At 50.7% G+C, this 461,373-nt stretch carries 407 protein-coding genes, 5 tRNA genes, 8 pseudogenes, 2 riboswitches and 1 other annotated feature (2 of these 423 cut by a window edge); of the genes and pseudogenes, 142 read left to right on the top strand and 278 right to left on the bottom strand.

What is annotated here, in order from left to right:
- Window positions 1-456, top strand: the 3' portion of a protein-coding gene (locus tag NST99_RS06365) for a DUF2621 domain-containing protein (RefSeq protein WP_341097578.1). 9 nt of this gene lie to the left of the window's left edge; only the last 456 of its 465 coding nucleotides appear in the window; its start codon lies off the left edge, out of view; the stop codon is at window positions 454-456.
- Between the two features lie 72 nt (window positions 457-528).
- A complete protein-coding gene (locus tag NST99_RS06360) occupies window positions 529-1,431 on the top strand; it encodes a TIGR01777 family oxidoreductase (RefSeq protein ID WP_341090444.1) in 903 nt (300 codons plus the stop codon).
- A gap of 35 nt (window positions 1,432-1,466) precedes the next feature.
- Here NST99_RS06360 and NST99_RS06355 read toward each other — a convergent pair whose 3' ends face one another.
- The 10 genes from NST99_RS06355 to NST99_RS06310 all read right to left on the bottom strand — a co-directional run bounded on the left by NST99_RS06355 (window position 1,467) and on the right by NST99_RS06310 (window position 12,104).
- Window positions 1,467-3,122 (bottom strand): DUF6382 domain-containing protein, encoded by a 1,656-nt coding sequence (locus NST99_RS06355; RefSeq protein ID WP_341090441.1) that lies wholly within the window; start codon window positions 3,120-3,122, stop codon window positions 1,467-1,469.
- Window positions 3,123-3,139: 17 nt separating this feature from the next.
- Window positions 3,140-3,652 carry an A24 family peptidase gene (locus tag NST99_RS06350; protein ID WP_341090439.1) on the bottom strand — a complete coding sequence of 171 codons (513 nt, stop codon included), beginning with the start codon at window positions 3,650-3,652 and terminating at the stop codon, window positions 3,140-3,142.
- Window positions 3,653-3,677: 25 nt separating this feature from the next.
- Window positions 3,678-4,736, bottom strand: a complete 1,059-nt coding sequence (locus NST99_RS06345) for a TadE/TadG family type IV pilus assembly protein (protein ID WP_341090438.1) — start codon at window positions 4,734-4,736, stop codon at window positions 3,678-3,680.
- A 14-nt stretch (window positions 4,737-4,750) separates the two neighbouring features.
- A complete protein-coding gene (locus NST99_RS06340) occupies window positions 4,751-7,006 on the bottom strand; it encodes a hypothetical protein (protein ID WP_341090436.1) in 2,256 nt (751 codons plus the stop codon).
- A gap of 72 nt (window positions 7,007-7,078) precedes the next feature.
- Window positions 7,079-7,741: a TadE/TadG family type IV pilus assembly protein gene (locus NST99_RS06335; protein ID WP_341090435.1), complete on the bottom strand. Its 663-nt coding sequence runs from the start codon at window positions 7,739-7,741 to the stop codon at window positions 7,079-7,081.
- Complete coding sequence (locus NST99_RS06330; RefSeq protein ID WP_038587051.1) at window positions 7,738-7,929, bottom strand: Flp1 family type IVb pilin; 192 nt, start codon at window positions 7,927-7,929, stop codon at window positions 7,738-7,740. Before NST99_RS06330 ends, NST99_RS06335 begins: the two co-directional genes overlap by 4 nt.
- Before the next feature lie 13 nt (window positions 7,930-7,942).
- Complete coding sequence (locus NST99_RS06325; RefSeq protein WP_341090433.1) at window positions 7,943-8,815, bottom strand: type II secretion system F family protein; 873 nt, start codon at window positions 8,813-8,815, stop codon at window positions 7,943-7,945.
- 13 nt (window positions 8,816-8,828) lie between these two features.
- The gene (locus NST99_RS06320) at window positions 8,829-9,569 is read right to left on the bottom strand and encodes a type II secretion system F family protein (RefSeq protein WP_341097577.1); all 741 of its coding nucleotides are present in this window, start codon (window positions 9,567-9,569) and stop codon (window positions 8,829-8,831) included.
- A gap of 104 nt (window positions 9,570-9,673) precedes the next feature.
- A complete protein-coding gene (locus NST99_RS06315) occupies window positions 9,674-10,939 on the bottom strand; it encodes a CpaF family protein (protein ID WP_341090430.1) in 1,266 nt (421 codons plus the stop codon).
- Window positions 10,932-12,104, bottom strand: coding sequence for a hypothetical protein (locus NST99_RS06310; protein ID WP_341090428.1), 1,173 nt, complete (start codon window positions 12,102-12,104; stop codon window positions 10,932-10,934). The genes NST99_RS06315 and NST99_RS06310 overlap by 8 nt, the downstream gene beginning before the upstream one ends.
- A 314-nt stretch (window positions 12,105-12,418) precedes the next feature.
- Here NST99_RS06310 and NST99_RS06305 point away from each other — a divergent pair, with 314 nt between their 5' ends.
- Entirely contained in the window at window positions 12,419-13,606 is a 1,188-nt protein-coding gene (locus NST99_RS06305; protein ID WP_341090427.1) for a copper amine oxidase N-terminal domain-containing protein, read from the top strand.
- Between the two features lie 108 nt (window positions 13,607-13,714).
- On the opposite strand, the gene NST99_RS06300 is transcribed toward NST99_RS06305, so the two are convergent.
- The 3 genes and pseudogenes from NST99_RS06300 to NST99_RS06290 form a co-directional block, all read right to left on the bottom strand.
- Window positions 13,715-14,134, bottom strand: coding sequence for a thiol-disulfide oxidoreductase DCC family protein (locus tag NST99_RS06300; RefSeq protein WP_341090424.1), 420 nt, complete (start codon window positions 14,132-14,134; stop codon window positions 13,715-13,717).
- Between the two features lie 86 nt (window positions 14,135-14,220).
- Complete coding sequence (locus NST99_RS06295) at window positions 14,221-14,499, bottom strand: hypothetical protein (protein ID WP_341090421.1); 279 nt, start codon at window positions 14,497-14,499, stop codon at window positions 14,221-14,223.
- Between the two features lie 192 nt (window positions 14,500-14,691).
- Window positions 14,692-14,844: pseudogene (locus tag NST99_RS06290) on the bottom strand (Ohr subfamily peroxiredoxin); the annotation flags it as partial.
- 134 nt (window positions 14,845-14,978) lie between these two features.
- On the opposite strand from NST99_RS06290, the gene NST99_RS06285 reads away from it, so the two are divergent.
- The 3 genes from NST99_RS06285 (at window position 14,979) to NST99_RS06275 (ending at window position 17,645) form a co-directional block, all read left to right on the top strand.
- Complete coding sequence (locus NST99_RS06285) at window positions 14,979-15,458, top strand: glutathione peroxidase (protein WP_038587026.1); 480 nt, start codon at window positions 14,979-14,981, stop codon at window positions 15,456-15,458.
- A gap of 190 nt (window positions 15,459-15,648) precedes the next feature.
- Entirely contained in the window at window positions 15,649-16,926 is a 1,278-nt protein-coding gene (locus tag NST99_RS06280) for a helix-turn-helix domain-containing protein (protein WP_341090420.1), read from the top strand.
- 71 nt (window positions 16,927-16,997) lie between these two features.
- The gene (locus NST99_RS06275) at window positions 16,998-17,645 is read left to right on the top strand and encodes a GyrI-like domain-containing protein (RefSeq protein ID WP_341090419.1); all 648 of its coding nucleotides are present in this window, start codon (window positions 16,998-17,000) and stop codon (window positions 17,643-17,645) included.
- Window positions 17,646-17,665: 20 nt separating this feature from the next.
- Here the strand turns inward: NST99_RS06275 and NST99_RS06270 are convergent.
- From NST99_RS06270 to NST99_RS06260, 3 genes and pseudogenes are all read right to left on the bottom strand, one after another.
- A pseudogene (locus NST99_RS06270) lies at window positions 17,666-18,498 on the bottom strand (polysaccharide deacetylase family protein).
- A gap of 181 nt (window positions 18,499-18,679) precedes the next feature.
- A tRNA-Leu gene (locus NST99_RS06265) sits at window positions 18,680-18,762 on the bottom strand.
- Between the two features lie 83 nt (window positions 18,763-18,845).
- Complete coding sequence (locus NST99_RS06260) at window positions 18,846-19,211, bottom strand: helix-turn-helix domain-containing protein (protein WP_341090417.1); 366 nt, start codon at window positions 19,209-19,211, stop codon at window positions 18,846-18,848.
- 143 nt (window positions 19,212-19,354) lie between these two features.
- Here NST99_RS06260 and NST99_RS06255 point away from each other — a divergent pair, with 143 nt between their 5' ends.
- Together NST99_RS06255 and NST99_RS06250 are read left to right on the top strand one after the other, a co-directional pair.
- Window positions 19,355-19,552 carry a transcriptional regulator gene (locus tag NST99_RS06255; RefSeq protein ID WP_038587016.1) on the top strand — a complete coding sequence of 66 codons (198 nt, stop codon included), beginning with the start codon at window positions 19,355-19,357 and terminating at the stop codon, window positions 19,550-19,552.
- Window positions 19,553-19,588: 36 nt separating this feature from the next.
- Window positions 19,589-20,224, top strand: coding sequence for a PAS domain-containing protein (locus tag NST99_RS06250; RefSeq protein ID WP_341090416.1), 636 nt, complete (start codon window positions 19,589-19,591; stop codon window positions 20,222-20,224).
- A gap of 65 nt (window positions 20,225-20,289) precedes the next feature.
- Here NST99_RS06250 and NST99_RS06245 read toward each other — a convergent pair.
- The 10 genes from NST99_RS06245 to NST99_RS06200 form a co-directional block, all read right to left on the bottom strand.
- Window positions 20,290-20,372, bottom strand: a tRNA-Leu gene (locus tag NST99_RS06245).
- Between the two features lie 5 nt (window positions 20,373-20,377).
- A tRNA-Glu gene (locus tag NST99_RS06240) sits at window positions 20,378-20,449 on the bottom strand.
- Between the two features lie 209 nt (window positions 20,450-20,658).
- Window positions 20,659-21,858 (bottom strand): ABC transporter substrate-binding protein, encoded by a 1,200-nt coding sequence (locus tag NST99_RS06235; RefSeq protein WP_341090414.1) that lies wholly within the window; start codon window positions 21,856-21,858, stop codon window positions 20,659-20,661.
- Window positions 21,859-21,932: 74 nt separating this feature from the next.
- Window positions 21,933-22,634 carry an ABC transporter ATP-binding protein gene (locus tag NST99_RS06230; RefSeq protein ID WP_341090411.1) on the bottom strand — a complete coding sequence of 234 codons (702 nt, stop codon included), beginning with the start codon at window positions 22,632-22,634 and terminating at the stop codon, window positions 21,933-21,935.
- A gap of 5 nt (window positions 22,635-22,639) precedes the next feature.
- Window positions 22,640-23,422, bottom strand: a complete 783-nt coding sequence (locus NST99_RS06225) for an ABC transporter ATP-binding protein (RefSeq protein WP_341090409.1) — start codon at window positions 23,420-23,422, stop codon at window positions 22,640-22,642.
- Window positions 23,391-24,353: a branched-chain amino acid ABC transporter permease gene (locus tag NST99_RS06220; RefSeq protein ID WP_341090406.1), complete on the bottom strand. Its 963-nt coding sequence runs from the start codon at window positions 24,351-24,353 to the stop codon at window positions 23,391-23,393. Before NST99_RS06220 ends, NST99_RS06225 begins: the two co-directional genes overlap by 32 nt.
- A gap of 18 nt (window positions 24,354-24,371) precedes the next feature.
- On the bottom strand, window positions 24,372-25,277 hold the full coding sequence (locus NST99_RS06215; RefSeq protein ID WP_341097576.1) for a branched-chain amino acid ABC transporter permease: 906 nt from the start codon (window positions 25,275-25,277) through the stop codon (window positions 24,372-24,374).
- Window positions 25,278-25,729: 452 nt separating this feature from the next.
- Window positions 25,730-25,818, bottom strand: a tRNA-Ser gene (locus NST99_RS06210).
- Window positions 25,819-25,825: 7 nt separating this feature from the next.
- Window positions 25,826-25,901: transfer RNA gene (locus tag NST99_RS06205), tRNA-Asn, on the bottom strand.
- Window positions 25,902-26,029: 128 nt separating this feature from the next.
- Window positions 26,030-26,794, bottom strand: a complete 765-nt coding sequence (locus NST99_RS06200) for an MBL fold metallo-hydrolase (protein WP_341090403.1) — start codon at window positions 26,792-26,794, stop codon at window positions 26,030-26,032.
- A gap of 126 nt (window positions 26,795-26,920) precedes the next feature.
- Between NST99_RS06200 and NST99_RS06195 the strand changes: the two genes are divergently transcribed.
- Window positions 26,921-27,349 (top strand): Lrp/AsnC family transcriptional regulator, encoded by a 429-nt coding sequence (locus NST99_RS06195; RefSeq protein ID WP_341090402.1) that lies wholly within the window; start codon window positions 26,921-26,923, stop codon window positions 27,347-27,349.
- Window positions 27,350-27,778: 429 nt separating this feature from the next.
- Window positions 27,779-28,417 carry a pentapeptide repeat-containing protein gene (locus NST99_RS06190; protein WP_341090400.1) on the top strand — a complete coding sequence of 213 codons (639 nt, stop codon included), beginning with the start codon at window positions 27,779-27,781 and terminating at the stop codon, window positions 28,415-28,417.
- Here NST99_RS06190 and NST99_RS06185 read toward each other — a convergent pair.
- A complete protein-coding gene (locus tag NST99_RS06185; RefSeq protein ID WP_341097575.1) occupies window positions 28,410-28,895 on the bottom strand; it encodes a SprT family protein in 486 nt (161 codons plus the stop codon). The two genes, NST99_RS06190 and NST99_RS06185, sit on opposite strands and share 8 nt — an antisense overlap.
- Before the next feature lie 119 nt (window positions 28,896-29,014).
- Between NST99_RS06185 and NST99_RS06180 the strand changes: the two genes are divergently transcribed.
- A complete protein-coding gene (locus NST99_RS06180; RefSeq protein WP_038586996.1) occupies window positions 29,015-29,374 on the top strand; it encodes a hypothetical protein in 360 nt (119 codons plus the stop codon).
- A gap of 77 nt (window positions 29,375-29,451) precedes the next feature.
- The gene (gene cmpA / locus NST99_RS06175) at window positions 29,452-29,589 is read left to right on the top strand and encodes a cortex morphogenetic protein CmpA (protein WP_144024341.1); all 138 of its coding nucleotides are present in this window, start codon (window positions 29,452-29,454) and stop codon (window positions 29,587-29,589) included.
- A gap of 206 nt (window positions 29,590-29,795) precedes the next feature.
- Here the strand turns inward: cmpA and NST99_RS06170 are convergent, their stop codons facing one another.
- Entirely contained in the window at window positions 29,796-29,945 is a 150-nt protein-coding gene (locus NST99_RS06170) for a hypothetical protein (protein ID WP_341097833.1), read from the bottom strand.
- Window positions 29,946-29,952: 7 nt separating this feature from the next.
- Complete coding sequence (locus NST99_RS06165; protein WP_341090397.1) at window positions 29,953-30,444, bottom strand: DinB family protein; 492 nt, start codon at window positions 30,442-30,444, stop codon at window positions 29,953-29,955.
- Window positions 30,445-30,610: 166 nt separating this feature from the next.
- Between NST99_RS06165 and NST99_RS06160 the strand changes: the two genes are divergently transcribed.
- Window positions 30,611-31,192 carry a CGNR zinc finger domain-containing protein gene (locus NST99_RS06160; protein WP_341090396.1) on the top strand — a complete coding sequence of 194 codons (582 nt, stop codon included), beginning with the start codon at window positions 30,611-30,613 and terminating at the stop codon, window positions 31,190-31,192.
- Window positions 31,193-31,866: 674 nt separating this feature from the next.
- On the opposite strand, the gene NST99_RS06155 is transcribed toward NST99_RS06160, so the two are convergent.
- Entirely contained in the window at window positions 31,867-32,040 is a 174-nt protein-coding gene (locus NST99_RS06155; RefSeq protein WP_038598778.1) for a hypothetical protein, read from the bottom strand.
- Window positions 32,041-32,181: 141 nt separating this feature from the next.
- Here NST99_RS06155 and NST99_RS06150 point away from each other — a divergent pair, with 141 nt between their 5' ends.
- Window positions 32,182-32,460: a hypothetical protein gene (locus tag NST99_RS06150; protein WP_341090394.1), complete on the top strand. Its 279-nt coding sequence runs from the start codon at window positions 32,182-32,184 to the stop codon at window positions 32,458-32,460.
- A gap of 178 nt (window positions 32,461-32,638) precedes the next feature.
- On the opposite strand, the gene NST99_RS06145 is transcribed toward NST99_RS06150, so the two are convergent.
- The 3 genes from NST99_RS06145 to NST99_RS06135 form a co-directional block, all read right to left on the bottom strand.
- Window positions 32,639-32,893: a hypothetical protein gene (locus NST99_RS06145; protein WP_341090392.1), complete on the bottom strand. Its 255-nt coding sequence runs from the start codon at window positions 32,891-32,893 to the stop codon at window positions 32,639-32,641.
- A 226-nt stretch (window positions 32,894-33,119) separates the two neighbouring features.
- Window positions 33,120-35,225, bottom strand: a complete 2,106-nt coding sequence (locus NST99_RS06140; protein ID WP_341090390.1) for a molybdopterin-containing oxidoreductase family protein — start codon at window positions 35,223-35,225, stop codon at window positions 33,120-33,122.
- 120 nt (window positions 35,226-35,345) lie between these two features.
- Window positions 35,346-37,244, bottom strand: a complete 1,899-nt coding sequence (locus tag NST99_RS06135) for a serine hydrolase (protein WP_341090388.1) — start codon at window positions 37,242-37,244, stop codon at window positions 35,346-35,348.
- 165 nt (window positions 37,245-37,409) lie between these two features.
- Here NST99_RS06135 and NST99_RS06130 point away from each other — a divergent pair, with 165 nt between their 5' ends.
- Together NST99_RS06130 and NST99_RS06125 are read left to right on the top strand one after the other, a co-directional pair.
- The gene (locus tag NST99_RS06130; protein ID WP_341090386.1) at window positions 37,410-38,138 is read left to right on the top strand and encodes a response regulator transcription factor; all 729 of its coding nucleotides are present in this window, start codon (window positions 37,410-37,412) and stop codon (window positions 38,136-38,138) included.
- Window positions 38,135-39,187 carry a sensor histidine kinase gene (locus NST99_RS06125; RefSeq protein ID WP_341090384.1) on the top strand — a complete coding sequence of 351 codons (1,053 nt, stop codon included), beginning with the start codon at window positions 38,135-38,137 and terminating at the stop codon, window positions 39,185-39,187. The genes NST99_RS06130 and NST99_RS06125 overlap by 4 nt, the downstream gene beginning before the upstream one ends.
- Before the next feature lie 177 nt (window positions 39,188-39,364).
- On the opposite strand, the gene NST99_RS06120 is transcribed toward NST99_RS06125, so the two are convergent.
- Window positions 39,365-41,344, bottom strand: a complete 1,980-nt coding sequence (locus tag NST99_RS06120; protein WP_341090381.1) for a translation factor GTPase family protein — start codon at window positions 41,342-41,344, stop codon at window positions 39,365-39,367.
- A gap of 237 nt (window positions 41,345-41,581) precedes the next feature.
- On the opposite strand from NST99_RS06120, the pseudogene NST99_RS06115 reads away from it, so the two are divergent.
- Both NST99_RS06115 and NST99_RS06110 read left to right on the top strand, forming a co-directional pair.
- Window positions 41,582-41,850, top strand: a pseudogene (locus NST99_RS06115) (SDR family oxidoreductase); the annotation flags it as partial.
- Between the two features lie 63 nt (window positions 41,851-41,913).
- Window positions 41,914-42,885: an S-layer homology domain-containing protein gene (locus NST99_RS06110; protein ID WP_341090377.1), complete on the top strand. Its 972-nt coding sequence runs from the start codon at window positions 41,914-41,916 to the stop codon at window positions 42,883-42,885.
- A 206-nt stretch (window positions 42,886-43,091) separates the two neighbouring features.
- Here the strand turns inward: NST99_RS06110 and NST99_RS06105 are convergent, their stop codons facing one another.
- Complete coding sequence (locus NST99_RS06105) at window positions 43,092-43,838, bottom strand: hypothetical protein (protein ID WP_341090374.1); 747 nt, start codon at window positions 43,836-43,838, stop codon at window positions 43,092-43,094.
- A gap of 126 nt (window positions 43,839-43,964) precedes the next feature.
- Window positions 43,965-44,285: a carboxymuconolactone decarboxylase family protein gene (locus NST99_RS06100; RefSeq protein ID WP_341090373.1), complete on the bottom strand. Its 321-nt coding sequence runs from the start codon at window positions 44,283-44,285 to the stop codon at window positions 43,965-43,967.
- Between the two features lie 234 nt (window positions 44,286-44,519).
- Between NST99_RS06100 and NST99_RS06095 the strand changes: the two genes are divergently transcribed.
- Window positions 44,520-45,548 carry a CdaR family transcriptional regulator gene (locus NST99_RS06095; RefSeq protein WP_341090370.1) on the top strand — a complete coding sequence of 343 codons (1,029 nt, stop codon included), beginning with the start codon at window positions 44,520-44,522 and terminating at the stop codon, window positions 45,546-45,548.
- A gap of 86 nt (window positions 45,549-45,634) precedes the next feature.
- Here the strand turns inward: NST99_RS06095 and NST99_RS06090 are convergent, their stop codons facing one another.
- The 4 genes from NST99_RS06090 to NST99_RS06075 form a co-directional block, all read right to left on the bottom strand.
- A complete protein-coding gene (locus NST99_RS06090; protein ID WP_341090367.1) occupies window positions 45,635-46,777 on the bottom strand; it encodes a glycerate kinase family protein in 1,143 nt (380 codons plus the stop codon).
- A gap of 21 nt (window positions 46,778-46,798) precedes the next feature.
- A complete protein-coding gene (locus NST99_RS06085; RefSeq protein WP_341090364.1) occupies window positions 46,799-48,094 on the bottom strand; it encodes a GntP family permease in 1,296 nt (431 codons plus the stop codon).
- 434 nt (window positions 48,095-48,528) lie between these two features.
- A complete protein-coding gene (gene map / locus NST99_RS06080; protein WP_341090362.1) occupies window positions 48,529-49,275 on the bottom strand; it encodes a type I methionyl aminopeptidase in 747 nt (248 codons plus the stop codon).
- Between the two features lie 27 nt (window positions 49,276-49,302).
- Window positions 49,303-50,097 carry a TetR/AcrR family transcriptional regulator gene (locus tag NST99_RS06075; protein WP_341090359.1) on the bottom strand — a complete coding sequence of 265 codons (795 nt, stop codon included), beginning with the start codon at window positions 50,095-50,097 and terminating at the stop codon, window positions 49,303-49,305.
- Window positions 50,098-50,457: 360 nt separating this feature from the next.
- On the opposite strand from NST99_RS06075, the gene NST99_RS06070 reads away from it, so the two are divergent.
- The 3 genes from NST99_RS06070 (at window position 50,458) to NST99_RS06060 (ending at window position 52,864) form a co-directional block, all read left to right on the top strand.
- On the top strand, window positions 50,458-51,039 hold the full coding sequence (locus tag NST99_RS06070; protein ID WP_341090358.1) for a Crp/Fnr family transcriptional regulator: 582 nt from the start codon (window positions 50,458-50,460) through the stop codon (window positions 51,037-51,039).
- A 72-nt stretch (window positions 51,040-51,111) separates the two neighbouring features.
- Complete coding sequence (locus tag NST99_RS06065; RefSeq protein WP_341090356.1) at window positions 51,112-51,456, top strand: darcynin family protein; 345 nt, start codon at window positions 51,112-51,114, stop codon at window positions 51,454-51,456.
- A gap of 367 nt (window positions 51,457-51,823) precedes the next feature.
- A complete protein-coding gene (locus NST99_RS06060; protein WP_341090353.1) occupies window positions 51,824-52,864 on the top strand; it encodes a polysaccharide pyruvyl transferase family protein in 1,041 nt (346 codons plus the stop codon).
- 86 nt (window positions 52,865-52,950) lie between these two features.
- On the opposite strand, the gene NST99_RS06055 is transcribed toward NST99_RS06060, so the two are convergent.
- Window positions 52,951-53,502: a TetR/AcrR family transcriptional regulator gene (locus NST99_RS06055; RefSeq protein ID WP_341090350.1), complete on the bottom strand. Its 552-nt coding sequence runs from the start codon at window positions 53,500-53,502 to the stop codon at window positions 52,951-52,953.
- Window positions 53,503-53,650: 148 nt separating this feature from the next.
- Between NST99_RS06055 and NST99_RS06050 the strand changes: the two genes are divergently transcribed.
- Window positions 53,651-54,574 carry a ketopantoate reductase family protein gene (locus NST99_RS06050; RefSeq protein WP_341090347.1) on the top strand — a complete coding sequence of 308 codons (924 nt, stop codon included), beginning with the start codon at window positions 53,651-53,653 and terminating at the stop codon, window positions 54,572-54,574.
- A gap of 173 nt (window positions 54,575-54,747) precedes the next feature.
- On the opposite strand, the gene NST99_RS06045 is transcribed toward NST99_RS06050, so the two are convergent.
- The 8 genes from NST99_RS06045 to NST99_RS06010 all read right to left on the bottom strand — a co-directional run bounded on the left by NST99_RS06045 (window position 54,748) and on the right by NST99_RS06010 (window position 63,524).
- Window positions 54,748-55,287, bottom strand: a complete 540-nt coding sequence (locus NST99_RS06045; RefSeq protein WP_341090345.1) for a hypothetical protein — start codon at window positions 55,285-55,287, stop codon at window positions 54,748-54,750.
- A gap of 185 nt (window positions 55,288-55,472) precedes the next feature.
- The gene (locus NST99_RS06040; protein ID WP_341097574.1) at window positions 55,473-57,632 is read right to left on the bottom strand and encodes a Tex family protein; all 2,160 of its coding nucleotides are present in this window, start codon (window positions 57,630-57,632) and stop codon (window positions 55,473-55,475) included.
- Window positions 57,633-57,854: 222 nt separating this feature from the next.
- Window positions 57,855-59,063, bottom strand: coding sequence for an MFS transporter (locus NST99_RS06035; RefSeq protein ID WP_341090343.1), 1,209 nt, complete (start codon window positions 59,061-59,063; stop codon window positions 57,855-57,857).
- A gap of 342 nt (window positions 59,064-59,405) precedes the next feature.
- Window positions 59,406-59,963 (bottom strand): TetR/AcrR family transcriptional regulator, encoded by a 558-nt coding sequence (locus NST99_RS06030; protein WP_341097573.1) that lies wholly within the window; start codon window positions 59,961-59,963, stop codon window positions 59,406-59,408.
- 217 nt (window positions 59,964-60,180) lie between these two features.
- Entirely contained in the window at window positions 60,181-60,531 is a 351-nt protein-coding gene (locus tag NST99_RS06025; RefSeq protein WP_038586937.1) for a type II toxin-antitoxin system PemK/MazF family toxin, read from the bottom strand.
- A 3-nt stretch (window positions 60,532-60,534) separates the two neighbouring features.
- Window positions 60,535-60,816: a CopG family ribbon-helix-helix protein gene (locus NST99_RS06020; RefSeq protein ID WP_076111276.1), complete on the bottom strand. Its 282-nt coding sequence runs from the start codon at window positions 60,814-60,816 to the stop codon at window positions 60,535-60,537.
- A 212-nt stretch (window positions 60,817-61,028) separates the two neighbouring features.
- A complete protein-coding gene (gene alr, locus NST99_RS06015; RefSeq protein ID WP_341090340.1) occupies window positions 61,029-62,210 on the bottom strand; it encodes an alanine racemase in 1,182 nt (393 codons plus the stop codon).
- A 228-nt stretch (window positions 62,211-62,438) separates the two neighbouring features.
- Window positions 62,439-63,524 carry an outer membrane lipoprotein-sorting protein gene (locus NST99_RS06010; RefSeq protein ID WP_341090338.1) on the bottom strand — a complete coding sequence of 362 codons (1,086 nt, stop codon included), beginning with the start codon at window positions 63,522-63,524 and terminating at the stop codon, window positions 62,439-62,441.
- Window positions 63,525-63,715: 191 nt separating this feature from the next.
- Here NST99_RS06010 and NST99_RS06005 point away from each other — a divergent pair, with 191 nt between their 5' ends.
- Complete coding sequence (locus NST99_RS06005) at window positions 63,716-64,591, top strand: GNAT family N-acetyltransferase (protein ID WP_341090335.1); 876 nt, start codon at window positions 63,716-63,718, stop codon at window positions 64,589-64,591.
- Window positions 64,592-64,639: 48 nt separating this feature from the next.
- Here NST99_RS06005 and NST99_RS06000 read toward each other — a convergent pair whose 3' ends face one another.
- The 5 genes from NST99_RS06000 to NST99_RS05980 form a co-directional block, all read right to left on the bottom strand.
- Entirely contained in the window at window positions 64,640-65,293 is a 654-nt protein-coding gene (locus NST99_RS06000) for a M48 family metallopeptidase (RefSeq protein ID WP_341097572.1), read from the bottom strand.
- A 185-nt stretch (window positions 65,294-65,478) separates the two neighbouring features.
- Window positions 65,479-66,321 (bottom strand): methyl-accepting chemotaxis protein, encoded by an 843-nt coding sequence (locus tag NST99_RS05995; RefSeq protein ID WP_341090332.1) that lies wholly within the window; start codon window positions 66,319-66,321, stop codon window positions 65,479-65,481.
- A 210-nt stretch (window positions 66,322-66,531) separates the two neighbouring features.
- Window positions 66,532-68,229, bottom strand: a complete 1,698-nt coding sequence (locus NST99_RS05990) for a methyl-accepting chemotaxis protein (protein ID WP_341090329.1) — start codon at window positions 68,227-68,229, stop codon at window positions 66,532-66,534.
- On the bottom strand, window positions 68,226-69,539 hold the full coding sequence (locus NST99_RS05985; RefSeq protein ID WP_341090327.1) for an ABC transporter substrate-binding protein: 1,314 nt from the start codon (window positions 69,537-69,539) through the stop codon (window positions 68,226-68,228). Before NST99_RS05985 ends, NST99_RS05990 begins: the two co-directional genes overlap by 4 nt.
- 276 nt (window positions 69,540-69,815) lie before the next feature.
- On the bottom strand, window positions 69,816-69,980 hold the full coding sequence (locus NST99_RS05980; protein WP_341090324.1) for a hypothetical protein: 165 nt from the start codon (window positions 69,978-69,980) through the stop codon (window positions 69,816-69,818).
- A gap of 198 nt (window positions 69,981-70,178) precedes the next feature.
- Here NST99_RS05980 and NST99_RS05975 point away from each other — a divergent pair, with 198 nt between their 5' ends.
- The 6 genes from NST99_RS05975 (at window position 70,179) to NST99_RS05950 (ending at window position 74,739) form a co-directional block, all read left to right on the top strand.
- Window positions 70,179-70,367, top strand: a complete 189-nt coding sequence (locus NST99_RS05975; protein WP_076111252.1) for a hypothetical protein — start codon at window positions 70,179-70,181, stop codon at window positions 70,365-70,367.
- 156 nt (window positions 70,368-70,523) lie between these two features.
- Window positions 70,524-71,435 (top strand): helix-turn-helix transcriptional regulator, encoded by a 912-nt coding sequence (locus tag NST99_RS05970; RefSeq protein ID WP_341090321.1) that lies wholly within the window; start codon window positions 70,524-70,526, stop codon window positions 71,433-71,435.
- On the top strand, window positions 71,422-72,414 hold the full coding sequence (locus tag NST99_RS05965; RefSeq protein WP_341090320.1) for a hypothetical protein: 993 nt from the start codon (window positions 71,422-71,424) through the stop codon (window positions 72,412-72,414). The genes NST99_RS05970 and NST99_RS05965 overlap by 14 nt, the downstream gene beginning before the upstream one ends.
- A 53-nt stretch (window positions 72,415-72,467) precedes the next feature.
- Window positions 72,468-73,436 carry a hypothetical protein gene (locus NST99_RS05960; protein ID WP_341090319.1) on the top strand — a complete coding sequence of 323 codons (969 nt, stop codon included), beginning with the start codon at window positions 72,468-72,470 and terminating at the stop codon, window positions 73,434-73,436.
- Window positions 73,437-73,512: 76 nt separating this feature from the next.
- Window positions 73,513-73,932 (top strand): MarR family winged helix-turn-helix transcriptional regulator, encoded by a 420-nt coding sequence (locus tag NST99_RS05955; protein ID WP_341090317.1) that lies wholly within the window; start codon window positions 73,513-73,515, stop codon window positions 73,930-73,932.
- A 138-nt stretch (window positions 73,933-74,070) separates the two neighbouring features.
- Complete coding sequence (locus NST99_RS05950) at window positions 74,071-74,739, top strand: hypothetical protein (RefSeq protein WP_341090316.1); 669 nt, start codon at window positions 74,071-74,073, stop codon at window positions 74,737-74,739.
- A gap of 110 nt (window positions 74,740-74,849) precedes the next feature.
- Here the strand turns inward: NST99_RS05950 and NST99_RS05945 are convergent, their stop codons facing one another.
- From NST99_RS05945 to NST99_RS05930, 4 genes are all read right to left on the bottom strand, one after another.
- Window positions 74,850-75,314, bottom strand: a complete 465-nt coding sequence (locus tag NST99_RS05945) for a GNAT family N-acetyltransferase (protein WP_341090314.1) — start codon at window positions 75,312-75,314, stop codon at window positions 74,850-74,852.
- A 394-nt stretch (window positions 75,315-75,708) separates the two neighbouring features.
- Window positions 75,709-76,665 carry an AraC family transcriptional regulator gene (locus tag NST99_RS05940; protein ID WP_341090312.1) on the bottom strand — a complete coding sequence of 319 codons (957 nt, stop codon included), beginning with the start codon at window positions 76,663-76,665 and terminating at the stop codon, window positions 75,709-75,711.
- A gap of 58 nt (window positions 76,666-76,723) precedes the next feature.
- Window positions 76,724-77,692, bottom strand: coding sequence for a DUF4367 domain-containing protein (locus tag NST99_RS05935; protein ID WP_341090311.1), 969 nt, complete (start codon window positions 77,690-77,692; stop codon window positions 76,724-76,726).
- A complete protein-coding gene (locus NST99_RS05930) occupies window positions 77,689-78,255 on the bottom strand; it encodes a sigma-70 family RNA polymerase sigma factor (RefSeq protein ID WP_341090310.1) in 567 nt (188 codons plus the stop codon). Before NST99_RS05930 ends, NST99_RS05935 begins: the two co-directional genes overlap by 4 nt.
- 171 nt (window positions 78,256-78,426) lie before the next feature.
- Between NST99_RS05930 and NST99_RS05925 the strand changes: the two genes are divergently transcribed.
- Complete coding sequence (locus NST99_RS05925; RefSeq protein WP_341090307.1) at window positions 78,427-78,717, top strand: hypothetical protein; 291 nt, start codon at window positions 78,427-78,429, stop codon at window positions 78,715-78,717.
- A 36-nt stretch (window positions 78,718-78,753) separates the two neighbouring features.
- On the opposite strand, the gene NST99_RS05920 is transcribed toward NST99_RS05925, so the two are convergent.
- Window positions 78,754-78,915 carry an aspartyl-phosphate phosphatase Spo0E family protein gene (locus NST99_RS05920; protein ID WP_081965701.1) on the bottom strand — a complete coding sequence of 54 codons (162 nt, stop codon included), beginning with the start codon at window positions 78,913-78,915 and terminating at the stop codon, window positions 78,754-78,756.
- A gap of 228 nt (window positions 78,916-79,143) precedes the next feature.
- The gene (locus NST99_RS05915; RefSeq protein WP_341090305.1) at window positions 79,144-79,560 is read right to left on the bottom strand and encodes a MarR family winged helix-turn-helix transcriptional regulator; all 417 of its coding nucleotides are present in this window, start codon (window positions 79,558-79,560) and stop codon (window positions 79,144-79,146) included.
- Between the two features lie 270 nt (window positions 79,561-79,830).
- Here NST99_RS05915 and NST99_RS05910 point away from each other — a divergent pair, with 270 nt between their 5' ends.
- Both NST99_RS05910 and NST99_RS05905 read left to right on the top strand, forming a co-directional pair.
- The gene (locus NST99_RS05910) at window positions 79,831-80,964 is read left to right on the top strand and encodes a stalk domain-containing protein (RefSeq protein WP_341090303.1); all 1,134 of its coding nucleotides are present in this window, start codon (window positions 79,831-79,833) and stop codon (window positions 80,962-80,964) included.
- Window positions 80,965-81,017: 53 nt separating this feature from the next.
- On the top strand, window positions 81,018-81,797 hold the full coding sequence (locus tag NST99_RS05905; RefSeq protein ID WP_341090300.1) for a TatD family hydrolase: 780 nt from the start codon (window positions 81,018-81,020) through the stop codon (window positions 81,795-81,797).
- Window positions 81,798-81,858: 61 nt separating this feature from the next.
- Here NST99_RS05905 and NST99_RS05900 read toward each other — a convergent pair whose 3' ends face one another.
- The 6 genes from NST99_RS05900 to NST99_RS05875 form a co-directional block, all read right to left on the bottom strand.
- A complete protein-coding gene (locus tag NST99_RS05900; protein ID WP_341090299.1) occupies window positions 81,859-82,428 on the bottom strand; it encodes a histidine phosphatase family protein in 570 nt (189 codons plus the stop codon).
- A gap of 497 nt (window positions 82,429-82,925) precedes the next feature.
- Window positions 82,926-83,237: a hypothetical protein gene (locus NST99_RS05895; RefSeq protein ID WP_341090297.1), complete on the bottom strand. Its 312-nt coding sequence runs from the start codon at window positions 83,235-83,237 to the stop codon at window positions 82,926-82,928.
- 1 nt (window position 83,238) lies between these two features.
- Window positions 83,239-84,513: an MFS transporter gene (locus tag NST99_RS05890; protein WP_341090295.1), complete on the bottom strand. Its 1,275-nt coding sequence runs from the start codon at window positions 84,511-84,513 to the stop codon at window positions 83,239-83,241.
- An 83-nt stretch (window positions 84,514-84,596) separates the two neighbouring features.
- Window positions 84,597-85,748: a winged helix-turn-helix domain-containing protein gene (locus NST99_RS05885; protein WP_341090294.1), complete on the bottom strand. Its 1,152-nt coding sequence runs from the start codon at window positions 85,746-85,748 to the stop codon at window positions 84,597-84,599.
- Between the two features lie 171 nt (window positions 85,749-85,919).
- Window positions 85,920-86,597: a YjgB family protein gene (locus tag NST99_RS05880; RefSeq protein ID WP_341090291.1), complete on the bottom strand. Its 678-nt coding sequence runs from the start codon at window positions 86,595-86,597 to the stop codon at window positions 85,920-85,922.
- Between the two features lie 241 nt (window positions 86,598-86,838).
- A complete protein-coding gene (locus NST99_RS05875; protein ID WP_341090290.1) occupies window positions 86,839-92,940 on the bottom strand; it encodes a chitobiase/beta-hexosaminidase C-terminal domain-containing protein in 6,102 nt (2,033 codons plus the stop codon).
- 211 nt (window positions 92,941-93,151) lie between these two features.
- Here NST99_RS05875 and NST99_RS05870 point away from each other — a divergent pair, with 211 nt between their 5' ends.
- The 3 genes from NST99_RS05870 to NST99_RS05860 are packed head-to-tail and all read left to right on the top strand — an operon-like array spanning window position 93,152 to window position 96,408.
- Complete coding sequence (locus tag NST99_RS05870) at window positions 93,152-93,775, top strand: RNA polymerase sigma factor (RefSeq protein WP_341097571.1); 624 nt, start codon at window positions 93,152-93,154, stop codon at window positions 93,773-93,775.
- Window positions 93,759-94,097, top strand: a complete 339-nt coding sequence (locus NST99_RS05865) for a hypothetical protein (protein WP_341090289.1) — start codon at window positions 93,759-93,761, stop codon at window positions 94,095-94,097. Before NST99_RS05870 ends, NST99_RS05865 begins: the two co-directional genes overlap by 17 nt.
- A complete protein-coding gene (locus NST99_RS05860) occupies window positions 94,087-96,408 on the top strand; it encodes a carboxypeptidase-like regulatory domain-containing protein (protein WP_341090288.1) in 2,322 nt (773 codons plus the stop codon). Before NST99_RS05865 ends, NST99_RS05860 begins: the two co-directional genes overlap by 11 nt.
- Window positions 96,409-96,483: 75 nt before the next feature.
- Here NST99_RS05860 and NST99_RS05855 read toward each other — a convergent pair whose 3' ends face one another.
- The 5 genes from NST99_RS05855 to NST99_RS05835 all read right to left on the bottom strand — a co-directional run bounded on the left by NST99_RS05855 (window position 96,484) and on the right by NST99_RS05835 (window position 101,252).
- On the bottom strand, window positions 96,484-97,035 hold the full coding sequence (locus NST99_RS05855; RefSeq protein WP_341090285.1) for an RDD family protein: 552 nt from the start codon (window positions 97,033-97,035) through the stop codon (window positions 96,484-96,486).
- A 70-nt stretch (window positions 97,036-97,105) separates the two neighbouring features.
- Complete coding sequence (gene abc-f, locus NST99_RS05850) at window positions 97,106-98,947, bottom strand: ribosomal protection-like ABC-F family protein (RefSeq protein ID WP_341090283.1); 1,842 nt, start codon at window positions 98,945-98,947, stop codon at window positions 97,106-97,108.
- A 467-nt stretch (window positions 98,948-99,414) separates the two neighbouring features.
- Entirely contained in the window at window positions 99,415-99,906 is a 492-nt protein-coding gene (locus NST99_RS05845; protein WP_341090282.1) for a GNAT family N-acetyltransferase, read from the bottom strand.
- A gap of 5 nt (window positions 99,907-99,911) precedes the next feature.
- Entirely contained in the window at window positions 99,912-100,154 is a 243-nt protein-coding gene (locus NST99_RS05840; protein ID WP_341090279.1) for a DUF4362 domain-containing protein, read from the bottom strand.
- 186 nt (window positions 100,155-100,340) lie between these two features.
- A complete protein-coding gene (locus NST99_RS05835) occupies window positions 100,341-101,252 on the bottom strand; it encodes a L,D-transpeptidase family protein (RefSeq protein WP_341090278.1) in 912 nt (303 codons plus the stop codon).
- Window positions 101,253-101,456: 204 nt separating this feature from the next.
- Between NST99_RS05835 and NST99_RS05830 the strand changes: the two genes are divergently transcribed.
- Window positions 101,457-101,918 (top strand): hypothetical protein, encoded by a 462-nt coding sequence (locus NST99_RS05830; protein ID WP_341090275.1) that lies wholly within the window; start codon window positions 101,457-101,459, stop codon window positions 101,916-101,918.
- 101 nt (window positions 101,919-102,019) lie between these two features.
- Here NST99_RS05830 and NST99_RS05825 read toward each other — a convergent pair whose 3' ends face one another.
- On the bottom strand, window positions 102,020-102,988 hold the full coding sequence (locus tag NST99_RS05825; RefSeq protein WP_341090273.1) for a sugar kinase: 969 nt from the start codon (window positions 102,986-102,988) through the stop codon (window positions 102,020-102,022).
- Window positions 102,985-104,040, bottom strand: coding sequence for an SPFH domain-containing protein (locus tag NST99_RS05820; protein ID WP_341090270.1), 1,056 nt, complete (start codon window positions 104,038-104,040; stop codon window positions 102,985-102,987). Before NST99_RS05820 ends, NST99_RS05825 begins: the two co-directional genes overlap by 4 nt.
- Before the next feature lie 281 nt (window positions 104,041-104,321).
- Between NST99_RS05820 and NST99_RS33645 the strand changes: the two are divergent.
- Window positions 104,322-105,346: pseudogene (locus tag NST99_RS33645) on the top strand (ABC transporter substrate-binding protein).
- 187 nt (window positions 105,347-105,533) lie between these two features.
- Window positions 105,534-107,153, top strand: a complete 1,620-nt coding sequence (locus NST99_RS05805) for a helix-turn-helix domain-containing protein (protein WP_341090265.1) — start codon at window positions 105,534-105,536, stop codon at window positions 107,151-107,153.
- A 24-nt stretch (window positions 107,154-107,177) separates the two neighbouring features.
- Here the strand turns inward: NST99_RS05805 and NST99_RS05800 are convergent, their stop codons facing one another.
- Window positions 107,178-107,873, bottom strand: a complete 696-nt coding sequence (locus tag NST99_RS05800; RefSeq protein ID WP_341090262.1) for a copper homeostasis protein CutC — start codon at window positions 107,871-107,873, stop codon at window positions 107,178-107,180.
- 93 nt (window positions 107,874-107,966) lie between these two features.
- Here NST99_RS05800 and NST99_RS05795 point away from each other — a divergent pair, with 93 nt between their 5' ends.
- Window positions 107,967-108,476, top strand: coding sequence for a GNAT family N-acetyltransferase (locus NST99_RS05795; protein WP_341090260.1), 510 nt, complete (start codon window positions 107,967-107,969; stop codon window positions 108,474-108,476).
- Between the two features lie 321 nt (window positions 108,477-108,797).
- Here NST99_RS05795 and NST99_RS05790 read toward each other — a convergent pair whose 3' ends face one another.
- The 5 genes from NST99_RS05790 to NST99_RS05770 all read right to left on the bottom strand — a co-directional run bounded on the left by NST99_RS05790 (window position 108,798) and on the right by NST99_RS05770 (window position 113,477).
- Window positions 108,798-109,766, bottom strand: a complete 969-nt coding sequence (locus tag NST99_RS05790) for a sugar phosphate isomerase/epimerase family protein (RefSeq protein WP_340894455.1) — start codon at window positions 109,764-109,766, stop codon at window positions 108,798-108,800.
- A complete protein-coding gene (locus NST99_RS05785; protein ID WP_341090256.1) occupies window positions 109,767-110,498 on the bottom strand; it encodes a ThuA domain-containing protein in 732 nt (243 codons plus the stop codon). It lies immediately after the preceding gene.
- A 343-nt stretch (window positions 110,499-110,841) separates the two neighbouring features.
- Complete coding sequence (locus NST99_RS05780) at window positions 110,842-111,918, bottom strand: Gfo/Idh/MocA family protein (RefSeq protein ID WP_341090255.1); 1,077 nt, start codon at window positions 111,916-111,918, stop codon at window positions 110,842-110,844.
- A 39-nt stretch (window positions 111,919-111,957) separates the two neighbouring features.
- The gene (locus NST99_RS05775; RefSeq protein ID WP_341090254.1) at window positions 111,958-112,875 is read right to left on the bottom strand and encodes an AraC family transcriptional regulator; all 918 of its coding nucleotides are present in this window, start codon (window positions 112,873-112,875) and stop codon (window positions 111,958-111,960) included.
- A gap of 149 nt (window positions 112,876-113,024) precedes the next feature.
- Window positions 113,025-113,477 carry a YhcH/YjgK/YiaL family protein gene (locus NST99_RS05770; protein WP_341090251.1) on the bottom strand — a complete coding sequence of 151 codons (453 nt, stop codon included), beginning with the start codon at window positions 113,475-113,477 and terminating at the stop codon, window positions 113,025-113,027.
- Between the two features lie 223 nt (window positions 113,478-113,700).
- Between NST99_RS05770 and NST99_RS05765 the strand changes: the two genes are divergently transcribed.
- Window positions 113,701-114,309: a hypothetical protein gene (locus NST99_RS05765; protein WP_341090249.1), complete on the top strand. Its 609-nt coding sequence runs from the start codon at window positions 113,701-113,703 to the stop codon at window positions 114,307-114,309.
- A gap of 191 nt (window positions 114,310-114,500) precedes the next feature.
- Here the strand turns inward: NST99_RS05765 and NST99_RS05760 are convergent, their stop codons facing one another.
- From NST99_RS05760 to NST99_RS05750, 3 genes are all read right to left on the bottom strand, one after another.
- Window positions 114,501-115,628 (bottom strand): family 10 glycosylhydrolase, encoded by a 1,128-nt coding sequence (locus NST99_RS05760; RefSeq protein ID WP_341090247.1) that lies wholly within the window; start codon window positions 115,626-115,628, stop codon window positions 114,501-114,503.
- 106 nt (window positions 115,629-115,734) lie between these two features.
- Window positions 115,735-117,507 (bottom strand): sensor histidine kinase, encoded by a 1,773-nt coding sequence (locus NST99_RS05755; RefSeq protein ID WP_341090244.1) that lies wholly within the window; start codon window positions 117,505-117,507, stop codon window positions 115,735-115,737.
- A gap of 20 nt (window positions 117,508-117,527) precedes the next feature.
- Window positions 117,528-119,108 (bottom strand): response regulator, encoded by a 1,581-nt coding sequence (locus NST99_RS05750; RefSeq protein ID WP_341090242.1) that lies wholly within the window; start codon window positions 119,106-119,108, stop codon window positions 117,528-117,530.
- Between the two features lie 313 nt (window positions 119,109-119,421).
- On the opposite strand from NST99_RS05750, the gene NST99_RS05745 reads away from it, so the two are divergent.
- From NST99_RS05745 to NST99_RS05735, 3 genes are all read left to right on the top strand, one after another.
- Window positions 119,422-120,285 (top strand): ABC transporter permease, encoded by an 864-nt coding sequence (locus tag NST99_RS05745; protein ID WP_341097570.1) that lies wholly within the window; start codon window positions 119,422-119,424, stop codon window positions 120,283-120,285.
- 44 nt (window positions 120,286-120,329) lie between these two features.
- Window positions 120,330-121,223: a carbohydrate ABC transporter permease gene (locus NST99_RS05740; protein ID WP_341090240.1), complete on the top strand. Its 894-nt coding sequence runs from the start codon at window positions 120,330-120,332 to the stop codon at window positions 121,221-121,223.
- A gap of 76 nt (window positions 121,224-121,299) precedes the next feature.
- Window positions 121,300-122,943, top strand: coding sequence for an extracellular solute-binding protein (locus NST99_RS05735; protein WP_341090238.1), 1,644 nt, complete (start codon window positions 121,300-121,302; stop codon window positions 122,941-122,943).
- A gap of 148 nt (window positions 122,944-123,091) precedes the next feature.
- Here the strand turns inward: NST99_RS05735 and NST99_RS05730 are convergent, their stop codons facing one another.
- Complete coding sequence (locus NST99_RS05730; protein WP_341090235.1) at window positions 123,092-123,487, bottom strand: NAD(+) diphosphatase; 396 nt, start codon at window positions 123,485-123,487, stop codon at window positions 123,092-123,094.
- 327 nt (window positions 123,488-123,814) lie between these two features.
- Here NST99_RS05730 and NST99_RS05725 point away from each other — a divergent pair, with 327 nt between their 5' ends.
- Window positions 123,815-124,552 carry a glycerophosphodiester phosphodiesterase gene (locus NST99_RS05725; RefSeq protein ID WP_341090232.1) on the top strand — a complete coding sequence of 246 codons (738 nt, stop codon included), beginning with the start codon at window positions 123,815-123,817 and terminating at the stop codon, window positions 124,550-124,552.
- 4 nt (window positions 124,553-124,556) lie between these two features.
- Window positions 124,557-125,789 (top strand): SLC45 family MFS transporter, encoded by a 1,233-nt coding sequence (locus tag NST99_RS05720; protein ID WP_341090230.1) that lies wholly within the window; start codon window positions 124,557-124,559, stop codon window positions 125,787-125,789.
- On the opposite strand, the gene NST99_RS05715 is transcribed toward NST99_RS05720, so the two are convergent.
- Together NST99_RS05715 and NST99_RS05710 are read right to left on the bottom strand one after the other, a co-directional pair.
- Window positions 125,786-126,640 carry a GGDEF domain-containing protein gene (locus NST99_RS05715; protein WP_341090227.1) on the bottom strand — a complete coding sequence of 285 codons (855 nt, stop codon included), beginning with the start codon at window positions 126,638-126,640 and terminating at the stop codon, window positions 125,786-125,788. The two genes, NST99_RS05720 and NST99_RS05715, sit on opposite strands and share 4 nt — an antisense overlap.
- Before the next feature lie 116 nt (window positions 126,641-126,756).
- Window positions 126,757-127,335 (bottom strand): histidine phosphatase family protein, encoded by a 579-nt coding sequence (locus tag NST99_RS05710; protein ID WP_341090226.1) that lies wholly within the window; start codon window positions 127,333-127,335, stop codon window positions 126,757-126,759.
- Window positions 127,336-127,697: 362 nt separating this feature from the next.
- Here NST99_RS05710 and NST99_RS05705 point away from each other — a divergent pair, with 362 nt between their 5' ends.
- The 21 genes from NST99_RS05705 to cysC all read left to right on the top strand — a co-directional run bounded on the left by NST99_RS05705 (window position 127,698) and on the right by cysC (window position 149,553).
- Window positions 127,698-128,846 carry a phosphodiester glycosidase family protein gene (locus NST99_RS05705; RefSeq protein ID WP_341090222.1) on the top strand — a complete coding sequence of 383 codons (1,149 nt, stop codon included), beginning with the start codon at window positions 127,698-127,700 and terminating at the stop codon, window positions 128,844-128,846.
- Window positions 128,847-128,986: 140 nt separating this feature from the next.
- Window positions 128,987-129,685, top strand: coding sequence for a response regulator transcription factor (locus NST99_RS05700; protein ID WP_038586809.1), 699 nt, complete (start codon window positions 128,987-128,989; stop codon window positions 129,683-129,685).
- A complete protein-coding gene (locus NST99_RS05695) occupies window positions 129,682-130,683 on the top strand; it encodes a sensor histidine kinase (RefSeq protein ID WP_341090220.1) in 1,002 nt (333 codons plus the stop codon). The genes NST99_RS05700 and NST99_RS05695 overlap by 4 nt, the downstream gene beginning before the upstream one ends.
- Window positions 130,684-130,890: 207 nt before the next feature.
- Window positions 130,891-132,510, top strand: coding sequence for a spore germination protein (locus tag NST99_RS05690; RefSeq protein ID WP_341090218.1), 1,620 nt, complete (start codon window positions 130,891-130,893; stop codon window positions 132,508-132,510).
- Window positions 132,507-133,610, top strand: coding sequence for a GerAB/ArcD/ProY family transporter (locus NST99_RS05685; protein WP_341090216.1), 1,104 nt, complete (start codon window positions 132,507-132,509; stop codon window positions 133,608-133,610). Before NST99_RS05690 ends, NST99_RS05685 begins: the two co-directional genes overlap by 4 nt.
- Window positions 133,607-134,893: a Ger(x)C family spore germination protein gene (locus tag NST99_RS05680; RefSeq protein ID WP_341090214.1), complete on the top strand. Its 1,287-nt coding sequence runs from the start codon at window positions 133,607-133,609 to the stop codon at window positions 134,891-134,893. The genes NST99_RS05685 and NST99_RS05680 overlap by 4 nt, the downstream gene beginning before the upstream one ends.
- Before the next feature lie 13 nt (window positions 134,894-134,906).
- The gene (locus NST99_RS05675) at window positions 134,907-135,140 is read left to right on the top strand and encodes a hypothetical protein (RefSeq protein ID WP_341090212.1); all 234 of its coding nucleotides are present in this window, start codon (window positions 134,907-134,909) and stop codon (window positions 135,138-135,140) included.
- A gap of 10 nt (window positions 135,141-135,150) precedes the next feature.
- The gene (locus NST99_RS05670; RefSeq protein ID WP_341090211.1) at window positions 135,151-136,248 is read left to right on the top strand and encodes a GerAB/ArcD/ProY family transporter; all 1,098 of its coding nucleotides are present in this window, start codon (window positions 135,151-135,153) and stop codon (window positions 136,246-136,248) included.
- Window positions 136,249-136,402: 154 nt separating this feature from the next.
- Window positions 136,403-137,173 carry an ABC transporter ATP-binding protein gene (locus tag NST99_RS05665; RefSeq protein WP_341097569.1) on the top strand — a complete coding sequence of 257 codons (771 nt, stop codon included), beginning with the start codon at window positions 136,403-136,405 and terminating at the stop codon, window positions 137,171-137,173.
- The gene (locus NST99_RS05660) at window positions 137,148-139,094 is read left to right on the top strand and encodes an ABC transporter permease (RefSeq protein WP_341090209.1); all 1,947 of its coding nucleotides are present in this window, start codon (window positions 137,148-137,150) and stop codon (window positions 139,092-139,094) included. The genes NST99_RS05665 and NST99_RS05660 overlap by 26 nt, the downstream gene beginning before the upstream one ends.
- Window positions 139,095-139,205: 111 nt before the next feature.
- A complete protein-coding gene (locus tag NST99_RS05655; RefSeq protein WP_341090208.1) occupies window positions 139,206-140,162 on the top strand; it encodes a helix-turn-helix transcriptional regulator in 957 nt (318 codons plus the stop codon).
- A gap of 127 nt (window positions 140,163-140,289) precedes the next feature.
- Complete coding sequence (locus NST99_RS05650; protein ID WP_341090207.1) at window positions 140,290-140,748, top strand: SRPBCC domain-containing protein; 459 nt, start codon at window positions 140,290-140,292, stop codon at window positions 140,746-140,748.
- A 320-nt stretch (window positions 140,749-141,068) separates the two neighbouring features.
- Window positions 141,069-141,323 (top strand): FeoA family protein, encoded by a 255-nt coding sequence (locus tag NST99_RS05645; protein WP_341090205.1) that lies wholly within the window; start codon window positions 141,069-141,071, stop codon window positions 141,321-141,323.
- Window positions 141,320-142,051: a FeoB small GTPase domain-containing protein gene (locus NST99_RS05640; RefSeq protein ID WP_341090204.1), complete on the top strand. Its 732-nt coding sequence runs from the start codon at window positions 141,320-141,322 to the stop codon at window positions 142,049-142,051. Before NST99_RS05645 ends, NST99_RS05640 begins: the two co-directional genes overlap by 4 nt.
- Window positions 142,029-143,438 carry a nucleoside recognition domain-containing protein gene (locus NST99_RS05635; protein ID WP_341090203.1) on the top strand — a complete coding sequence of 470 codons (1,410 nt, stop codon included), beginning with the start codon at window positions 142,029-142,031 and terminating at the stop codon, window positions 143,436-143,438. The genes NST99_RS05640 and NST99_RS05635 overlap by 23 nt, the downstream gene beginning before the upstream one ends.
- A gap of 220 nt (window positions 143,439-143,658) precedes the next feature.
- The gene (locus tag NST99_RS05630) at window positions 143,659-144,504 is read left to right on the top strand and encodes an STM4015 family protein (protein WP_341090202.1); all 846 of its coding nucleotides are present in this window, start codon (window positions 143,659-143,661) and stop codon (window positions 144,502-144,504) included.
- Window positions 144,501-145,781 carry an STM4014 family protein gene (locus NST99_RS05625; RefSeq protein WP_341090200.1) on the top strand — a complete coding sequence of 427 codons (1,281 nt, stop codon included), beginning with the start codon at window positions 144,501-144,503 and terminating at the stop codon, window positions 145,779-145,781. Before NST99_RS05630 ends, NST99_RS05625 begins: the two co-directional genes overlap by 4 nt.
- Before the next feature lie 64 nt (window positions 145,782-145,845).
- Entirely contained in the window at window positions 145,846-146,631 is a 786-nt protein-coding gene (locus tag NST99_RS05620; RefSeq protein ID WP_341090199.1) for an STM4013/SEN3800 family hydrolase, read from the top strand.
- A gap of 39 nt (window positions 146,632-146,670) precedes the next feature.
- On the top strand, window positions 146,671-148,062 hold the full coding sequence (locus NST99_RS05615; RefSeq protein WP_341090197.1) for an STM4012 family radical SAM protein: 1,392 nt from the start codon (window positions 146,671-146,673) through the stop codon (window positions 148,060-148,062).
- Entirely contained in the window at window positions 148,059-148,958 is a 900-nt protein-coding gene (locus NST99_RS05610; protein ID WP_341090196.1) for an STM4011 family radical SAM protein, read from the top strand. Before NST99_RS05615 ends, NST99_RS05610 begins: the two co-directional genes overlap by 4 nt.
- The gene (gene cysC / locus NST99_RS05605; protein WP_341090195.1) at window positions 148,927-149,553 is read left to right on the top strand and encodes an adenylyl-sulfate kinase; all 627 of its coding nucleotides are present in this window, start codon (window positions 148,927-148,929) and stop codon (window positions 149,551-149,553) included. Before NST99_RS05610 ends, cysC begins: the two co-directional genes overlap by 32 nt.
- Before the next feature lie 338 nt (window positions 149,554-149,891).
- Here cysC and NST99_RS05600 read toward each other — a convergent pair whose 3' ends face one another.
- The 4 genes from NST99_RS05600 to NST99_RS05585 all read right to left on the bottom strand — a co-directional run bounded on the left by NST99_RS05600 (window position 149,892) and on the right by NST99_RS05585 (window position 155,629).
- Window positions 149,892-152,147: a GH32 C-terminal domain-containing protein gene (locus NST99_RS05600; RefSeq protein WP_341090193.1), complete on the bottom strand. Its 2,256-nt coding sequence runs from the start codon at window positions 152,145-152,147 to the stop codon at window positions 149,892-149,894.
- 51 nt (window positions 152,148-152,198) lie between these two features.
- On the bottom strand, window positions 152,199-153,440 hold the full coding sequence (locus NST99_RS05595; protein WP_445744952.1) for an MFS transporter: 1,242 nt from the start codon (window positions 153,438-153,440) through the stop codon (window positions 152,199-152,201).
- Window positions 153,437-153,829 carry a hypothetical protein gene (locus NST99_RS05590; RefSeq protein WP_341090192.1) on the bottom strand — a complete coding sequence of 131 codons (393 nt, stop codon included), beginning with the start codon at window positions 153,827-153,829 and terminating at the stop codon, window positions 153,437-153,439. The genes NST99_RS05595 and NST99_RS05590 overlap by 4 nt, the downstream gene beginning before the upstream one ends.
- A 378-nt stretch (window positions 153,830-154,207) precedes the next feature.
- On the bottom strand, window positions 154,208-155,629 hold the full coding sequence (locus tag NST99_RS05585; protein WP_341090190.1) for an aminotransferase-like domain-containing protein: 1,422 nt from the start codon (window positions 155,627-155,629) through the stop codon (window positions 154,208-154,210).
- A gap of 185 nt (window positions 155,630-155,814) precedes the next feature.
- On the opposite strand from NST99_RS05585, the gene NST99_RS05580 reads away from it, so the two are divergent.
- From NST99_RS05580 to glpX, 4 genes are all read left to right on the top strand, one after another.
- Window positions 155,815-156,765 (top strand): DMT family transporter, encoded by a 951-nt coding sequence (locus NST99_RS05580; RefSeq protein WP_341090189.1) that lies wholly within the window; start codon window positions 155,815-155,817, stop codon window positions 156,763-156,765.
- A 339-nt stretch (window positions 156,766-157,104) separates the two neighbouring features.
- Window positions 157,105-157,725: a helix-turn-helix transcriptional regulator gene (locus NST99_RS05575; protein WP_052092453.1), complete on the top strand. Its 621-nt coding sequence runs from the start codon at window positions 157,105-157,107 to the stop codon at window positions 157,723-157,725.
- 17 nt (window positions 157,726-157,742) lie between these two features.
- Window positions 157,743-158,585: a pyruvate, water dikinase regulatory protein gene (locus NST99_RS05570; RefSeq protein WP_341090187.1), complete on the top strand. Its 843-nt coding sequence runs from the start codon at window positions 157,743-157,745 to the stop codon at window positions 158,583-158,585.
- A gap of 14 nt (window positions 158,586-158,599) precedes the next feature.
- A complete protein-coding gene (glpX, locus tag NST99_RS05565; protein WP_038586750.1) occupies window positions 158,600-159,595 on the top strand; it encodes a class II fructose-bisphosphatase in 996 nt (331 codons plus the stop codon).
- A gap of 130 nt (window positions 159,596-159,725) precedes the next feature.
- Here glpX and NST99_RS05560 read toward each other — a convergent pair whose 3' ends face one another.
- Window positions 159,726-160,901: a YsnF/AvaK domain-containing protein gene (locus NST99_RS05560; RefSeq protein ID WP_341090184.1), complete on the bottom strand. Its 1,176-nt coding sequence runs from the start codon at window positions 160,899-160,901 to the stop codon at window positions 159,726-159,728.
- Between the two features lie 342 nt (window positions 160,902-161,243).
- Between NST99_RS05560 and NST99_RS05555 the strand changes: the two genes are divergently transcribed.
- From NST99_RS05555 to NST99_RS05540, 4 genes are all read left to right on the top strand, one after another.
- Window positions 161,244-161,555 carry a (2Fe-2S) ferredoxin domain-containing protein gene (locus tag NST99_RS05555; protein ID WP_076114424.1) on the top strand — a complete coding sequence of 104 codons (312 nt, stop codon included), beginning with the start codon at window positions 161,244-161,246 and terminating at the stop codon, window positions 161,553-161,555.
- A 142-nt stretch (window positions 161,556-161,697) separates the two neighbouring features.
- Entirely contained in the window at window positions 161,698-162,546 is an 849-nt protein-coding gene (locus NST99_RS05550; protein ID WP_341090182.1) for an AraC family transcriptional regulator, read from the top strand.
- Window positions 162,547-162,789: 243 nt separating this feature from the next.
- Complete coding sequence (locus NST99_RS05545) at window positions 162,790-163,746, top strand: aldo/keto reductase (protein ID WP_341097566.1); 957 nt, start codon at window positions 162,790-162,792, stop codon at window positions 163,744-163,746.
- A gap of 127 nt (window positions 163,747-163,873) precedes the next feature.
- Entirely contained in the window at window positions 163,874-164,782 is a 909-nt protein-coding gene (locus NST99_RS05540) for an aldo/keto reductase (RefSeq protein ID WP_341090180.1), read from the top strand.
- Between the two features lie 107 nt (window positions 164,783-164,889).
- On the opposite strand, the gene NST99_RS05535 is transcribed toward NST99_RS05540, so the two are convergent.
- Both NST99_RS05535 and NST99_RS05530 read right to left on the bottom strand, forming a co-directional pair.
- Window positions 164,890-165,624: a ZIP family metal transporter gene (locus NST99_RS05535; protein ID WP_341090179.1), complete on the bottom strand. Its 735-nt coding sequence runs from the start codon at window positions 165,622-165,624 to the stop codon at window positions 164,890-164,892.
- Between the two features lie 85 nt (window positions 165,625-165,709).
- The gene (locus NST99_RS05530; RefSeq protein WP_341090178.1) at window positions 165,710-166,225 is read right to left on the bottom strand and encodes a GNAT family N-acetyltransferase; all 516 of its coding nucleotides are present in this window, start codon (window positions 166,223-166,225) and stop codon (window positions 165,710-165,712) included.
- 352 nt (window positions 166,226-166,577) lie between these two features.
- On the opposite strand from NST99_RS05530, the gene NST99_RS05525 reads away from it, so the two are divergent.
- The gene (locus NST99_RS05525; RefSeq protein ID WP_341090176.1) at window positions 166,578-169,538 is read left to right on the top strand and encodes an S-layer homology domain-containing protein; all 2,961 of its coding nucleotides are present in this window, start codon (window positions 166,578-166,580) and stop codon (window positions 169,536-169,538) included.
- Between the two features lie 653 nt (window positions 169,539-170,191).
- Here NST99_RS05525 and msrA read toward each other — a convergent pair.
- The 3 genes from msrA to NST99_RS05510 all read right to left on the bottom strand — a co-directional run bounded on the left by msrA (window position 170,192) and on the right by NST99_RS05510 (window position 172,934).
- Window positions 170,192-171,157, bottom strand: coding sequence for a peptide-methionine (S)-S-oxide reductase MsrA (msrA, locus tag NST99_RS05520; RefSeq protein ID WP_341090175.1), 966 nt, complete (start codon window positions 171,155-171,157; stop codon window positions 170,192-170,194).
- Between the two features lie 62 nt (window positions 171,158-171,219).
- Window positions 171,220-172,017 carry a hypothetical protein gene (locus NST99_RS05515; protein WP_341090174.1) on the bottom strand — a complete coding sequence of 266 codons (798 nt, stop codon included), beginning with the start codon at window positions 172,015-172,017 and terminating at the stop codon, window positions 171,220-171,222.
- Window positions 172,014-172,934, bottom strand: a complete 921-nt coding sequence (locus tag NST99_RS05510) for an ABC transporter ATP-binding protein (RefSeq protein WP_341090173.1) — start codon at window positions 172,932-172,934, stop codon at window positions 172,014-172,016. The genes NST99_RS05515 and NST99_RS05510 overlap by 4 nt, the downstream gene beginning before the upstream one ends.
- A 147-nt stretch (window positions 172,935-173,081) precedes the next feature.
- Between NST99_RS05510 and NST99_RS05505 the strand changes: the two genes are divergently transcribed.
- From NST99_RS05505 to NST99_RS05495, 3 genes are read left to right on the top strand one after another with little or no spacing between them, the layout of a single operon-like run.
- Window positions 173,082-173,855 (top strand): LytR/AlgR family response regulator transcription factor, encoded by a 774-nt coding sequence (locus NST99_RS05505; RefSeq protein ID WP_341090172.1) that lies wholly within the window; start codon window positions 173,082-173,084, stop codon window positions 173,853-173,855.
- Window positions 173,852-175,138: an ATP-binding protein gene (locus NST99_RS05500; RefSeq protein ID WP_341090171.1), complete on the top strand. Its 1,287-nt coding sequence runs from the start codon at window positions 173,852-173,854 to the stop codon at window positions 175,136-175,138. Before NST99_RS05505 ends, NST99_RS05500 begins: the two co-directional genes overlap by 4 nt.
- Window positions 175,135-175,245, top strand: a complete 111-nt coding sequence (locus tag NST99_RS05495) for an NAD-dependent epimerase/dehydratase family protein (RefSeq protein ID WP_341090169.1) — start codon at window positions 175,135-175,137, stop codon at window positions 175,243-175,245. The genes NST99_RS05500 and NST99_RS05495 overlap by 4 nt, the downstream gene beginning before the upstream one ends.
- Before the next feature lie 452 nt (window positions 175,246-175,697).
- Here NST99_RS05495 and NST99_RS05490 read toward each other — a convergent pair whose 3' ends face one another.
- Genes NST99_RS05490 through NST99_RS05480 form a run of 3 tightly spaced genes read right to left on the bottom strand, consistent with a single transcriptional unit; the run spans window position 175,698 to window position 176,438 of the window.
- On the bottom strand, window positions 175,698-176,027 hold the full coding sequence (locus tag NST99_RS05490) for a hypothetical protein (RefSeq protein WP_341090168.1): 330 nt from the start codon (window positions 176,025-176,027) through the stop codon (window positions 175,698-175,700).
- A complete protein-coding gene (locus NST99_RS05485; protein ID WP_341090166.1) occupies window positions 176,014-176,190 on the bottom strand; it encodes a hypothetical protein in 177 nt (58 codons plus the stop codon). Before NST99_RS05485 ends, NST99_RS05490 begins: the two co-directional genes overlap by 14 nt.
- A complete protein-coding gene (locus tag NST99_RS05480; RefSeq protein ID WP_038586709.1) occupies window positions 176,187-176,438 on the bottom strand; it encodes a hypothetical protein in 252 nt (83 codons plus the stop codon). Before NST99_RS05480 ends, NST99_RS05485 begins: the two co-directional genes overlap by 4 nt.
- A 479-nt stretch (window positions 176,439-176,917) precedes the next feature.
- Here NST99_RS05480 and NST99_RS05475 point away from each other — a divergent pair, with 479 nt between their 5' ends.
- The 3 genes and pseudogenes from NST99_RS05475 to NST99_RS05465 form a co-directional block, all read left to right on the top strand.
- The gene (locus tag NST99_RS05475) at window positions 176,918-177,115 is read left to right on the top strand and encodes a hypothetical protein (protein ID WP_341090164.1); all 198 of its coding nucleotides are present in this window, start codon (window positions 176,918-176,920) and stop codon (window positions 177,113-177,115) included.
- A 223-nt stretch (window positions 177,116-177,338) separates the two neighbouring features.
- A pseudogene (locus tag NST99_RS05470) lies at window positions 177,339-178,180 on the top strand (sensor histidine kinase).
- Between the two features lie 163 nt (window positions 178,181-178,343).
- A pseudogene (locus tag NST99_RS05465) lies at window positions 178,344-179,044 on the top strand (NAD(P)H-binding protein); the annotation flags it as partial.
- Window positions 179,045-179,104: 60 nt separating this feature from the next.
- On the opposite strand, the gene NST99_RS05460 reads toward NST99_RS05465, so the two are convergent.
- Entirely contained in the window at window positions 179,105-179,290 is a 186-nt protein-coding gene (locus NST99_RS05460) for a hypothetical protein (protein WP_341097832.1), read from the bottom strand.
- A 184-nt stretch (window positions 179,291-179,474) separates the two neighbouring features.
- Between NST99_RS05460 and NST99_RS05455 the strand changes: the two genes are divergently transcribed.
- The 3 genes from NST99_RS05455 to NST99_RS05445 all read left to right on the top strand — a co-directional run bounded on the left by NST99_RS05455 (window position 179,475) and on the right by NST99_RS05445 (window position 182,416).
- Window positions 179,475-179,882, top strand: coding sequence for a hypothetical protein (locus NST99_RS05455; RefSeq protein ID WP_341090160.1), 408 nt, complete (start codon window positions 179,475-179,477; stop codon window positions 179,880-179,882).
- A gap of 2 nt (window positions 179,883-179,884) precedes the next feature.
- Window positions 179,885-181,171 carry an ammonium transporter gene (locus tag NST99_RS05450; RefSeq protein WP_445744951.1) on the top strand — a complete coding sequence of 429 codons (1,287 nt, stop codon included), beginning with the start codon at window positions 179,885-179,887 and terminating at the stop codon, window positions 181,169-181,171.
- 273 nt (window positions 181,172-181,444) lie between these two features.
- Window positions 181,445-182,416 carry a tRNA dihydrouridine synthase gene (locus NST99_RS05445; RefSeq protein WP_341090159.1) on the top strand — a complete coding sequence of 324 codons (972 nt, stop codon included), beginning with the start codon at window positions 181,445-181,447 and terminating at the stop codon, window positions 182,414-182,416.
- Between the two features lie 152 nt (window positions 182,417-182,568).
- On the opposite strand, the gene groL is transcribed toward NST99_RS05445, so the two are convergent.
- From groL to NST99_RS05410, 7 genes are all read right to left on the bottom strand, one after another.
- The gene (groL, locus tag NST99_RS05440; RefSeq protein ID WP_341090158.1) at window positions 182,569-184,200 is read right to left on the bottom strand and encodes a chaperonin GroEL; all 1,632 of its coding nucleotides are present in this window, start codon (window positions 184,198-184,200) and stop codon (window positions 182,569-182,571) included.
- A gap of 126 nt (window positions 184,201-184,326) precedes the next feature.
- Window positions 184,327-184,608, bottom strand: coding sequence for a co-chaperone GroES (gene groES, locus NST99_RS05435; protein ID WP_038586703.1), 282 nt, complete (start codon window positions 184,606-184,608; stop codon window positions 184,327-184,329).
- A 494-nt stretch (window positions 184,609-185,102) separates the two neighbouring features.
- Window positions 185,103-185,867: a twin-arginine translocase subunit TatC gene (gene tatC / locus NST99_RS05430; protein ID WP_341090155.1), complete on the bottom strand. Its 765-nt coding sequence runs from the start codon at window positions 185,865-185,867 to the stop codon at window positions 185,103-185,105.
- A 111-nt stretch (window positions 185,868-185,978) separates the two neighbouring features.
- The gene (gene tatA / locus NST99_RS05425) at window positions 185,979-186,221 is read right to left on the bottom strand and encodes a twin-arginine translocase TatA/TatE family subunit (RefSeq protein ID WP_341090153.1); all 243 of its coding nucleotides are present in this window, start codon (window positions 186,219-186,221) and stop codon (window positions 185,979-185,981) included.
- Between the two features lie 128 nt (window positions 186,222-186,349).
- On the bottom strand, window positions 186,350-186,835 hold the full coding sequence (locus NST99_RS05420) for a MogA/MoaB family molybdenum cofactor biosynthesis protein (protein ID WP_038586695.1): 486 nt from the start codon (window positions 186,833-186,835) through the stop codon (window positions 186,350-186,352).
- 175 nt (window positions 186,836-187,010) lie between these two features.
- The gene (gene moaC, locus NST99_RS05415) at window positions 187,011-187,484 is read right to left on the bottom strand and encodes a cyclic pyranopterin monophosphate synthase MoaC (RefSeq protein WP_076113504.1); all 474 of its coding nucleotides are present in this window, start codon (window positions 187,482-187,484) and stop codon (window positions 187,011-187,013) included.
- Window positions 187,475-188,116: a 5-formyltetrahydrofolate cyclo-ligase gene (locus NST99_RS05410; protein WP_341090151.1), complete on the bottom strand. Its 642-nt coding sequence runs from the start codon at window positions 188,114-188,116 to the stop codon at window positions 187,475-187,477. The genes moaC and NST99_RS05410 overlap by 10 nt, the downstream gene beginning before the upstream one ends.
- Before the next feature lie 278 nt (window positions 188,117-188,394).
- Here NST99_RS05410 and NST99_RS05405 point away from each other — a divergent pair, with 278 nt between their 5' ends.
- The gene (locus NST99_RS05405) at window positions 188,395-190,350 is read left to right on the top strand and encodes an ABC-F family ATP-binding cassette domain-containing protein (RefSeq protein WP_076113502.1); all 1,956 of its coding nucleotides are present in this window, start codon (window positions 188,395-188,397) and stop codon (window positions 190,348-190,350) included.
- Between the two features lie 478 nt (window positions 190,351-190,828).
- Here the strand turns inward: NST99_RS05405 and NST99_RS05400 are convergent, their stop codons facing one another.
- The 8 genes from NST99_RS05400 to NST99_RS05365 form a co-directional block, all read right to left on the bottom strand.
- Window positions 190,829-192,403, bottom strand: a complete 1,575-nt coding sequence (locus NST99_RS05400; protein WP_341090150.1) for a 2-isopropylmalate synthase — start codon at window positions 192,401-192,403, stop codon at window positions 190,829-190,831.
- Window positions 192,404-192,609: 206 nt separating this feature from the next.
- Complete coding sequence (locus tag NST99_RS05395; protein WP_341090149.1) at window positions 192,610-192,795, bottom strand: hypothetical protein; 186 nt, start codon at window positions 192,793-192,795, stop codon at window positions 192,610-192,612.
- A 16-nt stretch (window positions 192,796-192,811) separates the two neighbouring features.
- Window positions 192,812-193,102 (bottom strand) — a binding site (T-box leader).
- A 447-nt stretch (window positions 193,103-193,549) separates the two neighbouring features.
- Window positions 193,550-194,599: a tRNA (adenosine(37)-N6)-threonylcarbamoyltransferase complex transferase subunit TsaD gene (gene tsaD, locus NST99_RS05390; protein WP_341090148.1), complete on the bottom strand. Its 1,050-nt coding sequence runs from the start codon at window positions 194,597-194,599 to the stop codon at window positions 193,550-193,552.
- The gene (gene rimI / locus NST99_RS05385; protein WP_341090146.1) at window positions 194,596-195,120 is read right to left on the bottom strand and encodes a ribosomal protein S18-alanine N-acetyltransferase; all 525 of its coding nucleotides are present in this window, start codon (window positions 195,118-195,120) and stop codon (window positions 194,596-194,598) included. The genes tsaD and rimI overlap by 4 nt, the downstream gene beginning before the upstream one ends.
- Window positions 195,117-195,950 carry a tRNA (adenosine(37)-N6)-threonylcarbamoyltransferase complex dimerization subunit type 1 TsaB gene (gene tsaB / locus NST99_RS05380; protein WP_341090145.1) on the bottom strand — a complete coding sequence of 278 codons (834 nt, stop codon included), beginning with the start codon at window positions 195,948-195,950 and terminating at the stop codon, window positions 195,117-195,119. The genes rimI and tsaB overlap by 4 nt, the downstream gene beginning before the upstream one ends.
- On the bottom strand, window positions 195,947-196,438 hold the full coding sequence (gene tsaE, locus NST99_RS05375; protein WP_445744950.1) for a tRNA (adenosine(37)-N6)-threonylcarbamoyltransferase complex ATPase subunit type 1 TsaE: 492 nt from the start codon (window positions 196,436-196,438) through the stop codon (window positions 195,947-195,949). Before tsaE ends, tsaB begins: the two co-directional genes overlap by 4 nt.
- A 303-nt stretch (window positions 196,439-196,741) precedes the next feature.
- Window positions 196,742-196,927, bottom strand: a complete 186-nt coding sequence (locus NST99_RS05370; protein ID WP_076113499.1) for an H-type small acid-soluble spore protein — start codon at window positions 196,925-196,927, stop codon at window positions 196,742-196,744.
- 215 nt (window positions 196,928-197,142) lie between these two features.
- Complete coding sequence (locus NST99_RS05365; protein WP_341090143.1) at window positions 197,143-197,331, bottom strand: hypothetical protein; 189 nt, start codon at window positions 197,329-197,331, stop codon at window positions 197,143-197,145.
- A 247-nt stretch (window positions 197,332-197,578) separates the two neighbouring features.
- Between NST99_RS05365 and ku the strand changes: the two genes are divergently transcribed.
- The 3 genes from ku to ligD all read left to right on the top strand — a co-directional run bounded on the left by ku (window position 197,579) and on the right by ligD (window position 200,510).
- On the top strand, window positions 197,579-198,541 hold the full coding sequence (ku, locus tag NST99_RS05360) for a non-homologous end joining protein Ku (RefSeq protein ID WP_341090140.1): 963 nt from the start codon (window positions 197,579-197,581) through the stop codon (window positions 198,539-198,541).
- Between the two features lie 62 nt (window positions 198,542-198,603).
- The gene (locus NST99_RS05355) at window positions 198,604-199,551 is read left to right on the top strand and encodes an ATP-dependent DNA ligase (RefSeq protein ID WP_341090139.1); all 948 of its coding nucleotides are present in this window, start codon (window positions 198,604-198,606) and stop codon (window positions 199,549-199,551) included.
- Between the two features lie 74 nt (window positions 199,552-199,625).
- Window positions 199,626-200,510, top strand: coding sequence for a non-homologous end-joining DNA ligase (ligD, locus tag NST99_RS05350; protein ID WP_341090138.1), 885 nt, complete (start codon window positions 199,626-199,628; stop codon window positions 200,508-200,510).
- 180 nt (window positions 200,511-200,690) lie between these two features.
- Here the strand turns inward: ligD and NST99_RS05345 are convergent, their stop codons facing one another.
- Together NST99_RS05345 and cls are read right to left on the bottom strand one after the other, a co-directional pair.
- Window positions 200,691-201,599 (bottom strand): YitT family protein, encoded by a 909-nt coding sequence (locus tag NST99_RS05345; RefSeq protein ID WP_341090137.1) that lies wholly within the window; start codon window positions 201,597-201,599, stop codon window positions 200,691-200,693.
- 169 nt (window positions 201,600-201,768) lie between these two features.
- Window positions 201,769-203,199, bottom strand: coding sequence for a cardiolipin synthase (gene cls, locus NST99_RS05340; RefSeq protein WP_341090135.1), 1,431 nt, complete (start codon window positions 203,197-203,199; stop codon window positions 201,769-201,771).
- A gap of 314 nt (window positions 203,200-203,513) precedes the next feature.
- Here cls and NST99_RS05335 point away from each other — a divergent pair, with 314 nt between their 5' ends.
- Window positions 203,514-204,749, top strand: a complete 1,236-nt coding sequence (locus tag NST99_RS05335) for a M23 family metallopeptidase (RefSeq protein ID WP_341090133.1) — start codon at window positions 203,514-203,516, stop codon at window positions 204,747-204,749.
- A 13-nt stretch (window positions 204,750-204,762) separates the two neighbouring features.
- The gene (locus NST99_RS05330; protein WP_341090132.1) at window positions 204,763-205,212 is read left to right on the top strand and encodes a bactofilin family protein; all 450 of its coding nucleotides are present in this window, start codon (window positions 204,763-204,765) and stop codon (window positions 205,210-205,212) included.
- A gap of 75 nt (window positions 205,213-205,287) precedes the next feature.
- Here NST99_RS05330 and NST99_RS05325 read toward each other — a convergent pair whose 3' ends face one another.
- From NST99_RS05325 to NST99_RS05305, 5 genes are all read right to left on the bottom strand, one after another.
- The gene (locus tag NST99_RS05325) at window positions 205,288-206,076 is read right to left on the bottom strand and encodes an ABC transporter permease (protein ID WP_341090130.1); all 789 of its coding nucleotides are present in this window, start codon (window positions 206,074-206,076) and stop codon (window positions 205,288-205,290) included.
- Window positions 206,069-206,986, bottom strand: a complete 918-nt coding sequence (locus NST99_RS05320; protein WP_341097563.1) for an ABC transporter ATP-binding protein — start codon at window positions 206,984-206,986, stop codon at window positions 206,069-206,071. The genes NST99_RS05325 and NST99_RS05320 overlap by 8 nt, the downstream gene beginning before the upstream one ends.
- Window positions 206,987-207,145: 159 nt before the next feature.
- Window positions 207,146-211,741, bottom strand: a complete 4,596-nt coding sequence (gene gltB / locus NST99_RS05315; RefSeq protein WP_341090129.1) for a glutamate synthase large subunit — start codon at window positions 211,739-211,741, stop codon at window positions 207,146-207,148.
- A gap of 470 nt (window positions 211,742-212,211) precedes the next feature.
- The gene (locus NST99_RS05310; RefSeq protein WP_341090128.1) at window positions 212,212-214,566 is read right to left on the bottom strand and encodes a YhgE/Pip domain-containing protein; all 2,355 of its coding nucleotides are present in this window, start codon (window positions 214,564-214,566) and stop codon (window positions 212,212-212,214) included.
- Window positions 214,567-214,793: 227 nt separating this feature from the next.
- Window positions 214,794-215,375, bottom strand: a complete 582-nt coding sequence (locus NST99_RS05305) for a TetR/AcrR family transcriptional regulator (RefSeq protein WP_038586643.1) — start codon at window positions 215,373-215,375, stop codon at window positions 214,794-214,796.
- A 394-nt stretch (window positions 215,376-215,769) separates the two neighbouring features.
- On the opposite strand from NST99_RS05305, the gene NST99_RS05300 reads away from it, so the two are divergent.
- The gene (locus tag NST99_RS05300) at window positions 215,770-216,960 is read left to right on the top strand and encodes an MGDG synthase family glycosyltransferase (protein ID WP_341090127.1); all 1,191 of its coding nucleotides are present in this window, start codon (window positions 215,770-215,772) and stop codon (window positions 216,958-216,960) included.
- A 104-nt stretch (window positions 216,961-217,064) separates the two neighbouring features.
- Here NST99_RS05300 and NST99_RS05295 read toward each other — a convergent pair.
- The 3 genes and pseudogenes from NST99_RS05295 to thpR form a co-directional block, all read right to left on the bottom strand.
- Window positions 217,065-217,747 (bottom strand): annotated as a pseudogene (locus NST99_RS05295) (metal-dependent hydrolase).
- Between the two features lie 121 nt (window positions 217,748-217,868).
- Complete coding sequence (locus NST99_RS05290) at window positions 217,869-218,759, bottom strand: cell wall hydrolase (protein WP_341090126.1); 891 nt, start codon at window positions 218,757-218,759, stop codon at window positions 217,869-217,871.
- Between the two features lie 82 nt (window positions 218,760-218,841).
- The gene (gene thpR / locus NST99_RS05285) at window positions 218,842-219,447 is read right to left on the bottom strand and encodes an RNA 2',3'-cyclic phosphodiesterase (RefSeq protein WP_341090124.1); all 606 of its coding nucleotides are present in this window, start codon (window positions 219,445-219,447) and stop codon (window positions 218,842-218,844) included.
- Between the two features lie 89 nt (window positions 219,448-219,536).
- On the opposite strand from thpR, the gene NST99_RS05280 reads away from it, so the two are divergent.
- Window positions 219,537-220,493, top strand: a complete 957-nt coding sequence (locus tag NST99_RS05280) for a D-2-hydroxyacid dehydrogenase (protein WP_341090123.1) — start codon at window positions 219,537-219,539, stop codon at window positions 220,491-220,493.
- A gap of 134 nt (window positions 220,494-220,627) precedes the next feature.
- Here NST99_RS05280 and NST99_RS05275 read toward each other — a convergent pair whose 3' ends face one another.
- Both NST99_RS05275 and NST99_RS05270 read right to left on the bottom strand, forming a co-directional pair.
- On the bottom strand, window positions 220,628-222,403 hold the full coding sequence (locus NST99_RS05275; protein ID WP_341090122.1) for a methyl-accepting chemotaxis protein: 1,776 nt from the start codon (window positions 222,401-222,403) through the stop codon (window positions 220,628-220,630).
- A 343-nt stretch (window positions 222,404-222,746) separates the two neighbouring features.
- Entirely contained in the window at window positions 222,747-224,156 is a 1,410-nt protein-coding gene (locus NST99_RS05270; RefSeq protein WP_341090120.1) for a deoxyguanosinetriphosphate triphosphohydrolase family protein, read from the bottom strand.
- 186 nt (window positions 224,157-224,342) lie between these two features.
- On the opposite strand from NST99_RS05270, the gene NST99_RS05265 reads away from it, so the two are divergent.
- From NST99_RS05265 to NST99_RS05255, 3 genes are all read left to right on the top strand, one after another.
- Window positions 224,343-224,975, top strand: coding sequence for a polysaccharide deacetylase family protein (locus tag NST99_RS05265; protein WP_341090119.1), 633 nt, complete (start codon window positions 224,343-224,345; stop codon window positions 224,973-224,975).
- Window positions 224,941-225,126 (top strand): hypothetical protein, encoded by a 186-nt coding sequence (locus NST99_RS05260; RefSeq protein ID WP_341090117.1) that lies wholly within the window; start codon window positions 224,941-224,943, stop codon window positions 225,124-225,126. Before NST99_RS05265 ends, NST99_RS05260 begins: the two co-directional genes overlap by 35 nt.
- Window positions 225,127-225,247: 121 nt before the next feature.
- Window positions 225,248-226,255 carry a helix-turn-helix transcriptional regulator gene (locus tag NST99_RS05255; protein WP_341090115.1) on the top strand — a complete coding sequence of 336 codons (1,008 nt, stop codon included), beginning with the start codon at window positions 225,248-225,250 and terminating at the stop codon, window positions 226,253-226,255.
- A 25-nt stretch (window positions 226,256-226,280) separates the two neighbouring features.
- Here NST99_RS05255 and NST99_RS05250 read toward each other — a convergent pair whose 3' ends face one another.
- The 14 genes from NST99_RS05250 to NST99_RS05185 all read right to left on the bottom strand — a co-directional run bounded on the left by NST99_RS05250 (window position 226,281) and on the right by NST99_RS05185 (window position 238,594).
- Window positions 226,281-226,667: a hypothetical protein gene (locus NST99_RS05250; RefSeq protein ID WP_341090113.1), complete on the bottom strand. Its 387-nt coding sequence runs from the start codon at window positions 226,665-226,667 to the stop codon at window positions 226,281-226,283.
- 5 nt (window positions 226,668-226,672) lie between these two features.
- A complete protein-coding gene (locus tag NST99_RS05245; RefSeq protein ID WP_038586617.1) occupies window positions 226,673-227,056 on the bottom strand; it encodes a hypothetical protein in 384 nt (127 codons plus the stop codon).
- 64 nt (window positions 227,057-227,120) lie between these two features.
- Window positions 227,121-227,432 carry a hypothetical protein gene (locus tag NST99_RS05240; RefSeq protein ID WP_341090111.1) on the bottom strand — a complete coding sequence of 104 codons (312 nt, stop codon included), beginning with the start codon at window positions 227,430-227,432 and terminating at the stop codon, window positions 227,121-227,123.
- The gene (locus NST99_RS05235) at window positions 227,432-227,998 is read right to left on the bottom strand and encodes an RNA polymerase sigma factor (RefSeq protein ID WP_341090109.1); all 567 of its coding nucleotides are present in this window, start codon (window positions 227,996-227,998) and stop codon (window positions 227,432-227,434) included. Before NST99_RS05235 ends, NST99_RS05240 begins: the two co-directional genes overlap by 1 nt.
- Before the next feature lie 180 nt (window positions 227,999-228,178).
- Entirely contained in the window at window positions 228,179-228,841 is a 663-nt protein-coding gene (gene modB, locus NST99_RS05230) for a molybdate ABC transporter permease subunit (protein WP_038586608.1), read from the bottom strand.
- Window positions 228,842-228,872: 31 nt separating this feature from the next.
- Window positions 228,873-229,655 carry a molybdate ABC transporter substrate-binding protein gene (modA, locus tag NST99_RS05225; RefSeq protein WP_341090106.1) on the bottom strand — a complete coding sequence of 261 codons (783 nt, stop codon included), beginning with the start codon at window positions 229,653-229,655 and terminating at the stop codon, window positions 228,873-228,875.
- Window positions 229,656-229,866: 211 nt separating this feature from the next.
- Entirely contained in the window at window positions 229,867-230,760 is an 894-nt protein-coding gene (gene nikC / locus NST99_RS05220) for a nickel transporter permease (RefSeq protein WP_341090104.1), read from the bottom strand.
- Between the two features lie 11 nt (window positions 230,761-230,771).
- On the bottom strand, window positions 230,772-231,776 hold the full coding sequence (locus NST99_RS05215; RefSeq protein WP_341090102.1) for an ABC transporter permease: 1,005 nt from the start codon (window positions 231,774-231,776) through the stop codon (window positions 230,772-230,774).
- A 13-nt stretch (window positions 231,777-231,789) separates the two neighbouring features.
- The gene (locus NST99_RS05210) at window positions 231,790-233,457 is read right to left on the bottom strand and encodes an ABC transporter substrate-binding protein (protein ID WP_341090100.1); all 1,668 of its coding nucleotides are present in this window, start codon (window positions 233,455-233,457) and stop codon (window positions 231,790-231,792) included.
- A gap of 167 nt (window positions 233,458-233,624) precedes the next feature.
- Window positions 233,625-234,614 (bottom strand): ABC transporter ATP-binding protein, encoded by a 990-nt coding sequence (locus tag NST99_RS05205; protein WP_341090098.1) that lies wholly within the window; start codon window positions 234,612-234,614, stop codon window positions 233,625-233,627.
- Window positions 234,611-235,600: an ABC transporter ATP-binding protein gene (locus tag NST99_RS05200; RefSeq protein WP_341090096.1), complete on the bottom strand. Its 990-nt coding sequence runs from the start codon at window positions 235,598-235,600 to the stop codon at window positions 234,611-234,613. Before NST99_RS05200 ends, NST99_RS05205 begins: the two co-directional genes overlap by 4 nt.
- A 247-nt stretch (window positions 235,601-235,847) precedes the next feature.
- On the bottom strand, window positions 235,848-236,813 hold the full coding sequence (locus NST99_RS05195; protein WP_341090094.1) for a helix-turn-helix transcriptional regulator: 966 nt from the start codon (window positions 236,811-236,813) through the stop codon (window positions 235,848-235,850).
- 242 nt (window positions 236,814-237,055) lie between these two features.
- Entirely contained in the window at window positions 237,056-237,721 is a 666-nt protein-coding gene (locus NST99_RS05190) for a hypothetical protein (protein ID WP_341090092.1), read from the bottom strand.
- Between the two features lie 186 nt (window positions 237,722-237,907).
- Complete coding sequence (locus NST99_RS05185) at window positions 237,908-238,594, bottom strand: M50 family metallopeptidase (RefSeq protein WP_341090089.1); 687 nt, start codon at window positions 238,592-238,594, stop codon at window positions 237,908-237,910.
- A 304-nt stretch (window positions 238,595-238,898) separates the two neighbouring features.
- Here NST99_RS05185 and NST99_RS05180 point away from each other — a divergent pair, with 304 nt between their 5' ends.
- Complete coding sequence (locus tag NST99_RS05180) at window positions 238,899-239,387, top strand: hypothetical protein (protein WP_341090085.1); 489 nt, start codon at window positions 238,899-238,901, stop codon at window positions 239,385-239,387.
- Between the two features lie 60 nt (window positions 239,388-239,447).
- On the top strand, window positions 239,448-240,152 hold the full coding sequence (locus tag NST99_RS05175; protein WP_038586581.1) for an AIM24 family protein: 705 nt from the start codon (window positions 239,448-239,450) through the stop codon (window positions 240,150-240,152).
- Between the two features lie 176 nt (window positions 240,153-240,328).
- Here NST99_RS05175 and NST99_RS05170 read toward each other — a convergent pair whose 3' ends face one another.
- The 21 genes from NST99_RS05170 to galU (NST99_RS05070) form a co-directional block, all read right to left on the bottom strand.
- Window positions 240,329-240,784, bottom strand: a complete 456-nt coding sequence (locus NST99_RS05170; protein WP_341090084.1) for a Dps family protein — start codon at window positions 240,782-240,784, stop codon at window positions 240,329-240,331.
- A gap of 240 nt (window positions 240,785-241,024) precedes the next feature.
- Window positions 241,025-242,497, bottom strand: coding sequence for a potassium/proton antiporter (locus tag NST99_RS05165; protein ID WP_341090083.1), 1,473 nt, complete (start codon window positions 242,495-242,497; stop codon window positions 241,025-241,027).
- Between the two features lie 255 nt (window positions 242,498-242,752).
- Entirely contained in the window at window positions 242,753-245,026 is a 2,274-nt protein-coding gene (locus NST99_RS05160; RefSeq protein WP_341090080.1) for a copper amine oxidase N-terminal domain-containing protein, read from the bottom strand.
- Between the two features lie 218 nt (window positions 245,027-245,244).
- Window positions 245,245-246,573: a UDP-glucose dehydrogenase family protein gene (locus NST99_RS05155; RefSeq protein WP_341090079.1), complete on the bottom strand. Its 1,329-nt coding sequence runs from the start codon at window positions 246,571-246,573 to the stop codon at window positions 245,245-245,247.
- A 44-nt stretch (window positions 246,574-246,617) separates the two neighbouring features.
- Complete coding sequence (locus tag NST99_RS05150) at window positions 246,618-247,958, bottom strand: lipopolysaccharide biosynthesis protein (protein ID WP_341090076.1); 1,341 nt, start codon at window positions 247,956-247,958, stop codon at window positions 246,618-246,620.
- Window positions 247,959-247,986: 28 nt separating this feature from the next.
- Entirely contained in the window at window positions 247,987-248,535 is a 549-nt protein-coding gene (locus NST99_RS05145) for a WcaF family extracellular polysaccharide biosynthesis acetyltransferase (protein ID WP_038586568.1), read from the bottom strand.
- 3 nt (window positions 248,536-248,538) lie between these two features.
- The gene (locus tag NST99_RS05140; RefSeq protein ID WP_341090074.1) at window positions 248,539-249,618 is read right to left on the bottom strand and encodes a glycosyltransferase family 4 protein; all 1,080 of its coding nucleotides are present in this window, start codon (window positions 249,616-249,618) and stop codon (window positions 248,539-248,541) included.
- Window positions 249,619-249,620: 2 nt separating this feature from the next.
- Window positions 249,621-250,994 (bottom strand): O-antigen ligase family protein, encoded by a 1,374-nt coding sequence (locus NST99_RS05135; RefSeq protein ID WP_341090073.1) that lies wholly within the window; start codon window positions 250,992-250,994, stop codon window positions 249,621-249,623.
- A 23-nt stretch (window positions 250,995-251,017) separates the two neighbouring features.
- On the bottom strand, window positions 251,018-251,686 hold the full coding sequence (locus tag NST99_RS05130) for a CpsD/CapB family tyrosine-protein kinase (RefSeq protein ID WP_341090072.1): 669 nt from the start codon (window positions 251,684-251,686) through the stop codon (window positions 251,018-251,020).
- Window positions 251,667-252,416 carry a YveK family protein gene (locus NST99_RS05125; protein WP_038586558.1) on the bottom strand — a complete coding sequence of 250 codons (750 nt, stop codon included), beginning with the start codon at window positions 252,414-252,416 and terminating at the stop codon, window positions 251,667-251,669. Before NST99_RS05125 ends, NST99_RS05130 begins: the two co-directional genes overlap by 20 nt.
- A gap of 239 nt (window positions 252,417-252,655) precedes the next feature.
- Window positions 252,656-254,395: a hypothetical protein gene (locus NST99_RS05120; protein WP_341090071.1), complete on the bottom strand. Its 1,740-nt coding sequence runs from the start codon at window positions 254,393-254,395 to the stop codon at window positions 252,656-252,658.
- 36 nt (window positions 254,396-254,431) lie between these two features.
- Window positions 254,432-255,805, bottom strand: a complete 1,374-nt coding sequence (locus NST99_RS05115) for a sugar phosphate nucleotidyltransferase (protein WP_341090069.1) — start codon at window positions 255,803-255,805, stop codon at window positions 254,432-254,434.
- A gap of 17 nt (window positions 255,806-255,822) precedes the next feature.
- A complete protein-coding gene (locus NST99_RS05110) occupies window positions 255,823-257,067 on the bottom strand; it encodes a glycosyltransferase family 4 protein (protein ID WP_341090068.1) in 1,245 nt (414 codons plus the stop codon).
- Between the two features lie 60 nt (window positions 257,068-257,127).
- A complete protein-coding gene (locus tag NST99_RS05105; protein WP_341090067.1) occupies window positions 257,128-258,255 on the bottom strand; it encodes a glycosyltransferase family 4 protein in 1,128 nt (375 codons plus the stop codon).
- Between the two features lie 22 nt (window positions 258,256-258,277).
- Window positions 258,278-259,486, bottom strand: coding sequence for a hypothetical protein (locus NST99_RS05100; protein WP_341090066.1), 1,209 nt, complete (start codon window positions 259,484-259,486; stop codon window positions 258,278-258,280).
- 17 nt (window positions 259,487-259,503) lie between these two features.
- On the bottom strand, window positions 259,504-260,673 hold the full coding sequence (locus tag NST99_RS05095) for a glycosyltransferase family 4 protein (RefSeq protein ID WP_341090065.1): 1,170 nt from the start codon (window positions 260,671-260,673) through the stop codon (window positions 259,504-259,506).
- Entirely contained in the window at window positions 260,648-261,991 is a 1,344-nt protein-coding gene (locus tag NST99_RS05090) for an oligosaccharide flippase family protein (protein ID WP_341090064.1), read from the bottom strand. The genes NST99_RS05095 and NST99_RS05090 overlap by 26 nt, the downstream gene beginning before the upstream one ends.
- Before the next feature lie 214 nt (window positions 261,992-262,205).
- Complete coding sequence (gene gmd / locus NST99_RS05085; RefSeq protein WP_341090063.1) at window positions 262,206-263,201, bottom strand: GDP-mannose 4,6-dehydratase; 996 nt, start codon at window positions 263,199-263,201, stop codon at window positions 262,206-262,208.
- Window positions 263,202-263,221: 20 nt separating this feature from the next.
- Window positions 263,222-264,160, bottom strand: a complete 939-nt coding sequence (locus NST99_RS05080) for a GDP-L-fucose synthase family protein (RefSeq protein ID WP_341090062.1) — start codon at window positions 264,158-264,160, stop codon at window positions 263,222-263,224.
- 24 nt (window positions 264,161-264,184) lie between these two features.
- Entirely contained in the window at window positions 264,185-264,880 is a 696-nt protein-coding gene (locus NST99_RS05075; protein ID WP_341090061.1) for a sugar transferase, read from the bottom strand.
- A 3-nt stretch (window positions 264,881-264,883) separates the two neighbouring features.
- The gene (gene galU, locus NST99_RS05070; protein WP_341090059.1) at window positions 264,884-265,786 is read right to left on the bottom strand and encodes a UTP--glucose-1-phosphate uridylyltransferase GalU; all 903 of its coding nucleotides are present in this window, start codon (window positions 265,784-265,786) and stop codon (window positions 264,884-264,886) included.
- Between the two features lie 610 nt (window positions 265,787-266,396).
- Between galU (NST99_RS05070) and NST99_RS05065 the strand changes: the two genes are divergently transcribed.
- Both NST99_RS05065 and NST99_RS05060 read left to right on the top strand, forming a co-directional pair.
- Window positions 266,397-267,479, top strand: a complete 1,083-nt coding sequence (locus tag NST99_RS05065) for a glycosyl hydrolase family 28-related protein (protein ID WP_341090057.1) — start codon at window positions 266,397-266,399, stop codon at window positions 267,477-267,479.
- A 178-nt stretch (window positions 267,480-267,657) separates the two neighbouring features.
- Window positions 267,658-268,026, top strand: coding sequence for a helix-turn-helix domain-containing protein (locus NST99_RS05060; protein WP_076109989.1), 369 nt, complete (start codon window positions 267,658-267,660; stop codon window positions 268,024-268,026).
- A 545-nt stretch (window positions 268,027-268,571) separates the two neighbouring features.
- On the opposite strand, the gene NST99_RS05055 is transcribed toward NST99_RS05060, so the two are convergent.
- The 20 genes from NST99_RS05055 to NST99_RS04960 form a co-directional block, all read right to left on the bottom strand.
- A complete protein-coding gene (locus NST99_RS05055) occupies window positions 268,572-271,118 on the bottom strand; it encodes a discoidin domain-containing protein (protein WP_341090055.1) in 2,547 nt (848 codons plus the stop codon).
- Between the two features lie 198 nt (window positions 271,119-271,316).
- Window positions 271,317-272,831 carry a glycosyl hydrolase gene (locus NST99_RS05050; RefSeq protein ID WP_341090054.1) on the bottom strand — a complete coding sequence of 505 codons (1,515 nt, stop codon included), beginning with the start codon at window positions 272,829-272,831 and terminating at the stop codon, window positions 271,317-271,319.
- 207 nt (window positions 272,832-273,038) lie between these two features.
- Window positions 273,039-275,438 (bottom strand): PA14 domain-containing protein, encoded by a 2,400-nt coding sequence (locus tag NST99_RS05045; protein ID WP_341090053.1) that lies wholly within the window; start codon window positions 275,436-275,438, stop codon window positions 273,039-273,041.
- Window positions 275,439-275,450: 12 nt separating this feature from the next.
- Window positions 275,451-275,531: riboswitch (cyclic di-GMP riboswitch) on the bottom strand.
- 136 nt (window positions 275,532-275,667) lie between these two features.
- Window positions 275,668-277,041, bottom strand: a complete 1,374-nt coding sequence (locus NST99_RS05040) for a sugar phosphate nucleotidyltransferase (RefSeq protein ID WP_341090052.1) — start codon at window positions 277,039-277,041, stop codon at window positions 275,668-275,670.
- A gap of 501 nt (window positions 277,042-277,542) precedes the next feature.
- Window positions 277,543-278,883, bottom strand: a complete 1,341-nt coding sequence (locus tag NST99_RS05035) for a UDP-glucose dehydrogenase family protein (RefSeq protein WP_341090050.1) — start codon at window positions 278,881-278,883, stop codon at window positions 277,543-277,545.
- A 4-nt stretch (window positions 278,884-278,887) separates the two neighbouring features.
- On the bottom strand, window positions 278,888-279,988 hold the full coding sequence (locus NST99_RS05030; protein WP_038586514.1) for a glycosyltransferase: 1,101 nt from the start codon (window positions 279,986-279,988) through the stop codon (window positions 278,888-278,890).
- Between the two features lie 98 nt (window positions 279,989-280,086).
- Entirely contained in the window at window positions 280,087-281,226 is a 1,140-nt protein-coding gene (locus tag NST99_RS05025; protein ID WP_341090049.1) for a glycosyltransferase family 4 protein, read from the bottom strand.
- On the bottom strand, window positions 281,220-282,413 hold the full coding sequence (locus NST99_RS05020; protein ID WP_341090047.1) for a glycosyltransferase family 4 protein: 1,194 nt from the start codon (window positions 282,411-282,413) through the stop codon (window positions 281,220-281,222). The genes NST99_RS05025 and NST99_RS05020 overlap by 7 nt, the downstream gene beginning before the upstream one ends.
- Entirely contained in the window at window positions 282,400-283,254 is an 855-nt protein-coding gene (locus NST99_RS05015) for a glycosyltransferase family 2 protein (protein ID WP_038586505.1), read from the bottom strand. The genes NST99_RS05020 and NST99_RS05015 overlap by 14 nt, the downstream gene beginning before the upstream one ends.
- A gap of 245 nt (window positions 283,255-283,499) precedes the next feature.
- Complete coding sequence (locus NST99_RS05010; protein ID WP_341090046.1) at window positions 283,500-284,885, bottom strand: oligosaccharide flippase family protein; 1,386 nt, start codon at window positions 284,883-284,885, stop codon at window positions 283,500-283,502.
- The gene (locus tag NST99_RS05005; RefSeq protein WP_445744949.1) at window positions 284,851-286,350 is read right to left on the bottom strand and encodes an O-antigen ligase family protein; all 1,500 of its coding nucleotides are present in this window, start codon (window positions 286,348-286,350) and stop codon (window positions 284,851-284,853) included. Before NST99_RS05005 ends, NST99_RS05010 begins: the two co-directional genes overlap by 35 nt.
- 40 nt (window positions 286,351-286,390) lie before the next feature.
- On the bottom strand, window positions 286,391-287,164 hold the full coding sequence (locus tag NST99_RS05000; protein ID WP_341090045.1) for a WecB/TagA/CpsF family glycosyltransferase: 774 nt from the start codon (window positions 287,162-287,164) through the stop codon (window positions 286,391-286,393).
- Window positions 287,161-288,507 carry an O-antigen ligase family protein gene (locus NST99_RS04995; protein WP_341090044.1) on the bottom strand — a complete coding sequence of 449 codons (1,347 nt, stop codon included), beginning with the start codon at window positions 288,505-288,507 and terminating at the stop codon, window positions 287,161-287,163. The genes NST99_RS05000 and NST99_RS04995 overlap by 4 nt, the downstream gene beginning before the upstream one ends.
- Window positions 288,508-288,516: 9 nt before the next feature.
- The gene (locus tag NST99_RS04990; protein ID WP_038598671.1) at window positions 288,517-289,452 is read right to left on the bottom strand and encodes a glycosyltransferase; all 936 of its coding nucleotides are present in this window, start codon (window positions 289,450-289,452) and stop codon (window positions 288,517-288,519) included.
- 25 nt (window positions 289,453-289,477) lie between these two features.
- Window positions 289,478-290,170 carry a sugar transferase gene (locus NST99_RS04985; RefSeq protein WP_038586491.1) on the bottom strand — a complete coding sequence of 231 codons (693 nt, stop codon included), beginning with the start codon at window positions 290,168-290,170 and terminating at the stop codon, window positions 289,478-289,480.
- A 42-nt stretch (window positions 290,171-290,212) separates the two neighbouring features.
- The gene (galU, locus tag NST99_RS04980) at window positions 290,213-291,100 is read right to left on the bottom strand and encodes a UTP--glucose-1-phosphate uridylyltransferase GalU (protein ID WP_038586488.1); all 888 of its coding nucleotides are present in this window, start codon (window positions 291,098-291,100) and stop codon (window positions 290,213-290,215) included.
- A gap of 29 nt (window positions 291,101-291,129) precedes the next feature.
- Window positions 291,130-291,771 (bottom strand): CpsD/CapB family tyrosine-protein kinase, encoded by a 642-nt coding sequence (locus NST99_RS04975; protein WP_341090042.1) that lies wholly within the window; start codon window positions 291,769-291,771, stop codon window positions 291,130-291,132.
- Complete coding sequence (locus NST99_RS04970; protein WP_341090041.1) at window positions 291,755-292,495, bottom strand: YveK family protein; 741 nt, start codon at window positions 292,493-292,495, stop codon at window positions 291,755-291,757. Before NST99_RS04970 ends, NST99_RS04975 begins: the two co-directional genes overlap by 17 nt.
- A gap of 409 nt (window positions 292,496-292,904) precedes the next feature.
- The gene (locus NST99_RS04965; protein WP_038586479.1) at window positions 292,905-293,540 is read right to left on the bottom strand and encodes a response regulator; all 636 of its coding nucleotides are present in this window, start codon (window positions 293,538-293,540) and stop codon (window positions 292,905-292,907) included.
- A 23-nt stretch (window positions 293,541-293,563) separates the two neighbouring features.
- Window positions 293,564-295,048, bottom strand: a complete 1,485-nt coding sequence (locus tag NST99_RS04960) for a sensor histidine kinase (RefSeq protein ID WP_341090040.1) — start codon at window positions 295,046-295,048, stop codon at window positions 293,564-293,566.
- Between the two features lie 1,078 nt (window positions 295,049-296,126).
- On the opposite strand from NST99_RS04960, the gene NST99_RS04955 reads away from it, so the two are divergent.
- Window positions 296,127-298,058, top strand: a complete 1,932-nt coding sequence (locus NST99_RS04955; RefSeq protein WP_341090039.1) for a glycoside hydrolase family 20 zincin-like fold domain-containing protein — start codon at window positions 296,127-296,129, stop codon at window positions 298,056-298,058.
- An 82-nt stretch (window positions 298,059-298,140) separates the two neighbouring features.
- On the opposite strand, the gene NST99_RS04950 is transcribed toward NST99_RS04955, so the two are convergent.
- Window positions 298,141-298,524, bottom strand: coding sequence for a hypothetical protein (locus NST99_RS04950; RefSeq protein WP_341090038.1), 384 nt, complete (start codon window positions 298,522-298,524; stop codon window positions 298,141-298,143).
- A gap of 168 nt (window positions 298,525-298,692) precedes the next feature.
- Here NST99_RS04950 and NST99_RS04945 point away from each other — a divergent pair, with 168 nt between their 5' ends.
- Together NST99_RS04945 and NST99_RS04940 are read left to right on the top strand one after the other, a co-directional pair.
- Window positions 298,693-299,628 (top strand): hypothetical protein, encoded by a 936-nt coding sequence (locus NST99_RS04945; protein WP_341090037.1) that lies wholly within the window; start codon window positions 298,693-298,695, stop codon window positions 299,626-299,628.
- Window positions 299,629-299,730: 102 nt separating this feature from the next.
- Window positions 299,731-299,973: an NHLP leader peptide family RiPP precursor gene (locus NST99_RS04940; RefSeq protein WP_341097560.1), complete on the top strand. Its 243-nt coding sequence runs from the start codon at window positions 299,731-299,733 to the stop codon at window positions 299,971-299,973.
- An 18-nt stretch (window positions 299,974-299,991) separates the two neighbouring features.
- On the opposite strand, the gene NST99_RS04935 is transcribed toward NST99_RS04940, so the two are convergent.
- Window positions 299,992-301,854, bottom strand: a complete 1,863-nt coding sequence (locus NST99_RS04935) for a HAMP domain-containing sensor histidine kinase (RefSeq protein WP_341090036.1) — start codon at window positions 301,852-301,854, stop codon at window positions 299,992-299,994.
- Between the two features lie 161 nt (window positions 301,855-302,015).
- On the bottom strand, window positions 302,016-303,908 hold the full coding sequence (locus NST99_RS04930; RefSeq protein WP_341090035.1) for an ATP-binding protein: 1,893 nt from the start codon (window positions 303,906-303,908) through the stop codon (window positions 302,016-302,018).
- Window positions 303,909-304,200: 292 nt separating this feature from the next.
- On the opposite strand from NST99_RS04930, the gene NST99_RS04925 reads away from it, so the two are divergent.
- Window positions 304,201-304,380, top strand: coding sequence for a hypothetical protein (locus tag NST99_RS04925; protein WP_341090034.1), 180 nt, complete (start codon window positions 304,201-304,203; stop codon window positions 304,378-304,380).
- 19 nt (window positions 304,381-304,399) lie between these two features.
- A complete protein-coding gene (locus NST99_RS04920; protein WP_341090033.1) occupies window positions 304,400-305,011 on the top strand; it encodes a hypothetical protein in 612 nt (203 codons plus the stop codon).
- A 114-nt stretch (window positions 305,012-305,125) separates the two neighbouring features.
- On the opposite strand, the gene NST99_RS04915 is transcribed toward NST99_RS04920, so the two are convergent.
- Window positions 305,126-306,352, bottom strand: a complete 1,227-nt coding sequence (locus tag NST99_RS04915; protein ID WP_341090032.1) for an MFS transporter — start codon at window positions 306,350-306,352, stop codon at window positions 305,126-305,128.
- A 140-nt stretch (window positions 306,353-306,492) separates the two neighbouring features.
- Between NST99_RS04915 and NST99_RS04910 the strand changes: the two genes are divergently transcribed.
- Window positions 306,493-307,260, top strand: coding sequence for a peptidylprolyl isomerase (locus NST99_RS04910; RefSeq protein WP_341090031.1), 768 nt, complete (start codon window positions 306,493-306,495; stop codon window positions 307,258-307,260).
- 88 nt (window positions 307,261-307,348) lie between these two features.
- Here the strand turns inward: NST99_RS04910 and NST99_RS04905 are convergent, their stop codons facing one another.
- From NST99_RS04905 to NST99_RS04860, 10 genes are all read right to left on the bottom strand, one after another.
- Window positions 307,349-308,443 carry a Glu/Leu/Phe/Val family dehydrogenase gene (locus NST99_RS04905; protein ID WP_341097559.1) on the bottom strand — a complete coding sequence of 365 codons (1,095 nt, stop codon included), beginning with the start codon at window positions 308,441-308,443 and terminating at the stop codon, window positions 307,349-307,351.
- Window positions 308,444-308,628: 185 nt separating this feature from the next.
- Entirely contained in the window at window positions 308,629-308,958 is a 330-nt protein-coding gene (locus tag NST99_RS04900) for a hypothetical protein (protein ID WP_341090030.1), read from the bottom strand.
- A 36-nt stretch (window positions 308,959-308,994) separates the two neighbouring features.
- The gene (locus NST99_RS04895) at window positions 308,995-309,696 is read right to left on the bottom strand and encodes a pirin family protein (RefSeq protein ID WP_341090029.1); all 702 of its coding nucleotides are present in this window, start codon (window positions 309,694-309,696) and stop codon (window positions 308,995-308,997) included.
- 167 nt (window positions 309,697-309,863) lie between these two features.
- Window positions 309,864-310,511 (bottom strand): nitroreductase family protein, encoded by a 648-nt coding sequence (locus NST99_RS04890; protein ID WP_341090028.1) that lies wholly within the window; start codon window positions 310,509-310,511, stop codon window positions 309,864-309,866.
- A 153-nt stretch (window positions 310,512-310,664) separates the two neighbouring features.
- Window positions 310,665-311,102: an RrF2 family transcriptional regulator gene (locus NST99_RS04885; protein ID WP_038586441.1), complete on the bottom strand. Its 438-nt coding sequence runs from the start codon at window positions 311,100-311,102 to the stop codon at window positions 310,665-310,667.
- 153 nt (window positions 311,103-311,255) lie between these two features.
- Entirely contained in the window at window positions 311,256-311,828 is a 573-nt protein-coding gene (locus NST99_RS04880) for a hypothetical protein (RefSeq protein WP_341090027.1), read from the bottom strand.
- A gap of 223 nt (window positions 311,829-312,051) precedes the next feature.
- The gene (locus tag NST99_RS04875; RefSeq protein WP_341090026.1) at window positions 312,052-312,984 is read right to left on the bottom strand and encodes a manganese-dependent inorganic pyrophosphatase; all 933 of its coding nucleotides are present in this window, start codon (window positions 312,982-312,984) and stop codon (window positions 312,052-312,054) included.
- 144 nt (window positions 312,985-313,128) lie between these two features.
- A complete protein-coding gene (locus tag NST99_RS04870) occupies window positions 313,129-314,244 on the bottom strand; it encodes a slipin family protein (RefSeq protein ID WP_341090024.1) in 1,116 nt (371 codons plus the stop codon).
- Window positions 314,245-314,422: 178 nt separating this feature from the next.
- Window positions 314,423-314,545, bottom strand: coding sequence for a hypothetical protein (locus NST99_RS04865; RefSeq protein ID WP_256718072.1), 123 nt, complete (start codon window positions 314,543-314,545; stop codon window positions 314,423-314,425).
- A gap of 324 nt (window positions 314,546-314,869) precedes the next feature.
- Entirely contained in the window at window positions 314,870-315,676 is an 807-nt protein-coding gene (locus tag NST99_RS04860) for an AAC(3) family N-acetyltransferase (RefSeq protein ID WP_341090023.1), read from the bottom strand.
- Window positions 315,677-315,875: 199 nt separating this feature from the next.
- Here NST99_RS04860 and NST99_RS04855 point away from each other — a divergent pair, with 199 nt between their 5' ends.
- The gene (locus NST99_RS04855) at window positions 315,876-316,859 is read left to right on the top strand and encodes a ring-cleaving dioxygenase (RefSeq protein WP_341090022.1); all 984 of its coding nucleotides are present in this window, start codon (window positions 315,876-315,878) and stop codon (window positions 316,857-316,859) included.
- Between the two features lie 108 nt (window positions 316,860-316,967).
- Here the strand turns inward: NST99_RS04855 and NST99_RS04850 are convergent, their stop codons facing one another.
- The gene (locus NST99_RS04850; RefSeq protein ID WP_341090021.1) at window positions 316,968-317,681 is read right to left on the bottom strand and encodes a hypothetical protein; all 714 of its coding nucleotides are present in this window, start codon (window positions 317,679-317,681) and stop codon (window positions 316,968-316,970) included.
- Window positions 317,682-317,780: 99 nt separating this feature from the next.
- A complete protein-coding gene (locus NST99_RS04845) occupies window positions 317,781-318,464 on the bottom strand; it encodes a YjjG family noncanonical pyrimidine nucleotidase (RefSeq protein WP_341090020.1) in 684 nt (227 codons plus the stop codon).
- A gap of 96 nt (window positions 318,465-318,560) precedes the next feature.
- Between NST99_RS04845 and NST99_RS04840 the strand changes: the two genes are divergently transcribed.
- A complete protein-coding gene (locus NST99_RS04840; RefSeq protein WP_341097558.1) occupies window positions 318,561-319,520 on the top strand; it encodes an MraY family glycosyltransferase in 960 nt (319 codons plus the stop codon).
- A 144-nt stretch (window positions 319,521-319,664) separates the two neighbouring features.
- Here the strand turns inward: NST99_RS04840 and NST99_RS04835 are convergent, their stop codons facing one another.
- The 10 genes from NST99_RS04835 to NST99_RS04790 form a co-directional block, all read right to left on the bottom strand.
- Window positions 319,665-320,900 carry an MFS transporter gene (locus tag NST99_RS04835; RefSeq protein WP_341090019.1) on the bottom strand — a complete coding sequence of 412 codons (1,236 nt, stop codon included), beginning with the start codon at window positions 320,898-320,900 and terminating at the stop codon, window positions 319,665-319,667.
- Between the two features lie 153 nt (window positions 320,901-321,053).
- Window positions 321,054-321,527, bottom strand: coding sequence for a MarR family transcriptional regulator (locus NST99_RS04830; protein ID WP_341090018.1), 474 nt, complete (start codon window positions 321,525-321,527; stop codon window positions 321,054-321,056).
- A 647-nt stretch (window positions 321,528-322,174) separates the two neighbouring features.
- The gene (locus tag NST99_RS04825; protein WP_341090017.1) at window positions 322,175-322,693 is read right to left on the bottom strand and encodes a mismatch-specific DNA-glycosylase; all 519 of its coding nucleotides are present in this window, start codon (window positions 322,691-322,693) and stop codon (window positions 322,175-322,177) included.
- Between the two features lie 31 nt (window positions 322,694-322,724).
- The gene (locus tag NST99_RS04820; RefSeq protein WP_341090016.1) at window positions 322,725-323,291 is read right to left on the bottom strand and encodes an RNA 2'-phosphotransferase; all 567 of its coding nucleotides are present in this window, start codon (window positions 323,289-323,291) and stop codon (window positions 322,725-322,727) included.
- A gap of 64 nt (window positions 323,292-323,355) precedes the next feature.
- The gene (locus NST99_RS04815) at window positions 323,356-323,568 is read right to left on the bottom strand and encodes a hypothetical protein (RefSeq protein ID WP_341090015.1); all 213 of its coding nucleotides are present in this window, start codon (window positions 323,566-323,568) and stop codon (window positions 323,356-323,358) included.
- Window positions 323,514-324,341 carry a nucleotidyltransferase domain-containing protein gene (locus tag NST99_RS04810; RefSeq protein ID WP_341090014.1) on the bottom strand — a complete coding sequence of 276 codons (828 nt, stop codon included), beginning with the start codon at window positions 324,339-324,341 and terminating at the stop codon, window positions 323,514-323,516. The genes NST99_RS04815 and NST99_RS04810 overlap by 55 nt, the downstream gene beginning before the upstream one ends.
- A gap of 329 nt (window positions 324,342-324,670) precedes the next feature.
- Window positions 324,671-326,761 carry a DUF6449 domain-containing protein gene (locus NST99_RS04805; RefSeq protein WP_341090013.1) on the bottom strand — a complete coding sequence of 697 codons (2,091 nt, stop codon included), beginning with the start codon at window positions 326,759-326,761 and terminating at the stop codon, window positions 324,671-324,673.
- Window positions 326,715-327,617, bottom strand: coding sequence for an ABC transporter ATP-binding protein (locus NST99_RS04800; RefSeq protein WP_341090012.1), 903 nt, complete (start codon window positions 327,615-327,617; stop codon window positions 326,715-326,717). The genes NST99_RS04805 and NST99_RS04800 overlap by 47 nt, the downstream gene beginning before the upstream one ends.
- The gene (locus NST99_RS04795) at window positions 327,610-327,996 is read right to left on the bottom strand and encodes a GntR family transcriptional regulator (protein ID WP_341090011.1); all 387 of its coding nucleotides are present in this window, start codon (window positions 327,994-327,996) and stop codon (window positions 327,610-327,612) included. The genes NST99_RS04800 and NST99_RS04795 overlap by 8 nt, the downstream gene beginning before the upstream one ends.
- 197 nt (window positions 327,997-328,193) lie before the next feature.
- Window positions 328,194-329,876 carry an MFS transporter gene (locus tag NST99_RS04790; RefSeq protein ID WP_445744948.1) on the bottom strand — a complete coding sequence of 561 codons (1,683 nt, stop codon included), beginning with the start codon at window positions 329,874-329,876 and terminating at the stop codon, window positions 328,194-328,196.
- 146 nt (window positions 329,877-330,022) lie between these two features.
- Here NST99_RS04790 and NST99_RS04785 point away from each other — a divergent pair, with 146 nt between their 5' ends.
- Window positions 330,023-330,640, top strand: a complete 618-nt coding sequence (locus NST99_RS04785; protein ID WP_341090009.1) for a TetR/AcrR family transcriptional regulator — start codon at window positions 330,023-330,025, stop codon at window positions 330,638-330,640.
- A 121-nt stretch (window positions 330,641-330,761) separates the two neighbouring features.
- On the opposite strand, the gene NST99_RS04780 is transcribed toward NST99_RS04785, so the two are convergent.
- Window positions 330,762-331,868 carry a polysaccharide deacetylase gene (locus NST99_RS04780; RefSeq protein WP_341090008.1) on the bottom strand — a complete coding sequence of 369 codons (1,107 nt, stop codon included), beginning with the start codon at window positions 331,866-331,868 and terminating at the stop codon, window positions 330,762-330,764.
- 529 nt (window positions 331,869-332,397) lie between these two features.
- On the opposite strand from NST99_RS04780, the gene qoxA reads away from it, so the two are divergent.
- The 4 genes from qoxA to qoxD are packed head-to-tail and all read left to right on the top strand — an operon-like array spanning window position 332,398 to window position 336,289.
- On the top strand, window positions 332,398-333,414 hold the full coding sequence (gene qoxA / locus NST99_RS04775; RefSeq protein ID WP_341090007.1) for a cytochrome aa3 quinol oxidase subunit II: 1,017 nt from the start codon (window positions 332,398-332,400) through the stop codon (window positions 333,412-333,414).
- 43 nt (window positions 333,415-333,457) lie between these two features.
- Window positions 333,458-335,401, top strand: coding sequence for a cytochrome aa3 quinol oxidase subunit I (gene qoxB / locus NST99_RS04770; protein ID WP_038586390.1), 1,944 nt, complete (start codon window positions 333,458-333,460; stop codon window positions 335,399-335,401).
- The gene (gene qoxC, locus NST99_RS04765; RefSeq protein WP_341090006.1) at window positions 335,398-335,994 is read left to right on the top strand and encodes a cytochrome aa3 quinol oxidase subunit III; all 597 of its coding nucleotides are present in this window, start codon (window positions 335,398-335,400) and stop codon (window positions 335,992-335,994) included. Before qoxB ends, qoxC begins: the two co-directional genes overlap by 4 nt.
- 1 nt (window position 335,995) lies before the next feature.
- Complete coding sequence (gene qoxD / locus NST99_RS04760) at window positions 335,996-336,289, top strand: cytochrome aa3 quinol oxidase subunit IV (RefSeq protein WP_081965692.1); 294 nt, start codon at window positions 335,996-335,998, stop codon at window positions 336,287-336,289.
- Between the two features lie 247 nt (window positions 336,290-336,536).
- On the opposite strand, the gene NST99_RS04755 is transcribed toward qoxD, so the two are convergent.
- From NST99_RS04755 to NST99_RS04710, 10 genes are all read right to left on the bottom strand, one after another.
- The gene (locus NST99_RS04755; protein WP_341090005.1) at window positions 336,537-338,246 is read right to left on the bottom strand and encodes a methyl-accepting chemotaxis protein; all 1,710 of its coding nucleotides are present in this window, start codon (window positions 338,244-338,246) and stop codon (window positions 336,537-336,539) included.
- Window positions 338,247-338,443: 197 nt separating this feature from the next.
- A complete protein-coding gene (locus NST99_RS04750; RefSeq protein WP_341090004.1) occupies window positions 338,444-339,130 on the bottom strand; it encodes an ECF transporter S component in 687 nt (228 codons plus the stop codon).
- The gene (locus NST99_RS04745) at window positions 339,103-340,848 is read right to left on the bottom strand and encodes an ABC transporter ATP-binding protein (protein WP_341090003.1); all 1,746 of its coding nucleotides are present in this window, start codon (window positions 340,846-340,848) and stop codon (window positions 339,103-339,105) included. Before NST99_RS04745 ends, NST99_RS04750 begins: the two co-directional genes overlap by 28 nt.
- The gene (locus NST99_RS04740) at window positions 340,764-341,708 is read right to left on the bottom strand and encodes an energy-coupling factor transporter transmembrane component T (RefSeq protein WP_341090001.1); all 945 of its coding nucleotides are present in this window, start codon (window positions 341,706-341,708) and stop codon (window positions 340,764-340,766) included. Before NST99_RS04740 ends, NST99_RS04745 begins: the two co-directional genes overlap by 85 nt.
- Window positions 341,705-342,622 carry a DUF4430 domain-containing protein gene (locus NST99_RS04735; RefSeq protein ID WP_341090000.1) on the bottom strand — a complete coding sequence of 306 codons (918 nt, stop codon included), beginning with the start codon at window positions 342,620-342,622 and terminating at the stop codon, window positions 341,705-341,707. Before NST99_RS04735 ends, NST99_RS04740 begins: the two co-directional genes overlap by 4 nt.
- A 148-nt stretch (window positions 342,623-342,770) precedes the next feature.
- Complete coding sequence (locus tag NST99_RS04730; protein WP_341089999.1) at window positions 342,771-348,017, bottom strand: DUF4430 domain-containing protein; 5,247 nt, start codon at window positions 348,015-348,017, stop codon at window positions 342,771-342,773.
- Window positions 348,018-348,279: 262 nt separating this feature from the next.
- Window positions 348,280-348,480: riboswitch (cobalamin riboswitch) on the bottom strand.
- 456 nt (window positions 348,481-348,936) lie between these two features.
- The gene (locus NST99_RS04725; protein ID WP_341089998.1) at window positions 348,937-352,083 is read right to left on the bottom strand and encodes a GAP1-N2 domain-containing protein; all 3,147 of its coding nucleotides are present in this window, start codon (window positions 352,081-352,083) and stop codon (window positions 348,937-348,939) included.
- Window positions 352,080-353,342, bottom strand: a complete 1,263-nt coding sequence (locus NST99_RS04720; protein ID WP_038586374.1) for a hypothetical protein — start codon at window positions 353,340-353,342, stop codon at window positions 352,080-352,082. Before NST99_RS04720 ends, NST99_RS04725 begins: the two co-directional genes overlap by 4 nt.
- A 646-nt stretch (window positions 353,343-353,988) precedes the next feature.
- Entirely contained in the window at window positions 353,989-354,624 is a 636-nt protein-coding gene (locus tag NST99_RS04715; protein ID WP_341089997.1) for a beta-mannanase, read from the bottom strand.
- A 63-nt stretch (window positions 354,625-354,687) separates the two neighbouring features.
- Complete coding sequence (locus NST99_RS04710) at window positions 354,688-355,965, bottom strand: vWA domain-containing protein (protein ID WP_341089996.1); 1,278 nt, start codon at window positions 355,963-355,965, stop codon at window positions 354,688-354,690.
- 88 nt (window positions 355,966-356,053) lie between these two features.
- Here NST99_RS04710 and NST99_RS04705 point away from each other — a divergent pair, with 88 nt between their 5' ends.
- On the top strand, window positions 356,054-356,245 hold the full coding sequence (locus NST99_RS04705; protein WP_341089994.1) for a hypothetical protein: 192 nt from the start codon (window positions 356,054-356,056) through the stop codon (window positions 356,243-356,245).
- 143 nt (window positions 356,246-356,388) lie between these two features.
- Here the strand turns inward: NST99_RS04705 and NST99_RS04700 are convergent, their stop codons facing one another.
- The 3 genes from NST99_RS04700 to NST99_RS04690 form a co-directional block, all read right to left on the bottom strand.
- Complete coding sequence (locus NST99_RS04700; protein WP_341089992.1) at window positions 356,389-358,794, bottom strand: transcription initiation factor TFIID; 2,406 nt, start codon at window positions 358,792-358,794, stop codon at window positions 356,389-356,391.
- Window positions 358,795-358,798: 4 nt separating this feature from the next.
- Entirely contained in the window at window positions 358,799-362,188 is a 3,390-nt protein-coding gene (locus NST99_RS04695) for a tubulin-like doman-containing protein (RefSeq protein WP_341089990.1), read from the bottom strand.
- Between the two features lie 69 nt (window positions 362,189-362,257).
- Window positions 362,258-364,009 (bottom strand): vWA domain-containing protein, encoded by a 1,752-nt coding sequence (locus NST99_RS04690; RefSeq protein ID WP_341097557.1) that lies wholly within the window; start codon window positions 364,007-364,009, stop codon window positions 362,258-362,260.
- 285 nt (window positions 364,010-364,294) lie between these two features.
- On the opposite strand from NST99_RS04690, the gene NST99_RS04685 reads away from it, so the two are divergent.
- From NST99_RS04685 to NST99_RS04675, 3 genes are all read left to right on the top strand, one after another.
- Window positions 364,295-364,447 (top strand): hypothetical protein, encoded by a 153-nt coding sequence (locus NST99_RS04685; protein WP_341089989.1) that lies wholly within the window; start codon window positions 364,295-364,297, stop codon window positions 364,445-364,447.
- Entirely contained in the window at window positions 364,440-365,363 is a 924-nt protein-coding gene (locus NST99_RS04680; RefSeq protein WP_341089988.1) for a hypothetical protein, read from the top strand. Before NST99_RS04685 ends, NST99_RS04680 begins: the two co-directional genes overlap by 8 nt.
- A 102-nt stretch (window positions 365,364-365,465) precedes the next feature.
- Window positions 365,466-367,256, top strand: coding sequence for a hypothetical protein (locus NST99_RS04675; RefSeq protein WP_341089987.1), 1,791 nt, complete (start codon window positions 365,466-365,468; stop codon window positions 367,254-367,256).
- 97 nt (window positions 367,257-367,353) lie between these two features.
- Here the strand turns inward: NST99_RS04675 and NST99_RS04670 are convergent, their stop codons facing one another.
- From NST99_RS04670 to NST99_RS04645, 6 genes and pseudogenes are all read right to left on the bottom strand, one after another.
- Window positions 367,354-367,713, bottom strand: coding sequence for a DUF6468 domain-containing protein (locus NST99_RS04670; protein ID WP_341089985.1), 360 nt, complete (start codon window positions 367,711-367,713; stop codon window positions 367,354-367,356).
- 282 nt (window positions 367,714-367,995) lie between these two features.
- Entirely contained in the window at window positions 367,996-369,000 is a 1,005-nt protein-coding gene (locus NST99_RS04665) for a phosphotransferase (RefSeq protein WP_341089982.1), read from the bottom strand.
- Window positions 369,001-369,056: 56 nt separating this feature from the next.
- Window positions 369,057-369,896 carry a GNAT family N-acetyltransferase gene (locus NST99_RS04660; protein ID WP_341089981.1) on the bottom strand — a complete coding sequence of 280 codons (840 nt, stop codon included), beginning with the start codon at window positions 369,894-369,896 and terminating at the stop codon, window positions 369,057-369,059.
- 41 nt (window positions 369,897-369,937) lie between these two features.
- Window positions 369,938-370,465: a WecB/TagA/CpsF family glycosyltransferase gene (locus tag NST99_RS04655; protein WP_341089980.1), complete on the bottom strand. Its 528-nt coding sequence runs from the start codon at window positions 370,463-370,465 to the stop codon at window positions 369,938-369,940.
- Window positions 370,462-370,956, bottom strand: a complete 495-nt coding sequence (locus tag NST99_RS04650) for an NUDIX domain-containing protein (protein WP_341089979.1) — start codon at window positions 370,954-370,956, stop codon at window positions 370,462-370,464. The genes NST99_RS04655 and NST99_RS04650 overlap by 4 nt, the downstream gene beginning before the upstream one ends.
- A gap of 91 nt (window positions 370,957-371,047) precedes the next feature.
- A pseudogene (locus NST99_RS04645) lies at window positions 371,048-371,221 on the bottom strand (HAD hydrolase family protein); the annotation flags it as partial.
- Window positions 371,222-371,465: 244 nt separating this feature from the next.
- On the opposite strand from NST99_RS04645, the gene thyX reads away from it, so the two are divergent.
- On the top strand, window positions 371,466-372,173 hold the full coding sequence (gene thyX / locus NST99_RS04640) for an FAD-dependent thymidylate synthase (RefSeq protein WP_341089978.1): 708 nt from the start codon (window positions 371,466-371,468) through the stop codon (window positions 372,171-372,173).
- On the opposite strand, the gene NST99_RS04635 is transcribed toward thyX, so the two are convergent.
- The 3 genes from NST99_RS04635 to NST99_RS04625 form a co-directional block, all read right to left on the bottom strand.
- Window positions 372,174-372,569, bottom strand: a complete 396-nt coding sequence (locus NST99_RS04635; RefSeq protein WP_341089977.1) for a MerR family transcriptional regulator — start codon at window positions 372,567-372,569, stop codon at window positions 372,174-372,176. It lies immediately after the preceding gene.
- A 205-nt stretch (window positions 372,570-372,774) separates the two neighbouring features.
- Complete coding sequence (gene dnaN / locus NST99_RS04630) at window positions 372,775-373,911, bottom strand: DNA polymerase III subunit beta (protein WP_341089975.1); 1,137 nt, start codon at window positions 373,909-373,911, stop codon at window positions 372,775-372,777.
- Window positions 373,912-373,940: 29 nt separating this feature from the next.
- Window positions 373,941-374,174 carry a ribbon-helix-helix domain-containing protein gene (locus tag NST99_RS04625; protein ID WP_341089973.1) on the bottom strand — a complete coding sequence of 78 codons (234 nt, stop codon included), beginning with the start codon at window positions 374,172-374,174 and terminating at the stop codon, window positions 373,941-373,943.
- Window positions 374,175-374,446: 272 nt separating this feature from the next.
- Between NST99_RS04625 and NST99_RS04620 the strand changes: the two genes are divergently transcribed.
- Together NST99_RS04620 and NST99_RS04615 are read left to right on the top strand one after the other, a co-directional pair.
- On the top strand, window positions 374,447-375,250 hold the full coding sequence (locus NST99_RS04620) for an aminoglycoside N(3)-acetyltransferase (RefSeq protein WP_341089972.1): 804 nt from the start codon (window positions 374,447-374,449) through the stop codon (window positions 375,248-375,250).
- A gap of 32 nt (window positions 375,251-375,282) precedes the next feature.
- On the top strand, window positions 375,283-375,810 hold the full coding sequence (locus tag NST99_RS04615) for a hypothetical protein (RefSeq protein ID WP_341089970.1): 528 nt from the start codon (window positions 375,283-375,285) through the stop codon (window positions 375,808-375,810).
- Window positions 375,811-375,950: 140 nt separating this feature from the next.
- Here NST99_RS04615 and NST99_RS04610 read toward each other — a convergent pair whose 3' ends face one another.
- Genes NST99_RS04610 through NST99_RS04600 form a run of 3 tightly spaced genes read right to left on the bottom strand, consistent with a single transcriptional unit; the run spans window position 375,951 to window position 377,457 of the window.
- On the bottom strand, window positions 375,951-376,607 hold the full coding sequence (locus NST99_RS04610; protein ID WP_341089969.1) for a hypothetical protein: 657 nt from the start codon (window positions 376,605-376,607) through the stop codon (window positions 375,951-375,953).
- A complete protein-coding gene (locus NST99_RS04605) occupies window positions 376,604-376,777 on the bottom strand; it encodes a hypothetical protein (protein ID WP_341089968.1) in 174 nt (57 codons plus the stop codon). The genes NST99_RS04610 and NST99_RS04605 overlap by 4 nt, the downstream gene beginning before the upstream one ends.
- 20 nt (window positions 376,778-376,797) lie before the next feature.
- Window positions 376,798-377,457 (bottom strand): phosphotransferase enzyme family protein, encoded by a 660-nt coding sequence (locus NST99_RS04600; protein WP_341089966.1) that lies wholly within the window; start codon window positions 377,455-377,457, stop codon window positions 376,798-376,800.
- A 1,023-nt stretch (window positions 377,458-378,480) separates the two neighbouring features.
- On the opposite strand from NST99_RS04600, the gene NST99_RS04595 reads away from it, so the two are divergent.
- The 5 genes from NST99_RS04595 (at window position 378,481) to NST99_RS04575 (ending at window position 384,958) form a co-directional block, all read left to right on the top strand.
- The gene (locus NST99_RS04595; RefSeq protein ID WP_341089965.1) at window positions 378,481-379,995 is read left to right on the top strand and encodes a PTS transporter subunit EIIC; all 1,515 of its coding nucleotides are present in this window, start codon (window positions 378,481-378,483) and stop codon (window positions 379,993-379,995) included.
- A 1-nt stretch (window position 379,996) separates the two neighbouring features.
- Window positions 379,997-380,869 (top strand): PRD domain-containing protein, encoded by an 873-nt coding sequence (locus NST99_RS04590; RefSeq protein WP_341089964.1) that lies wholly within the window; start codon window positions 379,997-379,999, stop codon window positions 380,867-380,869.
- A 259-nt stretch (window positions 380,870-381,128) separates the two neighbouring features.
- On the top strand, window positions 381,129-382,586 hold the full coding sequence (locus NST99_RS04585) for a glycoside hydrolase family 68 protein (RefSeq protein WP_341097556.1): 1,458 nt from the start codon (window positions 381,129-381,131) through the stop codon (window positions 382,584-382,586).
- An 11-nt stretch (window positions 382,587-382,597) separates the two neighbouring features.
- Window positions 382,598-384,160, top strand: coding sequence for a glycoside hydrolase family 32 protein (locus NST99_RS04580; RefSeq protein WP_341089963.1), 1,563 nt, complete (start codon window positions 382,598-382,600; stop codon window positions 384,158-384,160).
- A gap of 78 nt (window positions 384,161-384,238) precedes the next feature.
- A complete protein-coding gene (locus tag NST99_RS04575) occupies window positions 384,239-384,958 on the top strand; it encodes a DUF4386 domain-containing protein (protein ID WP_445744947.1) in 720 nt (239 codons plus the stop codon).
- 7 nt (window positions 384,959-384,965) lie between these two features.
- Here NST99_RS04575 and NST99_RS04570 read toward each other — a convergent pair whose 3' ends face one another.
- Entirely contained in the window at window positions 384,966-385,550 is a 585-nt protein-coding gene (locus NST99_RS04570; RefSeq protein ID WP_341089962.1) for a Crp/Fnr family transcriptional regulator, read from the bottom strand.
- 168 nt (window positions 385,551-385,718) lie between these two features.
- Between NST99_RS04570 and NST99_RS04565 the strand changes: the two genes are divergently transcribed.
- Complete coding sequence (locus NST99_RS04565; RefSeq protein WP_341089961.1) at window positions 385,719-386,513, top strand: muscle M-line assembly protein unc-89 Uncoordinated protein 89; 795 nt, start codon at window positions 385,719-385,721, stop codon at window positions 386,511-386,513.
- Between the two features lie 94 nt (window positions 386,514-386,607).
- Here NST99_RS04565 and NST99_RS04560 read toward each other — a convergent pair whose 3' ends face one another.
- Window positions 386,608-387,534 (bottom strand): ADP-ribosylglycohydrolase family protein, encoded by a 927-nt coding sequence (locus tag NST99_RS04560; protein WP_341089960.1) that lies wholly within the window; start codon window positions 387,532-387,534, stop codon window positions 386,608-386,610.
- 139 nt (window positions 387,535-387,673) lie between these two features.
- On the opposite strand from NST99_RS04560, the gene NST99_RS04555 reads away from it, so the two are divergent.
- Together NST99_RS04555 and NST99_RS04550 are read left to right on the top strand one after the other, a co-directional pair.
- Window positions 387,674-388,414, top strand: coding sequence for a glycosyltransferase (locus tag NST99_RS04555; protein ID WP_341089959.1), 741 nt, complete (start codon window positions 387,674-387,676; stop codon window positions 388,412-388,414).
- Window positions 388,411-389,127: a glycosyltransferase gene (locus NST99_RS04550; protein ID WP_341089958.1), complete on the top strand. Its 717-nt coding sequence runs from the start codon at window positions 388,411-388,413 to the stop codon at window positions 389,125-389,127. Before NST99_RS04555 ends, NST99_RS04550 begins: the two co-directional genes overlap by 4 nt.
- A gap of 110 nt (window positions 389,128-389,237) precedes the next feature.
- Here NST99_RS04550 and NST99_RS04545 read toward each other — a convergent pair whose 3' ends face one another.
- The 4 genes from NST99_RS04545 to NST99_RS04530 all read right to left on the bottom strand — a co-directional run bounded on the left by NST99_RS04545 (window position 389,238) and on the right by NST99_RS04530 (window position 391,466).
- Window positions 389,238-390,236: a Gfo/Idh/MocA family protein gene (locus tag NST99_RS04545; RefSeq protein ID WP_341089957.1), complete on the bottom strand. Its 999-nt coding sequence runs from the start codon at window positions 390,234-390,236 to the stop codon at window positions 389,238-389,240.
- A gap of 81 nt (window positions 390,237-390,317) precedes the next feature.
- Window positions 390,318-390,668: a DUF1648 domain-containing protein gene (locus NST99_RS04540; RefSeq protein ID WP_341089955.1), complete on the bottom strand. Its 351-nt coding sequence runs from the start codon at window positions 390,666-390,668 to the stop codon at window positions 390,318-390,320.
- A gap of 49 nt (window positions 390,669-390,717) precedes the next feature.
- The gene (locus tag NST99_RS04535) at window positions 390,718-391,047 is read right to left on the bottom strand and encodes a nucleoside triphosphate pyrophosphohydrolase (protein WP_341089954.1); all 330 of its coding nucleotides are present in this window, start codon (window positions 391,045-391,047) and stop codon (window positions 390,718-390,720) included.
- 32 nt (window positions 391,048-391,079) lie between these two features.
- On the bottom strand, window positions 391,080-391,466 hold the full coding sequence (locus tag NST99_RS04530) for a (deoxy)nucleoside triphosphate pyrophosphohydrolase (protein WP_341089953.1): 387 nt from the start codon (window positions 391,464-391,466) through the stop codon (window positions 391,080-391,082).
- A gap of 129 nt (window positions 391,467-391,595) precedes the next feature.
- Between NST99_RS04530 and NST99_RS04525 the strand changes: the two genes are divergently transcribed.
- Entirely contained in the window at window positions 391,596-393,734 is a 2,139-nt protein-coding gene (locus tag NST99_RS04525) for a peptidoglycan D,D-transpeptidase FtsI family protein (RefSeq protein ID WP_341089952.1), read from the top strand.
- A 634-nt stretch (window positions 393,735-394,368) separates the two neighbouring features.
- On the opposite strand, the gene NST99_RS04520 is transcribed toward NST99_RS04525, so the two are convergent.
- A complete protein-coding gene (locus NST99_RS04520; RefSeq protein WP_341089950.1) occupies window positions 394,369-395,103 on the bottom strand; it encodes a YceI family protein in 735 nt (244 codons plus the stop codon).
- A 190-nt stretch (window positions 395,104-395,293) separates the two neighbouring features.
- Between NST99_RS04520 and NST99_RS04515 the strand changes: the two genes are divergently transcribed.
- The 3 genes from NST99_RS04515 to NST99_RS04505 all read left to right on the top strand — a co-directional run bounded on the left by NST99_RS04515 (window position 395,294) and on the right by NST99_RS04505 (window position 397,949).
- Window positions 395,294-395,974 (top strand): response regulator transcription factor, encoded by a 681-nt coding sequence (locus NST99_RS04515; protein WP_341089948.1) that lies wholly within the window; start codon window positions 395,294-395,296, stop codon window positions 395,972-395,974.
- Window positions 395,962-397,362, top strand: a complete 1,401-nt coding sequence (locus NST99_RS04510; protein WP_341089946.1) for a HAMP domain-containing sensor histidine kinase — start codon at window positions 395,962-395,964, stop codon at window positions 397,360-397,362. The genes NST99_RS04515 and NST99_RS04510 overlap by 13 nt, the downstream gene beginning before the upstream one ends.
- 89 nt (window positions 397,363-397,451) lie before the next feature.
- Window positions 397,452-397,949, top strand: a complete 498-nt coding sequence (locus NST99_RS04505) for a hypothetical protein (RefSeq protein WP_341089944.1) — start codon at window positions 397,452-397,454, stop codon at window positions 397,947-397,949.
- Window positions 397,950-398,068: 119 nt separating this feature from the next.
- On the opposite strand, the gene NST99_RS04500 is transcribed toward NST99_RS04505, so the two are convergent.
- The gene (locus NST99_RS04500; RefSeq protein ID WP_341089943.1) at window positions 398,069-398,992 is read right to left on the bottom strand and encodes a DUF6612 family protein; all 924 of its coding nucleotides are present in this window, start codon (window positions 398,990-398,992) and stop codon (window positions 398,069-398,071) included.
- Between the two features lie 314 nt (window positions 398,993-399,306).
- Here NST99_RS04500 and NST99_RS04495 point away from each other — a divergent pair, with 314 nt between their 5' ends.
- A complete protein-coding gene (locus NST99_RS04495) occupies window positions 399,307-400,764 on the top strand; it encodes an amidase family protein (protein WP_341089942.1) in 1,458 nt (485 codons plus the stop codon).
- Window positions 400,765-400,776: 12 nt separating this feature from the next.
- On the opposite strand, the gene NST99_RS04490 is transcribed toward NST99_RS04495, so the two are convergent.
- Together NST99_RS04490 and NST99_RS04485 are read right to left on the bottom strand one after the other, a co-directional pair.
- A complete protein-coding gene (locus NST99_RS04490; RefSeq protein ID WP_081965684.1) occupies window positions 400,777-401,094 on the bottom strand; it encodes a YciI family protein in 318 nt (105 codons plus the stop codon).
- Window positions 401,095-401,107: 13 nt separating this feature from the next.
- Window positions 401,108-401,665: a DUF1273 domain-containing protein gene (locus NST99_RS04485; protein ID WP_341089940.1), complete on the bottom strand. Its 558-nt coding sequence runs from the start codon at window positions 401,663-401,665 to the stop codon at window positions 401,108-401,110.
- 217 nt (window positions 401,666-401,882) lie between these two features.
- Between NST99_RS04485 and NST99_RS04480 the strand changes: the two genes are divergently transcribed.
- Genes NST99_RS04480 through NST99_RS04470 form a run of 3 tightly spaced genes read left to right on the top strand, consistent with a single transcriptional unit; the run spans window position 401,883 to window position 405,858 of the window.
- Window positions 401,883-403,547, top strand: coding sequence for a spore germination protein (locus NST99_RS04480; protein WP_341089938.1), 1,665 nt, complete (start codon window positions 401,883-401,885; stop codon window positions 403,545-403,547).
- 24 nt (window positions 403,548-403,571) lie between these two features.
- Window positions 403,572-404,675 (top strand): GerAB/ArcD/ProY family transporter, encoded by a 1,104-nt coding sequence (locus tag NST99_RS04475; RefSeq protein ID WP_341089937.1) that lies wholly within the window; start codon window positions 403,572-403,574, stop codon window positions 404,673-404,675.
- Window positions 404,668-405,858, top strand: coding sequence for a Ger(x)C family spore germination protein (locus NST99_RS04470; protein WP_341089936.1), 1,191 nt, complete (start codon window positions 404,668-404,670; stop codon window positions 405,856-405,858). The genes NST99_RS04475 and NST99_RS04470 overlap by 8 nt, the downstream gene beginning before the upstream one ends.
- A 170-nt stretch (window positions 405,859-406,028) precedes the next feature.
- Here NST99_RS04470 and NST99_RS04465 read toward each other — a convergent pair whose 3' ends face one another.
- On the bottom strand, window positions 406,029-408,059 hold the full coding sequence (locus NST99_RS04465) for a beta-galactosidase (RefSeq protein ID WP_341089935.1): 2,031 nt from the start codon (window positions 408,057-408,059) through the stop codon (window positions 406,029-406,031).
- Between the two features lie 118 nt (window positions 408,060-408,177).
- On the opposite strand from NST99_RS04465, the gene NST99_RS04460 reads away from it, so the two are divergent.
- Window positions 408,178-409,014: an AraC family transcriptional regulator gene (locus NST99_RS04460; RefSeq protein ID WP_445744946.1), complete on the top strand. Its 837-nt coding sequence runs from the start codon at window positions 408,178-408,180 to the stop codon at window positions 409,012-409,014.
- Between the two features lie 295 nt (window positions 409,015-409,309).
- Here NST99_RS04460 and NST99_RS04455 read toward each other — a convergent pair whose 3' ends face one another.
- The 4 genes from NST99_RS04455 to NST99_RS04440 all read right to left on the bottom strand — a co-directional run bounded on the left by NST99_RS04455 (window position 409,310) and on the right by NST99_RS04440 (window position 414,549).
- A complete protein-coding gene (locus tag NST99_RS04455) occupies window positions 409,310-411,316 on the bottom strand; it encodes a beta-galactosidase (protein ID WP_341089934.1) in 2,007 nt (668 codons plus the stop codon).
- Window positions 411,317-411,468: 152 nt separating this feature from the next.
- Entirely contained in the window at window positions 411,469-412,776 is a 1,308-nt protein-coding gene (locus tag NST99_RS04450; RefSeq protein ID WP_341089933.1) for an ABC transporter substrate-binding protein, read from the bottom strand.
- Window positions 412,777-412,834: 58 nt separating this feature from the next.
- Window positions 412,835-413,668, bottom strand: a complete 834-nt coding sequence (locus NST99_RS04445; RefSeq protein ID WP_038586231.1) for a carbohydrate ABC transporter permease — start codon at window positions 413,666-413,668, stop codon at window positions 412,835-412,837.
- The gene (locus NST99_RS04440) at window positions 413,668-414,549 is read right to left on the bottom strand and encodes a carbohydrate ABC transporter permease (RefSeq protein WP_038586228.1); all 882 of its coding nucleotides are present in this window, start codon (window positions 414,547-414,549) and stop codon (window positions 413,668-413,670) included. The genes NST99_RS04445 and NST99_RS04440 overlap by 1 nt, the downstream gene beginning before the upstream one ends.
- A gap of 133 nt (window positions 414,550-414,682) precedes the next feature.
- Here NST99_RS04440 and NST99_RS04435 point away from each other — a divergent pair, with 133 nt between their 5' ends.
- Window positions 414,683-416,506, top strand: coding sequence for a cache domain-containing sensor histidine kinase (locus NST99_RS04435; protein ID WP_341089932.1), 1,824 nt, complete (start codon window positions 414,683-414,685; stop codon window positions 416,504-416,506).
- Window positions 416,503-418,164, top strand: coding sequence for a helix-turn-helix domain-containing protein (locus NST99_RS04430; RefSeq protein WP_341089931.1), 1,662 nt, complete (start codon window positions 416,503-416,505; stop codon window positions 418,162-418,164). The genes NST99_RS04435 and NST99_RS04430 overlap by 4 nt, the downstream gene beginning before the upstream one ends.
- 981 nt (window positions 418,165-419,145) lie before the next feature.
- Here the strand turns inward: NST99_RS04430 and NST99_RS04425 are convergent.
- The gene (locus tag NST99_RS04425) at window positions 419,146-420,312 is read right to left on the bottom strand and encodes an SGNH/GDSL hydrolase family protein (RefSeq protein ID WP_341089930.1); all 1,167 of its coding nucleotides are present in this window, start codon (window positions 420,310-420,312) and stop codon (window positions 419,146-419,148) included.
- A 212-nt stretch (window positions 420,313-420,524) separates the two neighbouring features.
- Window positions 420,525-422,846: an alpha-xylosidase gene (gene yicI, locus NST99_RS04420; protein ID WP_341089928.1), complete on the bottom strand. Its 2,322-nt coding sequence runs from the start codon at window positions 422,844-422,846 to the stop codon at window positions 420,525-420,527.
- 127 nt (window positions 422,847-422,973) lie between these two features.
- Here yicI and NST99_RS04415 point away from each other — a divergent pair, with 127 nt between their 5' ends.
- Window positions 422,974-423,891 carry an AraC family transcriptional regulator gene (locus NST99_RS04415; RefSeq protein ID WP_038586210.1) on the top strand — a complete coding sequence of 306 codons (918 nt, stop codon included), beginning with the start codon at window positions 422,974-422,976 and terminating at the stop codon, window positions 423,889-423,891.
- Between the two features lie 62 nt (window positions 423,892-423,953).
- Here NST99_RS04415 and NST99_RS04410 read toward each other — a convergent pair whose 3' ends face one another.
- The 19 genes from NST99_RS04410 to NST99_RS04320 form a co-directional block, all read right to left on the bottom strand.
- Window positions 423,954-425,039 carry an ABC transporter ATP-binding protein gene (locus NST99_RS04410; RefSeq protein ID WP_341089927.1) on the bottom strand — a complete coding sequence of 362 codons (1,086 nt, stop codon included), beginning with the start codon at window positions 425,037-425,039 and terminating at the stop codon, window positions 423,954-423,956.
- Window positions 425,040-425,053: 14 nt separating this feature from the next.
- Window positions 425,054-425,836, bottom strand: a complete 783-nt coding sequence (locus tag NST99_RS04405) for an ABC transporter permease (protein ID WP_038586204.1) — start codon at window positions 425,834-425,836, stop codon at window positions 425,054-425,056.
- Between the two features lies 1 nt (window position 425,837).
- The gene (locus NST99_RS04400; protein ID WP_038586199.1) at window positions 425,838-426,695 is read right to left on the bottom strand and encodes an ABC transporter permease; all 858 of its coding nucleotides are present in this window, start codon (window positions 426,693-426,695) and stop codon (window positions 425,838-425,840) included.
- Window positions 426,696-426,732: 37 nt separating this feature from the next.
- Window positions 426,733-427,806: an ABC transporter substrate-binding protein gene (locus tag NST99_RS04395; RefSeq protein WP_341089926.1), complete on the bottom strand. Its 1,074-nt coding sequence runs from the start codon at window positions 427,804-427,806 to the stop codon at window positions 426,733-426,735.
- Window positions 427,807-427,851: 45 nt separating this feature from the next.
- On the bottom strand, window positions 427,852-429,021 hold the full coding sequence (locus NST99_RS04390) for an amidohydrolase family protein (protein ID WP_341089925.1): 1,170 nt from the start codon (window positions 429,019-429,021) through the stop codon (window positions 427,852-427,854).
- Between the two features lie 249 nt (window positions 429,022-429,270).
- Complete coding sequence (locus tag NST99_RS04385; RefSeq protein ID WP_341089924.1) at window positions 429,271-429,918, bottom strand: GntR family transcriptional regulator; 648 nt, start codon at window positions 429,916-429,918, stop codon at window positions 429,271-429,273.
- Between the two features lie 164 nt (window positions 429,919-430,082).
- A complete protein-coding gene (locus NST99_RS04380) occupies window positions 430,083-432,206 on the bottom strand; it encodes a class I SAM-dependent methyltransferase (RefSeq protein ID WP_341089923.1) in 2,124 nt (707 codons plus the stop codon).
- Window positions 432,207-432,256: 50 nt separating this feature from the next.
- The gene (locus NST99_RS04375; protein WP_341089922.1) at window positions 432,257-432,514 is read right to left on the bottom strand and encodes a hypothetical protein; all 258 of its coding nucleotides are present in this window, start codon (window positions 432,512-432,514) and stop codon (window positions 432,257-432,259) included.
- Window positions 432,496-432,831 carry a hypothetical protein gene (locus tag NST99_RS04370; RefSeq protein WP_341089921.1) on the bottom strand — a complete coding sequence of 112 codons (336 nt, stop codon included), beginning with the start codon at window positions 432,829-432,831 and terminating at the stop codon, window positions 432,496-432,498. Before NST99_RS04370 ends, NST99_RS04375 begins: the two co-directional genes overlap by 19 nt.
- A 243-nt stretch (window positions 432,832-433,074) precedes the next feature.
- Window positions 433,075-434,994: a cellulase family glycosylhydrolase gene (locus tag NST99_RS04365; protein ID WP_341089920.1), complete on the bottom strand. Its 1,920-nt coding sequence runs from the start codon at window positions 434,992-434,994 to the stop codon at window positions 433,075-433,077.
- An 87-nt stretch (window positions 434,995-435,081) separates the two neighbouring features.
- The gene (locus NST99_RS04360) at window positions 435,082-436,086 is read right to left on the bottom strand and encodes a carbohydrate ABC transporter permease (protein WP_341089919.1); all 1,005 of its coding nucleotides are present in this window, start codon (window positions 436,084-436,086) and stop codon (window positions 435,082-435,084) included.
- A 24-nt stretch (window positions 436,087-436,110) separates the two neighbouring features.
- Window positions 436,111-437,010 (bottom strand): carbohydrate ABC transporter permease, encoded by a 900-nt coding sequence (locus tag NST99_RS04355; RefSeq protein ID WP_341089918.1) that lies wholly within the window; start codon window positions 437,008-437,010, stop codon window positions 436,111-436,113.
- Window positions 437,007-439,586, bottom strand: a complete 2,580-nt coding sequence (locus NST99_RS04350) for a DUF5696 domain-containing protein (RefSeq protein ID WP_341089916.1) — start codon at window positions 439,584-439,586, stop codon at window positions 437,007-437,009. The genes NST99_RS04355 and NST99_RS04350 overlap by 4 nt, the downstream gene beginning before the upstream one ends.
- A 14-nt stretch (window positions 439,587-439,600) precedes the next feature.
- The gene (locus NST99_RS04345; RefSeq protein ID WP_341089914.1) at window positions 439,601-440,221 is read right to left on the bottom strand and encodes a Yip1 family protein; all 621 of its coding nucleotides are present in this window, start codon (window positions 440,219-440,221) and stop codon (window positions 439,601-439,603) included.
- On the bottom strand, window positions 440,202-441,710 hold the full coding sequence (locus NST99_RS04340; RefSeq protein ID WP_341089913.1) for an NHL repeat-containing protein: 1,509 nt from the start codon (window positions 441,708-441,710) through the stop codon (window positions 440,202-440,204). Before NST99_RS04340 ends, NST99_RS04345 begins: the two co-directional genes overlap by 20 nt.
- Before the next feature lie 12 nt (window positions 441,711-441,722).
- Window positions 441,723-442,607, bottom strand: a complete 885-nt coding sequence (locus NST99_RS04335) for a carbohydrate ABC transporter permease (protein WP_341089912.1) — start codon at window positions 442,605-442,607, stop codon at window positions 441,723-441,725.
- A gap of 22 nt (window positions 442,608-442,629) precedes the next feature.
- Window positions 442,630-443,502: a carbohydrate ABC transporter permease gene (locus NST99_RS04330; RefSeq protein WP_341097551.1), complete on the bottom strand. Its 873-nt coding sequence runs from the start codon at window positions 443,500-443,502 to the stop codon at window positions 442,630-442,632.
- A gap of 54 nt (window positions 443,503-443,556) precedes the next feature.
- Complete coding sequence (locus tag NST99_RS04325) at window positions 443,557-446,478, bottom strand: extracellular solute-binding protein (RefSeq protein ID WP_341097549.1); 2,922 nt, start codon at window positions 446,476-446,478, stop codon at window positions 443,557-443,559.
- Between the two features lie 151 nt (window positions 446,479-446,629).
- Window positions 446,630-447,991 carry an ABC transporter substrate-binding protein gene (locus tag NST99_RS04320; RefSeq protein WP_341089911.1) on the bottom strand — a complete coding sequence of 454 codons (1,362 nt, stop codon included), beginning with the start codon at window positions 447,989-447,991 and terminating at the stop codon, window positions 446,630-446,632.
- A 483-nt stretch (window positions 447,992-448,474) separates the two neighbouring features.
- On the opposite strand from NST99_RS04320, the gene NST99_RS04315 reads away from it, so the two are divergent.
- Complete coding sequence (locus NST99_RS04315) at window positions 448,475-449,479, top strand: LacI family DNA-binding transcriptional regulator (protein WP_341089910.1); 1,005 nt, start codon at window positions 448,475-448,477, stop codon at window positions 449,477-449,479.
- Between the two features lie 138 nt (window positions 449,480-449,617).
- Here the strand turns inward: NST99_RS04315 and NST99_RS04310 are convergent, their stop codons facing one another.
- The 6 genes from NST99_RS04310 to NST99_RS04285 all read right to left on the bottom strand — a co-directional run bounded on the left by NST99_RS04310 (window position 449,618) and on the right by NST99_RS04285 (window position 456,475).
- Window positions 449,618-450,574 (bottom strand): alpha/beta hydrolase, encoded by a 957-nt coding sequence (locus NST99_RS04310; protein WP_341089909.1) that lies wholly within the window; start codon window positions 450,572-450,574, stop codon window positions 449,618-449,620.
- Between the two features lie 211 nt (window positions 450,575-450,785).
- Window positions 450,786-451,661 carry a radical SAM/SPASM domain-containing protein gene (locus NST99_RS04305; protein WP_341089908.1) on the bottom strand — a complete coding sequence of 292 codons (876 nt, stop codon included), beginning with the start codon at window positions 451,659-451,661 and terminating at the stop codon, window positions 450,786-450,788.
- Window positions 451,662-451,702: 41 nt separating this feature from the next.
- On the bottom strand, window positions 451,703-452,689 hold the full coding sequence (locus NST99_RS04300; RefSeq protein ID WP_341089907.1) for a Gfo/Idh/MocA family protein: 987 nt from the start codon (window positions 452,687-452,689) through the stop codon (window positions 451,703-451,705).
- Between the two features lie 170 nt (window positions 452,690-452,859).
- Complete coding sequence (locus NST99_RS04295; protein ID WP_341089905.1) at window positions 452,860-453,633, bottom strand: SDR family NAD(P)-dependent oxidoreductase; 774 nt, start codon at window positions 453,631-453,633, stop codon at window positions 452,860-452,862.
- Window positions 453,634-453,688: 55 nt separating this feature from the next.
- Complete coding sequence (locus tag NST99_RS04290; protein WP_341089904.1) at window positions 453,689-454,510, bottom strand: acetoacetate decarboxylase family protein; 822 nt, start codon at window positions 454,508-454,510, stop codon at window positions 453,689-453,691.
- Window positions 454,511-454,534: 24 nt separating this feature from the next.
- Window positions 454,535-456,475: an NAD(P)/FAD-dependent oxidoreductase gene (locus NST99_RS04285; RefSeq protein WP_341089903.1), complete on the bottom strand. Its 1,941-nt coding sequence runs from the start codon at window positions 456,473-456,475 to the stop codon at window positions 454,535-454,537.
- A 119-nt stretch (window positions 456,476-456,594) separates the two neighbouring features.
- Between NST99_RS04285 and NST99_RS04280 the strand changes: the two genes are divergently transcribed.
- The gene (locus tag NST99_RS04280; RefSeq protein WP_341089902.1) at window positions 456,595-457,878 is read left to right on the top strand and encodes a PucR family transcriptional regulator; all 1,284 of its coding nucleotides are present in this window, start codon (window positions 456,595-456,597) and stop codon (window positions 457,876-457,878) included.
- A 237-nt stretch (window positions 457,879-458,115) separates the two neighbouring features.
- Here NST99_RS04280 and thrC read toward each other — a convergent pair whose 3' ends face one another.
- The 3 genes from thrC to NST99_RS04265 form a co-directional block, all read right to left on the bottom strand.
- Window positions 458,116-459,504, bottom strand: coding sequence for a threonine synthase (gene thrC, locus NST99_RS04275; protein WP_341089901.1), 1,389 nt, complete (start codon window positions 459,502-459,504; stop codon window positions 458,116-458,118).
- A gap of 239 nt (window positions 459,505-459,743) precedes the next feature.
- Complete coding sequence (locus NST99_RS04270; RefSeq protein ID WP_341089899.1) at window positions 459,744-460,238, bottom strand: CYTH domain-containing protein; 495 nt, start codon at window positions 460,236-460,238, stop codon at window positions 459,744-459,746.
- Window positions 460,239-460,854: 616 nt separating this feature from the next.
- On the bottom strand, window positions 460,855-461,373 hold the 3' end of the coding sequence (locus NST99_RS04265) for an adenine deaminase (RefSeq protein WP_341089898.1). Its footprint extends 1,203 nt past the window's final position; 519 of the gene's 1,722 nt are visible here — the last part of the coding sequence; its start codon lies beyond the right edge, outside the window; it ends in the stop codon at window positions 460,855-460,857.

The following is a 461,373-nucleotide window of genomic DNA, read 5'->3' as shown; positions in this document are numbered from 1 at the left end:
AAATCAGACTTAAGCTTATTATCCGCAATACCAAGCAATTGGTTTATGAACTCTATCGCATTCTGGACTTTTCTGCTGCTGGGCTGCATGTGCATCGGCGGCTATTTCATGTTCCGCAAATTTTTGAAGGTGCTGCCCAAAGCCGACGGCAAGTCCAAGCTGGACTGGCAGAATTATTGGGTGGAGCGCAGCCGTCCGCTATGGAGCGACGAGTCGAAGGCTTTCCTGGATCAGCTTGTGCAGCCGGTGCCCGGACCTTTCCGTGATATTGCCAAACATTCCATTGCTGCAGAGATCGGTAAAATCGCGGTGGAGAGCAATGCTCCGGCAGTCACCCGCGAGCACTGTATCAAAGGTTACATTGTCGCTACCCCGCGGCGTGATAACCGGTTTCTTATCACCTTCCTTGAAAAGAACGGCATAGACTACTCACCTTACCGGCATTTAATCAAGTAACAATCCGCTTATCTCCTGCTGTAGCTATATCACTAACGTCTCTTCAGGACGTCCTGAAACGGAGATTGCCTTATGAAATACGTAATTTGCGGCGGCAGCGGCTTTATCGGAAGAGAGCTTACAGAATACTGGCTGCAGGCCAGACATCAAATCATCATCGTCGGCCGCAGGCTGCCCAAAACCCAAATAATACATCCGGGACTCAGTTACCTTACCTGGGACAGCCTTTCAGAGAATCCGGGTTCTGCTGAAGGTGCAGATGCACTGGTCAATCTGGCCGGAGCTTCGCTCAGCCAGCGCTGGAGTCCAAGCGGAAAGAAAGTTATTATGGAGTCCCGTCTTGAAACCGTTGCCGCAGCCGCCAAGCTGCTGAATGCGCTGCAGCATAAGCCCCCGGTGGTGATCCAGTCCTCCGCTGTTGCCATTTACGGAACATCGCTGGCCGACACTTTTGACGAAGCCTCACCGGTCCATGTAATGGACTTTCCGTCTGAGGTTGTCAAAACCTGGGAAGCAGCAGCGGATGAAGCGTATACAGGGGTTAGGCTGGTGAAACTGCGGACCGGAGTTGTGCTCGGCAACGAGAGCGGTGCATTTCCCAAGATGAAGCTGCCCTATGCTCTCTGCTTTGGCGGCAGAATGGGCAGCGGCAAGCAGTGGCTGTCCTGGATTCACCTTGCCGATATGTCCCGGCTGATCGATTTCTGCATCCAGACTCCCGGAGTAGAAGGCCCTGTCAACGCGACTGCCCCGAATCCCGTTACAAATGAGGCTTTCGGCAAAATGATCGGCAAAGTATATCATCGTCCGCATTGGTTCCCGCTTCCCGCGTTTTTATTAAAAGCAGCTGTAGGTGAACTGTCGGAAATTCTGCTGGAAGGCCAGCGCGTACTCCCTGCCAAAGCCATTCAGCATGGTTTCACGTTTACTTATCCGACCTTGCAGCCGGCTCTGGAACAGCTGAAATCAGAATAGATTATAGATATGCTATCAGCTTGCTTCTGCCAAGGTTAGAGCGAATGAAACGTATAGCAGCCTTTTACAATGGTAAAAACAGATCCTTCGTTCAGCGGGTACTCTTTATAAGGAATCATGGCTTCTCCCTGATACAAGGTGCCGTTCCTGGAGTCCAGATCCTTCAGGATGTACCCCTCAGCACTCTTGGAGATTTCAGCATGCACTCTCGATGCGCCTTCTGATTTCTCTACATATTGGGCTACCTCCGGCGAGCGGCCGATAATGAAGCTGGCGCGGTTCAGCTCAATGATTTCTGCGGGTCCGCTTTCATCCTCACCGCATCTTTCCAGATAAGGAGAGGCAGATAGCGGCTTTACCTCCGGCCTCATCTCTGAAAGATTTTCCCGGGAGAGCAGTGCCGTCGCAGCTACAGCCACCGGCGGCTTAATCCTGCTGCGCCCCTCCATCTCCACTTCAGTTCTTTGTATGCCCGCAGGAACACCAGCATTTGCAGCTGTAGACAGCTGCGGACTAGCTCTGACAGGAGCTTCAGTACGGACTGGAGTTACCGGATTTCTGCCAAAATCCCATTCCAGCTCCCGCTTGGACCTCCAGCTTTTGTCCGCAGCATCTACTTCGCTCTCTTCTTCCTCTTCTGGTTTGCTTCCTCCAAGCACAAGCCTTTCACTCCAGACCAACCAGCAGAATCCACCCAATACTAACGTTGCTATTGCGCAAACTGCCAGCCATAACGGCTTGGGACTATTTAGATAGAGGAACTTCCATAACAATGCGTCGGCCAAAACACCGCCGAGTACAACATAGGTTCTGTTAGCAGAGGACTGGGAAGAAGGACGATGCTCACTGCCCGCTTTATCCGGCTTTGTCTCCTCCTCCTCGTCCTTCCGCTTAAGTTTTGGCAAGTCATTGTTCCATGGAGGTTCATACTGCCGGGTATTGTCTGCAGGTTGTGCATTCTCGGTTACCCCATATACCGAACGCCTTGGCAAAGCGGATGGTTTACCTGCTTCATGTGCACTTGCCTTCTCCTGAATATGTCTCTCTGCAACTGACGGCACTGCTGCCTGGGATATATGAATTTCTGGCGGCAGCTCTGTATTATTCACAGGTCTAATCTCGGTCAGCAGCTCCGAGAGCAAATCCCTTAACCCTGCAGGAGTAAAATCTTCTCCTCCACAATATTGCAGCAGTCTCTGCACACCGCTTCCGGCAAGCTCTGTTACCGAAGCCATCATCACCATAATCAAAGACCTCAGACATTTTCCCGGCCTAGTGGTTACTGTAGGCTGCTGCAAAGGAATGCAGGTCAAGTAGACTCTTCCTCCGTTCAGCGGACCTTCTACAAAAATGTAATCCTCATGCAGCGCATATTGCTCCGCCCGCAACATGTACAGCCGGCCTTCCTCCATTCCCTGGGCAATTTGCAGCAGCAGCCCGAAAAAATCGTTCATGCTGAGCCTGTCGCTTTTCAGCAGATGGCTGAGCATTTTGCGGCGGGACAGGGAATATTCCAAGGTTACCTGCAAATCAATTTCTCTGAGCAGCAGCCGCAGGTGGTACGGAATGCCGCTGTTCATCAGCATCCGGGCCTGAACCATATTAAGCTCGCCCGCAGACAATCCATCCGGCTTGCCGAGCAGCATAGAGATACCGTCCTGCTGCACAAAATCGCGGATCAATCCGAACATCAAGCCTCACCTCCAATCTATAAGTAGAGATATGTACAAATGAACCCCGGAACTACAGCCAGCATAAAGGGAAACCTGAGCATTTCCTTGCCGTTCCCAGCCTTTAATATTTTCGGATTACGCAGCAGCAGAAATCCGGCAGTCCTGCTGACAATACCGCGAATCCGCCTTCCTGCCTCCCGTCTGCTCAAGACAATCATCCAGCCGATTACAGCACCGAATAAAATAGAATACATCATGACCTGCAGCGTGAACAGCACACCCGTCCATGCACCTATTCCTGCAAAAAGCTTAACGTCTCCAGCGCCGACAGCGCCTATAACATACAGGATCAACAGCAATGTAAATCCAACCCCCGCACCGCAGGCAGCAAGCAGCAATCCGTGCCAGCCGCTCATTATGCCTTGCACAAGCAGGCCTGTCGTCAGAGCAGAGACTGAAATCCAGTTTGGTATTCTCATCCACCGGATATCGGTTATTAATGCCGCCGTTAGAAACGGCAGACAACCCCAAAATGCCCATTCCGTCATACATAACATCCTTCTTCCGCCATGTTCATTTCACAACCGTAAATGCCGCCTCCAGGAATGTACCGTCATCCAGACGGACTACAAAAGGCCAGGAACCCGGTGTTGTATTCACGCCGATTTTCCATTCCCATTCGATATAACCGCCTTCATCAGCTTGCTTCCAGCCCAGATATTTGGCCGTGCTCTGGCCGCTTTTATAAAATATCGACAAGTTTGCCGAAGCATTTGGCGGAACTTTCACCCGGATCTTACCCTGATGATTTGCCACCCCCGGATTCGGCTTCGCCAGGACTACAATGGAATGCTGCTCTTCTCCGGCACCGCCGTCTCCATCTGCCCCTGTTTCTCCGGTATCGCCAATCCACAGCCGCTCCACCGCACTTGCCTCCAATACAATGCTCCGGTTCAGAAAGGGGACCTTCATCGGCAGCTCGTAGCTGACAACGAGACCAAAATAAGGTCGTGTGCCTTCCTTCAGCTCCGGAATAATGGCATTGGAGACATGAATCCGTTCATAATCCAGCCAGTCAGATGAGAGATAAGGCTTCATTATTGGCTTCAGCGCAAGATCCAGCACCGCCTGCGACGCCTCAGCCTGAAGCTCCTGAAGCGGGCCTTCACCCCGCTGTATCGCAGCGTTAACCCACTCGTTCAAGGGCTCAGGAAGGTCTGCGGCGAAGCTTTCACTCCATTGCTCAAGCGACAGGCGCGGGATACTCCAAGTCCCGGATGATAACGGGGACGTGCCTCCTGCTGCGCCAGCATTGATTTGCGCAGCTGCATCAGCTTCCCTTCCTATGCTTCCACCAGTGCTTCCTGCTGCAGCCGGCTGACCTGCCGTTCCGCTATCTGCTCCTTGTTCTCCCCCCCACTTCTGCGCAGCCAGTGCCGCCGGATACATGTGGGCCGATATCACCTTGACCGTATCAGAAGCTGTGCTCTGCAAGGCTGTAGAGTACAAGGTCATCTGCACGATAAAAATCAGGAACAGGACAAACAGCAAAAACATGGGGAGAACCATAGCCGCCTCAACAACCATGCTGCCTTCATCCCGCTGTCTGGTTTGGCTCCGCCATTGCTTCATTCTGCAACCTCCCGCTAATATGAAAAATCAGCCTTTACCCCTCTGTAATACAATCTGCCCTGAACATCCCCGGGAAGGCCGGCGCTGTAGTCCACCAGCTTCACTACGCCCGGCAAAAACCAAAGCGGCATCGCCATCTTAATCTCCGCCGAGGCATAGGTGAATTTCTCGGCCGGATTTATTCCGGTGTTCAGCCGGATCAAAGCGAGCATGCGGGAGAGCTGCACATCGCCCCCTCCATGCAGGAGCATGAACAACCGCAAATAATCACGGTAGGACAGCTTTGCAGGCATGTATTTGGACAGCGGGATTTCCCCTGCCCTGCATAGCAGCAGCATATCCTGAACAGCCTGCTCGATTCCGTACAGCAGCGCTGCAGCTAGAATCGCCAGCGGATTGCCGAGACGCGAACTTTCAATAAAGCCCTCCATAGTACGGATGGCCAGCCGCAGCGCAAAGATTTCACCGTACGCTGCCGCCACATTACCCGCAGGGTTATGGAAGCCGTAGAGAATATATTCAAGCTCCTGGGCATGGGGATCAAGCTGGTCCGCAAGCGGCAGTGCGGCGGCACCTGCGGAGCCGGAAGCTACCGGAGTCAACTTTGAAAGATCGAAATGCGGAAAATACATTGCAGAATATTCTGTTCGGAACAGCCGGTCTCTGGCACCCTCCATAACGCTGCCCATTGCGGCATAAATATCGTCTGTCTTTGCCATTGAAGAACTTCCGGCTGCATAAGGATCCGATGTGTTCTGCGCATTCGAGGCTTCCTGGTCCGATCCACTGTTCAGCTGAATGTTGTCCTGATAATATTGGCTCAGCATCTGATAACGTTCCCGTGCTGCTCCGGCGCTGTCGCCAAGCTGACGAATCTGATCCAACAGCTTCATCGCATCGTTCAGCTTGGCTTTTGCCTGCCGTTCGATTTGCTTGCGCTCTCTGTCCGAAGTTCGGTGGGCTTCAATCCTCCTAGCTTCAGCAGCAATGATATCTCCATGTTCACCATAGTTCTGGTGGTAACTGCTGACGGCCTGTAAAGCGTTCAAAACTGCCGTATTCATGCTGCCAAAATCTGCATCCAGCCCCGTGGCTCCACTCAATGCGCCCGGCAACCCGGAAGCTGCCTGCTCCGCTGTCTGAGAGGCAGTTTCCTGAACATTTAAGTCATGCTCCATGGCGCTGACCTCTGCCGGTGCGAGAATAAGCGAATCCTCCTGCTCCCGCATTTTTTTTAGCGGCTCTGTGCTCAGTTCACCGGCACTTCCCGGTATGTCCCAATTCCGGGCACTATCTTCGGCACTACCCGCCCCGTTAGCTCTGGACTGTTCAAGTATGTACCTCATTTCTTCATTCAGCTCCCTGACTCTTTGCAGCGCATTCCCGGCATCAGCGATAAGACGGGTGTGCTCCGTACGAAAAAGAGTCAGTGCTGACGGAATCCTCGGAAGAAACTCCGTAGTTTCTCTTAAATACTCGCTGATCTGACTGCTGTATCTGGAATATTCATCCTCTTCACGGTAAAAATCCGCATAGTATTTGCCGACATAGTCGTCATACATCGCTGCAATGTCAGCCGCAGAAGTGATCTCCCCCAGAAAACGGTACTCAATATGGTCTCCCGGCGGATTCATAATCAGTTCTTGAAGGGATCTTACGCTTTCCGCAGCCTGCTTTCGCCGCTCCATCATAAGATCCAGTGCAGCCTCGCGTTCATCGTACAAGGGCTGCAGCTTGCCGAATAATTGGGTTGAGCGTGAAGCCTCACCCATAGCCGCCGAGAGCGGCTTAAACTTGCCGGCCAGCTCCAGGGCAAAATCAACCGGTGCTTTATACTTCATCTCCTCAGCAATCTGCCTTTGAAAAACATCGTAGCTTCCAAGAGGGCGACTCCAATTCAAGACCGAAGAATCCAGTCCTAAGGGCAATAAATTAAAAGCATCCCCCCGCCCGCTCTCGTATAGATTGTCGTTCAGCACCCCGGACAGCAGCTGATTGCCGTCACTCCCGCCAAAGGCGAACAGGCCATAGCTCTCGCGCAGCTGAATATCATAAGAAGACATTACCGAACGGACTGCGGCTCTCGCCAAACGTTCCTGCTGCACATTAACGGCGGCAATCCGTGCATAATCTATCAGCACAGCGGTGAACAGGAACACGAAGGCCAGTATCATAATCAGGAAAATAGAAACCGATCCCTCCGTTCCTTTCTTTCGCCACGAATTGAACGCTTTTCTTGGACTGCAGGCAGTACCTTTTCTACTCCTCATCCGCGCCCCTCCCTTGGCCTCTTTTGGGTTCCGAACTCTCCTTCACAGCACTCACACCGTTCACAAACGGGATCAGCGCAGCTTCTTCAGCATCTGGGACGCGTCTTTCTTTTCCATCCTTGTTCCGGTATTGCCACTCTCCGTGCCTCCCTTGAACTTCGCGCCATAATAACGCATCAGATCTACTGTTCGGATAAACTCAACAGGCTCTGAAACAACAGACTGGGCTTTCACTTGAGGGTTGGCCTCGTCCGCCAGCATCTCATCCAGCACGGGCAGATTCAGCATTTGCTTCAATTCCGCACTGATCTTCCGGCCGGTTAAACTGTAGGCATAATTCATCTGGCCACTTAAATTTGCAGGAACTATGCCGGAAGATTGCTGAAGCTTAATTACAGGCAAGGTACCAGTACCCTCGGCAGCATTCGGCAGCGTAACAGAAGCCCCGCCGTTCCCGGCGCTAAGCCCGAATAAAGAAGCTAGCAGTCCATCCTCGCCGATCCGCCAATACAGCGAGTCATACTCGCCAATAACAAATGATCCTTCCGTCTCTTTATGGCTGTTGTCCCAATTGTAGGCCGCACGTTCAGTAGCAGCGGAAGCGACCTGCAGCAGCATCGACTTCTGGTAACTGTAGAGGCAGAAGAATAGCAGCAGCATCGTAATACACATGATGATAGGCAGCAAAAGTGAAGCTTCGATAGTAAAGCTGCCTTCGTCATCCTGCAGATTCATGATTCGAATACTTCCTGACTCTTGCTTCCTGCAGTGCTGATCAAGTCTTCTACCACTTTGACAATCTCCTTGCGGAACACCAAAACTACAGCGATCAGTACAGCGATAATCAGGATCATCTCCAGCGTGCCCAGCCCTTCCTCGTCCTTCCACAAGTTCTTAGCGCCTTCTGTTATGAATGTCATCATTCGTCTCATCCTCCTACATTTTCATCATCATAAATGCCGGTGTACCCACCAGAATGATTACAATTAAAAAGATAACCACCATCGGGAACACCAGCTTCGAGGAAGCCTGTTCCCCCCGAATCCGGCTGATCGCCTTCCGCTTCTCCCAGAGCAACCGCGAAAGATCGCGCAGCGACAAGACAAAGTCGGCTCCGCCTCTGCGGTAATTCAGCAGGACCGTGGTTGTAAATAGCGATACCTCCTGTACGGCGCAGCGTTTGCTGAAATTCTCAAACGCCTGCTGAAAGGAGTAGCCGCTCTCCCACTCCCCAGTCATAATCGACAGCTCTTTATAGAGCGGATGGCTGTAATCTCCCTTCCGGCTCTCCACGCAGCGGATAATCGCCCGCTGCACATTCTCCCCGGCGCCGACCAGCAGGACAATACTATTCAGCAGCTCGGGCAGCTCCAGCATAATATTCTGCTCCCGCAGCCTTACCTTCTTGTGCAGATCACTGACCAGTGCAGCGGGTAGAATAACTGCCAGACCAGCCCCCAGGAGAATTCCCGCCTTCTCGCCGCTGAACAGTGTCAGCGCGCTTCCACCGATAAGCAGCAGCCAGCTGTAGCTGAACATTTCACCCATAAAGAGCAGCGTCCGTTCTGCGCTGTAGCGCATGCCGTAACTGCGTTGCAAGGATCGCTGAATTCGGAACATCACCGAAGGAATATGACTGCCAATTCCCCACCGCTCAATCAGCAGCAGGAAGGGCTCGCCCAATCCGCGCAGCCGCAGTCCATCCATAGGCAGACCGCGAAGCCCGGCATAACGGCTGCCGCATTTCAGGCGCAGGAATATCCATCCCAGCCCTAACATCAGAACGGCCGAACCGCACAGCCAAATCATGCTTTCACCTCCTTCACAGCGGGATATCCATAATCTTGGAGGTCCAGAGATAACACAGAAACAGCCCGCCCAGCGCCAGTGTGGAAATTGCAATTCCGGCACCTGTATACATTGGCTGCATGTAATCTCCGGCGGTCAGGCTCATGAACAGCACCATGGCAAGCGGGGAAGCCAGCAGCGCCTTCGCCTCGAATTTCTTCTGGGCAATGCTGACGGCAATGTCCTGCTGGATATCCAGCTTCTCCCCGATGATTGTGGAGGTGCGGCGCACAATCTCCACAAGGTCACCCCCTGTCCGCTTGCAGACAGAGAATACGTCAGCGAACCGTTCCACATCCTCCATGCCTGCCCGTCTGCTGAAATCCTGCAGCGCTTCTTCCACAGGCTGGCCATACTCCATCCGGGCACATATAATATTCAGTTCAAAGATCATATCGCTGCCCCCTTCCGGGTCAAGCATCCGCAGATCCTCTACGGCCTCGCGAAACGCATTCTCTACGGAACGTCCTGCGGACAGCGAAGAAGAGAGCGAAAATAAAGTCTGCTTGAATTGCAGGTTAAGCGCAGACCGGCGGCGCTGCCGCAGGTAGTCACGCAACAGCCGCGGTGCATAAGTTCCCCCCGGCACAAGCAGCAAAGACAGCAGCAGGTTATGGTAGAACAGGTACCCGATGCCGAACAGCAGGAGCCCGCCTGCCAGTATAGCCAGCATTTTCGACAAAGGCGTCAATACATAGACGGTATAATCCGGCAGCTGCGGATTGCCCCCGGTCTCAGCTTCCGCAGACGTCCCGCCCTTCTCTGCGGAGGGCCCCCTCCGCTTGCCCGGCGAAGAGACCGGCTTCTTCCCCAAATGAATCAGAAGACCACCTCCTTCTCAGTTCCCCTACTGTAATGCGATAACGGATAACTCTGTACTCCGGCCATTTTCAGCTTGCTGGAATGCAGCAGAGGATTCCCGCAAGGAACAAGGCCTCCCTCCACTGTCCCCTCACTTTCTCCCGTTTCTTGAAACACATATAACGGATTCAGCGCCACCTCCCCATCCCGCAGCCCGATGACCTCAGAGATTTCCATCACCCGCCGCGAGCGGTCCCGCAGCCTGGAGAGATGGACAAAGATATCAATCGCAGAGCCGATTTGCTGGCGGACCACTGATACCGGCAAATCAGCTGCACTGAGCACCATCGTCTCCAGACGGCTGACCATATCCTGTGCGCTGTTGGAATGTCCAGTTGAGAGCGAACCAGAGTGGCCCGTGTTCATCGCCTGCAGCATATCCAGACACTCGGCCCCCCGCACCTCGCCGACCACGATACGGTTCGGGCGCATCCGCAGGGAGGAGCGGATCAGGTCGCGGATCGTGATCTCCCCGCGGCCTTCTGTATTGGCGTTGCGGGTCTCCAGCGAGACCAGATTCGGCACGGTGATAATCTGCAGCTCGGCGGAGTCCTCAATCGTGATCACCCGCTCCTGCGGCGGAATAAATTGAGACAAAGCATTCAGAAAGGTGGTCTTGCCGGAGCCTGTTCCACCGCTTATAAAGATGTTGTATCCGGCAGCGACCAGAATCTGCAGCAGCTCCGCCGCTTCTCCGCTCAGCGCCCCACGGTGCACCAGCTCGCTCATCGACATCGGCGTTTCCGGAAATTTGCGGATCGTCATTGCCGGCCCTTTCAGGGCCACCGGCGGCAGTACGATATTGACGCGGGAACCATCCTTCAGCCGCGCATCCACAATCGGGGTGGAATCGTTGACCACCCGATTCACACCGGAAACCACGGTCTGGATAATATCCTCCAGTCTGCTCCTGGACTCAAAAGCCAGCGGCAGGCGGCGGATCTGCCCTTCCTCTTCAATAAATATCTCCTCATGACTATTGATCATAATCTCGGTGATATTCGGGTTGTCCACCAGCGGCTGCAGCACATCCAGCCCCCGGAAGGAATCGAACAGCTTTTTGACCAGTTCATGCTTTTCCTGGGCAGTTAAATAACGCAGGCTGTCCATCTCCAGAATGATTCGTTCAATATAGCTGTTAAGCTCACGGTTTCCGACAGCCGAAGTGACATCAAGCCCTGCGCGTATGTCGCTGCGCAGCTTCCTGAACATGGCTTCATTCATGTAAGCTCCCGGTGAATACCCGCGGTAGCGCCGGCTCAATGATACCGGTGCAGAGCTGCTGCACCCCAGCCGTAAACTGCGGAGAATTCAAGCAGAGCTCCACATGATGCTGAAGTGCCCAGGAAGGGATAAAAGGAAGCGCACCATCTATTCTGATTTCTTCCCGCCCTGACCAGCCCGCGGCTGAATCCCCGGCAAAATTCATCACAAACCTGCTCTTGCCCGGCACCTCCGGCGGCAGACCGGAATGCGGATCTCCGCAATGCTCCAGCCACCTGAGCGTCTTATACATACTTGCCTCATCGCTCTTCAGCGCCCATAGCAGAATGCCGCACCGCTGCAGCACTGCCTGGGCCCGCTCTTCCTCAATGCTGCCTGTATCTACAATCACGACATCATAGCCAGCATCGCCGGCCAGCAGCTCCAATAAATCCAACGTATCCTGCCGGGTCATCTGCAGCATTTCCTTGAAATTACCGATCGGCTTGAAGGCGTCACAGCGGAGATTGTCATGCCTTACGGCGTATCTCCCAAGTTCAGGCTTGCCTGCATTTCCCTTGCTTCCCTCGCTGCCGTTTGCCTTAAGCTCGTACAACAGAAGTTCCAGCCCGGAAGCGTTCCCCTGGGGCATCCGCAGGAACAACCCGCTGCTGTCCACACTTTCCAGGTTTAGATAGAAAACAGATAGTCCGATCAGTCCAAGCTGCTTGGCCATATTGAGCGCAATCGTTGTTTTGCCGCTGCTGCCGCTGGCTGAAACTATCCCGAGCAGCAGCGTCTCCTCCTTGGCAGCCGAAGCTGTCCTCATGCGTTTCACATCGCCTAACCGGAGGATGGACTCCAGAAGCGAGGGCAGCGACTGATATTTCTCAATCACCATGCCCCCGGCCAGACTCCCTGCATTGCTGCCGGAATACTTCCCGGCCTCGCTTAGAACACCCCAAGGAACTGTATTTCTGCCTTCCACCAGCCAGGCCTCAACGAAAATGGGATCGCCTACAACGGCGTCCGGCAGTTCTTCTCCCTTCATGAATTCCATAAAGGTATCCAGCCGGCTGAAAGCTGTGATCCGCAGCATCTCCCCATACTCACTGTGATGCAGGTAATGCAGCAACGGCTCAATGTATTGACTCTCACGAACTGCCAGTACGATCCTCGCCGCCATGAAATCACTCTCCTTCCTGTAATGCTTACCTTTCAAAAAAGACAACAAAAAAGACAGCAAAAAAAGCACCGCCAATAACCGTGGTATACGGTCATTGAACGGTGCTTCCGTTACTATCCTTTAATTTACAGCTATAGTAGCATATATGCAGTAGAGCGGCAATATCTTTTTTTACGAATACCTCTTCTATACTCTAAATCCTGAGCCCGCACCATATCCTGAGTTGGATATTTACCGGATCATTCCTCTCCCCTATACTATTAGCCAGTCAGCTTTCAGCACGGCCAGATTACAACTAAAGGAGATCATTCAACATGAAATTAGTGCCCAGTTTACTCACAGCCCTCGTCTTATCCGGATCGATCAGCTTGTCAGCAGCCGCAGCAACCAAACCTATCACTGTACTCGTTGACCAGCAGAAGCTTAATTTGACCACTGCCGCCCCGATTCAGGATGGCAATTCCGTGCTCATCCCTATGCGGCCCATTTTTGAAAAGCTCGGCATGAAGCTGGTCTGGGATGTCAAGAGTAACACGATCACAGCCACCAAGGAAGGGCTCAGCATCAAGCTGCAGACCGGAAGCAAAAAAGCAACTATAAACGGAACCGTCAAACAGCTGGCCTCCGCACCCAAAACAATTGACAAAGTCACTTATGTTCCCCTGCGCTTTGTAAGCGAAGCCACCGGAAACAGTGTGGAGTGGAAAGCAGCTTCCAGAACTGTTGCAATTACAAGCAAGGAGAACACCGCTGATATCAAGGGAATCTCCGCATTATTTGATAAATATGTGACGTATTCCAATACGGATAATTATGACGGGTTCATGAGCCTTATTGATCCGGAATCCCCACTGGCAGCGATCGGTCCAGGAATCAAAGAGCAGTACGAGATCTTTGATACCAAGACTACCGTCCTCCAGATGGAAATTATTGATTCCAAAGAGAATGAAGCAACCGTACACACGATTGAACACTCCGAGAAGGTAAGCGGTCCCTTCATGCTGGATAGCCAAGCGGAGTATGTATACTCCCTCACCAGAAAAGCTGGCGGTTCTGCTTGGCAAATCAGCGGTATCCAAATCGCTGCGCTACAGTACATTCTTCCGGCAGATGTGCTGGAGGCTAAGATCACCGTACCCAAAACAGATGAAGATCAAATTAAAGCTGTGGTTCAGACCAATGTGGATTACTCCAACAAAGAGGATCTGGATGGGGTATTATCCACCATTGACGAAACTTCCCCTGCATACGGGCAAAGCAAAGAACTTTATACGCAAATGTTTAAAGCCTATGATTTAGCCATTACGCTTGACTCTTCTAAAATTATTGATTATACCGGGGATACTGCTGCGGTATATACTGTGCAGACGTCCAAGAAAGTAAAAGGTCCGGAGTTTCAGGACAGCCGGGCCGTATCGGTCAATATACTGAAAAAATCAGCAGACGGCAAATGGAAGCTTACGCAAACCTATATCCTCACGACGACAGCCCTTAATAAATAACTCATCTCCCCCCCCCAAACCGAATAGGGGTTTAAGCCAGCCCAAAAAGCAGTAAGGTGACATAGCCACCTGCTGCTTTTTTTGGGTTGTGCACATCGGCTGTGCACCTTACAGAAATCTCTTGCGGATTTCCGGTGTGGGAAGCAGACATTGCTCGTCACGCCCAAACCAGCGGTACCGGTTCCTCGCCACAAGCCTGTACAGGGCATCTCTCAGAGGCCGCGGCACAAGTATGAAGATATATGCGGCAGGCCACGGAAAACGCAAGCCACGGGCGATCCGCAGCACTGCAGCCGACTCTGTATAGCAGGTCCCGTTCTCCACCAGCACGACCGTATTCAGCTGGTCTGATCCAAGCCCGCCTGCACTCAGCATTCCGCTTGCTGTCTCACTCTGCAAGGGGGCGAACATAAATCTGGCCCTGGGATCGCGCGGAATAATAAACCGCACCAGCCCCTGACAAAGATGGCATACACCGTCGATCAGCACAATAGACTTACCGCCTGCCTTGTTTTGCTCTTCCTCCATCTTGCCGCACCCCCTCTTCATAGTATCTCCCCGGAAATAAACAAAAACGCGGGATAGCTCCCGCGCCTCATCATCCGTCCATTTAATTATTCAGCAATAGCCTTGCCGATCCACTCGTCGCCGAGCATTTGCCCTTCGAAATCAGCAGTGAAGGATTCCATACATTTGCAGATGAAATCTTTGCGGCAAACCGGACAGGGTGTCTTAAGCAGGCGGCTGATGTTCGTCATTTTCCATTCCGGAAACCGATGATAGAACGCGCGGCACTCCGTTCCGTCAGCAAGCTTGATAATGAACTCGTACAATCCTTCCTTATCATTGCTGCTGGCTTTGGTCACATTCGTAATATGCGGTCTGTAAGACATCTTCATCACCCATTATTTATATTTTTGGTACTTAGTAGCACACGTGCATAACAGATACTTAGACATATTAAAGAATTTTAGGGGTGATGTCAACCAAAGCCGCCCTTTAGACCGCTATTCCCGGCTGTTTCCTGCCTCACCGTCTCTATTTAGCCATTATTTCCAGGAATTCTTCTAAATACCGGCTCCCCGTTACAACACATACAGTTCAACTTCGATGTTGCCCCGCGTAGCTTTGGAAGACGGACAGAACGCATGAGCCTTCTCTGCCAAATCCTCCGCCTGCGCACAGTCGATGCCGGGCAGCTTCACATCCATTCTTACAGCCAGTCTGAAACCGCCGTTGCATACCCTACATTTAAACAACAGAGATATTTTGAAACGAATATACAATGTTGTCACAATTCTGACGGGTTGCTTCTTACGATAAATAGTGTAAAATTAAATTGTGATAAATCAAAGTTCGGGAGGCGTTATTCATGAGTATTTATGATTTCGAAGCCAACACGCTGCGCGGGGAAGAAGAATCCCTGTCCAAGTACAAAGGTAAGGTGCTGCTTGTCGTGAACACAGCCAGCAAATGCGGATTCACCCCGCAATATAAGGGTCTCCAGGAAGTGTACGATAAATTCAAGGACCGTGGTTTTGAGGTGCTTGGTTTTCCGAGCAACCAGTTTGCCGGACAGGAGCCGGGTGAAAGCGAAGACATCGCCGAATTCTGCGAAATCAATTACGGAGTAACCTTCCCGATGTACGAGAAGGTTGACGTGAAGGGCGACGAAGCGCATCCGTTATTCAAATACCTGTCCAAGGAAGCGCCGGGCGTCCTGGGCTCAAAGAGCGTCAAGTGGAATTTCACCAAATTCCTGGTCGATCAGGAAGGCCGTGTCCTGAAGCGGTTCGCACCACAAACTACTCCGGACCAGATCGAAGCCGATATTGCCAAACTGCTGGACTAATCCTCCCCTATAATATGAAAAGATACTCTTCGCAAAAGCCCGCGGCTCCAGTGAAGAGTATCTTTGTGTTCGCTATACCACAATATTATGCTAATTGTCATTTCCATCCTCCCTAATTATGGTATACAGAGAATATAGCACTCGATGTTTGAAACGCATCACCTTTTATTCCCCTGAAAGCAGGTTGGCTATGAAGCAGGATGTTTTGAAGCGGGTTTTCGATTATATCGAGGATCATCTGAATGAAGAGATCAGCCTCGACAACCTCGCCCGGAGGGGATATGTTTCTTTGATGCAGCTGTACCGGGAATTCTACTGCGTATCCGGCCATTCCATTAAAGACTATATCCGCAAAAGAAGAATCAGCAACGCATGCGCCCAGATCAAGAACTCCGGGTTATCCATTACCGAAATTGCGCTGGGCAACGGCTTTGACTCCCTGCCTTCCTTCTCCAAGGTCTTTAAAAAAATCGTCGGTCTTACGCCAATGGAATACAAACGGAGCAGCATGTTCTATACCTTCCTCCCCGGGCAGTTCCCCCTCCACTTGGCGGAGACAGCCATTAAGATCCAGTCCGGGCAACCGCTGCATGGCCTGACCGCCGTTTACCTCGCCGCAGGAGACACAGACATCGAACAGCAAGCCATCAACGCACTGAAACAAGCGGTCTTCACAGCCAAGCGTACGGGCATGAATTTTAGACTCTTCGGATTAACCCCTGTGCAGGTTGGGCGGTCCAGACAATCGTACAACATATTCATAGATACCCAGAATCACGAGTACTGGATTTCCGCCCTGGGGGAGACCGGTTATCACTCCATAGAGCCAGCTACGTTATGCGGCGGTGAGTTTGCCGTCTTATCCGTACCTTTTACCGGAAGCATCAACCAGGCCTGGGACTACCTTTACAGCCATTGGCTGGCCAAAAGCGTGTTCACCCTGGCAGGTGATCATTGCCGTGAGGAATTCATCATTCAAAAGACAGGGACCATCAAAGAGCTTCGTCTATCCCTGCCCATTATCCGCAAGCAAAGCAGCTACATCATTGAAGTAACCCCATTTGAGCAGCAGCACTATATCGTCGCCCATGCCGAAGGCAGTCATGCGGAAGAAGAAGCTTCGGCCAAGCTTTTATCGCAGATCAATCAACGTGGATTCCTTCCATCGTCGTTTTATGTGGAGATTACCAGCAATGGATATTTGTGCGGTGTCGAGCAGACAGAAACGGGCGAATTACCTGCCGAAGACGGTCTGAGTGTTGTTAACTTAGAAGCAGGGCTTTATGCGGTATTAACCGCAGACAGTTTCGGGGATTTCACAGGACTTGCGGATATTATGACCCGCTGGCTGGAGGAAAACTGCTGCTATAGGCGGGCCGGCAGCCCTTTTGCCCTCTATACCGTAAATGAAACCTATGAAGAGGTCTCCATGAAGGTGTGTATTGCTATTGGCAACATTCTGTTATAAACGGACAATCCATCGCTTCAGATCCCCTTTATAATGAAGAGGAAGAACAAATGAGCTAGGAGGAATTATGCATGACAGACCCGTTACGCCAGAGCAGCTATGATCGAACAACCGAGGGATACGCCCCTAAATTCAAACCGCGGGTAATCGAACTGATCCGCCAGCAGCTGGAAAAAGAAGCCCCTCAGCGCACCGACTCCATTGGCGGAGAAAAGCCTTATGTGCTAGATTTACCGGAGCTTCAAGTCATTGGCTGGCAGAACCTCAATCAAGCAGGCGAACCTTATGCCGATATTTGGGGACATGTCTTCGGGGAATTCGATATCGACAGCAAATTTGATTCCATTCCGTCAAAAGTCCAGAGCAGCGGCTGTTACCTGGGCATCTTCGAAGGCCGCGATTCGGTTCCCAAGCTGTGGGAGCAATCCGCCTGGGATACCGGCTATTTTTTAGGCGTTGAGGTAGGAGATCCCGGTACAGCTCCCGAAGGACTTGTGCATAAGGATTACCCCGCATCCAAATATGCCATTTTTATCGCCAAGGGTGTGCCGGCTGCTGCGTTTCAGAGCACATGGGATTATATCCATCAGGAATGGCTGCCATCAGGTGAATTCAAATTCAACGAAGCCGGTGTTTTCTTCATCAACTATACAGAGAAGTCAGGGCCTGACGACGAAAGATTCGAGGCCCATCTGTGCGTACCTGTGGTGGAAAAATAGCGGCGATCCGCGTTTGCATCCTACGAACGGCAACCAATGTAGTCCGGGTTTCCCGTCGTGTCACCTCCACTGGCCTGACGTTGTCTATCGCGTATATCTTTCCATGAAATAAGCTGAATCTTTTCGGTTTGCAGTAATCTGTGAATATCCTCATCCATAAATAACAGGTACTCGATCTCCCTTTTCTTCCAGTGTGGAGTAATTGCCCGCATTTCATAAGTATTCAGCGCAGGATGGATGACAACTTCGGTTATCCCTCCTCCCACACCTTTTATAGCTTCCATCATTTTAGCCTTAGCAATGTCATAGTCCTCCCCCTGCTCCAAGTGATAGGGAAGATTAATCAAGTCATCAATTAACAAGATCCCTCTTTTCCGTGCCGATTCAATCCTCTCCGTCATTAATTCCCTCATCGCTAAATCCAGAAATGATTGATTTACTATATTAACAGGCAGCTTAAAAGGCAACCGGTACTCCTGGCACAGATCAAATACAATCTCCAGAAAATCCCGGCCTCTGCCCTCATGACTGTCCAAGTGTGTCGGTTCAATCCCCAGCGTTAGAGCCATCTCGATCTGACTTCGGATTTCAGTTCGGATGGCTTCAGCAGTAGCCCGCTCTTCCACATGAGCTGCATGTTCCCAAAAATATCCTTTTGCAGTAATTAACGACTGTATCCTGGAACTCCTGGTAACTGGGCCCCACTTATAGGCCGGGAGACTCGAAGTAAGCGTAAGATGAATTCCCACATTAACATTGTGATGATTTTTGGCATACTCAGCGCCTCTTTCGCCCAGGGCCCCGGCATCATAATCATGCTGGAATTAATTGCATCGGCTTGGTACAGGTTCATAATAGCCTCATTCATGGAATGGCACATTCCGAAATCGTCGGCGGTAACGATCAGGAACCGCTCATTGGAGTTGTGAATTTTATTCGGCACTCTTTTTCCCTCCATTGGGTCAGTCTATAAAACAAAACAAAAAAAACCTGAAATCCCTTGAGTAACAAGGAATTTCAGGTTTCTTCATGTATGCGGTAGAGAGGACTCGAACCTCCACGGGTATACACCCACTACCCCCTCAAGATAGCGTGTCTGCCATTCCACCACTACCGCGCGGTGAGTATAACGTTAAATCAATGTTTGAGGCCAACATTCAATATTATAAATCCATTTCAGCAAAATGTAAAGACACCACTTTAAGAATTTTCTTCGTTTTCTTTAAGCCTGCGGTATCGGGCAAACTCGATATATTCCTTAATAAATTCTTGCTCATTCTGCGGCAATTCCTCACTTTGGCAATTCAATTGCCGTATTTGGCCAGAAAAATAATCCTCCCCGCCTTCGCGAAGAATCTCCGTTGTAGTTTTGCCCAGAATCAGCCAATCCAGACTCACATGAAAAAAAGCACCGATCTCGATCAGCTTATGTGTTCCGGGCGTCGACTTGCCCCGCTTCCAATCCCCCATGTTGCCGGTACTGATATTCAGCTGTTCGCAGAAGGCCTTTTTTGTCAGTCCTTTTTGTTTGATCAAATATTCTATCCGTTCGTATATCGACGCCATCAGCAATCCGCCTTCCGCACTATTTAAATATACTTATTTACGTATTTTTTATTGTAAAATGACGTAAAAAAGTATATAATTAACTATTATTATTCCCATTCATTATATCACACGACTGGATAGTCGATAAGAGGTGAAGTGTTTTGAACAGTAAACGTCCTGTTACTCCTTTTGGCTGGGCAATCAAACAGCGGCTGACGGAAATGCACATGGATCAGAAGAAATTCTGCGAGCTGTACGGAATTCCGCCTTATCGCCTATCCAATCTGATTCACGGCACCCGCAGGGCCGAGCGCTACAGGCGCCAAGTCGCAGAGCTGCTTAACCTGCCTCCATCCTAGCTTTCCATCCTGCAAACTATCAAGGAGAGATAACCTTTGCCATTCAGCATATCCACTTCCCTCATCCGTTCCCTTAATGCTCTGCCGCATAATGCACTGGTTATCGACAGCCAGGGGATCATCCTGTTCACCAACGACTCCTGGAAGGAATACAACAACCACTATGGACTCTCCCCGCATGCCGATTGGACCGGCGCTGATGGTCTGGAGTTGTTCGAACAATCGATGTCGGTCCCTTCCCAGATCACTGCACTTAAGGAGGCGCTGCATCACATCCTTCGCGGCGAGTCTTTAATATCCAGTTCCGAGTTTATTCTACAGACTGCGGCCAAAGGCAGCAGAAGATTCCGTGTAGATGCCTTTCCGCTGATCCATGAGAATCCGGCAGCAAACCAGGCTATCATTCTCTCTCTGCAGGATGTTGGCCCTGTTGTCACAAGTCAGCCTGTTCAGCCTGTCCGAACGATCCAGCCGTTGCGTTTGCACCAGAAGAACGCCCAACCTCTTGTTCCTATCTGCGCCTCCTGCAAATCTATCCGCAACAGCAGCGAGGAGTGGGTGACCATTGAACGTTTCCTGCTGCAGCAGCTGTCTTTGCAATTCACCCATGATATTTGTCCGGATTGCATCCGTGAGCTGTACCCGAAATACGCCGCAGCTCTGAAGTGGTGATTCTTCCTGTGAATGCAAAGAAAAAAGCCCTTGAATATCAAGGACTTTCTCTCCTAAACATCGTATGCGGTAGAGAGGACTCGAACCTCCACGGGTATACACCCACTACCCCCTCAAGATAGCGTGTCTGCCATTCCACCACTACCGCATATATGACCCGTATGGGATTCGAACCCATGTTACCTCCGTGAAAGGGAGGTGTCTTAACCCCTTGACCAACGGGCCATGCTTGATAAGTTGTCTTTGTCACAACAAAAATGAGTATATCAAACCCAGGCTAATTTGACAAGAACTTTTCTCAAAAAAATAACGGACATTCACAGCTGCAGCAATCAGCCGTTCATCCCCGCTAAATCTCCGCCTTCCCGCAAAGACCCTCCAACTTTTCTGTATCGCCACACTCCTTGCACATTCAGTACCTGCGCCTGAACCTCTTACGGTTTTACCTTTGTTTCGAAAGTTTGTGTGCCGGCAACGAATTTCAGAACGACAGCTGCTTTAACAGGGTCATGTGTTTCGTTGAGCGTGATTTTACCGGTAGCCAGCTGCAGATCTTTGGTCGCTGCCAAAGCATCTTTAATCTTGGCAGGATCGGCCTCACCTGCACGGGTAATGGCGTCAGCAACCAGCTTCAGGGAATCATAACCAAGAGCGGCCATCCCGTCCGGTACTGCGCCCCCATTGGCAGCTTTGTAGGCATCAACGAAGGATGTAACTTCAGTAGCGGTATCTTCCGCTGAGTAATGGTTGGACATATAAGTGTTGTCCAGAGCCTCTTTGCCGGCGATTTCAGCGAGTTGCGGAGAATCCCAGCCGTCGCCGCCGAGGAAGGGAACTGAAATGCCCATCTCGCGGGCTTGCTTTACGATTTTGCCGACTTCTTCATAGTAGCCCGGCAGATAGATTACATCCGGGTTTTGCTCTTTGATCCGTGTCAGCACGGCTTTGAAGTCGGAGTCTTTTTGCTGATAGGATTCCTGGCTCAGTACCTCTCCGCCCTTTTCCTTGAAGGTTTCTTCAAAGAACTTTTGCAGACCTTTGGAATAGTCACTCGACGTGTCTGTGTAAATTACAGCTGTTTTAGCTTTTAGCGAATCTACGGCAAAGTTAGCCATAACTTCTCCTTGGAAAGGATCGATAAAGGCCGTGCGAAACACCCATTCGTTTACTTTGCCACTGCGCTCATCCACCGTCACTTTAGGGTTGGTGGCACCTACAGATACCAGAGGTATTTTCTTCTCCGTAGCCACCGGGACGATCCCCAGCGTGTTGGTCGAGGTCGAAGCACCGATGATGGTAACAACCTTATCATTGGTAATCAGTTTTTGCGCCGCTTGCGTGGCTTCCTCGGATTTCGAGGCGTTATCGGCTACGATTAATTCCAGTTTCTTGCCGAGTATGCCGCCTGCGTCATTGATCTGCTGTACCGCCAGCTTCGCGCCTTTGGATACGGAATCGCCGAAAGAGGCCTGGCCGCCCGTGAGCTCAAGGTTCGCGCCGATTTTGATAGTGTCCCCGCCAGAGTTGCCGCCGCTTGCAGAGTTTCCGCTGTTCTCTGTGTTGTCGTTGCCGCAGCCCGATGCCAATACTGCAATCAGTACTGTTGACAAAATAATGGCCCCAATCTTCTTCATAGTTTCTCCCAGCCTCCCGGATAATAGAATTGTATATATGTTGTTTCTATGATGCCCTTAGTGAGGCTAACCTCTTAGTGCCCGAGATAGGCCATTTTGATTTCTTCGGAATCTGCCAATTCCTTGGCATCCCCTTCAAGAACAACCCTGCCCGTTTCCAGCACGTAGGCGCGGTGGGCGATTTTGAGCGCCTGATGCGCATTTTGCTCCACCAGCAGCACAGTAGTTCCGGCTTCGTTCACATCTTTAATAATCTTGAAAATATCCTGTACCAGCAGCGGCGCAAGCCCCATGGACGGCTCATCCAGCAGCAGCAGCTGGGGATGCCCCATAATGGCCCGCCCCATGGCAAGCATCTGCTGTTCGCCACCGGACAAAGTACCTGCCTGCTGCTTCTTGCGTTCCCGAAGCCTCGGAAAGATGTCGTACACCTTCTCGAAATCAGCCGCCAGACCTCCGGGTTCCTGCAGGTAAGCGCCAAGCTCAAGGTTCTCTTCAACGGACATATTGGCGAACACGCGGCGTCCTTCAGGACAATGGATCAGGCCCTGTCTGACGATCGCCTGAACACTCTGGCTGGTTATTGATTTATCCAGAAATTCAATGCTGCCTGTTTTGGGTTTAAGCAGACCTGACAGAGTCTTCAGGAGCGTCGACTTGCCTGCACCATTGGCTCCGATCAGTGTTACAATTTCCCCTTGCCCGACATGGATGCTAAGATCCTTCAAAGCGTGAATGGCTCCATAATAAACATTGATCCCCTGTACTTTAAGCATTGCCATTACGCCTCCTGTCCCAAATACGCTTCGATAACCTTGGGATTATTCCGAATCTCCGCCGGAGTTCCGTCAGCAATCAGTATCCCGCGATCCAAGACATAAATCCGGTTGCAGACGCCCATAACAAGCGACATGTCATGCTCGATCAGCAGAATGGTGAGGTCAAATTCCTCGCGGATCCAGGCAATCAGATTCATTAAGTCCCGCGTCTCATTCGGGTTCATACCCGCTGCCGGTTCATCCAGCAGCAGCAGCTTCGGCCCGGCCGCCAGCGCCCGGGCAATTTCCAGACGCCGCTGGTTACCATAGCTGAGATTGCTGGCAACCTCTTCATTCTGGTCCGCGAGATTGAATATTTTGAGAATATCCATCGCCTTCCGTGTAATTTCGTCCTCTCCCTTGAAATGCTTCGGCAGCCGCAGCATGGAGGTGAACAAGGAATGTCTGGCATGCTGGTGAAAGGCGATTTTGACATTCTCCAATACTGTCATGGCCGTAAACAGCCGGATATTCTGGAAGGTGCGCGCAGCGCCCTTATGGTTGATCTTGTAGGGCTTCATCCCGCCAATGGATTCATGGTTAAGAAGAATGCTGCCTGTAGAGGGCGGGTATACGCCGGTTAACAGGTTGAAAAGCGTCGTTTTGCCGGCACCATTCGGCCCAATCAGACCGATCAGTTCACCTTTGTTAATGTGAAGCGAAACTTCGCTGAGCGCCTTAAGCCCTCCAAAGGAACGGCTGGCCTCTTTAACGTCAAGAAGCACTGCTGCCTGTGATGCTGTCATCTGCCTTCACCTCCTTTTTGCCAAGCTTGCCGAATGAAAATTTCGTTGTACCCAGCAGCCCGCTTGGACGGAATATCATCATCAGGATCAGGACGATCGAATAAATAATCATCCGCCATTCCGGGAATTCACGCAGATAGGTGTAGAGCAAGGTAACGAAGACAGCACCCACAATGGAGCCGGCTGTACTGCCGAGTCCTCCGAGAACAACCATAACGATAATCTCGAACGATTTCAGAAAGTTAAAGCTGCCCGGAGTAATCACGTAGAACGTATGCGCAGACAATCCGCCCGCTATACCGGCGAACAATGCACCGATTGTAAAGGCAATAATCTTATAACGCGTCGTGTTAATCCCCATCGCCTCTGCGGCGATTTCATTCTCGCGGATGGCAAGGCAGGCCCGGCCATGTGTGGATCTTATAAAGTTATTGATCATAACCACTGTAATTAAGGTAAAGAGAAATAGCAGGGTCCAGGTCGTTTTGGCAGGGATGCCGCTGAGCCCGGAGGCACCGCCGACGAATTCCGTGTTCAGCATGATGATCCGGATAATCTCGCCGAACCCCAGTGTGGCGATGGCCAGATAGTCACCATTCAGCCGGAGGGTAGGCATTCCGATCAGGACCCCAAACACGGCAGCGAGCAAACCGCCGGCAATAATCGCCGGAACGAATGGAACGTTATAATCCAGTGTCAGAATCGCCGAAGTGTACGCACCTACAGACATAAAACCTGCATGACCGATGGAGAATTGTCCGGTAATCCCGGTAATGAGGTTAAGCGATACCGCCAGCATGATGTTGACACCGATCAAGAGAAGCATCGACCTTGTAACATCACTGAATATTCCCGTTGTTAGAAGAACTTGAACGACTCCATAAAACGCCAGGGCAACAATAATGCCCATCCAGAATTTTTTGCTTGTCATCTTCACGCCGGTTCCCTCCTACACTTTCTCCCGGACATTCTTGCCGAACAGCCCGGATGGTTTAAAGATAAGGATCAGGATCAGTACTGCAAAAGCTACTCCATCACGCCAGGAGGAAAATCCGAGCGAAGAAATCTCCGTCTCTACCGTTCCCAGCAGCAATCCGCCAACAAGCGCCCCGGGAATACTTCCTATGCCTCCAAGCACTGCGGCTACAAATGCTTTAAGCCCCGGCATAACGCCCATTAGCGGATCGACAGAGTTGTAAGTCATGCCGAAAATCACTCCGGCAGCAGCGGCCAGCGCCGAACCGATAGCAAAGGTTGCCGAGATGGTGCGGTCTACGTTGATCCCCATCAAACGGGCCGCCTCCACATCGAACGATACCGCCCGCATCGCTTTACCGGTTTTGGTGTAACGTACGATATATTGCAAGAGAATCATAAGAATTATGGTTGTTAGAAGAATCATGACTTGATTGGATTCCACTTGAATGGATGTGCCGAACAACTGGTACTGTTTCTTATCCATTATGTCCGGGAAGCCTTTGGCCTGAGGCCCAAGAATAAGCACTCCGGTGTATTCCAGCAGGAACGATACGCCAATGGCCGTAATAAGTGCGGCTATCCGGGTCGATTTACGCAGCGGCTTGTAGGCGAAGCGTTCAATCGTGATGCCCAGCAGTGCGCTGATGGTCATCGAAATCATAAGTGACAAGATCAACACAAGCACAGGAGGGAGCCCTGCGTTCGCCAAGTATTTTGCGCTGTACAGTCCGATAAACGAACCGACCATAAACACATCCCCATGCGCAAAATTGATCAGCTTAATAATTCCGTACACCATGGTGTAACCAAGGGCGATTAGAGCGTAAATACTGCCTACGGAAATCCCGTTAATTAACTGCTGGATGAAGTACTCCATCGCCATCCCCTTCTCTCCATAATAATCAAAATTCTCCTTTCTACGCCTTACATTCTGTTCAATCCCTCAAGATGTCATTTATATTAACATACAGTTATTTCTCCGTCACTAATATATGAGTGGTTTTAATATAATTTTCGAAATTAAACGTTAGATTTATTGACGTAACGAGTGAGTTATACGAAGTGTTTCATGCATTATTCGCAAAAAACGATGAAAAACGGAGTAAAGCAGAGGATTTTAAAGGTCGTTTGTTTTTATATATATTTCCTTTTCTGTTACAATTCTTTGTTTTTCCGTAAAAAATATAACATTTGTCTCTTTACAGCTTCAATCCTTCAATTTATTAAAGAGGTAACGGGTTGCAACAGTAGTCCAGCTGAAAAAGTATGAGATACAGCACCAAAAAAAGAGCCCCGCTCGGGAGCTCTTACTGTCTGAAAGTATCAATACGGAGAGAGAGGGATTCGAACCCTCGCACCGCTTACGCAGTCTAACCCCTTAGCAGAGGGTCCCCTTATAGCCACTTGGGTATCTCTCCAAGTAAATGGCTCCCCGAACAGGACTCGAACCTGTGACAACTCGATTAACAGTCGAGTGCTCTACCAACTGAGCTATCAGGGAACATTACATGAACAAGGATTAATTTATCATGATTTCGTGATCTAGTCAAGCGGACAAAAGCCACTCTGAGATCGTTTACAATCAGCTCATGTATCTGACGGGCCCAACACTATACACGAAGCTTAGATTTAGGCATCAACCTGAATCCATTCTCCATCCAGCGGAAGGTCAACACGGTCCAGCAGCCCCTCCTGCTGCAAGCGTGCTTTAAGCAAGTCACGTGTAACCAGGCAATGATTAATGGCATCCATATGGACGGCGATGACGGATGTTTCAGGGGCATAATGGCATAAATCAACGACATCCTGATCATTCATTGTAATATGGCCTCCCGTTATGAACTGCGCGCCTCCGGCATTGACAATGACCGCTTCCGGACTATACTCGTCCAAGGCTTGTTTGACCTCCGCGCACCAGATGGTGTCTCCGGCCAGATACAGTACAGGCTCACCTTCAGCCTGAAAGACAAAACCGGATACCTTGCCCATCCACTCTCCGATCTCTCCTGTTCCATGCCGGCCTGCGGTTCGTGTCAGGGTCACCCCACGGAACGTTAATGCAGTGTTGTCTTCTACCACGGTGATATTGCCGAACCCTTGGGCAGCGATAGTCTCCTGATCCCCATCCTGGCATAACAGCGGGATCTCATGCGGCAAAAGTGACACCGCCGCCGCATCCCAGTGATCCTGATGCAGATGTGTAACCAGCACAGCATCCGGTGCAAGCCACTGCTGAACCGGCCCCGGCAAAGGAACGAGCGGATTTCTGCGGTCATTCTCCGTATTCACAATCGGCGGATTGGCTCCCTGTTCGCTGAGCATCGGGTCGATCAGGAAGGTAACACCGCCGTATTCCAGCCATAAGGCCGCATTGCGGATCAATTGAATTTTCATTCTAAACACCTCTTCTTTCCAGCTGTCTTCTGCTACAATTAATTATAAATGGACCTGCGTGCGGAGTACATTGTGCCGTGAAAGAGATTGGCCTGTTCTATTTTCATCTGGAAAGGAATTTAACTTATGACCCCCTACCTCATCGACGATACGGATTACCGCATCCTTCAATATCTTATAGAAGACTCTACGCTCAGCCACAAGGACATCGGAGAATATGTTCATATGACGGGGCAGGCGGTAGGCGCACGAATCCGCAGAATGCGGGAACTGGAGATTATCGAAGGTTATACCGTCCGCTGGAATCCGCTCAAAATCGGACAAAGCATCCACGCCTTTATCACCGTGTTCTTAAGCTCCAGCGCCGCCCATCCACCCTTTCAAAAGTTCGCCCAAAACCACAGCAGCGTAGTGGAACTGCACCGGGTCAGCGGGGAAGGCTGCTACTGGATGCGCGTGCGCACCGGGGATCAGGCGGAGCTGAATGGTTTTCTCGACGAACTGCTGGAGTATGGCAATTATCGGATTAATCTGGGCATGAAACAGCTCAAATAAACCGCAGTCATCACCAGATGGACAGCAGAATAGGTGAATAGCAAAAACAGCTGATCGGCAATAACGCCAAACAGCTGTTTTTTGCTGCATATTTTTCGAGAAATACCAGCCGCCCTCCGCTGAACATCAATTGAGTGACTCTGTGAAAGGTCTCTACCTCAATCTGCTGTATTCTATACAATAGATTTGCCTCTCGCCGTCTAATCGGCGTTCTGCTGTATTCTGTGCAATAGAATTTGGCCAGTGCCCCTGATTTTTTGCAATAGAAAGGCTTTGGGTTCCCGTTATAACTAGGCTGTTATCCCTGTTCTGAGCTAGCCTCCAGCAGACTACCGGAACATTGACAAAACACCTGCCGCGCAGGATAGTTAACTCATCCACCCGCTGCTTCGGCGACGGAACCACTCATTATCATTATTGGAGGCCAGCATGAATCATAAAATTGATCCGCCCAAAATCGCCGACCCGCTCTCTCTGCCAGTGCAGCAAGTGTTCTCCCTGGAGTCCAAGGAGGAGTTCAGCCTCTGCGCCATCAGCGATACCTTCATTGAATACCAGGAAGCGTCCAAGGTATCCTTCGATAAAGTGCTGTTCAAAAATGTCACGATTACCGAGTCCACACTCCGTGCTGTCGAGCTGACGGATGTGATCTTTGAAAACTGCGATCTGTCCAACGTCGATTTTAGCGAAGCCTTCATTCACCGGACTGAGTTCAAGCTGTGTAAAATGATCGGAACTGACTTTACAAGAGCAAGATTCCAGAATGTCCGTGTGACGGACTGCATAGGGGACTTCGCCAGCTTCCGGTTCGGAAACTTCAAACAAACGGCCTTCGAGAACAGTTCACTCAACAGCGCCGACTTCTATCAATCCAGCTTTAATAAAATGTCCTTCTCAGTCTGCAAAATCGATCAGGCGGTAATGGCAGGCTCCAAATTAAGAGATATCGACTTAAGCGACTGCGAATTCAGCGGCCTGAATGTGGATATTGAAGACCTGCCGGGCTGTATTATTTCCGCAGATCAGGCGGCTTCTTTTGCCGGGCTGCTGGGCCTCGTCATTAAGTAGACTGGCCATTACCTGCTTCTAGTGCTACCAGCTTCAGCTTGCCGGCACATTTGCCGCAGCGGTAGCGCTTCGGGTCAGCCTTGCGCTTGCGCGGATATTCCATGGCACAATCGGTGCACACGAGCTTATAACGGTAAGGCTGCGGCTTACGGGCCTTGGCCCCCGGCAGCGCTCCGCAGTAACGGCTTCCGCCGACCTGGGCCAGCAGGCTTTTGAAATCGGCATCCCGGTGCATATATCCCCGCTTCGCCAGATGCAGATGGTAGTGGCAGAGCTCGTGCTTGATGATCTTCTCCGTCTCTTCGCGCCCATACATCGCCAGCTGTTGCGGGTTAATCTCTATATTATGGCTTTTGGTAAAATATCGTCCGCCTGTTGTCGTAAGTCTGTTGTTAAAGCTTGCTTTGTGCCGGAATGGCACGCCAAAGCTGCCCAGCGACACCTGCTCGATCCACAGCTGCAGCTCTTCGTTACTCATAGTCGTCATAGCGTTTCTCACAGGTCCTCTCCACAGGAAATAAGATCTCTACTTGAATTGTAACTTGCCCATAGGCTAAACTGTCAAGAAGGAAGACAAGTCCGGAGGGAGAATGACGTATGCCGAAAATGCGGTATGTAATTTTGCAGCAGAAACAGGAATTGCAGTTTGTGGAAATGCCGGAGGAATATGCGTACCAGCTGAGCGCGCTTAATCTCCGCCTCAATAAAGAGATCGACAAGCTGACGGCGGACAATGTGCCGAATCTGCCCCTGGCCATCGCGGAATGTGATTCGCTGGATCTGCTGCGCGAGGGGTATACGCTGGAGTCGGGGCTTGCGTACATCAACCGGCTGGAGAGCGCTTTTTCCTCCATTCAGGAGAATAATTATCCGCTGATCTCGCTGCTGACGGAAATCCGTGCGCTGCAGGCACAGTTGGAACAGTGGTACGAAGAGGAAGAAGAAGGTATTCATTAAATTGTAGCCTTCGCCGCACCTTTGGGCACTCCTTCCCATATGCTGTACATAGGAAGCATGCCAGAGGAGGGGTACACTTGCCACAGTGGCTCTGCCATCAGCTCATGAAGGCTTATTTCAAAAAGGACCGCCGTCAGATCAAGCTGCTGAACGAATGCTGGTTTTTTTACCGCAATTCCGCCGAATCCCGTGATTCTGTACCTAGAGAAGTATAGAGTTATATTGCAATTCAGGTGTGTGTGAAGATCAAAAGCCACGATTACCGTCAGGGTAGCCGTGGCTTTTGGTTTGTGAAGATCCTCAGGCGCGTACATTTGCTGCAAACTCGCTGCCTCGTCGTCTATGATTTTAGAACATCGGGAAAACGTACCTCACCAGGAAGAACAGGATTCCGAATATGATAATAATATACGCCGCGTATTTAATAAAGGTGGATGCGACAACGCTGGAATCCGATTTCTTGTGTATAGCGCCCATTAACCCCGGCTTTTCCTGCTTGAAACAAATAGCCGCATCCCCACAAAGCCAGGATATACCCGGTCAGCGGAGATGCGGCTTCATTTTTAGACATTAATTAATCAGTTAAAACTGCGGTGGGAAGGCCAGGAGCCTTGCAGCTTGCGGACCAGCACAATCTGTCCGGTGTGGTAGGAATCATGCAGAATCAGGCTCATCACTTCTTCCCCCGGAGCATGGCCCGAGCCGCCCCAATCGTAGATGCCTTCCTCCAGCGCCTCAATCACTTCCCGCAGTGAAGCATGGATGGTCTTCAGCTTGGCAACCGCCTGTTCCCACGCTTCTTCCCCGCTTGCTGTTACGGTAAACGTGGCGTCGTTGCTCTCTGCATCCGGCAGCTGCGGCAGACCTTTGAGCTTATTCAGCAAACGCTCCTTGTAATAGGTCAAATGGTTGACCGTCTCCCAGATGGAGTTGCCCGCTTCCCCCGGCTTCCAGCTGGCCTGAATGCTGTCCACACCCTGCAGCGCATCACTTAGCGGCGGCGCCCAATCCTCGACATCCATGGCATAATCCCAGTTTTGCAGCAAAACATCGCTAATCTTATTCTGCATGTTTTACCTCCTCAAAGTATTGTGAGCAATGTAACCACTAAAAGCTCCGATAACCGTTACACAAGAAATGTAGCATATTCAAGCGGAGGATTCAAGTAACTAGCAAACACGATTTTTAACTGTTACAATCAAAGGAAAGAGAAGGCTGCGGAAGGATGGATGAACCGTGCTGTGGGAGGATTTCATTAACAGCTATTGGCGGGATTGGCGGACAGGCGACCGCAGCAAGGACCGGGACAGGCTGGAGGATCAGGAATGGCTGGAGAAGTGGCTGGAGCAGCAATCATTGCAGGTAACATCGCCGCCGGAGCCTGATGAACTGGAGCAATTGAAGCAGCTGCGCGGCCTGTTGTGGGGCGAAGTGCAGAAGCTCGTGCAAGGCAATAGCGCAGATCCCAAGCTGCTGGAGCAACTGAATATGTATATGGGCAAAGGGCCAGCGATTAGACAAGTAGTCTGGAAGCCGGACGGCCGGGCCGAGCTCTCTCTTCTGCCGCAACGCAACGACTGGGAACAGGTTATGGCCGAGATTGCCGCTTCTTTTGCTGCTGCCCTGCTGGAGAAGGAAACCTCCCGTTTCCGCATCTGCAACAATCCTGACTGCCTCTGGGTCTACTACGACGATACCCGCAACCGCTCCAAGCGCTACTGCGACGACAAGCTCTGCGGCAATCTGATGAAGGTGCGCCGCTTCCGGGCACGAAAAAAAGCAGAAGACGCCGGGGATGCCGGGGATCATGTTAAATGATAGGAGGATGGTCACCAGATCGAATCCACTTCAATCATACTTAAGCCAGTAATCCCATGATAGAGAATAAAGAAAGTAGCCGCCTGAAAAGGCACACATAAACAAGTTAAATCTAGCCTAAAAAGTTTGCTGAAGTGACCATGCGTATAGGGGGCTACGCGCTATTTGGGCAAACGGTGTTGGAGTATTTGGATTTCGATTTACGCTTCCCGCAAGGGGAGTGACGAGGAGATTTAACCCTTCAGTTTTATAGAAAGAGAGTTTTCCTCCATACTCCCCACACTGGGAGCGACCTGCGATAGAGCCAGCCATCTTCCTCCACGCCAAGATTTCAATCCACGCTCCCGCACGGGGAGCGACAGTTCACCCGAAAACCCTTACTACGTAAGGGTTCAAACAGCTAAAAGTGCGAACCACTCAAAATATAGATACTTCATCACAAGTATATTCTGCAAAATTTACGAATTACCTTCTGTCATCAAGGGTGCGATTCTCCCAGAGATTCCATGTGCGCTTCAGGTTCGCACTTTTCAGACTAGGGAACACCTTTTCAAAAACTTAAAATAACTTATTTTATAAATCAGAGAAGAATTGATTTAAGAAGAGGACCATGCTAAGACAGGAAATGGATTGTACGAGGGTACAAAACGAAGACATACAAAAAAACTGACGCTTCATTCTTCAATTTCTATAATTCCTTTTTCTTTTTCGAACTGTTCTATTTGTTGTTCGATTAGATACTCTATCTGCATAGCAATGGACCGCTTGTTTCGGTCTGCGATATATTTGATTTTACTGAAATTTTCATCCTTTAACCGTAAAGTAAACACTCTTTTATCCGTAGCCATATATTTATTACTCCCTAAAAGTGATGTCATTATTGTATCATTGTGAAATTCGCACTCATACATTCACATTGACACCTAAGTGATGTCACTATATAATTAAATATATACATTCCATTTCATTTTTTTGTCGGAGGAACAATCATGGCTGATATAGAGCACGCTTTTAATCAATTTCTATCCATACGTATGGACTACATCGATAAGTCAATTTTGTCTCAGTCCGATGAATATAAGCACCTAATTGGTGATTGCAACCGGATTTTTTTAGATTTACTAACCAAGTTGCCTGATGATTGTAAAGATACTCTTCAAAATTATGATACAGCCACCACCCTCCTTCAAGGGATTGCAGAAGTATTAATGTACAAACAAGGATTACATGATGGCATTAGTCTTAATCGACTTTCAGCCGATACCTAGTTTTATAGCGTGTTATTTTCTTTTTCAAGATACCACAGTACTTAATATCAATCCTGCATGGGGAAATACACTCCTCCTAATAATTCATATAAAAGCACTCAGTTTTCATCAGTTTTTTGTCTAATCTTTATCTGTGTCCTTACCTTATCCTAACCTTATCCTTATCCGTTTCCTCGTCCTAATGCTCTTCCTTCACTCTGTCCTGCTCCAGCTCCGCCTCAATCTCCTGATCGCTGACATACTCATCGCCGGCTGTAAGGCCAAGCTTCTCCTTGATTTTCTGCATGTCGTCATGAATTTCTTTCGTTCTGACGTGTATGCTCAGCAATAAACCAAACCCTACTGCAAACAATACCAGTATCCCGTATGGGCCCAAAAAAATGGTTAATACCACAGCAGCCAAAATCGCGAGTATCGTTCCAACTATCATCATGTTCAGCTATCCCCTTCAGGTTCATTTCGGCTCTGCCTGTTTTCCACTTCAACCTCCCGTTCAATCATATTTATTCACCCTGAACTTTGTTTATTTATGGGAATTTTAACATTGGTTTCTCAACTCAGCAACGCAGATTTTCCTATACTCAAAAAACATCAGCTATTGCGTCAATAATCAAAACAGCCGCCCTTCACTTGCAAGGGCGGCTCATTTATTTGCAGTATTACGACTCTTGAATTACCGTCTCCGGTTGCTCCTCCATCTTCAGCTTCTCAACCTGAATCGTGGTCGAGAAAAAGGTGGCACCGCGGCCCATGTCGCTGAGCCGGTCCGCTGTCAGAACATTGACCCGCTGCGGGCCGTCCTCCCCTTCCCACCAGAGGCCTTGGCTGATCGCGGTGCCGGGCAGCATTTTGTCGGTCACAACGGCCTTCAGCATGATTTCGCCCCGGCCGTTATAGACCTTCACTCTGTCGCCGTCACAGATGGAGCGGGCTTCGGCATCCAGCGGGTGGATCTGGAGCATCGGTCCTTTCTCCATCCGCTGATGTTTCTCCACATTGGCAAAGGTGCCGTTCAGGAAATTGTGGTTCGGCGGTGAGATGAAGTTCAGCGGGTACGGATCGTCTGCACGGGGACGGCGTACACCGTCATATCCTTCCTTCAGCGGTTCGTAAACAGGCAGGGGCGAGAGGCCCTCCGCCTTAAGTGTGGAAGAATACAGCTCGATTTTGCCTGATGGCGTGGGCAGCTTATCCAGGAAGTTCTCCCGCGCCGTCAGATCCAGCTTCACATGGCGCTCGGCCTGCAGCCGCTCCAGTGTGACACCGTTCAGGTACGGATTAGCCGGATTATCCAGCGCTTCGCGGATCATTTCGTCCTCGCTCTGACTGAAGGCCTCCTCGTCAAACCCCATCGCCCGGCCCAGCAGCGAAAACAGCTCAAAGTTGCTTTTGCACTCTCCCGGTGCCTCAAGAACCGGCTCCTGGAGCTGCATATAGTGATGCCAGTAAGAGGCATACAGATCGGTATTCTCGAACGAAGCTGTTGACGGCAGCACGATATCGGCATACTTCGCGGTGTCGGTCATAAACAGCTCATGCACCACGGTGAACAGATCCTCCCGCTGCATGCCGGCGCGCACCCGGTCCGCTTCCGGCGCCACTACCACAGGGTTGCTGCAGAACACAAACAACGCCTTCACCGGCTGCTCGGTCATCTCCAGCGCCTGGGCCAGCCGGTTCATGTTGATGCTCCGCGCCCGCGGATTAGGCCGTAGCTTCGGCCGTTCCAGTGCCCGGGCATTAAGCGCGTTATAGGCGCCGTTGAACTTCAGCGCACCGCCGCCTTTTTTCAGCCATTGGCCGGTCAGGGCGGGCAGGCAGCTGATGCTGCGCACGTTCATCCCGCCGTTGTCATGATGCTGCAGGCCGTTGCCGATCCGGATGTAAGACACATTGGCTTCGCCATACATCCGTGCAAGCTGCTCCAGGTCATCCACAGGGACGCCGGTAATATCCGAGACGGTCTGCGGAGGATACAGCTCCGCCTGCTGGCGCAGCTCCTCATGCCCCACCGTATAACGGGTCAGGAAATCTTCATCCACCAGCTTGTCGCGGAACAGGATGTGCATAATTCCCAGCGCCAGCGCACTGTCCGTTCCCGGATGGAGCTGGATAAACCAGTCGCCCCACTGGGCTGTGCGGTTGCGGTGAACATCAATAACAATGACCTTCGCCCCACGCTTGCGCGCTTGTTCCGCCAGCACCACCTGGTGCATATTCGTACTAACGATGTTAGCCCCCCAGATAATAATCAGGTCGGCGTTCACCGTATCCTCCGGATTTAAACCGCCCTTGAAGCCCATCGTATGCTTCCAGCCTTCATTTCCGGCAGATGCACATATGGTCAGCTCCAACCGGCTCGCGCCAAGCGCATTAAAGAAACGGCGGTTCATCCCCTCCACACTGAGGAAGCCCATATTGCCGTAAAAGTTATAAGGGAGGATGCTCTCGGAGCCGAACTCTTCGCTCACCGAGCGAAGCTTCCGGCCAATTTCGGCAATGGCCTCATCCCAACTTATCGGCACAAAATCACCTTCCCCTTTAGGGCCAACCCGCTTCAGCGGCTGGGTCAGCCGGTCCGGATGCTGCGTCCATTCGCCTGCATGCCGTACCTTGTTGCAAATCGCCCCTTTGGTCACCGGATGCTCCGGGTTGCCCTCTATCTTGACGAGCTTTCCGTCCTTTTTGTGCAGCAGCAGCCCGCAGGTATCCGGACAATCGAGCGGGCATACTGCGGGAAAGACTCCGTCCTGTATGTTCTTCATGTCAGCTCTCTCCCATCGCTTATAGCAAACGTTAAGTTCATAGCTTAATCATACACTAGGGCTCCGGGCATGAACAGACTGCCTAAATAAATCCCCATTGGAAAAATGAGCTTTCCCGGGCTACGAGAAATGGATCGATAACATATTCCAATAGTACATAAATCCTGTATAGCCGATGCAGGCAATCGCAACGAAGCAGCGCGTCAGGGAAACGACTTTTCCTTTAACAGCCTGACCGGCATTCTCCCAGAGCAAATGAAGAGCAATCAGGACAGCCACCAGAGGCAGTGAAGAGACAACCCACGCATACCACGCCGGGTAGCCGAAGGTAATGGCCCCATTGCTGTAAGTCAGCTGAAGCAGCAGAAAGACGGACATAAGCAGCGAGATTGCAGCAATATGCAGCGATACAGTTCTGCGCGGCTTACGAAATAAACGCACGACATAACGGATCAGCGTGACTGCCAGCAGCGCAAGGAACAGTAGTCCAGAGACAATGTACACGATGAGCAAGGTGGAAGGACGCTTCCAGAAGCCCGGCTCCGGTGAGAAGGTCGTCTCCTGGATGATGGTCATTTTCCAATTGTGCTGCTTGTCGATCAACAGCTGCATCCTCCCCCCCTGTTCCTGAAACAATCCATCAGCAATCGGCACGAAGCTCTTCTCCGCCGTTTCTCCGCTCCCATCCGGGAATACTCCGCTCACAACCAGTTCTCCTTCGGCTGCTGTAACCTTGTAATTTCTGCCGCCCAGGAAATACAGCCATTTGCCCCAGCCATGCTGCGGAACCTTGGCAAAGGTATAGGTCCGCTCGTATTGCTGCAAATCCTCCAAGGAAACCGGCAATGGCGTCACAGCTTCCCTCTTTTTGGTTAACAGCCCGGCAACCGCATCCGTGACCTTGTCGTAAGTTATCCCACCCTCTTCACCATTGCTGACAATTAGAATGCCAAGCTTCTGCGAAGGGATAAGCTCCATTTTGGCGGCGAATCCTTCGATCTCTCCGGTATGCGTCAGCACAGTGCTACCATCTGCAAGGTGCCCCCGATACAGGCCATATCCTACACCGTCAACCTTCGGGTGCTCAGCAAATTGAGACTGCTGCATCATTTCAACGCTGTCAGGCTTCAACAATGCCGTCCCTTGATAAACCCCTTGGTTAAGTAAAGCAATCATAAAATGGGCAAATTCATCGGGAATCACACTCAGGGCTCCGGCCCCAGGGATGTGGGGGTAAGTCGAAGACACAGCATTGTACTTTTTATTGGAATACACATAGGATTTTGCCATATCCGGGCTGCTCTCGGGAACTGTCAGGCTTGCGCTGGGCATCTTCAGCGGAGTAAACACCTTCTGGAACATATAGGACCCTAGATCAGTACCAGCAGTCTGCTCTATTAAGTTGCCAACCAATCCCAGTCCCGCGTTACTGTATTCGTATTCCTGTCCCGGCTCCCGCACGGGAGGCTGCTGACGGAAATATTGCCGCAGATATTGCTCTGCTGAAAGAGAGTCCTCCCGGGAGTGCCCCTGGATATTGTAGATGGACTCGTCCAGCCCGGCAGTATGGGTCAGCAGGTGATGCAGCGTAATGGGCTGCTTTCCGAAGGAAGGCAATTGATACGCGTGCAAAAAAGAATTAAGGTCATCATGCAGCGTCAGCTTCCCTTGCTCTACCAATTGCATAGCAGAGACTGCAGTTACCGTTTTGGTAATCGAACCTAACCGCATGATCGTTTTTGCAGGATCTACAGGAATGCTCTGTTCAACATCGGCATAACCATAACCTTTGCTGAAAATAATCCGGTCCCCCTGAGTCACGACTACGGCCGATCCGGGAACATGCCGCTTCTCAAGCTCCTCTTGCATAATAGGGTCTATACTCTGTTCAAGCTGGCTCGCCGATAAAGCGGTAGGCACGGCAGGTGTGGCAGCCGCTTCTGCTTCATGGCCCATGAAGACGTTCATCCCCAAGAAGACAAGCGGCACTGCGAGCAATCGCTGTAATCTGTTTTTCATTCTTGCAACCTCCAGCACTATAATGGTTCGTTCTGCTTTCAGCATACCGTCCGTTTCTGTCCTGAATCTTCCCTCAATCTTAAATTCATCTTAAGATCATAAAATACGGATCAAAAAATGATAGACTGATGAAAATAGGACAACTTGAGAGGAGCGGAGCAGCAGATGAGCAGAACTGTTTTGCTGGCGGATGATGACCCGGATATTCTGGAATTACTGAGGCTGTTTCTGGAGCGGGAGAACCTGAAGGTGCTGGAGGCACTGAATGGCATCGAGGCATGGAGTTTTATACGGGAGCAGCGGGTTGATCTGGCTGTAATTGATATTATGATGCCTGAGCTTGACGGTATTCAGCTGCTGAAGCTGCTCCGGACGGATTACAAAATCCCCGTTATTATTATTTCCGCCAAAAATGAGGATAGTGATAAAATTCTGGGGCTGCAGCTGGGTGCAGATGATTTCATTGCGAAGCCCTTCAATCCGCTGGAGGTTATGGCCCGCATTCAGGCGATGCTGAGACGGACCTATGAATTTAACGAACCCACCGGCCAGCAGAACCCTGAGCCACCGGCTCTGCAGGAACGCACAATCATCGGACAGTTAGAGCTGGATCACCTGGATTGTGTCCTGTACAAAGAGGGCCAAGACATACCGCTGACGGCGATCGAATACAAGCTGCTCACCACCTTCATGGACTCTCCGGGCCGGGTATGGACCAAAAAACAGCTGTTCGAACAGGCCTGGTCCGATCCTTATTATGAAGATGCCAACACCATTATGGTACATATCTCCCGGCTGAGAGAGAAGATTGAGGACAACGCCAGACAGCCGGTGTATATCCGGACCATCCGCGGACTGGGCTACAAGTTCGCCAGGAAGGATGAATTCCGGTGAAGAAAAACACGCTTTTGTCCAGGCTGGTCAAATCCTATATCTTATTCGCATGTACACTGGCTGTAGTCGGCATAACCTTTCTGATTATGGCTATTGATGTGGAGCAGGAAACCATTACGGTCTCCGTGCAGTGGCTGCTGCTCCTGCTTGTATTATTTGGCCTAAACGTCTTAATCTACAGTGTTTGGACAGCCCGGCGGATCACCAGACCTCTGGAGCAGATTGCCGGAGCCATCCGGGAGATGCGGCTGCGTAAATTTCATAAGCGGCTGGATATTCAAACTGGCGATAGCGATGAATTCGCCCAGGTACAGATGTACTTCAATGACCTGGCCGAGTCGCTGCAGCGGACAGAAGCCGAAAACCGCAGGCTGCAGCTGAGCAAGCAGCGGATGCTTGTCGATCTGTCGCATGACCTTAAGACCCCTATTACTACTATTCAGGGTTACGCCAAAGCACTGCAGCTGGGAATGGCGGACAATGAGGAGAAAAAAGAGCAGTATTTGCAGCTTATCTATAACAAATCCCAGCTTGTCACCTCGCTCATCGACGATATTTTCCATTTATCGAAGCTGGACAGCCCCGACTTTCCTGTATCCGTCAAGCCCGGCGATATCGCCGAGCTGCTGAGGGAAGCCGCGGCGGATTATTATCAGCAGTTCGAGGACAAGCAGTTTATGCTGCATGTTGAAATCCCGTCCCGTGAAGTGCTGGTCTCTTACGATACCAATCTGATGCGGCGGGCCATCGCCAATCTTTTATCGAATGCGCTGCGCTACAATCCCCCCGGCACAGAGGTTACGCTCCGGCTTGAGCAGTCGGAGGATGCCGTGCAGCTAGCTGTAATAGACAATGGCGTAGGCATTTCCGATGAACTGAAGGCTGTGATTTTTGACCCTTTTGTACGGGGCGATGCCTCCAGAAAACGGGACGGGGGCAGCGGGCTGGGACTGTCGATTGCCAAGCAGATGATGGTGCGGCAGGGCGGCGAGTTGAACCTGGACAACCGCCCGGGCCGGACTGCGTTTGAGCTGGTGCTGTACCGGTAAACAAGGTCCCGGATCAAGGAGAGGAGGCCCCAGCCTTTCAAACCTCTAGCTTTAGCCCATCCAGCACTTTGCCCGCCGGGAGACGTACTCACTCGCATACGGCCGGCATAATCCTCCACCCCGCTCTCCTTCATCCAGCTTCACTCCAACCAAGCCTCTCCACCAGCCTCATCCGCTTCACCCTTGCAGCGCCTTACGTACGCTGAGGATATACTTGGCTTGGTCGAGCGGATTCACACCCCGGCGGGTACGCTCGGCGGTGACGTCAGGCGGGCATTCCTCGTAGCCGGCAAAAAAAGACGTGAACGTGCTGCGCCCCTTCGTGTAGGAGCTCAGGGTCACCGGGTAATCGAGCGATGTCGCCAGCGGCAGCCGGCCCTCGATGATCATCCGCCCGCCTTGCAGCAGCGGCGGCTCGAAGGTGCCGCGCATCTGCACGAGGTCGTTCATTACACGGCCGCCGTTCTCCTCCGGCACAACAATGCGCACCTGGAGAATCGGCTCCATCAGCCTGGTGCCGATCCGGTTCAGCCCGTCCATAATGCCCATCGGCGTAGCTACGGCAAAATCCAGCGGATGGGTATGCCACACATGATGGTTCCCCTCCACCAACGTCACCTTCAGGTCGGTCACCTCCCAGCCGTAGAGGCCTTGCTGCAGCGCCTCCGGCACCCGGCGGGCCGTCTCGTTCTGGTACTGCGGCAGCAGATCCGAGCTGCGCACCAGTGATTCATACACCAGACCGCTGCCCGGTGGTCCCGGCTCAATGAGGAAGCGCAGAATCGCCCAGCACGGCTTCGGCATCGTATAGGCGATGAAGCCTTCACCCGCGCGGCTTGGCGTCTCTTTGTAAATCACTGACGGCTGGCCGAAGGTTACCTTCAGGCCGTAACGGCTCTCCATTACGCTGTCCAGTACCTCCAGCTGGATCGGGCCCATGACCTTGATATGCAGCTCCCGCTCCTCCTGCAGCCACTGGGCATCCAGCAGCGGATCTTCGTCCGCCAGCTCCTGGAGCGCGCCGATCACCTTGTGGTCATCGAATTCCGCTCCCCAGAAGACACGAACAGTCAGCAGCGGCACAGCCAGCTTCGCTTCCTGCGGAATGGCATCCGGCCGGCCCAGCACATCGCCGATCCGCACGCCGGAGAGCCCGTATACTACGGCGATATCTCCGGCCTCGAGCGCCCCGACATCCTCCGTCCGTCCACCCTCCACCTTGCGGATCTGCGTCACTTTGGACTCTACATTCTGTGAGTAGTTCTTTACCGTATCACGGTTGCGTATCGTTCCATCGTACAGCCTGACAAAGGCCATGCGGCCCATGCTTTTATCGCGCTGAATGTTGTATACGATGCCGGATACCGGCAGCTCCGCATCCCCTCCAGCCCGGGGAAAATACTCGGTCATCGCGTCCAGCAGCTCCGTAATGCCAAGACCTTTGGCCGCGACGCCGTAGACAAGCGGGAACATCCGCCCCGAAGCCGCTTCCGCCTGCAGATGTTTTTTCCATACCGCAAGATCGGGGGAACCACCTGACATGTAGAGCTCCAGCAACCGCTCATCTCTTTCGGCCAGCGCCTCCAGCAGCTCCGTCCGTGCCGCCGCATCTGCACCTGCCTGCCATAAATCTGAGGCACCCGTGTATTCCTGCTCTTTGCCGGCTGGCTGCTGGACCGGAATAATATCGCCGGACAGGTAGGTACGCGCCTGGGCCAGCACAGCCCCCGGATCAGCGCCGACGCGGTCCATTTTGTTCACAAAAATCAAGGTCGGAATCCCCAGCTTGCGCAGCGCATTCCAGATCATCTCGCTCTGAGCCTGCACTCCTTCCACCGCCGAGAGGATCAGCACCGCGCAGTCCATCACGCGCAGACTCCGCTCCACCTCGGACAGAAAATCAACATGGCCCGGTGTATCCACCAGATTAACCTGCACCCCTTTCCAGACAAATGAAGCCAGCGCCGCCCGCACCGATATTCCCCGTTGCCGCTCGACCTCCATCGAATCTGTCATAGCCGTTCCGCTATCCACACTGCCGAGCGCACGAATCCGCCCGCTTTCATATAAAATATGCTCCGTCGTGGTCGTCTTTCCCGCATCGACATGGGCAAAGATCCCGACGTTAATCCGCTCCATTCCCTGCTGCTGAATCATCTATGTTCTCCTGTCATGGTCTGAAAGTAGTAAATATAGCGCTATCATCCTTAAGTGTACTGCGAAATGGCTCTTTTGTTCAATTGCAAGAGACAAGGCGGTATGAGTTGCTAACAGCGCTGGTGAAGGGAACAGAAGCTTCGCTGCACCTTCCGGCATCCCCGCTTCCAGACTGGTTCATCCCCAATGAGAAGGGTATGTAGTTACTGACAGAGCAACTTTTAGGAGGAATTTATTAAGGCAGGCCAGGTCGCTTTTATGAAAATGGCTGCGCGGAGCTGGCGCAATACGCCATCCGCGTAAATGCCGTCTGCCCCGTATCAATTGATACCAGTATTGGAGATAATACGTACAAAAGCGATGCCATTGAGGAAGTAAAAATCCCCGTGGAGTTTCCGGACGGCAGTCATCCGCTGGAGCAGGCTCCCGGCAAGCCGGAGCAGGTAGCCAATCTCGTGCTGTTTCTTCCCTCGGACGAGTCCTTTCATGTCTTAAATTACATTTAATTTGAGCTACTCTGCAACATTTTGCGGCATTCTGCCATCTAAGAGAATAAGAGGTGAGGCACAATGAAGAAAAATCATTCATTCCAGATGAACGCTAAAAAACTAACCATAGCGTGCAGCATTCTGGCAGCAAGCTTGTCTTTGGGAACATCGGCATTTGCATTTTCCGATTTGAACGGCCATTCCGCCGAATCCAAAATCAACACTTTGCATAAGGACGGGATTATCAACGGAGTAACCAGCGACAAGTTCGCACCGAAATCAAAAGTAACCTTCGCCCAAGGCATTCAGTTTATCGTCAGCGGACTGCAGCTGTCCCCGCAAACCGCTGGTAAAGCTAGTGATTACTTTGACAAAGTTAAGGACAAAGCCTGGTATGCTTCCGCATTCGTAGCCGCCAAGCAGAACGGCCTGTCCCTGGACAAAACCGTTGATCCGAACAGCACGATGACACGCGCCCAGTTCACCCATTTGCTGACTCAAGCGTTGCAGAGTAAGGGCAACTTCCCGGTAACGATGATGTTTGCCAATATTTCCGACGGCAGCAAGCTGTCCACGGCGGAAATGAACAGCCTGCAGATTCTGGTTAACACACATATCGTTACCCTGGAGAAGAACAACACGTTCCGCCCATCAGAAGCCGTTACCCGCGGGGAAGCAGCGGAATGGCTCTTCGAAGCAGTTAAATTCGCCAAGGAAGTCATTGAGCCGGATGGCGGAACAGCAGCTCCTTCTTATAATTATGAAACGGCAGTGAAGCTGGAAAAAGCCGCTGACGGAGTAAACAAAGTTACAGTGACCGTCAGCAACCTGCCGCATCCGGGCTATGGCCTAAGCATCGACCGGATCGAATTTGGCAAGAACAAGACTGCCGTCATCTATTACAGCGTAACCCAGCCGGACCCTGGCAAAAGTTACGCACAGGTGATCTCAGCAGCTTCCGTAGTCACCTACTTGCCGGAAGGCTATACGGCGACAGCCCAGCCTGTAACCGGCACTGCCGGTTCCTCAGTATCCTTCAGCAGCGTTCAATAATTTGCCGCTGCTGCTGAATGGAATAGGCCGCGCCTCCTATGGGGGCGCGGCTTTTGCTGTACCTCTCATTCCGCAGGAATCCGCGGCTGCGGATAATGCAAGTTTTGAGTTCTCCGAAATTTTTCAAATTGTATAATTCCCAGAACTAAAAACAAAAGACGGACACCCTGCTGTACTCCAGCAAAGTGTCCGTCTTCTTTATTTATTTATGGCGTCCACTGATCGTGAACGATGCCTACAAGCGCACGATCTTCGCCCATCTTCTCGAAGACCAGCCGCAGGCTGCGCCAGTCCATGCCTTCGACGGAAGGATCGATACCGTCGATATGGTACTCCACGAAGTCGTGAGTTTCCTTCGGATAAACTTCGTTGATATTGTTGACTGTCGTTCCTTGCCCCAGTCCTTTATTCAGCGCGATTTCGGCATCACCGGCAAAGTCTGCATCATATACAAACTGCTTAAAGTATTCTGCAAAAGTCAGCTTAATCAGTTCGCCTGAACCGGCGAATTCCCGCCACTCATATTTCGTGTTGTCTTTCATTACCCCCTCTAGCTTATCACGGGTAAAGACCAGGTCCTTTTTGGGGTCGACATATGCATAGGGCGAGAAGCGGACGCCTTTATCCGGGTGAACCCAGGCCGCGAGCGACTCCATATCACTGTTCTTCAGCGCCTTCATCACCGTTGCGGCAGCTTCCAATGCCGTAGGCGGCTGACCTTCTCCAGGTTCTGCAGGTGCTGTCGGTTCTGTCGTCGCCGACGGCTCTGCAGATTCCTGTGGCTGAGTCTCCGGGGAAGTACTCGCTACCGGGCTTTGTGTCGGCTCAGCCTGTGATGTCTGCGCAGGCGCCAATGTGGCCTCCGGTTCTGCTGCTGGTGTCGTGCTGCAGGCTGCAAGGAGCAGCATTGCGGCCACCAGTGCAAACCTTCCAAAATTTCTTACTGTGTACATGAATTCCCTCCTTATTCTGCTGTCTTTCTAATTTAGACGCTTCGCAACTTGTTTAAGTTGCAAATTAAAGAACCGGCTCGCCCCTTGTGAGGCATACAGCCGGTTCTTTTGATACAGAATTATGGGCTACTCTTCATCATATGCCGCAAGTGCCGCAGGAAGCAATTGAACCACAGTATTCCCTACTGCCGGAAGCCCCAGCAGAACAGCACTGATGATTTCTTCTCTGCTGACACCCAGAGCCTTGGCCTGCTTCACGTGAAAAGGAAGTCCGCTCTCAAGTCTGGCCACAGCAAGTACCGCAATGTAAGCCAGCGCTTCCGTTCTGGAATCCAGCTTGCTTGCAGCCCCCAGTCCCTTTACAGCCTGCATCCACGCCTCCTGATGTGCCGGAGCTTCCTTGCTGAACATTTGAAAAGCGTTGCTGATTGAAGTTTTGTCATTCATCTCTTTCACCCCATCCTAGTATTTAATGTTAAAATACTCCATCACCTGAGCTAAGAGCTATCAGAAATGTCACCAGCGAAACCGCCATTGTATTTCCTTCAGGCCTCATGCCGTCAGAACAGCACTTCCTGCTTTTATAAATACGGAAGATCATCTATAATTTTGTTCATATGCACAAGCTATAATCCAAAGACCACAACTGAGCATAACCGGCTTGGCAAAGGAGGAACCCGATTGTTTGAGCTTTCTGAGAAACAGGCACAGGAAATTGTAGATAAAATGATGATGGACATCCCCTATAACATCAACATTATGAACGGGAAAGGGGTCATTATCGGCAGCGGAAAAAAGGAACGTGTCGGCACCATTCACCAGGGGGCAGTCAAAGCACTGTCCACCGGAAAAATGGTCGAGGTCTGGGAGGATGGACGTTATGAAAAAAAGGGCACCAATGAGCCGATTGTTATAGGCGATGCGCCTGTAGGTGTGATTGGAATTTCGGGCAACCCGGATGAAGTCCGTCCCTTTTGCAATATCGTAAGAACGACCGTCTCTCTGCTGATTGAACAAAGAAATACGCTCGAGGATCTCGCCAATGAAGCGAGCCGCAAGAAGGCATTTCTGGAACTGCTGCTGGCCCATGAGGGAGCGTATTCGCAGAAATTTCGAAAAGAAGCAGCCGCTTATCACATCGATCTGCTGCTCAAAACAACGGTCCTGTATATCAAAAATTTTACACCGGCAGAGCAGAATGCCAAGATTCTGCTGCTGCAGCCTTCGTTTCGGATCCAAGAGGACATCTGGCTTATGCTGGTCCAGAACCAGCAGGACTGCAATCTGCTGATCCGGCAAATTCTTCATAACCAGCCACAGGTGCTGCTTGCTTCCGGCAAGCAGGAGGCCAGCATCGCGGAAAGCTACCGGCAGGCGAAGTCGGCTATGGGAATTCTGCTGGCGCTGAAGCCCTCTGCGCAGACCATCCATTTCGAGGAGGCCGAATTTCTGGTGAAGCTGAGCCATGCGGAGCTGACGGACACTCTGAATACCACCATCAAGCTGGAGGATACCGCCGATTTACTGGAGACACTAAGGAGTTTCATCAACCACAATTGCAGTGTCTCGCATACGTCGGAGGCGCTGAACATTCACCGGAATACACTACAGTACCGGCTGAAACGGATTGAGAGCCTCACCGGCAAAGATCCGCGGAATCTGCTGCAGCTGTTCGAGCTCACCTACGGATTGCTGGCCTTGTACAAGTAACCTAAACTCCAGATCGGCCGCTCATTTTCCGGCACCTAACTGCAGAAGGCCCCGAAGAATTTCTTCTTCGGGGTCTTCTGCTTTCGTTATTCGCTTAACTTCAGCACTCTCGCAATATTCTCACAGGTCCGTTCGACATTGGCCGGACCGTCGTTTAGCAGTTTTTCCAGTTCAGCCGCTCCCGGAACGATTCCGAAGATGGCATCTATGCCTTCCGCATAGAGCGTCTCAATCCCTTCACCGATGTAGCCGGCTAAGGCAATGACCTTCTTGCCGCCTGCTTTGGCGGTGCGGGCCACCCCGTACGGTGTTTTACCGAATTTGGTCTGGAAGTCAATGCCGCCCTCGCCGGTGAACACCATATCAGCAGCCGCCAGCTTATGCTTGAGGCCGGTATATTCAATAACGATTTCGATTCCTTTCTGCAGAACTGCCTGTGTAAATATCAGCAGTCCCGCGCCGAGTCCTCCGGCAGCTCCCGCACCCGGCAAGTTACGGATATCCTTGTCCAGCTGTTTGTTTACGATTTCCGCATAATGGGCAAGATTCGCATCGAGCTGGAGGACCATCTCGGGTGTAGCCCCCTTTTGCGGGCCGAACACCCGGGATGCGCCTTGCTCCCCGCACAGCGGGTTGGTTACGTCACAGGCCACGATCAGCTGAACCTGCTTCAGCCGCCCGTCAAGAGAAGCAATATCAATGCTTGCCAGCCGGTCCAGGCTGCCGCCGCCGCGCGGAAGCTCATTCCCCGCTTCATCGAGGAATCTGGCCCCGAGCGCCTCGGCCATCCCTGTGCCGCCGTCATTGGTCGCGCTGCCCCCGATGCCGATAATGATATTGCGGATGTCCCGGTCAAGACATTCCCTAATCAGTTCGCCGGTGCCATAGGTGGTGGTGATAAGCGGGTTTCTGTCCGCCTTGTCCACCAGATGAATACCGCTTGCCGAAGCCATCTCAATGGCCGCCGTACGGCCGTCGCCGAGGATGCCGTACTTCGCTGTAACTGGTTGCCCCAGCGGTCCCATAACCTCTTTGGTATAAATTTGCCCTCCGGAAGCATCGACAAGCGATTGGACCGTTCCTTCCCCTCCATCCGCCATAGGAACATGTATATATTCAGCCTTGGGATAAACCTTTCGCAGCCCCTTTTCCATCGCAATGCAGACTTCCTTAGCGCTCATGCTCTCTTTAAAGGAGTCCGGTGCCAGTACAAAGGTTTTCTCTCTCATTTCCTCACCCCATGTTAGATATTAGAATATAAATCCGTAAATTATCGTCGCCACAAGCGTCATCGTTCCGCCGACGAGCGCCTCATAAGGGACCAGCCCTAACCGCTGCTTGATCGTCATTTTCATACTATCCGCCGTTACATGGAAGTAGTTCCCCTGCGGAAGAGAGTCGATGACAGTGGCTCCGGTATGGACCATTACTGCTGCTGCCAGCGGAGCGGTGCCCATATCGAGAATGGCTTGTCCGAAGGAGCCTGTAGCCAGAATAACACCCGTTGAGGTTGAGGCGGTAGCCGCCGCCATCAGGATACCGGAAATCGGTGCCAGGAAGGTCCCGGATATACCCGAAGCCTGAATCAACTGGACCACCTGGGTCGACAGATCAGAAGCCGCAATCAAACCGGCTATGCCTCCTGCACCGATCAGGATCAGAACAGTTGCCGTCATTTTGTTCAAGCCGGACGAGCTGTACTGCAGGATCTTCTTGCCTTGACCCATAGCCAGCATGCCGACAATCCCTGCAATCGGCAGGATATATAATGCATCCACCTTGAAGCTCGCCAATGCCTCAATTCCGGATAACGAGCCAATCGGATTGATCATCAGCAGAATGACCGCAACGAGCGGTGCAACAATCGCCTGATGAAGCGGCGGATATTTGGAGGTGTCGGCGGTGTTGTTCACCGCCTCCTGGTCTGTGACCATATTCCCCTTTTTCTTCAGAAGTGAAGCGACAATAACGGTTACGATCAGACCGCACACTGCCGGAATCAAGCCTGCCAGCATCACATGGCTCAGATCCAGATCAAACCCGCGGGCCGCGGCTATCGTATTCGGATTGGGGGAGATAATGTTCCCCGCTTTACCTCCGCCCGACAGGGCAAGCAGCAGCGCCATCTTGGAAATCCCCATCTTATTGCCTACCGACAAAGCAATAGGAGCCACAATCAACACCGCTACCGGAATGAAGACGCCCACTGCGGTAATAATCATCGTTGCCAGGGCCAAGGCCAGAATGGCTTTGCTGCCGCCGAATTTTTTGACAATCGCCTGGGCAATGGTCTCGGCCGCCCCCGATTCCATCATTACCCCTGCCAGGACACCAGCGGCGAGCACACGCAGCACCGTGCCCATTACACTTTGCGTACCGCTTACAAGAACAGTTACCGTCTGCTCCAGATTGGCGCCGCCGATCAGTGCGCCTGCAATGGCCCCCAGAAACAGCGCATATACGGGATTCAGTTTTCTTAATATCAGAATAATAGCAATTGCCAACCCCGCCAAGGCGCCATACCAGCCAATCATTAATCCTTCCATTGTTATGCCTCCCATTGCTCTTGTTGAACACGCTTTCATTGTAACGCTTATCCTCGCCAAAAAATATTGATGATTGGACGAAATGCATTGTGCAGTTGAACAACAATTTTCCCAATAACTAGCTGGAGTATTACCTGCTGTAGTTCGCGTACAGAAGAATTCCGACGGCTTGAGAACGCACAAATTGTGCACGAAGTCTCGCTCAATTTGTACACTATTTTCCATAAAAGTTATAATATTTATACCGGCGTCATAATAAAAAACCGCAAATAATGCGGTTTTCGTAAATTGGTATAGTTACAAACCATGTTAACAAAAGCATCCCTGTGCCCAGGCTGAGCTCAGCGCTTTTTCGTCGTTTCGGATAGACCAAGCAGGCCGGGTTGGCGGCTTATTTCCTAAAATGACGTATTCCCGTCCGTTCGCCTCTATTCTTACTGGGCCGTTAAAATCAGCGGTCCGTCCGGCGTGACTGCGATCGTATGCTCATATTGCGCCGACAACTTGCCGTCGGCCGTTCTCGCCGTCCACTCATCGTCGTCGATCGTGATACGGAACGTACCTTCGTTGATCATCGGTTCAATCGTAAACACCATGCCTTCCTTTAACCGAATGCCTTTACCGGCTACGCCGATATGCTCGTAGCTCGGCTCCTCGTGCAGGCTCCGCCCGATCCCATGCGCCAGCAGATCGCGTACGACCGAAAACCCGTTCGCTTCCGCATGCTGTTGAATCGCCGACGTTATGTCGCCGAGCCGGCCCCCGGGGAGTGCCCGGGCGATCCCCAGATCCAAGCATTCCTTTGTCACCTTCATTAACTTTTGCGCCTCCGGCCGGATATTGCCCACCGCATAACACCAGCACGAATCGCCGAACCATCCGCCGTATTCCACGACGATGTCGAGCTTCAGCAAGTCGCCGTCCATAAGCATCTGGTTCGAAGGAATACCGTGGGCCACCACATCGTTGACCGAAATGCAGGTTTCGGCGGGGAAGCCGTTGTACCCTTTCGTAAACTGCTTGCCGCCCAGCTTGGTGATGTGTCTGGCAACAAAGTCATTGATTTCCCGGGTGGTGATCCCAGGCTCGATCAGTTTGGCCACCTCGCGGTAGCAGTCCGCAATAATTTGGCTCGCCGGCTTCATCTCTTCGATTTCCCTGGGTGATTTTATAATGATCATCTTTTGCTTATTCGCTCCTTCTCCATTCTATAATTTTAAAAACAGGGCGATATCCCTAGCCTCCTCGTGCAGCTTTCCGCGGCGAAGCGAAAGCGAGGCGCAGCCGACCAAGGCAGCCAGCAGCATTTCGGCATGCTGTAGCCGATACGGCGGCTCCGCCGCGTTTCCGCCGGAAGCGTCAGCCCCGTCCGCCGCACGCCCGGTTTCCAGCAGCGCGGCAAACGGCGCGAGCACCTCCCGGCGAAAGGCGGCCGAGAGCAGGGCCGAGCGCGCTTCAGGCAGCGAGGCAAAGTCCTCACTGGCCTGCTTATGCAGCAGGTACAGGGCGTGGTCCTCTGCCCAAAGCTGCAGCAGCCGGACGCCGGCGGCAGCGACGGGGCCAAGCTTTGCGGCAGCGGCCGTTCCGCGGCTTCCGCTTCGGGAATCCGCAGCAGCCGAGTTCCCAGTGTCCGCCGCCGCAGCCAAGGCGAAATGCCCGCCCGCCGGCGCCTCCCCCGAAGCCGAAGCGCGCGGGGCCTTCAGTTGAGCCTCCAGCGGGACCTTCAGCCGTGCCTCTAGCGGAGCCTCCAACGGGAACTCCAGCGGAGCCTCCAGCCATCCCCCGGCCCGCTCCACCGCGTCCCATAACAGATCGTAGAGCAAATCGCCCTTATTGCTGTAATAATGATATACCGTGCCATAGCCGAGTCCCGCCTGCGCGGCCACATCGCGGATCTCCAGTAAAGGCCCTTTATTCAAAAACACATCGGCAGCGGCTTTACGGATCTGCGTCAGACGCCGCAGCCGGATCTCTTCGTTTTGTTCTTTTGTGCGTGGAGTCATTTCGTCCGTTCACCTCTTTTATTATTGACCTGCTCTTATGTCAATATAAAACATCGGCTTGCGAATTACAAGAGATTAGCTGGAGGATTTCCGGCTCAACCTAGAAACCGGTGCTTGACCAACGGGTGTATTAGATTCAAGGAGAAAATAAAATGCTAGACTCAGCAAATAAAGCTGTAGACTGAGAAAATAAAGTATTAAACTGACCATGCTTCATTAAGCTAACGGGTAGGAGGTTAAAGATCAATCTCGGTGAACCGTATCATAAGTAGGGGGCAAGTTTTTCGGTGTGACCCGTTAATTCAGCGTTACAGCGTATGTTGTCACTTGCGACAAAAAAGCTAGGGGGTGTAATTTCTGATGGATATTGACTACAGTGCGATAAGAGATCTTCCTCAAGCAGCGCAGCTGTCCGATGAGGACTGGAACCTGTTTGTAGAACGTTCACGAACAAAACGAATCCCTAAAGGAGTCACCCTAATTCAGGCGGGACAATTGGTGAAGCATGTTTATTTTTGCACAATGGGCTTATTTCGCCTGTATTATACGCTTCAAGACGGCAGGGAATATAATGTTGCATTTACGGTGGAAAATGATTTTGCTACTTCTTATGGTGCCATGGTCATGGGGACGCCTTCTTTCTTTACAATCGAGGCTATGGAAGACTCTGCAGTTATCGAAATATCTTATGATATGCTGAAGGAGTTAGTGGATGAAAGCCGTGCATGGGAACGTTTTGTGTGTAAGAGTGTTGAAAGATTATATATACGAAAGGAAGAAAGAGAGCGGGAATTGCTTTACCTGTCCGCGAAGGAAAGATATGACGTGTTTTTGGTCAAGTACCCTGGATTGGGACAACGGATTCCTCAGTATCACATTGCGTCCTACTTGGGAATTACCCCTGTTTCTCTGAGCCGGCTCCTTCATTCGGAAAAAGATTAACCTATGTTAATGCGAAGCCAGCGCTTTGTCGCTAAAATAAAACAAAAATAAGCAAATAAAGGTGGTAAAGAAATGCGGTACATGATGATTGTGCTGTTGGAGTTTTATCCTTCCTGGCTTGCACTGCCTCGGGAGGAACGGAGAAAACATGCCGATTCATTGCAGGGGATTATACAAAAATACGGTCAGCACGTCAAAGTGCGATTCTTTGACGCAGAAGCGCTGCCTGGAAAAGATTATACGGATTTTGTCCTGTGCGAAACGGTAGATCTAAAGCAATACCACTATATGTGGGAAGAAATCAGAGACTCACTCCCGTACACCAAAGGGTATATGAAAATCAAAGATGTTGTGATGGGAATAGAAAACGCGTTTCAATCGTATGAGGCAGAAGTACTGAATATGGGAAAAGATTAACGAGTGTATGATCGTTTAGGATTACCCAAAATCGTCCTGCGGATTGATAAAATACTAACGAGATGAAAAAGAATTCCTTGTAGTGGATGGATTTGTATATATGTGTGTAGGTTTCGGGCTATGTTAACGCTGAAAAGCAACATTGGGCTATCGTATTTTGAATGGAACATCTGCGTCACATCCCACGGAAGAAAGAGGACTTGTAAACGGTAGGGGCTCCCCGAGGCGGGAAAGAAAAGTGTCACGAGTGTCGATGCTGGCAGCGAACGCGTTTCTGACGGTACTACTATACTGTTGCAAAAATTCAAATTTATGTAGACTTTTCGGCACTTTTCTTTCATTCCTGTTTGTGCCGACTTAGTTCGGAATGGAGATTATTATGAAAAGAGTTGGAATTATTACTCTTTACTACAAAAACTATAATTACGGTGGCCAACTAGGAGCTTATGCACTGCAAAAAGCTATAGCTAAGTTAGGATTTCATTGTGAGCAAATTACATTCAAGTGGCAAAGCGAATACACCTTACAAGCATATGAAAGTGCTAAAGGTGCAGAACATTTTAGGAATTTTTCCGAAAGCATTCCCCACAGCGAACGCTTATATACAGTATCTGATATTGCAGAATGTGTTGATGATTACGATATTTTTGTTTGCGGTAGCGACCAAATATGGGGTTTACCATGGGTTATTTCCGATGACATTTTACCCTGTATGGCACTTTCTTTTGTTCCAGCATCAAAAACGAAAATTGCATACGCAGCAAGCATGGGAGGAGCAGAGATAGAGCCCGATCGAAAAAATATCCTTGCTCCACACGTTAATTCCTTAGACTTTGTTTCTGTTCGTGAAAAAAGGGCAATCCCTTTTGTGAAAACGATGAAAAATGGAGATATTACTCATGTATTGGATCCAGTAATGCTTCTTGATAAATCCGGATGGGATGATATATCTGCTACTCCGCCAGAAAAAGCCTATATACTCACTTATGATTTACGAGATATTACAGGGGTTCAGAAATACGCTGAAGCACTTTCAAAAAAGTACGGATACGAGATTATATCTCTTGCAACTGCTGGAGCAGCTACGGTTGGTCCGAAGGAATTTGTAGGCTACATAAAACACGCTAAGTATTTTATTACTAGTGCTTTTCATGGGGCTGCTTTTGCCATTTTATATAAGGTTCCATTTTTGGTTTTCCCGGTATCTGATAATCCACAAGACCCCAAATCAATGGATTCAAGACTGATAGCTCTGCTGGATACGTTTGGCTTATCTTCTTGCTATGTTTATGATACATCAAATATTCCAAATATTGATGATGTTACTTTTCATCATATAGACGAATCAAAAACAAGTGCATTTCGTCATAATTCACTTCAATTTCTTAAAGATGCTTTGGAATCTTAAAATAAACCAACTGCAGAAGTCTGTATTTACATAATGCCAACCCTTAAGAGTAGGTACAACATATGGATTTGGTTTGAATGACAGACTCATTCTTTAAAATAGGGCGTAATCCCTCTTGAATATAGGTTCTCCACTAACTTGAAAAATTCTTCTGACGATAAATCCTTTTGACGCTGGAGCCAAAGACGAAATAAAGAAAGGGAAGTTGTCAGGTAAAACTCAATGAAGTATGGCGTTAAGGAAAGGTTTTGCGGAACGTTTAATCCTAATTGATCTAAACTGATTTCTTTTTTTAAGCGTTTTAAAAAACGGGCACTTCCATAATCGCCCAAAAGGGCATTAAGAACCAGGAGATGTTCTCTTTTGTCCAGACAATAGAGCGTATCTTGAACCGTATGCATCGATAGCTCTTTATTCGCCATTTCTTTTTTAATGTCATTCAATAAGTCATTTTCAACAGAGTCTAACAATTCGTAAATGTCAGTAAAGTATTGATAAAAGGTGCTGCGGTTATATCCTGACTTATTCGCAATTTCCTGAACCGAAATTTTTTCAATCGGCTTTTGGCTATATAACTCACAAAAAACTTCTACAAACTTTTGTCTTGTTTTCTCCGTTATTTGGGGTTGCTTTTTCATGTTTCCCTCCTGCTAGCGAATCTGAATGTCATCCGACAAATAATAAAAAACTGATGGTTGATCAAGGAATAATGAAGATTTATAATCACATCATACAACATGTTGTCTGATAATTAAAAGGAAATGTTAATAAGTAGGGGTGGTTTTAATGTCAGCAAAACAAGATAGAATTCTAATTTTTGGTGCAGGTGTCATCGGGAGCATGTACGCAATTAAGCTTATTGAAGCAGGGTTTGATGTTAGCCTGTTTGCACATTCTAATAGATTTAAATCATTAAGAGAAAATGGCCTGCAATATAAAGAAAAAGGTACAGTTAGATCGATACAAGTAAATGTCATTGATACGCTCGAAAATTACGATGTATACGATTTTATTTTCGTTACCGTTCGTTATGATCGGTCCGAATCAGCGTTGTTAGCGCTAAAAGATAATCAAAGCAAAAATATAGTCACGATGACTAGTAGTTCAATTGGATTTTCTTCGTGGCTGGATATCGTAGGGGATAGACTTTTACCAGCTTTTCCCGGCTTCGGCGGACAGATTAAAGATGGAGTATTACATGCTCGATTTCTACCAAAGATTTTAGTGGCAACTGCATTTGGAGAAATTAATGGTGTAGTGACAGAACGCATAGAAAACCTCGCAAAATTATTTAAAACAGCAAAGCTTCCCTACGTTATTAAAAAGGATATGCAAGCGTATCTAATCACACATTCCGTATCAGACATTGCCATGTTGAGCGTTTTGCATTCTGAGAATAAGATAATTGACAAAAAAACAGCCAGAACCAGAAAGACGGCACGCAAAATAACAGTCACTTTAAAAACGTATCTAAGGGCAATACAAAAAGCTGGCGTTTCAATTGATCCTCCAATGCTTAAAATGGTGCTTAAATTTCCAAACTTATTTTTGGATCTTTTCTTTATGACATGGCTACGAACCAAAATGGTTAGGGATATGATGTTGCCGGATTATGCGAATAATGCTAACAATGAGATTGTGCAGCTGAGTAATGATTTAATGAAATTTTTAAGTCAAAATAATATCAAATCGGAAATACATGTTCAGTAACGTTGTTAACGCCCAGATTCATTGAATATGAAAGCAAAAGCGGCTGCCGCATCCAGTAAATATGGGCGCGCACAGCCGCTTTCACGGTATAAGAACGGTTAGTTGACAGCGGGAGTAAACCGTACCTCTTCCTGTTAATGATTAAACTTACTTGACGCTTCCCGCTTCGCGGATTAATCAAGCTCAATGTTCTGCAAATATTCTAAAGTCGCATTAAAACTGGAGTCTATTTGGGAAAGCTCCGAGGATAGCGTCTTATTAAAAGCTGCATCACTTTGTTGGTCTTTGCCTTCCAAATGAGTCTTGATCATCTTGACCAGAGATGCTTTATGATTTGCGATCTCTTTAAGGGATGCATCGCTTTCTTTTTTGGCGCTCTTTACGGTTTTTGACAACTTGGCTTTTGCTGCCGCGAGTGTTTTTTTATCCTGAGTCATTTCATTTCTAGCCTTGGCGACAGCCTCCTTGCTCAGCTTGTTTTTGACCGCATTGCTATAGTTAGCTGCAGATACCTTAGATTTCTGCGCTAAGGCTGTAACCTCGGTGCCCAAGACTTTACTTAAGTTCTTCTGCGCATCCTTAACCTCTTTGACCCTGTCTTTGTAGGATTCAAAATAATACTTGTCTACGTACGCATTAGAATATGTAGCGGCAAACGCCTGTGATGGTAATACAACCACCAATAGCAACAACAATATCATCGCCTTTTTCATTCTCCCACTATTCCCCCTTAGTAATATATCCTTACTATAATTAATGTTATACGGCAGCACAATACTTACTTTGCAAGCGGCTAGTTCGGGGTGCAAGCCAACAGTCAGCCATTGGTGATGAAAAAAAGCCCCCTGCCGGCGTTACAGGGTCTGTCCCGCAACCTGCAGAGGGCTTGCTGTTAGATTTACTTGGCGCTGCCTGCTTCGCTGCGCGGCGGACGCATGGTCAGGCTGACCCGGCCTTTCTTGAGGTCAACGCCCATGACCCATACAGTGACATTGTCTCCTACAGAGACGACGTCCATCGGATGCTTCACGAAGCTGCCGCTAAGCTGGGAGATATGCACCAGCCCGTCGTTCTTGATTCCGATATCGACGAAGGCGCCAAAATCGATTACATTGCGGACGGTCCCCTGCATCTCCATGCCGGGAACCAGATCCTCGATCTTCAGCACATCGGTGCGGAAGATCGGCAGCGGCAGCTCCTCGCGCGGATCGCGGCCCGGGCGCTGCAGACTTTCAAGGATGTCGCGCAGTGTAGGCACGCCGACATTCAGCTTCGCAGCCAGCTCTTCGGCGTTCTGCGCCTGCAGCTCCTCTGCGACCTCTTTGCTGCCGAGCCGGGCTACCTCCAGCCCCAGCTCACGGAACAGGCGGTCCACCACCGGATAGGACTCCGGATGGATCGGCGTGCGGTCCAGCGTATTGTCCCCGCCGGGAATCCGCAGGAAGCCGATGCACTGCTCGTAGGATTTGGCACCGAGGCGCGGCACCTTCTGCAGCGCCTTGCGGGTCACGAACTTGCCGTTCTCCTCGCGGAACTTCACAATATTCTTGGCGATTGTGGCATTCACGCCCGCAACATAGGACAGCAGCGATGCGGATGCTGTATTCACATCGACACCGACGTGGTTAACCGCGGATTCCACAACGCCCTTCAGGCTCTCCTCCAGATGCTTCTGGGAGACGTCATGCTGGTACTGCCCGACTCCGATCGCCTTCGGGTCGATCTTCACCAGCTCCGCCAGCGGGTCCTGCACGCGGCGGGCAATGGATGCGGCGCTGCGCTCGGCCACATCCAGATCCGGGAACTCCTCCTGCGCAAGCTTGGAGGCGGAATAGACACTGGCTCCCGCTTCATTAACGATCAGGTACGCCAGCTCAGGATTGCCGATCTCTGCGATGACCTCGGCGGTGAACTGCTCCGTCTCCCGCGAGCCGGTGCCGTTGCCGATTACGATCAGCTGAATGCCGTATTTGGCAATCAGCTCCTTGAACTTCGCCGCCGCCTCCTTCTTCTTGTTGTTCGGCGGCGTCGGATAAGTGACCGCTACCTCCAGCAGCTTGCCGGTATCGTCCACAACGGCCAGCTTGCACCCGGTACGGTAGGCCGGGTCAACGCCAAGCACGTTCCGGCCTTTGACCGGCGGCTGCAGCAGCAGGCTGCGCAGATTCCCGGAGAAGATCGAGATCGCCTGATTCTCTCCTTTCTCCGTCATCTCTCCGCGCACCTCGCGCTCAACAGACGGAGCGATCAGCCGCTTGTAGGAATCCTCCGTCACGGTCTCCAGCAATTCCTTGACCGGAGACGGCCCCTTGATCAGCTTCCGCGAGATAAAGGCATGAATCTTGTCAGTAGTCACCTCAATGCCTACCTTTAGCACGTTCTCCCGTTCTCCGCGGTTGATGGCGAGAATCCGGTGCGGCGGCATTTTATGTACCGGTTCACGGTAACTGTAATAGTTCTCGTATACGCTCTCCTGCTCAGCATCCTTGGCTTCGGAGACCAGCACCCCTTGACTTGCGGTGTACTGGCGTATCCAGGAACGGATGACCGGATCATCGGCAATGTTCTCAGCGATGATATCCATCGCACCCTGCAGCGCCAGCACAGCACTCTCCACGCCTTTGTCCGCATCAATATATTTAGCGGCCTCTTCCAGCGGAAGCCCCTGCCGGCGCTGTTCCATAACCCAGTTCGCCAGCGGCTCCAGCCCCTTCTCCTTGGCCACACTTGCCCGTGTCTTGCGCTTCTGCCGGAAGGGACGATACAGATCCTCCACTTCCTGCAGCTTGACTGCCTTCAGGATCTGCTCATGCAGCTCCTCTGTCAGCTTGCCCTGCTCCTCGATGCTGCGGATGACATCCTTCTTGCGGTCACCCAGATTGCGCAGATAGGCCAGCCTTTCCTCAATATCACGCAGAGCGTTCTCGTCCAGCTCACCGGTCATTTCCTTACGGTATCTCGCAATAAACGGAATCGTATTCCCCTCATCCAGAAGGCCTACCGTCGTACGCACCTGCTTCAGGCTAATGCCCAGCTCCTTGGCAATCGCCGCGGTAATTAGTTCCTGCTCCTGCCGCGCAGCAGCTTCATCCGGTACAGTACCGGCATTCGTATTTTCTGCAGCCAATTGAATCCCTCTTTCCGCACACGTTCTGCGTTCTTATAATCCCTACCTGAAATAGTATCACAAATTGGTTATCTACCAAAGTTTAGGGATTCATTGACCCGGAAAAAGCTGGCTTGCTGCGAGGTATATTGTCAATCCTGCAGGAACCACGGCTCATTTCATTTGCAGGCCCCGCCGGTTCATACGCTTAGCGGAGGCGAGTGACAGCCCAAAGCACAGAACGAGCACTAGTGCAGCCACGGCATACGGGAAGTTGATATCCAGGTCGAACAGGACTCCGGCCACAATCGGACCGGCAATATTGCCAAGACTGGTGTAGGCAGAATTCATCCCCATCACGAAGCCCTGCTGCGATTCCACCGCCAACTTGGAGAGCTGTGTTCCGACAGCGGGGCGCAGGATATCCATCGAAAGAAACACAATGAACGTCACTGTAACGATGGCCCAGTAGCCGTGCACAAACAGTGTGAGGAGGATGAACAGGCCCGCGATAAGCAAAGAGGTCGAAATGACCTTATTTTCACCAAAACGATTCAATATCCAGCTGAACGCCGTAACCTGAATCACAGCCCCCGAGATGGAGCCAAAGGTTAGGACAAAGGCAATATCCTTAGGGGTGAATCCAAACTTATGATCCACAAACAACCCGAATACCGTTTCATAATTCGCCAATCCGAAGGAGAGTACAAATACAATAACCAATCCGAAGAAGTAGGGTTCACGGTAGGAACGCACCAGTTGAGATACAAGGCTCTCTTTATCGTTCTGTGCTGTCTTCACAGCTTCACGCTGGGCTGCGGAACGCGATTCCGGCAATACAAATGTACTTATCACAGCCACCAAAGCCGCTGCTACTGCTGCCGCGAAGAACGGCACACGGATACCAAACTCTGCCAGATAACCGCCAATTCCCGGTCCAATAATAAATCCGGTGGTGATGGCCGCATTGATCAGCCCCATTCCTTTGGCCCGTTCCTCCGTGGAGGTCGTATCCGCCACGTAAGCCATGACCGCAGGCATAATCAACGCTGCTCCGACACCCCCTAGCATTCGGGATACAAACAGCAGCCAGGGCGCATTTGCCAACCCAAACAGCAGCTCCGAGAGTGAAAAAACAATCAGTCCGGCGACGATAATTTTTTTCCGGCCCATCCGGTCCGACAGTCTGCCCGCAAACGGCGACACAATCAACTGGGTTACAGAGAAGGCTGCCACCAGCAACCCGACAACACTGCCTCCGATCTGCAGCTCATTCATATAAGTAGGCATGATCGGAACAACCAGTCCGATGCCTGTAAACGCCAGAAAAATATTCAGCATAAGGAGCAGCATAGCGCCCCGGTTTCTTAGCAGTAATGACATTGCAATAACCTCCGTATTCCCGCAACCAAATCCTCAAGTAGGGGTGATTCTATTTATCTTATAGTTAAATATCCACTTATCCGTCAGTTGCCATCCCTTTTATTCCAGAAATGAAAAATCTAAATAAGACACATAAGACCGACCATCCGGTCTAATTAAGGGTAAATAAAAAACGTCTTCTCAAACTAATTTTCCGGCCCAACCCTGCAATAAAATAATTGCCTTACAGCTTGCTCTATCTGCGCTTCAGAGAAGCCTCTATTCTGGTACCCTCGACTAACCGTACACTGCGTATAGCTTCTCTGCAGTGTGCTGTCTTCACAGCATGCTTAGTCTCTATGCCTATCCGGTACGTATCCCCTGCAGCAGCAGCCGTATGGCATCCCGGTAATATTCCATGATATCCTCCGGCGTGTTGGCCAGAACTGTAATCTCGCTGACTCTGCTGATTCCCTCCAGCAAGCCGCTTACAATGATTACGTAATTGTCCAGATTGCCCTTGACCAGATACCCCGTGTCCATACCCTCCTGCAGCAGATTGCGGCAGGCTTGTGACGCCGATTCGTAGAGCCGGGAGAGACGCTGTTGAACCTCTTCTGAATGAGGCCGGGATCTGGCGTATTCCTCAAGCGCGCGGATCAGCGGATTCTGAAAATCATTCGCATAATGCTCGCCTAATGCATAGAAACGTTCCTCGATGCCGTTAATTCCGCTCCGTTTCTGCTCCCAATCGCTGAGCCACTGCTCGGTATCGTCTTCTACTACATATAGAAACAGTTCATCTTTACTCGGAAAATGGTGATATAAACTCCCTTTGCTCACCTTGGCCGCCGTACAGACTTCGTTCATGGTCACCGCTGCAAAACCTTTCTGAACAAATAACTGTGTTGCCTTTAGCACTATCCGCTTTTTCGTTTCTTCTCCGTCAGAACGTCCTTTAATTCCGACCACCTCCTTAACCCGACCGTCCGGTCCAATTGTAGCACAGCTATTGTTTAAAGTGAATACATTTAAGCCACAGGTTCGTATATAGTTTCCATACAATTAAAAAGGCACGCCGGATTATACACCGGACGTGCCTCCATTACACATTCTATACTATGTAGCCCTGCCTGATTTAGAAATCTATCAGGCCCAGACTGATTTGCAGCGAATCATCCACTTTCTTCATTGTATCATCGTCAAGGTGGGTGATCTTATCGGTCAAGCGTTGTTTGTCAATTGTCCGAACCTGCTCAAGGAGAATGACGGAATCCCGGTCAAAGCCGTGGGCTGCCGCATCAATTTCCACGTGCGTCGGCAGTTTGGCCTTCTGGATCTGGGCAGTGATGGCCGCCACAATCACCGTCGGGCTGAAACGGTTGCCAATATCGTTCTGAATAATCAGTACCGGCCGTACTCCGCCTTGTTCTGAACCTACAACAGGCGAAAGGTCGGCAAAAAAAACGTCGCCGCGTTTAACGATCAATATCTACACCCCGCTTACTAAGCGGCCAAGAGTACTGTCTGCATCTTCCTCAGCGAGAAAGGCCTCGCATGCCATCGTCAAATTGATCTTGGCCATTTCCATATAGCCCCGCTGCATAGACTCACGAATGGTGCGTTTCCTCCGTTCGCTTAAATACAGCTTCATGGCCTGCCTAATCAATTCACTCCGGTTAGAGTTCTCCAATTGAGCGATCCCATCCACTTCCTGTAAGAGATGATCGGGCAAGCTGATCATAATTCTTTTGGTGTTCTGCAAATTGGCCACCTTCTCTTCCACCCCCACAAACCTTCTGCCCTTGTGTTTCAGTGTTACAATATACAAGGAATTTTATACAAGGAATATATGCAACCAGTATATCAAGTATGCTGCATCCCATTATAAACTAGAAATGGCGGTTCGTATAGACCATAAGTCACATAGGTCTTTACGGTTCAGCTTCCTTTATCGATTCCTGTAAAAGTTACACAGTAAGAACATCAAGCCTGCAGCAGGGGATTCACCAGGTTCGGAGCAGCACCTTCACGCACATATACGCGGGGCACCCGGTGGGCCAGCATACAGATTACCTCGTAGTGAATCGTTCCCATATGGAGTGCCAGTTCGTCTGCCGTGATGGACACGCCAGCCTGGCTTCCGATGAGTACAACCTCTTCGCCAGCTTTGATTTGTTCCGCTTCTTCAGCGAAAGATTTGAGCGATACCATACACTGGTCCATGCAGATCGTTCCGACGACAGGAACGCGACGTCCACGTATTAGCACCTCCGCTTTGCCTGTCAGCATGCGGGAATATCCGTCTGCGTACCCCACAGGCAGCGTAGCAATGATCTCTTCGCTGTCTGTGAAGTAACGGGTGCCGTAGCTGATGCCCCAATCGGGCGGCAGGGTTTTTACATAAACTGCCTGCGTCTTCAGCGTCATTACCGGGTGTAAAGCCACCTTTGTACGGCTTACCTCAGTCGATGGATAAAAACCGTACAAGCTTATGCCCACACGCACCATGTTACTGGATAGAAGAGGTGTATCAATGGCCGTAGCGCTATTGCCCGTATGTATGATCGGGATTTCAATCTCTCTGTCCCGAAGCGTTTCCGCCACGCTCATGAACCGCCGGTACTGCATCAGTGTATAGCTTTTGTTTTCTTCGTCTGCCTTGGCAAAATGGGTAAACATACCCTCCAGCTCCGCCTGCGCTACAGAATGCACTTCAGCGATGAAATCGGGCGCGTCAGCCGGCAGCAATCCCAGCCTTCCCATCCCGCTGTCAATCTTGATATGCACCTTCAGCCGGTGCTCCGGATCTATAGGAAGCCTTCTTATTGCCTCCAGTACATCCGGTGTGAACAGTGTTACGGTTATATTGTACTCCCAGGCAACGGCTATTCCTTCCGGTGAGGTGTAGCCGAGCACCAGAATAGGAATTAGTATTCCCGCCTGACGCAGCTCCAATGCCTCATCCAAAAAAGCTACACTAACATAATCCGCTCCGAGTCGTTCAAGCTCCCGCGTCACTTCCACTGCTCCATGGCCGTACGCATTTCCTTTGACGCATCCCATAAATTTAGTCTCCGGCAGCAAGGCCGCACGAAAGGCTTCGTAATTGGCACGCAGATCATCCAGATTAATCTCGGCTACTGTAGGTCGATAGCATACTTGCACTTCAGGGTCACCTTCTTACATTGTAGTAAAACAGCTCTGTGATTGTTGTATGGAACCACTAGTCTTACTGCCAATGGTAATGCTAATGGAAGGCGGCTGTCAATGTAAGTACAGCTATCTTGCTGATTGGTCCTCCAAAGGGGCGGTTAACGGCAGAAATAAGTAAAAAGCGGATACGGCTTGTAGAGGAAATGGCTCCCACAATGCGCAGTATCCGCCTACTGAATATTACTTACCCGATTGTTCCGCCATAGAAGCGGCAATTTGCATCATTTCGGTCGCCGGAAGGTTCGCGCTGGTAATGCGGAATTCCACGCCGTCGTTCATCCAGGTCAGAGTCAGCTGTTCATCGCCGCTCAGAAGCCCTGCGGTAAAGCCAAGATCGATTACCTTTCCAGGAACCAGCGATACAGTATGATCCAGCGGACGGCTTTCCATAATCGTATACTGGTAAATTCCGTCATAGCGGAGCAGAGCCGAATGATCTTTGCTGTCCTCGATTTTGTTGCTGTCCTTAAATTCTACACCGGCAGGAATATAAGCCGGTTCAATGATGCCGAAATCGCCAAGCTCCGCAGCAACCGGCTGATCTGCCTGTTCCTTGTCCTCCGGTGCAGCCACCGGATTGCCGTTCTCGTCAACCTCAGCCACCGTGCTTTCGGAAGGAGTACCGCTCGCCATATTTTTTTGCATATCAAAAGAATCCTTATTGAGCTCAGGACTAAACTTGAAGCTGTCGAACTTCACATCGACCACAACCTTGGCCTCGGAGTCGGAGACCTGCACCTGTTTTGGTTCATAGGTCTTTTTGGTCAGCCATATTTTTTGGCGCACCAGTGCGCTGCTCTGGTAATTTGCCGCGACTTCAAACACATAGTTGTCTCCATCCACCGTAAACTGCCGGTTGTTGTCAGAGACAATGCTGTTGAGCAGTGTCTGGTACAAATATACCTGACCTTGGCTATCCGGCCAATCGCTCTGGAAGCGGAAGCTTTTGCCCAGACTCGGTGTCAGCACGAACACCCCTTCATCATTGCGCAGAACAATCTGCGTTACATCCTTCTGCACATTGGAGAGGCTAATCCGGTAGTAGGAAGGATTTTTGTACCAGACCTCCACCTTGTACTCCTGTGGCTGTTCGCCGGTGTACAGGGTCATCGTGCCGGCACCCTGGTAGGCCCCCTGCTTGCTCTCCAGCTTGTCAGACACATTGTTCAAATCCTTGACTACGGAAGCGGCATCCTTCTTCCCGCACCCCGCGAGCACCAGGGCCACGCTCATTATGATCGCGAGTACCCATGTTATCCGGCGCATGACATCATCCCCTTAACCTGTTTTGAATGCATTGATTAGTACATGTCTATGAGGGACAACTCCGCAATATGCAGACGGGCATGACAAGCATGACAAGAGGTTCGAATTATCCGTATGGACGATTCAACAAAGGAACTGGCAGCGGACGTGCAGAATTGTTTAGGCAACGCTTATTGAAAGGGGTACAAGTTATGCAGGGATTTATTTTCAAGAAAGATTACAGAGAAAATGAGGTGCTCCGAAAGAGCCTGTCCGGGCTTGCCGCCAGCAGCTTTGGAATAAGCTTCGAACAGTGGTATCAGGAAGGGTTCTGGAGTGAGCGGTATATTCCATTTTCTTATATCGAGGATGAGCAGGTGATTGCGAATGTTTCAGTAAATGTGCTGGACTTGATCATGGACGGCCACCAGAAAAAGGCGATCCAGATCGGAACTGTAATGACGCATCCGGATTACCGGCATAAGGGCTTGTCTGCCAGTCTAATGAATAAGGTGCTGGAGGAGTATACGAATCAGGTTGATTTTATGTACCTTTTTGCCAATGATACGGTGCTCGATTTCTATCCGAGGTTTGGATTTATTCCGGCGCAGGAACAGCTCTTCTCTATTGACTATACTTCAGGCAGCACCGACTCCGTGGGGATCCGGAAATTAGACGGGACTGAGCCGGATGATCTAAACTTTATCCGCACATTCGCAGCGCAGCGATTGCCGGTATCCCGTCGTTTTGGAACAGACGGAACGCTAGGGCTGCTAATGTTCTACTGCCTAAACGTCTTCAGTGACGACCTCTATTACCTGGAGAACGAGGACGTATTAGCCATTTGCAAGCAGGAAGGCAAGGAGCTGAACATTTTCGACATTGTGTTTACGAAAGCCATTGATATTCAAGCTGTTTTGGCTAAGCTGGCCAGCAGTGAAACTGAAAAAATAGTTTTTCATTTCACTCCCGATTACATAGGGATTGAAGCGGAAAGCACGCCTTACCCGGGCGGCTTATTTGTGAGAACCTGCGGCAACTCTTCATTTCCGGCCCACATGAAGCATCCAGCTACGTCTATCGCCTAGAAACCGGAAGTTAGGGCAAGTCAGCCGCAACCCCGGGATCTGCTATGCTTAGAGAGTCATGAATTGCCCAAACCGGGCCAGGAACTCTTCCTTCTCTTTGTAATCCGGCATGACACTCCCGAGGCGGCGCCAAAATGACCGGTCATGATTCATATGCAGCAGATGGCATAGCTCATGGATAATCACATAATCAATAACCTGGGCGGGGGCCATCGCCAGGCGGTAATTAAACGTCAGTTTCTTGTCCGCGCTGCAGCTCCCCCACTTGGTTCTGGATTCAACGATTTCGATCGTCTTCGGTTTTACGCGGAGCTGATTCTGATAAACAGTAATCCGTTCCGCAACAATCTTCTTCAGGCTGGCAAAATAGAACTTTTTGAGTTCCAGCTTCAGCTTCTCCGCATCCCATTCACCGACATTAATCAATTCATGCAGCGGGTATTCCTTCCCAAGGTAAAGAAACTTCCCTTCCTCCTGATATTCCTTCGCCTTGGGTGCCTGCCGTGCCTCCCGGCCCTGGCGCAGCGTGTCCAGAATCCATTCGCCGTGCCGCTCCACCGCGCCCAAAATCAATTCGTCGCTTGTCCCCTTGGGGGCTTTTACCGTGATCAACCCAATTGCATCTATATGAAGGGAAATCTTCTTCCGCTTCGCGTACTGTACATGGATTTGAATCATTTCACCCTGTAACTGAATCTGCATAGCCACCATCGCTTCTATAAGTATTCTTTCCTCCACTGTAACATGTTTGCCAGCATAGCATACAGAGTTTCATAGTGCGCCTTTCTTCTCACACCACACATAAAAAAGAGTCCACCGGGGACTCTTCACACAAATATTTTATTCGGTACTCCTCATATCAAAGGGTATGAACAGGCAGGACCGGGTTAAATCAGACGGGCGATCTTTTCGATCTCCACTGCAGAAGCGGCTAACTGCTGCATGGACGCGGTGATTTGCTCCGTTGCCGCAGCCTGGCGCTCGCTCTGTGCCAGACAATCCAGCAGGGTTGCATCCATCAGGGTAATGTTCTTCTTGATCGCCTGCAGGATGCTGGCGATTTCTTTGGCAGAGGAGGCGCTGGAGACCGACATCTTTCGAATCTCCTGCGCTACTATCCCAAATCCCCGGCCATGCTCGGCGGCATGTGCAGCTTCGATTGCGGCGTTCAGGCCCAGCAGATTGGAGTTGTCCGCCACCTTTTTGATGAAATCCAAAATCTCATCCGTACTATGCAGCTCTTCGACAACCTTCTGGCCGAGCAGCTTAAGATCGCTTACGGTATTCGCCAAATCAGAAGCAGTTCCGGCTATCTCCCCGGAGGTGGAGCTTATCTCTTCAGAGGTTGTTGCCAGAGTATTGGCCGCATCGCTTAACGTTTCTTGATTGTGCAGGCTGATCCCAATGGTAAAAACACCGGTAACGTTCCCGTCTTGCCCCCGAATCGGCATGGACGAAGATTTGAAGGGCAATCCGTAGATTTCCTTCGGAATATTTGCACTAACCGTCTCGCCGGTGTCCAGCGATTTTCGGATCCCGCCATTCTGCGGAACCGGCATTCCCTCTTGAATGCGAATATCCAGCTCACTACCCGGCAGATAATAGATGAACTTGTCCGAATCGGCTAATGCGAACATGACATCCAGCGGAAACAAGCGCTGCACGAGCGGCAACGATATTCTCAAAGCATCCAGTAATTGTTCAATCTCCGTTTCACTTTGACTCTTCACGACACAACAGCTCCCAATACAGGATTTTAGATCATTATAGCACGAAGGAAAACGCACCCGACAAGGCATTTAGTCCTTGCTTTTGGGTTGGTCTGTTGCGTCTTTATCCTGCCATAATTAGATAAAACTATGAATCCAGGAAGAAACGTTACCCTCTTAATAGAGAGGGTAACGTTTCTTCGGGAAATTGGACTCTTAACGATACATTGATTAGACTGAAAACTTCGAAATACTTTCCTGAAGCTCTTGAGCAAGCTCGGACAGCATTCTTGAGGCCACTGCAATTTCCTCCACACTGGCCAACTGCTCTTGCGCCGAGGCGGATACATCATAGGTCCCCTCGGAGGAGGCCAACGTGATCCTGTTGATCTGCTCAAAGGCAACTACAAGCTCATGAGTTTCATGCGACATTTCTTGCGAAGCATCGGAGACGCCTCCAATCTGTTCATTAATTTCTTGTATGGAGGCTTCGATTTCGGCAAAGGATTGCCCGGCGGTTTGGACGGCATAAATGCCGGCCTCGACTTCCTTCTCCCCTTGACTGACCATTGTGAGAGTCCGGCTTGTCTCGGATTGAATCGAATGAATCACATCAGAGACGCGTTTCCCGGATTCTGCAGTCTTCTCCGCAAGCTTGCGCACCTCACTGGCTACTACAGCAAAACCCCGGCCATGCTCTCCTGCTCTCGCTGCTTCAATCGCCGCATTTAGCGACAGCAGGTTCGTCTGATTCGCTATATCCGTAATAATTGCAATGATTTCGCCGATTTCTCTGGAGCTTTCGGCCAAGGCGCTGACCACTCCTGAAACCTCACTTACATTTTTTGATACTGCCGATATTTGGTGAATTGCTGATTCAACCGCCTGAATCCCTTTGGTGGCCAGGTCGGATGCTACATCCACCGATTCCTTGACATGAATGGAACGCTCCGCAATTTGCGCGGCCTCTCCGTCCATCTTCTGAACAAGCGCAACACTGGCTTCGATACTGTTCACCTGCGTCTGCGCTCCTTCCGCTAATTTCTCCGTAATGGACGCAACATGCTCCGTAGCTTGTCCCGTTTGTTCTGCGCTGGCTGTCAGCTCTTCCGATGAGGCGGCAACATGCTCCGCATTTGTGCCCACTTCCCGGATCAGATCACGCAAGTGGTTACCCATGTCATTGAAGGCCTCAGCCAGTTGCCCAATCTCGTCCTTATTCTTGATCTCCACCAGAGTATTCCGCAGATCCCCTCCGGCAATTTGAACCGCCATCTTCTGGAGCTTCTGGATCGGGTTCGAGATCGCCCTGCTGATCAGAGCCGCGGCCAGAGTTCCCAGAAGCAAGGCTGCGCCTGTCAATGCAATGACCAGCTTCTTAGTAGCCGATACATCGCTGAAGGTTGTATTAGCTTCCAGCTCCAGTTCCTCCTCCTGAAGCTTAACAAACCGTTCTGCCGTACTGCTGAATTTACTTAGAACAGGTCCCTGCGTTTGCAGAATCTCCAGATAATCGCTGTTATTCCGCTTTTTACTGTCGATAACTTGCATCGCAGTACCGCTGTAATGCTCCTGCAGGAGATCGAGTCCGGCGAGGATTTGTTTGTCATCACGATCGGTAGTGAGTGATTTCAGCTGACCAAGAGCAGTGCGGAACTGATTCTTCGCTCCCTCAAAGTCAGCTACTCTGGCCTCATCTCCATCAATCAGGAAACTGCTGATGCTAGCCCTTTCCTGCTCCACTGCAATTCGCAAATCCTTAATCAGTTGAACCGATTCGGCTTTGTTCGTCAGCAGTTGTGTGTAGGTATCATTGACCTTGGAAAGGTAAAAGTAGCTGGTGAAGGCTACAACCAGCAGGAGGATCAGTATCAGACCGAACCCGCCGTATAATTTATTTTTAATCGTCATGTTTCTGAGTCTGCTCATTTCGCTGCCCCCTTATCTGTTGTGTCCAGAATTGAGGTGGCTTCTGCCCGATAACTCTTAGCTGCTTGTTCCGGGGTTATGCTGCCGTCCAGCACACGATCCAGGAGGATTTTATAGGCATTGTCAACAACCATGGAACTGCTTGGAGCAGGAGGATCGATTGGTGATGAATGAGTCTTGAGGTAGTCAAGCAGCTCGTACTGTTGTTTTCCCCCTTCTCCCAGCTTGCCGGAGAGCTGTGCAGCAATCACACTGGAAACAGGAACTCCCCGTTCTCCTTTCAGAATGTCATTGGCTGCCTCATTATTAATGAAAAAATTAATGAATTTGGCCGCTTCTTCCGGATATTTAGAATAGGACGACACTGCGAGGAACATGGAGGGTTTGATAAAGCGCCCTTCTTTGTCCCCGGCCTTCGGCAGCGGCAGCAGCTTGATGGTTCTTCCTGCCTTGCTGCTCAAGATTGTCGAAGCATTGCTGGAAACGGAGAAGAAGGCCGTCTTCCCGGTTATTACCGGATGATTCTCATCATTGCTGACTCCCTTAAATGAGCCTACCAACCCTTCATCTGTCCATTTTTTATAGAGAGTGAAATATTCCGCCAGATCTTTGTCATCATCATATCCAAGAGCCGTCCCCCCCGCATTGTACATGGATACGCCTCGGGTTCTCAGAAAATAGCCCGCAGCAAACATATTCCCCATCGGATAGAAATCAGGATCATCTATAGTTTCTTTTAGTTCTACAAGAGTCTTATACAGCTCATCTATTGTATAGTCCTGGGAAGGCACCTTAATGCCTGCCTCCTGAAGGAATGCCGGATCATAGATCAGAGCTTCTGAATTAATGCCGATATTAACCGCATATAATTCATCATTCTTCATGCCTGGAGCCAGGTACTCCGGGGGAACATCCGAAATGGAAAGACTCTTATTCTTAATATAAGGGCCAAGCGGTTCAATGAGATCCCGATTAATATAATTGAATATAAATCCATAATCCCCCTGAATAATATCAGGAGCCTTCTGATCCGCCGTATCCATAGCCAGACGAGAAGACAGTGCATCTGTACCCGAGAAATCCTCCGTCTCAATCTTGACGCCCGGGTGCTCCTTCATATAAAGATCAACTACCTTCTGCGTGTCCTCTTTGCGTTGCTCTTTCCCCCACCACACAAACTTCAGTGTAACCTCCTGAGCTGCTGTCTCTTCCTTGTTTCCGTCACCGGAGTTGCTGCAACCTACAATTCCTGTTAGGACCAGGAGAGCCCCACATACCTTCAATAACCCCCATACTTTGTTTCCCCTCATAAAAGCCACCGCCTATCTATCTAGTGATGTCGAATAAACAAAAAAAATGTAGCATTTTGTACATTCAACAACTGTTTTCTTTATCGGAAAGTGATTCTGCTTTATGAACAGACAAGTGGAAACGGCTTCGGCGCCCTCAAAAGGACGGTATCCGTTTCAGCGGGAAATAGAAGGATAAATTATAGCGTGAAGCATATAAATTCTCTTTTAACAAAAAAAAGCCCGCACTCTGCACGGACTCCTCATCTTAATATGTATCCAGTTTTGGGGACATCTTCATGAATCCTTTAACATGCCTATGATGATAAACGTAGAAATATAGAGCACAAACATAATGGCCAGCACGAGGCGCATCCGGCTTTTGTTCTTCACATATTTATTCAGCAAAAACATAATGACAGCTATTGCAGCAACGCTCAGAATCGTGATGATATTGTTCATCGCAAACCCTCCTTTTTAGTAGACTTTTCTGCTAAGTATATAGGGAAAATCAATTCATTAATATAAAAAAGAGCATAAATAATGTATTTTATTTCATTTATTTGGATCAGGATTTATAAGAGGTACGACATTTTATGTCGTACCTCTTGTTTTATACTACAAAGGTACCATTCAAACTGTGAAATGAGGTTCAAGATTATGCCGAAAACAAAACGGGGCCGCGTACTTTGGAACTTGCCGTCACGGGGCCGGGGGACATGCCCGATCTGTGAAACTACGCGCATTAAACTGCTCTATCCAAAAGTGAAGAGCGATGGAACCGGAATTAAGGTATGCAAGCGGTGCAGTAAAGCGCCGCAAGTCAAAGTTGATGCTATAACAGGCTAAGCGTATCCTTAGTCGGGGATGCCTCTCTCTTTTATGCGTATATGCATAAGACAGGTGCAGGCATCCTTGTTTCATTCCGCCGGGTTCCTTATACTCGAAATAAACAAACACAGGGCCAAGCTCTGATTCTCATAATCATGAAAGGGAGCCTCTTACTTGAGCCATATCCACCGTATTCAATGGTTCGACCAGCAGATTAAGGCGGGGCGTTATCCGAACAGCAATCATCTGGCCGGGCAGTTCGAAATCTCCAAGCGCCAGGCTCAGCGGGATATCGAATACATGGCCGCTTCTCTCCGGGCTCCGCTGCAATATGTAGCGAAGCAGCGCGGGTATTGCTATGAGGATGACAGCTTCATGCTTCCCTATCTCTATATGACCGATCGGGAAAAGCAGATTCTGAAATATTTGGCTTACCGGTACAGCCGCTATAATTACGAGAATGGAGCGGCAGTACGGCGGATTGGCAGCCTGCTGGAGCGGCTTACCGATGACCAGGAGCCGGGTGCAGAGGCACAGCTGCCGATTTTCACGGTAAATGTACATGTACTGCAGTATATTGAGCTGCTGGAGCATGCCATCAAAGAATGTATAGTTGTAAGAATTGTTCATGATGGGCAGGAGGGTGAACAGGAAATCTGCCCGTTGAAGCTTGTTAACCACTACGATGATGATCATGTCATTGCCAGAACGGCAGAACATAGTCCGCCCCAGCACTTCCGGCTATCCTCCATCCGCTCTTTGAAGCTGACTGAGCGGCGGTTCAATGGAGAAGCCGACGGCGGACTGCGGCAGGAACAGGTCCGAAAGCTCAAGCCTTTTACGGCACAGATCCGCCTGGCTGCTCCGCCCAAAGGAGAATCATGGCTCGGATTTCCGGTACATCTTATAGATAAAGACATTTACGAAGTGGATTTTTTCGATCCGGAGATGTTCGTCCAGCATCTGCTCACTACAGAATGGCTGCAAATACTGGCCCCCCAATGGCTGCAGGTCAAAATAAGCAGCAGATGCCAAGCGATGCTTGATTTGCTGAATCCACAGGAGAATCCAAGTGAACCTAAATAATATTCAGATGAAACGTGAATCGAAGTCTTTTACAGACGCCTTATATGCCATCCTGACAGCCGCACAGCGGTTTGAAGGACCAAAGTATATGCTCTCCGGGCTTAGCGGCATGGCCTTCAAATTCTCAGTGCACCGCAGGCTTCTGCCTATGTCGGTCACGGCCTACGGCCAGTGGGGAAATGAGCATGCACCTGCCATTGATAATCTGGGGATTCACACGGCCTATGACGGCGGACGCACAAGGCACAGCTCATTCGAAGTGTATCAGCAGGATGCCATCACTTGGATCAAACAAAGTATAGATGCCGGTGTTGGAGCATTGTACTGGATTCCGGAGTTCGGGGTAATTCACGGCTATGATGATGCAGACAGGGTATTTTATCTGCAGGACGGCTGGTCCGGGGAGAGCCAAGTGGTGTTGTATGACAATTTCGGCATCAACTTCACCTCCTTCTGGTACTGCCAGGTGTTCGGTAATCAGGTAGAGATCCCCTTGAAGGATGCGGTGCTCGAATCTCTTCGTCTGGCACTCTATGACTGGGAGACACCTTACAAAACATGGCCGGATAAGGAAATCGCCTCAGGCCGGCTCGCCTATCCATACCTGATTCAAGCCTTGAAGCTGGGAGACTTTGATTCTTCGGGTGCCGCATATATTCTGGATTCCTATGGATACGCACGAAGGGAGATCAGGGATTATTTGCAGGAAGTACACAAGCTGATCCCTGGACTGGATGAAGTTCATCACATATACAGTGAATTGGCAGACCTAATGACGGAAGAACTTGCAGTGTCTCTGCCTTCCTTTCATGGGACAGGGCAACTGGCTGAGCACCGTCAAGCCTCCTTATGTGCAGCACTGGCCAAAGCTGAGGCCCTCGAAAAACGCGCAATGGAACGGGTCCGGATTGTGTCAGAACGTTACCCTGACCGCAAACGTTCTATTGTACCCAGATGGGGCGCACATTCGGCAAGGTAATATTTTAGCGCCGCAGGCCATGAACAAGAACGGCGGAAAGAAGGAATTTATTCATGAGCAAGATCATTCTCCATTCCCTTCAATACCGCCTGGAATCGCATTCGTTTACAGATGCCCTTTACAGTGTTTTGGCAGAGAAAGGCTGGTTCACTTTGCCGAAATGTATGTTGTCCGGAATGACGGCTGCTTGTTTCCGCTTCTCCGTTCACAGGCAGCTCCATTCCGATTCGGCCACGGCCTACAATTGGATGGCGGAGCATCTTGTAGCTTGTGACCTGATTGGAGTAACCGCCTCCCAAATGGGCGGATTTAATTTCACGCCTACCTTTCCTCTCTACCAGCAGCAGGCCATCTCTGATATCAAAGCATGCATTGACCGCGGAACGGGCGCAGTGGTATGGAAAGACCGGTTTGTTATTGTGAACGGATACCATGAACAAAAGCAGGTATTTTATTATTTGGACGGGGTAGCGGAATCCTGCCAGGAACTCCCCTACTTAGAATTGGGGCGGAACCACTCGCCTTATGCCTACTATCAGGTCTACGAGAAGCAGATCGAGATAGATGTGCTGCAGGCCATTAAAGAATCATTCATACAAGCGGTCTTCAAAGCGGAAACCCATGACATCATGCTGCCGGAGTCCGGCTATGCATGCGGGCTTGCGGCTTATGATGCCATTGTAGAAGCACTTCGTTCCGGCCGCTATTATGCTGAAGGAGCCGCCGAAACATTCTTTGTCTACACTGCGGCCAAACAAGATGCGGCAAAGTATGCACAGGAAGTTCTGGCGTACTGGCCAGCTGCAAAAGAGATCGCCGCACATTATACCCGGCTGTCGGAAATATTCGAGGCGATCACACAGGTTGAGCTCCATACGCAACCTCTCCCGCCCTCCGGGTTAAAAAAACTAATAACCTTATTCGATGATGCCAAGGCAGCCGAAACCGCCGCCATTCAGTCGATCCGTCACTTGCTGCGTGAACCGATTGCCAACCGTTTTCACGATATTGGACTGCGCTGAGCAGAAGCAGGTATGCTTGACAACAAAGTTATAGCTTCTATATATTTTAAGAACTATAACAAATTGGAGCGTGCCTATGAGCGCAGAAGAAAAGAAAACATTAGCTATCCATCAGGTGATGGATAGAATGGCAGCCGTCCAGCATAAATCCCAAGCCTTCGTTGACAGAATTAACAGGCAGGAATCCTTGACCCAGAACCAAATTATGCTGTTGTTCCAACTGCGGCTTATGGGAAAGCTGAATATCACCGATATCTCTGAACGATTCGTCATTACGCCGGGAGCTGCTTCCTCCATGTGCGATAGATTGGAGGAGGCAGCTCTAATTGAACGGGTACGCACCAAGGAAGACCGCAGAGTGGTCAATATCATACTTACGGAGCAAGGGGAACGGCGGATTCTTGATCTGTTTGACCGTTTCGCTACCGCAGAGCTGGACAAGATTGCAGATACGCTCTCCAAAATTCAAATACTGATGGACGAAATTATTGAATAGCTCTCTTATCTGCACAAGCACCGCCTCAAGCAACTGAAAGGCGGTGCTTTTTGAGTGGATGATTATTTTATTGACTATATATTATTATATGTATATATTTTAATCATTAAAGTAAATTCGACAAAGGGGGCTCTACTCATGATACATCTGGACAAACACACTTCAGTAACAGATGCGTTGAATCATCCTCCGCTTAAAGTAAGAGGGTCTCTCATCCGCCGGGAGGATATCACCTCTGCCTGCGTAGATGTATTCGGTCACTTGAAAGCGCTGGGCAGGGTTACGACGGGACGGCTGAAAGTGTCTGGAGAATGCTCTATAACAGGTGCCTGTCTTACTGCAAAGGTAGAGAATTTCGGAAGCCTGCGTTTACATAGCCTGCAAGCCGAACATATCCGTTCCTCCGGATATTTCGCGGCATCGGAAGCAATCCATACGCTGACCTTTCTGGGGGAAGGCGCTGTGCGGGTGAACAGCCTTAGTGCGAAGGAATCCATTACGGTTCTGCTCGGTTCTTCCTGTACTGCGGATCAGATCAGAACGGACGGAACCCTGATAGTCAGGCGCTCCTCTCTGCTGCTTAAGCGCCTGATGGGACCGTTCCGCAAATTGACTGCCCGCTTGATTCAAGGGGGAGCCATTGAGCTGGAGTACACCACAGCCGAGCTAGTGTGCGGAGAGCAGATCCGGGTTGGACCCGGTTGCGATATTCAGGAAATCCGCTACAGCGGAAGTCTGCACGTTGACCCGAAATCGAAAGTGGGCAGAGCTGTGCATACGAACGGATCTGGAGGGCCAGTATCATGAGCAGCCGCATGGATTTCCGGCCCAATGCAGCTGCCTTCCTCGGCAAAGACTTCACCCTCCCCGATGCCTCCGAATCTGCCTAAGGTATGTGAAATCCTGAATCCTGGGGTTCATCTTTCATACTCAATAATGGTTTCTCCGCTTGAGCCATCCTGAATCTCTCCGATCCGGATGAACCCCAGCTTCTGATAGAGATATTGATTTCTGACTGCCCAAGAAGGCGTGTCTAATGTCCATTTCTGTGCTGAGGGATAAGTGTCAAACAGGAAGCGGAAGGCCTCCTGGCCGTAGCCTTTATTCTGGTAAACCGGATCCAGATAAATCCGGCCAAGATGACATTCCTCTCCGCCGGGAGCAGGAAAGACGATCATTCCGCCAATGATGGCATCATCGGCAAGCAGCTTGTAATAATGTCCCTTCTGCATCATCTCTGCCTGCCAGGCGCTGGAATCATATCCCGGTGGCCCGTCTTCTTCTTTATTTTGGAACTGCCGGGCGTCCTCGTTGAAGGTTTTCTTCTGTATTTCGGCTAAGGTCTTGGCGTCCTGCGGTTCGGCTAGTTGAATCGTAATCATATTGGCTCCTTTGAATAATTCATTTTATTAGTTTGGTTGTGAAAGAAGTAGCTCTGTACCGCTGCAAAAAAAGGGGCGGTGTTCCATTCCCTCGGTTACTGTATTCAACTTCTGAGTTTCAGAGGCTCAGCTGACTGGACGACACTCTTGGATTAAAGGGGAATATGCCCGGAATATTGCGGGAACAGTCTCTTCATTGCATTTTACAGGGAATTCCTCCCTATAAATTCCATCATAAACTCCACATACGACTGGATCCACAGAAATAGCGGGCAGCTTTCCCGTTCATTGCGAAAAAATGCTGATTACCTAAATATTAGCGGACGTTTTTCCCGGTACTTCTGTTGAACGCTTGCGGCTCTAAGTATCCAAACTTTGCGTTCAACATTTCTGATTACTCAATGGGAAAATAGAGATCCATCACCACAGATTCCCCGGTCTCCAGTACTTCCTCCAGCCAGTAACGCTCTTTGTCACAGGCTGCTTGGTATCCCCTGCTGTTCACCCAAACCGCGAGTTTCTTCCAGCCAAGGGGTATACGCTCAAAGGGATCAACAAAGGGCTCCGTAATCCGCAATATTGCGTACCTGCAGCCCTCCACATGCTTACACGTTATACCTTCAGCCAGTGCCGGAACAACCTGATTGAGTACAACCCAATATTCATACCCCCGCAGGCCTTCCTGCTGCTGCTCTTCAGACACAGGAACATCAAAACCAAACCTTCTTGTCCCGGCGCCGATTCCCGTCTTAGCTGACCACTCACTCATAAATGTGATGACCTCCGTCTCAGGATCCTTGCTGATTCTTACGCCGCTGGCGGTATTTATCGTGTGGAGACTGTCAATTCTGACCTCACTTAAATAATCCATTAGAATGCCTCCTGTACTGTCGTTTAAGCTTTCCTCTAACAATGGTTTGGGAGGGAGGGAGTAGTTAGCACTCCGGCATCTGCTTGGAATTTGGCCGAACTCCTGCAGAAATGCCCTGCTGAACGCACGCTCGGAGCTATATCCGTAATCCATGGCAATATCTAAAATCCTTCTTCCACGAATCAGCTCATTCATCGCATGGCAAAGCCGTCTCCTGCGGATATACTCCATTAAGGTGACATCCAGATGAATACTAAATAATCTGTGGAAATAAAATTTCGAGAATCCGGATACACGCGCACAATCCTCAATCGTAATCGGTCCTTGCAGATTCTCTTCAATGTAATCAATTGCTTTCTGCATATACTCCGTATACCCCAAGCCGTTCACATCCTCGTTGCAACGATTACCTTCATTATAATCACCCGGCAAACGGACAACCGGACATTTATTGCTAAGTCCATTTATAGCAAGAAGCATATAAGCTCTATATTTAAACAAAAAGATCCCCCGTTAAGGAGAACTCCTGTTCCGCTGCTCAGCGGATTGATTCAGCAATCCGCATGATTTCTTCGCGGTCTAAACCTTGGGTGCTCAAGCTGTATAATACGCCGTCTGCTTCCCAATCCAAGCTTTTGCTATTCATTAACACTGCGTCGATCCCGTTCACCTTCACCTGCTCGATCTTGCCGTCGGTCGACATCTCATAGGCCGTTTCATGATCAGCATAAGACTGCTGCATCCAGAACTTTATGCCTTTCTTCTCACTGGTGAAGATCAAGTCGGCATATTTGCTGCTGATCCCGTCCTTTCCCGTGTAAAGCTCTCCGTGGTCAAAGGCAATCCCTTCAGGTAAATATTCAGGCAGCTTCACTTCAAAGGCAGCGTATTTATTCAGCTCTGCAAGTGTCTTGACGCTGAAAATACCTGCGGCTTTTTCCTTATCCAGCACATCCTGCTCCTGCTGTGTAACAGGTTTGCCGTCTACAAAATCCACAATCGGCTCGCCGTCCGCCGTAAAGATCTGCCCCCTCTCTATCTCCTGGTCAAAGGATACTACCGGATGGCCGTCCTTATCATAAATCTTGCCTTTCATCTCTTCCGGAATTTCAGGGATCTGGTCCGGATCCATCTCATTCGCAATGATATGTCCCAGATTAATCGTCTGAAGCACCCGGCTCAGAACCTCCTGGGCAAAGGATGGCTTGACCACAGCTCCGCTTACCGCAAATGCTACAAGCAGCGAAGCCGCAATCATTACCAGCCGTTTGAAGCTGCGGGAAGGGCTCCTTCTGGAACCGGCCTGCACTTTGCCGGTCCGGCTTCTAACCTTGGACCAAACTGCCTGCTGATCCGTATTGCGGCTGAAATCATGTTCGGCCAACACTTGTCCAAGCTCAAGCAGCTCACGGTATTCCCCGGATCCCTTCCATTCACCAGAGCCTGCTTTGTGAACACCGTTATCCATATCCCTCGCAAAACGTTGCGCGCTATCCTTGTTTTTCACAGTTCATCGACACTCCCTATTTCAGATTTGAGTTTTCTCATACTCCGGTAGAGAATCACGCCTACATTACTCTCGGAAATCCCTGTGAGCAGAGCGATCTCTTTATTTTTCAAACCGGCACCGAATTTAAGCGCTACGACATTCCGCTCCTTGACAGCCAGCTTGTCCAGCGCATGATTCAGCCTCGTATTTCGTTCTTCCTCCAGCAGCAAATCCTCGGGGGCTTTTTTGCCGGACACCAGTTCCATAACTGTATCCAGTGAGAACAGACGGGTTCTCTTCCGGCTTCTGTAATAATCGTTCACAACATTTCTGGCGATGGCAAACAGCCACACCTCAAAGGGCGCTTTCTCACCGGAAAAGCTGTCCAGCTTAGACAACGTTTTCTCAAATACCAGGCTCGTCAGATCCTCAGCCGTATAACGGCAGCTGACCCTGTAAGCTATATAGTTATATATCCGCTTATAGTAGGTTTCAAAAATCGTTGTAAACTGCTGGTCTGTCTCTGTATTTTCCTGCATTCTTTCTAGAATAAAAGGCTGTAACAATGCGCGCTCTTGCATCCCTTAAGCTCTCCCTTCCTGCAAAATTTCACTTGGCCAAGTAATTTACTCCAGCTAATACGTGTGTACGCGCAGTTTCATTACAGGATTAGGAAATTTTTACGAACGAATCTTTCATGGTACAATTAACCAAATCTATGATGGATTTGCTAAAATGGAGGATTTGAAATTATGGTAATTGTATTTGCAGCGTTACTGTTAATAGCTGCTCTAGTTGCAGCGTATCGTGTCAGCAGCGGGAAATCCAGAAAGAGAAAATTAATCATTTGGGGGATCACCCTCATGGTTCCTGTCTCTCCCTTGGCATCATGGATGATTTCTTTGCTCTATGCGGACTTTGTTGCACATGATGGATTTGCAGGGATTGCACTGCTGCTGCTGTTGCTTCCGCTTTTTTGCCTGGCCGGATTAATCGTTCTGCTTACAGGGATTTTTCACAAAAAAGAAACGGGCACTGTGTAGTTCCCAGCGGACCGTTTCTTTTCCAATAACTATTAATTATACATTATTATCTAATTTAGTATATTTATTGATCAACTCATCCAATAACATAGATTGTTTAATTACACTCGGGTGCAGCAGGCCAAACTGCTGTTCCATCTGATTTAGTCTGGCCCGCTCCACTTCAATCTGTTTCTGGATGACTTCTATCTCGTTCATTAGCACTACCTCCCGTAAATATTCTAGGGGTTTATGTCAAAATATAGGTGAAGTTGTACAATGCATCAACGTATAAAAAAACGCCGCTTGCGGTTTAGTTCCCGTTAAGCGGCGGTAAAAAGTCGACAAATATAAATTTCAGAGGCGGAAACGGAATTACCGTAAACAGACCGAGGCGGTACAAGAGTAACTATTCTTGTACCGCCTCGGTCCGGTTCCAGCCATGCTTCACAGTTTAATTTTTTCTAATAAGCCGAGTAGCAGCTGCTTCTCTTCCGGTGCGAAGTCCTCATAGACCGCTGCCAGCAGCGACTCCGATACGGCTTCAAATATCGGCTGAAGCTCCCGGCCTTTCGCCGTAAGAGACAATCGAAAGATCCTCCCATCTCTTTGATCCTGCTCCCGCTGGACGTATTCCATGCGCACCAGTTTATCCACCAAAGCTGTAATTGTAGACTTGTCCTTATCAATGTAGCAAGATAACTGATGCATCGTTATGTATTCCTGGACAAACAGCTGGTATAGAATATCTCCATGCGAGGGGGCGATACCTTGAAGATTGTGTTTTTTCAATTCCCTTTCGATGAACTTATTGCCACGCCGGTGAATGCGGCCAATGACCGCGAGTACATTATTTCCATTCATAATCCCATGTTAATTTTAAGCAAAATATGTGTCAAGCCTTTCCCCGTAAAGCCGCACTTCCCGGCGTAGATTTCTTCAATATTCCGCTTCCAGCCGGTGAATTCCTGTCGATCGGGTTGTGATTATGGGTACCTTCACTACGTTGGCCGCTGGCACCTGACCCATTCGTAACAGCCTTGTTGTTGCTTTGTTAACAGATCGTGATCTGAAAGCAGGCGTTTTAATATATAATAAAATAGACTGGAACTTTTATACTCTGGAGGTTAACCCATGAAAAAATTATTCGGCGCTGCCGCGATCGCCCTGTTTATTGCAGGATGTACGGCTGCGTCTCCTATAGATACTGCTCACGCCGCTTCTCCCTTACTCCTTGCTGTGGATGGACAGCCTGCCCTCACACCTCTTCATCCCTTCCATTCCGGAGGAATCTTGTATGTACCCGCAAGAGTCTTGCTCGAATATTATCCCTGCCAATTGATCTGGGACAATGTCCGTAAACAACTGACCCTTAGCGATATCAGCTCCAATACAGTCCTTACACCCGGCAGCTCAGCCATACAAATCACCTATACACAAACAGACGGCAGTAATGAAGAAATGCAAGAAGGACCTGTCATCGTAAAGGACGGACATAATTATATCCCCGCTGATACATTGTATGATCTTACCGGAGCTGAAAGTAAGCTTGAGACCACAGGGAATACAGTATCCATTGTGCCCGGAAGTGTCAGCACGACGGTTCGGGTTCCCAAGGAACCTCTTGCCGTTGCAGCGAACAACTCCAAGATCAAGCTATATACCGCACTTAAGAACGGCGACACTTATAAAGGATTCATACTTGAAGTGAATGGCCGGAAACAAACCTTCAATTGGTCAGCTCCAAGAATCTACAACTCTCCGCCCGAGCTTCACTATGCCGATGTCGATAACGACGGGAAGCCGGAAGCAATCGTCATTCTGACGCGGGGTACCGGAACCGGAATTGTTGCGCAGGAGGTCCATGTCGTAAAGCCTGAACTGTGGAAAGAGCTATCTCTCCCAGCAGCAGATAAGGCAGCTGCCACTGCCGTTACCTCCAGTCTGGCCATCCATCAAAAGGATGTACTGATCCGCCTTGAGGTCAAAGGAGCAGAACCGTCCAAGCTAACACTGCGGCTTCCCGGCCGTGCAACGGATAATGGTTTGGATTATTTCGGCAAGGAGGCAGGAATCGGCGCTGTTACCTATTACCAAGTGGAGGGCGGCAAACTAAAGGCAGAGACCAGTGTAATGGTCGGAATGCAGGAAAGTATAGGAACACTCATGCTGGAGTACAAGGCAGGCGGGAAGGGAATGGAACTGGGTTCAATCAAATTTGAGCCCGATGCTGCCATCAAGCCGAACATGGAGCCTAAGCAGGGGTAATCGAACAAAATCAGGAGTCTGCCGGAGACAACAGAAGGAGGTTCAAGAAACCAATGATAGATGCCCATATCCATCTAGAGCAATATAATGACACTGAGCTGGAGTCCATGTTGCTTGAGCTGCCGGGACTCGACATCGAATCGCTGATCGCAGTCTCGATGAACCTGGATTCCTGCATCCGCACGCAGAAAATCGCCGCATTATATCCAGTCCAGGTAAAACCGGCCTATGGCTTCCACCCCGAGCAGCCGCTGCCACAGGAACCCGAGCTTTACGCACTGCTGGACTGGATTGAACGCCATGCCGGTGAAATGACTGCCTTAGGCGAAATCGGATTACCCTACTATACACGGGCAGAAGCGCTGGAGCGGGGCGAAGCCTTTGAGATGGAGCCGTATATCAGGCTGCTGGATACCCTGCTTGGCCTTGCTGCCCGCCTGAACAAGCCCGTTGTACTGCATGCCGTATACGAGGATGCTCTGACCGCTTGCGATCTTCTGGAGAAGCACGGCATTACCCGCGCGCACTTTCATTGGTTCAAAGGACCGGAAGAAGCTATTGTCCGCATGATCGAACGCGGATATCATATTTCCTTCACTCCGGATATTCTCTATGAACCGGAGATCCGCGACCTCGCCCTCCGCTACCCGCCGAAGCTGGTAATGGCGGAGACAGATGGACCTTGGCCCTTCGAAGGTCCTTTTGCCGGGAAGCCCACCCATCCGGCCATGATTCGTGAAGTTGCAGCCGCCTGGGGGGCACTGCATGGTTATTCCGCCTCCCAGGCGGCGGCCATGCTGACTGCGAATACGGCGAGGTTCTATGATTTCTAGATAGAGACGCGCTGCCGCCGGGGAAGAAGGATGTGTAATTGCCGGCAAGTCAGAGCTAGCCCTACAGCGGGATTCTCTCTACACCTGACAATTTCTCACCGGTGAATTCCATCCGGTAAATATCCGGCTTCGTAGTCTGCATCAGAAATTCCAGTCCATAGTCATCGGAGAAATACCCCATCATTAAGGCCATCACCAGACCATGGGTGCCGATGACTATGTTTTCACCCGGGTGCTTCCGCAGGATATCCTTAAGGACTTGGACCGCCCGATCTCGGCATTCATTATTAGACTCTCCGCCCGGTAAGGCAAAATCCGCGTCTGCATACATCTTCCTTAGGGCTGGATACAATTCATCTTGTGGCAACGGGCGGTTGCCTTCCATCCAGATTTTTTCTTTTAGCGCTTCATCGGGAACAATCTCCTGGCCCAGTTCTTCTGCTAAATGTGCTATCGTCTGTACCGCACGGACATAAGGACTGCTGTAAAATGCATGAATCCCTTCACTCCGTAATTTTGCCGTCACCCGACGGGCATCTGCTTCACCTTTGGGAGATAACCCGCGTTCTCTCTCATCTCCTCCGGTTTTGGGAGACTCTCCGTGCCGTACCATGTAAATGAAAGTACTCATTTCAATTAATCCTCCTGAAATTGTATTGCCGGCTTTGAATTCCTTCAATAACTGCAACTGCCTACAAGCCTGCGGTTGAAGCATATGCTTCTCCTAACAATTTCTCCGGGAGGATTCCATGTCCTCCTGCAACAAGAAAAATAGACCAACCAATGGTTTCTGGCTGACCTAAAACTACCAAAGAGCCACGCAGGCTTGTTGGATGTTTAAGTTGATTATGCAAGTCCTACATGGAAAGCCCTAAGTGGGAAGCCCTAAGTGTACTTTGTACAGTTATATCAGGGATATTTGCACATATGGGAGAGTTAATTGTATTCTGTACAGCTAAAAGTCGGCTATCCACCGAATTTCGGGCAATCAGCTAATTTTAGCTGTACGAAATACAATTAAAAGTAAAATCAGGCCCTGGGGAGTCACTTTAGCTGTACGAAATACAACTATAAATCTGCCACCCGGCAAATGAGGCAACGTGAGAGGTCCAGCTTACCAAAACACAACTAAATAACTCCAGGCCCTGCTGCCCTACACCCAATTCGTCCGCTGAACCAGTTAACTACGCCGTCACGCCATTTAGAGCCACTTCCACTTCTATTGAGCACACTTCTATACAGCACACTAAGATCCAGCATACTCCTGTCCAGCACACTTCTGTCCAGCACACCTCTGTCCAGCACACTTCTATCCAGCACACTAATATCCAACACACCTCTGTCCAGCACACTAATATCCAGCACACTAATATCCAGCACACTAATATCCAGCACACTTCTATCCAGCATACTAATATCCAGCACACTTCTGTCCAGCACACTAGCTGACCTGTTCTACAGAACTTACTCTCTCCCGCTTTGCAACTGGCCAAAGCACACGTCCCAACACTATACCGGTCAGACCCAGAACAGCTTGGATGATGCCGAAGTTGACGAAGATTTGACCAGGACCGGCAAGTTCGACCAGCAGACCTCCCAGCAGCGGGGCAACAATCATCACGGCACCGAGGATCGTGCTCTGAATACCGAATACCCGGCCTGTCATATGTGGAGGCGTTTCTTTCTGCAGGCTATAATTAAAGGCTACAATAAACATTCCGTTCCCGATGCCCAGTACAAATCCCAGCAGCAGCACCCAGATTACAGAAGCTCCAGGCTGGAGCAGTCCCAGGCCGAGAACTGAGCCGCCGATCAGCACATAACCGGTGCCAAGTCTCCAGCCATACCCCGTTCCCAGCTTCAGCTTGTTCATGACGAGGATGATGAGCACAGCCCCCACACCGGAAGCGGCAACCATCCAGCCCAGCAGGGATTCATTGGCCGGCGAAATCATCCGGAACAAGCTGGTAAATTGAAAATCAATCATCTGGATCGCCAATGCCCCCGTAAGTCCGAACAGCATCGTATTCAGCAGCACTCGGCTGTGCAGCATAAAGCTCCAGCCTTCCTTCCACATGGTGCGAAGCGGAACCCGTTCCTCTGGTGACTCGGGAACAGGATTTGCCTCTCCCGCAGAAATGTTTCTTACCGAAAGCAGCAGCAGGTAGGAGCAGACACGAAAAATGGCATTCAGTAAAATGCACCACTGCGGCGTGAGTACTGACAAGGCTAATCCGCCCAGCAGCGGGCCGGCAATTTTGGAGCCTTGATTTACAATGCCGTTAAGCGAGGTCGCCTGAAGCAGCTGGTCCTCCCTGACAATACTGCGGGTCATAGACTGCTGTGCAGGCACATTCAGTGTAGAAACTGCTGCGCGCAGCGACAGCAAAGGCAGCAGCCAGACCATATCGGGAGCGAATAATACCAGCACGGTCAGAACCGCGGTGAGCAGATCGCATAACCGCATCAGCTTCAGCTTGTTCATCCGGTCGGCGGCCACCCCGGCCACGGAGCCGAGCAATAGGCTCGGCAGTGCTATGGCTACCGGAATCAGCGCCAGCATCAGCGGGCTGGCCTGCCAGCGGTAGCCGACAAGCACTTGAATGGCCAGTGTATCGAACCAATCGCCAAAGGTTGCCGTGGCGAAGGCGCTGTATACACGCATGAATACTTTGTTATGCAGCAGGCTGGTTCCCTGTTTAGTTGAAGCCTCCATCTGTCATTCCTCCAGGTCACATTTAGAATCTTAGAATTGTGTAATTCATGATCCTACTGTATCGGAGAATTGTCAGAGAATTATCAGAGAGCTTTCAATATTTGCTTCAGCACATCCTCCAAAGACTGGGCAAGCCGGTCGAACCCCAATTCCTCAAGCTTGGCTGCAAATTGATTATCATATTTGTGCTGCAACGCTTGAGGAGGAGGGAACATCCGGCAGAAGTGATATATGCGGTACAACGCATGAAGAGGCAGAGGAACGAATCCGGTCATTCCTAGCACCTGCAGCCCTTCATCCAGCAGTTTCTCTGCTTCACGCCACTGCTTGTTGCGCAAACGCCATAGTCCTTTTACTATTTTATAGCTGCCAATCTCCCGCAAAAAAGGCTTGTCCAACAATACTCCCTCTATAGCCTCGTCCAGCCGTTCCAGCTCAGCATCTTCGGTTCCCGCCACCAGATGCACAAACAGCTCCACAATCATCATAACCGGAATGAAATTTTCATAACCGGGTTCAGCAATGACTTGATAGGACCTTTCCAGACGTTCCAGCGCCCTCTCCGGCTGCCCCGCTAAGGTGAACAAATCCAGAATTGTGAGGATCTCCAATTCCACCTGATCAGGTGGAGGCAGCAGTTTTTTCCGGATCACCTGCTCACAGTACGCCAGCTTCGGCTTGGGATCGCCGGAGAAAAAGTAGAACAGCAGCAGGTAAAAAAGCCGGTCCTTTAAAGGCACCTCTTTCGTATACAGCAGCCACTCCAAATCCCCTTGCACAAAGTGAATAACCATGGAATAATGCGGGTCCAGCTCATAGCCGAGTATGTCCTGCTGACGCGCGAGGGTGAGCATCGATTTGCCCTGGCCGTATACATGAAACTTGCCGAACACGTCACGCATCGTATCGCGCAGCTCCGGATCATGCGTGGTCGGTGTAATCATCACACTGCCCAAACCCGGCACTGCCAGACTATAACCAAAGCCCCGTACCGTCTTGATATCAAGACCTTTAAGTCCGCGGAGCTTTTTGCGCAGCCGGTAGATATGATCATCCACTGTCCGTTCCACCGGATACTCCAGCGGCCATACTTTATCCAGAAGCTGCTCCCGGCTGAAGGTCCGCCCCCTGTTATGGTATAAAAACTGCAGGAGTGCAAATTCTTTAGGCAGCAGCTCGATCGTCATTCCTTCGGCCGACACTTTATATTCGCTCCCGTTTAATTCCAGATGCATAGCTGAACCTCTTTTCCACGGATGAATCTATCACTTTATTATAACAGCCAGCCTTCACCCAGCTCCAGCGGGAAAAAGGCAAAAAGAGCAAACCCGCAACTTCCTGCAGGTTTGCTCTTCCTTCCACTCTACCTATTGCGGTTTGCAGCAGCAGTATCTCTTATCCGCAGATTATCCTGCCATATTGTTAACTGCATCCTGTTCAGAAAATACAGAGATATGATCCACGGTGCCGGAGGACTCCGGAATAATGAATTTGAGCTGGTATTCCTTGCCGGCTTGGTATATGTAGATCTTATCGCTGCCGTTCACCGCAGTGCCGCCCGGCTTGCCGAGTACTTCCTCAATCTGCTTCAGAGTCAACTTCTGCAGCTCAGCAGCGCTTGAGCGGACATCGAAGATCCGGCTGCCTTTATTGAAGCCAAATACGACATGTTTGTCGCTGTAGACTGAATACATCCCTTTACCCGCCGAATCCTTCGTGTCCGGCTCTCCCCATGCTGCTTCGACCTCATCTATTAAACCGCTGTGCGCAGCATATTCTACACCCGGCACTTTGCCCTGTTTGGCAAGCTGGAGCAGTTCTTCCAGCTGCTTGCTGCTATCCTGCAGAGCTGCAGCAGAAGACCCTCCAGCTCCAGAGCTTGGTGAAGCTGCCGCTGCCGGCTGTGAGGTTGGAGCAGATGAAACGCTCGCTGCCGGCTGTGAGGTTGCCGGTGCACCCGTACCAGCCGCCGTTGTCGGCGATGCAGATGCCGCCGCCTGTTGATCAGAAGAATCACAAGCCGTGAGCCCGATCACCCCTGCCAATATAATGATGCCGGCTATTGATCTAAATGTTGTTGTCATCTTGTCATCTCCTTGATCGACCCTAACGTTCCTGTAGTATGGGTTCCAGTAAGAACTAACTGCTAGTATTGACGGAGGGAAATAAAGAAAGGTTGCAGCAGCAGATACACTGCCAAGCAACCTGAAACAGTTAAAGCACAGGGATTACCATAAGTACTGAAACAACTTTTGGCACAAGAAAAGACGCCACTTGGCTGCCTCAGCAGCTAAGTGGCGCAATCGGAATCTTTTACCCGCTTGTCTAGATTAAATCCGACCGCTGCAGCAACCGCTGAATCATTGCGGCAACTTCGGCTCTTGTGATAGATGCCTGCGGATCTAATCGTGTAGAAGTTCTGCCGGAAACAATTCCGGCGGCAACACTATCTGCAGCACTGCTCACTGCCCATTTCGAAACGCTGCCTGCATCCGTAAAGGAACTCAGCAGCTCAGAGGCCTCTTTATTCTGTAGCTTATCTTTCAATGCGGTGATTTGCATTGCTTTTGCAATCATTGTCATTGCTTGTTCACGGGTGATCTTGTCCAGCGGACGGAAGTTGCCGTCTTCAAACCCGTTAATTAGTTTGTACGCATACGCTGTCTGCACTGAACTGCTATACCAATCCGAAGCCTTCACATCCGAGAAAGCACCCGTACCGTTCTCCAGTTTCAGACCTAACCCCCGTACAACGATTGCGGCGAATTCGGCCCGTGTAATCTCTGCAGCAGGATTAAACGTTCCGTTCCCAACGCCGTCAATAATCATGCGTGAGCCCATGTTGTTGACGATATCTTTTGCCCAATGACCGTCCATATCCTTGAATTCCAGCGGATGCCAGATAATCGAGTAGGTGCTGTTGGTCAAGCTATTGACGATGGCAAAATATTGTTGATCAATCTTAGCCACTTTTGTCGGCACATGTCTCACCGATCCGTCCGGCTCAACCACAATCCCGGTTGTAATTCTGTTCGGGTCCACACCATCCGGAAGAGCAATCATCCGCTCTACATAAGCGTTAAACTTCGTTATTTCAACCGTGGTATCCCCGTATTGAGCCCGGATTACAAAATCAAGTGGTGGAGCAGCAAGCGTAAACTCCCCTGCAGCCGCCGAATTCTCCACTATTCTCAGCGTATCCGCTGTCGGCTTAGCGATCTCAATTTGAATTTTGATATCTTCAAGGGCAACTGACGCTCCAAGCTGTGTTGAAATAGACTCAATGTTAATTTGCGCCGCAGGAAGCGTGTAAGTGGCATTTCCGCTTTTAAACTCAAGCACCGCCTGCTTTTGTTCCATACTCTTGATTATTTGGCCGCTTAACTCGCCTATGACAATATTAGAACTGCTGATCACCGGAATCGTTATCAGAGCTCTTTGGCCTTCGGCTACCAGTCTTTCTTCCAGCTTCTTCTGATCAACTACGACAGTTGTAACACTCTGCCCGTTCACGGTGGAGGTTGTTGCTGTTCCTGCTCTTTCCACCTTGCCATTAACAAAAACATCAACACCGTCGTTTGTCACTGGAGTCGTGCTTACAGGCGGGGTCTCATTCCCTCCTCCACCAGATGGCGCGGATGGCGCGATTGGCGTAACTTCGTTCGATAGAGCGGATGAGGCACTGCTGCCTGCACCGTTAATCGCTTTTACCGTAAAAGTATAAGCTGTGCCGTTTGTCAGTCCTGTAATTGTAATGGGGCCTGTTGTTCCAATCCCCACAATGTTGCCTGGCGAAGCCGTAACCTCATAACCGGTAATTGCACTGCCTCCGGTCTCTGCCGGGGCCGTAAAGCTTACCACCGCTTGTCCATTTCCGGCTACTGCGGTTATATCCGTCGGCGCGCCCGGAACCGTTTTTGGCGTTGCGTTCAATTCGTTCGAAGCCGCGCTATCCCCTGCTTCATTGGCCGCTTTGACCACAAAATAATAGACTGTTCCATTATTCAATCCTGTCGCCTTATAGCTGTATACCGAACTGCTGACTGTAGCTATTTCATTGCCGTATTCAGAGGAAGAAAGTCTCTGGAATATCTTGTACCCTGTTGAACCCGTAACCGGACTCCAGATCAGGTTGATCTCGCCATTACCGGCAAAAGCGGATTGCAGGAAAGGCACTCCCGGGATAGGCACCGACGTATCGGTTACTGTAATAACAAGTGTCTGCACTGCGCCCGCTGTAAAGTTGAACGTTAAGCTCGTCGTGCCTTCTGCCAGCGTAGCCAAGTAATCCTTCTGGAGCGTTACTGTGTTGCCTGACACGGTGTAATCACTTCCTGCGGCAAGATATGCCACACCGTTTGAGATGCTGGTGAGATTATTGTCATTCAGCATCATCGTTATTACAACATCCGCCTGTTTGCCCGTATTCTTGTCGAAGCTTGCAGTCTTCGGACTGATTGAACTGTTATTGGCTGTTGAAATCGTGTAGCTCTCGCTCAGCACGGAGCTGTCTGTCATCCCCGGTTTCACCGCGATGGCTTTAATCGTCGTCGCGCTCGTCAGGGTGATTGGACCGCTATAAAGCGTGCTGCTGCTGGTTGGCGTTGTGCCATCCGTCGTATAGTAGATCACCGCTCCGCTGGTGGCGCTGCTCAGCGTTACCTCCGTGCCCGACGCTACCTCGCCTCCGGCTGGATTCGCTGTCGGCGCTGCTACTTGCGCCATAATCGTGTAGCTCTCGCTCAGCACCGCGCTGTCTGTCATCCCCGGTTTCACCGCGATGGCCTTAATCGTCGTCGCGCTCGTCAGGGTGATTGGACCGCTATAAAGCGTGCTGCTGCTGGTTGGCGTTGTGCCATCCGTCGTATAGTAGATCACCGCTCCGCTGGTGGCGCTGCTCAGCGTTACCTCCGTGCCCGACGCTACCTCGCCTCCGGCTGGATTTGCTGTCGGCGCTGCAACCTGCGCCATAATCGTGTAGCTCTCGCTCAGCACCGCGCTATCCGTCATCCCCGGTTTCACCGCGATGGCCTTAATCGTCGTCGCGCTCGTCAGGGTGATTGGACCGCTATAAAGCGTGCTGCTGCTGGTTGGCGTTGTGCCATCCGTCGTGTAGTAGATCAACGCGCCGCTGGTGGCGCTGCTCAGTGTCACCTCCGTGCCGGACGCTACCTCGCCTCCGGCTGGATTTGCTGTCGGCGCTGCAACCTGCTGCGCTGCAATCGTGTAGCTCTCGCTCAGCATCGAGCTGTCTGTCATCCCCGGTTTCACCGCGATGGCTTTAATCGTCTTCGCGCTCGTCAGGGTGATCGGTCCGCTGTAGAGCGTACTGCCGATGGTTGGCGTTGTGCCATCCGTCGTATAGTAGATCACCGCTCCGCTGGTGGCGCTGCTCAGCGTTACCTCCGTGCCCGACGCTACCTCGCCTCCGGCTGGATTTGCTGTCGGCGCTGCAACCTGCGCCATAATGGTGTAGCTCTCGCTCAGCACGGAGCTATCCGTCATCCCCGGTTTCACCGCGATGGCTTTAATCGTCGTCGCGCTCGTCAGGGTGATCGGTCCGCTGTAGAGCGTACTGCCGATGGTTGGCGTTGTGCCATCCGTCGTATAGTAGATCACCGCTCCGCTAGTTGCGCTGCTCAGCGTTACCTCCGTGCCCGACGCTACCTCGCCTCCGGCTGGATTCGCTGTCGGCGCTGCTACTTGCGCCATAATCGTGTAGCTCTCGCTCAGCACCGAGCTGTCTGTCATCCCCGGTTTCACCGCGATGGCCTTAATCGTCGTCGCGCTCGTCAGGGTGATTGGACCGCTATAAAGCGTGCTGCTGCTGGTTGGCGTTGTGCCATCCGTCGTATAGTAGATCACCGCTCCGCTAGTTGCGCTGCTCAGCGTTACCTCCGTGCCGGACGCTACCTCGCCTCCGGCTGGATTTGCTGTCGGCGCTGCAACCTGCGCCATAATGGTGTAGCTCTCGCTCAGCACCGAGCTATCCGTCATCCCCGGTTTCACCGCGATGGCCTTAATCGTCGTCGCGCTCGTCAGGGTGATTGGACCGCTATAAAGCGTGCTGCTGGTTGGCGTTGTGCCATCCGTCGTATAGTAGATCACCGCTCCGCTAGTGACGCTGCTCAGCGTTACCTCTGTGCCCGACGCTACCTCGCCTCCGGCTGGATTTGCTGTCGGCGCTGCAACCTGCGCCATAATGGTGTAGCTCTCGCTCAGCACGGAGCTATCCGTCATCCCCGGTTTCACCGCGATGGCCTTAATCGTCGTCGCGCTCGTCAGGGTGATTGGACCGCTATAAAGCGTGCTGCTGGTTGGCGTTGTGCCATCCGTCGTATAGTAGATCACCGCGCCGCTAGTTGCGCTGCTCAGCGTTACCTCCGTGCCCGACGCTACCTCGCCTCCGGCTCCGGTTGGATTCGCTGTTGGCGCGTCCACTTGCGCTAGGAATCCGGTTGCCGCCATCACTAATTGCGAACTCCCGGAGATAACAATTCCACCATTCAGCTCCATCAGTGCATAAATCGCATTGATATCAATGTCCGACAAATCAACTCCAGCATCCTGCCAGGTAGAGCCCTGGTCTCCCGTGTAGTAAATCCCCGGAACATTGTTGCTGTCGTATGCTACTATATAAATATTGTTTCCCTTTTGTCCCATCATCGTAGAACCCCCGTAGAAACTATAAGTACCAGTTAAAGTTGGGGCGCTCCATGCCGAGAGATCATCACTCGTGCGGGAGAATACTTCATAGGTTATTGAATCATACCCGGTCAGGACATATTTACTTCCGTCATATACAATATTATTAAAAACATCCGTTTGATTCGGATAAGCACCGGAGTGATTTACCCAGGTGTCCCCATCCGCTGAGGTCCAGATACCGGCCTGGTCTACATTGCCGCTGCTATCATAACCATATCCTAAAGCTATAAATTGATTATTATCATAGGTTACGGTATATAGAGCATCAAGGGATTGCACAGGCAGCACAGGCTCATTCCAGACCACCCCGTCAACCGACGTTTTTATTTTGGGCACCGAGCCTAAGCCTGTCCCAACTGCAACAAATTTCCCGCTGCCAAAAGTGATATCTGTCAAAGATGTGGAATCGTTTATACTGCTCCGCACAGTCCACGCTGAACCATCGGTTGAGGTGGCCAGCGCTGTTGTCGTTTGACTCACGTCACCGATCGCCACGTATTTGTTATTGCCGTATGCTGCGGCCGTAAAGGTTCCTGTTCTTGAGGATAAAGCGGCTTTACTCCATGAAGTCAAGTCACCCGAAGTCCATATAGCCCCATCGCCCCCTTGTTTTCCAGCAGCGACATATTGGGATCCGTCATGGATAACTTCATAGAAAGCCCCTCCCCATTTATAGCTCCAATCCGAGCCGTTAGGGGATACCATCATTCCTTCATTTCCCAGACGGAAATATTTTCCGTTCACGAACATCGAGCTCTGAGTCACAAAATAATTCTTAAACGGCTGCATCGTCCATGTGGTTCCGTTCGTCGAGGTATACACAGCACCATAATTAGGAGATTCATAGCCGAACAAGTAGTATTTCGTACCATCATAAAATCCATTAAACATCTGATTATTATATTGAGAAGAATTCTGCTTAAAGGGGGCACCCAGTAAAGTGAAAGTTGAGAGGTCTGTAGAGGTCCAAATATATGCCAAAGGATCTGAAATATAATAGCGGTCCTTCATCCAGGTGATCATGTTTGTACCAATAGATGGTCCTGAAGGGCCTGACGGCTGTGCTACAGTCCAGGTTGTGCCATTCGTGGTGGAATATATTTTCCCGTTCCCGGCGCCAATAGCCAGTCTGGATCCATTATTCCCTACCGTTATTCTCGTTACATAATCGCTAGAAGCAAGGCCCGTAGGGACGACTGAGGTCCAAGTAATTCCGTCTGCCGACGTTAAATATTTCCCCTCTGTTGTGGCGTAGAATGCACTGTTCCCATTAAATTGAAGAAATTCAACATTCCCTATCCCCTTGCTCACATTGGAGGTGCGCTGCGTCCATGTTGTGCCGTCGGGTGAAGTCAGAATGACTCCCGCGCTCCCGGCTACGACAAATAATCCGTTTCCATAAGCTACCCCGTTAAAAGTGAAAGAGCTCGGATCTGCCACTCCAGTGTAGGTGATGTCTGCTTTTGTTTTTACGTTCACCCAGGTCTCTGCATCCGCTGATTTAATAATCGCCCCGTAGTAACCAACTGCGATATACGTATTATTGCCATAGGCAAGATCCGTCATTGCACTGGATGGTAAATTGTCGTAGCTTTTCAGCGTAAAAGAATCCGATGCAGGATTAGCAGCATTTACAGCCTGCGGGTGAAACAAGAACAGCGTTAGAACTCCAAGCAACATCGTTCCTACAGAAAAATAACTTAAACCTCTTTTCATCATTAGCTGCCTCCATTATGTGATCTCGTCTATGAAACTGACAATTTTGTGAACAAACTTTATATCCCATAATTCGACATCTTACGCCTAACTCCTCTAAAAATTAATCAATTAAAAAAATAAATAAAAAAGCAGCTATTTGGACAACTCCGCATAGTTGCTTTTGAGTTAATTCGATCTGCTATTCAACTCTGATTTAGCATCTAAGGATAAAATCCCCTGCTTACGCAACCATAATCCTCCAGCACGCATCTTAATAGTAAAGGGAGGGGAGCTTCATCTGGATATTATAGAAAGAATTATTGCTAGGGATGAGTCGGCTCTCCGCCTGTTGATGGAGCTTTATGGTGATGTGCTGCTCAGAACCGCCTGCCTGCTGCTTAAAGACCAGCAATCTGCCGAAGAAGCCGTGCAGGATACCTTTATTCAGGCTTACGCCAAAATGGCCCAGCTTCAGGATCCGCAGCGGTTAAAGGCCTGGCTGGTTTCCATTGTTGTCAACCGCTGCCGGATGAAGCAGCGGACGTGGGGCTGGCGGAGCATTTTCCCTGCGGCGGAGAGCGGACAATGGATGGAAGAGTCCGGTGCCTCCGCTGGAGCGGAAGAACACTTTATGGTGGAATGGCATCATGTGCGGTTGGTCGAAGCCGTCCGAAGCCTGGATTACATCTATCGTGAAAGTCTGACCTTGTACTATTTCCATGAAATGAGCATCCGCGAAATATCCGCGGAGCTGAACACAGCGGAGAATACGGTTAAATCCCGTCTGGCCAGAGGCCGGATGCTGCTTAAGCAGACTTTGGAGAAGGAGGGCATTTCCTATGAATACGGATCGTGAACAAATCAAACAGCGGCTTGATGAGGAGCTCCGTCCCGTCACTTTCACAGGTCATGAACAGGTACTGCGGCAAACCCACCCTCCTACGGGCCGGGCCCGTCTGCTGGCACTTTGGAACAAGGAGCTGGAAATTCCGCTCAAAGCTGTTGGGGCTTGCACGGCAATCCTCGTAACAGGAGCACTGCTGTTATATTCACCGCATACCGGTACTGAAACCCAGCAAGCTGTTCAGCAGCCGGGACAACGTGAATTAATCAAAGCCGGAGGCAATATGTACTGGAAAGACATCTATGAGCGGGCGGTGAAACGGTATGAAAATTAGATTAAAGGTCAAACATCTGGTGCTGTTTGTGCTGCTGCCCCTCTCTCTGTTGGCTATTGTAGCTGTTGTACAGCCTTTCTCACAATCCCGAACAGGAAGCCCCTCCTTATCGGCTTCCACAGCCAAGGATGATCGAATAAAACTTCTCAATACTCTAAGTGGCAGCACCGGCAGCAAACGGATAGAGCTGATCCGCACAAAGGTCATTGAACCCGGCAATCTAGATACCTCGTACAGCTTCAATGTGTATATCGGAGCTTCGATGACTCAGTCATCACAAAGCGAAAACGAAGAACCTCATTCCCCTCTGCTTCCCGGAGACAGGATCAAATTCCTGCAGGAGTATATTAGGCAAGGCCCTGCTGACTATTCTATGCTGAATGCGGTCAAGCAGCTGCTCTATGAGTACGACGTGATTGGCACAATGGATGATGAGGCTGACCAGGCACTGGCAGCTGCGGTGGAGCGGATTAGCAGCAACTCCTCCTTGGCAAAGGAACTGACGCTGATCCGGGCAGAACGGGCACTGAACAGCGGTAATTTTACAGCGGCGGAAGACCTGCTTAAGCAAGCGGATTTCCCTGTCCAGTACAACGATCTGGAAATAGATGCCCATACGGCCTGGCTTGGCGGACGGCTGCTTTTTGCCCAAGGGAAAAGCCGTGAGGCATTAACTCTGGTTACAGCCGCGCTGGAACGTTACCGGTTGGAGTGGGGAAAAGTGGAAAATGAATATGGCGGGGGCGAAACGCAGGAGATCCATTCGAGAAAAAGCGGCGATGACAGCAGTACTGGAGCCTTTGAACAGGGAAGTACTAACAGCGAAATTAGGCTTATTGCCCTTCAGACGGCGTTGCAAGCTGTTGTAGATATGGGTATCCATACACCGGCGACCCTACAAGGTACACTCACCAAAAGCAATGGAACCCCGGTGCCGCGCGCCGGCATCTTTCTCCGTGCGGAAAGCGAGATCTATCATAGTGTGATGCAAGATTCCGAACCCTATCAAATCGTTACCGACGAGAACGGGCATTTTGAATTCAGCGGGGTCATTCCCGGCTTCTATCAGCTTCAGATCGGCGTCAGCTTTGCCCAGATTGACGGCTGGACCTGGCCTGTACAGTCTGAGGACTGGATTGAAATCAAGCCAGGGGATGATTTCACCAAAAATATCGTTCTGCAGCCACTGCTTGAACTGAAATCTCCCGTAAATTCACAAGTGGTTACAGATTCCTCTGTTAAATTTGAATGGGAACCAGTAAAAACCGCGGCATATTACAACCTGAGCGGTACCGTCATAGAGGGAGGCTCATTCACTACCATAGTCCGGCAGAACATTAAGGATAATAAGGTAACCATCCCGGCAGAAGAGTTATACGATGCCGGCGGCTTCTCCATCAGCGGTGGCGCAGATGACTGGAAAACTATTGATCCGTCCTCCCTGCTTGGGTTCGCAGATCCTGAAGGCCGGTTCTCGTGGACCATCGATGCTTTTGATGAGCAAGGCAAGCTGCTTACCCGCAGCAACGGCTACCGGCTGAACGATGATACCGTGGGCAATCTGCCTTTCTTTTATTACAAGTCGCGTACACTTACTGCCGCAGATAAGCTTGTTAAGGACAAGAAGCTCGAACAGGCACTGCAAGCCTACCGCCGGGACTACGCTGCAAATCCGCAGGATGCCCATGCCCTGAAAATGCTAACCCATCTCCTGACAGCCAAAGCCTCCTATGCAAAAGATAAACAAGCGGAGGATGCAACAATTCCCTTGTTAATCCAGCTCGTTCAGCTGCGTCCGGATGCCAAGTTTACCTTTTCACTTGTAGATCACTACTTTGACCACGCCGACTGGATGAACTATAACAAATATTATTCCATATATAATGAGCTTGTTCAGGAAAAGCCAAGCTCTTATGTGATGGCCATCCATGCTGCCGCACTGATGTTTCAGGGGCAATTGGCAGAGGCCCGCAAGCAGTTTGCCGTTGCGCTGGAGGAAGACCTCAGCCACCGCTTTATCGGCAGCTATCTGGCGGCGGAACTAGCCGCCGGCCAGCCGCTTTCTTCCGTGCTGGAGCTGGCGAAACGTTATCCTGAGCACGGTTATCGAACAAGCGGTTACCGCTGGCCCCTGATGATCTTGAAGCTTCAGTCTGAGCGGGAAAAGCAGCCGGAGGTTTTTGACAAACTGCTGCAAGAGAAGCTTGCTTCTTATGTCGCAGGTGAATCGGAGGCATTGCAACAATGGACCAAGGAGGGGGAGCCTTCAGCACTGAAAATCTTCATGAAGGCTGTACTTGAGGTTAGTTAAGGGGGCACTTTTTCCGGAGACAAGTAAAGGGATAGAATCGGGTAGTTGATCAACCCGTTTCCCTCCCCTTTTGTCTTACTTCAGTTCATCCAGTGCGTCTTTATTTACTACATATGTTCCGGCCATCATATCGTGGAATGCCCGGTTGTAGCGGGTAACCACAATAATCAGGCAATCTACAATAATAATAAGACCCAGAATCTCATTAAGACCATTGTTCAGATTCGCCCAATCGGAAAAATAGCCGGACAACGAAGAAATCATCTTTTCATCAGAAGTTATAACTACCGCAAGCAGCGAGTTGATCAGATAAAGACTGTAGCGGATCACCGACTGCTTCACCGTAGGAAAAGCGCCGCTTCCGTTTACAATTCTTGTTTTGAGCAGCAGCCTCCCCGGTGTCCCGCCATACTTCACAACCATAAAAATATTGAATGCTGCCAGCGCCCCCCACTCAATCAACAGCGGGATTAAAGAATTGTAATTCTCCGCCGCTGAAAGCGACCATCTATTCAGATAATAGGCGGGAATGGCCAGAATAATAAAATCCAGCAGGCTGATCAACACCCTTTTCCAGAATCCCACAAAGTCACTCATTTCAAGCCTGGTTTCCAACGTTTGCCCCATCGAATATTGCACGCTCCCCCTGGAGTGTTTTTACTGCTTCTTCATTCTAAGAAGTAATTCTCCATAATATTCAGTTTTCCTCCAGCAGCGTCCCGATGGTTTTCCGAAGATTCACAATCTCTGCCATCAGTTCCCGGTTCTCTTCCTCTGTCTCCAGGGCATCGCTCCGCATAAGCCGGGCCAGGCTCATCTCCAGCAACTGCAATTCTCCTTCACGAGTCTGCTCCTCAGGGGTCAGCACCCGGCCGCGTTCCTTTGCAGTATATTCCTCATAAGTGCCCGGGAAAAACTGCGGTCTCCGCCCATGCTCCAGCAGCAGCAGCCGGTTGGCGACCTTAGTGTGCAGATAACGGTCATGGGAAACGATAACCAGCCCGCCCGGATAGGCCGCAAGCGCCTCTTCCACCCGTTCCCGGGTGTCGATATCCAGGTAATTAGTCGGTTCATCCAGCACCAGCAGATTGCCTCTGCCGAAGTAGAGGCGGAGGAACGCTACCCGGCATTTCTCGCCCATACTAAGGTCGCCAATGTGCTTAAAGACATCTTCCCGGGGGAATAAAAAGCAGCCCAGAATCGTCCGTGCCTCCGTCTGCGTCATCCCCGGCAATTCCAGCAGACTGTCCAGTAAGGTCGATTCAGGATTGAGATGATCCAATTCTTGAGCAAAATAACCGATTTGAGTACGCGGATGTTGAGTCACTTCACCGCCGGAGGGCTGTGCAACTCCTGCGATCAGCTTCAGCAGCGTGGACTTCCCGGCACCGTTCGGTCCCAGAACGGCAAGCCGGTCGCCCCGCCGCAAGGAGAGATTGAAATCCTCCAGCAGCGCCAGGTTGTCTCCATAGGCACAACGGATATTGTGTAAGCTCAGCAGCGCATCTCCCTGGAAAGCTTCACTCTCCAGCTTCATGTTCAGCTTGGGTGCTGCTTTCGGCAGCTCCACGCGATTTTTCTCCAGCCTTGCCAGGCTGGCCTCCTTGGCATGGAGGCGGGAAACATTCTTCTTCGATTTCGAGCGCAGGAAATCGTTCTGTCCGGCGGCGCGGTGCGCCTGCTGGAACCATTCCGCGTAACGGCGGATGCTCTCCAGCAATTGCTCTTTCTCCTGCTCCTGCTTTTTGTATTGCCCTTCAAGCGTGCGGGCCTCCAGCGCTTTCTGCTCGCGGTATTCCCTATAGGCGCCGGGATAACGGCGGCAGCCCTGTGGAGTCAGCTCCAGCACAGCAGTAGCTGTCCGGTCAATGAAAGTACGGTCATGGGAAACGTACAATACCGTACCGGGATAGCTCCGTACCCATTCCTCCAGCCACTCCATCGTCTCATTGTCCAGATGATTCGTCGGCTCATCCAGCACCAGCAGCTTCGGCTGCCGGGCGAGCAGCGCAGCGAGCTGAACCCGTGTCTTCTGGCCGCCGCTGAGCAGGCGGTACGGCTGGCCCCATAACACAGGATCAAGCTTCAGCTGTCTGAGGCATTTCTCCACCTTGGCTTCCCAGCCATAGCCGTCCAACTGCAGATAGCTCTCATAGACCTCTCCATATTCGGCCACCGCCTCTGCATCAGCACCTTCCGTATCCTGAAGCTGCTTGCCCAGTATCTCTAGTCTGCCTTTAAGCGCAGCTAGCTCTTTCCAGCCGGAGAAAACATACTCCAGCACGGATATTTCAATTGAGATCTCCAGCTGCTGGTCCAGCACACCCCATGCCTCCGCGGGCAACCCGTAAGAGACACTGCCCTCCTCAAAGGCCAGACGGCCGAGCAGTCCTTGCAGCAGCGTCGTCTTGCCGATCCCGTTGCGCCCGAATAACAGCACGCGCTCCCCTTCGGTGATTTCAAACGACACACCTTCAAATAGGGCAATGCCATTCCACTCTTTGCGTATATTTTTGGCTTTTATTAAGGTCTTGGTCATATTCATTCCTCCGCTTCATCAAATACCGAAACTAAAAAAACCGCAGCCAGCGGCCTGCGGTAGAGTCGTGTATGAAGGGGGAGCGATGCCAGGAAACAGAGGTGCGGACGTAGCCTCCCCTGTTTAATTGCAGGGCAAGCCGTCAACACCAGCTTCAATCCTCTATTAGCATCGTATAGGCCCCGAACGACACACGTATCCCCGACCGTACACCCTGCAAGGGCGTCCCGTGGCTTGTGCATAAGCACATCACAAGTTAACTGGTCTGTTGCTGGGAAACGTGTTAGTTATTCATCAGTCGGGTGAACCTCCGTAATTGTCCGAATTTATTATTGGTTACAGTATATAAAGCCTGCCCGCGATAAGCAAGGTCAAGAATAATTATAGTTAAGAGCTACCTGTGATCAGCATTAACTCCGGGTGGGATCTCCTCATAGGAAATCATAGCAGTCTCAGTCTCGTTAGGGTCATAGCTCTTTTTGCATTGCGATCCCTACTAGCTTCTCGCCATCCGGTTTGACCAGCACCTTATATCCGCAGGGGCTGAATCCCTGCTTGCAATAGAACAGCAGTGCTCTTGTATTCGTATTGTGGCAGTATAGCTTCATCGTCCGGACTCCATGCTCCTGCTTGGCGGTATCCATCATGGTTTGGAGCAGGTGAGCCGCAACCCCCGTCCCCCGGTAGCTTGGACTTACAATCACATTGCCCAGCCAAATGGTATGGCTCTCCTCATCCTTATCATAAAGATTGGCATAGGCAAGCGGCTCCGGCGCATCACCGGATACGATGACTGTCGGGCTGTATCTGTTCTCAAGCACCTTCAGGATTTGCTCCGCCGTCAGCGGATAGTGGAATTTCGGGCTTACTAAATAAACTTCTTCGGCGTCCCGGACAAACGTACAGATGGTGTCCAGATCCTCCTGTGCTAAAGTCCGGCTGGTCAAATTCAGTGTCATACGGCTCACTCCTCACTCAGTTGTTTTCCTTGTATCCTCAGACTGAAAGAATCCGCCAGATCACTATTTTTGCCGGAGCATCCAGTCAGCTTATATTCAATCTTCTTACCGGTGACCTCTTTACTGATTCCTTTGCAGACACTGGTTCTGACTTTACCTTTTGCGTACTCATCGTGGGTATTGTCATATTTAAATTTTACCGTTTCTCCATCATAGGCAAGATCAATATAGATCGGGTCAGCTTTCATCGAAAACCTCCTTTGCACTTACCTACCTATAAATTCAATATTTATCCTGTAAATCCTGCCCTATCCCCGGTGAAGTGAAAAGCGTTTAAAAATTCCGCCAGTCGTCCAGCAGGCGTTTATGTTAAAAAAACCGTAGCCGGATGCCTTCCCGTCTGCGGTCTTACAATAATTACGATGAACGTTAATTTAGTCCGCGAAAGTCACTGTCTGCTCCTTCGGCTTCCAGGTGAACTGCAATCCGAATAGCCCGGTGACGTTGTCCAGCGGAATGAGCAGCCTGCTGCTCTCCAGCCGTGAAGCTGTCATTGCAACCACTTTCCCATTAACTACCGCTTGAGCAGTCTGCGGCTTGTGAATCACAGTGTGATCCCCGATGGTAATAATAAGTGCACCGGTCCCTGGCTGAAGTTTCAATGTGCCGCCCCAGAGGGCGACGGATTCTCTTAGAGGAATAAAGACTTTGGAGTCCTCCACTACAAAAGGATCCTTTAGCTTTACACTTTCACCATGAATGATGTACGTCCCGGCGAACACTTTATGGCCGAGTGTATAACCTGCTTTGGAAGCAATGGTTTCCATATCCGATGAGGAGGACGTAATAATAACGGTTGTATTCTTGGCCACCCGCGGATACAGCCAGTGGATATCGTCATTATGCATCCGGATGCAGCCGGCGCTGACATATTTGCCGATGGAGGATTCATTATTGTTGCCATGAATGGCGTAAGTTGTGCCCATCGTGCCGTTCACTTTTAGTCCGAGCCAGCGGTCACCGAGCGGATTGGCCGGATCTCCGCCGGGAATCTTCTCCTTGTAGTAAGGTCTGTTCTTGACCTTGACCACAATCGGAAAGCTACCTTCAGGGGTCAGGCTTTTCGTTTTGCCCGTTGCCACCGGAAAAATCTTCTCTAGCTTGCCGCCGCTAAAATAACCGAGTTTGTTTGTCTTCTTGTTGACAATGATCAGCTCTGACGACGCTGCCTTTGCTGCCGCCGCTCCGGGAAAGCAAGCCGTAAACAGCAGCACAAACATTAGCACCAGCTTGATACTGTGCGCCCAATAAGCCTTGCACCAGCCGGCCTTATCATGCGGATTCATGTTGCCCCACCTCCAGGTTATGGGTGATTATAGAAAGTCATCTAGATAGACGAAATCAAAGTTCATTAGTTGCACCGCTGCCTGTACCTATTCGTTCTTGCTAGTCCCACGCTCCTAAAACTGAATGGCCATGAATATTCCGCAGATTTCTCAGAGATAATAAACCCGCAAGTCCAAACTCAACGCCCAAGGAGGCAAATCACTTTGAATTCAAACCTTTCCAGCCAGATCAGCCATTGCGAGCAAATCATTCAACAGCTTGTGAGCCAGACCCAGCAAGCCAGCCAGAATTATCAGCAGCTTCTCCAGCAGGAGCAGCAAAATGCGGTAAGACTGGAAGAACTGGCCCAACGTGAGCACAAGGCTAGTCAAATTATTCAAAATGCGCTGCAGGGCCATAACACTGCTATTCAGCAGATGCAGCAGGTGTCACAGACGCTTAGACAGCTTGAGCAGTCCTCTCAAAATGTCGGAAATAATACAGGCGCTCAAAGCTTCAATCCGTCCTTCAACCCATCCTTTAACCCTTCCTATGGTCAACAGCAGCCTATGCATGCGGTGCATACCCCGGTAAACCCGTCGTTTAATCCGGTTCAATCGCATTCCGGTTCTCCAATCGGCCAAAACTATGGCTCATTGATGAATCAAGGACGGAACTTTCAATAGGACTTGCTTACCTTTCGAAAAGGCTGTCTCCGCAGATTATTCTGCTTGAGACAGCCTTTTGTGCTCTTATCCATACGGTAAATCGGCTGTTGACCATAGCTTCACACTACCAGTCTCCCTCTTTTCTCAGCCAGACTGATGGTTGCCTCCACACCGGAATTGAACTCCAGAAAGTCGCTTTCAACTCCATCGCTGAAAATGACCCCGTCCTCCGGCATCTGCGAGGTAATCCGCAGCGGCTGCTGAGCGCCGATCTGTCCGAAGACAACTCCGGCGGAGGTCGTACGGCTGGGGAAAGGTTCCCGCACCGTGAAATAAAGCTGCGGATGATCCCAGGCCAGCCGCTGACCGGAACCGGCCAAGCCAATTACTGCCTCCGCTTCAGCATCCACTTGCAGCCCGGCTGCGCTGCGGACAATGCCCGTCGCTCCGGCAAGGACGCTCTTGAGCCAGCCGGTGGAACCCATACCGGTGGAGACAATGATGCCGCTGGAGGACTGCTGCTCGGTTACACCATTTAGCTGAAGCTGGTAACGTGCAGACACATGGGTTTTGCGGCCGATGAACAAATCATTGACGCCGTATAGGCTCTGTCCGTCATTAAGCTCCGCCCGGGCAAGGGTCACTTCGCGCACCTGGCGCTGGCCCCGGAACACCTCAGGCAGAAGGAGCCGCAGATCCTTGACGGTGAACGGCAGCAGCACTCCATCCCAGCGCTGCGGATCGGGATTGACACCGATCAGCGGCTGCTCCCGCAAGTATTTCAGCGTATTGGCAACAAGTCCGTCCTGTCCAAGTACAACCACTGTATCCTCATCACCGAAGATGAAATTCGGGACATGCTGCCGCTCCAGCAGCTGAACTCTGCCTATGGCGCTCAGCTCAATCACTGCCGTCTCCACCGCCTTACGGTAATGATGATCCTCGCTGATATAGTCGCTGAAATCCGCACCCAGCCGCTCAATATAGAACTGGGCCTGCTGGATCGTATTGTAGCGGACCACCAGCTCTTCCAGCCGTGTTTTGCGTTTGATCAGAATGATTTTATTCTCGGACATCCGGCCGCTCATCGCCCTCCCGCTCCTCTCGCCGCACCTGCCCCGTTTCCGGCCGATCCGGCCATAATTCCCTGCAGAAGATCCGGCGTAATGTTCAGCTGGCCAATCTTCCCGGCATTCTCAGCCAGTTCCTGGAAGGCGATGGCGATCAGCTTATCCGGATTCATGCCGACATTGGTCAGTGCCTGCAGCACATTTGACGATACCCCCTGCAGCGAATTCATCACCGCCGACAGCTCATAGGCTTTGGCATCCGCTTCCGCTCTTTGGTTGGCCACAGTGAGTTCGATCAGTTCCTGCTTCTTCTCTTCCAGTGCGGTATCGAAGCTGAGCTGCTCTTCCTTCATTTCGTTCTGCTTTTGCTTTACTGAACGCTCTGCATCCAGCTGGGTCTCACGGATCTGCTTCTTCTTCGTCTCAACAGCAATCTCCGTATTCAGCTCGTTTTCCTTCACCCGCCGCTCCTGCTCAATGGAGGCATTGCGCCGTTCATACAGCGCATTGTCTGCGCTGCGGAGAATTTCTTCTCTGGCCTGCGCCTCCAGTGCACGAAGGGTCTCCTTGTTCGGAACAATCGCCAGAATCGACAGCCCCATCAGCTCGATCCCAAGCTTCTCAATTTCCGCGTTTCGTTCGATCTCCCCGGTAATGGTCTTGGCCAGACGTTCGCTTGACTGGATGGCTTCCCGCAGGGGCAGCTGCTCCAGCTGCTTCTTGGTCAGCACCTTAGCAATGTTGATGACCCGCTGGGCCAGCTTGCCGGGATCATCGGACAGGTACGTATTCTTTTTCAAATTGTAGGTATAATTGAGGATTTGTGTGGTCTTGCGGTAATCGACGATCCGGTAGGTCAGCTGGCCCTGGACGGTCACCGTCTGGTAATCGCTCGTAATCTCTTCGAACATAAACGGGACATCAATCGAGGATACCGGCACTACAACAACCGACGTGGTCGGCACGTAATAATGAAAAGAAAGACCGATGCCTTCACGGACGACTTTGCCGTTCTTCACTTTGAGCACATAATCGCTGGGCTGGAATTTCACGAATCGGAATCCGAACATAAACAAAACCTCCTGATTTATGTTATTAACATTTTGTTATTAACAACAGTTTAGCATGAATGTTTGATATTATCAAGTTGTTATTAACATAATGAAACTATTTCTTTTTGAAGCAACGCAACTACTTCTTCCTATCCGGGAGCAACAGATTTGTACAAAATGAAAGAACGGTTTGAATTTTGTCCATTGAGTAAAGAACGGGTTTCCTTTAAGATTGGTTTCTAACGAGAATGATTATCATTATTGTTAATCGTTATATATTTCTGGGGAGGCAAGATTCTATGAAAAAGGCAAGACAACCCTTCGCCGCGTTATGTGTCATCTTCGTGATGAGCATCCTTCTGCTCGCGTGCGGAAATTCAGAACCATCTGCCGGCAATGCTGCGGCTAACTCTGCTGGCAGCAATACCGCCGCGAGCGCATCACCTGCTCCAGAGGCATCCGACGCTGGCACTGGTGAAGCTGCAGCGAAAACCCGCTCCTATACGGATTACAAAGGCCATACTGTGGAGATTCCGGTTACACCGAAACGTATAGTTTACTCCGGAGAAACCTATGGTGACTTACTGGCATTGGGTGTGCAGGCAGTCGGTTATCCGCTTTCGATGGGCGATGGCCAGGTGTTCGAAGGCCAATTGAAGGGTGTCGAGGATGTAGGATTCCCGATTAACCTGGAGAAGACTTTGTCGCTTCAACCCGACTTGATCATCTATGCGGAACGGACGAAGCGGATTTCGAGGCATTGTCCAAAATTGCACCCACTGTAATCTTCGATACTTTCGCCCCGCTGCAGGAACGGCTGGCGGAAATCGGCGGACTTCTTGATAAATCGGCTGAAGCGGAAGCCTGGCTGACCCAGTACAAGTCAAAGGAAACCGCCATGTGGGAGCAATTGAAAAGCGACGGTCTGATGAAAGAGGGAGAAACCGCAGCTGTCTTCACCTATTATCCCGGTGACCGGCTGTTCGTAATGGCCACCACCGGACTTTCGCAGGTGCTGTATGGTGAGAATGGCTTCAAGCCAACCCCCGCGATCCAGAAGGTGCTTGACGAAGGTTTGGGATTCCAGGAAGTATCTATGGAGGCGATTGAACAATATTCCGGAGACCGGATTTTCCTGCTGACTCCTGTTGCCGATGAAGCCAAGCAATCCACAGAAGCAATGCTGAAGAGTCAGGTGTGGAAGAGTCTTCCCGCTGTCAAAAACGGCTATGTCTACACACAAGACATTATGAAGACATCAAGCGATGCAACTACCCGTGAATGGCTGCTGGGAGAAATCCCTAAGTTGCTGAATAATAAATAATTCATCTCTTTCTTAGGGTCCCGGTGTTTAAACGGGGACATATCTGACACAAAAGAAGCTTGTCAACGCCAGTTGATAAGCTTCTTTGTTTTATATACAATGTATTTATTGATAATCATTCTCACTATTGAAGGGAGACCGTACCTTGCAGCATCCCTCATTGCCACCTCTCCCTCTTCGCTCGCTATTGTTTCAGCTGTCCAACGCCGAACTGATTATTCAGCCTGCCGACTCCTGCCCAGTACAGCAGACACCACTCTGTCATACGCTTCTTGTCTTTACGGGCGGCAGCGGAGTGCTGCATATTGACGGCCAGATTGCGCCGCTGAGTGCCGATAAGTGTTACCTGCTGTCTCCCGGAACCTCCTATAGCGCGGACAATCCGGAGATGACCCTGTATTATTACCTTATCTCTTTTACAGCCATTCATGCGGCCGAACGTCCGGAGCGTTATGCCGGGGAGTTGCTGCCAGGCAGACGGGAATTAATCGTTCATCCGTTCACCAGAGTCATTCGTCTGGCGGAAGAACTGATGATGAAGGACAACAGCGGCGACGATGTGCAGCACTACAAGCAGCAATTGAAATTTCAGGAACTGCTGCTGCTGCTCTTCGAGCGCAATTATCCTTCCGGACAGCTGCCAAGTCCTGCAGAATCCGTGGAAAGAACTGTGGAGTATATGCAGAAGCACTATATGGAGAGCATCACGGTGAAGCAGCTGGCAGAACTTGCGGGCATCCCGCTCTGGCAGTATACTCCGCTCTTCCAAAAGCTTACCGGCACAAAACCGCTCAATTATCTGACCGAGCTGCGCATTCACCATTCGAAGCGATTTTTACTGGATTCCGCTGAACCCCTGCGGGAAGTCGCCCGGCAGGTTGGCTTCTCTGATGAATATTATTTCAGCCGCCGCTTCCGCCAGAAGACCGGGGTCACCCCCGGACAATACGCCTATACGCAGCGCCGGAAGCCGACGGTCAAGGATTGGACGGGCCATCAGGTGGAGATCCCCGAACGGCCACGACGCATTGTCTATCACGGAGAAACGCTGGGCGATCTGCTCGCGCTGGGCGTGAAGCCTGTCGGCGGAGATGAGGCTTTTGCGCGGAACAGTGTCTATAAGCACCGGCTCAAGAAGCTGGCCAATGTCGGTTTTCCGCTGGACCCGCAGCTGACTGCCTCATTAAATCCCGATCTGATTATTTTCGCCAACGCGGATGAGCGGGCTTACCGGGTCATCTCAAGCATAGCTCCGGCACTGACCTTCGATTCTTTCGCACCACTCGAACAGCGGATGCGGATACTGGGAAGCTGGCTGGGCAAGCAGCATGAAGCCGAGGCTTGGCTGGCATCCTTCCATGCCAAAAACGCCGCCATATGGCAGCGTCTTTACGAGGAAACACTCCAGCCCGGAGAGACGGCCTCCGCGCTGATATACGACCACGGAAACCATCTGTTCGCCATGGGAAGGACCGGGCTTTCCAGTGCCCTATATGCCCCTGGCGGCCTGCAGCCGACTGAGGTGATCCGGGGCATTCTGGATCAAGAGCTCGGATTCGCCGAGGTCGATCCGGCGCAGCTGCATGCCTATGCGGGAGACCGGATCTTCATGCTCATTCCGGAGCGCAAGGACTCGCGGGAGGCCATGGAGCAGCTGATGCGTAGCCCGCTCTGGAACAGCCTTCCCGCCGTGCGGAAGGGCCAAGTCTATCTGCTAGAGAACGCGAAATGGAACTCTGCAGACGCGTTGACCCGGGAGAAGCTGCTCAATCTGCTGCCCAAGCTGCTAGGCAGCCAGCCGGTATGACCGAAAGAGCAGCCGACATTCAGTTCACTTTCCCCATAGATCCAGAATCGAACGGACTTCCTGCAGCCGCCCGGGATCAATCGGCCGCAGCGGATCGCCGTCTTCTCTTACGGCGGACCCAAAATGCACCCGTTCCACAGCTGTTTCACCCAGAAACTCCCTCAGGCCAGATGCTGTGAGGCCGCTTCCGGCCAGAATGGAGACGGATTTCGCGGAGGATAGACGCTCAAGCACCGCAATCCGTTCCGCACCTTCGGGCGCAGTCCGCTGCCCTCCGGAGGTCAGAATATCCGTCACCTGAGGGTAGCGTGACAGAACCTCCAGAGCTTCGAGCTGATCGGCGGCCTCGTCAAAGGCCCGGTGGAAGGTCACCTCCATGCCGTCTGCAGCCTGAAGCAGCTGCTTGAGCAGCTCTTCATCCACCGTCCGGTCGTGTCGGAGCATTCCCATGACCACCGACAGCCCTCCTATGGCGGCAATATGGCGGATATCGCGCAGCATCGTCTGCGCATCCGCCTTATCATAACGGAATGACCGGGCATGCGGCCGCACCATGACTCTGACCGGGATGCCCACGGCTTCGCGAACGCCTTCCATCAGCCCCAGGCTGGGAGTCAGCCCCCCCTCAAGGATGCCTGAAATCAGCTCAATCCGGTCTGCTCCATGCCGTTCGGCAAGGACGGCATCATTTACGGTCGTTGCAATGACCTCTAACAGCATTGCTTCACTTCCTCTCCTTGATTATGATAATGATATAGAATTCATCCTATTGTATTTAGCTGTTACACTTTATTGGTGAAAGGAACTAATCCGATGACCCCTAAAATCAATGTTGTACTATTGGAGACATTACCGCCGGAGACAGAGCTTGCATTGAGCGGGCTGTTGACAGAAGTAGTGGAAGATGGCGCCTCGATCGGATTTCTCCCTCCGGTCACAGCTGAGGAGGCTTCAGCCTATTGGAAAAGCGTCCCTGATCCGCATGTGCTGCTCTGGACAGCAATGGAGGGCGACAAAATCGCGGGTACGGTGCAGCTCCATTTAGCTGCCAAAGCCAATGCCCGTCACCGCGCGGAAATTGCCAAACTAATGGTACATCCGGAGCACCGCCGCAAGGGCATCGCCGGACTGCTGCTCGATACCGCCGAACAAGCTGCAGCGGCAGCAGACAGAACACTGCTTGTTCTGGATACGCGGGAAGGCGATCCCTCCAACCTGCTCTATCAATCGCGGGGATACATCGAGGCAGGCCGAATCCCGAATTATTGCCGGTCAGCCAACGGGCAGCTGGATGCTACGGTATTATATTATAAGTTAATTTGAACAAAAAAAAGCACGCTCCTCTTTGCCAGGGCACAAGTCGAAATGGAAGCCATATACGCTGAACTTAAGAATGATGGCGTGCTGACTGGTGAAATCTGCGTCAAGGGTTTCACCAAAACAGAAAGTAGGATTCGTAAGTTCACTCTATATAGTAAATAAGCTTACTCACCTTTCATTTCGCCTGCAGCGCGCGTATGGCGGAATCAAGTGCACTTCTGCTCTTCATTCCGCCCTGCAGCGCGCGTGCGGTAAAAATAAAAGCCAGAGTTTCTGCGATTCGCAGAAACTCCGGCTTTTGCTATAGACAGAACTAAAATCCCTTTACGCCCACCACATATCCAGTGGCTGGTCGCGGATGAGAATGGACTGCAAATTGGTGACAGCCCGGTAGAATCCTTCATCTACTGACATCAGCGGATCTTCATGCTCAATGCTTACCACATAGTCGTAGCCGTAAGTGCGCAGCGCGCTCATAATATCCGACCATTCGGAGATGCTGTGCCCGCAGCCTACGGAGCGGAAGGTCCAGGCCCGGGTCTGTACATCCCCATAAGGCTGCATATCGGTCAGGCCGTACATGTTGATGTTGTCCTGGTCAAGATAGGTGTCCTTAGCGTGAAAATGATGGATCGCGCCTGCCTTGCCGAGAATCTTGATCGCTCCTACCGGATCAATGCCCTGCCACCACAGATGGCTCGGATCGAGATTCGCACCAATGGCATCGCAGGTAGCTTCTCTCAGCTTGAGGATCGTATATGGCGTATGGCACAGGAAGCCGCCGTGCAGCTCGATACCGATCTTGACTCCATGCTCTTCGGCCAGCTTGCCGATTTCCTTCCAGTACGGAATCAGCTTCTGTTCCCACTGCCAGGTCAAAATATCGCTGTATACGGTAGGCCAAGGCGTTACCGGCCAGTTAGGTGCTTTGGCGTCGTCACTGTCCCCGGCAGTACCTGAGAATGTATTGACAACCGGTACGCCCATGAGCGAAGCCAGCTTGATCGACTTGCGCAGAATTTCGTCACCTTGACGGGCTTCTTCCTTATCCGGTGAAATCGGGTTATTGTGGCAGCTGAAAGCGCTGATGATAATCCCGCGTTTGGTGAATTGTTCAAGATAGGCCTCGCGGGCCGATTCGCTGGCCAGCAGCTCGTCGGTCGGACAGTGGGCATTGCCCGGATTGCCTCCCGAGCCGATTTCCACGGCGTTCAGGCCAGCGGCAGCAATTTTATCGAGCATCTCTTCGAGCGTTAAGCTTCCGAATACCGGATCAAATACACCTAACTTCATTTATATTCCCACCTTTTCTCTGATTGGCTCCAAAGCTTCGGAATGGCCGTACACCGGATAATCACGTTTGGTCGGAGCACACCAATTGACGCCATTGATAATCACTTTTTGAATTTCCTGGTTGTAATAGGTCGGATATGATTCATGGCCCGGTTGGAAATAAAAAATCTTCCCGCTTCCGCGCCGGTAAGTCGAACCGCTCGGGAACACATTGCCCCCCTCGAACCAGCCTACAAAGATGAGGCTCTCCGGTGCCGGCACATCAAAATGCGCCCCGTACATCTCTTCCTGCTCCAGGTCGATGTATTCGCCGATGCCTTCGGCAATCGGGTGGCTCGGGTCCATTACCCAGAGACGTTCCTTCTCTTCTGCTTCGCGCCATTTCAGGTCGCAGCTGGTGCCCATCAGCTTCATAAAGATTTTGGACATGTGGCCGGAGTGCAGCACAATCAGCCCCATTCCCTTCAGGACCCGGTTGTACACGCGGCTTACAATCTCGTCGCTGACCTCCTGATGGGCAACATGCCCCCACCAGACCAGCACATCCGTATTCTCCAGCACCTCTTCCGTCAAGCCATGCTCCGGCTCGTCCAGGGTTGCTGTTGATGTATCAAAGCCCGCTTCCTGCAGGAATCCGGCCAGTTGTCCGTGAATTCCCTGCGGATATACCCGGCGGATTCGTTCCTCCTGCAATTCATGACGGTATTCATTCCATATGGTTACTCTGGTCACTTTGGACACACTCCTAATTTGAGCTGAATTCAGGGATATGCTGAGTTATCCGTTAATGCAAAATAGATAAGCATAAAATACATGCGGGACTTTAACGCCCTACGTTTCTTAAAGCGGGAAAATTGCCCGCTAAATACATGGGAATGGTCATTTCTCGACACTTAAAGGGAAATTGGCCCTTTAATTCTGCCGGGTGCGGTGAATTTGAATGATCCTTGAAAATTAGCGGGCTCAAATCCCCTTACTTGTCATCTGGATCTACCAGACTCTTAATTAGCGGGCCGTTTTCCTGTTAATGCTTGAAGCATGAGGAAGGATATCCTTCCTTATTACTCAACGTTCTTTAGTCAAAAAACACCGGCATTCCGGTCTCTGACGATTTGTAGATCGCCTCCAGAATGCGGGTAACCACCAGCGCCTGCTCCGGTTTCACCACCGGCTCGGTGTCGTTCACAATGCTGCGGATCCACTGCTCGGCTTCAACCACTGCGGGGTCATCTCCGGCACCGTCATAGAAGTCAACGCCAGCGGCATCAAGTCCGATATACTTCTCGAACGTCTTGCCATAGGCCTCTCCATTAATGCGCAGCCCCTTCTCCATATCCGCTCCGCCTTCCGTGCCGCAGAGCGCGGTCTTGGCTTCGCCGACATCCAGCGTGTTCAGCGCCCAGCTGGCTTCAAGCACGATCGTTGCGCCATTCTCCATCGTAATGAAGCCGATGGCGGAGTCTTCAACGGTGAATTTCTCCGGGTCCCACGGCCCCCAGGCGTTTGCGGCATTTTTGCGGCCGGACAGCTTGTGGTAGGCATTGCCCACGGCATACTTTGGCTTGTAGTTGTCCATCATCCACAGGGTCAAATCAAGAGCATGGGTGCCGATATCGATCAGCGGACCTCCGCCTTGCGCTTCTTCATCGAGAAACACGCCCCAGGTCGGAACCGCACGGCGGCGGATAGCCTTCGCTTTTGCATAATAAATCTCTCCAAGCTCGTTGTTCTCGCATACGGCATGCAGATACGCTGAATCGGCTCTGAACCGGTTCTGATATCCGATCGTCAGCTTCTTGCCGGTGCGCTTCGCAGCATCAATCATCGCCTGTGCTTCCGCAGTCGTCTTGGCCATTGGCTTCTCGCACATTACATGCTTGCCGGCCTCCATGGACGCAATCGAAATCTCCGCATGGGAAATGTTCGGCGTACATACGTGAATCACATCTATGCTTGCATCCTTAAGCAGCTCTCTATAATCGCTGTATACCGCAGCGTTGGCATCTCCGTAATCCGCTTTGGCCTGCTCGGCACGTTCAGGAACGATATCGCAGAAAGCAACCATCACCGCACCTTCCACTTTTTTTAGCGCAGGCATATGTTTGCCGTTCGCGATGCCGCCGCAGCCGATAATTCCAACTTTTAAAGTCATTCTCTCTTAACCTCCACTTGTTGATGTAATATCTCTATCTTACAAATCCGCGGAAGGGCTTTCTTCCTGCAATCTTGCCCTGTTATTCCTGAATATTGTCTTATGATATTTCAGGGGCGATATTCCCGTCGCTTCCTTGAAAAAATGATGGAAAGTCTTCACGCTGCCAAACCCCGCCGCCTCCGCCACGGCAGACATGGGCAGGTTCTCATTGAGCAGAATCCACTTGGCTTTATTCAGCCGGTACTCATTCAGGAAGGCCACAAAGGTCATGCCCGTATTTTTCTTGAACAGCTTAGTAAAATAATACGGGCTGAAGCCCATATGTCCGGCTACCTCGTTTAGCGTAATCGGTTCCTGGTAATGCTGCTCGACATAGATGAAGATCCGCTCCAGCCGTTCCAGCGTTTCCCGCGACTGGATCTGAGTATCCTCCGAGAACTTGGGCCCTCTGTTGCTGCTATTCTTCGGCACTTCCCGCATAATAACCGTCAGCAGCTCGAACAGCCTCGCCTTGATGAGATAGGCATAGCCTTCACGCCGCTGCGTGTCCTCCTCGTAAATGCTCTCCAGAAGGCCAATCACCTTCGTTGCTACCGCTTCCGGCCAGCTTGAACTGGATTGCTCCATCTCTGTGAACAAATCGCGGAGCGAATATTCATTGCCGCCGAGCGCAGTAACCTCCTGGAACAGTCCGAGATCAAACTGGATCACAAACCGTTCACTTTCAGGCGAGGCGAGGAAATAGTGCACATCTCCGCCATTGATGAACTGTATTTCACCCTGTTCCATGCGGATCGGGGTATCATTTATTCCCAGATTTAGTCTTCCTTTGGTGACGTAAATAATTTCGATTTCTTTATGCCAATGCGGATATGTGAGATCATCACCTCCGCAGACTAAGCTGCGGAAGGGGAAATGCTTATCCACATCCGGAAGTTCGAGATAAATATTCATTAGCGCGGCTCCTTGTCCGGGTAATTAGCTGAAATTAAAATTTCATTGAACCCCACTTTATCTTATCCCCCGGCAGAGGACACATCAAGAGGCGCAAAAAAGAGCCCCGCGGGGCTCTCTTTCACACTATATTTTAAATCGAAAACAAATCAGAGTTTAATCTTCAAAACAACCTTCCGCACCGCTTCCTTCTTCCCCGCTTCAATCCCTGTCATATGCCCGTCCTGCGGATAGCAGACGACAAGCGCTCCCGGACCTGCGGTTACCGCCGACTCCAGCTCACCCGTAAAGAACACCGCATCTTTCTCGGCACTGTATTCATCTCTTACCTTGAGCTGCTCAATAGCGGAATAACCGATGCGCTCTGTGCCTTCAAGAATATAATGCAGATCAAGATTGATCCGGTGGGCTTCCCAGAAGCAGTCTCCGGCGTTCTTGGTCTCGTATTCATTGATGAAATAGAACATTTCATCATTCACCTCATGACGGCCTGCAGCCAGTCCTGCAAAGTCCGTATCCCGCAGGAACTGCAGTCCACGCTGAATTTTCTCTCCGTAAGCAGCCTCATTCTCCAGCAAATGCCCCAATGTATCCACTATCATGCCCGAAATCCTCCTATAATCTCTGATATATCCCCGTTTTGCGGAATAGAAAAAGAATAGTTGATTCCCCGCGGCAGGTCTATGTATTTGTTCACGTACCCCCGGCATAGATTCTTACAATAAGGTCTAAGCTCGCAAAACTTAAGTCCATGCTTTCGAAGTGAGTTTTGCCCGAAGTGGATTCAATGAGGCTAAGCTCGCAAAACTTTAAGGAGGCGGTATAATGCTCATTGTCCTGATGTACATGTTCGCCGCACTGGGTGCTGGCTTGCTGCTGGCGGCAGCGGTGCTGCGGCATAAACTGTCCGATCCTTCGTCCGACTTGAACAAGCTGATCCATACACTGGCTGATTTCAACCTTAAATTCAGCAAGCGGTTCATCACTCCAGACAAATCTCATATCATTGCCCTGGATGAAGGAGGGAAACAGCTCGCTATCGGCATGTATTCCCCTGACAACCACGAAACGTCCTCAGCTGCCCTTTACACCTTTGATGTGATCTTAGGCTCTGAAATTGTTGAGAATGCCCTCACCCTGACCAAAGTCAGCAAAACCAGCCGGATTACCAGCAGTGGCGCAAAGACCGGCACAGGTAAAGTGCTGGATGCTGCCGCAGTCGACGGAACGACAAACAGACAGGAAGACGGAACACCCGAGGAAATCATTGAGCTTACGCTTAAAATCTACCTCAGCAGTACAGATACGCCCGTGCTGTCTATTCCCTTTCTTCCAAGACAGGTACCGGCCAATAAATCGGACCCGGGATACTCCCAGGCCCTTATGGAAGTTCAGCATGTGCATGAGATGATCCGGGATATTGTCTCAGCATAGTACCGTACGGTCATCGTATTGCTTTCCAGCCCACCCTTGCTCAACCTGCCAATATCCTCGCCGTTCTACGGATTTCAACCGCAAATAGCGGGTTAAATCAAGAAATTCTTACGACAACAGCGGCCGGAAGTTCAAACATTCACCGTTGCGTTCTATGCCGGCGGGGTAAAGCTAAAGTTCAGCTTATATAACTACCAGCTTGCGCGCTTATTGATATTCTTCATATCCGTATTCGTCCACTTGCCATAAATAAAAAAAGCCAGATTTGAAATGTCGGGGAAGTTGGAGCGGATTCCCTGTTGTACGTTTTTATACTGGACATCGGTCCAATCGGTATCCAACGCGGCGATGATTTCGGCATTGCCGATTTTTTGCCGGGTCTGGCTTAGTATACCTTCGCTGTCATAAACCCAGCTTTGCGGAAATTCCCAGTCGTCGAAATAGGCCATCGGAGAAACAAAATCCATGTATGGCATAAATTTGGCGGCATCCTGTCCGACTTCCACAAACTCCGGCGGCAGAATATAAGCCCCGAAAAAGAGCCCTGGCGTAATCCCGTCCAAATCGCTTTTCACATCACGCACATATTCCCCAAGCTTGGTCGTTCTCCACTCATTCCACTCCTCCCGTTTCGCATTATCTGAAGCAAAGTTAATAGTAATTGGATCATAGCCGTATTGATTTTTATACTGTGTTCTCGTGTAATCCCCCATATCCATGTTGTAATCGTCAAAGCGGAGCCAGTCCAGGACAATGCCATCAACATCATAATTTGCCGCAACTTCTTTGATGATGGAGCGCTCATAGGCTTGCACACCAGGATCGAGCGGATTCACGAAATATTCAGTGCCATTGGAGCCTGTAAAAGGTTTCACCTTGCCGTCCACAAGCGCGCGCATCTGCCACTCGCTGTTCTTGTCAAAGGCCGCACGGTCGTGGAACTGCGGAATCCATGCCCTCACCTGAATATTCTTTTTATGTGCCTCAGCAATAACATCCTTGACTGCGTCAAAATTGGCGTATCCCGAAGCAACCGGTGCAATCTTGCTCTTATAAAATGCATAACCGGACGGAATCTCCTCATCCTCATCCTGCTTCACACTCAAATTGATGACAGAAATATTGTTCTTTGCCGCATTGCTCACGAAGCTGACAACCTCATTATGGTTTTTGAAATTGGCGCCTGTCCGCACGATGATCTCGGATACAAAGGGCCCTGTTTGGGCAGAGGTTGTCTGGGCCGGAACACTCAGCATAAAGCTCAGCAGCAGCGCGGGCAGGGCCGTCAGCAAAGTCCGTTTTCTTTTACCTTTAGTCATTGTTTTCTCCGCCTTTCTATAATTAGATGGGGTGCAGATTAGATGTTATGAATTCCTTATTCCTCCTCCTTTCCCAGACAGACTGAGAGCTCGGAAAGCTTCTGCCTTATCCCTGTGTCCCGCCGCTATCGGTGAGCTCTGTATGATGAAAGTAAGGGATAGTGATTTGAACAGTTGTTCCGATTCCAAGCCGGCTGTAGAGTAAGACACCGTATGAACCGCCAAATTGCAGCTTGATTCTCTGGTCGACATTGCGGATGCCATAGCCCATCTTGATCCCGCTTGGAGAGAAAATCTGCCGGATGGTTTCCTTGGTCATACCGATGCCGTCGTCAATCACCTTGAACACAATCCCTTGCTCGCCAGCCTCCGCCGTAATGCGGATATGAATGGTCTCCCCGTAAAAAGCATGCTCAAGAATATTCTCCACAAAGGGCTGCAAAATCAGCCTTACAGTATCAAAACCCAGCACCTTCTGGTCGATATCGAAATTAAAGGTGAGATGATCCTCATATTTGATTTTCTGGATGTCAATATAGGTCTGTACATGCTGCAGCTCCTTCTCGACCGGAATCATCGTCCTGCCCTCATTCAGTGTCAGCCTGTAGAATTTCGCAAGGCCGCTGACCATCGAACGGATTTTACTGATCTCACCGAACTGTGCCAGACGGTTTATGGAAGAGAACGAGTTATACAAAAAGTGGGGATTGATCTGTGCCTGAAGAATTTCCAGCTCTGCTTCCTTCTTGTGCAGATTGGAGAGGTAAACTTCCTGAATCAGGCGGTTCATATTCTCCCCCATATTATTTAGTGCCAGGGAGATCTGATTAAATTCGTCATTTCCCCGGTAACTAAGCCTTTTATGTAAATCCCCTTCCTGAAAGGAACGGAGAACAGACACAATTTTGACGACACGCCGGGAAAAATAGCCGGACAGCAGCATACCTGCTGCGGAAAAGAAACCGATCATGATCAGGCAGACGAGAATGGTTACGCTTTTGACCTTCTGGATATCCTGCTCCAAAACTTCATTGGGGATATTGACCGCAAGCGTCCAGTTCAGCTCCTCAACCGGCGCCTTGATTTGCAGATAATCCTTGCTCTCCAGCAGTGCAATTTGCTGAGGTTTCACATTTTTATCCCCTGAAGAAAGGTGGATAATGTCATGATTTTCATTTTCTATATACACTGTGCTGCCCTTGCGGAACTTATCATCTTTCACGCTTTCAAGAAGATCGGCAATCTTGACGGTAATCCGGACAAAACCAAATGGACTCGGGGCAGTGGGCTCATACGTATCCATCAATCTTCGGAGTAAGGAAATATTCCCGTAGGACTCATCATCTTCGATCTGGCGCCACTGCATCGTCACCCCGTATTGCTCCCGGGGAAAACCGCTGAACCATGGCTTGCCCAGAATCCGCTTTTGGTGAAACAGCTGGTAGAACCTCCCCTTCCGCAGCGGGTCCATCCCTTCGTAAGAATAGTAAACCTCGGGTATAGTCTCATTCTGAATATACAGGGACAGTGCAATGTTGCGGTTAGAGGAATGCACCGTATTTTGCAGCATCGGGATCAAATAGCTCTGCAGCGTCTCAAAGCTGTACCAGCCGTCATCATAGCGTCTTAAGGAATCCGCCAGATTGCGGTCATAATACAGTGAGTCCGTCAGCCGCTTGGTATCCTCCACCTTATAACGGATATTATCCTGAATCTGCTGAAGCGTGCCCCGGATATTGGCCTTTGTCTGTGTTCGGATGGATTCAACCGCTGTGTTATAAGCAAAGGCACCGACAAAAGCAACCGGGACAATCAGCAGTACAATATAAGAAATCATCAGCTTGTAGCCGAATGACAGAAACCGTTTCTTTTGCTTCATAGGCCGCTGTTCTCCTTTGTTCAGCACTGCTTACGGTAATCCCCCGGTGTCATCCCATATTTGTCTTTAAACTGCCTGCTGAAATAAGTCAGGTTTTTATAGCCAACCCTTCCGGCCACCTCGAAAATTTTATATTGGGGATTCTGCAGTAAAGTGCAGGCTTTCTCCAGCCGCTTCTCCACCACGTAATCGCTGAAATTAATGCCGGTTCCCTGCTTGAACAACACGCCGAGATGATTCGGGGAAAAGCTAAACAGATTGCTCACATCCCGGAGTGCGATATTCTGGTCCAGATGCTTCTCCACATAGGCGCAGACCGATTCAAGCAGCTTATTATTTTTCTTTTGCTTCTTTACATGCAGTGTTTCAGAGATTTCAAATACCCTCCGGCGCAGCCAGGATTGGATATCATCCATGGTTTCAAATTTGAACAAAATGTCCAGGTTCTCCATTCGCATGCCCAGCATCTGGAATAGATTCTCGTTCAGTCCTGCCAGATAGGCATCCAGCCGGGAGATAATCTGAATGGCAAAGTTGTAGACGGTAGATTTGGACTTCATCCGGCGGACCAAGGTGAATACATTCTCAAGTTCATCGTGCAGCTGGACAAGCCTGTAATTCGACATTGCGGCAAACAGGGCATCCAGCGTCATTTCGAGACTCTGCACATCCTCCACGCTGCCTGACTCCAGCTCGGAAAATTGGATCAGACGGCTTTTGCCCGCAAGCATTTTATAATCAAGCGCCTGCTTCGCCTGCTGATAAGAGGTGTGAATTGAAGCGGTGGAAGCTGCTGTGCTGCTCAGGCCTATTGTGATGGTGACCGGAAACCGGACCCCAATAAGTTCAATTAAACCGCTGAGCAGCGCTTCACATTCCGCCAGTTCCTCCATCTGCAGTACAAGCGCACATTCACGGCTGGAAAGCCTGCACAGCGACCAGATCCGGCACTCTGTGCAATAATCCAATACCGTTTGATACAGCTGATTGACGATCTGCCTCGCTTCCAGCTCGCTGTATGCATTCAGCTTCCAGGCCACATCATCAATCTCAATCACGGCGACCCGCTGCGGAGCAGATGGGCTAATCCCGCACTGCGCAAGGACTAGGTCATCCATGGTTTCTGCTCCGTCCTGCTGGCCATCCAGCAGGCCAAGCAGCCTGTTATTCTTAAGTACAGGCAAGGTCTTATAGTAATCCGATTCCAGTCTCGACTGCTGGGCCTCATGATCCAGCTGGGCCTTCACCTTCTGCAGCACCTCGATCATTTCTTCATCCTCTACAGGCTTCAGGACATAACTCTGCACATTCAGCTCCATCGCCTGCTTGGCATAGTGGAAGTCTTCGTAACCGCTTACAAATATGATTTTCAGCTGTGGGAGCAGCTGCAATGCTTCACGGGACAGCTCCAGACCGGACATAATCGGCATCCGGATATCGGTGATCAGAATATCAACATGATGATTCCGGATATAATCCAGCGCAGCGAAGCCGCTGCTCACCACCGCTGCTACATTCATCTGCAGATCCTTCCAGGGTATAAAGTGCTGCATCCCTCTTAAATCCAGCACTTCATCATCTGACAGCAATACGTTATACATGTTTGACCTCCAATCCGGCCGTGTGATCAAAGCCAACACTTTCTATTGATCACATCATATAACATTTCATTTTTACCGTGTTGCAAAACCTTCATCCTCATTGCAGAAGTCTACAAATCGTTGTTCTTATCAGTGTTTTTGCCGGAACGGTTCCTATACTATGAATTTCAGCAGAGAAATTTGCAAAGGAAGTGTTCAGATGAAAAAAAGTATCGTCACGTCTTCACCACCGGGAGTCCCTCCGGGCGTACGACCGGAAGCCAGCCGCAAATCCTTCTGGTTCAGATTCTCCAGGCAGCTGGATCTTCAACTGATGGTCATCCCGGCAATGATTCTTATCGTGATCTTTTCTTATCTGCCGATGTACGGGGTGCTGATGGCTTTTCAGGATTACGATATTTTCCAAGGATTTCTGCACAGCCCATGGGTAGGCTTCGAGTATTTCCAGATGTTCTTCGAGGCACCCGAATTCTGGACTGTCATGCGCAATACGATTGTGATTAGTGCCCTGAGACTCCTCATCGGATTTCCGGCACCTATACTGCTGGCGCTTATCCTGAACGAAGTGACTCACTCACGCTTCAAACGGATGATCCAGACCATCAGCTACCTGCCCCACTTCCTGTCCTGGGTCATCGTGTCCGGATTTGTGACCTCCATGCTGGCAACCGACAACGGAAGCGTGAACATGCTGCTGCAAAAGCTGCATTTAATCAGCGAACCTGTCAATTTCCTGTCCATTCCCGGCTACTTCTGGGCTATCCTGATCGGAACAGGAATCTGGAAGGAGATCGGTTTCTCCGGCATCGTATATCTGGCCGCCATTGCCGGCATCAATCCCGAAATTTACGAAGCAGCCTCCATCGACGGAGCAAGCCGCTTGAAGAAAATTTGGTACATTACTCTGCCCGGTATTTCCGGCGTAGTTACGATCTTCATGATTCTCGCAGTTGGCGATATCTTGAGCGCAGGCTTTGAGGACATCCTGCTCCTGGCCAAAAACCCTGTACTTCAGGACGTGTCCGATGTCATTGATACTTACGTCTACCGCGTTGGTATCCGCAACTCGCTTTTCTCCTACGCCGCCGCAGTCGGTTTATTCAAGTCGATAATCAGCGTCTTTTTGCTCACAGTTGCCAATCGGATAGCCCGTAAACTGGGACACAGTCTGTGGTAGTCTTCGGCATCGCAACTACACATTGAAATGCAGGTGATCACGGCATGAAAAACAGCTTTTCTGACAATTTGTTTCTCAGTCTCATTTACTCCATGCTCATTCTCATGGCTTTTGTAATGTTGTATCCGTTCTGGAATTCGATCGTCATCTCATTCAACGTGGGTTTGGACACGACGCGAGGGGGGATCACCTTTTGGCCCAGACAATTCACTCTGGAGAATTACATTGTAGTGTTTCAGGATAAGCGGCTAATGACAGGCTTCCTTATTTCCGTACTGAGAACAGTGATTGGCACAATCCTATCCATTGCCTGTACATCAATCTTTGCCTATGGCATGTCCAAGAAACAGCTCATGGGACGGAAAGGGTATATGATCCTGTGTATCATCACGATGTACTTCAGCGGAGGATTGATTCCCTCCTTTCTGATTAACCGCGAGCTGGGCCTGATGAATAATTTCTGGGTCATGATTGTTCCGAATATAATCAGCGTCTGGAACATGATCATTTTCCGCACGTTTTTTCTCGAACTTCCGGAAGGATTGGAGGAATCGGCGAAAATCGACGGCTGCGGCCACTTCGGTATCTTTTTCAAAATTGTCATCCCGATTTCGGGTCCGGTGATCGCCACACTCTCTCTATTTGCTGCAGTATGGCACTGGAATGACTGGTTTACGGCCAGCATTTACATCACTTCCGGGCATCTGCTCCCGATTCAAACGCTGCTTCAGCAAATCCTTAGCTCCAACATTATGTCTGAACAGATGATGCAGACCAATGCAGCCGCTCAAGGCCACATGGCCCGGCTCCAAAGCGTCACAACCAAATCGCTCACCATGTCCACCATGCTGGTAGCAACGGTACCGATTTTGCTCGTTTATCCATTTTTGCAGAAATATTTTACCAAGGGCGTCATGATCGGTTCCATTAAAGAATGAACTTGGATAAGATCGGTGTAGCAATCATGGCTCACGGCTTATTCTTGATAAAAAACAATCCCATGGGGGTATGAAGATGTCCATTACAAAAAAATCATTCCTGCTGCCGGTATGTATGCTGGGTATAAGTATCATGCTTGCCGCATGCGGTGGAAACACCGGTGAAGACGGGGCAAAACCAAGCAACAACACTGCCGGGACTGATTCATCTAAACCTTTTGTTTTCGGAGAAACTCCGCTCACCTTTTCCTTTTTCGGCAATTATGACTGGTATACGATGAATCCTTGGGGCCAGGATCCGGCGACTAAATGGATTCAGGAGAACAAGAAAGTAACGGTCCAGTCGATCCAGTCCGGCGGTGCGGCTCTGCAGAAATTCAATACAATGATCGCTTCCGGCGAGTACCCGGATGTCATCTGGGGAGACCGCGGAGCCGAAGTAGAAAAGCTGAGAAAAGCAGGCAAGCTCGTTGCGCTGGACCCCTATCTTGATAAATATCCTAATCTGAAAAAATGGGCGGGAGAAAAAACAATCAATATGCTCCGCTCCGAAGACGGCAAACTGTACCAATTTCCGAATTGGTACACGAAAAATCCGATGGGCAACGGTGGCTACGCTGTAAATAATAAAATCTACAAGGAACTCGGATCGCCGAAGCTGGAAACCTTTGATGACCTGTATGCCTATCTGAAGCTGGTGAAAGAGAAATATCCTGACATTATTCCATTCGAGGTCGGGATGCTGGGTCAAGGGATAGACTTTCTCTACGCCGGGATGGCGGAAGACCGGAATGTCGGGCAGGTCTCTCTGCGTGTGGTCCCCCAGGGGAATGAGCTGAAATCCCTCTTCAGTGATCCGGTCTACCGCGAAACTATGGTGTTCGCCAATAAATTGTTCCGGGAAAAGCTGATTACCCAGGATGCCATCACGCAGACCCGCGACCAGGTCAAGGAAAAGGTGAATAATGGCCGCATAGCGATCTACGGGGATTTCGATACCACCGTTATCGGCACGGAAGCGAACAGCATGCTGCGCGCCAAAGATCCTGAAGGCGGATACACGATGATCTGGCCTTTGCATAAAGCCGGCGTAGATCCGAAGAAGGTATGGGTCAACGAATTTGATTCTCTTGGCTGGAATGTCAGTGTCATCACAACCCAGGCTGAGAATCCAGAAGGTATATTTGCCTATCTGGACTGGCTGACGGGCGAGGAAGGGGAGCGTATTATTTTCTGGGGGCCTGAGGGCATGTACTGGCAGGGCACCAATGAGAAAGGCGCACCCGTCTATACAGAAAAATATAAAAATGAAGCCGAGGAGCGTTCCAAGCTCATGGCCATCTGGGATACGTTTCAATGGGCAGGAAATACAGCGTTTATTGATGGAGCCAAGGCTGAAAATGAAATGAGTCTGCCTGAAGATAAGCGCGACTGGGCTACGGTCTCCCAAACCACAATCGCCTGGAAAACCTCCTTTGATGCCACGGAATTCGGCAATATCCAGCCCCTTCCAGATTCAGAAGAGGGCATGATCATGCAGCGTGTAGCCGATATCGCCGATAAGGTGCGGGCTAAAGCCTTGTTCGCCAAGGATGAACAGGAAGTGATTGCCCTGCTCGACAAAGCCGAGCAGGATGCCCAAAAAGCCGGTTATGATAAGCTCCTGAAGTTTGAAACCGGGAAATGGCAGGACAATATTAAGAAGATAAAAGGGAATTAAACCATCCCGCTATAAAAAAACAAGGGTGTTCCCTGCCATGTAAATGGCGGGACACCCTTTGCTTTGTCAGGATGAGAGTGGAAATACATCAATGAATACGGCTGTGGTCAGAATCAATTGGCCCAAGGAATGGACCGAGGCCGCGCGTTTAAGCTTCAGTGAGTTTAAGGAGATCTACCTTGCCTGCATTCAGCTTCTCAATAATCGCCAGCAGAAAGGTCTCTGCCAGACTATTCTTTTTGATCTCCCGGGCTGCTTCTTCAAATGTGAACCACATCGCTTGATCCACTTCGGCACTCATCCGGCTCAAGTCTTCCGAATCAGCCATGCTTATAAAGTTCAGCATCAGCGTATTGGACGGCTCAAAATAAAGGCTGCGCATATATTCATAAGCCACGATATCCAGCCCTACCTCTTCCTTTACCTCGCGGATAAGGGTGGCTTCCGCATTCTCCCCTTTGTTGACGTAACCTGCGAGCAGGATGTAATCCGGCCGGTTATACTGCTTGATTAGCAGAATCTTGTCCATTTCTTTGTTCAACACTGCGGTACTGATAGCCGTGCTAAAAACAGGAAACCGGAACATTCCGCATGCCTCGCAAAAAGGGACCAGCCCCTCCCCGCCGCATTCTTTCAAGATCAGCTCAGTTCCGCATTCTATACAATACTTCAAGAAACATCTCTTCCTCTCCAAGTACACTGAATTCTATTCTATTATACAGATCCAGGGATATGTAATCGCTAGGTAAAATTTTAGGAATTCACGTTCTGAGGGGATTTTGGGACAGGTTTTTGTTATCCGGTGTGGAATAAGAAGAGTAGCCTGATTCATCGGGCTCTATTAAAAAACAACTTGGAGGGACTGCAAACAATGAATCCGCTAATTAACTTTGCGCATCGCGGCGCATCCGCTGTGTGTCCGGAGAATACGATGTCAGCATTCCGCAAAGGTCTTACCCTTGGAGCGACCGGGATTGAAACCGATGTACAGATGACTAAGGATGGCGCACTGATTCTGATTCATGACGAAACGCTGGGCCGCACGACAAACGGCAGCGGGAATGTGAAAGACCACACGCTTAAAGAACTGCTTGCCCTGGACGCGGGATCCTGGTTCGGGGAAGAATTCAAGGGAGAGCTGCTTCCCACCCTCGAAGATCTTCTGGATCTGCTCAAGGATAGCGATACGGTGCTAAATATTGAACTTAAGAACGGGGTCTTTATGTACCCGGGGATGGAGGAAAAGGTTATTGCCGCCGTGCGGGAATTCAACATGAGTGAACGCGTCATATTGTCGAGCTTCAACCATTACTCCCTGGCTCACTGCAAATCGCTTGCACCGGAGATTCGCACCGGGATTTTATATGGAGAAGGCTTGTACCGCCCGTGGGATTACGCGGCCTCTCTGCAGGCGGATGCGCTGCATGCCTATCATTTCGCTGTGCTGCCGGAGTTTGTCTCCGAGGCGGCGGAGCATGGCATCGCCTATCATCCTTGGACCGTGAATGATCCGGAGCGCATGAAAGAATTAATCGCTGCCGGAGTGTCAGGAATCATTAGCGATTATCCGGACGTGCTGGACAGACTGCTTACTGCCAAGGGAGTGTGATGGGGTGAAGAAAGTCTGGCTGCTGGGTTTCGGGTTTTTCAGCATCAGCATTACATGGAGTTTGTATAATGCGTTTGTACCTTTTTTCCTGGAGAAATATGTACACAGTGTAGCCTTGATCAGCTTCATGATGACCATTGATAACTATTTCGCCCTGTTTCTGCAGCCATGGATAGGCAACCGCAGTGACCGTACGGTGAGCCGTTATGGGCGCAGAATGCCTTATCTGCTGATCGGAATGCCGCTGGCTGCCGTACTGACGATGCTGATCCCGTTCCACACCGGGCTGTTCACGCTACTGCTCTTTATGATGCTGATGAACCTGGCCATGAGCCTGTACCGTTCGCCGACCGTCGCGCTGATGCCGGATATTACGCCGGATAAGCAGCGCACCAAGGCGAACGGACTGATTAACTTCATGGGAGGGATTGGGTCGATTCTGGCGTTTGGCGTCGGCTCATTCCTCTACAAGGCCAGCCCGGCATTGCCGTTCATTGTTGCCGGTCTCATCACGCTGCTCTGCCTGTTCATCGTGTCACAGTTCATCAAGGAGGAACGGGATGGGGTGAACAAAGAAGCCGGACTGGGTACAGAAGAAGCCACAGGTTTATCCGGAGATTCGCAACGCAGCGGTAACATTCCACGGGTCAAACCTACACGCATCTCCTTAAAAAAACAGCTCGACCGGACCACAGTCTGGCTCTTAGCAGCCATCTTCTTCTGGTTCGTTGCTTATCAAGGTGTAGAGACACTGTTCACATTGTACGGCAAACATCACCTTGGTCTCAGTGAACAGGCAGCCTCCTTCTCGCTGACGTTCTTTTCCCTGGCCTTCGTAGTATTTGCGATTCCCAGCGGCTGGCTGGGCGGGCGGTTCGGGAAGAAAAAGATGATTGTCACCGGAGTATGCGGACTGATGGCAGTTTTTTCCCTCGTGGGATTTGCGGAGAATTTACTTGTGCTGCGGATTCTGCTGCTCCTTGGCGGGATGTTCTGGGCCTGCATTAATATCAATTCATATCCTTATGTAGTAGCGACAGGCACAGAGGAAAGCATCGGCACACGCACCGGGATGTATTATCTGGTCTCCTCGCTGGCCGCCATCACCTCCCCACCGCTGCTTGGGCTGATGATTGATCTTACCGACTACTCCATCCTGTTCTATGCGGCAGCGGTGAGCATGGCAATAGCCCTGCTCTGCCTGTTCCTGATGAAAGGACGCAGCAAATTGAATTAATTGGCTTTGGAGCTGCCTGCCCAATTGACAGATTGAAGCGTGTTTCCCTGCTTGTGTATGGTATATCGGCCCTTTCCGAGCTGCTTGGCGCTGTACATTGCCGAATCGGCTTCCTTCAGCAGCCGCATCGGGTCGATCCTGCCATGGCTCAACGTAATGCCGATGCTGACTGAAACAAACAGTTCATGCCGCTCCAGACTATAAATGCGGGTCGTTTGCTCCAGAATCTGCATAGCCAGCTGCTCCACTTCCTTACGGCCGCAGCGCTTGGCGACAATTACGAATTCATCCCCGCCGTTCCGGAAGATATGCCGTTTGCCTTTGGAGGTGAACTGTTTCAGACTGCCGCCGACGGCCTGGAGCAGCAAATCGCCCACATGATGGCCAAGTTTGTCATTGATTGACTTGAACCGGTCCAGGTCAAGGAACAGCACCGCAAGCTGCTCGTTCGGTTTGCAGTGGTCCCAAAAGTGATCCATCCCGTTTTTGTTCAAGAGGCCTGTCAAGGTGTCCCTGTAGGCCAGTTCCTTCAATTGCTCTCTTTCGGTCAGGATCTGGCGAAGCTTAGAGAACAGATACGTCAGAGCCAAGAGAGTCAGTGTATACAGTGCCAAGGAGATAAACAGGCTGCCCTCAGCCTGTTTCAACCCGGACTGTGACTGCTTGCCCAGCCAGTGCATTCCGTATAATCCGCCGCTGGTGATCAGTATTATCAGGCTCGTGCGCACAGCACGGGCTCTTTGATTTTTATAGGTGAAATTCCGGGTCAGCCGGAGAAGGCTGTACACAGTCAACGCTGCGATGAGAACCGAAAATAGAGCCAATATATAATTACGGGCTTCTTCCATCATAATGCGCACTCCCTTTTACATGAAAATAAATCTGGTTAGTCGGCTATAAGCTTATTATCGGCAGGCACGGACTGATCCTGCATGGAATGTTTTGGAAGGGGCCGTCTGGATAAGGTCTAGCTCTCCATATGCTTCACACAGTTATACAGCTCGCAGGCCCAGCCGCTGTCCTCTTTAACGATGCGGGTGACAGAGGTATTCTTCAGCAGCACGCTGACATCCAGTCCGGGAACCAGTCCGGTCAGGCTGCTCCGCAGAATCGCGCCGTGGCTGACAATCAGGATGTTGTGGCCGGGATGCTTCAATGCAATCTCTTCAATCGCCTTGCTCCCCCGTTGCTTGCCTGACTCATTGCTCTCCAGCCCGAGGTCCAGCGACTTCCATCCTGTTCCCCAGCGTTCCACCCGCTCTTGCTCCGTGGTGCCCTCAAGCAGTCCGCCGTTCATCTCCCTAATTCCCGGAATCACTCCCGCTACCTGCAGGCCCAGCTTCGCTGAGATCACCTCTGCTGTCTGTCTTGCTCTCAGCAGGTCGCTTGAGTAGATATAGTCCCACTGTTCTCCGCTGAGACGCTCTGCTATAGCCGCCGCCTGCTGAAGTCCCTCCTCGTCCAAAGGGTTATCCGTATACCCCTGTATCCGTCCTTCTTTATTCCAAGCTGTGCTGCCATGCCGAATCAAGCCGATTCTTGTCATTGTTGCTACCCGCCTTTATGAAGAATAAGTAAGCTTACTTATAGAATGAACTTAATCACTACACAAAAGGGCAAAAGCGGCCGGAAGTCCAAATATTCCCTGTAGCTACGTCCTCGCCAAAATGGAAAAATCTTAAATTCAATCTATTTAGATTATAAACGAACAGTCCGGAAGATGCATGCGCCACCGGATATAAGAATCATCAGTTGATCATTATTCTGCCTGCAATGAAGCCTAAGTAATTGACGGTTAGACTGCCCTTATACGATAATAAGACCCGGTGCTTCATTCTGGAGCATGTTCCAAATTCATCCTGCATGGCAGATTATGCTGCCGCCACTTAAAAGGAGATACTGTTCATCATGAAAAAAATCGTCACCCTCATTCTTACCCTGCTTCTCCCGCTTTACGTCCTTCCTCCCGCATCATCAAGCGCCTCTGCGGCGCCTGCGTCCAAGCTCGCAGTTTATGTGGACAAGGAGAATCATGCTTACATTCCACTGCGTTTCCTGAATGATTTTGCCGGCATCCGGTCGATCCTCACTCCTGGCGGAACGATAGAAATTACAAAGGACGAAGCTTCCCTCCGCCTGATTCCGGGCTCGGCGAAGGCCTCCGTGAACGGCAAGGCCGTAACCTTGAGTGAGCCGGTCTTCAGCGGCAGCGGCACGACGTATGTTCCGCTGTCCCTGGTCAGCCAAACACTGGGCCTTCAGCTGAAGTGGAATCCGCAGGCTTCGTCGCTCACGCTGACAGCGGACGAAACTTCCGCCACCTTGCCCGTGCACAGCGGAGCACTCCTTAAAGCGGAATCCCCGGCGGTAGTCAGCGGCAAACGCACCTTTAAGCTCGGCAGCCGCTCCTTTACAGTGCAGACAGTCACCGCTTCCCTGCTCCATCCCTCGGTCAAGCTGGATGTAGTGCTTGCCGGCAACACGGTCGGCAAGACGGAGTCACTTGGCAGCATTGCCAAACGCAGCGGTGCTCTTGTTGCGATCAACGGGACCTACTTTGATGCCTACACTAAAGGGGCATACAAAGTCCCTTACGGTTATATCATCAGCGGCGGAAGGATGCTCAAGAACGGTGCTGGAGAACGGCGGGCCGTATTCGCTTATGACCGCAATCTATTAGCAGAGCTGATTCCTGGCACTGAATTCGCATCGCGCTTCCAGAGCGGGACCATCGAAGGTGCGCTTCAGGCCGGCCCCCGGCTGCTGGTTAACGGGAAGGTAGCGGTGGATGTGACCGCCGAAGGCTTCAGGGATCCCAAAATCCGCACTGGCGGCGGAGCCCGCAGCGCGCTGGGCTTGACGCGGGACCACAAGCTGATTCTTCTGACCACCAGCGGGGCTACCATTTCGCAGCTGGCGCAGATTATGAAGCAGGCCGGTGCCTATCAGGCCATGAATCTGGATGGCGGCGCCTCCAGCGGATTGTATTACAACGGCAAATATTTGACAACACCGGGACGTCTGATCAGCAATGCGCTGGTCATCAAAACCCGTTAATCCATCCTTCCGCAACATACAAGCAGCCTCCCGCAGCCGGATCTTTTTCCGGCAGCCCGGGAGGTTGTTTGCGTCTGAATCCTGTTTTGCATAAATTTCCCTTAGCATGTTACTGTAATACTGGACAAAGGAGTGAATTCATGGAAACGATTCTGATTGTCGAGGACGACGCCAAGCTGGCAGACCTGCTTAGCAGTTATTTGTCAAAATATGATTTCCATACCGTCATCGTAGATGATTTCAATAGAGTGCTGGAAACCTTTGAGGACAGCGCCCCAAGCCTGGTGCTGCTGGACGTCAATCTGCCGAGATATGACGGGTTCTATTGGTGCCGCCAGCTTCGCAAATCCTCACTCTGCCCCATCCTTTTCATATCTGCCCGCGACAGCGGCATGGATCAGGTCATGGCGCTGGAGAACGGCGGCGACGATTACATTATCAAGCCATTCCAATACGAGGTCGTGCTGGCCAAAATCCGCAGCCATCTGCGTAGAGCTTACGGCTCTTACGCCCACAGCCAGGAAGAACGTAAGCTTCAAGCCGGAGGACTGACGCTGTATCCGGAGCGTTATGTGATCCAGCACAACGGCCTGTCCGCTGAGCTTACACAGAAGGAAGCCGTCCTGCTTGAAGCGCTCCTGCTGAAGGAAGGGCGCGTCGTCTCCCGTGAACGGCTGCTGGACCTGATGTGGGAGGACCAGCATTTCATCGATGATAATACACTTAATGTCTATATCACCCGCGTACGTAAGAAGCTCAAGGATCTTGATCTTGACGACATCGTAGAAACCATAAGAGGTGCCGGCTACCGGCTCAGCCTCTCCGGAGAAACACCATGAGGCTGTTTCTTAAGGATCACCGGCCGCTGCTGCTCTTCTATCTGCTCCAGATGATCCTCATCCCCGTGCTCTACTGGGTTACAGGCGAATACAGACCCTTCTCGATTGTTTTATACGGGATGGCCCTCAGCTTTGCAGTTCTCATTCTATATCTGGGCTTCCGGTATGTTCAGCACTATAAGCTATACACCCGCCTGAGCGGACCCGGCGGAGCCCCGGGGGAACAGCTTATTCCCCTTGACGATGCGCCGCTGCCCGAAGCGGTGACGGAAATGATGCAGCACAACCACCGCTATTATCTGGACCAGCTGCATTCCCATACCCGGCGGATGGATCAGCATATCGATTTCATCAACCGCTGGGTCCACCAGATGAAGACGCCGCTTTCCGTCATCCAGCTTACCCTTCAGGATTTGGAGGAGGATGCTGCCAGCAGCATCCAAGAGGAGGTAGAGCGGCTCCGCAAGGGACTGGAGATGGTTATTTACACCTCCAGGCTGGAGCGCTTTGAGGATGATTTCCATGTTCAGCCTCTATTGCTTCGCAAAGCCGTAAGCGAGACCGTCGCCGATAACCGCAGGCTGTTCATCCGGCGTGGAGTCCGGGTAGACATTACCATTGACGATGGACTATCTGTATACAGCGACGCCAAATGGCTGAGATTCATGCTGGCCCAGATTCTCGTCAACGCCGTAAATTATACTGCCGGGACAGGCAAGACAGTAACCATTTCCGCGGAGCAGACAGGAAACGGGAGCATCTTACTGATTAAGGATCAGGGCATTGGCATCTCTCCCGAAGACCTGAAACGGGTGTTCAATCCTTATTTCACCGGAGAACGCGGCCGCCAGTATCATGAATCCACCGGGATGGGCCTCTATCTGGTCCGTGAGATCTGCGCAAGGCTCGGGCATACGGTAGAGCTGCAATCCCGGCCCGGCGAGGGGACCACAGTTCGCATTACTTTCGGAGGAGCAGTTGATCCTCCTCGCGGCTGAACTACAGCATCCGCTCAGCTTCCTAAGACTGGCTGGAGCTGCCACAAGCTTCACAACCGGGAGCATTCCGCCCGCCATGACCAAATGGCCGGTAGAGTGCTCTCTTCTTCATGTCTGCTAATCTCATAATGCAGTCAGAATAAGGAATCCGCTCCCAGGGGATAATACAGAAAATCATCCAGAATCCAGCAACGAGGAGGAGTATCGATGCCAACCCATCTGCAGCAACGCCGCAAGAAAGGAACAGATCCCGCCAAGGCTTCCGTTCCTGCAACGCTGCCTCTTCACCCCTCATTAGATATTACCTTGCAGGAAATTACTAAGCGGATCGGTCAAAGCTCCGATGTTGTTTTCCGCAGATTCACTAATGAATCTTTAAGCTCCCTCTCTCTTGCTTTTATATATATCGACGGACTCGTTAACGCAGATGCCGTCAACCAGACGGTACTGCAGCCGCTGATGGAGATGGTTGCTCCCAAGAGCGGCGGTATTACCGCCAAGGACGCCTTCAGCCTGATTAAAGATCAGATGCTGCCGGTCGGGGGCGTCAAGGAAGGCAAAACGCTGGAAAGTCTGCTCCCCATGCTCTTCGAAGGCTATACCCTCATTCTGTTTGAAGGACTTCAGGTGGCACTGGCTGCCGATACCTCCGGCTGGGAGAAAAGAAGCATCAACGAACCAACCTCCCAAGGTGTCATCCGCGGACCCAAGGAAGGCTTCACAGAGAGCCTGCGGACAGGCACCTCTATGCTGCGGCGCAGACTCAAAACCTCCGATCTTAGAATAGAAGAGTATAAGATCGGTCAGCGCACTCAGACCGGTGTGGCACTCATCTATCTGGAGGGTATCGCCAGTGAACAGGTGGTGGCGGAAATCCGCCGGCGCTTAAACGCCATTGAAACCGACAGCATTCTGGAGAGCAATTACATCGAGGAATTTATTCAGGATGGCGGACTGACTCCCTTTCCGACCATCCAGAACACGGAACGTCCGGATGCGCTTGCCGGAGGCATTCTGGAGGGCCAGGTCGGAATTATTATTGACGGGACTCCCTTTGCACTGCTTGCTCCCTCCACTTTCTTCAATTTTTTTCAGTCGAGCGAAGATTATTATCAGCGTTATGATATTTCTTCTTTCCTGCGGCTGATCCGGTATGCTGCTTTTTTTGTATCCATGCTGCTGCCGGCCTTGTATATCGCCGTGACTACCTTTCACCAGGAAATGCTGCCGACAACCCTGCTGATCAGCCTGGCCGCCCAGCGTGAAGGCGTACCGTTTCCGGCACTGGCGGAAGCGCTGCTGATGGAAGTCACTTTCGATGTGCTGCGTGAGGCCGGGGTCCGTATGCCGCGCACCATCGGGCCGGCGATTTCCATCGTTGGGGCACTCGTGCTGGGACAGGCCGCCGTTCAAGCCGGACTCGTCTCCGCAGCCATGGTTATCGTGGTGTCGTTCACCGCCATCTCTAACTTTGTCATCCCGTCCCTGGCTATCGCCAATTCGATCCGCCTGATCCGGTTTGTCATGATGCTGATCGCCGCTACCCTTGGCCTGTTCGGCATCATGTCCTTTTTGATGGTGCTGCTGATTCATTTGGCCGGACTGCGTTCCTTTGGTGTGCCGTACCTGTCCCCGGTAGCTCCAATGACTCCCCGATATTTGAAGGATATCTTTATCCGCGTTCCGCTCTGGAGCATGACCATGCGGCCAAAGACCAATCTGGGCAAGGAAACGCGCAGACAAGGCCCGGATCAAAAGCCGCAGCCCCAAGAAGAGGCGCAGAACAATCAGCAAACCAGGCAGCCGCAGGGGGAGGATCCCAGTTGAACGGTAAAATCGGCACCACCCAGACAGCCATGCTCATCGTCAACACTATCTTGCCGACAGCCACCGTCGTGCTTCCCGTCATCATTGGCAACTACGCGGAACAGGACGCGCCGCTGGCTATTTTGTTATCGACTCTGGCCGGGCTAGTGTTCGCCACGATTGTCGGGACAGTCATCCGCTACAGCAAGGGCGCACCGTTTCTGACCTGGATTGGCGAGAAGAGTTCTCCTGTTGCTGCTACGATTCTGGGCCTATTGATGCTGCAGTTCTATCTGGACACATCGGCTACCATTTTGCGCGAATTCGTCAATTTCATCAAAGACAATGTACTGATCGACACCCCGGTCACCGTAATGACCATCCTGATTCTGTTAATTACGATTTATATGGTCAGGCAGGGCCTTGAGTCCATCGCCAGAGTGAACAGCCTCGTGCTGCTGCTGTACTTTTTCTTCGTGCCGCTCTATCTGTTCGGGCTGTACCGGGACATGGATGTCCATCAGCTGCTGCCGGTCTTTGATCACTCTCTGGCCTCCTTGACACTGGCCGGCATAACACCGGCTACCTGGATGTCCGAAGTCGCGGTGCTGCTGTTTCTGGCTCCTTATTTGCAGAATCCGCAAAAAGCGCGCATCGCCGGCTGGGCAGGCCTTCTCTTCGTTGCTGTGCTGATGATGTTTTCGCTCGTAACGACACTGATGGTGTTCGGGTCCGAATTCATCAAGCTCAGCACATATCCGGGTTTTTCCACCGCCGGAGTCGTTCATATCGGCAGATTTATCGAAAAGCTGGACATTCTATTCATCTCCTATTGGGTGCTGTCCATCTATCTGAAATTCTCGATCTTTCTGTTTGCGACTGTCGAATGCTTCAAACAGACCTTTCGTGTAAACAGCAGCCGGCCTTTTATCGGGGCTCTGGGTCTGATAATCGCTTTAGAATGTCTCTTTACCTGGCAGAGTGCAGACCAATTGAATCTCTACAACAAGGAAGGGCGTTTCCCGGTCTTCTTCCTGTTCAATGTACTTGTTCCGCTAGCTGCGATCCTGCTGCACCGGCTCCGGAAACCGAGATCCAAACGAAAGGGGTGGGAAACATGATGCAGCAGCAAAACACCGAACCCTATTCTGCAAATCCCGCGAGACCTCTGGTTTATGCCGTGAAAAAAACGCTCTGCCTGGGACTCTGCCTCCCCCTCCTGTCGACATTGCTGACCGGATGCTGGGATGACCGGGAGCTGAGTGAGCTGGGCATTACCTCCGGTTCGGCATATGACTGGAAGGATAACGAGTGGAAGGCCACCTACCAGGTCATCAACCCTTCTTCCGGCACCAGCAGCATGGGAGGCAGCGGGGGCGGGAGCACCAGCTCACCGCCGTTCGTCACCTTCACAGTAAAAGGCCGAACGATTATGGAAGCGATCGAAAAAACCAATCTGACCAGTACGCGCGAAATGTTTTTTTCCCATTCTCGCATAACCGTAATTGGAGAATCTCTGGCCAAACACGGCATCAGTCAACTAATCGACATGTTCCTGCGCAAGCAGGACGCCCGGGAAACTGTATATGTATTTCTATCCAAAGACGATGCCGGAGATATTCTGGACCAGCTGATGCAGCTGACCAAAAATCAGGGAGCCGGTATCCAGCTCATGATTGAGCAGGAATCGAAGCTGCTCTCCTTTTATCCCAGCATCCGGCTGTTTGAACTGGCCATGGCCCTGTCCTCCGAATCCGGAAGTGCCGTGCTGCCGGAAATCCGCCTCACTGGTGACCAGATCATGGATGAAACCAGCGAGACCGGTCGGACCGACCTGCCTTCACGGCTCGAGCTGGGAAGGCTCGGTGTCTTAAAAGGCGAAAAACTGGTAGGATGGCTAACGCAGAAGCAAGCCTTCGGCTTGTCGTTTCTGACGAACAAAATTGATACTGCCACCATCGCCTTCGCCTCCCGGCCCGAAATCAGCGACAAACCGGACGCCTCGTTCATCCTCCAGAATTCGACCACTTCCGTTCATCCCATCTGGGATAAAGATCACTACATCATGGATGTGAATATCAAAGGAAGCGGCGTATTGACGGAGCTTGGAAGCGTCATGGATTTGAATGACCGGGCTTCCATTACGGAGATGGAGCGAGCCATTGAACAGCGTATCCTGGAACTCGTGGGCAACTCATGGAGTGAGGTCAAGCGGCTGGGAGCGGACGTCACGGGCTTTGCCGTGAGGATTCACCGCAGTGACCGCAAGCGCTGGAAGCAGATTGAGAAGGACAAAAGCTGGGAGCGCATGTTCCAGAATATTGAGATCAAACCGCATGTTTCGATCCAAATTGAACGGAGCGGACTCAGCAACAAATCCTTTAAATCCGTCCAGCAGAAGTAAAGGGGCCTGCTCTATGAAAATAGCGATCACTCTTCTGCTTTATGCCTTATCTTTCGTCTGGGGCTGCACCCGGCTGCGCGGAGAAGGAAGGAAGCTGCACCGGCTGTGGTTTGGCTGCATTCTGGTCTGGTGTGCTTATGAGAACATTTGCGGGATTACAGAAACGCCGCATTTCAATATGGCTACCTTATATATTACTTACTTTCAACCCGCCGGCAGATTCATTATCAAGTGGTTAGGAGGCTGATTTCGGACTCATGCAAAAAAAGGAACAGGTGTCTGGCCTGCAAATTGCGTTTATGATTATGCTGTTCGAGATTGGCAGCACGCCGCTCTTTCTGCTGGGCGGCAAGGCCAAGCAGGATTCCTGGCTGGCCATGTGCACTGGCTCGCTGGGCGGCTTCATCCTCCTTCTGCTTCTGCTGTGGATTCAGCGCCGCTCGCCCAAGCTGGACCTCATCAGCATGCTTAAATTCCATTTCGGAGGAGTTGCCGGCTCCGTGATCGGCTTGATCTACTGCTTCTATTTCGCTTACCAGTCGATGCGCAATGTCCGCGATCTCGGCGAGCTGACGGCATTGACTTTACTGCCGAGATCCCCGATGCCGCTCACGATGCTCATTTTTGTAATGATTGCACTTTATGCGATTTGGAAAGGTGCGGAGGTTGTCTTCCGGCTGCCCGAGGTGCTGCTCCCGCTGGTTCTCTTCTTTTATTTCCTGCTTGTGCTGCTGCTTGGTATTATGGGCTCCATCGACTTCTACCGGCTGACTCCTGTCTTCGAGGGCGGATTTATGCCGATTGTAGAAGTTGCGCTGCCGGATATCGTCTCCTTTCCCTTCGGCCAAATGATTGTGTTCCTGATGTTGTGGTCCCTCTGGGATAAACCCGGTGTGCCGGTAAAAAATACAGTGACCGCCTATATTGCCATCAGCATCTTTCTCATCTTCATGAACGCGCTGAATGTGGCTGTCCTCGGCCCATCGATTGCAGGGATCAGCCAACTGCCTTTTCTGAAGACAGTCCGCACCTTATCGAACCTCAAGTTTGTGGAACGGCTCGACATTCTGGTAACGATCCAACTCTTTATCGGGCTGCTGATCAAGATGATGCTCTTCTACTTTTGCGCGGTTAAAGGCATTAGTGAACTGAGCGGCAAACCGGCCAAATGGTGGGTTTTTCCCGTAGGAGCGGCAATCTATGGCACTTCCTTTCTGGCGAGGGACTATACCCAGCATCTTGCCTTCGGCCTGGGGCCAAGCCTCAAGATTGACCCGCTGTTCCAAATCGGTTTCCCGCTGCTGCTCTCAATATCCATTCTGCTGCGGGGATGGTTCAAACGAACATCCTCCTGACCTGGCGAACATAACCTTAACCGCGCTGTAAGGAAACGTTAAGGTAAAACCATAGCATGCCGGAAGCTCATCCTGTACACTCGGAATCAGAAGATAAGCACCTATAGGCGACAATGGGTGACACTCATGTTTCGGTTAGAAAGGAATGAATTCCATGAATGTACTCGAAGTCACGGCAATGAACAAAGTATACCCGGGAAAGGTGCTTACGCAGGCTCTTACCGATATTCATCTCAGCATTGAGCAAGGTGAATTTGTGGGAATTATGGGCCCTTCGGGCAGCGGCAAAACCACCCTGCTCAACATGGTCTCAACCATTGACCAACCCTCCTCGGGTGAAGTGAAGATCGGCGGCAGCAATCCCTATCAGATGAACAAAAAAGAGCTGGCCCTGTTCCGCCGCAGAAAGCTTGGCTTTGTGTTCCAGGATTTCAACCTGCTGGAGACATTGACCGTAGGGGAGAATATCGTTCTTCCCCTGACTCTGGATAACCGCAAGCTTTCCGAGATGGACGCGCTGCTGCAGCGGGTGGCCGGGCGGCTGAATATCACGGACATCCTAAATAAGCGGACCTATGAAATTTCCGGCGGACAACGCCAGCGGACGGCGATTGCCCGGGCAATTATAACTTCGCCTGCCATTCTGCTCGCCGATGAGCCGACGGGAGCGCTCGATTCGAATTCCTCCCGGATCGTAATGGAGTCGCTGGAGGACATCAACCGCAAGGAAGGCACGACGCTGATGCTGGTTACGCATGATCCGATGGCAGCAAGCTATTGCAACCGCATCGTCTTCATTAAGGACGGCAAGCTGGCTGCGGAAATCCACCGCGGCGACAACCGCCAGGCCTTCTTCCAGAAGATCATTGATACACTTTCATTCTGGGGAGGGAATAGTCATGAGCTTTCCTCAATTCGCGTTTAACAATGTGCGACGCAACGCGCGGGCATATATGGCCTTTTTCCTCAGCAGCGCCTTTATGGTCATGATCTTCTTTTCCTATTCGGTGTTCATCTATCATCCTGAAGTAACCTCTATTGAGCTTGGACGTAATTCGGCTACCGGGATGAAAATTGCTTCCTATATTGTCTTCATTTTCGCCTTTTTCTTTGTCCTGTACTCGATCAGTGCTTTCCTCAAGCTGCGGAATCTGGAATTCGGCATCCTGATGATCCTGGGCGCGCGTCCCGGGCAGATCAACAGACTGATTCTGCTGGAAAATATGATTATAGGCCTGCTGTCGATCCTGAGCGGCATGGCCGCAGGGATGCTGCTGTCCAAGCTGTTCCTGCTGCTCAGCACTAATATTATTGGTATTGCAGATATGCCATTTTATTGGCCGGTAAAAGCACTCGTGATCACTTCCGTTTCCTTTCTGGCGTTATTCCTGATAAATTCAATCTTCACCCTGCTGTTCATCCGCAGGAACCAGGTGCTAGAGCTGCTTAAGGGAAGCGTGAAGCCGAAGAAGGAGCCCAAAGTATCCTGGCTGCTTTCGCTTCTCGGACTTGCACTGCTGACAACAGGAGCCATTTCCATCGGGTTGGAGCTGTCTCCGAACACACTGCTGATCGCTGCCGTCACAGGCATCGCCGGCACTTATTTCTTCTACTCCCAGTTGTCGGTGCTGGGCATCCGCCTGCTGAAGCTGAGCCGCAAACGGCTATGGCGCGGAACCAATCTGCTCTGGATCAACGAAATGAGCTACAAGGTTAAAGACAATGCGCGGATGCTGTTTCTGGTAACGGTTGTCACTTCATTGGCCTGCATGGCCGCAAGTCTTCTTCTATCCATCAGCTCTTCGAATAATACGACGTATGTGAACAGTCCATTCGCTATCGACTATTCCGTTGACAATGGACACGGTCCCGAACCCGGACTGACCACCATTCATGATGCCCTGGAAAACGCCGGATTGCAGTACACAGAGAACAAAGTGGAATTCATCCGCGTTTCTATCCGAGGCCTTAATGATGTGGACCAGTTTGACAACGTTCAATTGCTGACGGTGTCCGTATTTAATCAACTGGCAGGACAAATGGATGTCACCGGAATCCCTCCTTTGTCTGACGGAGAAGCTGTGCTGCTGCTTAACCCCCAGAACGCCATTATCGAATATAACGCAGGAGAGAAGATTCTGCTGGCAGATCAAGTAAATGTGGAACTCGTCCTGAATCATCTTATCAATCCACCGGTTATGCCTTTTGGCCAATACAACCCGTCGGTGATGATTGTCAGCGACAGTGTGTATGCAGAAGCTGCCGGTAAGGCTAGAGCCAATGATCGCGAAATAAATTACTTTTATAAAATCCCGGCGTGGGATGCACTGCTTCCTAAGACCGGGGAGCCGGAGACTGTCATCTCCAGTGAGCTGGTGCAGTGGAGCAGGGACAGGAATCATGCGACTGACAACTGGCATACGTTAATAAGTGCACGGGCTGATAGCTATATGAATACCAAGCAGGGAACCTCAATGCTCAGTTTTATCGGCATCTTTATCGCCCTGATCTTCTCACTCTCTTCAGCCAGCTTCCTCTATTTCAAGCTGCATACAGAGCTGAACGCAGATATGCGGATGTACCATGCACTCTCCAAGATTGGACTCAGCACCAGAGAAATGTCGGCTTCCGCCACCAGACAGATTGCACTGCTGTTCTATATCCCTATTCTTATTGCAGCCGTGCAGACTCTTGTAGTTGTCCGTCCCGTACTGAAAGTGATGGATATCACGAATGTTACCGTTCCTGTGCTGATCACATCGGCAGCTTTCCTGTTAGTGCAAACCGTGTATTTCATCATTGTCAGATCCCGCTATATTCATAGTCTGAAGAAGATGATGGTGTAACCCGGAGGCGTAGGCTACAATGAATGCTGAGTCCTAGTGAGTGAGAATAAAGCGCCGCTGCTTGATTGCAACCAGAGAGCAGAATTACAGGCGTACCGGAGGTTCTGCCTGATGTCCAAAGCCGATCATATGCTGTCCATCCTGTGGATGCTGCAACAGAGGAGAAGAACCGCTGCCGAGCTCGCGGAGGAGCTGGAGCTCAGCATCCGCTCCGTCTACCGTTATATTGACGCGCTCTGTGCCAGCGGTGTTCCCGTAATTGCCGGCGCCGGGCCGGGAGGCGGGTACAGCCTGCCTGAGCATTTCAGTGCAGCGCCCCTGTTCTTCGACACCAGGGAACAGAGGGCGCTCGTACAGGCCTCCGCTTTTGCCCGGGGCAGCGGATACCCTTATGTCGCAGCCCTGGACGGAGCGATTGCCAAGCTCAAACGCTACAGCAATGCGGCGCAGCTGTCACAAATGGAGCGCCACGAAGCCGGCATGGAGATGCTCCATGCACCTGGCGCTGTGCTGCAGCCGCTGCTGGAGGAGTTGGAAGCCTGCATCGCAGGCAGCCTCACCCTGCAGATGGACTACCGCAAGGGAAACGGAGCGGATGTTTCTGCCCGGTCTATAGATCCTTACGGACTGGTGCTGTGGAAAGGCCAGTGGTATATGGCCGGCTATTGCCATCACCGCCAGGAAATCCGCAGCTTCCGGGTAGACCGGATTGGAGGACTGCGGCGGACCGGAGATGACTTTGTGCGACCTGCCGGATTCTCCGCAAGCGAGTTTCTGCTGCGCGGCCTGCTTCCCGGCCAGGATAAAGCTTCCGCACTGGTGGCTGTCATCATCCAGTCTGCGGAAGCCGTCCTGAATGATCTGTGCAGCCATTGGCTGTTCGGCCATACGCTTGCGGAACGAACCCCGGAACAAGCCAGCTTCCTGCTGGATGAAGCCTCGCTATACAGCTACGCCCCCTATTTCCTGCTGCCTTACGGCAAAGCGCTTAAGATCATCGAACCCGCAGCTTTAAGGCAGAAGCTGGCAGCTATCACTGCGGACCTTGCAGATTATTATAAAGAATAATATCTTTATCCGGATCACTGACCGCAGCTGTCAGTGATTCTTTTGTATAGTGAACTTATCGCTAAGGCAAACATTCATAGGACTTTGCCGAGGCAAATAAGAACATAAAAGGCAGGAGGAATAAGGCATGCAAGAACTGAAATATCAATTCTATATCGGCGGAACACCAGCACAGGTGTGGGACAGCCTCGTCTCACCGGATAAAGTACAGCAAATCTATTACGGCAGCACGATCCACTCCAGCTTTACAGCAGGGGAACCGCTGAAATATATCGGGCCGGGGGCAGATGGCCCCGATACCTTGCATGTATACGGCACAGTGCTGGAATTCTCTCCAGAGCAGGCGTTCCGCTTTACCCACAAGGTCGGCCCCTCCTATCTCAAGGGCGGCGAACCGTATGAATCATGCATCTCCTGGCTGCTGGAGCCGGTTGGCGGCTGTACCAAGCTGACACTGATTCATGATCAATGGCATCCTGATGATCCATCCTACGGCCCCAGCGAAAGCTCCTGGTGGCAGATTCTCAGCAACATCAAGACCTTAGTGGAAACAGGCAGTACGCTGGATTTTGGTAGCTGGGAGTAGAAGCAGACACCTGAAGATGGACGAATTCTGTGTTTATCAGGATTATAGCCAGTACATCCCTACTTGAGAGGATGTTTTTTCAGTCCAATCGAATGCATGGATGCTCTCTGAGTCCCCCAACCCACGCGTAAAAGCAGCAATTGCTGCCTTTACGCGTGGGTTATTTTTATTTTTCCCTAGGGAAACTTTTTTGTTGCATGGACAAATTTATTTACGTATACTAATATTGTGGCAGAGTACAAGAATCTAACCCATGTGCATAACATAAATCAATAAATCATACATGCTCAATCAATCTGGATGGAACGGAGGAAAATCTTATGGCCGGAGCCGTAATTCCATTATCTGAAGCTGTGAACGGCAGTACCCTGCATATCCGCAGCATAGAAGTGCAGGGTGTGCTGAGGAGAAGATTGCTCGACCTCGGGTTTGTCGTCGGCAATGCTGTCGAGGTACTGCGGCGCAGTCCGCTTGGAGACCCTACCGCCTTCCGGGTAAGTAATACAACCATTGCCCTGCGCCGGGAAGAAAGCGCTCTGATTTACGGAGAATTAATCGGAGGTGATGAAGCATGAACCGTTACACTGTAGCTTTTGCAGGCAATCCCAACACGGGCAAGAGCACACTCTTTAATCTATTGACCGGCCTGCGCCAACACACCGGCAACTGGGCGGGCAAGACCGTCATCACCGCCGAAGGCGAGTTTACCCACAAGAATAACACCTACTTGGCTGTAGATCTTCCGGGTACCTACTCCCTGTACTCCAACTCAGCTGACGAGGAGGCCGCAAGGGACTACATTATTTTTGAACAGCCGGATGTGACGCTGGTAGTGCTGGACGCCACTTCGCTGGAGCGTAATCTCAATCTTGCCCTGCAGGTGCTGGAAATTACCGGGCGGGCCGTTGTCTGTATCAACCTGATCGATGAAGCCAAGAAGCTGGGTATCGATATTAACCTGAAGGCCATTTCGAAACGGCTCGGCGTGCCGGTAGCCGCAATTTCGGCCCGGAGTGAAATCGGCATTGAGGCGCTGCTGGATCAAATTGAGCGTGTGGCTACTGGTACTTATACAGCGGAGCCGCTGCGGATTACGTATAGCGATGAGATTGAGCAGGGCATCGCCGCGCTCCTTCCTATGGTAGAGCAGACGGTCGGTTCAAGATATCCGGCACGCTGGATTGCCCTGCGGCTGCTGGACGGTGACGAAAGCCTGCTTGCTTCGCTCAAAGCCAATATGGGACAGAGGAATATTTCCGGATCGAAGGGGGTAGTGGGCCATGGAGTCACCGCATGTCATTAAGGGAGCCGATCCGATGGATTCCCTGCTCTCGGCAGCGAAGAATCTCGCAGACAAGGGCGGAATCCGTGATGAAATCGTAAGCGGAATATATGGTGTATCTGCGGGGATCTGCAGAGATGCAGTTACCTACCAGGACAAAAAGAAGCTGGGCAGCACTTATAAGCTTGATAATATTGTCACCTCCAAAATATGGGGATTCCCTATTATGCTCGCCGGGCTCGGACTCGTCTTCTGGATTACGATTGCCGGCGCGAACTATCCTTCGAGCTGGCTGGCCTCGCTGTTCGGCTTCATCGAAGGTTATTTAACCGCCGGATTCGAAGCAGTGAGCGCTCCAGCCTGGCTGCACGGCGTGCTTGTGCTTGGCCTGTACCGCGGAACCTCCTGGGTTATCAGCGTCATGCTGCCGCCGATGATGATTTTCTTCCCGGTATTTGCGCTGCTGGAGAATTTCGGCTATCTGCCGCGCGTGGCTTTTAACATGGACCGGTTGTTCAAGAAATCCGGCGGGCACGGCAAGCAGGCGTTAACGATGTCGATGGGCTTCGGCTGCAATGCTGCCGCCATTCTCTCCACCCGCATTATCGAATCGCCGCGTGAACGGATGCTGGCTATTCTGACCAATAATTTCGTGCCCTGCAACGGCCGCTGGCCGACCCTGATTCTGCTGTCCTCCATGTTTATGGTCGGGGCCGCTACCACTGGTGCGCTGCGGACCTTCTCGACAGCCCTTGTCCTGATGGGAATCGTAATGGTCGGTATCACGGTAACCTTAACAGTGTCCTGGGTCATGTCCAAAACCGCGCTGCGCGGCGTTCCCACCCACTACACGCTCGAACTCCCGCCGTACCGCCGTCCGCAGATCTGGAAGACGATTGTCCGCTCCTCCAAGGAGAAGTCGCTGAATGTATTGACCCGCGCCATCGTCGTGGCTGCTCCGGCAGGCATTATCACCTGGATCCTAGCGAATGTGTTCGTTGGCGGAGACAGCGTGCTGAACCATATGGCCGCTTTTTTTGATCCTTTTGCCCAGCTGCTCGGCATGGACGGCTTCATCATGATGGCCTTCATCCTGGGGCTTCCGGCCAATGAAATCGTGCTGCCGATTCTGCTTATGGGCTACATGTCCTCCGGCGCTATGGTCGATGTCGACGGTATCGGCAGCATCAAGGATATCTTCCTGAGCCATGGCTGGACGTGGTTGACCGCGCTCAACATGATGCTGTTCTCCCTGCTCCACTATCCATGCGGCACTACTCTGATCAACATCTACAAAGAGACCAAAAGCATGAAATGGGCAGTGCTCTCGGCTGTCATACCGCTGGGCATCGCCATTGCCGTCACCTTCCTGGTTGCACAGGCAGCGCGCTTGTTCGGCTGGGTCTGACAGAGTTCTTACGCGCCCGGCTTCTCCCGTATACAGGGAGGGGCCGGGCCGTTTTTGTGTATCCGCACATTTCCGGAGAACGCGGAATTCCCGCTGCTGCTGCAACTGCCTGGCAGGCTCCGTTCAATGCTCCATTCCCGTTCTGTCCAGTAATTTGACTCGCCCCCTTCTCAGATGTTAGGGTGAAATTGAAGCCATATTTTTCCGGGAGGGAATGTTAATGACGGAAGTAAAGCTTACTGTCGGGTACGACGAATTTGAAGAAGGTCAAAGAATAGGCACGGAGATTGAACGCTTGAGCACAAGTCCTGAAGCAGCGCAACTAACCAGCCTCATCATTGGGGATTGGGGACAGGCCTATGAGAACAGCTCCAAGGAGGTTGTGTCAGCCCTTGTGAAATACAGCGGAAGCTTTCCGGCTCTGCGCAAGCTGTTTATCGGGGAGATGGGTTATGAAGAATGTGAAATTTCGTGGATTACACAAAGCGATCTTTCCCCGCTTCTCCCCGCCTATCCGGAGCTTCAATCACTCACCATTCAAGGCGGAAATGAACTGAGCCTCAGCAGTCTGCAGCATGACAAGCTGGAGGAACTGATTATTATTACCGGCGGACTTGGCAAAAGCGTTCTGGCAGAAATCGCCGCAGGACATTTGCCGAATCTGCGCAAGCTGGAGCTGTACCTTGGCGTGGACAACTATGGCTTTGATGGCGGACTGGAAGATCTCTACCCGCTGATCCAGCCGGATAAGTTCCCTAAGCTTACCTATCTGGGACTGAAAAACAGTGAAATTCAGGATGAAATTGCTGCGGCCGTGGCCGATGCGCCCATTCTGGACCAGCTGCATACGCTAGACCTTTCGCTTGGAACGCTTAGTGACAAGGGTGCGGAGGCGCTGCTGGCCAGCGAGCGGATTAAAGACCTGAAGGCACTGAACCTGAGCTATCATTATATGTCGAATGAAATGATTGCCCGCTGGAAGGCAAGCGGCCTGCCGGCCGATGTCAGCGACCAGCAAAAAAGCGATGACGAGGAAGATTGGCGTTATCCCTCCATCACCGAATGATGCAGGAACCGCAGCCGCTGATCCTGCTATGTTGTCCCGGCGACAGGCGCTCGGACGGCATCCAGCAGGCGCGGAGCCGCCTCGGGATGCCCCCGGCCCTGCTCATCCCTTACTCAGAGCTGCTGCGGGGAAGTTCGCTCGCAGAGCTGCTGGAGCAGGCGCTGCACTTGCAGACCAGCGGACAGGCGGGCCTGTGGCCAGAGCCTTCCGGTTCACATCCGGCAGCAGCTCCGCCTCTCCTGCGGCTGGATTCACCCGGCGGCAGCTTCGAGATGGAGCAGGCCCTCATTACCTTGGGCGCACCGGATGCCGGGGATCAGGATGACTCGCTGCACCCCTTCGGGCATCATCCTGATCCCCATCCGCTGAGTCTCCAGGCCGCCGGGCGGCTGAAGGACATGCCCGGCGTGCTGCATCATCCATCTCAATGGTTCCGCGGCTACTGCCGGCTGCTGGCCAGGCTTCAGCGCGAGGCCGCAGAGCTGCTGCCAGAAGCCCGGTGGCAGAATCACCCCGGAGATATTGCTGCCATGACCGACAAACGCCGGACTCAGCAGATTCTGGCTGAGTCCGGTGTTCCGGTTCCCCGGCCTCTGGGCGGCGGACATCCTCCGTCAGACTATGCGTCCCTGAGGGAGCTGATGATCACGGAGCGGATGCACCGGGTATTCATCAAGCTGGCCTGCGGCTCTGCCGCTTCCGGTGTCATCGCTTATCAGATCAATCCCGCTACGGGAGCCGAAATCGCTGTGACTACTATCGGGGTTGAGCAGTATATCACTCGCCCTCCCGTGTACTATAATTCAGGGAAACTGCGGCGTTATACCGACTCCGCTGTTCTGTCCGGAATCATCAACTGGCTCTACAGCCATGGCGCGTATGCCGAGCAATGGATTCCCAAGCCGGGCGCAGCCGGAGTTTCGTTCGACATCCGCCAGCTTGTCGTGCTTGGAGAAGCCTGCCATTCCGTTGCCCGGGTCAGCACCACGCCCATTACGAACCTGCATCTGCGCAGCCAGCGGATGTCTCCGGCAGAAGCCGGGCTCACGGAAGAGGTGCAGGAGCAGGTACGGCGTACAGCTGTGCAGGCCCTTGCCGCCTTCCCCCGCTCGGCCGTTGCCGGGATTGATATCCTGGTATCCTCCGGCAGTTCCCGGCGTACTTATGCTGCGGACGTAAATCCTTTTGGCGACTTGCTCTACGATGTGGAGTATGACGGCTGCGGCACGTATGAATGGGAAATGAAAAAGCTGAATGCAATTGCGAATCATGAATGAGAGACCTTATAGCGTATTGCTATCTTTAATCCATATCTCTTAAGAAAGGGCGCTTATAACGGTTATGACAGATATGAATGCCATTGTTGGCACCCATGACATCCTGATGATCACACTGGATACCTTGCGCTACGATGCTGCTGTTCTGGAGGAAGAGAACTGTCCCAATCTGTGCGGCACCGGTTCCTGGGAGAAAAGGCATACCCCCGGCAGCTTCACTTATGCCGCACATCACGCCTTCTTCGGCGGTTTCCTGCCGACTCCCGCTGACACGGACAAAGCTTCGCATGTAAGGCTGTTCCATTCCAGAAATACCGGGATGAAGACCCATCCGCACACCTGGCTGTTCGACACACCTGATCTTGTATCAGGGCTTGCTGCCGAGGGCTACCGTACGGTATGTATTGGCGGGGTTATTTTTTTCACTAAAAAGGTCCCGCTGGCCCGCGTACTGCCCGGTTATTTCCAGCAGAGCTACTGGCGGATGACTTTCGGTGTCACGAACCCGCGCTCCACGGAGCATCAGGTGAACCATGCCCTGAAGGTACTCAACGATACTCCGCTAAATCAAAGGCTGTTCCTGTTCCTCAATGTGTCAGCCATCCACGGGCCGAACCATTTCTTCCTTCCGGGCACCCGGAAGGATTCGGTAGACAGCCAGCGTGCCGCACTGCGTTATGCCGACGGAGAGCTGGGGCGCCTGTTTGAGCGCTTTCGCGAACGCGGCAATCCGGTCTTCTGCCTGGCCTTCTCGGACCACGGCACAGCCTATGGGGAAGACGGCTACCAGGGACACCGACTGGCACATGAGACCGTGTGGAATGTCCCTTACCGGGAATTCATCCTTTAGATCAACAGCCCGGTTCAACCCGGAAGAAAGGAGAAACGTATGACGTCAACCGGCAACTTCCTGCAGCATCCTAATGACAACGACGTAAGACCGTCTCTCTCTTCGGAGGAGCTTAAGCGCTGGAAAGAGCAGATTACCGCTAACCCTTACCGCAATTATCTCTATTCCTATCCGCACAAGACAGCCTATCGTGAATTCCAGCCTCCTATTCCGCTGGAACAGCTGTGGCTGGAAGAGCCTGCGGATTCTTTTTTTCTCTATATGCATATTCCGTTCTGCGGCGCACGCTGCGGCTTCTGTAATCTCTTCACCCTGCCGGACAAACGTGCAGATGTCCACGCCACCTATGTGGATGCACTGGAACGGCAGGCACAACAGTGGTCGGCCTTTACCGGCCATAAGCCGTATGCCCGGTTCGCGATCGGCGGCGGTACGCCAACCCTGCTGGCCGCCCCGCAGCTAAGCCGGCTGTTCCGGATCGCCCGGGAGATCATGGGCCTGGACACCGCCCTTGCTTCAATCTCAGTCGAAACCTCACCCGAGACGATTACGGAAGAGAAGCTCGCCATCCTGAAGGACAATACCGTGGACCGGGTTAGCATGGGCATTCAGAGCTTCGTCGCCGCCGAATCGGCGGCCATCTACCGTCCGCAGAATCCTGAGGTGGTATACCAGGCACTGGAGCTGCTGGGGAAATATCAATTCCCCATCCTGAATCTGGATCTGATCTACGGGCTTCCCGGCCAGAGCGTGGAGTCCTGGCTCTATTCGCTGAATCAGGCGCTCCTGTATGAGCCGGAGGAGATCTTTCTCTATCCGCTCTACACCCGCGAGCATACGATTGTGAAGCCGGGAGATCTGCTGCGCCAGCAGGATCTCCGCCATGCTTGCTATACTGCCGCTTGCCAGCTCCTCGCAGAGCACGGCTACCGCCAGTATTCCATGCGCCGCTTCGCTAAGGAAGCGGCTGGCACCAGCAAAGCCATCCTCGACTACAGCTGTCAGGAGGAGGGGATGGTCGGCCTCGGCTGCGGAGCCCGTTCCTATACGCGGGAGGTGCACTACGCCTCCCGCTACGGCGTCAGCCGCAAGGCAACGGAGAGCATCATTGCCGATTATGTGTCGTCTGAGTCTTATGACACGGCCGATTACGGCATTGTGCTGAGCCGGGAAGAACAGAAGCGGCGCTTCATACTGAAAGCTGTACTGCACAGTGAGGGGCTGAAGCTGGCGGACTACAGCGGACGTTTCTCGGCCTCGCTGTGGAATGATTATCCTGAGCTTAATCTGCTGCTTCAAAGTGGTCTGGGCGAAGTAGAGGAAGGTATCCTGCGGTTAACTCCTGAGGGTCTGGGCTACTCGGACTCCATCGGCGACTGGTTCATCTCGGGTGAAATCAGGGAACGTATGGAAGGATTCATTTTGCCATGAATGCCGTCCTCTACTACCGCGGGGCCCTCACCTCCTGCAATTATGATTGTCCCTACTGTCCGTTCGGCAAGACCAGAGACAGCGCAGCAACGCTTGCCAAGGACCGCGAAGGACTAGAGACCTTTGTCCGCTGGGCTGCGGAGCAAGGTGCGGCAGGCCACCGGCTGTCGATCTTCTTCAATCCTTACGGTGAAGGACTGATTCACCGCTGGTATAAAGAAGCGCTGATTACCCTCTCCCATCTCCCCCATGTGGACAAGGTGGCTATCCAGACCAACCTGTCGGCCAGTCTGGATTTTATCCCGGAGCTGAACCCGGCCACGGCTGCCTTCTGGACGACCTATCACCCGGGACAGGTGCGGGAGGAACGGTTTCTGGCCCAATGTATGGCTGTCTATAAGCAGGGCATTCCCTTCAGTGTCGGCAGTGTGGGCCTGCGCAGCGCCTTTCCGGCAATTGCCTCGCTGCGGGCCGCCCTGCCGGATGATGTCTATCTGTGGGTGAATGCCTACAAAGACAAACCGGATTATTACACACCGGAAGATCTCGCCTTTCTCGGCGGCATCGATCCGCATTTCCATATCAACACAGTCGACTATGAAAGCCTGGGCAAACTCTGCAACGCCGGCAGCAATGTGTTTTATGTGCAGGGACCCGGTATAGTAAAACGCTGCTATAAGGACAGGGGCGTCATCGGCAACCTCTACCGTGACGGTCTGGAAGGCCTCGCTGCAGAGCGAAGCTGCCGCATGAACTTCTGCGACTGCTATATCGGGTACATCCACATGCCCGGGCTCCAGTTGGAGCAGATTTACGGCTCCGGGCTGCTGGAACGAATACCCTACGGAATCGCGGAGGTGCAGAGTGAGAGCAAGTCGCGAAAGTGCTGGAATTGAAGCAAAGTACGAAGGCTCCGAATTTGTAGCAGCGCACAAAAGTACGGGGATTCGTTCAGGTCACGGAATGACTCTGTGGCTCACCGGCTTGTCCGGGGCGGGTAAATCAACGATTGCCTCGCTTCTGACGGACAGACTGAGGGAACAGGGGCTGGCTGCCGAATGGCTCGACGGAGATGAGCTGAGGCGTGCGCTCGGACAAGGCCTCGGCTTCAGCCGGGAAGACCGCTTCGAGAATATCCGCCGGGCCGTCTATGTGGCCGGAATGCTGAACCGGCATGGCGTCATTTCAGTGGTCTCGGTCATCAGCCCTTATGCGGAAATGCGCGACTATGCCCGCCAGTCGCTGCCCGGTTTCGCAGAAGTCTATGTTGATTGCCCTTTAGAAATTTGCGAGTCGCGGGATGTCAAAGGGCTGTATGCCAAGGCCCGCCGGGGCGAAATCCCCTCCTTCACCGGCATTTCTGATCCTTACCAGGCGCCTGCCAGCCCAGAGTTAACGCTCCGCACAGCCGAGCAGACGCCGGAGGAAAGCGTGAATGAGATATGGTCCTGGCTATCACGAAGCGGGACCCTGCCTGAGCTTAATAAATAGACACAAAACACCCTGTCTGCTTGCCCGGACAGGGTGTTTTGTGTCTTATGGATACTTACATGTATTAGCCATGCCTTGGGCCAGTTGCTTGCGTGGACAGCACATCGTGGGACGGACGTTTGGATAAGCACCATGTAACTTTGAGCTTCCCTGAACAGGACATCTTGGGGCCGACCGCTTGCGTGGATGAGGCCTTGTATCTCCATATTGTCCCATATATGAAAATCAGAGCCGATTGTCCTCTAGTCATGAAAAAGCTCCCCTTACAGCGGCAGGTTTTATTATTTCACCTGTCTGCCGTAAGGGGAGCATATCAAACTTTATTTTCTCGTCCGTGTCTAGCTCTCAAAAGCAGGTTTCATTTCCCAGACCTCCATTGATTTTACCGTTAGGGTACCGTCGCCCCAGATCTGCATACCAAGAGCATCCGTGCGGCTCGGATAAACGCGAGTCGTCAAGCTTTTCAGTTCGTTGGCATAAGCCTCTACCATAGAACGGTCCAAATAAATTTGCAACTTCAAATTCTCGCCGCCTAACTCCAGCTTTCCGCCTTGAACACCTCTGTCCCAATCTGCCAGTTCGTCCAATGATGAATGGTCTCGGTCCACGATCAAAGCCGATTCCTTTCTGTCATAATAGAGCAACGTTTCTTCTTCACCACCGGGGGAGCAGCGAAATTTTATTCCCAACTGTGTGCACGTTCCCGCCTCCAGCTCCACCCGTATTCCCAGCATATCGCCTTTGACTTCTTTCAACAGATCATTGGCTTCGTTTAACGATTTACCTTCGATGGATGTGAGTTTTTCGCCGCGAAGCAGTTCCATTTCTTCGATGGGTCGTATTCCAAGCCGTCCGTCCTCACGAAGGAATATGCTAAGGGGAATTCCCGCGTTATGGGCATATCCGGAATAATAATTAATTTCTGACGTTCTGACTCCCTGGGAAATGGTGAATATGAGCTTACGTCCCGTCTTCGGATCAACCATGCCGCTAGGACCCGTGAAATGGAAATCGCCCAGATCGATCAACTGCGGTTCTTCCTGATCTGGAGTAAATCGCATGGCATCCTTGTCAAAGGTACCAATCCAGTAAAAGACTTCAACGTCGGCTTCAGGGCCAAGAGGGCTAATGAGCAAAATATATTTTTCAGTTCCGGTTTTGTTTTGACCGAGCGGAAGGAATACAGGCAATTCCCACATATTTCCGAGATAAGGGTATTTCTTAATATCGCTTATATAAAAGGGGCCCTTATACTCCCATTCGATCATGTTTTTTGATGTATAAGAGAGTGCCGTTCCCCCCTGACCGTCGGTGCCCGAACCGATCAGCAGGTACCAAGTGTCCCCGTCTTTCCAGACAAAAGGATCGCGAAAATCGCCATAGAAGCCTTGCCCTTTCTCTTGAACGATGACAGGAACGGGATGTTTCTCCCAACGGACCAGATCGTTCTCACCGTCTTTCAGAAAGGTGCTTCGTGCCAGCCCTACCCGCTGGTTCGGAGTGGCGCTGTCGTCGCCGGCGGTATAGAACAATGCCGGAACGCCGTTCTCGTCATAAGCGGAGCTGCCGGACCATACGCCATCCGGATCAAGACCGTTCTCCTCTGGAGCAAGCGCCCATGGCAGATCCCGCCAATGCGCCAAGTCATCGCTAACCCAATGGCCCCAATGGATCGTATGCAAATACGGCCCATGCGGATCATGCTGATAGAACAAATGATATTGCCCGTTAAAATAGATTGGCCCGTGCGGCTCGTTCATCCAATGCTGCGGTGGACTAAGGTGGTATTGCGGACGGTGCCTGTCGTTTGCAAGCAAGCTGCGGTCCAATTTGATATCATCGTACGGAATCGCCGGAATGGAACCTCCATAAGGAGTCACATAATCCTGGTAAGATTGTCTCACTTCCTCCGGCGAAAGAGCTCTATTGTACATCTTCAATTCATCGATCATGCCGCTGTACATATTAAGCACATACGGTGTATCGCCCAATATGAAGCCCTTGTTATTCTTGGCGATCATTAAATCTCTGTTGCATGGTGTAATCGCTGTGTTAGCAACGATTGATTTGGCTGCTACCTCCTCACCGTTCAGAAAGAGTTTCATCACGGCATTCCTACTGTCAAATGTTGCAACAATATAGGACCATTGATTCAGGGGGAGGGAATGTCCATCCGCCCAAATCTCAACCCATTCGTTATTTAATCCTACTTGCATGGACCACTGGCCGTGACGTAAAATACCAAAAACATAACCTTCCTTTTTCTCGCGGTCATGTTGATTTATGATGGGCGAAAGCCTTGCTTCTATGCCTCTTTCATAAGTACGGGGCGCTACCCATGCTTCAAGCGTAAGCGCGTCTTGCGGCATAACGGTCTTCTCAGCCGGACGAGCGATCCAATTGGAATATCCGTCAAACATCAGCGCATTTCCACTGATTCCTTTTCTCCTTTGCGGGTCATGCGAATCGTTATACCGCGCTTCGTTTAACACATACTCAATCTTATCGTTGATTCCGGTAACGTGATCTAACGCTTCCTTTCCACTTGCTTCGTCAAAAGACCAATGGCTAATCAATCCTTGTTTCTTTTCCATTCGAAAAAATCTTCCCCTTCTCTGTAAATTCGTATATTCGTATAGAGTAACCTAGAGGGTGTTCATCCCTTTGGCCTCTGCCAACGGTTCCATTCGGAACAAAGGCGAAACAATCAGAAGTCCAACTCCAAAAAACACACCGGCTAACAGATACATCACCATAACGGACAACTGATCCTTCAGCCATCCTGACATGCTCATCGTTATCAGCATCGAGCCCATAAAGAGAGGGGACAGGATGCCGTTCACTCGGCCGACATAAGCTTGCTCTGTATTTTTCAAAATCAAAGTCTGAACCGCTACCTGAAAGCCTGGCGTAACCATGCCGATGAAAAATTGAGCCAAGAGCGTAAGCCACATAAAAGTCGATAGACCGGAAATCACCATACACAGCGCATTGACCGCCAAGCCGACAGCAAGCAGAGAACGGGCCTGCATGACTTTTCCCAGCATTACCGTTAAGGCTCCGCCGAGAATCATCCCCATACCGTTCAAAGAGAGCATCCACTGCAAATATTCCTTCGGCAAGCCAAGTCTTTCCGTAATAAGAAAGATGCCTAAGGGCTGGATAAATCCGATGCCAAGACCGGTACAACAAAAGCATGTTCCCAACAAAAGTAAAATTCGTTTCCCTCTGATATAATGCAGGCCTTGAACCATTTCAATCCTCATACTATTCGAATGTTCCATCTTGTCGGACTTAGTGTCTGCTGGCATCAAAGATAAGACCGCAGCCGATAGAAGGAAACAAACCGAAACCAGACCGATAGAGACCGAAATGCCGAACTGATAATAACACATCGTCCCCAGTACCGGTCCAAGCAACGTAAAGACGGCTATCACGGACTGAAACATGGACATTCCAGTCTGAAGCTGGTCCTCCGGCACATGCCTCTTAAACAATTTCATGCTTGATGGCTGAGAGAATTGCGACAAAATCGAAGAGACCAGCGTTGCCAAAAAGACGGCCTTCCATGTACCAAGCAGCAATGCCAGCAGAACGAACGCAACCGAAACCGCACTGCCTATATCGCACCAGACCATCGTTTTTTTGGGCTTCCATCGGTCTGCCCATACGCCTCCTATAAAGGAGAAGATAAATATTGGCGCAAATTCTGCAACCGATATCAGGGATACGGCTAATGCACTGCCGTTCGTCTTCTCCATAACAAACAACAAAACCGCAAAGTTTCTGACCCAAATTCCAAGCTGCAAAAAAGTCATGGATAACAAAATCCCAATCATAAACCGATTCCGTAGTAACTTGCCCATCCCCGCCGTATCCTTTTTCATAGGTTCACCGTTCGGAGAATACAATCGGCCCTATACCCGGAAAACTGTTCTACCGTCGAAAACTTCAGTTCTTCCCTCTCCGCGCTTTCTAGTTCAAGGCCGAGCTCGGTCTCGACTCTGACCAACAGACGTATGAAATCGGGTGCATCGAGCCCCAACCCGGCCAAGGCTCCTCTTCTTAGCGGCTGCCCGGCATATCCATCGCCTTTAATCTGTATTTCGTTTAGAATTTGATAAATTCGGTTAGCACTTGGCTGACTTTCTGCCTCAAGGCGCACTTTCTCGTCCATGGCTGCTGCCCGTACCGGATTCGGGAGCGCGGCGAAGTCCGTTTTGCCGTTGAAGGTCAAGGGGATCTGATCGATCTGTACCAGAAATGCAGGTAACATCTAATCATCTGTCCTTTCTACTAGAGCGTGTCTTTAAACTGGAAGGGCTTTGGGGATCAAAACCTCTGTTTATTCTCATTTGCGGACCCAGACGACCTTATCTGCTCTGCGTTTTATCTAAAAACGGCCATTAGGGAGAAATAACTGCACTGGAGTCCGTTTCCTACTGTAACAGGCTAAAAACCCCAAATAGGTGCAACCCGGTCCGTTCGTGCTCAGAGCCAGGAATACACTTTCCAGACGCACACACGTCTTATCAACTCTTTGATGTAATCGTTTACGTAATCGTTTACTTAATCCTGACTTTTCCATTATAAACAGATCATTCAATAAAGTCTATTAGAAATCTTAAGGGAATTGAGAGTATTTAATTCACACTCACCTTCCCATCTCCCCGGCAAGCCTCACCAGACGCCGGATGCCCTCCCGCAGCACACCTTCACTGGCAAAGGAATAGCTGAGCCGTAGCCAGGATTTCATTTCACCGAGCGGATCGCAAATTTCTCCCGGTATGAAGGAGATCGACTGTTCCATGCTGCGGTCAAATAATGCTGCCACAGAGATGGATTCCGGCAGCTTCACCCACAGGTTCAGCCCGCCCTCCGGCGCTGTCCATTCCCAACCGGCAGAAGCCAGCTCCTCCTCCACAATTTCCTTATGCACCTGGAGCGCAATGCGCAGCTTGCCGAGATGCCGCTGCAGCCGCGGCGAGGTGTAATAATGCAGGAAAATCTTCTGGTTAAGCAGCGGCGTCCCGTTATCTGCCAGTGATTTGGCGGTAATCAGCCGTTCCATAAACGGATAACGGCAGGCGACCGCACAGATACGCAACCCCGGAGCGACATACTTGCTGAAGCTGCTGATATAAATGACCCAGCCCTCCGTATCATAGGCAAAAAACGGCGGCGGCGGCTTCTCCCCGAAATACATATCGCGGAAGGGATCATCCTCCACCAGCAGGCAGCGGTACCGCTCGGCCAGTTCAACCATCAGCTTACGCTGCCGCGCCGGGACAGTATATCCGGTCGGATTATGGTGGGTCGGATTCATGTAGAACATCCGCGGCCTGTGCCGGCGCATCAGCTCCTCCACCGCCTCCAGATCATAGCCCTGCGGTGTAATCTCCACTGGTATAAGCCGCGCACCGGCCCGGCGAAAAATATCCATAGCTGTGCTGTACGTCGGGCGCTCCACCAGCACATTGTCCATCGGCCCAAGCACAATACCGGCGATCAGATTGATCGCCTGCTGCGCACCCGAGGTGATCAGCAGCTCCTGCGTCGACAGCTGCAGCCGGTGCTGATCGTGGAAATGGCGGCTCAGCGTTCCGCGCAGCTCCTCATCGCCCTGAACAGAGGAATAGGTTCCCATGACCTTCGGATAAAGGTCAAACACTTTTTTCACATAATCGGACAGGAACAGGTTCGGCAGCAGATTCGGATCAATAAGCGCCTGCGAAAATTGGTATTGGACCGGCATCCGCTGGATATCGGATAAGGGATTCGTCAGTGAATAAGTGGATACCGCTGCCCCTTCGCTTGAACCATTGCCTAGTGCCCTGTCGCCCGGAGATACATAATAACCGGATTTGTCTTTCACATAGACCTTGCCGTCCTCAGTCAGCACCCGGTAGGCCTTGAATACCGTCAGCCGGTGCACCTTCAGCTCTTCCGCCAGCAGACGGATCGAGGGCAGCTTATCATGTGCCTTCCATTCCCCACGTTCCATCCGGTTTAGCATGAAATTGCACACCTGGCGGAACAAGGGATGACTTTGGTCCGCTCCCGTAGCTTTTTTCAACGTAATCCGCCCTCCCTGTGATAACCGCATATTGCAGCTCTTCTGCAAAACCTCTTTCCCGTATTGTACCTCATTATTACTCTCATCTGTTCTGCTGTCTGCAATCTGTTCTGTCCCCACCCCTATATGATTAACAAAATGATTCTACTGGACTGCCATATTAACTTTACAAAGGGGAACTGGATATGATTCTGTTGGCTTACTCTCTTGTCTGTCTGATCTTCGGCACTACCTTTTTAGCGATTAAAATTGGTGTGGATGCCGGAGCGCCGCCTTTTTTCTCAGCAGGAATCCGTTTCTTTATGGCAGGAGCAATATTGTTCCTCTGGATGGTCTGGAAAGGCAAAGCAAGCTTCTCCCTGCTGCTGCGTAAAGAGATGCTGTTCACCGGCGCCACGCTGACCTTCGGAACCTTCGCCGGGCTGTACTGGGCAGAGCAATATGTATCCTCCGGGCTTGCCGCCGTGCTGTCAGCTACCGGACCGATGATGATTCTGCTGCTGCAGACCGCTTTATTCCGTCAAAAAGCTCCGTCGTATTCGATCTACGGCTGTATCATCGGCTTCACCGGCGTTCTGCTGCTGGTTCTGCCCAGTCTGGCGATTGAGGTCTCCCCCTTGTGGCTCATCGGCTGCGCTGCCGTGCTGATTGGGGAATGCTGCTATGCGGCGGGGGCCATTTACTCCAAAAAAGTAACCACAACCTTCTCCGGGGTCTCACCCGTCGCGCTGAATGCAGCACAAATGATATATGGCGGAGCGCTCCTGTTCATCCTGTCGCTCTTCACCGAGAATGTGCATCCCGGGTTTCTGCTCTCATTCAAAACCGCCGGCTCGCTGCTCTACCTGACCGTTATCGGCTCCATGGTTGGACACACCTTGTTCTACTGGCTCGTCGCCAAGACGAATCCCGTCTTTCCGTCGACTTGGCTGTATATTTCGCCGCCGATCGCCGTTGGTGTGGGTCTTGTATTCTACGGGGAAGCTGTAAGCTGGTTAACCGTCCTCGGGGTATTCACCATCATTGCCGGAACCGTGCTTGTGAATGCGGGAGCGCTGAAGCAGCTGATCTTTAAACAAAAACCCCCTGCCCCGATTCTTCAAAAAGGAAGCATTGAGGCTCTTCCACAGGAATAAATATTGTATATTTCCTAAACAACAGAGCAGCCTGGACCCTGAAAAAATGGGCTCCAGGCTGTTTTATTGTTGTCTTTCCCTATTTTTCTACGCAGCTCAGTTCATTACTGTTCCTCATGGCTGAAATGAAAATTCAAAAAAAATATTATATATGACATACTATATGTTGCATAATTGATTATTATTGCGTATTATATAACCAAGTTAGGGGATTTTTTTACCATTAGGACGTCTAATTGAAAGGGGGATCTTGCTTAACAGAACTCCTTTTCTATAGAGGAGCACCTGATTGTATCCGGAAAGTGGAGGAAACCTGTGATTGAACTGACATCCCGTCAAATGCAAATCATTGACATTGTAAAAAAAAGAGCGCCGATTACCGGCGACCAAATTGCGGAAACCCTGAATCTCAGCCGGCCTACCATCCGCAACGACCTGTCCATCCTGGTCATGCTGGAATACATTGATGCCAAGCCAAAGGTCGGATATTTCCCCGGCAAGAAAGCGGCTCAGCGTCAAGGCAGCAGCTCTCTGCTGCAGGAAACCAGAGTCAGGGATATCCAGAGCATCCCGATTATTATCCGCGAGACGACAACCATTCAGGATGCCGTGGTTACGCTGTTCCTGCAGGATGTCGGCACGCTTATTATTTGCGATGGCGACGGCAAACTGGCCGGTGTCGCCTCACGCAAAGATTTCCTGAAGGTAACGCTCGGCAATCCCGGCGCAGTATCCATGCCGGTGAGTATGGTAATGACCCGCCAGCCCAAGGTAGTAACCGTTTCTCCCGATGACCCGGTGCTTGAGGCCGCGCATAAAATGATTGTTCACGAGGTAGACAGTCTGCCGGTGGTTGTGCCCAGCGGCACGGAGGAAACCGGCCCCAAGCTTGACGTGGTAGGGCGCCTGACCAAAACCTCCATCGTAAAGCTTCTCCTCGATCTAGAAGCCAAAGGATAACGGAGGAATCGAAACGCATGGAGCAATCTTCACACTTCATTACAATCTGCTCAGATTCGATAGGAGATACAGCGGAGGCGGTTGTGCAGGCTGTCATTCACCAATTTCAGAATCAGCGGGTTACCATCAGAAGATACGGCAATGTAAGACATGAGGACGAACTGCGGAAGCTGATGGAGGAAACGGCGCAGCTGCAAGGTTTTGTCGCCTATACACTGGTCCAGCCGGAGCTCCGGGAGATGATCCGTGAAGAGGCTGTCCGGCTCGACCTGAGGATTGTCGATATTATGGGCCCGATGATGCAGGCCTTCATCGACACTTTCGACGATGCGCCTCAAGCCCGGCCGGGGCTGCTGCATCAGCTCGACGAGGATTATTTCCAGCGGATCGAAGCGATCGAATTCACGGTTGCCAGTGATGACGGGCGCGATCTTGGCGCGATGCTTAAGGCCGATATTGTGCTGCTCGGCATGTCCCGCACCTCAAAGACTCCGCTCAGCATTTTTCTGGCCCACCGGGGCAAGAAGGTCGTCAATTACCCTGTGGTCCCCGAGATCGGCCCGCCGCAGCAGCTGATGAGTCTGCCGCCGAACCGGATCATCGGCCTTACGATGAAGCCGGAAACTATGCTGAAGATCCGTTCGGAACGCCTTAAGGTACTGGGGTTGCCGGCAGGCTCCCAATATGCCAGTCTTGAACGTATTACGGAAGAGACGGAGTATGCCGCAGGGCTTTTTGCCAAGCTGGGCTGCCCTGTCATAGATATTACGAACAAAGCCATTGAGGAGACAGCGGGAATTATTATGGGATATATCTCCGATTCTCCGGAAACAGCGGAAACATCCACACTAAAAATGTAATGGAGGGAAAGCATATGGAACGCGAATTAGCACTGGAGATTGTACGGGTAACTGAATTGGGCGCTTTATCCTCGGCCCGCTGGATTGGCCGGGGTGATAAACATGCGGCAGATGATGCTGCTACAACTGCTATCCGTTCCATGTTCGATTCCGTCTCCATTGACGGGACTGTCGTCATTGGCGAAGGCGAGATGGATGAAGCACCTATGCTCTACATCGGAGAACGGGTCGGGAACAAAAGCGGCCCTTCCGTTGACGTGGCTGTCGACCCGCTGGAGGGCACCGAGGTGGTAGCCTGCGGACTGCACAACGCCCAGTCGGTGATTGCCATTGCCGACCGGGGCAGCCTGCTGCATGCTCCCGACATTTATATGGAGAAGCTCGCCTGCGGCCCCGAGCTGGCCGGCAGGCTCAGCCTCGCAGATCCTGCCGGGGTTACGCTGCGCAAGGCCAGCATGATCACCGGCAAATCGCTCTCCGAGCTGACGGTGATGGTGCTTGACCGCAAGCGGCATGAAGAGCTGATCCGCAGCCTGCGCGAAGCGGGCGTACGGATCAAGCTGATCGGCCACGGCGATGTGGCCGGGGCTATCGCCGCCGCGCTGCCGGACAGCGATGTAGATCTGTACATGGGCTCCGGCGGGGCGCCCGAAGGCGTGCTTGCTGCCGCCGCGCTGAAATGCCTTGGCGGAGAGCTCCAGGGAAGACTGCTGCCGGAGGGCCCTTTTGAGATGCAGCGCTGCCTGCATATGGGCATCGACAATCCGACACGCATTCTGTCCATGGAGGATATGGTCGGAACGGGTGATGTTATCTTTGCCGCCACCGGGGTCACCTCCGGTGAATTCCTGAACGGAGTCCGCTTCATCGGCAAGGAACGCGCCGAGACACATTCTGTCATCATGCGGTCACAGAGCCGGACGATCCGTTATATCCGCAGCATCCACTTCCTGCCCGGCAAGGAAATTCCGCAGGGCTACTCGGCCAGACCGAATGCGGCATTTATGTAAAGAGCCTAACCTGTAGCGCAGAGGATATTCCTTCATAACATCAAAACAAGGTTTCCCCGGGGCCCGAAAAGGACCTTGGGGAAACCTTGTTTTCAATTATAGTGACCGGTGTTAAACAGGAAACTTTCGCTTAATGCATCCGGCTGTGGTCTCTCAGCAGCTCATCGCTGGAATCGAGCTTCACCTTGCCTGTTTTGTCCACCCGGGCTTCCTCACGTTTCACTGTATCCTTAACCTGTTCAGTGCCTCGGACTTCACGTTTATGAATGTCCACTTCACCGGTGACTACTGTGTTCCTGCGAACCTCCACTTGCTCTTCACTTACAGGAATGCGGATCGTCTCATCTTTTCCGATGGGGGTATCCGTAGAGTCATTATTGACAGATCTTCGCTCAATTACAATCTCCTCATGGGTAACCGGTACATTGATCGTTTTCTGCTCTTCAATAATTTCCTTGCGCACCTGGACTTCACCAGTCTGCACCTTGTTCTTGGACACATCCAGCTGTTCCTCACGCAGGCGCAGCTTGCGGGCTTCGTCCTCATCCGTGAATGGATCTGATCCGGTTCGATCCAAATTCGCTATGCCGTCCGGAGTTCCGGAATATACATCCCCTGTCATTCCCGGCCGGTTCACATCATCCAGCGCCCGTGTTTCAGGAAGATCATGAACAGGAGCAGAATTCATTGTATCCAGCCCCGTATCCTGACGTCCCTCCAGCCCTGATCCGTTAAATGCGGCATCCACTGTGTCTGTTACTGAATTGCGGGCCGTCCCCGTAACATCCCCAGCTGCCATATTATCATCCATATAACGGTCGGCATTGGCTGAATTGTGGCTGCGGAACACAGAATATGCTTCTTCGGCCCGTGTATTATCCGCATCCACCATAACCAGAATACGACCTTCATCTACATAATTATCATAACTTTCCGCTTCATCCTCAGGAATGCCGAGACCAATCAGTCCACCAACCAGTCCGCCGGTTCCTGCACCAACAGCAGCTCCTGCCAATGTCGCGGCAATCGGTCCTGCGGCGAGTATCGGTCCGATTCCCGGTATGGCCAGCGCACCGATTCCTGCAAGAAGCCCGGTGACACCGCCCAGCAAACCGCCGGTAGCCGCACCGGATGCCATACCCTCTGGCGCCTTGGTGCCCATCTCATTGTTAATCGCGTCAACATCATCTTTGTTTCTGGCAATCACGGAGATATCCTCTGTCAGAAACCCTTGGTTCTTCAAGTCTTCAATGGCCCGTGAAGCTTCATGCTCGGTATAAAATACACCTACTATTTTCTTATTCATAACGATTCCCTCCTGATAGTTAAAGTATGATGTTGCATAATCATTCTTTCATAGCTCTTAATTAACCAATCGATCCTGCGCTAAACTGCTTTACTTTAAATTTAAAGGAGAGTCCTCAATTATATTTCTCAAACAGGAAATACTCTGGGAAATAAGGGAAATGACACTTTTTGTTCAAACATCTGCTTGGAAAGTTAACTAATCTAACACTAATCTCCCGGATTTATCCTATATATGTAGCCTTTTAGAACAATGCTCTCAACCTCATTACAGAGTTTGCAAAAGAGACTATACTCCTCCTAAAGATACGTCCACTACCCACAAGATCGAGGAGGCTTAACCATGAATATGCGTTTAAAGGTGTTAAAAAAACATCTGCTCTTCTGCTGCAGCGAGCACTGCAACAATCAGGAGGTAGAGGATGTTATGCAGGCTTTCAAGGAACAGCTCGTAGAGCAAGGCATCCATAAAACGGTTAAAATCAACAAAACCAGCTGTCTCGGGCTATGCGGCAACGGACCGTTTGTTATCGTCTACCCTGACGGCATCTGGTACTACAATGTGACGACAGACGATGTTCCGCGCATCGTGGAAGAGCATCTGGTAAACGGCGAGCCTGTGGAAGAGCTGGTGATGCTGAAAATGGAGGCATAATCCAGCCTGCTCTGCGAGTCCCTCCCCTCCAAAAGGGGGATGGGACTTTTTGCGGTTTATCCGCCGTTTCGAATCTATTGTATAATGGGGGCATATCCCGGGCGTTGTCCAGGACCACCTCATACAGGAAAGAGGCTGAATCATGGCCATATTCAAATATAATTCACAGCGTCCGTTCCGGGGGAATTCCGATCTGCATCTTCATTATTGGGGACGGGAGCAGTGTGCCCCCGGTCATACCGTTGGACCCTGTGTACGCGATTTGTACAAAATCCATTTCATCCACGAAGGTACCGGCAAGGTGGCCGTCGGTGAAGAGACACATACACTTCAGGCGGGTCAGGCCTTTCTGACCTATCCGCATATCGTGACTTCTTACAGGGCTGACCTGAATACGCCTTGGAATTATTCATGGATTGCTTTTACCGGAGAAGAAATTGAATACTTGCTGTCCAAAACCTCGCTGTCGCCGGAGTATCCCGTCTTTCCGATGGATGAACTGCTTATGCCCTCATTGTATGATCGGCTGACAGAGGCAGCGGACCGCAGTGATTGCTTGAATCTGCCGCTCAAAGCGATGATGTATGAGTTCTTCTCCCTCCTGCTGAGCAAGGTACCGGCGGCCAAGGATGTATTCCCGATTCCGCGCCAAAAAAGCATTTACGTCGAGCAATGTCTCCACTTCCTGCATGCCCATTACTGTGAAAATGTCACGATGGAGATGATGTCATCTTCCCTTAGGCTGGACCGCAAATACGTATCCGCATTATTTAAACGGACCATCGGCCTTCCGCCACAGCAGTATCTGCTAAATTACCGGATCGCCAAGGCCTGCGAGCTGCTGACGGAGACCGATTGTACCATCGGTGAGATCTCGCGTTCCGTCGGTTATCAGGACCCGCTGCTCTTCTCCCGCATGTTTAAGAAGGTCAAGGGATGTTCCCCCAAAGGATACCGCCTCCAGCATGCCGATAATGACATTGTTCTATAAACATCTTCCTTGCTGACATACGTTTGTCGCCGTGCATTCGCTACAATAGGAACATACCCGGCAATATAGTAAACGCTTCCAAGGCAAGTTTTGTACGAAGTTACACAAAGAAGCTGATGCTTACAAACCTTAGTGATGCTTCCGAAGCGAGTTTTATTGCGAAGGATGTATGAAAGTAATGCTCCATAAAACTTTTAGGAGGAAAACAAATTGTACAACGCGAATCCTGAACGCTACGACCAGATGAAATATAACCGCACCGGCCGAAGCGGCCTGCTCCTGCCTGCCATTTCACTCGGGCTGTGGCATAACTTTGGCGGCAATGACGTCTTTGAGAACGGCCGCGCAATGGTCCGGCGGGCCTTCGATCTGGGAATTACCCATTTTGACCTCGCCAACAACTATGGTCCGCCTGCAGGCTCTGCCGAGGAGAGTTTTGGCCAGATTCTTAAGAAGGACTTCGCCGCTTACCGCGATGAGCTGATCATCTCCAGCAAAGCCGGATATTATATGTGGCCCGGCCCTTATGGCGAATGGGGCTCGAAGAAAAATCTCGTCGCAAGTCTTGATCAGAGTCTAAAGCGGATGAGCCTTGATTATGTGGATATTTACTATCATCACCGTCCGGACCCGAACACGCCGCTGGAGGAAACCATGAGTGCGCTGGATCTCTTGGTGCGCCAAGGCAAAGCGTTGTATGTCGGCATTTCCAACTACAGTGCCGAGCAGGCGCGCGAGGCCGCTCAAATCCTCCGCCGTCTGGGCACACCTTGCCTGATTCACCAGCCCAACTACTCCATGATGTCCCGCTGGATCGAAGACGGCCTGCAGGATGTGCTTGCCGAAGAAGGCATCGGCACCATCGCCTTCTCGCCGCTGCAAAAAGGCATCCTGACCGACCGTTATCTGAACGGAATTACTCCGGATTCCCGCGCAGCCGGCCCCAGTGTATTCCTCTCGGAGAAGGAAATTACCGAAGAGGTCATCGGCAAGGTACGCAAGCTGAATGAGCTGGCAGCCGCACGCGGCCAGAAGATGTCGCAGCTCGCCTTGTCGTGGGTGCTTCGCGGCGGCAAAGTCACCTCGGCACTGATTGGCGCAAGCAAGGTAAGCCAGATCGAAGATGCCGTGGCATCCTTGAACGCCCCTGAGCTCAGCGCGGAAGAATTAGAGCAGATCGAAACGATCCTGCGGGGATAACCCTGCACATCACAATAAAGACGGCAATCGCGTCCATACAGCCAGCAGGCTAGACGGCGCGCGATGGCCGTCTTTTGGCATAGGAATGGTATAATGGACACAAAAACAGCACAGAAAGGATTGCAGAATGAACAAAAACCGTTTGGGCCAATCCGATTTATATGTAAGTGCCATGGGCCTTGGCTGCATGTCCCTAGGGACCGATGAGACTCATGCTGCGGCGATCATTCATGAAGCGCTGGAGCAGGGCATTAATTTCCTGGATACTGCGGATCTATATGATGAGGGACGGAATGAAGAAATCATCGGCAACGCGGTTCGCCATCGGCGTGCGGATGTCATCCTGGCTACGAAGGTCGGCAACCGCAGAATCCCCGGCAAAGAAGGCTGGAGCTGGGACCCTTCCAAGGCCTATATTAAATCAGCAGTAAAAGAGAGCCTCCGCCGGCTGCAGACAGATTATATCGATCTCTATCAGCTGCACGGAGGAACGATCCAAGACCCCATCGACGAGACGATTGAGGCTTTTGAAGAATTGAAGCAGGAAGGCCTCATCCGTTATTACGGGATCTCCTCGATCCGCCCCAATGTGATCCGGGAATACGTGAAGCGCTCCGCTATTATTAGTGTGATGAGCCAATACAGCATCCTGGACAGACGGCCCGAGGAAGAGATCCTGCCTTTACTGGCGGAGCATGGAATCAGCCTGATCGCCCGGGGGCCGCTGGCCGGAGGCATATTGACCGAGCAAGGGCGCAGCCGGACAGGCAAGGCGTACCTTGATTATGAAGCCGGGGAACTGCCTGGGCTGCAGGAGCGTTTGATGCAGCAATCCACCGGTTCCCGTACCCTGACGCAAACAGCACTTCACTACCCGCTGGCGCATCCCGCTGTGGCCGCGATCATCCCCGGCGCGAGCAGTCTTGCGCAGCTGCAGCTGAATATTGCAGCCGCCACGGCCTCCCCGCTCTCTCCGCAGGAGCTTGAGGCCGTCCGTCGCGTAAGCAAACCAAACCGCTACACAGTACACCTTTAATTCAATACACAAAGAAGAGGTTATCCCTAGACTGTTGCCGCAGCCGGGATAGCCTCTTTTTCATCGAACTCTGCTGCATTGAGCCAACGCCTGTAATGCCCTCTACGTCAGCCAAAAAACTGTGTAATATACAGCATTGCGAGCAATCCGAAGATAAACGAATAGGTGGAGGGCCGCTCATAGCCATGACTATGACTCTCGGGAATCAGCTCCTTATAGACGATGAAGAGCATGGCTCCGGCAGCAAAAGCCAGTCCGTAACCTACGGCATTATTATGCAAATAGCTGGCCGTGCAATAGCCGATGACTGCCGACACCATCTCCATAAGACCGGTTAAACCGGCCATGAACAGCGCTTTTCGCCGGGTTGCCTGCGAATTCATCAGGAAGATAGCCAGAATCAGTCCCTCCGGCATATTTTGCGCACCAATGGCAATTGCCACCATAGGACCCAGGCTGGCCTGCTCGCTGGCATAGCTGAAACCTGTGCTGAGACCCTCGGGAATGTTGTGGATGAACAATGCGATCAAAACAAGCAGCGCCTTGGAATCCATGTTGGTGAATCCGGGCTTGTTCTCCACGTCGATATGCGGGATGTTGTTCTCGATCAGATCGAGCAGCAGCACACCGGTAATCAGTCCCAGCGTCAGAGCGATGATCCCCGACTCTCTCATCGCTTGCGGCATTAGGCCAAAGGTAGACGCGGAAACCATAATTCCGGCGGTGAAGGCGACCAGCACATCCTTCCACAGCTCGGAAAGTTTTTTCACAAACAGGATGGGAACCACTCCAAGAACAGTGGCCATCGCCGATAAAAAGCTGCCAAGCAGCGCAGTCGCCAAGTCTTCAACCCCTTTTATGGACAGGACCCTTTAGACAAGCTTATGCTTGCGGCAGCTTTCATTATGTCTGCTTGTTGATTTTTCTCTAGGGTGATGGGATCAGCGGTAAGGTCATCAGGTCTTCGTCCAGATAACTGCCGTTCAGCTTCACCGCATTCCGCTCCGTCCCGTAGCAGGTAAATCCCAGCGATTGATACAGCCGGATGGCCGGAAGGTTATCTGAGAATACTGCCAAATTAAGGATTTCAAGTCCTGGAGACTGCTTGGCCCTCACAATCAGCTCCGTCATCAGCAAATGCCCCAGCTTCTGCTTCCGTGCCGAGGGATTTACATACATGGCGTATACATTGCCTTTATGGCTGATCTTGTATCTGCTCTCACGGACTAAAGTGACCACGCCAACCAGCTCCTCCCGCCCGTTAAAGCCGCCGAGTGTGAATTTGCCGTCCCCCGCCTGGAGCCTGGCCCGGGTTATCTCTATCGGCATTCCCAACTCCGCTTCATAGGAGCTGAGGAAAGCCTCAGGGTGGTTCAACAAGGACTGCAGCCGAATCTCGCGGTATATTTCCGCATCAGCGGAATTAAGAACTCTTATGTACATAGGGGTTATCCCTCCTGCGCCTGAAATGGAAGATTTATTCCAGATTATAGGCCATTGTTTTGAATTAGGGGATTATAATTTTAATATTTTAAATACAAAAACCTACATCAACCCTTCGCTTTTGCGCAATTTTATCGTTCATTAAGCCTATTTTTTTACAAAAAACTACTTTTATCTACAATAAAAAGCTAATATCACTTAGGTAGACCTATTTTTCTCAAAGGAGGGTTAGTCTCCTTAGTATTCACCTTTACAAAAGTACTATTAAACGAAAGCTGGTGTCGTATTGAGAAGGAAGAACAAGGTACGCAGAAATACTCTTATTGTACTATTATGTATTTGTTTGAATCTAATGTCCTTTGGTCAAGCTTTTGCCGCATCCGGTGCTTCCGGGACTTCCGTTGCAGCAAAGGACATATCCGGCCACTGGTCAGAGAATGTCTTAAAAGCATGGCAGCAGCAAGGGTTACTTTCAGGCTATCAAGATGGAACCCTGCAGCCTGACCACAAGATTACCCGCGCGGAATTTGCAGCATTGATTAACAAATCTTTCGGTTATACAAACACAGCGGAAATCGCTTATAAAGATGTTAAAGCAACTAATTGGTTCTACGCGGACATTGCAAAAGCAACTGCCGCAGGATACATAAAAGGATACACCGATCAGACGTTTAGACCTAACCAGCCGCTTACCCGTGAAGAAATGGCTGCCATTGTGAGCTCTATTCTTAAGCTGAGCGCCACCGATTCACCTGCTGCATTTTCGGATACAGCTGTAGGCCACCAGTGGAGCAAGCTCCAGATTAATGCCATTGCCCAAGCTGGCCTTATGAGTGGAAATGATCAAAAATTCAGACCGCTCGACACAGCCACCAGAGCAGAAGCAGTCAGTGTGCTTGACCGGGCATTGAAGTTTGAAGCTTCCAAATCCTCTGAGAAGGTCGTTTATGACAAAGCCGGTAGCTATGGCCCGGAGACAGGTCTTACTACAGTAAAGGGTTCGGTATATATCGAAGCGCCCGGAGTTGTACTGAACAACACGCTTATCACAGGTGATCTTGTGATTGGTGAAGGCGTTGGCAAAGGTGATGTGACGCTAAAGAATGTCACTGTCAAAGGCACCACTACCATTGCCGGAGGCGGTAAAAACAGTATCCACGTAGTGGATTCAGTCCTGGTAACCGTCATTGTCAATAAAAAAGACGGAAGTATCCGAATCGTTACTGAAGGTGCCAGCTCGGTTGAACAGATCACGCTGCAATCCGGTGCGCTACTGGAAGAAGGCAGCGGCACAGGCAGCGGCTTCGGCAATGTCGATCTCTCCGCAGCAATTCCGGCAAATGCACAGGTATCCTTAGCCGGATCCTTCGAGACGGTGGATGTTATGGCAACCTCCATTCAAGTAAACCTGAATTCCGGTTCGATCGGCCAGCTTCAAGTGGCTCCCGGCGCCGGAAATACGGGAATTGACATTACAGGTGGAGCCCGCATCAATGCTCTAATTCTAAATGCCATTGCCAGAGTAACCGGAACAGGCTCCATTGGCACTGCCTCAATCAATGCCAACGGTTCAACTCTTGCCCAGAATCCTGAGCATGTAAACTACGGCAATAATGCAACAGCTGTCATCGGCACTCCGGTTGTTTCGGGAGGCGGATCATCCGGTGGTTCATCCGGTGGTTCATCCGGTGGTTCATCTGGTGACTCATCCGGCGGTTCAAACGGCGGTTCAAACGGCAGCAATCCAGGCACTGTGACAGAGACAGTGTATGGCTTTGAAGGCGTAATTACGGATGTAGACGATCAGCCCGTAGCAGATATGACAATCCATTTCCGTAGAGGCCTCGGAGCAACTACAGGCGAAATCGCAGCAACTGTGGTTACGGATGCGGCAGGTAAATATTTTGCCAATCTGGCCCCTGGCGTTTACACTGGTGAATTATCAAAATCCGGATTTATTACTACTCACGTTGTTGGTGTTTCCCTGAGTACTCATAAAAACATTAACCAGAATGCCACAGCAATCAAAGTCCCTGCCGAAGCCGAGATCCGAATTGTTCTCACCTGGGACTTGCTTCCGCTGGATGAAGATTCACATCTGATTGGCGCTGCACCCAATAATAGGTCATTCCATACCTGGTACAGCGATAGAGTATATAGTTATAATAATGAAACTTATGCCGATCTGGACCATGATGATGTAGATTCTTACGGCCCGGAGACGACTACAATTCGTAAACGTGTGGATGGAAAATACACCTTCTTCGTTCACAACTTCAGCGGAAACGGCACAGCCCAAGCGAACACTTTAACCGCTTCCGGTGCCAAAGTAGAGATTTACAACGGCCACAATGCTACGCCTGTTAAAACGTACCACATTCCTGTTACAGACACCAAGATGCTATACTGGTACGTTTTTGATATGAACGTATCCGGCAGCGAATTGACCTTTGTGGACAAGAACATGCTGACAGACACGGCTCCAAAGTCTGATCTTGATCAAGACAATGGTCAGGACACTGAGAGTCCTACTGTTAATACAAACTTCCTGAGTGTAGAAAATCATGCCGGTGCCAATGACGTTGTAAATGTGAGAAGCCTTGCACCCGGAGATGTGGTTTCTGTCTACGCAGACGAGATTGACCACAGCCAGTTATTGCAAACTGCAACAGTGGCCGCAGGCTCAACCAGCGTTAAGCTGACCGGTCTTGATTTCGGTGCAGACAGCACCACTGTCTATATTTCCTTAAAGAAACCAAACCATTCGGAGAGCCATGCTGTACCTATATCTGTCTACTCCGAAGCCCAATATGCCGAACTGGAAACAACGATTGACGGTGCATTTAAGAATCAGGTATTGCCTGGCACACTGTCTGTGGGAGATGTGGTTTATCTGCCTGATCCACAGCAGCCGCTGCCAAGGGATCTCCGTGTAACTGTGTTGAATTATGATGGCCCATCCACAGTGACTGATGATGTATACATCCTAAGAGACTACATGGTATGGTACATGAATTACAACGGCACCGCAAATCCTGTCGACTATAGCATCAAGCTGGAATTAAAACGCGACTTTTCCGCAGTTATCAAAGAAATTATTATTACGGTCCCTAGTGTATTCACCGCGCTGCCTGATTCTGTTGCACTAGCCGATAAAATGCTGCTGGATGGTTCAACTCATCCCGGCCTTGCTGAAGCTGTAACTGCCGCCAAAGCCGTTATAAACAACACCGATGCAACAGCGGCAGATTGGCTCGAAGCCATAAAAGCTCTTCATGAAATTTTTAATCAGATTGCAAGAGAAAACGAATAGTTCATTAAGCAGATTCAAGTATAATTACAACTTAACACCAAACAGCCAGGCTTCCCGGAGCCTGGCTGTTTGGTGTAGCTATAGCTACTGCGGTTTGTTATAGCTACTGCGTATTGCTATAGTTTCTGCGTTTGTTATAGCTTCTGCGTTTTGTTATAGCTTCTGCGTTTTGTTGTAGCTTCTGCGTATTGCTATACTTGAGAACTGTACTTGAGAGCTGTATTTGAAGGCTGCGCTCAAGAAGACTGTGGCTATACTCATAAGGATAGTTGTACTCTGTGCAGCTAAAATGCACAAATCACACACCCTCTGGGAGTTAGATGTATTTCGTACACTTAAAATTCGCAATCCGAGCCAACTACGCTAGATCGGGCAAATATAAGTGTACGGAGTGCAACTATCTGTAATTTGTCTTCAAAACCCCTGAATTTAGTTGTACGAAGTACACTTAGCCGACTTAAACTGTTAATGTTTCTGCACTCACCCCAATTTATATCTCTTAGGCCCCGATACTACTGCTATTAACTTACTATGCCGCTTTTACTCCGCACTAATTGTCTAATCGGCCTACTAACCAACTCACCTGCGGATGCTTTAATCCTCCGACGCTGCTTCCTCGCTCCTACTCAATTCCTTCGTCCCTCAAGCACCCGCTACTCAAACAGACTCAAATACCGCCCCAGACCGTTTGCCTCCAGCTCCTCCTTGGGAATAAACCGCAGTGCGGCGGAGTTGATGCGGTAGTGCTGCTTCGTTGGCTCCGGGCCGTCGTGGAACAGATGTCCCAGATAGGCTCCGCTCAACCTGCTCCGCAGCGCCGTCCGTACTTGACCGCTGCTGTAGTCCGCTTCCCTGCGGATCAGCCCCTCCTCAATAGGTCTGGTAAAAGCTGGCCAGCCGGTGCCGGAATCGAATTTATCGGCTGAGCTGAACAGCGGATCGCTGCTCAGCACGTCAACATATAGCCCTTCACGAAAATGGTCCCAATATTCATTCTGGTACGGCGGCTCCGTACCCTTGTTCTGCGTGACTTCGTATTGCAGCCCGGTCAGCTGCTTATGCAGCCGCTCCCGGTCTTCGCGGTTGTTCCAGTACTGCTCAGAGAATTCGCCTCGGCCCGAGCCTTTCAGGTACATTTTATAATCCATCGGGTGGGTCTTATAGTAATCCTGATGCAAGGCCTCCGCCGGATAAAATGGAGCCGCAGGCAGAATCTCCGTCACAATCGGAGCTTTGAACCGCTTGCTTGCCTTCAGCACCTCCTTCGAAGCTTCCGCCTTCTCCCGTTGCTCTTCGCTGTGCACGAAGATCGCCGTCCGGTAAGAATAGCCCCGATCCATAAATTGCCCGCCTTTATCGGTAGGATCTATGAGCTGCCAATATATCTCCAGCAGACGCTCATACGGGAATAGCTCAGGCTCATAGGTAATCTGCACCGCCTCAATATGCCCTGTCGTCTCCGTTCCCACTTCCTCATAAGTTGGATTAACTGTATGCCCGCCGGTATAGCCTGACACCACAGAAACAATGCCCGGCAGCTCGTCGAACGGCTTGACCATACACCAGAAACAGCCGCCGGCGAAGGTGGCGAGTTGTTGTACAGCTTTATCTCCATTCATCCAGAACAACTCCCTCCGAATTTAGTCCAGGCAATTCATCATCCGTCCATGCCGGAATTCCATTATATATGAATATCCTGCTTCTCCAAAGAAATCAGGGCCACCGGCAAGCAAACGAGGATAACAATAACCGGAATGAGCACCGCTTGAATGTAATCTCCCGCACCCGAAAGCAGGATCTGCTCCGAGTCGGCTACATACATCCCGGAAAATTTCATGATTTGCGTCATCAGGGAATGATCCGATACCCATTTCAAGAATGCCGAAGACGAATCCTTGAGATAACCTGTAAGAAGAAAATTACCGAAGATAAAGAAAAAGGTTGCCACCACGGCGGAAGCCGCTTTACGGATCAGCACCCCCAGCATCATGATTACGGCGCAATAAGCCGCCAAATACAAGACATTCAATCCGAAAGCCCTGAACGCCTGAATGGAATCCTCTCTTAAGCTTTCCATCCCGATAGGAGATCCGGTAACGAGCGCCGCAGCCAGATATAAGATGGAGAAGAGTCCGAAAAATTGCAGCAGCCACCAAAAAATCGCCAGCAGCTCCAGCATATATTTACCCATATAATACCCCGGCCGGCTCTGCCCCGAAGCGATTATATTCTGCACCGAACCGTATTCAAAACCTTCTGTAGAGAAAAAGCAGGCATGCATCGGGATAACCAGATATAGAAACAGGGAGAATGAACCGGCGAGCTTTAAGGGCTGCATGGGACTGCTTAATTCATATCCGCCATGGTTCCCGATGATCACAACCAGCAGAATGGATCCCAGCACAAAAACAGCATTGATGCTTTTGAACGCCAGATCTTTTCGCAAATAATAAATTTCAGCCTGCAAAAAATTCCTCATTGACCTTTGCCTCCAATCAGATCCATATAATAGTGTTCCAGATTAGGCGCGGACAGGTTGAACCCTTCAACCGGAATTCCCTGCTGCAGGAGAACCGTCATCAGCTGCTCTAAATCTGCGACTGCCTTAGGAATTTCAATGGCCCCGGCAGTATTGATGGAGATGTCCTCAAGCTGCAGCTTCTCCTTCAAAAAAGCCATAGCAGCAGCCGGATGAGGTGTTGAAATTGTAATCATTGACTGTGCCGATTGCAGTAATTCTCCGGCAGAGACTTCTTTGATCAGCCTACCCTGATGTATGAACCCGTATTTAGTTGCCAGCAGCTGAAGCTCACCCAGAATGTGGCTGGAGATCAATATCGTTACCCCCTGCTCATGCGCCAGCAGCTCCAGAATCCTCCGCATTTCCACAATCCCTACAGGGTCCAGCCCGTTGATGGGCTCGTCCAGCACAAGGAACTTCGGATGGTTAAGCAGCGCGATGGCAAGTCCGAGACGCTGGCGCATGCCGAGGGAATATTGCGAGGTTTTTTTGCTTCCGGTATCCGTTAATGCTACAGTCTGCAAAACCTCCCTGATTCTTGCTTTATCCTGAATGCCAAAGATCCGGCAATAAAAACCCAGGTTCTCCTCTGCGTTCATATGCGGATAAAGAGACGGCGTTTCAATCAGAAACCCAACCTGCCGCCTGGCATGGATGAGCTCCTGCTTTTCCCGCTGCCCGAACAGTGAAACTTCTCCGCTTGTCGGGTGTACAAGCCCGCCGATCACTTTCATCAGCGTACTTTTTCCTGCACCATTCTCCCCGACAAATCCGTAGATATCCCCCTCTTCAATGGTCATATTCAAATGCTGAAGCGCAAACGCGGAGCCATATTTTTTAGTCAGCCCTCTGGTTTCGAACACATGCGGTTTCAATCAGAACACTCCTTCATCTCGCAGATATGTCTACCCGGCAACCTTATCATGGGTAAGCGGTCCGGGCGCACAGTCTGCTATTTTTAGGCAGGTTATTGTCGTTTTTAAGGAGCATTTTCATAACATCTGGCCCGTTTTTCCCTGGAAATGTATAATAGAGCGATAAATACGGAACGGAGTGAAGGCATGATTCATATCGCCGTTTGTGACGACGATCTGCAGGCTGCAGGACAGATTGAGAACCTGATTTTAGATGCCCGGCACCAATGTTCGGAAGAGCTTGAGGTATCCCTCTATTACTCCGGGGAAAGTTTCGCCCAGGCTCTTCAGGCCGGAGAGCGCTTTGACCTTATTTTCATGGATATTGAAATGGGTGGAATGGATGGAATTACAGCAGGGCAAGTGCTGCGGGAAGATGACGGAAATGATCTTGTACAATTGATTTATATTTCCAGCCATGAGCAGTATCATCTGCAGCTGTTCGATGTGCGGCCGTCGGGTTTCATTAAGAAGCCGGTTGAACCGGAAGCATTCATACATAAGCTTATTCCCGCCTTGCAAAAGGCCATACGTACCCGCCAGCAGGGCAAAACCAACTTCCTGCCGGTACAGCAAAAAGGAAAGGAGCTGCTGATCCCTTTTCGGGACATCCTCTATTTGGAGAGCAGCATCAGACGGGTTTCCCTTATCACGAAGGACAGGGAGATCCAATATTACGGCATACTTAAGGATGAGGAGCGCAAGCTGCCCGGCGGTCATTTTGTGCGGATTCACCAATCTTATATTGTGAACTTTTTCTTTATTAAAGAAATCAGTGCGAAGAGGGTTACGCTAGTCAGCGGCAAGGAGCTGCCGGTCAGCGAGAAGCACAGCATATCCGTGAGGAAAGCCTACCTCAGCTTTAGGGGGACGCTCGTATGAATACCATGCTGCGGGAAGAGCTGCTGTATCTCATCACTTTTCCGCTGATTCCCGTAATCCTTCATTATTTCTTCAGCCGCAGCTTCACCTGCCGGATCAAGAGCAAACCTTACCTTGTCCTGATCTACGCTCTATATATGGCGTGTCATCTCGTGCTGCATCATATCCAGCTTCCGGACATGGTTCTGCTCACCGCAAATATTGTCTTGATCTTCTTGTTATCACTGCTCTACCGGGGGGATAACCTGTGGAGGGGGTATTGCGCCTTTTTTGTTATGGCTCTCATCTTTCTTGGCGAAGCCGTGATGCCATTTGCGTATACGGATAGCGGATACATAGCAAACCTCTTTCTTTCCAAGCTGCTGGTATTGTCTCTCGTATACCTTTTGCTGCGAATCACCAAAGGGGAAGGACGCGGTAATTTGGCGGGATGGTACTGGAGTCTGCTGTTGGTCTGTCCTGTTCTGAGCGTTATTACTTTGGTCTCGCTGTCGGACAACTTCTTCTTCCAGGCGTATCCCAACCTGTTCCCCGTGGTACCTACCCTGCTGCTGGCAATCAACTGCCTGATTTTTGTGCTCAGCGACCATATTCTGTGCGTGCAGTCCGAGAGAAGCAAACGTCTGCTGCTGGAACAGCAGAACACCTACTATGTTAACCAATATCTGATGACCCGGGACAAGCAGGAGGAAGCCTTCAAATTTCAGCATGACTTCAAAAATATCCTGCTTGGCCTGCGCGCAGGGCTTGCCAAAGATGAGGAAACTCCCGTCCATGAACTGGACCGTCTGCTGGGCACGATTGGACAGCCTGCAGGGAGCTGCGATACCGGAAACCCGGTCATTGATGCGATGATCAGCTACAAGGAGCAGACCGCAGGCAGCTATGACACCCCCTTTCGCTTAGAGCTGAACATTCCGCCGCAGCTTGAGCTGGACACTACGGTGATCAGCGTCATTCTCGGCAATACGCTGGACAATGCAATTGAAGCCTGCCGGGAGACCCTTAATCAGGAGCGTTATGTCTTGATCCATATGCATTATCTGAATGACAGCTTGTTCATAAAAATTCAGAATCCGTATGCCCATGAAATCAGCACCAACCGTTATGGTGAAATCTCTTCGACCAAGGCCGATACACGGTCGCATGGCATCGGACTGCGAAACATCCGGAAAACTGTGGAGGAATGGGGCGGCCTGCTGGATATTTCCTATGACAGCGGCCTGTTTCAAGTGGAGGTCGTTCTGTTCCATATCACAAGAAAGCTTGCCTCTTCTGGTTGAAGCCGCGGCAGAGCATTACCTTAACCGGAGCCAGCGGATATATCGGGCAGCATTTACTGAAGCAGTTAACGGACGAATATCATGTAATTGCATTATCCAAGACATGAGACTCTAAGAAAAACAGCCCGCAAGTGGAGTAGCGCTCCTGTGAGCTGTTCTCCATGTCTCCGGCGGAGAAGAGCTCCTCCTTCCCCATCCTGGTGAAGCTGGTCCGGCGTCTGCCGGTTATGGTGCTGCCGAAATGGAACGCGCACCCAGACCCATCCCATTGCCCTGTCAGACGTGCTGCTTGCTTTGAAGAGAAGTAGGCAACCCCGCATTAGACCGCCTTGCGATTGATTTAGGCGGCTCTGACAGCATGACCTGCAAAGAGATGATGCAGAGAACTGCTAAAGTGATGCATAAGCAACTCACCCCCATAAAAGCCGGAAATACTGCACCAAGAGGAAACGGATACCGTCCTCAAAAGGACGGTATCCGTTTCAGCGAGAAATAGAAGGATAATTTATAGCGTGAAACATATAAATTCTTATCCTTAAAAAAACCACCTCCGGGTGGCTTATTTGTCTTTATTGCTGTCCCAAATGTCCTTATGCGTCCAACCTGCATGCACTAGAAGGAGCAGTGTGAGGATCATAACAAGCTCTCTGAAACTATTGGAAGTACTCTCTATGTTGTATCCAAAAACAATATTCAACCGGCCCCACATCAGATTGAGGCAGAGCAGCGCGACGGTAATGTAGGTCACCCATACACTTCGGAGGTACAAATTATAACTCCGCTGCGGGCCGCGTCCGATGAAATATTTACTGTAACGGATCACATAGGCGGTGAATATGAAAAATGCAATGGCTTCCAGTGTGATTATAGTTAAATCAATAATTTCCATGAAGGTCATCTCCTCTCTTGCCTAAGCCGGAACGGTGCAGGTCAATAAGGCTTTCGATATCATTCGATTCATAGGCTTCCTGGATTCTGCCTAGTTTTTCAATCTCCCGTTTTACACGACTGGGTTTGAGTTCACTCTTTCTGAATATATCGAGGAGCTTCACTTGTCGACGACCTCCTCACCATTGGTTTTATCGGTGCTCCCTCTTTCTATTAGAAGTTTGACGAGTGTACGATTGTATTGGTTTAGCTGTTTCTCGTTCTCCTCATCGCGTTTCTGATAGTTCTGAATGATCTTTTCCTTACTGGCTAACTGCCTAACGCTCCAGATTAATGCAATAGAGAGAAGGACATTGAGCACGACTGAACCGCTGTTGTCGTTGAAAAGGCCAGTCAATGCGTTCAAATCCATCATCATCCCCCCGTTCGTTGTTAGTCTGAGATTCCTGTTGTTTCCGGGTCTAAGCATTATCTGCTCAACCTGTCCAACCTTTCGGCACAAGACATACCATGCTTCGAGCCGGAAGATCGTATATTGTAATCTATTCTTTTTCTATGATTTTGATTGGGTAAAATAGTATTTTGTTAGAATCGCTCGCCTTCCACCTGAACTATTAAGCATTCCTGCTGCATCCGGACAACAAAGAAACGGGACCTGTGAAGGTCCCGTTTCTTTGGATAAATAAGGTTATGCAGACGTATTACATCATGCCGCCCATCAACAGAATAAACGTGCATTACGTGAAAACAGCGATATAACTGGTATTTTCGGTATTAAAGAGTGTGCCATTTTCGCAATATGTGCAGCATTATACCTACCTTTATGGGCTTTTTATGGGCAAATTATGGGCAAGTGGATTTGAGCCTCTAATATTAAGGAGGCTGATTATTATGAAATTAGAAGATGTAACCGTGGGAGTCCGTGTCCGAATCACGGAAGTTCACTGGCAAGGTCGTACCGGCATCGTGTTGGCAGTCGGCGCTAAAACTATCCTAATCGACATTGGAGAGCCGCTGCTGGTCAATGAGATGCCAGATGACCTGGAGCCGGCACCGGAGGATCTGCTACTGAAGGATGGGAAGAAGTAGATATCTAAACGCAAAAAAAATCCCCTGTTAGCCATTACGGCCAGCAGGGGATTCTGAACACCGGCCTCATCCTTCTGTTATCCCTGCTGTATGCAGGAGAGCGCAAATGGAAGGGATATAGTGCGCTATTCATAGCTGCACTTCTTTTTCTCAACGATACAATGATTCCCTTGCCTTCTCAGATGTGGGCTTTCTGGAAAACCTGGTCTTTTCCAAGCTGCTAATGCTCCTGCTCGTCTTCGTTTTGTTGCGGGTTACCAAAGGAGACGGAAGTGGTACTCTTGCCGGGTGGTACTGGTGCCTTCTGTTTCTGTGTCCGCTGCTGAGCAATACAACACTGCTCCAGCTGTCCAACAACCTGTTTTTTCGGAGCTACCCGCAGCTGTTCCCGGTGATTCCCTCTTTGCTACTGGCCATCAATCTGCTCATTTATGTCCTTAATGACCGTATCATGCACGCCCAATCCGAGCGCAGCAAACGTCTCCTGCTCGAACAGCAGAACATCTATTATCTCAATCAATATCACATGATCCAGAGCTTGCAGGAGGACAGCTTCAAGTTTCAGCACGATTTCAAGCATATCCTGCTGGGCTTGCGTGTAAAACTGGATTCTGGTGAACCAGACGCAACAGCTCAGGAGCTGGATACCCTGTTCGGCCGGCTCGAACCCGACGCTTACAGCTGCAATACGGAAAACCTGGTCGTTGACTCGATCCTTAATTACAAAATCCAGAATGCTGCCCACCATGAGCTGACCATCCCCCCACAGCTTACGCTGGACACTGCAGCTCTTTGCGTGATTCTCGGCAACGCCCTGGATAATGCTATAGAGGCCTGCCAGGGAATAACAGAACCGGAGCCCGAGCGGCAGATCACTGTACATATGCATTATTTGAACGACAGCCTGTTTGTACGAATCCGAACCCGTATGCCCATACCGTTCAGACCGGTCCTTTCGGCGATATCCGTTCGACGAAGGCCGATCACAGATCACATGGCATCGGCCTCGAAAATATCAAAAAAACCATAGAAGCTCTGAATGGCCTGGCTGGATATTTCATATGACAATGGTATCTTTCAGATCGAGTGGGTACTGTTTGGCATTGAAAGACCAGATAGCGCTAGTGTCTTGTGGAACCAGCAACAGGTTGAACTTTAGCGTAAACGGGTACTGGCAAGCACGGCTTTATTTACTTATCATCCGATTACGTTCGCACAACAGGAGGCAATGCCCATGCATACAACTGAAACGAATACAGAAAGCTCAGGCAACAGGCTGAAAATCGCCCTAACCGGAGCGAGCGGATATATCGGACATAACCTGCTGGAGCAGCTGACTCGGGAATATGATGTGATCGCGTTATCCAGGCATGGAGACCAGAAGGAAGATAACAACCATGTGGAATGGCGTTCCTGTGAGCTGTTCTCCATATCCTCTGCGGAAAAAGCATTACAAGGCGCGGACTATGCCATCTATCTGGTCCACTCCATGATGCCGACAGCTAAGCTGACACAGGCAAACTTCGCGGACATGGACGCCATACTCGTGGATAATTTTGCTCGCGCAGCAAGCAAGAACGGCATCCGCCAGATCATCTACCTAAGCGGGATCATCCCGGACAGTAAGCCGCAGGCCAAGCTGTCCCGCCATCTGCGCAGCCGGGTTGAGATAGAGCGTGTGCTAGGCTCCTACGGTGTACCTGTCACAACAATCCGCGCTGGCTGATCGTCGGACCGCAGGGCTCGTCCTTCCCTATTCTGGCTAAGCTGGTCCGGGGCCTGCCGGTCATGGCACTGCCGAAATGGACGCGCACTAAAACCCACCCCATTGCACTGTCTGATGTCCTGTAGGCCTTGACAGCAAGCATTGGGAGCATAGAGCTGTACAACCGGGCCATTGATGTTGGCGGACCTGACAGCATGACCTATCTTAAGACCTTTCAGTACGGCTATTTTTACAGGCAAAAAGATCGGCACCATCCACTCCCACTAATCCACAAGCTTATCCAGTTCGCCTTCCAGTTCCGCGAGCTTGTTCTTGGCTTCATCCAGTGCTTCCTTATGTCCTGCAGCTTCGGCCCGCTTTATCACCTGTTTGACGGCTGCAATCTGCTGTTCCAGATAGAGGACATCGGAGGCATCTCCTGAGCTGCCCAATCTCAGTGAGTAGGTCATAATCATCATCCTTTCAGATATCTTCCTGCTGATCGTTCGTCTTGTACTCTATATAATAGAGGGTCTTGCAATCCCCGTATAGCACATTACTGGATTGACATGCCAACTGGTATAAAAACCTATTGACTTGTCAATATATTGTCCCTATAATCAGTCTATGACTTTTCATGTAAGGAGATCTAACATGATTATTGTGAATGAAGTATACCAAAATGTTGTTTTTCGTCTATCTGCAGAGGAATTAAAAGACCTCATCGAACGCCTCAAGATCAAGAAGGAGGATGAAATCGAGGGGATTAAGGATAAAATCAACAAATATGAACAAAAGAGGCGATCCGAAGAGGCAATGTACCAATCGCTCTCCCCGATCCGCAAATGGTTTGCCGGACACCCCGCCAGCCATCACACAGCCGTTGAATATATCGTTCATGTAAAAGACCGGTTCAAACGAATAAACAGCATTAAAAGAGACATTCAAGAGCTAGATCAGGTTCTACTCCTTCTAGATAATCATCCGGCAACGGAAGAGATTCCGCTCTCACCAGAGATCATACGTGAAATCAAAACCATTAGGGGTATGGAGGCACTATAGAAATGAATGTGACGCTGGAGTCGCTTGGCGGTGGAGTAGATACGATTTGGGTCGTATTGAGCGCCGCTATGATTTTGCTGATGGAGGGCGGTTTTGCCCTGCTGGAAGCCGGTTTTGTAAGGTATAAAAACAGTGTGAACATTATCATGAAAGTGTTCGCCGATATCACCATAGGAACGCTGATTTTTTATATTTTCGGGTTTGGGCTCATGTACGGCAAAGACGCCGGCGGTTTGGTGGGCACAAGCGGATTCCTGCTTGGCGGTGACCTTTCCAATCTCCATTTCACCATCTCGCTTGATACCTTCTGGCTGTTCCAGGCGGCATTTACCATCGCTGTCATTTCCATCGTATCGGGAGCGGTTGCTGAACGGATTAACTTCCGCGCTTATCTGCTGTACATCATTTTAATGACAGGCCTGATCTACCCCATCGGTGGTCACTGGGCCTGGGGCGGCGGCTGGCTGAACCAGCTGGGCCTGCAGGACTTCGCAGGTTCAGCCGTCATTCATGCCCTTGGAGGATTCTCGGCACTGGCAGCGGCGATCGTTATCGGCCCTAGAAAGGGCAAGTTCAATCAGGCCGGGAACAGCACGGTTTCCCTGCCGAGCAATCTGCCGCTTGCTTCAGTCGGCGCCTTCCTGCTCTGGTTCGGCTGGTTCGGCTTTAACGCAGGAAGTACCTTAAGTGCTACCGATGTCCGGATCGGACACATCGCTATTACCACCATGCTCTCAGCAGCAGCAGGCGGCGGGATCACACTGATCTACACCTTATTCCGCTACCAGCGTTCAGATGCACCCTCAGTGATCAACGGTTCCCTCGCCGGTCTGGTAGGTATTACTGCCGGGTGTGCGTTTGTCAGTGACGGTGCGGCCATCCTGATCGGCGCTGTCTCCGGTCTGCTCATGATGGCGGCTACCAACTGGCTGGAAGCCCGCCGCATAGATGACCCAGTGGGCGCTTTTCCGGTACATGCCATATCTGGCGCTTGGGGGACCATAGCTGTAGGCTTGTTCGCCACCGATGGTGGACTGCTCTATGGCGGCGGTTGGCATCAGCTAGGGGTACAGACCCTTGGTCTGGCTACATTGGCTGCCTGGGGATTTGTAACTACCTGGTGTGGTCTGAAGCTGATCGGAAAGCTGGTCCATGTCCGCTCCAGCGAGGAAGAGGAAGACATCGGACTCGATATCAGTTATCACGGCATGATAGCCGTGCATCGATCGGCTGAATTTATTGAGCTTGAAGATCATTATCTGGCGGAAGATGATAAATCTCTGCATTAAAAGCAAGAAGCGAAAAGCCCCTCTCCTTACCGAATATGTCTAACTAGGAAAAAAGTCGTCGGAATTACCGGCGGCTTTTTTATGTATGCCAATAAGACTATAAGATTTAGATGCTTAGTCGGTCACTCTCACACCAAATCACACTCCAATGTGTCTGTCGCTCACACCATTGATTCTGTGCATCAAACGAAAAATAATGATACTATGTATGATGGGTAAAGGACTTTGCTATAGATTATATCGTTTTTATATGTTGCAACAGGAGAAGATAACATGGAATCAAATTTTTGGATGGATCTACCAAAGCCGTTTTTTATATTAGCTCCAATGGAAGATGTCACAGATATTGTATTTCGTCAGGTCATTAGAGAAGCTGCAACACCTGACGTATTTTACACCGAATTCACAAGCACTGAAAATTATTGTCACCCTGTTGGAAAAGAAAATGTAGGTGGCCGATTAATGTTCACAGATGATGAGCAACCGATTGTCGCTCATATTTGGGGCAATAAACCTGCACTTTTTGAACAGATGAGTATTGATATGAAAAAACTTGGTTTTCGTGGTATCGATATAAACATGGGATGCCCAGCACAAAACGCCGCATCCACTGGAAAAGGGGCTGGATTAATACGCCATCCTGAAGTTGCAGCAGAAATTATTCAAGCAGCAAAAGCAGGTGGATTGCCGGTTAGTGTTAAAACAAGATTGGGTTACTCTAATATTGACGAGTGGCGCGATTGGTTAGGACATATATTGAAACAAGATATTGCGAATCTTTCCATTCACCTTCGTACAAAAAAAGAGAAGAGTAAAGTAGATGCACACTGGGAACTAATCCCTGATATAAAAAAATTACGCGATGAAATTGCTCCACATACGTTGTTAACCATTAATGGAGATATTCCCGACCGCGTAACAGGATTACAATTAGTAGAACAATACGGCGTTGATGGTGTCATGATTGGCCGCGGCATTTTCACCAATCCATTTGCTTTTGAGAAAGAATCTAAAGAACATAGCGCGAAGGATTTCCTCAATTTACTTCTTTTGCAGCTGGATCTTCACGATAAATATTCAACAGAAACCCTGCCACGTTCATTTAGACCACTTCTCCGCTATTTCAAAATCTATGTTCGTGGATTTAGAGGCGCAGGCGAACTAAGAGACCAACTAATGAATACCACATCAACAGACGAAGTGCGTCGTTTAGTAAAACCTCTTTTAGATCAAGAGTTAGATTGAAGCACCTAAATACTCCAGTTCCGATAACTTGTTTATCAAAAATAATGAGAGACCTCCCAAAAGTTCAATGAACTCTTGAAAGGTCTCTCATTTTTGCACTATGAGGTCATGCAATGGTCGATCATCATCAAATTACTTCGATAATGATTTCATTACATCATGCCGCCCATACCGCCCATGCCGCCCATATCTGGCATTCCGCCGCCTTTTTCAGGCTCCGGTTTGTCAGCGATGACAGCTTCGGTGGTCAGGAACATTGCAGCTACGGATGCTGCATTTTGCAGCGCGTAACGAGTTACTTTGGCAGGGTCAACGATCCCTGCTTCGAACATGTTCACCCACTCATCGGTAGCAGCGTTGTAGCCGATGCCGATAGCTTCTTTTTTCAGACGGTCCACGATTACGGAACCTTCTTGACCAGCGTTTGCTGCGATTGTACGGACAGGCTCTTCCAGAGCGCGCAGTACAATGTTCACGCCTGTTTTTTCGTCGCCTACTGCATTTACAGCAGCTACAGCAGCATATACGTTCACAAGAGCAGTACCCCCACCGGATACGATTCCTTCTTCAACTGCAGCGCGGGTTGCGTTCAGGGCATCTTCGATGCGAAGCTTGCGTTCTTTAAGTTCTGTCTCAGTTGCAGCGCCTACTTTAACAACGGCTACGCCGCCGGCCAATTTAGCCAGACGCTCCTGCAGTTTTTCCTTGTCGAACTCGGAAGTGGTTTCTTCCAGCTGGGAACGGATTTGGCTTACGCGTGCATTGATGTCCGCTTTGTCGCCGCTTCCGTCTACGATTGTAGTATTTTCTTTGGTTACGCGCACTTGACGTGCGTTACCCAGTTGTTCGATAGAAGTGCTTTTCAGGTCCAGTCCAAGCTTCTCGGTGATCACTTGGCCGCCAGTCAGGGCAGCGATGTCCTGCAGCATAGCTTCGCGGCGGTCGCCAAAGCCAGGAGCTTTAACAGCAACAGCGTTGAATGTTCCGCGCAGTTTGTTCACGATCAGCATCGCTTGTGCTTCGCCTTCGATATCTTCAGCGATGATTACAAGTGGACGCGCCTGTTGTACGATCTTCTCAAGCAGCGGAAGAATTTCTTGCGTGCTGCTGATTTTTTTGTCGGTGATCAGGATGTACGGGTTCTCCAAAACAGCTTCCATTTTGTCCGTATCAGTGATCATATAAGGGGAAATATAGCCGCGGTCGAACTGCATGCCTTCAACCACTTCAAGCTCAGTCAGGAATCCACGGGATTCTTCAACGGTGATTACGCCGTCTTTGCCGACTTTTTCCATAGCTTCAGCAATCAGTTGGCCCACTTCATCGTCAGCAGCGGAGATAGCAGCTACTTGAGCGATAGCCTGGGAATCTTCGATCGGTTTAGCAATATTCTTCAGTTCAGCAACAGCTGCTTTAACCGCTTTGTCGATCCCTTTGCGGATAACCATCGGGTTAGCGCCTGCAGTTACGTTCTTCAGGCCTTCACGGATCATGGCTTGTGCCAGAACAGTTGCAGTTGTAGTACCGTCACCAGCTACATCGTTGGTTTTGGTTGCAACTTCTTTAACGAGCTGCGCGCCCATGTTCTCGAATGCATCTTCAAGCTCGATTTCTTTGGCGATGGTAACACCGTCATTGGTGATCAGCGGGCTGCCGAATTTCTTCTCAAGCACCACGTTGCGGCCTTTAGGTCCGAGTGTAACTTTTACCGCATTTGCCAAAGCATCAACACCGCGCAACATCGAGCGGCGGGCGTCTTCACTGAATTTAATTTCTTTTGCCATTGTGTAATTAACCTCCTAAAAGTTATGTGAGCGTTACTTCTTGAATCGGTATCGTGCAAAACTGGCGTTTGAAAGCATCGCTTAGTTTTGTGTAAGTAATTTAGCTATAACTTATGAACGGTCTTCTTAGTCAAGAATCGCGTGAATGTCGCTTTCTTTCATAATCAAATATTCTTTACCTTCGTATTTGATTTCAGTTCCGGCATATTTCGAGAAAATCACGCGGTCGCCTTCTTTAACTTCGAGTGGTACACGCACTCCGTCTTTCAATACACCGCTGCCTACAGCGATAATTTTACCCTCTTGCGGTTTCTCCTTAGAGGAGTCCGGAAGCACAATCCCGAAAGAAGTGGTTTCCTCTTGCTCGCTTGGTTCTACCAATACGCGTTCACCTAGTGGTTTGATCATGAAAAATAGCCTCCTTTGAAATTATGTTGTTTACCTTGAAAACATAGATAGGGTACCGTTGAATCCCAAGGATTCATGCGGCAGTTATGAAAATATCGTCTTAAGCGCAGCTTTTAAGCGCTAATCCCATATTTTCGAGCAGCATTAGCACTCAACCCTCTGTAGTGCTAACAACAATTTTTATGATACTCAACTTGAGGACGGATTTCAAGTCCTTTTACGTAAATTGTGATCTGTTTTTGGGAAAAATATGGTTTCGGAGGTTGTCCGACACATACTCTCTACATTCTATCCAGCAGAAAATAAAATATGCTGCGGATTGCCAGGGCAACGAACGTTTCTCCGCCATTTGGATGCCGGGCCTCGCCAATCTGCTGTTAGTATGCAGTTTCAATTGGATATGCACTAGTGTCCCGCTGGCAGAACCCAGCCCCAACTGCAGCAGCCGGCCACAGCCCCAGAGCAGCCCTGCGGGAGTCTTCTCCCTGCCGGGCCTACTCTTTCCTGACGTAGCGCGCCTCCCGCTCGTTGTCCATAGCCAGCTGCTTGCGGTAAACGAATGCAGACAGAAACACGCTGAACTCATACAGGACCAGCAAGGGAATCGTCACCAAAAAGTCCGAGATGAAATCGGGTGGTGTGATGACCACTGCGATGAAGACGAGCGCAAAATAGGCGTATCTCCGCATCTTACGCAGCCGCAGCGGGTTGAGAATTCTCAGCTTCGTCAGGAACATAACAAGCAGCGGCAGCTCAAAGAGCAGAGCCAGCGGAATCACCAGGCTGAACATAAAGCTGAAGTACTGTGCGATTCCGTAGGTTTCTTCCAGTCCCATGCTGCGGGTGATCGAGATGGTAAACGACAGCGCCATCGGAAATACAATGTAATAGGCAAAGGCAATGCCCAGCAGGAAAAGGATAAACACATAGGGCACATACCGCAAAGCCGCACTCCGCTCCACTTGCCGCAGCCCGGGACTGATGAAAGCCCACAGCTGATAGACGATAAAAGGCAGGGATACCGTTAGCGAAACTGCCATGGCAATCTTCATGTACATGCCAATGCCATCCCAGAAAGAGAAGGCATGCAGCACAAAACCCTGGGCATGATCCGCATGGATCAGGTATAAATAGATCGGTTTGGCGACGAACAGTCCGCCTATGAGACCCACTACAAAAACAATCAGCACGTAGATAATCCGCCTACGCAGTTCGGTGAGATGTTCAACAACCGACATTTCTTCCGGTTCCAGAGTCATGACAGACACCACCCAATTGACATATGTATAGCATGATTAATGGCAGAAAAAAAGGGCGTCTTCCCAGTCTGAAACAGAACTGAGAGAAACGCCCCCGCGTAATGGATGGTATTACTCCGGCAGGCGTCTGTCCTGCGGGAGTTCTGTTGCTAATATGTGCGGGGCCGGCGGAACAGGAGCCTCACTCTTCTTGGCCGGCTCAGGTTCGCTGATAATTTCACGCGCCCCGTCCTTAAATTCGCGGAAGGTCCGCCCGACTGCCCGGCCAAGCTCAGGAAGCTTGTTGGGGCCAAAGAGCAATAGCGCTAAGATGACCAGTAAAATAATTCCTGGAGCACCAATAGTATTTAGCATAGTCATTCCTCCTTGTCACTTTGTCCGTTCATGATATTGTTAACAATAAATTAATAATACCATAACTTATGTCACACATCCATCTGTTATCCGGAGTGATTCCTGTGACATTACTGGAATTGACAAGTTTATTGACGGTACTGGCCGGTTACCATGAGCAGTGCTTCAGGAAGCTGATCCATTATCGCTGCCAGATTCTCATGGACACCCTTCGGTGTACCCGGCAAATTAACGATCAGCGTTCTCCCGCGAATGCCGCAAATGCCGCGGAACAGCATAACCGCGCGGTTCTTCTGCATGACGGTACTGCGCATGGCCTCAGAGAGGCCGGGCACCTCCCGCTCAATCACACGCCGTGTAGCTTCCGGCGTAACATCACGAATCGCCAGATCAGTCCCTCCGGTAGTCAGCACCAGATCTGCCTGAAAATAATCCGTAAGTTCAATCAAAGCAGCAATGATCTCATCCTGCTCATCCGGCACGATACGGTACTCTATAATCTCACCGCCAAGCTCCTCTTCCACCAGCTCCCGAATAACCTGGGCGCTCGTGTCTTCCCGTTCGCCCCTGGCCCCTTTATCGCTGGCCGTCAGGATTGCTGTTTTCCACGCCATAGGTTGTCCCTCCCTCTCTATGTATTATGTATGGAAGGCCTGCAATGTGCTGCCTTCTCGCGCTTTCCGCCAAGAAGAACGGCTGCGCCGCCCTTTTTAGCAAATGCTTACGCCTGCGGGTGATACTGTGAATGTCACTCAGGTATCTGCTACTGAGCTAAGCCTATTGCCACTGCTATGCTTCCAGCGCGTAATCTCCGTTTTTCCCGCCGCTCTTGGATACCAGCATCGTCGGACCGATAATCATGTCCTTTTGCAGCGCCTTGCACATGTCATATACAGTCAGCGCCGCCGCAGAAACCGCAGTCAGCGCCTCCATCTCCACTCCGGTCTTTCCGGTCGTCTTGACGGTTGCTTCTATATAGAGTTCATCTTCGCTGTTATCCGAGAAGCTGATATCAACACCGGTAAGCGGCAGCGGGTGGCACATGGGTATCCAGCTGGAGGTGTTCTTCGCGGCCATAATTCCGGCAACCTGGGCAACAGCCATAACATCGCCTTTGCCGATCTTGCCCGCTTTAATGGCCGCAAGCGTGTTCGGGTCCATCTGCACCTTGCTCCGCGCGACAGCTGTCCGCTTGCTAATTTCCTTGTCGCTGACATCCACCATGCGCGCTCTGCCCTGCTCATTGAAATGGGTTAACTCCACAGCTCTCTCTCCTTCCGGCAATGAATAATGCCGTCTTCCGTAATCAGCATGTCCATATAGGCATCATGGTCATCCATCGGCACTTCCTGCACCAGCTGCAGTCCGTACGCCAGTCCGGCCCATACCGGCGGTCTGGCGGTTTCCGGAAGCTCCGCTTCCCAGGCTGCCCGCAAGCGGTCATAGTAGCCGCGCCCGTAACCGAGCCGTCCGCCCCGAGAGTCGAAGGCCAGCCCCGGCACGAATACCACATCCGGCACTCCCTCAGGGCACTGGAGCTCTATAGCGCCGGTAATCGGCTCTTGAATCCCGTAAGCTCCCGGCGCCAAATCCTCCCAGGAAGCTACCGCATGCAGGCTCATCCTTCCGCTGGCCTGAATTACCCGGGGCAGCAATACCTTACGCGCTTGCGCCCAAGCCGCGGTGATAAGCGGACGTGTATCCAGCTCCGAGCGGAACGAAACATAGGCCATGAATGAAGATGCTCCTTCCTGCCGGAGCCGTTCTGATGCATGACTGCAGGCCAGAGAAGACCAGGACGTCCTCTGATCCAAGGACAGACTGTCACGGAGGGCGGCTTTCTCCGCGCGAAGCTCCCGCTTCCACTCAGCTAGCGGGAGCTTTTGGCCCGTCATAGGCAGCACCCTCCTCTTGTCCATATACCTAGCTTATCATAGTTTGTAAACTCAGTTTACCACTCTTCTCCCCGGTTCGCCAAGGTAGCTTGAATCACGTTGTTATACGAATCAATGCCTAACTATTTTTCGCCTCAGTACCCGGATTTACCCCTTGGACGCTGGGGTGCACCTCTCGCGCCGCAAACGCTTTTCATGTAAACTATAGAATAAGTATGTAATATGGCCGAAGCGTTCAAAGCCGAGGCGAAATAAGCAAGGGCGGAGGTTTCATCGGTATGCTTCTTCAAGCGACAGGAATTACGAAATCATATGGGATACAAAGCGTGCTGGACGGCATAAGTCTGCAAGTAAACGAGAAGGAAAGAGTGGGGCTCGTCGGCGTCAATGGCGCGGGCAAATCCACCTTTCTGCAGATTCTCGCGGGCGAGATGTCTTTTGACAGCGGGCAAATTCATAAATCCAAGGAAACTACAATCGGCTACCTGGCCCAGAACAGCGGCCTACAGTCGGACAAGACCATTCAGGAGGAAATGCTGGCTGTCTTTGCTCCGCTGATTGAAGCGGAAGCCGAACTTCGGCAGCTGGAAGCCAGTATCGCCGATCCCCGGCTCGCGGAGGATCCCAAGCGGTATGAGGACCTGCTGGAACGGTATGCCAAACGCTCGGATTGGTTCAAGGACCACGGCGGATATGAGATGAATACGCGGATTCGCAGCGTGCTTCATGGTATGGGCTTCGGTGAATTTGCACCGGAGACACCTATCGCGACGCTAAGCGGAGGGCAGAAGACGCGGCTGGCACTGGCCCGCATCCTGCTTCAGGCTCCCGATCTGCTCATGCTGGATGAGCCGACCAACCATCTGGATATCGAGACGCTCACCTGGCTGGAGGATTACCTGCGCGGCTATGCCGGCGGCATCCTGGTCGTCTCCCATGACCGGTATTTCCTCGACCGGCTGGTCACGACCATTGTTGAAATTGAACGGCATCAGTCCCGGAGATACACCGGAAACTACAGCCGCTACATGGAGCTGAAAGCTGCGGAGTATGAAATCCGCATGAAGCAATATGAGAAGCAGCAGGATGAAATTTCGCGGATGGAGGATTTCGTGCAGCGTAATATCGTGCGCGCCTCCACCACCAAGCGTGCGCAGAGCCGCCGCAAAGCACTCGACAAAATGGACCGCCTCGACAAACCGCTGGGTGATCTCAAGAAGGCCAGCTTCTCCTTCGAGCCTGATTTTATGTCGGGTAAGGAGGTGCTGCAGCTCCGTGATGTCGCTGTGGCGTTCAGCGAAAAATCGGCTCCGCTGTTTCAGCATGCTTCCTTCGAGCTGCGGCGCGGCGAAACTGCGGCGCTGATTGGCCCGAACGGGATCGGCAAATCCACGCTGCTGCAGTGCTTGACCGGCACGCGCGAACCTTCGGCCGGAACGGTCAACTGGGGAACAAAAGTGAAAATCGCGTACTACGACCAGGAACAGACCCGGCTGAATCCGCGCAATACGGTGCTGGAAGAGTTATGGAGCGAGTACCCGATGCTGGAAGAAGCGCGAATCCGCACCATTCTCGGCAATTTCCTGTTCAGCGGCGAGGATGTCCTGAAGAAAGTGGCTGCTCTCAGCGGCGGCGAGAAAGCACGGGTAGCACTCTCCAAGCTCATGCTGCGCGGTGCGAACATGCTCATTCTCGATGAGCCGACCAACCATTTGGATCTGGTGAGCCGTGAAGTGCTGGAATCGGCGCTAATCGATTTCGAGGGAACGCTGCTTTTCATCTCCCATGACCGTTATTTTCTTAATAAAATGGCCGAGCGCGTTCTGGAGCTTCACCCCGGCGGCATCGACCAATATCTCGGAAATTATGACGACTATGTCGAGAAGAAGAAGGAGCTTGAAGACATCGCACTGGAGGAAGCCGAACTTGCCTCTGCCAAAGCGTCCCGGAATGCTGACATCGAAGCTTCAGCAGCGGAAAAAGGCACCGCTTCTTCCTATGAAGCCGACAAACAGGCCAAACGCGAGGAACGCAACCGCCAGCGGCGGATTTCAGAGCTGGAAGAGAACATTGCCCGGCTTGAGGAAGACATCGCCCGTGTCGAAAATGAAATGACCAAACCTGAAGTTTATCAGGACTATATGGCGCTTCAAGAACATGAAAGCGACCTGAAGAGCAAGAAAGCGAATCTTACAGAATTATTTAGCGAATGGGAAAACCTTGCTGACGAATAATGTAAATGCGTTAAATAAATATTTTTTAAGTGTTTCTGATTTGTTCAAAAATACTTATCCACAAGCTCATCCACAGATTTCGTGTATAACTCACGCTTCAAAAAGGCCCTTGGGGCCTTTTTTTAGGCGTAAAATCGCTATTTTCGTTGTCAAGGACTTTTTATCCACCGAATTATCCACATTATCCACAATTTCCACAAGAAATGTCCTCTGGAGAAACCAGCATTTTGAGGCTTCAAAAAAAGGGCGTTATTGCTGATTTTACACGGTTTTTACACAACTCAGACAGAATATGTGGATAACGTTGTCCACATCTTGACAAAAGATTCATTCGCTAATTTTCTACCTTTTTCGCCAAAAAAATTAGAGGTGCTCCAGTAGTAAAAAGCCCTCATCCTGCTGTGCACAGGATGAGGGCCTTTCCATGTACTCCTCAGTCAGAAAACTCAACGGCCTGAGGAGGATTCTTCGCGCTCCTTTAGGATTCCGCGGCCTGAAATTCCGCTGCCACCGGATCAGCCTCTTCCCCGGCAGACAGCAGCGCCGAATTGCACGCAGCAATGTAGGCAATCCCCGCCGCCATTACAATATCCTGATGGATCGCTGTCCCCCGGAATTTGCAGCCTGCCCATTCCACCATTACAGCAGCCTCAGCCTGAGCATTCTCACCGCTGCCGAGCGAATGCAGCTCCAGACCGTCAAAGCGGATCTCTTCAGTGATGCCTTGGGCGATCGCTGCAATGACTGCCTCCAGCGGACCGTTGCCGGTGCTGGTATGCGAGGTCTCCTTGCCGCTTTTCAGGTGATGCACCGTAACGGCAGCTACACGGCGCGGCGCACTGCCGGCCAGCACCTGAACCTCGCCCAGCCCGTAGACCTGCGCCTGCTGCCCTGTTGTGCTGCTGACCATCCGCAGCAGTTCGTCGTCGCTGACAGCCTTTTGACGGTCAGCGGTCTCCTTGAACGATTCGTAGAGCGTATCAAGCTCTGCCGAATCCAGGGCAATACCGTACTTCGCTGCCCGGTCCTTCAGCGCATGTCTGCCGGAATGCTTACCCAGAATGATCATGCTGCGCGGAATGCCCAGCCGTTCAGGGTCCATGATCTCATAGGTGCTGCGGTCCTTCAGCAGGCCGTCCTGATGAATCCCCGATTCATGCTGGAAGGCGTTTCTGCCGACAACCGGCTTGTTGTAGGCAATCGGAAAATGCATCGCCCCGCTGATGATCCGCGAAGTATCGTACAGCTTTTCGAGGACGATTCCCGTCTCTGCGCCAAGGACGTCCCCACGGGTTTCCAGAGCCATAACCAACTCCTCCAATGCACAGTTGCCTGTACGTTCACCGACGCCGTTGACCGTGACCTCGATTTGGGTCGCACCGCCCGCAATCGCTGCCAGGCTGTTCGCTACAGCAAGGCCTAAATCGTTGTGGCAATGGGCACTGTAGCTCACGTTCCCGCCGCCTCTGGCACCCAGCCGCACCCGGCGGAACATCTCTCCGTATTCCTGCGGCAGCGCATAGCCGACTGTATCCGGAAGATTAATAATAGTCGCCCCCTCTTCAATGACCGCTTCCACCATCTCGATCAGATCATCGATCCCCGTCCGGGCGGCATCCATGGCGGTAAATTCCACGACATCGCAGAACTGGCGGGCATAGGCTGTCATTTCGCGGGCGGCAGCAACCACCTCGGGTCTGCTTTTACGCAGCTGATGGCGCAGGTGAATGTCGGAAGAGGAGATGAACAGGTGAATCCGCCGGCGCTGCGCGTCCCGGGTTGCCCGGACTGCGGCATCAATGTCACCTTTGACCGCGCGGGCGAAGCCGCAAATCTCTACGCCCTCCACCTTGCGGGAAATCGTCTCCACCGCTGCAAAATCACCCGGACTCGAGACCGGGAAACCCGGCTCCAGCACATCGACACCCAGTTCAGCGAGCTTGTAGGCCAATATTATCTTTTGCTCGGGAGTCAGGCTCGCACCGGGGGCCTGCTCACCGTCTCGCAGCGTCGTGTCAAAAATCTGTATACGTTTCTTCACCGGAATAATCATGGAATAACCTCCTGAAAGTGGGTTGATTGACCGCATCCCCTTAGTGTGAGTATGCATTTTGCTGAGTTGGTCAGCGTGGTGGTCTGAGCTTTTGTATTACATTTTGGATTACATTTTTGGTTTACCGATTGTATTACAGTTTGTATTACAGTCTGTCTAACATATTGTCATCCTGTCTGTCTCACACTTTGTCTTCCAGTTAGGTCTTACGTGTTCTTCCCTGGCACTTCTTGTGCAGAACCGCACGTCGACTTGCGGCTCTGCTGATTTCCCGCCCACTGCTGCCGGCAGCAAGTAGAGAGTGTGCCTCCCGCAGCATGCGGAAAGCCGTCACTCTCAAACGCCGTTACCGGAGGTGTCCGGTACCCCCGTTCACCTCCTGAACAACGCAAAAACCCGCCGTCTCAATAAAGAGACGGCGGGTCACCCCTCCGCGGTACCACTCTTTTTGACGCATAGGCTCCTGGCAATGCCAAGCCCAGCTGCGTCCAGCTCTTCCCCATGTATCGTACCGGTTCCATAAGGAACCAACCGCGATACATGAAGGTCCGTTAACGGGGACAACCGTTGCGGCGTACCTCAAGCCTTTCCGCCGCTCCGCTCCCGGGCGAGATTCAATGTTTTCCGGTGACTGCGTTGCACCACCCCGCAGCTCTCTGTTCACCTTCGTCATCTACTGCTCCCGTTCATTGCGTGTATTGATATTGATTTTGACCTCTGCATCCCTGAAAATCCATACAAAAAAGCCTGCCATCTCATTCAAGAGACGACAGGCTGTTAACCTTCGCGGTACCACTCTTGTTGATATCACGGATCAGCCAAACCTCTGCCATCCTAAGATATCCACTTTACAGCCAAGTAAGATCATCCGGCCTCATAATAATTCCGCCTGTCTTACCCGACCACCCTCTCACGGAGGTAACCCGTAACGGTGTACGAAAGGTACGGCAATCCTCCACGCCGTTCAACGCTCCTGTGAACAGGAGGCCCCTGCTTCCACCGCTCCGCTCCCGGACGAGTTCAGGGCTCCTTCGACTGCGTCGCACCTGCCCGCAGCTCTCTTATCCCGGAGTTTCCTTACTGCTTCCATTCATCGCGTTTGTTTCGTTTAATTGCCCTTGATTATACCCGCGCCTCCAGAGGCTGTCAATAGGCGGCTACCGACCACTTCTCCAGCGACAAGCCGGGATCGGCCACCATGTCCAGCGGTGTGTCTCCGTCATGCATCCACTTGATATAGGCCGCTGCGCCGATCATCGCTGCATTGTCGGTGCAGTACACTGGCGGCGGGATGATCAGTTCAATCTTTTCCCTGTCACAACGGGCAATCAGCGCTTCACGCAAGCCCTTGTTCGCGGCAACCCCGCCGCACAGAAGGAGCTGTTTGGCCTCGCAGGCTTTTACGGCACGGACGGCTTTCTCTACGAGCACCTCGACAACCGACTCCTGAAAACCGCGGGCGATGCCGGCAACATCCGGTGTGAGCCCCTTCATCTTGCTCTGGTTGACTACATTCAGCACAGCCGACTTCAGACCGCTGAAGCTGAAATCATAGGAATCCGGCTCCAGCCAGACCCGCGGCAGCGGCACAGCTTCCTCCGCCTCCCGGGCCAGCCGGTCTACATGGGGGCCGCCGGGATAAGGAAAACCAAGGGCCCGCGCCACTTTGTCATAAGCCTCGCCTACTGCATCGTCACGGGTGCGTCCAATGATCCGGAATTCCCCTTCCCGTTCCATATTCACGAGTTCAGTGTGTCCCCCGGACACTACAAGAGTCATGCAGGGATATTGCAATTCCTTGACCAGCCGGTTGGCATAAATATGCCCGGCAATATGATGCGTGCCGATCAGCGGCTTGCCCCAGGCCAGCGCAAGACTCTTGGCCGCAACTACGCCAACCAGCAGCGCGCCGACCAGCCCAGGACCCTGCGTTACGGCAACTGCGGTCAGCTGTTGCGGCTCAACACCCGCCGCTGTCAGCGCTTCTTCGATCACCAGCGTGATAACCTCGACATGCTTGCGTGAAGCCACCTCAGGAACTACACCACCAAACGCACGGTGCGTCTCAATCTGGCTTGAAATGATATTCGACAGCACCTCGCTGCCGTCCTTGATGACCGCGACCGATGTCTCGTCACAGCTGGTTTCAATAGCTAATATAAGTACAGGCTGAGCTCCGCCCGTTTCTGTCTTCATTTCAGATCCACGCTTCCTTCCATCATTCCATGCTCCTCGTACTCCGGCAGATCCGCCCACATAATAAGCGCATCCTCACGGTTGTCTGAATAGTAGCCCTTGCGGGTACCCGCGGGCCGGAAGCCTTTTTTCCGATATAAATTCTGGGCTACCTCGTTGGAGACCCGTACCTCCAGCGTAATCGACTTCATGCCTAAATAAGCGGCTGTCTTCATCAGTTCATCCAGCAGCCTATCCCCCCATTTTCGTCCCCGGTAGGCCTCGAGCAGGGCGATGTTCGTCACATGGGCCTCGTCCACAATTGCCCACATTCCGGCGTATCCAATAATATGGCTCTCCAGCTCCATAACCATATATTTAGCGAAATGATTATGCGTCAGCTCGTTGCGGAACGCTTCCTCGGTCCATGGCATAGTGAAGGCTTCCCGCTCAATTATAAGAATTTCGGGAATATCCTCCAGCTTCATCAGGCGGAAAATAAGCTCGCTCTCCGGGTCTCTAATTGGCTCCGATTCCGTCATCTTTTGTTCAGGCTCCCTTCACTGCTCCGGCGCAGATTCGCTTCCGCTTCGGAAAGCTGGGTATAGTTCGGGATTAACCCGTGAATATCGTCACTCCCCGCCAGCAGCCGTTCCTCACCAAGGAAGCCTGTCCAGCGGCCCTCCAGCTCATAAGGCACGGCCCGCACACAACCTTCTTCCATCAATGTACGAAGGCTGTCCTCGCTGCCGTGCAGCTCGGTCTCCCCGACAAACCACAGGATACGGGGTTTTACACCCTCTGCTGCTGCCTGCTTAAGCCGTTCTTCCAGCTGCAGCACCCAATCTGCCATAAGGCGGATCGCATCGGGCTCAAGCCGCCGCGGGGCCTCATCGCCACTTGCGGCAAACAACGCCGTATAGGCTTGACCCCGGCGCGCGTCGAGCAGCGGAATAATCCAGTCCGGGCCGTTCCCGGCCTTCTCCGGCACCTGTCCTTCGGCTTCTGGGTGCTGCTGTGCAAGAGCGGCGCCAAAGCCGCCCCAGGCCAGTGCATGCAGGCTCGACACACCTGCTACCGGAACCTTCCAGGCCCAGGCCAGCGTCTTCGCTGCTGTAACCGCAATGCGGGTTCCCGTATACGAACCGGGCCCGACTCCGACGGAGACTCCAGCCAGCATACCGGGGGTAGTCCCCGAGGCCTGCAAAGCCTCCTGAATAATCGGCAGCAGATGAACCGAATGGTTCCGCTCCCCGGATGCATTGATTTCATGCAAAAGCCTGCCGTCTCCCGTTATGGCCACACCCAGGACAGCCGTTGATGTATCCAGCGACAAAAACCGCTTGCGCGGCTCTTTATTTTCATTCGTCATCTTTCTTTACCCCACTTCTGGATCAGAGCCCGGCAGACCTCGCCGTAAGGCTCTCCGATTCCGGTAACCGTGATCAGTCGTTCGTCCGGCCCGGCTGTTTCCATGTATATATGCAGATGCCCCGGCGGCATCAACTCTTGTATAATACTGCTCCATTCCACCAGGCAAATGCCCCGCCCGTAAAAATATTCATCCAGCCCCAGCTCGTCCGCTTCCTGAAGCGAAATCCGGTATACATCCATATGATACAGCGGCAATCTGCCTTCATATTCTTTAATAATTGTAAAAGTAGGACTGTTTACAATCCCCTGTACGCCCAAATGGCGGGCATACCTCTGCGAGAATGCCGTTTTGCCCGCACCCAAATCGCCGTCCAGGCCGATAACCATCCCCGCCGTTGAAGCAGCAGCGACAGCGGCAGCGAGCAGCTCCGTATCCTGCAAGCTGTAAGAACGGTAAGTAAACACCGTTTCAACATTATTGTCCAAGCTGCAACTACCACCTTTTAGAATATACCTTGCCGGTAACAATACTCTTAATTATATCGGTATGGTACTGCTACCGCAACAACCCGATCTACTCCTGTCCCTCGGCAGCAAAGCCCCCGTTGCCGGTCTTTCTTATGCTGCAAGTGCAGTTATCCTTTCCCGGGCGCAGGGAGAGCAGGTTATGCGAGTCCACTTATTCTAACGGTTTCATAATCCGAATGCAGCGACAATTGGCAAATACAAAAAACCGACTGAACAGGGGGTATCCCTTCAATCGGTTAGGTTCATTGCCTGCCATTAATTCTAACTTCCCTGCTCCTCCAGCCGTTCCACACCGACGGTATGCGTATTGGTCGGCCGAGAGCCGACCTGCACCGTAGCCATGCCATTATCCGCATCAACATGCTCAATCCATACCGGCTCTCCATCCAAATGTACGGAGATCATTTCTTTGGAGGCATAAATAGCCTTCGCCCGCTGTACATCCATTTTTTTGGCTCCTTAAAGTTTTGTAAGCATATGCTCCATTGTTTTAGCTTCGACAAAACTAGCTTCGGAAGCTTGTACTTAAGTTTTGTGAGCAGATGCCCCATTGATTTACCTTCGTACAGAACTAGCTTCGGGAAGCTTGCTCTTTATTTTTGTAAATATACGCTTTTTTGCACACTGGCTTGGCTCCATTCCTTCACAACATCACACTAAGGTCAATGTTCCTCTGTCTCCTCCTCGGCAGTAGGCGGTTCACCAATCGTCGCCACGGCATCGAGGTGCTCTGACTCATCACTTAACCCATTGTCATCCCGTACCGCAATAATGTTCTCCCAATCCACGACCTCTGCCGGAATATCCTGCTCCGATAAGCTGTCGATCCATTCATTCGGTCCACGCCCCATATAGTACCTCCTCTGCCTTCCTGATTCTTTTTTCATCCTTCAAGGTTTGCCTAATTCACTGTTCTCCGTGTACTTCATTGTGCTTCCATTTCCCAGTCTTCTACCGCAAGCTGATGCAAAATGACGCTGCTCGTCCATGGGGACCTGATTTTATTTTTTCCCATGGTTCGCAAAAAATGCATCCGGCTAGAAAAAGCCCCGCCGCCCCATACTAAGCCAAAGCACTTATTATCAGGAGGCGATATCCATGCATACCGTTTGGAAAGGAGCCATCAGCTTCGGCCTTGTACATGTTCCGGTCAAAATGTTCTCCGCCACGGAGGATAAGGACATTTCCCTGCGTTATATCCACAAGGAATGCGGCAGTCCGCTGTCATACGTGCGCAAATGTCCCGTGTGTGACAAGGAAGTAGCCTGGGAAGAAATCGGCAAAGGCTATGAGTATGAGAAGGGAAAGTTTGTCCTCTTCGACAAAGAGGACCTGGATCAGCTTACCGAGGAGAGCAGCAAAAGCATCACCATTCTAGACTTTGTGGATTTAACGGAGATAGATCCGATTTATTTTCAAAAGACCTATTATCTTTCTCCCGATCAGGCCGGGATGAATGCCTACCGGCTGCTCATGGAAGCTATGCGCCAGACCGGAAAGATAGGCATTGCCAAAATTTCCATCCGCTCCAAAAGCAGTCTCGCCGCCATCCGTGTCTTGTCGGACTGCCTGGCGATTGAAACCATCTATTATCCCGATGAGGTGCGGCCCGTCTCCCAGGTTCCAGGCCTGCCGGAAGCCGGAATGGTCAATGACAAGGAGCTGGATATGGCCAAACTGCTCATCTCCCAGCTGTCCACACCCTTCGAGCCGGCAAAATATACCGATGATTACCGCCAGCGGATGCTGGATCTGATCTCACATAAAATTGCCGGTGAAGAGTTCCATATTGCTCCGGCGCGGCAGGAGAGCAATGTAATCGACCTGATGGCCGCGCTGCAGGCCAGCATCGAAGCAGTCCAGCATATCCCGTCGGACCCCGGGCCCTCCCCGTCCGGTTCTGCTGCCAAACCGCAAACAGCCGCTGCCAGGAAAAAAACCGCCAAGGCCACAGCCTCCGCTCCCGCAGCCGCTGTGCTTAACGAAGCAACCGGCCCGATTCCGGTTATTTCACCCAAGCCGAAACGCCGTACCGCCAAGAGCAAAGATACGGTTTCCTAAGCTATGCACGGGTTGAAGCCTAAGCGCTTTTCCCGCTTATATTCCCTTTAGGAGGGGTTGCTATGAAGCTGCAGCCTGTCATTCCATTTGAGCCTGTACTGGCCGCACAGCTTCCGTCCGGCAGCGAGTGGATCGCACAAATCAAATGGGACGGTGTACGCATGCTTTCTTATTACGATGGCAGCCATGCCGAGCTCATTAACCGCCGGGGCAACCGCCGCACGCCACAGTATCCCGAGCTGGCCGAGCCCCGCAGCTATTGCCGGGCCGGCTCTTTTATCCTTGACGGAGAAGTCATTGCGCTCAGTGGCGGCAAACCTTCCTTCCATGAGGTCATGCGCCGCGACAGCCTGAAGAATGAAGCGGCCATCCGGGCGGTTAGACCGCAGGTTCCTGTTCTATATATGGTGTTTGACATCCTGTATTGCAACGGACTATGGCTGCTCGATCAGCCCTTATCCCGGAGGCAGCAGTACTTAAATGAAATGCTGCTGCCCCATCCCCATGTCCAGAATGTGCCGAGTTATGCCAATCCGGCGGAGCTGTTCTCCGCAGCCCAAAGCGGCAGTCTGGAAGGCATCGTATGCAAGGACGTGAATAGTACTTACGCGCCGGGAGGGAAGGACAAACGCTGGCAGAAGCGGAAAATCATCTCCGATGTAACTGCCGTCGCCGGCGGGGTAACCTTTCGTGACGGGATTGTAAATGCGCTGCTTTTCGGCCTGTACGACAACGAAGGCAAGCTGCATTACATCGGTCATGCCGGTGCGGGCAGAATGACGGCAGCGGATTGGCGGAACGTGACTGCGGAAGCCCACCGCCTCACCGTACCGAAGATGCCTTTTGCAGCCCTGCCCCAGCGCAGCAAGGATGCGGTATGGATCAAGCCCGAGCTGGTCTTCAAGCTTCATTTTCTGGAATGGAACAGCTCAGGTACCTTTCGCCAGCCGGTCATTCAAGCACAAGTAGATCTGCCGCCGCAGTCTTGCCGGATTGAGCAGAAGGAGTAATTAGAAACAAGGGATTAAGCGCAAAAAGTGTGTGCTGCAGTTATGTACGAGGACGGGAAGGGAGGAGATCCGGCATGCCGGCAACAATCAAAGGCTCCATTACTATAGCCGGACAAGAAATTACGATAACGAACCCCGATAAACCATTATGGCCCGAAGCAGGGATTACCAAACGCATCTATCTGGAAAAGCTTGCCGCACTCTCGCCGTATTTGCTGCGCTATTGCCGGGACCGGCTGCTGACGGTAATCCGTTACCCCCACGGTATTTCCGGCACGTCTTTTTATCAAAAAAACGCCCCGGACCCCCTGCCGGACTTTGTCCGAACAGCGGTACAGGACAAAATCAACTATATCGTACTTCAGGGCTTGCCGGAGCTGCTCTGGCTGGGCAATCTGGCTGCACTGGAGTTTCACCCTTCCCTGCACTATGCGGGAAGCGGGCTTCCCTGTGAATGGATGATTGATCTTGATCCCTCCCTTGAGGTGGAGCCGCGGATCATGGAAGCGGCCGCCACTGTCGGTGAAGTATTGAAATCACTGGGACTGGCTTCCGTTCCGAAGACTTCGGGGGCCACAGGTGTGCAGATCATCATTCCTATTCGGCCCGGTGTTACTTTTGATGACTTGCGCAAGATCGGGCATTTTGTGGGACGTTATGTCACCGAGAAACGTCCTGATTTGTTCACTCTGGAGCGGCTGAAGAAACACCGCGGAGACAAAATTTACTTTGATTATCTTCAGCATTACGGAGGTAAAACCCTTGCCGCTCCTTATACACCTCGTGCCAGACCGCTGGCCACCGTCTCTACTCCCCTCTTATGGGAAGAGGTGCAGCGCAATGTCTCCCCTGCAGATTTTCATCTGCTGAATATTGAGGAACGCCTCAGCCGCATGGGCGATTTAATTGTTAGCGTACCGCCTCAGCCGGTAGAGAACATTATCTCCCGGCTCCCTTGATTCTGAAGCAGCAATAAGCCCGCAACTGCCTTTTCAGGCTGCGGGCTTATCAGGCGTCCAGTTTTTGGACGGAAGGTTATATATGAGAATACGGCGCTGCCAAACGCAAGCCACCCTATTGATTACTCTGACTTTCGTAAATATACCTTCCTTCGGATAGCGCTCAGGTTGTGAGAATCGCTAGTGGATTGATTTTTTCTTAAAGCGGCCGCCTTTAACATCATGGATATTGCCAATTGCGATAAAGGCATCGGAATCCCAATCCTCAACAATCGACTTCATTTTGGCTTCTTCCAAACGGGTAATTACCACAAAGATCACTTTCTTGTTCTCACCGGAGAAACCGCCTTCCCCATCGAGATAGGTAACGCCGCGTCCCAGACGCTCGGTCAGCGCTTCGCCGATATCACGGAATTTATCGCTGATAATCCATACCGACTTGGATTGATCAAGCCCCTCAAGCGTAATATCAATCAGCTTAAACGCAATATAGTAAGCAATTAGAGAAAACATCGCATTATTCCAGCCAAACACAAAACCTGCGCTCGAAAGAATAAACAGGTTGAAAAACATAACTACCTCACCTACGGAAAACGGCAGCTTCTTAGACAAAAGAATGGCGACAATTTCTGTACCATCCAGTGATCCCCCATAGCGTACAACGAGCCCTACACCCACGCCGAGAATGACGCCCCCAAACACTGCGGCAAGCAGTGGTTCCACCGTTATGGGATTTACAGGATGCAGCAGCTGAGTACCGATGGACATTACTACTACGGCAAATAATGTGGATAAGGCAAAGGTTTTGCCAATCTGCTTGTAACCTATAACCAGAAACGGCAAGTTAAGCAGCGTAAGCAAAATCCCGAGCGGGATGTCAAAAATATCGGACAGCATAATAGAAATACCCGTAATTCCGCCGTCAATCAACTGATTGGGAACAAGAAAAATCTCCAGTGCAACAGACATCATACCCGCCCCGAGCACCATCATAATGATCCGATGGGCCAGTCTGGCGGTCTTCAAAGCCCCCGACTTCTGCGGTTTCTTCTGTTCCTCATTCGTAAAGACTTTTTGGCTTACAGTCATAGAACTCCCCCTATAAAAAAAGTATAAACAAGAATAATCGAAAGCATAATTGTTGAGCTATACTTTCTTAAATTTCTTCTTATACCTATATTATATCATAAAAGAAGCTAAAATAAGGAACGGAACATGTTTGCGCCTTCGAAAAGTTAGGATTTTGACCATTTTTCCGTCATAATAGCGGTGAAAGCAGCTGACAGAGCCCTTGAATCAACTTGACATTTCGTCCCCTCCTGCTAAATTTCCCAGGGTCAATAAATTCGCTATGTTTGAGATCATTCTGGAACGCTGACTTAAGTGAAGTAATGATCTCCGGCTGGAGCAGCACCGCGGTAAGCTCGAAGTTGGAGTAAAAGCTGCGCATGTCCAGATTGGCACTGCCCACAGTAGCCAGCAGATCGTCTATGATCATGACTTTGGCATGCATAAATCCCTTCTTATAGCGGTAGAATTTCACCCCGGCATCCTGCAGATTCTCAAGATAGGATAGAGAAGCATTATAAACCAGCCTGTTGTCTGGTGTGGCCGGGATAATAATTCTCACATCCACACCGCTGAGCACAGCATTCTTAAGGGCCCGGCAAATCGTCGGATCGGGAATGAAATACGGAGAAGCAATCCAGATTCGCTGCCTGGCTGCACATAATGCAGCAAAATACATCTCCAGAGAGGCATCTATTGCTCCATCAGGCCCGCTTGCCACAATCAGTACAGTCTCCTGTTCTTCACAGCTGTGCTTTGGAAAAAAGCGCGGATGGCTAAGTGCGTCTCCTGCCGCCAATCTCCAATCCTTGAGGAACACGTATTGCAGATTATAGACTGCATCTCCTTCAAGCCGCAGGTGGGTATCCCGCCAATAGCCCAGCTTGGGGTCCTTGCCCAAATAATCATCCCCGACATTCAATCCGCCCGTATATCCTATTAGACCATCAACAACCAGGATTTTGCGGTGATTGCGGTAATTAAAGCGGCGGTCCATAAGTGAGGTCAGCGGCGGCAGAAAGAAATGGACTTCTACGCCCGCATTTTTTAAGGTGCGAATAAATCCGCGGCTCAGCTTATGGCTGCCGAGGCCGTCGCATAGCAGACGCACTTTAACCCCCTGGCGGCATTTGCGGATCATGACTTCTTTAAACCGCTCACCGGTGACATCATCCCGAAAAATATAGAACTCCAGATGGATATTCTCCCGCGCCGTTTCCATCGCTTCCAGCATATCCTCATAGGCCTCTTGGCCGCTGGAAAGTATCCGGCACTTATTGCGTCCGGTAACTGGACTTTCCGAGAGCCTGGAGAGCAGATGCAGCAGTTCATCGCGGCCTTCAAACTCCGGGTTCCCGGTGTCTGGCGTATTTTTCACAATCTTAATTTTGCCGGAGACGTGGGTGCGAATTTCACGTAGCAGCGGCGAGCAGCGTTTGCCGATCCTGCGGTTCTGCCAATAATCACGGCCCAAAAAATAATAGAACAACAGCCCTGCAGGCGGGCAGCAGAATGTAATGAACAGCCAGGCCAGCGCTCTTTGCGGACGGCGGTGCTCCAGCATCAGTATTACGGCAATCTGCAGAATAAAAAGGCATAAAATAATTGCAAATATTCTCAAGGCGCACACCTCCTGAAAGTCTAGAATAACTGTCTCCTGCCTGAGCTTCGTACAAGCCGGTTTCGGGCTTTGGCACCTGCATCACTATGTCCTCCATGAAAAACCGGTAATTAGCTGTACCCAAGCCAATTCTAGTACAGGTTTTGCCGTAACTCTCCTTCTTTATTCAACCAAACCGTTGTCATGTTCGCCAAAGGCCTGGAATACATAGAGTAGTAGGACAATTCGGATGAGCCCATTTAATAGTTAACACTCGCAGGCACGGAGTTTTAGTTACCACGAGGCGGCTGCACAAGCCGCAGAAAGGAGTAGCTATGAAGAGTCAGCCCGATCATAACAAGATTACACTGCTCGTCGTCCGCGAAGCCGGACGTCCGGTCAGACAACTTCAGCTATCGAGGCCGCTTGCCCTGGCCCTCCCGGCCGCAGCCGCTCTGTCTATCTCCAGTCTGGTCACCTCCATGCATTTTCATGCCTCCCGCTCGATTGCGGAGCTGGAATCGGAAGCAGCGGCGCTATCCCTGACTAATCTTCGAATGGAAATGAAGGTCGCCGACAAGGACCAGACACTCCAGCAGCTCCGCAGTCAGGTGACTGAGCTGTCGGAGGAGGCCGAGAACATCAAAGACAAGCTAAAAAGTGTCAGTGAGCTGGAAGCGCAGCTCCAGTCGCTGATTGACAAGGAGAGCGGTTCTACCACTGGAACAGACTCAGGTAAAGGTACAGGCACAGACTCCGATACCGAAAAGACATCCTCCTCCAATGCGTCATCAGGGACGCTCTCTCATGCCACAGCTTCACTGGACACCATAGACGGATCTGCTCCAGCCGTTACAACAGTGATAAATGGTGTAAATTACACGGCTGCAGCGGTTTCCAATTCTTCTTCGCTGTCCGGTGTAAGCTACCGGATCGGGGCGCTTTCATCGGTACTGGGCAGTAAGGTAACCCCACAGGTAGGCGGTGAATATATCGCGGTCTATCAGGAGGATCCCTTGGAGCTGGTCCGGCAAACTAAAGATGATTATGCAGAAATCCGCAGCATGCTTGAAGAGATGGTGAACAGCATCTCCATTACGATTACCCAGGCCGAGAGGGCAAACAGCGTTCAAGCCAACCTTCAGGCCAAAAAAGCGCTCGCCGAAAAAGCCCGCTTGGCACCGGCCGTGATCTGGCCCACCCACTCCAATGTGATCACCTCAAGCTTCGGTTACCGCTCCGACCCTTTCAAGGGCGTTTCCGCCTATCATTCCGGCATTGATATTGCCGGTGATATCGGTGATCCTGTCTATGCAGCAATGGCTGGTGTGGTCACCGCCTCCGATCAGATGGGTGCAAGAGGAAAATACATTATTATCGAGCATACAAACGGTCTGGAGACCTGGTACATGCATTTGAACGGAATGACCGTCAAAGCTGGTGACAAGGTGAACAAAGGCGAGCAAATCGGAATGCTGGGCAATACGGGGCGCAGTACAGGTCCCCATCTTCATTTTCAGGTGGTAAAACAGAACAAGGCGGTAAATCCGCTCAATTATGTAAAACCCTAAGGAGGAATCAAAAGTGTGGAATAAACCAAAGCAGCAGGCATCCTTTAAGTCTACTGACTCGCTGATTGGTCTTGGAGGTACACTGGAGGGCAAGGTGCAGTGTGATACTAATTTGCGGATTGAAGGCAATTTCAGCGGGGAAATTCAGTGCCAGGGGACAGTGACCGTAGGTGAACAAGGAACGGTCCGTTCCAGCATTAAAGCTCAGGAGATCATTATAGCCGGCAAAGTGTTCGGTGATGTTACCGCCGACCGCCGCCTCACCATGACTGGAACCGGACAACTCCACGGCAACATCCTTGCAGGGACGCTCAGCATTATGGAGGGAAGTGTGCTTAACGGTTCCATAGGCATGACAGAACAGCCCGCCCCGGAGAAAGCGGGCGGACTTCAGGAAGATAAGAATAAGGACAAGGCAGGTAAACGTGCCTCCAAGGCGCAGAGCAAACTGGAAGCCGGCTAAACGGTTTGAACCTGTCTGGGCTCATTCCCGCAGCTTCCCACATGCACCCGCCTCACATTCCATTTACGTACGGTCTTAAGCGGCGACATCCCTTTTACGGAATACGATCCAGGAAACCGCCAGAAACAGCAGATAATATACAGCCAGCACGGCGGCAGAGAACCCAAGGGTTACACCGCCAGGACCCGCATCGCTCAATATATATCCCCGCAAATCCATGTGGGTAAAGATCAGATACTTAGCCCACTCATACCTTTCCGGGCTAAAGATGGCGATAAATAAATTTTTGGTAAACATAATAAACAAAGACAGACCGATCGCCAGTCCGCTTGCCCGGAATACACTGGAAACCATAAAGGCAAGCGCAGCGGTTAGAAACAGCTCAACATAACGGCAGAGCACGTCGAGGAAGGAGTATTCAACCGGACTCCAATTTCCGAAGTTGAACGCTCCCGCTTCCGCTGAAGGGGAGAAGATCAATGACGAACCATAAGCGAAAGCAATTAATATTGCTGTGCTGAGCAGACTGAAGAGGATCATGGAAATATATTTTGAGAGCAGTATTTTGGAGCGGCTCCACGGGCGAATCAGCAAAAGCTTGATTGTTCCCCAGGAAAATTCGCCCGCCACGGAGTCGGATGCAACCACAACCGTGAAGATCGTATTCAGGAAAAAGGCAATGCTCACGGTCGTCTGAAAGCTCTGCCATAGTCCCATCCTGGACATATCACCACTGCTGGTGAAATAGAACAGTGCCGGAAACAGCGCACTCATTAAGGCCAGAATGAACAACATAATCCATGTACGTACACGGCTGTAAATCTTGATATTCTCATTATGTATGAGAGCAGCGAACTCACCCAATGCCTTCACCTCCTGTAATTTCCAAGAATTGATCTTCCAGTGAGCGGGACAGCGCTTTGATGCTGTAGACCTTGATGCCGCCTGCCACCAGCTTCGCATTCAGTTCGGCCACTTCCTCACGGCCCGCCACGACGGCCAGACCGCCTTCTCTCAATACTCCACGGCCAATCAGGCTAAACGCCGCTTCCGGATTGCTCACCTCAAACAGTGTTTCCTTAGTCGGCATTACTGCGTCTCCCACTGTCTTCAGCTGTTTCACATCTACGAGCCGGCCATTCTGGATAATGGCGACGCTGTCGCACATCAGCTCCATTTCGGACAACAAATGGCTGGAGACAAACACCGTTGTTCCCTCATCTTGGCAAAGACGGCGCAAATAATCGCGAAGCTCACGGATCCCTTGCGGATCAAGCCCGTTTGTCGGCTCATCCAGAATCAGCAGCTTCGGCCGATGCAGCAGGGCCTGAGCGACACCAAGCCGCTGGCGCATGCCCAGAGAATAGGTTTTTACTTTATCATGAATTCTCTGTCCAAGCCCGACGAGCTCCACAACCTCATTGATCCGCTGCTTGTCTACACCCGGCACCATGCGCGCATACTGACGCAAATTCTGGTATCCGGTCAGGAACTTGTACATCTCCGGATTCTCTACAATGGCCCCGATATTGGCTACCGCTTCTTCGAATTGATCCTTGATGCTGCGGCCGCAGATCAGAATGTCTCCCTCGCTAATCGAAATAAGCCCTACCATCATGCGAATTGTCGTTGTTTTTCCGGCGCCGTTTGGTCCAAGAAACCCAAATATTTGACCGGACGGAATGTCCAGCGTTAAATTACTGACCAGCGCTTTGGAGCCTATTTTTTTGGTGACGCCCTTAATGCTGGCTACAGGATTCAACACTTCTGCCATATTTGGCATTATTTCACTCCCTTTCGTCAGTTATCTTTCTATACTACCACAACTTACCTTTTTCATGAAAATCAGGAAAAATACATTACATTATAAAGGGACCGTCTCCTTTCATTACAGAAGGAGACGGTCCCTTGTTCTTCGACAATTGCTTAAAGATTAGCCACCGACACGGGCAAGCTCACGCATGTTGGCTTCAAAGGCTGCCATTAGTGCAGCTTCGCCGGTCAAGCCTGTTTGCTCAACTTTGCGGATTTGCTCCATCATCCGTTTGTAATCCTTTGGAATTACTCGGGCAAAACTCGGCAGAGCCGCTTCCCAGCCATCCAGAATCCGTCTTCCTGCGGCACTGTCAGTAAGCTCCGTATGACGGGCAATCAGACTGTGCAGTTCAGCGATTTCGTCCGGTTCTTCGACCCGCTCCAGGAGCACCATTTCCAGGTTGCAGCGTTTGATGAAGTTGTTGTTCGGATCGTATACATAAGCGATACCACCGGACATCCCTGCTGCAAAGTTGCGGCCGGTTTCACCGAGCACAACGACGCGTCCACCGGTCATATATTCACAGCCATGGTCGCCCACGCCTTCAACGACGACATTCGCACCGGAGTTGCGGACGGCGAACCGTTCGCCGGCGATGCCGCTGATGTAAGCTTCGCCGCCGGTCGCTCCGTAAAGCGCCGTATTCCCGATAATAATATTGTCCTCAGCGGCAAAGGTTGCCTTCGGCGATGGCTTAATAATCAGCTTGCCGCCGGACAGCCCTTTGCCCACATAGTCATTGGAGTCGCCTTCGACCGTAATCGTAATCCCTTTCGGCATGAACGCGCCAAGACTTTGTCCGGCAGATCCGCTGAAATGCAGGCGGATCGTATCATCAGGCAGGCCTGCCGCTCCATATTTGCGCGTCAGTTCGCTGCCCAGAATCGTTCCTACCGCACGGTTCACGTTCGTGATTGGCAGCGAGGCTTCAACCACCGTACCGAATTCCAGTGCAGGTGCAGCCAGCTCCAGCAGCTTCGAAACGTCGAGCGTTTCTTCAAGACCATGGTTCTGGCGTTTGCTGCGGAAACGTGTGCTTCCTTCCGGCATTGCCGGAGTATGAAGCAAGCTGCTCAGATCGACACCTTTCTTCTTCCAATGACTCGAAGCGCGTACAGCGTCGAGGCAATCGGTGCGTCCAACCATTTCTTCAATGGTGCGGAAACCAAGCTCAGCCATAATCTCACGCAGATCCTGCGCCACGAACGTCATGAAGTTAACAACATGCTGTGGATCGCCTGTAAAGTTCTTACGCAACTCCGGATTCTGTGTTGCAACACCGACCGGGCAGGTATCCATCTGGCACACCCGCATCATGATGCAGCCTACGGCTACAAGCGGTGCAGTAGCGAATCCATATTCTTCAGCACCCAGCAATACTGCTACTGCCAGGTCACGGCCACTAAGCATTTTGCCGTCTGTCTCGAGCACGACACGGTCGCGGAGGTTATTCAGCATCAGTGTCTGATGGGTCTCAGCGAGACCCAGCTCCCAAGGCAGACCGGCATGGCGGATAGAGTTCATCGGCGATGCGCCGGTTCCTCCGTCATAACCGCTGATCAGAATGATATCAGCACGGCCTTTGGCTACACCGGCAGCGATGGTTCCAACGCCTACCTCAGACACCAGCTTTACGTTAATGCTGGCACGCGGATTGGCATTCTTCAGATCGTAGATCAGCTCTGCCAAATCCTCAATGGAATAAATATCATGATGCGGCGGCGGTGAGATCAGACCTACGCCTGCTGTGGAGCCGCGCACTTCTGCCACCCATGGATATACCTTGCGGCCCGGCAGCTGTCCGCCTTCACCAGGTTTAGCCCCCTGTGCCATTTTGATCTGAATTTCATCCGCATTCACGAGATAGTTCGAAGTCACCCCGAAACGTCCCGATGCCACCTGTTTAATTGCGCTGCGGCGGGAATCACCGTTGCTGTCCGGAATAAAGCGTGCCGGATCTTCGCCGCCCTCACCGGTGTTGCTCTTGCCGCCGATGCGGTTCATGGCGATTGCCAGCGTCTCATGTGCTTCCTTACTGATCGAACCAAAGGACATCGCACCGGTCTTGAACCGTTTCATAATTGATTCTGCCGATTCCACCTCTTCCAGCGGAACTGGCTGATTTGCCGATTTGAATTGCAGCATGGAGCGCAGCGTCTGATGTTTCTCGCTTTCCCCCTGAACAAGTGCTGCATATTTCTTGTACATATTGTAATCGCCGCTCCGCACGGAGTGCTGAAGCAGATGAATGGTCTGCGGGTTGAACAGATGCTCTTCCCCGTCGCTGCGCCATTGGTACTCGCCGCCGGAATCAAGCACTTTATCGTTGCCGTCTTTGTCGGTGAAGGCGCGGTTATGATGAATCAGCGCTTCTGCCGCCACTTCTTCAAGGCCGATACCGCCAATACGGGAAGGCGTCCAGGTAAAGTAACGGTCGACAAATTCTGAATTCAGTCCAACAGCTTCAAAGATCTGTGCGCCACGGTACGATTGAATAGTAGAGATACCCATTTTGGACAGTATTTTCACTACGCTCTTTGTCGCAGCCTTAATGTAGTTCTTCACAGCCTTCTCATGCGAAATTCCGCGCAGCAGGCCCTGGCTGATCATGTCATCCAGACTTTCGAAGGCCAGATACGGATTGACCGCACTTACGCCATAGCCCAGAAGAAGCGCATAATGATGGACTTCACGGGGTTCGCCGGACTCCAGCAAAATGCTGACCTTCGTACGTGTTCCCGAGCGGATCAGATGGTGATGCAGGCTGGATACAGCCAGCAGAGCCGGGATGGCCGCATTCTCGCGGTCCACACCGCGGTCGGACAGAATAAGAATATTATGACCTTTGGCCATTACGCGGTCAGCAGCCTCATTCATGCGCTCCAGTGCGATACGCAGTCCTTCCGCTCCAAGCTCAGCCGGGAACAGAATCGGAATAGACATCGATTTGAAGCCCGCACGGCGGACATGGCGGATCTTGGCGAAATCCTCATTCGATAAAATCGGCGATTCCAGCGAGATCTGTCGACAGCTCTCCGGTTCTGGTTTCAGCAGGTTGCGTTCCGGTCCGATTGTCGTAGCGGTTGACGTTACCAGTTCTTCACGAATTGCATCAATCGGCGGATTGGTTACCTGTGCGAACATTTGTTTAAAGTAGTTGTAAAGTCTCTGCGGACGATCCGACAGCACAGCCAGCGGAGCATCATAGCCCATGGAGCCGACAGCTTCGGCGCCGGTTGAAGCCATAGGCTCCAGCACCTTGCGCAAATCCTCAAAGGTGTAGCCGAAGGATTGCTGCAGCTGCTGCACATTGTCATGTTTCGGGTTCGGCAGTTCAGGTGCATCCGGAAGCTCGTCAAGTCCGATCAGATGCTCATCCAGCCATTGGCGGTAAGGCTGCTCGGAAGCAATGGATGCTTTCACTTCTTCGTCAGAAATAATCCGGCCCTGCTTCGTATCCACGAGCAGCATCCGGCCTGGTCTCAGGCGGTCTTTATATAGTACATTCTCTGCCGGAATATCAAGAACTCCTGCTTCAGAGGATAAAATAATCATATCATCTTTGGTTACATAATAACGGGCAGGACGCAGACCGTTACGGTCAAGAATGGCTCCGATTTGCACACCGTCGGTGAAGCCCATCGCGGCAGGCCCGTCCCACGGCTCCATCAAGGTGCTGTGGTATTCATAGAATGCCTTCTTCTGCTCATCCATGCTGTCATGGTTGCTCCAAGGCTCAGGTACCATCATCATGGCCACATGCGGCAAGGAACGTCCGCTGAGATACAGGAACTCGAACGTATTGTCGAACATGGCGGTGTCGGAACCGTCCGGATTAACAACCGGCTTGATCTTGCTGAGGTCTTCTCCGAATACTTCACTCTTGAACAGCGACTGGCGGGCGTGCATCCAGTTCACATTCCCCCGCAGGGTGTTGATCTCACCATTGTGGATCATGAAACGGTAGGGATGGGCACGCTCCCAGCTCGGGAACGTATTGGTGCTGAACCGGGAGTGGACAAGCGCAATCGCGGATTCCAGCTCTTTGTTCTGCAGATCCAGATAGAACTGGCCTACCTGCTCAGTTGTGAGCATGCCTTTATATACGATCTTACGACAGGACATACTTGGCACGTAAAAGGACTCACCCTCTTCGGTACCGCCATAGCGGATTGCAAGTTCTGCGCGTTTGCGGATTACATACAGCTTGCGTTCAAAAGCCAATTCATCCTTGACGCCTGCGGAACGGCCGATGAATACCTGACGGACATAAGGCTTCGCTGCCTTGGCAGTTTTGCCCAGCATTTCGTCAAAGGTAGGCACATCGCGATAGCCAAGCACCTCTTGGCCTTCTTCTGCAATAATGTCGCTCAATAGCGCCTCGTGGCGGGCACGGATCTCCTCGTTATGAGACAGAAAGATCATACCCACGCCATAGCGGCCCTGCTCCGGCAGTTCAAAGCCAAGCTTAGCGGCTTCCCCTGCAAAGAAACGGTGCGGAATTTGCAGCATGATGCCGGCTCCGTCACCGGAGTTCGGCTCGCTACCCTGGCCCCCCCGATGCTCCATATTGAAGAGCATAGTCAAAGCGTTACTTACAATATCATGGGACGGTGTGCCTTTAATATGGGCAACAAATCCCATGCCGCATGCATCTTTTTCGAACTGGGGATCATAAAGGCCCTGTTTGCCGGGCAGTTCAGTGTGTCTCATTGTACGCAACCTTTCTATAATAAAGTAGAAGTTATCATCGGAAGAACCCGCTTGCCGATCTGCATAACGGCGGCATCACTTTCACAAAAAATATAAGGGAAAAGTAAAGCGCAAGCTCTACTTACATTATATTTACAGGAAAATATTTCAGAGAAAAATCTTAATAATTATTCAGGGCAGATTGGTTATATTATTTTATCATCGACCTGACATGAGCGCAATTTAAACTTTTTTATGAGTTTGATTAACAATTGCTTTTGCGGTACAGCTTTAGTGAATAAAAGCGTAAAAAATCTTTACGATGCATAATTATGCATTAAAACCGAATATGTTCTTATGCAATGAAAACGCTTATTTTGTTTTCTTTCCATAACATGTCATTTTAATGGCGCATATCATTTCCGCAATAAGCAAAGAACGCCCCTAAAGGAGCGTCCTCTGCTTATTGTTATATTATTGCTATTAAACGATTATACAGTCAAAACTTGTTCACTTTTTATAGCAGCTTCACTTTCACGACTGCGGGTCATGAAATAGGTGAACGTAAGGGCCAGGAATACAATGCCGTAGATCGCAAGCAAGCCTGCATCGTTCCACATTACACCCGTATCTCCCGTGGAAATTACTGCCTTGAATCCTCTGACGCTGTAGGTCATAGGAAGAAGCGGATTGAAGAATTTCATCCAGTTCGGAATCAATTCAAGCGGGAACGTACCTGCACTTGTCGTCAATTGGAAGATAAGGATGACAATAGCCACAAAACGTCCCGGTTGATCCATCCAGGTTACAATCGCCTGGATCATCCACATGAAGGCAAGACTGGTAATGAAGATAAATGCATAGAAGAGCGGTACATTCTGCACTTCAAGACCCAATCCGTACAGAACAATAACTGCAGCGAGCAGCGCCTGAAGCACACTCATCATTGTGAATGTAAGCGTACGGCTGACAAACCGGTTGAACCGGCTGGCACCGATCACTTCGGAATCACGCATTGGAATAATAATCGTGCTGATCAGTGCACCTACAAACAGTCCAAGGGACAGGAAGTAAGGCGCAAAGCCTGTGCCGTAGTTTGGCACGGCATTGACTTTAACTTCTTCAATCTCCACCGGCTGGGCGAACATCGATACCAACGCATCGGTCTTATTCACCGAACTGGTCTGTGATGCGGCATCCCCAAGCTTCGTTGCAAGTTCTCCTGAACCGGCCTTCAGATCATCAAGACCATCCTTCAGCTGACCTGCTCCATCGCTTAGCTTCTTCGAGCCATCGGCGACAGAAGTCAGACCGCTGCTCAGCTGTCCTGCTCCATTCAACAGTTTCGAAGTTCCGGCTTCCAGCGCCTTGCCGCCATCGGCCAGCTTCGCACCGCCAGCTGCAGCTTCGTCCAGCTTCGCGCCGAACTGCTTCATTCCTGCGGCAAGTGTAGTGCCGCCGGTTTCCAGCTTCGTTGCACCCGCCACGAGCTGTTTTTGTCCTTCCAGCAGCTGCGTGCTGCCGGCATTCAGCTGCTGCGCTCCGTCATGCAGCTGACTGACTCCAGCATCCAACTGCTCAGAACCGGTATGCAGCTGTCCTGCACCCTGCACAAGCTGCTCCTGTCCGCTGTGGAGCGCAGATGCGCCTTCCACGAGCTGCTGCTGACTTTGATCCAGCTGCGCGCTGCCTTGAGCGACTGCCGTACTTGCGGCCAGCAGCTTTTGCACATCAGGGCTGGCTGCAAGCTGAGGATTTGTTTTGGCCAGCTGCTGCAGGCCATCGGCCACTGCTTTGGCTCCCGCGCTCACTTTCGCGCTGCCATCCTTGGAAGCCTTCAGACCGGCTTCCAGCTTGGCACTGCCTTCGACGGAAGAAGTAAGTCCCGCTTCCAGCTTAGCACTGCCATCGACAACCGACTTCGTGCCGGCCTGAAGCTTAGTCGTACCTTCTACAGCTGATGCTGTACCAGCCTGAAGTGAAGCTGCTCCGGTTTCCGTCTTCTTAAGGCCTTCACTCAGTTGCTTGCTGCCTGCTGCAGTCTGTGATACACCAGCCTGCAGTTTCTTGTGTGCAGCAGACAATTGCTGGAGTCCGCCTGCCAGAGTACTGCTGCCGTTCTGTATGGCGGCGGCACCCGTATTCAGATCGCTCACACCTTTCGTAAGCGGCGCTACACCATCGAGCAGTTTACCAGTGCCCTCGGTCAGTACTACCAGATTATCCTTCAGCTTCAGCGCGCCGTCATCCAGCTTGCTTGCGCCATCGGCAATTTTTGTTGCGCCGTCTCCGGCGTCGCCAAGCCCGCTGGCAATCTCCGTAATTTTATCGAATACGGATTCTGTATAAGCTTCCGTTATTTTGGCCGATACTTTTGTCTTAATATCCTTTACCGCAGTTCCACCAATTTGGCCGGCAAGGAAATTGAAGCCTTCGTTCGGTTCATAAATAATTTTGGCCGGCTGGGGATCAGTACCCAGCAAGGTTGTTGCATTTGCTGAAAAATCTTCAGGCACAATGATCGCCATATAATAAGTACTGTCATCAAGTCCTGCTTCTGCCTGGTCACGGGTTACGAAATTCCATTCGAACCCGTCGGTTTTCTTAAGTTCTTCTATCAGGTCATTCCCGGCAGTTAGCTTTGAGCCTTCGTAGTCGGCACCTTTATCTTCATTTACGACAGCGACCGGCAGTTCATTCATTTTACCGTAGGGATCCCAGAATGCTTTCAGGAACAACCCGCTGTACAGCACCGGAACGAATAGAACAACAAACATTGGGATCAGCACTTTAGGATTCTTCAGCACTGCCCCAAGGTCCTTGAAAAACACGGATAAAGATTTCATTCTGGTTCTCTCCTTATAATCGTTTGCTCTCTTTTAAAATGCTATGAATCTTCAACTCTTGCTATTGTGTTGAAAGTTACAGTAATACCATATGACTGTTTTCCCCAATTGGTCAGTCCGGGGTAAAAAAAAACCTATCCGGTTTTTGTTACCACTGCCGCCTAAGTAAAAGAACATCCAGGGAAAGCAGACGGTTGACGATGCCATCCCTATTCCAGCTCCAAACCTTACTTTGCTGTTGCCAGTCCTTCGGACAAGAACAAGTGAAAATAATGTTTGATTTGCTCTTTGTTCAAAGGCACATGCACCTTGTTAAGTTCAGCAGTCAGCACAATGTAAAGTCTAAACATTACAACAGATACGATCTTGGGGTCGCAAGGTTTGATTTCGCCTTGACGAATCGCCTGTTCCACCTCCCGTTTCAAATAGTCAAGCACAACACTCTCGATCTTGTCGAGTCCTTCACCAGCCTGCGGCGTTCCGAAATCGCGACTTTCCTGGGAAAGCTTAATGAACAGCTCGTGTTCGCTTCGAAATTCCAGCAAAGCATCCAGAACCCTGTGCAGATTATCAAAAAAAGGCTTATCTTTTTTGATTTCCCGCTCGGCGATTTTTTTCATTTCGACAATGACATCACGCAGGATTTCATCGAACAGCTGCTCCTTATTCGTGAAAAAGGTATAAATCGTTCCTTTTCCAACATTCGCAATCTTGGCGACCTGATCCATTGTAGTTGCCTTATAGCCAAATAATGAAAAACATTTCGTCGCGGCTTTAAGCACCTGCTGCCTTCGATCTACCACTGCCACCCGTACACTCCCTTTCCTCGGAAATATCGCTGCTACCGCATTTTGACCATTTTACTAATCCGGTCATTCGGTCATTACTTACTTTAACATGATGCCTCCGCGTTTGCAATACTTTAACCAATGTATATTTTTTTAATTTATTGCAGTGATTTAACTTTCTATTTACGTCTTATCTGTATAATGTAAGAAGAAACGTCTGTCTCGTCTTTGAAAAAGGGCGGTTTCCCTGCGGGAAATGGAAGAATAGAATGGCCGGACACACATAGTCTTATATTATGAGATTAACAGCTAATTTCGCTGTATAATAGAAGAGATGATTATTTAGAGGTATCTCCAATCCGCCAAAGAAGAGAACCCGCAATTCTACCTATGAAGGAAAGTAGCAGGTGAACTTATGCGAAAGAAAAGAGTACTGCTGTTTTCGGAAGGCTTCGGCACGGGCCATACAGGGGCAGCCTATGCTCTCGCCGAAGGAATGAAGCTGTTGAATCCGGATGTACAATGCCGGGTCATCGAGCTGGGGAAATTCCTGAATCCTACGGTTGCTCCTTGGATTCTTTCCGCTTACCGTAAAACAGTCAGCAGCCAGCCCAAGCTGGTTGGCATGATGTATAAGACCCAATACAATAAATCACTGAACCGGTTGACGAAGCTGGCGCTTCACCGGGTTTTTTATACGCATGCCTTACAGGTTATCGAGCAGCTTAAACCGGATTTAATTATTTGCACACATCCCATTCCCGCAGCCGTCATTTCGAGGTTGAAGCGGCAAGGGCTGAATGTCCCGCTCTTTACACTCATAACGGATTATGACGCACACGCCACCTGGGTCAATGCTGAAGCTGACCGGTATCTAGTCTCTACTCCGCGGGTAAAATCAATTCTGACCGGCCGCGGAGTATCTCCTGAGCTTGTGACGGTCACCGGCATACCGGTGCATCCGAAGTTCTGGGAGCGTTCCAACAAGACGCAGCTCCGCAAGGAACTCGGGCTAGCCGATATTCCTACCGTGCTCATTATGGGCGGAGGCTGGGGACTCATGTTCGGCAAGGATGTTATGGACTCACTCACGGCCCGAATGGATGATATCCAGCTGATTTTCTGCATGGGCAGCAACGACAAGCTTGTAGCCAAGATGCATGCCAATCCCCTGTTGAACCATCCCAACGTGAGGATACTTGGTTACAGCAGTGAAATCAATAAGCTGATGGATGCCTCCGATCTGCTGATTACAAAGCCCGGTGGAATGACCTGCACGGAAGGGCAGGCCAAAGGAATACCGATGCTCTTCTACAGCGCCATTCCCGGCCAGGAAGAGAAGAATTGCCAGTATTTCGTGGAGCTTGGCTTGGCCGAGGTGCTGGATCCGAGTGTCGTGGACAAATGGTTCTCCCTCCTGCTGCGTGAATATGCCGGACTGGAGGAGCTGCGGAAGCGCCGGCTGGCTCCCGAGCGCCAGCAACCGCATAATTGCGCCTCTACGGTGCTGCAGCTGCTGCTGGGCAAACCGGCTGATGGAAGAACCGATTTGCGGGGAGCGCGGACACCGGCCCGCAATGAAGAGGCCGTCTATGTTACCCCTTAAGCTCGAATGTTTGCCGCCAGTTCTGCCTGAACTGCACAACCAAAAGAACCTCCAATCCATTAAAGTATGGATTGGAGGTTCTTTTATTATACCGCCAGCGTCAGTTAGATTTCCAAACTTTCCCCTGCTTGCAGCGGATAGCCCTGAATCCCCTCCTGCCGCAGCCGGTCACAGAACTCTGCGCCATTCTGGGCAATCGCCGGAAATGTATTGTAATGCAGCGGAATCACTTTGTCCGCACGAAGCCATCTTGCCGCCAGCAGTGCATCGTCAGGCCCCATCGTAAGCATGTCCCCGATAGGCAGCGCCGCTATATCAATGGCGTTTCGTTCTCCGATCAGACGCATATCTCCGAACAACGCCGTGTCTCCGGCATGAAATAAGGTTTTGCCTCCGATAGTGAGCAGAATGCCCGCCGGTTGTCCGGCATAAATCCAGGTATCCCCTTCTGTAATGGAGGAGGAATGAAAGGCCTGGGTATATTTCACGGTAATTCCTTTATAGGAATGGCTGCCGCCGGTATTCATGTGTTTGACCTGCGCACCTTTGATGCGGCAATATTCTGCCAGTTCATAGACAGCAAAGATCGGACAGTCATTCTTCGCGGCAATCTCCAGCGCATCTCCAAAATGATCGGAATGTCCGTGGGTGAGCAGACCGCGTCGACCGAAAGCTCATCGGGTGAGATCCCCGAATTCGGATTTCCCGACAAAAAAGGGTCAATAATAACCTTGACTTCCTCCGTCTCAACAAGCAGCGCCGAATGACCGTAATAGGTGATTTTCATAGAGAGATCCTCCTAAAAGTTTTGCGGAATTGTACTTCTTGGAATGGCTGTGCAGCAAAACTGGCTTCGAAAGCATTCGCTAAGTTTTGCGGAATTATGCTTCTCGTTCATTGAAATCAAATTATTTATAAAAGGTATGATTGCCGATGGTCTTGGCGTACTCCTGCGAATGGTGGACCGTCAGATCCTGTGCCAGCTTCAGCGACAGGAAGAAATACGTATCATCCGTCACCTCTTTAACTCCAGAGAGCGCAGCATTTACCGCTTTAATGCTGTCCTTATTAGGTTTGACACGTTTAAGACGCCCGTTTGCCACAGGACTGAACTGGCTTTTCTGATAAATGACCTTATAAATGGTGTCGGGAAAATTGGCTGACCGCAGCCGGTTCAGAACAACGTTGGCAACTGCCACCTTGCCCTGGTACGGTTCGCCTTCTGCTTCTGCCATAACGATTTTTTGCAGCAGTAGCAGGTCTTCATCGGATACGGCGTAGCTCCAGGTTGCTTGCGCTTGCTGTTCCTGGCTTAATAACTGCGTCCGGGAGAAGAACAATTTAGCGGGGGGATGTTGCTGAGATGCCGTTTTCGCTTGTTTTACGGTCTGGCTCCCCTTGGCTGCCGCCTGTCCGAGCGCTTTCTGCGCTGTTGCCGGCGGTGCCTTCACCACAGTAGCCTTAGTCTGAATGGTTACCTTCTTGGCTGCGCTTTGCGGCTTCAGCTTATCGGGAGTGAACCAATTCACGGCTGGATTGCTGTTCCAGTTAAGCCTCAGATCGGCAACTGTGGTGTAGAGTATGGGTTTGGGTGTTTCGATTATCCTCTTGGCGCCGGTTGTGGCAGGATACGACAGGACAGATGCGGCAGATGCATGGGTTGTCTGTAATTTATTCATTGATACTGTATTTTTGCCCTCTGATACACGCTCGGAGTTCATCAGGCTTATTGAAGAGAAACACACTAGAATAACGCCAACGAGCAGCGCAATACAGCGATTTTGTTTGAAAATAACCATTTTTTACCTCCTATTTTACGGCACATTCCTATTGTATGTAACCGAAAATGGAAGCTTTGAAAACTTTCTTGTCGATTTTTATTTAGAAAAATGTCAATTTTTCAATCATTTCATACATAGGAATGGCATGCATTCTAGTAGCATACACCACAAAAGCATCTACCGTCCAGTCCTTTTCCGAACAATTGTTCTCCTTTTTTTCTCCACAGTCACGTAAATCCGGCAGCTCCTCGGCGCTGAAGGGCTGCTCCCCCCGGTATTTCCGGGCCAGGGTAATATGGGGATTGTACTCCCTTGTTTCGGCTTTAAAACCGAGGCCAGAAGTCGCATTAACCACGTCCCGCTGCAGTTCCCCAAGTCTCGCAAGCTCGCCGGAAACCCCTGCCCAGAGCACCTTAGGCGCATGCGGAAGACCAAAAGTCCCCCAGTTCTCCAAGCTTAATCGAAACGGCTTGCTCTTTCCGGATATTTCCTCAAGCGCTTTAAGAAGTGCAGGAATTTCTTTCCTGGGTGTGTCACCGAGAAACTGCAGGGTAATATGATAATCTTCAGAATGTGTCCATTTTGCAAATTTCAGCTTTGCGGAGCATTTTTTAGACTCTTTTTCCAGTAATTCACTCAGGTTTGAAGGGACTTTTACGGCAATAAACAAGCGCTCAATCTCTCGCTCAGACCTATTAAGTTCCATAAAATTTCACCTTTCCAGACAGATTTGTTATCCTTATTCTATACATTATCAGCCAATCCTATAAAAAAGTATAACGGGAGGGAACCATCATGACGAAGTCCATTGTTTGTTTACAGCCCCTTACATCCCAGCAGCAGAAGCTCATTCTCGACGCCGCCCCAGGTTATACCCTCACACTGGGAAACGCCAAAAGCCCGGATTTGGAGCTTCTGGCCAATGCAGAAATTGTAATCGGCTGGGGTAAGGGCATCAGCGACACGCTACTGCAGCCGGATTCACCGCTGCGTTGGGTTCAGACTTGGTCGGCTGGTGTAGAGAAACTCCCGCTTGATCGATTGGAGGAGCGCGGAATCCTGCTCACGAACGCCAGTGGCGTTCACGCCGAGCCGATCACAGCTGTAATCTTTGGCTTTATGCTGCTCTTCACCCGTAAGTTGCATACAGCCGTACGCAACCAGCAGAACCGCCGCTGGCATTCGGAAGGCAATGAAAGTGAATTAACCGGCAAGACAGCTGTCATTGCCGGTACCGGCTCCATCGGCAGTGAAACGGCAAGAATCGCCAAGGCTTTCCGGATGAAGACCATCGGCATAAGCCGTTCCGGTAAAACGGTTGCCGATTTTGATCAGGTCTACACCACTGACGAGCTGCCTGACGCAATCCGCCAAGGCGATTTCGTGATCAATACGCTGCCGCTCACCGACGAAACACAAGGGTTGTTTAATGCGGAAATCTTCTCCAACTGCAAGCAAGGCGCTTATTATATCAACATCGGCCGGGGAGCCACCACCCATACCGAAGACTTGATAGCCGCGCTGAAGAGCGGCCAGTTGGCCGGAGCGGGGCTGGATGTCTTTGAGACCGAACCCCTGCCGCAGGATCATCCGCTATGGGAAATGGAGCAGGTGGTAATTACCCCGCATTGTGCCGGCACTACAGACCGATATGCCGACCGCGTTGTTAATATTTTCACAGACAACCTGCAGTCCTATCTGCAAGATGGCGCCCCTTCGCGCAACAGGGTTGACTATAGCCGCCAGTACTGACTGCAGCCCACTCTATTGACTGGCGGCCAAGCAACGTGCAGCAAGCTTCTGCCGTCACGTTTATAACAAGCACAAACAGCCCCTCACAGGCACATTTACTCCTTGCGTAAATGAACCCGTGAGGGGCTTTCCTCTTATACCTGAAAACGAGTTACCGATTCACTAAGCTCGGTCAGCAGTGTTTTTAGCTGCCCTATGCCAGCTGCAACTTCATTGGTGGCGCTGAGCTGCTCGTGGGCCGAAGCTGAGGTTTCTTCCACACCTGCCGCCGATTGCTGGGCAAGGGCTGAAATATGCTGGCTGAACTCGTTCATCGTTTCGCTTGCTGCGGTCATCTGCTGAAGATTACCGCCCATCTCTTCAATAGTGCCGGACATAACATGCACCGATTTATTGATGTCATCCAAAGCTTCGCCTGTCTCAGCAATTTGCCGGCTGCCTTCTTCTGTCCTCATGACCCCCATGCGCAAATGCTCGACCACCTCTTTGGAGTCCAGTTGAATGCCTTGCGTAATCCCGGTAATTTCCGATACCGTCCGCTGCACTTCCTCCGAAAGCTTCCGCACCTCTTGCGCCACAACCGCAAATCCGCGCCCGCTGTCTCCGGCTCTGGCTGCTTCAATCGCAGCGTTGATTGCCAGGAGATGCGTCTGTTCGGAAATGCTGCGGATCGAGCCAACCAGCCGGAAGATCCCCTCATTCTTGCGGTTCAGCTCCTCCACCGTTTCCATGGATTGTGATACTGCTTCGGCGATTTGCCCCATTTGTGCCACTGAGCTCTCCATTAATTGCTTGCCTCTGTCACCCTTTGTCCGTACCTGCCCGGAATGAAGCGACAGATCCATACCTTTGACTGCAAAAGCCTCAATCAGTATATTCAGATCCTCTATCGCTTTGGATGCTTCTACGGCTGCCTCCGCCTGGCTTCCAGAAGCTTTGGCCAACTCCTCCATAGTAAGGGCAATCTGCTGGCTGCCCTCCTTTGTATCGGAAATATTGCGGACCAGCTCATCCCCCTGCCTCGCGATAATACTGGAAACACTACGGATCTGACTCACAATCTCCAGCAATGTCCGGTTCGTATCGTTTACCGTCCTGGCAAGCAAACCGATTTCATCCTGATTTGCAATCAAGGTATCCTCTGACGTCAAATCACCGCCTGATATTTGTTGCAAATGAACGGTTACCTGCTTCAGCGGATTGATGATTGTGCGCCGGATAACCATATTAATCAGACCGATCACAACCAGCACTACCACTACAGTAATCAGATTCACAATAATAGAAGTATGAAAAATCTCAACGGAACGCTCGCCCTCTTCAGACGCGGCTTTCTCGCTGTGATCAACCAGAGCATCCATATCGGTCTGCATCGAATTAAACGCCGTAATCCCTTTTTGCGAGACCTCCAGTGCCAGTTCTTCGTCGCCTGCACCGCTCTGCTTGATCGCCTGGTTGTTTATAGTCATAAATTCATCCCATTTATGATTCAGTGATTGCAACAGCTCCTTCTGATCCTTATTCCGCAGCGTATTTCTATAGTTTTTCATAGATTCGGCCACTTTACGGATAAATTGGTCACGTTCCGCTTCCAGCTTTTTTTTCTGTGCAGCATCGGTGCTTAAAATATGCTGCATACTGACCGCCATGATATGTTCAGTGTAATAATTGACATTATGTATTTCTTCCAGCGCAGGGACCATTTGTTCAACAATATCTCCGGTATTCTTTTGCATACCGTTCATTAAATAAAGAGAGGTTCCTCCGATAATCAAGACCAGCAAAGCCAAAACAACGTACCCGGAAGCTATTTTGAAGCCTATGCTTTGCTTCCCCCTGGATGTTACCCCCTTCAATGTCCCATTAACGAATTTGTGTACAGATCCCTTAAGTCCCAGATCCTTTCTCATTTGCGCATCCTCCTCAAACTTTTCCGAAAACCAAACATGTAATTCCAATCTGTTACATTTCATTTTCAAGAATGGGCAAAAAACAGATCTACCTTATATTTCGGCAGATTGAAATGAGAAATTTATATAATGTAAGATATTCATTCCTGTCTCTTTAGAACATACCAAAAGACCCAAAGCGCACCGTATAGGGGCTTCGGGTTTTTTATAACGCCACTGAGTCTGCTGGCTTTCACCCTGAGTCTTTAGCCATACTCACTTGAAACCTGTTAATCAATGTCCGGCCCGGCTGCGGCAAGCATCACTTCCTGTAGATACAACTTCGCCGTTCCTTTTGCTTGTCCTAGTCCAGATCGTAAATAGAACCGACCTTCAGACCATAAAGCTCATTGTAGATTTTCTCGGCAAAAGCATCTGTCATTCCGGCAATATAATCAATCACCATATGCTCCCACGTCCAGATCGGCCTCTGCGACCGCTGATCCTTCTCAAAGCGCTGCAGCCAGTCGCTCGGAATAATCGCCTTTGACGTTTCAGGATCAAGGAATGCGCCCCAAAGCCGCCGCAAAATCCACTCACTGCGTTTCTGCAGCCGCTGCACACGCAGGTCGCGAATCATCGTGACCCAGGCGAAGCTTTTGAGCACACTGACCGTCCGCAGCATGTCCTCATCTTCTTTGCCCTCCTTGATAAAGGTGACCTTCTTCCAGTTTCCGTCGTGAATCACGCCTAAGCTGGCGACAAAGGTGCTGACCCAGTAGGCTTTAACCTCACGCCGGGTGCGGGAGTAATCATTTTCGCAGGTGGGCATTTTCTCCATCCATACCCGCAGGAATGAGCTCAGTACCTCTTCAACTTTCGCATGGATAGCCTCTGACTTCCAGCCTTCCCAGAACAAATCCTCCAGCGTGGTAATCTTCTCGACGATCAGCTGCTGGATATAGGCATCATGCATAAAGTGCTCATGGACCTCAATCTTGCCGGCCTTTATGCCATCCTCCAAATCATGGGCGGAATAGGCGATGTCGTCGCAGAGGTCCATAAGCTGGGCTTCCAGCGTCTTCTTGCCTTCCGGCACCCCCCATTCCTTGCGGACTTCCCTGATATAATCCCATTCATGAAGATACATGCCTTTCTTGAGTACCGTGCCGGGAAAAGGATACTTGTTGATCCCCAGCAGCACTGCGTCGGAAAGGTTCAGGCCGTCGATGTTCTCGCGCTTCTCCAGAAACATGATCAGCCGGAAATTATGGGCATTGCCCTCAAAATGCTCATATTGCCGTTTCAGATTTTCGTGGATCGTCTGCTTTTGCAGCGGACCCGCGCCGGATTTCAGCGCTTCTTCCTCAGTCTTTTTAGCCACAAGCTGCTCCAAAATATTATCGAGCACTTCTTCCCCTTTGTGGCCGAATGGCGGGTGGCCGAAATCATGCGCGATAGCAGCGCATTCCACCACTTCGGGATCGATTACAAGACCCGGGTTGTCCGCCTGCCCTGTTTCCACCTCCGGGTAAGAGCGAAGCAGGCTCTTGGCGGCTTCACGGGCAATTTGTGCCACTTCCAGGGAATGAGTCAGGCGCGTACGGTAATAATCGCCGGTACCGGCGCCAAACACCTGTGATTTGCCTTGCAGCCGGCGAAAAGTCGGCGAATGAATCAGGCGCGAATAATCGCGTTCATATGCAGCTCTAGAGGTTTCCAGCCGGGTAATCTCCGGATATTGCCGATGCTCTCTTTTCTCAATAAGTGTCATATCCGCTGCCCCTATCCATTGATCTGTATTTAGTATTTCATTATAAGTCATTTTCAGCAGAACTTTCACTCTAAAATAGAAAGTTGAGCAACTCCCCGGCCGCAGTGAATAGTTTGTAAGGTGCATGGAGCATTCTAAAGCAAAATAACCCGTTTACTTTGCCACGGGTCATGTATGGAGTGAAAGATGAATCTTATGAAAACAGGCTGCAGAATAACCTATACCACAATAACAGCATTCATGCTTTTGCTTGGGCTTACTAACAGCGCGCTAGCCAGTCCAAATATTAAAAACCGCTATTATTATGAGCAGAGCGGGGCCATGATCTGGGAGGTCCCCACCAGTCAAAAAGTAATAGCACTGACCTTCGACGACGGACCCGATCCTTCCGAGACCACGCAGATTCTGAATGTGCTGCATCAATACCATGCCAAATGCACCTTTTTTGCTATCGGCAAAAAAATTGCCGCCTATCCCGAGGTAGCCAAGCAGGTGATTGCCGAGGGGCATGAACTGGCTAACCATACTTACAATCATGTGTATTTCAAGAAGCCTATTTCCGAGCAGCAGATTCTGCAGGAGCTGGAGTTGACCGAAAAGGAAATCGTAAAGATCTCAGGCAAACACAGCAGCCTGTTCAGACCGCCTGGCGGCATGTACGATGATACACTGATTGATGTATCCAACAATATGGGCCTCAAGCCGGTGCTGTGGTCCTGGCATCAGGATACCCGCGACTGGAACCGTCCTGGTGTGTGGAATATCTACAGCAAAGTCATCCGTAATGCAAAAAAACGGCGATATCGTACTGTTCCATGATTATGTACACGGGCAGTCGCAGACGGGTGAAGCGCTCAAAATCATCCTGCCCGAGCTTGCAAAACGGGGCTTCCGGTTCGTCACCGTTTCCGAACTGATTGAATTATCCGATGCAGAGCAGGTGAAGCATGGCCGGCATTTTGCTTTTTGAATACTTTTGCCGGCCTTTCCGTGGCTCTTTAATTGCGATTGACCTCAAAATAAGGTAGTCTTGAGCTATTATTATGACTTTATGATCGCTGCTGCAGTCCATCCTTTAGGAGGCTTTATCCATGTCTGAGAACACTTCCTATACTACCGAGGAAATCGCCCGGTTATTGAAGATATCCAAGCTGAAGGTTTATGATTTGATCAAAAAGGGCGAGCTGCCCTCTTACCGTGTCGGTAAACAAATGCGTGTCGACCTCTCCGATCTGGAGGCCTACAAGCAGAATTCGCGCAGCGGAGCTTCGGCCGGTCCGCCTGCTGGCGATGCAGCCGCACTTCCCCATACTCCCTTTGCACTGCCGCCAGCCACTTTTGCAGCACCGCTTCACTTTTCCCAGCCGCCTGCATTTACCGGTAAATCGGCCGGAGTCAATGTGGTCATTACCGGGCAGGATATGTCGCTGGACATTCTGGCTACCCACCTGGAGCGCAGCCAGCCCTCCTCCCGGCCGCTTCGTTCCTATGCCGGTAGTCTGGACAGCCTGATTGCGATGTATCATGGGGAGTCTGACATTGTCAGCACCCACCTGCTGGACGGCGATACAGGAGAATATAACCTGCCCTATATCCGCAAGCTGCTTGTCGGCTTCTCCTATGTAGTGGTGCATATGCTGGCGCGAAGTGCAGGATTTTACGTGCTAAAGGGCAATCCGAAGGGCATCCGTGACTGGTCGGATCTCCAGCAGAAGGGCCTCCGGCTGATTAACCGCGAGCGCGGCTCCGGTGCGCGGGTGCTGCTGGACGAGCAGCTGCGCCTGCACGGTATCCAGTCCGCCCAGTTAAGCGGTTATGACACTATAGAAAACAGTCATTTGGCCGTAGCCGGGATGGTGGCACGGGGTGAGGCTGACGTCGGCATCGGCACAGAAAAAGCCGCCAAGATTATTGACGGCATTGAATTCATTCCGCTCATTCAGGAGCGTTATGATCTTGTAATGATCAAGAAGCCGGAGCATGAGCAATGGATCGGGACTGTCATCGACATTTTACGGTCATCTGCATTCAAAAACGAACTCAGCTCCATTCACGGCTATGACCTTACCGATACCGGAAGGCTCATTTACGAGACTTAAGCGGAAAGCAGCCAGCCAGTAATCCCTACTCGGCTTCAGTGGAATATTTGATTTTATAACTTCCTTTGGTCCCGGTACCGACAATTTCGAGCTTGTATTTACCGTCCTTTTTAATCTCCACCTGCTCTTCTCCGGCCTCATTCGTACGAAGCTCTTTCACAAGCTCGTGATCGGGATCATACAGCTTCATGGACAGCTTGCCTTTATCCACTTTGGAGGTATAGTCCAGAAGCAGAGTTTCCCCTTCTTTGAGCTTCAGCGTCTTTGTTTCCGTACCTGACAGCAGCTTGTAGGATGCCTTAATTTGTTTACCACTGCTTGATCCAACGAACATCAGCCTTTTTTCGCAGCCCGTAAGCAGCAAAGCAGATGTCAGTACTACGAGTATCAGCAGGCTCCACTTTTTGTTCACTTCATTCACTCCCCGGTTCTAATCATGTGCCCGCAGTGCGGGCAATATTCCTCTTTAGCACTCACGCCGCCGTCTCTTTTGTGCTGCTGTCTGACCACAAAGTAGATCAGCAGCCCAATTAAATTGGGAATGTAGATGACAGCAGTCATCCACAACCATGTGTTCATCCCCATACGCGAAGCATCCCTGTAGATGAATACGGCTATAGCTCCATTCAAACCAATGAGCAGCAGCACGGCCAGCCCCATAAACAAAAACCAGCCACGTTCCTCACTAAGGACATCCGACATATAGGGAAACATCCAATATCCCATTAAGGCCAGAGTAAGCAAGAAGCCGGTTGTAAGAACCCAAAAAAGCAATTTGCCAAGCGGCTTATGTCTCTTCATATGCCGTCCTCCTTTGAGAATAATGCGGATGTCTGGTGTCCGCCTGCCCCATATACCTGAAAAGTCATGCCCGGGCTGCTGCGCCCGATCTGCCGGACAGGCAGAACAGCAGTGCTGCGGCGGCAGATGTCTGAACGAGACCAAAGGCCAGCAGCAGGACCAGCTTCCATAGCAGGGGAAGAGGACCCGTCAGCACACAGGCTCCCAGCAGCATTAGCACAATAACTTGAATCACCACGACAGCGATAAAGTTTCTTCCCAATCTTTCTGCAGCCGTTATTTTCCGGAGAGTATCCGCAACAAGCCGGGGAGAAGCCAGGGCCGGTTCATTAAAATATCGGCTTAGCAGTTGTTCCTGCGCTTCCTCTTCATTCATCATGCTTCCTCCTTTACATGCTGCATGGAGGTTTGCAGCAGCTTCTTCCCTTGATTGAGCCTTGACTTGACCGTTCCCACGGGAATGCCAAGCATCTCCGCAATCTCCTCATAGCTGAATTCGTTGTAATAGTAGAGAACCAGCGGCGCCAAATACCGTTTGGACAACGCACGCAGCCCCTGCTCCAGCTCGGCGTTCCGTTCATTCCGCAGCAAAGCTTCTTCCGTGAGAGGCGACGAATCCCGGATGTTCAGGAAGTCCGCCTGGAAAGACGCCTCACCCAGAAAACGGCGCTGGAGTTTTTTCCATCTGCGGTAGCGGTCCCTATGCAGATTGAGCGTAACTTGAAACAGCCAGGCTTTAAAGGAACGCTCGCAATCATATTTCTCCAGCTTGCGGATGACCCGGACCCACACCTCCTGAAACAGGTCCTCGGCATCCTGGGCATTCAGGGTAAGGTGGCGGCAAAACCGGTACAAATCATCTTTGTATCTGTCGACGAGCAGTCCCAGCATTTCACGGCGGCCGGACCGGCACCCTTCAATGAGTTGTTTATCGGTAATCATGTGCCCCCGCCCACCCTTTCAATTAACATTACGAATGAACTCCAGGCTTTGTTCGAAATTTCACATAATCATTTATTAGCCGTCCTCAAATGTTCTGTTCTCTCTATGATCATAGTAAATAACCTCCGGTCTTGCCATGATGCTTGATGGCAAAACCGGAGGTTATCCGCATACTTCGATTCAAGAACGGCGATTAACAAACATTAGCATAACGGCTGAGATTACGATTATCGAGCATACCCACATCCAGGCCAGCGTCATGTCGCCGCCGTCGACGGCCACATATATGGCGGTGGGCACCGTCTGCGTACGGCCGGGAATATTGCCTGCTACCATGATCGTAGCTCCAAATTCGCCAAGCCCGCGGGCAAAGCCGAGCACATACCCTGCAGCCAGAGAACGGCTGGCAAGCGGCAACGTTACATAACGCAGCACCTGCAGTTCACTGGCACCCTGTGCACGCGCCGCATCCTCAAGATCCTTTTCGACATCCTCAAACCCGGCCTTAACGGTCCGGTAGACCAGCGGAAAGGCCACAACCACCGCAGCAATAACGGCAGCCCCCCAGGTAAAGAGGATGGTATGCTCTGTGAACTGCTCATACAGCCTGCCAATCCAGCTCCGCCGTCCCAGAATTACTAGAAGCACAAAGCCGACTACGGTAGGGGGCAGTACAAGCGGCAGCAGCAGAATGGTCTCGACCAGACTGTATCCGGGGAACCTCCGGCCCGCCATCTTCTTAGCTGCGAAGGTTGCCAGAAGGAATACGATGATGCTCGTGATTACAGAGATTTTGACGGAAAGCCAGACCGGGGCGAAAAAATCAGTCCAATTGATCTCCATCCGCTTTCACCCCGCTTAAGTTCGATTAGAATTACTTGGCAAGCTGAAAGCCGTAGCCGGTAAAAATATCGCCCGCCGCCTTGGTTTGCACGTAGTTATAGAAGGCTCTGGCCTCTGCCTGATGTTTGGAATCCTTAACGATCCCGACCGGATAATTGATTGCTTTGTGCACCTGTGCCCCTACAGTAAGGGCGATCTTCACCTTCTTGGAGGTTAGGGCATCTGTCTTATACACAAATCCGGCATCAGCATTGCCTGTTTCCACGTAGGAGAGCACCTGGCGGACATCCTTGGCGAATACCAGTTTGCTCTGCAGCGTATCCCATACATTCTTCGCGGTCAATGACTGCTGCGCATATTGGCCCGCCGGCACCGATTCCGGTTGTCCGACAGCGACCTTCTTGAATGTTTTATCTGTAAGCTGTGTGATTGTTGTAATCTTAGCTTTGGAATCGGAAGGCACAATGAGAACCAGCCGATTCTTTAGAAGTTCCGTATGGCCTGAAATGAGTTTGCCATCCACCAGCGCTGTCATTTGCTTATCTCCTGCTGAGAAGAACAGATCGGCCGGAGCGCCTTGTTCAATCTGCTTCTGTAATGTACCGGAAGCGCCATAGTTAAAGACGAGGTCAATATCAGGATGCTGCTTCTCATAAAGAACGGCAATCTTGTCAAGACTGTCCTGCAGGCTGGCTGCGGCAGATACAATGATTTCGGTTTTCTTCTTCGCCGCCTCTGCCTGTTTCTCAGGTATTGCCGACAAGCCCACAGCAAGCATTACAGTCATGACAACCAACGCTAATTTCTTGACCATTTCCATTCCTCCCATTTATATATCTTGTATATTTAGATGATATTCTAGCATATCTTTTTTCGTTTTTCTATACGTTTGGTTATGTTTGCTTATATTCAGTTATGATTAATACAGATTACACCTTAACATACATTTCTATTTATAATGGGCTTCATAGCAAAAAAGCCCCCAGGCGTGTAAACACCTAAGGGCTTCCCTGGATCTCATTGTTTTAACTCTTCATCCGCGGATCAAGCACATCGCGTAGTCCGTCTCCCATCAGGTTGAATCCGAGTACAGTCAACATGATTGACATCCCCGGAAAAATGACCGTCCACGGCGCCTTCTGAATGAACTGGCGCGAATCGGAGAGTATCTTGCCCCATTCCGGATCAGGCGGCTGCGCACCAAGGCCAAGGAAGCCGAGGGCTGCCGCTTCGATAATGGCGGTTGCGATGCCCAGCGTCCCTTGTACAATGATCGGTGTCAGGCTGTTCGGCAGAATATGAGTCAGCAGAATACGCGCATTCGTCATCCCGATCGCTCTTGCCGCCGTGATGTATTCCTCCGACTTCAAACTGAGCACCTTGGCCCGAACGAGTCTTCCATAGGTCGGGATGTTAACAATCGCAATGGCGAGCAGCGCATTCCGCAGAGAGGGTCCGAGTATGGCCACAATTGCAATCGCGAGCAGAATACTCGGAAAAGCCAAGAGGATATCAAACATTCTGGAGATCAGCATGTCTACCCACTTGCCATAGAATCCGGCCAGAACCCCCAGAAATGTACCGACAATAATAGAACCGATCACTGAGGAGAACCCGACCCAAAGCGAGATACGGGCACCGTACAGGACCCGGCTGAACAAATCTCTTCCCAGATCGTCCGTGCCGAACCAATGGTCAGCCGACGGTGCCTTCAGCCGGTTCACCAGCTCCTGCTCCTTGAAGGTATACGGCGCGATAAGCGGGGCAAACAGCGCAATCAGCACGAAAAACAAAATAATACAGAGCCCGAGCATAGCCGTCTTGTTCTTGCGGAATGCCCTCCACGCATCATGCCAAGGTCCGGAGCCCTTTTCGGCACGTACCTTTGGGGGCGTTACATTAACTGTTGCCTGTGCCACAGATTCACCCCTCACTTGTAATTGATGCGTGGATCAACGACGGCATAGAGCAGATCCACAAGCAGATTAATGATTACGAAAATAAAAGCAATAATCAGAATACCGGTCTGAATGACAGGATAGTCACGCGAGCTGATCGCCTCAAATATATATCTTCCCACACCCGGCCAAGCAAAGATCGTCTCTGTCAGCACCGCTCCGCCGAGCAGAGCTCCTGTCTGCAGCCCCACCACAGTCAATACAGGAATCAGCGCATTTTTGAGCGCATGCTTGTATACTACGAGAAATTGCGATAACCCTTTGGCTTTTGCCGTACGGATGTAGTCCGAATTCATTACCTCCAGCATGCTGGAGCGGGTCATCCGGGCGATAATCGCCATCGGAATCGTACCCAGTGCAATGCTTGGCAGGATCAGATGTTTAACAACCGTCCACAACTGGTCCCAGCGGCCTGCCAGTATCGTATCAATCACGTAGAGACTGGTGATGCTCTCCACCGGATTGCGCTGGTCCATCCTGCCTATGGAGGGCAGCCAATGTAATTTAAGCGAGAATAACAGCTGCTCCATCAGACCAAGCCAGAAAATCGGCATGGACACACCAATGAGCGCTATAATCATTGCGGCATAATCAAACCATGAATTTTGCCGCCAGGCGCTTAGAATACCGGCATTGACTCCCACAACAGTGGCGAACAGCATACTCGCCGCCGTAAGTTCCAGGGTAGCGGCCAGATAAGGCATAATTTCTTTGGCGATTGGCGTTTTGGTACGGATCGAGGTACCCAAATCGCCTTGCAGCAAATCGCCCATATAATTGAAATACTGCTGCAGCCACGGCTTGTCGAGACCCAGTTGTCCCCGCAGCGCCTGCTTGGACTGCTCCGTTGCCTTTTGTCCCAGAATCGTCTCTGCCGGATCTCCCGGAATCGCATGGATAATAGAGAAGACAATGATTGTCATCCCAATCAGAACCGGGATTAATACCATTACACGTTTTAATAGGTAGGAGTTCAAATCAGCTCACCTACTATTCGAAGTAGATTTCGCTGTAATATTCCGTACCTGTCGGACCTGGAACAAAACCCTTGAGATTGGTTTTGGCAGCCAGCAACGGAGTCGTGTGCACAAGCGGAATCCAAGGCGCATCCGCTTTGATGATTTCCTGCGCCTGCTTGTACAGGTCGGAGCGTTTGGCTTGGTCCGTTTCCTTCTGTGCATTGATCAGAACGGTATGCAATTCTTCATTAATATAGAAGGAACGGTTGTTGCCCGGAATCGCATCTTTATCAAGGAGCGTATACAGGAAGTTATCCGGGTCACCGTTGTCACCGGTCCAGCCGAGCATGTAGATATCATCTTTTTCTCCGACTTTTGTGTCGTCAAGGTAAGTAGCCCATTCAGGGGACTCGATCACCGTCTTCACGCCAATTTTTTCCCAATCGGCTTGAATCGCCTCGGCTACCTTCTTGCCATCAGGCATATAAGGACGGGAGACCGGCATAGCATACAAAGTTACCGGATCCGGCAGACCTTCAGGATATCCGGCCTCAGAAAGCAGCGCTTTTGCTTTCTCCAGATCGTATTCATAATCATTCACAGCATCGTTATAGCCCCATAGGGATGGGGGTATCGGGTTAACGGCGGCCGTTGCCTGACCTGAGAAGAACGCTTCGATAATAGCCTGCTTATTCACCGCATGGTTCAGCGCTTGTCTTACCTTCACGTTGTCAAAAGGTTTCTTATTGAAGTTGAAGCCGAGGTACGAGACATTAAACGGCGGGCGTTCAATCTTTTGCAGCCCGGTGTTGCCTTCCAGTGTGGACAGATCATCAGGGCTAAGGTCCTCCATCAGGTCAATCTCACCGTTCTGCAGAGCAGTAAAGCGCGCAGAGTTATCCGGAATGGAGCGGACGATAACTTTGTTCAGCTTAGGAAGCCCTTCTTTCCAGTAGCCCGGATTCTTGTCCAGCGTAATGGAATCATTGTGCTTCCATTCGGTGAACACAAACGGACCTGTGCCTACCGGCTCATTCTTGAAGTTTTCCTTCTTCTCCTTAATGGCTGTAGGGCTGGCAATCCCGAAGGAGGTCATGGCGATATTCTGCAGGAAAGGGGCCTGCGGCTGATTAAGCACAAATTGCACGGTTGTGGCATCAACAGCCTTCACCTCTTTAATGACACGGCTTCCGTCCGGACCGAACATGGAGTCATAGTAGTCAAAGGAATCGCCTTCGAATTTGTATTCACTTGCCGGATCACTCCAGCGCGTGAAGTTGAACACGACAGCCTCGGCATCAAAGTCTGATCCATCATGGAACTTCACACCCGGATGCAGCTTGAAGATGTAGATTAAGCCGTCGGCTGAGACTTCCCAGCTGTCTGCAAGTGAAGCCTGTACCTCGGAGGTTCCCGGTTTGTATTCCAGCAGAGAGTCAAATACCTGATGGGCAATCTTCAAAGATTCACCATCGGTTACGATTGCCGGGTCCAGCGAAGCCGAATCACCGCCGCGCCCCAATATCAGTGTATCCTGTGACGTTGCCGCCGAATCAGGAGAGCTATCCGGTGCGGCAGTTGCCGCTGTATTGCCCCCCGCAGTTGACTCCGTGCTTGCGTTATTGTTGCCTCCGCAGCCGCTTAACATTAATACCGCCCCCAGCGTCACTGCCAGTGCAAGACTACTCCATTTCTTCATCTCTAGAAAACTCCCTTCCTTCATTAAAAGTATTAAAGCGTCTATATGGAGCTGCGCCAAAGCGCTGCCATATACCAAGTCCACTAATTGCATTCATGAATGGTTGCTCGCTCTGAATACTAAGGATAACTCCTGCCGGAGTCTTTCTAAGATGTCGTCAAGTCTTGTTAAGCCAGCCGGGTGTCAGCATCATCATATAAATGGCATGCGGTTAGATGCCCTGGCCCGGTCTCGTTCAACGGCGGTCTTACATTGCGGCACACGTCCATCACCCGGGGACAACGGGTATTAAAGGCACAACCGACAGGCGCATTGGCCGGACTCGGCACTTCACCCTGCAGAATAACCCGTTTCTTGCGGATATCGGGATCGGGTTCGGGAACAGCCGACAGCAGCGCCTGTGTATACGGGTGCTGCGGTTCGGCATAAAGCTTGTACTTATCGGTAATCTCTACAATCCGTCCCAGGTACATTACGGCGACACGGTCACAGATATGCTTCACCACACTGAGATCATGGGCTATAAATATGTAGGTAAGTGCAAATTCCTTCTGTAAATCCTGCATCAGATTAATGACCTGAGACTGGATGGATACATCCAGTGCGGACACAGGCTCATCCGCTATAATCAGCTTCGGCTGCAGGGCAAGCGCCCGGGCGATTCCAATCCGCTGCCGTTGCCCGCCGGAGAATTGATGCGGATAACGCTGGAGATGTGCCTTCGCCAAGCCGACCACATCAGCCAGCCGCTCGACAGTATCCCTCCGTTGCCTGGCATCGCCTACACCATGTACAATCATCGGCTCTTCCAGAATACGCTGCACCGTATTCCGCGGGTCAAGGGAAGAGAACGGGTCCTGAAAGACAATCTGCATCTCCCGCCGGCGCTTGCGCATTTCTTCCAGAGTGAGCCTGGTGATATCCTGGCCTTCGAACCAGACCTCCCCTGCTGTAGGCTCGATCAGCCGCAGCAGCGTACGCCCGGTTGTCGATTTGCCGCAGCCGCTTTCCCCCACCAGTCCAAAGGTCTCGCCTTTGCTTACGGAGAAGGAAATATCGTCCACGGCCTTGACGGCCCCTTGCACCTTGTTGAAGAAGCCTTTATAAATCGGATAATACTTCTTGAGGCCAATAACCTCGAGCAGGTTCTCGCTCATACAGCATCCTCCTGTTGGCTGTCATGCAGCCAGCATCTGCAGCTGTGCCGGTCTTCCTGCAGTGACAGCTCAGGAAGCGACTCACGGCAGATGTCCATCATATTCGGACAGCGGGGTGCAAACCGGCAGCCCTGCATATCTTTACTGAGAATCGGCACATTGCCGGGAATGGAATACAGCCGTTCCCGGACCTCGTTCATTCTTGGCACAGACTGTATAAGCCCCCTCGTGTAAGGATGAAGCGGATTTTTAAAAATATCGCGCACAGAGCCTTCCTCTACGATCTTGCCGGCATACATAACAGCCACCCGGTGGCACATCTCCGCCACAACTCCAAGATCATGGGTAATCAGCATGACCGCAGTGCCTTGTTCTTCATTCAACCGCCGGATCAAATCCAGAATCTGCGCCTGAATCGTTACATCCAGCGCCGTTGTGGGTTCATCGGCAATGAGCAGCTCCGGACTGCAGGAGATCGACATCGCGATCATCACCCGCTGGCGCATGCCGCCCGACAACTGGTGAGGATACTCATCAATGATCGCTTCCGGCCGAGGTATTCCTACTTTGCGGAGCATCCCGGCCGCATGCTCCCGCGCTTCTCTTTTCGATAAGCCGCGGTGAAGCCGCACAGTTTCGATAATCTGCTGACCTGCCGTAAACAGCGGGTTAAGCGAAGTCATTGGCTCCTGGAAGATCATCGATACCGAGTCTCCGCGGATCTTTCGCATTTCTTTTTCCCTAAGCGGCACAAGATCCTGCCCTTTTAATAGAATGCGGCCGCCGACAATCCGGCCGGGAGGATTCGGAACCAGCTTCAGGATGGACAATGAAGTGACGCTCTTGCCGCAGCCCGATTCACCAACCACTCCAAGAATTTCGCCCGGATCAATATACAAATCGACGCCGTCTACAGCAGGAACCTCTCCACGATCCGTAAAAAAATGAGTATGCAAATCCTCAATTTCCAGAATTGGCTGGATCAAAATGAACCCTCTCTTCTATTAAAAATTGAACAAAGGTCAAATGACAGACAAGAAAATCTCTCTAAAAGAGAGATTCTACCGTGAACACCTTACATAATAAGTTAGTTAACAGGATTTAATCGACATAGTTGTTATTTATTGTATAATACTACTATATAAAACCATGATAGACAAGAAAAATTTACAAGATTAACTAACCTCATAGGGTTTAAGGGTATAATTAATGACAAAACAAAAAGATCCTGCTCTATTTGTAGAGCAATAGCCACCTTTCCAGTTGAACCCTCATCATATCCCTATAGTAAAACGGCTCCACTATCTCCGCTTCCTCTTCGAATTTCATGATCCAACGAACAAATCCTATATCCTGTTCAACAGCTACCTTAAAGTGGAGAAAGCGGCTCTGGCGGTCCACCTTGCTCGGCTTTACAAACAACTCCTCATATTTGATCCAATCCATCATCCGTTCCGAAAATTTCACCTTAAATTCGATCTCCAGACTGTCTTGGTCCAAATGCCACTTCTGCTTCATAAAAGACTGCAAATCAAATTGCTCCTTGGAAAAAAAACGATTCAACGGCCTGACACTCGAAAACCCGTTGATGTGAAAAGCCCGGATCATGCCAAAGCGGTGGCAGAAACCGATTAAATGATAGCGGTTCTCCAGCGGAACCAGGCAGTATGGATCGATCTGTATCTCCTTCTCTTCATAGGCATTTTCACTGTAATCCGCCTGAAAGCTTCGCTGTTTCATTATAGCCAGCAGAATTTCCGTCAGAAAAGGCGAAGGCTCTCCCTGTGAAGTTCCCCTCTCTGTCCAATGCTGCCAGGCTTCTTTTTTTACGCTTTCCATCTTCTCTTCCCTTTCCGCCTTCTGCTTATATTCTGCAGCCATGATTTTTTCGTAGGCGTCTTCAAAATGTGCAGGCAACAGAGGCTTAATGTCATTCATAATGCCGCGGAGCTGTGAAAATGCGGCCGATTCTTCTTCCGACAAATCTAAAGGATAGAGTGCAAAGTTCCCGATAAAAGCATATCCCTTCCCGTGCCCCAGGTGGGTAATAGGGATATGCATGGCACTTAGCGCATCCATATCCCGGTATATCGTTCTCTCACTGTTGCCGCAGCGTTCCGCCAGCTCACGGGCTAAAATTCCCGGTTTGGCCTGAACTAGCGTAATGATGCGCATCAGCCGGATTAATCGGTCTGTCATTTTCAGTTCCCCTTGATTTATGGTAAAATAGACCCATTATTTTAAATAAATTAGTTATATATATCTAAAAACAGGGAATTAATAACCTCGTTACAAAAATATAATAGAACTATTTTACTATATTACCACATTTATATATCGCTCTATCTGTCAGCTATTCTGGTTTGCACTCAGCGAAATAGTGCAGTTATGTATATGCCCTAGTTACCGGTTGATGGATCATAAACTGTGTATTCCTAGAGTCACCAGACCTGAATCCCCACGGCCAACTGTTTGTACACAGCCTCCGCCTCTTTAACCAGCTGCATGTCTCCAGATTGGGTTGCCAGCAGCAGCAGATCATCCGCCTGTCTGCGCAACCTATCGTAGGAAGCTGGGTCGGATGTCTTAGAACGTAAGGCCACTGCTTCTTCCATTACCATCGCTGTCTTGAGCAGCTCCAAATGCTTGGCTACATGAAAGCAGCTGGCCGTGCCGAGCACATCGGTATGGTGGGTATACTCTAGGCTTAGCTTATGCAAGGGCAGCTCGCGGATGCGTTCCACCGGGGGTTGTTTATATTGCCACTGCAGCCAGAGTGCTTCATGATTTCCCGCTGGCATCGCCGCCATAGTGAATTCCAGCGCTATATATTTCCTCCCTCCCGCATGTATTTTGCCAAGCTTAAGCAGCAGCGATCTTCCTTCCCCTGCCTCCACTACACATCCATAACATGCCTTCAGACTTACATGCGCTTCAAGCCATACTCTCAGTTCAATTTCACGGGCAACGACTTTGCGGCTTTTCTTCTGCGTTTCCACACCTTGGACCATGCCTTCCCACTCGACTAGTAAAATTACATCTCGAGCAGCTCCTGCAAAAATCCGGTTTTGACTCCATGTAAATATGGGCTGGATACTTGCTTGCATATTTCCACCTCTTTCTTTTTTTGGATCTTCTATTAATGTACCAATAATGGCGGACAACTCCTTGTCATGGAATATATGTTCGGACCTAGAATATCGACAAAAAAAGAGCCACTCCACTATAAAGTGGATTGCCTCTTTGCGAAAGATCGTTCTTTTGTCTAAAGATGACGAAAAATTTGTGTAATTTCACCTATTCCCCAGCTTGCTGTTCCGGCGCTCTTCCTTGAATAAGAAACCCAGTGCTCCTTTGGCGCATAGCAATGAGAATAGAAGAAACAGCACTGCCCAAAAGATGGCCGGCAAAGGAGTCAACCTCGCCAGATTGGCTGCATCCCCTGCACGGGAGGGTGTAAATGCCGCAGACGATACCAGAAAAAGTGTACCCATTACGGATTCCTCAAGCGTGAGAAACGCCAGAAACAAGTAATAATATTTGCTGATCTTAGGCCAGAGAAACATCATCGCCAGATTCAGCGCAATAAAGCCGGTCAGCCACATCATGCCGAATCCGCCCCGCACATATAAAACCAGCATAATGAGTGCTATGGCGGTGGACAAAATCAGCCCCCATTGCAGCCGGTTTCTTCTATATAAATAGAACAGCAGCAAAGAGAATAACGAAGCCAGCGTATATCCGGCCAGCGACACCAGTATCGCTTGTGCTCCCGCACCAATGGCCGAATAAGTGACCCCGCTGTGATCGGCGTACAACTCAATGCGCAGCACACTTCCCGAGAGCAACAGGGTCATGAGCGCATGGCCGAACTCGTGAACCATCGTATCCAGATTGCGGAACAAGGAAGAGAACGGGATTAACCGCGTTAAAAAAGCAGAACCTGCCAGAAACAATAGCGTCTTAAGCCATTTATTCATCACATCAGCCCCTTTCCGTTCAAAGTATACGATAATTTGTACACCTGTGGTAGCAAAACCGAAACCTGAGTGTCTTTAATGCTGTATTACTTTTATGGTTATTGCCGCAGGCCCCAGTGCAAGTGGAAACGGCTGCGACGTTCTCAGAAGGATGGTATCTGTTTGTCCCTTTATATCCAAAACTCGGGACAAAAATGTGCTTTATCCGCCAAATGATGCCAAGCTTCCCCTGTAAGGTACCCGGAAGTTGTCAGGCTATGTTAAAATAAAAGTAATATTAGCCTATACCAGGTGGTGATATGTAATGAAAAAACATGTAATGAGCAAATTGATCAAGCTCTTAAGTTCGGCCCTGCTGCTGCTTGGGATAACGGCAGCCCTGCCGGCTCCTGCGGCTCAGGCCAATTACTTCAGCGATATATATAAAGGATTGCAGAATTTCTCGGAATTGCCCGGTGAAGTTAATCAATTGCAGGAAAGCTACCAGCAAACGGTGGATGAGCTCCAGCAGACCAAAAATGAGCTGGGCGAAACGACCCAAGCCTTGGGACAGACGCTGCAGGAGATGGAGACGTACCGTACCCAGAATGAGGCTCTTCAGGAGCAGAACCGCCAATTAAGCCTGGTGGTAGAGGAATTGAAAAACGACCGTACGGCCCGGGAAAACTACTATAACCGGATTAAAGTTACGGTCATTACCGGGGTTGCCCTTATATTCGGTTATTTCCTGCTCACCCGGCTGCTTCGCTTCGCGATGCGCTACCGGTCCAGAAGAAGCGACCGGCTGCGGTAGTCCGCAAGGAGAGCGTCACCCACAGAAACAAGAAGTCACAGGAACAAGGAAGTGTAAGCTATGAACGTTGATGTCCAGGATGAAGGCGACAGCGGCAGCGGACAAGCCGTTGCCTTTACTGTTGGAGAGAATGAAGAGGTTCATGTGCTGCACCCGCAGCAGATTATTGCCTATCAAGGTCCCTCTTCAGGCCGGGCGGACCGGTTGATGGATGTCAAGGGCATGTACCGCAAGCGCAAGCTGATCCGCTCGGATCTGTCCGGGCCCTGCCGGTTCGTTGCCGCACTCCCTCCCGGTTATCGGATCAAAACGCTGCAGCTTGATGGAAAAAGCGATCTGCTCTATGATTTCAGGCATCTGTTCTTCTATAGTAAGGGGGTTACGATGCAGACCCGGGTGCTCAGCATGAAGAATATGCTCGTGACGCGCGATGTCATCAAGGTGAAGTTCTCTGGCAGGGGCAGCATCGGCATCTTAACTGAGGGAACGGTATGCGAAGCGGAGCTGCATCCCTTCGACCCGTTGTATGTGGATGCCGGAAGCGTCATTGCCTACCCCGAGAATGCCAAGCTTGAGCTGACCGTCTACGGCAATCATCTGGCCAGCCAACATATGAGCTATCATTGGAAGATGACAGGCCACGGACCCGTGCTGTTCCAAGCCGGCCGCCAGAGCCGGCGCTTTGAACGCGACAATAATGAGGACGGGATTATCAAACGGTTTCTCCGTGAGGCTCTGCCATTTGGCGGAGTGTTTATTAAGTAGGAATATATATAAATCTTATTTAGCAAAAAGAGTGCCCGTGCGTATCACGCAAGGGCACTCTTTAGTTTACAGACAATGCACACAACCCATAAACCCGGCAACAGCTTCTATACCCGGAATCATGGGCGGTTCCTGATTGTTGCTACTTGGTCACTTGGTCACTTGGTCACTTGGTCTTATGCCAGGTAAGCATTCAGCATCCAGGCGCTCTTCTCAACACTGCTTCTGATACCAATCAGCAGATCAGCAGTCGGTTGATCGCTCAGCTCTTCTGCTGCCGCGATGGAATGCTTCAGCTCTTCTGCAACAAGGGCAAAATCTTTTACAAGTTGGGTAACCATTTCTTTGGCGCTTTCGCCGCCGACGGCTTCCTTGAGCTCGGAAAGGGCCAGATATTGGGTCATAGTAGAGGCCGGTTGTCCGCCGATAGCGAGCAGGCGTTCAGCCAGCTCATCCACATAACCTGCAGCTTCATTGTACAGTTCTTCGAATTTGGCATGCAGCGTGAAGAATTGCGGTCCGCTCACATACCAGTGGTAATGATGCAGTTTCACTCCGAGCAGGGTCCAGTTCGCAGTTTGGCGATTCAAAGCAGCGTGCAGTTCAGTCTGGCTCTTTACTTGTGTACTCATTCTAATAGCCTCCTATAGTTTGTATATATGTTATTGTATTTAGACTTGTTCTAAATCTATATACAATATAACATGAATTTATGCTTTTTGCAACGATTACGACGATTTTGTTGCTGCAAATTCTAGCATAACTTTCTGTTATACTCCTATTATTTGTGTCACATTGGAGCATAAGCACCTATATTGACACAAATCACATCGTTACGGCATAAAAAATCACATGAAATACAAAGGTTAAACCTAGGTAGTTTCCGCTTGCGCCGCCTTGCCTTTTCCGCTCCGGAAGATCGCCCGCATCTCGTCGCGTTTAGACTTCGGACTAAGCACGTAGACTGTATCTCCTGCCTGAATGACGGTATTGCCATGCGGAGTGACGATATTCTTATCCCGTATGATCGCCGTGAAGAGAATATCATCAGGCAGCCCCAGCTCTGCAATCTGCATCCCGGCAATCGGCATAGAAGGCTGTATTCCAATATGATTGAATTCCGAGTCCGTCTTGCCAAGGGCTACAAGTTCCATGAGAGAAGGTTGCCCCGCTTCTTCCCGCCCGACCAGCTTCAGTCTGGAAGCGAGCGGTGAAATCGTCGTCCCCTGAATAACAGCCGATGTAAGGACGACGAAGAAGACGACATTAAAGAACAGCCTTCCCTGCGGAAGACCCGCCAGCAGCGGATAGGTGGCCAGTACAATCGGCACGGCGCCGCGAAGACCAGCCCACGAGATCAGTGTTTTTTCCCGGAAAGAGAATTTGGCAAAGAGCAGGCTTATAAATACCCCGACTGGCCGGGCAATTACCATTAGGATGACAGACAGCAGCAGCCCGTCCCAAGCGATATTTGCAAGCTCCTGCGGGAACACCAGCAGCCCCAGCAGAATGAACATAGCAATCTGCATCATCCAGGCAAAGCCGTGATTGAAATTCATGATGGTGCGGTGATACATCAGTTCGGAATTCCCCAGCGTCAGGCCAATTACATAGACGGCAAGCAGTCCGCTGCCGTGAACCATGGCTGTAAGGCCATAAGTCAGTACGGCAAACCCTATAGCCATTACCGGATACAGACCGGTGGAATCCAAGTTGATTCTGTTGATCAGATATACGGCCAGCTTGCCGATAATGATCCCCAGCAGCAGGCCAATCCCCATTTCCCATACAAAGGACAGCAGCAGGCTCCAGATGGCTGTATCGGGATGCTGAATCCATTCGATTAGTGATACGGTCAGAAATACGGCCATCGGATCATTGCTCCCAGACTCAGCCTCCAGTGTGGAGGTCAACCTTTTGTCGATATTTTTGCCGCCCAGAACAGAGAATACGGCGGCTGCGTCCGTTGAACCGACAATCGCTCCGAACAGCAGGCTTTCCGCCCAAGGCACTCCCAGTATGAATTTGGCAAAAACGCCTACTATGGCTGTAGTCAGCAGCACGCCCACCGTAGCCAAGGACAGCGCCGGCGCCATTATCGGCCGGATATCCTTCATGCTGGTCTGCATCCCGCCTTCAAACAGAATCACGACCAGTGCAAAAATGCCGGCAATCTGGGTCAGGGATGCATTGTTAAAATAGACAAAATGGCTGAGTACCATCCCCACTGCAATAAATAATACGAGCGCCGGCATGCCGAACCGTGTAGAGAATTTTGTGGAAAGCACTCCTACAAGCAGCAGCACCGCCAGCAGCATAATAATCTGATCTGCAAGATGAGTCATCGTTTACTTCGCACCCTTCTGATATTGAAATCAAGCAGACGTTACCGCTCCTTGTGTTATTTACGTTATTAACCTCAAAAGTCTTTTCTTGAGTCAGCTGCGGTAAGACTGCCGGGTGCCCTGCTCTGGTCATCTACACTTCCACACTGAATTTATAATGCTCAAACGGCTGCACATCATACATTTCTTCTATTATCTACATAACAAAAGCCTGACCATGGAAGGTCAGGCTTACGACTCATTTAACATTAACTATTATATTTCAAACTCCTCCGTTGAATCTGAAAGGCCGCCATTCTGCATCCCCTTGTTATTTGCCACGGCAAGAATATACAGTTTATATTTTTTGCCTTTAATGATGGGACTACCGTTGACGTCTGTTGTTGATGCTGTAATTACCGGATTCGTTCCGTTAGGAATGATGGACTTGTAAGAGGAAGAGGTCACCCCAAGTGCATCACCCAAGCCAAAACCCTGCTTGGCCGGAACTACTAATACCCGGTATTCAGAAATATTGGTCTCATTGGACGATTTGTTGAAGCGGGCCAGTATTCTGCTGTCATTCACTTGATACGTGACGTTGGTTACGGAAACCACAGGGGTTTTGGACGACAACGTAATGTCCGAGGATGCCTGGGACAAGACATTAGAACCTGAATAATTCCCACTGCCAACAGATAATACATACACTTTATAAGTGGTTCCCTCTTTAATCCAATTGCCGCGCACATCTCTGGAGGATGAATTTAAAATTTGACTGGTGCTATTATCAGATGTGCTCACCGCTGTATAGTTGGAGCTGGATATACGATTGGCTTCGGATACGCTGAAGTTGCTGTAATATGAGGTTGGCACCACCATGATCAGATATTTGCTGATGTACCTTTCGTCCGCAGCATGATTAAAGGATACTTTAATATCCCGGCCATCACCATTGTCACTAACGTCGCTTACGGTTAGATTAGAAACGGCTCCCATACTGAAGTCAGTCAGCAGCGTAATAACCGATGAAGCGCTGGAAAGCACATTTGCACTTGAGTTGCTTCCAACCGATAACACGTATACTTGATAACCCGTTCCATTTTTGATCAAATTACCCCGTACGTCTCTGGTTGATGAGGTCAGGATTTGATTGGTGCTGCTTCCTGATGTACTCACCGCTGTATAATTGGAGCTGGATACATTATTCGCTTCAGATACGCTGAAGCCGCTGTAATAAGCCGTAGGTACGACCATAATCCGATACTGGTTAATATTAGCTTCGGCTGTGGGATGGACAAAGGACACTTTCATATCCCGGCCGTCTCCATAGTCATTAACATCACTAACGATGAAGCTAGAGATTCCTGTAGTGGACAACGTAATCGCAGATGACGCAGGAGACAGTACTTGATTGGCCGCATTCCTGCTATCTACCGCCATAACAAACACCCGGTAGCTCACACCCGGCTTTATAAGGGCTCCATCGACATCCCTGGATCCTGAAGCCAAGACCTGAGAAAGATTATTTCCCGTCTTGCTGACTTGGGTGTAGTTAGAACTGGAAACTGCGTTTGCTGCCGCCACATTGAAATTGGTATAGTTCGCTGCTTTGACTACAAATATCCGGTAGGAATTGACCTTCGATTCATCCGGCAACTTGTTGAAGCTGACAGACAAATCCCGTCCATCCCCATTATCCCCGACATCATTCACTTGTATGTTGGTTGGTGCGGATACAATATTATTCACCAACGTAAGTGTTGCTGAACTATTCGAAAGGGCACTGATATTATTCCCTTTGCCTACTGCCAAAACATAAGCAATATACGGCTGATTGACTTTAATTAATTCACCGCTGATATCCCTCGACCCAGCGTTCAGTTTAAACGCAGGATTAGCTCCGGTAGACAATACAGTAGAATAATTGGACGGTGCGATCTGTTGGGCGGATGACAAGTTTAATGTGTTCCCCGCTTTCACAATCAATACCCTGTAATGATCAACAATGGACTCATCTGCCGCCCGGACGAAGCTGACCTGCAGATCACGTCCGTCACCGCTATCACTCACATCCTGCAGGACTACATTGGATGCCGGACTTACGGTTCCACCTTTACCTCCAGAAGTCGTTATGGACACGGTCCTTGCTTTGGAATTCCATACCACTTCCTGACCCAGAGCTTCGCTGACGAACCGTGTCGGAACCAGCGTTCTGCCCTTCAAACTTTGACCAGGCACATCGAGGATAACAGACTTATTGTTAATCGTGGCAAGTGTCGAGCCAAGCTTCAATATAATCGTTGTACCCTCTTTGGTTGCTGTTACTGTTTTTGTCTGCTTATTCCACGTGGTGGTGGCATCAAAGGCTTCAAAAATGGCCCGTAACGGCACCAGCGTTCGTCCACGCACCGATATAGGGGGTTGATCAGTAGGTAAGGGAACACCGTCAATCACAATTTTGATAGGTGCAGCTGCCTGAGCCGGGGACTGCAGCAGCATCGGAAACACCAGCAACCCCGCTAAAATCGAAATCCATAACTTCTTCACAAGCTCACCCTCCTGGATAATAAATAAAATTCCATTTTCTTGACTATCCCTTTGACGCATCAACCGGTCTAAAAGTTTCTCGATTTACTGGTTACAATAAATTAATCCAATTTCCATTCCCAGGCTAAATAAGAAGGGATATGGAAACACAAAAAAATCCCCGCCACACCTACGGCAGGGATTCATTTCGTGATCCGGCTGGAACGCCCCTTGCAAAGCTACACGACTTCCGGAATTTCAAACGGCTCCTGGAGCGAAGGCCGGCCTACCGGGTAATACCCGAAGCCCAGTCCGCTTACCTGCTGTTCCGAGAAGGCGTTTCTGCCATCAATGAGGACGGTGCCGCTCATGGCTGCTTTTACCCCGGCCAGATTGATCTCTTTAAACTGCTTCCACTCTGTCAGCAGGCACAACGCGTCGCTGTCCTTCGCAGCTTCCAGCGCCGAGCTGCACCACTGAATCCCGGAATGATTCCGCAGCCGCCGGAAATTATCCATAGCCACCGGGTCGTATACCTTAGGAGTGGCGCCAAGCTGAATGAGCCTGTCGACGATCTCCAGTGCAGGAGCCTCCCGGACATCATCGGTTTCTGGCTTGAAGGCCAGCCCCCACAGCGCAATGGTTCTGCCTTCCAGGCTGCCCAGTGCCTGATGTAGCTTGCTGATGACACTATAGCGCTGTTCTTTATTGACTTCCACTACTGATTTCAGCAGCTTGAAATCATAATGCACATTGCCTGCGATTTGGATCAGCGCCGTTGTATCCTTGGGGAAGCAGGAGCCGCCATAGCCAATACCCGCTCCCAGAAACGAGGGCCCGATTCGTGTATCCAGTCCCATTCCCTTGGCTACCTCCGTGACATCTGCCTTTACCTTCTCGCAAATGTTGGCGATCTCGTTGATAAATGAAATTTTGGTAGCCAGAAAAGCATTGGAGGCGTATTTAATCATCTCCGCACTGCGGATGTCTGTGATCAATATTCTGGTGTTCAGCGGCTCATGCAGTCCGCTCAGCAGCTTGGAAGCACGCTGGCTGTCCGTCCCGATAATAATACGGTCCGGAGCCAGCGTATCCCGGATAGCCGTTCCTTCACGCAGGAATTCCGGAAGCGAAGCAATATCGAACGGCCCTTCGTATAACTCGCTCAGCAGCTCACGGACTCTGTCATTGGTGCCTACCGGCACGGTGCTCTTCACGCAGACTACTTTATAACCGTTCATGGCCGCGCCGATCTCCCTTACGGCCGCATCGACGAACCGCAGATCTGCTTCACCGCTCGGCAGCGAAGGCGTTCCTACTGCTATAATCACCAGCTCTGCATCGGACACTGCACCGGACAGGTCAGTCGTGAAGCGGAGCCGGCCCGCATCCATATTGGTGCAGGACATCTCCCCAAGCCCCGGCTCATAAATCGGAATGCCGCCACTCAGAAGCAGCTCAATTTTCTCCGCATCCTTATCGACACAATACACCTGATGCCCAAGCTCTGCATAGCATACACCTGACACCAAACCGACATACCCTGTTCCTATCACAGTAATGTTCATGTCTCTGCTCCTCATCAAAGTTTTGTGAGCTTAAATAGAAGAACTTATCCCCTGGCGATATCGCCGAGAGCGATCCTCGCCTCCCGCTGCTCCGCCTGTTTGGCAAGTGCCGCCTGCCTGGACAAGGCATGAAGAACCAGCGCAAAGCTGCAGACAAATCTTGTCCCCATCCCGATGCAAATACTCCATGCTGCTCCTGCCGCTCCATACCCGGGAATCAGCAGGATGGAACCTGCCAGAACCGTTATACAGGTCAGCAGAAATACCGGGATTTGCAGTTTAATATAACGGGAGACGGTTAAAGCTGCACTGAGGCAGCCTGTCATATACCAGATCGTACTTGCCAGCATAATAATAATGAAGACATTGTTATACGCGGCATAATCGGAGCTGTATAGCAGGCTGAGCAGAAACTCTCCCATGAAATAGGCAGCGGAAAGACCCGCAAGTCCGAGCAGCAGACACAGGCCCATGATCTGCAGTAGCAGCCTTTTGAACCCTTGCAGGTTGTCCCGGAAGTAGCGCGACAGCCTCGGACTCGACGCCTGCGTCATTGCATTGACAAAGGTGCCTCCCGCCATCATGATGTAGGCGATCGCAGAATAGTAGCCCAGGGCTTCCTCACCGCCGATATGCTGGAGAAAATAGCGGGGGATACTGCTGTTCAGGAAATCCAGCGCCGCGGTAATGCCCAGCGGCAGTACAAGCAGGAGCAGGCCTTTCAGAGTGGCCCGCTCCCCTCTTCCCAGAACGCTCCTGAAGCTGGACAGGCGGCCATTTGCTGTTCGCGCTGCCACCCTGATCCCCAGCACAGCCGCTCCGTTCTTCATGTCGTAGAACAAGAGTATCCCTAGCCAGGCAAGCGCAAGCGCTAAAGCTCCGGCGGCAATGCTTTGGGTCAGATAGACGCTTATCCCAAGCACAAGGACAGAGGACAACCCTTTTAGAATCATGGATTTCCCGACATACTCCATCTTTTCATTCCGCTGGAATAATCCGAAATAAATATCCGAGACGGATTCGACCATTTTGGCTGCGCAGACGAACCAGACTACAAGAAGTGTATTCAGGGATAGCGGAATGAATGCAGTAACAGCGAGAATGAGGAGGAATACGGCCGTCATCGACAGCAGCCTGAGTGTTAAATATTGCTGGAAGGAATACTGGTTGTTGGCATCGGTAGCCTGGAAATCACGAAGCTGGAAATTTGTAAACAGAATGACCGGAGCCGTAATTGACAGAGCCAGCACATACTGGCCGACCATGGCCGGGCTTCCGAGCTTCGCCAGCAAAACCACCATCCCCCATTGGGATAACGAATAAATTAAATTTCCGGTGAACAGCCACGAAAAGTTTTTGCCGGAGGCCTTCTTCATCATTCTCATTGCTACTCTCCTTTAATGGTGCAGCCTTTCAGCTCGTGAATCGTTCTTTGAAATACACGGCGGGAAATCCGACATGAACCTGGTTCGCGGGAATATCTTTCATCACGGTGCTCCTTGCCCCTGCGACCCCCATTTCATAGATTGTTACTCCGGGGTATACAAAGACATGGCTAGCCACCCATGCTCCGTCTTTCAGCTCTATCGGTTTCGTAATGAGACCGAAATGGGGATCATTCAGCTTATGGCTGCCTGTACACAAATAGGCGTTCTGGGAGATCACACAATGGTCGCCGATCACGATGCTGTCCAGACTGTACAGCTCCGCATGGTCTCCAATCCAGGAATAATCACCGATCTTGACCTTCCAGGGATACGTGAACTTCGCCGAAGGCCTTATCCTTACCCCTTTGCCTACCTGTGCGCCGAACAGACGCAGCAAAGCGCTGCGGAAGCCGTGCATATTGTGCAGCGACACTCTGAACACGGTTGCCTGTATCAGCCACCACAGCATGACTACTGCGCCGCTTCTCCCTCTAACGAACCAGGATTGATCATACTTCGCTAAGTTCATCTTCATTGTTCAGACCTCATCCATAATTAGTTCCAACCGTTTTAGATAGTCTGCTTCCTTATACCTGCGTAGAATCTTACTCCGGTTCTCATCAGCCATTTGCTTCATTCCGCTCCGGTCCTGAAGCAGTCCGGCGATAACTCCGGCAATCGCCTCCGGCGACTGCGGTTCGATCAGAAAGCCGTTCTCCTCGGATACGATGTCGGGAATACCGGCATGTTTCGTCGAGATAATGGCCAGTCCGTTGCCCATTGCCTCAATTATGGAGATCGGCTGCCCTTCATTGGGATAATAGGTTGGAAGCGCAAAGATATCGCAGCGCTCCAGCAGCCGTTTCTTGCGCTCCCCGGTTACCACGCCATGATAAGACACTTTATCCTGCAGCCCGTTCTGCTGAATGTAGGCCAGGAACTCCTCCTCATCCTCCCGATTGAAGAAGCTGCCGGCAAAATGAAAATGAATGTCCCGGTCCTTCAGCCGTTCCGCTGCCATCAACAGATCGAAGTATCCCTTGCTCTTAATGAAATTGCTCAGGTATACCACCTCAAGCGGCTTACCGGTTTCCATCAGCCTGAAGATTTTGCTCTCGTATTCCCATGAGGTTAAGAGCTGGCTGTCCTCAATGCAGTTCTCGCAAATTCTGATTTTCCCGGCATCGACAATCCCGGCAAACAGGCATTCCAGACTTTTGCTGAGGACAATCATCACATCCACTTTCGCGAGCAGCTTCTTGTTGATGGCCCGCTGCAGGGGATTAAACTGGCTGTACAGCTGTCTGAAGTAGCCGCCGTGATAATGAATGACCACTTTTTTGCCCTTCCTGAACAGATTGGCCAGAATAAACATATCCCGCAGATTGCCCCACTTGGATTGTGAAATGGTAAAGTAAAAAATATCTGTGTCCTGGCGGTTGATCATGCTCATATGAGCAGCAACTTTCTTATTGTCCTTGATATCCACATGGGTAAGTTCGTATTTTTCGTTAAAAAGCCGGGAATTCAGAAGTGTCTCGAGTGCTTTGGACAATCCGTGCACAGGCGGGGGAAATTGGCCGATAATGCAGATTTTCTTCATTATGATCACCTTCATTGTCACTTGGGATAATGTTCTGACCTCCGCAGCTGGACCCACGGGCCCGAATGCATCTTAGCCATCTTTCTTTTATTCTCTGTGCTCTCTGCCTTGCCAATCCGCAGCCGGGACACCTCCTCGCTCTGCAGAATAGCCACCCAAAAGAGCACCTGGATGAAGGCAAAAGAATCAAATTGCAGAAGCGAATACAACAGCAGGACGACCATCAGCTTCGGGAAATTGCCCTTGTGGCTGAGCCTTACTAAAGAGAGCAATAAAAAAATCAGCATAATCCCCAGCAGGCCGAACTCCGACAGCAGCCGGGTGTACATGTTATATTGCGGGAGGGTCAGATTGTATTTAGCTTCCCTAAGCTCCTCGTTCTCTTCAAGGGTGTCAACGGGAATATGGTCCAAATTATGCATAAAGCCGTAATAGTAATTCCCCATTCCATACCCGAACCACGGCTTATCGAGAAAGGATCGAAAACCCAGGCTGGAGTAAGTGCTTCTGATGCTGAATGAATTATCTTCCGTAATACTGGCAGGATCCTCGTAGATATGCAGAATACGATAGTAATGATCGGATTTTAATTGAAAGAGATTGTTAACAAAGACGATATTCAGCAGAACAGCAGCAGCCGCAAGGTACATCATAAACTTCATGAATAACATCAGGAACTTTTCGGGCTTGCTGGTAATAATGACATACACGACCACAAAAAACAGCAGATCCAAATAGTAACGGATAGACAAGGAGAGCAGCGATAACGGGATAAAGATCCATAACAGCACTTTGTCGGATTTCGTTAAATAATTGTATTTCTTCAGGATAAGATAGGCCGGGAACAGCAGCAGATTGGTATGAAGCCCGATGTAGGATGGCTCCGAGAATGTAAAATGCAGCCGTCCTGCGGTGACGTAAGAATCCCTCTGGACGAAAAAACCGATTACACTGCTTAGCGCGCCGCTATGAAAGGCATACATATATACAAGCTGGAGCAGACCGATTATGACGGCCAGCCAATATCCTCTGAACATCCAGCGGAACAAGGTCAGGAATGAATCCTTGCGGTGTTCGCTCGAATGCACATATATTCTGAAGCTCAGATAGATGATGATGCCGGCGGCCAGAGAAACCACTGCATCCTGAAGCCCCGCAAAGGAGTAATTGTTCTGCAGGCCCAGGATTGCGGAGATCAGGACTGCCGATACCAGAACGATAAAGATCCAGATCTCCTTTCTCTGGAACTTCATCCGGATCAGTACCGGAATCTTGAGTACACAATACAGCACGATAAAAATCAGAGAAACCGGCTTGTATGCTCCGCCGAACATATAGGGGAAATTGTCCAGCGGGAGCAATGCAAAAGCGAGATAAATGAAAGCATTCATAGCTATTCTCCTGTACTCTTCTTCTAGTAGATAAAGCGGCCGGCATTTCTGCGGTTGACGTTGCTCAGAACGGCCCCAAGAACCCGGGCCTTAACCAGCGCCAGACTCTCTCTGGCCTTAAGCGCAGCGCCATTCTTCACCTTGCCCGGCTTGACTACCAGCAGGACGCCGTCACACTGGGCCGCAATGATCTGGGCATCGCTGTAGGTCAGCAGTGCAGGGGTATCAATCAGGATAAGATCGAACTTCCCGCTAAGCTCAGCCAGCAAATCTTTCATCCGCGGCGAGGTCAGCAGCTCCGCTGGGTTGCCTGAGAGGGGGCCGGCCGGGAGCAGCGCCAATGTTCCGTCAAGCACGGGCACAAGCACATCCTCCAGCAGAGCCTGGCCATTTAGAACCGCGCTGATTCCCGGGTTTTGCTCTACATTAAATATGGAGTGCTGGGACGGGCTGCGCAGGTCCGCATCAATCAGCAGCACTTTTTTCCGGCACTGCGCGTAAGCCATCGACAGGTTGGCGGCAGTCGTGCTTTTGCCCTCGCCGCTTAATGCCGAAGTAATCATGAGCGTCCGGATGCCTTCATCCTGGTGCGAATAATCAAGAGTAGTCCGCAGCTTGCGGTAGGCCTCGGCAGCCGGGGAATCCAGACTGGGATCCGCAATCAGATAATGCTTAGACTTCGAACGTGACATTCTTCTTCCTCCTCGTCGGCTTGGCTGTATTTCTCGGGGCTGCCACCCGGTCCCGCTGGGTAATCGCCGGGACTGCCGAATACGTAGAGAGACCCAGCACATCGCGGATATCCGCTTCCGTCTTGATCGTATCGTCCAGGTAATCGAGCAAGAACATAAGTCCCGTTCCGATCATCAGGGACAGGACGAGCCCGATAATCATATTGAGCAGAGGCTGTGGTGATGTAGGATCTGGAGTATCCGCCGGATTGGCTTCACTGAGGACGCTGATATTATCTATTTTCATCACCTTGGGCACTTCTGACTGGAATATGGCAGCCACTGCATTCACAATTGCAGCTGCCTGAGCGTAAGAAGTATCCACTGTCTCCAGGGACATCACCTGGGATTCCTCGACGGCGGATACAGTTACCTTCTTCAGCATTTCATCGGATGTGAGGCCAAGCTGAGGATACTGCTGGACGACCAGATTCATGATCCTCGGCGACATGATGATCTCCTTGTAGGTCGCTATCAGCCGGATGTTGGAGTTGATGGTGCTTAGATCCAGCTTGCCGCCAAGCAGCTCAACCTCCTGCTTGGGGGTTACAATAAGCTTCGTTGACGCCGTATACTGCTTCTCGGTGTATTCATACGTGTATATTCCCGTGGCGGTAGTAATCACAACAACAAGCAGGACCAGCAGCCATAATCGCTTTCGGATTACGGTCCAATACTGTTTTAACTCCACTCAAATTCCTCCATTCGAATTATTAGAGCGAATAAACAAATGATAATTATTCAATACGCGACCCGAAAAACATAAACTATTGCTTTAACCCGTTTCCACGCCTCTTTACATGCCCATTTTCAACATTCCGCAATTTCAGACAGTCCTTAAGGCCCTCAAGAAAAACTTCAATAAGAGTATTTGTCGACTCAATTATATTCGTTTCGAATAACATTGTAAACAAATAAAAATTTTCAGTTTTACAGCATGCTTTCAAGCATGAACAGTACGTCGGATCGTATGGCTGCAAGCTTCCGCCTGCTGGTAAGGCTGTCAGAAGCATGGCTGCCGAGGAAGAACTGAATGCCCGGCTGTGCAGATACCGGCCGCAGACCATACCAGGACCCGTCCTCCATTATAAATTTGAGCGCGTCATACCGCGGCATATCCAGCGCTAAATGTTTGCCTTTGGCCAGTTGGATATGCTCCCGGGCCCGGAAGTCGTACAACTGCTCAACCTTTAATCCGCCCACTACTCTTAACGCATCCTTGCTCAGCCGCCCCATGATAAAGCTTACCCTCTGCCGGCCTTCAAGCCCCCGGTATGTAAGCTCTATCCTGTCATCTGCGAACCAGCCGTGCTCCGCATACAATTCCAGCAGCTCTTTGCCAAGTGTTCTGCCCCTGGACTTAAAATAGGCTGACATCTCGGCAATCAGCACAGCATACTGAATGGCATCACTGCCAGCAATGGAGCCCCCGACCGCAAATCCGCCGTCCTCATCGTAACCGAACAGAAAAGGGAGATTGCCCGAGCGGCAAAATTTCCCCAGCGATGCCCCTCCGCCAAAACCTCCGGTAACATTGATCGTCTTAATCCCCTCTTTTCGGGCAATAGCCGAGGCAAGATCACTTGTAAAAAAAGACTTAAGCAGCACTCCACCGGCAGTGCTTCCCCCCCTGTTGTTCTTTTGCCGCAAAAGATAGTGGAGAAGAAGCGCCGCCGTTTCACTGTGGCTTAATACAAGATACTTGCCCATTTCCGTCTTAATGGACAAGGCCAGCTCACTATACTGCGGGTTGAACGCCAGAATCATATCTGCATTCATCTCCGCAGCCGCCTCATTCGCCAGCCGCCAATCGTACAGCTCAAAGTATTGGGAGGACGACTTCGCGCTCTGCAGCCTCGGGTCCTGAACGACATGTACAGAGGTAAAGCCGGAACGCAGAAGCGTGCTGCGCAGCAGTCCTGCCTCCCCCTGCCCCGGCTGGATATAAAGGATACGCACAGAAGCGCCCATGATTTGATTGATTTCCCGGGAGACCGGAATCCGGTCCACATCTTCCAGATAGGCGCTGGCGACTTCCTCCCCGGTAAAGACGAGGCGGCCCGTACGGGCCGCCTCCTCTACATTCATCAATCCGATATGAAGCCCATCCTCCCACTGCTCCATGTAACGGGCCAAGCGCAGATTGGTTTCTGTCTCTACCGGCATTCCATGCTCATCATAAAGGGTACAGCCGCTGTAGCTAGAGGCCTCCCCCCCGCTCGACATGAGCAGACCTCCGGCAGCATGTAAATACCGTACGGCGAAGGCCAGTTCACCTGCGGGAGAAGGCTGGCGGAACAGATAACATTTCACCTCATGATTCGCCAGAACGAGCGCCGCCTGCTCCGCAAGCCCTTTGGAAAAGGAAGTTGAATCATAGCCGATGGCTATGCCTCTCTGCCCGGCGGCAAAACCGCGGCTCTTAATCTCCTCAGCCAGTCCCCGGCAGACGCGGCGGATCGTAAATATATTCATCCGGTTCGTTCCAACCCCGGTAATTCCGTAAATGCCGTGATCCTCAAGCTGCAAATCCTGATAGAAGCGGTCGATAATTTCCGCAGACTTCAGCTCATTCAGCTCTTTGCTGAGATAAGCGGGCAGCTCTGCATTTTTCCAGCGGTTATAACGCCTCTGAACGATTTCCTCCAGCTGATCGGCGATTGCATGCATGTGTTGGCCTCCTTTGGGTTAGGATGATTCGGCTATTCAGGAGGTTTTGAAGCAGTGCTGTGACATCTCATCCCATGTAGGGTACAGCTCGAGCATCCGGTTAGGTTCCCGTACCTGCCCGCTTTGGACCACTATCATCTCCAGGTCGGCAGAAGCTCTGAGCGTATGCAATGTCTTCATCGGAATATGCAGAACATTGCCCGGGCCGATAAGCATGAAATTCCCGTTCTGCACAAACTCTGCCTCTCCCTTAATAATGGTCCAAACCTCTTCCCGGCTGGTGTGCATCCGGTAACTGAGGCTTTTGCCGCCAAGAATGCATACCCGTTTGGTAACGGCACAGCGTCCGTCCTCATACGACTGGTCATCCAGTATTCTCACCCAGCCCCATTGACGCTCTTCATACATCGGTCCCTGATTATAATCAATGTAGTCCTTGATTCTCGGGCTTTCGCTCTTGTCTGTGACCAGAATCCCGTCCGGGCTCACCGCCACGACAATATCGGATAAACCGATAATGGATACAGGGATATCAATCTCATTGATCAAATGGGTGTTGCTGCAATCCCCGCTGATCGTCCCTCTGCCAATTTGTTTGTTCTTCATCTCTTCTGTAAGAGTGTTCCACGTCCCGAGATCCTTCCAGTAGCCTTCATAGGGAACCACAGTGATATGGGCTGCCTTCTCTACCACTTCATAATCAAAGCTGATCTTGGGCAGCTGGTCATATTGCTCCGACAGCTCCTCATAGTTCACAGGCAAGCCTTGCCCGCTCAATATATCGATAAGATAGCCGAGCCTAAAGGCAAACACTCCGCAGTTCCACAGGGCGCCCTGGGCAATCAGGTTTTTAGCCTCCTCTTCCTGCGGTTTCTCACGGAAATGGCTGACTTTCAGGCTGCCGCCGGAGGAATCCGCACAACTTTCAGGGATGATATAGCCGTATTTGGAAGAGGGATACGTGGGCTGCACGCCGATCAGTGCAAGATCCGCTCCCGTTGCCGACACAACCTCTTCCAACTGCTTGACGGTATCAAAAAAGCGGTTTTCCACAAAAGGGTCCACCGGCAGAATGGCGATCACTTCATCCGGATCTACTCCGATGAAGGAATACAGATAGGCCGCTGTAAGCGCGATGGCCGGGAAGGTATCCCTGCGTTCCGGCTCGATGATCAGAGGCACATGCTGGCCGAGCTGGCTGTGCATCATTTCAATCTGCGATTTCCCCGTAGCTACAAACGTGGATGCACCCAGTCCGCTGCGCTCGATCTGCCCCCATACCCGCTGGACCATGGAGACCATTTCCTTCTCTTCATTCTCCAGTACTTTGAGAAACTGCTTGGAGCGGGAATCGTTGGATAACGGCCACAATCTTTTTCCGGAACCCCCGGACAATAACACCAGCTTCATGAATTCCCCCACCTTTTTTATGAGATTTTTAAAGACAGCAGCAGCTCTCTATAACGTTCAAGAGACAGTTCTCTTCTTAAATACTGTTCCAAATAGGCTCTTCCCCGCATCCCGCAGGCCTCCAGCTCTTCACGATCCCATTCATAAAAAGCCAGCACGCTGCGGACAACCTCCTCATAACTGTGAGGCTCGACGAGAAGACCGCAATTGCTTTCCCGTATCAGCCGGTACGCCTCACTTCCGTTCTCAAGGACACCAAGCACCGGCTTGCCTGCAGCCATAACCCCGTAAATTTTACTGGGAACGGAGACACCCTTGATTCCCTTCTGATTAACTACCAGATGTACATGGGCAGCGTTCAGGGAGTACACCAGATCCTCTTTCGGCTGGTAAGGCAGAAAGTAGACCTGCGAGAGTTCGTGGTCCGCCACATATTCCTGCATTTTGGCTTTCACTGCTCCCTCTCCGATAAAGACGAAAGCGAGATCATCGAGATGACGGAAGGCTGCCGTCTGCTTGATCAGGTTCTCCAGATCGTAATAGAGCCCGAGGTTCCCGGAATACATCACAATGAATTTATTCTGCAGGCCATGCTTCTCGAGGAAGCCCTGGACCTGCGGATGCTCCCTGCTTAAAGGAATAATCTCCTGTTCATTGGTCCAATTGTTAATGACGGTATTGTCTGTCACTTTCTTGTTGGCAAACCGTCTCAGCAGGGTCTCCTGCATATCCTGGCCTACCGTAATAATGTGATCCGCCAGCTTGCAGTTCAGGGTGTCGACCCACTGGGCCAGCTTCATCAGCCTGGCATTCTGCATGAAGCCGACCGCCTTCGCCTGCTCCGGGTTGAAATCCTGGATATTATAAATATGCTTCGACCGTTTCAGCAGCTTGCCGATCGTTCCGATCAGCCCGCCGAGGATCGGCGGCTGTGAGATCGTATAGATAAAATCCACGTTTCTTTGCTTCAGCACGGCAACAATGGCATAAAAAAAGTAGGTTACGATATATCGCAGCCTACTCCATTTATTCAGCTTATTGACGACAGGAAGACGGATACGGATAATTTCTATATTCTCCAGGTGACCGGTAATGAATCTTCTCTTCTCTGTGTTCGCCTCCCCGGAATAGCCGGGCTGCGAAGCAATGACGGTAATTTGGAAGTCATTCTGCAGATGCAGGCACAGCTCGGTCAGCAGTTGGCCGGTGGAAGCATAATCCGGGTAAAAATAATTGATCACGAACACAATTTTCGGCTTCATAGCCTTGCACCTCTCTCGAAATAATCTCTGAACCGCCCGCTCTACCGGAGAGCCTTCCTTTTAATGGCTGGGCCGGCTCGCCATCCGGATGGCCCGGACCACTGATTTGGCATAGGTCGTGGGATGCAGCTTCTTCCACATGCTCAGCTTAATCTTCCGGTCTGCCTTTAAATAGGATACATTGTCGAACAGCCACTGCATCGCTTCATCCATACTGTCCGGGTCCAGAGGATCGGCGATGATCCCGTTCTCCTTATCGACAATCAGATCACTCGTCACGCCGGCATATTTGGAAGCCAGCACGAAGGTGTTGGAGACAAGCGCTTCGTTGACCACAAGCCCCCACACCTCAATCAGCGAAGGGACCAGCAGGCAGTCGGCTGCCGCCAAATAGCCGGTCAGCTCCTCCTTCTGCTTGTAGCCCTCGAATAGCACCTTCTCTTCCATGCCATACCGCCGGACCATTTCCTTCAGCTTCTTCTCATCCGGTCCCGTGCCGATAATCCGCAGTCTCCAGTTCTCATGGTTCAACCGGGCCAAGGACTGGATGGTCTCCTCCAGGCCCTTCCGCTTGATCAGCTGACCGACAAACAAGAGATTTAGCAGCCCCTCCTCTTCCTTATGGGGCTTAACCGCCAGGCGTTTCCGGTAGTAATAGCGGATATCCACCGTATTGAAGCCGACAGCCATTTTCTCATCCGGAATGCCGTAGTGGTTCAGGCATCTGGCTGAGTCCGAGCCATAGGTTACAAAGGAATCTGCCGAACGGAAATACAATCCGCGCACTGCATTCATCGCCCGGTTCTTCACTCTGCTGCTCTCCAGCGTGCTGCCCCACCAGACGACGAACTTTTTACGGAAGAGCTTGGCGTAGAACAAGCTCACCCAATAGCCAATCGCGTCATAACTCGTGGTGATAATCACATCGGGATTCAGGCGTACCAGCTTAAAGAATAAACCCGGGTTGATATGCACTCCGAAATCCATACGCTGAATGAACAAATGGAACCCGCGCAGGCAGCTGTACCGGAATCGCATATCCTGATAATCAATATTCCATTCCCGGTTGGCTTCCTTCTCCTCCAGAAACCAAACCGTAAGATCGATATCCTCCGATGCGTCGATCGTGTTATAGACCGGGATACGGTACGGGGCGATCTGATAGGCTATCAATAGTGTTTTTATCATAAGACCCTACCTTTTCTTGATCCTAACGGATGTATTCCAAAGCGGGTTGAACAAGTAATGCCGCCCCTTCGGGTTGTGGTTCCTCTTCGCCCTTGTACGGGGCCATCAGCAGCAGATAGAGCAGCGGGGCATCCAGCAGCGGTTGTGAGATCAGCGAAGTCAGAATAATGGGAATGACTGCGAGTAAATAGCGCCTGCGGTTCCCGGCGGCAAGCGCAGGTACCAGATAGACAAGCATCGCGAGCAGCACGCCGGCCACGCCGATCATGGAAGAAGCTGCTACCAGGTTGATCCCCGCGTTGGGAATACGGGTGTTGTACATGCCTTCACCAAACGGATTGTTCCCGAGCGCTTCCAGCCCTGCTTCTGTAGCCATGGTACGGTCCGAGATGGAAGCGCCATGCGTTTCCGTCTTGTCGTTGATCCCGATAAACGGGGCGTACATGATCACCACATAGGTGAAGCAGAGCAAGACGACGCCTCTCATCACTTTTTTATTCATAAAGAGATACAGCACAAGGTTGGCGAAGAGAATCGCAAGCCCTGCTGTTGAGAACGAAGCGATAATCCCCAGCAGCAGTGTTCCTTTAATCCATAACCGGTTCAGCCGGATGGACTTCAGATTGAACAATGACCAGATCAGGAACATCTGCAGAATGCCCGACTCCCTGAACAGCCCCAGCAGCCGCGGAAACCGGATACCATCTACGGTGTAAACGCCGTACATGACGGTGAAGGGGAAATAGGTCATCCCCGAGGAGGGATAGTCCCCGATTTGAATCCGGAATAACTCCAGCTGCTCCAGGTGAGTCACAAATACAGCCAGCGCGATGGTCACATAGTAGGACACAATGAATCCAATAAAAATGATCACCATGCTGCGAAAGAAAATATAGTTGGCCCTCGCCTCGCTAAGGATGAAGGCCGCGACGAGAACTACGGTGCAGTTCAGCACTGTAGCTTTCAGCACATTCAGCAGGAAGATGGAGTTCATCAGCATGGCGTGGCCCAGCAGATAGCTGAACAGCAGCAGTACCAGAAACAGCACAAGCCGATGAGGGCCCTGAATGGATATTTTCTTCATGGGATGCACCCGGCAATCAATGAGATGAAACAAAAAGGCAAGCATGGCCGCCGCGATTCCCAGCATGGAGTAGTTCTCTCCCAAAGCCGTGGGCTTGATCAAAAAGGCGGTCACCAGCAGGAATCCGATTTTTAAAACGAACGCCATTTACATTATCCTCCCTCCTAGCCGGCAAGCTCCTCGAAATACCGCTGTTCAAAAATACCCGGCGACAGGAGCGCCTTATACTCCGAGCTTTGTGATTTCCGGCGGAGTTCATCCATGTTATGTATGGCATAGACGATTTTGTCGCCAAGATCGCTGATATCCTCCGCCCGGAAGCTGACCCCCAGTCCATAACGCTCAATACAGTACCCGATCTCCCCGTGGCTCGGTCCAATAATCACCTTACCTCTGGCCGCCGCTTCGGTCAGCGGCCCGCTTTGTCCGGAGAACATTTTGCGGTAAGGCAGCACAATGATGTCCGCCCGCTCGAAATATAACGGCACCTCATGATCGGGAATATATTCCAAACATAGCTCTACCTTGTGCTCCAGTCCCTTGCCGCGGATGATCTGCTCCAAATCGCTGCGGGTGAAATCCTGTTCCCTGCCTGCGATGAGGATAGTGAACGGCTGGCCGGTTAGTCTCCCGGCTGCTTCCAATAGCAGGTCGATTCCCTTGTCATACCGCAGGCCGCCGAAGCAGAGTAAGGTCGGCACGGCCTCCGCAGCGCCTTGGCTGGCATGGGTGCCGGGCGCTTGAACAGTTTCCTGCACCACAGCAGGATGCAGGTTGGGATACACGATAGAGCTTACCCTTGACTGCTCCACGCTGGTTAGTTCCAGCACCTGCTTCCGCAGATAATCCCCGTGGACAATAAGCTTATCGAGATGTTGACGCCGCAGCAGATTCCTCAGCAGCCTGCGCTTGCTCTCTCTTGGCGGATACCAGTGAAGCGTCGCTGTTATTTTCATTCCCCTCAGCGCAGGAATCAGAAGCACCAGCGGAATAATCAGCGTATCCAGATATAACAGATGCAGAACGGACTTATGCTTGTAAGCAAAACGCAGCACCTGCAGCAGAAGCAGCGCACGGACCAGCATGGACGGCATATAACGGTGATACCGCCTTTCCACCGCCCGCTGATAACTAATCCCTGCTGCCTCAAGCTCCGACTGCCTGCTCTCTTCCAGTCTACTGGAATAGTACGTGACTTCACTGGAGGGCGCCCCCTTCAATACCCCCTTCATCACAGCCAGATTATATTGATAATGATGTCCGGTATTCAGCAAATCAAAGAACAGGTACTTCTTCTGATGATTCTCTTCAGATGCTTTCCATCGTCCCTTCACGAACCGGTTCCCTCCTTTGACCGCTGCCATTCAGAACCACCTTCTCCACGTAATACAGGGAGAAGACAACCAGCGGTATGCCGACAAATTTGCCCAGGCCGATGCCTATGGCACCATATCTCGGGATCAATAGAACAAACAGACCCATTGTCACCAGCGTGGTGAGAAGTGAAATGGCAGTATTAAGCCTGACGTACCCGGTTCCATTCAGACAATAATAGGGGACTACACCAAGTGCACCCAGAGATACCGACAATACCAGCACCTGGAACAGCACATAATGGGCTTCAGCAAACTCCGGGCTAATCCATAGGGACAGAATCGGCTTGGCCAGCACAAAGGCTGCCAAACCCGCAGCTCCTACGAATGAAATGGCAATGACCAGTGACTGATGATAGGTCCTCCTGATTTCCCGGCGGTCATCACTCTTGGAAAGTGAACTGAATTTAGGCAGTAAATATCCTCCGGCCGCAGCGGGAATTTCATGGATTTTCACTACCACCTGCATGCAAACCGTGTAGTACCCCAGTACTTTGGCACCCAGAAATCCCCCGATAATCAATTTGTCCATCTGGGCATTCAGCGTGCTGATCAACATTTGGCCCCAGGAATAAATCCCGTAATGAAACAGCCTTCTGAAGCTGTCCCGCTCGAAATAGGGAGCAAATCGAAGTCCGGGAAGCGCCTTGCGTGTGACGAAGACATTGCATACCGCCAGCAATACCGTAAACACGAACATCCACTGCACCAGCAGATACAAGTCTCCATACATGACGGCCAGTATGGTGAAGCCAATCGAGCTCGCCAGGTTGAATACGATATTCACCTTGCTGTTCAGATCGTAACGCTGCTTAGCCATGTAGGCACCGGAAAGAATGCCGTTGATGATCCGAATGCCGATGATTCCGCTAAGAAAATAGGAGACGGACAGCACGGTATCCAGCCCTTCCGCCTTCACCAGCAAAGGAAAAATATAAGTACCGAACAGAAGAAGAAAAAGACTCGCCGACACCGCCAGAATGACCGACAGCGTAAGCGTTACCCGGAAGAGGGCATTAAATCTCTCTTCGCTGTCACTCTCGGAGCCCAGCTTGATCAGCGCATTGCCAAGACCGAAGTTCGATACCGCCAGCACATTAAGCACCGATTGGATAAGAATCCACAGCCCGTACTGCTGATCACCCAGATGCCTGAGCAGCAGCGGTGTTGAAATAAACAGAACGACAGGAGTAATACAATAAGAAAGCAGGCTGTAAATGACGTTATTGAAATCGCGATTGCGTCTCAACCCTGCCAGCCTCAATCTCAGTGCGGTCACAGAGCACTCACCCGCTTTCGGCCTTCACAAGTGGAAACGGCTTCGCCGTCCTCAAAAGGGCGGTATCCGTTCCAGCAAGAAATAGAAGGATAATTTATAGCTTGAAGCATATTTTCATTCCTCAGTGGTGCCGCGCAGCGGCATGGGAGTCTTATATTTGAATAAAGGACGGCAGCGCCGTCCCCTGTTAGATCACCTATGCTGTATCGAAATATTAGTTCACTAAAATAAAGGCATCGTGGTAGCGGATCTCAGCAGCGACACGCTTCATATCTTCATCCACCATCATATGAATCAGCTCATGGAAGCCGACTTCCAGCTTCCAGTCCAGCTTGGTTTGCGCCTTGGAGGAATCGCCCAGCAGCAGGTCGACCTCAGCCGGACGGACAAATTCAGGATCAATCACCACATACTGCTCATAATCGAGTCCGGCATACGAAAAAGCCACCTGAAGCAGCTCGCGGACCGTGTGCATTTCACCTGTCGAAATAACATAATCATCCGGCTCCTCCTGCTGGAGCATCAGCCACATCGCCTTGACATAATCCCCGGCAAACCCCCAATCCCGCAGGGAATCCAGATTGCCCATCCGCAGCTCGTTTTGCAGCCCATGCTTGATACGGGCAACGGCGTCGGTCACCTTGCGGGTGACAAACTCCAGTCCGCGTCTTGGCGATTCATGATTGAAGAGAATCCCCGAGCAGGCGAACATGTCAAAGCTCTCCCGGTAATTGACGGTAATCCAGTGGCCGTACACCTTGGCTACACCATAAGGACTGCGCGGATAAAAAGGGGTAGTCTCCCGCTGCGGAGTTTCTACGACCTTGCCGAACATCTCACTGCTCGAAGCCTGATAGAATCTGGCCGTCGGCTTCACAATCTTGACCGCCTCCAGCATATTGGTAACGGAAACGGCGGTGATCTGACTCGTCAGCAAGGGCTGCGGCCACGATGCGGCTACGAACGACTGCGCCCCCAGGTTGTATACCTCATCCGGATCCGCGATTCTCACCGCTTCAATCAGGGAAGCCAAATCAGTCAAATCTCCGGAAATCCAATGAATGCGATCTTTAATAGAGTACACATTTTCATAGTTGGGCGTGCTCGTTCTTCTCCGCAGTCCGAATACCTCATAATCCTTGGAGAGAAGAAATTCCGCCAGATAGGACCCGTCTTGCCCTGTAACGCCCGTAATTAAAGCTCTCTTCATTGATGAATTCCCCCGCATCATTATTTTTTCACAGCATACGTATGTTGAAAATCAGCGTACACATCATGCAGCCCGTCTTCGAGCCCAATTCTTGCTTTCCATCCAAGGGCATTGATTCTGGACACATCCACCAGTTTCCTTGGGGTACCGTCCGCAACGGATGTGTTGAAGGTGATTTCCCCTTCGTAGCCGGTAACCTTCTTAATCAGCAGTGCAAGGTCTCTGATCGCAATGTCATCCCCTACACCGATGTTCACGATATCATTGCCCTCATAGTGCTCCATCAGATAGAGACAGGCTTCCGCCAGATCATCCGCATGCAGGAATTCACGTTTCGGATTGCCGGTGCCCCACACTTCCACCGACGGGCTGCCCTGTTCCTTGGCTTCATGGAATTTGCGCAGCAGCGCGGGCAGTACATGGGACGAATACAGATCAAAATTGTCATTCGGCCCGTATATGTTCGTCGGCATCACAGAAATGAACCGGGTGCCGTACTGCCTGTTATAAGACTGGCACATGTTGATGCCGGCAATTTTGGCCACTGCGTAGGGCGCATTAGTCGGCTCCAGCTCTCCGGTCAGCAGATATTCTTCTTTGAGCGGCTGCGGAGCCAGCTTTGGATAAATGCAGGTTGATCCCAGAAACATCAGCTTGCTCACCCCGTTCCGGTAAGCCGCATCAATGACATGGGTCTGAATGAGCAGATTGTCGCGGATAAATTCCGCAGGTTGTTCGTTGTTAGCCGCAATTCCACCCACCTTGGCCGCAGCAAGGAATACATACTCAATCTCCTGGTCCTCAAAAAAACGGTCCACCTCAGCGCCGTTGCGCAAATCCAGTTCTGTTCTGGAACGGAGGACATGATTATGAAAGCCCTGCTTCCCCAGTGCGCGGACGATGGCCGAACCGACCAGACCGCGATGCCCAGCTACATATATTCTCGAATGGCGATCCATACGCTTCACCCCGTTATAAATGATTTAGAATGCATTTTTCGATCTCACCAGCTGCCAGGCCGTCATAAACATAATCTTGAGATCCAGGCCCAGTGTTCTCTGCTCAATGTAGAGCAGATCGAGCTCCACCATTTGCTTAAAATTCAGTCCGCTCCGCCCGCTCACCTGCCAAAGCCCTGTACATCCCGGTGTGACCGATAGACGAAGCCGGTCGTATTCCGAGTACTTCTCCACTTCCCGTGGAAGCGACGGCCTTGGGCCGACAAGTGACATGTCACCCTTAAGCACATTTACCAGCTGGGGAAGCTCATCAATGCTCGTTCTGCGGATAAATCTGCCTACCCGGGTCACCCGCGGATCATTTCTCATTTTGAACATGGGGCCGCTCATTTCATTTTGGTTCAACAGGTTCGGCAGAAGCGCTTCCGCATCAGCAATCATGGAGCGGAATTTGTAAATCCGGAACAAACGCCCTGCCTTCCCGACCCTGGTTTGACCGAAAAATACGGAGCCGCGGGGATCTTCCAGCTTGATAACCAGCGCAAGAATAAGGAAAAGGGGGGACAGTGCAAGGAGTGCTGCCGCAGATGCCGCAATGTCAAAGACCCGTTTAATAAATAGATATAATGTCTCCGGCTTACCTCCGGTACGCCTTACTGCCGGATAGTACCTTTTAGCATACAGGGCCGCTTCCTCTTCTCTTTGACTGGAAGGTATCATCTATTATTCACCTCTTGACTTTGCATACGTACTGGTGTGTTCTCTATCCACAATTTCCCCGAGAGCACTTAACAGATCATGCCTCAGATCCTGTCTTCTCAAGGCAAAATCAATCGTCGTCAGAATAAACCCGAGCTTCTCGCCCACATCGTACCGTACTCCCTGGAAGTCATAGGCATACACACCCTGCTCCGTGTTGAGCCTTTGAATGGCATCCGTTAACTGAATTTCACCGCCCGCTCCGGTCTCCTGGCTCTCCAGGAAATCAAAGATGTCCGGCGTAAGCACATACCGTCCCATAATCGCCAGATTGGAAGGCGCCTGGCCTAAAGCCGGCTTTTCCACAAAACGGTCCACCTCGTACAGCCGCCCTCTGGCCCGCAGCGGATCTACAATACCGTAACGGTTCGTTTGATCGGCAGGTACCGTCTGGACGCCTATGACTGATCTCCCAAGTCTTTCGTACTGTTCAATCAGCTGTCTGGTGCACGGAACGTCGCTTTGCACAATATCGTCTCCCAGCAGCACGGCAAACGGCTCATCTCCAATAAAGTTGCGCGCACACCATACAGCATGCCCCAGCCCCTTGGCTTCCTTCTGCCGGATATAGTGAAGTGTCACCTGGGAGGAACGCCGCACCTCTTCCAGCAGCTCCAGCTTCCCTTTCTCAAACAAGGTATGCTCAAGCTCAAATGCGATATCAAAATGATCCTCTATGGCGCGTTTTCCTTTTCCGGTAACGATGATAATGTCCTCAATGCCCGCAGCAATCGCCTCTTCCACGATATATTGAATGGTCGGCTTGTCTACGATCGGAAGCATTTCCTTCGGCATTGCTTTGGTAGCGGGAAGAAACCTGGTTCCAAGCCCAGCTGCTGGAATAATAGCCTTTCTTACCTTTTTCATCCCGAACACATCCCTTGTTTCTTTATTGACGAACTGAATTCTTGCAATAAGCGGGCATTTAACCCTTCCTCACGTCACACCCTTGACGATTAACGTCTAAGGTATCAGCACCCACAGCATGACCGAGTGTCTCCAGTGATATAGGTACAGGAGGCATTACCTTTGATCCTGCGAATAAATGCAGGTAATGATATACGAATCTCAGCGTTTGTCCGCTATTACTGCCGCACCAACAGTTCGCGGGGCACATATGCTAATGAAGGTTGACGTCTGCCGCTCTAAAGAGGACTGGCCTCCCTCTCATGGTTCTCATCGAGAATAAATGTTTAATAATTCAAATAAAGTTATTCATATCGCGACCAAATAACTAAAAAAAATATTCCTTGCCTAATCTCTATTTATAAGCGCATATCCCATTTCCTTTCATGTTCCCTTTCATTCTTCACATATTCTGACATCGAATGATTATCGTCATATATTATTCATTAGGAGTATTTGTCAAAATTATTATATTCATTTAGAATAACTTTGTAAACAATTAATGTTTTCTTTTCAGGAAAAAAAGTTTTTCAAAGTTACTCATAAACCATTTCGTTAAGGAGAGGGATTCATGATGCGCTGGAGAATAGCTTTGCCCCTGGTTGCCGTCCTTACTGCAGCTCTGGCTGTGGGACTCATTTGGAATAAGGCTCCGGAAAAAGCCTGGAGCAGCGATACGGGCGCAGGAAGTGTTCAGGATTTTGCCATTCCGATGTTTAATGTGAAGGACTACGGGGCCGTAGGGGACGGAGTCACCAATGATACGGCGAGTATCGCCAAGGCTGTAAAGGCTGCGCAGAATTCGGGGGGCGGCATGATTTATTTCGACAGAGGGACTTATCTAATCAACTCTATTCATATTCCTCAAAATATATCCGTTCTAGGTGCAGGCAGAAGAGAGGCTACCTTGATCCGCAATGATAACAAGGATGAAGCCGCCCTGCGCCTGCTCGGCAATCAGAGTGTTCAAGGCATCGGGATTAAAGCCCGCATTGGCATTATGCCGAACGGGGACGACATCAACATTATCGACGTCAGATTCGAATGCAGCGTTCAAGGGATTCAGAATGCGGTAACAGTCAACCGGCTAACTGTATTTAACAGTCTGTTCGAAAATTCCGGCTATGGCATTCTGTCGAATATAAATCCGAGCTACGGGGTTAAGATCCTGAATACCCGGTTTGTGAATCTCAAAGGTGACGGGATTGAAATCAATGCTCCAAGCCGTGACTGGGTCATCGAGAACTGTGTATTTGATACCAACACCAGCGCTTCCCGATGGGCGGGATTTGGAGTAGGCGTTGCCTTGTCCGCAAAAAACATTGTCATCAAAAACTCCAGCTTTATTCATATCCGCGGACAAGGTATTCATGTTGAAGATTATGCGGAGGTAACAATTATCAATTCAATCTTTAAGAATAACGGCTCCGCCAATTATACCGGTGATCCCAAAGCGGATATCGCGGTATTGTCGAATGCAAAGGTAAAAGTGTACAATAGCAAATTCATGGCCTCTACCGTTGGATACAGCAAATTGGCTATCTATAATACCGACTTGCCTGTGGGGGGAACAATCACCGTATACAATTCCACGTTCCAGAGCAAAACCGTAACCAAACAGGTGACCACTGTTAATTCTATATTTCTCCCTTGAAAATAGAACACTCGTAAAGTACCGGGGGATGTGCGGGGGAAGTTTCCTAGGCGGATTGGCAGCTGGAAAAGGGATGGATGTTCGTTCAGTTATGTTTATGGTATAATATCCAAAAATGATTCAATACGAATTACGCCTATATCCAATCATGTTGGAACCCGCAATTGGAGGCATGCAGATGTTTGCTAAACGGTTGAAACAGCTACGAAAAACAAGAAAATTCTCCATGCAGGAGGTTGCTGAAGCGGTTGGCGTCGCCAAAAGTACGTATGCCGGGTATGAATCCGGATACCGTCAGCCCACCCTTGAAAATACTCAACTGATTGCCAAAAAGCTTCACACTACCTCAGATTATCTCATCGGCCTTACCGATAACCCCGACCCCATGGAAATCACGAACAATGCCAGAGAGATCCTGAACCAGCATCAGCTGCATTGGGACGGTGTTCCTTTGGAAGAGCAGGATTTGGAGCTTGTGCGCATGCTGCTGGAGCGGGTAGTTCAGAACAGGGCGGCCGCCGGTTCTGGCGACAATGGTCAACAATGAATCAAAATCAATATCCATCATAATCACGGCGGTTCCGCTAGTTAAGGGAGCTGTCGTGATTATTTTTTATTCCTGCTCCTCTTGCAATTCTTATGTATACTTCTCTAGTCTGCTGAATACATTTCAACATATTCCTCTGCAGCCTAGTCAAAAATGAGTAAAATGAGTCAAAAGTACTTAAAATATTAGTTTTATCACCGACACATAGTGACATTCTTTTTTTTGAAATAGTAGTAAAGTAGGCTTACATGAATTACCTAATTTTAGATATTCGCGGAGGAGCTTAGTTGATGAGATTAGAATTTTCTATTCGCAGCTTGCTAAACCAGTTAGGAATGAAGCATGAAGGCACAATAGACCTAAAAGAAAGCTTCCACGCGTTGTATAAACACGGACATATCTCTGAAAGTGAATTTATAAATCTTTGCCGCAATTTCGATAAGAACGGAACAGGGCAATCCTCGGTATCCTTATAAATTTCTTATAACTTCATGCCCTCATCAGTTCTCTTAAAAATGCGGCCAGCCAGCCCAGTCCCAACATCTCTATTCTCTTGAAAAAATCTGCAGCTCCTGTATGGACCAGTAATTTCCTCCCGAGCCGGTCTGCAGAATCTTGATGTACCGCGCATTCACCTTGGCAAACTCTATCTTGGTCTTCTCCAGCTTCCCTTTTCCGGAAGCTATGCGCTTCCAATTGCTGGCGTCATCCGATACATAAAGCTCATATCCCCGTGGATAATCATAAGAAGATAATGTGTAATCCATTTCCACCGCTTCTATACTATGTTCCTTCCCGAGATCTACCTGCAAATACTCTCCGGAGGCTTGATGTTTACCCGTATCCCACCGTGTTCGCCGGTCCCCGTCAATCGCATTTCCGGGATATGACACCTCGTTATTGATATTGGAGGATACCTTCCACTGCGAACGGTCCAAAGGAACCAGTCCTGTTGCTGTAATCTGTGTCTTCTCCGACATGATGCTGGAACCGGGTACCCTAACCGCATACGTATATAATGTTCCTTCCTGCAGCTTACCGTCGGTGTATTCCGTATCCTTTATCCCCGTTGCGATAACCTTCAGGTCTGTGCCTGAGCCGTCGGCCCGGAGCACTTCATAGCTTGCTCCAGGGGCCTCCAGCCAGTTCAATTTTACGTACAAACCTTTGACTGCAGCAGCTTTAAAACTCTGCGGTGCAGTATCCGCCACCTCGGAGGATGGCTGCAGGATATACTGCACCGCTTCGCCCGGAGCTAAGGTCTCGGTAAACTCCAGGACAGGTGTAGCGCTTTTGCCGGATACATAGCTGCGTGCCGCCTCGTATGAATCACCGCTGCCGAACCGTTCACCTTCATACACGGTTTTCTTCGGCATATTTACTTTCACATGAACCGTCTGCGGTGTATCCTCAAAGTTGACGAAATTAACCAGCACCTTGTTGGAGGTGGCTTTGCTTCCGGGTTGAGGCTCAAGTGTTGAGGTGTCAACAGCACGTACATATAGCAGCTTGTCGGCTAGATCATCCTTATTGGTAATTTCATAACTTAACGGGGCTCCGTGGGTAGCATAAGCCAGACTGAGCCTTCTCATAATGCTGACCCGGGAATCCTCGCCTTCTTTGGTATAGTAGATCTCTGTTTTGGCCGGATCATGCTCTTCCAGATTGAATCCGTACTTGAACAGACTGAAATTCTTGAAGAAGGCGGCATGCTGGATGAACATATCCGCGTAGCCGATATGACCGCGCATAATCCGGTCGAAGACCGCCGCTGTCCGTTCGGCTGCCCCATATTGGTAGGCATCTACATGTGTGTCTGAAGTGCCGAACTCCGTCGTCAGCATTTTTTTGCCGAGGCCGTCCGCAGTTCCGCCAAAGGTTTTCAGATTCTCGGTAAAGCTTCCTCCATGGCTGAAAATATAGGATTCGCCATAAGAATGTCCATTCGTTAAATCCGTCACTTCCTCCAGCTCGTTGCGTTGCTCCGAATCACGCTCCCAACCGTCCGGATCGCCGCACTGTTTAAGCGTACCTTTCTGGCTGCCGCAGGAATCCGCACTATAACTCGGCCAATAGGCCCAACCCGGTGCCACGGTTTGCAGATGGGGAGCTATAGTTTTGCCCTTCTCGTTCAGCCAGTTGGCAATCGCCAGGTTCACTGCCTTCGAACGATTGAACAGGCCGGGTTCATTGTCCACCTCATAATATTGGAAGTACGGGCTGTACTTCTGGAAATATTCAGTCAGTTTCTTCTCGGCGTCATCCGGCAGTGAGCCATCCGCCTTAAGCTTAATATCACCGGTATACAAATACAGCGCAACGGCCTGCATGTTGTAATCCTTGAGCACCTTGTAGTACTCCTCCATATTCGAACAGGAGCGGCCGACATCGCTGGCACAGCTGGTGCGCATAATATTGCCGCTGTAAGCTACTCCAAGCCACTTCATAATATAAGGCAGATGCGTAACTGCACCTTCGTCAAAATAAAATTGCTTATTGTTCACCATGGTGCCCGTCAGTGTGTAGCTGCCATGAATCGGCTCCTTGATTGGGGCATTCAGCGACTCCAGGCTGAGGTCATCCCAGGTCCACCAGTTGTACTTATCCTCCAAATCGGAGGAATAGATCCCGCGGGCCGCCTGCAGCTTTAGTTCGTTGGTTCCAGCCACCAGCTGCTCTTTCGGGATATATAGCTCATACGTTTTGCGGAACGAATATTTGCTGTCTGTACCGGCAACACCAGCAATCTGGATAATCCCCGACAGCTGCCGGTTGGAGAACACGCTCATTTGCGGAATGGATTTATAGGCATCTATGATGCTTACGCGAAATAAGACCCCGTTGACCGGGATCTTATCCAGCTTATACATAATCCTTAGCTCAGGATTAGTGTCGCCTCTAAGACCGGAGGGCACACTTTGGAGCTCCGCAGTCTTGGCCGAAACGGAGGCAACCTTAAATGCCTCCTTAGCGGCCGAAGTGCCGGCAGCCGCAAATTCACCAGCTGTTCCGTCATGCTTGCCCAGCTGCCACAACACAGTTCCGTCCGGCAATGCGGGTCCTGCATCTTTCGCTGCGGACAATTTGGACATGTCAACCTCCACCTCGGCCCTCTTCGTCCCGTCATCTCCGAAGATAGAAACAGACAATAGAAACAAGAGGGTTAAAGCTGCGAATTTTAACAGTAGATGTAGAGGTTTATTCTTGTTCTTCTTAGTTCTAGTCCTCATTCCTTGTCCTCGCTTTCTTCCGGGGTGCCTGCCTCACAATGACTTATTACTTTCATTTCATTATTTGGAAGTCAACGCGCCTTTGGGAATAACCGCCTGCTTCTGGCTTGGGCTCTTCCACATAAGGCGAATACTGGCATCTCCACTGTTCTCGTAATATTCAACCTTGATGTCGTACGGGCTTCCCGCTTCCAGGACTATGCTTCCCTCACGGCTAACACCGCTTTGCTTCTTCCAGCTGTCGATGACCAGTTTGCCGTCGATCCATACACGTACCCCGTCATCCGAGGAGGCTATGAAAGTATATTTCTCATTGTAAACCGGCTTGATTTTGCCGCTCCAGCGCACCGAGAAAGCATCCTTGCCAATTCCTGAAGACGGTGAATCTCCATGCCAGTTGAAGTCGATCTTATTGTCGTTGCGGACCAGGACGGCTTTGCCCATCAGCTCCATATTGTTGAAATATTCTCCCGTTAATCCATTTCGGGATGGTTGGACCGGGTTATTGTTTTTACCGACCAGCGTTAACTTATAATCATCCCGCGACACGGTATAATTATTGCTCATAAAGCTCTTAATCTGCTCGAGGTTATTTTTCTCAGTCAGCATTTTTCCCCATGTCATGGTATATACCCATTTACTCTGCGTTCGGGACAATATGACCGGGTCTGGCAGTTCTCCGCTTTCACCGATCCCGATCGGCTTGCCGTCAGCCAGCTTCAGCAGCTTCTCATAATAAGACTGTCTGTAGTCATTGTTATAAATATCCGCCGCCAGAACGTCAACCTTCCCGGCACCCGGATAATACGGCTCATAGCTATCGGACCACTCATTGGGCGCATTCGGATTCCATACCCAAAGGAGATTATCCAGCTTGTGAACATTCGCCAGACGGTTATACATAATGTCCCAAAGTTCGGTGAAGTTGTCCTTCTGCCCCCACCAGAACCAGTTGCCGTTCATCTCATGATAAGGGCGCCATAAGACAGGCACTCCCGCATCGCGCAGGTCTCCCAAATATTCGGCCACCTCATCAAGCTCAGCGATCAGGTTCTTATACTGTGGGGTACCCGGCGTAACATAAGCATTAAAATCCTCTTGGCTCAGGCTCATATGCACATTAGCCCATTCCGGGGAGGTACCCGGCAAATTCTGATGGAAGGTCATCGCCACAATTCCACCGCCTTGATGCCATTTGATCGCACTCTTCACGACATTCTGGCGCTGCTTCACGATGGTGTACTCCGGCTGGTTGTTAATCGCTCCCAGCTCATAACCATGTAATACGGCATATTGTCCGCTTGCATGCCTCAGCTTATTGTTGAATTCATCCGGGGTCTCCAAATAGTCATGCTGCCCGGATATCATTCCCTTGCCTCCAAGATCAACCAGATAGCTGAGCAGACCGGCAGCCTCCTCCGAAGCTGAGGGATTGATAGGAGTGATGGCAGCAGCAGGTGTAACTATCGTCCGGGGAACCGGAAGACTCCTCGCTTCTGACCAAGGCAGCAGGGAAAATATTAATATAAGCGGTAAAATCGTATTAAACAGGCGGTACTTGCGGTAAGTGTTCAAATCGTAATCTCCTTTCTCCAGGGAACTACCGCCACGGCACACAGGATGCGTTCCTATGCAGATTCATACATCCCGAGGCCAAATGGGGGCTATAGCTTAGTAGCCCTGCTGATAAGCAGGGCCACTAAGAGTGGACTTTAGGAATTATAATTGTAACGTCTTAACCAGCACCCGCCGGTGAATACAGAAGCTAACCAGTCGCTCTGCTTAGGAAGCGGAAGGAAGAAACAGGGCGCTCGCAGGAACAGTACCCTTCACTTGGCTTGGGCTTTCCCACATTAGACGCGCTCTGGCATCCCCTTGATTCTCGTAATACTCCACTTTAATATCATATAGCTGCCCGGCATTCAGGCTGATGCTTCCCATGCGTTCGGTTCCACTCTGTTTCATCCAGCTGTCAATCACAAGACTGTCATTGACCCAAACGCGGATGCCGTCATCTGAAGTAGTATAGATTGTGTACGTTTCACTGTAGAGCGGCTTAATCTTGCCGCTCCAGCGTACGGAGAAGAAATCGATGCCGATTGCAGCATCCGGGGTGCCTTGACGCCAATTGAAATCAAGAATGGCGTCGTTACGTACAAGTGCCGGAGTGCCTGACAGCAGCATATTATTGAAATATTCTGCCTTTAGTCCATTCTCAGCAGGTGCTGCTGTCGGTGTTGGCACTGGTGTTGGTGCTGCTGTCGTTTGCACCGGTGTTGGCGTTGGAGCTGGCATCGGTGTTGGTGCTGCCGTTGGCATTGGTGCTGGCGTCGGTGTTGGCGTTGGTGCTGGCGTCGGTGTTGGTGTTGCCGTTGGCACCGGTGTTGGCGTTGCTGTCGGTGTTGGCACCGGTGTTGGTGCTGCCGTTGCCGTTGAGGCTGGTGCTGCTGTCGCCGCTAAAGCCGGTTTTGCAATCAGGCTGAGTGTACTGTCCAATTCTGTCTGGCTGGCAGCAGCTGCCCCGGCATTCACAAACAATGCGCTGGCCGGAACCGTCACTTTGGCTTGGCTTTGACTTTGCCACATTAAGCGGATATTCGCATCGCCGGCATTCTCGTAATACTCAACCTTGATGTCGTACAACTGACCGCCTGTTAAAGCGATGCTTCCGGTACGCTCGGCTCCGCTCTGTTTCATCCAGCTGTCAATGACAGCTTTACCGTTAATATAAACGCGGATACCGTCATCCGAAGTGGTAAAAAACTGATAAGTCTCACTATACGTTGGCTTGATTTGACCGGTCCAGCGGACGGAGAAGGAATCTATACCGATTGAAGGATCCGGCGAACCCTGGCGCCAGTTAAAATTAAGCAATGCATCATTGCGCACCAAGGCGGGCGTACCGGAAAGCGTCATGTTTTTGAAGTACTCTCCCTTAAGTCCGCTCACCACAGGCGCTTCCACTGAATCATTAGAGTCAGGCGTTGGTACAGGTGCTGGCGTAACCTTAGGTGTTGGCGTTGCCGTAGATGTTGCCGTTGGTGTTGGCGTCGATGTTGCCGTTGGCGTTGGCGTCGGTGTTGCCGTTGGCGTTGGCGTCGGTGTTGCCGTCGGTGTTGGCGCAGTGGCCGGTGCACTCCAACTCTTATATTGATCCCGGGTCAGTGTATAGCTATCGCTCATGAAACTCTTAATCGTAGTTGTGCTGTTTTTCTCATAGAGCATTTTTCCCCAGTTCATCATGAAAACGAAATTTTTCTGGGAGAGCTTCAGTTTGGCTGTGCTGGGCATCTCACCGTTCTCACCAATACCTATCGGTTTACCGGCAGCCAGACTAAGCAAACTGTCATAGTACTTATTCATATAATCGTTATCATATATATCTGCTGCAAGAACATCCACTTTGCTAGCGCCCGGATAGGTCAGCGCATAAGGATCGGACCAGGCATTCGGTGCATTAGGGTTCCATACCCACAACAGATTGTTTAATTGATGAACGTTCACGAAACGGTCATACATAATATTCCACAGTTCAGCAAAATTACTTTTCTTCCCCCACCAGAACCAGTTGCCGTTCATTTCATGATAAGGTCTCCAAAGTACAGGAACGCCCGCATCCCGCAAGCTTTTAAGAGACACCGCCACTTTATCCAGATCCGTGATCAGGCTGGCGTATTCTGTCGTGCCCGGCGTTACATACCTGTTAAATTCCGCTTGGGTGAGCGGCTTCTGCACATTGGACCAGAGGTACGCCGTCCCCGGCAGATTCTGATGAAAGGTCATTGTGACAATGCCGCCGTTCTTGTACCAGTTGATCGCGCTGTTCACCACATTCTTGCGCTGCGAAGCAGCCGTACTCTCCGACTGGCCGCTAATTACGCCAAGCTCATATCCGTGAAGAGCAGCATATTCTCCGCTTGTTCCCTTCAGCTTGTTGCTGAATTCATCCGGGCTCTCCAAATAATCGTGCTGTCCAGTGATAATCCCTTTTCCGGTAATGGAATAGAGATTACTAAGCAGCTTGACAGCTTCGGCTGAAGCGTCCGGATTAACCGGCACTGCTGTGCTTGATGAGGCTTCTGCGGTTGAAGGCGACAGCCCAAACCCTAAAGGCACAGTGGTTAACAATATGGCAAGAGACAACAATGTGGACAGCAGACGAGACTTACGGTAAGTTTTCAAAATTATCTTCCTTTCGGTAGCCAGGCTGCCACTCTTGCGAAGGCCCTATGGCTTTGCGTCCCTATCTTTCGATTAGGTTTGCCTTGTCGTTTTGGAAGGATTTATCCCTCTTACCGTAAGTATCGTCCCTATGAAGTTTTTATTTAGAGCATTAATAAAAATAGATTAATAAATGGTTCTAAATGCCTGTTTTAGATTTGCAACAATTGGTTAAATAGATTATTTAGGCCTACGAGATAAACTGTTGCAAAGCTATATCTTCCCAATCCAAGGTGATGCGGATGTTATCCTCCTCTACCAGTTCCGAACCGGTCTGTACCTCAATAAACTCTACATCCGTCAGCGCAAGGATCGCATGTTTGGTGCCTTCCGGTATACGAACCACATCTCCTGCCTTGACATTATGCATCTTCTCATTAATCACAATGCTTGCTTCACCGCTGACAAATGTCCAGATTTCACTTCGTTTATGGTGCAGCTGGTAACTGATATTTTTACCCTCTTCGATAAAAATCCGTTTGGTCAGCACTTCATTTCCCTCATCGTATTTCACATAATCTATGACTTTATAATGGCCCCAGCGGCGTTCTTCGTACATCGGTCTTTGTTCAAAAGACTTCAGCACTTCCTTGATTCTCGGACTCTCCGCTTTATGGGTAACCAAAATCCCGTCCGGGCTGGCAGCGATAATCAGATCCTTCGCACCGATCACCGTAATCGGAATATCCAGCTCATTAATCAGGCATGTGCCTTCGGAATCCGCCGTCACGAACCCTTTGCCTACATGATTGCTGTTCATTTCTTCAGTTAGCGTGTTCCAGGTGCCCAGATCCTTCCAGAACCCGGCATAAGGCTGAACTACGATTTTCTCCTCTTTTTCCACCACTTCATAGTCAAAGCTGATGGAAGCAAGCAGTTTGTACTGCTTCTGCAGTTCCTCATAGTTCAGCGGCAATCCCTTACGCTGCAGAATATCAAGCAGATAACCCAGGCGGAACGCGAACACGCCGCAGTTCCAGAGGGCATTCCGGCTGATCAGTTCCTCGGCCTGCTCACGGTCAGGTTTCTCCTGGAAGTGGCTTACCTGCAGATAGCCGCTTGCTCCCGCCTCAGCGCTGGTAGGAATGATGTATCCGTATTTTTCTGAAGCATGCTCGGGTACTACACCCATTAGCGCCAGGTTCGCTCCGCTCTCCTGCATCGTTTGCTCAAGCTGCACTACTGTATCGAAGAAGGCGGCTTCCACATAAGGATCGACCGGGAGGATGGCCACGGTCTCGCTTGGCGAAACGCCTTCCATGGAATACAGGTAGGCTGCTGTCAGGGCAATCGCCGGAAACGTATCGCGGCGTTCCGGCTCAACGATGATAGGCACCTCGCTGCCAAGCTGGCTCTGAATCATTTCCACCTGGCTGCGGCCGGTAGCCAGATAAGCCGAACCCGACATATTAGCTTCCTCCAGCTGCCGCCATACCCGTTGCACCATGGATTCCGGTTCCCCCGTTGGGCTCTCAAGTACCTTCAGAAATTGCTTCGAACGTGAATCGTTAGACAATGGCCAGAGACGTTTACCTGAACCGCCTGATAGAAGTACCAGTTTCATATGGAACCCTCCTCATTATGTGTTGACGCGAAAATATCGGATTGTTATTGTGAGCTACGAGCTAAACAGCAACCTCGAGATGCTAGAATGTTTATAGCGCGCTGTTGCTGCGCGATAGCCTTCAGATACAACTGTTACGGGAGTCACTGCAAGGAATGTTTGGACTTTCGGCCGCTGTTGTCTGCAGATTTCTTGATTTATACCGCTGTCCGCGGTGGAAATCCGCAGACTGCATATGCTTCCGAAGCGAGCTTTCCTACGGAAAGCTTTCAGGCGGACGCATTCGCTCCTACAGTTCCAAAATTCCTCTCCGTTCCATTCCATAACAGCTTCCTTAGATGGATTCCAGCTGGGCTATGCGCCCTAGCAAGACATTCACGCCCGCGGCTTGCACCCGCAGGCGAAGCTCCCTGCTAAAGATCCGGCATTGCCGCTTGGTTGGCGGCAGGTAAGAGCGAAGTGCTTTACAGAGCTGAGAACTTAGCAGAGCAAGCTTGAGGCTTAGACCGCACCAGCCACGCTGGCCGAATACCCGCTCAGTCCGCCCATTTGCGGGCGTCCGACGGAATGGTACTCCAGGCCGGTGCCTTCGATCTGCTCCTTGGAGTAGACGTTGCGGCCGTCGATCAGAACCTGGCGGCGCATACTGCCCGCCAAGCGATGCAGGTCGATATCCTTGAACTGGCTCCAGTCGGTCAGCAGGCATACGGCATCGCTGCCTTCTGCCGCCTCTTCCGGCAGGCCGCACCAGCGGAGCTGCGGATGATCGTATTGCATTTTGAAGTTATCGGCGGCAATCGGATCATAGAGCTTCACTGTAGCTCCCTCCGCTACCAGCGCTTCGACGATTTCCCGGGCAGGTGCCTCGCGTACATCATCGGTATTCGGCTTGAAGGCTAACCCCCAAATTCCGATAACCGCGCCGCGCAGGCTGCCAAGCGACTCATGAAGTTTGGAAATAATCATAAACCGCTGCCCTTTATTCACCTCAACCACCGATTTCAGCAGCTTGAACTCATAGTCCACGTTGCCGGCGATCTGGATCAGTGCATTGGTATCTTTCGGGAAACAGGAGCCTCCATAACCGATTCCGGCCTGCAGGAAGCTTGAGCCGATTCTCCGGTCCATCCCCATGCCTTCCGCCACTTCGGTTACATCAGCTCCCACTTTTTCACAGATGTTGGCAATTTCGTTGATAAAGGAGATTTTGGTTGCCAGGAACGCGTTCGATGCATATTTAATCATTTCCGCACTGCGGATATCCGTTACGAAAATATTTTCAGTGAAGCCTTGATGAAGCTGGCGCATCGTTGGCTCCAAAAGCGGATTATCCAGACCAATCACAATCCGGTCAGGATGAAGCGTATCGCGGATCGCCGAGCCTTCACGCAGGAATTCAGGAGCGGAGACGATATCGAAGGGATGATTCGTGTGGGAAGCAATCAGATTGCGGATTTTCTCATTTGTGCCAACCGGTACAGTCGACTTGGTCATGATGATTTTATAGCCTTCCATTGCTTGCGCAATTTCTTTGGCTGCTCCCTCGATATACGTTAAATCCGCTTCGCCGCCCGGCAGGGAAGGCGTTCCAACAGCAAGGATGACGATATCAGAAAGGCGCACCGATTCCTGCAAATCCGCCGAAAAGGATAATCTGCCCTCACGGAGATTCATTTCGATCAATGCCTCAATACCCGGTTCATAGATGGGGGATTCCATCCGGTTCAACTTTTTGATTTTTTCCTCATCCTTATCGACACAGATGACATGATTCCCGTTAAGTGTAAAACATACGCCAGATACAAGACCGACATAGCCGGTACCGATTACTGCCAGCTTCATATAATCATCCTCCTTTAAGAAAATTAACGTAGGCCTGTTCCACATACTGCTTGAACTGAACCATAAACGTCTGTTCATCGAATTTATGCGCATGCCCCATAATCTTGCTGATGTCCCACGCATAGGACTCCACTTCGTGGATAGCCTTCAGCAGATCATCCACTTCCTGATTCTGAAAGAATACGCCATTGACATAAGGAACTATGGTATCCAGCGCCCCTCCGGCCTGATAAGCAATGACCGGTCTTCCTGCGGCATTCGCCTCCAGGGGCGTGATTCCGAAATCTTCTTCTCCCGGAAAAATAAACGCCCGGCATTTCGACATCAGGCCCGTAACCTCTTCATCCTCCAGCCGGCCCAGAAAAGTGACATTATCTTTGGCCATTCCCTCCAGACGCTTACGGTCCGGCCCGTCGCCGACGATATAGAGCTTAAGGCCATTCCGGCTAAAAGCCTCCACTGCCAGGTCGATCCGTTTGTAGGATACAAGCCGCGAGACGATCAGGTAATAGTCGCCGATAGAACTGGAACTTGTGAAGCGGGCTGTATTGATCGGCGGGAAGATCACATCGGCATCCCTATGGTAATAGTTCTGAATCCGCGTCTTCACTACGGAAGAGTTGGCCACGAACTGGTTTACATTTTTGGATGTCCGCTGATCCCAGGTCTTGAGCCGCTGCATATAGACCTTGAGCAGTCTTTTGAACAGTCCGGAATTCGATTGCCGCTCCATGTACGTGTCATAATCCCAGGCAAAGCGCATTGGCGTATGACAGTAGCATAGATGAAACGTGGATTCAGGAACCTTTATGCTTTTCATAAAAGCACTGCTGGAGCTCAGGACGATATCGTACCCGCTAAAGTCCAAATCACGAATGGCCATCGGATAAAGTGGCAATACCCCTTTAAAATTGGCCTTCACTCCCGGGATCTTCTGCAGCCAGGAGGCCCGGATATCCGCATCTTTGAGGTTGTCGGTCAGGCGGCTTCCGTTAAACACCGTCGTGAAGATCGGAGCCTCCGGATACATGTGGTGAAAGACCTCCACAACTCTTTCCGCTCCGCCCATTTGGATTAAGTAATCGTGCGCTATCGCAATTTTCATGTAAATCATCCTCAAAGTTTTATGGAGCAGCATCATCAAGTAGTGAATGCATGGAAGGAACGGTGCCCTTAAGCTTTAGCATTGTCCGGAAAAACAGCTCAGGTTGCGGCGAGCAATCCTTTGTAATAAGCGACGATGTCCTTTACCGTATTCTCGATGACAAAATGCTCTTTTACCCGCTTCATTCCACTTTCGGCCATCCTTCTTCGCTCTTCGGGATGGTTCAGCATCCAGGTGATGGAATCTGCAAGTACGACTGGGTCTCCAGGCTGGATCAGCAGCCCCGTTACACCGGGAACCACAATCTCTACCGGGCCGCCTTCATTGGAGGCGATTACCGGCAGTCCAGCCGCCATGCCTTCGACGATAACCTGGCCGAATGGCTCGGGGGTAATCGAAGTGTGAATCAGCAAATCAGCAGTTTTCATAAGGCCTTGTATGTCATCCACATGACCCAGCAGTTTGACGTTGGTAAGCCCATCCTGCTGCATCTTCTGAATTAATTCCTGTTTATATTCCTCTTCCCCGAACAGAGCATCACCGGCCAGCCAGAACTGGACACGACTGTCATCCTTGAACGCTTTGGCGGCCTCCAGCACGATATGCTGGCCTTTCCAGTGCGCCAGCCGGCCCACCAGCAGGACGTTGAAATTCTTCTGGTCCCGTCTGCCGATGCTTTCGCCGATTGCTTTGGCAAAAGCGGAGTAGACCACCAGTGTCTTCTTCGAACGCGGCAGCTCCAGCGCATTCAGCGTGGAATGGGAATTGGCAATCACGCCATTGGGAAGCAGGCGTGACAGCAGCCGGATCGCCTTGGCGACAACCGGCTTTAGGTACGGGGCACCGATATGGTCCCGGATATGCCAGATCAGCGGCACTCCCGCTTTCTTCGCGGCAACTGCACCGTAGAAGGCCGATTTCAGGGAGTTGGTGTGCACACAATCCACCTTTTCCTGTTTGAGCAGCGGCGCCAGCTTGCGGCCGTAAGCCAGCAGCTTGAACGCCGCAGCCGGAGCACCGAGATTGACGGCATTTCTGCCGCGGCTGCGGATGCTCTCATCAAGCGGGATGATCCGGACGTCGATACCTTTTTCCCGCAGACGTTCAGCCAGTGCCCCTTCTTCAGCCAGAATGACCAGCGGCTGAATCTCTTTGCCGATGTTGGTGAGGATGTTGAACAGCGCAACCTCTCCTCCGCTCCACTTGGCGGTGTGATCAATATAAGCGACCTTTAGCATCCTGCAGCCACACCCTTTCCCAATGTTTGAAGGAATACCGATTCCACTTGATCGCCCACATGCTGCCAGGTGTATTTCTCCAGCACATGGTTTCTGCATTCGTCACGGCCGGGAAGCAGCTTGCGGTTGCTGAGCATATGAATCATGCCTTCCGCCATATCCTCACTGGTCGAACCCTTGAACAGCAGCTCCGGGCGGAAGCCCTGCAGGATCTCTTTGTTGCCTCCGACCGGAGTAGCCATAACCGGAAGCCCGGAAGCCAGTGCTTCAACGGTGATAAGTCCAAAGCCCTCGAGTGCCTGTGAAGGAACCACGAACATGTCAGCAGCCTGGTAGTAGGAAGCCAGTTCATGATCGGGAATGTAGCCAAGCAGCCTGACTTTGTTACTGAGACCGTAATCAGAGATTTTTTCTTCTAGCTCTCCGCGCAGCGGACCTTTGCCTCCGATCAGCAGAATCGCGTTCGGGAACCGCTCGGATACCTGCTTCCAGGCTTCCAAAAGCTGCAGCAGCCCCATCCGGTTCATCAGCCGCCGGACCGTCAGTACCGTCGTTGCTCCCTCCGGCAAATTCAGCGTCCGGCGGACAGCCAGCCGGTTGCTGGCAGGGATGAACCGCTCCACATTGGCCGCACCCGGGATCACGATGATTTTGTGCAGCGGCACACCATGCAGACTGTGCAGCATGTCGCGGAAATACTCGCTAAGTACAATGAACTGGTCGGCCAGCTTGTAGGCCTTGCGTTCAATAGATTTGGCAATCGTTGTTTTGACCCGGTGCTTAATGCCCTGGCCTTCGATCTTCATCTCTTCATTCCATGGGCCATGAAAAGTCATGACCACCGGAATCCCCCGCTTCTTCGCTTCCATTGCCGGCCCAACCCCGTAAGGTGCGAAGTGGGTATATAGGATATCAATGCGCCCGCTCCCGCTGCCCATCAAATCTGCAGCTTTACGCTGAAAAGCATCCTTACGCTTCCAGATGGTTTCCTTGGGATCTCCGGCGTTATGAATAATCAGTTCCTTCGAGGTGGACGGCGTCTCCTGACTGCAGATCAGCGCATGCACCTGGTTGCGTGAGGAGAGCTGCTCGCAAACGGATTTAAAATAAGTGTTAAGCCCGCCGGGCTGTAACGAGGGCCAACTAAGGCCTGTCGTCATAATGTTTAATCCGTCACTGTACGGCATAGCTTCTCTCCCCTTTCTTTTCTTTCTCGGCCTGCCCCTGTGCGTTGTGCTGGGCCAGCTTGCCGGAGCTGTTCAATTCGTAATGCTTGAAGCCGACCATGAATTCATACATCACCCAAAATACGGATACCGCGAACCCTGCAATGCCTTTCTTGAACAAACCGTGCAGAAAATATTTCTGCAGGAACCGTGCCGGCGGCCGCAGCAGCAGATTTCTCAGCTTAAACGGCTTGCCGCTCGCATAAGCGCTCTGCGCTTCCAGGTCGGTGTATTTATTAAACCGGGTTACATGGTCATTGATGCTGCGGAAGCCCTGATGCCAGAGCGTTCCGTTCAAGCGAACCGTCCGTTCCTCCAACACCTCGGGCATTTCATGCACCAGGGAGTTGCGGATGCCGTACTCCTTGCGGTTGTACAGCCGCACCAGATATTCGCCCTTGTCCAGCCATCTGCCCAGAAAATCACCGATCCGGTATAGCGAGTAAGCTACGCCCCGGTCCGTCAGCGCCGGCTTGCGCTCAAGAATATCCTTGGCCAGCTCATCGCTGACCACTTCATCGGTATCAATCAGGAAGACCCAATCATGGACGGCGCGTTCCACTCCGAATTCTCTTTGCTTCGCGTATCCGGGCCATGGGTTGACGTATACCCGGCAATCCAGGCTTTCGGCCAATTGCACCGTCCCGTCTTTGCTTCCTCCGTCGATTACAACCACCTCGTCGGCGAAAAGTCGGCAGGATTGAATTGCTTTGGATATTCGAATTTCATCATCCTGCGCAATGATGACAGCAGATATCGGGTAACTCCCCGGGCCGCCAAGCACGCTTGTCACTGAATCCATGAAGGTTTCCTCCTTTGTCTGTATGTTATTGGCTTACATTCTATTTCAGGCTGGTTGCCGCAGAACCGCTGCGATGACGGATGTCCTTCCAATCGCTGTTGTCTTCCGATTTCTTTGATTAGACCGCTGTTCGCGGTTGAAATCTGAAGACAAAGGCGACCGCTTCGCTTTTCCAGGTCATTCCGTCCTCTCCGCTAATCTGCCTTAAGCCTTCAATAAGGGTAGGCCAAACCAAATATTTCTTTTTAACCTTGGGTATCCGCGGGTTTTTTATGGATATAGGAATTCATCGTCGTCTTCATCCACTTAATGTCGTCCCCGTTGATCAGCAGCCGCGGCAGCTTGACCTTCAGGTTGTATTTAATATTGAGAATAATGAACAAGAACCGCAGTACAGCCGATGACAGCATCGCCACCCCTGCTCCGAACAATCCGAACTTCGGCACCAGCAGGAAGAGCATCGGGATCACCAGGATTAAGCCTACTCCCTGAAGAATGGATACGAATTTCGGTTTGCCAAGCGCCATAAAGACCTGAGCCAGAATCAGTGTGCCTCCGCTGATCGTAACTTCCAGCAGCAGCAGGCGGAATACGGTCAGCGCCGTATTGAAATCCTTCCCGTACAGCAACGGAATAACGAAGGGGGCCACCAGCATCAGGAACACTGCGCCGAGCAGGGTGCAGGTCGTACTGATCCGGAATGCTTTGAAGGTAAGGGCGATCGCCTCCTCCTTCGAGAGCTCAGAAGCCTTTGGAAAAAGCACCACGGTGATCGAGTTCGAGAAGAAGTTAACCATCCGCGACAAGCTCACTGCTACTGCGTACAGTCCCAAATCGGCTGGCCGCAGCAGACCGGCAATAATGATCTGGTCGATATAGCCGGAGAATTGGCCGAGCAGGTCATTTCCGTAAGAACCGAGGCCATACGTGAATAATCTTTTGAAATTCAGGTATGCATCCTTCAGCTTCACCCTGTAGGTGCGGAGCAGCAAGATTGTCATTCCGATAAACAGCGGTACGGATGGAACCAAGTAAGCCAGTGCCGTAGTAAATGGATTCATATGATCCGTGAGGATCAGAATGCCAATGGCCGCGAGCGTCAGCAAAGGAACCAGATAACGCATCCAGTTAAAGGTCTTGTAATCCCCTCTGAACTGAAATGCCGCGTTGTTAATCTGCGAGATCACAATCAGCGGACACAGGATCATCGACCATTGTGCAAAAACCACCACCTCCGGACTGAAGGAATCCAGCCAGTAAGGAAGGACAAAGATTCCCACTGTCATGGCCACCATGCCAAACCCAAGGCCGATCATCAGCGCCACCCGGTAGAGCACCCCGGCCTCATCCGGATTCTTCTTGGCATTGTAGATCAGCGCCGAGGGAATACCGAAGCTCATACTGAACGCCAGAAACTGGGACCAGTTCACCATAGCTGTCTGTTCCCCGCGGCCTGTCGGCCCGAGATAGCGGGCAGTCAGCACACCCGTCAGCATATTAACCAGCAGAATCAGCACGCTGACGAACATGGTTTTTACGGCTGCCGAGCTGTTGTCCTTGCTCTTCGTGAATTTCTTGAGCGAGGACCAGACTGTGCTAGTGGGAAGTGATTTCGCGTTCAACTGCTGCATGTGGTGTTCCCTTCTTTCTGCTCTCAATAATCTCTTTGGCGCCTAGCCCAAGGCCGATCAGCATCCATATCAGATATCCCTTGAGTCCGGGGAATCCGTTGTCTGACACCAGGCTGACTACCGCCCCCATCCATGCTGCCAGCGATAGCCGGGCATAGGGCTGAAGACTGTCCTTGCTGGTGACTCTGACCACAATCTGTTTAATAACGGCCCCAAGTGCGCCGAAGAAGAATAAGGCGCCCAGTATTCCAAAGGTAAGCAGCAGTGCGATAACGCCGTTGTCCATGTTGCCGTACTCTCCAAGCTCCCCGCCGTTGCCAATCTTTGTTCCCTGGCCTACACTGCCTATTCCTTGGCCAACCGGATTAGCGGCTACCATCGGCAGCATGTTCTGCCATAAGCTGAGCCGTTCATTATAGGAGTGGTCTTCCTGCACGGAGGTAAGTGTCTCCATGCGTGCCACCAGCCCCTCTGCCCCCGGCAGCTTGGGAACGATCCAGATCAGCGCTACAGCGACAAAACCCAGCTGAAGCAGGGTTTTCCACTTCCCTTTGGAGGGAGAAGAGGCGATGTACACCAGCAGCATAACCAGCAGGACCAGCCAGGCGGAACGCACCAGCGTGGTCAGCAGACAGACCACAACGAGCAGGACACCGATCCAGCGCAGCGTGCCTTGCCATCTTTTCTCCAGAATCATCGGGACGAGGGCGAATACCAGGAAGGTCGCCGCCGGTCCGGGAGAATTCAGAGTGGAAAAGACGCGGATTTCCAAAGGATACGGTGTTCCGATGGACATCATATCCGCATTCCTCATCCAGAAAGCGTCCCAGGGAGGAACCGTCAGATATTGGATGATACCGTAGATCGCCACCAGGACTGCAATATTGGCAAAAGCGTACAGCAGCCGGTCAATATCCTTAGGCTTGAAACGCGTTACCGCGAAGAACGGAATCAACAGCAGCGGTACGATGTAGTTAGCCAAATCGTATACCGAGCCTATGCCGTTCTTCGCCAGTCCGATCAATGCGCCGTAGGCCAACGCTACCGAGAACAGCAGGATGATCCGCGTGGAGGATTTCCGGATTCTGTGGATTTCCTTCAGCACCGGAATCGCAAGTGTTGCTCCCGTCAGCAGAGGCGCCAGACTGAGCAGGGATACCGAGTGGTAGACCCCTTCGTACCAGTCGGCGATACGCCGCAGCTCCGGGGCCACCGCCCAGATCAGCAGAGTATAGGCGATCAGGTGTTTCGGCTTCAGCAGCGCCAGCAGGAAGGCGGGGAATAGAATCCCTGCCAGAATGACCCCCTGCAGACTGCTGGAAGAGCTGAGCTTCGCACTGGCGAAGCCGATCAGCAGCGGAAGCCCCAAGCACATAGCGCAGATCAGCGTCATCATGACGCCTGACTTCACCGAAGTGAGGGATGGCAATATCAGGTTGCTTTCATTCTGGCTCATCCTCTTCATTTCCCCACCTCCGCCCTATGGCCATCCAAATTTCGTATGTTTACTCAAATCTCCCGCCCTTGATCTTATCCCGCTTGCGCAGCTCTTTGAGCAGCAGGACCAGGAACTGGGCATCATCTACAAGATATCTTTTCCACAGGCGTCCTGGCTCCTGGCTCAGCCGCCAGAACCATTCAAGCCCTGTTTTCTGCATAAAGTCCGGCGCCCGTTTGACGGAGCCCGAGAGGAAATCAAACGTCGCTCCCACGCCGATGGAAATCGGCGCCCGGTAGGAGGTGTAATGCCGGTAGATCCATTTCTCCTGCTTCGGTGCGCCCACACCGACGAATACAATATCCGGCCGGGTTTCGGTCAGCATTTGGATAATACGCTGATTCTCTTCCTCGTTGTGCTCAAAACCGTAGGAGGGAGAATAACAGCCGACAATGTTCATGCCGGGATAAGCCGCCTTTAAATTCTTTGTCGCCCGCTCAGGCACACCTTCCGCCGAGCCCAGAAAGAACAGCCGGTACTTTCTTTGCTCGAAGGCGTCACCCAGGCGGCTGAAGAGATCTGATCCGGAGACCTTCTGCTTCAGCGGCTTGCCCAGCATCTTCGAAGCCCAGATCAGCGGCATTCCATCCGCCACTACGGCACCTGCTTCGGAATACACTGCCCTAAACTCTTTGTCCTTGCGAAGCTTGATCACATGATCGACATTGCAGGTCAGGATGTAGGATTGATTCCTTTCCTTAATGGTCTTGTCGATGTATTCAAGCAGATCCATGAAATCATAGTTATCGAAATTGACATCGAACATATTCACTTGGTTCATCGTATCACTTCTTTTTGTGGGGAATCGGTTGGCTGTGAAGATCGATACAGGCAGTTCAGGTACCAACAGAACGGAATAATAGATTGGACCGTCGACAGCGTGTTGTCGGAGAAAGAATAAATTAGAAACGCTGCAATAAAGAGCAGATAGTAAGGTTTGACCGGCGGTGCCAAAGCTCTGTAAACCAGAAGAAACACAGCCAATAAGGAAAGCAACAGCAGGATGGCGCCGACATATCCTCCATCGAAGTAGAACCGGATATACTCGTTGTGCGGAACCACAAAGCCTTTGTACAGCGACCCGTCATTGGCTACAGTCACTGCGCCGAGTCCTCTGCCCGCAAGGGGCGAATCCTCCGCTTTGTGCAGGAAATATTCCCAGGCCTCCGCCCGTCCCGACAAATCAACACCCGTTTCGGTCGTCCGTTCGAAGGAGCGCTTCTTGATGTTGTCCAGCTGCAGATAGACAGCCGAGACAATCAGGAGAAACGAACACAGCAGCGGAATCAGATATTGCGTTCTCCCCTTTAAGTACTGACGGGAAATGTCGTAAAAATAGTAGAGAACCATCAAAACCAGAGCTAATATCGGTCCCCGCGTCCCTGTTCCGATCAGGATTAGAAAGTTCAGCGCCAGCATGGTGTAGAAAAACTTGATATGCTGCGGGCTCCGTTTCACCTCAATAAATGCGATGCCCACTCCCATAAAAGCCAGCATAGCCAGATGTGCTGGAATGTTCGCCCCCTGTATCCGTATAGCACCCGTGAACTCGATATCGAGAAATGAATGGATATGAGCCGCCTGCAGCACCACTCCAGCCAGCACGCTGACCAGCGGCAGCAAGGTGATGATGCGGATTTGCTTCTCAGCCACTTCTTTCTTCCAGTTGATCAGGAGAAATACGAAGGGAAGCGACAGACCGATAAAGGCTTTTATGGCAATGGATGAGCTCATCTCCGGCAGCCAGATCGAGAAGCCAAAGGTGATGAACACCAGTGCCACCATGGCCCAGAGCGGAGGACTGAGACGGAACTTCAGGCCATTGACCAGAATGCACGGCACCAGAAGCATCAGGATAACCAGCTTGTAGAGGGAAAGAATTTCAATCCCGAACATGCTGCCGTTATACAAGAAGTTAATGGAAATCGCCGTCGTAAACAGAACGAAATAACTGATCAGTTCAGGACGAGAGAGAGAGACAACCAGCAATATAATCAGGAGTACGGCAGCTACCGCAATTGCCGGCTGGTAAATGACCGCTGTTCCGAGGAACAGGGCAGACACCAGGTAGAGCATTCCGTATGGCAAAGCGTTGATTTTTGAGCCCCACCCAAAATTAGTCATTGTCTTCCCTCACCCCGCTGCAGATTGCCTCTTCCGGTTCCAAATCATATGAAGAGTTCCCCGAATGCTCTCCAGCCGGCATCTGTTCAGAAGCTTTCTTCCCTTGCTTCTGGAGAGGATCGAATCCGCCATGATATAGACTACTTTGGCGGCCGTCTTGACCAGCAGGATCAGATTGCCCTTCACACCTTCGCTTTTCATAGCGTTGGATATGCCTTGACTGTAATACCTTTTCATAATCCAATCTTCAGTCAGACGTCCTGCCGGTACGAAATGATCAACCGCCATCTGAGGATGATAGAGAATAGAATGTCCTTCTCCCTGTATTTGACCGAATAACCAGGTCTCTTCACCGGAGAGAAGTGAATCTCCCTTTCTTCCGAGCTCCAGAGGAAACAGGCTGATGTCAAATACAAGCTTACGCATAGCCATGTTGGCTCCGCAGGGATGCAGCCGTTTCGGATATTCCCTCACCCGGTCACCCAGATCAACAATCGTGTAAGGCAGTTCAAACGGCTTAATGAGCCATTCAGGCCGCTTACTTTCAAAGATCGGAGCGATCTTTCCGCCCATGGCCATCACTTCCGGATGTTGTTCAAAACTGTCAACAATCGTTGTTATCCAGGTTCGGCAAGGAATCGCATCATCATCAAGAAAGGCGATGATTGGCGACTTGGAAGCCAGAATCCCCGTATTTCGGGCTGCCGACAACCCCTGTACCGGTTCCAGAAGATAACGGATATCCATCTCTGCTCCTTCCGTCTCCATAAAGCGTTTGGTGACGGACGCCGTATCATCCTTGGAGTGGTTATCCACCACGATAATTTCTGCCTGATGCAGATTCTCCAATGACAGCAGCGATTGAAGGGTCTTGACTAGCAAAACCGATCGGTTATAGGTGCAGATAATGATGGAAATCTTAGGTACATCTCCGTATTCAAGCATCGGCAATCACCCAATTTCCATATTTTTAATAAGCATTTTTGGACCCGAGCAGCATTAGGGCGGTTTTCGCAATGATTTTGAGATCCAGCATCGTGCTCCGGATCTGGATGTAGGTTAAATCCAGCTGCACCATCTCGTCGAAGCCGACGCTGTTTCTGGCATTTACCTGCCAATAACCTGTGCAGCCCGGTGTAACTATAAGCCGCTGCTTGTCGTATTCCGAATACTGCGCCACCTCTTCAACGAGCGGAGGACGGGGGCCGACCAGACTCATATGGCCCATCAGCACGTTCCAGAGCTGAGGCAGTTCATCAATGCTCGTCTTGCGCAGAAATCTTCCCGTCCGTGTAATCCGGGGATCATTCTTGATTTTGAACATTGCGCCGCTCACTTCGTTATAAGCCATCAGATTCGCCTTCAGCTCCTCAGCATTAGACACCATAGATCTGAACTTATACATCGGGAAGAGCTTCTCTTCTTTGCCTACCCGGGTTTGCCGGAAGAACACTTTGCCTTTCGGATCCTCCAGCTTGATCAGGACAGCAACAAGAGTGAATAGCGGCAGCAGTACGAGAAGGCCAAGAGCGGAGAAAAAAATGTCGATAATCCGCTTCATCACCAGATAGGAATCCATCCCTTTATTTCCTTCTTTGGCATGCAGCATGTAAAGTTTCGGCAGGACGGCCTCATAGTCTTCCGGCAGTTTTTGCATGCTCATTTCTCCTCATTCCTCCTAAAGGTTTTGTGGTGCTCCTCATTTTTAGCTAAGCGTGGTTTGTCCGGCCTTGCTGAGCCATTCCGACATGGCATCCATTACCGGATAGCGCAAGTCCTCACTCTGCAGGGCAAATTCCAATGTGGTTAAAATATATCCAAGGCGTTCGCCGACATCATATCTCGTACCATCAAAGTTATAGGCATATACCCGCTCGCTTTGATTGAGCTTCTGGATCGCATCCGTGAGCTGAATCTCGCCGCCCGCACCTTTTTCCTGCAGGTCCAGGTATTTGAAGATCTTAGGAGTGAACACATAACGGCCCATAATGGCCAGATTGGAAGGCGCTGTACCCAGGGCTGGCTTCTCGACGAAGTTGTTAACCCGGTAAAGTCTTCCATCCTGCAGATCCGGTTCAATAATCCCGTAACGGTTAGTGAATTCATCCGGAATTTCCTGAACACCAATCACTGAGTTCTGCGTTTCTTCATATTGGTCGATCAGTTGCTTCAGGCAAGGAACCTGTCCGGTTACGATGTCATCACCGAGCATAACGCCAAAGGGCTCGTCTCCGATAAAACGTCTTGCGCACCATACTGCATGGCCCAATCCCTTTGGTTCCTTTTGGCGGATATAGTGTATTTCTACTTTAGAGGAACGCTGAACCTCTTTAAGCAGTTCCAGCTTGCCGTCCTCCAGCAGCCGGGATTCCAGTTCGAACGCATTGTCGAAATGGTCCTCAATTGCACGTTTACCTTTACCGGTAACGATAATGATATCCTCGATACCGGAAGCGATGGCTTCCTCTACGATGTATTGAATAGTTGGCTTGTTGATGATCGGCAGCATTTCCTTAGGCATTGCTTTCGTCGCGGGAAGGAAGCGCGTTCCTAGCCCAGCAGCAGGGATAATTACCTTTTTTACCTTTTTCATCGCACTTACCTCCTAAAAGTTTTGTGAGCTCATTTACTATGATTCATGGCAATGCCAAGAATTTTGGTTCCGGTCTGATCCATGAGCGTCTTCAGCTTGCGGAGCGCTTCACGCTTCGATTTGCCGTGCTTTGCCACAATGATGACACCGTCCGTCAGCGGGGCCAGGATTCTTGCATCACTGAACTCTACTGCCTGCGGCGAGTCGAGCAGGATAAGATCGAAGCTTGTTTTCAGCTCTTCCAGCAGAGCTGTCATCTTGTCGTTACCCAGCAGATCCGGCGGACTGACAGCGGTAATACCGGCAGGGATCACGGCCAGATTCGCCAAATTTCCGTAAACTGCGACATCTTTGGTTTCTTCAGTGCCGCCCAGATAAGCGGCAAGCCCATGGCTGCCTTCCACTTCAAACACGGAATGCAGTCCGGGATGTCTCAGGTTGCAATCCACAACGGCAACCCTCTTGCCATCCTGAACGAAAGAAACCGCCAGATTGGCCAGTAGCGTCGTCTTGCCTTCTCCGCCTTCCGCTGAAGTGAAGAGCAGCACTTTGCCTGCGTCTCCGCCAAGCAGTCCCAGCTGGCGGATATAGGTGCGCAGCGAGCGGAAGGATTCGGAGATATGCGAGGACGGATTCAAGTCCGTGATCAAACTTTTATTCAGCCGCAACATAAGCGCCCTCCCCTACTCTCGAATTAGCATTTGCTGCTTTACCCAAATCACGTTTGCGGATGGCAGGAATGCTTGCAATGACCGGCAGACCCAGGTCTAATTCGGCTTCCTTCTCACTCCGGAGCGTTCCATTGAGTGTTTCCATCAGCAGGATGATCCCTATTGCAGCCATCAGCGAAACTACAAAACTGATGATGATATTCATGTTGACGCCACCGTTGATCGGTCCGGGAACATCAGTTGGGTCAGCAGGCGTCAGGAATGTTACATTATCAAGCTTCATCAGTGTCGGCAAGCTGCGGATGAACGACTGTGAAACCGCGTTTACTATCCCGGCTGCCTTGCTGTAGCTTTCGTCCTGCACGCTGATATTGATGACCGAGCTTTTCTCTGAAGATTTCACCTGCAGCTTCGATGCCAGCTGGTCTTCCGTCAGATTGAATTCCGGGTGATCCGCTACAACATTCTTCATAATCGTGGGGGATTTCATGATTTCCTTATAGCTCTCGATGAGGTTAAGGCTGAAGTTTAGATTGTTTAGATTGTTGCTCTCGGGTACATTTGCGGTGTTATTGACCAGCAGCTGTCCGGAGGCGGAGTAGACGGGTACGACGAAGTTCTTGCTGACGTAGAAGGTGGTGGCGCAGGAGATTAATACAAACACCATGATTAACCATAACCTTTTCTTTATCAGGTTAATGTAATCCAAAATCGTCTTTTCCACAGTAACCCTCCTTCCGCATTAATTCTGAAAGCAATCATGAAAGTTTCAGATATCTTACTTTTATTCTATCAATCCATACGACTTGCCACATGGGTCATACCATCACTTTAATCTTCACTTTCGTGTGAGTCCTATTGGCACTTAAGTGTACCTCTATGGTATACTTTAGTAGTACACGCTTGGTAAATTGTAACAACTTATGGAAGGAACCCCTACACCAAGTCACCAAATTTGCTGAAAGCATCCAAGAAAAAACGGCCTCACCGTCCTTTTCAAAAGGAAGGCACAGCCGTTTCCGTGTAAAGTATCCCGGTTCCTCTGCAGCCCGGAACCTGGAAAATAATAATTCGCACAAAAAAACACGGACCTCTAAGTCCGTGCTCCATTCTTTAAGCCATCATAGGTTATCTTAATCATATGACATTTCATATTTGGTCAGCCCGACTGCGTTGGCATACAATGCTGCTTGCGTCCGGTCGGCAACCTGCAGCTTTGCCAGAATTTGGCTCACATGCTTTTTGACCGTAAATTCGCTGATGAACAGTCGCGAAGCGATTTCCCTGTTGCAGGCACCCTGACCCAGCTCAATCAGTACTTCCTTCTCTTTCGGTGTCAATTCATCTGTCGGACTGCTGCCGCTCATCCGCATTTTATCTTCCATTAGGCCGGGGTCATAATACTTCCTGCCCTTATGGACCAGTTGAATCGCAAACAGCAATTCCTCCGGCAGTGCTTCTTTCAGCACATATCCATCAACCAGCACTTCTTCTGCCTTCAGGAAATCCTCCCGGCTTGCCGATGAGGTCAGCAGAATAAACTTGCTGGTCAAACCGTGCGCACGCGCTGCTTTGATTACGTCCAGTCCCGATTCATCGGCAAGCTTCAGATCAATCAGCACAAGATCAGGCTGTGTCTCCTCAATTACAAGAAGAGCTTCTTGGCCATTCGTTGCCTCGCCGGCAAAATGCAAATTGGGCTGCATTGAAATCACAGCTGCCAATCCTCTTCTCACCAAAGGATGATCATCAACAATGACGATTTTCACTAGAACGACCTCCTGCCTAAAATTTATGCATTTTTTAATTCAGCCACACCGACAGGTATCGAAATTAAAATTTTCGTGCCTGCATTCTCACTGCTGGACAATTGAAAATCGCCCCCAAGAGACTGCGCCAGATATTGCATATTCTTCATCCCCAGTCCGCCTGTGTTATCCTCAGACTCCGTCAACAGCAGACTCGTATCAAAACCTACACCATCATCGATTATGGATAATCTTATCCATTTTGGCTTAAGTGACAGTTCAACATCCACCTTGCTGGCCGCTCCATGACGAATGGCATTGCCGGTCGCTTCAGAGATAATCCGGAAAAGCGCCTTGTGGTAGGGATACGGGAGACTGAAGTCATCACCCGTGATCTTTAGTTCAATCTCCACATCATTCAGTCTGGACAAGCTCTTCAGATGAGACCTTACCATACCCAGCCAGGTTGGACCGCCGCTCTTCTTGGAGCTAAGACTGTAGATTGTAATTCTCAGCTCCTTGGCCACCTTGGTCGCCGAATCATGGATAAGCTCTATCTGCTCCTCCAGCTCGGAATCAGACATTTTCGGCCAGGTCTGCTTTAGCGAGTGAGTGGCATAGACGATGCCGAATAAACTCTGTGAGACACTATCATGCATTTCATCCGCAATCCGGTTCTGCTCATTCGTGATGATCAGCCGGTTCTCGATGACCCCCAGCTCATGGCGTTCAAGAATAATTGCACTAAGCTCCGACAGAAACATCAACTGCTGGATATACCACCGGCGGCCTTCAAGGCCTTCCGAGGACTCCAGCTTCACGCCGATCATGCCAACAAAGCGGGTGCTCATTCTAACCGGCATCAGCAAAAAATCTCCGAGCCCCGGCAGGCTCTTGAATACAGGCTCGCGCTGTAATCTCCATTCATGCTCATGCTTCTCCAGCTCCGAGAAAAGAAAACGTTCCTCTTCCTGCTGCCAGCCGGTCTGCCGGCTCTGCGGTGCAGGCTCACCGCTCTTCTTGGCGAACCAGAACAAGGCTTTGTCAAGTTTGGTAAGCTTTACCACATAATCCGTAATAACCTGGCCTATGTTCATGAAGTCATGCTGGCTTGATGTTTCCACGATATGATAGAGCGATTTAATGTGCTCCATGGTTTCGTTGGTCCGCGCGTTTGCTTCTTCCCGCTGCCGCTTGATCCTGTTAACCATCTGCATAATTATAACCGTAAGTACCAGTGCTAGAAACAGGTTGCCATTTGCAAGTGCTGCTTCAGCTAAAGTTTTTCCGGCAGAATTAAGAAAAACATAACAAAATACAGCGAATATACCAATGTATCCAAGCAGCAAACTCCATCCGAAATAGATGGATAACGAACCTGCAGCGATCAGCACAGGGTTAAGCACGTACAGTCTGAAGGAGCTGTCATAGGCACCGGTTAACAGCGTCAGTGCAATAATACCCGCCATCTCTACACTTACAGCTACCATAAGGACACGCGGTTTATTCCGGAACCTCCGGTAATACATAGTGAATAGTTGGGCAAATAAGAACAAAATTATTATTAAAAGGGATTTATTAATTACGGAAGGCCCCGCGTAGTCCAGGAGGTACATCAGAGATGTGAGGGACAAAGAAAAGTATCTGTAAAATGCTATCATCTTGTCTTCCGCAGTTGTTTTGATTTTCATCCCACCACCCTATTCTCCATTTTTTGGAAAATTCGAGCTTATTTAAGCTTTGATAAAAGCATCATACATGAGAAAAATCACAATAACAAGTTTCACTATTTACTGACAGCGTTTTCTTTTTAAATAAATAACAGAATATCATTCATTTTTTTTCGAAGTTTCACTCAGAGATATCCATATTTCCAAAAGATAGCGTATTCACTTTCGAAATTGGGTGGACGGGCACGTTAAACAACCTGTCCGCTCAGTGGACAGGTTGTTCGGCTGATATATGAATCAGGTGCATTATTAGACCAGTCATTCCGCATTAGATTCGACTGCAGCTGGGAAGGATGTATGCAACTCAGTTAGATTACAGATACAAATTTGATAGCGCTGTTCGCCAACGATATGATACCCGGTGGACAAAATGCGTACGGAGCGGTTTTTTTGTACGTCCACCTTATGGAGAATGCGGCAACTGATGCAGTAAAATTCTCTCATGGCTTCATCTCCGGCATAACATAGTCTTTAAGAACTATCATAAAAATTACTAATATTATCTAAATAATAGCATTTGATTTTCGTGAGTGTCAACATAAAGCTGCATGATCCGACATTCGTCCGCAACAAAAGAAGAAATATGTCGTCTTATATAGAGAGACTGTAGAATTGCTGAGAAATAAAAAAACGATTATTATAATGCGCCATACCATATATTACCTTTTACTATAGGGAGCGTTTAGCAGCAAATCCACTTGCGAATGAGGCCAAAAGTCCCTCTATCGTCTCACCTTGCGATCGACGTATTGACTGGGTAAGGACTGATTATATAATCCATGACCTTGGACATACTTTGCATTCCTTCCTCTGTTTAGGAGTGATATGGTTGTTAGGAAGATGATCATATTCTACATGAATAAGAGGTGTCCACACTATGCCTGAAATTCGTACTTTACAGCTGCTTCCCCATCCACGGATAATCACGCGCTCTGAAGGCTACTTCCGCCTTCCGGCCAAAGCAAGCATTGTCCTCTCCGGTGAGGCGAACCGTTCCGTTCTGCCTGCAGCCCGTAAGCTTCAGCTTGTCATTTCTCAAGTTCTTCAGCTCAGCCTGCCTTTGTCAGTAGGTACACGCCCAGCCGTTTCCTCCGCATGCAATTTTAGCTACAACCGTCTGCTGCCTGCAGGAGGTTATGAGCTTGTCATCGGAGAGCATGGAATCTCCATTACTTACAGCTCTCCTGAAGGGGCCTATTATGCAGTGGCAACCCTGAAACAGATTCTGGAACAATCCGGCAGAAACATGCCCTGTCTGCATATCCGGGATGAACCGGACTTTGCCGCAAGAGGACTGATGATTGATATCAGCCGCAACAAAACGCCCAAACTCGAAACCCTTTACGGGATCGTTGATCTTATGGCCGATCTGAAGCTGAACCAATTGCAGTTATATATAGAAGGTTCTCCTTTTGCCTATGAGTCGTTTCCCCAGGTTTGGGAGCTCGAAACACCTATAACCGGTGAAGAAATCCTGCTGCTAGATGCCTACTGCCGCGAACATTATATCGAGCTGGTACCCAACCAGAACAGCTTCGGCCATATGGAAGCATGGCTGACCCGGCCGGAATTCAACGCACTGGCCGAAAGTCCTGAGGGGTTCATGCTGCCAGACCATATGTATGACAGTGATTTATATCCGGATGGGCTTTTCATGGAGCCGGGAACCTTCGATACTGAAGACCCTAAAGTACTTGAGCTGCTGGGCACAATGTATGATGACCTTCTTCCTTATTTCACCTCGAATCAGTTCAACGTTGGCTGCGACGAGACTTATGAACTGGGACTTGGCAAAAGCAAAGCCGCGGCAGATGCAGCAGGCAAAGCCACGCTCTACTTGTCATTTCTGCAGAAGATTCAAGAGCTCGTTGTGCAGCGGGGAAAAACGATGCAGTTCTGGGGTGATATTATCATCCAGCATCCTGAGCTGATCCCCCAGCTGCCCAAAAATATTATTGCCATGGAATGGGGTTACAGTGCAGACCACCCGTTCGAAGCGGACACACTGAAATTCCGCGAAGCGCAAATCCCGTTCTATGTCTGCCCGGGAACCAGCTCCTGGAATTCCCTTACCGGACGTACCGACAATATGCTCGCCAACCTGCATAACGCCGCTGAACACGGCAAGAACAACGGGGCTCTTGGCTACCTCATTACGGACTGGGGTGATTTCGGCCATTGGCAGCATCTTCCGGTGAGTTATGCCGGATTTGTCTACGGCGCTGCGCTGTCCTGGAATGTCGAGAACAATCTTGATGCCGATGTTGCAGAATATCTGAATACCTCGGTCTTTCACGACCGTTCGGGGAAGATTGGGCAATTGCTGCTCGATCTTGGAAATTACTACAAGCTTGAATCCGGCATTTCCCGCCCCAATGATTCAGAAATGTCCATGCTGATGCGCAGTAATCTGGATAACATGGGGATCGTAAATAAACTCACCGCTGAGCATTTCGATAATCTGGAGCAGTACATCAGCCGTATTGAGGATCAGCTTGAAGATCTTGCGCTGGAATGTAAGGATGCCGAACTTGTCATCCAAGAGCTTGAGAACGGCATTCATTTTGTAAAGCATGCCGTGCAGCTTGGCCGCATCAAACAGCTGCTGGCTGCAGAACCTGCCGGGATTGATCCGGTACTGGTGGACCACCAGATCCATGATCTCGACCTCCTGCTGCATCAATACCGGCAATTATGGACCCGGCGCAACCGGCTCGGCGGTTTGGAGAAGAGTGTGGCGAAACTTCTCCGGCTGCGCGGCGAGTATGCACAATTAGCTGCACAACTATCCGGTTCGCAGCCGCTGTAAGCTCGTACGATCATATACCCAAAAAGCACGGCAGGCGGGAAACATCACCGCCCAGCCGTGCTTTTGAATTTCATCCGCTGCTTCAGCCCAGCTCTGACCACGGCTGGCTATGGGAAGACACCATTTCTCCGCCCGCCGCCGCCTGCTCCAGCAGCAGTGCAAATACTGATTCTGGCATCCCAGGTTTCCGCCATGCCCGGCTGAAATCGAACCGCCTAGCCGGTTTCCAAATCCAAAGTGGCCAGCGTCTGCCCGGTCTGACCCTCACCTCGGCAACCGGAGGTCCACTTTGCTGCGGTCCTTTTATAATAGAAGAACGAAAATTATGTGCACGAATAATTGCATTCTCGAAGCCGATGCCCAGCAGCTGCCGGATGAGGCTGATTCCGTGATGTCCGTGTGCAATACGCAAATAGAACTCCGCCCGCCAGCCGCCGCCGGCCAGCACAAACACAATCTTCTCCATGTCCATTCCCCTTTAACAATTCTCGATCCGTGGATAAGATGAATTATAGTACTCCATTACTATATCACCCCATAAATTGTCATTGAAATCCCAGGTTAGTAGGACTATAATCATGACGGATAACCACATTTTTCCTGAAAAAATATAATATTGACAGGAGAGCAGCCTATGGATTGGCTTCATGAGTACGATGAGGAGCTCCGTGCGGTATTCAGCGATGCCAGTGTCATCATCACAGGATTTCCGGAACCGCTTCGTACACAAGGTTTGGCCTATCTTCATCAGTTTAACGTATTTAAAGCAGGAAGCCACAAAAACTACATATGTTATTTACTCCCGTTCTGGCTGCGCTCAGAATACGGTCTTACGTCAGAGCAAGCGCATCAGATGTCGCTGGGGAACGTCTTAATTATGCTCTATTTCTTCCTGCAGGATGATCTGATGGACAGCAAAGAGCCGGCCGCCGCAGAGCAGCTGCCGCTTGCGAACCTGCTGTACGTGGAATTCCTCCATATTTACCGGCCTCTTTTCGCCCCGGACTCCTCGTTCTGGTCCTATTTCAAACGTTATCTTTTTGAATGGGCAGACAGTGTGGCAGGCGAGGCCAGTAGTGACTATTTCCTGAATGACCGTGTCAAAATCGCCCATAAAGCCAGTCCGCTTAAGCTCTGCAGTACAGCCGTCCTGCTGCTTTCGGATCATGCTTTTCTGATTGCGGATTCGGAAGAGATGCTGCACAAGGTACTGATTACACTGCAAATGCTTGATGATTACGAGGATTGGGAGCAGGATTTGGCGGAGGGCAGCTATAATTGCCTGCTGTCTCTGGCCCGTTGCCAGCTCCAGGAGGGTCAAGGGCCGCTTACAGCGGGTAAGGTCAAAGATTTCATCTTTACGGAAGGCGGGCTGGCGTCCTATGCTGAAACAGCGCTCGCCAACCACAGCAAACTCGCAGAATACCGGCTGAAGGCTCCCCATCTGGTAGCTTTCCACCATGTGCTGGTCCAGAATCTCCAGCATATCGCAGCAGCTATCGAAGCGGAGAAACAGCTTTTGCAGGGAGGAGGACTCAGCTACTGGTTATCCAAGAATAGGAATACATAATAAGTACTGCAACTCTATTATGTCATTGAAATAGCAATAGATTTATATATAATCCTATGTTATGCTCATGAGGTAAATATAACCATTTGGGGAAGGGTGATTATTTTGTCAGAAGCAATTCTTAGAAATCAAGTGATCCAGAAGGCATGGGAAGATCCAAGTTTCAAGCAGAAACTGCTCACAGATCCAAAAGCAGCCCTAAAAGAGGCACTAGGCATCAATCTTCCCGACCATATTACGCTCAAGACGGTAGAGGAAGGCTCCAATGAGTTCTATCTGGTTATTCCCCCCAGTCCTTCTTCAGGCATACTGAAGACCGACGTTACTACACTCGGTTCTTGGTAGAACATCAGGCTTAAGAGTTCATAAGGAGTTGGAATCATCCGGAGCTTCTGCCAGCGGCAGAATGATGATGGATTCGGTTCCTGCTCCTTTTTTGCTTATTATGCGGACTTCACCGTTCATGGCCTCAATGATACGGAAAGTGACCATAAGTCCCAGGCCCGTGCCCTTCGACTTGTTCGAGAAATACGGCTCGCCAAGCCGGTTCAATACGCCCGGTTCCATTCCCTCCCCGTTATCCTTCACATGAATATACACCCTGTCCCCTTTGGCATATACCGACATATGGATGATCCCCTCCTCCCCGAGAGACTCGATACTATTCTTGATGATATTAATAAAAGCCTGCTTGAATTTGGAGGAGTTGCCCTTCACCCAACAATGTTCCTTCACGTCCAGCACCATCTTGCCCCCGTTCAAATGGCAAAGCGGAAGCAGGATGCTCTCGATATGCTTGAATTCATCATGAACATTAAGAATCGAGACCTGCTCGAATTCCGGTTTGGCAAAGGTCAGGAAATCCGTTATGATGTTCGCTGCGCGGTCCAGCTCGCTAAGGGCCATGAACAGAAATCTCTGCTCATCTCCGTTCGATTTCTCCATCAGCAGCTGCAAAAATCCTCGCGTAACCTGAAGCGGATTGCGGACTTCATGTGCTACGGATGCAGCAAGCTCGCTGATAATTTCCATTTTTTCCGAACGCTGCAGTTCATTGTTGAACAGCTCCAGCTCCCGGGAATATTTGACCACCTGCTGATGGTTCAGGGCCAGCCTGCGGCCGAGAATAATAATGAGCGAGAGAATGAACACAACCAGCGCCCATTTCCAGTAGAACAGATCATAATTGCCTTGGCGGATATAATACCACACCAGCTCGCCTACTCCAGTAAAGGCTGCAGTTCCGAAGCCGATGGCAAAAATGATCGCATCCTTATTCCCCTTCAAAGAATAGATAATGACACAAGCAATGAGGAGAATGAATTGAAGGATCATTAGAAATCCGATGATAGTGACGGATACAAAATAGTACAGCTCAACAAAGCGGTTATCCGATAGTCCATTGATCACTAGACAAACGATGCAGAATAAAGAATATGCTGTCTGGAATTTGCGGAACTTACGGATGATGCCAAACCTTCCGCCGCCGAATATTTTCTCAAACAGATAGGTCAGCGCAGGCAGAAGCGACAGTAACGCCAAATCCAGAAAGACTATGCTCACCGGACCTAAATAGCTGTAAAAGGTATAAATAAACGGGGAATAGGTGATCGACAGCACTCCGGTGGAGGCAATGACGATAGATAAAGAGGCCGCTATCGAAAAGTAATCCTTGTTGAGATAAAACGCGCACACAAACAGGACTATCGCCACAAACAAAAAGGCACCGCCCAGAATAACGTCGATAAGCCCGTTTTTGATATAGTCCTTAATCAGAACTCCGTGTTCCCCAATGACCACTTGATCCTTGATTCCGATCCGATCCTTAAGCGTTTCAGTCCATATGTACAGATTCTTCCCTTTGTCCCCGCTGCTTAGGGGCACGAGCAGTGAATAATTATCCTTAATATAACTGCGGTCAGCTTCAAATATGAGGCGATCCTCCACGTACACTTTAACATGCAGTGCATATAACGTATCGATATAGACTGAAGGTGAGACATATTTGAATTCAGGAAGCTTAATTTGTGTCCATATAGAAGAGATGCCGTCTGGAAGCTCCGTTGTTTTCCCGCCGGACCCGGCACTCAGCCACCCTTCTTTAACCGAAACAGGAACCATATACCCTTTGTCCCCTGCCTTGTTGCCCCATTTGATTTGCCAATTTGTGATTTCTTTAGAAGCATAATGACTTTCCGCTGATACCGTGAGCGAACCGCAGATCATAAAAAGTAAAAAAAATGCTGCTGCTATATGTAAACTTTTGACGATCAAGCGCATGTAAGCACCTCAGAAGAAAGTTTCAGAAACAAAGTGTTCTGTATTGGTATTATTTCGCGCTGGCCGTTGCCTATCCCTTCATAAAAACGAAATTCACCAAAAAAATTCTAAATTTTTCCGGCTGATGGCAATTTAACAATCACTTCGGTACCTTCATCTTTTGTACTGTGAAATTGAATGGAACCGTCCATCGCTTCTATAATACGGAAGGTAACCATGAGCCCGAGCCCTGTTCCCTTGGTTTTGTTCGAATAGTACGGCTCTCCCAGCCGGGCAAGTTCGCTAACCCTCATGCCTTCCCCGTTATCCTGCACACTGATAATAATATACTGACCTGATTTCCAGGCGGTTACTTGAATCACCCCATCCTCCTGAAGCGATTCAATGCTGTTCTTGATCAAATTGATAAAAGCCTGTTTAAACTTGGAGGCGCTGCCCTTCACTTGAAGATCGCTTTGCAGGCGGAGCTCTATCTCACCCCCCTGCAGATTGGCCAGCGGCATCAAAATGCCGGACACATGCTTCAGTTCCTCCGAAACCTCAAATACATTCACGGTTTCCTGCCCCGGTTTGGCGAAGGTCAGAAAATCCGTAATAATCAAGGAAGCCCGGTCCAGCTCCTCCATGGCCATTTTCAGGTACTCCTTTTCCTTCTTTCCGGAGCGTTCACCCAGAATCTGCAGAAATCCCCGGGTTACCTGCAGCGGATTGCGAACCTCATGGGCAACCGAAGCGGCGAGCTCACTGATGATCTCCATCTTCTCCGAGCGCTGCAGATCGTTATTAAATTTCTCCAGATCCCGGGAGTATTCCACGGTCTGTTCATAATTCCGGGCCAGCCTTCTCCCGAGGATAATGATCAGAGAAAGGAGGAACCCAACCACTCCCCATTTCCACCAATACAAATGGTATCTATGTGTGGATGAAAAGTACAGGATCAGCTCACTAAGCGAAGGAACCGCGAAAATAACAAAGCCTATCGTGAAAATAAGAGCTTCCCGGTTGCCTCTAAGTGCATGAATAACCGCAAGGACCAGCAAGTAAAAGAATTGCAGGATCATCATGATACCGGTCACTTGAACACTCATCAGTCTATACAGGTGGTCCAAGCGGTAGGAAAGTAATGTATTCAACAGCAGAAAGCCGAGACAGAATCCCGAATAAACCAATTGAAAATTACGAAACCGGACCAGCCACAGGCTTTTTCCACGTCCGAATATCCGTTCAAAATACAAGGTGAATGCCGGCAGCAGTGTGAGTAATGCCAGATCAAAACAAACTTCAATCCATTGGTCATGGCCGTGCAAGACGAGCTGCAGAAAAGGTGAGTAGGTGATCAGCAGCATACCGAAGGAAGCTATAACAAGCACAAGCCATAAGCCGCCCGAGAAAAATTCCAGCCTGAAAAACAGCAGGCACATCAACAGCGCAACAGCCATAAATATTAGGGCCGCACCGATAACAAGATCGATCAGATCCTGTTTAACATAATGGGCAAGGAGCTTATCATAATTTCCTACCCTGATGCCGCCTTCTATACCGAAACCTTTGCTGCCGCCGCTGCTCCACAAATAAAGCTGGACGCTTTTATCTTCTGCTGACAAAGGAATCAGCACTTTACTGCCATTATAATTGACCATATCTGCCGAATCGTAAATAAGAACGTTATTCTTGAAAGCTTTAAGCGTATTTCCATACACCTTATCTATAAGCAGTGCCGAATTTGCAGCTGTCGGAGGTAAAGTAAAGCGTATCCAGGCTCCTGTCATCCCTTCATTGGTGAGCGGCCTGGATGAACTTTCTGTCTGCTTTGTCCAATCCTCATCAGGTGCAGACGCAGCCTCTTCAACATCCTGTATATTTGAACTTCCCCACTTCAGCTCCCATTCCGGCAAGGCAACGCCTGACCGCTCGTCCCACTCCATGACGATACCGATAGGCACAATAGCGATCAAAAGCAGCAGCATAAATATCGCAACTACTCTCTTTGATGATGGCAACTTCATCTTGGCTCCTCAATAAATCATTAGTGGTATTTATATAGTTCATATGATTCTTATTTTCGACAACCTTCGCACTATACCTGCCTAATCTTGCAAAAAACCTCGAATTAAGTAGTTTACCCTTGGTTACACGGGGTTAAATGGCCCCTGAATTGAATATATTAAGATCAGGCTAAGAATCTCCTCTATACCCGTTCTGATTACTAATGGACAGGCTGCGCCGGGGTGTACAGATTCGGCGCCGGATAAACGGGTAAAGAACTAATATAGAAGTCGAGGAGGATAGGCTATGGACAAGAAGGAGAACATCACCGCAGACCAACCCTCTGACGAAGATGGGCTGGTAACCGAGCGGGATATCGATGAACAGTTCGGCCTGTTTCAGGAAGGGTCATTTCCCGGCGCCCTGCCGGACGACGACCAGCAAGCAGCAATTGACCATGCTGTTCCTAAAAAGGGACAGACTTAAGCAAAGGAGTTGAACGGCTATGGGTAATGAATTTAATAAAACTGAAGCCGATTTTGCATATGAGCGTTATACAAAGATGGGAGAACGCTCCCCGGAGCAGGATATTCCGTTGGAAGAACTGCGCCCGCTCGGCACGATTACCGAACAGAGCACAAGCGGCAGCGGCACGGATCAGGAAGACAGACGGCCGCTCGAATCTGCATTTACCAGCCATGAACCCGTCGGTGCCGCTCCCATTGATTTCGATGGCGTAGTGGATGACGGTGCCGATCCGGCGCTCGTAGAAGACCACATTCTGGCTGCTGACATCGGCCTCAGTGCACCTGAACCCGCTCTTCGTCCGCGGGCTGAACGGCACGGAGAGATAGCCGCTTCACCGGGAACCGGGCGGGATGAGCTGCTTGAATCCGATGCCGTCTTCGCCGCCAGGGCTGCAGGACTGACGGGCAGCGTCATTGATTATGCCGGTGACGACGAAATCCTGGACGATGAGGAAGAGGATCTGCCACTTGAGGATATTCCCGACGCCGACGAGCTTCAGCCCGGAACCGCTGTGGACCCTGCCTCACCTCCCCTGGATGTAATGCCCGGGACCGATGTCCTGAACGGATCGAACGGAGAAGAAGAATAATGTAGGACTGACGCCAAGCGCCGCCGGAAGTTATTCCGGCGGCGCTTTTCCATTAAAATGGACCAAGCCGACAGCTTATCCTAATCCGAACCTTACGGCAGCGTAATCCGCCTGTTATTTCTGCATCGCTGCCAGTTCTCCAGCATGACGGGCTGCGATGACTTTCGCCTCCAGCTTACGGGTCTTCACCAGCATCGCCGCTACCAGCAGCATCACACCGTTGATGACAAACACCCAACGGATGGGAATGAACGCGCCGAGCAAGCCGCCCATAATCGGACCGGCCATCGTTGCCAGCTGCGAAGCCGCCTGATTCAGTCCGAATGCCCGCCCGCGGAATCCCGGTTCAATGGTCTGGACTATCATTGCGTTAACCGAAGGAAGCACTCCGGCATAGAACAGGCCATAGGCAAAACGCAGTACCGCAAACTCTACATAACCTGAGACAAAATACTGAAGGATGTTCCCAATCCCCCCGCCGATCAGGCCAATAAACAGGACAAGTCCGAAGCCTTTGCGGCTGCCTATTCTCCCCCATTGCGGTGCCATAATCACAGTAGCAATCCCTACGGCGGAGAATACAATTCCCGAGCTTAGTGTAGCGGTGCTTTTGGAAATGCCCATATCAAGTAAATAAATCGGCAGCAGCGGTTCAAGGATCATTACCGAAAAAGTACTGATGCCTGCCAGCGACAGCAGGGTAATAAAGGCGCGGTTGTTTCTTGCCTCCCGGATGTCATCCCTGACCCGTGATCTGGGTGCAGAGCGGTCGTAGTTCTCCTCTTTGGCGAAGAAAGTAGCGATTAGAGCCGAGACTAGAACGATCGCCGCCGAGAACAAAAAGGCGCTGCGGTTGCTGGTATAATAACTCACTATGCCACCAATGAGCGGTCCGATGATACTGCCGGTAGCTCCCGCAGTCGACATGATGCTCAGCGCATAACCGGTCTTATCCTCGGGCGTATTGGTGGCCACCATGGCGATGGCTGCCGGAACAAAGCCTGCCAGCAGCCCCTGAAAAATCCGTACGATCAGAAATACATATGGGTCATGGACGAAGAAATTAATTAAGTATAAGGCCGCCAGACTGAAGCCCGAGCGGATCAGCATCGGTTTGCGGCCATATTTATCAGCCAGTGAACCCCAATAAGGTGAAATCAGCGCACTGGCCAGGAAGGTGATGCCGAAGCTGACCCCCGACCAAATCTCCAAATGACTCGTGACCCCTAATTGGTCACTCAAAAAAATGGAAAGGAACGGAATCGAGATCGAATAAGCCGTACTGCAAAAGAAAACACCCACCCAAAGCACGATCAGGTTCCGCTTCCACGAAAACTGCATGAAGCACACATCCCTTCTGTTATACCTTGGAAGCATCTACCTATTCTACCCCTCTTTTGAACTTGTGCCAATCCCGGCCCATGTACCTCACTTTGCAAGAAGTGGGACAAAGAAGGTATGATAATGAAGAAGAACATGAGATGAACAAGGAAAAAGGAGAGATTACGAACGTGAAGCTAACAAGAAAAAAACCCGTCATCCTTCTGATGATGATGACACTGCTGCTGATCATTGTATCCGGATGCGGCAACAAACCGGCTAACGGCAATGAAGCGGTTAATTCCGGCAACAACAAAACGTCAGGTAATACTGCAAACAGTGAGGCCAGCCCCGCTCCGCAAAAAGAAGACGCTGCTGCGGCTACCGAAGGCGTCCCTTCTGCAACAGCCAGCCACCCGGTCGTAACTATAGAGATGGATAACGGCGGCATTATCAAAGCAGAGCTCTATCCGGAAGTCGCTCCAAATACTGTCAATAATTTCATCTCCCTCATTAAAAAGGGATTTTACGACGGAACCATATTCCATCGCGTGATTCCCGGCTTCATGATTCAGGGCGGCGATCCTGATGGCACAGGCATGGGCGGACCGGATTACAGCATTTCCGGCGAATTCTCCGGCAACGGGTTCACCAACAACCTGCTGCATACAGAGGGGGTTCTTTCGATGGCCAGAAGCCAGGATGTCAACTCTGCCGGATCACAATTTTTTATTATGGCAGCCGCTTATCCGAGCCTGGACGGAAGCTACGCAGCTTTCGGCAAGGTTACAGAGGGTCTTGAGGTAGTGGAATCCATCGTCAACCTGCCGCGTGACGATTCGGACCGCCCGGAAGCGCCTCCGGTGATGAAGAAGGTTACCGTAGATACACTCGGTGTCACTTATCCGGAACCGCAGAAGGTACAGTAGCCTTTGATGTTTCATCTGCTCTGAAAGTCAAGAGCCCATTTCCGCTTAACCGGAAATGGGCTTTTGACTTATTTATATAGAAGAAACGCTATCTTCTGCTGATGGCGTAATGCTCATTCCGCAGGAACGTGCTGCGGCTTGTGCGCAGCAGAGCAATCCGCTCTTCTGCCAACCGGTCTGCAGCGGCATAAGCCGGTATTCCATTGGCCTGTGAAATCTCCAGCACACGGGTAATGCTGCCATAGATCTTGGCAATTTTCTTAAAAGCCCGTTCTTTATTATAGCCGTTCAATTCGTCGGCAACGTTGATTACGCCACCTGCGTTAATGACATAGTCCGGTGCGTAAACGATACCCTTGGCGTGCAGGGCATCACCATGACGCGGCTCCTTCAGCTGATTGTTGGCCGCACCTGCGACAACCTTCGCCTTAAGCAGCGGCAACGATTCATCATTAATGGTTGCACCGAGTGCGCAAGGAGCATAAATATCGCAAGCTACCGAGAGGATGTCCGCAGGATCAACTGCTTTGGCCCCATAGGCCTCCACTGCCCGGGCCACAGCTTCCTTGTTAATATCCGTTACAACAAGCTGTGCTCCCTCTTCGTGAAGATATTTGCACAGTGTAAAGGACACGTTGCCTACACCTTGTACTGCCACCGTCTTGCCAGCCAGCGAATCACTGCCAAAAGCCGCTTTGGCTGCGGCCTTCATCCCTTGATACACTCCGAAAGCAGTAGCCGGTGAAGGATTGCCGGAGGAACCGTAAGTGGCCGAAATCCCGGTAACATAATCCGTCTCCTGATGAATAATATCCATATCCTCTTCTGTGGTGCCTACATCCTCCGCTGTGATATAACGGCCGTTCAAACCTTGTATGTATCTGCCGAAGGCCCGGAACATCGCCTCGTTTTTGTCTTTTTTGGGGTCGCCGATAATCACCGTCTTCCCGCCGCCGAGATTTAGTCCCGCTACAGCATTCTTGTACGTCATGCCTTTGGCCAGCCGCAGCGCATCGACAATCGCCGCTTCCTCGGAAGCATAAGTCCACATTCTTGTTCCGCCCAGTGCGGGCCCCAGTGTTGTGTCATGAATCGCAATGATCGCCTTTAACCCTGATGCCTTATCCTGACAAAACAACAGCTCTTCGTAATCGTCCTGCTGCATTGCTGCAAACAATTCCATTTTGTTCATTTCCCCTATCTCATCTCTTTGGTCGTGTTACGTTTCATAACAAAGCTAGTACACCAGGAGCGGATTGTCAATATCATTTGTCCTCTCTCCGTGGATTTTTTGAAAAAACTGACTTTACCAGACACTAACTTCACCTTTGATGTGATATTAGTCAAAGAAATATCAGATTGACTCTGCTACTCCCAGTATTGGTCGGGCCGGTACTCAATCTCGGACTGGACCGCTATCGTTAGACATCCTGAAGACGCGTTGTAATCTACCGCATTATCGCCTACATAATACCAATGTTTGATAACCGGCCCCTCCGCAGGCTCCTCGAAACGGAACACATTGAGCTCGGACTTCAGCTCCACCACTGCTGCCCCTTTATCGGAAGCTACCCCGCAGATCGTAATTACCGTCAATGTGCCTTGCGGATCAAACGTATAGGTCGGACCGTCCGTGCTGCTGACCAGCAATCGTCCTGTTACCGAATGCTTAACCAGCACTCTCTCCTGCTGCGCCATTATATGTCCCTCCTTGTCACTGTACTTTGTAAGCAGCTACGGTAAATCAATCACCATAACCAGGGTATTCTCTGCAGCGGCAAGACTTAATGCACTGACCTCTTCAACCCGTGCCGAATCCCCCGGCAGCAGCACGACCTCCCCCTGCAGCTTCAGCCGTCCTTCAATTAGATATATAAAAATGCGCCGTCCCTGCTCCTGTTGAAAAGATAATACTTGGCCGGCTTCCGCCCGGCCGAGATAAATCGTCATATCCTGGGCAATACCCACGACCTCTTCCGAAGGCTCTGCAGCCACCACAGGCAGCATTTTTCCTTCAAGCTTCGCCGGATCAAATCGGCCGGTGCTGTAAGAAGGTGCCGTTCCGCGGGTACGCGGCATGAACCAGAGCTGCAGCAGCCGTACCGGCTCACTGTCCGAGGGATTATGCTCCGTATGAATAGCGCCGGTTCCAGCCGACATGCGCTGAATGCCGCCGAAGGTTGTTTCTGCTACATTACCCAAATTATCTTCATGGCGCAGCCTGCCGGACAGCACGATGGAGACGATCTCCATGTCGCTGTGCGGATGGGCGCCGAAGCCCCTGCCTGGTGCGATGGTATCATCGTTGCAGACGCGCATCGGACCAAACGAGGTATTACCGGGATCATAGAAATCACCGAACGAGAAGCTGTGGCTGCCCTGCAGCCAGCCGTGATCAAAACGGTGGGCGGATTGTGCCGGATAGACTTGAATCATATGATCCCCTCCTGATAGTTTTGTGAGCATTCCTTCAAAGCTCTGCTTCGAACAAAACTGACTTCGAAAGCATCTGCTAACAATATTTTAGCAGAAAGCACCGCAAAACAAAAAAACCGGCCAGCTTACGCTGACCAGCCCCTGCTTCCCTTGACAGGTGAAGCTATTTAACCCTGAAATCCGTTCCAATGGGTAACCTGCTCCAGCGGCAATCTGACGGTTGGCCGTCCTTCCACCGCTGCCTTGCCTAGAGCAATCAGCATCACTGTTATATAACGCTCAGGGATCTGGAACAGCTCTCTGAAGCCATCGGGGTTGAAGCCGCCCATAGGAACAGTGTCATAGCCTTTCGCTTTGGCTGCAAGCATAAGCTGCATGGATACCAGTCCGCCGTCAACACGAGCGATGTTGTTCAGCACCTCAACCGGCATGCTGGAATATCCATCCCGGCTTCTCTTCGCCATGGCAGCTCCCACTTCCGGAGTCACATATCCGGCAGCCTCCGCGTACTCGTAAATAGCCTCTGCATTGCGGTATGCCTCGGAATCACCAAGCACGGCGATAATGGCAGAAGCTTCTACCGTCTGCTGCTGGTTGTTGGCGATAGGCAGCAGCTGTGCCTTCAGCTCCTGATCCGTAATGACGATGAACCGCCATGGCTGCAGATTGGAGGAGGATGGTGCCAGAACCGCCTCTCCTAGAATCTCCTTGATCTCCTCCTCGGAAATCTTCCAGGATAGATCATATTTGCGCACCGAATGCCGTTCGCGGATCACCTTGTTAAATTCCACTTCCGTTTTCAATTCCGTTGACATCACACTACTCCTCCTCTTCCTAATCCGGTTTATATTCTGTGTTTATTAACACACAGTTAAAAACAAAAAAATATACTCTCCCTGCGGCAACTCATCATGACGTGTTTAACTGTATTTTAATATGCACAGTATAATTCAAATAAATGAATCCTGTCAACAACCTGCTTTGCGCACCATATCGGCAAGCGTGTACTGCTCCAGCACGCCAAGCACACTGCGATCCATTTCCTCCAAAACATCTCCGCAGGCCGCCTTCATCTGCTCTCCGAAAGCATTGATGCACATCGTATCTTTTACCGCTTTATTGCGGGATTCCCCCACTTCCAGCGCCAGGTATATTTCCGCGAGCGTCAGCTCCTCCGGGGCACGGTTCAGCAAATATCCGCCATCCCTGCCTTCCCGGGTCACCAGGATATGCTCTCTGGTCAGCTTCGCCATCGTGCGTCTCAACAGCGTTGCCTCCGACGAGAGAAGCTCGGCGATCTCACAGCTTGAACAGGTGTCGCCCTTTTTCGCCAGGATCACAAGCGCCTGCAATACCAGTCCAAACGATTTATATTGAAGAGCTCCGCTGTTTCGTGTTTTTGTCATTATTCCCGCTCCTTTCGGTACATTCATGTAAGCTTAGTATAGAGCCCATCCCCAATTTTGGCAAAGAGAAAGCCCTGCCGGCATCGCAATACGATCTCGGGAGAGCTTGGCCGTTCGCGGAACTGCAAATTTCTTGATATCCGTATATTCCGTTTAGATTGTAGAGATTTGGATTTCAGAAACAACCGCCCATTCCTTGGAAGTAGTATCCTTCAGATACACCTGGATCTTATAATTTCCCTTTTCACTAAAGGTGCTGGAGAACTCAGCGGATTTGAACCAGAAGCTGTCCTTCTTGTCCTTGACCGGCGCGGCATCAATATTTTCTGTTTTGCCCTCCGGATCGCTGATGATTATTTTCAAATCGGATATCTCCGTCTTCAGGCTGTCCACCTGCACCAGAACCGAAAATTTATTGCTGACACCGCTTCTGACCTTTCCAAAGATCTTCCCCTGATCATCAAGCAACGCTATGTTAACATTCGGCTTATAGACACGGATAGCCTTGGCGGATTCGTCCCAGAACATAAGCGCCTGCAGCCCCCCAATCAGCTGCTGGGCCGGCAGATAGGTCTCTCCATCAACTGATAATCCTGCTTGTTTTTGCAGCACATTGTTCAAATAGACCGCTATATCCGGTTTGCCGGGCGCAGCATAAAGCATGGTTCCACCTGAAATCATCGTTATACAAACGGCTGCCAAAACCTTCTTTTTTATCTTCCCCATTCTTACTCCCCCTCTCTGTGACTATGCTGTTTATACCCTTCCGAGGGCAATTAGTTGCATAATATTAGAAAACAGTATAGCCGAACATTTGGTAGATCCAAACGGCGGCAGATGTGCATTGCCAAAAAAACCGGCTGCCCCCGTCCTGTTAAGGATGGCACAGCCGGTTTCTCTGAAATCATATGATTAGGAACAGGACAACGTCCAGTCTTCCATGCAATTGTTACAGCTTGGCAATCGTTTCAGTAAGCACTGGCACGATTTGCGATTTGCGGGAAACTACACCCTTCAGAATGGCTTTGTTATCATCCAGCTTTACATTATAAGCCTGCTCTACAGCACCTGCAACGCGGCCCAGAGCCAATCCTACGGAATCGTTGTTCAGGATATCTGTAACAACGAACAGAAACAGATCAAGTCCTTTGTCAACAATGATCGTGTTCAGCGCAGCTTCCAGCTCTACCTGCTTGGAGAGTACATCGTTCACATCCACCGCATTTACCTGGGCAATTTCTACTTTGTATTCACCCATTTTGAATTCCTTGGCATCCAGGGAAATCAGCTGTGCAATGCTCTTGTCGCTGAGGTCTGCTCCAGCCTTAAGCATGGAAAGTCCGTAGCTGTCTGCATCCACACCGGCAATTTCAGCCAGCTCACGCGCTGCTGCCACATCTTCTCCGGTGCAGGTTGGCGATTTGAACAGCAAAGAATCGGAAATAATGGCGGACAACATCAGACCGGCGATTTCCTTCGGAATCGCTACTCCGTTTTCTTTGTACAGCTTGTTCAGGATTGTTGCTGTGCAGCCAACCGGCTCGGCACGGTAGTACAGCGGATGAGCCGTTTCAAAGTTGGCGATCCGGTGATGGTCGATAACCTCAACAACCCGCACCTGATCAATATCATTTGCGCTTTGCTGCCGTTCATTATGGTCAACCAGAATGACCTGTTTAACTTCGCCAGCCACATTCTCTACCAGACGCGGAGCTGCCACTCCAAATTGATCGAGCGCAAATTGCGTCTCGCCGCTTACTTCTCCCAGACGAACCGGCTCGGCATCCCAGCCCAGTTCTTTTTTCAGTGCCGCATAAGCAATTGCTGAACAAATCGTATCCGTATCCGGATTTTTGTGTCCAAAGATCAATGTTTTTTCCATTTCCAATCTCCTTACTTTGTTTTTTGTGAGAATAATATACCATACATTGATAGGGACTAGCCAGATTGTGCGGCAGAACTTAAGTTTGAGGCCACCATTTATCCGCCAGTCAGGGAAATAAAAATGCAGAATAAAAACGCCGTACTATTGCTTCCCGTCACCGTCATGGATCAGCAGCTGGCCGAGCCTTTCCGCCAGCGTACCTCCGCCGACCAAAGAAACATTGCCGATCCGCTCACTGATTTTCTCAAGAAACTCAAGCTCCTTCAGACGGTATAGCGTTTTGTTCTCGTCCATCAGCTTTGCCGTGTTCAGCAGACTGCGGGTGGAGGCTGTTTCTTCGCGCCGGGTGATCAGATTGGCCTGTGCCTTCTTCTCTGCCAGCAGCACGGTATTGAGAATATCCTTGATCTCTCCCGGTAGAATAATATCCTTCACTCCGGCGGAGTGGAACTGTACGCCATACCCTTCACTCTGCTCCTGCAGACGGGAGAGTACAAAAGCCCCCACCTCCTGCTTCATCCGCAGCAGATCATCAAGCTTCAGGCTGCCGACGTATTCACGGAGCACCAGCTGCAGGCTGATATACATTTGTTCCTCCACCGATTTGATCGCCAGCGTCCGCTGCGGATTCACAATCGAATACTGGCAGACAAAGTTGAGCCTGAGGCTAACCTTATCCTCTGTCAGCATCTCCTGACCGGTCATATCCATTTGCTGCTGGCGCAGGTCAACGGTTTTTACCGCCACCTTCACCGGACCTCTCCAGAAATCATATTTGCCCGGAGGCAGCTCCCGCTGCAGCACATTATTGAAATAAAGAATGCCGATTTCATGTGCGGCTACCTCAAAGCTCTGAATCGCATATGGAAAACACGGCAGGATGGAGCGGTCAATCTCCGCCGGAATCTCCGGCTGGCGGCTATCGGCGCGGATGAACCGGTGCGTGCTGAGCTCCGTCCAGAAAGCATGCTGGCCAGGAGGAAGCAAGCTTCTGAACCTTTCGTCCTCATAATGCAGCACATATTCATAATCCGTTACATTCACAATCTCTAGGTCGCGCAGCAGCGCTACGTCCTGCATGAAAACTTTCAACGCTTTGCCGGGGACGCTGAACGGCTCGCTTAATTTCAACTTTTCGATTTTCTGATCCGTAAAGCCTGTCAACCAGTATGTACCGGGCTCTAAATATTTGTCGTAGCTGCCTTTCTTGAACAGTAGTCCGCGTTCATCGGCAGCAATCGTGATTTTATTTAACATTAGTTCCTCCCGAATCCGCCTTGATTCTCTGACTTGAGGCGGTTCATCTGATCGTCGACCCCGGCAAGGAGATTCTCCCGGCTGCGGCTGCGGAACCGGTCTTAAGGAGCGGGGAGAGGCAAGTTCTCGAAGGAAAGGTTCACGGCATAACATCTTGGCCCGCCTGCAGCCTGAAAAGTTATGCAATGCCTGACCCTCTATCCGTGCCCGTTCCCGGCTCCGGTATCCGCCGGCTGCATAGCAGCGCTTCCGGCGCCTGCCCGAAGGACAGGCCGAGAATCTCCGGCAAAGGTCTACTCATGTGCATTACTCAAATTTTACCAAAGTCGCTTAAAAGGCGATGGGGATTCGAACCCCGAAGGAGGATAAGTCCCGGATCTGCTCTGCAGTATGCCCGGTCATACAATGGCGGGCACTGCGGGATCATCAGAAATCCCCGCTAAGCACGCAGATGGTAAATACCCAAATCTATTATAATTTGTAAGTACCTCATTAATAAAGCTAAATTCCTATAGGCTTGCGGGCATTCATCCAGAATCGTCTCCAGGGAACGGTGGTTGACGATGATCTCTTCCTCCGTGCCCACCTTCAGCGCCCCTTTACAGTGCACCAGCACCGGCAGTCATCAAGGTATCTGACGTTTGGTCTTCGGAAGCGCCTCTGGCACTGCTTCGCCGTTCAGCGGTTCGTTGTCCGAGAACAGATCGGGATTCACAGCCAGCATCCGGCTTAGGATTTCAGTGGTTTCTGCTGTGCCGCAGATCATTGCCACTGCATCCCCAAAGCTGCCCTTGCGTAAAGCACCGCCTTCTTGAAGCACCGGCTCCACCTTCCAAAAATGCTGCGACCAGGACAGTCCGCAATGTCTGCGGGAAGGCACGGCGATTTCTTCACCTTCGGGCGTAACCGTGTATAGCAGCTCGTGGTCATCGGTCATTCTGCCGGGAATATCCACCCATTCCTCGATGCCATGGATGAACGTATTCCGCCGTAAATCGACGCCAAGCAGCATAATGTCGGCTTTGCGGTCGAGCAGCTTACCATAGACTGAATCCCGTGAGCAAGGCGTATCCCGGCTTTCCTCTCCGGCAATGAACGCCTGCGCATCCTTGCCCAGGGCGGCCACGGAATGGGTCGGATGCCAGGAACGGATCACTCCCGGACGGCGGCGGAACAATTCCGGCAAAATCCCGACGCAGACAGGGGAGTTTAGTACATCAAATCGCGGATTAGTGGCATTAATATACGACCAGGTGTGTGTCGGCAGCACAAGCAGCCCGTCCTTCATATACTCACTGAGCACATCCAGTACCGTGTCCGCGCCTCCCTGCACCTCACCGATGCTTTTTAACGAAGAATGAACGAGGAGTGTCCCCGACGGGTTGATTTCAAGTGCCTTCAACTGTTCAAACAAGCCTGTTTTGGTGTGCATTTTGTTTCTCTCCTTCACGAAATTGTACGGATCATAAATCCTTTATTGCAAATTAGGTTATTAACTGATAAAATTATAGTTACTTAACAATATTCACAAAAGTTCAAATCTGTATACTCGCCGTTGTGTTCTATCCGATTTCCATATGAACCGAACGATTCCAATACATGCTTAGGTAACTAACAGGAGGTAATATACCATGAGTTTAACATTAAAAGGACTCCACCACGTATCCGCGATTACAAAGAACGCACCGGAAAATTTCAAATTTTATACCCAAGTGCTTGGTCTGCGCCTGATTAAAAAGACCGTAAACCAAGATGATATCTCCGTGTATCATTTGTTCTACGGGGATGAGCTGGGCAATCCGGGGACAGAATTGACTTTCTTCGAGCTTCCGAATGCTGGACGCAACCGGGACGGCAATAACAGCATCTCTGCCCTTTCACTGCGTGTGCCGGATGATAAGGCGCTTGATTATTGGAAACATCGCTTAACCGGGTTCAGCGTAGAGCATGATGAAATCACTGAGCGGGGCGGCCGCAAGACATTGGCCTTCCGTGATCCTGAGGGACAGCGTTTCAATCTGGTCTCGGACGAGAACAACCAGGGCGTGCCCGGCGGCAAACCTTGGGATAAGAGTCCTGTTCCGATAGAGTATGCCATTGTCGGTCTGGGCCCCGCACACTTAACCGTCGAAACAGCAGAACACACCGCCTTGGTGCTGGAAGATCTGCTTGGCTTCCGCCGCAAAGGCAGCTATCCTTCGCCCGCGGCCGGGCAGCCGGACATCATTGTATACGAAACCGGAGAAGGCGGTTCCGGCACAGAGGTGCATCTGGAGGAACGCAATGACCTTTCCCAGGAACATCTCGGACGGGGCGGTGTTCATCATGTGGCCTTCCGCGTGGATAACGAAGAGGAATTAAAGCAATGGATCGAGCGTATCCGCACAGTACAGCTGCCCAATTCCGGGTTCGTTGACCGCTTCTACTTCCGCTCCCTCTACTTCCGCGAGCCTAACGGCATATTGTTCGAGCTGGCTACGGACGGTCCGGGCTTTGCCACGGACGAACCGCTTGAGCACCTGGGTGAATCACTTGCCCTGCCGCCGTTTCTGGAAGCGAAGCGCGCACAGATTGAAGCCCATCTGAAGCCGCTTGATACCCGCCAGCAGTCTTAATCCGGCTGTCTCTTAGTTCTAGATACTGAAGCATGCCTCTTATATTAAAAAGCCGCATTCTCTGTGAATGCGGCTTTGTTCATACTGCTGAATTCTGCAGCTGGATATTTAGATTTCCGACCAGGTAACGGTGAAAACGTTATAGCCGGGCTGTGCTGTCGAAGCTCGGCCCCAGATGGAGACCGGGCTGATTCCGCCCAGTTTGCCGGTAATCTTCACAGCTGTTGCAGTTACTGTCTCTGAGGCATTCTCCGACCGTTTAATCCGGGCATATTCACTATACACGAAACCCATCGTAGCCAAAGTCTCCTGGGTCATATAGGTAAAGGAGGCCTTCATGACTCCGCCCGAATCCGTATCCAAAGTTGGTGTAACCACGGCATCTGCCGGAATCGGGAAATCCTTCGGCAGATTAGCAGGCCGCTTCACACCTGCCGCCGGGGTGCTTGTACCGCTGCCGGAGTTTCCGGAACCCGCAGTACCTCCGGTGCTTCCAGAGCTTCCAGTGCTTCCTGACGCTGCTCCAGTTTCGGACCCGCTGCCAATTCTCACTTTGGCATTAACCGCATCATAGGCAACAGGCACATCCAGGGCATCTGAGATGGAGCGAATCGGCAAATATGTCGTCCCCTCATAGGTGATCGGAGCCAAGGTTTTGCCGTTGGCATCCTTCAGCCAGTAGGGAGTGCCATCTACGACAATACCGAGTCCATGGTTCAAGTAAGCCTTGATCTGCTGCAATTTACTTCCTGCGTATACGCCAGCAGAACCGGTTACGGCCATGCCGGCTACAATTGTGGCAATCAGCCATTTTTTATTCATAGCAATCCTCTCCCGTATATTGAATGATGTGGATTTGAATTTAGCGTCTTACTATAATTTAACACCGGGAGAGCATTTCAACCTGTTAAGCCTCCAACTTCAGGCGATAATTCTAAGAAGCTCGGACAGATCCCGGATTTCATATGTAGGCTTAATCCCCGCTTCATTGGCTTTCTCCAACGGATTGAACCAGCAGGTGTCGATCCCATAATTCATCCCGCCCTGGATATCTGATGTCAATGAATCGCCCACAATCAATACTTTGCTCTTATCCGTAATCCCAAGTTTGGCAAAAGCATAATCGAAAATCCCGGGCTCCGGCTTCTGCGAGCCTGCCTCCTCGGAAATAATAATCTGCTCAAACGTATTGCAGAGTGGCGAACCTTGAATTCTGGACAACTGCACATCTTTGATTCCATTCGTGATAATCGCAAGTCTGCAGCCGGTAAGCCCGCCGCACAGTTCCACCGCCCCCTGAATCAAATAGGTCCCCTCACCCAAAAAGCGCAAGTAGACTTCGCTGAAGGCCTCCGGACTGTATTCGAGTTTGTGGCGCGCAAACAACCGGTTGAACCGTTCCACCCTGAGCGCCGCCGAGGTAATCCGCCCCTGCTCCAGATCCTTCCACAGCGCCTGATTGATTTCGCGGTAGCTGACCGCATATTCCTCCGCCCCCGTCGGCAGCCCGAAATGGGCAAACACATTTAGAAAAGCCTGTCCTTCCGCCATTCCATAGTCAAACAGCGTATCATCGGCATCGAATAAAATAACCTCGTATTTCATAATTCCCCTCCAGTTTTATGTTTCGTCGACAAACGTTCTGCTTCTGCGATATAATTTAGACAGACCTGCTTAAAAAAATCAACGGTGGTGATTGTCATTTTATACGTTTTATCGTTTCTGGTGTCATTTTTCATCGTCTATTGGCTGATTCCTCCGCTTAGCAAACTGGCTTTCCGGCTTGATTTTGTGGACAAGCCCCGTCAGGATGTCGAACGCAAAATACATAGGGAGCCCATCCCTCTGACAGCCAGCTATGCCATATTTATCGGATTTTTCATTACATATCTGCTGTTTGCCCGTGACTTCTCACTGGAGACACTAGCCCTGTTCATCGGCGGTGTGCTGCTGTTGACTATAGGCACCATTGATGACTGGTACAAAACCAAGGGTAAGGATTTCCCGGCACTGCCCAAGTTTATCGTACAGATTGCAGCGGCGATCCTTGTTTTTCTCTCGGGTAATGCCTTTACCGGGTTCATTAATCCGTTCTCCGGTGATTACATCTCCCTGCCGGTTATTCTGCAGTTCGTGCTGACGATCATCTGGATCTTCGGCGTAACTACTGTCATTAACTTCTCTGACGGCATGGACGGATTAGCCGGGGGACTCACGGCCATTTCGGCAGTCACCCTGTTTATTGTCGCTGTGACCAAAGGGCAATCTACTTCCGCAATCATGGCTATTGCTCTTGTCGGAGTTACACTTGCCTATCTGCGCTACAACAAGGCACCAGCCAAAATCTTCATGGGTGACGCAGGCGCCACGTTCCTCGGCTTCATTCTGGCTGTGATCGCGCTGGACGGCGCGTTCAAGCAGGCAACAGTGCTGTCTTTGTTCATCCCGATATTAGCGCTTGGCGTGCCGATTTTCGATAATATCTTTGTCGTCATCAAACGCTTCATCCAAGGCAAATCGATCTATCAGGCCGACGCCACCCAGGTGCATTACCGCCTGCTCAAGGCCGGTCTTAACCAGAAGCAGGTTGTTGCCGTGCTTTATCTGGTCAGCGTGTGCCTGTCGCTGTCCTCGATCATCCTGTTGCTGATCGAGACTTAACAGACTGCGTATACTCAAACTGCCGGACTTGTATGAGCGCAGAAATAAGAAAAACACTCTTAACATGCAGGGTGTTTCAGACTGTAGACCCATAGGGTTTCAGAACTTGTCCCTGAGTTCTGAAACCCTATTATTATTTGGTTTTTACATATTTACCTGCGTTCTCTTATATAAAACTGGTATTGCCGCTGCTATAAGGATCATACCCATAAAAGCGGGTGCGGCAGACCCAAGTGATACATAGATTTGACCTCCTATGACAGGCCCAATCATTCTTGCTAAAGCCTGAATAGATTGGCTCCCCCCTTGAATCCTTCCTTGTTCACTAGAATCGACAGACTTGGAGAGCATCCCATTAAATGAAGGCCCAAAGATCGAATCACCAAAACCAAATATAAACATGCCAGCGATAAAAAGAGGATAGAATGAGAACAAAGCAGATAGCGCAATAAGACTGTAGCCTATAATCTCTGAAACCATTCCAAGAACTGCTATCTGTTTATCACTAAGTTTTGTCAAAAGCTTTGGCATTATGAAACCTTGTGAAATGATGTCTTGAGCGCCCATAATTGAAAACACAAGTCCGATTAGTGCAGGCTTCCAACTGAAAGTATCCACTGTAAATTGGGATAAAACTGCCTGTAAAGATCCGTTAGGTATCCAAAGTAAGAACGCCGAGACAAGTAGCCTTTTTAAGTTTTTCGTGGAAAGCAGGCTTGCAAGCTGTGTAAATGGATTCAGTCTTACAAAGGTAATCTCCTTTAGTCTATTATTCCTGCCAAGGCTCTCAGGCATAAAAAAGAATCCATAAACAACATTCAATAAAGTTATTATTGCTCCAAAATACATGGGTACAGCATAACCAAACTTGGCAAGTACTCCGCCTAGAGTTGGGCCAATAACGGTGCCTACACCTACAACCGCACTCACCCATCCAAAGTATTTGGTTCTCTGCTCTGGAGGAATGATGTCTGCAAAATATGCGAAGATCGTGCTTACACTCCCGCCTGTTATACCTTCTATTATGCGCCCGGCAAATAGTACCCATAGAGCTCCACCTATGCCAAAAATGAAGTAACCGATCGCGGAACCCAAAAGGCATACTAAGAGCAATGGACGACGGCCGTATTTGTCGCTCAAAACCCCAAGTACGGGAGCCGCAAAAAACACGCAGAGGGCATAAACAGAGGTCAGCAGCGTAACAACTATAGCTTGTTCTCCCGGATTGCTTGTATAAGGCTGCACTAAGAATGGGACGACAGGCATTATGATACTGAAGCCTATTCCGCAAAGAAACACAGAGATAAGACCGAATATTAAAGCGTGTTTATCTACGGCTTGTTCTGTGTTCTGTTCATTGTGTGATCTAAATATGGACATTTAAATTCTCTCCTCAAAAACCGTTATTTCGTTTCCTTGTCAACAAAATAATATCTCCGTTTTGTTTCCTTGTCAACAAATTAAATAGCAAAAAAGAGCAGCCCGTTCTCAATAGAACCCGGCTGCCTGTGGTTTCATTTTCATTATTCAAAGTTATTCCGGCTTAAAATCTATACCCAGTTTTTTTATTTCTGCATCCAAATGCCTACTATACTTTTCCACGAAGCTAAGCATACTGTCGAATTGCTCCTCGGTTACCTGCTCAAATACGGCTTTATCCCGCTCTTGAAACTCTTTGTGCAGGTCCTCATGGATTTTATAAATTACTTTCCCTTGCTCAGTAAGCCTAAAATAGATTTCTTTCTTGTTATCCTGCTTCTGGTAGCTTTCGATAAGGCCCTTTTTTATGAGCTTCTTAGTCATTTTACTTATGGCACCGCGAGTCATATAAAAGGACTCCGCAAGTTTAGTCACGTTGGAATCCACATTTTTTTCAATGTATTCGATGCAATGTACTTCAGAAGACTTATAACCTTTAAGACTGTCTTCCATCTTATCCTTATTGAGCCAAACCATCTTGTTATATACGTCCCTGAAGCCCATTATGACCTGTTCTTCTTTGTTCATGGCCTGTCCTCCCCCCGCTCAGTGCATTAACAATATAATATAGTATATTTTTGTTTCTATTTCAACATTGTCAAAATAATTGATTAAATAACCAATACACGAATGGAGGGAATATAGTGTGATTTAAAACAGATTCACAATAAATTTGACAAAGCAAATAGGGTTTTGAAACAGAAATAATTCGTTTCAAACCCCTTTTTGTCTACAATTGAGACACCCTTAACCTACAGGGTGTTTTTTTATTCACTGAGTCCCCCCGTGGTGGCGGGCCAGTTGGTATTGGTAACTGCGGCTGCTTTCCGGGTTGGTGCTGACTGCTGCAACTGGGGTTCAGCTTAGAATCCGGGCTCATAATTGTACTTCGTACAACTAAATAGGCAGAAATCAGCTCTCGTCACGGTTTAGTTGTACTTCCTGCAACTATAATCGCAAGTTTGTCAATTACGGGCAAATATTCTCTGTTATAAATGCACGGAATACAACTAACTCTCGGCATATGCCAAAATCCCCTTATTTAGCTGTATAGAATGCAGTTATCCTAGAACTCCTACTTTTTGGGGTACATCTCCGCCTATCATCCTTCCTACGTCCACCCTCCGCTTCTCCATCCATCCTCAATCCCCGTGTCCTATCAAACAAACTCTAAGTCAGTCATCCTTATGGGTGAAATCATATAGTCTCCGGTAAATAGCCACAATCTCCGGCATCGGCATCCGGACGAGTCCGCTCGACGACGGGGCGACGAACTCGCGCACGCCATCCACTACCGGTTCTATATGCTCCTGAAATCCCCAATCTGCTTTTGGTTTACGGCTGAATTCAGTGTAGACGCCCTTGCCTACAAAGCAGGCTACCTCCGGCCGGTAGAGCGTCAGCTTGGCACGAAGCAATTCCCGCCCCTCGGCATACTCCTCGCGGCTAATATCCTCGGCCCCGCGGGTCGGACGGGCTACAATATTCGTAAAGCCGTAGCCGAGCTTCAGCAGTTCACCGTCCTCCGAGGCATCATAAAGGCGCGGAGTCAGCCCTGACTGCTCAAGAATCCGCCAGAAATTATTGCGCGGATTCGCATAATGATGCCCCAGCTCGCCCGAGCGTAGACTTGGATTGAATCCAATGAAGACGATCTGCAATCCGTGATCCAGGTGATCCGGCACCTCTTCCATATCACATTCCTCCTGTTGTGGAGATTTGGTGCTACTGTTCTTCCGGGGCACTTAATGGCGTTATGCAGGCAGCCGGAACCGGCTCAGCCAGCCATACCTCATTTCCGGCATAATAGAAGGTTACACCAGACTCTACAGCCTTAACCGTATCCACGGCGAGCAAAACAAGCTTGCCCCTGCGGCTTCCGGCCAGGGTAGCGAAATGGAGCCCCTCCGATAAATGCACGTATTGCCTGCCCATCGGCTGCAGCCCCTCTTTTACAATCGCCGGCAGCGCATTCTGGTGAGTGCCATGATAGAGCACGGACGGCGGTGTTCCCGGTTCATAGGCAACTTTGGTGTGGCTGTGTCCGTATCTTGCTTTAATCCGGTCCCCCTCAATGGCGAACCGCTGCTTCTCACTGTTCGTGACCGTTTGGCGGATATCTTCTTCTGTAATATGAGACCACTTTGGGATTGCATTTATCACTGCGAGCAGTTCCTCCAGCAGACAGGAACCGTCCTCAGGATCAAGAAATAGTCCATACTGCTGCGGCGTGTGCCGAAGCAGCTTGGTCATAAATTTGCTGAGCGAAACTTCAGCGGTATGGTTTAACATAAGTTGCACCTCTTAAAACCACTTTCGTAGAATTAATTTCGTATTTGGATTCCATCCCTATAGCTTACAACCGTGGATCCACCGGCTCAGATTCCAGTGCCAAAGCAGCAAGCACGCATTCATGAATCCGCTCCAGCGGCTCTTTTTGGCTAGCAGATGAGAGAGCATTCCTGCTCCTGTCCCTGTCGCCTTGATGATTAAATGCATAAGGTTGATCTCTCCTTAGGATTCGCTTTGATTTCCCCCGCCTGAAGTCCAGCGGCTGTCTTCTCCCCATACTTCCAGCAGCGCGGCCCGGAACAGTTCATCCAGAGCAGCATCCGCTACACCGCCCATGCTTCGAAATTGCGAAGCCGCAAGCTCGAAATGCGCGATCTGCTGCTCCAGATAAACGTTAATGACTTCCAGACGCGGCTCCAGGTCAAGCTCCTCGCCGGACATTTTACGGTGTAGAAGCTCCAGTACAGCCTCTCTAAGCTCGGTTCCTTCAGGAATCAGATCCAGGGCCAGCACATTGAAATCCAGTGGCGGTACCTCCTGGTATTTCTCGATCCAGGCACACGCGAGCAGCGGACGGAGAACGTAGAAATATTTCTTAATCTTGACCTCGCTGCCTTGCAGATAGGTACGGTAATTCCCCCGGGCCATGCTCAGATAATGATAGATACAGGATTTGGGCGAGAAGCTGAGCGGTGATAGCTTGCGGATATTGTCCGCCACCGTGTAATTTTGCTCATACCGGATGGGGGATTGCAGCCATTCCAGCAGCGGCGGATTGGATTTGCGGAAGAGAGTCAATCCTTTCTTCAGATCCCAGCCGTTAATATCGAGCAACTCGCTGATCGGCCGTTCAATCACATCCCGCTGCTCAAAAATCGAGAGATACGCCTCGGGGCGGCGCAAATACAGAAAGCGGACATCATAATCACTGTCCTTGGACGGAAACCCCCAAGCGCGGCTGCCCGACTCACAGGCATACAGAATGCGTACATTCTCCTCCGCCTCAATGCCACGCAGCTGGCGGAGGATCGATTGATGAATTTCAGACATGCTTCATTCTCCTTTCGGACTTTGCCGAAATACAAAAAAGCCATGGACTCCATTCGTCCATGGCCTGGCACCATCATATAGCAGAACCACAGTTAGAGTATCCCCGGCAACCGCCTTACAGGCTGCTGACCGGAAATAACTAAACGCTGCTAAAGCTGAACAGTAACCCAAGGCGGACAGATGAATGGAAGATAGATAATAGCATAATGCGAGTGTAGATTATTCCCTTGTTCAATCATCTGTCCAGACCTCCTGCCGTTCTTGTATTTTCCAAAAGCATAATCCACTCATCCAGTTTCTGTCAACCCGCTGAAGCTAAAACCAGAATCTTAAGGAAGCAGTGATTTTATAGCGGGCGTAAGGTCTTGTTTCCTCAGCGATATATAAGTTACTTCTCCGTACTTATACTTCATCTTCACTACATATTCACCGGTTCTTCCGCTATAATAGCGCTCTTTTCCCAGAATATCGCCGATAATCTTCTTATCCTTGGTGACCGCCGCAAGACCTTCGCTGCGCGCCAGATCAAAATGCCGCTGGACAGTATTCCTGCTTGCCGCGCCAAGCTTGTCAGTATACACATCATTCCTGCTTGCCGCGTCAAGCTTGTCAGTATACACATCCTTTATAATTTCGGCGGATTCCACATCCCGTGCCTGGGTACGAATTTTATCCGCGTATCCCTTTTCGGCCAGCCAGCCTTCAAGCTCGTGATAGGAGGTTTTCCACTCATAGCGATAATAGAGCTGGTACCCCACTTCATCCGGCTTGCCTATTGCTTGAATAGAAGCCTTTGAAATCCTATTGTCCATCTGATCTTCATAGGACATGTTCAATATCTCCCGTTTCAGAATTTCCTTGAATTCTTTAACCTCTTGGGGATCGGAGATCGAAATCGCTTTATTTTTGTTTTTGTTGCTGATTCTCAGACTATCCACATTATCGTTCAGCCGGGAGAGCATATATTCGTTGCGCTTGAACTCCTTGTTCTCCATGATCGCCTTCAGCTCCGGTTCGAAGCCGGCTGATGGTATCCAGTAAGACCGCAGCATCTGCCGCCCATTCTTCAACTGGTAAGCAATGCTGAACTGCCTGCTGCCGATAGAACTGCCCATAGAGCGTTCCTCCTCTCCAGGACGCACAGTGACAAGTGCCTGATGCAGCTTGCGCACAGCCTCAATATAGCTTTTGTCTTCATTGAAGACTTCCTTCTCTTCATAGGGACGGTTCTGAACTCCCATCGGGCCTTGCTCTGGTTCGGTTAACGTCCAGAAATTGCTTCCGGTATACACTGCTGTGACCTTGTCCGCTGCCGGCACCCTGCTCTCATAGCCGGTAATTCCAGTGACCGGAACATAGAGCAGGAGTCCCAGCAGTATGGCATAGGCAGCGAACTCGGCGAATACCCTGCGGGTCATGATCTGCCACGTCTTGCGAATAATCATTTCAGCTACAATATAGCCAATGAGTGCTCCGGCAATACAGCCGCCAATAAGCCAGCCTGTCTGCTGCGGCTTCACATTGCCGAAATAAGACACGGAAACCAGCATGGCACAGAACATTACCCCGGCTTTGAACAATGGATTGAAATAGGTAAAAGCAATTGCCTGCCCAGCCTTTTCGCTATGCCGTTTGCGGTAAAGCACAAAAGACAGCATAATTACTAAGAGAGTGATCACGAAATATATCCATTTCTCTCCTGTACTGAATTGATCGTATTCATTTTCGAGTTTCACAATCTGCAGAACCGGCGACCAATTGACCATTCTATACTCCTCATTATAACCGCCTGAATACCCGTACAAATACCTATTAAGATGCATGCTGGTCAGCATTAACAGCGCGGACGGAAGAACAAGCAGGATATAAACAACAACCCCCTGGAGAACAGTTTGGCCTGTACATATTCCGACGAAGGCAGTGAAAACGAACAGGAACAAGGTGAGGATGGTAACCGTCAGGCACCACTCCCAGACGTCCGCTCCTTGGTAAATGTACATATTGCCGTCCAGCGGTGCCACGATTGCGGCAACTGCGGCAGTCAGCCAGACCGGAAGAAGCAGAAGAATCAGGCCGCTACATGTATGGGCAGCAAGTAAATGCTCCCGGCGCAGCGGCAGGCTGTGCCACAGATCCGATGAAGGCTTGGCCTGCAGAAAGCGGAAGAGGAATAGGCCTGCTACCACTGGAAGCGTAGCGATAAAGACCACTTGCATATCACCACCGATACGGAACAAACCCTCGACTTTCTCAGGCTCCGCATTCGGATTGCCGTTCAAGAACATCTGGACTGGAAGAAAGAACATGAGACCTAGCATGTAGATAATCCCAATCCAGCCATGCTGGCGCAAGTTTTGGCGGATCACACTGCTGTTAAAGAAGAATCGGCTGCGCGTCATAACCGGCATCCCCCATTTCATATATAAAGATTTCCTCAAGTGTCAGCGGCAATAGGTCGAGTACATACGGATCGTACACCCGAAAAGCCTGCCCGATCCGCTCGCGGTCCCCTTTTACAATATAGAGATTAACGCTGCCACGCTGTTCCTGATGAAGAATCTGCAGCTTGGCTGTCAGTACCGATGCATGCCGTTCATCCCGGAACGCCACCTGCACTTTATGCGTGTCCGCTTTGAGATCGTCCAGATCCTTCTCCACCAGCATTTTGCCGCCGTGCATAATGCCGACATGATCGCATAGATCCTCAATTTCCCGCAGGTTATGCGAGGAGATGATGACGGTCATCCCCCGTTCGGCCACCTCCTGGAACAGCAGATTCTTGATCTGCCGCCGCATGACCGGGTCAAGCCCGTCAATCGGCTCATCCATGATAAGCACATCCGGCGAGCAGCTTAGAGCGAGCCAGAAGGACGCCTGGCGCTGCATACCCTTGGAGAACCGGCTGAGCTTGCGGCCTGTATCGAGCCGGAACATTTTCCCAAGCTCCTGAAAGTGTGCCTCATTCCACCCCGGATAAATAGAGCGGTAAAAGGCGGCCATGCTCTTGATTGATGCCTGCGGGAAGAAATAAGGACTGTCCGGCATGAAAATGATCCTTTGCTTCACCCCGGGGTTTTCAAAGACCGGCTTCCCTTCAAACTTAACCGTGCCCTCTTCCGGCCGGTAAATACCGGCGAGCGTCTTCAGCAGTGTTGTTTTACCCGCACCGTTCGATCCGAGCAGTCCGTAAATGGCTCCTTTATGTACAGTCAGCGAAATGCCGTCAACTGCTTTTTCTCCCTGAAAAATTTTGCTGACGCCGCGAATTTCAATCATGTTTCTCCCCCTCTCTCTGATCCAGCACCTGGCGGTACAGCGCACCTATCTCGCTTTCGGTAAATCCAAGGTAGACGGCTGACGCCATCAGGCGCAGCAGCTCATTCCGCACTTCCGCCCTCTTGCTTTCGTTCAGTCCCTGCTGAAGCGGAGCCACGAAACTCCCCTTGCCCTGTAAGGAATAAATGTAGCCTTCCCGCTCCAGCTCCCGGTAGGCTTTCTGAATCGTATTCGGATTTACGGTGAGCTGCGAGGATAAGATCCTCACCGAGGGAAGCTGTTCATCTGCCCGCAAAATACCATGCATAATCATTTCTTTGATCTTGCCGGTCAGCTGCTCGTAAATCGGCTTGCGGCTGCGGACATCCAATTCGAACATGACAGTTCTCCTTTCTGATGTTGTATCACAAACTGTGCCTAGGTGTATTAACTGTACTACTATTATTAGTACAGTTAGATATACATGTCAACCCTCCAAACAAATTAAATTAGGCCAACCACAAATTACCGGCTGACCTAATCTTATAAAGCCCCAAGGGTTTTTCTTCTATATATGCACGATATATACGGAGAACTCTATTGCTGCGGCAATGCAAGTTCCCCAGGAACCCCGGCCCCCTTCCGTTTCCGGCGTTTGTCGCTGAACAATGCGAATACAGCACCCGGAAGCATAATAAGGCTGGCTAAAACGTAAGTTCTGCTGTATGCCTGTTCAGCTGCATGTTTCATGTCTTCTCCTGCACGCGTCAGGACGAGCTCCATCTCCCGGGTTTGCCGGCTCCGGTCGGCGGCAAATGCCTGCTGATCCGAAGGGGCAAGCCGGGCAGCAGCAAGCTCCGCCTCCTTCAATACCTTCCCGGAGGTTTCAGCCGGTGAGCTTTCCCCATTGGCCAATGAACCCGCCGCATCCGCAATCACTGTTTTGAGAAAGGGCTGGAGCACAGCATCCTTCTCCACTGCTTTCACCGCGCGGACGGAAGCCGCATGCAGCCCGTCGCTGGTATTTTGCTGCAGCACAGTAACGATAATAGCTACCCCGATCACACCCCCCAGTGATTTTGCCATATTCGTAATCCCCGATGAGATTCCCACCTTTTCCTCTGGCACGTTGCGCACGGCTGAAGACATCACTGGTGCCATGGTGAAGCCGGTGCCGATACCGGCCACAACCAGACGGATCAATACTTCCGGAAGCGTTGAGTCTGCATGCAGTCCGCTTAATGAATACATCGCTCCGGCCATCATAATCATTCCAACCGCCCCAAACAGCTGGCTGCCGTATTTATTGGACAACGGCCCGGATAGGGCTGAGCTGACGATCGAGCCCACCGCAAGCATGGAAAGTACAAGCCCGGCCCGCAGTTCGGTCATCCCCATCATCCGGGTCAGGAAGAAAGAGGTCAGCAGAGAGATATTCATCAGCCCCGCACCAACAAACAGCATAGTTAACGTTGCACCGTTAAACGGGGGAATTCTCAGCAGCGACAACGGGAGCATCGGCTCCTTCCCTTTCCACTGTGTGAGGAAAAAGAAGACGAGAAACAGAACCCCTGCAGCCAGCAGTAGCAGCGTCATCCGGGAGTTCCAGCCATAATCCTGAACTTTAATCAGCGCATAGGTAATAAAAAACATCGCCCCGGTTATCCCCAATGTTCCGCCATAATCAATGGATCGGCCTGCGGTCTCATCTCTGGATTCCTGTATAAACAGACAAGTAAGCACCACGCTCAGCACCCCCAGCGGCACATTGACAAAAAAGATCCATTGCCAGTTCAGATTTTGCGTAATAATCCCGCCAAGTGCCGGCCCGCTCGCAGCCGCAACGCCTGAAACGGCCCCCCATATGCCGATGATCAAGCCGTGCATCTCCTTTGGAAAGGTTGTGGTTGTCAGCGGAATGGTAACCGGAACAATGATTGCCCCCGCAAGTCCCTGAAGGACCCTTAATCCAATGAGCATCCCAAGTGATGTAGCAAAGCCCGCGAGCAGCGAGGTCACAGTAAACAGCACCACACCGGCGATAAATATTTTCTTCCGTCCGAATTGGTCAGCCAGTCTTGAAGCCGTGAGAATGAATACGGCAAACGCCAGATTATAACCATTCATCACCCAAGAAATTTGCGATACGCTGCCGCCAAATTGCCTCGTCATTTCAGGCAAGGCAATATTAATAATCGTCGTATCCAGCAGCGCCATGAAGAAACCCAGAACAATTGCCGTAAAAGAAAAAGCCCTACGCATTCTGATGCTCAATTTCATCTCTCCTTATATGTGAACTTAAGTTCATGTTTGAATTATATGAACTATAGTTCATGTTTGTCAATAATAAATTGAACTTTTGTTCAACTTTTGTTGACAGTAAAATTTCGCTCCTCTACAATCGGTTATAAGGAGGGGCTTTAACCATGAGTGAAATGGAAGACAAGACAAGAACACCGCGGCAGGACCGCAGCATCAAGACCAAGGAAGCCATCGTTCAAGCCGCCATGAGGCTTTTCTCGGAGAAGGGCTACCATCAGACCAATACGAAGCAGATTGCTGCGGCAGCGGGCGTATCCACCGGCAGCTTCTATTCCTATTTCATAGATAAAAGGGCCGTATTTATTGATGTGCTCAAGGACTATAACGAAACCTTGCAGGCTCGGATTGATGCCTATATGTCAGAGATCAACTTCCATAATCCAGATAAACACGCGCTGCTCACCCATTTGGTAGACAGCCTACTGCTCTCTCACGAGGTTTACATCGGATTCAATAAGGAGCTCTCCATTATGTATCTTAGCGATGACGATATTACGCAACTGATGGATGCCCAGTATGAGGTCGGCCGCGTCAGAACACTTCAATATCTTCAAATTGGCAAGGATGAGCTTAAAATTAACGATCTGGAAGCTGCTGCAATCCTCGTGTTTGAATCGATCAACGCCATTGTGGACGTGATTGCATTTTCGCCGCACCGTATTTCGATCGAAAGGCTGAAATCGGAGCTTGTCAATATGCTCGTAGGGTATTTGTACAAATGACGGGGCTATGCTGTCGGTACGGACAACCAACTCGCAGCACAAAAAAAGCGGCTTAAGCAGAAAACAATCTGCTTAAGCCGCTTATTACACTCTTTCTACCTCTTGCCGTAAACGCGGACGATCAGCGCTTATCCTTCCAGAAATTCAGCGGCTCCATATCCTTCGTAATAATCTCAAAGGTATAGCCTTCCTTCTTCAGTGTTTCGAGTACGTCCGGCAGCACTTTCAGTGTAGCTTTCTGATCATGCATCAGGATAACAGGATTGCTGTTGGACTTTTGCAGTTTATGGACCTGTTCCATAACCGTATTATAGATCCTGGCGCTGTTCTCCTTGTATCTCCAGTCGTTTGAGTCCACATTCCAATCCCATAGATGGAACCCTTGGCTAAGCACTCTGTCCCTGTAGGATTTGGTGAAATAAGGTTTGCTTCCGTATGGCGGACGGATCAGCGTTGTGCTGGAGCCGGTGATCTTCTTCAGCACCGCATTATCAGCTGACATTTCGGCAAGTGCTGCACCCGGAGAAGCATAAAACTTCTCTTTGCGGTGAGTCATACCGTGGAGTGCGAGTCCGTGGCTTTCCTCTTCAATTCGTTTTACTGCCGATGGATACCGGTTCATATTGGGTCCAAGCATAAAAAAGGTCGCCTTTACCTCATTTTTACCCAGAATATCCAGCAGTTGCGAAGTCGTTGCCGATGGTCCGTCGTCAAAGGTAAGATACACTATCCTTCCTTGCTTGCCCGGGGTTGTCTCCGGAGCCGGCTTTGCGCTGACAATCGGCTTTAATTCGCTCTTGAATTGGCTTACGAACGCGACATCATCCAAAGCTGCCGATGTATCCCGCACTCTTAGTAAATATTTATCCGGCTCAAAGGTTATCATATACCCAAGATAAGTACTTATCCGCAACGGAACCATCAGCGATCCATTCTGCACAAAGCTACTTATTTGAACAATAGTATCATTCTGGAGTTTGGCACCTCCGTCATCTTTGAGCAGTAAAAGGGATTTGCCGCCTCCGGCGATCTGAACCCCGTCCTGAAGCATGGAAATGTTCCACTTCAGCTTCTGCGCCAAAGCGCGTACTGGAACATAATAGTTACCTTTTACAGAAACAGCTTCTATTTCCGTCAGTGTGTCGTTCACACCAAGACGTAATGAGGGATTCGTTCCGGCTGCGATTGCCGTATTCTGTAGAATACCGAAACATAAGAATAAAGACATGAATAACAGCATTGTTTTTTTCATTCGCACAAGCAGTAATCTCCTATCTATGTATATTTATCTATACTTTATCACACATAGATAGATTTGAATTTGAGAGATTGTAACCGCCCAAAGAATATCTTGTTACTTTTTCACAGTGACAAAAGACATATTCTTAATATTTATCAAAAAATCGCAACAATCGTCGAAACCTGTCGCGGCCGCAAAAAGCGGTTAAAATCAGAGTTTATTACACAAATTAATTGTGACGAAATTAGTAACATTTGTGAAAAAGTGAACAAAATTTGAACAACCTTAAAATTACCTTAAACCGCACCACTACAGTGATCTTTGTCATACCTTACGACATTTGTAACAATTCGATCACACATATTTAACTTGTTCGCCATTATTAAGGTCTTATGTGGCTTTATTGTTAAAATATGTATTTTGCATTATGGGTAAGTAGTTCTTACTATAGATACAGGTTAATCTTTATTGGCTAATGAACGGCAATGAAAAGAAGTTTTGAAGGAAGGAGTTCTATATGAAAAAAAAGGGTCCGTTATACGCTTTGTTCCTCAGCCTAATCCTTCTTCTGCCGGGATGCAGTTCGCTCACCGTTCTGAATCCGAAGGGTCCGGCCGCACGCACTTTATCTGACACCATCATCCTGTCCATTCTGGTGATGATCGGGGTCCTGGCAGTTGTCTACATCTTATATATATTCGTACTGGTGAAATACCGGGCGAAAAAAAGCAACGAAGGTTACATTCCAGAACATGAGGAGGGCAACAAGGTTCTCGAAGCCATCTGGATTATTATCCCGATTATCATCGTAACCTTTTTGTCAGTGGTGACTGTAAAATCAACCCATGCGGTTGAAAATGTTGCAGAGGAATACAAGGACCAGAAACCATTGGTTATTTACGCCTCTTCTTCCAACTGGAAATGGCATTTCAGCTATCCTGAGGAGGGAATTGAAACCGTAAACTACGTCAATTTCCCGATTCACCGTGCAGTAGAGTTCAGACTGTACTCTTTCGGTACCATCACCAGCTTCTGGATTCCACAGCTTGCCGGACAGAAGTATGCGATGAGCGACATGCTTACAGAACTTAATCTCTCCGCTGACACTGCAGGTTCATTTATCGGCAAGAACTCGAACTTCAGCGGTAAAGGCTTCGCCCACATGGAATTCGAGGCGCTTGTGATGAGCGACAAAGAATATGCCGAATGGGTCAAAGAGGTTAAGGATACCGCGCCTAAGCTTACAGAGGATGAATTCAAAGGCCTGCTGGCTGCCGAACATCTTGGACGCAAAACCTATTCCTCCACCCACTTGGAGTTCAGCCCGCCGCCGGGAGACCATAGCGAGCATATGAGCGGGGATGGTACGGAAATGGATATGGATAACGGAAATATGGATCATCAGGATAACAAGGACATCCACCCTTCCCCTGAACCGTCCAGCCAGACCGAATTTGACAGCGAGCCCAACCCAGAGGTGAATGAGCCGCTTCCAAGCTCACCTGTAGAAGAACACACACACGAGGGCCACTAACTCGTTCACAGTTTAATGTAACAACCTGAAAGGAGCTACCCTAATGGATTTAGACAAATTTAAGGTTCACGGCGAACCCCTGATATACGGAGCAATGATCAGTATCGCTCTTGCGACCATCGGGATTCTCGTTGGGCTTACCTATTTCAAGAAATGGGGATACCTCTGGCGCGAATGGCTTACAACTGTAGACCATAAGAAGATCGGGGTTATGTATATCCTGGCCGCACTGCTTATGCTGTTCCGCGGTGGCGTTGACGCCATGATGATGCGTCTGCAAACGGCAGCGCCGGAAATGAAATTCCTCGATGCCCAGCACTATAACGAGGTCTTTACCACCCATGGTCTGATCATGATTCTGTTCATGGCCATGCCGTTTATCATCGGTTTAATGAACGTAATTATCCCACTGCAGATCGGCGCGCGAGATGTGGCCTTCCCGCGGCTGAACGCGGTCAGCTTCTGGCTCTTCTTCATGGGAGCTATGCTGCTTAACATTTCGTTCGTAATCGGCGGCTCGCCGGATGCCGGATGGTCGGCTTACTTCCCGCTGGCGAGTCTGGAATTCAGCCCTACGGTCGGTAATAACTATTACTCTCTGGCGCTGCAGATTTCCGGTATCGGGACACTGATCACAGGCGTTAACTTCATCGTGACGATTCTTAAAATGCGTGCACCAGGCATGACACTGATGAAGATGCCAATGTTCACCTGGTCCGTACTGATTACAAACATTATTATCGTATTTGCCTTCCCTGTGCTGACTGTGGCACTTGCCCTGATGATGTTCGACCGGCTGTTTGGTTCTCAATTCTTCACGATGGCCAACGGCGGGATGGATATGCTCTGGGCCAACCTGTTCTGGGTGTGGGGACATCCGGAGGTATATATCGTTATTTTGCCGGCATTCGGTATTTACAGCGAAATTATTGCCACCTTCTCCAAAAAGAATCTGTACGGCTACACTTCCATGGTTGTCAGTATGCTGCTCATCTCCCTGCTGTCCTTCCTGGTATGGGCTCACCATTTCTATACCATGGGCCAAGGGGTTATGGTCAACAGCTTCTTCTCCATAACTACTATGGCGATAGCTGTGCCTACCGGGGTTAAAATATTCAACTGGCTGTTCACCCTCCGAAAAGGGCGAATAACCTTTACGACCCCGATGCTGTACACATTGGCTTTTATCCCGATCTTCACTATCGGCGGGGTTACCGGCGTTATGCTGGCGATGGCCAGTGCCGATTACCAGTATCATAATACGATGTTCCTGGTTGCGCATTTCCACTACGTGCTGATTCCGGGCGCCGTGTTCGCCGTTATCGCCGGGTTCCATTACTGGTTCCCTAAAGTATTCGGCTTCCGCCTGAATGAACGTCTGGGCAAGCATGCCTTCTGGTGGATTATTATATCCTTCAATGTCACCTTCTTCCCACTGTTCTTCCTGGGACTAATGGGTATGACCCGTCGGATGTACACCTACTCAGAAGAGACCGGCTTTGGTCCGCTGAATATGCTCTCCTTCGCCGGTGCTGTCGGCCTGGCGATCGGATTTGTTATTCTGGTCTACAACATCTACTGGAGCACACGCTACATGCCAAGAGACACAACAAGCGATCCATGGGATGGCCGTACACTGGAATGGGCTACACCAAGTCCGATTCCTGCTTATAACTTTGCAATTGTGCCAAAAGTTCAGACGCGTGATGCCTTCTGGTCCGCGAAGCAGGATAATATTCCGCTCTTTGAAGATAAAATTACTAAAATCCATTTACCAAACAATACCGGGAAGCCATTTATCCTGGGTGTCATCTTCTTCTTCCTGGGCTTCTTCCTAGTATTCAGCATGTGGATTCCTGCCATCGTGGCCGGAATAGGCATCATCATCATGCTGGCTGCCATGTCTTTTGACCGGGATCACGGCTTCTACGTTTCAGCTGAAGAAGTTATTGCTACTGAAAAGAAACTGCGGGGTGAGACTGTATGAAAATAGATGCGTCCAAGCCGCTGGAATATTCAACAGAGGAGAACAGCAACAAGATTTTCGGTTTCTGGGTATTTCTCGGAGCTGAAATTCCGCTCTTCGCCACTTTATTCACCGTTTATTTAGTAATGGTCAACCGTTTCGCCAGCGGACCAAGTGGAAGCGAGCTGTTTGAAATCGGCCCGGTGCTGATTGAAACCTTCCTGCTCCTGTCGAGTTCGTTCACGATCGGGCTTGCGATCCATGCTATGCGTCACGGCTACAAGAAGGCCATGATGGTCTTTATGGCAATCACCCTGCTGATGGGCCTCGGCTTTATCGGCATTGAAATTGATGAATTCTTCACCTATGTTCATGAAGGGGCTACACTGCAAACCAGTGGATTCCTATCCAGTCTCTTCGTATTGCTCGGCACGCACGGTGCGCACGTCAGCTTCGGCTTTCTGTGGGGCGCAGCGATTATGATCCAGATCTGGCGTCAGGGCATTAATCCGGCTACCGCCAATAAAGCCTTTATCTTCTCGCTGTTCTGGCATTTCCTGGACGTTGTCTGGATCTTTATCTTCAGCTTTGTCTACCTGAAAGGACTGATGTGACATGATGAAGCAACTGTTCCCAATTCGCCATGTGATGGGTTATCTGGCCTCTCTGGTCCTTTCTGCCGCTGCGCTGGTTGTCATCTATGGTGATCTGTCCGATGGGGCAAATATGGCGGTTCTGCTGATTACAGCCCTTATCCAGGCTTCTCTGCAGCTCTTCGTATTCATGCACATCGGGGAATCCGCGGATACCAAGAAAGAGCTTTATATCAATATCGCTTACGCTTTGTTCGTTGGATTAGTTACCATCTTCGGAACCCTGTTCATCTTCGTATGGGGCTGGTACGCTTAAGAACTAGATAAGCTGGACAACATATTTCAGGTCCACTCCGGTCATCCGATCCGGGGCGGACCTTTTTTTTGTTTTGCAGGATGTTCAAAACATTAATCGCAATCTCAGATGTCTTTCAGTTAGCGCTGGTGAGTGGCTCCGGCGAAGAAATGAACATACCGCCATATATAAAAAGAAGAGACCACCGGAATGAAAGTTCCGGTGGCCTCTCCTTATGTAGCCTATATCTGCTGCTGCAGCTCTGTATTTAGAGTTTGAACTTGGCCAGTTCCTTCTGCAGGTCCTCGGCAAGTGTGGCAAGATACTGGGCAGAAAGCGACATTTCCCCCATCGCAGACAATTGTTCCTCACTGGCAGCGCTTGTATCCTGCACTTCCCCCGCGCCTTTGCGGGAAATCTCATTGGCGTGCTCCATGGCCTGTGATACGGCCTGCGATTCCTGTGAGACATGCCCGACAGCCTCTCTGATACCCTCCGTCTGCCGGACGGCATCATTAATTGAATGCTGTATTTCCTCAAACGCCTGCGAGACCACTTCACTCTGCGCAAGACCTTGTGATACCAGTTGTGTTCCCAGTGCCATTGAATCTACCGCACTGGCGGTTTGCTGCTGAATGTCAGTTATAATTCCGGTAATCTGCAGCGAGCTGCTTCCTGTAGCCTCCGCCAGCTTGCGGATCTCTCCGGCAACAACAGCGAAGCCCCGGCCATGTTCCCCGGCTCTGGCCGCTTCGATTGACGCATTCAGCGAAAGCAGATTCGTCTGGGTGGCGACTGCATTAATGGTTGTGATAATTGTACTGATCTCCCCGGACAGATTGCCCAGATTGCTGACTATTCTCTGACTCGATGCAACACTAGAGTCAATTTCTTTCATTTGCGCAAGGATTCGCTCAACAGCTTCTGCGCCGCGGTCTGTCGAGACAGCAGCCCCGGCCATCAGTTCAGCCATCTCATTGCCGCTGCGCTCGACGGCAGCAATATCCTCCGTCATGTTCTGCACGGATGCTGTCGTGCGGCTGATGTTCTCAACCTGGACATCAAAACCCACGGCTATTTCATTCGAGGTTTCGGCGATCATCTGCGAAGCGCGTGCGGTCTGTTCTGCACTGGCACTCATTTCCTCCGACGAGGCCGACAGCATCTCCGCACTTTCCGAGACCCCTTGCATCATCACCTTCAGACTATTCAGCATCGAATTGAAGGAACGGTTGATCTGGCCGATTTCATCCTTGGCTGTATAGGATGCAGCTACGGTCAAATCGCCCTCTTCTGCCCGCTTCATCAATCCCTGCAATTCTTTGAGCGGCTTCGTAATCAGCCGGGTGATTATAATACTGATCAGAATACAGAGAATCAAGGCGGCAGTAATCAGAATCGTGCTCATGGTTGATGAGGTCTTGGCGTCGGCTAAAGCAAGCTCATTATGCTTAGTCGCATCCTCAACCAGCAACCGGGATGTATCATCAAGCAGACCGACCATCAGTTTCCTGGACTCGCTAAAGGACACACCCGAGAAGATTTGATAGCCTTCAGTATTAAGATTCTGGTTGGCAAGCTGAATGATATTATCGCGCTGTGTCCGGTAATCCGGCAGCAACGACAGGTACTCATTGATTTTATTGCCGATTTCAGCATCCTGGAAGGCAATTAATTTCAATTGCTCCAACAGCTCATTATTCTTGGAAATGTTTTGTTGAATCCCCTCGGTCAGCTCTTTGCTCTTGACGGTTTCCTTGGTAAGTAAAGCTTCCAGCAAAAAAGATTCAATCGCCCGGTTGTTGGCCCGCAGCTCAGTAACCAGGTAAATTGGCTGCAAATTCCCGCTATAGGTCTCTTGGGATCGCTTGGCCATTTTTTGGGTGAAGCTGATACCAATCGTACCCAGACCAATCAGCATAGCAACGACAATTGCCACGAATAGCGCCATTTTATATTTCACTTTCAGATGTCTCATGTCCCATTCCCGCCTTTTTGTATCTTGCTGTTATCTTATTCATCGGCGAAAAAGGTCGAAATAATGATGATTTAACACGAAAAATGTCGAAAAAAACAGAAAAATATTCTAATTTGAGAACACTCGGACTGCTTAATGTCTAAAATAACATTCCAATGTAGTTTCACACAGCAGAATCCATGATATCAGCGGCCTAATCATTCCTGCAGCAGCCCGTATTTCCTGCGGAACCGCTCCAGCACCCTGGTCCAGCCACCGGCCAGAATTGCCAGGAAAAATACATTGGACAGGGCATGGGCCAGATCGAAGTAAAAGCTCGAGACGTATGCGGATAACACAAGCGCCCAGCTAAACGCATCCGGCAGGCTGATAATGTACCAGATATTCATAATCCAGCCGAACAGAAACCCCCAGATGAAGCCGAAGAGAAGCAAGCCTCCTCGTTTCTTCATCCACCAGGTACTCCTCAGCCAGCCCGCCGTCAGGCCCGCCATCCCCCAGGCAAACATCTGCCAGGGCGTCCATGGACCTTGCCCGAAATAAATATTGGATACAAGCGCGGCTACCGCCCCGATGATAAAGCCAGCCTCAGCCCCAAAGACATAAGCGGATAAAATGACAATAGCAGACACTGGCTTCACACTCGGCAACGCGGCAAAAGGAACCCGGCTGACTGCAGCGATTGCTGACAGCACGGCCAGCAGCACCAGCTCCCGCGATTCCAGCGGACGCCGCTCCAGCCGGATAAACAGCGGCAGCAATGCCGCTGCAAGCAGCACGAGGCTGAGCAGCATATAATGACGGTCCTTCAGCGCTGACGTAAATGCCAGACCGGCCAGAAATACACCTAAAGCAATTAACAGCGGAAGCCGGAATCTCGCCATGTTCTGATCACATCCTCAAGAGTCAATGCTTGCGGCAGCAAATCCCGCACCATGCGGTTTACCACCGTTGTATAGAAATAGTTGCTGCTGAAAAACTCCGCCGGAGCTCCCTCTGCGGTAATGCTTCCGTCAAACAGCATCGCGCAGCGGGTCGCGTATTTTGCAGCGAACTCCACATCATGCGTCACGATAATAATGCTTATGCCTTGCTCCAACAGCTGCCATAGCAAAGCTGCCAGTCTTTCCTTCGCCCCGGGGTCCAGCCCCTTGGTCGGCTCATCCAGCAGCAGAACGCCTGGCTTCAGCAGCATTACCATAGCCAGCGCCAGCTTCTGCTGCTGGCCGCCGCTGATATCATGCGGATGGCTGTCCAGCACTTGATGAAGCTGAAATACATCCAGCAGGGCTTCTATCTCCCGTTTCTCCTCCTCAGGAGACATGCCTGCATACCGGGCCATATGCCGCAGTTCTTCCGCTACCGTGTCATAGCTGAAATAGAGCAGCGGGTTCTGGGCCAGAAGTCCGGACTTCAGCCCTTTGGCACACTCGACCTTGCCGCGCTGCGGCTTCGCCAGCCCGCCCAGAACATGCAGCAGGGTCGATTTCCCCGCACCATTCCCGCCCATGATAGCCAGCAGCTCTCCCCGGTGCAGGGACAACGTCAGCTTACGCAGCACCTCCGGGCCGTCCTTCTCATAACGGAAGGTGACTTCCCGGCAGCTGAGCAGGGGTACTGCGGCATTGGCTTCGCCTGTGAAGCGTGAAGCTGCACAGGCTTGTGATGCTGCGGCACGGCCTGCTTCCACGGCTGGATGGGCGCCCGCAGCGGGGGGTGAGCCGCTGGTAGCCGTAGCTCCAGCAGGCGCTGCTGCTGCATGTGAATGCAACCAGCGTTTGCCCTCACGCACCGTCAGCGGAATGGATTCCAGCGGAACGGATGAGGCCTCCGGTGACAGGGCGAGGAATAACCGCGACGCTGTCGGCAGGTAGGCCTGATGACTTACGTCCAGGCCCTTCCCGGCTCCCCGCACGAATCCGCGGGGAGTATCCTGGGCCTGGAGAACGCCATCCTCCAGCATCAGCACCCGGTCGGCCAGCGGCAGCACCTCCTCCAGCCTGTGCTCGCTGATGATGACCGTCATCGACAGCTCCTCATTCAGCCGCTGCAAGGTCTGGATAAACTCGCGGGCAGCGACAGGATCAAGCTGTGAGGTCGGTTCGTCCAGCAGCAGCAGCTTGGGCTGAAGGAGCAGCACGGAGGCCAGATTCAGCAGCTGCTTTTGTCCACCTGAGAGCTCATGCACTGATTTGTACAGCAGCGGCTCCAGCCCGAACAGCCCGGCGATTTCCGCCAGCCTGCTGCGCATGACCGATGGCGGGTAGCCCATATTTTCCATCGCAAAAGCCAGCTCATGCCACACGGTATCCATCACAATCTGTGCATCCGGATTCTGGAATACAATCCCGATATCCCCGGCTGCTGTCTCCGCAGGCAATTCCGCCAGCGGCTTCCCTCGGTAGCTGATGGACCCGCTGTGCAATCCCACCGGAGCAAGCTCCCGTTTCAGATGACGCAGAAGTGTTGTTTTACCGCAGCCTGAAGGGCCGAGAAGCACAACGAACTCGCCCTCCTCTATCTTAAATGAGAGCTCATGGAGCGTGTCTCTCTCTGCATCGGGATACCGGAAGGAAAATCCTTCCGCCGCGATGATCGCCATAACCATTTCTCCTTTCCTTCCAGCCAGAGGGGGATTCCTACGAACAGGCAGAAGCCGGCATACATGACCGCCTCGCCTGAGCCCCAAGCCATAGGTTTCATGCGCGGATATATCTCAAAGATGCCGTACCCCTGCACCCAGCCAAGCACTGGAATTAAGCCGCTGAGCGAGAGCAGAGCCAAGACAGTCTTGTCCTGACGGTCAAGCCTGTAAATCCCGTACACACTGCGTTTGCGGATGCCGTAGCCGCGTGCTTTCATCGAATCAGCCGTCTGCAGCGCCTCCTCGAGCGACCAGGTTAGAAGCACCTTGAGCAGGGTCATGCCGTCCCGCATTCTTTTGCGCAGCTTTCCCTTGCTTACATCAATGCCTCTGATCTGCTGAATCAGGGAGATTTGCCGCAGCCGCCGCTGAAACAATGGCACAAAACGGATCGTCATCAGCGTCAGCAGGGCCGTCTTAGGTGCCGCCCCGGCGAACAGGTACATGAATTTATCCGCCGTTACCGTGTAGTTGTAAGAAATGAACAATATAAAAATCGTCAGCAGCACGGTCATCATCATCAGTCCGTAGAACACCGCTTCCAACGTAATCGGCTGATCCATAAAATAAAACAGGATGTGCGAGCCCCGGTGCGAGAACAAAGGATTAATCACGGCCACCGAGCCGGCCATCAGCAGGTAAAAAGGCAGCCCCCGCAGCAGCTTCCGTCCCTGTCCCTGCAGAAGCAGAAGGCCAAGCAAGCCGGCAATTTCCGTTACCAGAAACAGCGGATGAAACAACAGGGCAGCGAACAGCAGCAGCCCTGCATAGTATAGCAGGGCTACCGAAGGATGCATGGAGCGGAAGCCGCTGTTCATGGCGCCTTGGCTCCCAGATCTTTGCCCAGATCCAGTGTATACAGCCACTCAATTACATCTCCGGGCTGTACGGTATAGCTTCCGGCACCTTTGCCCGGAAACTCCCCGTTCACCTTGTACATCCAGCCGCTCTCTGCGCCATGGTCGAATTCATACAGATTGTCTATTCCCTCCACATAGGCGAAACCCTTGGAGCCCTGGTATTCCATCTGTATTTTGTTCTTGCGGGTAATCCGTTTCAACAGCTCCAGCGCACTTTCGCCCTTCTCAATTTCAAAGGCGGCCGGAGCCAAAATCACGCCGTACTCCTCGTCCCCTGTGATGGAGACGGTAGCTGTGCTCTCCGCAGCGGCGGGCTTCGCAGGCGCTGCCGTTTCGGACGGCGGCTGCGTAACGGCAGCCGCTGGCCGCGCGGTCGCTGCCGGCTTATTCGTGCCGGCAGATGGACGCGCGGTGGCTGCGGGCTTGGCAGAGGACTCTGCCGGGCCCGCACTGGCGCCGCCTGCTGCGCCGGGCGCCGCTGACGCCTTTGCGGTGGCAGCTCCGGCGGAACCGGCTGCCTTGCTATGCGCAGCCGGCGCCTTAGTGCCTGCAGGCACGGGACTCGTCACCGTGCCGGAAGCGGGGTCAGGCGGCGCAGGTGCCGCCGCTCCTTCAAGAGCCGCCGACGCCTCCGCGGAAGGCGAAGCGGCAGCGCCCGCCGGTTCTGACGGCGGGGCCGTGTTTGCTGCGTCTCCGGTTTGCGGAGACGCGGCGTTATCAGGGGCTGAGCTTTGTGTAGCGGTGGTATCTGCTACACTGTTCAGATCAGAACCGGCAGACTGCCGCTCACCGGAAGAACAGCCGGTCAGTAGCACCACCGCCAAGAGAAGAAGCAAGGGATAAAACAACCATCGTTTGGATTGCTTGGACATTAATTTTCACACCTCCGAAAAAAGGGAAAGGAACGGAGGCTGTCCTGCTGCTCCCCCGTTCCGTTCCTATACTCTATGTTTTCTTTTGAAGCTTCAGTCCGATGAGCCTGTTACTCTGCTCAATCGCCTTCTTAAAGATGGATTACACTTAAGGCAATCTTACGGCTACGACCGCCGCCATTTCTCTGGTTACGGCACTTGATGGGTCAAATCCTCCACTGAAGCCGGTCATATAACCGGACTCCGTTACCGCATGGACCGCTGACAGCGCATAGCTGCTGATCCGGCGCTCGTCTGTGAACTTCGCAGTCTGCGCCGTAGCCGCAGAACCGTTCTCCAGCTTGAACGCTCTGGAAATCATCACAGCCATATCCTCGCGGGTAATCCAGCCATTCGGATTAAAGGTTGTATCCGTAACTCCACCTACCCATCCGAGCTCTTTCGCTTTAAGCACAGCTCCATAATACCATGTGCCGGCCTTTACGTCGCTGAATACTGGTGCAGCCGAAGCTGCAGCAGGTGTCTGATCTGTCAGTCTCAGCAGCAGCGCAGCGAATTCGGCACGGGTAATATTCTGCTTCGGTGCAAAAATCAGGCTAGATCCGCTGACTCCTTCCATCAGCTTTTGCTCATAGGCTTTGTGAACGGAGTCCAGCGCCCAGGATGAAATTTTACTCTCATCGGCAAAGGACACACTGCCGGAAGCGGCTGGCGAGATGCTGAACAGCTTCGCCTCTCCGGCCAGGAACAGGTCGTACGCAGCCAGTGCCAGTAATGCCTGTTCGGTAGCCAGGCTGTTCCCGGGCTGGCCAGCCGAATGAGCATAGCCGCCAGTGCTTTGTCTGAATGAAGCCAGGTGGCTGAGAAGTCCGCCCTTAGCTTTAATAAATCTGGAGTCATTAGGACCAACTCCGGCAGCACTCAGGGCAATGATGACCTGTGAGGTGCTCTCACTGTTTTCTGCTCCCGAGAGCTTGAAGCCGCCGCCTTCAAGCTGCTGCTGCGACAGCCAGGCGATCGCTTTATCCGCAGCCGCTTTTACTTCCGCCTGGTCATTATGGGATGAGAGTGCAGTAACTGCCATAGCGGTAATGTCCACATCATCGGTACTGCCAGCTGTCAGCGGGAATCCGCCGTCTTTGCTTTGCAGTTCCAGGATGGACTTGATCAGCCGTTCCTTAGTCCACTGCGCATTCGCAGGTACAGCATAAGAACCGCTGTCCAGCGCAATCAGGGCAAAAATGAGGCCGTTGCTGCCCTGGCTTACCATATGGTCATTGTTATAAATTTGCTCAATCAGATTATACCCGCCAATACTCTGCGGATCACCGCCGGCAGCGGCAACAGCCAGCGCCAAACGTTCATAATCCGTAACCTTGCGGAACTCCCCTTTATTCGCGGCAAGCTGCTCCTTCACTCCGTTCAAATAAGCAGCCGGTACTGTGTGGCCGGAACGGGCGAGTCCAATCGCCTGCCAATCGCTGATCTCTTCGGCTGCCTGAATTGCCTTGGCAGTAGCTGCAATATCGCTCTTCAACTGCTGCGGCTGCGGCTCCCATTTACTGCGGTCCACTACGGCAAAGGACGTGAAGTGACTGACCTTTCCGGTGATCACCCCACTTTGCGCATCCAGCGCAGCGGGAACCGGAATCCAGCGGCCGGTGCTTTCGTCAAGCCATGCCAAAGCCAGATTGGCAGGGTTTACCGCCGTAACCGGAACTGTAATCGAAAGATCCACCGGCTTCACAAATTTCGTACCATCCGGTTTGAAATCATAGAGTCCCGATACCAGCTCAGCGCGTTCTGAAGTAGTCTCGCGTACGCTGATCTTCAAATTGCCGGACACGGAACCGGCTGGCAGCTGCAGCTTCACTTCACCGCCGCTGTCCTGCAAGGTTGCCGCCGCACCCGAAGTGACCTCCTGCTCGAAGACAGCCACGTTTGCCGCCAGCTTTTGCTTAAGGGCAGCCGCTGCTGCCGGGGTCATTTTGGTGCTCAGGTTCGAAACAGCTGTCGTCTGTCCTACTTGATTCAGCGGAAGGGTATTATCCGGGGTGATACCCACATTCACCATACTGCCGCCCGTACCTGCTGCTGCACCTCCAGTGCCGGAGGAACCTCCAGCCGATCCCTTCAGATCATCTCCGCCATTAAGCGTATAACGCCAGGCTACGGCGTCGCCGCTGCTCAGCTTATAACTTCCGGAGCTGTAATCCGGGTAGACACCGTTTACGGAGTACATCCAGCCGCTTTTCTCACCGCGGTCCCTTTCTGCTAAGCCATCAATCGCTTTAATGTATACACTGTCTCCGCTTCCGCCGCTGACAACCTTGCTTCCAAGCTGGCGGATTAGCAAGCTGTATGCGGTCTCTCCCTCGTTCAGCGTCATCTTGGTACCAGCCAGAATGGTTCCCTTAGTAGTGTCTCCAATGACTGTGAGCGTGGCCGATGCCGTCTCAGGCACTTCTACCGAAGCTGTAACAGTCAACGGCTGCGTGTAGCGGGCAATCTTAGGCGTCCCGCCTTCGACATAACCAGTCACGGCCAGCGTGTATGTTTTGGCAGGCAGGCCACCCTCAAAGGTTGCGAGCCCTTGCTCATTAGCAGTGATGGTTTTATCGCCAACAGTGACCTGCACTCCTGCAGCCGGTGAAGTCACCGGATCAGAAGTATACGTGTCATTATTCCAGACCCATTTCTTCTGCGTGACCGTAGCGGTGAATGCCTCACCCTGCTTCGGCTGCGCAGGCGAAATCTGTACCGAATCTACTACCTGCGTATTTTCTCCGGCATAGTAGACAAGCACTTTGTCGGAAGTCTGCAGAATATAATCATTTAAGCCCACATCCGGATAAATCCACGCCCCGCCGCGCGATACGGCAAAAGCCCAGTAACCCTGATTGTTATAGGCTCCGTTCTCGATTCCATTAATGCCCCCTACAAAGATGCCGAAGGAAGATTCCGTAACCTTTAGAGGAATGTTGTTCGCAGCTGCCAGCTGCTGTAGCGCATCAAACGCGTTATATGCTTCCAGCGCGCCTTCAGCTACCGGACCCCGTGGCCCTTCAATGGACAGATAGGAGGTTACATTGCCCGGAGCCACCTTCAGCGAATCCGTATAGCGGGCAATGTTTGGTGTGGCTTCCGCAACATAACCGGTTACAGCCAGCGTGTATATTTTGCCGGACAAGCCTCCTTCAAAAACTGCAACGCCTTGGCTGTCCGTAGTGACTGATTTACCGCCAATGGTTATCTTCACTCCGGCTGCCGGTGAAACAACCGGTTCGGAAGCAAATGTCGTGTTATTCCATACCCACTCCACCCCGGTAACAGTCACTTTAAACGTTTCCCCCGGTTTTGGCTGCGGTGGAGATACTGTAACGGAATTTACTGCCTGCGTGTTGGCACCGGCAAAATAGACAAGCACCTTGTCCTGTGCCTGCAGCTTGAAGTCACCCATGCCTTCGCTTGGGTAGATCCATTTCCCGCCGCGCGACACCAGGAAGTTCCAATAGCCGTCATGGGTTCCGTTCTTAATCCCATTAATGCCCGACACATAGCTGCCGTAGGAGGACTCCGTAATCTCCAGCGGAATATTTCCGGATGCCGTAAGTTTCTTCAATGCCGCCAGCGCGTTGGATGCTTGCAGCGCTCCCTCAGCGACCGGCCCCTCAGGTCCTTCAACCGACAGATGAACTGGTACATTCTTGGAGATTACCTTTACAGCTTGCGAATATTTAGCGATAGTTGGTGCATTGTCCGCAACATAACCGGTTACGGTTAGCGTATAGTCTCCTGCCGGAACACCTTCGGCAAAGACCGCTTTGCCGTCTTCACCGGTTGTTGCCTTCCGGTCTCCGATTGCCACTTCCACACCAGATGCACTTGAGGTTACAGGACTCGAAATATTTGTGGCATTGTCCCATACCCATTTTATCTGGGTAACCGTGACTGAGAAAGGCTCCTCCTCACCCGGCTGCAACGCGGACAGCGTCAGCGAATTCACCAGCTGCGTATCGTTGCCCGCATAATAAACGAGAACCCGGTCTGCTTCCTTAAGTTTAAAATCCTTCATTCCTACATCGGGATCAATCCATGCCCCGTCCCGGGACACAGCATATTTCCAGCCATCCCAGCCGCCGTAGATTCCGGCTTGGATACTGCCGATTCCCGTTACATAGCTGCCCGATTCATTCTTAACCGGAAGGCCCTTCTGGGCGGCCACTTTCTCCAGCACCTCGAGGACATTGCCTGCATATGCCATCCCTTCTCCCAGCGTGTTCTGCGGCCCTTCAATTACAAGGGGCACATACACTAACGGATTCGGAACCGCAGGCTTAGTGAAGTCATACAGCTTGCCGTTTCCGCCCCCGCTGTACAGGGTGTAGGCCACCAGCGCCTGCAGCCCCTGCTCTGTAGCAAAAGCATTTACATTTCCGCCCTGATTATGGGCAAACCCGCCGCCCTCTACACTGAAGCTGAGCAGTCTGCTTATCAGATCTGCTTCACCCTTGGTGAATTCTGCTCCTTCCGGGTCTACCCCGAAGGAGGCAAGGCCGATAATGACCTGTGCCGCGCTTTCGCTGCTGCCTCCAAAGCCACCGTTGCTGTCCTGCGCAGCAGACAGCCAGGCTACTGCTTTTTGCCCGGCAGTTGCAACCGCCGGATCACTCTTATGCGCAGCAAGGGCCGTTAAAGCCATCGCCGTCATATCCGGCTCGCTTGCCCCGGAAGTCAAGGCGAACCCGCCGTCTGCATTTTGCTTGGACAGGATCTCGCTGAGCAGCGCCGCTTTGCTCCATTTGGCATCCGCCCCAATAGTATAATTGCCTGAATCCAGTGCCAGCAGCGCATAGACCGGATTGTTCAGCGTCTGGCCGCTCATTTTGTCGCTGTTATAGATACGCTCAACCAGATTAAAACCCGGCTCAGAGCCGTTTCCGGCAAAATTCGCCGGATCAGCCCCCACGGCTTGTACCGCGAGCACAATCCGTGCATAATCCGTGACTGCGGCAAAGCTGCCGCTGGCTGTCCGCACCTTTTGCTCCAGCAGCCGGACATAACTTTCCGGTACTTTGTAGCCCGCCTGTGCGAGGCCAACCGCCTGCCATTCTGACGTCACGCCGCTGCTGAGCATATACTCGGCAGCCGCATAGGTCGCTCCGGCAACGGTAATCTGCTGCTTCGCTGTTAATGCAGCCGCAGCCGGCTCTGCGCCAGACTCGTCTGCTGCATACACAGCAGCAGTAACACTTTCCGTTCCTCCGGACGCGGTAGCGGAGACCGCCCCGGCAAACACTTGCCCTGAAGGAACAAGCGCTGTTCCCAGAATCGAAATAACCAGCAATAAAGCCAGGCCAAGCATAAAGGACTTGGCAGAGAGAAGAGTCTTCATCGTTAACCTCTTTCCGTGAATAAAATAGTGAAGCAGCGGACAACAAGAAGAAACGGCTATGCTGTCCATTTCAAAAGGACGGGGCCGTTTCTGCGAGAGAGAAGGATAACATACAGCACCGGCTTATACTTCATCCTCATCCCTCAAAAAAACCGCCCCTGCTAAGGGCGGCCTCGGAAGAATACAAATGAAGCACGGGGGTGCTCAAGCTCCGCCACCACATCCATTTGTAATGTTCCGCATTCTTACCCCACGAAGAATAGAAACGTTCAAGAAAAAGGCAGGTCTCCTGGCTTATGCTTCACAGCTTCCCTCCGCCTTCCCGTCCTTGCTTCACAGGACAGTGGCACCCTTAAGAGTCGCTCCGCATTTACAGTGGCGGGACCGCGCCGGACTTGCACCGGACTTCCCTTTTAAGCAAATTCTACTGGATAGAATCTGCACCCTTTTCACTAGACTATCAAATTTTAATATTCATAATCATATCCACTATTCCCTTGTATGTCTATAGAAAAGCTGTTCCAATGCCGCCCGTTGCCGGCTGAGCCCTTTTCGAAAGCATCAAACACACTCTTCGTTGATCCCAACCTGTCTGCACGCAGTTCATCATTAGTAGCGGAAAAAATGCCCGCTAAGTTTTGGCTACTCCCACATTAATAAGGATTAGGCGGATTTACACCCGCTATTATTTCGTAAAACGCCACATAAGGCTCAACCGGATAATTTAGCGGTAGTATATCGTCTTATACAACTTATTTTCAATATACACTCCACATTAGAGGGAGAGAATCCCTTTACAGGGTGATCCGTCATAACCAACGCCGGAGCTCTGTGAAAGAAGAAAAATCCTGAACACGCATCTGCCCTGCTCTCTCCGGGCAAAACATGCGGTTCAGGATTTTTGTCTGTTTATATCGCTTTACTCAGGAGCCTCGGTTGCTGCTCCGCCATCATCCGTAGGCGTTGCAGTCGCAGTTGCAGTAGGCTGTGCACTCGGTGTAGGAGCTGCCGTAAGTGCTGGATCCGACTGCAGAGTCAGCTTATAATCGCCCGCGATGATCATGTTGCCCTCGGCCAGCTTAGCCCCCGGTTCCAGATCCACAGTGACTTGGTACGAAGCTCCCCCGGTCTCTCCCGGCGAAGGCGCGGATGACACAGCCGGGGACGCGCCGGCTTCTGTTCCGGCGTTCGCGGTCCCTGTCGCGCCGGCTTCCGTTCCGGCGTTCGCGTTCCCGGTCGCGCCGGCTTCTGTTCCGGCGTTCGCGGTCCCTGTCGCGCCGGCTTCCGTTCCGGCGTTCGCGGTCCCTGTCGCGCCGGCTTCCGTTCCGGCGTTCGCGGTCCCTGTCGCGCCGGATTCCGTTCCGGCGTTCGCGTTCCCGGTCGCGTCGGCTTCCGTTCCGGCTGACGCATCCGGCGTTGCCGTTCCACTGCCGCCGTTCATGCCGGCGGCCCCCGCATCCGGCGACGGAGCGAGACACCGGCTCGACGTCGCCGTGACCTTGTAGACCTCCGGATCCCCACCGGAGGCTGCTACACTGATCTCCGCCGGAGTAAAGGCGGTGCATTCTTCAGCGTCAGCAAAGGTGAATACCAGTCTGCTGCCCGCGCCTTCTCCGCTGCCGCTAAGATACACGGCAGCAGGCGGGTGGCCGCCGTCCGGTGCTGCGCTGCCCTCCGGCAGAGCCGTGTCCGGGCTGTCCGGCCGCAGCAGGCTGATGGCGATAATAACGCCAATCAGTACGATCCCCAGAATGGAGCCGGAGATCAGGAGTTGAAATCGGCTGCGGCTAACCCACCGCGCCAGCGGCGAAGCCAGCTGGGAGCGGGCTTCGTTATATACATTTTGCAGAGCAGGCCCAGCAGCGGAGACATAGCTTTTGCGGAAATCCCTGCTCTTGAAGGCTTCACGGTCGCTGTTCAGGAAATACTTTAGAATCGCCCGGCGGTAGCCCGGGTATAGCTTCTTCTTCGACACCGTGAACAGCCGGTTGTTCTGTGACCAGGCCAGGAAACGGTATACCGTTTCTTTGTCGCCGTCCGCTTTGCGCTTGACCAGATCCAGCAGCGCATCATAATCCAGCGGGCCGCTCTCGCGGTCACTATTGTGATAGAAAGCGAGCGGCAAGCGTTCGAACGGCTCCACACTTCGTGATTCCTTCAGCCAGCGCCGTCCGAGCAGCTGTACATCATCCAGCTCCTTTGGTGACAATCCGGCAAAAAGTTCCTCATCAGGACTCTCCTCCCCGAACCAGCGGTAGGCAGCGCGTAGCGCATTGGATTTTTGCCTGCTGATGGAATCAAGCGGCGGCTGCCAATCCGCCGTATCCCGGTAGCGCAGGAACGAAATCTCCAGCAGCTGCTCCTGTGTCAGCTCGCTGAGCGATACACGGTTCAGCAGGAAGCGGTCCGCTGCCGCCATCAGCTCCTTCAGCAGCGAAAGCGCCTCAGGGTTGAACCCGCTGCCTCTGCGGCGCTCTTTTTCCGCCTTCTCTACAGAGTCATGAATCGAGGCCACCGCCGCAACCGGATCTTTGTCACGCTGCAGCTTCTCCAGCAAATAATCGCTGATTGTATCACGGACAAACGACTGCTGCAGCGCCTCTGGAAGAAACCGGCCCCAATGGGCGACAAACCGTAAAATGTCAGACGATTGCGCTGCAGCAGCCAACCGGGATTCCATATACGGTTCCAGCAGCGCCTTGCGGAAAATAGGCTGGGCCAGCACTCTTTTAAAGAAAGCTGCACTCAGCTCGTCATTGCTCTCGATGATAGTGTAAGCCGCCGCCAATGTATCATCCCGGTCCGCAGACCGGGCATTCAGCATACCGTTGATGAAATAATCGACCACTTTGACCCGGTAATTATGGCCCTTCAGCACAAAATACTCCATAAAACGCTCCATAATCTCCGGCTGAGGAATCCCCTTTTTGCGGATCAGGTCATACTCACGGTCGAAGCGCTCCAGGAACATATCGTTCAGCCGTACCCGGGACTCCAGCGCCCCCTCCGGCTTGAGGTAGGACAGCAGGCCGCTGAGCACAGCATTTTTGTTGTCCGTGTACAAGCTTTCATTGCCCTGCTCAATCTCATAAAAAACCGCCAGCTCATTATAAAGCGCCAACTGCAGCTTGCGGTCCACGTTCTCACCGGGCAGCAGCGAATCAGCGAACCGGGCAAAGTCATCTAAGCTGCCCTTGTTCTTCAGCGTTTTCCATACCAGATCGGCATAAGGCTGCTGCGAGTCAGCGAAATCGGCATTCAGGGTCCGGCCCGAAGCCAGATCGAAGATAAAATCCTTCTCGATACTGCGGTCCCCGGGACGGAGCGATCCTTTTTCTACAAAGGTAAGATCGATATATTTGCGGCTTTTTGGCTCGTTTGCATAGGTGAGTACCCCTAGCCTGCGGCGGAAATCATACGGCAAAGCCCCGTAAATAATCTCCGTAAGCTCCAGCGCCCGCTGCGATAGCTCTGCGATGGGAACATCGAGGGCAACATAACTTTTTTTCTTGCTTGCCACAGAGATCATGACCGCCTGCAGCAGCGCCTTGAACAATGCTTCGCTGAACCCGAGACTGCCCAGCACCGTTAGCGGATCAGCCTGTCCTTCACGCTGTAGGGCCGGAATATCGGCCAACTCCGGCAAGGTTCCTCCAAGCTCTCCTTCATAGCTCCCGGCAAAATCAGCATGCAGCCAATCCCCATAGCTCTGAATAATTTCCTCGGCGCGTGTCGGAGGCACTACAAAGTTATGGGCAAAAAAAGCACTCCGCTGCCCGGTAAAATCAGTCGCCTGATAGCGGCTTTGCCCGATCACCGTGTCGTTTGTTTCCGTATGGAATAAATGCAGCGCGGCCGGATACAGCTCCTCATTTTTTTCGCCGCGCGCCGCCAGCTCAGCCGGGGCATCATAAAGGCAGAAAGGATGAATGATTTTTTTGACAAAATTATTGTCCAGGCTCTCCGACTTCGCTACAGTATCGAATCCTTCGGTTGCCCGGTATACGCCCCGCCGCTCGCGGGTATACATTTGCTGGGTGATCCTGGACCCTGAGAATCTGTTCACGGCCCGTCGCTCCCCTCAATATAGTTCAGCTTATGCAGCAACCAGATAAACGGCTCGTCCACACGGATCGGGCTGACGACACCCTCTATCTTTTGGTTGACCGGATTGCTGCCCAGCGCGGAGACGGCAAAATACCCCGTATTGGCAAAATACACATCCATCGTATCTTTGAACGGACGGTCTACCTTGCCGATAAAGCGGCGGATTTCACCGTCGATGTTCTGGAATTCATCCAGGTTCAGCGTGTTGCGGTGCACATAGTTGTTGAATACATTGCTGTTGGACTTGATGTAGTCGCCATCTTCATCCTTCAGCGAATGCAGCATGTCGCTTTTGGCAAGCACGACGGCCGTCGGGATATCGGTCTTGCTCTTCTCCTGGTAGGCGATGAAATCGCCGAACATCGTCAGCACCACATCACGCGGCTCATCATACTGCGAGACCCATTCCCCGGGACGGTCGCCGTAATTAATCTTGATCTTCTCCCGGATAGAGCGGATCTGCAAGGGATCGACCATGAACAGGATTCCCGCGGAGTTCTTGATATGCTGGCCATGCAGCCCAAGGTAATCCTGATCGACCATGCCTTCACCGGCAACATCGAAGAATACCAGTGTCAGCGGCGGCTTCTCTTCATCCTTGAACACAAATTGAAAAATAAACGGCTCCTGCATCTTCTCCTTCTGTGTTGAGGCCAGCAAATCGCCGCGCTCAAACAGCGGTTCTTCGTACAGGGTGCGGAACTTGCGGCTGATTTCAGCATTCAATGGCATGCAGGCCGCGTCGAAATGCCCAGCAGTCGTATGCTGCAGTGTATGGATCAGCGAGGTCATGTACACCGACTTCCCGACCTGGGAGGCGCCGATGATCGAGATAATGTTGCTTGGCACCTTGCCGGCGGTCACGGGGAGCTCGTTATGGCAGGACGGGCACAGCCGTCTGCGCGTAAGCACACCATAGCGGTCGGTGAGACCGGTCAGCACATGATCAGTATAGTGGTGATATTCCTCGGGAATATCAGCCGGATTAAGCACAGCCTCCATATCATCGACAGTATCGAGGCCGAAACGCTCACGGTATTTATTCAGTGCATCATCTTCGCCGAGCGCATAATTCTCATCATCCTCACGGCTGTGCATGGCCCGAAAAACAACGTCCTCCGGCGAAAACTTGGTGAAGCAGTACGGACAGACAATATCATAAAAAAGCGGCCGCGCCTGCGGCTGATTTTTCTTCTTAAATCGGCTGAAAAAAGACATCTCTCATCCTCCTAAAAGTTCTGTCTGCATCACTTGTTAGTAAGTGCCTACAAAACTAAGTTCCAACAATTTGATCTGCTATGACCTGATGTAGTCTAATCTACTGTAACTGCTTCGCTTTACTCTACTCTACTCTACTCTACTCTACTCTTCTATTCTCTGCTCTGCTCTTCACTTCTCTTCACTTCTCTTCACTTCACTTCACTTCTCTACACTTCTCTGTCTCGCTCTGCGTCCGCATGCAGCTTAATGATAACTGCACTTTGTACAGCTATATCAACGCTCAGGCCCACCGCTCCAGCTTTACCTGCACTTTGTGCAATTATGGAAGAGCGAATGGCATACTTTATCAGCTTTCCCGAAATATAGATGTACAAAATACAATTAAACCTGCCTAGTAGGAGAAATCGATCGTTTTAGTTGCACGAAATGCAATTACTGCCACTTCAGACTCCAAAAAGCAGGCCGTTCAGACTTACTTAAAATCTAACAAACGCACGCACCACAGACATATGAAGCTTTTACCTCAAGATCTCAAGATACTTACGATCCAACAAATACGCGCACCAGACGTACGAAGCTTACACCTAATGATGCTTATAATCCAAGCAAGCTGCGGACTCATAATTACAAGCTCAACACCGGATTACTCAGGCACCATCTCATAATACAACCCGTACTTGCGGCCATCCGTGAAAAAGATGCGTACAAAATCCTCCTTGCCGATTTCAATCGGCGGAAGAACGCTTCTCCCGGCGGGGAAATCCTGCACAAACGGAAATAGGATGCCGTCCTCTTTAGAAGCCGGATGCCCGCCCCGTTTCTTGACATAGCACAGTACATCCTTCGCCACCGGCACTTCGGCGGAAATCGTCATATGTACTGTTTTCAGCTTGCCGAACAGTGCTTTTTTCTGCTGGATGGAATAATAAATCCGCGCCTTGCCTGCACTGACCAAGGCACGGTTCTCGCCATCCTGCTGGCGCACCAGCAGCGTCTCTCCGTTCTCGGTGAGCCGGACAAATATGGTATACACCACCTGGCCGATATCATCCAGCCTGTCGCGGTATCCATTATTCGCTTTGTACTCCTCGCGCGTATACAGCTTCATGCCGGAGGGCGGAAGCTCTCCGCTATCCGGCGCTTCTGTAGACGCCTTGTGAATACAGACCGCCTGCACGCCATCCGGCCAGCGCCATCGCAGCGTACAGAACCGGTCCTCCACCCGGGAAACCACATCCGCAATAACCGGCGTGGAGGAATGAGCCTCGGCGTACCTCATGACTGTAAACTCCTTTCACTATCCCTATCGTTTGGCATGTTCACTACCCTGCTGTCCATACTTTTAGAATCCCTTGCTGCCCCTGTTTCTGCGCGGTGATTGGAAGCTCTCCGATGACGGTGCTGAGGCTGCAGCATTTCTTTCACCTCTGCGGGATAATCGTCCTTCCCCAACCGGCACAACAAAGGTGAACAAGGAGATAATCGCAGCCAGAACAAGCAGGGCGATCAGACGGATGATTGCATCCCAGTAAGAATGCCCGCTGAGGCCGAATTCAAGGATCAGTCCGGCGGATAGACCGGACACTGCGCCGCCTACTCCAAAGCTTTTTGCGAGGTGGCGGTTATCGAACACAATACCAAGGCCAACGCCCAGAGTTATGCCGATCAGCATAAGCGCCAAAATACGAACCACTGCATAATACGGGCTGTCGGCGGTCGCATCACTGCGCTCAGTGAGCAAGGTCCGGTCTCCCAAGCGGTCATAAATTTGCTGGAACACATCACCCAGCCGGTTCGCATCGGTAACATCATAATATTGCCCTCCGGTGACGGAGGCGATGTCTAGCAACAAATTGGAGCCGGATGTATCGTCCAGCGCCAGTCCAATAGTATTAACCGCGATGCCGCGCTCCACGTACTCGTTGAGTTCCGTAGCGGTATTGAACTGACTGAATCCGTCGGACAGCAGGATTACCATTGCTCCGCGGCCGGCTTTGTCGTCACTGTTAATAACATTCATAGCTTCTGTAAGTGCACCGCTGATATTCGTCCCGCCCTCCCTCGTCTGCAAACTGCTGATTACAGCCGATACTTTCTCACGGTTCGCTGAACTGGAGAGTGAAATCAACGGCTGAACAACCGAAGACTCGTCGCTGAAAGTTACTACAGCTACCTGATTATCTTCGTCCATCTGCCGCACCAGCGTATCCGCAGCCGCATAGCGGCTGTTGTCTGGATCACTCTGCATCATACTGCCGGAGTCATCGATGACCATTACGACATTTTTGATCGGCTTGATTCCGCCGAAGTTCAGTTCGTACACAAACTCTGTTAACACGCCTACCCCAAGCATCAGAACGAGCGTCAGCGGGAGCAGCTTCCAGGACAAGCCCAGATAACGCTGCTTCCAGGACAAGCCGTTCAGCCTTGGAGAGATCATCTCCGCAATCAGACAGCCAAGCCCAACCCCAAGCGCCACAATGGCAAAATAGATTCCGACAAGCACAATCGACGGCAGGTCATAGGGCCTGCGGCTAAGCAGCAGCTCACCGAGAACAAAGGCCACTCCACCGCCCAGCAGGCTGAAGAAGAACAGGAGCAGATTGATTTTTCGCTGCATCGTTATTCATCCTTTCCGGGAACACTTAAAATTTGATATTTATAATTACCGGAGCAGCCAGCCGGTCATGCTGTTGGCATTCTAATCCATGGCAAAAACGGCGGCGAAGGAACTCCCTTTGTTTATTGTAATGATACTCAATGAGCCTGGCTATGAAATTACAGTATTAGTAAGTGGAAACGGCTTCGCCGTCCTCAAAAGGACGGTATCCGTCTCAGCGAGAAATTTCATTCCGCGCGAATTGGGGATTCTCCCCGGTAGAGCCTATCCAAGCAATTAATTACAGCCACCGGTTCAGCTTCAGTAGTCTGAGCCAGCAATTACACTGACGGAGGGACCGCGGCAATCAGCAGACCGTCACGGCATCCGGGCCCCTCTCCAACCTCTACCTTCGCACACAGCCGTCCATTCTGTGCCTGTACCTTATCGCAACTCCGGGAGCTGCTCAGCTTCAACGCCATGGAGCCGGTAGCCGCTTGTGGCGTAGGTCTCATAGTAGACCTTGCCATTGCGGTAATAGAGCAGGTCCTCCAGATGGAAACCGCCCATCAGGTTCAGCTTCTCGACTCCGCTCCGGCGCTGCTCATGCACAAAGCCGAGCCGGTAGATGCGGGTCGTCTCGTCTGCACCGAAGGCGTAGCGCAGGAACTCGGATCCACTGTCGCCGAAGAAATATTTCTCCTCATGCCGGTGCTCCTGCGTATATTCGAACAGGCGGACATTGATGTTCGCCTCCTCTTCCAGGCTCCGGTACAGCCGCTTGAACAGCTCCTCCTTGGACACGATCTCGCGGTTCTCATAAGCCGCCGCGACATTGGCCCGCCTCAGCAGCTCTTCCTCAAAAGGCAGCGCGAACGGCTCTGCCGCCAGCAGTTCCCTACGGCAGATCTCAATCAGCCGTTCCGCGACTGCCGCTCCGCCTTGCTTGAGCAATTCCGAGAGGCTGCCTATAAAGCGCTCGCTGAAGAAAATGCCGGCACCACGGCGCGCTTCCATGTCCTTCATGACCTCTTCCGTGACGGTACGGTAATACTCCATAATGTTCCGGTCCACCGTCTCGTTGCTGCGGCCGATACTATTCAGCGCAAGACTGCGCAGCTCTTCCTCCAGCGCCTCCATCGTCTGCACCTTAGCCTTGCTCTCCAGGTGCAGCTGTTCCAGCGCGGCATCATATCGGAGGCAGAGCGCAAGCTCGCTCTCGAGACGCAGAATCTCATACTGTCCGCCATAGACCCGTTCAAATAAATAATGAATGAAATTGCGCACCGTCCGTTTGTCCAGCAGCGGCACCCGCTGGAACGGCTGGCGCTCCACGCTTTCCGCGTAGAGCCGCTCCAGCTCCTCCTGTGCGGAGGATAACGCCGAGCGCAGGCCGTTCATATGCTGGCGCAGCGCATGCAGCACACTGCCGCCGGCTTCGCCCTGCCCGGCGGTCCATTCCGCCAGCTGATAGAACGTCACTGGCGGAACAGCCGTCTCCTGGGCCGCCAGAACAGCGGCCCATTCACGGGCAGGATTTACGGCGGCTGTGCGCCCGGCGGATACCTCCGCAAAGTTGCGGCGGAAATAAGCCTGCCCGCCGTCACCGAAGAGCAGGTCCTCCGCTTCGCGCAGCGAGAGCTGCTTCAGTTCGCTGAAGGACGGTCGTCCGTGGCTCATCAGCCCGGTCATTTCCGCAATTCCGGCTTCATCCGGCAGCAGTGCCGCCGCACGTTCACGCAAGGCCTCCGGGTTTAGCCCAAGCAGCGACTGCCGCTCACGCAGACTCCATGCAGCGCCGCCTCCGCGCAGTTCGTCCGCAAGATAGCGGAAAGCGTGGTACAGCACCGTCAGCGCAATCTGCTTATTGGGTCTGCGAACGGCGGAAAAGCCGGCGGACGCATACCCCTGCCTTCCCGTACTGCCCCTGATGCCGCTCTTAAAGGTCATATTGTTATAGCCGCCATGTCCGGTGGCATGGTCCGTGGAGGGTCGCACCCGGTTCTTCAGCAGGCTGATATGGGCGATAATCTCATAATTATCGTCCATGCCATGTGGGGACATCATCCCCCGCTCGTTCTTGTCAGAGAGCAGATAGACGAGATCGAACAAGGCGGAGGGGCCATGGGCGACCGGAATGGACAGCCCTTCTTCGGTTACAAGCAGCGGCGCTTTGAACGTATAATCCGTAAGCTGCATCCCGTCCAGCTCACGCAGAAAAGCCAGCCCTACCGAACTGGAATAACCGAAATTCTCCCCCTGCTCCCGCTCGTTGATCAGGGCGTAAAGATCGGTCTGCACCGACTTGAACGACTGCCCGAGCACTGCGCGGGCCAGCAGGGCAACTTCCGGCAGCAGCACATTAAGCGGGTCATCGACCCGCGTAATGATGGACAAATGGATGACGTCAAAGGAAGAATACAGCCGCCCATAATCCGCTATGCTGTTGCCGAGCTGCCGGAGGGTCCGGTTCATCCCAGCCAAATAACGGCTGTCTTCGTGAAATTCGCGGTAGATGTCATGGCGGACCGTGCGGGGATCGCGCCCCGCCGTTTCCGGCAGGGCCATGCTCATCACCCGTTCCCTTTCGCCTTCACCACCCTGCATTTGACTGTGGTCCTGTTCCTTGCCGCCTGCAGGCGCTGCATGCAGTGCCATTACGCCGCCGGCATTATCCCATTTCCGTTCGCAGCTGTCCAGCACCGGTCCGATGGCCGGTGATACCTTGTCGCCCAGGAACAGAAACAAGGCCGGGTAATGGATGCTGCTGCGTCCATCCCCTTTGCTGCGCTGCGCCTCTTCCTGCGCCGCATATTGCTGGGCATAACTTAATGCTTGTGCTTTAATCATAGGCTTACTTCAGCTTTCTGCGGATGCTGCCAAGCTTGCCGGTCAGGCTCTTGTAGAAGCTGTACATTTCATCGCCGTCTGCATGCTCCACCCGCTCATATTCCAGACTGTCACGCGCCTCCAGGAAGGAGACATACATGCCTTCCAGCTTGTAGAGCAGCGGGGTGACATCCTCCGCAGCGGTCATTTCACCGGCGCGGCGGGCCGCCTTGCGCAGCAGCAGACTGCGGCTCTTCTCATCCAGCGAGCGGAAATGGCGGTATACCGCATACTCCACATAGCTGCGTTCCTTCATTAAGTTGGCGAAGGGTTCCCAGGCATCTTCGTCCTCGTCACGGTCATAGACGTAAAGCGCGCCTTTTTTGGTGATCGTGTCGGTGTACAGGGCTTCGATGAACTGATCCAGCCATTTGTCTTCGTCGATATATTGATGCAGCAGTGCCTCAAGCTCAGCCGCCTTCGCGGTCAGTGCCTCGTACTTCGCCAGCTCTTCACGCACACGGGTAATCAGCTGCGGGGAACGGATCAGATTCTCCTGGGCCAGTTCTTTATTAATGCTGCCAAAAATATCCTTGATCCCTTCGCGCTCCAGCCCATTCTGGCGCAGCGCCTTCAGCTCATCGGTTGCCTTCTTCACTTCACCGAGATTCGGACGCGAGGAGTCAAGCTGCAGATCATAGCCGCTCAGGAATTTAGCCAAGTCGAACGGCTTGGTGAACACGACCGAAAACCGGCTGCTCGTATTTTCATCCAGCCCTTTTTCGATAACAACTCCGCTCTCCAGTGCTTTCGCGAAATCCGCGCGGACTCTGGCGTTGTAATCACGCACACGGGCGTTGACATAGGTATCGCCCCATGATTTTTCCGGAATCGGGGACGGCAGGTAGGTCCAGTTGTTCTTGTCAGTCATCACCAGGTGGCGGCCGATGCCTTCCTTGTCGAGAATGGTCCGCTCATAGTTCTCCTCGAACACCCGCAGCGGCGTATACACAAACAGCGGTACCCCATTGCGCGTATTCAGCCAGAAAATCCGGTTCTTCACCTGGCTTTCCTTGATCGTAAACTGCGATTTGCCCAGCGCATTATTCTGATAATTGCGGATTCCCTTCAGGATGCCCGGTGCCTTAACCGGCACAGATACGAATCCCCACGACGGGAAGTGCAGGCTGCCGGAGCTGTTGCTGAGATGGAAAATCGGCACGGCGTCCTCATCCAGGCGTCCGGCGATAATCCGCTCCACGAACTTATCCAGCGGCTCCTCGCGGCCGTATTTCATAACCAGGAAGTCCTCCATCGAACGGGTAATGAGATCGCCGAACTTATCGCTCAGGAATTCGGAGATGGAACGCACAATGTCGATCTCCTGCTCTTTGACCCAGCGGCCGGAATGCTTCAGCATTTCCCGCGTGAAGTCACGGATCAGGTCATCGCCGTCCTTCTGGTCCATTACCTTCGAGATCGTCGCCGAAATATCCGGCACATTGACGATATTCCAATAGTAAGTTTTGTTGCCTTTATGGTCGGCCTGCTCTTCACCGTTAATCAAAATATCGCCGTTTTTCTCAAAGATCGTGCTGAGCGCACTGAGAATCTCCGTAAACACGCCGTAAATCCGGTTGTTTTCTTCATTCAGAAGCTCAAACAGGTCGTCGTAGAATTCGATCATCTGCTCCGTGCGTTCCACATCGGCATGCAGCCAGTACTCGTTGATTTTGGCTTCGATATAGGCGTTTTTCTTCTTTTCCTTGGAGACAAAAGCGCTCCGCGCATCGCCCAGCTTCTCCTCCGCACTCTCCTGCGCCGTCTCGATATCGCGCGGAAGTCTCAGCAGGCTCTCGCGCAGCGCTTCGATATAGGACTGGATCAGCTTCAGAATACAGAAGCCCTTCTCGGTATAAAGCAGGCGAGAGACATAAAACGGTCCCTGCTCAGGATGAAGGAAGATACGCTCCAGCTCCTCACCGAAACGTCCGGTGATTTCGCCCGGCAGCTGCTTCTTGGCCTTGATATATTCTTCACGCGCCCGGGACAGGAAGTTCTGCTCCAGCTCCGTATCCATATCGACGACCTGGTTCTTGATCACATTGGCATGGCCCAGACGTTCACTGTTCTGGTAACCGGGCAGCGGCTCGGGTACGCGAGATTCAAAGGTTTTGATCATGGTGTCGAGGTCGATGCCCAGCTTGCGGGCCAGCTTCTCCACATCCTCCTGCCCCGGTGCCTGCTGGAACATCTTGTCCATCTTGTCAAACAGGCGGAAAGCCAGATAGGTGGTCATTTCCTCAATCGGCAGAACGGCGGAAGAGGCCCCGATGATGTTGTATTCATAGTTGGCCGGATAGGTCTTGTTCATCTGCGCAATGTTCGTGCGGATGTTGCTGATATAGTCGTGGATCGCAAATTCCTCACCCGACTGCTTTTCCTCGCTGGCCATAAAGTTCGTGATATTCTCCGCGGTTACATTCATGCAATAATCGTAGGCGTTCTCCAGCAGCTTGCCTTCGGTGTTAGTCGCCGAGATCAGATGGCACAGATTGAACGGAGGCAGCGGCGAATTGACCGTCAGTATATTGCCGTATTGCTGGCGGAACCGTTCACCCCGGCTGTCCACATTCATCCAGTAATCCAGCTCTTTGAGCGCCGCATACCCGTTCTTGCGGATATATTCGCGTGTATGCTCGCTGAGGCTCTTGTTTGCCAGGTTCACGTCCGGCGTGAACAGATATCCCAGTGTGTTCACCCGGTCAACACCGGCCGCGCCGTAATCGCGTTCTATAATCCCGCGCACGATATAAGCAATATCAAGGAACGAGCCGCTTCCTGTTCCCCCGGACAGACCGGTGAGCAGGAATACCATCAGCTTCTTGCTGGTGCCGACGGACAGCGTCTTGATCTTCTTGTCGATGGCGCCCACAACCTGATTGATCTTCGTAAACAGCAGCAGCCGTCCAGCCTGGCGTACTCCTGCGGCACCGTTCATTCCGTCGGTAATACTCAGCTCCGGTGACAGCCATTCTGTAATATACGGGTCGAGAATGCTGCGGTTCTGCAGCAGTCCGCCGATCTCCGCATTGGCCAGCAGCACAAATTCATTCTGCGGATCGAGGCCGATGCCTTTGTATTTTTTACCGCGGTCCTGCTCATTGGTCTCAAATGCCAAAAACTCCACATTGTCCGGCTTGTCGCGTTTCTTCTTGGAGAGCGGATCTTCCGGCAGCTTAAAACGGCGGTTGATCTGGTATTTCAAGCGCAGCAGGGCATCAATGCCCGTGCCGCCGAGGCCGATGATCAGGATCGGATTATCGATCGTGTCTACTCTGATTTTGTCGCTGACGATCCCTCCGCCAAGCGATACATCCAATTGCTGAATATGCTCTCTCACTACCGGTTTCATAGGTTTTCCCCCTAGTCAATTTGCAAAATTCCAGTTACAGGAACTCCCCATACCACTAACTTCTCAGCCTTATATTAAATACTCCAGCAAAATCGTCTTATCTACCGTCTGCAGCGCCACGGAAATACGGTCGCCGCTCTTCAATTCTAGTCCGCGCGAGGTATCGGCCACACGCCCCGATCTTTCCACGGATATGCCTTCCCCGCCGCGCAGCAGCAGGCGGTCATTCTTGCCCGGTGTGAAGACGAGCTTCTCGCTCTCCTTCAGTTCAGGTGCCAGCTGCAGCAATTGGTGAAGGCTGAATTTCCCCCGGAACGCCGACAGCTTCTTATACTGTGGATAGGTCTTCTCTCCGGTATTCCCGTCGAGTACCTCTACCACCATCTGCCCTACAAAACCTCGGGTCGAATTCTTGCGCAACAGCCAGAATGCAACAGCCGCAGCGAGCAGCAGCACGACGCCCCCAATGATTAAATACAGCGTCTTTGAGGAAGACTTCTCCAGAGCAGGTTCTTCCCCACCCGGCTTTGTTCCCGCTGCCGGTGTGTTTGTAGCAACCGTCCCCGTTTTGGCGTTGATCTTGAGCACGTCGCTCTCACGGTAGAAGCTGCTCTCCTCCGCCCGGACCTTCAGCTCATACTCATGGCTGTCCTTGAGTTCAAAGGTGCCTTTGAAGACCGCTGCGGAGTTATCCAGCGGAATCTCCTGCACATCGCCTGTATCCAGATCCGTGGCGAGCAGTACCGCCTTCATATCTTGATACAAATTACTGAGCGTTACCTGAGCACCATTGCTGAACAGGTGCGAGGAAATCTCAACTTTATCGCCCTTCTTGTAAGTTGCGGCGGAAGGCAGCGCATCGATCTTAAGCTCCAGATCATAGTTGAATACGAGATTGATATCGATCTTATCCTTCGGCACACCCTTCACCTGGAGCTTCCAATCCCCCTGCTCCGGTGAGATCAGCTTGATCAGGCTATAGCTGCTCGATTTGGACAGCAGGACATCGTCCGACGGGATAGCTATAGATTTTCCCGAAGGATCCGTTAGCTTCGCAGTAACCGGCTGGGAGGACATAATGGAGATATTCGCTTCCAGCACACTGCTGTTAGGAACATTGACCGTAACATCCTGATAGCTCCCGTTCGCCGTAATCGACTGTACAGGCACGACCTTCAGCTTCAAATGGCTGGCAAAAATTTCACTCAGGATCTGCGGCAGATCATCGGCCGAATCCGTTGTGAATGCCTTGCCGCCTGTCTTGTCAGACAGGCCTGCCAGAATTTCTTTATTCAGCTTGCCATCAGCATTGAGCCCTATAGTATAAACCGGGTATCCTTTCTGCTTGGCTGTTTCTATGGCTGCATCCAGTTCCTGATCCGACTGGCTCTGGGTCCGGCCGCTTGACTCATCCAGATCATTGTTGCCGTCAGCCAGCATGACGATCATTGGCTCATGACCCGGGTCGCTGCCGTTCTCCAGCACCTTGACGGCCTCTTCCATCCCTACGGCGATATCCGTATATGGTCCGCGGCTTAAACCGTCGATGAAATCCTTGAGGTCCTGCTTATCACCGGCAGAGCTGATTTGCAGCAGCGCCTTCTCCCGCTGCACCTTATCAGTGTAGGCTACGATACCAACCTTGTCGCCTTGGGCAGACAGCATATCTATAAACATTTTCATCGCTTCGTTCGCGATCTTGTTCTTGTCACTCTTATTCATGGAGTTGCTGACATCAATCAGCAGTACAGCGTCAATATGAGATGGCGCGGCAGATGTTGCAGCGCTGGCCTGCAATGACGCAAAGGGCGCAGCGGCCATGAACAGAATCAGCAGCAGTAAAGGTACAATACGCTGCAGCATCGTTGGGCTTGTTCTAGGGTGATGATGTGTACGAAGCATAAAGATGGCTCCTCTTGTGTTATATTCGGGTTATGCGGCAGGGTAACGGTATAGCTAAAATCTGTAAATAGTATGCCATTATGATATAATTAAACCTTGTAAACTTCAACTTTAGGACCGCAGGACCGGCAACCGGATGCATAGAATCGTCATTCTATCCGCCCCTCCGGACCGCTATGCTTCCAAGAAGAAAGGAAGAGTTCCATGATTTCATACGTCATTCTCGGGATTATGTTTCTATATGCCGTAATTCAGATCTCCTTGTATGCTTCACGCCAGCGCAAACCGCTTACCCGTGACGACATTGACGAGAAGCTGCTGGCCGCACTGAATGGAGGCGATCCTGCCCGTGAATAAGAAGAAACCCGTAACATTCCGGCCTTTCAAAGTTCCGCGTTATGCGCATGACAACCTGCGTGTCTGCCGCCATTGCGGCCGTTATACCGCACTGGGCGAAGAGCGCTGCGGCAAATGCGGACGTGCCGCCCTGACTCCGGTGGAGAAGCAGGCCACCTCCATCGCCGGACGGAAAATGCACACCCGCCTGCTGCTCATCCTGCTGCTCACCCTGGTCTCGGTCTATTTCGGCGAGAGCTTGCAGCAGATGGTGCTGTGCGCTGCCGGAGGAGTCGTTCTAGCCGGACTTCTATTCTATACGCAGCGGAAGGTAAGGCAGAACCAGAATCTTTATGCCCTCAATGAACTGCTGGGACGAAATATCATTAACATCAAGGAGGGCCTGGAAATCAACCGCCAGGAGGCTGTATCCGTACTGCGCGAGAATGATGTGCTGGCCTACGAGAAGCTGCGCGAAATTTCCATCCTGCTGCGCGGTGACCGAATTGCCCGCCAGCGTATTGCCCTGCTGCACGGCTTCCAGCTGCGTAAAGATATGTACCTGGAGCTTGAACAGCTGCTGCTAAAGGACTTTGAGCCGCTGCTCGCAGAATATATCGGCGAAATCGCCAAGGTCCGGCCTGACCTTATCAAAGACCGTACGCTGCGCTATGTGAAGAATTATGAAACTCAGATTCTTGAAATGGATAAAGGTGCAGCCATCCTGGCCGGTGTCGCCGGAGCGGCTGTACGCCTGAAGCGTTATGCGCTGCTCTACTCCGGAATGATTGGAAGATACATACAGGATCTGCCCAAGGACCGTTTCCTGCGTTTATCCAGGCTGATCTCCGCCAGCCCCTACGAAGCCTGGAACGGCCTGGATCTTAAGGTCGCGGAAGTCCGTGAAGCCAAATACCGGTGGGACCCTGAATCTTGAGTAAAGTACTGCAATATTTAATAGTACTTTAAACAAGAAGAAGCGGCTGCACCGTCCAAAGTCAGGATGGTACCGGCTCCGCGAGAAAGGGGCTACTATAATATGACGTTTAAACAAGCCATATCCCTGCGGAATATATTGATCATTTTGTGTACATTCATCCTTGTTCTGCTTGGACAGAAGGCATTTAGAATCGAAGACAAGATTCAGGCCGTGAATGAAGGCGACCGGCTGTATGCCGCCGGCGATCTGATCGCCGCAGAGAACCAGTACCGCCTGGCAGCCGCGAATCCTTCTATCCTCTATAAGGAAGAAGAGGTTGCAGCGAAGCTCAAGGAGCTGGCTCCCATAACAGCGATTCGCAGCGGGCTCAAGACACTGGTATTAAAAGTGTCACAGCAGCTGGATACAAAGGATTTCACCGGATTCATGGAGAGTTATGCTGCTTTGCTTAGCCTAAAAACTGAGTATATGCAGCCGGGAGGGTCTTATGAATCCTATTATCGCCAGTTGTCGGCGGATTCAGGCCTTTCCGGCCAGTTCTCAGCCGGGTTCCAGCAGTTCAAGAGCCAGTTTCTTACCGAACTGGGGGCCAGTCAAAGCGGCAGCGGCAATGAAGACAGCGGGGACAGCTTCAAGTGGAATCTGCTGCGGATTCCCGATGCCTTTTATGGAGGGAGCGCAGCCAAGGAGAAGCTGCTGGCCGGGTCCTTCCAAACTCATGATACGGTTAAGCTCAAGGAGCTGGCGGCGGCCGGAAGCTTCGATGCTCTGCTGGATTCCGCCTTGTCCATGATGGATGCCTACAAGAGCCACACTTATAATGCCTCATGGGTACATGAGCAAGCTGAGGCCAGTGCAAAGAAGATGCTCGGCGGCGATCTGGACAGAGATTCCTATGCCGCCTTTACCGGGCATGCCGTAAGCTACCGCAAATATGCTGCCTCTGCCGGTATTGATTCATCCAAGGTGCTTACGTTAATAGACAGCAGCTTAGCGAAGCTGATGAAGAGCGCCGCACGTTTGGTCCGCGGCGGCCAATATGCTGAAGCGATCCAGCTGTACAGCGACCTCACCGGACTTCAGGACACTACAGAAGACATTGCCGCCGCCAGGATCGCCTGGAATGCTGCGGAGCCTGTCCGCCTGCTGCCGGGCGGTGAGGAGCAAGGTAAATATTCCCATGTTGTCTCCGTCACCGGAAGATACAGAGCCAAAGTCGCCGTAGCCGGAACAGACAGCAGCGGAGTCCTCTACTTTGCGGATATGAGCGAGGACGGGATTGTCTCGACAAGGACCGGTGAAGTCATCGCGGGCTTCGAGAATCTCCGCAGTCTTGCTTTTGATGATACGCTGTCAGCCCTCTCCGAAGTGCCTGTGGTCGTCGCCGAGAGCAGCCGTAAGGATGGGCGCACCTCTTTTACCGCCTATCTGATCAAGCCGGAGGGAATCTCCCAGCTCTTCTCGTTTGCCGGAAGCAGCTATACGCTGCAGCCTGATGATGATGCTATTTTCGTTGAAAATGCAGTTGTAGAAAATGGTGGAGACGGCCTGACCGCGGTATACCGATTAACAGAGGGCGTCTACCAGTTCTCCGAGATTCATCAGGAACAGGAGTATCCACTGATTTCTGCCGCCGAGCTGGAGCTTCATCTGTTTGAGAAGGTTTCTCTGAATTGCGACATCTATATTGATTCTTCAGGCAGATCATTAGCTAACTCCAATGGACGTCTTATTGTCCTTCAGGGAAATACCGGCTCCATAACGGGGCTAGCCCTGGTGAGCGGTCAGTTCCTGAACAGTTTCGAATACGTGGAGACTGATACAGGAATGCAATACTTGCCCGTGTTCGTGGCAGACTCCTTGGGAAGCATGAGCATAATCCTCCCTTAAGCTGCGAAAAATATTTCTATTAAAAAGACGTAAGAAAGTAACGGAGGATTGCCGTTAGTCTCTTACGTCTTCTTTTTCGGGGATTGTTCAAAAAATTCTATGATCGCCAAACAGATGCAGCCTTCTTACGGCGTGCTGCGCTCCCGCTTCCTACTTTTCTTTTCCGGTTCAGCAGACGTTTATAACGCTTCTGCGTATACAGAACATCGGCGGCCGACGTAATCGTTTCCTTAACCTCGCCGAGCACCTCTGTGGTCTCCTCTACGGATGCCTTTATCCGCTGCACCTCGGATTTCACGCGATCTGACCGCATTTTCGCCTCATCCATAGTCTCCTGAATATTGGCCTTGATCTCATCCACCGGCTCCTTTAAGCCATCCACCGAATGTTTGACACCATCCAGCGACTGCCTCAAGCCGTTGATACTTTCTTTAAGTTCTTTCAGCGGATTACCCAAACGTATCCCTCCTAATTTCCCTCTATATAAATTGAACTTATAATTCTTCTATTTTGGATTGGCGTGACTCCAGAGAATGTTTGGACTTCCGGCCGCTGTTAGGTTTGGATTTCCTGAATTTAACCGCGAATCGCGGTAGAAATCCAAACCTAAAGGCGGACGCTATCGCTCCTCCAGTTCCAAAATTCCCCTCCGCCACTTTTCCCTAAATACAATTCTCAAGTTCAATCTATATAAGTAATACTTACCCAGAACGGTTAAGGAGGATTCACCGCCTGCTGCTTATGAACTGAATAAAGGCTGAGTCACCATCTTTATGTATTTTAGCAAATCCGCTTTTGCCTGTTCATTATGCTCCCACACCCCAAGGTTCCAGCACATAAAACGAAGCCCCAGGTATCGGGAAGCTATGGAGAACAGCTCTGCATAACGTGGCTCTGGAATGTCTAAGCCGAAATTACCCAGATAGGTCCGGTAAGCACCGGCCTGCTGCAGGCTGCCGCACCGCATCGGAATGTCCATGAACAGTGAGCCATAGCGGGCTTCCTCCCAGTCAATAAAAAATACGTTCTCATTGTTATACACCAATACATTACCGGGATTAAGATCATTGTGGATCATCGTATGAGTACTTGCATCATTGATCACAGCAGACATCTCCTCAACGATACCATCGGCGGCTTCCTCTATTCCGGAGATGATATCCAACCCAAACGTCCTCTCAAATGCCGGATTGTCCTTAGCGATATTCCACGAATATCTCCATTGTTCATTGATTATTTCTGCAATATAGGCCTCATCAACCATAGGCAGCCACGGCAAATCTTCCCTGCATCCCATATTGGCCCGATGAATATAGGCCAGCGCTAACATTTCTCTGTCCTGAATTGGTGTAATATCCAGCCTGGCGTAATCCGTATCAACGTCCACGTCCTGAATAACCAGCAAACTGCGGCCCTCGTTCAGCGGATGGTTCGACAAGCTGTACGGCACATTCGCCGCCTGTGAATATAATCTGGACAGTGCCGACCGCTCAATAAAGGTGGCTTGCTTGGAATACAGGTAGATGCCCGGTACCTCAAGAGAGATAGTTGTTGTTGTTCCAGTGGGATCGGTTTCATTTTCAGCTGTTATTTTCCAATTTATTTTATGCCGCGACAATCCAACTGCTTGTGATCCCGCGCCTACAGGAATATTCTCAATACCCAGTACTTGAATATCCGGGGAAATGAAGCAGTATATTGTATCTTTTATCAGTTCGGTCAATTTGCTGTTATCTGTGCTCATAGGTCATCTTCCTTTACAACGTATACAATAGCGATAATCATGAACAAAAGCTCTTTCTAGCGGCGGTAGGTATGCTCGGCAAAACAGGCGGTTTCAGCGAAGTAATTTCGCTCATAGAGTCTCTTGGCTCCGGCATTACTTCCGGCCACCCGCAAAAAAATATTCCCGTCACCCTGCTCTCTCATACGGTTGATGCAGTGATTCAGAATAATTCCGCCATACCCGCGGTTCTGGTACTCCGGCGCTACAACAATATCGCGAATATATTCCCCTTCCGTAATATAAGCACCCACTAAAGAGTCTCGTATCCAAAACGAACGGACCCGGGACTCCGCTTCGTAACCGGCAAGAGTCACCAAAAAGGCTTCCGGCTCCCGCCGGTACTGGTCCGTGTCCCAACCGTTATCTCTATTCAACTGCTCATACGCCCCATCAAACAAGGCAATGAAGGAATCCAGCATCTCCGGCGTAAATCCCCGTTCCTGCAATAAAGAAGCGGGCTCCGCTTCAACCGGATGGTTCCCGGCATACCTAAGCTGATAACCTTCGATGTCAGGTGAAAACCCCAGCCCTCTCACGAACTGAACGATCTCCGTATTTCTCCCGTATACATTAAAGCAGATCTCCCTCTCTTCGCTTGCCTGTAAATAGGGATTAATCTTGCTCTCCATCACTTCCAATAATACATCGGGCTGACTGCACTGCCTGAACACTGCGTAGGCAATGACGCAATCTGCTCCCTCCACCAGACAGAAGACACCTTGATTGGGACCTGATTCCCCATAGTACATAACAGACACAGCCCCATCGGCAAAAGCAGCCCTGACATAACCTTCCGCTCCCGTCGAAATCATTGAAATCAGCTGCAGTATCTTGCTCCATTCAGCCTTATCCATCTTCCTTCGCCCTCACAATCTGTTGTCGTTACGAATCCCTGTCACTTTCTGAGCATTGTCCGGTACACAAATTTGGGTAACGCGGACTGCCTGCGCCAGCGGGATTTCTGTCCTTTGGCAACGGGAGCGAACAACAACCGGTGCGCCCATTCCAGGTTTAGCTTCTTCCAGATCACCGGTGCCGGCTTCACTTTTCCCGAGATTACATCCAGGCTGCCGCCAACTCCAAAAACAAGCTTAACGCCAGTCAGCTCCTGCTTATGCTTATACAGCCATTTATCCGAATACGGCGCGCCCATGGCAAGAATGAGAACATCCGGCTTGCTGCGCTGAATGTCTGCAAGTATCCCCTGCTCCTCTGCTGCATTAAAAAATCCATGATGCCTGCCGGCAATCTTCACCTGCGGATAGGTGGTGTTAATCTTCTCTACCGCCTGTCTGCTGGTGATTTCATCGGTTCCCAGGAAATAAAAGCTCCAGCCCAGCTCATTGCCCTTCTTCAGCATCCTGAGCAGCAGGTCATATTCCGTGGAACACCTAGAATCGAAACGATATCGTTCATAAATCACTTTCCCTCCCAGTCCTCCAGCACATTCCAGCCCATCGCAGGTTCTCCATGGAAGGAGTGCATCGAGCCTACATAAACATGGTTGTTATGAATCCCTGTCTCCAGGTAATGCCGCATCACTTCTTGCGTTGAGGCGGTTACATGCCGTTCAGCAATTGTACGGCGATCCACCCACAAGAGCCGGCCCTCTTCACTTTCAATTAATCGGCTATCTGCCCGGACGTTTCCGGTGTATATGTACTGTATCCGAATTTCTTTATCATCCTTGATTCTATGAATAATGTATCTGAGGTCCAGGCTGTCCATCAACTGTTCTGTCAATCCTGTTTCTTCCTCAATCTCCCGTAAGCAGGCCTGCCTTGGATCATTGATTTCATGGGCGTCCATATGCCCGCCGACGGGAACTAGATAACCGGGTAGAAAAGAGCTGCCAGACCGCTTTTGCAGAAGCAGCACCTCCTGTTTATCATTAAATAAGAAAGCTACTGCCATTGGTCTAAGCCGCACCATCATCTCTCCCCTAAATAAGTACTTCTGGGCTTCATGTTCATCCTCATATAGGCACATGCAATATATTTCTTCCGACACCAAGCCCTCTGAACTCTTCGCACAGACTGTACGGCCTTCCTGTAGAGACCACGACCTTTATTCCTTTTGCAGTCAGCGTTCCAAGCGCTTCTTTGGTGCTGGACGGCATACCTCCGTCAACATCACTTAAGAGCGTGCCATCCACATCAAAAAACACTATTTTGTACATCCTCCAGAACCACTCCCTGATTCATGCGTTATTTGAAGAGTATCCTCGCACTCCATATATTTACATACTCATTCTCACCATACCAGCAACTTGGACTTCAAATCAATGGAGAATGTATCTATAGTGATTTCAGATTAAAAGATAACGCTCGAACGCAACACAAAAGACACCCTAAGGGTGCCTTGTTTGCAGGAAATGCCACCTGCACAGAGGAATAAGAATAAGAGAAAAAAATTGGAGGTAATTGCTCTTGAATATTGAAGTTCTCGATAAAGGTTATGTCCGGCTGGTGAATCATATGGGTTCCGATCTCACCGTTGTTAATGCGGCGCGGGTATCCTATGCCAAACAGTCGGATGCACTCACGGAAAAAGATCTGCGGCTCATTCAATTTCTGGCCAGAGAAGGACATACTTCCCCCTTCCGCCATGCCGTGATCCAATATGAAATCTACGCTCCGCTTATGGTCGCCAGACAGTGGTGGAAATACGTCATTGGTTCGGCCCATTATGAAGGAACCGGTGACAGCCTGGAGGCCTGGAATGAATCAAGCCGCAGGTATATTACGGAAGAACCCGCCTTTTATACCCCTGCTGCCGGGCAATGGCGAAGCGCACCCGCGAACTCCAAACAAGGCAGCGGCGATATCGTAGCCTGGGAGCTTGGAGAGAAATATACCCGGGAGCTCATGAACTATGTGGAGTTGGGGATTCAGAAATATGAGGCTGCGCTGGCAGACGGAATCTGCGCGGAACAGGCAAGGCTGTTTCTGCCTGCCTATGGACTCTATGTCCGCTGGTATTGGACGGCTTCGCTGCAATCCGTAGCGCATTTCCTGAATCAGCGGCTGGAGCATGACGCCCAGAAGGAAATACAGGACTATGCCAAAGCTGTACTTGAGATTGTGAAAGCATTATTCCCGGTGACGATTGACGAGCTGCTGTCCAAGTAACTATTCCTTATCGTGAATGCGAAACGACTGCAAATAATTGTGGATATCCTCCTGAGACGTCTCAAGCAGGCCTGCAAGCATGCTTTGAATGGAGCGCATTGCGGCAATTCTTTCATCTATTTCCAGTATTTTATTGCGGACCCGTTCCTTCAGCGTCTCGGCATCCATCTTTTGACCGAGCATTCCCAGCACTTCACGGATTTCTTTCAGCGAATACCCCATGGATTTGGCATTCCTGATGAACTTGATCTTCACCAGATAATCCTCCGTATACATCCGGTAACCATTTGCTACCCGCCCGGGGACAGGCAGGATACCACTATCCTCGTAATAGCGAATGGTTGCCATGCTTACCCCGGATAATTTCGCCAGCTCTCCGCGTGTCATGCCCTCCATGACTGCTCCCCCCCTGCCTTCTCAGTTTTATCTGCTAATTACATTCTCTTACGGGTACTCTTGATCAAACTTCAGCCGGCGGTCTCTTTTCATAAAGAGAATTCCTGCTGCGGCTTCCAGAACCACAACGATTGCGGATAAAGCATAAACCTTGAAGTATACGTCACGGTCAAGGTGCCAGCGATATGAAGTTTATGCACGCAGCTCAATCATGGGTTCTTACAGGAGTGATCAGGAACAGGGCGGGCGAAAGCGGGTCTGAAGTCAGGATGACCACCGGACTTTCTTTCCCTGTGTATCTTACTCTGAGGTTCCCGCTATCCAGGCAGCGCAGGATATCCAGCAAGAACCTGCCGTTCAGCGCAATGGTGAAGTCATCCCCCTCCATGTTTTCCAGGCTAATTTCGTCCCGGACCTCTCCTATGTCAGCCGTACCGGATAATAAAACCAGCTTGCCGGAAGCCGCTGTAAGCCGAATGATGTTTCCGCCTGCCAGTATGGACACCCTTTCAACCGCTTGCAGGAAACCATAGGGGCCAATGAGCAGTTCGGATTTGCAGGATTGTGGAATCACATTTTTTACGGCTGAGGGGAAGACCCCCTCAATGAGGACGGACTGTACATGCAGCTCTTTTGCCGTGAAGCTGATTTGATGTCGGCTCACTGCAATTTCCGTTGCAGCATTGTCTTCGCTAAGCATCTTTACGATTTCATTTATATTTTTAGCAGGCACAATAACATTCGTTCCGTTGCTTATGTTATACCCGGTATGCAGCGTTCGGGAAGCAAAACGGATTCCGTCCGTTGCCATCAGGTTGAGATATTCCCCGGTAAATTCAAAAGAAACTCCCGTCAGTACCGGTCTGGAATCGGATGTGGAGGCAGCCACGCACACCTGTCTTATCGCCGATCGCAATACGTCATTCTGGATTTGAAACTTACACGCAGGCTCAGCATCAGTGGAAAGGGAAAGTACAGGCGGGAATTCCGCAGGGTCCAAACCGCATAACCGGACATGCGAATCGCCTGAAGTGATGCTTAGAATAAAAGGTTCTTCGCTCTCAAAAGCTATCCACCCGGCATGAAGCCTGCGGATGATCTCAATTAAATAACGGGCCGGCACCACAATTCCGCCGGTTCTTTGCACATTCATCGAGTCCTTATCCTCGGGAACCCTGTACTGGATGGTCATACTTGTATTGCTTGCCGTGAACACCAGAGCCTTCTCATAAGCCTGAATATGTAATCCTGACAGAATTGGATTTGGGCTATTCGCAACAACAGCCTTAAGGACATGCTGCAGAGCATGAAGCAGTGATTCCTTTGTCACATTGACCAGCATTGCCCTCACCTGTCCCTTGTAGTGAATGATTATGAATAATAAGCAGTAATAATATTCCGGATCATTTCCGAGCGGGATAATGCTGTAGCTGTACAATCTGCTTCAAGCTTGTTCCACAGCTCCTCCGGCAACGTCAGGGATACCTTTTTGGTGACCCCGATGCCTTTCCTGCCCGCACCCTCCCGGAGACCGCCTCTTCCAGACAAGAAACCGAGTTGACCGTCTTTGTTGGAGACACCAATTTTGATCGCATTATCGCTCATAGTATTTCACCTTTCCAATTGATTATAGGAACCTTTTTCATAATCTTGGTAATATAATTCTAGCATACAGACCACTGCCTGGCAATGTATGGAATAATCTATTCCTTTTAACTTACCATGTTGGCTTTTACCCAATAGCCGCTGTTCCCAGCTGGCACTTCCGTGGTATAATTTAGTAAATTTCCGAATTCAAGGGCACTGCTTTCCGGAAGCATCCGGAGACAACCCCGCAGCTTATGCGGGGTTATTTTTGTATAAAGGTGGAATTATCTATGACTGAGCTGCAGGAAACAAGAGCCATTTTAACAAAGGAAGACCTGATCCATCAGTTTAAAGGCTGCGGAGTGGCAAAAGGGCAAACCCTGTTTGTTCATGCCTCGCTAAGCAAGCTCGGTTTCGTCGTGGGAGGTGCGGAGACCTTAATCCGGGCATTGCTGGAGATAGTGGGGGAAGATGGCACTTTGGTCATGCCTTCGCAAACTTGGAAAAACCTCGATCCTTCAACAGGCGTCCACTGGCAGGAACCGGCAGAATGGTGGCCCGTGATACGGGAGCATTGGCCTGCCTATGATAAAGAGGTTACTCCGGCCATCGGCATGGGTGCCGCGGCTGAAATGCTCCGCAAATGGCCGGGAGCCCAAAGATCGGATCACCCCGCCCGCTCCATAGCAGCAGTAGGCAGACATGCAGCCTATATTACGGCGGACCATGATTTGAGCAATATTTTTGGTACCGGATCGCCACTGGACAAAATTTATCAGCTAAATGGTTATGTCCTTTTGGTTGGCGTCGGCCACGACAGGAATACATCCCTGCATCTGGCCGAAGCCCGGGCTGATTTCCCCGGTAAGCACATGGTAGACGAGAGCAGCGCAGTTCTGGTGGACGACAGGCGGGAGTGGCTCACTTATTCGACCCAGGCGGTGGATGACAGTGATTTTGTCACGTTAGGGAATGAATATGAGCAGGAAATCAATCTCAAGATTCATCACATCGGCAATGCCGAAATCCGGTTGCTAGAACAAAGACCTCTGGTCGACTGGGCCACAGACTGGATGGGGAAATTCAGAGCTTAAACAGACAGGATTCCGATGAACGGGGCGGTAGTATGACGATTCAGTCCATATTTATAATGGTGCTAAATTTGACTTATTGTGTAATCATCCCGTGGTTTCTCTACTATGCCTATAGACAATACAAGGCCAACCGGTCGGCAGCCGGGCAAATTCGCATCTATGATCCAGCCAGACTTAATCCACATAAATTATTGCGTGTGGTCACTCTGCTGTACGCGAGCGCAGTTGTGGTTCTGTGGCTGTTGTACATGTTCAAGGTCAGCAATGTGATCGAGGATCACTGGTTCTCCTATGTTTTTATGCTGGTTCTTCCTGTTGTCGCCAACCATGACCGAGTGCTTATGTACATCGGAGAATATGGTATCTCCCAAGAGGGGGACGTGATCCCTTGGGAAATGATCAGCTATTACGAATTCGGCAAATTGAATACGTTCACAAATCGTTTGTTGCTGGAGATACATACAAAGGATAATGTGATACGCGGATTACTTCCATCTGAATCCCAAGAAGAAACAAGGCAGTTTTTGGAGGAAAATAAAGTTCAATCAAAGCCGGCATAGTTAAGACATGCCGCCCCATAAAGGCAGGAGCCCTCTCATCCTGAGAAGGCTCCTTGAGGTCTGTACTCAAATCCTGAAAAAAAATCATTAACACTGAGTCCGGTTCCGCGATCCCTCCGCGCGGTAGAAACGTGCTAATGCTAACTTAGGTAATCCCTTATAAATTGATTAATGCGGTCAGCATATTCATCCCATAAATAATCCTGATTCTCAATAATTAATTTCGGGATGTCCCAAGAGTCAACAATTGCTCTTACAAACGCCTGGCTCCCGCCCCACAACTCAGCGGCTTGCTTAAAATCATCATCCGTATGCAGAGCCACCGGCCCCCATTGGTTCCCGCGCACACTGCAAATAAACCGCCATTGCCCTTCAACATTCACTTGGTAAAAGTAGATGAGCAGCGGTTGCAGTGGTGATATTATCTCCTGCAGTTCCGACGAGAAATTGAGCAATTTATCATGATTCATGCCCATATGATACGCGCAGTTAACGGCATCCTGAAACAATACACTTTCAATAATCGTGATATCTTGCGTACTGGCCAGCCTTTCCTGAACAAAAGCCCTGAACAGGGCTTGCAGCCCTTCTATGAATAGATCTGCCTGTGCATCATCCTCAAAGGAGCTGAATTTGTAGCCCTGTATGAACAAAGGATGGTTGTCTTCAAGCTCCAGAATACACCGGTTGGATACATTCCACGCAGACAATTGATCCGAAAGCATCGTCGCGCAGGTCGTTTTCCCGGAACCCGGCATGCCATCAATAATAATAAGTTTTTTGTTGTTCAATTTCATTTCGTATTCTCTCCTCTGTTCCAAATGTCCACAATGGGAATGGATTGTTCAATCCTCTGTTTACTCTCCGCGATCCAGTCCTTAAGCCACTGATTATTTAAGCTGCTGAAGGATTCATCCCCGTCGTAATTGCGGAAAACACCGATATATACGATCAATTCTCTCAGCATTAGAAATAGCGGGATTTGGGCTATCCAATAGAAAGGGTGATTTCCCCATGTTCATCCACCATAAAGTTTCCGGTATGAATGTCCCCATGAATAAGTCCGTATGAATTGGGGTCTTTGGACAAGCCGCGAAGGGTCTCCAGTAATTTGAAGCCGCTCTCCCGCACGCCTGCCTGGGATGAAGGAATCAGGTCTATATTTTGCAGGAACCAATTCCTGCTCCAATCCTGTCTTTGGTTCTGAGGATCTTGTGGCTGATAGTTTTTGGACAAGGCATGCAGTTTGCCAGTCAGTTGCCCCAGTTTTTCATACAGCAGAGGATTTTGAAGACATTCCGGGTAGCTGATTGTTCTGCCACGGGCTTTTTCGAAGCAAACGCAGCTATAAGATCCATCTCTTTGCTCAATAACTTCCACTAATTCACCGTTCCTGGACAATAGGGGTGCAGAGACAGAAACCCCTTCATTCGCCAGAAACAAAATCCAGTCCAGCTCCCCGAGGATCAGGTTCTTAGAACGGTTAGAGCTTGGAGTGATTCTCAATATGCGGTCATGGCTATCCTGCTGGGCCTCATAAACCATATTCTGGCTGCCTCCAAGGTAACGGAGCTGGCCGCTGCTCATACTGTAACGACTGGCTGCGATTTCAAGCATTTGATGGGTAAAGGAACCTTTCGTTCTCATACGAGTGTACCTCCATAGAAATAGAAATCAGATGAGACGGAGGTATAAGGGCAAACCAAACAGCCCAAACCACAGACGGGCAAAATCCGCCGTCCGGTGCTTGGGCATCTGCATATAACAAGGCAAAGCTGTCCCCTGCCGCTAAATCCGGGCATAAAAAGGCCTCCATCTCACCAGTTGATTGAAAAACGGCAAATCAAATAAATCCTCGGCTGCAGGATTCATCAAAAAATTGATAGGCGTCTTCTTATCTCAACTTGATGAAACGAAAACCTCGTGACATACATAAGCCTCTTTTCGAATTGCTGTATTTCAGTCTATTGTATCCAGATGCTGGATATCTGTCAACAAGCAGAAGAGACCTTCCCCTGCAAAGGATAGCCTCATCTGCTCTACCTTTTCATCAGCTTAACTGCTCACCAGTTATTTCCCGTTCCTGAAACGGTTAAGCTTGTGGAAGTATTCATGAACTTACCTGAAGGCGCTCCGGTAACCCTATTGTTATTGAAAACCGAGCTGCCGCGCCATAGTTTGTGATGGATACATAATTCGCTGGCTTACTGAGTGCAGCAGGAACCTATTCTGTTTCAAGCAACTCCACGGTTGCATTCACTGTGGAGCTAAAATAAATAGCTGGACACATTTCCATCCACTGCATGGGCAGCCGGGAACACGGGGAATGTAAGCGGGCAGTAATATAATAATTCCTTTTCCCCATATTATCCGGATCTCTTAAGGGTGCTATCCGGACGTACCAACGAATTTTGCGAGGAGCAGCATGATTGGCTTATGAGGTGGCGGGAGCAGTGTATGGAGAAGCAGCGCTGATAGCAGGAAGCCCTATTCATGTGCTGAAACGTATTCGGGCTGCTAAAGTTATATCCTTTTGTTCTGGAAACTAAGGCGGAATACCTGTTTTTACTTGATAAGGTGGTAATTCCTGACCATTGATTTTAGAATCGATCATTGTCACAATTAGATTCCTAAGATAGCGGCTGAACAAAATGGTTGGGAGGCACAGTAATGACGCAAGGGAATATTCGCCCGGAACAGGCTGGAGAGACTGCGAAGGAGGCCCGCGGTTCGGCAAGGGAATTGGCTGAACATCTGATTAGGCTGTCTGGAGGATTCGGCAATGTATTAGAAGCCATCCACTGTACAACCCGGCTGCGCCTTAGACTGCGGGACAGTTCCCTAGTGGACGAAGCCGGCCTTTCCGGCATGCAGGAGGTTCAGGGCGTGTTCTTTCGAGCCGAACAGCTGCAAATTATACTGGGCTCGGCCAACGTCTTCAAGGTGCACCGCCAGGTTGTCCGCATCCTTCAAGACGGCGGGCCAACACAGCAGGAAGAGGTTCAGTCTGCCGGATTCTCTGAATCCATAAGCCCGGATAGCACTTCCGGGTCCAAGCGGGCTCTACTTCCTTGTGCGTTCAGACAGATTGTCGATGCGGTAAGCTTTTTTTCCGATATCGTGGTGCCCATGATTCCACTCTTTGTCGGGGTCGGCCTGCTGCTGGGCCTGCTTAGTATGATGGAAGCCTTCGGCTGGGCGCAGCCGGAGAGTGTCCCGTTCCGAACCCTGTCATTATTGACAGGTTCGGCATTTCAGATTTTGGCTGTGATGTTCGGTTATCACACGGCCAAGCGGTTTGGAGGCACCCCTGCGCTCGGTGCTGCAATCGGCGTTGTCATGACCCGTCCTGATCTATTGCAGGTCACCGGATTCGGAGGAGCACCGATACGTTCCGGGAATTTATTATTAACGCCGCAGTTCGGGTATCCAGGAGCCGTAATTCCTACGATTCTTGCGGTATTGCTAATGAGTCTAATTGAGAAGTGGCTGCGCCGGCTCCTTCCGCCATCGACTGCAGTTATGCTGATCCCCTTTTTAAGCCTTGCCGCCGGGGGCAGCATTGCGATTCTGGTCATTGGTCCACTCACCTACGAACTGAGCAGCTCTCTTAGCAGCTTGCTGGAAGTGGTGTTCAGATACGGCAGTTCGTTGTTCGGTCTGCTGCTTGGCGGAATCTACAGTTCTGTTGTCGTGAGCGGTCTGCATCATGGCATTCAGGCAATTGAAATCGGATTGATCACCAATCCGGAGGTCGGCGTCAATTTCCTGCTTCCCATCTGGTCTATGGCGAATATCGGCCAAGCTGCGGCCGGACTGGCCGTGTATGCCAGAACCCGTGACAAAGCATTGAAAAAAATAGCCCTGCCCGCGTCAATTACCGCCTTTCTCGGCATCACCGAACCGGTCACCTTCGGCGTCAACCTGAAGCTTGGCCGCCCTTTCCTGGGCGCTGCTTTGGGAGGTGCCGCCGGAGGGGCTTATGTAGCTTATTATCAGGTCGCAGCTGATTCGTTCGGCTTAACCGGGATTCCAATGATCGCCTTTACCGTCCAGCTCGGGCAGCTGAATCTTATCCATTATTTGATTGGTTTTCTACTGGCAGCAATAACAGCCTTTACAGCCACCTGGATTCTTGGGGTTGACAAGCGACTTCTTAAGGAACAAACAAGCATAGGAGAATAACATGAAAATCAAAAAAATTCTGAACAACAACGCGGTTGTGGTAAACGACCTTGGAGCGGAAAAGATTGTCATGGGTTCCGGTATTGCTTTTCAAAAAGGGAAAAACGATATTATAGATCCGTCCCTTATTGAAAAAGTGTTCATTATGGATGACCCGGATCAATACGGCCATTTGCAGGAAATGCTGCGGACACTGCCTGAAGAAGAGATTACCGCGTCCGAACAAATTATTTCGTATGCTGAACGTGAACTGGAAGTGACGTTTAATGAGCATATTCATATTGCACTGACAGATCACCTCTCCTTCGCTTTGGAGCGGATCGCGAAAGGAATGATGATCCAGAATACGCTGCTGGATGAAATCCGTATTTTATATCCGAGAGAGTTCCAGATTGGACAACAGGCCAAAAACATTATCCATGAAACCCTGCAGGTCGAAATTCCCGAGGACGAGGTCGGATACATCGCCATGCATATCCATACTGCCTGGAAAAACGCCGGAGCTCACGGAACAGATGCCGAAATGGCGGCAATGATCCGTGATATTGCTGAAGGTGTGGAACAGGCTGCCCGCGTTACGCTTAAGCGAGGCTCCGCCAATTACGAGCGTCTGGTGACACAGCTTGAGAACATTCTGAAATCCGATGAAACCGGCAAGCTTCTCAATGAGTTGAACCCTGAAATTGTACGAATTGCCAAAGAACGTTACGCCCGGGCCTACTTGCAGGCCAGGGAGGTTGGCGATCAGGTTGAAGAAGATTACGGGTATACTTTCATCGACAGCCAGCTGGTATTTATCGCCATGGAAATTGATCGGATCTGTACACGGTCGACGAATGGTAATATATCGAAATCAAATAATATAGGACTTTAGACTCTTGATATCGAAACAATATCAAATATCCCTAGTATTATCCTCGAAAAAATAGGAGTTTCAGTCTATAGCCATTTTCCGTTATAAAATTATAGAATTAACGCGACAACAAAATATGTCGGGATTGTTACTGTTAAGCAGGCAAGACCTAAAAATCCGTTTGGGAATCGATGCGTTTTACGTATCCCCAATGGTATTTTTAGGTCTTTTTTTCTGTTTAAAAACAACAAAAATTCGCAACCAAAAGGAGACCGGGAGAATGAATATCAAAAAGATGGTAAGACAAGCAACAGCAGTAACCTTTACAGCAGCTTTACTTACAGGTGGCGGGGCTTCAGCTTTGGCCAAAGAAGATAACAGCAAGAATTACAAAGAAGACTTTGGTTTTTCCCACATTACCCGCGCTGACATGATGAAAATACCGGAGCAACAAAAAAGCGAGAATTTTCAAATCCCTTCGTTTGATGCTTCCACCATCAAAAACATCCCTACTGCAAAAATAGTGGATGAGTCTGGCAATGCCCTTGATCTGGATGTTTGGGACAGCTGGCCGCTTCAGAACGCAGACGGAACCGTTGCCGAATATAATGGCTATCATATCGTGTTCGCTTTAGCGGGAGATCCTGAAAAAGGATGGGACACCTTTGTATACATGTTCTATCAAAAAGTAGGCGACACCTCGATTGATAGCTGGAAAAATGCCGGCAGAGTATTTAAAAATAGTGATAAATACGTTTCAAACGATCCGATTCTAAATAACCAAGCCGAAGAATGGTCCGGTTCAGCAACCTTGACCAAGGAAGGCAAAGTCCGCTTGTTCTATACCAACCGCCAAGGCTGGGATCCGGCGAATAACTTTTTCGGCAAGCAAACCTTGACGACTGCTCAAGTGAATGTGTCTAAGCCCGATGCGGATACGCTGAAAGTGGATGGCGTGGAAGATCTCAAATCAATCTTTGACGGAGACAGCAAGTTCTATCAAAATGTGGATCAAGCATTCGGTGAAGGTAACTATGACGATAACCACACGTTAAGAGACCCACACTATGTGGAAGATAACGGTCATAAATATCTTGTTTTTGAAGCCAATACCGGAACGGAAACGGGTTATCAGGGAGAACAATCGCTAGACATCAGAACTTATTATGGAGGCAACAAACCCTTCTTCGAAGCTGAAAAAAATAAATTGTTGTCCAGTCCTAAGAAATCTCTTGCGACCTTAGCGAACGGCGCACTGGGTATTATTGAGTTGAATGATGATTACTCGCTCAAAAAAGTGATGAAGCCGCTGATTGCCTCCAATACCGTAACGGATGAAATTGAACGCGCGAACGTATTTGAAATGAATAACAAATGGTATTTGTTCACCGATTCCAGAGGCTCCAAAATGACCATTGATGGAATCGGCGCTAATGATGTATATATGCTCGGTTATGTAGCAGATTCATTGACGGGTCCTTACCAACCGTTGAACAAAAGCGGGCTTGTGCTGCATATGGACCTTGATCCTAGTGATGTTACCTGGACTTACTCTCACTTCGCGATCCCGCAAGCGAAAGGAAATAACGTGGTAATCACAAGCTATATGACTAACAGAGGTTTGTATGAGGACCAGCAGTCCACTTTCGCCCCAAGCTTCCTGTTGAACATTAAAGGCTCGAAGACCTCAGTAGTTAAAGACAGCGTTCTGGAACAAGGACAATTAACGGTTAACTAAGAGGTATCCATTTGAGCAGCCATAAGCGGACGTTTACCCGACAGCTCGTTATAGGGATCATTGGTTTAAGCTTTGTGATCACTCTGGGATTAGCGGGTTATTATTGGGCAAAAAGCAATCCGCTGAAGCAAGACGAGGATTCTGATCCAAAACCAGCCTTACGGGCCAGCTATCATTTCACAACGCCAGACAAGTGGAAAAACGACCCGCAAAGGCCCATTTACTACGATGGAGCCTACCATTACTACTATTTGTATAACGGTGATTATCCGAGTGGGAATGGCACGGAATGGCGGCATGCCACATCCACAGATCTGGTGTATTGGAAGGACGAAGGCATCGCCATTCCCAAATATAGTAATCCGAATGGCGATGTCTGGTCAGGTTCGGTTGTTGTGGACGAGGCAGGAACCTCAGGTTTCGGAAAAGGCGCACTTGTCGCGATTGTGACACAACCCTCCGCCGAAGGGGGAGAACAAGAGCAGTATTTATGGTATAGCACTGACCGGGGAAAATCATTTAAGGCTTACAGCAACACTCCTGTTCTGCCGAATCCGGGGACTGCTGATTTTAGAGACCCGAAAATCATGTGGAATGAGCATTCCCGCAAATGGATCATGACTTTGGCAGAAGGTACAAAAATAGGTTTTTACGAGTCTCCCAACTTAAAAGACTGGCACTATACAAGCGGTTTTGTAACGGAGAATATCGGGCTTGTGGAATGTCCCGATCTCTACGTAATGCTTGCGGACGACGGGACCTCTAAATGGGTGCTTGGGGCCAGCGCCAACGGGAAATCATCAGGGAAGCCGAACACCTACGCTTACTGGACAGGAGCTTTTGACGGAAAGACATTTGTCCCTGATCGGCAGGAACCGCAGTGGCTGGACTATGGCTTTGATTGGTATGGCGCTGTAACCTTTGAAGACGGGACTAACAGCGGTCCCCCTGCTCACCGTTATGCTTTAGCCTGGATGAACAATTGGGAATATCCCCATAATACGCCGACGCTGCACGAAGGATTTAACGGAATGGACTCTATTGTTCGTCAAATTGAACTCAAACTGACTGGCGACGGGACTTATCATCTGGCCTCGCAACCGCTTGAAGCTCTAAGTAAGGCGGCGGATTCAACCGTCTCCTATAAAGAAATTCAAGTAAATGGCTCTACAACACTTCCGTTCACAGGAAACTCGTATGAGCTTGAGGCCGGTATTTCCTGGTCTGAGCTCAACAATATAGGATTTAGACTCCGGGAATCCACCGATAAAAGCCGTCATGCAGATGTCGGAGTTTCTGTAGAGGGCGGTTACACCTACGTCAATCGGGCTTATACAGGAAATCCTGACACGAGTGGACAATATCTGGAAAGCACGTCTCCATTCGATGTCAGCCAGAAGAAGGTTCATCTGAAAATTTTTGTCGATAAGACAAGCGTCGAAGTCTTTATTGATGAGGGTATCATCGTGCATTCCAGTCTCATTTTCCCGGAATTAAATGATCAAGGCGTAACCTTATTCTCAGAAGGCGGAACCGCGGTCTTTAAAAATGTTGTGATTAGGCAGTTCCATTAAGCTCTTGATTTAAGTCAATGCTCCGTCATAATTAGCCGTTTACAATGAAATTAACAATGTAAACAAGGAGGTTAAATTATGACTACCCCAGTTAAAGAAGGATTGGAACTGCGGAAAACAGCACTAACTGCCGGCATATCACTTATCATCATGGCGATTGCAGCATATTTTTCCTATGGTTATGTTCATGGAAGTCTGGTTGTACAAGGCGATCCCAGTGCTACATTGAACAATCTCAGGTCATCCAATATGCTTTTCAGGGCTGAAATCTTTGGCTGGCTTCTCATCCTGATCTGTGACATCGTAGTTGCCTGGGCGTTCTATCTTATCCTGAAGCCCATTGATAAAAAGCTGTCCTTGCTCGGTGCATGGTTCCGTCTTATCTATTCGGCTATATTGGGAATTGCCATACTGAGTTTGCTATTAGTGATGCTTCTCTCGAGCGGCGCAGACTATTTATCATTATTTACAGCCGGTCAACTACAGGGATATGTGATGCTGTTCTTGGAAGCTTTTGAATTGATCTGGTCAGTCGGTTTGATCATTTTTGGCGGGCATCTAATGATTGTGGGTTATGTCGCTTTCCGGTCTGACACCATCCCTAAAGTCATTGGCATCTTATTGTTGATTGCTGCAGCAGGATACATTATCATTCACTTCTGCAACTCGTTTCTTCCACAATACAATGAGATCATTACGATCCTTGAATTTGTATTTAATGTGCCAATGATTGTTGGAGAACTGGGGTTTGGAATATGGCTGATGATCAAAGGCGGAAAAGTCCCGAAGAAAGCATGATCTCTACCTAAAGCTTATCCTGATTAATCCGCTTTTTTATTCTGCTTAGTGACTCTGGGGTAACCCCAAGATAACTCGCCAACTGATGCTGGGGTACACGATCGACTAAATATGGCCGTTTCAGTAAAAGTGTCTTGTAGCGTTCTTCAGGTGTAGAACCGATAAATGCAGCGAATTCCTCTTGGACTTCACCAAAGTTGGCCTCTACCATCCTGCGTGTCATGGACTCCAATTGGGAGTGTTTATGATACATGTCCTGTTCGGTATCAAGATCACCAACGACCAATATGGAGTCTTCCAGACATGTTAAAGAATACTCGGATGACTTATCATGTTTATGACGATTGAAGCTTGAAATGCCTTGTTCTTCTGTGTAGAAATTAGATGTGAACTCTTTTCCCGCCTGATCTATGGAGTACTGTCTCACACAGCCCTTCATCACAAAATAACATTTAGTGGGGACATCTCCTTGTCTAAGGAGCGTTGTCCCTTTTTTGTATTCCTCAATATGAATTTCCTCAACAATTGCCTGTTGCTCTTCTTCATTAAGAGATGTGAATCTGGTCAGATACTTCAGCAATATTGTTTTCACTTTATGCCCTCTCATCCCCTGCTTAAGCCATTATGATTCCTATTACTCCTGAACTGCTACTTTCATTATAAGCCCCCTTTACTAATTAACAAAACAGCTGATAAGACCGATATATATACATATCTTTAACTTTATTTAGTATATACATCTACAAATTGGAGGTTCCGTATGAATGTATCGCGTTCTATTCAGCGTTCGCCCCTTCCATTAGTCGATCACGGTCGGCTAGAGCGAAAGGGGGCAGAACAGAAGCCCGGTCCAGACATGAAGATTCCAGCAAATCCGCAGACAAAGCTAATTAATCAATTGAACGAGCAAAAGCAGTCCCTGATCGACAGACGTTCCGAGTATGTGGGCAACGCCCTTAAAAGAGGGGATAGTCCCGAAGCGGTTCAGGCCGAGCTCGCTTCCCTGGATGAGCAAATTCAGCAGCTGGACGAGCAAATTCGAATAAATTCTCTCGAAAACCAGCGCAAGACACAGGGTTTGGATGAAGACACTAAACAAAAGAAGGAGGAGGAGCTTTCCCAAAAATCGTGGAGCCCGGACAAACAAACGCCTGAGGAACAGCAGCTTGCCCATACAACGTACACCTTGAACGGCGTTATATCCGCCCATAATGATTTAAAGCAAAGCGGTTCTGTGAGAATGGCGCAAATCACTTTGCGTACTGAAGCGAAATCCTTGGAAAACAGTAACCCTGTGAAGTCTGCAAGACTATTCCAAAGAGCTTCCAATCTGGATCAGAAACTCATGAACATTGCTAAAAGCGCCCAGGATAAAATGACAGAAGCTGTACAATCAGCCCCTTCGCCAGTTAGTCCGAACGAATCTCCTGCAGATGTGCAAGACAAGAAGAATCCGGCAACCGAAGGCGCTTTATCCACACCGGAAATACAGATCTACGCAGAAGCAAATAAGGAAAAAGTCCCTCCAGGCAGCCAGATTGACCAATTAGTCTAGTACCCATGCCGATAGGTATGCGTATGCCCCCCTGCTCTTCTGACAGGGGGGCGTTTTTCCACGCCAAAGGCTCCCCTACTTCCTGCCATCCCGCTTATCTCCCCGTGCGCTCTGAAAACAGCCGCCCGGCGTAGCCGCTAATCAGCGCCTGCATCGCCAGCTTGCCGGTCCAGCCCGCCGGGATGCCGCTTAGACCATAATAGGCTCCGGCAATTTGGCCGTAGACTGCGCCGGTAGTATCGGCGTCATTCCCCAGATTGACGGCGAGCAGTGCACCTTCGGCGAAGCTTGCCGATTTGTGAAAAGCCCACAGTGCCGCTTCCAGCGATTCAACGACATAACCTGTACCTTGAATCTGCGGAGGTTCCTTCCGCTTATAAGAACCGGAATAAATGTCGGCAAGATGCGGTGTCAGCAGGTCCTGCTGAAGCCATTCGGCAAATGCATCAGGGGCCAGCATTTCTTCCTTGCGCCAGCCATGCAGCCCGGCGAGGATGTAGGCGGCCATCAAGCGGCATGCACTCAGACACTCCCCTGCGGCATGGGTTGTCCTTGAACTGTGTGCCGCAAAGTCTATGGCATCTGCCGGATGCTGCGCATAGTACATGACCACCGGAGCAAGCCGCATGATCGAGCCGTTCCCGGCTGAACGGGGATCCTCCGATCCGCTGTAAGCTTCACCCGTGTCCTCGAAATGCTGCAGTGCCGCGCGCGTAGCGTTGCCAATATCGAAGCATTCCCCCGTGCTGCTCAGATAACCCTTGCGGAACCACTCTGTATAACGCTGCATCTGGTCAGCAGCGTCAAAGCCCTGCTTCGCCAGCAGACTTTCCGCCAGGCAGAGCGCCATCGAAGTATCGTCTGTCCATTGTCCGGGCAGCAGTTCAAACACGCCGCCCCCCATGATATCCTCCATAGGCACAAACGTGCCGGGGGCCTTGAATTCCACTGTGGTCCCCAGTGCATCTCCAACCGCCAACCCTTGCAGACAGCCTTGATAACGATCCATATCTAATCCCATAGCAGTACCTCCTTTGCATGATTTCCTAAATATTAATTATGCCTAATAGGCTGTACATTGTCGCGTCATCTGCCGTTACCGCCATTGTCCGTGCACATATATATAGTAAAGGAAGATCACGGATAAAGGGAGCGATGTAATGGAAGCCGGTGCCGCAGGCTCTTTAAACAAGCAGGGAGTTTCCATTATCACCTGCACGAACCGCCAAGGTTATTTGCGTAACTTGTTTAATAATTTCAATAGACAGAAATACCGGACAAAAGAACTTATCATCATCGTGAACAACAATAAGATTCCGCTTGATTCCTACTATAAGCAGGCCAAAAAGCTCCGCAATGTACACATTTTTCGGATCCCTGCCTCTACCTCTCTCGGCGCTTGTCTAAACTTCGCTGTGCGGAAGGCGAAATACAGCTATATTGCCAAATTTGATGATGATGATTATTACGCCCCCTATTATTTGACGGATAGTTTGCAGGCCTTGCGCAGAACAAAAGCCGACGTAATTGGCAAGCGGTCGCATTATATGTATCTGCAGGGCTCCAAAACACTGATTCTCCGTTTTCCACATGATGAGAACCGGCCCGTAAGCAAACTCCCGGGAGCTACTCTTTTGATTAAGCGCAACGTATTAAGCAAAGTGAAATTTCCGGATCGAAACGTTGGGGAAGACGATCTATTTTGCATCAGGAGCAAAAAAATGGGCTATAAGGTGTATTCCGCAGGTAAATACAACTTTGTCGCCATCCGCCGGAAAAACTCCTCCAATCATACCTGGATCATCAGCGATAAAGAACTGATTGCTCATCATAAAACAATTCCGTCTGTAAAGAATTACAAAAAGTTTGTGCAGAAAAAGCCCAAGGATTTCCGCTCATGATTTCCCCATATCTTGCTTACGAGAAGGATGCGGTTTCGATCATTACGTGCACCAGACGGAGACAAAATATGGACACCCTTTTCCACAATTACGACAGACAGAATTACAGGAATAAAGAGCTGATCGTGATCTTGAATCATCCAAGCCTGAAGCTAAGCGATTATATCAGGGCCGCGTTGCCATATCCTAATGTGAGGGTGTATAGCCTGCCCGGGCATGTCTCGCTGGGCTCCTGCCTGAATTATGGCGTGAAAATGGCCAGATACGGGCTGATTGCCAAATTTGACGATGATGATTATTACGCCCCTGGCTATCTGTCCGGCAGCCGCCGCAGCATGGTGGATACCCATGCCGATATTGTCGGCAAACGCGCCCACTTCATGTACCTGAACGGTAAAAAACTGCTCCTGCTCCGTTATCCCAAACGGGCTGATCAATATGTTTCTCTGGTACAAGGGGCAACTTTACTCATCAAGCGTGCTGTTTTGGAGCAGGTGGATTTTCCAGATCTAAACCGGAATGAATGCGTGAAATTCTGCTCCCGCTGCCTCAGCAAAGGGTTTAAAATCTACGCGGGAAGTCCTTACAATTTCCTGGCGATCCGCAGAAGGGACTCCAAAGATCATACGTGGATAATAAGTGATAGATCTTTGCTCAAGGGAAATGTGAAGGTACTGAAGGTGCGGGATGTCAAAAAGTATATTTGCCGATAATCTTTCCGTATATAGGGAAGCTCCTATCCGCCTCCCGATATACAGCGGCCCCCGGAGTGATGTGAACATTCTCCGGGGGCCGCCAATCTGTTATAACAGTATTGCTTCTCTTATTCACCAGGATACTTAAGTCCCCATTGTCCACGAACCTGATCCAGCAGCTTCATGATGGCTACGGACTCATCGAGGGTCATCACCGGGCTTTCCGTAAGTCCCGCCTGGAGACAACGTCCCACTTCCTCGGCTTCAAAGGAATATCCGATCGAGGTACGGTCATCCTCAAAGGTCTCGACCAGCTCACCGCCGATGTAAAGCTCAGCTGACTTAGGATTCACCAGTGTTCCTTTGACAAGGATATAGCCTTCTGTCCCGAATACATGGGCTTCCTCCACCATCTTGAGACGGATACCGCCATTCAGCGAAGCACTTTTGCCGTCGCCATAGGACAGCAGCAGCGAGAAATGCTCATCCACCCCGGTATCACCAATATGTACGGTGCTGGAGATGGTTTCTGGATGAGGCCCAAAGACCATTGAAGCAAATGAAATCGGATAGATGCCGACATCCAACAGCGCACCGCCGCCGAGCACCGGGTTCAGCAGACGTCCCTCCGGATTCCAGTTGGAACGAAAGCCGAGATCTGCCTTCACCAGACGAACATCACCGATCCTTCCGGAAGATAGCCATTCTCTGACCTTGACGTTCGCAGGAATGTAACGGCTCCACATAGCCTCCATCAGGAATAGCTTCTGCTCGCGGGCATACGCCACAATTTCTTCCAATTCGCTGCTGTTCACGGTGAACGGTTTCTCGCACAGCACGGCCTTGCCGGCGCGCAGCGCAAGCAGCACATTATCCTTATGGAACGGATGAGGTGTGCCAATATAGATGGCGTCCACTTCCGGATCGCTCACCAAATCTTCGTAAGTGGCATAGGCCACCGGGATGCCGTGATTTTTGGCGAATTCATCAGCGCTTTCCTGCGTACGTGATCCCACGGCATAAGCGGTCCCGTTACTGGCATGAGCCAGGTCTGTAGTGAACTGGTGGGCAATCCAGCCCGTGCTGAGAATGCCCCATTTTACTTTGTAAGCGTTATCCAATGACACTAATATCTCCTCCTTGGGACTATTGCTAGTCCCTTGATTCTATCAAACTGCGCCTCTCCTGTAAAAGAGTTAGGGTTGCGCCTATGCCATAGCAAGCAGTGCACATATACTGGTCGCGGAGCACCCCACTGTCACAAGCAGCGTTGCCGCATTCCAGGTCCGGTGCACAACAGCGAGATTCTCAATATAGCTGCGCATGAACACTTTTCGCAGCAGCCAATGCAATAGCCGGATAAACACAAAACCGCACCAGCCGAACAAACTGATCAACAGCACCTCGTAGCTCCCTTTGTCTACAAACCGGTCAACTACATCCCCATCATAGTGAATTGGCACAAAATCCGGCATCCGCGGGTAAAGGTAGATGTATAACACAATGGGTATAATTGCCGAAATAATGCATAGCGTAAAAGTCACTTTCTTTTTGAACATGGGATGTACCTCCTCACCAAAAATCATGCGGCAACTCCCTCATTGTCCGCTAGTGTGCTTCCTCCAGCTGCAGCAGCAAAATCCGTTCCTTAAATGCTCCGCGGCGCTCCGCCTTCTCTGCACGAATGTTCTCCAGCACTTCGCTGTCCGCTCCATGAGTTTGTGCCAAAGCGCGGATGACCTCCAGCATATCGGCCAGCTCCTCCAGAGCATGCTCATCGCTCTCGGCCTTGAAGTACTCCGCCGTTTCTTCGCGCAACTTCGCGCGCAAATATTCTATGTATTCTTCGGGTTCCAGTATTCGGGAAGTACAGGCTCGCCCCTGAGAAGCTATCAGCCCCGGAATGCCGTCACGCACAAGCTTCGGATATTCAGCCAAAATCAAACAGCTCCTTTAAGTTTATATATCGGCTAGGACTCTTCCAGCAATCTTTCTACAAAAGGAACATCAGCCGGAGCAAAAACAAAACTCTCGAGTTCAGCAGGCAGCACCCAGCTGTACTCATCATGATCACTGAGAATGATCTCCCCTTCCAGAAACTCCGCTTTCCAGGCAATCAGCAGGATCTGCACACTGCCATAGTTATGTTCATTGACCCCGTAAGCCCCGGTGGGACGTATGGTGATATTCAACTCCTCCATCAGCTCTCTCCGCAGACACTGCGGGACATCTTCGCCGGCCTCCAGCTTGCCGCCGGGAAATTCCCACAGTCCGGCCTGCGGCTTGCCCTGCTGCCTGCGGGCAATCAATATCTGCCCTTCTTTATTATGAATAATGGCCGCTGCTACTTCAATCATCGTTTTTCCTCCTATAGTTATCCGTTTTTAAACTAGATGGTATATTGTGGTACAATATGGTAATGTCTTATTTTCATTCAATAATCTATCTGCAAACAGGATCGATTCACTCTGTAGGGGAGGCTGCATGTGAAGTCTATTTTCAAATCAAATTCTTTATCTGATGACCAAAAAACGAACCAGTCGCTTAGTCTGCGCATCAATGTGTTTTTCTTCAGCACGTTTATTATATTCTGCATTATTATTGTCCGTCTTGCCATTCTACAGTTTGTCGAAGGACCTACGCTCAAAGAGGCAGAGACAAGCCGGGATACGAAAAGTGTTCCGCTTGCTTCAATCAGAGGGACTATTTATGCTCAGGCTGGAGAGAAATTGGCCTATTCGACTTCGGTGCAGACCTTATATTTTACTTTAACAAAAGAATATTCCGAAACCTCGAAGGACAAGAAGACTAAAAAAACTGCCCGTACTCCAGAGGCCGTCGCCAAGGCCGGCCTTCTTGCAACTGAGCTTGCAGCTGATTTCGCAACACATGGGGCCAAGGTACCTAAAGATGAAGTACTAACCAAAGAAGCAGTGCTGAAAGCCATGGACCTGGATTCCAAAGTTTATTCCGGCTTTATGCTGCGTCCGATCAAACGCGGTCTGACAAATAAAGAAGTGGCCTACTTCATGGAGCACAAGGACAAATACCCCAATCTCACGGTAAGTGAAGAGGATGAACGTCATTATGACAAGGATACGGTAGCTTCACAAACGATTGGATATATTAAGCCGTTCAAAAAAACAGACATGGATATTTATAGAAACATCCTGGCGGCGATGAAAAATGAGGGCGACCCCGGTCTGGCTTACAGGGACGATGAGTTCGTCGGGTACGACGGTCTTGAACTCCAGTATCAAAGGGAGCTGCGCGGGCGCAACGGATATCTGATGGTAGGCGTTAATGCACAGAACATAGCCGAAGGCATCGAGAAAGTGGTTCCGCCCGTCAAAGGCAATGACCTGTGGACCACGATCAACAAAAATGTTCAACTGAAGACTGAGCAGGCTATCCTGGATCAGATTGAATGGGTGCACAGAAATCCGGTACAGGGAAAGGTTCATCCCGACGCCAAGACCGGCTACGCTGTTGCCATGGAAGTCGATACCGGTAATATTGTAGCTATGGCCAGTATGGAGGACTATGACACCAATCTGTGGACCAAGGGTACCCTTCCGCCATCGGTATGGAACGAATTGATGCTAAATTATATGAACGGTACTATTACACCTATTTCTTCCGGGCGGTCCGGCCACAACTTCGAATCGGCAGTTTTCCTGGGTTCTGTCATCAAACCGCTGACCGTATTGATCGGCCTGAACGAAGGTTTCATTACGACAAGCACGACCTACACGGACAAAGGCAGCACGACCTTCGGCAGAGAAGGACACGAAACAACCGTGCGCAATGCCGGAGGTCATCCTTATGGATACTTTAGTTCCCCTGCCAAGGCAATTGAGAAATCCTCCAACGTATTTATGATCGATATGATCGGCAAAAAGCTTTATGAGAAATACCATGAAGAGGGTGTCAAGGTCTGGGATAGATATATGAGAGATTTTGGACTTGGTGAAGTTCCGGGTAGCGGACTGCCGGGAGAACACAAGGGCATCATCGATTATTTTGACGAAGCTAAGAATGGCAGTCCGCAATCAGCCCTGGTATTCGCCTCCTTCGGACAGCAGGGGCGTTACACCGCGCTGCAGTTAGCACAATATGCTTCTACCTTGGCAAACCAGGGGGTACGGATCAAACCCCAGCTGGTCAGTAAAGTCACAGATTCGGCGGGCAAAACCGTAAAGACGTTCGGGAGGGAAGTGCTGAACGAGGTGAAGTTCGACAAGTCCTACTGGCGGGAAGTTATTAAAGGAATGAATACTGACGTTAAAGCATTTGAGGGTTTCCCCTATGACTTTGCACGCAAAACCGGAACCTCCCAGCAGGAATACTACAGAAAGGTCAATGGAGTCAATACGAAGTTTACAGTAGACAACGGGGTATTTATTGCCTTTGCCCCACGCGAGAATCCGAAGCTGGCAGTAGCTGTAGTCATCCCCGAAGGGGGATTCGGCTCGAACAGTGCCGCACCAGTCGCCCGCAAAATTTTTGATGCGTACGATTGGGAATATGGCCTGGACGGCACACCGAAGAAGAGCATTCCCCCTAAGGAAGATGCGGATGACAAGACCACCGGCGATGGAGAAGCAGCGGAAGACGGGCATTAGTCAGAGCAGCCCGGCCTGACATCCGTAACGTGCTTGCCGGGCCGGTAGGACCGATTCAAAGGTAGCAATACCTTTGATTGAGCGGGATCCGCGCTGATGAACCGATTCAAAGGTAGATATGCACTTGATTAGGCGGGATCCGCACGGTTGGGCCGATTCAAAGGCAGATATGCACTTGATTAGGCGGGATCTGCACGGTTGGGCCAATTCAAAGGCAGATATGCACTTGATTAGGCGGGATCTGCACGGTTGGGCCAATTCAAAGGCAGATATGCACTTGATTAGGCGGGATCCGCACGGTAGGACCGATTCAAAGGCAGATATGCCTTTGATCGGGCGGGACCAGCGCTGATGACCCGACCTGCATACCGCTGGGAAGCTGCACGCCAGGCTCCTGTGTTCGTCGCTTCAGACGATGCACAATTCCGGGATAGAATAAGTGACTCTCGAAGTTTGACAACCTGTTCGAGCCTCTCCTCTTCTTAAAGCTAATGTGTTTAAACCACAAACAAAGAGCAGGGTTTCTCCAATAACGGGAGAAGCCCTGCTCTTTTCATTTTACAGTCCTGCACCGAAGTGGACTTCCACTTATAAAAGCGATAGGCACAAACAGTCGTGATAGACTCTGTATATTCTATTTAGTAAGTGTAAGTTCCAGGCGTACTTCGAGATTATTCTCCGTATCCAGTACGATGGAATGTGGACTTACCATGCCGAAATCCTCAAACGTTACGGTTGTTGTTCCCGACAGCAGAAGCTGTCCTCCGCTGTATACGGCCTGTGACTGGAAAGTCACGTCCTTCTCAATCCCTTTGACCGTAAGTGTCCCTTGCATCTCCACGGGTACTGCGGTGCCTTCCGTCCATTCTGCCGGCAGTTCGGAGAACGACTTCACGGTGAAGGTCGACTGCGGGAACTGCGTTACCGCGAGGTAATCATCGCTTTTGACATGCTCATCTCTTTGAGCGTTTTCGGAATCCAGCGCGCTCATCTCCAGAGTCCCTTCCCCGGTCATTGCGGCGGCATCCTCAAGATTCACATTCCAGGTTCCCTGAACCTTTTCATTCACAAAATTCACAGTCTCTTTGGAGGTCGTCACCGACCAATAGACTTTGGAAGTGTCGGCAATACTCCAGGCACCGTTCAATAGTTCCGCTGTAACAGCAGCACCGGAAGCTGTTTCTCCACTCGCACTCGCATTTGCATTTGCGGCAGCCGTGCCCGCACTATTCGTTCCCTGTTCCTGTGCAGGAATAACAGACTCGATTTCAACGTTATTGCCCAAGCTGTTGTTCAAGAAGGCAAAGGCCGTTACTGCTCCGATGATAACGACTCCTGTGGCAATCCAGACCCATGTTTTTTTCTTCATCCTTATTCCCTCCATCCATTTTCTAAGCGCCCTGTTAGGCTTGTTTCCCATTCTAACAAAGCAATATGTCGGGAATAAGTCAAAGCACATGCCTGCGCAATGTGGTAAACTTGTCGTAAATTTTAATTAAACTGCAGCCGCTGTCCGTATGGCAGTCAACCTGCCGGACATGTTCAAGGAGGCACTAGATATGAAGTCGATTCTAATTGTTGAAGATGAGGAAGCCATTGCCCGGGTGCTTAGTGCCTATCTCAAAAAAGCCGGCTTCCACGTAACCCGCGCCGCCGACGGACGCGCCGCGCTGGAAGCCTTTGAAGTTTCTCCTCCCGCTCTGATCCTGCTCGACATTATGCTGCCGAACATGGACGGCTTCGAGCTGCTTGGCCTGATCCGCGAGAAGAGCAGCTGCCCTGTCATCATGCTGACAGCCCGGGACGGTATCAATGACCGGCTGGCCGGACTGGACGGCGGCGCCGACGATTATATGTCCAAGCCCTTTATCCCGGAAGAAGTAGTGGCCCGCGTAAACGCAGTGCTGCGCCGCCCTTCCCAGTGGTCTGACGGCAGCCGTAAACGCCATTTCGGCAGTCTGTTCATCGACTTTTCGGCACGCAGCCTCTTCCTGAACGGTGCCGAGGTCAGCCTCAGCCCGCGCGATATGTCGGTGATGTTATTTTTGGCTGAACGCCCGAATCAAATTTGCACTAGAGAACAGCTGATTGAGCAGGTCTGGGAAATGGACTATGAGGGCAGCGACCGTGCCGTAGATCTGTCGATCAAAAGACTGCGCCAGGCACTCTCGCACTGGCCGGCGGATGAAGGGGAGATTCGCACGCTCAGAGGAACGGGGTATCAATTATGGATAACCTGAAGAAACGCACCTCCATCCTCTTCTATTGGACTGTCCGCTACCTGCTGATTATCAGCATCGGATTGCTGCTCACCGCGCTCGTCACTTTCTGGTGGATTCAGCAGGAAGCGATGAACAACCGCATGCAGACCACCGGTCTGCTGGCCCAGGAGATCGCCGACCGCAGTGTCGGCACGAACGGAAACATGAACATCAGTCCGACTCTGAGCAAGCTCGTTGAGGACCGCAAGCGCTTCTTCAAATTAACGGTCGAAATGTGTGTGATCATCACAGATAAGGAGGGACAGCTGCTGTTCTCCGAGCCGCCGCTCAGTGAGGAAGCGATGCGGCATAAGCTTAATGATACGTTAAACGATTCCCGCAGCCCGGAGTTCAAGGCTGCTGTCGCCCAAATCCAAGGAGACGGTGAAGCGCTGGGGCAGGTCATTGTCCTGCAGTCCAAACGTTCCCTGCGCCATATCCCGAAGGAAGAGATTACCTTCTTCTTGATTCTCGTCGTCTTTCTGATCATCTTAAGCTGGCTGACCATCTATCTCCTGTCCAGCAAGCTGGCCAAACCTATCCAGAAAGTGGCTGCCGCCGCCGCGCAAATCAGCGGCGGCCAGTATAACATTGTTCTGGAGACAGGGGCTAAGGAACGGGAGATTCACGAGCTGCTGATGTCCTTTCAGGAGATGGCGGGAAAGCTGCAGCAATTCGAGCAGTCGCGAGCAGTCATGCTGGCCGGAGTCTCCCATGAGCTGAAGACACCGGTCACTTCGATCAAAGGGCTGGTCCATGCCGTCCGTGAAGGTGTGGTCGAAGGGGAGGAAGCCGGGGAATTCCTTGATATCGCTTTGCTGGAGGCAAGCCGATTGCAGCGTATGGTCGCTGACCTGCTCGACTATAACGCCCTGGCTGCCGGTATTGTCGCCGTCCGCCACGACAGGCTGGATGCAGTTCCGCTGCTCGAGGAAATTATCTATCAATGGAAGCTGACACAGAGCGCAGATGTCAACGAACCTCTGCTGCACATGCCGGAGAAATCCCTGTTCCTGCGGGGTGATCCGCTGCGCATCCAGCAGATTATCGTCAATTTATTGAATAACAGCGTGCAGGCCAAGAAACCGGGAAGCAGCCTCCAGCTCACCATCAGCCTCCTATTGGCTCCAGCCGGACACGCTGAGATTACTGTGGCGGACAATGGAATAGGGATTACACCGGATAACAGAGACAAGGTCTTCGAAGCCTTCTTCCGCAGCAGCGACAAGCAAAGCACGCTGCGCGGACTGGGCCTCGGTCTGACCTTCAGCCGTTTGCTCGCCGAAGCGATGGGCGGAACACTGGTGCTGGGCAGCGGCCGGGAACAAGGCTGCCGCTTCGTACTGACCCTGCCGCTGGCGCCCTGACACCCTGACACGAGCCTGTGCAAGAAGTAGTCCGGCGCTCCTCCACATGTTATAATCACTTACAATAAACCGTGAACCGGAGGCTGTATATGCTTACTTTTGAACAGAAATTAGCTATTCTTGAATCCTACCCCCAGCTTGAACGGCGCAATGTATCGCTTGGGCGGGTGAATTATCACTTCGAGCAGAGCCGCCATGAGAAGAAGACTGTCGCTTCCCACCTGCATCCTAACGGCAACGGCTACGTGTTCGCCGGGCTCCTGCGGGGCTACGAAAGTGATGACAAAGGTCTTGTGAATATCCGCGACTATACGGAGTCTGAGCTGCGCGAGCTGCTGGATGCGTCGATCACCTCTTTGTCCATGTATATCCCGGAAGTCCCTGCACCAGGCAAAAGAAAAAAGAAAACTGCCACAGTTGCCGATACCCTTTGGGTTAATGGAGACGGACATACCTTAAGCCTGAAGCTGGAAGAAGATCTCTGGTACCTCTACGCCGGGCTTCAGCTTGAGATGGCTTTCGAGACAATCCAGGAAGCTGAAGAGTATCTGGCGGAAGAAGGTTTTGTCCCTGTCCCGGCGGAATAGATATATATTCGCCCCTATTTAATCAAAATAAAGCAAAGCCCGGAAAGGTTCTTATGACCTTTGCCGGGCTTTGTTTTGTCTTGCGATTGTTATTATTTACTCTGTTGCAGCCGCGGTTGTTACTTTGCTGCTGCTGTTGCTGAAGGCGTCTGTATTTCCTTTGCCTGCAAAGCTTCCTTCGGGACCTCAATCGCCTTGATTTCATTATGCTGCCCGATCTCATTTTTCATCTTCATATCTATGCTGATTTTCTGGCTGTCGGTGGTCATATCCATGACCATATCCACATCCGTGTGGGTGGGCAGGTATGTTTTTTGATTAACTCCATAGACGATTGTCATACTCTTAATGTCCATCTGATCCATCAAAGCCGTCATTTGCGGGTCCGCGCTGCCGCTCTGGTTCATATAGCTTTTCGCCAGTTCCTTCACATTGTCCCCTGATACCTCAGCGGTTAGAACGTAATCCTCGCCCTTCTCGGTGACCTTCGTAAATTCTGTGATGGACTTAAATTGTTCCAGTTGCTTCTCCGGACTGGCCGATTGCTGCATAGCAGACATTACTTGCTGAGTCATTTCAGCAGGCATTTTTATCCACTGTCCATTGACCAGGCTAAAAGAACCGGCATCAGTAATGTACTGCTCCATCTTTTGCTCTTCCTGCCCCGCCAGATTTATCTGGATCAGCTGATGCATTTGCAGCGGGTCCTTCATATATTCTGATTTCATGGTCATTTCAACGTTTTGATCCTGGGTCGTCTCCCCTTGGGTCATGCTCATCTTCTGTGAAATCTGCGATTCCATCGCAAAGCTCTTCAGTTCCTGGCTTGCATCTGCCGTCTTCTGAATAAGCTCTTCTACAGTGGGAGTCCCCTCATTTGCAGTTTGCTCCGCAGCCGCCTTCTCTGTTGTTTCCGGTGCCGGAGCAGCAGTGGCGGATGCTTCGGCAGCATTCGTTGATTTTTCAGCAGCCTCATTGTTGCCACAGGCCGACAGGCTGACTGCCAGCGTTACTCCTAGTACGAATGTTGTCCATTTTCTCAAGATGTTGTCCTCCTAAATTTTTGTTAGCGTTACTTCACTGAATTGGCTTCGACAAAAATCGCTTCGAAAGCATAGACCTAGTTTTGTTAACTTCTGCTTCCTGTTCTACTTTGTACAAAACTTACTTCGGAAGTATTTGCCATAGATGTATTTGAACTATTACCCAACATATGGAACCCTCTAATCACACTATCAAAAACAACCCGGAATCCGCATGCCCCTGAAGTCGTAAAAAGAACGCTGTCAGGACACGGCAAACTATGGTTAGATGAAGGAGAATGACAAACCAAAGAGAGAAAGAAGCGTGAACCTGTATGAGTTTTGAAATCGTAGAGGCTACAATAACGGAGATTCAAACTGCGCTAGCTGCCGGAGAGATCACTTCGAAACAGCTGGTGCTCATGTATCTTGAACGCATTGCCGACCATGACAAAAATGGCCTGACGATCAACTCCGTGCTGGAGATCAATCCGGATGCACTGTTCATCGCAGAATCTCTGGATGTAGAACGTTCGCAGCAGGGTCCCCGGGGGCCGATGCACGGCATACCGGTCTTACTGAAGGACAATATCAATACAGGGGATAAAATGCATACCAGTGCGGGATCGCTGGCTTTGGCGGATTCTTTTGCCGGGGAGGATGCCTATATCGTTACTAAACTGCGCGAAGCCGGGGCTGTTATTCTGGGAAAAGCCAACATGACCGAATTCGCCAATTTCATGACGAACGGTATGCCTTCGGGCTACAGCTCCCGGGGCGGACAGGTACTGAACCCTTATAACATATCCACACCGACAGGCGGCTCCAGCGCCGGTTCTGCGGTTGCGGTAGCCTGCAGCTTCTGCACAGTGTCCGTAGGAACGGAGACCTCCGGCTCCATCCTCAACCCCGGTAATCTCGGCTCAATCATCGGGATTAAGCCGACCGTAGGCATGATCAGCCGCTCCGGCATCCTCCCGCTGTCCAATACTCAGGATACTGCTGGACCTATGGCAAGAACCGTCCGCGACGCCGTACTGCTGCTGAATGCAATGCTCGGCAAGGACAGCGGCGATGCCGCCATGGGAACAAGCGCGGGCAGACTGCATGAAGATTATACCGCCTTCCTTGACCCAAACGGGCTGCAGGGTGCGCGCATTGGGATTCCGCGGGATTATTATTTCGAAGAATTAACGGAAGAGCAGCTGGCATTGTTCAACGCTTCCGTGGAGAGAATGCGTGAGCTTGGAGCGACAATTATCGACCCGGCTGAGATTAAGACCGCACGCGAGATCAAATATTCCTCCGTTGTGCTGAATGAATTCAAAACCTCCATCAATGCCTATCTTGCCCGCCTGGGTCCAGGCGCTCCGATACGCACACTGAAGGACATTATCGACTTCAATCATGCCCATCCGGTCGAGACGCTAAAGTTCGGGCAAGCCACGCTGATTGATGCTGAATACACCTCTTCCGGCACCTTGACGGAACCGCAATACCTGCGCGACCGCGCCACTGACCTTAAACTTTGTAAGGAACAGGGCATCGACGCCACCATGAGCGGGCACCGGCTGGATGCTCTGCTGTTCCCGGCCGACTTCGGTGCGCGGATTACCTCAAGAGCTGGCTATCCGTCCATTGTCGTACCTTCCGGCTATACATCGGCCGGCGCCCCCTTCGGCGTTACTTTCTCGGCGCAGGCCTACCAGGAGCCTATGCTGATCAAGCTGGCTTATGCGTACGAGCAGAATTACAAGATCCGTAAAGCGCCTTCGCTGCGCAGCTTTATCTAACCGGCACTTCCGTTAATCCGCAGCTATGCCCATATGCTTGTTGCCTTCATGCGACAGGTCCCAGGTGCGCAGCTCGTAGCTGCGGACGCCCGAGAGGATGTAAGGGTCACGTTCGGCAATGGCCACTGCTTCTTCGCGCGATTCCGCGCGGATAATGACCATCCCGCCAGGAGCATCGCTGAACGGACCGCACATCACGAGCTGCCCGCTGCGTTCCAGCTCCTGCAGATGACGCACATGACCCCGTATAATTTCCATATCCCTGCGGTCCTGTTCAGTCGGACTTAACAGAATGACATAACAAATATCCTCCTCATATACAGAATTCATTGGCATTGCCTCCTCATTCATATTCACGTTGATTTTCTTCATCTGCGATATTCTGGATTTCCTCGGCATGCATCAGAAACAGGCCATACTCCCCCTCCGCATGCAGCTTCAATGCCCGCTCCTTAAAATACTTCGGGCTTCCCTCAGCAGCATCCTCATCATAGAAGAGCAGAATGCCGTCGCTTTTGCGGAACAGCAGATCATCCCTGGCCCGGAATTGCCAGCTTCCCTCATAAGGAGCATTGCTTACAGCCCCGTAGTAATCCGCTCCGGCAATGATCCGCCGGTATTCATTCTGCTTCTCCTCCTTCCATTTCTCCTCTGGTGCGGCATGGGCTGTAATAATGCCCAGCTTCAGTCCGGGATACTGCGCCTTCAGCTCAAGCACCACCTCACATGCCCAAAGATCCACCCCGTATTGTCCGGGCGTAATGATCCATTCCAGCCCCTCTTCAATGAGGGGAATTAACCTGCCTGCAAGTGCTTTTTTGATATAGGGAATGCCTTGATGTTTGCTGTCAAAAATACCGAGCTCATGCGCACGGTACCCTGTTACCAGTAGGGTTTTCATCTGCTGCCTCTTTCCTGAACGGGTAATCTTGATGCTCCTCTTTATTATGCATTATACAACATTCTCCTCCGCTAATTCCTTGCCGGAAATGTACTGGCGAACAGCTAGTTGAATATTCCTTGTTGAATAATATTTTTACAGAAATGACTAAACCGCAGCAAACTTTGGAAAACTTCATTTACATAGTTGTTTACTCTTAAAGCTGGGGTTGATTTCATTGCTCGCATCGATCTTATCCTATATCCCGGGCTGGGGAGTTTTTTGTCAGGCTGGAGTTGCTCTGCTGGTCCCCCTAGTTGCCAGCAGTCTATACAAAACCTTGCATTCCTATGTAGGCAGCGGAAGAGGACCGCAGTCTTCAGGCAACGGGAATGTGTCTAACCGCAGAGCACAATCAGATACCGCCCTGCCGCAGACAGCCCCTCCCGCAGCGGCTTTCAGCGGAAATTTCGCTGCTGACCTTCACTCTATTAAGGAGGCTATCGGCGGAAACAGTGATCTCCACTTCAGGGAGTTCACATTAACGAAGCTACAGGCCCAAGGAGTCCTTATGTATGTGGACGGCATGCAAAACGACAGGCTGCTTAATATGAAGATTATGCAATTTCTAATGTTTGAGGCCACCGCGGATTCTCTGTCCGCCTCCGGCATTGCCGAACATCTGCTGCCCTTCAGCAGTTTGAACGAAGCCAGCGATCTGAATGATTTCAACAAATCCGTCCTGTTCGGGCATGCCGCACTGCTGATTGAAGGAATGCCGAAGGGATTGCTGATCCAACTTCCGGGAGGTGCTAACCGTTCGATAACAGAACCTGTCTCAGAAGCGCTGCTTCGTGGTCCACGGCTCGGCTTCTCGGAGGTGCTGAGCGAGAACACCTCCATGCTGCGCCGTCAGGGCTTCAGCGACCAGCTTGAAATGAAGATGTACCGGGCCGGCAGCAGCGTTCAAAGAGATTTGGTCGTTGCCTACATCAAGGATATTGTCAATCCGGAGCTGCTGGAGGAAGTACAGACCCGTATTTCCAAAATAGACATCGACTTTCTCGCGGAATCGGGGTATATCGAGCAGTTGATTGAAGACAACTACCTAAGTCCTTTCCAACAGGCCCAGAGTACAGAGCGACCTGACAGAGTTATAACCGCCCTGTTGGAAGGCCGCATCGCCATTCTTCTGGACGGGACGCCCTTCGCGCTGATTGTACCGGTCACTTTCAGTATGCTGCTGCAATCTCCGGAGGACTATTATGACCGGTGGTTGCCGGGATCACTTCTGCGGATACTGCGTTTCTCCGCCGCCTTTCTGGCACTTATGGCTCCATCCCTTTACATTTCCTTCATTTCATTTCATCCGGGGCTTATACCAACAGAGCTGGCGATCTCGATTATCAAGACCCGGCAAGGTGTACCTTTTCCGTCACTGATCGAGGTGCTGATTTTGGAGGTATCGATTGAGATTTTACGGGAGGCCGGAATCAGGCTGCCCAAGCCCATTGGACCGGCTATGGGCATCGTCGGCGGTTTGATTATCGGGGATGCGGCGGTGCAGGCAGGTATCGTTAGTCCCTTTTTGGTTATCGTTGTTGCCGTCACCGCCATTTCATCCTTCTCCATTCCGATGTACAGCGCCGGGATTACCCTGCGGCTTCTCCGTTTCGCCGGGATGATGTTTGCTGCGGTTCTCGGCATGTTTGGCACGATCCTGTTTTTCCTGCTGATCTGCAGCCATCTTACCAGGCTTAAGAGCTTTGGAGTACCCTACCTGACGCCGGTATCGCCGTTTCGCCCAAGGGATTGGAAGGATTTGTTCTTCCGTGCGCCGCTTACACTGATGAAACGCAGACCTGCCATGATGAAAACACAGAAACCGAAACGGAGGTCATAATCACATGCAAGAGGGGGCTGCACTATGTTTACTCGTTCAGACGATAAAATCACCGCTTCACAGGCTGCTGTGTTCCTGAACAATACCGTGCTTGGCGCGGGTATACTTACGCTGCCGCGGAGTGTGAGTCAAAGTGTGAAGACCCCGGATTCCTGGCTGTCCGTGCTGCTGGGGGGTGTGATTGTTATGGCGGTAATTGTTCTAATGGTGAAGATCAGCCAGCAATTTCCCGGTAAAACGGTTTTTCAATATGCCGGGAAAATCATTGGCCGGGTTCCTGGAGGTATTCTGTGTATTCTTCTGATTATGTATTTCTTAATCATCGCAGGATTTGAGATCCGCTCGCTCGCCGAGGTCACGCTGTTTTTTCTCCTGGAAGGCACACCGATATGGGCAGTGATCCTTCCCTTTATATGGGTCGGCACCTATCTCGTGTATGGCGGTATCAATTCAATTTCCAGAGTCTTCCAAGTGGTGTTTCCGATCAGCATCATGATTCTGCTCATTTCTTACGGTTTCAGCCTGCAGCTTTTTGATATCAATCATTTGCGTCCGGTTCTCGGCAGTGGCATTCTTCCCGTGCTCAGCGGCCTGAGGTCAACAGTTCTTGTCTATACCGGCTGTGAAGTCGTCATGACACTCGTTGCGTTCATGCAGAATCCCCGGCAGGCACTGAAAGCTATGCTGGTGGGAATCGGCATCCCGCTCTGCCTGTATCTTCTGACGGTAGTTATGGTCATCGGAGGCCTCTCGATAGATTCTGCCATTACAAGCGCTTGGCCCACTATTGATCTCATTCGAAGTTTTGAAATCCCGGGATTTTTCTTCGAGCGCATGGAGTTTCCGCTCATGGTGATCTGGCTGATGCAAATGTTCTGCAACTTCAGCAGCTTCTTTTTCCAGGCCTCTCTGGGCATCTCCCAAATCTTCCGGCTTTCCATCCATCCGGTGATTTTTTTGCTCGTTCCGGTCATTTTCATTTCCGCTATGGTGCCTAAGTCCATTAGTGATCTGTTTAACCTTGGCGATGCTATCGGTAAAATGGGAATCATACTGTTCCTTTTGCTGCCGGTACTGCTCTCAGTAATTTGGCTTATTCGCACGAAAGGATTGAAACAGCATGTGTAAGCGGACATCCCCCCTCTTCCTCTGCATGCTCCTGCTTCTGCTTACGCTGACAGGGTGCTGGAGCAGCAGAGAGATTGAAGACCTGGCCCTGTATTCCGGCCTTGCTTTAGACATAGGCAAGCTCACTCCCACGGAACAAGTGCTGGAGGAGAAAGGCGGTACCTATTCCAAGAAGAACTTGATTACGGTAACATTACAGATTGTTCCGGTTAAATCGACAGGTACAATGGAAAAACAGGGGAGCCAGCAGACCGCCCCCTATGTCAATGTATCGGGAACCGGCGACTCCGTGCTTGAGATTTTCCGCCAATTCTCGATTCGCAACGAACGGCCGATTATCGGGCATCATCTCAAGGTCATTATAGTATCGGCTGAGCTGCTCAAACGGCAGAAGATGGAGCAGCTTATGGATCTTGTACTCCGCGACAATGACATTCGTCCGAGTACGATGGTTTTCATCAGTGAAGGCCGCGCAGATGACACGCTCATCTCCAAGCGAACCGATGAAATTCCTTCCTTTCACATCAAAGAAATGATCAACAATCAATTCAGGACAAGCAAGGTGCTGCATCCAGTCATTTTGTCACAACTGGATTCACTCATGCATGCCAAAAAAAGTTATGCTCTGCAAAACCTCATTACAGCAGATGGAGATACCGTGTTTTCAGGTGCTGGAATTATTAAAGGAGATACAGGCCACTTGATTGGAGCCTTGTCACAGGAAGATACGGAGTGCCTATCCTGGCTGACCAATAAAGGCAAAAGCGGTGCGATTAAAGCCTATGATCGGGATAATCAGCCGATGACCTACGAAATGAAGACACTGAAGAGCAAGATCAAGGCCATTGTAGACGGGGATGACATTTCATTTGAAGTCTCAATTAGCACTGAGGGCCGGCTGACAGAAACCTGGAACAATAAAAGTTATTCTACTTCAGCTCAATATTCGGAAAAAGTTGGCCGCGTATTTCAGGAGAAGCTGGCGCAAATGATGCAAACGTTAATGCAGAAGCTGCAAAATGATTATAAAGTCGATGTTGCCAGTTTCGGCGACACGCTCAGCATCCAGCATCCCGGGGAATGGAAAAAGGTTAAGGAGCATTGGGACGAGACGTTCAGCCGGTCGAAGGTGAATTTCAAATATGACTTGAAAATAACGGATTTCGGCTCATATGCCGAGTGAATTTGGTAGTTCAATAAGCTAAAGCAAGCCGGTATAGGCAAAAACAGCAGAGCAGCGATTCTCCCTGATGGGTGAACTGCTGCTCTGCTGTTTTTATAGTGTGAAAATGACCAGGACTGCCGCATGCGTAGAAGTGTCCACTTTGGAGACAGCCCTTATTGCACTCTCGTTTAGTTCTTGTCAGACAAAATCAGTACGCCGCGGCCTGGAACAACAACTGAGCCGCTGAAGGTCTTACCGGTCAGCAGGTCGGTGCGTTCAGCTGCGCCGATGTCTGCACTGAGATCGCCTTCTTTGTGGTTCAGCAGGAACAGATAGGACACGCCATCTTTCACACGCTGAACGGATTCAATACCCTCAGGTGCGTTTACTAGCGGCTTAATGCCGTTCTCCTTGCAGAGATTGGCAAGGAGTCCTTGCAGGAATCCAACTTCTGGACTGCTGGCCACATAATAGGCCTTGCCTTCACCAAAGCTGTTCACCGTCAATACGGGCATGCCTTTGTAGAAGTCCGAGCCATACTGAGCCAGTACCTCGGCACCTTCCGAGTGAATCAGATCGCATAGCAGATCGCATTTGTAGGAACCGTTTAACGTTCCCCATTCCTTGTTCATGACGATTTCATTGCTCATGCCCGGCAGAAGGGCATCAATTTCCTCTGCCCAGATGCCGAGCACCTTGCGCAGCTCTCCAGGATAGCCGCCAACCGTAACCAGATCATTTTCGTTCACGATGCCGCTGAAATAAGTGGTAATAAACGTGCCGCCAGCCTTAACAAAGGCCTCAACCTTCTCGGCAAATCCCGGCTTGATCATATAAAGTACCGGTGCAATTACAATCTTATATTTGGAAAGGTTCTCTTCAACGCCAATCATATCGGCTTCGATATTCTGCTGATACAGTGCGTCATAATATTTGTGCACTTCGTTAACATAGTCCAGCGCTACGGATGGTCCGCTCGATAGATCAAGCGCCCAGCGGTTTTCCCAGTCATAAATAATCCCGATCTGCGCCTGGCTGCGTGCATCCAGCAGTTGATCGCCAAGCTGCTCCAGCTCTTTGCCAAGCTCAGCGCATTCGCGGAAGACCCGGGTATGCTCATGTCCCACATGCTCGATAACCGCGCCATGATACTTCTCGCAAGCGCCGATGGACCGGCGGAGCTGGAAGAACAGGACAGTGTCAGCACCGCGCGCTACAGCCTGATAGCTCCAAAGGCGCATTACGCCCGGGCGCTTCAGGGAGTTGTACGGCTGCCAGTTCTGCTGGCTTGGCGTTTGCTCCATCAGCATGAAGGGCTGGCCGTTCTTGAGGCCGCGCATCAGGTCATGCGTCATGGCCGTGTGGCTGACCGGTGTATCCAGTGATGGATAGTTGTCCCATGAGATCACGTCCAGATGTTTGGCCCATTCGAAATAATCGAGTTCCGGATAGAAGCCCATCAGGTTGGTAGTAACAGGAATGTTGGTGCTATGCTCCTTGATGGCATCGTATTCAATCTTGTAGCATTCCAGCAGACTATACGACATAAATCTGCGGTAATCGAGGGAAATCCCCTGGAAGTTGGTGCGGTTGCCGTTCCATTCTTCGCTGAGTTCGTTCGGAACGACAATTTCTTCCCAGTCATAGAAGGTATGACCCCAGAAACGGGTATTCCAGGCTTTGTTCACGCCATCCAGGGAACCGTAGCGTTCCTTCAGCCAGACACGGAACGCAGCGGCGGACTGCTCGGAATAGTCATAGCCGCTATATTCGTTGGAAATATGCCATGCGACAAGACCCGGATGATCCTTATAGCGCTCTGCCAGCTTGCCTGCCAGTTTAGCCGCATATTTGCGGTATACCGCACTGTTCGGATTGGAGTTATGACGGCCGCCGAACTTGCGTTTTCTGCCCTGTACATCGACACGGGTCACTTCGGGATAACGGTGAGCCATCCAGGCCGGATGTGCCCCGGTTCCTGTTGCCAGACATACATAGGTTCCATTCTTATATAAGCGGTCCATTAATTCATCCAGGCCGGAGAAATCATAAGTGTCTTCCGACGGCTGAATCAGTGCCCAGGAGAATACATTAATTGTGGCGACATCAATTCCCGCGAGTTTGAACATCCGTTCATCCTCAGCCCATACCGGGGCATCCCACTGCTCGGGATTGTAATCTCCACCGTACCAAATCTTTGGCAATTTATCGTTGATCACACTTCGCACATCCTTTATAGTATAAGTATATATTTATTCTAAACGGTTAACGTGTCGCTTTATATATAAAAATAAGGTCCATACATATAATAATATGGAACTACGGGAGATGATGATTGTGCCAGCGACAGCGGTACGCAGAATTGTGTTTGCCCAGGAGGGCGGGCAGCAGCTGCCCATAACTCTGGACAGCATGGGCTTTAACCCCGATCAGGAAAAAGTATCCCGCCCCGAAGGCTACGACACCTATCACTGGCTTCAGACGGCCCAGGGTGAAGGCATTATATATTTTGAGAACAAAAAAATCACGCTCTCCGAAGGCAGCGGCGTTCTGCTGCTGCCCGGAACTCCGCACCGCTATGAATCGCTCACTCCACATCTATGGTGCACCTATTATCTCACCTTCGGCGGCAGCTCAGCCCGGCACATCCTAGAGTCGCTGGGCATGGGCGCCAATTCCTTCTACCGGTGGGAAAGCGAAGCCCCGCTTCCTCATATGCTGAAGGAGATGCTTGACCGCCATGACGCTTCGGGCGACATGTTCAGCCTGGGCGTCTCCACCGACGCTTACCGCTTCCTGCTTACCTTGAGCAAATACGGCCGGCTGCATAACAATACTTCCATTTCCCGCAATGTGGACAAGCTGCAGCCGCTGCTGAAATGGATGGATGTCCATTATGGCGATCCCGGCATCGGACTTTATGATCTCGCGTCCCAGCTTGAGGTGTCCGGCCGTTATCTCAACAGCCTGTTTCTGCAGACCTTTGGCCTGTCTCCCTACGCCTATTTCGTCCGCCTGCGCATCCGCAAAAGCAAGGAACTGCTCGTCACCCAGCCTGACCTGACGGTAAAAGCCATCTCAAAGCTGGTTGGCTTCCGCGATGTCAGCCACTTCGTGGCCACCTTCCGCAAGCAGTCGGCGACTACACCGGAGCAATTTAGGAAGCTCCACTAACAGCTAACAGGCACGTAGTGCTATGGGTAAACTGGTGAGGCGTGGGAGGAGATTTTTAGTCACTCCGAGGAACGTCTGACTTTTTCAGCCGCTGCTATCTTCATGAATCCTATCTCTCACTCCGCCCATAATTACTTCTGCTGCACAAAGTGCAGCAGATCCGGCCCGATTTGGCCTTTATGCTGAATCTACTGCATTTCATGCGGCAGATTCAGCAGAATTGGACCCAAAATAGTCTTTTGATCGACTCCCCTTATCCTAACGTTCAATCAGTCTGTTGCTTTCACCTTTCCCGCTATTCACCCAGCTCCAGAATCTCCACCCCGTAAGCCTCCATCCGCAGCTCGCCCGAGCGGATCTCACCGTTATAGAGCACGCTAGGATAACTGCCCGGCAGCGGCACGCTTTGCGGTATCCGGTTCAAATTCAGCAGGAATAGGAAGCTGCCATTCTCTCCGCTGCGGATCGTGGCCTGCACGCCATCCGGCAGACCGGCAAAGCAGGTTACTCCATACTTGCCGGCCAAATCGGCAAGCAGCAGTGACCAGTATCGTTCTTCGGCATGGGTTCCGAAGTAATACACCTGCCCTTTCCCGAAGCTGTTGACAGTGACAGCCGGAATTCCAGCGTAGAAATCATCGCCGTACCAGGCGACAGGCACCGCAGTGACCGGCGTCAGCAGATCGCACCACTGGCTGCATTCGAAGGAGTTCCCTTCAGGGTCCACTAGGGTATGGACTTCCAGGCCGACGGGATCATATTCGTCAACCCGGACACCTGCTGCATGGCTTAACAATCCCGGCAGCGGCTGCATGACGCAGATGTTGCTCTTGTCCTTAACGCCGCTGCGGTTCGTCAGAAGGAGTACGCCGCCTGCCGCCGCATAAGCTTCAAGCTGCTCCGTAAGCTTCTCGCCCAGCACGTACAAACTTGGCGCAATGACGACCTTATAACCGTCCAGCGGTTCCCCGGCACGGATTACATCACAGCCAATCCCGAGCTTCGTAAGTGCCCGGTGAACCTGCTTGATGTTCCCGTAATAGTCCAGACCCCCGGCCTGTGGCTGGATGTCCAGTGCGGCCTTCTGCTCATGAGAATGCAGAATCGCCACTTCATGCTTCAGCACAGTACCCTGCAGCCTGCCGCTGAGGCCGTTTACTTCTCCGCAGAGCTGGCTGAACTCGGCGAACCGGCGGCCCGGCACATTGCTGTGGTCAATCAGGCCATGCCAATATTGCTCGGCCCCGGCGACAGCACTTCTCCAGCGGAAATGCACGATCGTATCCGCACCTCTGGCAATCGCCTGCCAGGCATAGGCGCGGATAAAACCCGGATACGGAGCCCGCCACATCGGCATCCAGCAGCCCGGTGAGCCGCTGAGCTGCTCCATGATCCAGAAGTTCTGCCGTTTGATCCCGCGGGTGACGTCAAGAGACAGCGCTCCGCTATAGGGCGTTGTCTCTTGCTTGTCCGGTGAGGTGTTCGGATAATAGTCAAATGCCGCCACATCGAGGTCAGAGCCCACCGAATACATATCCAGCCGCTGCGGATAGCTGTGAAAGTTATGGGTAATAAAATGCTCCGGGCAAATCCTCCGCAGTGCATCAATCTGCGTCTTCTGGAACCGGACAACCGAATCCCATTGAAAACGCTGAAAATCCAGCAGGAACGACGGATTCTGGAACGGCGAGCCGCCCAGCGGTACCGTCAGCTCGTTCCAGTCACTGTACTCCCCGCTCCAGACCACCGTTCCCCATGCTGCGTTCACGTTCTCCAGCGTGCCGTACTTTTGCCTAACCCAGCTGCGGAAGGCTTCATTGCAGGTCCCGCAGTGGCAGTCGATCATGCCGAATTCATTGTCGGTCTGCCAGCCGATCACAGCAGGATGACCGCTGTAATGGCGGGCCAGGTTTTCAATAATCCGGCTTCCATATTCCCGCAGGGAAGCGCTGTTATAACAGCGGTGCCCGCGTACGCCAGGATGGAACGTCTGCCCATCGGCAAAGACCGGAAGTACATCCGGATAGGTGGTGGTCAGCCAGCGCGGCGGAGTGGCAGTTGGTGTTCCGATCACAACCCGCAATCCGTACTGATGGAACAGCTCAATAGCCCGGTCCAGCCAGGCAAAATCAAAGGTTCCTTCCCTTGGCTCCAAACGGCTCCAGGCGAATTCAGCAACCCGGACCACCTTGACCCCGGTTTCCTTCATCAGCTGAATATCCGCTGCCCACAAGGATTCATCCCAATGTTCCGGGTAATAATCGACGCCGACTTGCACTGTGTTATAACTATTCAGTGTCATATCTCCCTCTCCTCTCACTCTCATCCATTTCCACTTTCATCCTATCAAAAAGACGCCCCCGCTTCACATCAATGATGAGTAGGACGGGGACGTCCGGCAATCCATTTTATCCAATTACGGCCCTTATAGGACTCTCTGTTTACGGTAAGACGTTATTTCTTCAGCTTGTCCCAAGCAGCCTGCATGCCCTTTTCCCAGCCGGCTTCGTCGACTTTATCGGCAATCAGCTGTTGAATGACACTTGCGAATTCCTGTGTTACGCCATCAGGGAATTTAGAGGATTGCAGACCATACACTTTGCCATCCTGTACATATTTCCATACATCCGAACCCAGCAGACCGATGTCTTCCGGAGTAGCTTCGATTGTGGATAAGGCAGGGATGAATTTCCATTTTTTAGTGATATATTCTTTACCCATATCGGAAGTTACCAGCCAGTTCAGGAATGTCTTAGCTTCTTCTTTCGAGCCGGATTCTTTGTTCACAACCAGGTTGGCAGGAATCCCAACAGTCAGCTTGTCATTTTTTGCGGCATCATCATTGATCGGCATAGGGAACATACCGATGTTCATGTCAGGTGTAATGTTGTCTACAAGTGTTTGTGCCCAGTTGCCTTCCTGCATCATAGCGGTTTCGCCGTTAGCGAACATCGCCAGGTGAGTGTTGGCATCAGTAGTCAATGGGTTCTTTTGTCCGTATTTCACAGTCAGCTTAAGCAGGTTGCTCCAATCTTTGAATACTGGGTTGCCCACGATCGTGGAGGTACCTGCGTTAAGTCCGCTGATGAATTCATCTACATTGTCTTGTTGTGCAAAAGCTACGCTGATGCCCTGGTTACCCAGCAGCCACCACTCTTGATACGCGTTGCCGAAAGGAATAACATCGATAGCCTGCAATTTCTTAGCTGCTTCTTCAAGCTCAGTGATTGTTTTTGGAGTTTCAGTAATGCCGGCTTTTTCGAACAGATCTTTGTTGTACACATAACCGATACCTTCAAGGTTCATTGGCATACCGTAGGTTTTGCCGTCTTTGGTCATTGGTTCAGCCGCCAAAGGAATCAGATCCTTCACCCAAGGCTGGTCGGACAGATCTTCCAATTTATCGCCCCACAGATCCATTTCGGCATAACCGCCGTTGGAGAAGATGTCAGGTGCATCGCCGGAAGCGAATTTGGTCTTCAGCGCTGCTGCATAGTCTGCGCCACCGCCGACAGTTTGGATATCCAGCTTGATGTTAGGATTTTCTTTTTCAAATTCAACCTTCAGCTCATTGAGGCCTTCAACGATTTCAGTCTTGAATTGGAAGATCTTAACCGTTTTAGTTTCGCCGCCTTTATTGCCAGCGCTTCCATTTTGAGCAGTATTTGAAGCCGTATTATTATTGTTGCCACCGCATGCCGCGAGCACAACAGACATCAGCAGGACGCTGGACATCATCAGTGCAGAACGTTTCTTCATCATTCTAGTTTCCCCCTTGAATAAATTTACTAGCCTTTATATTTGGAACGGGGGCCCGGTGTTAACCTTTCACCGAGCCAGCCGCTATTCCTTCAACAATGTAACGCTGCATAAACAGGTAGAATACTACGATTGGAGCTACACCAAGCGCAAGCGCCGGAAGCGCCATATCCCATTGCTTCGTGTACTGGCCGAAGAACGAGAAGGTTGCCAGCGGAATGGTCCGAAGTTCCGGTGCCTGAAGAATCAGGGACGGGAGCAGATAGTCATTCCAGATACCGAGTGCATTCAAGACGATCGTCGTCATTAGCATCGGTTTCAGCAGCGGAAGCACAATCCGGAAGAAAGCACTGATCGGATTACAGCCATCCACGGTTGCCGCTTCTTCAATCTCAAGAGGCACCGATTTGATGAAACCATGGAACAGGAAGATCGCCATCGGAACACTGATTCCCAGATTAGTAATAATGAGTCCGGCGAAGGAGTTATTAACTCCAATAATATTAACGACTTTCAGGATCGGAATCATAATTGTCTGGAAAGGAACCACCATTGCCGCTACGAACAGAAGCAGCAGAATCTGATTGAACCGCGTGTTGGCGCGAACCATGCGATAGGCAGCCATAGCGCTGAACAACGAGATAAAGACAACACTGATTACTGTAACTATGATCGAATTGCGGAATGCTTCAGAGAAGCGGGCCAATTTCCACGCATTGGAATAGTTGGACCACATGAAGACTTCCGGCCAGCTTGCCGCGTCGCTTAGGATTTCCCCGAACGATTTCACCGAGTTCGCCAGCAAGAAATAAAACGGAGACAGGAAGAGCAGTGCCAGCAGGATCATGAATACTTCAATCCCGATATTCCATCTGCCTTTTGACTTTGCATTCATTAAGCTTCGACCTCCTTGCTCTTCGTAACACGGACCTGAATCACAGTAATAATCGCCACAATTACGAAGAACAGCAGCGCTTTTGCAGTACCCAGACCGTAACGGTTGTTCAGGAAGGCTTCATTATAAATATTCATTGCCACGGATTCCGTTGATTTGAATGGTCCGCCTTTCGTCAGGGAAAGGTTAAGGTCGAACATTTTGAAAGACCAGGAAATCGCCAGGAACAAACCGATGGTTACAGCAGGCATGATCAGCGGCACTACAATGTTGCGCAGTACCTGCATCCGGGAAGCCCCGTCAATCTCAGCCGCCTCCAGCACCTCTTTGGACACATTGCTGAGTGAAGCGATGTAGATTACCATCAGATAACCGGAAGACTGCCAGACAAAGACCATCACAATCGCCCAGAAGCCGGTTGTTGCATCACCGAGCCATGGAAGATTGAAGAAGGACCAGCCAGTCATACCCCCGAGTGTTGAGAACCCTTTGATGAAGATAAACTGCCATATAAAACCAAGCAACAATCCCCCGATAACATTCGGCATGAAGAAAATGGTACGGAGCATATTACGTGTTTTTAAAGGTTTGGTTAGCAGATAGGCCAGGAAAAAGCCCACTACATTGGTCAATATAACCCCCAGCACAGTAAATCTTACTGTAAACCAGAAGGACGACCAGAAATCCGGATCATTTGTAAAAATCGCTTTAAAGTTATCAAAGCCAACCCAGCTTACATTACCAGATACGCCGTTCCAGTCTGTAAAGGAATAATACATCCCCATTAGAAATGGAATAATTGTAATCAGGGTAAAGAACAATAAGGCCGGTCCGACGAAAAAAAGCTGTTGACCAAATTGGGACAACTTATTGCCGCGCATTTACCCGTCCCCCTTTCTTTTACTCACTTACTTGTTTATGATCTAAACATATTATCCGTTTTTTTGCGGACTCCTTACACCTACGCAAGTGATCTTTGAGGTGTAAAATATTGATCGGAAGTGACAAGAATTGATGAAATGGAATAATATCCGCACCAAGCTGATCGTTTTTTTACTCCTGCCAACATTAGTCTGTATTATGGCTACGATGTATATCAGCTATTCTTATACGACAGAGTCCTTAAGGACCCGGGCCGTGGATGAGAATAAGAATCTGCTGTATCAAGGCTACAAAAATATTAATAGTCTGATCCAGGAAGTGAGCCGGCTGTCTCTGATCGTCTATTCGGATTCCGACTTCTACCGCTTGCTTGAAGCCGGATACGACGACTTGACTGCCGATTTTTCGATCTATTCCTCGCTCAATTACATCTCGACCTCCATGCCTGATATTTCACAGGTGTATCTGTACGGCGTCAAAGACGGAAAGGCAACACTGGTGACACAAAATACGACACCCAAACGCTGGCAGGCAACCGCTCCTTATGCTGATTCCCAAAACACCGGCGTCTCCCAGGTAGCTGTGCAAAGCACTCACATGAGCACCGCCTACGGTGTGACTTCACCGTTTCCGCAGTTCACTTCAGAGCCGGTGTTCACGATGCATAGAAGAATTGAGAGAATCCCGTCCTCCAAGGTCCTCGGCTATTTGTCGGTGGATGTGAGACTGTCTGCACTTACCGACATTGTGGATCAATTGTATGAGCAGAATCAGGAGAACATCTTTCTGGTGGATGACAGCGGAACGCTGGTCTACAGCCACGATACCGCCGCTCTTGGCAAACCTCTGAATGCTACCTGGTATAATAAGCAGATTGCAGCGAATGACCGTGATCAAGGGTATTTTGAAGAAGGCGGGGCTGTATTTATTTATCAAAAAATCGAAAGTCCCGGTCTTAGCTGGACACTGGTGAAGCAAATTCCGGTATCCTACCTGTTCCGTGAAGCCAAGGAGGCGGCGCAAATCAATATCCTCCTGCTGGTCCTGCTGATGATTATGATTATTGCCTTGACGATTCTCATCTCTTTCAGGATCACGGCTCCAATCAAGCAGCTCAGCCGGTATATGGCCCAAGTTCAAACCGGTAATCTGGAGATTGACATCCGCCCAACGGGCAAGGATGAGATCGGCGTGGTGACTGAACATTTCCGCAATATGATGGATACGATCAACAACCTGATTTTGCGGGAATACCGGCTGGAGCTGTCCAATAAAACCAATGAGCTGAGGGCACTGCAGGCACAGATTAACCCGCATTTCCTGAACAATACGCTGCAGATTATCGGTACGCTTGCGCTTGAACTGAAGGTGCCGCAAATCTATGGCCTGCTCTCGGCCTTGGCCAAAATGATGCGGTACAGCATGTATAATGATGAGAAGATCGTGACCATCCAGAATGAGCTGGACCATGTCAAAGCCTATATTGAGCTGCAGAAGGAACGTTTTGAAAATAAGTTCAGTTTCCGCTACGATATGGAAGAATCGCTGCTCCATGCCCTGATGCCGAAGATGATTCTGCAGCCGATTGTAGAGAATTATTTCAAACACGGCTTTAATCTGTCCCGCAGTGACGGATTCATTGAGATCACAGCAGCCAAGCTGGAGTCGGGGCGAATGGAGATTAATATTCAGAATAACGGCCACTCCATCCCGCCGGCCCGGCTGGAAATGCTCCGCAAGGAGCTTCAGCAGCCCGGTTCACTGGACGTCGCCACACTGAAAAGCAGCGACAGCAAACGTGATGCTCCGGGTGCAGGCATCGGCCTGGGGAACGTGCTGGCGCGGCTGCGGCTGGTATGCGGGGATGACGCAGTCCTGACCGTGGACAATCTGGAAACAGGCGGAGTTATAGTCAGACTGGAAATTGAAATACTAGTGGAGAGTGAACGGATATGAAGGCGCTTATAGTAGATGATGAAGCAAGAGTCAGAAAAGCGGTAAGGCTCCTGGTCGACTGGGACGTCCATCACATTGATGAGATTCTGGAGGCGGGAAACGGCAATGAAGCGATTGAAGCCATTCGTGAGGCGAAACCGGCTCTAGTCATCATGGATATGATGATGGAATCGGGCAACGGAGTTGAGCTGATGACCTGGGTCAATGAATTCGCCGGAAACACCAAATTCATTGTGGTCAGCGGGCATAATGATTTTGACTTCGTACGCCAGACTGTCCGCAACGGCGGCATCGATTATATCCTCAAGCCGATTGAAGCTGAAGCGATCAATACTGCGGTCTCCAAGGCGGTAGCCGCCTGGCGGTCCGAGGAAGAGGAACGCAGCCAGCGGCAGCAGCAGAGCATCCGGCTGAATGAAATCAAACCAATTTACGGGGAGAAGCTGCTTTCGGCACTGATAGACGATCCCATCAATTCCGAAGCTTCGCTGCGCAGACTGGTAAGCGAGGGGGTTATTCCGGGGAATGCCGAATCCTCCCGGCTGATCCTGGTACAGACAGACAGCGGGAACAATCCGCTGCTGAAACGGTTCGGCGGTGACAGCGAGCTGCTCTATTACGCCATTGTGAACATCTGCAATGAATTCCTGCACCCGCAAAACAAGGGCATCGCCTTTCGCTATTGGGGCGGCCCTCCGGAGATCGCAATCATTCTGTGGGATGTGCAGGAATCTGTAGTGGAGCTGATCAGCCGGATCAATCAGGGCATTTACCGTACCCTGCAGTTCCGGATGCACTTTGGCATCAGCAATACAGGAAGCCTGCCGCACCGGCTGCCGATACAACGCACAGAAGCCGCCGAAGCATTGCTCCGGCGGAATTTGTTAAGTCATGAGGATTATTGCCATTTCCCTTCTTCAACCAATGCACACGGCAAGACCGTTAGTCCCTCCGGGGATGGCAGTGCCAGCCACGGATCTCCCGTCATCTTCGTCCATGTTCAGGAGGATTGGAAATTGGCTGTGATCAGCGGAAACAACGAAGCGCTGTTAGACGCGGCGCAGCATTGGACCCATGAACTAAGCCGCGGAGGTGTCATTACTCCCGAAATGCTGAATGCCTGGAAGGCCGATGTCCTGCTGTTCCGTACCCGGCTGGTGCGGGACGCTTTGGGCGTACGGGCAGACGCCGCTCTGGCAGAGCTGGAGCATGCCGACCAGTTGAACCCGGCTCCTTATACCAACGGATATTCCTTCTCCCTGTTTGCCTGGCGCGATTGGTCCTTTGCCCTGATGCAGCGCCTGTCGCAGGAGCTCTCGGCCAGACAGGTCAAAGAGAGCAATCCGATGTCAGACATCGTCCGGTACGTCGAGCAGAACTATGCTTCCGACCTCTCCCTGCAGGAGGTAGCCGGCAAATTCTACGTTAGCCGTGAATATGTCTCCCGCAAATTCAAACAGGAATACGGCATCAACTTCTCTGACTATATCGGCAACGTCCGCATTGAGAAGGCCAAGCTGCTACTGCAGAATCCCAACCTGAAGCTGTCGCAAATCTCGGAAATGGTCGGTTTCCATGATGTGAAATATTTCAGCAAGGTATTCAAGAAGCAGGTCGGCAGCTCCCCGAAGGACTACCGTATCCAGAAAAACATTTAAGCTTGCGGGAATTCTCGTAGAAGGTCTCTGTAGCTCTCTAATAGATCTCTATTGCTCTCTGTAGTTCTATGTAGTTCTATGTTTCTCTATGTAGTTCTCTGTAGCTCTTTGTAGTTCTTTGTAGCTCTTTGTAGCTCTATGTTTCTCTATGTAGCTCGCAGTAATCCGTAGTAACTGGGAGCATTTACACGATTCCGGAGGCTAACCGTCCATCCACCGGTGCGGTACTCAGACGTTCTAACAGGAATATGCAAACCGGAATACACCGTGAGAAACTGTAAGACCTCGCCAGGTCTTGTAAGATTGCCGTGAGATTCCGGTGAGTTCCTGGTGAGTTTCCGGTGAGATTCCAGTGAGTTCCCAATGAGTACCCGGTGAGTTCCCGGTGAGTTTCCGGTGAGTTCCCGGTGAGTACCCGGTGAGTTATAGTGAGTTTCCGGTGAGTTCCCGGTGAGTTTATAGTGAGTTTCCGGTGAGTTCCCGGTGAGTTATAGTGAGTTTCCGGTGAGATTCGGAGACCACGAAATAGCGGTCCCTAAGGAAAACGGGCAACACGATTATACTTAGCGGGAAATCTCCCCGGTAATTTGCCCGAAATCCACCTTCCAGGAACATTAGTGGGAATTTCTCCCGGTATTTTCCAGCAGTTTGCCTGAGTTACGCCGAATCAGCAAATTTAGCGGGAGAAATTCCTGTTCCGCTTCGAGTTGACCTCATAGTCAAAGAAATAGCGGGTGCTATTCCCGCAATACGTGCGATCAGCACCCTACCCGCAGCGACGCTTACGTGTTCCGTTCACCGTCACATCTGGCGGCCAACTTGTGCCGTCTGAGGCCATACTCATCGGCGGCACCCTACCTCGAAACCACCGCCTATAGTCACAGCGCAGCCACCCGTCACCTGCGATCCTCACCCGTAGTCACTATCTTTCGTCTACGCTACGCCGGCGGACAACGCTGACCGGTTACTCCGATTCCAGCTTCAATACCATGCCAAAAAGGCTTCAGCAACGGCCTTCCCGGCGGCGCCGTTCGGATGCGGGTCATATTCGCCGCTCATGTACTCCGCTCTGATTCTGTGCTCAGCCGGGGCCGGCATAGCCAGCACGGAGGCGATGTCAAACACGCGGCTGACACCTGCAGGCGGATTCGTGAGGATTGCCATATTGACCTTACGCCAAGCCTGCTCCCGCTCTTCCGCAAAGTTGAATGGCGGCACGGTGCTCAGAATAATCTCCGCCCCTCCATTCGCCTCTTTGATCTTGGCAATAATATCGCTTAAATCCCTGAGCAGCTCTTCTGCCGAACGCTGGCCGATATCAAGATCATTGACCCCGAGCACGATCAGCACCTCATCCCCCTGCTTTGCTTTGTTCATCCACGGGCCATCTGCGGCTACATCATAAGCCCGGCCCCAGCCGGAGCCGATATTCCACAGTCCGTAATCCGTTCCCAGCCCCTCGGCAATCCGCGCAGCCCAATAGCTGTATTGATCCTTCTCTGTCCGTACCCCCTGAGTGATCGAATCGCCCAGGAACACCAGCTTCTTCGCTACTTGTTTCTTGTAGCCGATATAGCTTGGCAGCACCAGCAGCTTGTCCGACAAGCTAAACGCCTCTGCCGATTCCTGCCCGGCCAGATTCCCCGGCCCGTCATAGGCTGAGACCAGAATTCCCTCCACGTTGTAGGGCAGTGTTTTGCCGGGGGATGATGTCTTAATCGTCCAGGTGAACGCCAAATAATGTCCTTCCGGCAGCTCCAGCCTTGCTTCATCGCTCCAGAACGTTTCTCCAGCTCCAACCTGCTTCGTGCGGCTGCCCGCAAAGGTTAGCGGTACCGAAGTCCCGGCGGTTACCGTTCCATCCGGAACGCTTCCTCCGTCTGAGACGTAGGCCGCTTCAATGCTCCATTCCCCGCCCGGCTCGCTTCCGTTTGCTTCCTGCCCCAGATCCCAGGTCGAATCCACGCTGTTACTGTGCCAAAATTTAAGCGTCAGGCTGCCATTCTCCCGCAAACGGATGTATGTCCGGAAGGTATGGGTGAACGGCTCCGGTGAGTTCATGATATAGTTGGCCGCGCTCGATATTGCTGTAGCTGAAGAGTAGTCCGGCTGACTGTACACTCCATTGTCTTCTATTATCCTTGTCATATGTAATCCTCCATTATTTAAGCATATCTTAGATCATCTTAAATTAATTACCGTGTGTTCACAGCATTCAACCTATCAACCTATCTTCACAGCATTTATCCTATCTTTCACATCATTGATCACGTACCCCTAAGCATCCAAAAAGCTCTCTGATGAAATCGGGGACGGAGGTCCCCTGTCATCAGAGAGCTTAAATTATATGCTGTATAAACCTATTTCAGTGTAATGGTGAACGATACGGATTTGCTTCCGGCGTTTACCTTCACTGTAGTCTCATCCGCTTGGTCTGCACCTTCTACGGAAGCGATAGTGCCCAGATCCTTCACTGCCAGCATGAATGCTTTGCCGCTGCCTTCAGCAGCTACCGTTACTGTATTGCCTTTGCGTTCAGCCTTCACGGTCAGCTCAGGTGCGCCCTTGATGTCACGGACGGTTGCAGTCGTTGCCACTCCGTCTTCCAGCGAGTACAGTCCGAATTTCACGCCATCGGCAAAATCATAATCCGGACGGGTATCCACACTGCCTGTTGCAAGCAGCGAGTTCTGACGGACGAACAGCGGCAGACTGAAGAAATCATGTGTTTCCTTGCGCCATGATCCGCCCTGTACCGTTTCACCGCTAAGCAGGTGTGTCCAGCGTCCAGCAGGCAGATAATATTTCACTTCGCCGTTCTCCTGGAAGATTGGAGCCACCAGCAGGGAATCACCCAGCATGTATTGACGGTCCAGCACTTCGCAAGTCGGATCTTCCGGGAATTCCATCACCATCGCCCGCATCGAAGCCCAGCCTTCTTCATGCGCCTGACCGGCCACATCATACAGGTAAGGCATCAAGCTGCATTTGAGCTTGGTGAAGAAGCGGGTAACATCAACAGCTTCATCGTCGTAAGCCCAAGGCACACGGTACGAGGTGCTGCCGTGCAGACGGCTGTGGCTGGACAGGAGGCCAAACGCCAGCCAGCGTTTGAAGACATGCGCCGGAGCTGTGTTCTCGAAGCCGCCGATATCATGACTCCAGAAGCCGAATCCGGACAGACCGAGAGACAAGCCGCCGCGAAGGCTTTCTGCCATTGATTCATAATCTGCGTAGCAGTCGCCGCCCCAGTGAACCGGGAACTGCTGCCCGCCGGCGGTTGCCGAACGTGCGAATACTGCCGCTTCATTCTTACCAAGCTTCTCTTCCAGTACATCGAAGACAACCTTATTGTACAGCTGAGTGTAGTAGTTGTGCATTTTCTGCGGGTCGGAGCCGTCGAAGTACACAACATCCGTCGGAACCCGTTCGCCGAAGTCGGTCTTGAAGCTGTCTACGCCCATATCCACCAGATCGCGCAGGTATCCGGCATACCACTCACAAGCTGCAGGGTTCGTGAAGTCCACAAGCCCCATGCCTGCTTGCCATAGGTCAGTTTGGTAGACATCGCCGTTTGCTTTTTTGATCAGATAACCGTTCTTTTTGCCTTCTTCAAACAGCGGTGAACGTTGTCCGATATAAGAGTTGATCCAGACGCAGATTTTCAGACCTTTTTCCTTCAGACGTTTCAGCATGCCAACCGGGTCCGGGAATACACGGGAGTCCCACTGGAAATCGGTCCATTGATATTCACGCATCCAGAAGCAGTCGAAGTGGAAGACATGCAGCGGAAGATCACGCTCCGCCATGCCTTCTACGAAGGAGTTAACGGTTGCTTCATCATAGTCGGTAGTGAACGAAGTGGTCAGCCACAGGCCGAAGGTCCATGCCGGAGGAAGCGCTGGCTTGCCGGTTAGGGAAGTATATTTGCTGATGACCTCTTTGATCGTAGGTCCCTCGATAACGAAGTATTCCAGGCTTTCGCCGGCTACACTGAATTGGGCCTTTTTCACTTTTTCCGAACCAATTTCATACGAAACCAGCTCAGGCTGATTCACAAATACGCCGTAGCCTTTGCTTGTTACATAGAACGGAATGTTCTTGTACGCCTGCTCGGAGCTTGTACCGCCGTCTTTGTTCCAGATATCAACAACCTGTCCGTTTTTGACAAAAGCAGTAAAGCGCTCACCCAGACCATAGACGAATTCACCTACGCCGATATCCAGTTCTTCACGCATGAAGGTGTTGCCGTCCTGATCTGTGATGTAAGCCATGGATTTGTAACCGCTGCCTGTAATGCGCTCGCCGCCGCGGTAGAAGTCCACTGCCCATTGCTCGCCCTTGCGGATGACTACGCGCAGCCCGCCGCTGATCAGCACGGTTTCCGAATCAGTTTCTTCAATCTGTACGTGGTCGCCGGTTCCTTTGGTCAATTCGAAAGCCGGACCGCGGTCAATTACGCCGTCATTATGAATGATCTTCACGCCTACCACACCCGGAAGCGGAGAATGGAATTTTACGGTCAGCAGCGTGGAGTTAAGGGTTGCTGCGCGTCCTGTAATTGGAGTGGTTTGGGTAATTGCCGTCAAACCCTCAGAAGTTTTTTCCACTACATAGTTTTGAACTGCGCCGTTGATGTTGATTCCGTCGCGAACCAGCCAGAGGCCGTCTGTAAATTTCATCTGTGACTTGCCACCCTTCAATTTGGTGTTTATAGTTGCATTATAACGATAATAAAAATACAAAACTAATATAATATAGCTCATTTATAACACTATTCTGATGTTTTTTATCGAAAGGAGCCCAATTATGGACCGCACATCACAACGTTTGCTTAAAGAAGACCGTGTGCATGGTGATGTTATGTTCCCGCTAGCCGCCTATTGGATCGAGCTTCCGGCCGGAACCCATGTCCTGGATACGCACTGGCATGAGGAGGCAGAGTTCTTTATGCTGCTGGAAGGCGAGATTCTGTTTCAGGTCGATACCGATTATTTCCCTCTCCGGGCCGGGGAGGCCGTATTCATCGAATCCGGCGATATTCATGCCGCCTATGTGCTGAAGGAAGGCCCTTGCAGGTTCTGTGCACTTGTCTTTCACCCCGATCTGCTCGCCAGCGCCCAGTATGATGCCATTCAGCATACAGTGATTCTGCCGCTGCAGGAGAAACGCCAAAGCTTCCCCAGACATCTTACACCGGAGATTGCCTGGCAGCAGGAATTGCTCCACCATCTCGAACGTTTGATGGAGGCATATGCTAATAAAATGCCCGGATTTGAGTCCTTTATGAAAGGGACTTTGCTTATCATGCTCTCGCAGATCGCGATTGAGGGCCGCTCCGTGAACCATACCCAGTCGGAGGGTGCGGATACAACCAAGATCAACCGGCTGAAGAAGGTCATCCTCTACATCCAGGACAACTACCAGGAACCGATACGAACCCGCGATTTGTCCGAGCTTATACCCATGAGCGAAGGACAGTTCTGCCGCTTCTTCAAGGCAATGACCCGCAAGACGCCGGTGGATTACATCAATTCCTACCGGATCCGCCAGGCCGCGGATCTGCTGCAGCAAAGCGACCGCAAAATATCCGACATCGCCATGGATGTCGGATTCGATAATGTCAGCTATTTCATTAAAGTGTTCCGCAAGGCGATGAAATGTTCGCCTTCAGAGTTCCGCAAAGGGGCAGTACAGGGTGCCGGGCAGTCGCAGCTGTATCCGTGAGATGAATAAGCCTTGATGAAGGGTTACGGAGCCACGCGGCATGCGGGACCCTTCCTGACATATCAGAAGGTAAGCGTTTCGTGAACCGGCCACTCGACCACCGCTTCTTCGCCTACCCGCAGATCAAGCTCTCTTCTCGTGTTCTGCAGCCGGATAATAAATTGCTGGTCCAGCGACTTGATTACAACTCCGATCAGATAGGAAGAACCGGAGTAGTTGATAAAGGCTACTTCACCCGCCAGTGTATTCAGCCCATGCCCGGGTACCGGATGGGGCTCCGGGCTTTTACGCCGCACAGAAACAGCCTCCGGCCGGACCATAACATATGTCGGAGCGCTCCCGTTCCCGGTTTTCTCCGCAGAAATGGGGTTTCCCTTCGCCAGTTCGAAACGCCACATGCCTTCTGATTCCATGACATTGGTGATCGGAAACAAGTTCGATTCTCCCACAAAATCGGCCACGAACGGGTCCGCTGGGTGCATATAAATCTGCTGCGGCGTTCCGGTCTGCACGATATTCCCACCGTTCATTACGGCAATACGGTCAGAGATGACCATCGCTTCCTCCTGATCATGAGTAACAAAGATCCCGGTAAAACCATACTCCCGCTGCAGTACGCGGATTTCAATTCCCAGCGCCTGACGCAGCTTGGCATCTAGATTACTGAGCGGCTCATCGAACAATACAAGCGGCGGTTTAAGCACAAGAGTCCGCGCCAGCGCAACCCGCTGCTGCTGTCCGCCGGACATTTGCGCGGGGAACCGTTCTGCAAAATCGTTCAGCCGCACGGAATGCAGAGCCGCCTCCACGCGTTCTCTGATTTCCGGTTTCGGCACACCGTGACGCTTCAGTCCAAAAGCTACATTTTCAAAAACGCTTAAGTGGGGGAAAAGGGCATAATTCTGGAAGACGAGTCCAATGTTCCTTTTATGCGGAGCAATGTTTGTGAGTTCTCTGCCATCCAGCCGGATTGAGCCCGAGGTCGGATCATGCATGCCTGCAATCATGCGCAGGGTTGTCGTTTTCCCGCACCCGCTCGGTCCGAGAAGCGACAGCATCTCACCGCTCTCTACAGTAACATTCAGATTGTTGACTACGGGTTTTTGCCCGTATTTTTTTACGAGATTTTCGATGATCAGTTGGCTCATGGTGTGCCTCCCCGCTATGTTTTTTTGCCCCACCGCATAATGCCGATCCCCAGCAGCCCAATCAGAATCGTGCCTGTAATAATAATGGAAGATACCGCAGCCAGCGAAGGTGACAGATTGAACTGAATGTCCGAATAAATGGTCATCGGCAGCGTGTTAATGCCAGGACCCGTAAGGAATAAGGCGATAACCAGTTCATCAAAGGAAAGCACTAGACTAAGGAACGCACTCGCGAGCAGCGAGGGTCTGGCAAACGGAAGTGTCACCAGGAAGAAGGTTTTTAGCGGCGAAGCGCCAAGAATGATCGAAGCCTCTTCCACCGACCGTTCCATCCGCGAGAATCCGGCCAGCATGGTCCGCACGACATAAGGAATAATTAAGATGATATGGGCGAGCAGCAATCTCAGGAAGAACATCCGTATGCCCAGATAGCTGAAGAAAATCAGCAGGCCGATGCCGAACAGCAGCGTCGGAATAACCAGAGGGGACAGAAACAGCCCCTGCAGCGCATTCTTCAGCCGAAATTCAAACCGCTGTATGGCGTAGGCGATCATCGTCCCAAGCGGCAGCGCAAACAGCGTAGTCAAAACAGCCAGCTTGATGCTGGTCAGGAAAGGTCCGGTGTACCTCCCGCCTGTCAGCACCTCTTCATACCATCGCAGGGAGAAGCCTTTGGGAGGAAACACCAGAAACTCACCGGAATTAAAGGATGAAATGAGGATGACAAGCAGCGGTGCCATAATAAATAGATAGATTAGAGTATTTACTATAGTAAGGAGCGGAAATTTCCTTCTCATATCAAACGACTCCTCCCGGCTTCCTGCCGCTAAGCATCCGTCTGTAGAGACTGGTTACCCCAAGCATGGTCAGCAGTAAAATGACGCCCATAGCAGAAGCATAAGGCCAGTTAAGCAGGTTAATTGTCTGGTTGTAGATTTCTGTAGCCATCAGCTTCACCTTGGCCCCCCCGATCAGGGACGGGGTGACGAAAAAGCTTAATGTAATTGAGAAAACAAGCAATGTTCCAGCAATAATCCCCTGTTTGGAGAGCGGCAGGGTGACGAACCAGAATACCTTTGTTTTCGATGCACCCAGATTAGCGGCCGCACTTTCGAGATTGCGGTCCATGCCTTCCAGCACCGAGTAAAGAACGAGCACCATATAAGGAAGCATGACATGCACCAAAGCAATAATCACACCCGCAGGCGTATACAATAGCTCAAGCGGTTCCTGGATCAACCCTATTCCGAGCAGGAATTGATTCAGAATTCCTTTGCGGCCCAGAATAATAATCCAGCCGAAGTTGCGGATCACGGCGCTTGTCAACAGAGGGAGCGCGATTAAGATGAGCAGCAGAAAACGGTGTTTGGGCTGAGCCCGGGATACCCCATACGCGAGGCAGTATCCCAGAATCAGACAGATGAAGCTTACGGCAACGCCGATATACACCGAACGCCAGAGCATTTGCAGATAAAACGGATCTGTGAAGAATCTTCCGTATTGCTGCCAGACGAACGCCGCTTCCATGGCTCCGGATGAGTCCGTTTGATAAAAGCTGAGCATCAGCAGCCGGGCAAGCGGGAGGACAAACACCAGCAGGAAAATTATCAGCCCGGGAGCCAGCAGAATCCAGTAAGGGGGAATGCGTTTCAGCATGGCATTGCAGCTCCCTTCAAATAGTAATGATGCAGTGCTACTGTGAAATCAATTTGCTCCACTTCTCCATCCAATCTGCCTTGTTGTTGTTCACCTGCGCCAAATCAAGATGAATCAGGCCGTTAAACGTATCTTCGCCATTCGGAAGAATGCCTTTCAGATCATCGGACAACTCTGTCTGGCTATGGGTCGGGGAATAGCCGCCACCCTCAGCAGTCAGCTTCTGAATCTCCGGACGCAGCAGGAAGTCTATATATTTCCGGGCAAGCTCAGGGTTCGGGCTGCCTTTCACCACTTGGGCAGTAATATAGATGCCAACGGCTCCCTCCTTGGGAATCGCAAAGTTAATGGGAATTCCCTGTTTGCCAAACGTATAGGCATAACCAGAATCGAACGGGGCTATAACCGCCTCATCCTGGGCGAACAAATTGCCGACTTCGGGACTGGATTTCACAATTGCCGCGGCATTGGGCAGCAAAGTCTTGATTGCATCAAGTCCGGGCTGAATATTATCTTCTCCGCCGCCGTTCATCTTGGCGAGGGCTACCAGGAACTGATTGCCGTAGGTGTTGGAGATATCAACCAAACCGACTTGTCCTTTATATTCTTCCTTCCACAGATCATTCCACGAGGCTGGAGGAGTTGGGATTGCATCACGGTTATAAATCATGCCAAGAGCTTCATAGCCGAAGGTAGGTCCATAGCCTTCAGCACTGCGAGCTTCCGGGTACAGCTGGTCCAGGTTCTCCATCTGCTCCGGGTCGAGCTTCATAATCAGATCCTCTTTGGCTGCAATCTGCTCCTGTCCGCCTGAGAACAGCACCACATCAATGGTTTGATTGTTCTTCTCCGCACGAATCTTGGCCAGCGCATCTGCCGAATACAACGTTACGACTTCAACCTCGGCATTGTACTCCTCTTCAAATTGTTTGATGTAGGCACGCTGGGTTTCTTCAATCGCTCCGCCGAAAGAGGTGACCACCAGCTTGCCGCCGGAAGGCTTGTCCGTGGCTGCCGCCGCTGGAGCATCCTTACCTGAACTGCAGGCTGTCGCCGTAATCAGAAGTGTCAGTATACCTGCCGCAGCTTTTCCATAGAACCATTTCCGCATCACACATATCCCCTTATCGTTCAGATGATGGTATATTCCTTTGGTTTAGCCGTTTGATCTTTCGCCCCAGTTGCGGATATACAGATTGCGTGCATTTTCCGAGAGAACCAGGCCAGCCGCAGTATAAGCATATTCTTCATCAATAATTCCATCTGTCACCAGATCCGTTAGCATTTTACCCAGCTCTTTCTTGATCATCCGGCCACCCAGCCAGCTGACTTCGGGAATCGTAAAACCGTCGGAGCCGTACATCACTTTCGTAAAAGGAGCCATTTCAAAGATTTGCCGCAGCTTCGGCTGCACGCCTATGCTGCTGAAGGGAATCATGGAGGACAAGTCGAGATACACATTATGATACTGATTGACCAGGTAACCGGCTTCTTCAACAAACGGATATGCGGTATGAATGAAAATAATCTTTACAGCCTGATAGTGCGGATCACTGACAATGCTGTGCATCAGCAGCGGACTTGCGAGCTTCACATCCAGCAGCGGGGCATCCCCTGCTCCCGAATGCATCTGAATTGGAATGTCATATTCCATGCACAGCTCGAACGCGAGCAGTACGAGATAGTCACGGACATCTTTTTCGGCTTCAGTATTGTCCGGCGATTCCAGGAACCGGCTGTAGCTGGCTGCGGCCCGGCTCGTGCTGATCTTGTTTATTTTCAGTCCGGTATGGTAGGCAATTACGGTCTTAAAAGCAATAGTCCCCCGATTCTCCACCTCGTCCCGCAGCTCCCGGAGGTAGGTCTCTTCCAATTCCCCGAAGGGTACCTTCTCCTCGAACAGCCGGTGATAGGTAGCTTCCACCCGGTGAATACGGCGGGTCGGAATGGATGACGAGGTCTGATGGAACCAGTCAAGCTCATCCTGGGCCAACCGCGACCCCATAACCGGGAAACCGTAGTCCACCAGCAGTGATTCCAATCCTACATCCTTGAAAAGCATGTCTACATATTCTTTGGGATTGGCTCGATAACGCTGATTACGCTGCAGGATTAGTTCGTCATCCGTCACGCGGGGATCAAGCCCAAGCAGCTGGATTATCTCTTTACGGACAATTTTGAATAACAGAGTGTTTCGGGTGTCGCGGCTCTTGGGGGGGATCAATGAGAGGGTGAAGCAATTATCGAAACTCTTCTTCTCTCTGGTCGGCATGAATGGATGACAATGGTCGTCAATGATGGGCAAGCGGCTGATATCAATCGTCATGGTAATCCCCCTTAATCTTTTGTAAACAAATTGTTTTTGTTATTGTATACAATAATACGTACAATGATGATCCTTGTCAACAAAAGTTACATTTGGGGGATGAAAAGATATTTTTATCGGACTAAATGTAATATAACATGACACACAACAAAAAAAACCACTCGTTTACGCCCCAGCGTGGGCGCAACAAATGGCTTGTCCATACGATATCAATACGTTGTAAGCTGCAAAATGAACCTTTCAGTCTACCTACAGCTTATCGTTGTATCCGTAGTTCACCAGTTCATTTCTGGCTCTGTTCCAATTCTGCTGTGTATAATGCCTGGCTTTCTCGGAATCTTTAGCGATGATTGCATCGAGTATAAATTGATGCTCCTCTGTCGCCTTCTCCAAATTGACTCCCGCCACAAACCGGGTCTGAATTTGGTAGGTTTTGTGGAACAGCTTTTCCACATGATAAATGAGTAGCTTATTAGGGCACATGCGGTGCAGGGTCCGGTGAAATTCGATATCATATTCCTTCCACTGATGGAAGTTAGACAGACTTTTTTGCTCATTCATTCTGCCGATCAGCTCCGTAAGCTGGTTAACATGCTCAGAAGAAGGCTGTTGTGCAGCCAGATAAGCGATCATCCCCTCAACGGCTTCCATCATTTCGTAACATTCCTTCACATCTTCTGCTGTCAGTACACTGACATACGCACCTTTTCGAGGATACACAGTCACAAATCCTTCTACGGACAACAGTCTGATCGCTTCTCTTACCGGAGTCCGGCTCATATCCAGCTTCTTGGCGTATTCTTCTTCTATAATGGGCTGGCCTTGGGTTAGCTGGTTCTCTTTGATATCCCGAAGAATGCTGTCGTATGCAATTTGCGCTTGGTTCTGCTTGCCCATATACACAGTCTCCTTCACCGGTCATGATCATCACAACAATACGCTGATTATAATACTATCTGAATACATCATCTGTAAAGTTAGATCATCACTGCGAGGCAATTCGTCCCGCATCATTTCTACACGCTGCACACGCTGCTTCAGCCTTCCTGAGATCAATGCCCTTATGCTTTCCGGATCACAATAAAGCAGGTACTGTCCGGCAACGCCACCTCTTGACCGCTTTCGTCCATAACGACCACCCTGCCCTGCAGCGCCTCCGTATAACCCTCCTGCAAATAGTGCCGGAACACTTCAACCTTCGCCGGTTCGCCCAGACTGCGCTTTATAAAATCGGCATACTGTTCGGGAGTGAAATAACCGAACTGTTCCTGGACCTCATGGATATACGCTTCTTCACCCCAAGTGTAGGTGTACAGAAATTCCATGGCATCATTTACAGGCATCAGCACCTCTTGTTCACCGGTCACCGCATACTGAATTTGACGTCCGGCAAAATCCTTGGCGTAACGTGCAAGCCAGGCCATTCCGTCCTCCTCCAGAAAACGTACGCGGCGCTGATCACTCTCCGGCTCGCTCATAATCCCGTCGCGGATGATGATCACACCACCGGCCGACAGCACATCAAAGGCACTGCGCAGAGCTGCGGCCACTGTCCCGTGATTGAATTTGACGCCATCCAGCGGTACATACGAATACAGCTCATGCAGTATTGATGAGAAAATGACGGTGTCTACGCTGCCCGTGTCCACGAAATCCTTCAGATTCAGCGCATCGCCCTGCAGTACCTCCCAGCGGTGCCCTTCCCGCTGCTTGCGCTGCCGCAGCGCTTCAATCACATTGCTGGAAATATCAATGCCGACCGGAATGACATCCGGCATACGCGCTTCAATCAAATCCAGCAGCACACCTCCGCCGGGTCCGATATCCAGCACTTTGCTGCCGGTGACATACTCCAGAATCACTGCTTTATAATCACCTGTATCATTCATCTGGCTCAAATAGCTGTCCTCGTTATGGAACCGGTCAAAGGCATCGCGGCGCAGATCGAACAAGTCGAACAGCAGCAGTACTGCCCGTTCATACAAGGCTGACTTCTCGGCTTCCATACAGAATTCGATCAGCTTCTCCGCAGCAGGTGAGAATTCAAAATCAAAGAACACCGTATCCGGCAAGTGAGCCTGCCTACGGAGCCGGTGGGCAAGATGCGGATTACCGGAAGACATGGTTCCGCTCGTGATATCCTGCCAGGTTAATTCCGACAAATACTTCTCGATAATCCGCTTCTTGTACACATTGATCTTCTTCACGCCTTTATAGTCATAATGGAGCGAATTCATGACAGCCTCAAAGCTGATATGATTCAGACCGGAAAGTTCGGCGCCGCAGGCGGTCAAAGCTATCACTTTCAGGAATTGCTCCAGCGAGAAGGTCTGGAGTGCCGACTCCACATACCAGAAGGTTAGGGGCTCCAGCGGTTCCAGCAAGTACGGTTGAAATCCTTCGGACTCCAGCCTGCTCCATTCGCTGCCGAAATCCTCCCCTTTGGCAATCGGCCCCGACCGCATACGCTCCAGCCGTTCCTTCATCGGCAGCGGGACATCCAGAGCGCCTGATGCGATTGCCGCAATCAGCTCCATAACCTCCGCGCGCACCTCCTGCCACAGCTCGGGGGAAACGGCGGAAATGATGCAATGGTTCAGCGCGAACAGCAGCCGTTCCAGCTCATCTGCAGTCAGAAGCCCTTCCTCCACCATAGCCGACAATGGACGGTTAGCAGAAGGCGGAACCTCGCCGCGAATCTGCTGCCCGATCAGGCCGTGAGTTTCGATCAGCCGGTGTACGATCATCGTCTTCTCTGCATCTGCTACCCCTGCCGCCGTGAGCTGGCCCGCTTGCGGCTTATGCTCTGTTGCCGGATCTCCTCCGGCATGCCGTGAGTACAGCTGCGCCGAACCGATATTATGTACGAAACAATTAATGCCCTCCAGCTGCCACAACCGGCGCTGGCGGGAAGTTCCGCCTTTTGCCGTCTCCGACCAGACCAGTGTCTCCTCTGCCAGTTCCTTGATCCAGTAGGACAAAGGCAGGCTATCCAGCAGGCGTAAGCTCCGCTCCACATAATCCAGCACAGGATTCTGTTCATCCAGTTCGCGCAGTGAATCCACCCGTTCCAGATTGACTATGGCTTGCTCCGCCTGAACAATATATTTCAGCCAGGGAAATGCCTCTGCGGGCAACTTTTCCCCTTCACGGTACGATTCAATCGCTTGCAATGATTTCAGCATGTGTATGCCTCCCTATGTAATTGAACAACTCTTTCTATACCATAGCCCTGCTACCGGCCATTTGAATCAAAATCGGCAGGAAGTATTCCGGCGTTCTCACCCGGAAGGGTCCGTTCCGCTTCTTGCTCCTCCCGCCACAACTGGCCAACAGCAAAATCGATTTCCGTCTCCTGCAATTCGTTTACAAGCGTCCTAAACTGATTAAGTGCGGGTTCGAGCATGGTTACATTGGGCGTATAATCGAGCATGCCCCATCCCAAGCAGCGGATGGCCCCCTCAATGGTTGTGTCTAAAACTCGGCCAGCCATATAATGAAATCCTTCTCATCTGATGTTCTTGCAATCCGCGATCCACTCAGTGCAAGTACGGATATCACTACGGAAAATAAGCCGTTTGAACACCTAATCTCCTGATCCGTCTCTGCGTCTGATCTTGTTATGGTATTCGCCATTTCGGACCACCCTTCAAATTCCCCCGAAGAATTTGCCGATACAACAAACAGCAAGCTTCCAAAGAGAGGCCTGCTGCTTGTCGTATCGTTTATTTTTACTGGCTCTGCAGGATAATCGTATTCTAACCTGCCAGAGTAAAACCTGGCAAGAAGACATGTTTGTGCTGTATCCAAATGTTCAAGTGGTCTCCAATTTAAGATTCCCCCATTTTGGGCGAGGACGTAACTGCGGTGAATATTTGGACTTCCGGCCGCTGTTGTCCCCAGATTTCTTGATTTGACCCGCTATATGCGGTGGAAATCCGGTGACAAAGGCGGTCGCTATCGCTCCTACAGTTCCAAAATTCCCCTCCGTTACTTTTGCCCTTTTGTGTAGTTATCAAGTTCAATTCATATAGCGAAATTTCATTCATAATTTTATCGCCTTTTTGCTCTCCAACAGTACATTCCCGCACCTGCCAAGACCAGGAGTGAAGCTACCGCCACCGGGATGCTTAGGATATGATTTTCTTCATCTGATGAAGAGTCATCGCCGGAGAGCTGTGCTGAAAAGGCTGCTGCTGCTGAATCGCCAGAGTCTGCCGGTGTGTTTGCCGGTGTGTCTGCCGGTGTTTCGGCTGCTTGTTGTTCTACTGCTGCTTTCTCCTTCGCTTCCTCTGCGGAACCCCCTACGATCTTCCCGCTTGCTTTTGTAATCGTATACGGGATCACTGCGCCGCTCCAGAAATGCAGCTTCAGCTGCACTTCTCCATCCTTCACTTCCTTCCAGAATTCGTCCGTGAACTTGATCTCTCCAGTGGTATAGTCCGGATAGAAGGTACGTTTGTACTCCTTGAAGGGAGTCCAATCATTGGGACCGGCATTGCCGCCAGCCGTATAGACGGCTTCCAGTGTCGTCAGGCTGTCCCCGTTGAACCAGGTCGGGATCGTGAATATCCCCTCCGGGGCTTGCGCACTAATCAGGCTGGGCGTGTCATAATAAATAATCTTCATTTTCCAGTCGGCACCCGCACTGAACGTAGCGGTTAAGGTTGCATTCATTCCATACTTCTTCGTGACTAGCCTTTGCAGCAATGCAGATTTGAGGATTAAGTTTTCTCCGTCAAGCTCATAATCCGTACCCTTCACTAACGCATTTTCCTGATTGAGCAGAGCGGTGAAGGTATTCCCGTTCAAATTCAGGGGAATGACCAGATCCTTAATTTCCGAATCTTTAAGAATATAGACCGAATCCGTTTCCGCGTTGGAGGAGCGGCCCTTCCAGCCCTGCTTCATCACCTGATGAAGCTCCTCATCCACCCACTTGAGGGTGCGCCTATCGAAATGTTGGCCATTATCCCACAGCATCAGCGGCATCTTTTTTTCCCGAGCATAGTAGGTGATGTATTCAAAAAACTTCAAAATTTCGCCATGCTGAACAGTATCCAGCGATTTATCGAACCCAAGCAGACCAAATTCCCCCACGATAACAGGAATCCCTTTGGCGGTGAAGGTGTCGTAAGCCCGGTCGAAGGCCTGAATCAGATCCTCCCTGGCCGTGTTATCGAACGTGGTCGAACCCCCAAGGTTCACACTGAACGCATAATATCCATAGTAGTGGAACGTTGCAATCAACCTATCGTCGTTTAATTTCGTAATGGTTTTGGCTAACTCATCCAGTCTGGCCTGGGTTGGAGCAGCCGTTAGAGTAGAAAGTACAAGCGGACGCTTATTGTTATTCCCGCCGGAATGACGAACGATAGCATGAAAAGAAACATTCAGTTCATCCAGCATCGCAAAATATCCAGGGGTGTCCTTGCTCCAATCCTCCGAAAAACGCGGTTCATTCAGGCTCTCAAACATCAGCGTGTCCGGATAATCCTTGAAATGCCCCGCAATCTGCGTCCAGGCCGCATTGAATCTGGCAACCACATCATCATGCTCCGTCTCCATGTTCAGGACCCAGCCCGTATCGTGATGCAGGTTAATCATGACATGAAGATCCGCAGCCAGCGACCAGTCGACGACTTCTTGAATCCGTGCCATAAATTCTTTTTGGATCACATAATCAGGAGCGTCACCCATCCGGTGCTTCCAGGTAATGGGGATGCGGATGCTTTTGTAGCCTTCGGCAGCAATTTGCTTAATAAATGCCCGGGTTGTACTCGGGTTTCCCCATGAAGTTTCCTCACCCGTAGCCTCGAAGGTGTTTCCTAGATTCCAGCCCGGTCCGATGGCTTCGACGTAAGCTTGCATGGCACTCTTCTTTTCTTTGGTTTCTGCATGCGCAGGCAGAGCCGTCACCGTCACGGCCAGCAGCAACATACAAATCATGACGAACAAACGTTTAGGCTTCATGATCCGGCTCCCTTCCTAATAAAAAATGCTGGAGGCACATTACGCGGGTCTCCAGCATTTCATTTCTCCATGAAGCAATGTATTCTGTTAACCAATAATACCGCTGCGCTCAACGCTCTCTACGAAATAACGCTGCACCACCATATACAGCAGGATCAGCGGGATAATGGCCAGCAAGATGCCGGTATCAATAATCATGGCCACATGGTTTGGGTCTGCCTTAATACTAGACCCGCCTGCACCTATCCCAAGTAACCCCGGAAGCAAGGCATTGGCCTGAGCCGCCAGCGAACTGACCTTCGTCGGCATAAGCGCCACTTCACTCATGAAGAGCGAGGTAAAGAAGGTATCGTTATACTGCCAGACAAAACAGAACAAAATGACTGTGATCATCGGGGAGACTGCATTAGGCAGCATGATTCGCAGGAATGTTTTAACGCCTCCCGCGCCGTCAATCAAAGCGGCTTCCTCAATTTCTTTCGGCATTCCTTTGAAGAATTGGCGGAAAATATAGATGAACAAGCCTGCTTTTAATCCGATCGCTGTCGCTGATGTAATAATGGAAGGCCAATACGTATTGAGCAGGTTGATGCCTTCTTTGCCTGTGATCAGATGAATAATCCCCAGAATATCAAAGCTTCTGAAATGCAGGTACATAGGCACCATCAGCGTGCTGGTAGGTACAAGCAAGGTTAGAATGACGAGCGCGAACAGGATGTTGCTTCCCGGAAAGTTGAACCGGGCAAAGCCATAACCCGCCAAGGCGCAGGAAGCCGTAGTCAGCAGCGTTGTCACTACGACGAAGAGCAAGGTATTCCCCAGCAGCGGGAAATAGTCCAGAATCTGCATCGCCATCTTGATGTTATCCAGCGTAAAGTGGACCGGTATCATATAAATTGTCGGGTTATAAATATCTGCTTTATCCTTGAAGGCGATGGAGAATTTCATAAGCAGCGGGTAAATAATAATAAATGAAATCCCGATGACAAGCGCGTACCGGAACAATGCATACAAAATATCAACTGCCTTACCTCTGACCTTCTGAACTCTATAGTGATTCGCTTCTCTGTGAACGGGTTGAGGAGCTTGCATAGCCGTACCCTCCTTTGCTATTAATCAGTTGTAATGCACTCTTTTAGACAGTACGTAACCAACGATAATCAGGACTAGGCTGATAATTAGCGTATAAATCCAGGACATCGCCGCACTGAGACCGAAGTTTTGTGTGGTGAATGCGGTTGAGAATATCATTTGGGTCACGCTGCTACCCGAGAAGGAGTCGATAATGGTATAAATAACGTTGGTCAAGATGAGCGGGCTCACTAGCGGGAATGTGATTTTCCAAAAGGATTCATAGGCCGTTGCCCCTTCAATCTTCGCCACCTCATACATCGCCCCGGGAACAGACTGCAGCGCGGCCAGAAAGATCAGAATTTGTACGCCCGAACTCGTAATAATCTCATAGATCCGCAGGATCGCGTCTACAATATAATCCACGAACGACAGCGGCAACCCGATATCACGGAGAATCATAACCATCGACATAACATTGTACTGTGAGCCCGATTGGCCCAATTCGTTGACAGCCGTAGCATCACCAACCAGATTGATCAGTCCGGACGCTTCTGCCGCCGATATCGCGTTGGAGGCCAGAATGACCGGCAGAAAAAATATGGCCCGGGCCAGAATTCTCCCCCGAAACTTCTGATTCAGCAGCGTTGCCGAGAAGAGACTGAAAAATAGGATCATCGGAACGTTAAGCACCATATCCCTGACAGATTCGGTTAATATCCGGTTAAAGGTTGGATCTACGAACAAAGCATTGTTGAAGTTGGACCAGCCTACCCAATCTAAGGAGAAGCCTGACGGATCTACAGTTAATTTACTGAAGCTGAATTTGATGGACTGAATGAGCGGAGTCGCGAACATGAACACGAACCCAAGCAGCCATGGCGCAATAAAGGCTATTCCCAGAAAAGAGCGCTTGTGATTTAAGCTGAGCTTACTTCCTCTCATGACTGCTCACCTTCTATCCCATATTGTCCGGCTCCGATTGCGAATCCATGGACGGTGACATCCTTATCCGTGTGATTCACATAAATCGAAATCCCATTACTGTACCGCACCTCCACAACACCCTCCTGATGGCGTATATGGTTCACGATTTGCGCATTCTGTACGGGGGAGAGTACTTTATTGACTTCCTTATACATCGAAACCGCCTGATCGTACCAATCTTTGTAATAGGTTGCATACTTGCTGTCAAAATGAGTGAACTTCAGCTTGGAGGAGGGTTCATAGGACCACGAGAAATAGGGTGCTGCACCCAGCTCAATTGAGCGAAGCATCTGCTGCTTGATATCCTGCTCATCACTCAGATTAACCGGAGTCCCTGCATAGTTGATAAAGCCATGAACAACCATTTCATAGAAAGGGATCTCTTCATCGGTCAGCAAGAATCCGCTGGAGGATGTCGGTACATTGATCAGATGATCGGAGTAAGGCCATGCGTAGGCATTCCCCCCTGCGATCATGGTTTGATCGATGTTCCGGCCGAGTTTATTGAGCTGCTCTTCCACGATTTGTTTAGCCGTTTCCCGCTGTATGACACGGCTTACCCGGAAATCCGAGCTGAGTATATTGCCGAGATCCCGCAGAGATACGCCTTTCATCCCGAAGGATTTATACTTGTTCATAAACTCGTCAACGTAATAAGGCAGCTTGGCAGGGGACAATAAATAGTAGCTTCCGAGCGTTATATCCATCCCGTTGTATGCCCGATTATATGGATAGAGCTCAGCCTCTTCCCTTGTCACGAATCTGGATGCATCAGAGGAAGGTGTAAAACTGCTATCATTATGGTAAATCTGCTGGAAGGCCACATCGGGGAATAACATCCCGCCTGATTGCTCCAACTTTTCCGTTAATGTAAGGAGCTCCGACTTGCTTCCCAGCACATCTTCAGTCTTCAGCTTATTGGGTGTAGCATGATTTACACCTTTGGAAGACCAGCCTGTATAGCGCATAAGCAGCCGGTCAATGCCGTCCTGCTTCAATTGACTGGCAATCTGCGTTGCCTGCTCAAAGGAGGTCATTGCCACCTCGGACCGGTAAGGTACGCCAAGAAATGACTTTTGTTTGTCGACAGCCCCCAGCATATCCAGATAAAAGGGAATGCCCTGTCCCTCCTCTAAAGGCTGCAGTGATTTCTCCGTCACCAGCTTATTCCGGTACAGCTCAGCCATTCCTGAATAGCTGGCCTCGTCATTGTTCAGGAAGCTGTAACGAACTTGAATATCGCCTTTGTAAATCTCCTCATTCAGGAGTTGTATTTCCTGAATGGTAGATCCGGTGTACAGCTCAAGCTCATCCTCACCCCGTAAGGTGTAGCTGCTGTGAATGAAATTGTACGAGTTCTTCTTGCCGCTGATATCGGCGGCTATGCTGGCTATGGCATCTCCTTTTTCGATCACGGCGAACCAGGCAGCATCACCAGCCTTTAATCCAAACACCGGCATTCTGGCATTCTCACTGACTTGCCCGCGTCTATAGCTGTTATCATTCGGGTCCAGGCCATACACACGCTGTACATACTGCTCTTCCTTCACTTTGCCATTATTCAAATGGATCAGGCTGCCGGAACCGTCAGGAACGAGCATATAGCCATCGGTCTGCTGATCGGCAGCACCGAACATATTGAGCACCTCAAGGCTGCGAATCTGATAATCCCCGCTTTCCTTAACCTGGTTCACAGGGACGGATACAACCAGAGATCCCCCGTCTAACCGGTATTCCAGCGGAACAACAAAATTCGGCTTGGCCGTTCCGGCCCCGGCCCCCGCTCCATTCTCCTGATTATCGAACGCCAGGTCTTCTGCAGAATAACCGGACTTGGTAAAGGCAGCTGTCATTTTGCTCAGCACCAGCGGTTTGGAGACTTGTGCATCTATGCGCTCCAGCACCTCCGGGTCGCCCTCTTTCGGGTAGTAGCGGAGCCCTACGTATTTTGCCGTGGGCTTATCGAGCTTGGACAGAACCTTTTCTTCCATTCTCGTCTTGCTAATATACTTAGGCAGTGCGTCGATTCCGATCGACGTATCTCCAATCGTATACACAATACGAAGTCCATTCTTAATGCTTTCGGCAGTAAACTGTTTGCTGCTGATGCTCTGGGCGAAGTTGGTATAGGATTCCAGTGTGCCTACAGCGTCACGGAATAGCACTGTTAACTGCGATGACAGCAGCTCTTTCTCGAACCCCGAAGCCAGAACATCCTCTTCGCGGTTGACAGGATTGCTGTACCAGATATGACCTTGGCGTTTATCCTTAACTGCTACTTCCGTGGTTTCAGGATTGTAGTATAAAGACAGCTCCGTATCGTCGGCTACCAGTTGCATTCCCGGTACACCCTTGGACGAATCAGGCAGTGCAGTTAGCTCGCTTCCGGCTTCCAGTTCAGTAGTTACTTCCATATAGGAGGAGGCTTCAACAGCCTTTACTCCGCGGGATGTGAAGAACAGGGCAGAACCGGCAAGGATTAGAATAGCTGCGGCACAGGCGAGTACCGCAACCAGCATTTTACGATTTTTCACAGGTGCGGCCTCCTTTACGTACGGAAAGTTAATTCCCGATAAATGTTAACGAAGAACTCGATGATTTGCTGGAGCATACTTAATACGAGCGTTCCCAAAAATATGACAATTCCCATGACAACAACCGTGAGCAGCATCGTTACCATTGTTTTGAACACAGTATATTGATGGACGGTCATGATGCCGACGAATAAAAGAGCTACAAACCATATGGAGGAGATCGACATCATCAAATAATAAAAGGCCGTTTCTTCCTCCGCCATAAACCGGCTTGCAATAATCATCGGCGTATATATGATCACGATGGGAACAAGCGCATAACCTGTAGCCATCATAATTTCTTTGAATTTCCCTTCCCCATCCATTAAAGTTGTGATCGCCCAGTTCGATAAACACCACAGAAAGAAGGGAAATACAACCGTAAATAATTGTGTGATACTATTCAGATGACGCGGATCTTTATAATTGACAAGAAATCCTGCAAACTGATTTTTTAAAATCATTGAAATGACAACAAGCAGTAGAATCGTTAACGTTACCCGGATTTTACCTTTTCTCTCATACTTCATATCCCAAAAGCTATCAAACGGATGCACAATGAGGTGCAGTGGGAATTTAATGAAATCCTGCCTCATGGGCTTTACCCTCCTTAAGGTTTTGCGAAGTCTGCCGGGATCTTCCTGACAGCCGCTTTCTTCTCCAGAAGCGAAAGAGCTTGAAAGCAAGCCATCCTGACACCAGGATCATTATCACGGTTAGAAATGTTCCGAAATGCTCCTGCATGACTTCCCTGCGGTACCGTTTGAATGCTACGGAATAACCGTCGCGGTCCATTCCGAGCTTGAAGTATTTCAGCGCCTCTTTATTGCTTTTATCCATCAGCAAGGATTTGCCAATGCCGATATAAGCGATATCATAGTTGGAATTCAGCTTCAGAACTTCCTTCCACACCGGGACAGCCCGGGCATCCTCGCCATTATAGTGATACCCTACCGCTTGATTAACGCTTGTGCCAAACCGGGTTGGCTTGAAGATGACTATGTTTCCTTTGCCGCGGTCAAGTACAAGCTGGTTCCCGCCAGAGAATTCTATGGCTGCCGGTATTTTGAAGGTTCCGACCTGGTTGCCTTTACCGCCGTACACATAAAGAAGGTCACCTTCATCGTTGTACGTGAACACTTTGCCCTGGTTAGCATCAAGAGCACTGTACATCCCGTTGGCAAGAACTTTAATATCTGTGAACTTAGAAGGTCCTATAGAGATGCGGAACCTGATATCACCTTTAACATCAAAGTATCCGAATCGCTTCAGCACATCCTCACCGGATGGATTCAGCCGTTTTATCGGTTCCTTCGAGCCCGGATCAATATTCGTGGCATACAGAAACCCTTTAGAATCAACATCAATATTGGAAAACTCTGTAGGCACAAACAATGCCATCTGCGCTTTCTGCGCCTTGGTGGAGAGTAACCGCCATAAATATTCGGTATAGTCACGCTTTACCTTGTTTGTACCGACATAACCGATAAAGTCGCCGTTTTTATCAAACTGCATGATCCCTTCGAATATCCCTTTAGCGATGACATAGACACGTTCCGCCTGGTCTACGGTCACTTTAACAGGAATAAACTTGAAGTCAGCCGGTAAAATATCGGACTTCGGCTGCTCTATCATCCGGAGCAGATCCCCGCCCGGGGACAGAACAACAATCCGCCCGTTATCCGTATCGGCAATATACAGATTGCCTTCCTGATTAACGTATAATCCGCTTGGATTCTTGAATTTTTCCGCTTTGCCCTTGTTATCAAAGCCGCTAATGACCTTATTGACCTTCCAGTCGCTATCCAGACAAATAATCCGTCCGTTCCCGCTATCAGCAATATAGATCAGTCCGTTTGCCGCAACGACCATATCGCCGGGATCCAGAAAATTGCCCACACCAAGATCCTTTCCAGATAGGGTACGGTCAGGTACATAAGCAGCAGGAGCAGGTACCGCTTCTTCCCAGTAATTATAGTTGTAGCTCTCATAGGGCGTAGATTCAGCAGACGCCGGCGCAGGAGCTGCATAACCTAACAGCAGGGATGCTGCAATAACCGCGGGCAACCATTTTTTTGCTATCAACTGTCTCCCCCCTTAGTCCTTCATTCCCGAAGTAGCCATCGTCTCTATAATCCGGCTTTGCGAAAAAACAAACAGCGTAATGGGTACGCTCATTAAAATGAGAGCTACCGCCGCCGCTGCACCGGAACGGGCAATCCCCCCGGCCACCACTTGGCCCGCCGCAAAGTGAAGTGACTTCAGCTGTTCACTGTAAATGAACCCGTTCCCGTCACTGCCCCATAGAATTTGGAATAATAGAATGATGAGCGTTAGCCAAGCCGGCTTTACGTTAGGCATGACGATGGACCAAAAAATGCGGTATTCGCTTGCCCCGTCGATCTTAGCGGCTTCCAGCAGCACATCCGGAATCTGTTCCATAAATTGCTTCATTAAATATAAACCCAGTGAATAAGCAAACGCCGGGATAATGACTGCCCAGTAAGTATCAATGAGCCCCAGCCAGGACATGATCATATAGTTTGGCATCGCGGTTACAGCCGGCGTAAACATAAGCGACAAGACAACGATGCTGAACAAGATCTTTTTGCCGGGAAAATGATGTTTAGCGAGAGGGTACGCAGCTGCCGAGGCCAGCAATACGTGACCGACAATACCCGTGCCGGTAATAAACACCGTATTGAAAATATACCGCGAGAACGGAACCCAGGAATTTCCGAGCAGATTAAACAGATCTATAAAGTTGTTCATCGTTGGATGGCGGACAAATAACGTCGGCGGGAAGATAAAGATTTCATCCAGCGGCTTGAACGCATTATTAATAGCGTAGACAAGCGGCAGAATCATAAATGCTCCAAATACGGTGAGCAGGGCGAATAAAGATAAAGTGCCCCATGCTGAACGGTTCACCCGCTTTTTCGGCATCCGGATCGTCCGGCTTAACCGTTGTTTTGCATTCATTTGAAAGGGGATATTCATGCCTCTATTCACCCACCTTTCTAAGCAGTTTTTGAACAATCAGGTTCGATCCAACCATGATCAGGAACAACACGGTGGCAATAGCTGAAGCGTAGCCCATTTCAAAGCGGGTCGTACCGAAATCAATCAAATGCGTGACGATGGTTTCCGCCGCATAGTTCACGCTTGGGAACCCTGCCAGCGCAATCGAGACATCAGCTACAGCAAAGGCGGTTGTGATCTGGATAACGGCACCGAACATCAATTGCGGGCGCATCGAAGGCAAGGTAATGTACCACAGCTCCTGCCAGCGATTTTTGATCCCGTCCACAGCTCCCGCTTCATATAACGTTCCATCAACGGTCTGCAGGCCTGCAATGAACGTGAGGAACCCTGTTCCGAGACTCAGCCATAATTGAACAAGGATGATGATAGGCATGATGTAGCCTTCCGTTTTGAGCCATTGGATCGGCTCCAGGATAAAGCCAAACTTCAGCAATAATCCGTTTATGATTCCATACCGGTCTCCGGAGAAGATCATGAGCCAAATGAAATAGACATTTCCCGAAATGGAAGGCGCATAGAAGACGAGCGTCATTACAGCTCTAAGCTTTGGAGACAGCTCATTAATGATCCAGGCAAACACAAAACAGGCGATATAACTAATCGGCCCTGTGATCACTGCGAATAAAAGTGTGTTTTTGAGGGCAATCAGAAAGACGTCATCTTCCAGAAATAAGCGGGTATAGTTCTGCCAGCCTATAAACTTCGGAAACTCCAACATATTGAAGTATGTGAAGCTAAGCACGATCGAGACCAAGACAGGTAAGACCGTAAATACGGCGAACAATATCATATACGGCGCCATCAAAATATACGAATGCTTATTGGCTCTCATTTCCCGCCACTTCAGGCTCCACCAATTTTGCACGCTTGACCCTCCTCCTTACCGCTATAGACCAAACTCTTTCCGTTTGGTGGTGATTTCGTCCTGAATATATTGGACATAGTCCATAATGGATTCCCGTGCTTCCACGCCGCCGACTACCGTTTTGTAGAAAGCATTAAATAAATGTCTGCCCGTGAAATACCCGCCCGGAACTTCAGGAACACCTTCGGCCCACTCGAACTGGGCTTTCAAATTTTCATAATCGGCAACGGGCCAAGGCAAGCTGTCCAACGCTTTGATGTTAGCGGTCGGATAACGGGCTGCTGCCCCCATCAACCCTTCCATCTCACGTCCGAACACCGTTTGCGTCTCTTCACTCGTCCACCATTTCATAAATTCCCAAGATGCCTCTTTGTCTTTGGCCTTATCCATCATCACGACAGCACTTCCCCCGCTGGATACCGTACGGTCCAAGGTGCCATCTGTTTGCACGGTTCCCGGAATCGGCACGAAGCCCCACATCCCCCGAATCTCCGGAGCAAATACAGAAAGCTGGTTATACAGTGTGTAATCGGCTATCCCGAAAGGCATTTCTCCTGTGCGGAACCGATTGGCAAAGTCATATTCACGTTCAAGCTTGTAATCGGTGTAAAACTCCGTCCATTGCTTGAACGTTTCCATCCCGGTCCGCGAATCGAGATCTGACTCCTGTCCGCCATCCCGGTAAAATTGTCCGCCATTCTGAAATAAGAGAGCGGCGTACATCGAGTTAGGCGGGATGTTCTGCCCTTGGACTGCGGATTGAACCACAACCGGCAATCCAAACTGCATATGATTCTTGCTGAGCACAGCAAGTAAAGTGGATACCTCATCCCAAGTCTGAGGTACTTGCAGATGAAGCTCCTCCACAATGTCCTTCCGGTAGAAGAGCATATTAAAGGTCTGAGTCTCAGGTAAGGCATACACTCCGCTGTCATATCTGTAAGGTACAACTGCGCTTTCCCGGAAACGGCTGCTCACTTCATCAAAGTCTGCAAACTGTGTCAGATCTGCCGCCGCATTGCGCATTGCAAAGTTAACAGGCAGATCATTGCCGATTTGCATAGCCACATCGGGCCCTTGCCCGGCTAAGGTAGCTGGAAGCAATGTCGTCATGTTGACGAGCTTCAGGTTGACATTAATGCCTGTGGCGGATGTGAATGTCTCATCAATCATGGCTTTCATCGTATTCGCCTGATCCCGTCCGCTTCCGATCCAGACGGTTACTGATTTCTGGTCATCCTCTTCCGACACATTTCCGATTTGATTGTAATCGGTAAAGAAGGAAGCGAAGAAGGTAGCGGTCTCATGCTTAAACTTCGAGCCAAACCCCATCCCTTTCTTGGGAAACTTCTTATCGGGAGAAGCTAAGTAAAGCGCATCTATTTCAAGCGGCTGCTCTCTCGCTGTCTGTACCCATGTTCCAAGTCCCCCGGTATTCGTCTTATATGCAGCCAGTCTCCTTGGGATGGTGTCCGGATCATCCATTAATTCGCCCAACTGCTGTGCCATTGTTTTGAGCAGCGCTTCCTGATCACTCGATTGTCCTGACAACCGGACCAATTGTTTGGCAATCCCGGTTAATCTGTCCCGTTCGGCACCAAACACCTCAAGCATGTCAGGCACTTTTTTATCCAGCTGGTAATCACGGTATTCATCCGGCTTGGTTCCCGTAATCATCAGGATCTTGCGGTACATGGAATTGAGATTGTACAGGCTGTCCTCCACCTCGCGAATTAAAGGGGCGAACTCGCCAAGGCTTACCTCAAGTCTCACAACATGTTTGCCCTTTTCCAGCTTGTATAAATAGGGTTCGTCTCCACCCATAATGTCCAACCGGTAGGAGCTTTTATATCGAAACGGAACCTTTGCCATTTCCTCAAACGGCACTACTCCGTCTATGGTCAGCTTCCGGGTGGAATAAATCCCCCTGACATAATTCTGCTGTGTCTTAAAGGCCATTTTATATAATCCGCTCTCAGGGACATCAATTTCCCATTCAATCCACTGGCCGGGTATTCGCCAATTCAGCCCGCCTATGGTATTGATCTTGATCTTGGAAGAACTGTAGGGATGAACCGCGGCACTGGAACGCTCGCTAAGCGGGTACAAGGTCGGCGATGATTTGGCAGCCGCATCCTCTCCCTCGATCCTCAGGAGCTGACCAATGGAGGCCTGAACACCATCGGCATCCAATTGCTTCTTTACTTCCTCATAAGGTAGCGGCGCAGCTTGCTTAAACAGCTTCAACTGTTTAAGCACGACAGGTTCTCTGGAAGATTCCAAAGTTAACGTATGTGAGCCTTTAGAGAAATAAAATAAAAAGGGCTCATTCTCATAACCATTAGAGTCTTGGAACGCTTTCTCGCTCCAGCCCGGTTTCTCAATCTGTCTAGGCCTCAGATCATTGCCCTGATTGTCCTGAACCAGCTGATCCAATTGGTCAACCCAAATACGGTCAAACTGCAAGAAGGCTGCTTCCTGAAAAGGGAGCTTGCCGTCAATATATAAGGCGCGCTCAATCGCTGAGCTTTTCCCTTCAACGGGATAATACAGCATGGATAAATTGTAGAAACCCTCTTCCGCGATTTGAACATTCCATTCCACCTTGCCGGATTCACCCGTTAATAGTGATTGGCCTGCCATGCCTTCGTAATCCGGCAGCTTCTCGAAGCCACTGCCCTCAACATGACTATAATTAGCTGCCTCCAGTACAATTTCTTGATCAGGTCTGGGGGCCCCCTCATGTTCGGTTAAGTAGGATACGTATTTATGCTCATTAAAAGCTGCCGTCTCCGCTGTAGCCGTTGTTTCATTGGGTACTTGCTCCACTGCGGACGTTGCTTGCGCGCTTGCATCCGCCTGTACATTTAAGCCTGCCGGAAGCGTGATCAATAATGCCATTGCAGCAAGCGTTATATTCTTGGCCATTTTGGATTGACGCATTTTACCTATCACCAGAAGTCCTCCTTACAAGCGCAAGCAGTTATCCCCTTTTAGGGGAGAGCTTACGTGCTGTGGTGAAATCTTATATTCATACAACAGGGGGAGTCGTCAAGACATCCCCCTGTTCTTATGACGCTACGAACCGCTTCTGTTACTTGCCTAGCTTGGCAATGGAAGCCTCCGCCTCTGGCTTATATTTCTCGGCTGTTGCTGTAACCGATTGATTGTTTACAATAATGTCCTTCATGAAATTGGTGGTCGGGAATTCCGGGTAAGCGGTTTCCAAAAGAATCTGGCCTGTATTGTTGATGTGCTCATGCATCATAGCTACATCTTCTTCATGAGTGTAGATGCTTTCCAGCCACTCTTGGCTCGGGAAATCTCCGGTTTGCGTAATATCATAGGTATCTTCGAAAGCCTGGTAGACAGCCTGTGGATCTTTTACACCTTTTGGAATGAAAAATGCATTCTTGCCGTTATCAGCATAGGTAAGCTCAGGAGAGCCTGAGGGTCCATTCGGGAACGGAACAACACCGAAATCGAAAGTCAAATCTCCCAGATTCCAAATCGGAGCCGGGAACATCGCTACATCGCCATCTTTGAAGGTATTGAATTCGTCATAGCCAACTTTGTCTGATCCTTTGACTTTGACAACGTTCTCAACGTTGTACAAACGGTTTATAAATTCAGCGGTTTCAATGACTTTGGGATCAGTCAGACCTTGTGTACCTGTGGCTTCGTCCACAATCTTTCCACCATTAGCTGCGGAGAAGTTACGCAGGATATCGATAGCCCAGCCCGAGAATCCATAAGTGTCGATTTTACCGTCATTATCCGTATCCTTAGTAGCTTGTTTGGCAACTTCAATGAATTTATCCCAATTCCATTGTCCATTGGCATAAAGCTCCTGCAAATCGGGAAGTCCCAGTTTTTTGAACAAATCGCGGTTGTAATGGAGGCCCGCACCGCCGGTGCCGGGTTCAGCGAAGGCATAGTACTCGTTGGCAATTTGAGGTGCCTTAACTAATAGTTTGGCTTCATTGTTGATATTCGAGGCAGCTGTAGTATATTCGCTTACTTTCAGCAGCTGTCCCTTGAGAATTGCAGGCCATGCCGAGTTGTATTCCATAATAACGATATCGGCAAAAGGTTCACCCGTAAGTGCGGTAGCCGTGAATTTAGGCATAAACTCTTCAAAGGGAACGTTTACAAATTCGAACTTGCAGTTATACTTTTTCTCTACTTCAGCAATTTTGGCAAGCCGTTCCTTCTCGGAAGCAGAATTGCCTGCAGGCTTCAGATCCCACCAAGCCGCTACCTTAATTACACGTCCGCCCATGTCAACCGGTGCTGCCGTTGCTTCTGCGGTTGCTTCTACTGCTGCTTCTGTAGCTGCAGGCTCAGTAGTCGCATTTGCTTTTGTATTGTTGGCAGCATTGTTTCCGCCACTGCAGGCTGTAAGTAAAAAAACAAGGCATAATAATAAAACTGAATACCCCTTTATCTTTCTCATTCGTCAAACCTCCCGTTAATGATATGAATACGTTAGTGCTGTCCCCTTCCCAATAAAGCGCTTACACTATTGCATAAAAAAATAACAGAAGCACAATTGCCTTCGTTTGTTTGGAACACCACCTTTGTTTGTTATTATCTTTTGTTTTTCTTAACATAACAAATGTTACCATCATCCAAGAAAACGGTCAATCATTTTTTACCCAAAATCTCATTTATTCCACAAAATAGGACGAGTTATATCTTAAATAAGTCATTAACTTGTACATTTTAAATAATAATGTTATCTTTCACATAACATAAATAACATAAATAAAAACATATAACAAAATCAAAGCAATAAAAAGATAACATAATTCTTCTCACTTGAAGAAACTCAGCAAATTCAAAAAAACAAGTGTTAGTCCCTCATTCTTCATGTAAAATTGTAATGTAATTGTCTTCGGGAATTACAAAATAATCTGATTAAAGTAGGATGATTTGTATGCGACGTAAAGTAACTATACAATCCATAGCTGATTTTACGGGGCTGTCGAAATTTGCAGTGTCAAGGGCATTATCCGGCAAACCGGGAGTCAGTTCACAGACGAGAGATACGATATTCAAGGCCGCCGGACAGTTAGGTTACTTTAAAGACTCTAAGTCTGCACAAACGCCAGGCGAGCTGGTTGATCTGGATGCCCGCAAATGGTCCGGCACAGTTCTGGTTTTATTTCCAAACATCCGCTACCAGAACCCGGAATCTTTGTATTGGGGACCGGTATTTAGCGGTATCTCTTCCAGATTGAATCAGAGGGGCATTAACGTATTAACATTAACGGAGCCTAAAGATGACTCTATGTTCTCTCTTCTTAACCCTGAAGCGATCATGGGTGTGATTACGGTAGGTTCCATTTCAACACCTATTCTGGTAGAGATCCGTAGTCTGGGCATTCCGGTCATGATGGTAGATCACTCCGACCCCAGCTTTCAGTGCGATTCCATCTTTACCGATAATCTGTCATGCATGAAAGAAATGATGAACTTTGTCATTAATAAAGGCTACCGGGACTATCAGTTCCTTGGGAACATACGTGATGCCCAGAGTTTTTACGAACGATTCCTTGTCTTTCGGGCAGCACTCGAAGATAACGATATCGAACTTAAGCAGATCCCCTCACTTAACGGACCCGAAATTGATAACTTCAGAGAAACCTTTGCGGCTGCCATTACTGAACATGGACTGCCCGAGGTCTTTGTATGCGCAAACGATACTTACGCCTTGTTCGCCATGGAAACGATCGAATTTATGGGCATGGCTATACCTGACACTTTGGTGTTTACCGGTTTTGATAATACGCACCCTTCCCTATCGTTCCTGGCGACCGTTAATGTCAATAAGGAGCTGCTAGGTACAAGAGCTGTAGATCAGCTGCTCTGGAGAATCCTCAATCCAGGCACGAGTTATGAAAAGATACTTATACAGGCAGATGTTATCATTAGGGACTAACGAAGATAAGCCAAAATGCACCAGTGAGTTCACTTACGAATTTCACTAACCGGACAAACGACAAACAGCGGCAATCCTGGACTTCTCTTACCGTCCGGGGTTGCCGCTGTTTCTATATTCAAAGGCCTATAGCTTGCTTTATTTCACTTTCCCCATGAATTCCCTTAAATTCTGGACGATCTCTTTGGATCTGGTATGGTGCAAATAATGCCCGCCTTCAAGTGCCAGGACTTTTCCATGTACAGAATTTTTGATCTGCTCTTCATGCAGCGGCAGCCAGCCCTCAACCTCTGTATTATTCGCTTGTACAAAGAGAAGGAGAGGAAGATCCTTGGGGAATGACAAAGCTTGGGCTGCTTTAAAATTGGTCTGAATATGTTTCATTTCATTCATGGTAGCGGCATTACCGTAGTTTTTATTCGAAATCATTCTCATTTGTTCCTTAATTTGATCATCAAACGCCAGTCCGGCATAGGGGTCACCGCCCAGTTTCTTGAGCAATCTCATGAGACCTGATTTATCGAGGAATTTAAAGGTCCCGATGGGTGATTCATCATCCATGCCGCCTTGTGTTGGAACACTGCTGTCAATTCCGATAAATGCACTCACTTCGTCTGTGTACTTGTTCACATAATCCAGTCCGTAAATGCCCGCTATAGAATGGCCCATCAGCATGTACCGGTCAATATTAAGCTGATGTAACGCTTCATGAATTTCACTTACAATGTTCTCTGTGCTTCTTTCTTTGTCGGTTCCATCACTTAGTCCATAACCAAACGGCTCAACCACCACTACTTTATAAAATGAAGACAGCTCATCTACCAGCGGCTTAAAATCAAGTGCAGGCGCACCCGTTCCATGACCCGGCAGCAGCACAACTGTTTCCTCGCCTGTTCCTTGAATCAGAACATTCATATTTTTCCCGTCTACAGGCACTAACTGACCATAGGGTTCTATTTTTCCTTGCTCCGATTTGTTGCTGATGATATTCACTACAAAAACTATGGCCAAAAACAGCCCTATTGCAATAATTAATGCGCCTATTGATTTAAGTATAATCCTAAGTGTTTTTTTCATACATACACCTGACCTCATTGGTTTATTGAGCTGCCTTAACGAACTGCTAAGAAAAGCTTATACAATGAAGATGTACTCCCCATGACGGCAATATGAACGGAGTATGAACAAGCCAAGAAAATGCTGCGGCATTACATGAACCTGACTTACCGGCCAGTGTTGTGATTGGCAGGGTGACAATGATGCTTGTGCCCCGGCCGGTTCACTTCCACCCAAATGTCGCCGCCTGCTAGGTTCCAAACCGCTGCCGGTACCCGCATTTGCGGCACAGCTCCTCTACGGCTTCCCTGCGGGAGAAGCCGTAGAACAGGTTGTTCGCCCGCTCGCCCTCGACAATCTCGGAGAAAGGCTTCTCATGGATGTTGCCGAGGTTGATGACACCCTCGCCATCAAGACAGCACGGCACGACCGTGCCGTCAACCAGCACCGCCGCCTGGCTGCGCAGCGCATGGCAGAAGCCTTTCCCGTCGTCCTCCGGCTCGTGCAGGGCAGGCCATCTGAACTCATGGTCCTGGTTTAGATAGATGCGCGGGGCGATTTTGACGCCAGTGCCCGGCATAACCTTCTCCTCAATCTTGAAATCCAGCTGAAACGCCTCCTCCAGCACAGCTAATGTCTCGCGGTTGCGGCTTCGTTCCAGATTGGTCAGGTTATCCTCCGTCAAATTCCATAGCCGGAAGGAGATAATCACACCCTGCGCAGAAACCTCCCGCACGAACGAAATGATCTCCCGGAGATAGCCCTCACGGTTCTCTGAGCCAGCATGTCCGTCGAAGCTGTGCAGCGAGAAGTTCATCTGCCTAAGCGCCGGCTTGCCGAGAATCTTCGGCCCCGCCTTACGGATCAGTGTGCCGTTGGTCGTAATGTTGACCTTGAAGCCTTTGGCGTGGGCAGCATCCAGCAGCTCGCCGATCTTCGGATGCAGCAGCGGCTCGCCTTTGACATGAAGATAGATATGACTGCTATGCGGCTTGATCTCGTCCAGAATCGTATTAAAGGTGTCGAGCTTCATGAAATTCTTCTGCCGCTCCGTGGGCGGACAGAAGCTGCAGGACAGGTTGCAGACGCTTGTAATCTCGATGTACACCTTTTTGAAAGTCTTCAAGTTCTGCTCCCCTTTTCCCTCTGTAATCCCAGCCGTTTCAACTATAGATCCGAGGCGTAGCGGAGGCCGATCTGTGCTCTGGCTTCCTCCATAACCTCCGCAACCGCGAGCGAATTGGCATGGCTGTTGGTGTTGCTCTCGCGGTGTCCATTCCTCAGCAGATGGATGAATTCCTTCACCTCATAATACATCGGTTCGAATACCTGCGGCAGCGTAAGTTCTTCGACCGTACCGTCGCGGTAATGAATCTTAACCTGATAGGGCTGGTTGATCTTGTCAATCACCATCGTTCCGTTCTCCCCCTGAATCTCGGCAGGCAAATAGGAATCGGTAATCTTCGAATGCATGACAACCGCATCCATATCGGCATAGCGCATAACCATACTCCCCTCCCCGTCCACTCCGGAAGAGAGCATTATACCCGTAGCCTTAATCGAATCCGGCTTGCCAAACAACGCCACCAGCGGATACAGACAATAAATGCCCAGATCCATCAGCGAGCCGTTCGAATATTCCGGATTAAAAGCATTCAGCACCGTTCCCTGACGGTATGCATCATATCTCGACGAATATTGACAATAACTGGCGAAATACCGCCGCACTTGACCCAGCTTGTAGAGGTTGTCTCTAATAACGCCGAAATTCGGCATGAAGGTTGACTTCATCGCTTCCATCAGCAGCACATCATTGCTGTTCGCAGCTTCAATCATCGCCCGCAGCTCCGTGCTGTTGGAAGCGGCAGGTTTCTCACATATCACATGCTTGCCATGGTTCATGCATACCAGCGCCTGTTCGGCATGCATGGAATTGGGACTGGCGATATATATGGCGTCCACTTCGCCGCTGGAGACCATCTCCTCCAGATCGGTGTAAATGGCGGCTCCCGCATATTTGGCGGCAAAAGCGCGGCCCTTCTCTTCTGTGCGGGAATATACGGCTGTAAGGAGAAATTCCTCATTTTCCAGTCCGGCCTGAACAAAGCGGTCTGTAATCCAGTTGGTGCCTACGACCCCGAATCGAATTGTCATGATGATCCCGTCCTTTTTTTGTTCTCACTAAGCTCTATATGCTATTTTCTCACTGTCAGGGTAGTCATGTCCACTTTTAACGGGTAATTTCCGACAAATTCTGATAGGATCACTATGTGAAAAAAAGCACCTGCATAAATGCAGGCGCTTCTTCTCACAACACTTTTAAATTATATAATCGTCCAGCCTCCGTCAACGAACAACGTTTGCCCGGTAGTGTAGCTGCAGGCATCCGAGGCAAAATACAGCACGGCTCCATTCAGCTCACCGGGATTTCCGGGACGGCCCATCGGGCATACGGCGTTGTACATTTTCAAAGCCTGCTCCGAAAAGAGCGTATTCTCCGTCATTTCACTCTTGAACAAGCTCGGTCCAATCGCATTGACTGTAATTCCGTGCTTCGCATACGTTGCTGCCACACCACGGGTCAGGTGAATCACTCCGCCCTTAGCCGCGTTGTAGGAATGGGTAGGGATAGACGCCGAAGCGGTAAGCCCCAGCATGGAGGCAGTATTGACAATCCGGCCGTATTTCCGTTCCTTCATATGGCGGATAACATGTTTGGACATCAGGAACACGCCCTTCAGATCGGTATCAAGCACCCGGTCCCAGGCCTCCTCCTCCAGCGCTTCAATCGGCACGGAATCGACGATACCGGCGTTGTTCAGCAGGATATCAATTTTGCCGAACTCGGCCATCACCTTTTGAACCGCAGCAATAATCTGGTTTTCTTTGGTTACATCACATTCGATCGGGATAATCCGGCGTTCCGGATACTTCGCCGTGATCTTATCAGCCACCGCTTTCAGCTTGTCATATCTTCTGGCCAATATCGCCACATCAGCCCCTTGATCCGCGAGCATTTCCGCAAACTCCACACCAATCCCGCTGGATGCGCCCGACACGATTGCCGTTTTCCCCGTTAAGTCAAAAAGATTGTTCATCGTAAACCCTCCTAATAGTTTTGTAAGCCTGCTCTGATAATGCCGTGTACTCGACTTATATGGACGATGGGGTATGTTCCGGCTGCAGCTTGTTCTCCCACCAATCCCAGCGGAGATAGCAATAGGGCAGGAACTCCATCGGATTGAGTTGTTCCAGCACCTTGCCTTTTTCCAGCACATTTGTGCTGACGGTATAGACCGCTCCCAGCATGTTCACGACTTCAAGCTCGCTCCATGGATCATGCTCAGACTCATGGAAGGTAATCGAAGCTTCGGCAGCCTTATACACCTTGACGTCACTGACCAGCCGCTGGGTCACCAGCGTAGGCATCAGATCAAAGCCGCTTCCGTCAACCGCATTGGCATACTTGATGTTATATAAAGGAATGTCCTTGCCGTAATACTCCTCCAGAATCCCTCCGGCCTTGCCGTCATTGAAGCGGTCCTCCATAGTGGCCTTTATGTTGAAGAAGTCAACGCCATGCCGGCTGATTGCCCCTTCGAAGGTACGTTCCGAACTGTTCATGCGGATATCGGCCATCTTCTTAGGCAGGCCGCAGACCTCGCGGCCCATCGCCATACCGATATCGCTTGTAATCGGCATAGACAGACAGTAGTTGCCCAGCTGTCCGTTGTAGTCGGCCAGCACGAATAATCCGGCTTCGCGGTAAGGCGGGCAGAAATTCGTTGCCGGATAATCAGCCACAAACGCATTGACGAGCGGACGGCTGGCTGGCTTCAGCGGCTTCGGCAGCAGGCGTTCGATAATCTCCGGTTTCGTCTCCCAATACACTGTAAGCATCTCTGCATCATAGAAGGTAGTCGGTCTGCCTCCATACTTCTTGATATCCGCAAAACTTTTCACAAAACTCCCCATCATTGATTCCTCCTTTATTTAGTATCAATTCAGTACAAACGCTGTCTCGAAGCCGGACTGAATCGCCTGCCCGATTCTGCCGGGCTTGCCGGCATCGCCAATCACCTTCACCTTCGGCAGAGCCAGCTTGAGCTCTTCCATGAATGAACGCTCAGGTGCAACTCCAATGGACAGCACTACCGCATCCGCTTCCCTCACTGAGGTTTCACCCGTGGCGCTGTTCTCCAGCACAATGGCCCCGTCCCGCACTTCTACCAGCTTCGTCGAAGCCAGCAGCTCCACGCCGCTCTTTTTCAGCCGGGTGACAATGTCGATCAGGTTCGGAAGATACGCATCCGGGCCAACCCGCGGCTGCATTTCCACTACCGTGACCTGATTGCCGAGGCCGGCCAGATATTCCGCCGTCTCCAGTCCAGTCATGCCCGAGCCGATCACTACCGCCCGCTTGTTCTTGATTACAGCAGCTCCGCTTAACACGTCGACAACCGTGCAGACCGCTGCCTTATCCACTCCCGGAATAGCAGGCACAATCGGCTGCGCCCCGGCTGCGATAAATACCGCATACGGATTCAGCGACTTCAGCTGCTCCAGCGTAGGCTTCGCCATGAGCCGGACATCCACATTCAGCTGCTCCAGCTGATGCTGCATATTGTCGATGAACCAGTTCAGCTTCTCCTTAAGCGGCGGGCGGCTTCCCAGCTCCACGCTGCCTCCCAGCACATCCCGCGCTTCGAACAGTACCGGCTTGAACTCCCGCAGCGCCAGAATCCGCGCAGCCTCCATGCCTGCCGGACCGCCGCCAATCACGGCCACAACCTTGCCGCCGCCATCCCGCGGCGGCTCGGCGAATTCAAGCTCCCGCCCTACCCGCGCATTGACGGCGCACTTAATGACCTTGCACTCCATTACTTCCTGGATACAGTACAGGCAGGAGATGCAGGTTCTGATCTCTGCTTCGCGGCCTTCTGCCGCCTTGTTCCCCCACTCCGGATCGGCCAGCTGGGCTCTGCCGAGCGCCACGAAATCCGTATTTCCTTCCTGGAGCAGGCTCTCGGCAAACTCCGGTTTGCGGATTACATCACAAGCGATCACCGGAATCTGAACGGCCTGCTTCATGGCCGCAGCAAGATGTTTTTTCCACCCCTGCGGATAGGAGATCGGCTCAATGATCGTATTTGACGACTCATAGGTGCCAGCGCTTACATTTATGCAGTCCACACCGAGCTGTTCCAGATGTTTCGCTGTGAGCAGCGCTTCTTCCAGCGTAATGCCCCCGGGCACAAATTCATCCCCGTCGATCCGCACGGATACCGGGAATCCGGCCCCGCAGGTCTGCTTGATTCCTTGAACGATCTCACTCAGGAACCGCATTCTGCCTTCCAGTGAACCGCCGTATTTGTCGGTCCGCAGGTTGGTCAGCGGGCTTAGAAACTGCCCGATCAGGTACCCGTGGGCACCATGGATTTCCACACCGTCGATCCCTGCAGTCTGGGCGATAACCGCGCCGAATACGAATTTGCGCACCAGCCCTTCAACCTCTTCCGTAGTCAGCTCCCGGGGCATTTCGCCAATGGCTGATGACATGACTGCGCTAGGTGCCACAATCTGCTTGCCGCCGATCAGCCGCCCGTGATTCTGCCGTCCGGGATGCTGCAGCTGGAGAAAGATTTTGCTGTCATGGCGGTGTACGGCTCTGGCCAGCTTCTCCAGCCGCGGAACGAACAACAGATCACTTGCATTCAGCTGGTTGGGGGTTCCCACACCCGTTTCGTTGTCCACCCGCGTAATCTCTGTAATAATCAGGCCGCAGCCGCCGGCGGCACGTTCTTCATAGAAGGCAATCATTTCGTCCGAGGCTTCGCCGCTGGCCGCTGCCAGTGACGTGCCCATCGCCGGCATTACAATCCGGTTCTTCAGGGTAAGACGTCCTATTTTTCCTGCTGCAAACAGTTTCTCATATTTCATCTGCTTAGCACCTCCACCTATAGTGTAAGGCTCCAGTTACTTTGTGAATATATTTACAAGCGCCAAAAATCACTTCTTTATAGTGCAAATTGCACTATGATTATTAGGGGGCGATACCAATGGATGTTACCTTAAATGAGCTGCAGCGTGAAACAATCGAAGTTGAGCACTATACTGCATCTTTGTTCACAGCATACATTTCTGGCGCAGGCCTTTCGGCAATTGTGAACACAGCCGCAGGGCTGCTGGGAAATCCCGTGATTGTGTTTGACGCAAGCTTCAAGATTGTGGCCCACTCCGGCCAGGAAGATATCGACGATTATCTGTGGAACGAGAATATCCGCAAGGGCTACTGCTCTTATGACTTCATTGCGGCTGTGAACCGGATGGAAAGTGTTAGGCGGGGCAAACAAACGGATGCTGCGTATGAAGTTCACTGCGAGGAGACTGCCAATACCAAGCTGATCTCCAAAATAAAAGTAGGCGGCAAGCAAGTCGGCAACGTGCTGCTGCTCGGCTGCAAGACTCCTTTCCGGCCCAGAGATCCCGAACTGCTGGCGATTGCCGCCACCATCCTTGCGGAAGAAATGGGCAAGAGCAGCTACTACCGCAACGCCAAAAATATAAAGGTGGAGGATTTCATCTGCGGACTGCTGGATCAGCAGCCTCAGGACCCCGGCACTATCCGGGACCGGATGTTATCGGCAGGCCTAAAGTTCGGTACACAACTGCTTGTGCTGCTGTTCGATCTAACCCGCTATGAGGGATCGGGCCGTTATGACGATTATTTAAGAGAGCGTTTACAACAGCTTTTCCCAGGCAGTCCTTGCAGCTATTACGAGGGCCGGATCGTGATGATCCATGACGGAAACCTCTCCAAAGAGCTTGCCCGCAGCAGGCAGCTGCAGCAATTTCTGGACCAGACTGGAATCACCATAGGTTTCAGCAGCATGTTCTCCAGTCTGACCCAGTGCAGGACGCACTATCTGCAAGCCTTAAGCGCAATCCGCATCGGCCGGATTCTCTGCCCCGGGCAGCAGTTGACCTACTATGCCGATGTCCAGCTCTATGAGCTGCTTTCTGCCGAGGTGATGTCCGGCGAGGAGCAGGTGTACCGTCATCCGGAGCTGCTCAAGCTGCAGGAATACGATGCCGCTCATCAGTCCACCCTGTACCATACCTTCTTTGTTTATCTCAAAAACAACCGTAACATGCAGCTCGCTTCCGACGAGCTGTATGTCCACCGGAATACACTCAGATATAAATTGGATCATATCGCGAGACTGCTGGATACCGATTTCTCCGATTCGGAAAAAATGCTCGCCTATTACGTCTCCTACAAAGTCGCTGATTTCTGCGAGAAAGCCAGGGAACAGCAGTTGGCAGCGGTGCGTGGCGTATAGACGTAAAACGCAGCATGAGCAGATCACAGCCTTATGTGTAATTCGCCAAGTGGAAACGGATACCGTCCTCAATAGGACGGTATCCGTTTCATCGGGAAATAGAAGGATAATTTATAGCGTGAAGCATATAAATTTTTATATTTTAAGAACGCCAAGAGCCCCTTTCTTTACCAGAAGAAGGGGGCTCTTGGCGTTCTATGAATCAAAGGTGTCTAGTTCAGCCAGCAGCTGGCTTGTTTATCCGTAAAAAGCCTGCAGCTGCCGTACAATCTCCGCCTTGTCATACTCGACTACCGTCATATGCTGCGGCTTCTCAAACAAGGCCGAAATCTGCGCCGGGAAGTCCTGCTTGATACCGGTCAGGGCAATCGCCTCGTCGAATTTGGCCGGATGCGCCGTTGCGAAGCTAATGGCCGTTTCGCCTGGACCGCTGAAGGCCTCATAAGCCGCGATGCCGCAGGCTGTATGCGGATCCAGCAGATAGCCATATTCCTGCTCGTATTTGCCGATGGTATCGAGGCATTGCCGGTTCTTGACCCCAAGCGCGGCAAAATCAGCCTGCACCTGGTTGAACAGCTCCCCGTCCACCGTAATTTTGCCGTCTGTTTGCAGCTGCGACATATATGCAGACAGCTTCACTGTATCCTCGTCCAACAGATAATACAGATAACGTTCAAAATTGCTCGCCACCTGTATGTCCATCGACGGACTGTAAGTGCCCGTAAAACTGCCTGGCTTGTATTCGCCGGTCAGTACGAACCGTTCGAGAATGTTGTTTTCGTTGGTGGCGATAATCAGCTTGTTGATCGGCAGGCCCATCTTTTTAGCCAAATAGCCTGAAAAGATGTTGCCGAAGTTGCCGGAAGGCACGCTGATATTGATCTTCTTCACGTCGCTGCCTTCAATTTGCAGATAGGCGTAGAAATAATAAACAGTCTGGGCCAGGATACGCACAAAGTTAATGGAGTTAATCGCCCGCAGATGATAACGCCCCTTGAAATCCAAATCCGCAAACAGCTCCTTAATGACCTTCTGGCAATCGTCGAAGTTGCCTTCCACGGACAGGTTCAGCACATTGCTGTCATCCACCGTCGTCATTTGCAGCTCCTGTACCTTGCTTACTTTGCCATGCGGATGCAGGATGCAGATCTTGATCCCTTCCTTGCCGCGAACGCCCTGAATGGCTGCCGCTCCGGTATCGCCCGAGGTTGCGCCGAGGATATGGATGATCTCGCCCCGCACCTTGGAGATATAGGAATACAGCTCACCCATAAACTGCAGCGCCACATCCTTGAAAGCAAACGTAGGACCTTGAAACAGCTCCAGCACATGTAGCGAATCGTTAATCTTGCGTAGTGGCGTAACCTCCGGCGCACGGAAATTTCCGTAGCTGGTGTATACCATTTCTTTTAGATCGTCATAGGGAATTTCGTCGTTGGTATAGTAGGAGAAAATCTTCAGGAACAGCTCCTGGAAGCTGAGGCTTCTCCACTCTTCCAGCGTTTCCGGGGAAATTACCGGGATCTTAAAAGGGACCATCAGCCCTCCATCATCCGCAAGCCCCATCAGAACCGTATCAATAAAGCCTCTGGCTTCCACATTTCCTCTTGTGCTTATATACTCCATACCTGTCTCATCCTCCTGAACCCCTCTTTATTTAACCTATATAGTAACACGTTTAAGTGTTAAAGTCCGTTATTTATGTGTCAACCCTTGCGATAAAAGCACGACCCTACAGAGCACAGCCTATTCAGCTATTCAGCTATTCAGCTATTCAGCTATTCAGCTATTCAGCTATTCAGCTATTCAACTATTCAACCGGCAGTTTGGCACGGCGATCACCCATCCCGGAACCCCCGGCTGCACTATTTATTCTGCAGCTGCTTCCAGACGGTCTTGTTGCTGTATTGCTTCTCTACGCTGACATCCTCACCGAACCAGTCCGGGGCGGCGAAGCTTTCCGCTTCCTCCAGCGAATCAAATTCAACCTCAAGCACCGTAAGCTCCAGCTGGGTGTAGAGATCAATTTCCACTGTAGTACCGTTCCATACGCCGGTAATCCGGGTTTTGACCAGCGGAATAGCCTTAACCGCATCAATCATCTGATTATAGATTCCTTCCGAGATGTAATATTCAATCTCCTGGCGGCTGATCCCCTTGCCATCCTTAAAGGTATGTGTAAAGGTAACCTCTCCTGAGTCCAAATCGGTAATTTTGCGCACCCGCAGTTCCTGCCCGTCTTCGATCGCGAGATAGGTCTGATCTATGCTGTGCCGGGTGAGTACCGTAAGCTGTCCGTCCTCTATAAGCCGCTCCGGATATTCCGGCAGCAGAAACTTGCGTTCGATTTCCATAGCCATGCTGTTCGCTCTCTCCTCTTCCAGTTCCGCTTATATTTTATATTATTAATCATCATAGGGTCGTGTCATACGCAAGTCAATCGCAAAAGCCGAATCTTATGGGAAAAGGCAGGTACGAGTAGCCAGCATATGCTTATGCTAAAACCATTTTTGCTGAGTCCGCGTTTCTGCCAGAAAGGTTGCTTGTTGAGCGGGTACGGCTGTTGCTCCATAGAAGATTTAGAACCCTGCCACATCATAACTGCCCTTCGTGCAACTAAAATTGCGCATATCAGCGTTAATCAAAATATAATTGCACCTTGTACAGTTAAATATCGCCGATACTAGGAAAAGTAAGCTTACTGTCCTTTTTAAGTGTACGAAATGCAATTATCGCTGAAAATAGACCGCTGCAGCTCCTTTTAATTGCAGTAAATGCAGTTATGTACTTCGGTGAGCTTGGCGCTGGTGAGCAGCTGCCGGTTTTGAGCTATTATGTGCTAGGAGCTATATCAGCAAAGATACCCCGTTGCAGCATAAAGACGTTAGATTCAGTATTCACAAGAAGACGGGGCATCCCCTGCTGGGATACCCCGTCTTCTTGTCTCAATGACTTTACCGCTGCATCTAGCAGCGGCTACTCTTCTCCAAGCGGAAACAGCAGCGGTACCACCCGTCCGGCGCCGACATCAATCAGGCCGTGGTCCGTGATTTTGAGTGCAGGACTGACAGGGAGCGAATGGGTGCTGATCGACATAATCGGGTTGTAATGATTATAACCCAGCGATTCCATTGCCGTACGCAGCGCGAGCACGCGCTCAGCCGTCTCTGCAAGCGGCGCTTCGGTCAAAATACCGCCAACCGGCAGCTCCAGCAATGCGAGCACCTCGCCATCACATACGACGCAGAAGCCGCCTTGTGCAGCTATCACTGTATTCGCCGCCAGGACCATGTCCTCAGGGTTATGGCCTACAACTAGCAGATTGTGATTGTCATGCGAATACGTAGTCGCAATGGCGCCGCGTTTAATCGTGTCGCCGCCGATCAGGCCGTAGGCGCGGTTGCCGTTTTTGCCATAACGCTCAAAGGTGGCAATCAGGCCATAGCCGCTTTCCTGCCACTGCAGCTGGCCGTCCTTAACCTCGGCCTCAGCGTG

The organism is Paenibacillus sp. FSL L8-0470 (assembly GCF_038008625.1).
Lineage (GTDB): Bacteria > Bacillota > Bacilli > Paenibacillales > Paenibacillaceae > Paenibacillus_AQ.
This window is presented reverse-complemented; position numbering and strand designations above follow the sequence as displayed.

Bases quoted from the DNA above. Each gene is read 5' to 3' on its own strand.
- NST99_RS05755 (WP_341090244.1), bottom strand. From the start codon at position 117,507: ATGAAGCAAAAGAAACGGTTTCTGTCATTCGGCTACAAGCTGATGATT.
- NST99_RS05780 (WP_341090255.1), bottom strand. From the start codon at position 111,918: ATGACTTTAAAAGTTGGAATTATCGGCTGCGGCGGCATCGCGAACGGC.
- NST99_RS04850 (WP_341090021.1), bottom strand. From the start codon at position 317,681: ATGAATAAAAAATGGCTGATTGCCACAATTGTAGCCGGCATGGCCGTA.
- NST99_RS04650 (WP_341089979.1), bottom strand. From the start codon at position 370,956: ATGGCAGTAGCTTTCTTATTTAATGATAAACAGGAGGTGCTGCTTCTG.
- NST99_RS04935 (WP_341090036.1), bottom strand. From the start codon at position 301,854: ATGATCTGCGGTTCGCTCACGGTATCAGCGGAAAGTCATTATGCTTCT.
- tsaD (WP_341090148.1), bottom strand. From the start codon at position 194,599: ATGAAGACAGAAACGGGCGGAGCTCAGCCTGTACTTATATTAGCTATT.
- NST99_RS05905 (WP_341090300.1), top strand. From the start codon at position 81,018: ATGATAGATGCCCATATCCATCTAGAGCAATATAATGACACTGAGCTG.
- NST99_RS05180 (WP_341090085.1), top strand. From the start codon at position 238,899: ATGAAAAAACATGTAATGAGCAAATTGATCAAGCTCTTAAGTTCGGCC.
- NST99_RS06100 (WP_341090373.1), bottom strand. From the start codon at position 44,285: ATGAATGACAAAACTTCAATCAGCAACGCTTTTCAAATGTTCAGCAAG.
- NST99_RS04565 (WP_341089961.1), top strand. From the start codon at position 385,719: ATGAATGTATCGCGTTCTATTCAGCGTTCGCCCCTTCCATTAGTCGAT.
- NST99_RS05460 (WP_341097832.1), bottom strand. From the start codon at position 179,290: ATGACCTACTCACTGAGATTGGGCAGCTCAGGAGATGCCTCCGATGTC.
- NST99_RS05115 (WP_341090069.1), bottom strand. From the start codon at position 255,805: ATGAAGCTGGTGTTATTGTCCGGGGGTTCCGGAAAAAGATTGTGGCCG.
- NST99_RS04395 (WP_341089926.1), bottom strand. From the start codon at position 427,806: ATGCGGAAATGGTTCTATGGAAAAGCTGCGGCAGGTATACTGACACTT.
- NST99_RS05555 (WP_076114424.1), top strand. From the start codon at position 161,244: ATGAATATGCGTTTAAAGGTGTTAAAAAAACATCTGCTCTTCTGCTGC.
- NST99_RS05075 (WP_341090061.1), bottom strand. From the start codon at position 264,880: ATGATACCTTCCAGTCAAAGAGAAGAGGAAGCGGCCCTGTATGCTAAA.
- NST99_RS05960 (WP_341090319.1), top strand. From the start codon at position 72,468: ATGAGCAAGATCATTCTCCATTCCCTTCAATACCGCCTGGAATCGCAT.
- NST99_RS05825 (WP_341090273.1), bottom strand. From the start codon at position 102,988: ATGAGCGGCCGGATGTCCGAGAATAAAATCATTCTGATCAAACGCAAA.
- NST99_RS05080 (WP_341090062.1), bottom strand. From the start codon at position 264,160: ATGGATCGCCATTCGAGAATATATGTAGCTGGGCATCGCGGTCTGGTC.
- NST99_RS05110 (WP_341090068.1), bottom strand. From the start codon at position 257,067: ATGAAGCCGAAAATTGTGTTCGTGATCAATTATTTTTACCCGGATTAT.
- NST99_RS04475 (WP_341089937.1), top strand. From the start codon at position 403,572: ATGTTTACTCGTTCAGACGATAAAATCACCGCTTCACAGGCTGCTGTG.
- NST99_RS04740 (WP_341090001.1), bottom strand. From the start codon at position 341,708: ATGAACAGCGGCTTCCGCTCCATGCATCCTTCGGTAGCCCTGCTATAC.
- NST99_RS05005 (WP_445744949.1), bottom strand. From the start codon at position 286,350: ATGAAGAGGATGAGCCAGAATGAAAGCAACCTGATATTGCCATCCCTC.
- NST99_RS04700 (WP_341089992.1), bottom strand. From the start codon at position 358,794: ATGATTAAAGCACAAGCATTAAGTTATGCCCAGCAATATGCGGCGCAG.
- NST99_RS04620 (WP_341089972.1), top strand. From the start codon at position 374,447: ATGACTGAGCTGCAGGAAACAAGAGCCATTTTAACAAAGGAAGACCTG.
- NST99_RS05235 (WP_341090109.1), bottom strand. From the start codon at position 227,998: ATGATTACCGATAAACAACTCATTGAAGGGTGCCGGTCCGGCCGCCGT.
- NST99_RS06275 (WP_341090419.1), top strand. From the start codon at position 16,998: ATGACAGACCCGTTACGCCAGAGCAGCTATGATCGAACAACCGAGGGA.
- NST99_RS06005 (WP_341090335.1), top strand. From the start codon at position 63,716: ATGCAGGGATTTATTTTCAAGAAAGATTACAGAGAAAATGAGGTGCTC.
- NST99_RS06060 (WP_341090353.1), top strand. From the start codon at position 51,824: ATGGAGATTATTATGAAAAGAGTTGGAATTATTACTCTTTACTACAAA.
- NST99_RS05910 (WP_341090303.1), top strand. From the start codon at position 79,831: ATGAAAAAATTATTCGGCGCTGCCGCGATCGCCCTGTTTATTGCAGGA.
- qoxD (WP_081965692.1), top strand. From the start codon at position 335,996: ATGATGAAGCAACTGTTCCCAATTCGCCATGTGATGGGTTATCTGGCC.
- NST99_RS06305 (WP_341090427.1), top strand. From the start codon at position 12,419: ATGAAATTAGTGCCCAGTTTACTCACAGCCCTCGTCTTATCCGGATCG.
- NST99_RS05405 (WP_076113502.1), top strand. From the start codon at position 188,395: ATGCTTCTTCAAGCGACAGGAATTACGAAATCATATGGGATACAAAGC.
- tatC (WP_341090155.1), bottom strand. From the start codon at position 185,867: ATGACTCTGGAACCGGAAGAAATGTCGGTTGTTGAACATCTCACCGAA.
- NST99_RS06150 (WP_341090394.1), top strand. From the start codon at position 32,182: ATGGCTGATATAGAGCACGCTTTTAATCAATTTCTATCCATACGTATG.
- abc-f (WP_341090283.1), bottom strand. From the start codon at position 98,947: ATGACCAAGACCTTAATAAAAGCCAAAAATATACGCAAAGAGTGGAAT.
- NST99_RS04365 (WP_341089920.1), bottom strand. From the start codon at position 434,994: ATGAAGCCTAAACGTTTGTTCGTCATGATTTGTATGTTGCTGCTGGCC.
- NST99_RS05055 (WP_341090055.1), bottom strand. From the start codon at position 271,118: ATGTCCAAATTGTCCGCAGCGAAAGATGCAGGACCCGCATTGCCGGAC.
- NST99_RS05145 (WP_038586568.1), bottom strand. From the start codon at position 248,535: ATGAAGATGAACTTAGCGAAGTATGATCAATCCTGGTTCGTTAGAGGG.
- NST99_RS06180 (WP_038586996.1), top strand. From the start codon at position 29,015: ATGCCGAAAATGCGGTATGTAATTTTGCAGCAGAAACAGGAATTGCAG.
- NST99_RS04880 (WP_341090027.1), bottom strand. From the start codon at position 311,828: ATGGGGAAGATAAAAAAGAAGGTTTTGGCAGCCGTTTGTATAACGATG.
- NST99_RS06340 (WP_341090436.1), bottom strand. From the start codon at position 7,006: ATGAGGAGTAGAAAAGGTACTGCCTGCAGTCCAAGAAAAGCGTTCAAT.
- NST99_RS05775 (WP_341090254.1), bottom strand. From the start codon at position 112,875: ATGAATATTTATCTCGAACTTCCGGATGTGGATAAGCATTTCCCCTTC.
- tatA (WP_341090153.1), bottom strand. From the start codon at position 186,221: ATGCTAAATACTATTGGTGCTCCAGGAATTATTTTACTGGTCATCTTA.
- NST99_RS05940 (WP_341090312.1), bottom strand. From the start codon at position 76,665: ATGCTTCTTGCTATAAATGGACTTAGCAATAAATGTCCGGTTGTCCGT.
- NST99_RS05915 (WP_341090305.1), bottom strand. From the start codon at position 79,560: ATGAATGGAAATAATGTACTCGCGGTCATTGGCCGCATTCACCGGCGT.
- NST99_RS04950 (WP_341090038.1), bottom strand. From the start codon at position 298,524: ATGGAGAAGATTGTGTTTGTGCTGGCCGGCGGCGGCTGGCGGGCGGAG.
- NST99_RS04870 (WP_341090024.1), bottom strand. From the start codon at position 314,244: ATGTTAAATAAAATCACGATTGCTGCCGATGAACGCGGACTACTGTTC.
- NST99_RS05205 (WP_341090098.1), bottom strand. From the start codon at position 234,614: ATGAGCGAGAACCTGCTCGAGGTTATTGGCCTCAAGAAGTATTATCCG.
- NST99_RS05955 (WP_341090317.1), top strand. From the start codon at position 73,513: ATGAGCGCAGAAGAAAAGAAAACATTAGCTATCCATCAGGTGATGGAT.
- NST99_RS05130 (WP_341090072.1), bottom strand. From the start codon at position 251,686: ATGTCACGTTCGAAGTCTAAGCATTATCTGATTGCGGATCCCAGTCTG.
- NST99_RS04875 (WP_341090026.1), bottom strand. From the start codon at position 312,984: ATGGAAAAAACATTGATCTTTGGACACAAAAATCCGGATACGGATACG.
- NST99_RS05900 (WP_341090299.1), bottom strand. From the start codon at position 82,428: ATGAGTACTTTCATTTACATGGTACGGCACGGAGAGTCTCCCAAAACC.
- NST99_RS06295 (WP_341090421.1), bottom strand. From the start codon at position 14,499: ATGTCTTACAGACCGCATATTACGAATGTGACCAAAGCCAGCAGCAAT.
- NST99_RS05260 (WP_341090117.1), top strand. From the start codon at position 224,941: ATGCAAAAAAACGGCGATATCGTACTGTTCCATGATTATGTACACGGG.
- NST99_RS05750 (WP_341090242.1), bottom strand. From the start codon at position 119,108: ATGTATAACGTATTGCTGTCAGATGATGAAGTGCTGGATTTAAGAGGG.
- NST99_RS06120 (WP_341090381.1), bottom strand. From the start codon at position 41,344: ATGATTCAGCAGCAGGGAATGGAGCGGATTAACGTCGGGATCTTTGCC.
- NST99_RS05410 (WP_341090151.1), bottom strand. From the start codon at position 188,116: ATGACGGGCCAAAAGCTCCCGCTAGCTGAGTGGAAGCGGGAGCTTCGC.
- NST99_RS05240 (WP_341090111.1), bottom strand. From the start codon at position 227,432: ATGAATGAAGAGGAAGCGCAGGAACAACTGCTAAGCCGATATTTTAAT.
- NST99_RS05580 (WP_341090189.1), top strand. From the start codon at position 155,815: ATGATTCTGTTGGCTTACTCTCTTGTCTGTCTGATCTTCGGCACTACC.
- NST99_RS04805 (WP_341090013.1), bottom strand. From the start codon at position 326,761: ATGAAATGGGGGATGCCGGTTATGACGCGCAGCCGATTCTTCTTTAAC.
- NST99_RS06070 (WP_341090358.1), top strand. From the start codon at position 50,458: ATGGATATTGACTACAGTGCGATAAGAGATCTTCCTCAAGCAGCGCAG.
- NST99_RS04600 (WP_341089966.1), bottom strand. From the start codon at position 377,457: ATGAGAACGAAAGGTTCCTTTACCCATCAAATGCTTGAAATCGCAGCC.
- NST99_RS05865 (WP_341090289.1), top strand. From the start codon at position 93,759: ATGAATACGGATCGTGAACAAATCAAACAGCGGCTTGATGAGGAGCTC.
- NST99_RS04555 (WP_341089959.1), top strand. From the start codon at position 387,674: ATGGAAGCCGGTGCCGCAGGCTCTTTAAACAAGCAGGGAGTTTCCATT.
- NST99_RS06055 (WP_341090350.1), bottom strand. From the start codon at position 53,502: ATGAAAAAGCAACCCCAAATAACGGAGAAAACAAGACAAAAGTTTGTA.
- NST99_RS04415 (WP_038586210.1), top strand. From the start codon at position 422,974: ATGGACCGCACATCACAACGTTTGCTTAAAGAAGACCGTGTGCATGGT.
- NST99_RS04920 (WP_341090033.1), top strand. From the start codon at position 304,400: ATGGGTAATGAATTTAATAAAACTGAAGCCGATTTTGCATATGAGCGT.
- NST99_RS06090 (WP_341090367.1), bottom strand. From the start codon at position 46,777: ATGAGAGAGAAAACCTTTGTACTGGCACCGGACTCCTTTAAAGAGAGC.
- NST99_RS05920 (WP_081965701.1), bottom strand. From the start codon at position 78,915: ATGAACGAGATAGAAGTCATCCAGAAACAGATTGAAGTGGAGCGGGCC.
- NST99_RS05480 (WP_038586709.1), bottom strand. From the start codon at position 176,438: ATGGATTTGAACGCATTGACTGGCCTTTTCAACGACAACAGCGGTTCA.
- NST99_RS05975 (WP_076111252.1), top strand. From the start codon at position 70,179: ATGCCGAAAACAAAACGGGGCCGCGTACTTTGGAACTTGCCGTCACGG.
- NST99_RS04455 (WP_341089934.1), bottom strand. From the start codon at position 411,316: ATGACACTGAATAGTTATAACACAGTGCAAGTCGGCGTCGATTATTAC.
- NST99_RS04325 (WP_341097549.1), bottom strand. From the start codon at position 446,478: ATGCGTCAATCCAAAATGGCCAAGAATATAACGCTTGCTGCAATGGCA.
- NST99_RS04975 (WP_341090042.1), bottom strand. From the start codon at position 291,771: ATGTTGCGGCTGAATAAAAGTTTGATCACGGACTTGAATCCGTCCTCG.
- NST99_RS06000 (WP_341097572.1), bottom strand. From the start codon at position 65,293: ATGCAGATTCAGTTACAGGGTGAAATGATTCAAATCCATGTACAGTAC.
- NST99_RS05335 (WP_341090133.1), top strand. From the start codon at position 203,514: ATGAAGAGTCAGCCCGATCATAACAAGATTACACTGCTCGTCGTCCGC.
- NST99_RS04410 (WP_341089927.1), bottom strand. From the start codon at position 425,039: ATGAGCCAACTGATCATCGAAAATCTCGTAAAAAAATACGGGCAAAAA.
- NST99_RS05010 (WP_341090046.1), bottom strand. From the start codon at position 284,885: ATGCAGCAGTTGAACGCGAAATCACTTCCCACTAGCACAGTCTGGTCC.
- NST99_RS06285 (WP_038587026.1), top strand. From the start codon at position 14,979: ATGAGTATTTATGATTTCGAAGCCAACACGCTGCGCGGGGAAGAAGAA.
- NST99_RS04375 (WP_341089922.1), bottom strand. From the start codon at position 432,514: ATGGCTGGCCGAGTTTTAGACACAACCATTGAGGGGGCCATCCGCTGC.
- NST99_RS06010 (WP_341090338.1), bottom strand. From the start codon at position 63,524: ATGCGCCGGATAACATGGGTACTCGCGATCATAATGAGCGTGGCCCTG.
- NST99_RS06325 (WP_341090433.1), bottom strand. From the start codon at position 8,815: ATGATTTGGCTGTGCGGTTCGGCCGTTCTGATGTTAGGGCTGGGATGG.
- NST99_RS05880 (WP_341090291.1), bottom strand. From the start codon at position 86,597: ATGACAACAACATTTAGATCAATAGCCGGCATCATTATATTGGCAGGG.
- NST99_RS05690 (WP_341090218.1), top strand. From the start codon at position 130,891: ATGCCAACCCATCTGCAGCAACGCCGCAAGAAAGGAACAGATCCCGCC.
- NST99_RS05680 (WP_341090214.1), top strand. From the start codon at position 133,607: ATGATGCAGCAGCAAAACACCGAACCCTATTCTGCAAATCCCGCGAGA.
- NST99_RS04335 (WP_341089912.1), bottom strand. From the start codon at position 442,607: ATGAATGCAAAACAACGGTTAAGCCGGACGATCCGGATGCCGAAAAAG.
- NST99_RS06105 (WP_341090374.1), bottom strand. From the start codon at position 43,838: ATGTACACAGTAAGAAATTTTGGAAGGTTTGCACTGGTGGCCGCAATG.
- NST99_RS04835 (WP_341090019.1), bottom strand. From the start codon at position 320,900: ATGTCCATATTTAGATCACACAATGAACAGAACACAGAACAAGCCGTA.
- NST99_RS05705 (WP_341090222.1), top strand. From the start codon at position 127,698: ATGAAAAAAATCGTCACCCTCATTCTTACCCTGCTTCTCCCGCTTTAC.
- NST99_RS05735 (WP_341090238.1), top strand. From the start codon at position 121,300: ATGTCCATTACAAAAAAATCATTCCTGCTGCCGGTATGTATGCTGGGT.
- NST99_RS05630 (WP_341090202.1), top strand. From the start codon at position 143,659: ATGACGGAAGTAAAGCTTACTGTCGGGTACGACGAATTTGAAGAAGGT.
- NST99_RS05945 (WP_341090314.1), bottom strand. From the start codon at position 75,314: ATGATTACGATTCAACTAGCCGAACCGCAGGACGCCAAGACCTTAGCC.
- NST99_RS05255 (WP_341090115.1), top strand. From the start codon at position 225,248: ATGTCTGAGAACACTTCCTATACTACCGAGGAAATCGCCCGGTTATTG.
- NST99_RS05930 (WP_341090310.1), bottom strand. From the start codon at position 78,255: ATGCAAGAGCGCGCATTGTTACAGCCTTTTATTCTAGAAAGAATGCAG.
- NST99_RS06235 (WP_341090414.1), bottom strand. From the start codon at position 21,858: ATGAAGAAGATTGGGGCCATTATTTTGTCAACAGTACTGATTGCAGTA.
- NST99_RS05345 (WP_341090137.1), bottom strand. From the start codon at position 201,599: ATGACTGTAAGCCAAAAAGTCTTTACGAATGAGGAACAGAAGAAACCG.
- NST99_RS06350 (WP_341090439.1), bottom strand. From the start codon at position 3,652: ATGACGGAATGGGCATTTTGGGGTTGTCTGCCGTTTCTAACGGCGGCA.
- NST99_RS05925 (WP_341090307.1), top strand. From the start codon at position 78,427: ATGGTAATTGTATTTGCAGCGTTACTGTTAATAGCTGCTCTAGTTGCA.
- NST99_RS06075 (WP_341090359.1), bottom strand. From the start codon at position 50,097: ATGACTCCACGCACAAAAGAACAAAACGAAGAGATCCGGCTGCGGCGT.
- NST99_RS04560 (WP_341089960.1), bottom strand. From the start codon at position 387,534: ATGGGATTAGATATGGATCGTTATCAAGGCTGTCTGCAAGGGTTGGCG.
- NST99_RS06170 (WP_341097833.1), bottom strand. From the start codon at position 29,945: ATGTCTAAAAATGAAGCCGCATCTCCGCTGACCGGGTATATCCTGGCT.
- NST99_RS04885 (WP_038586441.1), bottom strand. From the start codon at position 311,102: ATGACAAAAACACGAAACAGCGGAGCTCTTCAATATAAATCGTTTGGA.
- NST99_RS05640 (WP_341090204.1), top strand. From the start codon at position 141,320: ATGAACCGTTACACTGTAGCTTTTGCAGGCAATCCCAACACGGGCAAG.
- NST99_RS05065 (WP_341090057.1), top strand. From the start codon at position 266,397: ATGATGCGCTGGAGAATAGCTTTGCCCCTGGTTGCCGTCCTTACTGCA.
- NST99_RS05670 (WP_341090211.1), top strand. From the start codon at position 135,151: ATGCAAAAAAAGGAACAGGTGTCTGGCCTGCAAATTGCGTTTATGATT.
- NST99_RS05105 (WP_341090067.1), bottom strand. From the start codon at position 258,255: ATGATAAAAACACTATTGATAGCCTATCAGATCGCCCCGTACCGTATC.
- NST99_RS05665 (WP_341097569.1), top strand. From the start codon at position 136,403: ATGAATGTACTCGAAGTCACGGCAATGAACAAAGTATACCCGGGAAAG.
- NST99_RS06135 (WP_341090388.1), bottom strand. From the start codon at position 37,244: ATGAAAAACAGATTACAGCGATTGCTCGCAGTGCCGCTTGTCTTCTTG.
- NST99_RS05530 (WP_341090178.1), bottom strand. From the start codon at position 166,225: ATGTACATAAGAGTTCTTAATTCCGCTGATGCGGAAATATACCGCGAG.
- NST99_RS04790 (WP_445744948.1), bottom strand. From the start codon at position 329,876: ATGAAATTGAGCATCAGAATGCGTAGGGCTTTTTCTTTTACGGCAATT.
- NST99_RS06330 (WP_038587051.1), bottom strand. From the start codon at position 7,929: ATGATGACATTCATAACAGAAGGCGCTAAGAACTTGTGGAAGGACGAG.
- NST99_RS04330 (WP_341097551.1), bottom strand. From the start codon at position 443,502: ATGAGAGCCAATAAGCATTCGTATATTTTGATGGCGCCGTATATGATA.
- NST99_RS05210 (WP_341090100.1), bottom strand. From the start codon at position 233,457: ATGAAGAAATGGAGTAGTCTTGCACTGGCAGTGACGCTGGGGGCGGTA.
- NST99_RS05190 (WP_341090092.1), bottom strand. From the start codon at position 237,721: ATGCAAGCAAGTATCCAGCCCATATTTACATGGAGTCAAAACCGGATT.
- NST99_RS04820 (WP_341090016.1), bottom strand. From the start codon at position 323,291: ATGTTAAACCATACCGCTGAAGTTTCGCTCAGCAAATTTATGACCAAG.
- NST99_RS04910 (WP_341090031.1), top strand. From the start codon at position 306,493: ATGAACAAGGAAAAAGGAGAGATTACGAACGTGAAGCTAACAAGAAAA.
- NST99_RS04755 (WP_341090005.1), bottom strand. From the start codon at position 338,246: ATGAGACATCTGAAAGTGAAATATAAAATGGCGCTATTCGTGGCAATT.
- NST99_RS04390 (WP_341089925.1), bottom strand. From the start codon at position 429,021: ATGACGATTGATATCAGCCGCTTGCCCATCATTGACGACCATTGTCAT.
- NST99_RS06195 (WP_341090402.1), top strand. From the start codon at position 26,921: ATGACCCCCTACCTCATCGACGATACGGATTACCGCATCCTTCAATAT.
- NST99_RS04280 (WP_341089902.1), top strand. From the start codon at position 456,595: ATGGATGTTACCTTAAATGAGCTGCAGCGTGAAACAATCGAAGTTGAG.
- NST99_RS05445 (WP_341090159.1), top strand. From the start codon at position 181,445: ATGGAATCAAATTTTTGGATGGATCTACCAAAGCCGTTTTTTATATTA.
- NST99_RS04830 (WP_341090018.1), bottom strand. From the start codon at position 321,527: ATGAACAAAGAAGAACAGGTCATAATGGGCTTCAGGGACGTATATAAC.
- NST99_RS05790 (WP_340894455.1), bottom strand. From the start codon at position 109,766: ATGAAGTTAGGTGTATTTGATCCGGTATTCGGAAGCTTAACGCTCGAA.
- thrC (WP_341089901.1), bottom strand. From the start codon at position 459,504: ATGGAGTATATAAGCACAAGAGGAAATGTGGAAGCCAGAGGCTTTATT.
- NST99_RS05060 (WP_076109989.1), top strand. From the start codon at position 267,658: ATGTTTGCTAAACGGTTGAAACAGCTACGAAAAACAAGAAAATTCTCC.
- NST99_RS05635 (WP_341090203.1), top strand. From the start codon at position 142,029: ATGGAGTCACCGCATGTCATTAAGGGAGCCGATCCGATGGATTCCCTG.
- NST99_RS05420 (WP_038586695.1), bottom strand. From the start codon at position 186,835: ATGGCGTGGAAAACAGCAATCCTGACGGCCAGCGATAAAGGGGCCAGG.
- NST99_RS05590 (WP_341090192.1), bottom strand. From the start codon at position 153,829: ATGTTACCTGCATTTCTGGTACAGATCGATCAGATCCCCTTGACCTTC.
- NST99_RS04590 (WP_341089964.1), top strand. From the start codon at position 379,997: ATGAAAATCAAAAAAATTCTGAACAACAACGCGGTTGTGGTAAACGAC.
- NST99_RS06110 (WP_341090377.1), top strand. From the start codon at position 41,914: ATGAAGAAAAATCATTCATTCCAGATGAACGCTAAAAAACTAACCATA.
- NST99_RS05300 (WP_341090127.1), top strand. From the start codon at position 215,770: ATGCGAAAGAAAAGAGTACTGCTGTTTTCGGAAGGCTTCGGCACGGGC.
- NST99_RS05600 (WP_341090193.1), bottom strand. From the start codon at position 152,147: ATGGAAAAGAAACAAGGATTGATTAGCCATTGGTCTTTTGACGAAGCA.
- galU (WP_341090059.1), bottom strand. From the start codon at position 265,786: ATGAAAAAGGTAAGAAAGGCTATTATTCCAGCAGCTGGGCTTGGAACC.
- NST99_RS05505 (WP_341090172.1), top strand. From the start codon at position 173,082: ATGTATAATAGAGCGATAAATACGGAACGGAGTGAAGGCATGATTCAT.
- glpX (WP_038586750.1), top strand. From the start codon at position 158,600: ATGGAACGCGAATTAGCACTGGAGATTGTACGGGTAACTGAATTGGGC.
- NST99_RS05675 (WP_341090212.1), top strand. From the start codon at position 134,907: ATGAAAATAGCGATCACTCTTCTGCTTTATGCCTTATCTTTCGTCTGG.
- NST99_RS04435 (WP_341089932.1), top strand. From the start codon at position 414,683: ATGAAATGGAATAATATCCGCACCAAGCTGATCGTTTTTTTACTCCTG.
- NST99_RS05715 (WP_341090227.1), bottom strand. From the start codon at position 126,640: ATGATGGAAGAAGCCCGTAATTATATATTGGCTCTATTTTCGGTTCTC.
- NST99_RS05655 (WP_341090208.1), top strand. From the start codon at position 139,206: ATGTCCAAAGCCGATCATATGCTGTCCATCCTGTGGATGCTGCAACAG.
- NST99_RS04315 (WP_341089910.1), top strand. From the start codon at position 448,475: ATGCGACGTAAAGTAACTATACAATCCATAGCTGATTTTACGGGGCTG.
- NST99_RS05860 (WP_341090288.1), top strand. From the start codon at position 94,087: ATGAAAATTAGATTAAAGGTCAAACATCTGGTGCTGTTTGTGCTGCTG.
- NST99_RS05490 (WP_341090168.1), bottom strand. From the start codon at position 176,027: ATGGAAATTATTGATTTAACTATAATCACACTGGAAGCCATTGCATTT.
- NST99_RS04780 (WP_341090008.1), bottom strand. From the start codon at position 331,868: ATGTCTTTATTCTTATGTTTCGGTATTCTACAGAATACGGCAATCGCA.
- gmd (WP_341090063.1), bottom strand. From the start codon at position 263,201: ATGAAGAGAGCTTTAATTACGGGCGTTACAGGGCAAGACGGGTCCTAT.
- NST99_RS04550 (WP_341089958.1), top strand. From the start codon at position 388,411: ATGATTTCCCCATATCTTGCTTACGAGAAGGATGCGGTTTCGATCATT.
- NST99_RS04845 (WP_341090020.1), bottom strand. From the start codon at position 318,464: ATGAAATACGAGGTTATTTTATTCGATGCCGATGATACGCTGTTTGAC.
- NST99_RS05475 (WP_341090164.1), top strand. From the start codon at position 176,918: ATGAAATTAGAAGATGTAACCGTGGGAGTCCGTGTCCGAATCACGGAA.
- NST99_RS06085 (WP_341090364.1), bottom strand. From the start codon at position 48,094: ATGGAAGGATTAATGATTGGCTGGTATGGCGCCTTGGCGGGGTTGGCA.
- NST99_RS05170 (WP_341090084.1), bottom strand. From the start codon at position 240,784: ATGAGTACACAAGTAAAGAGCCAGACTGAACTGCACGCTGCTTTGAAT.
- NST99_RS05855 (WP_341090285.1), bottom strand. From the start codon at position 97,035: ATGGGGCAAACGTTGGAAACCAGGCTTGAAATGAGTGACTTTGTGGGA.
- NST99_RS04660 (WP_341089981.1), bottom strand. From the start codon at position 369,896: ATGGATAAGGCTGAATGGAGCAAGATACTGCAGCTGATTTCAATGATT.
- NST99_RS04295 (WP_341089905.1), bottom strand. From the start codon at position 453,633: ATGAACAATCTTTTTGACTTAACGGGGAAAACGGCAATCGTGTCGGGC.
- NST99_RS04985 (WP_038586491.1), bottom strand. From the start codon at position 290,170: ATGAGCATGCAAAAACTGCCGGAAGACTATGAGGCCGTCCTGCCGAAA.
- NST99_RS05660 (WP_341090209.1), top strand. From the start codon at position 137,148: ATGAGCTTTCCTCAATTCGCGTTTAACAATGTGCGACGCAACGCGCGG.
- NST99_RS04625 (WP_341089973.1), bottom strand. From the start codon at position 374,174: ATGAGCGATAATGCGATCAAAATTGGTGTCTCCAACAAAGACGGTCAA.
- map (WP_341090362.1), bottom strand. From the start codon at position 49,275: ATGATCATTATAAAATCACCCAGGGAAATCGAAGAGATGAAGCCGGCG.
- NST99_RS04795 (WP_341090011.1), bottom strand. From the start codon at position 327,996: ATGTTCGAATTGGATGTCCGCAGCCGCAAGCCGATTTACGAGCAGCTG.
- NST99_RS05030 (WP_038586514.1), bottom strand. From the start codon at position 279,988: ATGAAAATTGCGATAGCGCACGATTACTTAATCCAAATGGGCGGAGCG.
- NST99_RS04505 (WP_341089944.1), top strand. From the start codon at position 397,452: ATGCTTACTTTTGAACAGAAATTAGCTATTCTTGAATCCTACCCCCAG.
- NST99_RS04440 (WP_038586228.1), bottom strand. From the start codon at position 414,549: ATGCGCGGCAATAAGTTGTCCCAATTTGGTCAACAGCTTTTTTTCGTC.
- NST99_RS04710 (WP_341089996.1), bottom strand. From the start codon at position 355,965: ATGCAGCGAAAAATCAATCTGCTCCTGTTCTTCTTCAGCCTGCTGGGC.
- NST99_RS04675 (WP_341089987.1), top strand. From the start codon at position 365,466: ATGACGTTTAAACAAGCCATATCCCTGCGGAATATATTGATCATTTTG.
- NST99_RS06185 (WP_341097575.1), bottom strand. From the start codon at position 28,895: ATGAGTAACGAAGAGCTGCAGCTGTGGATCGAGCAGGTGTCGCTGGGC.
- galU (WP_038586488.1), bottom strand. From the start codon at position 291,100: ATGAAAAAGGTAAAAAAGGTAATTATCCCTGCTGCTGGGCTAGGAACG.
- NST99_RS04445 (WP_038586231.1), bottom strand. From the start codon at position 413,668: ATGAATGCAAAGTCAAAAGGCAGATGGAATATCGGGATTGAAGTATTC.
- NST99_RS06355 (WP_341090441.1), bottom strand. From the start codon at position 3,122: ATGTTCGGATTGATCCGCGATTTTGTGCAGCAGGACGGTATCTCTATG.
- NST99_RS04690 (WP_341097557.1), bottom strand. From the start codon at position 364,009: ATGGCCGCTGCGCCCTTTGCGTCATTGCAGGCCAGCGCTGCAACATCT.
- NST99_RS05885 (WP_341090294.1), bottom strand. From the start codon at position 85,748: ATGCATCTGGAATTAAACGGGAGCGAATATAAAGTGTCGGCCGAAGGA.
- NST99_RS05515 (WP_341090174.1), bottom strand. From the start codon at position 172,017: ATGAGGAATTTTTTGCAGGCTGAAATTTATTATTTGCGAAAAGATCTG.
- NST99_RS04610 (WP_341089969.1), bottom strand. From the start codon at position 376,607: ATGAAATTGAACAACAAAAAACTTATTATTATTGATGGCATGCCGGGT.
- NST99_RS05185 (WP_341090089.1), bottom strand. From the start codon at position 238,594: ATGAATAAATGGCTTAAGACGCTATTGTTTCTGGCAGGTTCTGCTTTT.
- NST99_RS06310 (WP_341090428.1), bottom strand. From the start codon at position 12,104: ATGGCGGCGAGGATCGTACTGGCAGTTCGTGAGAGTCAATACATTGAG.
- NST99_RS05175 (WP_038586581.1), top strand. From the start codon at position 239,448: ATGAACGTTGATGTCCAGGATGAAGGCGACAGCGGCAGCGGACAAGCC.
- NST99_RS05500 (WP_341090171.1), top strand. From the start codon at position 173,852: ATGAATACCATGCTGCGGGAAGAGCTGCTGTATCTCATCACTTTTCCG.
- NST99_RS05280 (WP_341090123.1), top strand. From the start codon at position 219,537: ATGACGAAGTCCATTGTTTGTTTACAGCCCCTTACATCCCAGCAGCAG.
- NST99_RS05770 (WP_341090251.1), bottom strand. From the start codon at position 113,477: ATGATAGTGGATACATTGGGGCATTTGCTGGAGAATGAGGCTGCTTAC.
- NST99_RS04990 (WP_038598671.1), bottom strand. From the start codon at position 289,452: ATGCTTGAATACGGAGATGTACCTAAGATTTCCATCATTATCTGCACC.
- msrA (WP_341090175.1), bottom strand. From the start codon at position 171,157: ATGAATGGAGATAAAGCTGTACAACAACTCGCCACCTTCGCCGGCGGC.
- NST99_RS04405 (WP_038586204.1), bottom strand. From the start codon at position 425,836: ATGAGAAGGAAATTTCCGCTCCTTACTATAGTAAATACTCTAATCTAT.
- ligD (WP_341090138.1), top strand. From the start codon at position 199,626: ATGCCGGCAACAATCAAAGGCTCCATTACTATAGCCGGACAAGAAATT.
- NST99_RS06260 (WP_341090417.1), bottom strand. From the start codon at position 19,211: ATGGCGTCGATATACGAACGGATAGAATATTTGATCAAACAAAAAGGA.
- NST99_RS05135 (WP_341090073.1), bottom strand. From the start codon at position 250,994: ATGAATGCTTTCATTTATCTCGCTTTTGCATTGCTCCCGCTGGACAAT.
- NST99_RS05000 (WP_341090045.1), bottom strand. From the start codon at position 287,164: ATGAACCAAGTGAATATGTTCGATGTCAATTTCGATAACTATGATTTC.
- NST99_RS04285 (WP_341089903.1), bottom strand. From the start codon at position 456,475: ATGAAATATGAGAAACTGTTTGCAGCAGGAAAAATAGGACGTCTTACC.
- NST99_RS04495 (WP_341089942.1), top strand. From the start codon at position 399,307: ATGAGTTTTGAAATCGTAGAGGCTACAATAACGGAGATTCAAACTGCG.
- NST99_RS05795 (WP_341090260.1), top strand. From the start codon at position 107,967: ATGACCCCTAAAATCAATGTTGTACTATTGGAGACATTACCGCCGGAG.
- thpR (WP_341090124.1), bottom strand. From the start codon at position 219,447: ATGGAACTTAATAGGTCTGAGCGAGAGATTGAGCGCTTGTTTATTGCC.
- NST99_RS04695 (WP_341089990.1), bottom strand. From the start codon at position 362,188: ATGAAACCGGTAGTGAGAGAGCATATTCAGCAATTGGATGTATCGCTT.
- NST99_RS04605 (WP_341089968.1), bottom strand. From the start codon at position 376,777: ATGCTGAGAGAATTGATCGTATATATCGGTGTTTTCCGCAATTACGAC.
- NST99_RS05040 (WP_341090052.1), bottom strand. From the start codon at position 277,041: ATGAAACTGGTACTTCTATCAGGCGGTTCAGGTAAACGTCTCTGGCCA.
- NST99_RS04300 (WP_341089907.1), bottom strand. From the start codon at position 452,689: ATGACAATTCGATTCGGGGTCGTAGGCACCAACTGGATTACAGACCGC.
- NST99_RS06200 (WP_341090403.1), bottom strand. From the start codon at position 26,794: ATGAAAATTCAATTGATCCGCAATGCGGCCTTATGGCTGGAATACGGC.
- NST99_RS04385 (WP_341089924.1), bottom strand. From the start codon at position 429,918: ATGGGCAAGCAGAACCAAGCGCAAATTGCATACGACAGCATTCTTCGG.
- NST99_RS04290 (WP_341089904.1), bottom strand. From the start codon at position 454,510: ATGGGGAGTTTTGTGAAAAGTTTTGCGGATATCAAGAAGTATGGAGGC.
- NST99_RS04815 (WP_341090015.1), bottom strand. From the start codon at position 323,568: ATGGGGAGAAGACAGCCGCTGGACTTCAGGCGGGGGAAATCAAAGCGA.
- NST99_RS05745 (WP_341097570.1), top strand. From the start codon at position 119,422: ATGGTCATCCCGGCAATGATTCTTATCGTGATCTTTTCTTATCTGCCG.
- NST99_RS04540 (WP_341089955.1), bottom strand. From the start codon at position 390,668: ATGTTCAAAAAGAAAGTGACTTTTACGCTATGCATTATTTCGGCAATT.
- rimI (WP_341090146.1), bottom strand. From the start codon at position 195,120: ATGACGGAATCGGAGCCAATTAGAGACCCGGAGAGCGAGCTTATTTTC.
- NST99_RS05365 (WP_341090143.1), bottom strand. From the start codon at position 197,331: ATGGGGCGTGGACCGAATGAATGGATCGACAGCTTATCGGAGCAGGAT.
- NST99_RS05400 (WP_341090150.1), bottom strand. From the start codon at position 192,403: ATGATTATTCCGGTGAAGAAACGTATACAGATTTTTGACACGACGCTG.
- groL (WP_341090158.1), bottom strand. From the start codon at position 184,200: ATGGCAAAAGAAATTAAATTCAGTGAAGACGCCCGCCGCTCGATGTTG.
- NST99_RS05950 (WP_341090316.1), top strand. From the start codon at position 74,071: ATGATACATCTGGACAAACACACTTCAGTAACAGATGCGTTGAATCAT.
- NST99_RS06035 (WP_341090343.1), bottom strand. From the start codon at position 59,063: ATGTCATTACTGCTAAGAAACCGGGGCGCTATGCTGCTCCTTATGCTG.
- NST99_RS06065 (WP_341090356.1), top strand. From the start codon at position 51,112: ATGCGGTACATGATGATTGTGCTGTTGGAGTTTTATCCTTCCTGGCTT.
- NST99_RS04955 (WP_341090039.1), top strand. From the start codon at position 296,127: ATGCCTGAAATTCGTACTTTACAGCTGCTTCCCCATCCACGGATAATC.
- modB (WP_038586608.1), bottom strand. From the start codon at position 228,841: ATGGAGATCAATTGGACTGATTTTTTCGCCCCGGTCTGGCTTTCCGTC.
- gltB (WP_341090129.1), bottom strand. From the start codon at position 211,741: ATGAGACACACTGAACTGCCCGGCAAACAGGGCCTTTATGATCCCCAG.
- NST99_RS05740 (WP_341090240.1), top strand. From the start codon at position 120,330: ATGAAAAACAGCTTTTCTGACAATTTGTTTCTCAGTCTCATTTACTCC.
- NST99_RS05620 (WP_341090199.1), top strand. From the start codon at position 145,846: ATGACAGATATGAATGCCATTGTTGGCACCCATGACATCCTGATGATC.
- NST99_RS05550 (WP_341090182.1), top strand. From the start codon at position 161,698: ATGGCCATATTCAAATATAATTCACAGCGTCCGTTCCGGGGGAATTCC.
- NST99_RS05760 (WP_341090247.1), bottom strand. From the start codon at position 115,628: ATGACTAAAGGTAAAAGAAAACGGACTTTGCTGACGGCCCTGCCCGCG.
- NST99_RS05025 (WP_341090049.1), bottom strand. From the start codon at position 281,226: ATGCTAAAGGTCGCTTATATTGATCACACCGCCAAGTGGAGCGGAGGA.
- groES (WP_038586703.1), bottom strand. From the start codon at position 184,608: ATGATCAAACCACTAGGTGAACGCGTATTGGTAGAACCAAGCGAGCAA.
- NST99_RS04735 (WP_341090000.1), bottom strand. From the start codon at position 342,622: ATGTCCAAGCAATCCAAACGATGGTTGTTTTATCCCTTGCTTCTTCTC.
- NST99_RS05165 (WP_341090083.1), bottom strand. From the start codon at position 242,497: ATGACTCATCTTGCAGATCAGATTATTATGCTGCTGGCGGTGCTGCTG.
- NST99_RS04800 (WP_341090012.1), bottom strand. From the start codon at position 327,617: ATGATTGAAATTCGCGGCGTCAGCAAAATTTTTCAGGGAGAAAAAGCA.
- NST99_RS04425 (WP_341089930.1), bottom strand. From the start codon at position 420,312: ATGACAAGGATAATAGAAGACAATGGAGTGTACAGTCAGCCGGACTAC.
- qoxB (WP_038586390.1), top strand. From the start codon at position 333,458: ATGGATTTAGACAAATTTAAGGTTCACGGCGAACCCCTGATATACGGA.
- NST99_RS06145 (WP_341090392.1), bottom strand. From the start codon at position 32,893: ATGATGATAGTTGGAACGATACTCGCGATTTTGGCTGCTGTGGTATTA.
- NST99_RS05985 (WP_341090327.1), bottom strand. From the start codon at position 69,539: ATGAGGGGAAACAAAGTATGGGGGTTATTGAAGGTATGTGGGGCTCTC.
- NST99_RS04380 (WP_341089923.1), bottom strand. From the start codon at position 432,206: ATGCTGAAATCATTGCAAGCGATTGAATCGTACCGTGAAGGGGAAAAG.
- dnaN (WP_341089975.1), bottom strand. From the start codon at position 373,911: ATGCTGGTCAATGTGACAAAGGAATCACTGCTTCATGCTCTGCAGCAT.
- NST99_RS05140 (WP_341090074.1), bottom strand. From the start codon at position 249,618: ATGAAGGTGATCATAATGAAGAAAATCTGCATTATCGGCCAATTTCCC.
- NST99_RS05610 (WP_341090196.1), top strand. From the start codon at position 148,059: ATGAATGCCGTCCTCTACTACCGCGGGGCCCTCACCTCCTGCAATTAT.
- NST99_RS04450 (WP_341089933.1), bottom strand. From the start codon at position 412,776: ATGATGAAGAAACGTTCTGCACTGATGATGTCCAGCGTCCTGCTGATG.
- NST99_RS04270 (WP_341089899.1), bottom strand. From the start codon at position 460,238: ATGGCTATGGAAATCGAACGCAAGTTTCTGCTGCCGGAATATCCGGAG.
- NST99_RS04665 (WP_341089982.1), bottom strand. From the start codon at position 369,000: ATGAGCACAGATAACAGCAAATTGACCGAACTGATAAAAGATACAATA.
- NST99_RS04355 (WP_341089918.1), bottom strand. From the start codon at position 437,010: ATGAGAGGAAGTAAGCTCAGCTTAAATCACAAGCGCTCTTTTCTGGGA.
- NST99_RS04890 (WP_341090028.1), bottom strand. From the start codon at position 310,511: ATGTCAACGGAATTGAAAACGGAAGTGGAATTTAACAAGGTGATCCGC.
- NST99_RS05540 (WP_341090180.1), top strand. From the start codon at position 163,874: ATGAACAAAAACCGTTTGGGCCAATCCGATTTATATGTAAGTGCCATG.
- NST99_RS05875 (WP_341090290.1), bottom strand. From the start codon at position 92,940: ATGATGAAAAGAGGTTTAAGTTATTTTTCTGTAGGAACGATGTTGCTT.
- NST99_RS05150 (WP_341090076.1), bottom strand. From the start codon at position 247,958: ATGAGAATGATGAAGAAGGCCTCCGGCAAAAACTTTTCGTGGCTGTTC.
- NST99_RS04915 (WP_341090032.1), bottom strand. From the start codon at position 306,352: ATGCAGTTTTCGTGGAAGCGGAACCTGATCGTGCTTTGGGTGGGTGTT.
- NST99_RS04615 (WP_341089970.1), top strand. From the start codon at position 375,283: ATGACGATTCAGTCCATATTTATAATGGTGCTAAATTTGACTTATTGT.
- NST99_RS04685 (WP_341089989.1), top strand. From the start codon at position 364,295: ATGATTTCATACGTCATTCTCGGGATTATGTTTCTATATGCCGTAATT.
- NST99_RS04750 (WP_341090004.1), bottom strand. From the start codon at position 339,130: ATGGCGAGATTCCGGCTTCCGCTGTTAATTGCTTTAGGTGTATTTCTG.
- NST99_RS06280 (WP_341090420.1), top strand. From the start codon at position 15,649: ATGAAGCAGGATGTTTTGAAGCGGGTTTTCGATTATATCGAGGATCAT.
- NST99_RS06050 (WP_341090347.1), top strand. From the start codon at position 53,651: ATGTCAGCAAAACAAGATAGAATTCTAATTTTTGGTGCAGGTGTCATC.
- NST99_RS06345 (WP_341090438.1), bottom strand. From the start codon at position 4,736: ATGAAGCAATGGCGGAGCCAAACCAGACAGCGGGATGAAGGCAGCATG.
- NST99_RS04510 (WP_341089946.1), top strand. From the start codon at position 395,962: ATGGATAACCTGAAGAAACGCACCTCCATCCTCTTCTATTGGACTGTC.
- NST99_RS04925 (WP_341090034.1), top strand. From the start codon at position 304,201: ATGGACAAGAAGGAGAACATCACCGCAGACCAACCCTCTGACGAAGAT.
- NST99_RS05355 (WP_341090139.1), top strand. From the start codon at position 198,604: ATGAAGCTGCAGCCTGTCATTCCATTTGAGCCTGTACTGGCCGCACAG.
- NST99_RS05980 (WP_341090324.1), bottom strand. From the start codon at position 69,980: ATGAACAATATCATCACGATTCTGAGCGTTGCTGCAATAGCTGTCATT.
- NST99_RS05650 (WP_341090207.1), top strand. From the start codon at position 140,290: ATGCAAGAACTGAAATATCAATTCTATATCGGCGGAACACCAGCACAG.
- NST99_RS05560 (WP_341090184.1), bottom strand. From the start codon at position 160,901: ATGAATAAGAAAATAGTAGGTGTATTTTATACCGAGCATGAAGCTTCA.
- NST99_RS06360 (WP_341090444.1), top strand. From the start codon at position 529: ATGAAATACGTAATTTGCGGCGGCAGCGGCTTTATCGGAAGAGAGCTT.
- NST99_RS05525 (WP_341090176.1), top strand. From the start codon at position 166,578: ATGTCCTTTGGTCAAGCTTTTGCCGCATCCGGTGCTTCCGGGACTTCC.
- NST99_RS04855 (WP_341090022.1), top strand. From the start codon at position 315,876: ATGAGTTTAACATTAAAAGGACTCCACCACGTATCCGCGATTACAAAG.
- NST99_RS06045 (WP_341090345.1), bottom strand. From the start codon at position 55,287: ATGAAAAAGGCGATGATATTGTTGTTGCTATTGGTGGTTGTATTACCA.
- NST99_RS04345 (WP_341089914.1), bottom strand. From the start codon at position 440,221: ATGAGGCAGGATTTCATTAAATTCCCACTGCACCTCATTGTGCATCCG.
- qoxA (WP_341090007.1), top strand. From the start codon at position 332,398: ATGAAAAAAAAGGGTCCGTTATACGCTTTGTTCCTCAGCCTAATCCTT.
- NST99_RS04520 (WP_341089950.1), bottom strand. From the start codon at position 395,103: ATGAAGAAAAAAACATGGGTCTGGATTGCCACAGGAGTCGTTATCATC.
- NST99_RS04585 (WP_341097556.1), top strand. From the start codon at position 381,129: ATGAATATCAAAAAGATGGTAAGACAAGCAACAGCAGTAACCTTTACA.
- yicI (WP_341089928.1), bottom strand. From the start codon at position 422,846: ATGAAATTTACAGACGGCCTCTGGCTGGTTCGCGACGGAATCAACATC.
- NST99_RS05710 (WP_341090226.1), bottom strand. From the start codon at position 127,335: ATGACAAGAATCGGCTTGATTCGGCATGGCAGCACAGCTTGGAATAAA.
- NST99_RS06220 (WP_341090406.1), bottom strand. From the start codon at position 24,353: ATGACAAGCAAAAAATTCTGGATGGGCATTATTGTTGCCCTGGCGTTT.
- NST99_RS05245 (WP_038586617.1), bottom strand. From the start codon at position 227,056: ATGAAGAGACATAAGCCGCTTGGCAAATTGCTTTTTTGGGTTCTTACA.
- NST99_RS05625 (WP_341090200.1), top strand. From the start codon at position 144,501: ATGATGCAGGAACCGCAGCCGCTGATCCTGCTATGTTGTCCCGGCGAC.
- NST99_RS04310 (WP_341089909.1), bottom strand. From the start codon at position 450,574: ATGAGGTCAGGTGTATGTATGAAAAAAACACTTAGGATTATACTTAAA.
- NST99_RS06335 (WP_341090435.1), bottom strand. From the start codon at position 7,741: ATGAATCTGCAGGATGACGAAGGCAGCTTTACTATCGAAGCTTCACTT.
- NST99_RS04865 (WP_256718072.1), bottom strand. From the start codon at position 314,545: ATGAGTAGACCTTTGCCGGAGATTCTCGGCCTGTCCTTCGGGCAGGCG.
- NST99_RS05120 (WP_341090071.1), bottom strand. From the start codon at position 254,395: ATGCATGCAATCGCCGATCAGCTGGAGGAAATCGTTCAGAGGCGTTAT.
- NST99_RS05310 (WP_341090128.1), bottom strand. From the start codon at position 214,566: ATGAAATCTTTATCCGTGTTTTTCAAGGACCTTGGGGCAGTGCTGAAG.
- NST99_RS05990 (WP_341090329.1), bottom strand. From the start codon at position 68,229: ATGAGCAGACTCAGAAACATGACGATTAAAAATAAATTATACGGCGGG.
- NST99_RS04485 (WP_341089940.1), bottom strand. From the start codon at position 401,665: ATGAAAACCCTACTGGTAACAGGGTACCGTGCGCATGAGCTCGGTATT.
- NST99_RS05575 (WP_052092453.1), top strand. From the start codon at position 157,105: ATGCAAATCATTGACATTGTAAAAAAAAGAGCGCCGATTACCGGCGAC.
- NST99_RS04490 (WP_081965684.1), bottom strand. From the start codon at position 401,094: ATGAATTCTGTATATGAGGAGGATATTTGTTATGTCATTCTGTTAAGT.
- NST99_RS05035 (WP_341090050.1), bottom strand. From the start codon at position 278,883: ATGAAGCTGGCAGTAATCGGTACCGGCTATGTCGGTCTTGTATCTGGC.
- NST99_RS04720 (WP_038586374.1), bottom strand. From the start codon at position 353,342: ATGTCTTTTTTCAGCCGATTTAAGAAGAAAAATCAGCCGCAGGCGCGG.
- NST99_RS06315 (WP_341090430.1), bottom strand. From the start codon at position 10,939: ATGAATGAAGCCATGTTCAGGAAGCTGCGCAGCGACATACGCGCAGGG.
- NST99_RS04575 (WP_445744947.1), top strand. From the start codon at position 384,239: ATGACTACCCCAGTTAAAGAAGGATTGGAACTGCGGAAAACAGCACTA.
- NST99_RS04400 (WP_038586199.1), bottom strand. From the start codon at position 426,695: ATGCTGAAACGCATTCCCCCTTACTGGATTCTGCTGGCTCCCGGGCTG.
- NST99_RS05275 (WP_341090122.1), bottom strand. From the start codon at position 222,403: ATGAGAAAGGATCTGGGACTTAAGGGATCTGTACACAAATTCGTTAAT.
- NST99_RS04995 (WP_341090044.1), bottom strand. From the start codon at position 288,507: ATGACTAATTTTGGGTGGGGCTCAAAAATCAACGCTTTGCCATACGGA.
- NST99_RS06215 (WP_341097576.1), bottom strand. From the start codon at position 25,277: ATGGAGTACTTCATCCAGCAGTTAATTAACGGGATTTCCGTAGGCAGT.
- NST99_RS05370 (WP_076113499.1), bottom strand. From the start codon at position 196,927: ATGGATGTACAGCGGGCGAAGGCTATTTATGCCTCCAAAGAAATGATC.
- NST99_RS04715 (WP_341089997.1), bottom strand. From the start codon at position 354,624: ATGAGGTACGCCGAGGCTCATTCCTCCACGCCGGTTATTGCGGATGTG.
- NST99_RS04470 (WP_341089936.1), top strand. From the start codon at position 404,668: ATGTGTAAGCGGACATCCCCCCTCTTCCTCTGCATGCTCCTGCTTCTG.
- NST99_RS04635 (WP_341089977.1), bottom strand. From the start codon at position 372,569: ATGGAGGGCATGACACGCGGAGAGCTGGCGAAATTATCCGGGGTAAGC.
- NST99_RS04705 (WP_341089994.1), top strand. From the start codon at position 356,054: ATGGCAAAAACGGCGGCGAAGGAACTCCCTTTGTTTATTGTAATGATA.
- NST99_RS05570 (WP_341090187.1), top strand. From the start codon at position 157,743: ATGGAGCAATCTTCACACTTCATTACAATCTGCTCAGATTCGATAGGA.
- NST99_RS04960 (WP_341090040.1), bottom strand. From the start codon at position 295,048: ATGTATTACCGGAGGTTCCGGAATAAACCGCGTGTCCTTATGGTAGCT.
- NST99_RS05765 (WP_341090249.1), top strand. From the start codon at position 113,701: ATGCTCATTGTCCTGATGTACATGTTCGCCGCACTGGGTGCTGGCTTG.
- modA (WP_341090106.1), bottom strand. From the start codon at position 229,655: ATGGTCAAGAAATTAGCGTTGGTTGTCATGACTGTAATGCTTGCTGTG.
- NST99_RS05820 (WP_341090270.1), bottom strand. From the start codon at position 104,040: ATGTTCGGATTCCGATTCGTGAAATTCCAGCCCAGCGATTATGTGCTC.
- NST99_RS05595 (WP_445744952.1), bottom strand. From the start codon at position 153,440: ATGAAAAAGGATACGGCGGGGATGGGCAAGTTACTACGGAATCGGTTT.
- NST99_RS05845 (WP_341090282.1), bottom strand. From the start codon at position 99,906: ATGACACTGAATTTGACCAGCCGGACTTTAGCACAGGAGGATCTGGAC.
- NST99_RS05015 (WP_038586505.1), bottom strand. From the start codon at position 283,254: ATGGATTCAGTGACAAGCGTGCTTGGCGGCCCGGGGAGTTACCCGATA.
- NST99_RS04320 (WP_341089911.1), bottom strand. From the start codon at position 447,991: ATGAGAAAGATAAAGGGGTATTCAGTTTTATTATTATGCCTTGTTTTT.
- ku (WP_341090140.1), top strand. From the start codon at position 197,579: ATGCATACCGTTTGGAAAGGAGCCATCAGCTTCGGCCTTGTACATGTT.
- NST99_RS06225 (WP_341090409.1), bottom strand. From the start codon at position 23,422: ATGACAGCATCACAGGCAGCAGTGCTTCTTGACGTTAAAGAGGCCAGC.
- NST99_RS04515 (WP_341089948.1), top strand. From the start codon at position 395,294: ATGAAGTCGATTCTAATTGTTGAAGATGAGGAAGCCATTGCCCGGGTG.
- NST99_RS05270 (WP_341090120.1), bottom strand. From the start codon at position 224,156: ATGACACTTATTGAGAAAAGAGAGCATCGGCAATATCCGGAGATTACC.
- NST99_RS04430 (WP_341089931.1), top strand. From the start codon at position 416,503: ATGAAGGCGCTTATAGTAGATGATGAAGCAAGAGTCAGAAAAGCGGTA.
- qoxC (WP_341090006.1), top strand. From the start codon at position 335,398: ATGAAAATAGATGCGTCCAAGCCGCTGGAATATTCAACAGAGGAGAAC.
- tsaB (WP_341090145.1), bottom strand. From the start codon at position 195,950: ATGACGAATGAAAATAAAGAGCCGCGCAAGCGGTTTTTGTCGCTGGAT.
- NST99_RS06230 (WP_341090411.1), bottom strand. From the start codon at position 22,634: ATGCTTAAAGTACAGGGGATCAATGTTTATTATGGAGCCATTCACGCT.
- NST99_RS05725 (WP_341090232.1), top strand. From the start codon at position 123,815: ATGAATCCGCTAATTAACTTTGCGCATCGCGGCGCATCCGCTGTGTGT.
- NST99_RS05455 (WP_341090160.1), top strand. From the start codon at position 179,475: ATGATTATTGTGAATGAAGTATACCAAAATGTTGTTTTTCGTCTATCT.
- NST99_RS06130 (WP_341090386.1), top strand. From the start codon at position 37,410: ATGAGCAGAACTGTTTTGCTGGCGGATGATGACCCGGATATTCTGGAA.
- NST99_RS05100 (WP_341090066.1), bottom strand. From the start codon at position 259,486: ATGGCGTTCGTTTTAAAAATCGGATTCCTGCTGGTGACCGCCTTTTTG.
- NST99_RS05700 (WP_038586809.1), top strand. From the start codon at position 128,987: ATGGAAACGATTCTGATTGTCGAGGACGACGCCAAGCTGGCAGACCTG.
- NST99_RS05195 (WP_341090094.1), bottom strand. From the start codon at position 236,813: ATGACAGACCGATTAATCCGGCTGATGCGCATCATTACGCTAGTTCAG.
- NST99_RS05695 (WP_341090220.1), top strand. From the start codon at position 129,682: ATGAGGCTGTTTCTTAAGGATCACCGGCCGCTGCTGCTCTTCTATCTG.
- NST99_RS06140 (WP_341090390.1), bottom strand. From the start codon at position 35,225: ATGAAGAACATACAGGACGGAGTCTTTCCCGCAGTATGCCCGCTCGAT.
- NST99_RS05890 (WP_341090295.1), bottom strand. From the start codon at position 84,513: ATGGAGGCTTCAACTAAACAGGGAACCAGCCTGCTGCATAACAAAGTA.
- NST99_RS06300 (WP_341090424.1), bottom strand. From the start codon at position 14,134: ATGGAGGAAGAGCAAAACAAGGCAGGCGGTAAGTCTATTGTGCTGATC.
- NST99_RS05450 (WP_445744951.1), top strand. From the start codon at position 179,885: ATGAATGTGACGCTGGAGTCGCTTGGCGGTGGAGTAGATACGATTTGG.
- NST99_RS04825 (WP_341090017.1), bottom strand. From the start codon at position 322,693: ATGGAAGAGGTGCCGGATCACCTGGATCACGGATTGCAGATCGTCTTC.
- NST99_RS06155 (WP_038598778.1), bottom strand. From the start codon at position 32,040: ATGGCTACGGATAAAAGAGTGTTTACTTTACGGTTAAAGGATGAAAAT.
- NST99_RS05800 (WP_341090262.1), bottom strand. From the start codon at position 107,873: ATGCTGTTAGAGGTCATTGCAACGACCGTAAATGATGCCGTCCTTGCC.
- NST99_RS04595 (WP_341089965.1), top strand. From the start codon at position 378,481: ATGACGCAAGGGAATATTCGCCCGGAACAGGCTGGAGAGACTGCGAAG.
- NST99_RS05840 (WP_341090279.1), bottom strand. From the start codon at position 100,154: ATGAAAGCTGACCCGATCTATATTGATCTTGCCTATGATGGAGAAACG.
- NST99_RS04860 (WP_341090023.1), bottom strand. From the start codon at position 315,676: ATGCACACCAAAACAGGCTTGTTTGAACAGTTGAAGGCACTTGAAATC.
- NST99_RS04530 (WP_341089953.1), bottom strand. From the start codon at position 391,466: ATGATTGAAGTAGCAGCGGCCATTATTCATAATAAAGAAGGGCAGATA.
- NST99_RS04785 (WP_341090009.1), top strand. From the start codon at position 330,023: ATGAGTGAAATGGAAGACAAGACAAGAACACCGCGGCAGGACCGCAGC.
- NST99_RS06190 (WP_341090400.1), top strand. From the start codon at position 27,779: ATGAATCATAAAATTGATCCGCCCAAAATCGCCGACCCGCTCTCTCTG.
- NST99_RS05645 (WP_341090205.1), top strand. From the start codon at position 141,069: ATGGCCGGAGCCGTAATTCCATTATCTGAAGCTGTGAACGGCAGTACC.
- NST99_RS04905 (WP_341097559.1), bottom strand. From the start codon at position 308,443: ATGGAATTGTTTGCAGCAATGCAGCAGGACGATTACGAAGAGCTGTTG.
- NST99_RS04745 (WP_341090003.1), bottom strand. From the start codon at position 340,848: ATGGCGATCATCGCGGCGGAAGGATTTTCCTTCCGGTATCCCGATGCA.
- NST99_RS04895 (WP_341090029.1), bottom strand. From the start codon at position 309,696: ATGATTCAAGTCTATCCGGCACAATCCGCCCACCGTTTTGATCACGGC.
- NST99_RS05835 (WP_341090278.1), bottom strand. From the start codon at position 101,252: ATGAATCCGCATGATAAGGCCGGCTGGTGCAAGGCTTATTGGGCGCAC.
- NST99_RS06165 (WP_341090397.1), bottom strand. From the start codon at position 30,444: ATGCAGAATAAGATTAGCGATGTTTTGCTGCAAAACTGGGATTATGCC.
- NST99_RS04945 (WP_341090037.1), top strand. From the start codon at position 298,693: ATGGATTGGCTTCATGAGTACGATGAGGAGCTCCGTGCGGTATTCAGC.
- NST99_RS05290 (WP_341090126.1), bottom strand. From the start codon at position 218,759: ATGGTTATTTTCAAACAAAATCGCTGTATTGCGCTGCTCGTTGGCGTT.
- NST99_RS05615 (WP_341090197.1), top strand. From the start codon at position 146,671: ATGACGTCAACCGGCAACTTCCTGCAGCATCCTAATGACAACGACGTA.
- NST99_RS05155 (WP_341090079.1), bottom strand. From the start codon at position 246,573: ATGAACATTACTGTGATAGGAACAGGGTATGTCGGTTTGGTGTCAGGT.
- NST99_RS05265 (WP_341090119.1), top strand. From the start codon at position 224,343: ATGAATCTTATGAAAACAGGCTGCAGAATAACCTATACCACAATAACA.
- NST99_RS04730 (WP_341089999.1), bottom strand. From the start codon at position 348,017: ATGAAGACTCTTCTCTCTGCCAAGTCCTTTATGCTTGGCCTGGCTTTA.
- NST99_RS05545 (WP_341097566.1), top strand. From the start codon at position 162,790: ATGAAATATAACCGCACCGGCCGAAGCGGCCTGCTCCTGCCTGCCATT.
- NST99_RS05320 (WP_341097563.1), bottom strand. From the start codon at position 206,986: ATGGCAGAAGTGTTGAATCCTGTAGCCAGCATTAAGGGCGTCACCAAA.
- NST99_RS05020 (WP_341090047.1), bottom strand. From the start codon at position 282,413: ATGCCGTACAGTGACGGATTAAACATTATGACGACAGGCCTTAGTTGG.
- NST99_RS04360 (WP_341089919.1), bottom strand. From the start codon at position 436,086: ATGCAAGCTCCTCAACCCGTTCACAGAGAAGCGAATCACTATAGAGTT.
- NST99_RS04810 (WP_341090014.1), bottom strand. From the start codon at position 324,341: ATGTCTGAAATTCATCAATCGATCCTCCGCCAGCTGCGTGGCATTGAG.
- NST99_RS04900 (WP_341090030.1), bottom strand. From the start codon at position 308,958: ATGGCGCAGCAGGAGAGAGTGCTGGTTAAGCATTCGGTAACAGGACGA.